Source organism: Caulobacter sp. GW822-FHT01G02 (assembly GCF_058802865.1).
In genome coordinates this window covers 491,456-938,285 of sequence record NZ_JBXAON010000001.1, presented here as the reverse complement: position 1 = coordinate 938,285, position 446,830 = coordinate 491,456, and the positions used below count along the sequence as shown (strand labels likewise).

Genomic DNA, 446,830 nt, shown 5'->3' with positions numbered 1-446,830 from the left:
GCGATCCTGGAAATGGGGCGACCGAGAGCCGGCCGCGCCGCCTAACAATCCGCCAGGATGGCTTCGGTTCAGAACCTCTATCGAGCGAAAGGGAATGGCGATAGCGACTTGCTGGTCTCCTCGACCAGCAGGGTGCGATTGATCGGCGCCGCCGCCCGCTGCGGACAGGCCGGGCGCTCGCAGATCCGACACGAGGGGCCGATCTCGACAGTGATCGGCGCGGCCATGTCCAGGCCCCGCGCATGGACCAGCTTGGATGCGTATTTCAACTCGCAGCCCAGGCCGACGACCAGTTCGTCCTCCAGTCCCGCCTGCAGGCCCGAGGTCCGCCGCACCGTGCGCGACAGGGTGAAGTAGCGCTCGCCGTCCGGGGTCTCGATCACCTGGGTGACGATGCGCCCCGGGGTCTTGAAGCTGTCATGGACGTTCCAGCGCGGACAGGCCCCGCCGAAACGCGAGAACGGAAAGGGCCCGGCCGCGAACCGCTTGGAGATGTTCCCCGCCGCGTCCAGCCGCATCATGAAGAACGGCACGCCGCGCGAACCGCTACGGCCCAGGGTGGTCAGCCGCTGGGCGGCCTGCTCGTAGCTGATGCCGAAGCGCGGCCGCACCCGCTCGATGTCGTAGCCGCTGGACTCCATGGCGGCCAGGAACGGCTCGTAGGGCATCATGATCGCGGCGGCCAGGTAGCTGTCGAGAAACACCTTGAGCAGCTGGCGCGTGGCCCTGTCGGGGGCCTTGAAGCGGTCGGTCAGGTCCGACAGCACCTCCCCGCCCTCCATCAGCCCCAGCTGGTAGCACATGCCGAAGGTGCGGCTGGCGTGGGCCAGGGTCTCCGACAGCATCAGGCGCTTGCGGTGATGATCGTAGCGGCGCAGCGAGCCGGTCATCACCTCGACCGGCATGATCCGGGTCTGGATGCCGAACTTGCTCTGCAAACGCTCGCGAACCGCCGGCGCCAGGTCCTGCGGGTCGGCCTTCAGCTGGGCGACGATCTTCTCGGCCAGAGTCTCCAGTTCGGCGAAATGGTTGCGCTGGGCGCCCACCAGGTCGCGGACCCAGTCGGTCGGCGACGATTGCTCCGAGGCCGGCCCCGTCCCGTCCGGGCGCTCGAAGGCGCCCAGGTCGATCATCCGGCCGCGATCCAGATAGGCGCGATAGAGCCGCGTCATGGCCTCGGCCAGGCCCGGCGACAACTCGGCGACCTCGGCCGCCTCATGGCGCGAGATCCCTAGATCCGCGAACATCTTGTCGGCCAGCACCTCTTCCAGCCCGGCCCCGCCGCCCGGATCGTCGGCCGACAGGCTGCGCAGGTCCAGGTCATAGGCGTCGGCCAGCCGCAGCAGGATCTGCGCGGTGACCGGCCGCTGGTTGCGCTCCAACAGGTTCAGGTAGCTGGCCGAGACGCCCAGCTCCTCGGCCATCCGCGCCTGGGTCACGCCCAGGTCGCGCCGCAGCCGCTTGAGCCGTCCCCCGAGGAACAGCTTCTTGTCGCCCTGTTTCTTGTCGAGGGGCTTTTTGTCGCCGGTCATGTTTTGAAGCGTCGCCATTCGGTCAATCTGTCACGACTTTACAGATCTTACAAAGTCATTCTATGACAAATTGCCTTCAATAGGTTCGACCGATCCCGCGGCACGGCGTTAGCTCACCAGGACGAGTTTTCCTTGGCCCGCAAAGGCGTAACGCCCCGGGCCCCGTAGTGGGATCGAACGACCATGACGCAGCGCAAGACCTATGCCGAACACCGCGACGCCCTGCTGGCGCGCTATCCTGACGGCGTCCTGCCGGGCGGCGTCGGCATCGACGACGTCATCCAGCTGAAGCTGCAGAACACCTTCCCGACCCACCTGGACATCGCCCGCGCCATGGCCCCGGTCATGCGCGCCGACATGGCCGAGTATGATCGTGACAGCAGCAAGTTCACCCAGTCGCTGGGCTGCTGGTCGGGCTTCCACGCCCAGCAGATGATCAAGTCGGTCAAGCGCCTGCGCGGCACGACCAAGGGCGCCTATGTCTATCTGTCGGGCTGGATGGTCGCGGGCCTGCGCAATCGCTTCGGCCACCTGCCCGACCAGTCGATGCACGAGAAGACCTCGGTCGTCGACCTGATCGAGGAGATCTATGTCTCGCTGCGCCAGGCCGATGAAGTCGCCATCAACGACCTCTTCAAGGCCCTCAGCGCCGCCCGCAAGGCCGGCGACCAGGTCGCCGAGCAGGCCGCGATCAAGGCGATCGACAACTTCGAGACCCACGTGGTGCCGATCATCGCCGACATCGACGCCGGCTTCGGCAACGAACACGCGACCTACCTGCTGGCCAAGGAGATGATCAAGGCCGGCGCCTGCTGCCTGCAGATCGAGAACCAGGTCAGCGACGCCAAGCAGTGCGGCCACCAGGACGGCAAGGTCACGGTGCCGCGCGAGGACTTCATCGAGAAGCTGCGCGCCTGCCGCCTGGCCTTCGAGGAACTGGGCGTCGACGAGGGCGTCATCGTCGCCCGCACCGACAGCCTGGGCGCGGGCCTGACCCAGAAGATCCCGGTCAGCCAGGAGCCGGGCGATCTGGCCAGCGACTACATCAAGTGGCTGAAGACCGAGCCCGTCACCCCCGAGAACCCTCTGAAGGACGGCGAGCTGGCGATCATGAAGGACGGCGCCTTCGTCAAGCCGGTGCGCATGCCCAACGGCCTGTTCGCCTTCCAGGACGGCACCGGCCGCCAGCGCGTCATCGAGGACTGCATCGCCAACCTGACGCAGGGCGGCGCCGACCTGCTGTGGATCGAGACCGACACCCCCAATGTCGACGAGATCGCCTCGATGGTGGCCGAGGTCCGCAAGGTCGTGCCGAACGCCAAGCTGACCTACAACAACTCGCCATCGTTCAACTGGACGCTCAATCTGCGCAAGCAGGTGCGCGACCAGTGGATCGCCGAGGGCAAGATCCACAAGGACAGCTATCCGGACGGCAACGTCCTGATGTCGGCCGAGTATGACAAGACCGACCTGGGTCGCGAGGCCGACGAACGCCTGGCCCGCTTCCAGGTCGACATCGCCGCCCGCGCCGGGGTGTTCCACAACCTGATCACCCTGCCGACCTTCCACCTCACCGCCAAGAGCGTCGACGAGCTGTCGCGCGGCTACTTCGGCGAGGAGCGGATGCAGGCCTATGTCAACACCGTGCAGCGCGAGGAAATCCGCCGCGGCGTCTCGGCCGTGAAGCACCAGCACGAGGTCGGCTCGGACCTGGGCGACACCTTCAAGGAGATGGTCGCCGGCGAGCGCGCCCTGAAGGCCGGCGGCCACGCCAACACCATGAACCAGTTCGCGGCCGAATAGCCGCGAACCCCTTCCCACCGATCGAGGAGCCAAAGCCATGACCGCCAAGCGTTTCGCCCCCGCCGCCATGCCGAACTCGGACGCCAAGGAGCGCGCCGTCGACCGCGTGGCCGAGGCCTCCCACCGCCTCAACGAGGCCGTGCGCCGCGCCATCGAGGCCGGCTACTCGGTCGAGCTGGTGCGCGCCTCGCGCCACCATGACGGCTCGGGCAACTGGGGCGACCAGATCGTACCCACCGTCCGTGACAAGGGCGCCGAAAAGAGCGCCTAAGACCGAGAGAGTCCGACGCCGCGCGTGGTCCTCGTCCTTCGACAAGCTCAGGATGAGGACCATTGCTGGCGCGGCAAAGAAACGCCCAGCTCAATCGCTTGCAGTAGAAACCTCATCCTGAGCCTGTCGAAGGACGAGGTTTCGGACACACGGAAAGCTTCCCATGCCGCTCGACATCGCCGCCAACATCCAGGTCACCGGTCCCGTTGAAGGGCGCGCCGCGGAAGTACTCACCCCGGAAGCCCTGGCGTTCGTGGCCGACCTGCACCGTCGCTTCGACGCCCGCCGTCGCGAGCTGCTGGCCGCCCGTCAGGCGCGGCAGGCCCGCTTCGACGCCGGCGAGCTGCCTGACTTCCTGGCCGAGACCGCCGATGTCCGCGCGGCCGACTGGACCGTCGCGCCCGTTCCCGCCGACCTGCTCGACCGCCGCGTCGAGATCACCGGCCCGGTCGACCGCAAGATGATCATCAACGCCCTGAACTGCGGGGCCAAGGTGTTCATGGCCGATTTCGAGGACGCCACGGCGCCGACCTGGGCCAATGTCGTCGAGGGCCAGATCAATCTGAAGGATCGCTGGTCGGGCGACCTCACCCACGTCGACGCCAAGTCCGGCAAGGCCTACGCCATGGGTCCGACCCCGGCGGTGCTGAAGATCCGCCCGCGCGGCTGGCACCTGATGGAGCGCCACCTGGAGGTCGACGGCCAGGCCGTGGCCGGGGCGTTGTTCGACTTCGGCCTCTACGCCTTCCACAACGCCAAGGCGACGCTGGCGCAAGGCTCGGGCCCCTACTTCTACCTGCCCAAGCTGGAGAGCCACCTCGAGGCCCGCCTGTGGAACGAGGTCTTCGTCCGCGCCCAGGAGGCCCTCGGCCTGCCCGTCGGCACGATCAAGGCCACGGTGCTGATCGAGACCATCCCGGCCGCCTTCGAGATGGACGAGATCCTGTTCGAGCTGAAGGACCACATCGTCGGCCTGAACTGCGGCCGCTGGGACTACATCTTCTCGTTCATCAAGCGCCTGGGCCGCCGCCCCGAGTTCCTGACCCCGGACCGCTCGGCCATGGTCATGGGCAAGGCCTTCCTGGGCGCCTATTCGCTGAAGCTGATCCAGACCTGCCACCGCCGGGGCGCCTTCGCCATGGGCGGCATGGCGGCCCAGATCCCGGTCAAGGGCGACGACGCCGCCAACCAGGCCGCCTTCGCCAAGGTCAAGGCCGACAAGGAGCGCGAGGCCGGGGCCGGCCACGACGGCACCTGGGTCGCCCACCCGGACCTGGTGCCCGTCGCCATGGAGGTCTTCGACCGCCTGATGCCGGCGGCCAACCAGCGCGACAAGCTGCTCGCCGATCTCGACATCACCGCCGCCCAGATGCTGGAGCTGCACGAGGGCGTGCGCACCGAGGCCGGCGTGCGCGAGAACATCCGCGTCGGCGTCCGCTACACCCAGGCCTGGCTGGAAGGCCGGGGCGCCGTGCCGCTCTACAACCTGATGGAAGACGCCGCGACGGCCGAGATCTGCCGCACGCAGCTGTGGCAGTGGATCCGCCTGGGCGCGGCGCTGGACGACGGCCGCGTGCTGACCTCGGAGCTGTTCATCAGCCTGTTCACCCAGGAGATGGCCGACCTGCGCCGCGACTTCGCCTCGCCGCGCCTGGAAACGGCCGCCGAGCTCTTCACCCGCATGGTGCTGTCCGACAGCCTGGAAGAGTTCCTGACCCTGCCGGCCTACGAACTGATCTAGCCGACCGCCTGATCCAACCGAACGCATGACCGCGAAGAAAAAGCCCGGCGAAAGCCGGGCTTGAGAAGTAGGGGAGGAAACGCCCAGGAAGGGCAGAGGCCTCGGCCTCACGGGAGGTCATCTATGCCTGGCCGAACGCCATTCAAGGGCCGAGCGGAAGAAACTTCGGTTTCTACGCGCTTGGCTTGCCGGGGCCGTGTGGTAATGAGCGCGCTCGACGAGTGAGGGCCTGGCCCGAAGCGAGCGCCAGTCCATGTCCGACCCCGCCGATCCCAAAGACATCCCGCCGGCGCCGAAGCCGCGCAAGCCCCGGAAGCCGCGCGCCAAGGCCGCGATGACCTCGGCGGCTGTCCTGCCCGAGAGTTCGTCCGAACCCGTCGCGCCCAAGCCGCCTCGTCCGCGAAAGCCGCGCCCCCCCAAGCCGCCGGCCGAACCGGTCGCCGAGACGCCGGAGATCGTCGAACCCGCAGCCGTCGAAGAGACCCCCGCGCCCACGCCGGTCGTCGAACCCGAACCCGAGGTCCTGCCCGAGGAAGCGCCCGCTCCCGAAGCCGAGACCGAGCTGCCGGAGGCCGTCGAGGCGATCCCGGAAGCCGCCCTTTCCCCGGCCGAGCCCGTCAAGACCGCCAAGCCGCCGATCTGGAAGCGTCCCGCCTGGCTGATCGGCGCGGCGGCGGCCGTGGTGCTGGCGGTCGTGCTGGTCGCCTCGCTGTTCTGGTCGCTGCCGTTGAGCCGCGCCCTGGAGCCGCTGAACAATTCCGCCATCGTTCTGGTCGCTGATGACGGCTCGCCGATCGCCCGTCGCGGCTCCTACAAGGAAGCCCCGATCGACGTCGCCAAGCTGCCGAAATACGTGCCCGGCGCCTTCATCGCCATCGAGGACCGCCGCTTCTACAGCCACATGGGCGTCGACCCGAAGGCCATCGCGCGGGCGCTGGGCAAGAACGCCCAGGCCGGCGGCGTGTCGGAAGGCGGCTCGACCATCACCCAGCAGCTGGCCAAGAACGCCTTCCTGAGCAGCGACCGCAACCTTCGCCGCAAGGCGCAGGAGGCGTTGATCGCGGTCTATCTGGAGGCCCGCCTCTCCAAGGACGAGATCCTGTCGCGCTATCTGTCGTCGGTCTATTTCGGCGACGGCGCCTTTGGCCTGCGCGCGGCGGCCCGGCACTATTTCGGCAAGCAGCCCGAGCAGCTGTCGATCGGCGAGGCCGCCATGCTGGCCGGCCTGGTCAAGGCCCCGTCCCGCCTGGCCCCGACCAACAACATCGAAGGCGCCCGCGAGCGGATGCGCGTGGTGCTGGGCGCCATGGTCGAGACCAAGACCATCACCCAGGCCCAGGCCGACGCGGTCGGCGAGGTCTCGGCCATCGAGAACCCCGACAAGCTGCCGACCGGCTCCTACTTCGCAGACTGGGCCCTGCCCCAGGCGCGCGCCGCGATCGGCGCCCGCTATGGCGAGACCATCGTCAAGACGACGCTGGATCCCGCGCTGCAGGAGAAGGCCGAGAAGATCCTTAACGACTACATCGCCCGCGACGGCAAGGTCCTGAACATCACCCAAGGGGCTCTGGTGGCGATGCGCAAGGACGGCCGCGTCGTGGCCATGGTTGGCGGCCGCGACTACGGCGCCAGCCAGTTCAACCGCGCCGACGGCGCGCGCCAGCCAGGCTCGTCGTTCAAGCTGTTCGTCTATCTGGCCGCCCTGCAGTCGGGCATGACCACCACCAGCCCGATCCTCGACACGCCGGTGCAGGTCAGCGGCTACACGCCGAAGAACCACGAGGGCAAATACCGCGACCGCGAGATCCCGCTGATCAGCGCCTTCGCCGCGTCTTCGAACGTCGCGGCCGTGCGTCTGGCCCACGACCTGGGTCCGGCCAAGGTGATCAAGGTCGCCCGCCAGCTGGGCGTCACCGAGAAGATCCCGGACGACCTGACCATGGCGCTGGGCACCGGTTCGATGAGCCTGACGCGCCTGACCGCCGCCTACGCCTCGATCGCGGCCGGCGAATATCCGATCGTTCCGCACGCCCTGGAGACCTTCCAGAAGGGCAAGACCACCGCCTACGATCCCAAGGTGCTGGCTGGCATGCGCGACCTGCTGCGCTCGGCCACCCATCGCGGCACGGGCCTGGAAGCGGCGATCGACGGGGCCTACGGCAAGACCGGCACCACCCAGGACTATCACGACGCCCTGTTCGTCGGTTACGTCGACGACCTGGTGGTCGGGGTCTGGGTCGGCAACGACGACAACAGCTCGATGAACGGCGTGGTCGGCGGCGGCGAGCCCGCCAAGATCTGGAAAGCCTTCATGCTGTCGGCCCTGGGCCGCAACGTCGCCCCCGTGGTCGTCGAGGACCCGCTGGACGACCTGGGCCTGCCGCTGGAAGGCGAGATCGGCCCCGACGGCCTGCCGGTGGTCCCGCTGACCGTGCCCGCCGACCCGCTCCCGCCGCCGCCCGTCGCGCCGGTCGCCCCCATCGCGCCGCCACCGCCTGAGCCGCGCCCCTAACCCGGAGAGCCGACATGTCCGACGCCCCTGATCGCGACACCCTGTCGGCCCTCGCCGAGGCCCACGCCGGCCCCTTCCGCGCCCGCGCCGAGGCCCGCGCCACGCGCGCCGGCCTGGTCACCTTCGGCGTGGTGGTGAGCGGCGTCCTGCTGTCGGCGGCGCTCCTGGTCTGGACGGTGCGGCGGCCGGTTCGCTAGGACGCGAGGTAGAAACCCATCTGTCCGGGGGTCTCAATCCCCCACCAGCTTCCCGGCCGGCGGCACGCGCACGATGAAATGGCCCTTCACGCCCTCCGGCCACTGGCGGTACGGGACCACGCCCTCGTCGCTGGCGGCATAGGCCACGGCGTAGTCGACGATCGCGCGCGCGGCCTCGGCGGTCGGTTCGAACCGGCCCAGCACATAGCCGATCTTGCCCGGCGCCCGCAGGTGGATAGAGCAGTGCTGGGCGCAGTTGAACAGGCAGGGCATTTCCTGGATCGCCACGTCGCTGCCCGCCGCCGCCTCGCGCAGGGCCGCCGCCAGCAGCGCGCCGCCGCGCAGGCCCTCTTGGGTCTCGCGCTCCTCGGTCGAGACGCGGCAGGTGTTGCAGACCACCACCGCCGGGCCGTCGTCGGCCGCGCGCAGAACGGTCAAAACTCGATCCCCGCCTGGGCCTTCACGCCGCCGCGGAACGGGTGCTTGACCTGGGCCATCTCGGTGACCAGGTCGGCGGCCTCGATCAGAGCGTCGGGCGCGTTGCGGCCGGTGACGACCACGTGCTTGCCCTCCGGCCGATTGACCAGAACCTCCAGCACCTCATCCAGCGGCAGGTACTCGTAGCGCAGGATGATGTTCAGCTCGTCGGCGACGACCATGTCCCAGTCGGGATCGGCGATGCGGGCCTTGATGGCTTCCCAGGCCTCGCGCGCCACGGCGATGTCGCGGGCGCGGTCCTGGGTGTCCCAGGTGAAGCCCTCGCCCATCGGCCGGAACTCGACCTGATCGGGGAAGGCATCGAACACGACCTTCTCGCCGGTCTGCATCGCGCCCTTGATGAACTGGATGACGCTGACCCTCTGGCCGTGGCCGATGGCGCGGCAGACCATGCCCAGGGCCGCCGTCGTCTTGCCCTTGCCCGCCCCGGTATGGACGATCAACAGGCCCTTCTCGATCTGACGCTCGGCCATCATCTTGGCCCGCGCGGCCTGGATCACCTTCATCCTGGCGTTGTGGCGCGCGTTCTTCGCGGCCTCTTGGGCCGCCTCTTGGGCGGCCTCGCCGTCCGGGAGTTCTTCGTTCATCACCCTGCCCTCGCCGGACACCCCGCCGGCCGCGTTGATATGACGAAGGCCGGTCTCCTGGCTTACGCCCTCCCGTCGCGGCGCCTTCCCAGGATCACTCCCAGTGGCGCGTGCCGCGACGATCGACGGACGATCACAGTTGCGGGGGCAGCCGCGGATTGGTCACCGCGTTCCCGGAGGTCTCGCGACCTCCATGCCTTCGCCGTCCGGGGTAGGCGCGCCCGCCCGGAGGGTCAAGCTCACTTCGGCAGGGACAGGCGGTAGACCAGCACCAGGTTGTCGTTGTCGCCGGTCCCGGTGTCGCCATGCAGCGAGGCGTCGAAGTCCTGGCCGTTCACATGGCCCCTGGCCGTGGCGAAGTCGTTGTCCGACCCGACCAGCAGGAAGACGTCGCCGGTCTTGTCGAACGTCGAACCGATAGCCATGGCCTCGATCTTCTCGGGCAGGCTGGTCGGGGTCGAGGGCGCGACCGACAGATTGATCCCGAACCTGGCGAGCTGGACGGGGTTGAGGATGTTGACCAGCTCGGCCTGGGCCGCCGGCTTGATGTCGGGGTTCAGCGCGCCGTCCTTGGCGATCGGCTTGCCGTCCTGCTCGTAGGGCGTGCCGGCCAGGTTGGTGGCGCCGGCGAGATCGACCAGCAGGATGCTCTTGTAGACCGGCGCATTGGGCGTGCCCTTGCCGCGTCCATTGCCGTCTCGCGCCAGAACCAGCAGGCGGTCCTCGCTGAGCGCCACGGCCTCGGATTGGGCCGCGGTGACGTCGGCGCTCTGACCGTCGCCGTTCTCGCGCACGGTCGGCAACTGCAGCGCGTAGTGGCCGATCGGGGCCTTGGGCAGCCGGGTCTGGCTGATGTCGTAGACCAGCACGCGCGTGTTGTTGCGGGTGGCGTTGTTCGACATCGAGTCCTGCATGGTCGCGCTCTGCAGCACCGCGATCAGGCGTTTGCCGTCGGGGCTGATGGTCAGGGCCTCCAGGCCTTGGTTGTTGCGGCGGCCTTGGTCGGGCGCCTTCTCGGCCCCGAAGTTCAGCTGGCCCTTCTTGAGGGGCAGCAGCGCCGGGACGGTCTGGATCACGCCGGTCAGCGTGCCGGTCTTGTCGAACAGATAGACGCCCGCCGCATATTCGTCCGAGACGTAGAAGCTTCCGTCCGGCAGGTAGGCGATCGCCTCGCTGTCCAGGCTGAGCTTGCCCGCCCCCTCGCCGCTGGCCGGAGACGGATAGCGCACGCCGCCCCGCTCGACGACGTTGGCGCCCGGGTCCATGCCGGTGAACGGCTGGCCGGTCTGGTCCTTCAACAGGAAGCCGCCCGTGGGCGTGATGGTCAGGCCCTTGCCGGGAACCAGCTTGATCGCGTGCTCGTGGACGCGGTTGGCGTAGTCGGTCGTGCTCTTGAACGGTCCGACATTGTTGGGCCCCCGATCCGGCAGGGTGCGCAAGGTCCCGGTATAGGACCCGTCGGCGGCCTTCTTCCAGTTCGACAGCGCCATGCTGGAGAACGAGCCGAGGGTCTCGCCGTTGAAGTCGCGTGTCGCCGCCGGCAACCAGCCCACCGCCGCCAGGCCGTGATTGACATAGGTCTTGCCGCCGAACGGGACGGTGACGTCGCCGGGGGTGTTGTCCCAATGCGGCGTGACATAGGTGCGCGACTGAGCGCCGGCGCCAGCCGCCAAGGCCAGGGCGGCGAGACCCACGAGGGTTCCGACAAGGCGATGGCGCGACATCGAGAGCTCCTGAAAAGGATGCGAGGCGTTCGGTGAACCTGGCGCGCTCTTAGGGAGGGTGTGCATCGGTTTTGTGACGCACGCTGTCATCCAGACGCAGCAGAACCGTCATCAACCTGTGGAATAGACGCGGCGCTCAACCAATCGGCGCCATAGACGAAAATCCGCGTGGCGCGCGATATCGAGGGGATATCCGAAATGCTGCTCCGATCCGCCAGCCTGGTGGCCATCGCCGCCTGCCTCATGTTCGCCGCCCAGGCGCAAGCCGCTGAGGTTCTGGCCGCCGACGCTCCCGCCGCGAAGGCCGCCGATGCGGTCGCGGGCGCCCCCGCCGACACCAACGAGATCGACGCGGTCGTCATCGTCGGCAGCGGTCAGACCCGCTCGGTCAACACCCTGACGCCGTCCAGCCTGGAGGTCCTTCCCCCGGGCACGAGCATTCAGAAGGCCCTGAACTTCCTGCCGGGCGTCAGCGCCCAGTCGATCGACGCCCTGGGCGTCAACGAGCAGTCGCTGTCACTGCAGGTGCGCGGCTTCAACACCACCCACCTGGGCTACTCGCTGGACGGCATGCCGCTGGGCGACGGCGCCTACAACAACTACAACGGCCTGACCATCAGCCGCGCCCTGATCTCGGAAAACCTGGGCCGGGCCGACCTGGCCACCGGCATCGCCGGCCTGTCCATCCCCTCGACCAGCAACCTGGGCGGCGCGCTGATCTACACGTCCAGCGATCCGAAGAAGGACATGGGCTTTTCGATCAACGGGACCGTGGGCAGCGAGGACACCGCCCGCACGTTCATGCGCTTCGACACCGGCGAGCACGGCGGCTTCTCGGCCTATGTCTCGGGCCACTACGCCCAGCAGGACCTGTTCGTGAACCAGGGCGCCTACACCAAGTCGACCGGCAAGCAGCTGAACGCCAAGGCCCAGTACCGCTTCGGCGACAACGTCATCACCGCCTTCGCGGACGTGTCGCGCACGAACCAGGCCGACGACACCTATCTCTCCAAGGACATGCGCTCGCGCCTGGGCTGGGACTGGGCCGGCTACGCGCCGAACTGGGACGCCTATGTCGGCCGCGCCGCCTGCTCGGTGGCCTCGCTGGCGGCCAAGTGCGTCCCCTCGACCGCGCCCGAGAAGCTGGCCGATGTCACCTTCACCAACGGCCAGATCCTGCGCAACGACGAGGTCTACTACCTGTCGGGCGACTTCAAGGTTCGCGAGAACCTCACCAGCCACGTGCAGGTCTATCGCCACACCGACAAGGGCGCGGGCAACAACTTCATCACCGGCCTGTCGAACCAGGGCACGACCTCGACCGCCGACGACCTGCCGGTCCAGATCCGCGACACCCGCTACACCATCGACCGCACCGGCGTGGTGGCGAACGTGGGCTGGACGCTGGGCTTCAACCACATCCAGGCCGGTCTCTGGCTGGAAGACAACACCAGCAGCGCCGCGCGCTACATCTGGACCAACGTCACCGGCCCGTTCAGCCTGGCGAAGTTCTTGAAGGGCCAGCCCGACACCGCCCAGTGGGTTCAGCAGACCAACTGGACGACCCAGCAGTTCTACGTCCAGGACACGGTCACCCTGCTGGACGACGCGCTCAGCATCGACTTCGGCTTCAAGAGCACTCACGCCAAGTCGGCCGCCGAGGCCCAGCGCGGCATCGCCAAGGCGCCGGTGACGGCGTCCAGCCAGTTCGCCAGCGGCACGCTGTACGCCAAGGACAACTTCCTGCCGGAAATCGGCGCGCGCTACCGTATCGCCCCGGGCCACGAGGTGTTCGCCAGCTACGCCGAGAACATGGCCATGTTCCAGGGCGGCTTTAAGCTGGGCCCGCAGTCGGTGTCGCAAGCGGTCTGGAACGCCCAGGGCCAGTACCTGAAGCCGGAGACCTCCAAGAGCTTCGACGCCGGTTACCGCTATGTCGGCGACAATCTTCAGGTCTCGATCGCCGCCTACGACGTGAAGTTCAACAACCGCCTGCTGCAGTACAATCCCTGCCCGACCAACCAGCAGCAGAACCCGGGTTGCGGCAACTCCTTCCACAACGCCGGAAGCGTCACCAGCAAGGGCGCCGAGATCGGCGTGCTGTGGAAGGCGACGTCCTGGCTGAACTGGTACAATTCGGCCTCGTACAACAAGTCGACCTACGACGAAGACCTCAACTGGTGCACGACCACCTGCGTGATCAAGCAGACGGCCGGCAAGCAGCAGGTCGATACGCCGAAGGAAATGCTGGCCAGCGTGCTGAGCGTGAAGCAAGGCGGCTTCTCGGCCTCGCTGCAGGGCAAGTACACCGGCCGCCGCTACTACACCTACACCAACGACCAGAGCTTCGCCGGCGTCACCACCTTCGACCTGGGCGTCAGCTACCGGTTCAGCCCGGTCGGCTTCATGAAGGGGGCCAAGGCGTCGCTGAACGTCACCAACCTGACGAACAAGCGCTACGCCTCGAACTTCGACAGCAGCGTGTTCGCGCCGGACGACGCGGCGGGGACCATTCTGGTGTTCCACTCGTCCGCCCCGCGCCAGGTGTTCGGCACGATCGGCTTCGAGTTCTAGGCCTGCAATCCTTGTCATCCCGGAAGCCTCATAGAGGCTGTCCGGGACCCAGGGGCCGGCGCAGTGCGGTCGCCCCTGGGTCCCGGCTCTCCGCTTCGCTACGGCCGGGATGACAAGGAGAGGAGCTAGCTATTTGGCGGCCGGCTCCATCAACGCCCGCGCCACGCCGTTGGTCCAGCCGAAGCCGTCCTGGGTGGGATACTCCCCGCCCCCGCCGGCCTTGGCCTCCTCGACGTCGTACTTCTCCAGCATCTTGCCGCTGGCCTGGTACTCGCGCTCGACCGTGGCCAGCCAGCGCCTGGAAATCTCCGCGGCCAGGGCGTCCTCGCCGTAGCGGCGCAGTCCGGAGACGGCCACCCATTGCAAGGGAGCCCAGCCGTTGGGCGTGTCCCACTGCTGACCGGTGCGGGCGGTGGTGGTGCGCAGGCCGCCGGGCGCCAGCAGCACGTCCCAGGCCTTCTGGGCGACGGTGTGGGCCTGCCGCTCGTCCGTCGCGCCCGTGAACAGCGGGTAGAAGGTCGCCGCGCTGAGGTCGTCCAGGCGCCGGCCGGTCTTCCACTGGTAGTCGACATAGCCGCCCTTGGCGTTGTCCCAGAGATAGAAGTCGATGGCCTCGCCCCGGTCCTGGGCGCGACGGTCGAAGTCGCGCTCGCAGGCGGTGTCGGCCAGCTGAGCGCAGCCCTTGGCGATCGCCTTCTCCAGCCCGTACATCAGGCTGTTGAGGTCGACCGGGACGATGGCCGTGGTCTGGATCGTCGACAGCGCCTGACCGTCGGCCATCCAGCGCGAGGAATAGTCCCAGCCGCTCTCGGCCCCGGCCCGCAGGTCGCGGAATACGTCGGCGGCAGGGCGAGAACTCCTCAGCGCCGTCTCCAAGTCCTCGCGATAGGACTCATCGCGCGGGGTGTCGCGGTCGTCCCAGTAGCGGTTGAGGACGACGCCCTTGGCCAAGGCCACCACGCGGCGGTGGGCCTGGCCGGGTTGGAGATCCTTCTCCCCGTCCATCCAGAAGGCGTGCTCGCGGCGCATCAGGTCGACGCGGGTCTTGAGCACCTTGGGGTCCGTGGCGCTGGACAGCCCGACCATGGCGAAGAAGAACGGCGGCTGCGAGCGGCTGAGATAATAGGTCCGCGCACCGTTGGGGATATGTCCGTAAGCCGTTATCAGGCCTCCGAAATCGTCGATCATGCTCTCGACCAGATCGTCGCGGCCGTCGGCCTTCAGGCCCAGCATCGTGAAGTAACTGTCCCAGTAGTAGATCTCGCGGAAGCGCCCGCCGGGCACGACGAACGGCTTGTCCATGGCCAGGGCCGAACCGCCGGCCACCGGCTTGACCGGCGGCCGGGTCAGGTGCGGCCAGAGCGCGGCGATGTGATCCTTGAGCGGCGGCCGCGCGGCGCTGGGCTTGGGCGCGGCGCCCGCTTGCGGGACCACGAAGTTGGCGGTGACGAACCGCTTCAGCTCGGCGTCGCTGAGCCTTGAATGGGCGCGATAATCGGCCAGGATCTTCGCCGGCGCGCGCCTCGGGACCGCGTCGACGAAGGTCTTGCCGTCCGGGAAGATCCGTCGCGTCTGAATCTGGTGGAAGAGCTCCTGGTAAGTGTCCGCCGGCGTTGGGATCTTGGCGGCGTCCTGCGCATGGACGGCTGAAGCCAAGGATAGGACGGCTAGCGTCGTGGCGATCAGACGGACCATGCGGGACCTCAAACTCAAATCAATCAAGCCGTCTCCCCGGCGAAGGCCGGGGTCCAGACTCAGCCTGAGCGATGGACGATAGTCCGGAACGCTCTGACCTACGATCTGGACCCCGGCCTTCGCCGGGGAGATCGGGGTGGGGTTACCGTTAAAAGTTGTACCCCACCGACAGCCGCACCGACCGACCCAGGATCGGACGGGCGTTGGCGCCGCTGGTGGAACGCGGATCGCCCTCGGTCAGGCCATGGCTGTCGGTCAGATTGTCGGCCGCCACCTGGACGCTGAAGTCGCCGACATTGAAGATCGCGCCCAGGTCGACCTTGGTGTAGCCCTTGAGCTTCTGGGTGTTGGCGTTGTCGCCCCAGCGATCGTCGACCGCGCTGACCGTGCCGTAGAACGTGGTCGCCACCGAGCCCAGCTGGACATCATAGCTGGGCGTGAAGCGGATCTGCCAGTCGGGCTGGCGCTGGGCGCTCTTGCCTTGGTTGCCGGGGATCGAGGACTTCTTGATCTCGGTCTTCTGCAGCGTGCCGTTCAGCGCCAGCGACAGGCCGAAGTCCGAGCGCCAGCGGCCGTCCAGCTCCAGGCCGTGGGCCTTGTTGGAGTTGGTCTCCAGCGTGCCGCCGACATCGGCGAACTTGGCCCCGTCGAAGGTGTTGGCGAAGCCCGTGGCGTACAGCTCGAACGGGCCCGAGCGCAGCTTGTAGCCCAGCTCGTACTGCTTGACGCTGAGCGTGTCGGTCAGGTTTTCGCGGAAGTTGTCGAAGCTGGGGAACTTGTAGCCCTTGGAGTAACGGGCGAACACGCCGGACATTTCGTTGAGGTCGTAGTTCAGGCCGACCGTGTACGAGGTCTTGGACTGGTCGTAGTCGACGGTGCGAATGGCCAGGCCGTCCGGATAACCGTTGCCGTCGTCGACGATATAGTCGGTCTCGAACTTCTCGCGGCGCACGCCGACGTCCAGGCGCAGGGGCTCGGCGATCCGCCAGCTGTCGGCCAGGTAGACGGCGTTGACCTTGCCGTCGCCGTTCGACAGCAGGCCATAGGCCCAGCAGCCCGAGCCGCTGCCCGCCGTCGCCAGATTGGCGCACGAGACGTTGGCGGCCAGGTAGTCGCCATTGGCCTTCACCTGCATCGGCTTGAAGTTGCCGATGGTCCAGAAGTCGTCCGACGAGAAGCTGGAGGCGTAGTAGCCGGCCGAGATCGAGTGGTCGCCGACCTTCTTGTTGAGGCTGAAGTCGTTGGTCAGGGCCTGGATCTGCTTCTCGACGATCCACGCGCCCCAGTTCTGGACGTAGTCGCCGGTCCCCAGGGCCGTCCCGCCGCGCGTGCGGACCGGGCCGCCGATCACGGTCGCGACCGAGGCGGCCGTCACCGCCCCGCCGTCGGGCACAAGGCCATAGGTGTTGGCGTCGCCCTTGGTGAAGCTGAAGCGGTCGCGCACCGTCCAGCCGTCGCCGAAATCGTGCTCGAAGCTGCCGCCGGCCACATAGCCCTTCCAGCCCCGGCCATCGGCCAGGTCGAAGCTCCGGGTCGCGCCATTGGCGTGGACCTGCAGGGTCTGCTGGCGGGAAAGCTCGCCCAGTTGGGTGTATTCGCCCTTGTCGATGCCGGGCACATTGACGGCGAACGGCAGGTACCAGGCGCCGTGGTCGTCGGTGAAGCGGGCGTACAGGTTGACCTTGCCGTGCTCGAGCCGCTTGGTCAGGTTGACCGTGAACTGCTGGCCCTTCTCGTTGTCGAACTGGGTGTCGCGCACGCCCGGCGAGCGGGTCACGTAGCCGCCGGCCATAAAATAGAGGTCATCGGCCAGCTTGCCGCTCATCACCCCGTCGATGCGGCGCAGCCCGTAGTCGGAGGTCGTGGCCTTGATCAGGCCCTTGGTCTCCTCGCCGCCTTCCTTGAGCATGAAGTTGGTGGTCAGGCCCGGCTGGCCGTTCGAGAAGATCGGGTTGGGACCGCCGCGCAGGGCTTCCATGCGCGAGATCGTCTCGTCGACGCGGAAGATCGACGAGTTCTCCAGGAACGACAGGGTCGAGGGCGGATAGATCGGCGCGCCCTGCAGCTGGATGGTCAGGAACTCGGCGTCGCCGGTGGCGGGAAAGCCGCGCACGAAGACATTGGCCCCGGCCACGCCGCCCGAGGTCTCGACCCAGACGCCGGGCACCAGGCTCAGCAGCTCGGCGCTGCTCTTGGGCGAGGCCTTGAGGATGTCCTGGGCGCTGACCGTGGTGACCGCGAAACTGGCCGACAGCTTGTCGATCCCGGCGCCGCCGGGGGTGCCGACGACGATCACTTCGTCGACCTGGGCGGGCTCTTCCGGACGGCTTTGTTCTACGGCGGCGGCCGGCGCGGCCGACTGGCCGGCGGCGCTGGCCGAGACCAACAGCGGCCGCTCGCGAATGGCGTAGACGCCGCTGGCGGTGGGCTGGGCCACCAGGTTCGAGCCGGCCAGCAGCCGCGTCAGGCCCTCGTCGGCCGAATAGGCGCCCTTCAGCTTCGGCGCGCGCTTGCCCCGCGTCAGGTTCTCGTCGAAGGCCAGCTGCTTGCCCGAGGCCCGGCCGAAGGCGCGCAGGGCGCCGGACAGGTCCTGGGCCGGAATGTCATAGGCTTGCTCAGCGCGCGCCTGAGCCTGCGCCGCGACCGGCGCGGCCAGGGCCATCAGCACGGCCGCCGAAGCGCCCAGCAGCCAGCGTTGCTCGAAAGACTTGCTCATACGTCCCTCCCTCGCGCCGCTTGTTCTGTCTATCGGCGCTTTTGGTCAGTTAGACGCCTCACTCCACGGAGGACTCACCACCGGCGGTGAAGTTTTTTGGCTGGCGTTGGAACGCGCGCAATACGGTCTCGCCGCCCTGGCCGCTGACGGCCCGCACGGGCAGCACCGCGGTGACGCCGTCGACGAAGGCGCGGGTGTCGCCCGAGGTGAAGACGCCGCTGATCCGCAGATTGGCCACGCTGGGGTCGCCGATCCGCAGCTTCTCGCGAGCGTAGCGATTGACCCGCTCGACGGCGAGGCTCATCGGCTCGTCCTGGAAGACCAGCTGGCCGCTCTCCCACGCGGCCGCGCGGTTCGGATCGGCCGGAGCGACCGAGGCGGCTTCGGAATTGACCTGGGCGACCAGCTCGTGATCGGGCGTCAGCGACTTCTCGGTCGGCGCGCCATTGACCCTCAGCAGCGGCGGCGGACGCCCCTTCGCGCCCTCCCCGTCCAGCACCGCGACGTGGCCCTCGTAGAGCACCACCCGCATCTGGTCGGCGACGCGTTCGACGCTGAAGGTGGTGCCGGTGGCGACCACCAGCTTGCCGCCGGCCGCGACCGAGAAGGGCCGCAGCGGGTCCTTGGCCACCGCGAACTTCGCCCGCCCCTGCTCCAGCCACAGCCGGCGGCGGTCGCCGTCGTAGCGGACCTTCAGCACCGTGGCGGCGTCCAGCGAGACGCGTGAGCCGTCGGCCAGCTCGACGATGCGCCGCTCGCCCTCGGTGGTGCGATAGACGTCCGGCAGGCTCGAGCGCCAGGCGAAGGCTCCGCCCAGGGCGACGGCGGCGACCACGGCGGCCGCGGCGCTCCAGATCGCGACGCGCGGGCCGGGCTTCCTGGCCCACTGCCGGCGCTGGGCGCGGCGCAGGTCGTTCAGCGCCTCGCCGCGCAGGGCGATCATGCCGGGGTGCGCGGCCTGCTCGTCCACCGCCCGCCAGGCGGCGACGGCGTCGTCCAGCAGCGCGCGATGCGAAGGATCGGCGGCGAACCAGGCGTCCAGCGCCAGTTGCTCGGCCGGCGTCAGCTCGCCTTCGGACAGTCGCACGCACCACTCGGCGGCCTGATCCAGGGAAAGGTTCAACGCCAGATCCATCTTGTCGTCGTCCATGGGGGTGCTCATTCGCCCGCCCTCAGCTTGCGCGTCAGGTGGCCCATGGCCTTGAGGATGTGTTTCTGAACCCCGCTGGTGGTCATGCCGTACAGCGTGGCGAGTTCGGCCTGCTTCATGCCTTCCAGGCGATAGAGCAGGAAGATGGCGCGGGTCCGGTCGGGCAGTTCGCGCAGGGCCCGCGACACCGCGCCCAGATCCTCGCGGCCCTGCAGGATGCGGGCGGGATCGAGCGGCTCCTGGTCGAAGGCCTCGCCCGCGACGGCGGCGCGATAGCTGGCGCGCACCCGCTCGCGCCGCTGGCGGTCGCGCAGCAGGTTGGCGGCCATCTGGAAGATGTAGGCGTCGGCGTTCTCCATGGCCGGGTCCTCGACCCGCGCCAGCTTGGCGAACAGCTCCTGGGTCATGTCCTCGGCGTCGCTGTGCGTGGCGGCGCGGCGCATGAAGAAGGCCATCAGCGCTGGCCTGTAGCGCCGATCCAACCCTCGAAGATCGTGTGGCGCGACCTGCCGCACGGCGAAACCCTCATGACTGCTCACGACAGTCATGACGCACAAGGGCCCCGAACGCACACCGGTCCCGCGAAAGTTTTTCGCGGGACCGGGCTGAACCCCGCTCCATGGCGCGGCCCGCCGGCCGCTCACGCCGGAGGAGCCGATCCCCGCCTGGACGGCGATGGAATTGTTCAAGCGGCGAGCGCCAAGCGCCCTTTAAGCCGGCCTCATGACCCGGCGTTCGCCTGCCCCGCCCCCCGGCCTCTCGCCCAAGCCGCGCGCGCACGCTACAGCGTGGGCAGCAAGGACGGTGGCATGAGTCATTCCGGTATCGACAGCCTGCAACCGCACGAGCGGCCGATGTTCCCGGGATCGCCGGCGACGCCCGACTTTTCCCCGCGCGTCCGCATTGGCTATGGCTGCGTCGGGGTGCTGCTGGCCTTTACCAGCGCCATGGGCACGGCGCTGATCACGGTCAACCTGCCCAGCATCCAGGGCGCGCTGGGGCTGGATCCGGCCCAGGTCTCCTGGCTGCCCACCGCCTATGCGATGACCTCGATCTCGATGAACCTGCTGCTGGTCAAGTTCCGCCAGCAGTACGGCCTGCGCCTGTTCGTGCAGCTGGCGCTGGGGACCTATCTGGCCGCGGTCGTGGCCCACCTGTTCGTCAACGACTTCGCCTCGGCCCTGGTCGTGCGCGCGGCCAGCGGCGTCGCCGCCGCGCCCCTGACCACCCTGGCGGTCTTCTACATGCTGCAGGCCTTTCCCCAGCCCCAGCGCCTGGCGGCCTTCGTGCTGGCCTTCGGCCTGCCGCTGGTGGCCACGCCCCTGGCCCGCTGCTTCTCGCCGGATGTCCTGGAGCTGGGCCAGTGGCGCACGCTCTACCTGATCGAACTGGCCCTGGTGCTGGCCACCCTGGCCGCCGTGCTGGCGCTGCGCCTGCCGCCGTCGGAGCGGCTGAAGGTGTTCGAGTGGGCCGACTTCGTCACCTATCCGCTGATGGCCGTCGGCCTGGCCCTGATCTGCGGGATACTGGGCCAGGGCCGGCTGGAATGGTGGTTCGCCGCGCCCTGGATCGGCGTGGCCCTGGCCGTCGCGGTCGTGCTGATCATCGCCGCCCTGGCGCTGGAATGGCATCGGACCAATCCGCTGCTCGACCTGCGTTGGGCGATCACGCCGGACTTCCTCGGCTTCATCGTCATCGCCTTCCTGACCCGGGTGCTGCTGGTCGAGCAGAACGGCGGCGCCGCGGGTCTCCTGGCCGTGCTCGGCATGGGCCAGGAACAGACCCGAAGCCTGTATTTCGTGATCATGCTGGCCACCCTGGCCGGCGCGATCGTTGGCGCCCTGACGATCACGCCACAGACCGTGCTCTTCCAGATCATGATCGCCGTGGCGCTGATCGGCGCGGCCGCCTATATCGACAGCCATTCCAACGACCTGACCCGCCCTGCCCAGCTGTACGTCAGCCAGTCCATGCTGGGCTTCGCCACGGCCCTCGTCCTGGCGCCCACCCTGCTGATCGGCTTCGTCCAGATGCTGCAGCGCGGCTGGCGCTCGTTGCCCACCCTGATCGTCTCGTTCAGCATCGCCCAGAACCTGGGCGCCCTGTTCGCCACCGCCCTGTCGCAGACCTTCCAATACGACCGCATGCGGTTCCACTACGCCCACCTGGTCGGCCAGCTGGACGCCTCGATTCCGTTCGTCGCCGACCGCCTGCGCGCCGGTCCGACCGCCGTCGCCGCGGTCGCCGGCCAGGCGACGCGCGAGGCCGGCATCCTGGCCTATAACGACCTCTTTATGCTCCTCCTCGTCATCGCCATGCTGACCCTGATCGGCACGGCGATCTTCACGCTCCGCGCCATCGCCAAGATGAAAGCCGCGCAAAGGGCCGCTCAATGACCGACGCCGCCGCTCCCTCGCCCTCGCCCGAAGCGGCCGAGGCTCTGCGCCACCCGCCCCGCATCAGCCCCGGGACCCTGGCCATCGCCGTCACCGCCGCCGTGGCGGCCGTGCTGGTCATCCTGTTCGTCTGGCGGTTGCCGCCTTTCGTCACTACCCTGCAGGTGACCGAGAACGCCTACGTCCGAGGCCAGGTCACGGTGATGGCGCCGCAGGTCAACGGCTATGTCGTCGAGGTCGCCGTGCAGGACTTCGACCACGTCAAGCAGGGCCAGGTGCTGGCCCGCATCGACGACCGCATCTTCCGGGCCCGTGTCGAGCAGGCCAGGGCGACCCTGGCCGCCCGCGAAGCCGATCTGGCCAACGCCGATCAAGCCCAGCGGGCCCGCGCCGCCGCGCTCCAAGGCCGCGAGGCCGAGCAGGCCTCGGCCTCGGCCCAGGCCGCCCGGGCCCGCGCGGACCTGGCCCGCATCAACGACCTGGCCTCGGACGGCTCGGTGTCGCTGCGCGAGCGCGACCAGGCCGTGGCCACCCTGCGCCAGACCGAGGCGGCCGTGCGCCAGACCGCCGCCGGCGGCGAGATCGCCCGCCAGGACATCCGCTCGGTCGCCGTCTCCCGCGATGGCCTGAAGGCCGCCGTCGAGGCCGCGCGCGCCGCCCTGCGCCTGGCCCAGATCGATCTGGAAAACACCGTCATCCGCGCCCCGCGCGACGGTCAGCTGGGCGAGGTCTCGGTGCGGCTGGGCCAATACGTCTCGGCCGGCACGCAGCTGCTGGCCCTGGTCCCCGCCCGCCTGTGGGTGACGGCCAACTACAAGGAAGCCCAGACCGCCCACATGGCCGTCGGCCAGCCGGTGACCTTCACGGTCGACGCCCTGGGCAAGGCGAAGCTGCGCGGCGTGGTCGAGGACCTGGCCCCGGCCACCGGCTCGGAGTTCGCGGTGCTGAAGCCCGAAAACGCCACCGGCAACTTCGTGAAGGTTTCCCAGCGCATCCCGGTCAAGATCGTCATCAGCCCGAACCAGCCCCTGGCCGCCCGCCTGCGGCCGGGCATGTCGGTGGTGACCAAGGTCGACACCAAGGGCGGTCGCTGATGCGCCGCTCGCTGCCCCCGCTGCTGGTTGGCGCGGCGCTGTCGGCCTGCGCGACCACCGCCGCGCCCGAGCGTCCGGCCTCGCCCGTTCCGCCGCCGGCCGCCTGGCGGACCACGCCGCCAAATTCCCAAGGCGCCCAAGGCGCGCTGACCGCCGACTGGTGGACGCTGCTGGGGGACGCCCGACTCAACGCCCTGGTCGACAAGGCCCTGGCCCGCAACGCCGACATCGCCCTGGCCACGGCCCGGGTCGACGAGGCGCGCGCCCTGTCCCGCGCCGCCCACTCCGCCTTGCTGCCCACGGTCGACGCCGTGGCCGGCCTCCAGGGCTCGCGCCAGCTGGACGCCTTTGGCAGGTCCTACGAGTCGACCGCCGAGCAGGTCGGGCTGCGAGTAGCCTACGAGGTCGACCTGTGGGGCCGGGTGCGCGATCTCGACGCCGCCGGGCGAGCCAGCCTTCAGGCCAGCGCCGCCGCCCGCGACAGCGTTCGCCTGGCCGTCGCCGCCACCGTGGCGCGGGCCTATGTCGGCCTGCTGTCGCTGGATGGCCAGCTGACCGTCGCCCGGCAGACCATCGCCGCCCGCGAAGCCGGGCTGCGCGTGATCGCGCGCCGCGAGGGCGCGGGCTACTCCACCAAGCTGGAACGCGACCAGGCCCAGGCCGAGCTGGCCGGGGTCCGCCGCCAGGTTCCGGCTCTCGAGCTGGCCATCGCCCGCCTGGAAGCCTCTGTCAGCGCCTTGACCGGCGATCCGCCCGGCCCCGTCGCGCGCGGCGATGACCTTCTCGCCCTGCTGAAGACGCCGATCCCGGTCGAGGCCCCCGCGAACCTGCTGGCCCGCCGCCCGGACATCGCTCAAGCTCAGGACAGCCTGATCGCCGCCGACGCCAGCCTGGCCGCCTCGCGCGCCCAGCTGCTGCCGCAGCTGCGCCTGTCGGTCTCGGCCGACCGGGCGTTCACCGACGCCCTGCCCGATCCGGTCGCCCTGTGGAACGTCGGGGCCGGCCTGGCCCAGCCGGTCTTCAACGGCGGCCGGCTGAAGGCTCAGGTCCAGGCCTCGGAGGCTCGCAAGGCCCAGGCGGCGGCCAGCTATCGCGGCGTCGTCCTGAACGCCTTCGCCGAGACGGAGACCGCCCTGCGCGCCGTCGACGCCTTGCAACGCCAGGAGAGCGAGATCGCCGCCCAGCGCGCCGCCATCGCCGAGGCCGCCCGCCGCGCCAAGGACCGCTACCGCGCCGGTTATGCCTCGTACCTGGAGCAGATCGACGCCGAGCGCGGCCTGCTGGCCGCGGACCAGGCGGTGATCCAGGCCCGCGAGGCCCGCGCGGTCGCCGCCATCGACCTGGCCCGCGCGCTGGGCGGCGGCTGGACGCCGACACCGTAGCCCCCGCCGAGCGGAGAGGATCCTAACGCGCCGCTTCGTGGCGCATCGCCTCCGCGCCCAGCGCCACATGCTCGGCGATACGTCCGCCCGCCTTCCGCTCGCTGTAGCGGTCGACAAGGTAGTCGGCGCGGTCGCGGGTCAGCAGGGTGAACTTGACCAGCTCCTCCATCACATCGACGACCCGGTCGTAGTAGCTGGACGGCTTCATGCGGTCGTTCTCGTCGAACTCCTTATAGGCCATGGCCACCGACGACTGATTGGGGATGGTGATCATCCGCATCCAGCGGCCCAGCAGGCGCAGGGTGTTGACCGCGTTGAAGGACTGGGACCCGCCGCTGACCTGCATGACCGCCAGGGTCCTGCCCTGGGTGGGTCGGATGCTGCCGATCTCCAGCGGGATCCAGTCGATCTGGGCCTTCATGATCCCGCTGATCGCCCCGTGGCGCTCGGGGCTGCACCAGACCTGGCCCTCCGACCATTGCGACAGCGCCCGCAGTTCCTGGACCTTCGGGTGGTCCGGGCCGGTGGCGTCGGGCAGCGGCAGGTCGCGCGGATCGAAGATGCGGGTCTCGCAGCCCAAGGCCTGGAGGATGCGCGCGGCTTCCTCGACCAGCAGACGGCTGAAGGAACGCTCCCGCAGAGACCCGTACAGCAGCAGGATGCGGGGCGGGTGGGCGGCGGGGGTCGCCACCGCGAGCCGGCTTTGATCGACCTGGGCGAGGAACTTCGGGTCGAGGGCGGGGAACTCGGTCACGGGCGACTCCAAACAGCGTCATTGAACTGTCTAATAATTCGATCATATTGGAAATATGGAATCGAAAGCCGCTGTCAACATGCTCTCCGCCCTGGGCCATGACGGGCGCCTGGCGATCTTCCGCCTGCTGGTGAAGGCCGGCCCGGTCGGGATCGCGGCGGGCGATATCGCCAGGACGCTCGAGGTCCTGCCCAACAGCCTGTCGGCCAATCTCAATGTCCTGTCGCACGCCAGCTTGATCACGTCCCGGCGCGAGGGCCGGTCGATCATCTATTCGGCGGATTTCGGCGCGATGAGCGGCCTTCTCGGCTTTCTGATGGAGGACTGCTGCGACGGCGCCCCCCAGATCTGCGCCCCCCTGGGCGCGATCGTCGCCCGGGCCGAGGCCTGCGACGGAACCTGTCTCACGGAAAAGGAGCCCGCATGAGCACCGAGCATCGCCCGATGAACGTCCTCTTCCTCTGCACCCACAACTCGGCGCGTTCGATCATGGCCGAGTGCATCATGAACCGCGTCGGCGCGGGCCGCTTCAAGGCCTATTCGGCGGGTTCGATGGCCAGCGGCGTCGTCAATCCTTACGCGATCAACCTTCTCAAGCACCTGAACTACAAGGTCGACGACCTTCGCTCGAAGAACTGGGACGAGTTCTCGCTGGCGGACAATCCCGAGGCCCCGGAACTGGATTTCGTGTTCACCGTCTGTGACAACGCCGCCGGCGAGGTCTGCCCGATCTGGCCCGGCCAGCCGATGAGCGCCCACTGGGGCATCCCCGATCCGAGCCAGGCCACGGGCTCCGAGGCCGAGATCGCCCTGGCCTTCGCCGACGCCTACCGCCAGCTCAACAACCGCATCACCCTGTTCTGCGCCTTGCCGATGAACGCCCTGGACCGCCTGTCGCTGCAGCGCCGCCTCGACGAGATCGGCCGGACCACGCTCGCCGACGACCCGGCGGCCTGACCGGATGGGGGATTTCAGCGTCGCGCGCCGCCTGGTCGCGGAGGGCCTGGGCACGGCCCTCTTGCTGTCCGTCGTCGTCGGGTCGGGCATCATGGGCGAGCGCTTGTCCGGTGGGAATGTCGCCCTGGCCCTGCTGGGCAACACCCTGGCGACCGGCGCGGCCCTGGTGGTGCTGATCACGATCTTCGGATCCGTCAGCGGCGCGCACTTCAATCCTGTCGTGACCCTGGCCCTGACGGCGCGTCGTGAAGTCGAGCCCTGGCGCGCGGCGCTCTACATCGTCGCCCAGGTCGTCGGCGCGCTGGCTGGCGTCTGGGTCGCCCATGCGATGTTCGGCCAGGCGATCCTGCAGATCTCGGCCCACGCCCGCGACGGCGGCGCTCAGGTGCTGTCGGAAGCCGTCGCCACCTTCGGCCTGATGGCGACGATCCTGGGGACCTCGCGGTTCCGGCCGGAAAGCACGCCCGTGTGCGTCGGGCTTTACATCACCGCCGCCTACTGGTTCACCGCCTCCACGTCGTTCGCGAATCCGGCGGTGACCCTGGCGCGCGGCCTGACCGACACCTTCTCGGGCATCGCGCCCGCCTCGATCCCCGGCTTCGTCTTGGGTCAGTTGGTCGGAGCCGCCACGGCCGTCGTCGTCTTCGACTGGATGTTCAAGCAGGAGCCCGCATGACCGCCCCCTCTTTCCCGATCACGATCTACCACAACCCCAAATGCGGCACCTCGCGCAACGTCGTGGCCATGGTCGAGGCGGCCGGCTACGCGCCGACCGTCGTCGAGTACCTGAAGACCGGCTGGACCCGCGAGCTGCTGCTGGACCTCTCGGCGCGCACGGGCCTCTCCCCGCGCGAACTGATGCGCGAAAAGGGCACGCCCGCCGAGGAGCTGGGCCTGCTGGCCGATGGCGTCTCGGACGAGACAATCCTGGCCGCCATGGTCGAGCACCCCATCCTGGTCAATCGCCCGATCGTCTCGACCCCCAAGGGCGTGGTCCTGGCCCGCCCGTCAGAGACGGTCTACGATGTGCTCGAGCACGCGCCGGCAAGCTTCACCAAGGAAGACGGCGAGGTTATCCAGCGCTGACCCGCGCGATATCGTCCGCCCACGGACGCTACGTCGTAAAACTGTCGCGGAACCGTGACAAAAGGCCTTGCATTGCTCCGGCAGGGTCCCACCGTCCCCCCGGACCACATAGGATTTGACGACATGAACAAGCTCCTTGGCGCGGTCGCGACGATCGCCCTGCTCGCGGTCGCCGATCAGGCGCACGCCGCCCGCGACTACGTCTGGGCCGCCGGCTCCTCGACCGTCTTCCCGTTCTCCACGCGCGTCGCCGAAAACTTCTCGAAGAAGACCGGCAAGAAGTCGCCCAAGGTCGAGAGCCTGGGCACCGGCGGCGGCATCAAGATGTTCTGCGGCGGCGCCGGCGAACAGTTCCCCGACATCGCCAACGCTTCGCGTCCGATGAAGAAGTCCGAGTTCCTGGCCTGCCAGAAGGCCGGCGTGAAGGACATCGTCGAGATCAAGATCGGCTTCGACGGCATCGTCGTGGCCGCCGACAAGAAGTCGCCGGACTACAACTTCAAGCTCGAGCAGCTCTATATGGGCCTGGCCGACCAGAGCGTGAAGGGCACGGCGACCGTCAAGAACCCCTACAAGACCTGGAAGGACGTCAATGGCGCCCTGCCGGCCAACCGCATCCTGGTCTACGGCCCGCCGCCGACCTCGGGCACCCGTGACGCCTTCATCGAACTGGCCATGGAAGGCGGCGCCGCCAAGATCCCGTTCCTGGCCGCTCTGAAGAAGTCGGACGAGAAGAAGTTCAAGGCCATCGTCTCGCCGACGCGCACCGACGGCGGCTGGGTCGACGCGGGCGAGAACGACAACGCCATCGTCGGCACCATCGAGAAGACCCCGAACGCCCTGGGCGTGTTCGGCTATTCGTTCCTGGAAGAGAACGCCTCGCGCATCAAGGGCGCGGCGATCAACGGCGTGAAGCCGACTCCGGCCGCGATCGCCAGCGGCCAGTATCCGCTGTCGCGCTCGCTCTACATCTACGTGAAGAAGTCGCAGGTCGGCGTGACGCCGGGCCTGAAGGACTTCGTCGCCGAGTTCGTGTCGGACTCCGCCACGGGTCGCGGCGGCTACCTGCAAGGTCGCGGTCTGATCCCGCTGCCGCCGGCGGCGCACGCTCAGATGAAGAGCAAGGCGGGCGCCATGCCGGCCATGCCGATGCCGAAGGAATAAGGTTCTCCCCGAACCTGAATTTGGGAAAGGCGGTCACTTCGGTGGCCGCCTTTTTCTATTCCGGCTTCTCCCAAGGCGGCCTGTCCGGAAGAAACTCGTCGAAGCTGACCCGCACGCCCGGATCGTCGTCCAGGCAGCTGGCGGCGATGGCCAGGATCCGGCCACTGTCAGGATCGCCCAGCGAGGTTCCGCAGCGCTTGCAGAAGCTCCGCGTGAACCGGAACGGCGGCTTCGGGCGGTAGCGGGTCAGGAGCTCCTGCCCCGCCAGCCAGTGGAAGGCCTCGGCCCGGACATAGGCGTAGACGCCCGAACCGGCCTTGCGGCACCGCGAGCAGTGGCAGATCCCCATCAGCAGCGGCGGCTCGAACAGCTCGAAGCGGACGCCGCCGCAACAGCAGCTACCCTTGATCGACAATACGCATCTCCTTGATCACCCAATCCTTTGAGTGATCTCGGGAAATTGCGCCTCCCCTGCCGCCAGCTATGTGTCAGCAGGGTGATTGGGCGGGTGAGTCAGGTTGTCGCGGTTCAGTCAGCCCGCGCCATGAGAGTTTCGATCCGAAACCCTAAAGCCGTTGGTTTGACGTTCCGGGAACGGTGAAGAACAGATTTTCCGGAACAGCCGCGCGAATGATGGATTTGCGAATGATCAATGCGATCTCGGCGAAGACCCCCATTTTCAGCGCCACACATGTCAGCTCGAAACCCGGATGAAATCCGAGGGTTTCGCGACACAAATGAACGGACTGGATGGTCATGGGAACGACACAACTGCATCGTGGCCGGCTCATCGATCACATCCAACTGGTCGTCCGCGATCTCAAGGCTAGTCGGGAATTCTACACGGCTGTTCTGAATGTTCTGGAGATTCCCGTCGTCGATACGGCCGACGGCTATTTCTGGGCTGATGAACTCGTCGTGTCCTCGCCAGAAAGCGCGGCGAGCCAGGGCGTCCTGACAGGCCGGCACCACCTGGCCTTTCAGGTCAAGGATCGCGCGACAGTCGATGCTTTCTATCGGGCGGCGCTGGCCCATGGAGGGCGCGACAATGGCGCGCCGGGCGAGCGGACCTATCATCCGGGCTACTACGCCGCTTTCGTGCTCGATCCCGACGGCAACAACATCGAAGCCGTGCACCACGGCGAGGCGCGGCGCAGCGCGCCGTCGGTGGTGATCGACTTCTAAAGGTCCCGCGGAGGCCTCTAGCGCGTCCGCGAGGTCATGCCGGCCGCCGCCGCGTCGTCCGCCACCTGCGGGTCCAGGGTCGGCGCGGGGCCGGTCTGGCGTTCGGAGGGCGTGGCGGCCACGGGAGCGTCGACGACCGGGGCCGAGGTCTCGACCTTGTGCGGCGCGGGCTGGGAGGCGGTCGACTTGGCGGCCATGGCGGCTGCGGCCGCGTCATCGGCGGCGGTGCGCGTCTCGGACGGGCCGTCCTCATAACCGCCGTCGCTGGAGGTCAGGAACAGGATCGCGCCGAACGTCGCCAGGACGCCGATGATGAAGCCGAGGATCACCCAACCAAAGGGATTGCTGCGACGCTCACTCATCTGACTGGGATTCCCTGACGCCGATACCGCCGGCTACCATGCTCTAAACGCTTCAACTAGAGCTTGGTTACCCGTTTCGGCCCCCAGGTGAAAAGAGGCGGGCGAAAGATGGCGTCAGGTTCCGGACCACTTGCGGACCGGGCCGACATCGACGTGCACGAAGTTGCTGGTCGGATAATAGCCCACGCCGCCGCGCCCGAGCTCCAGGGCCGCCGCCCGCACGTAGCGCAGGTCGACGTCTTCCAGGAAGACGTCCATGGCCTTGCCGTCCATATGCAGGCTGCGCTTGGCGACCTCGCCGCTGCGCTCGGACAGCATCTTGTTGGTGGCCGGCGAGCGGTAGCCGGAGATGATCTGGAACGGCGACTTGCTCTGGGTCTTGGCCCGGATCTGGTCGAGGATGTCGTAGAGACCCGGAGCCATCGGATGGGTCTCGTCGTTACGATAGTCGCGCAGCACCTTGTTTAGGGCCTGGACGGCGTCGGGAACGTACTCGCCGTTCTCCCAGTAGACCGCTTCCAGCTTCTCGTCGGTGTGGATGTTGCGCAGATGGACCCAGCGCGGCTCGACCACCGCCTTGGCGGCGAACGTCTCGACCGGCGTGGGTCGCAGGCCCACCGGCGGAACCGGAGCGGCCGGAGGAACTTTTCCTTCCAGGATCTGGCCGATGATATCGTCATCTGCGCGGGCGTCCGCGACCGGCAGCAGGCCGGCGCCGAGCACGCCGAGCCCCATTCGAAGCAGCTTACGTCGATCCATAGGTACGCCTTACCCGACACCAATGCCGGGAGGACATCCCAAAAATTTCAGGAAATCAAGCTGGGCCAGAACGAAGTGCGGCGATACGCTGCACCAGCTCGCGATCCCAGCCGTAGGGATCGTCGCGGAAGTTGACCTGCCCGTCCGGGGTCACATAGGCCGTCCAGTACAGCAGGAAGACCGCGATCTGCTGCGGCAGCTTGGCCCGCACGGTCTCGCCAGAGGCCAGGGTCGCGTCGATCTTTTCCGGCGTCCAGGTCATGTCGCCGGCCAGCAGCGCCTTTGCCAGCTCGATCGGCTTTTGCAGGCGCACGCAGCCATGGCTGGCCAGCCGGCTGAAGCTGTCGAACTTCGATCGGCTGGGCGTGTCGTGCAGATAGACCCCGTAGGGGTTGTTGAAGTCGAACTTCACCTGGCCCAGGGCCGCCTTGGGGCCGGCCTTCTGCTGCAGGCGCGAGCCGCCGTCGCCGGTCGGGATGACGATGAAGTCATTGCGGCGCAGATAGCCCGGGCTCTTGCGCTCCTTGGGCCACAGCTCCTTGGCGGCGATCGAGGACGGCACGTTCCACGGCGGGTTCAGGACGATCGAATGGATCATCGACGAGAGCATCGGCGTCTCGTCGCCCGGACGACCGGTGACCGCGCGCATGGTCAGGGTCGGGGTGTCGTGACTGAACATCGACAGGATGGCGGCGGCGACGTTCACCTGGATCCGGTCGGCCGGCAACACCTGCGGCAGCCAGCGCCAGCGCTCCATGTTGGCGGTGATCTGGTCCAGGCGACGTTCGACCGGGATGTTCAGGGCGTTCAACGTGGCCTTGTTGAGGGTCCCGGTCGGATTGAGGCCGAAGCGCTTCTGGGCGCGCTGCACGGCCTGGGTCAGGGCGGCGTCGAAGATCGGCGCCGCGTCGACCGCGATCGTCGGGTCCTCGACGGCCAGGCGGGCTTCCAGCGCGACCACCCGCGGACCGGTCGCGCCTTCCTTCAGCTCGGGACCGGCGACCAGCGGCGACCAGCCGCCCTTGGCGGCGATGTCGCGATAGGTGACCAGGCCCTTCTGCAGGGTCTGGTAGCCGGTATAGGGCGGCGGCAGCGTCCCCAGCCACGCGGCCAGGCGGTCCTGCTGCACGGCGGCGTAGAATTCGGGCGCGGGATCATAGGCGGCGGGACGCAGGCCCCACTCATTCTTGAAGCCGCTGAGCGGCAGGCGGCCCGAGCGCACGGCGCGGGCATAGGCCAGGGTCAGGCTTACCAATTGCGCTTGGCCGGCGATGCGGGCCATCGCGTCGCGCGACTGCAGCTGGGCGATCGCCTGGTCCGGCGAAAAGGCGCCCGGCTCGAAGCCGTGCAGATAGGCGTCGCCCAGCACCTGGCGCAGCAGGTCGATCTGCTCGGGCCGCAACTCGACGCTGGAATAGTCCGGCTGGATCACCGGCGTCCGGGGGGCCTGGACCTGCGGGACGGCCTGCGGGGCCATTTGCGGGGCGCGGCCACCGGCCAAGGGCGGGCGCTGCGACTGGGCCATCAAAGGTTGAGCTTGGGCCGCCTCCAGGGACAGCAGCGCTATCGCCGCCGCCAGGACGCCGCAGGATCTCGAAACTCGCATCACCGTCGAACAGCCCGCCCGCGCACTCGCGGCCCAGCCGCATTGAGGTTTCCAGATGGCCGGCGTCGGCCCTCCGCGTCAACGAAGGTAGCGCGAAAGGCGAGCCTTCCCCCCATCTCCTGAAGACGTTTTCCGACAACAGGAACCCGCAAGCCACACCGTCGGTTTCATTCATAATGGGGCGCGCCGGATAACCGGCCGATAATGGCGATGGACAAGGCTTTGCATCAGAAGACTCTCGACCTCTTTCCGATCGGCAATTGCGCCGTCAGCGCGCTGATCGACACCAGCGGCCGCTTCGTCTGGGGCTGCGCCCCGCGCGTCGATTCCGATCCCGTGTTCAGCGCCCTGCTCGACGACACCGATATCGAGGGCGCCGACGCCAAGGGCGTGTGGGACGTGCAGGTCGAACGCCGGGCCGAGACCCGCCAGGGCTATCTGCGCAACACGCCGATCCTTCGCACCGAGATCGCCGACGAGGACGGAGCGCGGTTCGAGATCCTCGACTTCGCCCCCCGCTACCAGCAGTTCGGCCGCGCCTTCCGCCCCACCGCTTTCATCCGCCTGATCCGGCCGATCATCGGGGTGGCGCGCATCACCCTGCGCCTGCGGCCCACCGCCGGCTGGGGCGCCAAGGTGGCCGAGCACACCTCGGGCTCGAACCACATCCGCTATCTGTGCTCGGACATGACCCTGCGCCTGAGCACCGACGCGCCGGTCTCGCATATCCTGGAGGAGCGCACGTTCCGGCTGGAGCGGCCGATCGCCATGTATCTGGGCGCCGACGAGGGTTTCGACGCCCCGATCGGCGCGACGTGCGAGCGGATGCTGCGCGAGACCGACAACTACTGGAAACAGTGGGTTCGGGGCCTGGCCATTCCGCTGGACTGGCAGACGGCGGTGATCCGCGCCGCCATCACGCTGAAGCTCTGCATGCACGAGGAGACGGGCGCGATCGTCGCGGCCCTGACCACCTCGATCCCAGAGCACGCCGACAGCGGCCGCAACTGGGACTACCGCTACTGCTGGCTGCGCGACGCCTATTACGTGGTCCAGGCGCTGAACCGGCTGGGCGCGGTCGACATCCTGGAGAACTATCTGGGCTATCTGCGCAACATCGTCGATCGGGCCGGCGGCGGCCACATCCAGCCGCTGTTCGGGGTGGGCTTCGAGGAGGTGCTGACCGAGCGCTTCGCCCCCGACCTGCCCGGCTATCGCGGCATGGGCCCGGTCCGCGTCGGCAACCAGGCCTATGAGCACATCCAGAACGACGTCTACGGCCAGATCGTCCTGTCGACGGTCCAGGCCTTCTTCGACGAGCGCCTGCTGCGACCGGCCACGGTCGAGGATTTCGAGGCGCTGGAGCCGGTCGGCGAGCGGGCCTTCCAGCTGCACGACCAGCCCGACGCCAGCCTGTGGGAGTTCCGGGGGCGGGCCAATGTCCACACCTACTCGTCGGCCATGTGCTGGGCGGCCTGCGACCGCCTGGGCAACGCCGCCGAGAAGCTGGGACTGACCGACAAGGCCGCCTTCTGGAACAGCCGCGCCGCCCAGGTGCGCAAGGTCATCGAGGACCGCGCCTGGAACGACAAGCTGGGCCGCTTCGCCGCCACCTTCGAGGGCGACGAGCTGGACGCGTCCCTCCTCCAGCTCGTGGACCTGCGCTTCCACAAGCCCGACGACCCGCGCAACGTCGCCACCCTGAAGGCGATCGAGGACGGCCTGCGGCGCGGGGCCTATCTGCTGCGCTACGCCACCCCCGACGATTTCGGCTCGCCGCAGACGGCGTTCAACATCTGCACTTTCTGGCTGATCGAGGCCCTGCACCTGTCCGGCCGTTCGGACGAGGCGCGGGCATTGTTCGAGGACATGCTGTCGCGCCGCACGAGCGCGGGCCTGCTCTCCGAGGACATCGGCTTCGCGGACGGGGAGTTGTGGGGCAACTACCCGCAGACCTATTCCCTGGTCGGCCTGATCAATTGCGCGGTGCTGCTAAGCCGGCCCTGGACATCGGTGCGATAGACCTCGAAGACCCTTCAGGTGCGCGATATTGCGGCGCGGGAAGATTCTGAAATCCTCGTGTCACATCGCGCGGGCAACGGCGACGTTGGGACGCTCGAAAATCGGAGAAGCTCTTTGGTGAGCCGCAAACTGGCCTTGGCCGGCGTCCCTCTGCTGGGCATCTGGGGCTGCGTCGCGACGAGCGCCTACGCCCAGGCGACCAAGCCCGCTGTCCCGGCCTCCGCCGAGCAGACCCCCAAGCCCACCGCGGAGAAGCCGGTCACACCCGAGGACCTCGACAACGAGGTCGAGGCCATCACCATCACGGCCAGCGGCAAGCCCTATGGCGCGGTGATGGGCGACATCCCGCCGGAAGAGACCTTCAGCGCCGCCGACGTGCGTTCGTTCGGGGTCTCGTCGATCACCGACCTGCTGACCGAGCTGACGCCCCAGACCACCAGCGGCCTTGGCGGCGATCCGGTCGTGCTGCTGAACGGTCGTCGCATCTCCGGCATGGGCGAGATCCGCGACATCCCGACCGAGGCCATCCAGCGCGTCGAGATCCTGCCCGAGGAAGTGGCCCTGAAGTACGGCTACTCGGCTGACCAGAAGGTCGTGAACGTGGTGCTGCGCCAGCGCTTCCGCGCCGCCACGATCGAGGGCCAGGTCGGCGGCTCCACGGCCGGCGGCCAGCTGAGCGAAATGGCCAACTACAGCCGCCTGCAGCTGAACCGCGACGGCCGCACCAACATCGCGGTCAAGATCCAGAACAGCGACCGGCTGCTGGAAAGCGACCGCGACCTGACCAGCCGCAACGACAGCGGCCTCTATGACCTGGTGGGCAATATCGGCCCCGCCCTGCCCGGCGCGACGCAGATCGATCCGGCGCTCAGCGCCCTGGTCGGCGCGCCCGTCACCGTGGCCGGCGCGCCGGGCTCGGCGGCCAGCGGCCGCCCCGCCCTGTCGGCCTTCACGCCCAATGTCGCCAACACCAGCGACCTCTCCGACAGCCGCACCCTGCTACCCGAGAACCAGCAGCTTAGCCTCAACAGCGTCACCAACCGCTACATCCTCGACCGCGTTTCGGCGACCCTGAACCTGGGCCTGACCGCCTCGCGGAACAATTCGCTGCTGGGGCCGGCGCGGGCGCGTTTGCTGATCCCCGGCGGCGACCCGTTCTCGCCGTTCAGCCAGACCGTGGCGCTCTATCGCTATCTGGGCGAGCTAGCCCCGCTGGAGCAGACCAGCCGCAACCTCGCGGGCCACGCCGGCTTCACCCTGACCAAGGACACGGAAGACCTGCGCCTGTCGCTGACCGGCGCCTACGACCACGCGATCAGCAAGACGGAGACCGACCGGAGCGTCGACCTGACCGGCGTCCAGACCCGCCTGACGGCGCTGGATCCGACCCTGAACCCGTTCGCGCCGCTGTCGGGCCTGTCCCTGACGCGGGACCGCGCCCGCTCGACCACCGACACGGCCGACCTGCAGTTCGTGGCCAACGGCGCCCTGGCCAAGTTCAAGGCCGGGGATCTGTCGACCACCTTCAAGCTGGGCGTCAACGGCACGAAGCTGGACGCCAGGTCGTTCCGAAACGGCGTCGAGGCCGACAGCGACCAGTCGCGCGGCGATCTCAACACCCAGGTCAGCTTCGACCTGCCGCTGGCCAGCCGCCGCAAGGGGGTGCGGGCCGGGATCGGCGACCTGTCGGCCAACCTGAACCTGGCCGCCCGCCATGTCTCGGACTTCGGGACCCTGACCACCATCGGCGGCGGCCTGAACTGGTCGCCGCTTAAGCCGGTCAGCTTCATCGTCTCGGCAACCCGCCAGGAGAACGCCCCCAGCATCGCCCAGTTGGGCAATCCGCTGGTCACCACGCCGGGCGCGCGGGTGTTCGACTATGTGCGCGGCGCGACCGTCGATGTCACCCGCGTCAGCGGCGGCAATCCCAACCTGCGGGCCGAGGAGCGCAACGTCCTGAAATTCGGCGTCAATTTCCGGCCGGAGAAGATCCAGGGCCTGACCCTGAACGCCAACTACACCCGCATCCGCATCGACAATCCGGTCGCCGGTTTCCCGGCCGCGACGGCGGCGGTCGAGGCGGCCTTCCCCGATCGCTTCACGCGCGACGCCGACGGCAATCTGACCCGCATCGACAGCCGACCGGTCAACTTCGCCAAGCGCGAGAGCGAGCAGATCCGCTGGGGCCTGAACTTCTCCCGCCAGATCGGCAAGACTCCCCCGCCGCCTCCGGGCGGATGGCGCGCGCGCCAGGGCGTCGGCGGTCAGCGGCAGGACGGCGCGAGCATCCCTGGCGGCGATCTCCTGCGCCGCGCGCCCGCCAACGGCGGCGCCGGTGGCGAGCCGGGCCGCGCGCCCCGGCCCGACGACCAGGCCCAGAACCCGCAGAGCCAGCCCGCCCAGACCGGCGAGGAGCCCCCGCGTCCGAACTTCGGCGACCGCGGCGGCGGCGGCGAGGGTCCCCGCTTCGCCGGCGGCGGCGGACGCGGTGGCGGCGGCTTCGGCGGTAGAGGCGGCGGCGGCAATCCCCGCGCCACGCGGCTGCAGCTGGCCCTCTTCCACACCATCCACCTGCGCGAGCGGGTCATGATCGCCGATGGCGTTCCGGCGCTCGATCTGCTGGGCGGCGACGTCCTGGGCTCGGGCGGCGGCCAGCCGCGCCACGAGGTCGAGGCCCAGGCGGGGATCACCCGCTATGGCCTGGGCGCGCGCGTCTCGGCCGACTGGCAGAGCGCCACCCACGTCCGCGCGGGCCTGGGCGGGGCGTCGACCGACCTGGACTTCTCTGACCTGGCGACCATCAACCTGCGCCTGTTCGCCGATCTCGGCGTGCGACGCGAGCTGGTCCAGGCCCATCCGATCCTGCGGGGCACGCGCCTGACCTTGTCGGTCAACAACCTGTTCGACCAACGGCAGACCGTGCGCGACGCCACCGGCGTGGTCCCGCTGACCTACCAGCCGGACTATCTGGACCCGCGCGGCCGGGTGCTGTCGTTCAACGTGCGTAAGCTGCTGTTCTAGTCACGTCCAAGTTCGAGGCCTCCGCGCAAAAACACGTGAGCTTCAGTGTCCCGGGGGATCGAACCGTGCCGTTCGGCGTTCTTGGCGGATGTTGCTTTCTGATGAGGGGGTTCTCGCATGACCGCGGCTCAAACGGTCTCGCGCCTGGAATCTGTCGATCTCGCGCCCCCACCCGTCGAGTTGCCGCGCCGTTCGGCGCTGTTTCTCGACCTCGACGGCACGCTGGCGCCGATCATGCCGCGTCCAGACGACGTGGGTCCCGATGCGCGCCGCGCGCGGGTGCTGGCGCGCCTGCGCGACGCGTTGGAAGACCGCGTGGCCGTGGTCAGCGGCCGGGCCCTGACCAATCTCGACTACATCCTGGACGGCGGCGTGCCGGCGATCGGGGCCGTGCATGGCCTGGTGCGCCGCAGCGCCGACGGCCAGATGGTCGAGCGCGAGCCCCACGCGGGCCTGGCCGACGCCCGCCGCATCCTGGTAGAGTTGGCGCACTGCGAGCGCGGCCTGTTGTTCGAGGACAAGGGCCTGTCGGTCGCCCTGCACTACCGCAGCGCCCCCGGCTGCGCGGAGGCGGTGATCGAGGCCGCCGAACGCCTCTCGCAATCCACCGGCCTCGTCCTGCAGCTGGGCGACATGGTCGCCGAGCTGCGCACGCCCGGCGCCGACAAGGGCGCGGCCGTGACCGCCTTCCTGCGCGAGGCCCCGTTCCTGGGCGCGACGCCCGTGTTCGTCGGCGACGACCTGACCGACGAGGACGGCTTCTCCGCCGCCAACCGGCTGGGCGGCTTCGGCGTCCTGGTCGGCGAGCCCCGCCCGACCGAGGCGCGCTATCGCCTGCCCAACACCGAGGCGGTCTTCCGCTGGCTGGAGGGCCTCAGCGCGCCCCAGAGTGTCCTTGGGGTCCCGGCGTGAGCCGGCTGATCGTCGTCTCCAACCGCGTCAATCCGCCGAATCCGGCGGAAGGCGGCGAAGGCAGCGTCGGGGGCCTGGCCATGGCCCTGGCCGCGGCCCTGCGGGAATATTCCGGAATCTGGTTCGGCTGGAGCGGCAAGACCATCCCGGAGTTCACCGGCCAGCTGAACATGCAGCGGATCGAGGGCGTCACCGTCGCCACCGTCGATCTCGAGGAAACCGACTACCAGGAATATTACAACGGCTACGCCAACAAGACGCTGTGGCCGCTGTTCCACTATCGCGTCGACCTGACCGCCTATGACCGCTCGTTCGGCGAGGGCTATGACCGGGTCAACAAGCGCTTCGCCGAGACCCTGCTGCCGCTGATCGAGCCGGACGACATCGTCTGGGTCCACGACTATCACCTGATCCCGGTCGCCCGCGAGCTGCGGCGGATGGGCGTGACCAACCGGATCGGCTTCTTCCTGCACATTCCCTGGCCGGCCCACCAGCTGGTCACCACCCTGCCCCGCCACAAGGCGCTGGTGGAGGCGCTGTTCCACTACGACCTGATCGGCTTCCAGACCGAGGAGTCGCTGCAGGCCTTCGAGGGCTACGTGTTCTCGGAAGTGAGCGGCCGCAAGAACGAGCGCGGCGAGCTGGTCGCGTTCGGCCAGCGCACCTGCGCGGCCGTCTTCCCGATCGGCGTAGACGCGGCGGACTTCGCCCAGATCGTCCAGGGCGAGAACGCGCGCAAGGTCTACGACCGGATGATGGCCCACAGCGTCTTCCGCAAGATGATCGTCGGCGTCGATCGCCTGGACTATTCCAAGGGCCTGGAAGAGCGGCTGATCGGCTTCGAGCGTTTCCTGGCGGACCATCCGGACATGGTGCGCGACGTCATGCTGCTGCAGATCGCCCCGATCTCGCGCGACGAGGTCGAGGCCTATCAGGACCTGCGCGCGCGGCTGGACGGCCTGATCGGCCGGATCAACGGCGCCTATGCCGAGATGGACTTCACGCCGATCCGCTACGTCAACCGCTCCTACCGCCGCGACGAGCTGGCCGGGATCTATCGCGCCAGCCGCGCGGCCCTGGTCACACCCCTGCGCGACGGCATGAACCTGGTCGCCAAGGAATATGTCGCCGCCCAGAACCCCGACGATCCCGGCGTGCTGATCCTGTCGCGCTTCGCCGGCGCGGCCCGGCAGATGAAGGACGCCCTGATCATCAACCCCAACAGCCCGGAGGAGATCTCCGACGCGCTGGAGCGGGCCCTGTCCATGGAGCTGCCGGAGCGCCGGCGGCGCTGGCAGGCGCTGTTCGACAATGTCAGCCGCGAGGACGTCACCGCCTGGCGCGACGACTTCGTCACCGCCTTGCGCGCGCGGCCCGGGCCGGAGGGAGATGAACCGGAAAAGCCGGTGCTAACGCTGGACCTGGCGGCCAAGGCGTTGAAGGCTGGACCTGAAGCGAGCGCGATGCGGGCTTAGGCGTTAGGTCTTCGCGTTCATCCCAAAAACCGATCTCCCCGGCGAAGGCCGGGGCCCAGATTCAGCCTGAGCGGTTTGGGATGATCCGAGATACGCCCTCATTAGCCTATCGAGCGCTCTTGGGTTCGATCTGGGCCCCGGCCTTCGCCGGGGAAACGGAGTTTGGAGCTACTTCTCGCTCATCCCGTCGATCAGCTTCTTCAGCTTCTCCACCTCATCGGCCCGCAGCGGACGGTGCTGGGCGAAGTGGCTGATCAGCGGGGCCAGCTGGCCTTCGAACAGGCGGTCCAGCAGGCCCTGGCTCTCGGAGTGCACATAGGCGCTGCGGTCGATCAGCGGGCGGTAGCCGTGCTTGCCATCGGCGCGCTCGGACTTGATCGCCTTCTTTTTCAGCAGGCGGTTGATCAGCGTCTTGACCGTGGCCTCGCCCCACTGCTGGGAGGCGCCGACCTCGGCCACCAGATCGTCGGCCGACATCGGCTGGCGGCGCCAGAGGGCTTCCATGACATGCGCTTCGGCGGCGGTGATGTGCATGACACTTACATCCGTAATTCATCGGGGACGCTATACCCGCTATTACGCGTGTCAAGCCGCGTCTGGTTCATCGCCTGTCGATGGCCGCGAGCAGAGTCTGGCCGCGCCGGCCGCTTACGGCTCATTGTCAATGACACCGGTTTCCACTAGAGACTCCCCAAACCTGTGACCATGGCCCGCCAAGCGGGACCTGTGCTGAATATTCGAGGGAGGATTAGCGGCGTGACCGTTTCTGAGGCCGACAGCGAGGTTTTCGCCCCCGCGGCCATTGCTCCCCAATTCGTCAAGGCCCGTCAGGAGGGCGTCAGCGTCCCCGGCTATCCCGGCGGCGTGATTCCCTCGACCATGGCCGAAGGCTACGCCGTTCAGGATCTGGCTATCGCCGCCTGGCCGGACGAACTGGTCGGCTGGAAGGTCGGTCTGGTGCCGCCGCAGCATCGCGAGCGCCTGGGCGTCGACCGCCTGGCCGGCTGCATCTTCAAGTCCAAGGTCCAGGACGCCTCGACCGACGGCCAGCCCAATAAATTCCGCGCCATCGCAGGCGGCTTCTGCGCCGTCGAGGCCGAGTTCATCGTCCGCCTGGGCCAGGACGCCCCGGCCGACAAGACCGAGTGGACCGCCGAAGAGGCGGCCGACTATGTCGGCGAACTGCTGGTCGGCGTCGAGATCGCCGGCAGCCCGCTGGCCACCATCAACGCGCTGGGCCCGACGGTCGTGGCGTCTGACTTCGGCAATAACGATGGTCAGATCATTGGTCAGGCCATTTCCAACTGGCGCGACATCGCCTGGGAGGATATGCCGGTCGAGACCTTCCTCAACGGCAAGTCGGTGGGCAAGGCCACGGCCGCGACCATCCCGGGCTCTCCGCTGGCCGCCCTGGCCTTCCTGCTCGGAACCGTCGCCGCGCGCGGCAAGCCGCTGAAGAAGGGCATGATCGTCACCACCGGCGCCACCACGGGCATTCACGACGTGGTCGCCGGCGATGTCGCCCATGTGAGCTTCGGCCCGTACGGAACCGTGGACTGCATCGCCGTCCCGGCCAAATAAGAAGACCATAAGGGGAAGGACGCGTGTCCATGGACGTTTCGAAAGCGCCCGAGCCATCCGAGAAGATCGGACGGTACCGTTGGGTGATCGTCAGCCTGCTGTTCGCGGCGATGGTCATCAACTACGTCGATCGCCAGACGATCGGCCTGCTGAAAGCGGACCTGTCGAAGGAATTCGGCTGGGACGAGACCCACTACGCCGACCTCGTGTTCTATTTCCAGATGGCGTACGCGATCGCGTACCTGGCCTGGGGCAAGATCATGGACAAGATCGGGGCCCGCTGGGGCTTCGGCGTCGCGTTCGCGATCTGGCAGATCGCTCACATCGCCCACGCCGCAGCGGCCGGCTTCGGCGGCTTCGTGGCCGCCCGCATGGGCCTGGGCATCGGTGAGGCCGGCGGCTTCCCCGGCGGCATCAAGGCCGTGGCCGAGTGGTTCCCCAAGAAGGAGCGCGCCTTCGCCACCGGCCTGTTCAACGCCGGCACCAATATCGGCGCCATCGTCACGCCCCTGGTCGTGCCGGGCATCGTGCTGGCCTTCGGCTGGCAGATGGCCTTCATCGTCACCGGCGTCGCCGGCCTGGTCTGGCTGCCGATCTGGCTGCTGGTCTATCGCCGCCCGCGCGAGCAGAAGCGCCTGGGCGCGGCCGAACTGGCCTATATCGAGCAGGATCCGGCCGACCCCGTCGAGAAGATCGGCTGGACCAAGCTGCTGACCAAGAAGGAAACCTGGGCCTTCGCCCTGGGCAAGTTCCTGATCGACCCGATCTGGTGGATGTTCCTGTTCTGGCTGCCGGACTTCCTGGGCAAGCGCTACGGCCTGGACCTGAAGTCGTTCGGCCCGCCGCTGATCGCCATCTATCTGCTGAGCGACGTCGGTTCGGTCGCCGGCGGCTGGATGTCGTCGACCCTGATGAAGAACGGCGCCAGCATCAACAAGGCCCGCAAGCTGACCATGCTGGTCTGCGCCCTGCTGGCCGTGCCGGTGATGTTCGCCGCCAAGGCCGACAGCGTCTGGCTGGCCGTGCTGATCATCGGCGTCGCCACCGCCGCCCACCAGGGCTTCTCGGCCAATCTCTACACCCTGCCCTCGGACGTGTTCCCGCGCGCCGCGGTCGGCTCGGTCGTCGGCATCGGCGGCATGCTGGGCGCCTTCGGAGGCATGGTCTTCTCGAAGTACATCGGCAAGGTCCTGGACCAGATCGGCAGCTACACCCCGATCTTCATCGTCGCCGGCAGCGCCTATCTGATCGCCCTGCTGGTCATCCACCTGCTGACGCCCAAGATGGAGCCGGTGAAGATCTGACCGGCGCGTCCTTCGAGGCGCGCTAAGGAGCGCGCACCTCAGGATGAGGACCGTTGCTGAATCCCTCTTCCTGAGGCGCCCGCATCGCGGGCCTCGAAGGACGCAGGGCCGAAGACGAAAGGCCGGGGAGCAATCCCCGGCCTTTTTCGTTAGAAGGCGGTCATGGCCACCTCCCCTCTCCACGTCGCGCCCCTTAAAGTGGCCCTCGTCGGCTACGGCTATGTCGGCAAGACCTTCCACGCCCCGTTGATCGCCGCGACGCCGGGCCTAGCGTTGCGCACGGTGGTGTCCAGCGACCCGGCCAAGGTCGCCGCCGACTTCCCGGAGGTCCGCGTCGTCGCCGACCTCGAGGCGGCCCTGACCGATCCGGCCATCGACCTGGTGGTCATCGCCACGCCCAACGCCCTGCACGCGCCCCAGGCGATCGCCGCGCTGACCGCCGGCAAGGCCATGGTGGTCGACAAGCCGTTCGCCGTCAGCGCCGCCGAGGCCGAGACCATGGCCGAAGCCGCCAGAGCCGCCGGCAAGCTGCTGGCCGTGTTCCACAACCGCCGCTGGGACAGCGACTTTCTCACCCTCCAGCGCCTGATGGCCGATGGCGTCCTGGGCGAGATCGTCCAGTTCGAAAGCCATTTCGACCGCTTCCGCCCCCAGGTTCGCGACCGCTGGCGCGAGCGGGCCGGCCCGGGCGCCGGCGCCTGGATGGACCTTGGCCCCCACCTGCTGGACCAGGCCCTCGCCCTGTTCGGCGCGCCGCTGGCCATCGCCGCCGATATCGGCATCCAGCGTCATGGCGCGGGCGCGGACGACTATTTCCACGTCACGCTGCGCTACCCGATCCTGCGGGTGATCCTGCACGGCAGCCTGCTGACCGCCGCCGCCGACCCGCGCCTGGCCGTCCACGGAACGAAGGCCAGCTTCGTCAAGCACGGCCTCGACCCGCAGGAGGGCCAGCTGAAGGCCGGCATGACCCCGGGCGCGGCCGGCTATGGCGTCGACACCCGCCCGGGCGTGCTGACCACGGTGGAGAACGAGGTCCAGGTCCACGCCCCCGTCCCGCCCGAACCGTCGGACTATCGGGCCTTCTACGCCGGGGTTCGCGACGCCATCCTCCACGGCGCGCCCTCGCCCGTGCCGGTGGAGCAGGCCCTGCGGACGATGGCGCTGCTGCAGCTGGCCCAGCGCGCCTCGGACGAGCGGCGAGAGCTGCCGATTTAGCCGCCCGAACCGGGTAGCCCCCGCCCCGAAAAGCCGCTTAACCTGCCGCCCATGCGCCCATCCCTGCTCACCGCCTCCGCCGCCCTCGCCGCCGCCCTGGCCGCCTGTGGTCCCGCTCCCGCCCAGCCTCAGGCCGGCGCCCCCGTCGAGAGCCGCCCGGCCAACGCCCCCGACCAGAAGCCGGCCTTCGCGGGCCAGACCCGCGCGCCGGGCCTGAACTCGAACACGGTCGGCCAGTACACGACCCTGGCCAGCGGCCTCTCCCATCCGTGGGGCATGGCCTTCCTGCCCACCGGCGACATCCTGCTGACCGAGCGGGCCGGACGCCTGCGCATCTTCGGCAAGGACGGCAAGCTGTCGCCGGCCGTAGAGGGCCTGCCGGCGGTGTTCGCGCAGGGCCAGGGCGGCCTGCTGGGCGTGGCGCTGGATCCCGCCTACGCCAGGAACGGCCTGGTCTATTGGGCTTACGCCGAAGCAGACGGCGGCGTGAACGGCACGGCCGTGGCGCGCGGCAAGCTCGTGACCGGCCCCGCCCCCAGGCTGGAGAACGTCCAGGTCCTGTGGCGCCAGGCGCCGAAGATGGACAGCGCCCTGCACTTCGGCGGCCGCCTGGTCTTCGCCAGGGACGGCGCGCTGTTCATCACCACCGGCGAGCGCTCGATCCTGGAGGGCCGCGTCCAGGCCCAGCACCTGGACGCCACCCTGGGCAAGGTGGTCCGCATCAACGCCGACGGCTCGATCCCCAAGGACAACCCGTTCGTGAAGACGCCCGGCGCCAAGCCGGAGATCTGGTCGCTGGGCCACCGCAACCTGCAGGCCGCCGCCCTCGACCCCAGCGGCAAGCTGTGGACCGTGGAGCACGGCGCGCGCGGCGGCGACGAGCTGAACCACCCCGAGGCCGGCAAGAACTACGGCTGGGCCACGGTCACCTACGGCGAGGAATATTCCGGCAAGCCGATCGGCGACGGCCTCACCGCGAAGGACGGCGTGGAGCAGCCGGTCTACTACTGGGACCCGGTGATCGCGCCCTCCGGCATGGCCTTCTATGAGGCCAGCCTGTTCCCGGCCCTGAAAGGCAGCGTGCTGATCGGCTCGCTGAGGGAAAAGCACGTCGATCGCCTGGTCCTCAAGGACGGCAAGGTCGTCGGCGAGGAGCGCCTGTTCACCGACATCGGCGCCCGCGTCCGCGACGTCGCGGTCGGCCCCGACGGCGCCATCTACGTCCTGACCGACGAGGAGGACGGCAAGCTGATCAAGGCGACGCCGAAGGGATGAGGGCATCGCCCGGTCCGCCATGAGCCGACGTCCCGGGCGATGCCCATGGATCGCCTGACTACTCCGGGATCAGGTGGGCGTCGCGCAGCAAGTCGCCGACCTCGGTGGCGTCGATCTTGCTGAGCAGCAGCTCGCGAAGGAACGCCGGCCCCGGCACGTCGAAGGCCTTGCCGTCGCGAACATGCCCCATCGCGGCGAGCAGCTTGCGCACGTCATAGGTCGAGTTGAAGACCTCCGGCACGCCCCGCTCGACGTTCAACAGCGTATAGACCGCCTCCATCGGCGTACGGACGGAATACTCGGTGGTGAAGATGCAGTCGCGTTCGCCGGACTCGGCGAACTGGCCGATGAAGGCGAAATTGACCGCGCCCTTGGGCACGACGTCCGGCCTGTCCCCCGCCTGCCGCGGCATGAAGAAGGCGGTGATGTAGGGCATCATCACCGGCACGGCCTTGGCGCCCGTCGCGGCCAGCTCGGCGATCTCCTCGACCGGAACGCCCATGTGGTAGAGCCACTCCTGGGTGATCTCCTCGCCCGTGCAGTCCTGCATCGGCTTCTTGACGAAGTCGCCGGGCTTGTCGACGAACAGCGAATAGACCCAGACGATGACCTGGTCCTTCGGCTGCTGCTTGAAGTGCGGCTGGCGGCTGACCGTCCAGCTCATCAGCCAGCTGGAGTCCTTGACGGTGACGATGCCGCCGGTGACCACCGTGCCGCTGAACGGGTCGCGCTTGGCGACCTTCTGGATGTAGGGCGGAATTCGCGCGTCCAGGGTGGTGATCGTCGCCGACTCCCACTTGGTTTCGGGAATATGCGCGCCGAAGACGTCGGGCCGCCCGAACGCCGGATCCTTCGCCGCGATGTTGCGCCAGAGGTCCCAGGCGGGCGCGGGCCCCTCGTTGAGCTTCGCGGGCGTATGGTGGTCGCCGTTGTCGGAGTTCTCGGTCAGCGATCCGATGGTCATGAACACCAGATCGTCGGGACCCAGGTCGACGCCGCCGTCGACGCCGTCCTGGCGCCAGTGGATGCGCGTGGCCTGCTTGCGCTCCGCCGTGATGTCGAAGTCGACATCGGTGACCTCGACGCCGTAGCGGAACGTGACGCCGCGATCGGTCAGCCACTTGTACAGCGGCAGCACCAGCGACTCGTACTGGTTGCGGCGCGTGAACTTCAGGGCGGTGAAGTCGGCCAGGCCGCCGATATGGTGGATGAAGCGATGGACGTAGAGCTTCATCTCCAGCGCCGAGTGCCACTCCTCGAAGGCGAACATGGTGCGCCAGTAGAGCCAGAAGTTGCTCTTCAGGAAGTCCTCGCCGACCACTTCGTTGATCCGCTTGTTCTCCATCTCCTCGCGGGTCGCCAGGAAGAGCGAGATCAGGTCCTTCTGGGCCTTGCCGTTCAGGGTCAGGCGTTCCACGTCCTCGATGGGCTCACCCCGGTTCTGGGTCGCCCTTTGCAGGGAGAAGTTCGGGTCGTCCTTGTCCAGCCAGTAGAACTCGTCGAGCACGCTGGCGTCCTCGACCTCGAGCGACGGGATCGAGCGGTAGAGATCCCAGAGACATTCGAAATGCTCTTCCATTTCGCGGCCGCCGCGGATCACGAAGCCCTTTTCGGGATCCTTGATGCCGTCCAGGGCGCCGCCCGGAAGCGCCAGCCGTTCGAGGATGGTGATCTTCTCGCCCGACATGTGTCCGTCCCGGATCAGAAAGGCCGCCCCGGCCAGGCTGGCCAGCCCCGAGCCGACGAAGAACGCCGTCTTGTTCTCCACGCCCGCTGGTTTGCGGGGCCGGGCGAAGGCTTCGTAATTTCCGCTGCTGTAGTACATGGCGAGATCCTTTCCGGAAGCCGGAGGCTCAGGGGACGCTAGGGAGGGCACGGCGCATCGCTCGCGGCCAAACCGGCGAAACAGCCGGCCGCGATCTGGCCTGTCCGGGCGCGCGGGCCGGTCATGGGATCATGTCGGAACGCGCGCCGGTGGAGTGTCCTAATGGATGAGTGTGCTCATCCATTGAGTGTGATCACCCCACCAGGAGGCCACAATCGGGGTTATCCCGTAGGGCGAACCGCCGATGCTGGATGACACCAGCGCGTTCCGTCGAACTTCCCTCCCCCGCCCCGAACTCTGCTATCAATCCGCCATGCGGCGCAGGCGAAGCATCCTCATCGTGGGCGGCGGGACGGCGGGGTGGCTGACGGCCGCCTACCTGGCCAAGGCCCTGCGCGTGGCCGAGCAGGACGACCTGACGATCACCCTGCTGGAATCGCCCGACATCGGCATCGTCGGCGTCGGCGAGGCCACCTTCCCCACCATCCGCAACACCCTGCGGTTCCTGGGCGTCGACGAGGCGCGGTTCATTCGCGAGACCTCGGCGACGTTCAAGCAGGGCATCCGCTTCGTCGACTGGGCGGAGACGCCGGCCGACGGTCGCCATCACAGCTTCTTCCACCCGTTCGAGGCGCCGTTCTCGACCGAGGGAGCTTCGCTGGCGCCCTACTGGCTGCTGCAGGACGAGGCCGGCCGCGCGCCGTTCGCCGAGGCGGTGACCATCCAGGCCCGCGTCGCCGACGCGGCCCGCGCGCCCAAGCGGCCGCACGAGAGCGATTTCGCCGGACCGCTGAACTACGCCTACCACTTCGACGCCGCCAAGCTGGCCCAGGTGCTGGCCGAGCGGGCCGGCGAGCTGGGCGTGCGCCACCTGCGGGGAAACCTGTCCGAGACGATCCTGGACGAGACGGGCGCCATAGCGCGCGTCGTCAGCCCCGAGCACGGCGACCTGACCGCCGACCTCTATGTCGACTGCTCGGGCTTCCGGGCCGAGCTGATCGGCAAGGCCCTGGGCTCGCCGTTCAAGTCGGCCAGGCCGATCCTGTTCGCCGACCGGGCGCTGGCCTGCCACACGCCCTATGACCGCCCCGACGCGCCGATCCAGAGCTACACCATCGCCACCGCCCACGAGGCCGGCTGGACCTGGGACATCGGCCTGGCGGGCGGGCGCGGCGTCGGCTGCGTCTATTCCAGCGACCACATGGACGAGGCCCGCGCCGAGGCGGTGCTGCGCGACTATCTGGGCGGGGCCGAGGCGGAGACGCGCAAGATCAGCTTCGACGCCGGCTATCGCCAGAAGCAGTGGATCGGCAACTGCGTCGCGGTGGGCCTGTCGGCCGGCTTCCTGGAGCCGCTGGAGTCCACCGGCGTGGTGCTGATCGAGGCGGCCGTGGCGATGATCGCCGAGCTCTTCCCGCGCAACGGCCCGGTCAGCGCCCCGGCCCGCCGCTTCAACGAGCTGATGGCCGCGCGCTACGACAACATCATCGTGTTCCTCAAGCTGCACTACGCCCTGAGCCGCCGCCAGGAGCCGTTCTGGCGCCAGAACACCGATCCGGCCTCGATCCCCGAGCGGCTGGCCGAGCTCCTGGAGCAGTGGCGCTATCGCCCACCTGCCCGGTTCGACTTCATCCTGGATCTCGAGACCTTCGCCTTCTTCAACTACCAGTACATCCTGTACGGCATGGGCTTCAAAACCGACCTGGCCGCCGGCGCGGGCGAGTTCCCGGACGTGGCCGGCGCGGCCAAGCTGTTCGCCAAGATTCGCGGCTTCGCCGACCGCGCGACGCAGGACCTGCCCAGCCACCGCGACCTGATCGCGCGGATCAATGCATCGGGGCTCGAGACCGAGCCCGCCTGATTGAATTAAATCTAAGATTGTATTTCTACCTCATCGCCCATAGGCTTTATACAGCCTGCGGTCGTGCTTCGAACGACCGAGGCGCGGATGGTGGAGAGTGCAGCTTGGTCCCATCCCGATCGGCCGCGGAAACGCGGAGCGTGCCGCCAGGCTCCACGGGCGCGGACGCTCACCTCGCCTATGTCTTCCTGCGGCAGGCCTTGATGAATGGGCGGGTGCGTCCGGGCGCCCGCCTCAACCCGGACCTGCTGGCCGATCCGCTGCGGGTCAGCCGGACCCCGATCCGCGAGGCGCTGATCCGCCTTGAGGCCGAGGGTCTTATCGCCGCGCGCCGCTATCACGGCTTCTTCGCCAAGATGCTGGACGCCAAGGAGCTCGACGACCTGTACGACGTCGTGAAGGTCGTCTTCGTGCAGGCCCTGGCAGGGCGGAGCCTGATCTCCCGCCGCGTCGAGGATCACGACGCCCCGGAGGTCGAGCATCTGATCCGCGCGGCCAGCACCGCGCTGGGCAATGCCGAGGCGACGGCGATCGCCGACCGTTTCCTGGTCCGCACCCATTTCGTCCGGTCGATCCATCTGGAGCGGCGGCCCCGATTCATTCCCCATGGCCTGCGGCCCGTCGCGCGCGGCGGCGAATGGCCCAGTGAGCGCGTCTCGCGACGCCTGACCCGGCTCCTGACGGTGGAACGCCGGCGCCTGCCGGACCTGGTCCGGATCGCCAACGCGCGGGCGTCGGCGTCCGAGCTGCCCTGAACGGACGGCGGGAAAGGAAGGGAGCGGCGCGCCGCCCCCTTCCCCTGGTCTGTCGGAAACCTCTAGACCAGAAGGTAGAAGTTGCCGTCGTTCGGCACGATCGCCACCAGGTCAGTACCGGCGATCAGCGCGTCCGTGACGCCGATCACCTCGATGAAACCCTGGCCTTGGGTGAAGAAGTCCTCGACCGTGACGTAGGAATTGAACTGATTGTCGTTGACGAAGTCCGCCACGTTGCTCAGCAGCAGATCATCACCGGACCGGGCGACCGCGAGGCTGGCCAGGTTCGTGTTCACCAGATCGATGAAGTCGTTGGCGCCGCCGCCGGAGCCCGGCGTCCAGGTCGCCGACATGTCGTCGTTGATGATGTCGCCGCGGCCGTCGTCGACGAGCGCGACGAGGTAGGTGTCATCGCCCGTCCCACCGGCCATCCGGTCGTTGTTGCCGGAGTCGCCGGCCAGTTGGTCGTTGCCGGCGCCGCCGATCAGCAGGTCCGTGCCGGAGCCGCCGAACATCACATCATCGCCGGTTCCGCCCAGCAGCGCGTCATCGCCCGCCTGGGCGATGAGAAGGTCGTCACCGGCCCCGCCATCGAGCGTCGAGCCGATATAGGCGCCGCCGATCAGGCCCTTGTTGCCGCCGATGATGGTGTCGTTGCCCCCGAGCCCGGACAGGCTGTGTCCGGTCTCGTTGAAGGCCAGACCGTGGGAACTCCAGTCAATGGTGTTGTCGTTCGCATCGCCAAACCAGCTCGCCATACTTCCCTCCAGCACTAGAATATATTCCGCGATCTTCTTGACTTCCGCCACAAGATCGGCCCGGTCACATCGATCTGATCGACTCCAGGTAGAAATATCTAGACATACGAAGACTACGGCGGCCAGCCCGAGGAAAAGTATATTCTCTCAAGGCTAAAAGTCTTATTTCTCGTTTACGCTATATTTGTCAGGCCCGAATGTCGCTGAGGCGCGCGCGTCCATTGAAGAAGTCCGGGACCCCATTGGCCGCGGCCCATTCCGTGGGCGTCATGCGCGCCGGGAGCTTGGCCTGCTGGGCGACCCAGGCCTCCTGGGTCACCGCCGTATCGAGGCTGGCGAACGCCCCGCCCGTCGCCTTCAAGATTTGTTCGGCGCGCCATTTGGCCAGTTCGGGACCCTTCATGCCGGGCGGATGCTCCCCGTCGATCTGGGTCGCGCCCGGACCGCTCATCACGCCGCTGTTGTAGACCGTGGCGATCACCTCGCCGTTCTTGGTGACCTGGCCATAAGGCTTGTCGTTCTGGGCGGCGGCGAAGCCCTTCACGTAGTCGCCATAGCCATCGAGCTGCGCGCGCCAGGCCTTTTCGCGGGCCTCCATCTCCGGCCGAACCGCCTCCCACCGAGCCATTCGCGCCTGCATGTCGGCGCTGGTCAGCGACACGACCCCGAGGGGCTTGGCGACGGGCCTCGACGTACCCGCCGGCGTCACGTCCGGCTCGAGGGTGAAGGCCGGGGCCGGCGACGCCGCCGCCTGGGTCGTTGGGGCGTAGGCCGCCTGTTGGGACGAAACCGCGTTGATCGACATGGCAGATCAGGCCCGGATGTCGCTGAAATGCGAGCGCCCATCGAAGAAGTTGGAGAACCCGTTGGCCGCCCCCCACTCCATGAGCCCTAAGGTGGGCTTGCTGTTGGCCTGCCGGGCGCCCCAGGCCTCCTGGGTCTCGGCCGTATCGAGGCTGGCGAACGCCCCGCCCGTCGCCTTCAAGATTTGTTCGGCGCGCCATTTGGCCAGTTCAGGGCCCTTCATGCCGGGCGGATGCTCCCCGTCGATCTGGGTCGCGCCCGGACCGCTCATCACGCCGCTGTTGTAGACCGTGGCGATCACCTCGCCGTTCTTGGTGACCTGGCCATAAGGCTGGTCGTTCTGGGCGGCGGCGGCGTCCTTCGCGGCATTACCCCAGCCTTCCAGCATCTCGTGCCAGGCCTTGGCGCGCGCCTCCATCTCCGGCCGCTGCTGCTCCAGCAGCGCCATGCGCGCCTGGATCTCGCCGCTGGTCAGCGGCGCCACGCTCAAGGGGGGCTTGGGGGCGAGCTTCGGCCTTTCGGTCGGCGCCGCATCCGGTTCCAGGGTGAAGGCCGAAGCCGGCGACGCCGCCGCCTGGGTCGGGGGCGTGTAGACGGACTGCTGGGACGAAACCGCATTGATCGACATGGGAAGGTCAGGCTCGGATATCGTGCGCGCGTTCGTTGTAGACGTCCGCGAATCCGTTGGCCGCGCCCCAATCCATGAGCTTCATGATCGGCGCGTTCTTGGCCTGCCGGGCGACCCAGGCGTCCTGGGTCTCGGCCGTGTCCAGGCCGACGAACGTCCCGCCCGTCGCCTTCGAGATTTGCTCGGCGCGCCACTGGGCCAAGTCTGGACCGGTCATGCCGGGCGGCTGGTTCCAATCGATCTGGGTAGAGCCCGGGCCGCTCATCGCACCGCTGTTGTAGACCGTGGCGACGACCTCGCCGTTCCTGGTGACCTGGCCGTAGGGCTGGTCGTTCCGGGCGGCGACCTGGCTCTTCACGTAGTCGACATACCCATCGACCTGCGATCGCCAAGCCTTTGAGCGGGCCTCCATCTCAGGCCGGACCGCCTCCCAACGAGCGTGCAGCGCCTCCACGTCGAGGCTCGACATCGCCACCACCCCGAGCGGTTTGGTGACGGGCCTCGCCGTCCCCGCCGGCGTCACGTCAGGTTCGAGGGTGAGGGCCGGGGCCGACGACGACTCCGCCTGGGTCGGGGGCGTGTAGACGGACTGCTGGGACGAAACCGCATTGATCGACATGGGAGCTCCTGCGGGTAGACGGGGCGACTTCGCAGGAAGCAGCAGCAAGCGTCGTGCCAGACACTTGCTGCCTCTTTTCAATCACTTAGCAGACCCACACTCGCGAGAAACGCTACCTTCGGCAAATGCTGCCGACTAAAGGTTGCACAACCCCCGATCGAGATCAGGCCCGGGCGCCGTCAGGGACCGCGCCCAGCTCGCCCGACGCGCGGGCCTTCTTGCCGTAGACGGCCTCGAACAACGGGGTGGCCATGACCGTGGTGACGATCGCCATCAGCACCAGCATGGCGAACAGGGTCGGACCGATGACGCCCTTCTGCAGGCCGATATTGATGATGATCAGCTCCATCAGGCCGCGCGAGTTCATCAGGGCGCCGATGCCCATGGCCGTGCTGTGCTGCTCGCCCGACAGGCGGGCGGCGACGTAGCAGGCCACGCCCTTGGCCAGGATCGAGGCGGCCAGCACGCCCACCGCGATCAGCAGCAGGGTCGGCGAATTGACCATGTCCAGGCGCGTGTTCAGGCCCGAATAGGTGAAGAACATCGGCAGCAGCAGCACGACGGCGACCGGCTCGACTTTCTTCTTCAGCTCCTCGACGAACAGGCCGCGCGGCATGACCGCGCCCAGCATGAAGCCGCCGAAGATGGCGTGGATGCCCACGGCGTCCATCAGGAAGGCCGACAGGCAGAACAGCATCAGGGTGATGGCCATGACCGTCGGGGTCATCTCGCCGGCCTTGTCGACCATGCGGCCCAGCGGGGCCAGCAGCTTGCGGCCGAAGACGGTCAGGAACAGAGCGTAGGTCACGCCGCCGCCGATCGCCAGCACCGCCACCCCCGGCCCGCCGCCGAAGGTCGCCAGCACGATGGCCAGCACGCACCACGAGCAGGCGTCGTCGAACGCCCCGGCCGTCAGGGACAGGGTGCCCAGCGAGGTGTTCTGCAGGCCGCGCTCGTTGATGATCCGGGCCAGCATCGGGAAGGCGGTCAGGGCGATGCAGGCGCCCATGAACAGCGTGGCGTTGGCGACGCTGATGGTGGGCGCGAACAGGCCCGGGACCTTCAGCAGCAACGGGGTGATGGCCCAGGCCACCAGGAACGGCGTGATGATCCCGGCCAGCGACACGCTGAACGCGCTCCTGGCCTTGGCCCGGAAATGCTCGACCTTGAACGTCGTGCCGACCAGGAACATGTACAGCCCCACGCCCAGCTGCGAGCCGACATAGAGGATGTTCTTGGTTTCCTTGGGAAACAGGGCCAGCTGGAAGTCGGGAAACAGCAGGCCCAGCAGAGACGGACCCAGGACCACGCCGGCGATCATCTCGCCCACCACCTGCGGCTGGGCCAGGAACTTCTGTCCCAGCCAGCCGACCACCCGGCAGGCCAGCAGGATCACGGCCAGCTGCAGGAAGAAGTGCACCGAAAAGTCGCCTGGCGCGTAGCTGTGAGCGGCGGCCTTGGCGGCCGGACCGTGCGGCGACAGGACGTCGGCCAAGGTGGCGAGCGTGCTCGCGAGGATGTCTGACACGTCTAGTCGCCCCCGAAATGGATCGTCTTGGCTTTGCGCCTTGACCCCATGCAAGGCGAAGATCGGCGCGGAGCGCAATCCGAAACCCACGTTTTTGACACGGCTGTCAGTCGATTGTTTTCGTTGCCCATTTTTTGTTGCCGGAACGCCACTATGTAGTAACGTACCTACAGACAGCCTTGTCATTTTCGAGCGGTGAGCAAGCGATGAAGGTCCTGACGAGCCGCGAATTCAACCAGGATGTCAGCCAGGCCAAGCGCGCGGCGCGACTCGAGCCAGTGTTCGTCACCGATCGCGGCCGACCCACCCACGTGCTGATGAGCGTCGAGACCTATCGCCGGCTGACCGGCCAGACCGAGACCATCGTCGACCTGCTGGCCATGCCCGGCCTGGCGCCGGTCGACCCGCCGCGCTCGACCGAGACCTGGAGCCGCCAGACCTGGGACGGGAAGGACGGCGACTGATGCATCTGCTGGACACCGACGTCGTCTTCGAGCTGCGCAACGCCAAGGCGGGCGCGACCGATCCGGGCCTGGCCGCCTGGGCCGGCGCGGCGTCGCGCTCCAGCCTGTTCATCTCGGCCCTCACCCTGCTGGAGCTGGAGACCGCGACGGTCCGCGCCGAGCGCAAGGACAAGGTCCAGGGTTCGCGACTGCGCGACTGGCTGGACAGCCGCGTCCTCCCCGCCTTCGACGGCCGCGTGCTGGCGATCGACGCCGCCGTGGTCCGCCGCCGGGCTCACGTGCCGCTGACCGACAGCCGCGACGCCCTGCTGGCCGCCACGGCCCTCGAGCACGGCCTGACCCTGGCCACCCGCGACGCGGCGGCCTTCGCCAAGGTTCCCCGGCTGAAGCTGTTCAATCCCTGGGGCTACAAGCCCGAGGAACAGGAAGAAGACTGGGGCGAAGCCGCCAAGGCCGGCGCCCAGTGGCTGCGCAACATCTTCGTCCGGGGCTGAGGTTCAACGGACGCCCGCCACGTCCGTCGCCGCGGCGACGCGCACCGTCGTCGAGAACGGCGCGAGCGGCGCGTCGACGCGGGGCGTCGGGGCCGGCGGCTCGGCCGCGACCAGGACCGGAACGGGCTCGGCGGCGACCAGCGCCGGCGGCGGCGCGGGCTTGGCGGCCACGAACACCAGGCGGTTCCCCTCGCAGGTCCCGGCGTTGTACAGCCCCTTCAGATAGCCGCGCCGCACGAAGCCGGCCTTGATGGCGTCGCGGACCATCTGGTCGTGGCGCTCGGCCCCGGTCAGGCGGCGAACCCAGCCGCGCATCGGGATCACGTCGGTGATCGTGCTGGCCACCACGCCCAGCACCGGCCTGGCCATGCCGCCCTGCCCGCCTTCGGCGTCATCGCCGCGATCATCGTAGTCGTCGCCCAGCACCGCGTCGAACCGGTCGATCTCGGCCTTCAGCGGCGCGCAGCCGGGAGCCGGCGGGGCATAGGGATCGGTCTGGGCCGTCTTCAGCAGGTCGGGGATCTCGGAGCGCACGAGATTGATGTCGCGCAGCGGCGCGGCGACGGCCGAGCCGAGGCTGTCGGTATTGGCCTCGGCCGAGGTCTTGGGCATTTCCTGGGGCGCCGTCTGCCGCTTGCCGGCCAGAGCGGTGTCAGCGGCGCCCACACCCACGCAGAACGCCAGCAAGGCCGCGCCGACCGTTCGGGTGGATCTGAGGACTGGCGACGTCATGTCCATGAGCTCGCACGATTAAACCACGCCCCATCAACCCGGGAATCGGCCCGGCCGTTCCGCGGGGCGCGCGAACGTGATCGGCGGAGGCCTGAGCGCCATGGCGGCGCCACACAGGCGGTCCGCAACCGGACCTATTCAGAGTCAGTGATGGGTGGACGTGGGGCGTCGCCTTTCGCTCTCTCCGAAACTTATCTGGCGACCCCGTGTGGGTCCCGTTAGACGCCGGGAAGTTGGCGGGTGCCCCGTCCATGGAGGCTGACAGGAAAACCATCGTCCAGCAGGGTCGGAATTGGCTCTATCCAATCAGTACGCCTCAGACGGTAAAGGTTGAGGACCAATAGCGCGCACAGCGCAGTGAGGACATTTTCCAAATTTGCCTGTGGAAAATCTGCATCTCGACCGTGTTTTACGCTGTTGTATGCCTTCCACCACGCGGGTGATGCTGCGTCCGTCGTTTCCCAGCTAAACCACGGATTAATTTTGATACCATAAAGGGCAATGTTGATCTCCACGGAGTGCATGCCGGGAAATGTTCTGCAAAGCTCGAACTGATAATCGACAATGTTTTTCGCATTGCTCGACGGATCGACATCACGACATACCATCTTGGCGACCACATCCACTTCGCTCCCAATCAATAGAAGGAGCTTGGCATACTCATTTGAGTAGGTCGCGAAGTTGGCTTGATCCAGCTGAACGTAGTTGAGCGTCTGAACGAAATCTCGTTCGAGCGAGATGAAATAAAGCCAAGGCTGGTCGGGCATACGGCGCGCAATCCATATCTCTGTACTGCCAGCTTGCAGCGTCGCTCCCCCCTCAACAAGCGGGCATTCCCAACGACGCTATGGGTCGTGCACGGAAATCGGATCCGCCGCTCGAAGCGGACATCCAACCTATCGGGCGCGCCGGCGGTCTCAGCGCGTTGGTGACGGCAAAAGCCTCAAGCGTCACCCCGCGCTTCATGCGCGGGACCCATTTGTCCGCGGCAAATGAAGAGCGGAAAATGGCGCCCACGCGGAGCTGAACCATGGGTCCCGCGCATAAAGCGCGGGATGACAGGGATTTTGATTGAAGTGGAGCGTCACGCTCCAGAGCGAAGCACGGGCATCCAGCCCCCTCCATCCCCGGCCCCGAAAACTCCCGTATCCTCAATCCACCTCGAAGCACTGGGGAGGGCGCGCGGCCAGCGACCTTCGCGGCTTCGGGGGGCGGTCGAGCGGTGGAGGTCCGAGGGGGATACTCGGACGGTCCGGGGATCTGGTTCGCTGACCAGACCCGCCCGCCGTCGGCGTGGTCGAAGGCAAAGGGGCGTGTCAGGCTGTAAGCCCGTCCTCTTCGATCATCGGAGCTTGCTGGAAACAGCGAGGTCCGGGTTCCGTTAAGGCCTGAACAGGGCCACCTGACGGGACGCTGGCGGATAACGATCGCGCGGGGCGTCAGGCTTCGTCGAAACGGTATTTCACTTTCCTACTCCGGACGTCGTCCGGACGCCCCGCATCCCTCCCCGACCTCGACGTGAAAGCGCCGAGCTCATTTCCGCGCGCCCTCCCCTTGATGGGGGAAGCCTTTCGGAGACACCGATGCCCCAACCCCGCAAAGCGCGTCGCAAACACGTAGCCAACGGCACACGCGCCAGTCGCCGCCACATACGCGACTCAGAATGGGTCCTCGCCAAACTCCAAGAACGCTTCGACCGCTTCGCCGAACTGTACGAGTTGAAGCGCCAGCAGGAGGAAGCCGCGGGCGACGTCGTCCGCACCAACCAAGAAAAAGCCCCCGGCCTTGCGGCCGAGGGCTTCTCCACATTCTTCAGTGAGAAGGAAAAGCCTAGCGGATGACCCGCGCGCCCTTGCCCTTCATCACGGCCTCGACCTCTTCCTTGCGCACCATCGAGGTGTCGCCCGGGGTGGTCATGGCCAGGGCGCCGTGGGCCGCGCCGTACTCGACTGCGGCCTGGGGACCCTTGCCTTCCATGAAGCCGAACGCGAGACCGGACGCGAAGCCGTCGCCGCCGCCGACGCGGTCATAGATCTCGAGGTTCTCACGCATCATCGAGGCGTAGAACTCGCCGCCGGCGTACAGGATCGCCGACCAGTCGTTGACCGAGGCGGTCTTGGCGTTGCGCAGGGTGGTGGCGGCGACCTTGAAGTTCGGGAACTGCTTCACAGCGGTCTGGATCATCTTCTTGAAGTTGGCCGGGTCGATGGAGCTGATGTGCTCGTCCAGGCCCTCGACTTCAAAGCCCAGGCAGGCGGTGAAGTCTTCTTCGTTGCCGATCATCACGTCGACGTACTGGGCGATGTGACGGTTGACCTTCTGAGCGCCTTCCTTGCCGCCCTGCGACTTCCACAGCGAGGCGCGGTAGTTCAGGTCGTAGGAGATCACGGTGCCGTACTTGCGGGCGACTTCGACGGCTTCGATCACGGCTTCGGCCGTGTTCGAGGCCAGGGCCGCGAAGATGCCGCCGGTGTGGAACCAGCGCACGCCTTCTTCGCCGAACAGCTTTTCCCAGTTCACTTCACCGGGGCGGATCTGCGAGGCGGCCGAGTGACCCCGGTCCGAGCAGCCGAGGGCGGGACGAACGCCGAAGCCCTTTTCGGTGAAGTTCAGGCCGACGCGGGTGTTGCGACCCAGGCCGTCGAACTCGCGCCAGATGACGTGCGAGGTGTCGACGCCGCCCTGCATCATCAGATCCTCGACCAGCCAGCCCAGGTCGTTCACCGGCAGCGCCGTGACGGCGGTCGAGCGCTTGCCCCAGCACTTGCGGAAAGCGCGGGCGACGTTGTATTCGCCGCCGCCTTCCCAGACCTGGAACTGGCGGGCGTTGCGGACCCGGCCGAAGCCCGGGTCGAAGCGCAGCATCACTTCACCGAAGGACGCGCAGTCCCACTTGGTTTCCGAAGCCGGGCGGATGTTGAGGATATTGTCGGTCATTTAGGCCTTCCCACGAACCTTCTTGATCAGGTCAACAGTCTCGCGGACCTTCTTGGTGATGCCCGCGTAGTCCTTGGCGTCCAGCAGCTCTTGGGTGATCAGCTTGGAGCCCATGCCGGCGGCGACGATGCCCGCGCCGAACCACTTCTTGACCGAGGCTTCGTCCGGATCGACGCCGCCCGTCGGCATGATGCGGGTCCAGGGCATCGGGCCCAGCACCGCCTTGACGAAGTCCGGGCCGCCGACCGACGAGCCGGGGAACACCTTGACGATCTCGCAGCCCAGTTCTTCGGCGTACGAGATTTCCGAGGCCGAGCCGCAGCCCGGCGAATACGGGATCTTGCGTCGGTTGCAGACCTTGGCGACGTCGGCGTTGAGGATCGGGCCGACCACGAACTTGGCGCCGTTGGCGATGTAGATGCCGGCGGTCGGGGCGTCGACGATCGAGCCCACGCCCATGATCACGCGGGGGTCGGCCTCGTGGAAGTAACGGGTCACTTCGTAGAAGACGTGGCTGGCGAAGTCGCCGCGGTTGGTGAACTCGATGCAGGGCGCGCCGCCGTCGGCGCAGGCCTGGATCACGGACTTACAGACCTCGACGTCCGGGTGATAGAAAACCGGGATGACACCCTGGTCCATCAGGGCGGTCAGCACCGCCATACGGTCTTTTACCATCTTAGACTCCTTCCCGAAGGATCGATCTTGCGCGGAGGGCCTTCTGGGCTGCCGCGCATGCAAGATTTCGCCGGAATTGGCTCAGGGCGATCCCTTAGACCGCGTTGCCGACGAGCGCCACACCGGGCTTGCCGCAACGTCAAACTAAGGGGTTTTGAAGCGCGGTTTCACGACCGCTCGGCGGCGTTTTCCGCGCCTTGGATCTCTGGTCTCGCTTCCATCCCCGAACGTTTTTCCTTCGGCTCCCTCCCCCGCCCCGGACGCAAAAGTGAGGGCGCCGGTATGACCCGACGCCCCGGAAGTTTGCGCAGGAGCGAGCTCAAAGAGCCGCAAACGAGACGGACCGACCAAGACGCCGAACCGAACCGTTTTGATACCGGTGTCACGGAAACCCGGAAAAGTGGCCAGGCCACTTCGCCACCGGTGTCATGAGCAGATAACCAGAAACCGCCAGGGAGCGCAAGCGCCGTAAAGGCAGGAGGTGTGAAGGCGCAAATTGTTGAAAAGGAAAGCCTTTGCGGGCTTGGGAATCCCGCGCTTTCTCATATCTCGTGGTCAGGCCGCGCTCACCCTGTATTGCGCAGTCCCGCCGCGATGCCGGCCACGGTCAGCTGGATGGCCAGGCGCAGCTCCTCGTCGGCCTCCCCCGCCCGGCGGCGCGACAGCAGCTCCAGCTGCAGGTGGTTCAGCGGGTCCACCGAGCGGCTGGCCAGGGTCACCGACTCGGCGAGGTCCGGCTGGTTGTCGAGCAGGCTCGAACCGCCGCGGATCTCCAGGGCGATGCGCGAGGCCGCGTCGTGCTCGCGCTGGATGGTCGCGAAGATGCGCGCGGCGTTTTCCTTGTCCGGCGACAGGGCCATGTACCGGGCGGCGATGCCCATATGGCTCTGGGCCAGGGCCAGCTCCATGTTCGACAGGAGCGAGGCGAAGAAGTCGAAACTTCCGGCCAGGTCGCGCAGTTGCTCGACCGACAGCTTGGCCCGCTCGACGCCCGAGGCGAAGCCGTACCAGCCCGGAAGCATGAAGCGGGCCTGGGACCAGCTGAACACCCACGGGATGGCCCGCAGGTCCTCGATCTTGCGGCTGGCGGTGCGGCTGGCCGGACGGCTGCCGATGTTGAGGCCCACGATCTCGTTGATCGGCGTGACCGACCAGAAGAAGTCCTCGAACGCCGGATCGTCATACACCAGGGCGCGGAAGCCATGGAACGAGGCCTCGGCCAGGGCGGTCATGGCGGCCTCGACCCTGGGGTCGGGCTTGTGGACCGGGCGCTCGCTGGACATCAGCACGGCGGCGGCCAGGCCGTCGAGGTTGCGGCGGGCGGTGGGCTGGTCGCCGAAGCGGCGGGCGATCATCTCGCCCTGCTCGGTCATCCGGATGCGGCCCTGGACGGTGCCGGCCGGCTGGGCCAGCACGGCCTCGGCGGCGGGACCACCGCCCCGTCCGACGCTGCCGCCGCGTCCGTGGAACAGCTGCAGACCGACGCCCATGCGGTCGGCCTCGAACGCCAGGGCCGAGGCGCCGCGAGCGACACCCCGGCGGCTGGCGACGTACCCGCCGTCCTTGTTGCTGTCGGAGTAGCCGAGCATGATCTCCTGCACCGGCCGGTCGCCCAGGATGGTCCGGGACAGCGGCAGTTCCAGCCACTGGCGCAGCACGGCGGGGCCGTTCTCCAGATCGCCGATGGTCTCGAACAGCGGCGCGACCTTGACCGAGGCGCGCGGCGCGGCCCCGCCCCAGACCAGGCCGACCTGCTTGAGCAGGACCAGCGGTTCGAGGATGTCGGACAGGGTCGCCGACTTCGAAATGATGTACGCCCCGAGGCAGCCATGGCCATAGTCGCGAACCGCCTTGGCGGCGGCGCTCATGGTCGCCAGCTCCTTGGTCGTCTCCTCGCTATAGGCGGTGAACGGCGAGACCAGGGGACGCTGGTGCGACAGCTCCTCGATCAGGACCTTGCAGCGGGCCTCCTCGTCGAGCTTGAGGTAGGACACGCCCGTACCGGCCCGCTGGAACAGCTCGTCGAGCGTCCGTTCGTGAACGTCGGCGTTCTGGCGCAGATCCAGGCTCATCAGGTGGAAGCCGCAGGCCTTGGCCACCTCGACCAGGGTGCGCAGAGCCGAGCCGACCAGCCGCTCGCCGCCGTTGCGCTCCAGGCTGTCGATGATCACGCTCAGGTCGGCGACGAACGCATCGGGATGACCATAGGCCTCGACGTCGGTCGCGCCGGTGGCGTAGGCGACCGGCGCGCCGGTCAGCTTCTGCGACACGGCCGTCAGGCGATCGAAGATCAGCTCCAGGGCCAGGCGATAGGGCTCGTCCAGGCGATGGATCGACGGATCGCGGGTCTGGGCCGCCAGGGCCAGCAACTCGTTCGACACCGGCGTATAGGCGGTCGAGACGGCCAGGTTGGACCACAGCTTGCGCACCTCGCCGGCGTACCAGTCGAGGATCACGCGGGACTGGCTGGCGAAGGCCAGCTTCAGGGTCTCGCCATTGACGCCGGGATGGCCGTCGCGGTCGCCGCCCAGCCACGAGCCCATCTTCAGCAGCGGCGCCATATGGCCGTGCGAACCGATCTTGGCCGTCCAGTCGCCATAGAGCTCGATCATCGCCGGCAGGATCGAGGTCCGGACGATCGACAGGGCGTTGCGGATCTCGTCCTTCACGGTGATCCGCTCGGGACGATAGAGGCGGGTGCGCCACATCAGGGCGATCTCGCGGAACAGGCCCTCGCGGATCTCGGCGTCCAGGTCCGCCGGCAGATGGTGGCGGCGCAGGGCCATCAGGCGCGAGATCTCGGTCTCGCGGTCGACCATGCTGCGGCGGCGCACCTCGGTCGGGTGGGCGGTCAGCACCGGCACCACGTTCATGGCGGCGAAGACCCTCGCCAGCTCGGCGTCGGTCTTGCCTTGGGCCTTCAGGCGTTTCACGGCGTCGACCAGGGTGCGCGGCCGCTCGTCGCCCGGCTGGGCGTCGGCCTCGGCGTGACGACGGCGGCCGGCGACGTCCTCGCCGATATTGGCCAGCAGCGAGTGACTGGCGAAGGCGCGGGCCAGGAACACGGCCTGATCGTTGGTGAGATCGGCGAACAGATGGTCGAGAACCGGCGCGTCGCTGGTATCCTCGTCCTCGCCAGAGGCGGCCTTGCGCGCCTTGGCCACCAGGGCGGCGGCCTCCTCGCCCTCGAGATAGGTGATCGCCTCGATCAGGAGATCGTTCAGCAGGTTGGCGTTCTGGCGGACGTGACGGCTGGTGGGACGGTCGACGTCGATCGACAGGGCCGGATTGCGCATGCGCGAACTCCAGGATCGGCCGGAGCCGTTCGGGACGGGAATGGATCACGAGAAAGCGTCGACGACGCGGGATCGATCCCAGGCGCTGACGTTACGGCGCCCTCTAGCGCGCTTCACCGGGCGGGAAAACCCGCCCGGCACAATGGTTGCGCTACCATCGCATTTTTGCGTGGTTTTCTTTCGTCAGCGCGCCAGCCAGCCGCCATCCACGGGCAAGGTAATGCCCTGAACGTAGTCGGCGCCCGACGAGGCCAGGAAGACGGCGGCGCCGCCGATATCTTCCGGACGCCCCCAGCGGCCCGCCGGGATGCGGGCCAGGATCGAGGCGTTGCGGTCGGCGTCGGCCCGCAGGGCCTCGGTATTGTTGGTGTCGAAATAGCCCGGGGCGATGGCGTTGACGTTGATGCCCTTGGTCGCCCACTCGTTGGCCAGGATCTTGGTCAGACCGGCCAGGCCCGACTTGGCGGCCGTATAGGACGGCACGCGGATGCCGCCCTGGAACGAGAGCAGGGACGCGATATTGATCACCTTCGCGGTCACACCGTTCACGGGCCCCTGCTTCAGCGCCTGCTTGGCGAAGGCCTGGGTCAGGAAGAAGACGACCTTCAGGTTGGTGTCCATCACCGCGTCCCAGTCGGCTTCCGAGAACTCGATCGAGTCGGCGCGACGGATGATGCCGGCGTTGTTGACCAGGATGTCGACCTTGCCGAACGCGGCCACGGTCTCGTCGACCACGCGCTGGACGGGTTCGGTCGAGCCGAAGTCGGCCTTGATCGACAGGAACTTACGGCCCAGGGCCTCGACGGCCTTCTGAGTGTCGGTCGGCGCGCTGCGGCCCGCGGCGGCGATGTCCGCGCCGGCGGCGGCCAGGGCGATGGCGATCCCCTGCCCGATCCCGGTGTTGGCGCCGGTGACGAGCGCGACCTTGCCTTCGAGGCTGAATGGATTGGCCATGGTTCTGATTTCCCGATCCCAAATCTTGTCATCCCGGAAGCCTCGAAGAGGCTGTCCGGGACCCAGGGGCCGGCGCATCGCCAATGGCCCCTGGGTTCCGGATCTTCGCTACGCTTCGCCTGGGATGACGAGGGAGAAGCGTTCAGCCCGAAGGCCCTACTTCAGCTGGCAGATGTCCAGCACGTTCATGTCGGTGTAGTCGAGGTTCTCGCCGCCCATCGCCCAGATGAAGGTGTAGTTGGCGGTGCCCGAACCCATGTGGATCGACCACGGCGGGCTCATCACGGCTTCCTCGTTGGCGATCACGATGTGACGCATCTCGTCCGGCTCGCCCATGTAGTGGAACACCCGGTCGTTCTCGCCCAGGCCAAAGTAGAAATAGGCTTCGGAACGGCGGTCGTGCAGGTGGGGCGGCATGGTGTTCCAGACGCTGCCCGGCTTCAACACCGTCATGCCCAGCAGCAGTTGGGCCGACTTGCAGGTGGTCGGCACGATGTACTGGTAGATGGTGCGCTCGTTGCTGGTCTCCAGCGCGCCGCGCTCCAGGGCGACGGCGTCGGCGAAGGCGAGCTTCTTGGTCTCGAACGCGGCGTGGGCCGGCAGGCTGACCAGGTAGAAGCGCGCGGCTTCACCGTTGAGGCCCTCGAAGGTCACGTCCTTGGCGCCCATGGTGACGTACAGGCCGTCACGCGGAACGATCTCGTAGGCGACGCCGTCGACGGTGATCTTGCCGGTGGTCTCGCCGACATTGATCACGCCCAGCTCGCGGCGCTCCAGGAACGGGTGGCCGGCGGCCGAAGCGGGCTCGGTCTGGTCGGGCAGCTTGATCGCCGTGGTGGCCACGACGCCGCCGACGACGAAGCGTTCGGCGTGGTTGTAGGTCAGGACGATCTGGCCGTCCTGGAACAGGTCCTGCATCAGGTAGCGGTCGCGCAGGTCGTCGTTGCTGACCGCGAACATCATGTCCGGATGGGTGGCGTGATAGGTCTTGGCGAACATCGGGAAGTCTCCGGAAGGGTGTTCTTATTCGGCGGCGACGGCCAGCGCCGCGACGGGACGGGCCCAGTCGGGACGCCGATCCAGCTTGTAGGCCTTCTTGGGCAGGTTGTACGTCAGGTCGACGATCAGCGCCTCGGCCTCGACCAGATCCATCCGGTGCTCGGCGACCATGCGGGCCAGGAAGGCGCTATCGACGCGGCGGGCCACGTCGTGGCGGGCCGGGATCGACAGGAAGGCGCGGGTATCATCGTTGAAGCCGACGGTGTTGTAGAAGCCGGCGGTCTCGGTGACCTGCTCGCGGAAGCGCATCATGCCTTCCGGGCTGTCGTGGAACCACCAGGACGGACCCAGCTTCAGCACCGGATAGTGCCCGGCCAGCGGGGCCAGTTCGCGGCTGTAGACGGTCTCGTCCAGGGTGAACAGGATCACCGACAGGCGCGGGTCGTTGCCCAGGCGGCCCAGCAGCGGCTTCAGCGCCGAGACGTACTCGGTGCGCATCGGGATGTCGGCGCCCTTGTCGCGACCGTGCGAGGCCAGCAGGCCCGCGTTGTGGTTGCGGTGCGAGCCCGGGTGGATCTGCATGACCAACCCGTCGTCCAGGCTCATCTTGGCCATTTCGGTCAGCATCTGGGCGCGGAACAGCTCGGCTTTCTCGGGCGTGACGTCGCCCTTCACCAGGCTTTGGAACAGCGCCTCGGCCTCGGCGTCCGAGAGGTCGGCGGTGGCCGCCGTCGGGTGGCCGTGGTCGGACGAGGTGGCGCCGGCTTCGATGAAGGCCGCCCGGCGCAGGCGATGCGCTTCCAGGTAGCTCTTCCAGCTGTAGACGTCCTGGCCCGAGGTCTCGGCGAAACGCTCGAAGGCCCGCGGCGAACGCTCGTCCTCGAAGTCGATGACCGCGTCGGGGCGATAGGCGGTGATGACGTGACCACCCCACCCGCTCTCGCGGATGGCCGCGTGATGCTTCAGGCTCTCGTGCGGGCCTTCGGTGGTGGCCAGGGTCTCGATGTTGAAGCGATCGAACAGGGCGCGCGGACGGAACGCGTCCGTGGCCAGGGCTTCGTTGATACGGTCGAAATAGTCGTCAGCGTTCGAGGTCTCGAGGAACTCGGTGAAGCCGAACACCTTGGAGAACACGTGGTTCAGCCAGATCCACGACGGCGTGCCGCGGAAGAGGTGGAAGTTGCTGGCGAACAGCTTCCAGGCCGCGCGCGGGTCGGTGTCCGGAACGCCAGCCTTCGAACGCACCTTCAGGTCGTCCAGGCTTATGCCCTGGCTGTAGAGCATCCGGTACAGATAGTGGTCCGGCGCCAGCAGCAGGTCGGTGGCGTCCTGGAAGGGCTCGTTCGTGGCGAACCACGACGGGTCCGTGTGCCCGTGCGGGCTGATGATCGGCAGGTCCTTGACCAGCGAATAGAGGCCGCGCGCGTAAGAGCGCGTCGCCGGGTCCGCCGGAAACAGACGATCCTCATGAAAATTCAGCGGCCTGGGCATTTTTCGCTTCCTCTTCCCAACGTCTGGACGGCCTCGCGGCGGGCTGTCGTGACGCGCTTGGTAACCGGTGTCACGACGCGTTGCAAGAAAGGAGGCAGGCGTCGCTACGGGTTGTCCTCAGGACTTCGGCGGCGCGGCCGAGGACTCCCGCAGGACAAGATACGGGATCGTGCTGGCGGGATCACGCGCTTCGCGACTTTCCCGTCCGATGAGCTTTTCGGCGGCGATACGGCCCACCTCGCGCGTTGGGATGTGGATCGTGGTCAGCGGCGGCCAGACGGCCTGGGCGATCTGGAAGTCGTCGAAGCCGACGACGGTCAAATCCTCGGGAACCCTCAGCCCCGCGCGCCGCGCCGCCTGCAGCGCGCCGGCGGCCATTTCGTCGTTGCCGCAGAAGATGGCGGTGGGGCGCGGCTTCATGGCCAGCAGAGCCTCGCCGCAGGCCAGGCCGGACTCGAAGGTATAGGCGCCCTGGACGACATAGTCGGGCTTCAACTCTACCCCGGCCTTCCGAAGCGCGTCCTCCAGCCCGCCCCTGCGTTCGTGCGAGGAACGGAAGTTGGGCAGGCCGCTGATGAAGCCGATCAGCGTGTGACCCAGGTCGACCAGGTGCTGGCCCATCACCTCCCCGCCCAGACGGTCGTGGCCGACGATCATGTGCTCGGGCTTGTCCAGCTCGACCGAGGCGATGCGGATGTACGCGCAGCCGATCTCGTTCAGCAGCTTGGCGACACGTTCGTCCTCGGACACCGACGGCGGCAGCACGACGCCGAACAGCTTCTGGCGCTCCACGAAGGCGCGGATGTCGGTCAGGAAGGTCGGGCTGGCGCGGTTACAGGGGTGGACGACCAGCTCGAAGCCCGAACCGCGCATGCCGTCCAGCAACCCCAGCTGCATGTTGACGACGTACTGCGGGTTGGGGTTGTCGTAGATCATGCCGATCAGAAACGAACGGCGGAACGCCAGGCCCCGGGCCTGGGGATCGGGCGCGTAGCCCCACTCGGCGATCACCGCCTCGATGCGCTCGCGGGTCTCGTCGCGGACGAACGGAGACTGGTTGATGACGCGGGAAACGGTCTTCTTCGACACCCCGGCCAGCCGGGCGATGTCGTTGATCGTGGCTCGCTTGCGACCGCCCTCGACGCTGCTCTCTGGATCTTCCGGGGACGAGGAAGGCGTCTTCGAAGAGTTCACGGCGTTTCCAAGCAGCTTTAAGCGTTGTCTTTTGTCATACTCTAGCCGCGCGGACGTCGCCAACCTAGGACGAAACGTCCGCATGAGGGGTGACTGACACCGGTTACCATGTCACTAGGCAGTGAAATTGACGACACGAAACTCGGCGGCGAAGACGAACCCATGACCGATACGACCCTTGCGCCTCGCGAATCGATCCACCCCGTCGACCCGCGCGACCACGTGGCCACCGCCCTGCGCGACCTCGTGGCTGGCGAGGTCCTGGACCTGCACGGCCAGGCGATCACCGTCCGCGCCGACATCCCCAAGGGTCACAAGATCGCCATTCGCTGTGCCAGCGCTGGCGCCGACGTCCTGAAGTACGGCTGGCCGATCGGCCGGGCCACGGTCGACATCGCGATCGGCGACCATGTCCACGTCCACAATGTCGAGACTCGCCTGCAAGGCGTCGAGGGCTACACCTTCGCCCCGACCGCGCCGGAGCCGCACGTCGAGCCCGCCCCTCGCACCTTCGACGGTTATCGCCGCAAGAACGGCCGGGCCGGCACCCGCAACGAGATCTGGGTGCTGTGCACCGTCGGCTGCGTGGCCAACACCGCCCGCCGCATCGCCGAAAAGGCCAATGCCCGCTTCGCCGGCCGCGTCGACGGAATCTACGCCTTCCCCCACCCGTTCGGCTGCTCGCAGCTGGGCGACGACCTGACCCACACCCGCAGCCTGATCGCGGGCCTGGCCGCCCACCCCAACGCCGGAGGCGTGCTGATCCTGGGCCTGGGCTGCGAGAACAATCAGCTGAAGGCCCTGCTCGACAGCGCGCCGGACATAGACCGTGACCGCCTGCGCGGCTTCACGACCCAGATGGTCGAGGACGAGCTGGAGGACGGCTTGGCTGCCGTCGAGGCCCTGGTCGCCATCGCCGAGCAGGACAGGCGCGAGCCGATCCCCGTCTCGGAACTGGTCGTGGGCCTCAAGTGCGGCGGCTCGGACGGCTTCTCGGGCGTCACCGCCAACCCGTTGGTCGGCCGCATCGCCGACAAGGTCGCCGACGCCGGGGGCACCCCGGTCCTGACCGAGATTCCGGAGGTCTTCGGGGCCGAGAACGTGCTGCTGCAACGCGCCGCCAGCCGCGAGATCTTCGACCAGGCCGTCGGCGTGATCGACGACTTCAAGCGCTACTTCATCGACAACAACCAGCCGATCTACGAGAACCCCTCGCCCGGCAACATCGCCGGCGGCATCACCACGCTCGAGGAAAAGTCCCTGGGCGCGGTGCAGAAGGGTGGCCGGGCCCAGTTGGTCGAGGTGCTGCGCTACGGCGAGCGCGTCGGCCCGCACGGCCTGACCCTGCTGGAGGCCCCGGGCAACGACGCGGTCTCGTCGACGGCCCTGACCGCCGCCGGCGCGACGGTGATCCTGTTCACCACCGGCCGCGGCACGCCGCTGGGCTTCCCGGCCCCGACCCTGAAGATCGCCTCGAACTCGGGCCTGGCCCAGCGCAAACCCGGCTGGATCGACTTCGACGCCGGCCAGGTGCTGGAAGGCGTGTCGATGGACAACGCGGCCGACCAGCTGATGGACCTCGTGGTCGAGACCGCCTCGGGCAAGGCCACCAAGGCCGAGCTGAACGGCGAACGCGAGATCGCCATATGGAAGTCCGGCGTGACGCTCTAAAAATGGTCAGGCCAATTGCTAGCCTTGTCAGACTACCGCATTTAAACGATCGACCCTTCCGCTACGAAACTCCAGGCATGCTCCCTTGACGGCTTCTCCCACCACCTCCCCCGCCCTGCGTCTGAGCGCGACCAGCTATCCGGGCGCGATCCCCGGCACGGCGCAGCCGACCTATGACCGCGACAAGGTGCAGGTCGGGGTCGTCCACTTCGGCCCCGGCGCCTTCCACCGCGCTCACCAGGCCTTCTATTTCGACCAACTGCTGGCCAGCGATCCGCGCTGGGGAATCTGCGCCGTTTCGCTGAAGAGCCCCGGCGTCCGCGACGCCCTGCAGCCGCAGGACGGCCTCTACACCCTGGCTCAGCTGGACGCCGAGACCACCTTCCGCATCGTCGGCTCGATCGTCGAGGTGCTGGTCGCGCCCGAGGATCCGCCGTCGGTCTTCGCCCGGCTCGCCGCCCCGACGACCCGCGTGGTCACCCTGACCGTGACCGAAAAGGGCTACACCCTGTCGGCCGAGGGCGGACTGGATGAGAAGCACCCGGACATCGTCCACGACCTGGCCCATCCGCGCGAACCCAGGAGCGCCGTCGGCTATATCGTCGAGGGCCTGCGCCGCCGGTTCGCGGCGGGCCTGTCGCCCTACGCCGTCGTGGCCTGCGACAACCTCGCCGACAACGGCTGGCGCCTGAAAGCGGCCGTGGTCGCCTTCGCCGCCAAGATCGACGCCGACCTCGCCGCCTGGATCGAGACCGAGGGTAGCTTCCCGCGCACCATGGTCGACAGCATCACGCCCGCCACCGACGACGCCCTGCGGGCGCGCGTCAAGACCGCCACGGGCCTGGAGGACGCCTGGCCGATCCAGCGCGAGGCCTTCACCCAGTGGGTCGTCGAGGACGTGCTCCCGAACGATGCGCCGGACCTGGCCAGCGTCGGCGTCATCCTGACCGACGACGTCCGTGGCTTCGAGCGCGCCAAGCTGCGCCTGTTGAATGGGGTCCACTCGACCCTGGCCTATGCCGGCATCCTGCGCGGCCACGAGACGGTGTTCGAGGCGGTCAGCGATCCGGTCCTGGAAGCCCTGGCCCGCGACCTTATGGCCAAGGACATCATCCCGACTCTGACCGCGCCGCGCGGCCTGGATCTGGCCGACTACGCCGAAGCCATCCTGGCCCGCTTCCGCAATCCCGAGATCCGCCACTACCTGGCGCAGATCGCCTGGGACGGTTCGGCCAAGCTGCCCTTCCGCATCCTCGGCACGTTAACGGAAACCCTGGAGGCCGGCCGCTCGATCGAGCGCCTGGCGATCCCGCTGGCGGCCTGGATGCGCTTCATCGCCCTGCGCGCCAAGACCGGCGAGGCGATCACCGACCCGCTGGCCGCCAAGCTGACCGAGATTGGCGTAGGCGTCACCGGCGACGCCAAGACCGACGTGGCGGCTTTCCTGGCTCTGGACACCGTCTTCCCGGCGGCGCTGACCAGAAACCCCACCTTCGTGGCGGCGATCGAGAAGGCCTATACGGACCTCACCTGAACTAGCGGGTCACGCCCTTGGCGGTCAGCACCGGCACGACGGTGCTGACCATGATCTCCAGGTCGAACAGGAATGAGCGCCGGGCCAGGTACTCGGCGTCGAGCGCCACCTTGTCCGGAATGGCCAGTTCGTCGCGGCCGTTGATCTGTGCCCAGCCCGTGACGCCAGGCCGCAGGACATCAACGCCAGCGGCCTGGCGGGCGGCGATCAGGTCGTCCTGATTGAACAGCGCCGGGCGTGGCCCCACCAGGCTCATGTGGCCGACCAGCACGCTCCAAAGCTGCGGCAGCTCGTCCAGGCTGAGCTTGCGCATCACCGGCCCCAGCGGCGTCAGCCAGCGGTCGGGGTCCTCCAGCAGGTGCGTGGCGACCTCGGGGGTGTCGATCCGCATGGTCCGGAACTTGGGCATCGGAAACAGCGCCGAGCCCCTGCCCACCCGCCGCGACCAGTAGAGCCCCGGTCCCGGCGAGGTCAGGCGCACCAGCAGCCACAGCATGGCGAGCGGCAGGGCCAGCACGATCAGGCCGATCGCCGCCGCCGCGAAATCAAAAGCGCGCTTCACGAGACCCTAGCCGAGATCGCCGCTGGCCGCGTCGAGCAAAAGGTAGGCCCGGCCGGCGTCCGACGACAGCAGGGCCGCCAGCAGGAAGCCCTCGCGATCCTGGCCCGCCGCCTCTTCGATCATGCCGGCGTAGCGCTTCAGGAAACGCTCCGTATTGGCCTTCAACGTCGAGTCGGAGAACAGACGGCGGACCAGGCGGCGGATGGCGGCCGGCGCCAGGCGCTTGACCACCTCGCGAGCCCCGCCGTCGTCACGCGTCTGCAGGGCGGCGGCGATCTCGTCGATCCGGCCGCGCGGCAGAAGGGCGTGCGGGTCGATGCCCATGGCCGTGATCTCGGCGGCCAGCTTCTCACCCAGACCCGCGTCGCCCGGCGAGCTGTTCTCGATGCCGGCCAGCAGGTTGCGCCAGCTCCAGCCGCCCTCGCCGTCAGGATCGGACGACGGCTGGGGAGGCGTCTGCTTGCGGGCCGAGGCCTGCTCGAACACCGAGCGGAATTCCTGGTCGGTGGCCGTCGGCGTCAGGCGCAGCCGGCGACGGTCGGTCGGCGGTTCCTCGTCCTCGTCGTCGAACACGGCCATCGGCAGCGGCTCGGGCTGGACCGGAGGCGACGGCGGGGCGCCGGCGCGCGTCCGGCTCGGCGGCGCCTGCGCCGAGGTCGAGCGGGCGGCCACGGTCGAGGCGCTGGACGCGGTGATGGCCCCCGCTGCTTCGCTCAGCATCTCGTAGTTGCGACGGACGCGCTCCTGGAAGGCCTGATCGATCGCGGCCGTCTCCTCGGCGGTGCGACGGACGGCGTTCATCAACTGCTCAACGCCCTGCTCGATGGACACCCGGACCTCGACGGCTTTCTGCAGCGCCTCGGCCGGCAGGTCGGCGGTGCGCTTGCCGATCTCGGCCAGCATCGCCTCCAGCTCGTCCAGCGTGCCGCGGGCGGCCTGGACCGAGTCGGCCAGCTTCTGCGAGGTGCGCGCCCCGGCCTGCTCGACCATCTGGGCCGAGTGCTCGATGATGTCGCGCGCTTCTTCCATGCGGGACTCGAACACCGCGTCGGCCTTCTGACCGGCGGCGAAGGCGATCTCGTTCAACTGGTCGACACGGCTGCGGGCGGCCTCGACGCGGGCCTCCACGCCCTCGGCCGCCTTCAACGCCGACTCGGCCATGGCCTCCATGGCCGCCTTCAACTCATCCTCGAGCAAGGTGCGCTGGTTCTCGGCGACGTCGCCGATGGTTTCGAGCGTCTTCTTGGCGTTGTCAGCCAGGGCCTCGCGCTGGCTGGTGGCGCCCTCGGCCAGTTCGCGGAACTGGTCGGCGGCCGCGCTGATCAGGCCGCGCAGGATCTCCGCGCCCATCGCGGCGGCGTCCGACAGCTCGGTGGCGCCGACACGGGTATAGGCGACGAACTCGGTAAGCTGAGCGGTGCGGGTCTCGGCCTCGGAGGCGAAGTCCTCCTGGTCCGAACGCAGAGCCTGGCTGATCTCGACGAGCGCGGCGCGCTGGGCGGCAAGGCTCTTCTCGACCGACGAGACCTGATCGCCGACTCCATGACCGGCGGTCTCCAGCCGGGCGATCTGGCGCGACAGGTCCTCGGCCCCGACGCGGGCGGCGTCCGAGGCTTCGGCCGCGGCGGCGGCCAGGTCGGCGGCGCGGGCCGCCAGGGCGGCTTCGGCCTCGCGCAGCTGGGTCTCGGCCAGGTCGGAGGCCTCGGCCACCATGCGGGCCTGGCTGCCGATCGCGTCGACGACCGCCGTGGAGCGGGCGTCCAGCGACTGCGACAGGGTCTCCATGGCCGTGCGCTCGTGACCCAGGCCTTGAGCCAGCTGCTTGGCCATCTTGGCGGATTCGGCGGCGGCGTCGGCCAGACGCCCGGTCTCCTCGGCCAGGGCCTGGCGCAGCGAGACGATGTGCTCGCGCGCCCGCTGGGCGGCGGTGGATGCGTCATCCACGCCCTGGCGCAGGGCGTCGACCGCGCTGGACGCGCCCAAGGCCGCCAGGGCGGCCGGAGTCACGATGCGGTCGGTCAGTGTGCGGGTGCGACGCAGTTCATCGGCGATGCCGGTCGCTTGGCGCAGCAGATAGGCGCCTAGCAGGGTCAGCAGCGCCGGACCGAGGGCCAGACCGGCGAACACCGTCAGGGCGAAGCCCTCGACCTTGAAGGCCGGCACGCCGCGGGCATAGCCCAGGGCGAAGGCGATCGGAGCCAGGGCCCACAGGAAGGCGATGGCGGTGGCCAGGGTCCAGAACAGAACGCCAGACATGCGGCGCGGAACGTCCTCGGTCCGTAGCGGCACGGTCGCTTCGGGTCCCCGCAGGTCCAGGGTCGGCTCGCGGCTCTCGGCCTTGGCAGGCGCGGCGTGTTCGGGTTCGACCACCGGGGCAGGCGGCTGGGCGGTGGCGGCCAGCGAGGTGGCCAGTTTCAGCTCGGGTTCGGAGAAGCTCTCGACTGGCTCGGGATCGGGCCCCCGGCGCCGACGCGAGCGCACGGTCATCGGCGGCGGAACGGCCAAGTCATCGTTCAGCGTGTCCTGCAAGCTCAGGGGTTCGGCGGTCGGAACGTCCGCCTCCGGCCCGGCGAACGACGTCGCCCCAGGAACCTCCGGAGGGAGTTCAGGCGTGGTCTTGGTTTCCTCGGGAGGGGCATCCGTCGGCGTAGCGGAAAAATCGAGCGGTTGGCGCTTCTTAGGCTTCATACACAGCCAGGGTCCCAAGGCGTCGGCGAGGGGCGCAAGAGACAACCTTCGCGCGCCGGACCCCTCCTTCGCGTGTCACATGAACCTAACGGCGAAAAGCCTTGGCGAAAAGCGACTTCCGTTGTGTTCGCGGGGTCTGGGCGCCTTGCGCGCGCGTTCACGCGTCGCGCGCGGTCGCCTCGGCCGTTCCGCGAGGCGCATTCACCGCGATCGGCGCGCCGCGCGGCGAGCGGGCGACCGTCCTGGCCGAGGCGCTCTTGGCGTGCGGGCAGACGGCGTGCTCGACGCTCACCCCGAAATGGCAGAGCGCGAACGAGGACAGCCAGACGACCGCCACAGCCAGCATTTCCGTCAGAAAGCCCATAGCCCGTCCCTGGACCGATACCGGCGTTATGCTAGCGTTCTTGAACGGGGGCGAGTGAACTTTTGGTCATGAAGGTCGGTGCTCACCAGCCTTGGCGCCATGTCCACTGACAGCGCCCCCAGAATTCCGGCGGTTGTCCGCGGCCTCGCCCGGGCCTAGGTCGCAAGGTGACGCAGCGCGCTCCTCGACGGACGCGCTGGGACGTTTTTCCTTTGCGGACCCTCGCCTTGGCCCTTACCCAATTCGTACCCGCCGCGTACCCGCCGGACTCCGCAATGACCGAAATCTCGCCGGCGCGCCTGACCCACCTCCAGCGTCTGGAGGCCGAGAGCATCCACATCCTGCGCGAGGTGGCGGCCGAGTGCGAACGGCCGGTCATGCTGTATTCGATCGGCAAGGACAGCGCGGTGATGCTGCACCTGGCCGCCAAGGCCTTCTATCCCAGCAAGCCGCCCTTCCCGCTGCTGCACGTCGACACGACCTGGAAGTTCCGGGACATGTACGCCCTGCGCGACAAGGTGGCCTCCGAGCTGGGCTTCGACCTTCTGGTCCACAAGAACCCCGACGCCGAGGCGCGCGGGGTCAATCCGTTCGACCACGGCAGCGCCCTGCACACCGACCTCTGGAAGACGGAGGGCCTGAAACAGGCCCTGTCCAAGTACGGCTTCGACGCGGCCTTCGGCGGCGCTCGCCGCGACGAGGAGAAGAGCCGGGCCAAGGAGCGGGTCTTCTCTTTCCGCTCGGCCGAGCAACGCTGGGACCCGAAGAACCAGCGGCCCGAGCTTTGGAACCTCTACAACACCCGCAAGCACCCGGGCGAAAGCCTGCGCGTCTTCCCGATCTCCAATTGGACCGAGCTGGACGTCTGGCAGTACATCCACCTCGAGACCATCCCGATCGTGCCGCTCTACTTCGCGGCCGAACGGCCGGTGGTCGAGCGCGACGGGGCGCTGATCATGGTCGACGACGACCGCTTCCGCCTGCGCGATGGCGAGGTGCCGCAGATGAGGAGCGTGCGGTTCCGCACCCTGGGCTGCTATCCGCTGACGGGCGCGGTCGAAAGCACCGCGGCCACCCTCCCCCAGGTCATCCAGGAGATGCTGCTGACCACGACGTCGGAGCGCCAGGGCCGGGTCATCGACCATGACCAGTCCGCCTCGATGGAGAAGAAGAAGCAGGAGGGCTACTTCTGATGGCGCACCAGTCCGCCCTGATCGCCGAGGACATCGACGCCTACCTGCATCAGCACCAGCACAAGTCGCTGCTGCGCTTCATCACCTGCGGCAGCGTCGACGACGGCAAGTCCACCCTGATCGGTCGTCTGCTGTACGACAGCAAGATGATCTTCGAGGACCAGTTGGCGGCCCTCGAGGCCGACAGCAAGAAGGTCGGCACCCAGGGCGGGGCGATCGACTTCGCCCTGCTGGTCGACGGCCTGGCCGCCGAGCGCGAGCAAGGCATCACCATCGACGTCGCCTACCGCTTCTTCTCGACCGAGAAGCGCAAGTTCATCGTCGCTGACACCCCCGGTCACGAGCAGTACACGCGCAACATGGTCACCGGCGCCTCGACCGCCGACGCGGCCGTGATCCTGATCGATGCGCGCAAGGGCGTGCTGACCCAGACGCGGCGCCACAGCTATCTCGTGTCCTTGCTCGGCATCCGCCACGTGGTGCTGGCGGTGAACAAGATGGACCTGGTCGGCTGGGACCCGGCGGTGTTCGACCGGATCGTCGCCGACTACCGCGCCTTCGCCGAGCAGATCGGCCTTTCGGTCTTCACGCCCATCCCGATCTCGGGCCTCGGCGGCGATAACATCGCTTCGCGCAGCGAAGAGACGCCTTGGTTCGAAGGCCCGATCCTGATGGACTGGCTGGAAGGCGTGGAAGTCGAGGACGACCTGCGGTCCAAGCCGTTCCGCATGCCGGTGCAGTGGGTCAATCGCCCGAACCTCGACTTCCGGGGCTTCTCGGGCCTGATCGCCTCGGGGAGCGTCAGGCCGGGCGACCGCATCCGCGCCCTGCCCTCGGGTCGCGAGAGTCGCGTGGCCCGCATCGTCACCCTGCCCGGCGATCTCGACCAAGCCGTCGCCGGCCAGTCGGTGACCCTGACGCTGGAAGACGAGATCGACATCTCGCGCGGCGATGTCATCGCGACCGCCGACGCGCCCGCCCCGGTCGCCAACCAGTTCGAGGCCACGCTCGTCTGGATGGACGACGAGCCCCTGCCCCCGGGCCGCACCTATCTGCTGAAGCTGGGGACGAGGACGGTCGGCGCCAGCGTCACCGACATCAAGCACCGCGTGAACGTCAACACGCTGGAGCACACGGCCGCCAAGCGCCTGGAGCTGAACGAGATCGGCCTCGTGAACCTCTCCCTCGACCAGGCGATCCCGTTCGAGGCCTATGCCGACAACCGCCAGATGGGCGGCTTCATCCTGATCGACCGCCTGTCCAACCGCACCGTCGGCGCGGGGATGATCAACTTCGCCCTGCGACGGGCCGACAACATCCACTGGCAGCACACCGACGTCAGCAAGGCCTCGCGATCGGCGCTGAAGAGCCAGCGCGGCCAAGTCGTCTGGCTGACGGGCCTCTCCGGCGCGGGCAAGTCGACGATCGCCAATCTGGTCGAAAAGCGCCTGCACGCCCTGGGCCGCCACACCTATCTGCTGGACGGCGACAATGTCCGGCATGGGCTGAACAAGGATCTCGGCTTCACCGAGGAGGACCGGGTCGAAAACATCCGCCGGGTGGCCGAGGTGGCCAAGCTGATGGTCGACGCCGGCCTGATCGTGCTGACCGCCTTCATCTCGCCGTTCCGCGCCGAACGCCAGTTGGCGCGCGACATCCTGGAACCCGGCGAGTTCATCGAGGTCTTCGTCGACACGCCCCTGGCCGTGGCCGAGGCGCGGGACGTGAAGGGCCTCTACAAAAAGGCCCGCTCTGGACAGCTGAAGAACTTCACCGGCGTCGACAGCCCGTATGAAGCGCCGGAAGCCCCGGAGCTACGCATCGACACCACCGCGATCGATCCCGTGGAAGCGGCCGAACGGATCGTCGCCTGGCTGGAAGGCCAGGAGATCGACTACACGATCTGAGATCTCGAGCGGCGCGACAGCAGGATCGCGCCGCCCAGGCCCAGCAGGGCCATGAAGGCGGTGGCCAGGTAGCCGTACGCCCCCAGCCGATCGAACAGCGGCCCCGACGCCAGGGTCGCGATGCCCAGCGTGAAGCCCGACGACAGCGCCGAGTTGATCGCCTGGGCCGGCGACGCGGCGGCCGGCGGGGCCAGCTTCTCGATCAGGCGCAGCGAGGCCAAGAACGAGGCCGCGAAGGTCATGGCGTGCAGCATCTGCAGCGGGAACAGCGCCCACAGCGGCGGCTCGAACGCGTAGAGCGTCCAGCGCAGCACGGCGGCGCTGGCGCCCAGGATCAGGAACCGCTCCGGTCCCCAGCGGCGGCGCAGCGGCTCCAGGAACCACATGAAGCCGACCTCGGCCGCGACGCCCACGCCCCACAGGACGCCGATCATCGGCTCTGAGATCCCCTGCTTGCGCCAGAGGATGGCCGAAAAGCCGTAGTAGAAGGCGTGCGCGCCCTGGATCAGGCCGGCCGTGACCACCGCCAGCACGAAGGTGCGATTGCGCAGCAGCTCGGAGAGGCCTTTCCAGCGCTCCGACCGGTCGGGCTTGGCGCCTTCGGCGTGGACGCGCTCGGGCGGCACGAGCACCGCGGCGGCCAGGGCCGCGATGAAGCAGGCCGTGGCGATCCAGATGGCGATGATGGTCGGCGCGGCGAAGGTCAGGATCGCCCCCATGGCCAGGTTCGCCGCGATAAAGGCGCTGGAGCCCGTGCCGCGCGGGATCCCGTAGTTGAAGCCCTCGATCCGCGCCCGGCGCAGGGTGATGATGTCGATCAGCGGCGAGACGGTCGACAGCAGGGTCTGGCCGACGAACCAGGCCAGGATGAACCACCACAGGTTCGGAGCGGCCAGCAGGCCCGCATAGCCCAGCCCCGCTCCGACCAGCAGCAGCACCATCGGCGTGCGCCGCAGGGTGAAGCCATCGGCCCACACAGCCAGCGAGGCGCCGGTGAAGGGCTTCAGCAGCAGCGGCACGGCCAGGATCAGCCCGATCTCGCCGCCGCTCATGCCGCGCGAGCGCAGATAGGTGCCGATATACGGCAGGCTGACGCCAGAGCTCAGAAAGATAGCGGCGTAGAACAGGCAGAGGCGGACCAGGGTTGGGAGCCCCTTCCCGTCCGCCCTGTACGCCGTATCCGGCACCTTAGTCCGCGCCGCCGAAGCGAGCCGTCCATTCGGCGATCTGCTCGTCCTCGATCTTCTTGAACAGGACGTCCGGCACCGTCACCTTCGCGCCGACCGTCAGCACGTCGAGCTCGACCTTGGCGTCGTTCGACGGCCATGCGGCCGGGTAATCCAGGCTGAAGGCGTTGCCGATCGTCTCGGCGGCGAACGGGATGAACGGCGCCGAGAGCTTGGCGTAGAGCGCCACCAGGTTCAGGGCCGTGCGAACGATGACGGCGGCGCGGTCGCGATCGGTCTTGATCGCGGTCCAGGGCGCTGCCTCCTGCAGGTACTCGTTGCCGACCACCCACAAGGCCCGCAACGCCTGGGCGCTCTTGCGGATCTCGATGGCGTCCATCTGTTCGGAAAGATCCGCCAGGCGCGCCGAGACGTCGGCGAACAGCTTCTCTTCCAGCGGACCGGGTTCGCCGCCCGCCGGCACCACGCCCTCGAACTTGCTCTCGTTGAACTTCAGGATGCGGTTGACGAAATTGCCCAGCACGTCGGCCAGGTCGCGGTTCACGGCGCTGGCGAACTGCTCCCAGGTGAAGGCCGTGTCGCTGCTCTCCGGCGAATTGGCCGTCAGGTACCAGCGCCACAGATCCGGCGGCAGGATCTCCAGGGCCGCGTCCATGAACACGCCGCGCTTGTTCGACGTCGAGAACTTGCCGCCGTACCAGTTCAGCCAGTTGAAGGCCTTGAGCATGTCGACGCTCTTCCACGGCTCTTCCGAGCCGAGGATGGTCGCGGGGAAGCTGACCGTGTGGAAGGCCACATTGTCCTTGCCCATGAACTGGACGTAGCTGACATCGTCGGCGCCCGCGTCGGTACGCCACCAGCGCTTCCAGTCGCGGTCGGGCGAGCCCTCGGCCCATTCCTGGGTGGCGGCGATATATTCGATGGGCGCGTCGAACCAGACATAGAAGACCTTGTCCTCGAAGCCCGGACGCGGAACGCCGTCCTTGGCCACCGGGATACCCCAGGCCAGGTCGCGGGTGATGCCGCGGTCGATCAGGCCTTCATCGAGGTGCTTGTAGGCGATCGAGCGAGCCAGCGGCGGCCAGTCGGCGTGGCTATCGACCCAGGCCCTGATCTTGTCGGCCATCTTGGTCTGCAGCAGGTAGAGGTGACGGGTGTCGCGGACCTCGATGTTCCGCGAGCCCGAGATCACCGAATACGGATTGATCAGGTCGGTGGGGTCCAGCAGGTTGCCGCAGTTGTCGCACTGGTCGCCGCGCGCCTTCTCGAAGCCGCAGTGGGGGCATGTGCCCTCGACATAGCGATCCGGCAGGAAGCGCTTGTCGTCGACCGAATAGACCATCTGGTCGACGCGTTCCTCGATCAGGCCGTGGTCTTCCAGGGCCTGGCAGAAGTGCTGGGTCAGGCGATGATTCTGCGGCGAGGACGAGCGGCCGAAATGGTCCCACGACAGGCCGAAGGCGCGGCCGACGTCGTGCTGAAGGATGTGCTGCTCGGCGCAATAGGTGGCGACGTCCTGACCCGCGGCGGTCGCCGCGAGTTCGGCCGGCGTGCCATGTTCGTCGGTGGCGCAGATGTAGAGGGTCTCGTGCCCCTGGGCCCGCTTGAACCGCGCATAGACGTCGGCCGGCAGCATCGACCCGGCAAGGTTCCCCAGATGCTTGATGCCGTTGATGTACGGCAGGGCCGAGGTGATCAGGATGCGAGCCATGCGGGCGCGGCCTTTCGGGGAGTCACGGGAAGCTTAGAAGCGTCCGCATATAGAAGGGTCGGGCGGCGAGGGAAAGGTTTGGCCGTACAAGCCCCCTCCACCGGCGTTCGCCGGCCCCCCTCCCCCAAGAGGGGGAGGAGAAAAAGCAGCCGCGACTATTCTCCGCCCCGCTTGGGGGCGGACAGACCGCGCTCAGCGCGGTCAGGCGGGGGCTTGTGCTGAGCTCGCCATCCCTACAGCGGAATGTTGTCGTGCTTCTTCCAGGGGTTGGAGAGTTCCTTCCCCTTGAGGCTCTTGAGGCCGCGCACGATGCGACGGCGGGTGCCGTGAGGCATGATCACGTCGTCGATATAGCCGCGGCTGGCGGCGACGAACGGGTTGGCGAAGCGGTCCTTGTACTCGGCCTCGCGGGCCGCGAGCGCCTCGGGATCCTTGGCCTCCTGGCGGAAGATGATCTCCACCGCCCCCTTGGCGCCCATCACCGCGATCTCGGCGGTCGGCCAAGCGTAGTTGAGGTCGCCGCGCAGGTGCTTGGAGCTCATCACGTCATAGGCCCCGCCATAAGCCTTGCGGGTGATGACGGTGATCTTCGGCACGGTGGCCTCGGCATAGGCGAACAAGAGCTTGGCGCCATGCTTGATCAGGCCGCCGTACTCCTGCTTGGTCCCCGGCATGAAGCCCGGGACGTCGACCAGGGTGATGATCGGGATGTTGAAAGCGTCGCAGAAGCGCACGAACCGGGCGGCTTTCCTGGAACTGTCGATGTCCAGCACCCCGGCCAGCACCTGCGGCTGGTTGGCGACGATCCCCACCGTCTCGCCGTCCATGCGGGCGAAGCCGACGACGATGTTCTTGGCCCACTCGCTGGAGATCTCGAAGAAGTCGGCCTCGTCGACGATCTTCAGGATCAGCTCCTTCATGTCGTAGGGCTTGGCAGCGTCGGCCGGCACCAGGGTGTCGAGGCTGGCCTCCTCGCGATAGGCCGCATCGAAGCTCTCGCGTTCGGGGGCGGGCTCGCGGTTGGACGAGGGCAGGAAATCGACCAGGCGGCGCACCTGGGTCAGGGCTTCAAGATCGTTCTCGAACGCGCCCTCGGCCACGCCCGACTTGGCGGCGTGGACCCGGGCCCCGCCCAGTTCCTCGGCGGTGACGACCTCGTTGGTCACCGTCCTGACCACGTCGGGGCCGGTCACGAACATGTAGCTGGTGTCCTTGACCATGAAGATGAAGTCGGTGATCGCGGGGCTGTAGACGTCGCCGCCGGCGCAGGGCCCCATGATCACGCTGATCTGCGGGATGACGCCGCTGGCCAGGGTGTTTTCCAGGAAGATGTCGGCATAGCCGGCCAGGCTGTCGACGCCCTCCTGGATGCGCGCCCCGCCGGCGTCGAACAGGCCGATGATCGGCGCGCCGACCTTCATGGCCTGGCGCTGGACCTTGATGATCTTCTGGGCGTGGGCGTTCGACAGGCTGCCGCCGAACACCGTGAAGTCCTTGGAGAACAGATAGACGACCTTGCCGTTGATGGTGCCCCAGCCGGTGACGACGCCGTCGCCGGGGATCTTCTGGTCCTGCATGCCGAAGTCGGCGCTGCGGTGCTCGACGAACATGTCGAACTCCTCGAACGAGCCCTCGTCCAGCAGCAGGTCGATCCGCTCACGCGCCGTCAGCTTGCCCTTGGCGTGCTGGGCCGCGACCCGCGCCTCCCCGCCGCCGGCCCTGGCCTGCGCGCGACGGCGGTCGAGTTCCTCGAGAATGTGCTGCAACGCGCTAGCTCCCTGCCCGGATCTTCGTGCTGGTGGTTCGCCCACCTTGGAAACTCAAGCCCTAGCGAGGCCAGGGGGTGCAGGCAAGACGGACCTTGCGGCGCCGCGGAGTACGGAAGGTCTCGCCCCCTAACGGAGCGCGGCGAACCAGCGGTCGATCATCTCGGCCTCGACCGCCAGGAACGCCACGCGGGCGGTCGCCTCGGCGTCCTGTCCCCACTGCTCGGCCTGGAACGCCTCCTCAAGGCGCGACAGATCCAGGGCCTTGCGGCCGGTCAGACGGCCGGCGCGGACGGCCAGGGTCAGCACCGTCGAGCCGTAGAGACCGGCGGCGAAAGCCACCCCAGCCAGGCTGAAGTCGTCCAGGGTCAGCGCCAGGGCCTCGACCGCCGCCAGGGTGGCCGGCGGCTGCGGCTGATGGATGATCCCGCCTACGGGCGTGAACACCAGGCCATGCTCGGCCTTGGCCCAGTCCAGGACCGCGCCCCACTCGCGCGCCTGGCGCTCGACCAGCCGCGTCGGGTGCTCGGCGCGATAGCAGAGGTGGTCGGACGCGGCGTAGGCGGTGATCTCCTTGGCCACCTCGGCGCGGGTCTCGGCGATGCGGTCGATCGCCGTGAAAGCCAGGCGCGTGGCCGGCATCAGGCTGTTGTCGATATACTCGACCTGGGCCTCCCACTCGGCGGCGATCGTGTCGGCCAAGGCTTGGTTGGGCAGGACCAGCGGCTTCCTGGCCGGCGACTTGGGCGTGCGGCCGTCGAGCTGAACGGCGAAGCCCTCCTCGACCGGGGCCGCGACGGCGGCCTTGTAGAAGCGCTTGGGTTTCAGCAGCAGCTCGGACTTGTCGGACACGGCGAGAACTCTTTTCCGGGCCGCGCGACGGAACGGCCAATGACCCGCGTTGAATGAGCAAGATCGCGTGTCAGCGCAAGGGAGAGCGCCGCTTGAGCCTACCGTCCAAGGACATGATGGCCGCCATCGCCGTCACCCGCTTCGGCCTGGGCGCCCGCCCCGGCGAGATCGACGCCGCCAAGGCCGATCCGCAAGGCTTCCTGATCGCTCAGATCCGCCGCGACGGCGCCGACGCCCCGCAGGACGGCGGCGAGACCTCTGCCCAGCGCTTCGAGCAGATGCGCGACTACCAGCAGCAGCAGAAAGCCGCGCGTCAGAAGAAAGACGGCGAGGCCGCCGACGATGCGGCCCTGCAAGCCGCTAGGGCCGCCCAGATCGCCCTGCGGGACAAGGTCAATGCCGACTTCCTGGCCCGCGCGCGCCTGGCGACCAATACGCCAGCGGGCTTTCGCGAACGCTGGGCGCTGTTCTGGGCCAACCACTTCACCGTCTCGGCCACCAAGCAGATCACCTCGGTGCTGATCGGCCCGTTCGAGCGCGAGGCGATACGCCCCCACGTGTTCGACAGTTTCGAGACCCTGCTGGTCGCCTCGTCGACCCATCCGGCCATGCTGACCTATCTGGACCAGGCCCAGTCGATTGGTCCGAACAGCCAGGTCGGCGTCCGCAGGCGCGGCGCCCGGGCCGGACTGAACGAGAACCTGGCCCGCGAGATCATGGAGCTGCACACGGTCGGCGTCGACGCTGGCTATACGCAAGGCGACGTCACCGAGTTCGCCCGCGCCCTGACCGGCTTCTCGGTCGGCCGCGACAACGAGGATCGCGCCGGCCAGTTCGTGTTCCGCGACGCCGCCCACGAGCCCGGCGCGCGCACGATCATGGGCCGCCGATACGCCCAGGGCGACATCCAGCAGGGCATGGCGGTCCTGAAGACCCTGGCCGCCGACAAGCGCACCGCCCGCCACGTCTGCGGCAAGATCGCCCGCCACTTCGTCTCCGACACGCCCCCGCCCGCCCTGACCGCGCGGCTGGAGAAGCGCTGGATGGACACCGGCGGCGACCTCGCTCAGGTCGCCAAGGCCCTGGTCGAAAGCCCCGAGGCCTGGGATCCCACGCCCGCCAAGTTCAAGACACCTTACGAATACACGCTGTCGACCTGGCGCCTGATCGGGGCCGAACCGTCGGCGATCGAGCGCCTGGCGCCGATCCTCACGGGCCTGGGCCAGAAGCCCTTCTCGCCCCCCTCCCCCAAGGGCTGGGCCGAGGACGCCCAGACCTGGGCCTCGCCCGATGGCCTCATCAAGCGGATGCAATGGGCCCAGGGCTTCGCCGCCGTGGTCGCCGACCGCACCGATCCCAACGCCCTGGCCGTCTCGGCCTTGGGCGCACGCCTGACGCCTCCCGTCGCCAAGGCCGTGTCGCGGGCCGAGACCCGCAAGGAAGCCTTCGCCCTTCTCGTGATGAGCCCGGAGTTCCAACGCCGATGACCGCTCAACTGAACCGCCGCTCCCTGCTGGGCCTGGGCGCCAGCCTCGGGATCACCGTCAACTTCCTGGGTTCGCAGGCCTTCGCGGCCACCGAGGGCGATCTCGCCAGGAAGAAGCTCGTGGTCGTGATCTGTCGGGGCGGCATGGACGGCCTGTCCGTCTCGCCGCCCGTCGGCGACGCGAACTACGCCAACCTGCGCGGCTCGATCGCCATGAAGCCCGACCAGGTGCTGAAGCTGGACGACACCTTCGGCCTGCACCCGGCGCTGAAGTCCGTCCATGCTCTCGCCCAGCAAGGCGAGGCCCGCATCGCGCCCGCCATCGCCAGCCCCGACCGCGCCCGCTCCCACTTCGAGGCCCAGGACATGCTGGAGACTGGCGCGGCCCATGTCTACGGGACCGAGACCGGCTGGCTGAACCGCACGCTGGAGGCCCTCGCCCCCGCTCGCAAGGTCGAGGGTCTGTCGGTCGGGGCCACCGCCCCACTGATCCTGCGCGGCAAGGTCCAGGCGGCCAGCTGGTCGCCGGGCAAGGGCGTCGACGAGACCGCGCGCCTGCCAACCCTCTTGCAGGACCTCTACAAGAACGACCCGATGCTGGGCCCCGCCTTCGCGCGCGGGCTGGAGACCGAGACCATGGCCCAGACGGCGATGACCGCCCTCTCGGCAACGCCGGCCATGAACGTCGCCGCGGCCTCAACGCCGATGATGGCTCAGCCCGCGTCTATGTCCCCGACGACGGCCAACGACCGCCAGAACCGGGCTGGCAGCGAGGCGGCGCGCAAACTGGGCTCGACCCTGGGCGGCTTCATGATCCAGGCCGGCGGCCCGCAGATCGCGGCCATCTCGCTGGACGGCTTCGACACCCATGCCGGCCAGCCGGGCCAGATCGCCACGCGGCTGTCCTACATGGACGCGGTGCTGGACGGCCTGCACACCGGGCTCGGCGCCGAGTGGAAGAACACGGTGGTCATCGTCGTCACCGAATTCGGCAGAACGGCCCGCGTCAACGGCACCGGCGGCACCGACCACGGCACGGCTTCGACCGGCCTCGTCCTGGGCGGGGCGCTGAAGAAGGGCGGCGGCATCGTCGGCGACTGGCCGGGCTTGGCCGACAACGCCCTGTTCGAGAACCGCGACACCGCCCCGACACTCGACATGCGCGGCCTGTTCAAGGGCGTGCTGGCCGACCACATCGGCGTCGACCGCGCGATCCTGGAGCGCAAGGTGTTCCCGGACAGCGCGGCGGCGAAGCCGGTCACGGGTCTGGTGTAGCTCCTACCGCCGCTTGGTTTGCCGTCGAGCGAACGGTTCGGCGTCGGCCTCGTCTTCCGAAAAGCCGAACTTGCGGAAGCCTTCCTTCATCTCGGGGCTCAACGGCGCCTCGATGTGCAGCATGCCGGCCGACGGGTGCGGCAGCAGGATCGAGCGGGCGTGCAACTGCAGCTTCAGCCCCTCCGACAGCGGCGCGGACTTGTCGTCGCCGTACTTGGGGTCGCCGAGAATGGGATGGCCCATGGCCTTCATGTGGGCGCGCAACTGGTGGGTGCGGCCGGTGTGCGGACGCAGGGCCATCCAGGTGACGCGCGGCCCGGCGCGGCTGATGGTGACGAACTCGGTCTCGGCCGGCTGGGCGTCCGGGTCCTTGGGCTGGGCCGGCACCACCAGTTCGCGATCACCGACCCCGCGCTTGGCCAGGTGCAGCTCCATCACGCCCTCGGTCGGGTGCGGATTGCCCGCGACGATGGCCCAGTAGGTTTTCTGCGCCTTGCGCTTGGCGAAGGCCCCCGACAGGCGCGCGGCGGCCGACGGCGTCTTGCCCAGCAGCAGCACGCCCGAGGTGTCGCGGTCCAGGCGGTGGACCAGGCGCGGTCGATTGACGCCCTCGCCCCAGGCGCTCAGCAGCTTGTCGACGTGGTGGGTGGTCTTGGTGCCGCCCTGAACGGCCAGGCCGGCGGGCTTGTTCAGCGCCAGGACCTCCTCGTCCTCGTACAGCACCAGCGACCTGGCGTAGGCGATGTCGCGCGGCGACAGCTTGGCCTTTTCGTTCGGATCGGGCGCGTCGGGCAGCGGCGGCACGCGGATCTGGCTACCGGCGACCAGCTTGGTGTCGGCCTTGGCGCGCGAGCCGTCGACCCGGACCTGGCCCGAGCGGAAAAGCTTGTTCAGCTGGATGTGGTTGAGGTGCGGCCAACGGCGCTTGAACCAGCGGTCGAGGCGGACCCCGTCCTCGCCGGCGTCGACGTACAGCGTGCGGACTTCCTTGATGCTCATGCGAAAACCTTGCGGGCGATCAGAAGGCCCGCGAACAGGGCCGCCACGGACAGAAGCACGCTGGCGGCGGCATAGGAGAAGGCTGGCAGATAGTCGCGCTTCTGGATCATCAGCGCGGTCTCCAGCGAGAACGAAGAGAACGTCGTGAAGCCGCCCAGCACGCCCACGCCCAGCAGCACGCGCCACTGTTCGTTGGATCCGCTGCCGCGATGCGCCAGCCACGAGGCCAGGCACCCCATCAGGAAGCCCCCGGCGATGTTCACGGTGAAGGTGCCATACGGCCAGCCCGTCCCCATGACCCGCATGGCGCCGACGCCGACCAGATAGCGCGCGACCGAGCCGACGGCTCCGCCAGCGGCCACCAGAAGCAGCTTGTTCATGAACGCCTTATGCGCCGAGCTGGCGTCAACGCCAAGCATCCAACGAAGTTCCCTTGATTTTCCCCGGTTTCTTTCACGGTAAACGCGTTTGGAAACCGTATTTCCGAACGACCGGTTAAGCGCGCTTCCCGCATTCTCCAGGGCGTATCAACAGCGCCAGACCCATGCCCTTCGACACCTCAACCTCTTCGGACGCGACCGAACGCGTGGCCCTCCCGGGCCCGGTGGCTCAGCGCCTGTCGGGCTCGGAGCTGGTCGCGCGCGGCTCGGTCAACGTGATCAGCATCAAGGCCATCCGGCACTGGGCCGGCGAATGGTGGAGCCAGAAGCGCGGCGACGTCTGGACCTATGTCGAGCTGAAGCTGAACGAGCATCTGGACCGCAACGACATGCGAGCCCGCATCTCGGACAGCGAATTCCTGATCGCCATGAACAACGACCAGGGATTGGCCGCCCAGGCGACCAGTGTGCGGATCCTGGAAGACGTGCTGACCCATCTGCTGGGCGCCGCCTCGGCGAAGGATCTGGGCATCCGTTCGGTGATTGGGGTCGAGAACGGCGAGGCGGTCTGCAAGCCGATCGACCCGACCGTGATCCTGGCCGCCCGCGCCCGCCGCGACTCCGCGCGCTCGCCGGTCCGCATTGAAGTGGATCCGGCTGACGAGGCCCGCCGCACCCCGGTGGCCTTCACCACCGCCGGCGGCGCTGCGCTGCGCGTGGACTTCACGCTGGAGCATGTGGTCAGCCTGCGGCGCAACATCACCACCGCCGTCCGCGTCGAGCCGATGGTCACCCACCTGGCCAGCGGTCGCCAGGCCTCGGCCCGCGCCCTGACCAAGCTGTCGGACCGCGATGTGGCCTTCATCGACGAGTCGACGCTGAAATACGCTGCGGTGTTCGCGCGCTCGGCACAAGGCCACAACGCGCCCGAACTGATCCTGCCGGCCTCGTTCCGCACCCTGGGCACCCAGCGCGGCCGCGATTTGCTGACCGGCACCGCCGGCCTGTCGTTGAGCCTGCTGCGCGGCGGGCTGATGATCGAACTGGTCGACGTCACCCGCGGCACGCCCGCCGGCCGTCTGTTGGAAGTGGTCGGCCTGTTGCGCGCCCTCACCCGCGGCGTCATCGCCCGCGTGCCGCCGGACAAGGAGGCCCTGCGCGTACTGCGCGACGCCCGTCTGGCCGGCCTGGCGCTGGACGCCTCCGACCTCTCCGGCGAAGCCGGCAAGATCGCCATGGAGATGATGGCCTTCGGTCGCGACGCCCGGGGCCTGGCCCCGATGACCATCCTGCAAGGCCTGCCCCAGGACGGCTATTTCGCCGCCGCCGAGACGGCCGGCCTCACCCACGCGGCGCTGCGCGCGAACTATCCGCTGGGCAAGCGGGCGGCGGCCTAACTAGACTCGCTGGCGTCCGTAGCCGACGTTCTTGACCACGTCCCGCGCGTCATAGGCGTCGCGGTCGCGCGGCGTCGGCCCCCTGCCGAACACCACCTCGATCGAGCGCGAGACCGCCGGGCCCGGGCCGAGATTGAAGCTCGTCCCCAGGCCGACGCCGACGCTCGATCGCCGCCCGAAGCTGGCCGAACCGCCGCCGACCGACACGCGCGGTCCACGGTCGTAACCGCTGATATTGGTCGAGCCGTCGGCGATCCGGAACCAGTCATACCCGTCACGCAGGGCCAGCTCGGCGGCGCGCAACAGGGCATAGTCGGCGACCTGCGCCTCCTTCGCGCCCGGCCCGCCCTGGAAGGTGACGCGATAGCGTCCCGCCTCCAGGCGATATTCCGAGTAGCCGACGTCGTTGGGCGCGCCGAGCTGGGCGCGATAAACGGTCGGGGCGGTGGCGCAGGCGGCCAGCAGCAGGCCCGACAGGGCGGCGGCGATCAGGGGCTTGGCGATCTTCATGGCGAATATCCTCAGACCGGATCAACGGCCTCGGAACCGGGCTGTTCCGGAACCGCCAGATCCAGGGCCTGGAGCATGGCTTTGAAATCGGACGGAAGCGGGGCCATGACCTTGCGCTCGCCGCCCAGCGGGTGCGGGAAGGTCAGGCGCGCGGCGTGCAGCATCAGGCGCGGCACGGCCGCGCCGCCCAGCATCAGCGCCCCGCCATAGCGGCTGTCGCCCGCCAGCGGCCGGCCGATGGACGCCATATGGACCCGCAGCTGGTGCATGCGGCCGGTGTCGGGCGACAACTCGACCAGCGCGGCGACGCCATTGCTGGCCAGGGTGCGATAGCGGCTGCGAGCGGTCTCGGCGTCCGGATGATCGGGCGCGCAGACCCGCATATAGGCCTCGCGGCCGATCGACTCGCGGCGCAACGGGCTGTCGATCATGCCGCCCTTGGGCTCGGGCGCGCCCGGCGCGACGATGGCCAGGTAGGACTTGCGGAAGCGCTTGGCCATCATGGCCTCGCCCAGGAAGGCCGCGCCCGGCTTGGTCTTGGCCGTCAGGATCACGCCCGAGGTGTCGCGGTCCAGCCGATGGATCAGGCGCGGCCGAGCCTTTCCCGGCTTGGCGAACGCCCACAACAGGTCGTCCAGCGTATGGGCCTTGATCCGTCCGCCCTGGCTGGACAGGCCGGCGGGCTTGTCCAGCACGATGACCGTCTCGTCCTCGTACAGCACCCACGACTTGGCCGTGTCGATCTCCTCGGGCGTCAGAGTGATCGGGCACTCGATGGCCTTGGGCTTGGCGACACCAGGGGGACGGCGGAATTTCGGACTGCTCATTTGCCGTCCTTACGCACCTTCCCCCAGGCTTCCAAGCGTTCACGTACCTTGGCCTCGGCGCCGACCGGCTTCGGCTCATAGAACCGCCGACGCTCCATGCCGTCCGGGAAGTAGTTCTGGCCTGAGACCCCGCCCTCGACATCGTGGTCGTAGGCGTAGCCGTCGCCATAGCCGAGGCTCTTCATCAGCTTGGTCGGCGCGTTGAGGATGTGCGACGGCGGCATCAGGCTGCCGGTCTCCTTGGCGGCGCGACGGGCGGCCTTGTAGGCGTTGTAGACGGCGTTGGACTTGGGCGCCGACGCCATGTGGACCACGGCCTGCGCCAGGGCCAGCTCGCCCTCGGGCGAGCCCAGGAAGTCGTAGGCGTCCTTGGCGGCGGTGGTCAGCAGCAGGGACAGCGGATCGGCCGCGCCGATGTCCTCCGACGCCATCCGCACCAGGCGGCGGGCGATGAACAGCGGATCCTCGCCGCCCTCCAGCATCCGGGCCAGCCAGTAGAGCGCCGCGTCCGGATCGCTGCCGCGCACCGACTTATGCAGGGCCGAGATGAGGTTGTAGTGCTCCTCGCGGTCCTTGTCGTAGGCCGGGCGGCGCTTCTGCAGGAACTGACCCAGTTGGGTCGTATTCAGCGGGCTGTCGGTCCCGATCGAGAACAGGGTCTCGGCCAGGGTCAGCAGGTAGCGACCGTCGCCGTCGGCCATGGCCACCAGCACCCCGCGCGCCTCGGCGTCGATCGGCAGCGGCCGGTTCTCGGCGACCTCGGCGCGTTGCAGCAGCTGGTCAAGCGAGTCCTCGCCCAGGCGTTTCAGCACGAAGACCTGGCAGCGCGACAGCAGAGCGCCGTTCAGCTCGAAGGACGGGTTCTCGGTCGTGGCGCCGACCAGGGTGACGATCCCCTCCTCCACGAACGGCAGGAAGCCGTCCTGCTGGGCGCGGTTGAAGCGGTGGATCTCGTCGACGAACAGCAAGGTGCTCTGACCGGCCGCGCGGCGCATGCGGGCCTGCTCGAAGGCCTTCTTCAAGTCGGCGACGCCCGAGAAGACCGCCGAGATCTGCTGGAACTCGTAGCCGCCGGCCTTGGCCAGCAGACGCGCGATGGTGGTCTTGCCGGTGCCGGGCGGCCCCCACAGGATCATCGAGGCCAGGCGATGGGCCGCGGCCATGCGGCCGATGGGGCCTTCGGGACCCAGAAGATGCTGCTGGCCCACCACCTCGTCGAGGCTCTGGGGTCGCAGGCGGTCGGCCAGCGGCGCCGGCGCATGGGGCGTCAGGCCGGCGGCCTGGAAGAGATCGGACATGCGACTCTTCTAGCAGGCCGCCGGGCGCAAGTCGTCAGCCCGAGAAGCGGGCCGTGATCCGCTGGCCATTGCGCTCGATCGTCACCACCCAGTTACGGGTCGGCAGCTTCGCGGCGGCGTTGAGATCGGCCACCGTATTGACCGCGCGGCCGTTGACCTCGCGGATGAAGTCGCCCGGCTGCAGGCCGATATTGGCCGCGTAGCCGCCGCCGATCTTGGTGACCAGCACGCCCTTGCCGACGAACGGGTCGACGTCCAGGTCCTGGGCCACGGCCGGCGACAGGTTGACCACCGTGGCGCCGTTGAACGGGTTGGCGCCCGACAGGGTGCGCTCGTCGCGGGCGGGGGTCTCCGGCGCGGCCTCGGCGCGGACGGTCAGCGTCTGCTCCTTGTCGTTGCGATGGATCTGCATCGGTACGCGGTCGCCGACCTTGTGGGTGCCGATCGCGAAGGCGCCGCCGCCCTCGTCGTTCACCGCGCGACCGTCGATCGACAGGATGACATCGCCTTCCTTCAGGCCAGCGCGATCGGCCGACGAGCCGGGATAGACCTGAGCCACCAGCACGCCGCGCGGGACGGTCATGCCCAGGCTCTTGGCGATGTCGCCGGTGACCGGCTGGCCCTTCACGCCCAGCCAGGGCCGCACGACGCTGTGGCCGCCGCCCAGCGCCGCGCCCACCACCTGGCGGACCACGGCGGCGGGGATGGCGAAGCCGACGCCCGAGGACGAGCCCGACCGCGAGATAATGAAGGTGTTGATGCCGACTAGGTCGCCGTCCATGTCGACCAGCGGGCCGCCCGAATTGCCGGGATTGATGGCGGCGTCGGTCTGGATATAGCTGCCGAAGTTGGCCGCCCCGACGTCGGTCCGGGCCAGGGCCGAGACGATGCCGTTGGTCACGGTCTGGCCAACCCCGAACGGATTGCCCAGCGCCAGGACGAGGTCGCCGACCTCCATCTGGTCCTGGTCGTCGATGGCCATGACGGGCAGCTTCTCGCCCTTGGTGTCGATCTTCAGCACGGCCAGGTCGGCGCGCGGATCGTCCAGCAGAACCGTGGCCGGGAACTCGCGGCGGTCGGCCAGCTGGACGGTGATGTCGCTCATCCCGTCGATATTGTGGTGGTTGGTGATGATCACACCATCGGCGCGGACGATGGCGCCCGAGCCCAGCGAGCCCTGCACCTGGCTGCCGCCCTGGCCGCCGCCGCCCATGAAGAAGTCCCAGAAGGGATCGACGCGGCGCTGGACCACCCGGCGGCTGGCGACGTTGACGACCGCCGGGGCGGCCTTCTTCACCACCGGTGAGAACGACAGCTTCATCGACGCCGCGTCGGCCGGAGCGCGGCGGGTCGGTTGCGGCATGTCGGGAACGGGTCCGTTGCCGACCGACTGGGCATTGGACGGCCCGGCCGGATTCGAGCAGGCGGCCAGCAGGACGACGACGGGCAGCAGGGCGCGGATGGTCTTCAAGAAAAGGCTCCTAACGTTCCTCGGGAACTCAGCCGAGCTTTCTGGCGAGTCTAAGGCGTTTTGCGCGATGGGTAAGGCTTCAGGCCGCCCGCGGTTCCGGCGCGGGCAGCGGTCGGGCCTTGGCGTAGGCTAGCACGGTCGAGGCCAGCATCAGCGCCGCGGCGATCAGCACCGGCAGGCCCGGCATGTGCAAGGTCGTGTCGTGGCGGATGGCGAAGGCGAAAGGGAACAGGAACAGCGGCGGTCCGATGATCGAGGCGATGCCCATCATAGCCGAATTGGCGCCTTGCAGCTGGCCCTGTTCGTTCGGCGCGACGCGGCGGGTCATCAGCCCTTGCAGGCCCGGCTGGATCAGGCCCGACAGCGCGAACAGCGGCAGGCCGCACAAATACAGCATCCCCGTCGGCGCCAGGGCGTAGATCATGAAGCCGGCGAAACCCGAGAACAGGCCGATCATCAGCGCCCCGCGCTCTCCGAACGCCTTGACCACCCGGCCGACGACCAGGGCCTGGACAACGATGCTGGAAATACCGCTGGCCATCAGGGTCAGGCCGATGGTCGCCGGCGACCAGCCATAGCGGAAGCCCATATAGAGCACGAACACGCTGGGCAGGACGTTGTGGGCCAGCTGGAACAGGAAGCCGACGCCGGCCAGGCCCAGCAGGCCCGGATGGCGGTTCAGCAGCTGCAGCGAGCCGACGGGATTGGCCTTCGTCCAGTCGAAGCGCGGCTGGCGGCGCTCGGGCGGCAGAGACTCCGGCAGCACGAAGAACCCGTAGAGCCAGTTGCAGAGCGCCAGGGCCGCGCAGACCAGGAACGGCGCGCGATGGTCGAACTGCCACAGCCAGCCGCCCAGGGCCGGACCGAAGGTGAAACCGACGCCGAACGCCGCGCCCATCAGGCCAAAGCCCTTGGCGCGGTTCTCCGGCGTGGTGACGTCGGCGACATAGGCCGAGGCGGTCGAGAAGCTGGCCGCCGTCATGCCGTTGAAGATCCGGCCGACGAACAGCCACCACAGGCTGGGCGCGAAGGCCATGAACAGGAAGTCGACGCCCAGGCCGAAGATCGACGTCAGGATCACGGGCCGGCGGCCGAAGCGGTCGGACATCAGCCCCAGGATCGGCGAGCAGAAGAACTGCATCACGCCCCAGACCGTGGCGAACAGGATGTTCCAGTCGGCCGCCACGGCCGTGTCCCCGCCGCCGAACTGCTTCACCAGGTTGGGCAGGACGGGGATCATCACGCCCAGGGACAGCACGTCCATGATCGCGGTGACGAAGATGAAGCCCAGCGCGGCCTGACGCTTTGCGCCCGTGATTTGGGCTCCGGTGTTCGGTTGGTTCATGGATCGCCCTCCCCGGCGGTCCCTAGTTGGACGCTGTTCGCCCGGCTCGCAAGACCCGCCAGCGGCGCCGGCCGCCGTTCCGCGCGCTCTACGCAACCCGCTCTACGCAACCCGCGCCGCGCTACCTCAGCGCCTGCCTCACGACCGTCAGCGCCCCGTCGCCCTTCTCGGGCTTCACCCCGGTCACCCGCGCCAGTAGCGGATAGACGTCGACATTGTCGAACGCCGGCAGCACGACACCCGGCTTGAACGACGGCCCGTGGGCCACGAACACGGCGCGCATGGCGGGATCGTAGGGGTCGAAGCCGTGCGCGCCGCCATCCTTGCCGTCCCACTTGCCGGGCTTCTTCCGGGCTTCCAGCGTCGTCGTGTACCAGCCGGTCTCCGACAGGCAGACGATGGCCGGCACGCGCTTGTTGTGGCCGTAGTGGAAACGGGCCGGGATCCGTCCCTTCTTCCAGCAGGTCATGTGCGGAGGCGCGGTCTTGAAGAACGCCGTCTCGACCGCCTTGGCCTGGCCCGGCAGGGGCGAGAAGCTGGTCACCGCGCCCTTGGCGACGAGGTGGATCTTCGAGACGTCAATCAGATCGTCCAGCACCACGCGATGAGCGGCCGGCAGCGGCGCCATGCCGTGATCGGCGACGATGATGAGGTCGGTCGTCTCGAAACGTCCGCGCGCCTTGAGCCCCTCGACCAGACGGCCGATGCAGCGGTCCAGTTCGACCAGCGCCGCCGTCAGCTCCGGAGAGTCCGGGCCGTAGTGGTGGCCCTCGGTGTCGGCGGCGTCGAAATAGAGCGTGGCGAAGGCCAGCGGCGGGCCGTCGGCGCTGTCCATCCAGGCCAGCACCTGGTCGATCCGCGCGTCATACGGCAGGTCGTGCTGGTACTTCATCCAATGGCTAGGGCGGACGCCATCGATCGCCGTCTCCGAGCCCGGCCAGAACATGGCGGCGCTCTTCTTCCCCTGCTGTTCGGCCGAGACCCAGAACGGCTTGGCCTGGTTCCACCAGCGGGGATCGTTGGACGTCGGGCCGTTCATCACGAATTTGGGGCCGCCGATCACGGCGTCCTCCATCTCGTTGCCGACCACGCCATTGCGGTCGGGACGCTTGCCGGTCACCAGGGTGTAGTGGTTCGGATAGGTCAGGCTGGGAAACGAGGGGCGCATGGACCCGCGCGCCCCGTCGTCGGCCAGGGCCTTCAGGTTCGGCGTCACGCCACGGTCCAGATAGTCGGCGCGGAAGCCGTCCATCGACACCAGGAGCGTCAGATGCGGGGCCTTTTCCCGCGCCTGGACGCCACCGGCCAAGGCGAGGCTCACGGCCACGATCAGGGACAGCAGGCGAAAGACGGACATCGGCGGGCTCTTAGGCGGGGGGAACTGAAGCCCCCTGATCAGCGTCCGGCGTTACAGGGGTGTGACAGGAACCGCATGACCGGCTCTTAACTTGGCGGGGGCGCCCCGGGTCGCCATAGTCCCCCTCGCCTGCCGACTCGTTTCGGCGCTCGGAACTCCCCGCATGTCGATCGCCCTCGAGGCCGACCGCCTCACCAAAACCTACGGGGCGGTGCGCGCCCTCGACGACTTCTCCATCGCTATTCCGGCCGGCGGCGTGTTCGGGGTGCTGGGTCCCAACGGCGCGGGCAAGAGCACCCTGTTCCGCATCGCGCTCGGCCTCGTTAGGCCGACCACCGGCTCGGCCCGCCTGTTCGGCGCGGCGCCCGGCGACATCACCGCCCTGCGCAAGGTCGGAGCGATGATCGAGACGCCGCGCTACCCCGCCTATCTGACCGGTCGCGACACCCTGAAGATGCTCGCGCTCGAGAGCGGCGCGAAAAGCGCCGACATCGATGGCTGGCTGGAGCGGGTCGGCATCGCCCACGCCGCCGACCGCTCGACCAGCGGCTATTCGGTCGGCATGAAGCAGCGCCTGGGCCTGGCGGCCGCCTTCTTCACCAAGCCCGAACTCGTCATCCTGGACGAACCGACCAGCGGCATGGACCCGGCCGGCATCCAGGAAATTCGCGCCCTGGTCGTCGATCTCGCCAAGCGCGAAGGCGTCACCGTCATCCTGGCCAGCCACCAGTTGGACGAGGTGCGGCGCGTCTGCGAGCGCGTGGCCATCCTCTCCAAGGGCAAGGTCGTGGCCGAGGGCGGCGTGGCCGAACTGACCGCCGGCGAGGCCCGCCTGCGCATCACCGCCGCCTCGCCCATCGCCCAGGTCCTGGGCGTGCTGGGCGCCAAGGGCGCCGCCGACGGCGCGGACTCGGCCCTGGCCGACATCCGCCGCGAAGACGCCCCCGCCCTGATCCGCGCCCTGGTCGAGGCCGGGGTCGAGATCACCGAGGCGCGCTGGCGCGACGCCGACCTGGAGGGCGTCTATCTCAGGACCCTCGAGACGGCCCAGCCTTCGAACGAAGGAGCGCTCTGATGCTCACCGACGCCATCGCCGCCGAACGCTTCCGCCTGCTGCGCGACCGTTCGGCCCTGTTCTGGGGGTTCTGCTTCGCGCCGATCGTGGGCTTCCTGCTCAGCATCGGCGGCGACCTCTTCCTGCACTATGTGGTCAAGAAGCCGATGCCGGGCCTCGGGATCGGCCTGCTGGACCAGATGATCAAGGCGCTGGCGGGCGGGGCCTCGACCTTCGGGGCGCTGTTCCTGATGATCGGCGCGGCCGCCATCCTGGCCGGCGATTACCGCTGGGAGACCTGGCGACTGCTGACGCCCCGCAACACCCGCCAGAACCTGCTGCTGGCCAAGCTGGTGGTGGTCGGCGAGGCGGTGTTCTGGAGCCTGGCCCTGACCGCCGTGCTGTCGGCCGCCGCGGCGGTGATCGGCGCGGGGATCAACGGCAAGCCCCTGGCCGTCTCGATGTTCGACCGCAACCTGTTCGACGTGCTCGGCGTCCTGGCCATCACCTGGCTGGAGGCCATGACCCTGGCGGCGCTGGCCGCCTGTATCGGGGTGCTGTCGCGCTCGAGCATGGGCGTGGTCGTCGCCTGCCTGGGCGTCCGGTTCGTGCAGACAGTGCTGGCCAGTTCGCTGCGCATGATGGAACAGGGCCAGTCCAGCTGGAAGCTGCTGGCCATCCCCGTCTATGACGCGGACCTGCTGCGCGCGACCCTGCTGGAACCGACCATGCTGGGCCAGACCGCCAGTTCGGCCGGCGCGGCCCTGGCCATGCTGGCGGTGTGGACAGCCGTATTGACGACCTGCGCGGTGCTGCTGTTCCGCCGCCAGGACCTGACCAAGGAGTAGGCGTGAAGACCCAGAAGCAACGGATGCTGGCCGGCGAGCTCTATACCGTCGACGCCGAGCTGCAGGCCGACCAGCGCGCGGCCCAGACCTGGATGGATCGCTATAACAGCTCCGGCCTCGACGAGCGCCCGATGCTGCTGGCCCAGGGCCTGGGGGCGGTCGGCGAGAACGTGGCCGTCCGTGCGCCGTTCTTCGTCGACTACGGCTACAACATCCGCCTGGGCGACGGCGTGTTCATGAACTTCAACTGCGTGATCCTGGACGTCGTCGAGGTCACTATCGGCGCGGCCACAGCCATCGGCCCGGGCGTGCAGATCCTGACCGCCGACCATCCGCGCGATCCGGCCCTGCGGCGCACGGGCCAGGAGTCCGGCAAGCCGATCCACATCGGCGCCAATGTCTGGATCGGCGGCGGCGCGATCATCCTGCCCGGCGTGACCATCGGCGACGACGCGGTGATCGGAGCCGGCGCGGTGGTGACGCGGGACGTGGCGGCGGGGGCGACAGTGGTGGGAAACCCGGCGCGGCCGGTGAAGCCGAAGGACTAGGCGCTGCGGCCCGCGACCGGATAGAGGATGATCTGCGTGCACCGGAACGCCGCCATCAGCTTACCGGTGGCCTCGTTGGTCATTTCGGCGTCCCAGACCTGGGTTGTTCGTCCGCCATGCAGCAGCTTGGCCCGACAGAGGACCGCCCCTTCCCGCGCCGTGCCGACAAAGTTGCACTTCACTTCCGCGGTCGTGAAACCGCTGGCCCCTTCGGGCCATGCCGTCGAAACGCCGTAGGCGCAGAGGATATCCGCGACCGACAGCAGCGCTCCGGCCAAGAGGTATCCCGTGTGCGCGATCAGCTCGGTCCGCACGGGCAGGCGACCTTCGACAAGGCCGTCCCGCACATCGGTGACCTCCAGGCCAAGCCATCCTGGCAGCTTGCCGTCGTTAGCCGCGTTGAGCTTTTCCACGCTGGCGTGATTGCTGGTCGCGACCATGACGGCTCCCCGATGGCCGCTGCCCTTCTGCGCGAGCGCGACCTTAAGGCGAAGCTAGCAGCAGGATCTGAGCGCAGAAACGAAAAAGGCCCCGGATCTCTCCGGGGCCTTCGCGTTCAGCTTGCGCTGAAAGATCTTAGTCTTCGGCGTCGTTGACGTAGACCGGACCCGAGTCCTTGCCCTTTTCCGAGACGTCGCGGTCGACGAACTCGATCACGGCCATGGCGGCGTTGTCGCCGTAGCGGAAGCCGGCCTTCAGGACGCGGATGTAGCCGCCCTGACGGTCCTTGTAGCGCGGGCCGAGGACCGCGAAGAGCTTGCCGACTTGCTCGACGTCGCGAACCGAGCTGATGGCCTGACGACGAGCGTGCAGGTCGCCGCGCTTGGCCAGGGTGACCAGCTTTTCGACGATCGGACGCAGTTCCTTGGCCTTGGGCAGGGTGGTGACGATCTGCTCGTGCTTGATCAGCGAGGCCGACATGTTGGCGAACATGGCGGTGCGGTGAGCCGAGGTGCGGCCGAGTTTACGGTGGGCGTTACCGTGACGCATGTCTTAGTCTCCTGGGCATCGAGCCCGAGCGGCGCAAAACGTGTTGAGCGCCTGATTGTCACCAATCCTGGTCCGTCCCGACCGGGTCAGAGCGAAGCGCCGGGGCCCTCCACCGCGTTAGCGGCTTCAAAAGGCCCAGGCCGCCTCCCCTGTCCGAAGAGAGGAAAGGCGGCCCGGATTTAGCGCGGTAGGCTTCGAGGTTCTTAGATTTGGTCTTCGAACTTCTTGGCCAGGTCTTCGATGTTCTCCGGCGGCCAGTTCGGCACGTCCATGCCGAGGTGCAGGCCCATGCCGGCGAGAACTTCCTTGATCTCGTTCAGCGACTTGCGGCCGAAGTTCGGGGTGCGGAGCATCTCGGCTTCGGTCTTCTGGATCAGGTCGCCGATGTAGACGATGTTGTCGTTCTTCAGGCAGTTGGCCGAACGGACCGACAGTTCCAGCTCGTCCACCTTCTTCAGCAGGGCCGGATTGAACGGCAGTTCCGGCTTGGACTCGTCGGCCGACTTGGCCTTCGGTTCCTCGAAGGTGATGAAGATCTGCAGTTGGTCTTGCAGGATCCGGGCGGCGTAGGCCACGGCGTCCACCGGAGTGACGGCGCCGTTGGTTTCCACTTCCAGGACCAGCTTGTCATAGTCCAGCGACTGGCCCTGACGGGTCGGCTCGACGCGATAGGCGACGCGCTTGACCGGCGAGTACAGGGCGTCGACGGCGATGAGGCCGATCGGCGCGTCTTCCGGACGGTTGCGGTCAGCCGGGACGTAGCCCTTGCCGTTGTTGACCGTGAACTCCATGCGCACCGAAGCGCCGTCGTCCAGCGTGCAGAGCACGTGGTCGGGGTTCAGGATTTCGATGTCGGCCGGGGTTTCGATCTGACCGGCGGTCACCGGGCCGGGGCCCGTGGCGCGCAGGGTCATGCGCTTCGGGCCTTCGGCGTGCATCCGAACGGCCAGTTGCTTGATATTCAGAACGATATCGACGACGTCTTCGCGGACGCCTTCGAGCGAGGAGAATTCGTGCACCACGCCATCGATCTGGATGGCGGTGACGGCGGCGCCTTGCAGCGACGAGAGCAGAACGCGACGCAGGGCGTTGCCGAGCGTCACACCGAAACCGCGCTCGAGGGGCTCGGCGACGATACGGGCCTTGCGGGTCGCATCGGCTCCGGTTTCGATCTGCGGCTTCTCAGGACGGATCAGCTCGTTCCAGTTTCTTTCGATCACGTGGTCGGGTCCCTTGAACGCGGCTCGCCGGCCGCGTTTTGCGCAGCCGGCGAAGGAGATTAGTGGTCTAAATAGTACTAGACGCGACGGCGCTTGGGCGGACGGCAGCCGTTGTGCGGGATCGGCGTGACGTCGCGGATGGTCGTGATGGTCATGCCCGCGGCTTGCAGCGCGCGCAGAGCCGATTCACGGCCCGAACCCGGACCCGAAACGTTGACTTCCAGGGTCTTGACGCCGTGTTCGGCGGCCTTCTTGCCCGCGTCTTCCGCAGCCATCTGAGCGGCGTACGGGGTCGACTTGCGCGAACCCTTGAAGCCCATCATGCCCGCCGAGGACCACGAGATCGTGTTGCCCTGAGCATCGGTGATGGTGATCATGGTGTTGTTGAACGAGGCGTTCACATGCGCCACGCCCGAGGTGATGTTCTTGCGTTCGCGCTTTTTAACGCGACCCGGTTCCTTGGCCATCGTCAGGCTACCTTATTTCTTCTTGCCGGCGATCGGCTTGGCCGGACCCTTGCGGGTGCGAGCGTTCGTGTGGGTGCGCTGACCGCGGACCGGCAGGCCCTTACGGTGACGCAGGCCGCGATAGCAGGCCAGGTCCATCAGACGCTTGATGTTCATCGAGTTCTCGCGGCGCAGATCACCCTCGACGGTATAGTCGCGGTCGATCGTTTCGCGGATCGCCAGGACTTCGGCGTCGGTCAGTTGATTGACCCGACGCGCATCCTCGATGCCCACCTTCGTGATGATTTCACGCGCGGACCGTTGGCCGATGCCGTGAATGTACTGAAGCGCGATCAGAACGCGCTTGTTCGTCGGGATGTTGACGCCTGCGATACGGGCCACGTCTAATGTTCTCCTAGTCACGCACTAAAGACGCGAACGGCGCGCCCGGCTCGATCCAGAGGATCCAAACCGGCGCGCACGGATCGCGCCCTTTCGCGGAAGCGCCCCGTTATAGGGATCGTTTCGCTTCCGTCAACAACTGAATCCACCAGACATCCAGTGAATCAGGGCTTCTTTAAGCGACGACGCCCGCGTGACAGATGTCACGCCACCTCGCGGTAGTTGGAGCCTGTTCCTCTCTGTCGGTTTAACCGACAGAGACAGGCTCCAGGGCGGCGTCGATGGAACTGGCGACGGCTTCGACCGAACCCATTCCGTCCAGTTCCGTGAGCTTCCCCTGCCCTTCATAGTAAGGCAGCAGCGGCGCGGTCTGGGCATTGTACTGGGCCAGACGAGTCACGAAGACTTCGGGATTGTCGTCAGGCCGTCCCTGTTCTTCGAATCGCTTCTTGATCCGCTCGATCAGGGCTGGCTCGTCTACCTTGAGTCGGAGAACAGAGTCGATCTTCTGTCCACGCGCCGCCAACATCTTATCCAGAGCTTCGGCCTGAGCGACCGTGCGCGGGAAACCGTCAAAGATCGCGCCGCCGGCCGCCTCGGCCTCGGGCAGGCGGTCCTCGATCAGCGCGATGACGATCTCGTCAGTGACCAGCTCGCCGCGGTCCAGCACGCCCTTGACCTTCAGGCCAAGCTCCGAACCCGAGGCGATGGCGGCGCGCAGCATGTCGCCAGTCGAGAGCTGGACCATGCCACGCTCCGTGACCAGACGCTTGGCCTGAGTGCCCTTCCCCGCCGCCGGCGGACCGAACAGGATCAAGTTCATATAAGCCCCTTCGCGCGTTGGCAGGTCTTAGGCCTGCTTTCGCCTGTCGTGGCCACGACAGGCTCAGTTAAACAGTGAGCATGACAGGCGCCGAAACCGGCATCCACTTTCGGCTGTCATGCTCAGCCTCCCGCAGAAGACCTAGATTGCGCCGGAAAAAAACGGAAGCCGGTTTTGTGACAAACCGGCTTCCACAGCATCTAATTAGATCGAAGCTCGACCTAGCGGTTACGGCCGCCCCGCAGCTTCGACTTCTTGATGAGGCCCTCGTACTGGTGGGCCAGCAGGTGCGACTGGATCTGCGCCACGGTGTCCATGGTCACCGTCACGACGATCAGGATCGAGGTGCCGCCCAGGGCGAACTGGTTCGACTTGACCGCCATCATGACCAGCTCCGGCGCCACGCAGACGGCGGTGATGTAGCCCGCGCCGATCACGGTCAGGCGGGTCAGCACGTAGTCCAGGTATTCAGCGGTGCGCTTGCCCGGACGGATGCCCGGCAGGAAGCCGCCGTACTTGCGCAGGTTCTCGGCCGTCTCCTCGGGGTTGAACACGACCGAGGTGTAGAAGAACGAGAAGAAGATGATCAGCAGCGCGTAGAGCACCAGGAACGCCGGGTGGCCGTGCTGCAGCGCGCCGACCACGCCTGGCAGCCACTGGGCCCAGGACGGCAGGTTGGCCGCATTGATGAACTGCAGGGCCGTCGTCGGCAGCAGCAGCAGGCTGGAGGCGAAGATCGGCGGGATGACGCCCGCGGTGTTGATCTTCAGCGGCATGAACGAGCTCTCGCCGCCGACCATGCGGTTGCCCTGCTGGCGCTTGGGATAGTGGACCAGCAGACGGCGCTGCGAGCGCTCCATGAACACGATGGCCAGGATGGCGGCCACGGCGCCGACCAGGATCAGGAACAGCGGGGTGTAGTTGCCCGAGGTCTGCGACTGGACCAACAACTGGCCCAGGCTCATCGGCAAGTGGGCCACGATGCCGGCGAAGATGATCAAGCTGACGCCGTTGCCGACGCCGCGGCTGGTGATCTGCTCGCCCAGCCACATCAGGAACAGGGTGCCGCCGGTCAGGGCCACGACGGTCGAGGCGACGAAGAACACCGGACCGACGCCGCCGGCCACCAGGCCAGGCTGGGCGGACAGGCCGATGGCGATCGAGGCCGACTGGACCACGGCCAGAACCACGGCCAGGTAGCGGGTGTACTGGTTGAGGGTCTTGCGGCCCGCTTCCCCGCCTTCCTTCTTCAGCTTCTCCCACGGCGGATACACCGAGCCCATCAGCTGCACGATGATCGAGGCGCTGATGTAGGGCATCACGTTCAGCGAGAAGATGGCCATGCGCTGCACGGCGCCGCCCGAGAACGTGTTGAACATGCCGAGGATGCCCTCGGCGTTGCCGCTGAACAGCCGCGAGAACGCGGCCGGGTCGATGCCGGGGATCGGCACGTAGGTGCCCAGGCGGTAGACGACCAGGGCGATGATCGTGAACCAGATGCGCTTGTGAAGTTCGGTCGCCTTTTGGAACGACGCGAAATTCATGTTGGCTGCGAGTTGTTCGGCGGCCGAGGCCATTCAGATCCCCACGACTCTGGAGCGTGACGGCCGGACACTATCCGGCGACTCCAACGAAATTTGGCGCGGAGCCTGCTTATCCGTTTCAAACGATTTGAAAAGGGCAGGCTCAGGTAGAGGCCACAAATAGGTGAGGCTCGCCGTGATGTCACGGCGAGCCCCCTATTTCTGTCATCCCGGTCGAAACGAAGTCCCGGAAAAGCGCCAGGCGCTCACCGGGATGACATATGGCCTTAGGCTTCGGCTTGCGCCTTGGCCTTCTTGGTCACGGTGACCGAACCACCAGCGGCCTCGACGGCCTTGATGGCGGCTTCCGTGGCCGAGTAGACGGTCAGCTTCAGGGCGGTCTTGATCTCGCCCTTGCCCAGCAGCTTCACGCCGTCGAGTTCACGACGGATGACGCCGGCGGCGACCAGGTCGGCGGGAGCCAGTTCGGCGCCGGCCTTGAACTTGCCAGCGGCGACGGCTTGCTCCAGGCGCCACAGGTTCACTTCGGCGAACTCAAGGCGGAAGGGGTTGTTGAAGCCGCGCTTAGGCATACGCATGTGCAGCGGCATCTGGCCGCCTTCGAAGCCGGCGATGGCGACGCCCGAGCGCGCCTTCTGGCCCTTCACACCGCGACCGGCGGTCTTGCCCTTGCCCGAACCCGGGCCACGGCCGACGCGCATGCGGCCCTTGGTCGAGCCTTCCTGCGGGGCCAGTTCGTTCAGCTTGGTCATGTGTGCCTCTCCTTGGAGATCTGCGCCCAGCCAGCGGCTGGACTCGGCTTGTGAAAATCAGAGCGCGCTTAAAACCCCAAATCGCCAAGAAACTCAATGACGAAATGGCATTTCAAACGAAAACCACCCCGGCTTTCACCGGGGTGGCGTATTTCGTCGTCGCGTAGAGGACTACTCGACGATTTCCAGCAGGTGCGCGACCTTGCGGATCATGCCGCGGACCGACGGGGTGTCTTCCAGCGTGGACGTACGGCCCAGCTTGTTGAGACCCAGACCGGCGAGCGTGGCGCGCTGGTCCTTTTCACGACGGATCGGGCTGCCCGTTTGGCGGACCGTGACTTGCTTAGCTTCAGCCATGACTTAACCCTCGATGGCTTCCGGCGACGAAGCGCCGTCGGCGCGACGGCCGAGGATGTCGCCAACCTTCTTGCCGCGCTTGGCGGCGATCTGGCGGGGCGACGACTGGACCTTCAGGGCCTCGAACGTGGCGCGAACCATGTTGTACGGGTTCGAGGAACCCGTCGACTTGGCCACGACGTCCTGGACACCCAGGGTTTCGAGAACCGCGCGCATCGGACCGCCGGCGATGACGCCGGTGCCGGGAGGCGCCGCGCGCATCATCACCTTGCCAGCGCCCCAACGGCCAGCGCCGTCGTGGTGCAGGGTGCGGGATTCGCGCAGCGGAACGCGGATCATCGTCTTCTTGGCTTCTTCGGTCGCCTTGCGGATGGCTTCCGGCACTTCACGCGCCTTGCCATGACCGAAGCCGACGCGGCCCTTTTGGTCGCCAACGACCATCAGAGCGGCGAAGCTGAAGCGACGGCCACCCTTCACGGTGGCGGCGACGCGGTTGATGTGGACGAGCTTTTCGACGATGTCGCTGTCGACCCGCTCCTCGGGGGCGTTGCGGTCGCGACGGTCACGGCGTTGACCGCCTTCACCGCGCTGTTGTTCACCACGAGCCATTCTGTTTCCCTTAGAAGTTCAGGCCGGCTTCGCGCGCGGCGTCGGCCAGGGCTTTCACCCGGCCGTGGAAGATGTAACCACCACGATCGAAAACGACGTCCTTGACGCCCTTTTCGATGGCGCGCTCGGCGACGAGCTTGCCCACGGCGGCGGCGGCATCCTTGTCCGCGCCCTTGCCTTCGGCTTCCAGGGTGGAAGCCGACGCCAGGGTCACGCCGCGTTCATCATCGATGACCTGGGCGTAGATGTTCTTCGACGAACGGAAGACCGACAGACGCGGACGACCGTTGGCGAGGCTCTTGAGGCGGGTGCGAACGCGCTGAGCGCGCTTGGCCGCCGATTCACGAGGAGAGAGCGCCATGGCTTACTTCTTCTTGCCTTCCTTGCGGCGAACCTTCTCGCCAGCATAACGCACGCCCTTGCCCTTGTACGGCTCAGGCGGACGAATGCGGCGGATCTTCGCGGCAATCTCACCAACCGCCTGCTTGTCGATGCCGGCGATCTTGATTTCGGTCTGCTTCGGCACAGCGAAGGTGACGCCGGCCGGAGCCTCAACGTCCACGTCGTGGCTGAAACCGAGCTGGAGGCTCAGGGCGGTGCCCTTCATGGCCGCGCGGTAACCAACGCCGACCAGTTCGAGGCTTTCCTCGAACCCGGCGGTGACACCATGCACCATGTTGGCCACCAGCGTGCGGGACAGACCCCACATGCCCTTGGCGCGCTTCGTGTCGACGCGCGGAGTCAGAAGGAGCTCAGCGCCCTCTTGCTTGACTTCGACTTCGTCGGCGATCGTCCACGACAACTGACCCTTGGGGCCCTTCACCGTGACCGTCTGACCCGCGAGCGTGACTTGCACGCCCGAGGGGATTGCGACGGCTTTCTTACCGATACGTGACATGCTCTTTCCCTCCCGCGCCTAGTAGACGCGGCAGAGGACTTCGCCGCCGACATTAGCGTCGCGTGCAGCGGTGTCCGACATGACGCCCTTCGGCGTCGAAAGGATCGAGATGCCCAGGCCGTTCTTGATCGGCTTCAGGTCCTTGATCGACGAGTAGACGCGACGGCCAGGCTTGGACACGCGGCTGATTTCGGCGATCACGGGCTCACCGTCAAAGTACTTGAGCTCGATCTCGAATTCGGGGAACGCGCCGGGCTTCTCGATCAGCGAGTAGCCGCGGATGTAGCCTTCATCGGCCAGCACGTCGAGGACGCGGGCGCGCAGCTTGGAAGCCGGCGTCGAGACCTTGTTGCGCTTGCGCGTGGCGGCGTTCTTGATGCGAGCGATCAGGTCGCTCAGGGGATCGTTCATCGACATCTGATCGTCCTTACCAGCTCGACTTGACGAGGCCGGGGATCTGACCCTGCGAACCCAGTTCGCGGAGCGCGATACGGCTCATCTTCAGCTTGCGGTAGTAGGCGCGCGGACGGCCCGTGACTTCGCAGCGGTTGCGGATGCGGATCGCCGAGCTGCTGCGGGGCAGCTTGGCGAGCTTGAGGCGGGCCTCGAAGCGTTCCTCGAGCGGCAGGCTTTCGTCGTTGGCGGTCGCCTTGAGCGCGGCGCGCTTCTCGGCGAACTTCTTGACGAGGGCCTTGACGGCTTCGTTGCGGTTGACGGCGCTTTTCTTTGCCATGGTGCTTTTCCCTGCCCGCTCTTAATTGGTGAACGGGAACTGGAATTCCTTCAGGAGCGCCTTGGCTTCCTGGTCGGACTTCGCAGTGGTGCAGACGATGATGTCCATGCCCCAGATCTGTTCGATCTGGTCATAGTTGATTTCCGGGAACACCAGGTGCTCCTTCAGGCCCATGGCGTAGTTGCCACAGCCGTCGAAGCTCTTGCCGTTCAGACCACGGAAGTCCTTCACGCGCGGCAGCGCGATCGTGACCAGGCGGTCCAGGAACTCGTACATCCGGTCCTTGCGCAGGGTGACCTTGCCACCAACCACCATGCCTTCGCGCAGCTTGAAGCCGGCGATCGACTTGCGGGCCTTGGTGGCGACAGGCTTTTGGCCGGCGATCGCCTGCAGGTCCTTCAGAGCGACTTGGGCCTTCTTGGAGTCGGCCACAGCCTCGCCGATACCCATGTTCAGGACGATCTTGTCCAGCTTGGGGATCTGCATCTCGTTGGTGTAACCGAACTGCTCCTTCATCGCGGCGCGGATGCGCTCGCGATAAACGGTTTTCAGCCGGGGCTCATAAGCTTGATCAGCCATTGATCACCTCGCCGGTCGTCTTGGCGACACGCACCTTCTTGTCGCCTTCGATCTTGAAGCCGACGCGGGTGGGCTTGCCCTTGGAGTCCACGATGGCGACGTTCGAGACGTGCAGCGCGGCTTCCTTTTGCTTGATGCCGCCTTGCGGTTCGGCTTGGGTCGGCTTGGTGTGACGCGAAACCATGTTCACGCCTTCCACGACAACCCGGTTTTCCTTCGGAAGAACCTGGGTCACAGCGCCTTGCTTGCCCTTGTCCTTGCCGGCCAGAACGACGACGCGGTCGCCCTTCTTGATCTTAGCGGCCATTACAGCACCTCCGGAGCGAGGGAGATGATCTTCATGTGGTTCTTGGCGCGCAGTTCACGAGGAACCGGGCCAAAGATCCGCGTGCCGACCGGCTCGCTCGCCTTGTTCACGATGACCGCGGCGTTCTTATCGAAGCGGATGACCGAGCCATCCTTGCGCTTCAGATTTTGATTCACCCGAACGACGACGGCGCGAAGCACGTCACCCTTCTTCACGCGGCCACGCGGGATGGCTTCCTTCACGGAGACGACGATGACGTCGCCCACGCTGGCGTAGCGACGGCCTGCGCCGCCCAACACCTTGATGCACATGACCCGGCGAGCGCCAGAATTGTCAGCGACTTCCAGGTTAGTTTGCATCTGGATCATGGTCTAAACCTTCCAGATTAAGCCGAAGCCTTGGGAAGTGCTTCCCAGGTCTTCAGCTTGGACTTAGGAGCGCACTCGACGATGCGAATAGCTTCGCCGGCCTTGTACGCGTTGGATTCGTCGTGCGCGTGGTACTTTTTGGACTGACGCACGATCTTCTTAAGAACCGGGTGAACGATGGTCCGTTCGACCTTCACCACCACGGTCTTGTCGCCCTTATCGGAGACGACCACCCCTTCGAGGATACGCTTGGGCATATCGTTCTCCTTAAGCCGCGGCCTTGGCGCGCAGCACGGTCTTGATCCGCGCGATATCCTTGCGGATCTCGTTGACGCGGTGGGTCTTCTCGACCTGGCCCGTGGCGGCCTGGAAGCGCAGGTTGAACTGCTCTTTCTTCAGGCTGATCAGGGTGTCGGCCAGCTGGTCGGGGGTCAGGCCCCGGATGTCAGCGATCTTCATGAGCCTCAAGCCTCCTGGGCCACGCCCGCGTCGAGGCGGGTGACAACACGAGTGCGGATCGGCAGCTTGGCGGCGCCCAGGCGGAGCGCTTCACGCGCGATATCGTCCGGCACGCCGTCGATTTCGAACATGATACGGCCCGGAGCCACGCGAGCGGCCCAGTAATCCACGGCGCCCTTACCCTTACCCATCCGGACTTCGGCCGGCTTGCCGGTGACCGGCACGTCCGGGAAGATACGGATCCAGACGCGGCCTTGACGCTTCATCTGGCGGGTGATGGCGCGACGGGCGGCTTCGATCTGGCGAGCCGTGATGCGCTCCGGCTCGACGGCCTTGAGGCCGTACGAACCGAAGTTCAGCAGGGTGCCGCCCTTCGAAGCGCCGTGAATACGGCCCTTGAACTGCTTGCGGAATTTGGTCTTTTTCGGAGACAGCATAGCGATCTAATCCTTAACCGCGATCGCGACGGTTGCGGTCGCCCCGGTCGGGACGATCGCCGCGCTCACGCCCACCACCTTCGCCGGCCGGGCCGGACTCAGTGGCGAGACGCTTGTCGAGCGCCATCGGATCGTGCTCCAGCACCTCGCCCTTGAAGATCCAGGTCTTCACGCCGATGATGCCATAGGTGGTCTTGGCTTGGGCGAAACCGAAGTCGATGTCGGCGCGCAGCGTGTGAAGCGGCACGCGACCTTCGCGGTACCATTCCATACGAGCGATTTCCGCACCGCCGAGGCGGCCCGAGACGTTGATCCGGATGCCCTTGGCGCCGAGACGCACGGCCGACTGGATCGAACGCTTCATGGCGCGACGGAAAGCGATACGGCGCTCGAGTTGCTGAGCGATCGACTCGGCCACCAGCTGAGCGTCGGTTTCCGGCTTGCGGATCTCGACGATGTTCAGGTGGACTTCGCCCTCGGTCTTGATCGACAGATCCTTGCGGAGCTTGTCGATGTCAGCGCCCTTCTTGCCGATGATGACGCCCGGACGAGCGGCATAGATCGTGATGCGGCACTTCTTGTGCGGACGCTCGATGATGATGCGCGAGACACCGGCTTGGTACAGGCGCTTCTTCAGGTTGGCGCGGATCGCGAGATCCTGGTGCAGCATCTTGCCGTACTGGGCGCCGTCGGCGAACCAACGGCTGTCCCAGGTGCGGTTTACGCCGAGCCGCAGCCCGACAGGATTGACTTTCTGACCCATTAGGCGGCCTCACCCAGTTCGCGGACCACGATCGTGATCTCGGAGAACGGCTTCTCGACGCGCGTCGCGCGACCGCGGGCGCGGGGCGAGAAACGCTTCATGATCAGGTTTTTGCCCACATAGGCCTCGGCGACGACCAGGGAGTCGATGTCGAGGTTGTGGTTGTTCTCGGCGTTGGAAATCGCCGAGTACAGCGCCTTGCGGACGTCCTGGGCGATACGCTTGTGGCTGAACTCGAGCTCGTTGAGAGCGCGCTGGACGTTCAGGCCACGGATGGACTGAGCGACCAGGTTCAGCTTCCGCGGGCTGGTGCGCAGGGTGCGCACCTTGCACATCGCTTCGGCGGCCGGCAGGCGGCGTTCTTGCTTCTGCTTGGCCATGATTACTTCCTCTTGGCCTTCTTGTCGGCGGCGTGGCCCGGGAAGTTACGCGTGGGCGCGAACTCACCGAACTTCATGCCAACCATGTCTTCCGACACGGAGACCGGGACGTGCTTCTGGCCGTTGTGCACGCCGAACACCAGGCCGACGAACTGCGGCATGATGGTCGAACGACGCGACCAGGTCTTGATGACGTCCTTGCGGCCCGACGACAGAGCGGCGTCGGCCTTCTTCAGGAGGTACCCGTCGACAAACGGGCCTTTCCAGACGGAGCGGGTCATGGCTTAGCGGCCCTTCTTCGCTTTGTGGCGCGAACGGATGATGAACTTGTCCGTGGCCTTGTTGACGCGGGTCTTGGCGCCCTTGGTCGGCTTACCAGCCGGGGTCACCGGGTGGCGGCCGCCCGAGGTGCGACCTTCACCACCACCGTGGGGGTGGTCGACCGGGTTCATGGCGACACCGCGGACGTGCGGGCGACGGCCCATGTGACGAGAACGACCGGCTTTGCCGAGGTTCTGGTTCATGTGGTCGGGGTTCGAAACGGCGCCGACGGTGGCCATGCACGTATCGAGCACCATGCGCAGTTCGCCCGAGTTCAGGCGGATCTGGGCGTAGCCGGCGTCACGGCCGACCAGCTGGGCGTAGGCGCCAGCCGAACGGGCGATCTGACCGCCCTTGGCGGGCTTCAGCTCGATGTTGTGGATGATCGTGCCGATCGGCAGCGTGCGCAGCGGCGAGGCGTTGCCCGGCTTCACGTCGACCTTCTCGCCAGTGACGACTTCGTCACCAACCTTCAGGCGTTGCGGGGCCAGGATGTACGACAGCTCGCCATCGGCTTGATACTTGATCAGGGCGATGAAGGCGGTGCGGTTCGGATCGTACTCAAGACGAACGACCGAAGCCGTGCCTTGCTTACGACGCTTGAAGTCGACCAGACGATACAGGCGCTTGGCGCCGCCGCCGCGGAAACGGACCGCGATACGGCCATTGCCGCCGCGACCGCCCGACTTGGTCAGGCCTTCAACGAGCTTCTTCTCGGGCTTGCCCTTGTGAAGTTCGCTGCGGTCGATCAGCACCAGGCCGCGCTGGCCGGGGCTGGTCGGGTTGAAATGCTTCAAGGCCATCTGATTAGAGCCCCGTCGTGATGTCGATCGACTGGCCGTCGGCCAGGGTCACGATCGCTTTTTTGACGTCGTTGCGACGCCCGACGATGCCACGGAAGCGCTTGGTCTTGCCCTTGGTCACGATGGTGTTGACCTTCGTGACCTTGACCTTGAACAGCTCTTCGACGGCGGCGGCGATTTCGTCCTTGGTCGCGTCGTTGGCCACCTTGAAGACAACCTTGTTCTGCTCCGAGAGCAGGGTCGTCTTTTCGGTGATCACCGGCGACAGGATCGTGTCGTAGTGGCGAGCGGTGGCGGCCATTAGGCGGCTTCCTTCTCAGCGAAACGCGCCGAGATCGCTTCGACCGCGTCCTTGGTCAGGACGAGGGTCTGGCGACGCAGCACGTCGTAGACGTTCAGGCCGGCGTTCGGCAGGACATCCACGTTCGGGATGTTGCGGGCGGCGAGCTTGAAGTTCGCGTCCACTTCCGGACCGGCGATGACCAGGGCGTTCTTCAGACCGATCTTGTCGAAGTTGGCGCGCAGGGCGGCCGTCTTCGCTTCGGTCAGAATGGCGCTGTCCAGGACGACCAGCGCACCCGACTTGGCCTTCGACGACAGGGCGTGGCGCAGAGCCAGGGCCCGGATCTTCTTCGGCAGGTCGAAAGCGTGGCTACGGACGACAGGGCCGTGGGCCTTGGCGCCGCCGACGAACTGAGCCGCACGGCGCGAGCCGTGACGAGCGCCGCCGGTGCCCTTTTGCTTGTACATCTTCTTGCTCGTACGAGAGACCTCGTTACGAACCTGAATCTTGTGGTTACCCGAGCGGCGCTTGGCCAGCTGCCAGGTCACGACGCGCTGCAGGATGTCGCCGCGGATTTCGTCGATGCCGAAGATGGCGTCGTCGAGATCAACGGAACCGGCCTTGCCGCCGTCCAGTTTGATGACGTCGAGTTTCATTAGCCTTCGCCCTCTTCGGTCGCAGCCGCGGGGGCCTCTTCAGCGGGGGTCTCAGCGGCGGCCGGAGCTTCGCCAGCCTTGCGGAAGGCGCCCGGACGCGGAGCGTCGGCGGGCAGAGCCTTCTTCACGGCGTCGCGAACCTTCACGTAGCTGCCTTCGTGACCCGGGACAGCGCCCTTGATCAGGATCAGGCCGCGCTCGACGTCCACCTTCCAAACGGTGACGTTCAGCGTGGTGACGGTTTCCTGACCGAGGTGACCCGCCATCTTCTTGCCCGGGAACGTACGACCCGGATCCTGGCGGTTACCGGTCGAGCCGTGCGAGCGGTGCGAGACCGAGACACCGTGGGTGGCGCGGAGACCACCGAAGTTCCAGCGCTTCATGGCGCCGGCGAAGCCCTTACCGACGGTCACGCCTTGGATGTCGACCTTCTGGCCGGCGACGAAGTGGTCGGCCGTCAGTTCGGCGCCGACTTCGATCAGGGCGTTCTCTTCGACGCGGAACTCGGCGACGACGCGCTTCGGCTCAACGGCCGCCTTCGCGAAGTGACCGCGCATGGCGTTCGGGGTGTTCTTGGCCTTCTTGGCGCCGGCGCCGAGCTGGAGGGCGGTGTAGCCGTCCTTCTCAACGGTGCGCTGAGCGGTGACCTGGCAACCGTCGAGCGACAGGACGGTGACCGGCACGTGCTGACCAGCTTCGTCAAAGAAGCGGGTCATGCCGAGCTTCTTGGCGATGATGCCGGTGCGTTGGGTGGGGAGAGTCATGGATCGGCCCTCCTTACAGCTTGATTTCGACGTCAACGCCGGCCGACAGGTCGAGCTTCATCAGCGCGTCCACGGTCTGCGGAGTCGGGTCAACGATGTCGAGAACGCGCTTGTGCGTACGGATCTCGAACTGCTCGCGCGACTTCTTGTCGACGTGCGGCGAACGGTTGACGGTGAATTTCTCGATAAGCGTGGGCAGGGGGATGGGGCCCCGCACCGTCGCACCCGTACGCTTGGCCGTGTTGACGATCTCGCGCGTGGAATGATCCAACACGCGGTGATCGAAGGCCTTGAGCCGGATGCGGATGTTCTGACGATCCATATCGCTCGGTTTCCTAGTGGGCTGCGCCCGCGTCTCGAACCATTTCAAAGACCAACTCGAACTCCCGAGAGAGCTCGTACGCAGCGTCCGCAAAACAAATGACCCCCGCGGTTTCCCGCCGGGGCTGATGACCAGATATCACACCACCCTCTCGAAAGAAGGCTTGAGGCGCTATGTCCGGGCGTCTCGCGAACCGCGTTTGAGCCCGAGAGCTCACAGCCGGTCCAACAGAGGCGCGCTTGTACGTTCCGGAATCGGTTTCGTCAAGCGCTCTGTCCGGTTCCTCGCGCCTTTGTGGGACGCGACTCGTCGGGCCGGTTCTGAATAGGCGCCCTGCCCCCGCGGCGCAAGTCCCGCGAAAACATAACGTCGGTCTGCTTTTAACCTACATGGCCCAATGGTTAGCAAGAACGTGCGCCCGCTCGCGCGTAGGCGAAAATCTGACCCGCGCAAGTGTCACAAATTTGTATAAATCCGCCTTGAAGCGTCGCCGGCGATCTTGAGGCCAAGGTCGAACCTCCATAGATGCCGCCCCTCACCGACGGACTGGGCGGCCCCCTCCCCCCAACAACGACCGTCCAGCCAGCCGGTGAGCCACTCTTGTGTAAGGGGATACCCCACTATGAATACGAAGCTCTTCGCCACCGCCGCCCTGATCGCCGCCGCCGTCTCGGCCCCGGCCTTCGCCCAAAACATCGGTTCGGTCGGCGCCGCCGTGAACTACGCCGACGTCAACACCCGCGCCGGCGGCGCCAATGGCACGTCAGCCGTGCTCGACGGCTCGGTCGCCATCCCGCTCTCGGGCGCCTGGACCGTGACCGCCAACGGCGACGTCTCGATCTCGGACAACGACCTGTCGGACGAAACCGTCGCGTCGGGCGCCGTGCACCTGACCACCAAGCTGGGCGACACCGTGCGCGTCGGCGGCTTCACCGCCCTGTCGCGTCCGTCGAACGACACCCTGTGGGCGGTCGGCGCCGAAGCCCAGAAGTACCTGAACAACGTCACGCTGACGGGCCTGGTCGCCTACGGCCAGTCGAACGACCTGGACGCCGACCTGTACACCGTCCGCGGCGAAGCCCGTTACTTCGTGTCGGATAACTTCCGCCTGAACGCCGGCGCCGGCTGGTCGCGCATCGACACCAACGTCAACGCCGACCTGTGGGACGTGAACGCCGGTGGCGAATACAAGTTCGCCAACACCGGTTGGTCGACCTTCGCCAAGTACACCCACGCGGAATCGAAGGACCTGGCCAAGCTGAACTCGGACGCCGTGAAGGTCGGCTTCCGCTACACGTTCGGCGGCAGCCTGAAGGACCGCGATCGCGCCGGCGCCGACCTGGCCACGGCCAGCGACCTGTTCGGCTTCGGCGTCCGCTAAGGACGGCCTGGACCCAAGGTCCGGATATGAAGAAGGCCCCGGGAGCGATCCCGGGGCCTTCACTCTATATATATAGCGACGCTCGCCGATCAGCGGCCGCCGATGATCACGTCGCCCGAACCGGCCACATGCTTCTTGACCGCGCCGTTGACCTTGGCGATGCGCACGTCGCCCGAGCCGGCGACCGAGACGTCGACATCGTCGGCCTCGCCGTTGAAGGCAACGTCGCCCGACCCCATCACATTGACTTCGACCATGCGGCTGCGGCCGCCCAGTACGGTGATGTTGCCCGAACCGGCGATATTGCCTTCCAGCTTGCCGGCGATGCTGGCCACCTTGATGTCGCCCGAGCCCGCGATGCTGGCCTCCAGGTCACCCGAGATGGCCTGAGTCGCCACGTCGCCCGAGCCGGCGATGCTGATCTCGACCGACGACGCCGTGCCGGCCTTGGTGTCGCCCGAACCGGCCTGGCTGACGTGCAGTTCGCCCCTGGTGTTGGCCACGGTCCAGTCACCGCAGCCGGCATTGGCCAGGTTGACGCTGTCGGAGCGACCGATGTCGCCGAACACGGCGCCGCCAGCCTGCACCCGCACGTTCATCGGCACGCGCACGGCCACCTGCGGGAAGTTGTCGTAGGACACCTGGCCGACGCCGCGAACCTTCACCCAGACCTTGCCGTCGCGGCTGTTGCAGCTGTTGATCCGGTTCATGCGCAGGTCGCCATCGACGATCACCTCGTCGCCATTCTGGCGCACGCTCAGCGGCAGGTCGGCGTTGGTGGTGATGAACTCGACCTTCACATCGGTGCGGTTCTCGGGGATCACCACCACGCGCGCGACGGCGTCCTTGATCTTCACGGACGGTGCGGCTTGAGCGGCGCCAGCGGCGGTGACGGCGGCGGCCAGAACGGCCAGGGTAGTCAGAGCGCGCATCGATGTTCTCCCCTCGATTGCGTGTAATTCGATAAGGGGAAGCTAGCGGTCGCCCGACAAGGTTTCGACTTAATTCGAGGTCATGACCGCGATGTCATATAACGCGGGTCGCCTAGTCGACCATCATCGCGGCCAAGCTCAGTCCCAACCCCAGTCCTAGGCCCACGCCCGCCCCCAGCCTGGGATGGCGGCGCGCCATGGCGGCCATGAAGCCCGTGCCGCCCCGGATTTGGCCGACCAGGCCAGGCTCGCAGGCCACGATGCGGTCGAGCCGCCGGGCTAGCCGCGAAACGCCGAAGCCGCGCATCGACAGCCCCCGTGAGGAGGCTCGCCGCTCGATCAGCCCTTCGAACGCCGCCTCGGCCGGATCGGCGAAGTCGCGCTTGTAGGCGTCGGCGTCGACGCCGAAATCCACGCGCGTGACGCCACGCGCCGCGGCGGTCTTCAGGGTGTCCAATGTCATCAGGCTGCCCGGCGAGTATTTGGCGAAGGCCGGGTCGTAGATCGGGAACCACAGGTGATGCCGCGCGCCCGAGGTCAGGCCCAGCTCGGCGGCGACGAGCGCGCCGCCCGCCTTCAGCACCGCCAGCCGCAGCCCGAAGTCCGGCGCGTCGATCTCGGCCAGCCGATGCAGCAGCGCGACCGTCCAGCCGCAGGCGAAGATGTCGTACTGGTGCGTGCGCGCTAGCTGAGCCCGCTTGCGATCGATGACCAGGTCGATTTCCGCCCGTGTCGGCCGCTCGAAGTCGAACGACAGCGGGCCGTGATCGCGCTCCAGGGCCCGCCGACGGCGGCGCTTGTCCTTCAGGAACCGCGTGTCGCGGCTGGCCAGGTAGGCGTCAAAGCCCTGCGAGAGATCGGCGGCCATCGCGCGACGGGCCGACAGCCCCGGCCGGTCCGCCTCCCCCGCCCCGATCAGGCCGCTGACCCGCGCGCGGCGCACGCCCTCCAGGCGCGGCAACAGCGCGCCGATGGAGAGATTCGGCTCGGCGATCAGACCGTGGAAGTCGCTGAGCGGCGCGGCCAGGGGCTGCAGCAGGCCGCCCCGCTGCTGGAACGGCAGGAATCCGCGAACCGCCCCGTCCTCGCGAATGACAGCGATCCGGGCGTTCGGCGCGACCTGGCTGGCGGCCTCCACGAAGCGCAGGTCGAAATAAGGACTGGCTAGGGCGGGGTCTTCCTCGCGGAAGCGGCTCCAGAGCGCGCGCTCGGCCGCTCCCAGCTCTGAAACCACCACGGTCTCGACATCCACGCCCACGCCCTCTCCCTTGGGTTGGGCGCATTAGACATAGCGGCTCCTAACAACCGCTTTAGTTGCGCGCCGCCGCGCCTTGCCAAGCGGTCTGGTGAGGACGCAAGCGCACGGGGGCGGACTTGTAGGCCGGGGTGCCCGAGCGCTGGTCATGGTCGTCCAGCGACACCACGACATTGGTCTCGGGATAGTATGCCGCCAGGCAGCCCGGCGGAATGTCGCGCGCCACCACGGTGAAGGCCCGCACGATCCGCTCGCCGGTCTCGTCGAACGCCGCGCCCAGGTCGACGAGGTCGCCTTGCGCCAGGCCCAGCCGGGCCATGTCGTCGGGGTTGGCGAAGATCACGTCACGCCGGCCGAACACCCCGCGATAGCGGTCGTTCAGCCCATAGATCGTGGTGTTGTACTGGTCGTGGCTACGCAGGGTGGTCAGGATCATCACGTCCGGATCGCCCTGGCGCGGATCGCCGCCCTTGGGGTTGAACGGCAGAAAGTTGGCCTTGCCGCTGGCCGTCTTCCACACCCGCTCCGTCGGCCCGACCGGCAGACGGAAGCCGCCCGGAACGCGGACCCTGTCATTATAGTCTTCGAAGCCTGGGAAGACCCGAGCGATCAGATCGCGGATGGCGTCGTAGTCGTCGGCCAGACCCAGCCAGTCGACATGCGGGTCGTGGCCGAAGGTCGCGTGAGCGATCCCCGATACGATAGCCGGCTCTGACATCAGGTGCTCGGACGCCGGCGGATTGAGGCCGCGCGAGGCGTGGACCATCGACATCGAGTCCTCGACCGTCACCGACTGGCGCACGCCGGCGCGGACGTCCATCTCGGTGCGACCCAGGCAGGGCAGCAGGATCGCCGCCTTGCCGATCAGCAGGTGCGTGCGGTTGGGCTTGGTGGCGATGTGGACGGCCATGTCCAGCTTGCGCATGGCCGCGAAGGTCCGCACCGGGTCCGGCGCGGCCACCGCGAAATTGCCGCCCAGGCCCAGAAACATCTTGGACCGGCCAGCTTCCATCGCCTCGATCGTCTCGACCACCGTATGGCCGTGCTCGCGCGGCGGTTCGAAGCCGAAGGCGGCCTGGATCGCGTCCGACAGCGCCTTGGACGGCTTCTCCCAGATGCCGACCGTGCGGTTGCCCTGCACGTTGGAGTGTCCGCGCAATGGGCAGATCCCCGCCCCTTCCCGACCGATATTGCCTTTCAGCAGCAGCAGATTGACCAGCTGCTGCACCGTGCCGGAACTGTCGCGATGCTGGGTAAGGCCCATGCCGTAGCAGAGGATGGTGGCCTTGGCCTGGGCGTAGACCGTCGCCGCCTCTTCGATCCGTTCGCGGGACATGCCGCTGCCGGCCTCGATCTCGGCCCAGTCCATGGCCTCGAGCTGGGCGGCCAGGATCTCGAAGCCGGCGGTGTGTTCTTCGATGAAGGCGCGATCCTGGACGCCGCCGTCGCGGGCCTCCATGGCCAGCACCGCCTTCATCATGCCTTGCACGAAGGCCGCGTCGCCGCCGATCTTCAGCTGGAAATAGGCCGAGGCGATCGGGGTCGAACTCAGGGTCGCCATCTCGACCGGATCCTGCGGCGCGGCGAACTTCTCCAGCGCTCGTTCCTTCAGCGGATTGAAGGCCAGGATCGTCGCGCCGCGCCGGCTGGCGTCGCGCAGCGAGGTCATCATCCGTGGATGGTTGGTGCCGGGATTGTGCCCGAAGCACAGGATCAGGTCGGCGTGGTCGAAGTCCTCCAGGGTCACCGAACCCTTGCCCAGGCCGATCGAGTCCGGCAGGCCGACGCTGGTCGGCTCGTGGCACATGTTCGAGCAGTCCGGGAAATTATTGGTCCCGAACCGCCGGCCCAGCAGCTGATAAAGGAAGGCCGCCTCGTTCGAGGCTCGTCCCGATGCGTAGAACTCCGCTTCATTCGGATGGGCCAAGGCCTTGAGCGCTCCGCCGGCGCGGGCGAAGGCCTCGCCCCACGAAATCGCTTTATAACGGTCGTCGGCCGGATCGTAGGCCATCGGCTCGGTCAGCCGGCCCAGGTCCTCGATGGCGTGATCGGTCCAGGTCAACAGCTCGCTGACCGTATGCTGGGCGAAGACCTCCGGCGTGGCGCGCTTGGTCGTCGCCTCCCAGGCCACGGCCTTGGCGCCGTTCTCGCAGAACTCGAAGGACGAGGTGTGCTTGGGATCGGGCCAGGCGCAGCCGGGGCAGTCGAAGCCCTCGGGCTGGTTGGCCCGCATCAAGGTCTTGCCGCCCTCGACGACCGTCTCCTGGTCGACCAGAGCGCCGGCCACGGCCTTCAGCGCGTCCCAGCCGCCGGCGGGATGGGTGTAGGGGCGAACGCCCTCGACCTTGCCTGGAGCAACCTTGTCGTCCGCCATCAGACTGGCTCCAACTCTGACTCTATAAGACGCTCGCCGCCAGCGAACACCGCGTGGCCGTCGGCGCGGGCCAGGGCGACCAGCGTCAGGTTGGCCTCCTGCGCCTTGATCACCGCCAGCTCGGTCGGGGCCGAGACCGCGACCAGGATCGAACAGCCCATCCGCGCGGTCTTTTCGACCATCTCGAACGAGGCGCGGCTGGTGACGACGATGAAGCCGTCCGCCGCCGAGATCTTCTGGCGCGCCATCAGGCCGGCCAGCTTGTCGAGGGCGTTGTGCCGGCCGACATCCTCGCGCACCGCGACCAGGCCGCCCACTCTATTGAAGAAGGCCGCCGCGTGGGTGGCGCGGGTCAGGCGACCCAGGGCCTGCTCGGCCTCCAGCGCCGCCAGAGCGAGCGGTATGGCCGCGTGTTCGATCCGCGCGCCCTCGCCCAGCACCGGCAGCGGCCGCACCGCGTCCGCCAGCCGCTGTACGCCGCAGAGCCCGCAGCTGGAGCGGCCTTCCAGGTTGCGCGGTCGCGCCTTTTTGGCCAGGGCGCCGGGCGCCAGGCGGATATCGACCAGAATCCCCAACGCCTCGTCCTTGCGGACGATGTCCAGCACGTCGCCGGCGGCGGCTATGCCTTCGGTGATCACGAAGCCCAGGGCCAGGTCCTCGACATCCCGCGGCGTGGCCATCAGCACCGTGTGCGGACGGCCATCGAACGAGAGGCCCACGGCCGTCTCGCGCGGCAGGGGCCGCTCGAGGGCCTGGACAGGAGTCCCGGCGCGCCATTGCACGGCGGGGCGTGGGGTAGCGGAGGAACGCGACATGGTCGAAACCTAGGCCTCACTTCGTGCGAAAGGAACCATTCGATCGAATGACTCCGTCACGTCACCGCACGAATGTTCAAATCCGTCACCTTCAACGGATGACCGCGAGCCGTTCCTGACGCAATCTCCTCCCATGGCTGGCACGACCTTCGACACCCGACGCGCGCAGATGCTTCCCCGGCTGGAGACGGCCGAGATCGATCGGCTGCGCCGCTTCGGCCATGTCGTCCATGCAGAGCCCGGCGCGGCCCTGGCCACGGCCGGCGTCGCCTCGCCCGGCCTGTTCGTCATCCTGGCCGGTCGGGTGGCGATCAGCCGCCGCGACGCCCACGACGAAAGCCAGCCGATCGTCGAGCACGCCGCCGGCCAGTTCGTCGGCGAGATCGCCCAGCTGTCGGGGCGTCCCTCTCTGGTCGACGTCAAGGCCCTCACCCAGGTCGAGGCGCTGCTGATCGCCCCGGAGCGTCTGCGCGCCGTGCTGGTCGCCGAGGCCGAGCTGGGCGAACAGATCATGCGCGCCCTGATCCTGCGCCGCGTCAGCCTGATCGAGACCGGCGCCGGCGGCCCGATCATCATCGGCCGCGAAGCCGACGCCGAGGTCATCCGCCTGTCGGGATTCCTGGCGCGCAACGGCCATCCCTACCAGCACCTCGACCCCGACCAGATGGACTGCGCCAAAGTGCTGATCGAGCGCTTCCAGGTCGACGACAGCGAACTGCCGATCGTGCTGTGTCCGAACGGCGAGATCCTGCGAAAGCCGACCAATCACCAGTTGGGCCGCTGTATCGGCCTGGTCGGACCGATCGACGCCAACCGCCTCTATGACGTCGCCATCGTCGGGGCGGGGCCGGCGGGTCTCGCGACCGCCGTCTACGCCGCCTCGGAGGGGCTGTCGGTGCTGGTGCTGGACACCCGCGCCTTCGGCGGCCAGGCCGGAGCCTCGGCGCGGATCGAGAACTATCTGGGCTTTCCCACCGGCATCACCGGCATGGCCCTGATGGGCCGCGCCTACGGCCAGGCCCAGAAGTTCGGGGCCGAGCTGGCCATTCCCGACGAGGTCGCCTCGCTGGTCTGCGACGACGACGGGCAGCATCGCTATCGCCTGTCCCTCGCCAGCGGCGAGACCGCCCAGGCCAAGACCGTGGTCATCGCCAGCGGCGCCCGCTATCGCCGGCTGGAGGTCGAGAACCTCGACCGCTTCGAAGGCGCCTGCGTCCACTACTGGGCCTCGCCGCTGGAGGCCAAGCTGTGCGCCGGCCAGGAGGTCGCCCTGGTCGGGGCCGGCAACTCCGCGGGCCAGGCCGCGGTCTATCTGGCCAGCCAGGTCAAGAAGGTCTGGATGATCGTGCGCGGCGAGAGCCTGGCGGCGACCATGTCCCGCTACCTGATCGACCGGATCGAGAGCACGCCCAATATCGAGGTCATCGTCAAAAGCGCGATCGTCGACCTCGAAAGCGAGGACGGCAAGCCCAACCAGCTGTCGGCCGTGCGCTGGCGCGGTCCGGACGGCGTCGAGACCGTCCAGGCGATCAGCCACCTCTTCCTGTTCATCGGCGCCGCGCCCAACACCGCCTGGCTGACCCATTGCCATGTGGAGCTGGACAATCACGGCTTCGTCCGCACCGGGACCGACCTCGCGCCCGGCCATCCGCTGCTGCAGACCAGCCGCAAGGGCGTGTTCGCGATCGGCGACGTCCGGGCCGGCTCGGTCAAGCGGGTCGGGGCCGCCATCGGCGAAGGCGCACAGGCCGTCGCCGCCATCCACGCCTATCTCGCCGAAGCCTAGAGGACCGCGCTCATGACCTGCACGCACGGCGACTCCATCCATCACGTCACGCCCGGCTCCAAGGGCTGCGAGGAGTGCCTGAAGACCGGCGGCTGGTGGGTCCACCTGCGCCTGTGCCGGACCTGCGGCCATGTCGGCTGCTGCGACGACAGCCCCAGCAGGCACGCCACCGCCCATTTCCGCGCGACCAAGCATCCGATCATCGAGGGCTACGATCCGCCCGAGGGCTGGGGCTGGTGCTTCATGGACGAGGAATTCGTCGAACTGCCCGACCAGACGCCGCAAGTCGGACCGATCCCACGGTTCGTCGAGGGCTGAGCGCCAAGGTTACGCATCCTTAAATTGCGGCCGGGATCGCCAGGGGTGATCGTCGCCTCTCAATCGAGGGGACGTTTCCATGAAGCTCAAGATCCTGGCGCTCGGCGCTGCCAGCCTGCTGCTGACCAGCCCGGCCCTGGCCGCGGGTCAAAGCTGCCCCGCCGACTACGCCAAGCAGGCCCGCGCCCTGGTGGAAGAGCAGGTCAAGGCCGGCCGCTTCACGGGTTCGGTGTTGGTGGCCAAGGACGGCGCGCCACTGCTGCGCGAAGGCTTCGGCGCGGCGGATCGCGAATGGGACATTCCCAACGCCCCCGACACCAAGTTCCGCCTCGGCTCGCTGACCAAGCAGTTCACCGCCACCGCGATCCTGCAGCTGGCCGAGGCCGGCAAGCTGTCGGTCGACGATCCCGTCTCCAAGTTCTACGCCGACGCCCCGACGGCCTGGTCGAAGATCACGATCAAGCACCTGCTGAACCACACCTCCGGCATCCCCAGCTACACGGGCATTCCGGATTTCTTCTCCAAGGGTACTTCGAAGCTGCCTCTGAAGCCCGAGGAGATCGTCAAGCTCACCCAGGACAAGCCCCTGGAGTTCGAGCCAGGCACGAAGTTCGCCTATGACAACACCGGCTACATCCTGCTGGGCGTCGTCATCGAGAAGGTCTCGGGCCAGACCTATGCCGATTATGTGAACCAGCACATCTTCCAGCCGCTGGGCATGAGGAACACCGGCTACGACATCAGCGGCGAGATCCTGGCCAAGCGCGCCTCGGGCTACCAGCCCGGCAAGGCGGGCTGGCGCAACGCCGACTATCTGGACATGAGCCTGCCCTACGCGGCCGGCTCGCTCTATTCGACGGTCGATGATCTGCTGATCTGGAACACCGCCCTGACGGACGGCAAGATCCTGACCGACGCCTCGCGCAAGGCCGCCTGGACCGAGAACCTCAACCACTACGGCTACGGCTGGAGCGTCGGGGTGCAGGACGGCCACGAGCGAGTGTCGCACAGCGGCGGCATCAACGGTTTCGCCACCGCCATGCATCGCTACCCGAAGGACGGCCTGGTCACGATCGTGTTGTCGAACTTCCAGGCCGCGCCGGCGACGCCGATGGCCAACAACCTGGCGGGCCTGTGCTTCGGGACCTATGCGGCGCCCAAGGCCGTCGCCCTGTCGACCGCGACCCTGGACAAGTATGTCGGCGCCTACGCCCTGAGCCCGACCTTCATCCTCAAGGTGTTCCGCGATGGCGACAAGCTGGTCACCCAGGCCACCGGCCAGGGCCCGGTCGCCATCGTCGCCACCGCCCCGGGCGAGTTCACGGCGGTCGGACCCGACGCCAAGCTGAGCTTCAAGCAGACGGGCGATGCGCCGGCGACGGCGCTGGTGTTGCACCAAGGCGGTCGCGACATGGAAGCGCCGCGTGTGGCGGACAAACCGTAAGCAAAAAGGCCCCGGAGATTGCTCTCCAGGGCCTTCGCTAGATCAATTCAGCGCGTGCTGAAGAAGGTCGATTACTCGACGATCTTCGCGACCACGCCGGCGCCGACCGTGCGGCCGCCTTCGCGGATGGCGAAGCGCAGGCCTTGGTCCATGGCGATCGGGGTGATCAGCTCGACGTCCAGCTCGGCGTTGTCGCCCGGCATGATCATTTCCACGCCTTCCTTCAGCTTGATGATGCCGGTGACATCGGTCGTGCGGAAGTAGAACTGCGGACGGTAGTTGGTGAAGAACGGGGTGTGACGGCCGCCTTCTTCCTTGTTCAGGATGTAGGCCTCGGCCACGAACTTGGTGTGCGGGGTGATCGAACCCGGCTTGCAGAGCACTTGGCCGCGCTCGACGTCTTCACGCTTGGTGCCGCGCAGCAGCACGCCCACGTTGTCGCCAGCTTGACCTTGGTCCAGCAGCTTGCGGAACATTTCGACGCCCGTGCAGGTCGTCTTCTGGACCGGACGGATGCCGACGATCTCGACTTCCTCGCCGACCTTGACGACGCCCTTTTCGATACGGCCCGTGACCACGGTGCCGCGGCCCGAGATCGAGAACACGTCTTCGACCGGCATCAGGAACGGCAGGTCAACGGGGCGTTCCGGCTGCGGGATGTAGGCGTCGACCGAAGCCATCAGCGCCAGGATCGCGTCTTCGCCGATCTTGGCGTCGCGGCCTTCCACGGCGGCCAGGGCCGAACCCTTGGTGATCGGGATATCGTCGCCCGGGAACTGGTACGAGCTCAGCAGCTCGCGCACTTCCATTTCGACGAGCTCCAGCAGCTCTTCGTCGTCGACCATGTCGACCTTGTTCATGAACACGACCAGGGCCGGCACGCCGACCTGACGGGCCAGCAGGATGTGCTCGCGGGTCTGCGGCATCGGGCCGTCGGCGGCCGACACGACCAGGATCGCGCCGTCCATCTGGGCCGCGCCCGTGATCATGTTCTTCACGTAGTCGGCGTGGCCGGGGCAGTCGACGTGCGCGTAGTGACGGTTGGCCGTCTCATACTCGACGTGCGCGGTGTTGATCGTGATGCCGCGGGCCTTTTCTTCCGGCGCGGCGTCGATGTCGGCGTAGTTCTTGGCGGTCGCGCCGCCCGTCTTCGCCAGCGTGATCGTGATCGCCGCCGTCAGCGTCGTCTTGCCATGGTCAACGTGACCAATGGTGCCGATGTTGCAGTGCGGCTTAGTGCGTTCGAACTTTTCCTTGGCCATCGTCTCTACCTTCGCGCCGGCGGGTGTTGTTGGGGTAACTCATATGGGGAGCTGGAGCGGGTAGCGGGAATCGAACCCGCATCCTCAGCTTGGAAGGCTGCTGCACTACCATTGTGCTATACCCGCCTTATCACCCAATCGTGGGCTAGCGGGGTCGCGATCGGCTCCCGGTCTCTGGCTCTGGGACCCATCTTGCCTTCAGGACGCGCCCGTCTCGAAACTCGTCGCGTGCATGGTGGGGGAAGCAGGACTCGAACCTGCGAAGGCGTACGCCAGGGGATTTACAGTCCCCCCCCTTTGCCACTCGGGACATTCCCCCAAGCACGCGACGGAGTTCCGAAGCCGGCGGCCTTTAGCCGGTTCGATGCGCAACGGCAAGCCGTTGAACTTCGAACCAGAACAAAAGCTTCTTTGGACGGTGACGGACGATGCTAAGAGCAGCGCCGGCCGGCTAAGAAACCCTTGGGGCCCCAAATCGGAGCGCGTCTTATAGTGTCCTCTCATTCCGAACGCAACGACCGGAAACGTCCTTCTGCACCCGGACGCGATTTTCGTTCCAAGCCCCGGAATAAAAACGAGTTTTCTCGCGGGCAAGGCGACGCCAAGGACTGGATTTGGGGAACGCACGCCGTCGAGGCGGCGCTTTCCAACCCGCTGCGGCCGGCGCCGAAGCGCCTTCTGGCGACCCCGGACCGCGCCAAGCGACTCGGCCCCGATCTGCAGAAGCTGACCTGCCTGCAGGTGATGGAGGGCCAGGAGATCGCCAAGCACCTGCCGCAGGGCGCCGTGCACCAGGGCCTGGCCCTGAAGATCGACGAGGCCGAGTCCCTGTCGATCGCCGAGATGGGCTCGCCCGCCAAGGGGCTGCTGGTGATGCTGGACCAGATCACCGACCCGCAGAACATCGGGGCCATCTTCCGCTCGGCCGCCGCCTTCGGGGCCAGGGGCGTGATCCTGCAGGATCGCCACGCCCCGGTGCTCTCCGGCGTCCTGGCCAAGACCGCCGTGGGCGCGGTGGACAAGGTCGCGCACGCGCGCGTGGTCAATCTGTCCCGCGCCCTGGAGGAACTGGCCGACATGGGCTGGCGGGCCGTGGCCCTGGCCGGCGAGGCCGAGGAAAGCCTGGAGGCCGTACTCGACCACCAGCCCACAGTCCTCGTTCTGGGTTCGGAGGGCGAAGGCGTTCGTCGTCTTGTCGCGGAACATTGCGACGCCTTGGGAAAGATCCCGATGCCCGGCGGGTTCGAAAGCCTGAACGTGTCGGCCGCGGCGGCCATCGCGCTTTATGAAGCCTCGAAAGTTCGCGCGCAGGACGAAACTGTTTCGTGAATCCCTTTTAACCGTTTTGATTTCGTCGCAAGCACGTGCTCTTCTCGCGAACAATGGTCCGCGAGCGCTTGCTCGCGGAGGAGTTAGACATGGGATCGGGGGACCCGATGTTTGGACGTAAGGTACGCTTGGCCGCCTTGGCCACTACGGCGGTCGGCGTTCTGATGCTTGCCGGCTGCAGCGCCGGCGACCAGGTGAGCGCGCCGCCGCCGCCCAGCGACCGCCAGGATGCGTCCATGACGCCGGAGTTGATGGGGGCCGCGCCGCCGCCCAGCGCCGATCAGGCTCAGGACGGCCTGCTGGGTGGTCCGAGCCAGGCGCAAGCCCAGGCCCGCGCCGACGCCGGCGTGGAGTCCAGACCTCTGCCGCCGCCGCCTTCGCGCAATTCGCATCTGAAGACCTGGCGCCGCCCGGACGGCACGCTGGTCACGGCCATGCGCCCGATCGCCAATCCGAAGGGCTCCAGCCGCTACGAACAGAAGCCGCATCGCGTCCACGCGACGATCCCGGCCGCCCCGACGGCTCACGCGGTGTCGAAGCCGACGCCCAAGCCGATGGTCGTCGCCAAGCCGGTGACCCCGAAGACGGTCGCCTCGGCTCCCGCGCCCGTCCAGGCCGTCAAGCCGGCCGTGCCCGCCGCGCCGCTGGCCAAGCCGCCGGTCGTGGCCGCCAAGCCGCCGGTCGTTCCGGCCGCTCCCGCGAAGCCGGCGACCAAGCTCGAGAAACTGCAGGCCGTCGTCGCGCCCGCCGCCACCAATGGCGCGGTCCTGGCCGCCGGCGAGAGCCTGGGCAAGAACCAGCCCGGCCAGGTGACCCTGTCGCTGCCGGCCACGCTGGGCGACCTGATCAAGCAGGAAGCCGCCAAGCTGGGCCTGACCAAGGCCGCCAAGAAGACCAGCGCCTATGCCGAACTCTCGGGCGAAGGCTATGAAGTCACCCCGAACGGCCGTCAGACGGCCGTGGTCAAGCCGGGCGAGCCGACCACCTTCGCCTGGCAGGTCAAGCCCGGTCCGGAGGCCAAGGGCCAGCTGACGTCGCGGTTCGGCCTCGAGCTGAACGGCGCCAAGACCCCGCAAGGCTTCTCGCTGGGCGAGATCAGCAAGCGCGTCGCCGCCCTGCCGGAACAGGCCAAGAAGGGCGTGGGCAAGCTCGACCTGGGCGCCCTGAACGGAAACGTCACGCTGCCGGGCCTCGGCGCCGTGCCGATCAAGACCGCCCTGGGCTCAGCCCTGGTGCTGCTGGCGCTGATCATCCTGGTCGGCGTCTCGCGCAGCGCCTCGGCGGCGCGTCGTCGCGCCGAGCGCCAGCGCAAGTACCGCACCCTGACCGACTACGGCCGCAACGAGATGGAGTATGAGCAGGAGCAGCACGCCCCGGCCTCGACCCATGTCTCGCACGTCAACCCGTTCCTGGCCGCCGCCGGCGGCGCGGTGGCCGGCGCGGCGGTCGCTTCGGCGGTCTCGCATCATGACGACCACGGTCATGGCCACGACGATCATGGCCAGGCGCATGATAGCCATGGCCACGACGCTCACGCCCACGATGGCCATGCCGCGCATGACGGCCACGGCCACGATCTGCACGCCGAGGCTCATCCCGAGCCGCACGCGCCGGCCGAGCACGTCGGCTACGTGAACCCGATGGTCGCCGCCGCCTCGGCCCACCCGGTCGGCCATGACGACCACGGCCACGACACGCACGCCGCGGTGCATGACGAGCACCACGGCGAACATGCCGCGACTCACGACGAGCCCGCGCACGCCGCGCCCGGTCATGACGCTCACGCCGCCGGGCATCACGACGCCCACCACAAGGAACCCGAGCACGCCCACTAGGGCCCGCGCCGGACGAAAAAGCGACGCCCCGGATCGATGGTCCGGGGCGTCGTCGTATTTGCGGCGGACCTGACCTTTTTGCGCCTTGCATCGCCGCGCGCCTCACCGCATTGAGGGTACATGTTCGAAACGCTGACGGCCCATCTGGGCGGCCTTCAAGGCCCTCTGACCGCTCTGCTGCAAGTGCTGATGATCGACCTGGTCCTGGCCGGCGACAACGCCGTGGCCGTGGGCCTGGCGGCCGGCGGCCTGCCGCCCAAGGACCGCAAGAAGGTCATTCTCTACGGCCTGGGCGCGGCGGTCGTACTGCGCATCAGCTTCGCCCTGATCACCACCTGGCTGCTGGGCGTCATCGGCCTGCTGCTGGCCGGCGGCTTCCTGCTGCTGTGGGTGTGCTGGAAGATGTGGCGCGAGCTGCGCGAACAGGCGGCCGAGGCCGACGCCATGGCCTGCGTCGATGGCGATCCGAACACCGAGCCACGCGTCGCCCGCCAGCCCAAGTCGTTCAAGCAGGCTTTCCTGCAGGTCCTGATCGCCGACGTCTCGATGTCGCTGGACAATGTGCTGGCCGTCGCCGGCGCGGCGCGCGAGCACCCGGGCATCCTGATCTTCGGCCTGCTGCTGTCGATCGCCCTGATGGGCCTGGCCGCCAGCGCCATCGCCAACCTGCTGCACAAGCACCGTTGGATCGGCTTCATCGGCCTGGCGATCGTGCTCTATGTCGCCGTGCACATGATCTGGGAAGGCCACCGCAGCGTGGTCATGGACCTGAACCAGACGGCCGCCTACAACGCCGCCGCCCCGGCGCCGCTAGACATCAAGCCGGACGAGCTGGCCCAGCACAACAAGCACAAATAGGGCGAGGATCATGCTCAGCGCGCCGGAAGCGGCGGCAGGTCCAGCCGCCGCAGGTCGGCCATCCTGACGTAGAGCCGCAGGATCGCGTGGTGGCGCGCCGTATCGTCCCGCGCCTCGACCGCCTCGTGCAGGCCGATCAACGCCGTGCGCAGCGCCGCGTTGACGCGGTCGAGCGCCGAGACGGTCACCTCGTCCGTAGATGGAAGGCCCACGACGTCCAGCCCGTAGTCGGCCGCCGCCTCGGCCAGGGTCGCGCGGATCAGGGCGTTCTCCTCGACCCGCGCCGCCACGCCACGCTCGGCTTCCTGGGCGGCCAGCAGCGACAGCAGCGCCACCAGCCCGACCTTGCCGGCCAGGAATTCGCCCTGCTGTTCGGGCGGACCGGGATCGGCCATGCACATGAAGTTGCCGACCAGGATGTCGGGCAGGCTCGGGGTCATGACAAGTCCTCCAGACGCAGCATCGCGGCGGCCAGGATCTGGTCGTGCCGCCGGGCGGTGTACCAGCCCGACACCGCCAGGATCGGCTCCTTGAAACCGCCGTCGCGATATTCCTTGGCCGCCGAGGTCCAGATCGCCTGGCCCTTCACGGCCGCGAACAGCGACCACCAGGCCAGGGCCTCCTCATCGACCGTGAGACCGCTGGCCTTCGACCAGATGGCGAGGGCTTCCTCGCGCGGGATCATGGCGGCGACGGTCGTCGTGTCGAAGGGGTTCCAGAGCGGGTCGATGGCCCAGGCAAGGTCTTCCAGCGGGTCGCCCAGATGGACCATCTCCCAGTCCAGCACCGCCAGGATGCGGCCGTCCGGAGCGTGCAGGAAGTTGCCGCCGCGATAGTCGCCATGCACAACCCGCACCGCGCTGGGCGCCGGTGGCGGCTTGCGGCGCAGCAGCCGGATGGCGGCGCGGACGATCGGTTGCGGATGCTGTTCGTCGGCCTCGATCACGCCGGCCCAATGGTCGACGGCGATCCGCCAGCAGTCTTCGGGCGCGGGCGTCTCGGCGGCTTTCGCCAAGGGCAGGCCGCCGGGATCGGCGCCCGCTATGCGGCCCAGGATGTCGAAGAACGCCTCGCCGACCGTCCGCGCGTGAGCGCCATAGGGCATCGCCATGAACGGCGAGACCACTGTCCCGCCCTCGACCCGCTCCATGATGAAGAACGGCCGCTCCAATTCCGCGCCCTCGGCGTCCATCGCCACGGGACGCGGCGCGGGCACGCGATCGTGGAAACTCTCCAAGGCCAGGTATTCCAGGCCGCGGTCGGTCTCGATCAGGCTGCCGGGCGGGTCGCGGCGCAGGATCAGCGGCTTGGCCTCCCCCGCCGCGTTCGCGACGAAACGATAGGTCTCGCGGCTGGCCCCGCCGGGGATGCGCGAGAGGTCGGCGACGGTGACCGGCTGGCTCCAAATCCGGGTGAGATACGCCTCCAGGCGTTCGGCCAGGCCGCTCAAGGCGCCATGTCCAGGATCGAGGCGAAGCCCGAGGTCGCGTGCGGACCGATGGCCAGTTGCTCGAAGACGCCCCGGCCCTTCCGCGAGCGGCCCGCGCCGTCGACATAGGTCACATCGCTCAGCGCCTGGACGTGCAGCAGATGCGGCATCTTCCGGTCCATGTCGGCGGTGACGAAGTCCTCCCGCTCGACCTTCAGTTCGCCGTGGTTCAGGCCATGCCCCCAGACGGGGTGGTTGTAGCCCAGGCCCAGCATGAAGAACTCAGTCTTGGGCTCGATCGTCATCGTCCCGTCGGCGCCCAGATCGAGCGTCGCGGCGGACGCGTGGCGCGTGCCGCTCTTCCACTCGATGGCGCAGGACGACTGCGCGAAGCCGCCAAAGTCGTTCTCGCGATCGCCGTCTTCCAGCCAGAGCGCGCGACGGTTCCAGGGGCGGCCCAGTTCGTCGTCATTGGTGTGGAAGAAGAGGCTCCCGTCCGCGAAATTGCACGGCGCCCACAGCCAGAAGAACTGCGGCGGGGCCGGCGGCGCCAGCTCCTGCGGGTCGCGCGCGCCGACGGGGCGGACGCCCCACGAGCGGTCGCGCGTGCCGACGAAACCGTCCACCGAGGTCCGCGCGCCGTCGACCTCGATCCAGCCGCTGTAGCGGCCATTCTGGGTCAGGCGCGTGTAGTCCAACAGCGTGCGCGGGCCGTTGCGCCGCACGAAGCGCGGCTCCTCGATCGGGAAGGATCGGCCCTCGAAGACGATCTCGGCGGCGATCCCCTGCTCCGGCGCGGTCACGGTCAGCTTCAGGCGCCGCAGCGGCTCGAGGACTTCGATGGCGATGGGCCCGACCGTCAGATCCATCCGCTCCATCTTCAGCCAGCGGCTGGCGTGCAGATTGACCTGCCTGCCCTCCTTCATCACGCAGAAGGCCGCGTCAGCGATGTTGAGATGCGGATAGACGCCGAACGCGGCGGCGAAGAACAGGTCGGCGCCGTCGCCCTGAGCGGCGTAGCCGTTGAAGAAGTAGCGGTCGTAGAAGTTCCGATCCGTCCCCGCGTAGGCCACGGGCTCGGGCGTCTGATGGATCGGGTAATCGTCGCCCCAGGTGAGCGCCATGCCGTCCTCCCTTCTGGACACGCGAACGCTCTGACTGCTTACGAAGTCGGCTTCGCTTTACGTCCAGATGAACGACGTTAAGGTCGCGCTCGACGATTGCAACGGTGACGGAGCGTAAGCCGATGGAGGGATGGACTCCCCGGACCTGGACGGGCCTGGCGGCGCTGAGCGGCCTGCTGTCCGTGGCCTTCGGCGCCTTCGCCGCCCATGGCGTCGACAGCTGGAAGGCCGTCGAGTGGCTGAAGACCGGCGCCCAGTACCAGATGATCCACGCCCTGGCGGTGTTTGGAGCCTTCGCCCTGCATCGGGCCGGAGCCAAGGGTATGGGGCTGGTCACGGCGCTGTTCTTCGTCGGAACCCTGGTTTTCTCGGGCTCGCTCTACGCCATGGCCCTGGGCGCGCCGAGGATCCTGGGCGCGATCACCCCGATCGGCGGGCTGTCGTTCATGGCCGCCTGGGCGCTGATGGCCTGGCGCGGCTTCTCGATGCCCAATCAGGCCTGAGCCTTCGCGCCTGGCAGGGCCAGGAAGAAGATCGCCAGGGCCGAGCCGACCAGGCAGGCGAACATCACCCCGGCCACCGGACGCGCCGTGCCGTCGTGCAGCACGCCGCCGGCCCATGACGCCAGCGCGCCCGCTCCGAACGAGGCCGAGCCCATCAGGGCCGAGATCGAGCCGGCGCGACGCGGGTCGACGCTGAGCGCCCCGGCCATGGTGTTGCCGCCCATCAGGCCGTACAGCGACAGCGAGGCGAACAGCAGCGGCAGAACGGTCCACTGGCCGCCCCAGCCGGTCCAGGCCGCCAGGGTCAGCAGGAAGGCCGCGACGATCGAGGCGATGCTGGCCTTGCTCAGCACCTCGTCCGGCAGGTTGCGCCGCAGCAGCAGGCGATTGACCTGGCTGGCGCCGATGATGCCGACGGCGTTGAAGGCGAAGATCAGATTGAAGACCAATGGCGTGTGGCCATACGTCCCCATCACCAGGTCCGGCGCGCCGGAGATGTAGGTGAACAGCACCGCGCCGTTCAGCGCGCCGGCCAGGGCGTAGCCGACCAGCCGACGCAGACCCAGGAGAGCGATATAGGCCTTCAGTGGGTTCTCCGACCGCGCCTGGGCCAGGGTCTCGGCCGAGCGGGATTCCTTCAGGCCCGCCAGCACCCAGGCCCCGACAGCAAGGCCGAAGACAACCTGGACCCAGAACACCACCCGCCAGCCAGCGAACGCCTGGATCACGCCCCCCAGTTGCGGCGCCAGGACCGGCGCCAGCCCCATGATCAGCATTATCAGCGACAGCACCCGGGCGGTGTCGGTGTGGCCAAAGCGATCGCGCACCACCGCGCGCGCCACCACCGCTCCGGCGCATCCCCCCAGGGCCTGGACGAAGCGCGCCCCGATGAGAGCGTGGATGTTGGGCGCCAGGGCGCAGGCCAGCGACGCGATGATATAGACACCGATCCCCGTCAGCAGGGGGCCGCGCCGCCCCAGACGGTCGGACAGGGGGCCATAGACGAACTGACCGATGGCCATGCCCGCGAAGAAGGCCGCCAGCGTGGCCTGGGTCTGGTCCGGCCGCGCCGACAGGCTATGGCCGATCTCCGGCAGGCTGGACAGATACATGTCGATCGACATCGGCGCGAAGGCCGTCAGCGCGCCGAGGAGCAGGACGAGACGCCACGGAACGGCGGCGGGCGGCGGAACGGTGTCGGTCATCGCGCGCCCTTCTACGCCCTTTGGACCTTACGCAAACCTGAAATGAAGCTTGCCCGGATCCGCGACGGGCTCCAGGGTGATCAGCAATCACCTGGAAACGCGGGAGGACGCGCGGTCATGACGGTCAAGAATCCGGGCCTGCCCGAGCCGCGGTACGCCGACGTCAACGGCATCCGCATGGCCTATTACGAGGCCGGTCCGCGCTCGGGGGTTCCGGTCGTCTTCTGCCACGGCTTTCCGGAGCTGGCCTTCTCCTGGCGCCACCAGATCGCCGCCCTGGCCGCCGCCGGCCGTTGGGTGATCGCCCCCGACCAGCGCGGCTATGGCCTGACCCCCGGTCCCGAGGCGGTCGAGGCCTATGACATGGACCACCTGACCGGCGATCTCGTCGGACTGCTGGATCATCTGGGCGTGGAGAAGGCGATCTTCGTCGGCCATGACTGGGGCGGCATCATCGTCTGGCAGATGCCGCTGCTGCATCCCGATCGCGTGGCCGGGATTATCGGCCTCAACACCCCCTTCACCCCGCGCCTGCCGCTGGATCCGATCGAGATGTTCCGCAACGCCTATGGCGAGGACATGTACATCGTCAACTTCCAGAAGCCGGGCGAGGCCGACGCGCGGCTGGGCGCGGATCCGGAACGGACGATCCGCTTCTTCATGCGCAAGCCCAAGAGCTCACAGGACGAGTTCCTGGGCCGCCCGGCCGAACGCCGGAGCCTGGCCCTGCAGGACGCCCTGCTCCACTACGACCCGGCGACCGACGACAATCAGTTCCTGGAACCCGACGAACTGGCCTTTTTCGTCGACGCCTTCAAGCGTACGGGCTTCACCGGCGGCATCAACTGGTATCGCAACTTCACCCGCAACTGGGAGAAGGCCGAGACCCTGCCCCACCGGATCGACGGCGTCCCCTGCCTGATGATCATGGCCGAGCTGGACGTCGTCCTGCCGCCGGCCATGGCCGATCGGATGGGCGAGCAGATCTCGGACCTGGAGAAGGTGCTGATCGAAGGCAGCGGCCACTGGACCCAGCAGGAGAAGCCGGCCGAGGTCAACGCGGCGATCCTGGACTGGGTGGAGCGGCGGTTCCCGCTGTAGCCGATGCGTGATCCTCATCCTTCGACAGGCTCAGGATGAGGATCAAGGCAGGCTCAGTAGAAAACCTCATCCTGAGCTTGTCGAAGGACGAGGTTTTCGGTCTCTCAGTTCCGGGCCGCGATCATCTGATCGGCCCGGCGACGCATGGCGGCCGCCAGTTGCAGCATGGCCAGGGCCGAAACCTCGTCGCGCTCGCCGGCGCGCAGGCTGTAGACGCTGGCCATGGCGAACAGCGCCTCGGCGCGATCGACGCCCTCGGCCCCGAACATCTCACCGATCTGCCGATCGAGTTCGGCCAACTGCGCCGGGTTCAGCATCGCGAGAAGTTCGTCGTCGGAATAGTCTTCGGGCGCGAGCTGAGTCATGGCGGGCAACATACAGAACCGAGCGAAAGGCGAAAACCTCAAGGGTCCGCCGAAGCAGACTCGTGTGTTTCTTTGACGAAAGGCCTGCTTTTCCGACGCGAGGAAATCCCCGCGATCGGGCAGGCCTTTTGCTTTCCTCCGTTCACAGGCGGCGGAAAAACACGTTAGGTTCGTCTCATGGATCGTAACGCTTCCGTCGCCGCCATGAGTTCCGTTGGTCGTCGCGGCCTCTTCCGCGAGGTCGAACCCTTTTCGTTCGGCTGGATGCCCACCGGCGGCCCGCACGAAATCTACTACGAGGAATGCGGCAATCCGCGGGGCAAGCCCTGCGTGATCCTGCACGGCGGTCCAGGCGGCGCGGTCAATCCGACCATGCGGCGGTTCTTCGATCCAGCCAAATGGCGCATGACCCTGTTCGACCAGCGCGGCTGTGGCCGGTCGCGCCCGAACGCGAGCCTGGAAGACAACACCACCTGGAGCCTGGTCGAGGACATCGAGCGCCTGCGAGAGCATCTGGGCGTCGAGAAATGGACCGTGTTCGGCGGCTCCTGGGGTTCGACCCTGGCCCTGGCCTACGCTATTAAGCACCCCGACCGCGTCGCCGGCCTGGTCTTGCGCGGCATCTTCCTGCTGACCGAGCGCGAACTGGGCTGGTTCTACCAGGACGGCGCCTCGATGCTGTTCCCGGACGCCTGGGAGCGGTTCCTGGCCCCGATCCCAGAGGAGGAGCGCGGCGACCTGATGGCCGCCTATCACCGCCGCCTCACCGCCCAGGACCGCCGCGTGCAGCTGGAAGCCGCCGCCGCCTGGAGCCAGTGGGAAGGCGACACCATCTCCCTACGCGGCCCCGACGCCCGGCCGCCCAAGTTCAATGAAGAGGACTTCGCGATCGCCTTCGCTCGGATCGAGTGCCACTTCTTCACCAACAAGGGCTTCTTCGATCACGACGGCTGGATCCTGAAGAACATCGACAAGATCCGCCACATCCCCGGCTGGATCGTCCAGGGCCGCTTCGACGTCGTCACCCCGCTGGACAGCGCCTGGAAGCTGCACAGGGCCTGGCCCGAGGCGCGCTTCGACATCGTCTGGGACGCGGGCCACGCCTCGACCGAGCCCGGCGTGATCGACGGGCTGATCCGGGCGACGGAAGCGGCGCTGGTCAGCTAGGCCTGTCGATCTCGTACCAGCAGCCGGGCTCCCAGGCGTCACGCGCCGAGGCGTAGACCGGCCGCTCACCGACCTCTCGCATCCCCAGTTTGATGAGGATCGCACGCGAAGCGGCGTTGTCCGGGTGCGCCTGAGCCTCGATCGTCCGGACCGGCAGAAGATCCCAGATCGACGCCAAGCCGGCGGTCGCCGCCTCCAGCATGTAGCCCCGGCCCTGCGCGTTCTCGGCGAGGTGATAGCCGATCTCGACGCGGCCATCGGGCGAACCGCCGCCAAAGCCGCCAATTACCAAGCCATCCTCCCGTCGCTCTACGGCGTAGCCGACATGCCACCCCTCACGCGCGCCTTGCCGCGCGTCGGAAATACGCGCGGCGGCGAGCTCGGTCGAAGTCGGATCCGGCCAGGACGTCAGCCAGCGTACGACACCAGACGTCAGATTCGTCGACAGGATTGACGCGTCGCCCTCGCGGAAGGCGCGGAGCCGAAGGCGCGGGGTCACGAGAACGGGCAACAGTTCCGCCTCGCCGCCCGTCATCACATCAACGAGCCCTTGCCGCTGGTCACTTCGGTGTAGCGATGCACGCGCACGGCCTGCACCAGGCCGAAGCCGACCATGACCGTCAGCATGACGGTGCCCCCGTAGGACAGCATCGGCATCGGCACGCCGACGACGGGGGCCAAGCCCATGACCATGGCGCCGTTGATCAGCACATACAGCGAGAAGGTCGCCGTCACCCCGGCCGCGGCCAGGCGTCCGAAGTGGCTGTGGCTGATCGAGGCGATCCGCAGGGCCATGAAGATCACCGCGCCGTACAGGAACAGCACGCCGAAACAGCCGACGAAGCCGAACTCCTCGGCCAGGGTGGCGAAGATGAAGTCGGTCTGTTTCTCGGGCAGGAAGTTCAGCTGGCTCTGCGAGCCAAGGCCAAAGCCCTTGCCCAGCAGGCCGCCAGAGCCCAGGGCGATCTTCGACTGCAGGATGTGGTAGCCGTCGCCGGACGGGTCCTGCTCGGGGTTCAGGAAGGTCAGGATCCGGTTGCGCTGATAGTCGTGCAGCCCGAACATGATGAAGGGCGGAATGGCCACGGCCGCCATCGCGCCCAGGGCCGCGATCACCCGCCAGGACAGGCCGGCCAGCATCATGATCGCCCCGCCGGTGGCGGCGATCAGGATGGCGGTGCCCAGGTCGGGTTGCTTGGCCACCAGCAGGAACGGCACGCCGATCATCGCGGCCGGGATCAGCAGGCGCCAGGAGAACCGGGCGCTGTCGGACGACAGGCCGTGGTAGTAGCGGGCGAGCGCCAGCACGAGGCCGATCTTCATCACCTCGGACGGCTGGAAACGCAGCGGCCCCAGCTGCAGCCAGCGCTGGGCCCCCAGCGAGATGTCGCCGACCAGGTCGACGGCCACCAGCAGGATGAGGCCTACCCCGTAGATCGGATAGGCGGCGGCGAACCACCAGCGCAGGTCGCACATCGCCAGGGCGATCATGATGATGAAGTAGACGCCGAAGCGCAGCAGGTGCTTGTCGGCCCAGGGCTCCCACGAAGCCCCGGCGATCGAGAACAGCATCAGGCCGCCGACGCCGGCGATCATCGCCAGCACCAGGCAGAAGGTCCAGTCGACCTCCATGAACTTGATGATCGGCCGGTCGCGTTCGCCGGGCCGCGTCAGGCCGCCGCTCAAGGTCATCTTTGGTCTCCCTGGGGCGTGGTCGGCGGAACGGTCGGCGCGGCGCCGACATCGGGCGCGGGCGGCGCGAGGCCCTCGACGGGGTCATCCGGCGCGGCGCCTTCCATGACGTCTTCCGGAGCGACCTCGGGCAGCGGCGCGGGGCGCTCGATGCGGGCGCGGATCTCGGGATCCTTCAGCAGGGCCACGCGCATGACTTCGCGGGCGCGCGGGGCGCCGGCGGTGGCGCCGCCCAGGCCGCCGTGCTCGATGATCACCGCCACGGCGTAGCGCGGGTCGTCATAAGGGGCGAAAGCCACGAACAGGTTGTGGTCCTTCAGGCGCCAGGTCGTGGCGTAGCCCTTGCGGTTCTTGACCCCGTCGTAGCTGCGCACCTGAGCGGTGCCGGTCTTGCCGGCCATCTGCACGTCGCCGAGGCCCAGCTGGCTCTGCCTGTAGGCGGTGCCGCGCACGTCGTTGGCCACGGCCGCCATGCCGCCGCGGACATAGTTCAGGTGCTCGGGGGAGAACGGCAGGTCGGGCACGGCGGCGCCGCTGGGCTGCTCCACCCCGCCGACCGACTTGATCAGACGCGGGACCAGCGCCTTCTTGCCGTTGGCCAGGCGCGAGGTCATCACCGCCAATTGCAGGGCGTTGACCGTCAGGGCCCCCTGTCCGATTCCGTAGCTGGGGGTCTCGCCCGGAAACCAGGTCTGGTTGGCCGGATTCTTCTTGAACGCCCGCTTCTTCCAGGCCGGGTCGGGGACATTGCCCCTCTTCTGGCCGGGAATACCGATGTCGTAGATCTGGCCGAAGCCCATGGCCCGCGCCGCGTTCGCGATGGCGTCGGGACCGATCTTCAGCGACGTCTGGTAGAAATAGATGTCGCAGGAATTCTTGATCGCCTCGTGCAGGTTCTGCGAGCCGTGGCCGCGCGGCTCCCAGCACCGCCAGGTCCGGCCGCCATAGTACCAGCTGCCGCCGCAGTTGACGCGGACCTCGGGATTGATGCCGGCGGTCAGCGCCGCCAGGCCCACGGTCGGCTTGAAGGTCGAGCCCGGAGGGAAGACGCCGGTCAGCGACTTGTCCAGCATCGGTTTGCGCTCGTACTCGGCCAGCGCCTTGTACTCGGCGCCCGACAGGCCCTTCACGAAGCGGTTGGCGTCGAAGCTGGGAGCCGACACCATGGCCAGCAGGTCGCCGTTGCGCACGTCCATCACGACAATGGCGCCGCTCTCCTCGCCCATCACCTCAAGGGCGCGGTTCTGGATGTCGGCGTCCAGCGTCAGCAGGACTTCCTTGCCCGGGGTCGGCGGCACGTCGCCGGCCGGATCCAGGCGTACGACGCGGCCCTGCGCGTCGACCTCGGTCTTGGTGGCGCCGGCGCGACCGCGCAATTCCTTGTCGAAGGCCTTCTCCACGCCCTGCTTGCCGATGCGGAAGCCCGGGTGGTGCAGCAGTTCCTGATCCTGAGTGGCGTCGTCCTTGGCCGCTATGAGGTCGCGGTCCGAGACCTTGGCGACATAGCCGATCACGTGGGCGAAGGCGCCCCCGAAAGGATAGACCCGCACCTCGCCCATGTCGGCGGTGACGCTGGGCAGCTCGGGGGCCCGGATGTTGACGCGGCTGAACTCCTCCCAGGAGAGGTCCTCCATCACCACGACCGGGGCCTTGCGGGGCGCGCGGTCGAGCTCCTTCAACACACGGGCGCGGCGCGAGCCGTCGATCGGCACCAGCTTGGCCAGGTCGTCCATGACGGCCTCGGCGTCCAGGCCCTTGTCCTTGTTGATGATCAGCCGGAAATTCGGGCGGTTGGACGCCAGCGATACGCCATTGCGGTCGCGGATCAGGCCGCGCGGCGGCGGCACCAGGCGGTAGTTGAACTGGTTGCCGGCCGAGAGCTTCTGATAACGCTGGGCCTCGACCAGCTGCAGTTGCGCCAGGCGTCCGCCCAGGGCCAGCAGGCCCGCGCCCGTCAGGCCGCCCAGCAGGAACGCGCGCCGGTGGAAAACCCCCTGACGCTCGTTGACCTCGAAGAAGAAGATGGACGGTTCGCTCATGGCCTCACCGGAACCGCACGTCGGCGTCCTCGAAGCGATCGACCAGGCGGTGGGCGAACGGGAACAGCAGCGCCGTGACCAGGAACTGCCAGAACACGGCCAAAAGGCTCGGCATGGCCAGACTGTCGAGCATGGTGAACAGGAAGCCGGCGACCATGGCGACGGCCGTGACCCCGGCGAACCAGGCCCACATCATCGGCCGGCTCTGGCCGGTCATGGCGTTGCGCAGGATCAGAACCATGGCGTAGGCGACCAGCAGCGACAGGCCCCACAGGCCCGTTGGACCGCCCCAGAAGATGTCCAGGAACAGGCCCAGGATCAACAGCGCGAACGGGGCCAGGATCGAGGGGCGGATCATCGCCCAGGCGAAGGCCGGCACCATGGCGAACACCGGTTCGGGCAACTGCAGGCCCCAGATGCGGATCGGCGCGGCGAACAGGATCGTCGCGAAAATGCACAGCAACATCGGCACGCCCAACCAACGGGCGGGATTGAGCGCTCGCCCGCCGCTCATGCTCATCGCGGCGATCCCGTCGGGACGGGCGTCGCGGCCGTGGCGGGCTTGGGCTGGGCCGGTTTCGGCGTCGTGGGTCTCTGGGCCGCCGGCTTGGGCTGAGCCGCGGCGGTCGGCGGCGTGGCCGGCGGGGTCGCCGCGGGTTTCGGCGCGGGCGTCGGGGCGGACAGGATCGAGGTCTGCGGATCCTCGGTCGTCACCGGCGGCAGGGTCTTGGCTTCCAGCTGCTTCTCGTCGGCCAGTTGGGCGAAATCCTTGAACAGCAGGATGCGGATGTAGTCGATCGACGACTGGTCGGCGAACAGCACCACGCGCCAGCGGCCGTCCAGCCCCTTCACGGCCGCGCCCACCGGCAGGCCGCGCGGCACGACGCCCCCGTCGCCGGAGGTGACAACGCGATCACCCTGCTGGATGGGATCGACGCCCCGCAGGTACTCCAGCTTTGGATTCGGGCCGCCATCGCCGGTCAGGATGGCGCGGGCGTTGGTGCGGTCGATCATCACCGGCGTGCGCGAGGCGATGTCGGTCAGCAGCAGCACGCGGCTGGCGCCGCGCGAGACGCCGACCACGCGACCGACCAGGCCGCGTTCGTTGAGGACCGGATTGCCGACCTCGATGCCGCGCTCCGAACCGGCGTCGGCCAGGCGGGTGTTGGCGAAGGGACCGCGGCTGTCGGCCACCACCCGGGCCGAAGCCATCGGGATCGGCGGATCGGTGCGCAGGCCCAGCAGGCTCTTGAAGCGTTCGTTCTGGTCTTGCAGGTCCAGGGCTCGGTCGCGCCACTGGCGCATTTCGGCCAGCTCCGTCTTCAGGCGACGGTTCTCCGAGGCCGTGAAGAAGTAGCTGCGGACGAAGTCCAGGCCCAGGCCCGTCCAGCGACCGGGCGCGGCGATGGCGCCGCTGACCGGCCTGGCGACGACATCCACCGTCTGGCGGGTGACGCCATAGGCCTGCTCCTGCAGGGTCTCGCGACGGTCCGCCAGCAGGAAGGCGACGGCGATGACGGCCGCCACGATCAGGGCCACCGCCGCCGTCCAGGTAAGCGGCACTTTCAGGTCGCCGAGGGGACCTTCGCGAAAGGGCACGTAGTTTCTCCCGACGCCCCCCAGGCGCCTCTAGAGCAATACCAGCTTTAGGCCAGCGTGGATTCCAGGACGCCCTTCATCCACTTCGGATGCTCGAGAACCTTGCCGCAGCCCAGGGCCACGCACGACAGCGGATCGTCGGCCACCGTCACCGGCAGGCCGGTGTGGTCGCGGATCTCGGCGTCAAGGCCGCGCAGCAGCGCGCCGCCGCCGGTCAGCATGATGCCCTTGTCGGCGATGTCCGAGGCCAGTTCCGGCGGGGTGGCTTCCAGGGCCACCTTCACGGCCTCGACGATCTGTCCGACCGGTTCGGCCAGGGCGTCGGCGGCCTGCTTTTCGCTGATGCGGACTTCGCGCGGCACGCCCTGCATCAGGTCGCGGCCCTTGACGTCGATCGACAGCCCCTCGCCGTCGGCCGGCGCGCGGGCGGTGCCGATTTCCTTCTTGATGCGCTCGGCGGTCGTCTCGCCGATCAGCAGGTTATGGTGGCGACGCATGTAGCTGATGATCGCCTCGTCCATCTTGTCGCCGCCGACGCGGACGCTGCGCGAATAGACGATGCCCGACAGCGACAGCACGGCCACCTCGGTGGTGCCGCCGCCGATGTCGACCACCATTGAGCCGGTCGGCTCGTGGATCGGCAGGCCGGCGCCGATCGCGGCGGCCATCGGCTCGTCAATCAGGCCGACGCGACGCGCGGAGGCGTTCAGGCAGCTGTCGTTGATGGCGCGGCGTTCGACGGCGGTGGCGCCCGACGGCACGCACACGATCACCTTCGGGTTCACGAAGCCCTTGCGGTTGTGAACCTTGCGGATGAAGTACTTGATCATCTCCTCGGCGACTTCGAAGTCGGCGATGACGCCGTCGCGCATCGGACGGATGGCTTCCATGTGGCCCGGGGTGCGGCCCAACATCTGCTTGGCCTCGATGCCCACGGCGTGGACGATCTTGCGACCACCCACGTTGCGTAGAGCCACCACCGACGGTTCATTCAGAACGATCCCCTTACCCTTCATGTAGATGAGGGTGTTGGCCGTGCCGAGGTCGATGGCGATGTCGTTCGAGATCACGCCGAAGAGGGAAGAGAACATTGAAAGCCCTGACTGAGGGGTAGGAGGGGCGTTACGGACGGCAGATCGGTGAAGAAGGGGCCTGATCCGTCCTGAAGACGGGGTCGGCTGAGAAAAAAGGCTCCTACTTCAATTCAATGCGAGGACAACATGATTCCCGCATTTGGCGGATTTCGATCCGGTCGACATGCCTCGATGTTCGGCGGGAGCGCCGCCCCCTGGCCGCGCCGTCGTCCGAACGGCCAAAAGCACGCCGACGTCCGCCCGTGTGCCCTGCGAAAGCGTTGAATTCAAGGTCTATTAGCGGGGTTCTCGAAGGCTTTTGCGGTCAAGCCGACCAAGCACCCGAACATGGCGAAATCTAGCCGAGCGCGGCCATGACGACCCCGACCGCCGTTATGCCGCCGGCGGCCATCTGGAAGAGGGTCAGACGCTCCTTGAACAGACGACGTCCGGCGATGGCCGCGATGGGCATTTCGACCACCCCGACCGCCCTCACCGGCCCCACGGGCGACAGGGCCATGGCCGTGAACCACAGGCCCGAGGCCGCCGCGCCGCAGAAGCCCGCGCCCAGCGACTGCCGCCAGGCGGCGATCACGGCCCTCAGGGAGTCCGGGTTTCGCCAGGCCAGATAGCTGGTCAGGCCCACGGTCTGGATGGCCTGGACCACCATCACCGTCACCAGGGCCGAGGCCGCGGCGTGGGCCGGATCGAAGGCCAGGCTGGCCTGCCGGAAGCAGTTGGCGCTCAGGGCGAAGATCGCGCCCGAGCCCAGACCGGCCAGCGCCGCGCCTTTGCGCATCACCACCTCGCCGCGCGGCCAGGTCAGGGCGGCCAGACCCACGCTAGCGATCAGCCCGCCGGCCCAGGTCATCGGACCGACGTGATCGCCGAAGAACAGCGCGCCCCAGATCAGGGCGAACGGCAGGCCGCTCTGCTGCATGGTCGTGCCCAGGGCGAAGGTCGAGCGATGCATGGCCGTCAGCAACGCCGCCGTCGCCGCGATCTGCAGGCCGGCGCCGGCGGCGCAAGCCAGCCAGAAGGCTGGTGTCGGGTGGGCGTTGCCGCCAGGCGTCGCCAGCCAGGCGACGGCCGCGAAGACGGTGGCGAACGGCAGGCCGAACAGGAACCGCACCAGAGTCGCCCCCCAGGGCCCCGCCCCGCCCATGACCGAGCGCTGGGCGGCGTTGCGCGCCACCTGCAGGGCGGCCGCGCCCACGGTGATGGGAATCCAGATCATCTTCGACCTTTACGACGCCCTTAGGCGGGCGGGTTGTGTTTCGCATCGAGCCCTTATGCGCCTCTGGCGCAAGATAGGCGGGCTCGTCGCCGTCGCGCGGCGCTCGCTGAAGAAGGCTTACCGAACATGTCGCCCCACCCGCCCAGGAAAACGCCTCTTAGGCAGGCCGCCCAGTTCCTGCTGGGCGTGCCCACCGAGGGGATCAATCCCGCCCTGGACCGCATGCTGGACCTCGCCGAGGCCACGCCGCTGTGCTTCGTGGCCGTCGCCGGTCCGGGCGCGGGCGAAGCCATGTGCCAGCTGTGGCGTCGCGGCTATCAGCGCGTCGAAGCGGCTCGCCGGGCCACCTGCGGAGCGGCCGACGAGCGCAGCGACGTGCTGCTGGTCCTGGACTGCCCGACGCTGCACGACGCCCGCGCCGTCATCGCCGCGACCTACGCCATGCTGCGTCCCGGCGGGACGCTGGTCGTGGACGCGGGCGCGCTGCTGGACGAGGCGCCCCGCAGGGCGCTCGCCGACAGTCTGCGAGAACTGGGCCTGGAGGTTCAGCCCCAGGCGCACCTGGGGGCCGAGATCCTGGCGACGCGGCCGTTCAGCAAGCGGCAGGCGGCATAGTCAGAGGAGCCGTCCTCGCCCTTCGACAAGCTCAGGGTGAGGACTATTGCGGCTCAGTCGAAAACCTCACCCTGAGCTTGTCGAAGGGCGAGGTTTTCGGTCCCTAGAAGCCGCTGGCGATCGCCGCTTCGGGCCGACTCTTCTCCTTGCGGGCGAAGAGGTTGTTCAGGGCGTTGACGTACGCCTTGGCCGAGGCGGTCAGGGTGTCGGTGTCGGCGGCCGCGCCGGTGGCGATGCGGCCATCCTCCTCAAGACGCACCGAGACCTGGGCCTGGGCGTCCGTGCCTTCGGTCACCGCGTGCACCTGGAACAGGCGCAGGGCGGCGCTGTGCGGCACGATCTTGTGGATCGCGTTGAACACCGCGTCGACCGGGCCGTCGCCGGTGGCCTCGGCCGTGCTCGAGACGCCATCGACGTCCAGGGTCAGCTCGGCCGACTGGCCGTCGGTGCCGGCCACCACGCGCAGGTGCGAGACGCGGATCTTCTCCGAGCCGCGGGCCAGGGCGTCGTCGACCAGGGCGATGATGTCGTCGTCGTAGACGTGCTTCTTGCGGTCGGCCAGGTCCTTGAAGCGGCCGAAGGCCTCCTTCAGCGCGTTCTCGCCCAGTTCGTAGCCCAGGTCCTTCAGCTTGGCGCGGAAGGCGTGGCTGCCCGAGTGCTTGCCCATGACCAGGCTCGACGGGGCCTGGCCCACCGACTCCGGCGTCATGATCTCGTAGGTCTCGCGGTTCTTGAGCATGCCGTCCTGGTGGATGCCGCTCTCGTGCGCGAAGGCGTTCTTGCCGACGATGGCCTTGTTGTACTGCACCGGGAAGCCGGTGATGGCCGAGACGTAGCGGCTGGCGCGGGTGATGTGGGTGGTGTCGATGCCGGTCTGGTAGGGCAGACGATCGCCGCGCACCTTCAGGGCCATGACGATCTCTTCCAGCGCGGCGTTGCCGGCGCGCTCGCCCAGGCCGTTCACGGCGCACTCGACCTGCCGGGCCCCGCCCTGCACGCCGGCCAGACTGTTGGCCACGGCCAGGCCCAGGTCGTTGTGGCAGTGGGTCGAGAAGATCACCTTGTCGGCGCCCTCGACATTATTGACCATCCAGCTGAACAGGTCGGCATATTCGGACGGATAGGTATAGCCGACGGTGTCGGGCAGGTTGATCGTCGTGGCGCCGGCCTTGATGGCGGTCTCGGTGGCGCGGCGCAGGAACTCGCGGTCGCTGCGGGTGGCGTCCTCGGCCGACCACTCGACGTCGTCGCGCAGGTTGCGGGCGTGGGCCACCGAGCGGGCGATCACGTCGATGACGGCGTCCGGCTCCATCTGCAGCTTGTGCTTCATGTGCAGGTCGGACGTGGCGATAACCACGTGGATCCGGCCGCGCTGGGTCGGCTTCAGGGCCTCGGCGCAGCGATCGATGTCGACCTGGTGGGCGCGGCACAGGCCGGCGATGGTCGAGTTCTTGACGATCTTGGCCACCTCGCGGACGGCCTCGAAGTCGCCGTTCGAGGCGATCGGGAAGCCGGCCTCGATGATGTCGACCCCCATCTCCTCGAGGATCTTGGCCAGCTCCAGCTTTTCTTCCAGCGACATCGAGGCGCCAGGCGACTGCTCGCCGTCGCGCATGGTGGTGTCGAAAATGACGACGTTGTCGCGCTTGTCGAAAGCGGCGGGCGATACGCCCGAGATGGGGGAAGTCATGGGAATACTCGTCGAATGGGGTGTCTGCGTGCGGGCTGCGGGAACTATCCCCTGTGCGCCCGGCCGCGACGAAGCGCGGCCCCTAGAGCGCCCAGGGGCTGATAAGCCGAAGCGAAAGCAGTGCGCGCGCGACGTTCATGGCGGACTTTCTACACATCGCCCTGGAATCGAGCAAGCAATTTGCGCCAGCCGCGCGATCCGTCGCAGCTGGCGCAAGTTTATTCCAGGTCTAGATTAATTTGGGCGCGTAACGATCGGGAAGTCGGTCGGGAACGCGTCAAACCATCCCGTCATCCGCCCCATCGCCGCGCGATCGCCCTCAAGCTTGACCTGCCCGGTGAGGATCTTCGGAACCAGCGACTTGCCGGTGAACAGCGACTCCAGGAACACGGGCCGCGCCACGGTCAGAGTGGCGTCGGCCTTCTCGCCCTCCCCATTTTCGCTTTTGGGAGACGGCTGAGCGACCAGCACGCCGTTGCGCACCTCGACCAGGAACCGCTCGTTCCGATCGGGGAACACAAAGATGATCCGCAGGTGCGCGTCCTTGGCCTTGTCGGGGTTCAGGCGCACCGACAGCACGTCGAAGATCATCGCGCTGTCCAACGCCGCCAGCATGTCCAGCGGGGCCATCGAGGGCGGCAGCTTGCGCACCCCGCCCCGCAGCTCGTCGGCGCCCGTGAGGTAGATGTTACGCCACAGGCTGTTCTCGGTCTGGTAGCCCATCTGGTCGTAGGCCGAGGCCAGCAGGGTCTTGGCCTCCTTGTCGCCATCGTCGGCCATCACCGCGTGGTTCAGCAAGGTGGCGGCCCAGGCGTAGTCGCCCTTCCCCGCCGCCTCCTTGGCCATCGCCTTGACCTTGGCCGCCCCGCCCATGGCGGCGACATAGCGCTTGCCCGCGTCGGCCGGCGGCGCGGGCTCCAGGTGGGCCGGGTTGGCGTCGTACCAGCCCATGTAGCGCTGATAGACCGCGCGGCTGTTGAAGCTCATCGAGCCGTAGTAGCCGCGATTGAACCAGTCCTTGGCCAGGGCCGGCGGCAGCTGGATCCTGGCGGCGATCTCGTCCCCGGTCAGGCCCAGGTTCATCATCCGCACCGTCTGGTCGTGCAGATATTTGTAGGCGTCGCGGTGATCGGCCAGGAAATCCCTGACCACCGTCCCGCCGAAGCGCGGCCAGCCGTGGCTGGTGATCATGGTGTCGGAGACATCGCCGAACAGGCGGATGGACTCGGTCAGGTCGTCGGCCCAGGCCTTGCTGTCGCGGACCAGCGCGCCGCGCGGCGTGAGGATATTGTGCATGGTGACATTGGCGTTCTCGGCCATGTCCAGGATGCGCAGGTCCGGGAAATAGAGGTTCATCTCGGCCGGCGCCTCGGTGCCGGGCGTGTACTGGAAGCGGATCTTCACGCCGTCGAGCGTCAATTCCTGGCCCGTATGGTCGATGCTGATGGTCGGCGGGATCAGCGTGATCGAGCCCTTGGCGATGGTCTGGCCGATGCCCGAAGTGATCTGCCCCTCGACGCCAGGCGGCAGCATGATGCCGAACTGGTACTGGGCCCGACGGCCCATGGCGTTGCCGGCCAGGATGTTCTCGGCGGCGACCTCCTTCATGAAGCCCTCGGGGGCGACGATCGCCACCTTGCCGGCCTTGACGTCGGCCTCGTCCACGACCCCGCGCACGCCGCCGAAGTGGTCGCTGTGGCTGTGGGTGTAGATCACCGCCTTGACCGGCAGGACGCCCAGCTTGTCGTTGACCAGTTCCAGGGCGGCCTGGGCCGTTTCCTTCATGGTCAGCGGGTCGATGACGATCCAGCCGCTGTCGCCGCGCACGAAGGTGATGTTGGAGATGTCGAAGCCGCGCACCTGGTAGACGCGGTCGCTGACCTTGAAGAGCCCGTGCTTGGACAGCAGTTGCGCCTGTCGCCACAGGCTGGGGTTCACGGTGGCCGGCGGCTCGCCCTTCAGGAAATCATAGGCGGCCAGGTTCCAGGCGACCTGGCCGTCGGCGCGCTTGACCAGGGGATCGGTTCGCGTGCCCAGGAAGCCCTGGTCGGCGAACTCAAAGTCCTGCTTGTCGGCCATCGGCAAGGTCGCGGCGAAGGCCTTCTGCCTGTCGACCGTGATCGGGCTGGCTGGATCCCCCGCCCAGGCCGCGCCCGCGACCATCGCCAGAACCGCGACACCGGCCGCCAGAATCTCCCTACGCATCCCGCCCTCCACGTTTTGAAACTTTATAGTTTCATTCTACATAGCATCCATGAGCGGAGTCGCGAAAGTCCCCCCGACCAAGGCCCCTGTCCCCAGAGGTCGCCCAGGTCAGCCCAAGCCCCGGGTCGACAAGGCCGCGCGCGGTCTCGCGGTGCTGGAGGCCGCCGTCGAGGTGTTCTCCGAAAAGGGCCTGCAGATCGCCACCATGCAGGACGTCGCCGACCGCATGGGCGTGGCCAAGATCCTGATCTATCGGCTCTATCCCTCGCGCCAGAGCCTGATCGACGCGCTGTTCGGTGAGATGCTGGTCCGGATCAAGGCCGACGCCGGCCGCCCCTGGGGCGGCTACGGTTCCAGCATCGCGCGCCTGGTCGAGATGTCGCGCGCCAATCCGAAGCTGGCGCTCCTGCTGCTCCGAGACGCCCGAGGCGCGCCCGAGGCGGCTGTCTGGCGAGAGGCCCTGGAAATCCTGCTGACCAAGCTGATCGAACCGTTCGTCGCGCCGCCGGAAGACGCCTCGGACGCCCAGCGCGCGACCTGCAGACACGCGGCCCGCACCTTCATGCCGTTCGTGGTCGAGGCCTGGGCGGCCGGGGTCGAAGAGACCGACGGCATGGACGACACCACCCGCACGCGCTGGTTCGGCGAGATTGTCCGCGCCTGGCGCGAAGCGACCTACGCGGCGGCGGGGCTTACGACTCCGCCTCTTCCGCCGCTTCACGCTTCTTGAGCCAGGCGCGGCTGACCAGGCCCATGGCCAGCCAGATGACGACGGCCAGGGCGATCATGACGATATGTTGCTTGCCGCCGCCCCTCATGGCCTGAACGATCGAATTGCCGGCGAAGGCGGTCAGGGCGATCTTCGGCACGATGCCGATAGCGGTGCCGGCGGCGAAGTCGCGTAGCTTCATCGGCGTCACGCCCGCGGCCATGTTGACGATGATGAACGGCGCCGAGGGCACCAGGCGCACGATCAGGCTGGCCGTGAAGCCGTTCTTGCCGATCATCCGCATGAACTTGTTGACGCCCTCGCCCGCGAAGTCGCGCAGGATCCGCGCGCCGTAGGCCCGGCCCAGCCAGAAGCCGACCAGGGACGAGACCAGAGTGCCGATCCAGCTATAGGCGAAACCGGTCCAGGGCCCGAAGGCGACCACCGCCGCGGCGATCAGCACGAACTGCGGCACGCCCAGGAAGGCCATAACCGCGAAAGCCGCCACGGCCATCGGCAGGGCCCACGGACCGCTGGCCGCGCCCAGCCAGTGCTCGACCGCCGTCTCGCCATTGACGCCTAGCATCTGCGCGCCGAACAGGAAAACGACGCCGACTCCGCCGAACAGCACGAACGAGACCGCCACCGTGCGCCAGGCGCGGGCGTCCATATTGGTCAAGAAGTCGATGATGCGGCGGATCACGGCCCCTCCTCGCCCAGGCGCCGGCCAGGGTCAAGCGGCGCCGCGGCAAACGACAGCGGACACCTGCTGGAGAAAGAGGCGCTTTTCCGGCGGGCGCCGCGAAACGCAATCCGGGGACACATGATTCGCCCGTTACGACATTTCGGTTGCACGGGCTTCACATGACAGCGTTACTTATCCACAGGCCGCAAGGACGGAAAACCTTGGCCCTGTAAGGAGTTTTATCGTGAAGACCCTGGCTGTGATCTCGCGCAAGGGCGGCGCCGGCAAGACGACCTTGGCGGTGAACCTGGCCATTACCGCCCATCTGGCGGGACTGAAGATCATGCTGGCCGACATCGACCCGCAGCGGTCGGCGTCGGACTCCCTGCGCGCCCGCACCGGCGACGGCCCGCTGCTGGCCGAGATCAATGCCGGCAAGCTGTTCTCGACCCAGACCCAGGCGCAGCACGGCGACTTCGACGCCCTGGTCATCGACACCCCCGCCTCCCCGGAAGCCGACGTGTTGCAGGCGATCAACAGCGCCGACCTGTGCGTGCTGGTCTGCCGCCCGACCTTCCTGGATATCGCCTCGGTGGCGCGCTCGGCCGAGTCGGTCCGTCGCCTGGGCAAGAAGGGCGTCATCGTTCTCAGCCAGGCCCCCTCGCGCCGCAACGGCGTGGAGCCGCCGGCCGTGATCAAGGCCGCCGAGGCCCTGCGCTTCACCGGTATGCCGCTGGCCCCGGTCGGCCTGCGCGCCCGCGCCGTCTTTCAGCAGTCGGTCGCCCACGGCCGCTCGGTCTGCGAATGGGAGCCCGGCTCGGCCGCCGCCGAGGAGATCAACCGGTTGTGGGATCTGATCGCCCCCCTGTTGCTGGGCGACCACGTCAAGACCCTCGCCGCGAACCAGGCCTGACGTGCGCTCTAACCAGCCTTCATGAGAATGTCGCCTAACCGCGTTGCGCCGCGGCGAACGGGCGCGTAAAGACCCCCGCAATCCTGAAACGGTCCCGTTTGGCGGACCAGTAAGCACAGGGGAGTCCTCATCATGTCGCTCGAGTCCGCCGCCCTGCGGCGCATCGCACCGTCGGCCACCATCGCCATCAGCGCCAAGGCGCGCGCGCTGAAAGCCGCCGGTCGTGACGTGATCGCCCTTTCCGCAGGCGAACCCGACTTCGACACACCGGACAACATCAAGAACGCCGCGATCGAGGCGATCAAGGCCGGCAAGACCAAGTACACCGACCCTGACGGCATGCCCGAGCTGAAGGCCGCCATCTGCGCGAAGTTCAAGCGCGAGAACGGTCTGGACTACAAGCCGAGCCAGGTCCACGTCGCCCCGGGCGGCAAGCCGGTGATCTACAACGCCCTGGTCGCCACCCTGAACCCCGGCGACGAAGTCATCATCCCCGCGCCTTATTGGGTGTCCTATCCCGACATGGTTCTCCTGGCCGGCGGGACGCCCGTGTCGGTCGAGACCACCGCCGAGAGCGGCTTCAAGCTCACGCCGCAAGCCCTGGAAGCGGCGATCACCCCGAAGACCAAGTGGCTGATCATCAACAGCCCGTCGAACCCCTCGGGCGGCGCCTATGCCCGCGCCGAGCTGCAGGCGATCGCGGACGTCCTGCTGCGCCACCCGCAGGTCTGGGTGCTGACCGACGACATGTACGAGCACCTGGTGTTCGACGATTTCGAGTTCACCACCATCGCCCAGGTCGAGCCCCGGCTCTATGATCGCACCCTGACGATGAACGGCGTCTCGAAGGGCTATTCGATGACCGGCTGGCGCATCGGCTACGCCGCGGGTCCCGAAGCGCTGATCAAGGCCATGGGCAAGATGATCAGCCAGACGACCTCTAACCCCTGCTCGATCTCGCAGTGGGCCGCGCTCGAGGCGCTGAACGGCACGCAGGACTTCATCAAGCCGAACGCCAAGCTGTTCCAGGAGCGCCGCGACCTGGTGGTGTCGATGCTGAACCAGGCCACTGGCCTGCAGTGCCCGACCCCGGAAGGCGCCTTCTACGTCTATCCGTCGTGCGCCGGCCTGATCGGCAAGACCGCGCCGTCGGGCAAGGTCATCGCGACCGACGAGGACTTCGCCGGCGAGTTGCTGGAAGCCGAGGGCGTGGCGGTCGTGCACGGCGCGGCCTTCGGCCTGTCGCCGTTCTTCCGCATCAGCTACGCGACCAGCAACGAGATCCTGGAAGACGCCTGCGCGCGCATCCAGCGTTTCTGCGCCAGCGTGAAGTAAACAGCGCTACGGCGTTGAAACGATGGAGGGGACCGGTTCGCGCCGGTCCCCTTCTTCTTTTTAGCCATTGATCCAGTCGGTCAGGCCTTCGCGGGCGTGAACTTCCCGCAGCGCCGGCCGCTGGCGGATCGTGTCGAGATAGCGCTTCAGGTTCGGCCATTCAGTCGCCGGCTTGGGCATGTTGCGCGTCCAGCGGCACAGGATCGTCGCCAGCAGATCCACGGTCGTGAAGTGGCCGCCGACCAGATAGTCGCGGTCGGCCAGGCGGGCGTCCAGCCGCGCCAGACCCGCCTCGATCCGTTCACGGGCGGCCGCCTGGACGGCCGCCTGCGCCTCGCCACTGGCGGGCTCATGCGGATAAAACCAGGCCCGGAAGTGCGGCTGGAAGCTGTTGGCCAGCCACAGGGTCCAGCTCAGATACTCGGCCCGAGCGGCAGATCCTGGCGGCGGGGCGAAGCCAGCCTCCGGGTGACGCTCGGCCAGCAGGGTCGCGATGCCGGCCATCTGGGTGATCGGCGCGCCATCGACGATCAGGGTCGGCACGACGCCGTCAGGATTGAGCGCCAGATATTCGGGCGTCTTGTGCTCGGCCTTGTCGAAATCGAGCAGCTTGGCCTCGAACGGAACGCCCAACTCCAGCAGCAGCCAGTGGATGGCCGTGCCGGCCGTGCTGGGTGAACCATAGAACGTGTACATCGAACCCTCTCCGCTGATGCGGCGGATAGGCGGATGCTTCCGGGGTCCGGTCAAGCAAAAGACCTCCGCCCTTTTCAGGCGAAGGCCTTGGAGTTCACCGAGTGTCTAGTCCTTGGGCTTTTCGCGCCACTTGGACTTGGCGTCGTCCTTGGTCACGCTCAGGTGGAGCTTGTCGTCATTGATATATTCAACCCAGTCCAGCGGGATCATGTGGTGCTTGAAGCCGGCGCCCAGATCCAGCTTGGCCAGCTCGATCTCCCCGCCGACGATGTGATCGACGCGACCGACATGGCCGCCGTCCGAGCCCACGACTTCCTGGTGCTCCTTGATTTGCGAGAGGTCGATCATGTGTCGTCTCCAAGATTGAGCGAGACCGTCACGGGTCCCTCGCGACATCAAACGGCCACGCCCGTGGTTAAGTTTCAGCTTGCCATGCACGCATGGATTGTTCTTGATACGTTCTGAAGAATTCGAGGGACGACGTATGAGCCTCCGCGCCCTTCTCGCCTGCGCCCTGTTCCTGGTCGCCGGCCCAGGCTTCTCTTCCGCTTGGGCGGATCCCTCGATCGGCAAGCGGGTCGACGCCATTTTCGCCGACGATGCGGTGACCCTGACCGAGGCGGGCAAGACCGTGCTGGTCTACCGAACCAAGCCGCTCGATCCCGCCGCCGAGCCGGGCCGCTCGAACTATGTCGGCGTGCTCTACGCGCCGGACGGAACGGCCTTGACCGAGGACAGGCCCGGCGACCACCCGCACCAGCGCGGTATCTGGTGGGCCTGGATGAAGGTCCAGACCGACGGCAAGACCGTCGCCGACGGCTGGTACATGAAGGGCCTCAGCTATTTCGTCCGCTCCAAGACGTTCCTGGGCGACGCCGAGGGCGGCGGGACCCTGACGGTCGAGGTCGACTGGATGGTCAATTCCGGACCGGAGCTGGCCTATGTAGCCCGTGAGACCACCAAGGTCACCGTGCGTCCCCTGAAGAGCGGCTCGCGACGGGTGGAATTCGACACCACGATCATCTCGCGCGTCGACGCCCTGGGCCTGGGCGGCAGCGAGGACGACCGAGGCTTCGGCGGCTTCTCGATCCGGCTGGTCGATCCCGAGCACCTGACCTTCGCCTCTGGGGGCAAGACGATCACCCCGAACGGCGCGGCGATCACCGCCGGCGGCAACATGGGCTTCGCCTGGACCGGGGACGCCGCGCCCGCCTGGGCGGTGGGCCTGGCCTGCAAGGCCAATGGTCAGGCGGTCACGCGCTGGATGCTGTATAGCGACCGCTCGATGCAGAACTGCGTCTTCCCCGGCCGCGCGCCGCTGGTCCTCAAGAAGGATGAGGCGTTGCATCTGCAGGAAACCTTGGTCATTCGTCCCATCCCCAAGAAGAAGTCCCCGTAAGCCCGCAAGAAAGCCTGGAGAAATGGCCGACATCGTCAATCTGAACCAGGCCCGCAAGGCCAAGGCCAAGGCCGATGACAAGGCCCGGGCGTCCGAGAACCGCGCCAAGTTCGGCCGCACCAAGGCCGAGAAAACCCTGGACGCGGCGCGCGCTGACAAGCTCAAGCGCGACCTCGACGGCGCCAAGCGCGAGGATTGAGGCCAATGGACGTCATATGGCTGGCTTGAAGAAACGCTCGGTGAACCTGGCCGGCCACGCGACCTCGCTGGCTCTGGAGCCGGAGTTCTGGGCGGTGCTGGAGCGCGCGGCGACCGATGAGGCGGTGAGCCTGGCCGGTCTGGTCCAGAGGATCGACCTGGAGCGCGGGGAGCGGCCGCTGGCCTCGGCCTGTCGGGTATTCGCGCTGGCGCGGGCCACTGAGACTAGCGCGACAGGCTAGCGTGCGCTTCGGGCGTCACCGCTGGACGACGCTGTGTCGGGATCGGCGTTGGCTGCGGGTTCGGCGCTTGGCGCAGTGTTCTCGACAGCACCGGCAGGCTCTGGCGCCAGTCGGCCCGATCACCGGCCATCACACCCAGCGTCCACGCGCCCCAGACCGCCGCGCCGAGCACGGCCACGACCAGCAAAGCCGCCCAGAGGCCGCCGCCCTCGCGCCGACCATGATGACCGCCGTTATGAGCAAGCGTCTTGGCCATCGATCAGCCCGGCGCCTTGGGCGCTTCCGGAAGCTTCGGCGCATCCGGCAACTTGGGCGCCGAGGCCGAGATGTTCACGTCGACCTTCTTGTTCTGCGTGAAGCCGCCGGACATCATGAAGAAGGCGAGCACCGCGACAATGACCACCAGGCCGCCCACGATGAACGCCAAGCCCATGTTGCCGCCGCCGCTGCTGGTTTCTTCGGCCATGAGAGTCTCCGTGCCTGTTCGGCTTTGTTCGTGATGGCGGATCAACGGTACGCGAGCTCCGAAGTTCCTTTCCCGACACTTTCACCGCCGCGCGGCGGCGCTGTTGGGGCTTAAGCTGCGCGCGGTTTGTGCTACATATGTTCCATGTATCCCGATGATGACTCGCTCGAAGCCGCTGGCGGCTTTCCGGGCGACCTGCCCTCTCCGCGCATCTCCGACCTGGCCCGGCCGCAGCCGCCGGCCCATGGCCATGCCACGCCCAACTATCTGGACGGCCTGAACCCCGAGCAGCGCGAGGCGGTCGAGACCACCGAAGGTCCGCTGCTGGTCCTGGCCGGGGCCGGCACCGGCAAGACCCGCGTGCTGACCACCCGGCTGGCCCATATCCTGGCGACGGGCCGCGCCCGCCCTTGGGAAATGCTGGCCGTCACCTTCACCAACAAGGCCGCGCGCGAGATGCGCGAGCGGATCACCCACATCATCGGTCCGGAGGCGGAAGGGCTGCGCTGGCTGGGCACTTTCCACTCGGTGGCCGCCCAGATCCTGCGCCGCCACGCCGAGCTGGTGGGGCTGAAGTCGAACTACACGATCATCGACACCGACGATAACGAGCGGCTGCTCAAGCAGTTGATCGAGGCCGAGAACATCGACGCCAAGCGGTGGACGCCGCGGATCCTGTCGCAGATCATCGACGGCTGGAAGAACCGCGGCTGGACGCCCGACCGCGTGCCGGCCAGCGAGGCCGGCGAATTCGCCAACGGCAAGGGCATCAGCCTCTATCGTCAGTACCAGGACCGCCTTCGCATCCTGAACGCCTGCGACTTCGGCGACCTTTTACTGCACAATATCAGCCTGTTCACCGGCCATCCCGATGTGCTGGACGAGTTCCAGCGCCGCTTCAAATACGTGATGGTCGACGAGTACCAGGACACCAACGTCGCCCAGTACCTGTGGCTGCGCCTGCTGGCCCAGGGCCGCCAGAACGTCTGCTGCGTCGGCGACGACGACCAGTCGATCTATGGCTGGCGCGGAGCCGAGGTCGACAACATCCTGCGGTTCGAGCGCGACTTCGCCGGCGCCAAGGTCGTGCGCCTGGAGCGCAACTACCGCTCCACCGAGCACATCCTGGCCGCCGCCTCGGGACTGATCACCGCCAACAAGGGCCGGCTGGGCAAGACCCTGTGGACCGAGGCGACCGGCGGCGAGAAGGTGCGGGTCAGCGGCGTGTGGGACGGCGAGGCCGAGAGCCGGATGATCGCCGACGAGATCGAACGCGCCAAGAAGGCCGGCCGCAAGTACAACCAGATGGCCATCCTGGTGCGGGCCAGCTTCCAGATGCGCGCCTTCGAAGAGCGCTTCGTGATGCTGCAGATCCCCTACAAGGTGGTCGGCGGTCCGCGCTTCTTCGAACGGGCCGAAATCCGCGACGCCCACGCCTATCTGCGCCTGATCCAGTCACCCGATGACGACCTGGCCTTTGAGCGGATCGTCAACACGCCCAAGCGCGGCATCGGCGACACCTCGGTGCAGAAGCTGCTGCAGATCGCCCGGCTGAGCGGCGTCTCGACCGTCGAGGCGGCGCGCCAGATCATCGCCAGCGACGAGTTGCCGGCCCGCACGCGCACGGCGCTCAGCAACTTCATCCGCGACCTCGACCGCTGGCGCTCGCTGATCGGCTCGGTCCACCACCAGCGCCTGCTGGAGACGGTGTTGGAGGAGAGCGGCTATACCGACGCCCTGCGCCTCGACAAGGGTCCGACCAGCCAGACGCGGCTGGAGAACCTGAAGGAACTGGTCCAGTCGATGGGCGCCTTCGATACGCTGGAAGCGTATCTGGAGCACGTGTCGCTGGTCATGGACCTGGACCGCGAAGCCACCGGCGACGCCGTCTGGATCATGACCCTGCACTCGGCCAAGGGCCTGGAGTTCCCGCTGGTCTTCCTGCCCGGCTGGGAGGAAGGCGTTTTCCCCAGCCAGCGCAGCATGGACGACAAGGGCGAGAAGGGTCTCGAGGAAGAGCGCCGCCTGGCCTATGTCGGCATCACCCGCGCCCGCGAGCAGGCCCTGATCAGCTTCGTCGCCAACCGTCAGGTCTATGGCCGCTGGACATCGCAACTGCCCAGCCGCTTCGTCGATGAACTGCCGATCGCCCACGTCGATGCGGGCTCTGAGACCGGCTACTACGGTGGCGGCCCGGGGATGCAGTCGACGGCCGCCTCGCGCTGGGACGATCCCGGCACCTCCGCCTTCCAGGCCGGCAGCAGCTATGACAGCCCCGGCTGGAAGCGCGCCCAGGAACGCACGGCGGGTTTTGGCGAGCGCAACCCCGCCTGGCGCGGCCCCCAGGGCGTCCGCGCCGGCTCGTCCGCCCGCTCGGCCCCGATCGAGGGCGAAGGCCGCCTGGTCGCCGTCTCGGCCCCGGCCGGCAGCGCCTATGCGCGCGGCGACCGGGTGTTCCACGTCAAGTTCGGCTACGGCCAGGTGACGTCCATCGAGGGCAACAAGCTGACCGTGGCCTTCGATAAGGCCGGCGAGAAGAAGGTCATCGACAGCTTCGTCGAGAAGGCCTGAACAAAGGCGGATGCTCCCCCGCGGCGCGTGAGGAGCATCTTTCCCCCGCGCCCCGATGTCGCGGGGGTTGAACGCGACAAGCGGATAACCATATGCTAGTCAGGAAGCAGTCAAACGCTTCAGCCAAGGTGGCTGAGCAACTAGGCGCTCCATCGCCCCCACCGTCATCGACGGCTCCGGGCGGATATCTCCACCCCTTATGATCTATCGGGTCCGGCGACACGCCCGACCCTTGTCTGGAACTTTATGAAAACCAACTTTACCCGTAAGGCCGCCGCCAAGAGCGCGCCCCACATGCCTTCGACCTTCCGCACCGCGACGCCCGCACGCTCCACTCAGCCCGACTGGGTCTGGCCGGGCCTTACCCGCGCCCAACTGCGCGACATCGTCATCGACCAGATCGGCTAAGTCAGCCGTCTCTCCGCCAGCCACGTCTCCCACGCCCCGACCACGACCAGGATCAGGGTTGTCGCTACCGACAAGGTCAGCGGGCTGACGTGGCTCGCGATCGGGGTCAACCCCGCCAGCAGCGCCAGGCCGACGATCCGCGTCCTCGACCACTGCCTGAACACCGCTAGCTTGAAGATCAGAGCTCCGAACAGGAACAGCGCCGGTCCGCCGATCACGGCGGCGGCGGTCTTGAAATCGGTATGGCCCAGCGGATGGTGCAGCACCCACTCGTCGCCGACCGCCGCCACGATGACCCCGGCCACCGGTAGAAGGTGGCTGTAGGTGTAGGCCACCCGCGCGATCCGGCCGGGATTGTCGGAATGAGCGATGGCCTCGCTGGCCGCCTCGGCCGTGAACGAGAAATAGATCCACCACATGGCGATGCTGCAGACCAGGGCGCTGGCGAAAGCGGCGATCACCTCGAAAGTCCATGGCAGGCCGACCACCGTGGTCCCGGTGACGATCACCGACTCGCCCAGGGCGATGATCGTGAACAGGGCGCAGCGCTCGGCCAGGTGACCGCCCTCGACGACCCAGTCGGTTGAGGACGAGCGCCCCAGGCCGGGCGTCCAGAAGCCCATGGCCGGCGAGGCGTATTCGATGGCCATGGCCAGAGCCCAGATCAGCAGCCGCGCCTCGCCCTGCTGGAAGGCGCCGCCGATCCAGAAGACCGCCGACAGGGACAGCCAGGACAGGATGCGGATGAAGTTCAGCCGGTGGGCGGGCTCGCGCCAGACGCCGACCAGGAAGAACAGGCTCCGCCCCACCTGGATAAACACATAGGCGCAGGCGAAGACCAGGCCGCGCTTTCCGAAGGCGTCCGGGATAGCGGCCGACAGCACCAGGCCCGCCGCCATCAACACGAACAGCATCACCCGCACCGGCGTCCGCTCGGGGTCCATCCAGTTGGTGACCCAGGCGGTGAACACCCACGCCCACCAGACGGCCAGCAGCAGCAGGCCCGCGTGCAGCAGGCCAAGGCCGGTCGGGTGTCCGATGACGGCGTGGGACAGCTGGGTGACCGCGAACACGAAGACCAGGTCGAAGAACAGCTCCACATAGGTGACGCGGGCGTGTTCGCGCCCGTGGCGTTCGCGCAGCAGCGGCTTTTGGCTCATGATGTCCCTCTTCACGCCCAACCTAGAGTCCGGCCGCTGAGTCTCGCGAGCGGGATTTCGAACCAAAAGCCTTCGTCGCGCGCTATGCCGACATGGCCCCGTGGCTCAAACACATCCTTGGCCGTCTGAAGGCCTTCGCCCTCACCCGCCCCGTCGCTCTTGGCGCGCCGGCCTGCGCCGTGCTCGGCGCCCTGGCGGGCCTGGCCATGCAGACCGGCGACCAGCATCTCGGCTACACGCCCGAGATGGAACCCGCCCAGTATGCGCGACAGGACTACGCCGAGCCGATCTCCTGGCCGGCGGGCAAGATCCCGGACTACGTGGTCGGTACGGACTTCCTGCGGGCGACGCAGCCCCCGCCGCCGATCCAGTACGCTGACTACGAACCGCCGCCGGCGCCCGAGCTACCGCCCTATGTCCCCGCCCAGCACGGTCCGGCGACGCCCCCACCGCCAGCCGATGCGCCGAATTGGGCGTCAGAACGCGGCGACATCCTCGACATCTCCCTGCCCGAGGATCGCAAGCCCCAACCCGTATCGACCTCCACGCCCCCGATGATGGTCGACGCCGCCGCCACGGGCATGACGACGCGCTGAAGGCTCGCTTTTTGACGCCTTTGCCGCTAACGGAGCGGCATGACCGACTATACGCCCCAGCAGATCGTCGCCCGCGGCGCGCGCGCCGAAGCCGAGACCGCCGCCGACGCCATCGACAACCATCCGGGCCTGGAAGGCGCCACCTACTCGATCCTCGAAGAGGACGAGGACAAGGGCATTTGGCGCATCGACGCGTTCCCGACCACCGATGAGGAAGACGCCAGCCTGATGGCCGTGCTGGGCGAATACGACCTGAAGGTCGTGCGCGACACCCTGGCCGACGCCGACTGGCTGGCCATGGCGCTGTCGGGCCTGCCGCCCGTGCGCGCCGGCCGCTTCTTCGTCTATGGCATGCATGACCGCGGCCGCCTGCCGGCCAGCACCGTCAACCTGCGCATCGAGGCTGGCGCGGCGTTCGGCACGGGCCACCACGGCACCACCGTCGGCTGCCTGCAGGCCTATGATCGCCTGATCAAGGCCCGCAAGTTCAACAAGGTGCTGGACGTCGGGGCCGGCACCGGCCTGCTGGCCATCGCCGCCGCCCGCACCGGCAGCAAGCTGGCCGTCGGCACCGACATCGACAAGCCGTCCGTGCGGATCTCCAAGGAGAACGCCAAGGTCAACAAGGCCAACGCCAGGTTCGTGCACGCCTCGGGTCTGTCGAATCCGCTGGTGGCCAACAACGCCCCCTACGATCTGGTGTTCGCCAACATCCTGGCCCGCCCGCTGATCAGCCTGGCCCAGGACATCAAGCGCGCCCTGGTTCCCGGCGGCACGGTCATCCTGTCGGGCCTGCTGCGCACCCAGGAGCGGATGGTCAAGGCCGCCTACCTCTCGCGCGGCTTCAAGGTCGTGAGCCGCATCCACCGCGACGCCTGGGCGACCCTGGTCTTGCAGCGGCCGTAGGACTTCCCTGTTCGCATGGGGAGGCTTAAATCCTCCCCATGCGCCAGACCTTCGACGAATCCACCGACCCGTCCTTCGGGCCCAAGCATGTTCCGCTGATCCGCGCCGCCATGGCCGCGCAGGGCCTGGACGGCTTCCTCGTGCCGCACGAGGATGAGCACCAGAACGAATATCTGCCAGCCGCTAATGACCGACTGGCCTGGGCCAGCGGCTTCACCGGCTCGGCCGGCGCGGGCGTGATCCTCAAGGACCGCGCCGCCGTCTTCGTCGACGGTCGCTATACGCTGCAAGTCCGCCAGCAAGTCGACCAGGGCGTGTTCGAGATCCGCGATCTCGTCGAGGGCGGCGTACCGGCCTATCTGGAGACGACCGAAAGGGGCGCGGTGATCGGCTATGACCCCCGCCTCCACAGCCCCTCGGCCCTGGAAGGCCTGAAGGCCGCCGCCAGCCGCGCCGGCGCGATCCTCAAGCCCGTCGCCGCCAACCCGATCGACCAGGCCTGGGGCGAGGCCCGTCCCGCCCAGCCGATGGCCCCGATCGTGCCGCAATACGTCGAATACGCCGGCGAGGAGTCCAGCTCCAAGCGCGCCCGGGTCGGCGCGGCGATCGCCGCCTTCGGCGCCGACGCGGCGGTGATCACCGCGCCCGCCTCGATCGCCTGGCTGTTCAATGTCCGCGGCGGCGACGTCATCCGTTCGCCGTTGCCGCTAGCCCAGGCGATCCTCAACGCCGACGGCACGGCGCGCCTCTTCCTGGAGCCGGCCAAGGTCACCCAGGACCTGCCCGCCTGGCTCGGCAACCAGGTCTCGCTGGAAACGCCGGACAAGCTGGAGGAGGCGCTGGGCGACCTTTCGGACAAGACCGTCGTGGTCGATCCGACCCAGTCCTCGGCCTGGTACTTTGACCAGCTGGCCGCCGCCGGTTCCAAGATCGTCCGGGCCATGGATCCCTGCGCCCTGCCGCGCGCCTGCAAGAACGGCGTCGAGTTGGACGGCACGCGGGAGGCCCACAAGCGCGACGGCGCGGCCCTGACCCGCTTCCTCCACTGGCTGGCCACCGAGGGTCAGATCAACCCGCCGGACGAGAAGGAGGCCGTCGCCAAGCTGGAAGGCTTCCGCGAGGCCACGGGCCGGCTGAAGGACCTGTCCTTCGACACCATCGGCGCGGCCAACGGCCACGGCGCCCTGCCCCACTACCACCCGACCGAACGCTCCAACGAGCGCGCCGCCATGGGCTCTCTATTGCTGGTCGACAGCGGCGGGCAGTATCTGGACGGCACCACCGACGTCACGCGCACGGTCGCCATCGGCGAGCCGTCGGCGGAGATGATCAACCGCAACACCCTGGTGCTGAAAGGCCACCTGGCCATCGCGCGCCTGCGCTTCCCGCCCGGCACCACCGGCTCGGCCATCGACGCCTTCGCCCGCGCCGCGCTCTGGGCGCACGGCCTGGACTACGACCACGGCACCGGCCACGGCGTCGGCGTCTATCTGGGGGTTCACGAGGGCCCGCAGCGGATTTCCAAAGCCCCGAACACCATCGCCCTGCAGCCCGGCATGATCGTCTCGAACGAGCCCGGCTACTACAAGGACGGCGAATACGGCATCCGGATCGAGAACCTGGAAGTCGTCATGCCGGCCGAGGACGTCCCCGGCGGCGACCGCCCGATGCACCGCTTCGAGGCCCTGACCCTGGCGCCGATCGACCGCCGCCTGATCGACAAGAGCCTGCTGAGCGCCGAGGAAGTGACCCAGTTCGACGCCTACCACGCCCGCGTGCTGGCCGAGATCGGCCCTCGAGTCGAGCCCGAGGTCCGGGCCTGGCTGGAAGAGGTCTGCGCGCCGCTCTAGGCGGCGCGCGCGACGCCTACTTCAACCGCGTCCACCGCTGCGTCTTGCACAGCGGCGCGACGATGCAGCCCTTCAGCTTCAGCTCGTTGTCGCTGAGCAGTTCGACCGTGCCCGAATAGGTGCCGCCATCGTCGGGGTTATAGACCTTGCCGCCGGTCCACTTGGTCGGGCCGCCGGAGAAGTCGTACAGCATCTGCAGGTTCTTCAAGGGACGGCCGCGCTGGGACTCGTCCTTGTTCTTGGCGTCCTTCTGGGCCGGGTTGGCCTTGATGTGGTCGGACGTAATCAGCTTGCCGCACAGGCTGTTGCCACAGCGGGCGATCTCGACCTGGCCGCCGTTGGTCGGCGTCTGCCAGACCCCGGTGACGTCGGCCGCGAAGGCCGAACCGGCCGTAACAGTAAGGGCGGCGGCAAGCAGGATAGTGCGCAGCATTCGATACTCCCGATGGGTTCGCGCCTTCAAATGCGCGTTTGAACCCATTCGTTGCGTGATCCGCCCAGTCAGGACAAGGCCGAAGGCGAAAACGAGGCGGGAATTGCGGTTGCGGCGATGCGCCTCAACCGTGGACGCGCGCCCGGCGGGGGCTGACCGCGCCCTTGGGCGGCGTGTAGCCGTCGTCGTCCAGCCGGCCGAGGGTCATGCCCAGGCGGCCCGGAAGGTCGCGTACATGCGGCGCGCCGTTCAAGCTCGCCGCCGCCAGCGCCACCTGTCCGCAGGCATAGGCGTCGCCCGCCGCGTCGTGGTGCTTGAAGTCGACGCCCAGGTGGCCGCAGACCACGTTCAGCTTGTGCGACGACAGCTCCGGCCAGACGCCGCGCGCCACCTGCACCGTGCACAGATAGTCGAAGCCCGGCGCCCGCACCCCATAGTGCTCGCATGTCCGGCGGATCACACTGACGTCGAACGAGGCGTTGTGGGCCAGCACCAGCGCGCCTTCCAGCTCGGGCCGCAGCCGCTCTAGAACGTCCGGCCACTCGTCGGCATCCTCGACATGCTGAGGACCGATGCCGTGAAAGGCGATGTTGAACCGCGCGAACCGGTTCCCGGGCGGTCGGATGTAGTGGTGCTCGATCCGCGCTACCTGGCCGTCCTCGATCCAGGCCAGGCCGATCGAACACGGGCTGGCGCGCTGCTCGTTGGCGGTCTCGAAGTCCAGAGCGATGACCTTCATTTGGCGACCATCTCCAGCCACTCGTCTTCGGTCATAACCTGGATGCCTAAGTCGGTCGCCGTCTTCAGTTTCGAGCCCGCGCCGGGACCGGCGACCACCAGATCGGTCTTCTTCGACACCGACGAGGCGACTTTCGCACCAAGGCTTTCGGCCTGAGCCTTGGCCTCATCGCGGGTCATCTTCTCCAGCGAACCGGTGAAGACGATGGTCTTGCCGGCCACGGCCGTGTCGGTCTTGGGCTTGGCGACCGGCTGGATGTCCAGCTCGGCGACGAGGTTGGCGACCTTGGCGCGGTTATGTTCCTCGGCGAAGAACCGGGCCAGCGACTGGGCGGCCACCGGACCAACGCCGTCGATGGCGGCCAGGTGCAGGTAGTCCTCGCCGGGCGCACCCGAGGCGGCGGCGACCAGCCCTTGTGCGAAGGCGTCCCAGGTCCCGTAGCGCTGGGCCAGGGCCGCGCGGGCGGGCTTGGTCAGCTTCGGCACGGCATGGCCGATCTTGATCTCCAGGTCGTCGGTCTGCGGCCAGGGATCGGCGACCAGACCGCCTCTCCCCGCCTCGACCAGCGTGTCCAACGCCTTGGGCCCGACGCCCGGCGCGGTGGAAAGCTCCAGATAGGTCTCGCCCGGCAGGCCCTTGGCGGCGGCCTCGGCAGCGGCTCGCAGGTCCTCGAAGCGGTCGAAGTTGCGGGCCAGCACGGTCGAGGTCGTCTCGCCGATGTCGCGCGCGCCCAGGCCGTAGATCATCCGGTCCATGCCGATCGTACGGCGCGCCTCGATGCCCTTGACCAGGTTGGCGACCGAGGTCTCGCCATACCCCTCGCGTTCGCGCAGGGCCGAGAGCTTGTCCTCGTCCTTGGCCAGCTTGAAGATGTCGGCCGGCTCGGTAATCCAGCCCTCGTCGAAGAAGGCCTGAAGTTGCTTCTCGCCCAGGCCCTCGATGTCGAAGGCGCGGCGCGACACGAAATGGCGCAGATGCTCGACCCGCTGGAACGGACAGGCGAACTCGCCGGTGCAGCGGCGCACCACCGATTCCTGGCCCGAGGCCGTGACCTCGCGGGCCAGCGGCGTCTTCAGCGGACACGGACAGACGTGCGGGAATTCGTAAGGCGCGGGCGCCGGATCGGGCCGCGCATCCAGGGCCACCTCGACAATCTGCGGAATGACGTCGCCGGCCCGCTGGATCACCACGGTGTCGCCGAGGCGGACGTCCAGGCGGGCGATCTCGTCGGCGTTGTGCAGGGTGGCGTTGGTCACCGAAACGCCGCCGACCGTCACCGGCTTCAGCCGCGCCACCGGCGTGATCGCGCCGGTGCGGCCGACCTGCAGGTCGATGGCTTCCAGGATCGTGCGGGCCCGCTGGGCCGGGAACTTGCGGGCGATGGCCCAGCGCGGCGAGCGCGACACGAAACCCAGGCGGCGTTGCTGCTCCAGGTCGTCGACCTTGTAGACGACCCCGTCGATGTCGAAGCCTAGCGTGGGCCGCAGGGCCTCGAACTGGGCGTAGACGTCCAGCAGGCCCTGGGCGTTCTCGACCCGCTTGGCTGGCGGGGCCGTGGTGACGAAGCCCCACTCTGCGAGCATCGAAAGCGCGCCCCACTGGCTGTCGGCGAACGGCTCGGACACCAGGCCCCAGGCATAGCCGAAGAATCGCAGCGGCCGCTGGGCGCTGATCTTCGGATCGATCTGGCGCAGCGAGCCGGCGGCGAAGTTGCGCGGATTGGCGTAGGTGCGCTGACCAGCTTCTTCGGCGGCCTGATTGAAGGCGGCGAAGGCCTCCAGCTCGACATAGACCTCGCCGCGCACCTCGATCACGTCGGGCCAGCCCGAGCCCTTCAGGCGGTGGGGGATGTCGGCGATGGTGCGCAGGTTGGCGGTGACGTCCTCGCCCACCCGGCCATCGCCCCGCGTCGCGCCCTGGACCAGCACGCCCTTCTCGTAGCGCAGCGAAGCCGACAGGCCGTCGATCTTGGGCTCGGCCGTATAGGCGACCGTGTCGGAGGGCGTGAGACGCAGGAACCGCCGGATCCGGGCGTCGAACTCGATCGCCTCGTCGTTGGAAAAGGCGTTGTCGAGGCTGAGCATCGGCACGCCGTGCTCGACCGGGGCGAATTGCTCGGCCCGCGCCGCGCCAACCCGCATGGACGGGGAATTATCGCGAACCAGGTGCGGAAAGCGGGTCTCGATGTCGAGGTTGCGGCGCTTGAGGGCGTCGTACTCGGCGTCGCTGATCGTGGGCGCATCCTTCTGGTGATACGCGATGTCGTGCGCGGTCAGCTGGTCGGCCAGGCGCTCCAGTTCCTCGACGGCCTGGGCTTCGGTGAGGTCGGCGACGGGGATGAGGGACACAGCGGCGAATCCGAAAGACGGGAAGTCCCCGCAGGTTAGCAACGCCGTCCTGACGGGGGGAGTCAGCGATGTGGTCGCCTGTCAGGGGAAATTTGGCCCGTCCCTTGCGCCGCAAGGCTTGAAGGAGCCTTCGATGTTCAAAGCCGGCACAAATAACGCTCTGCCCGTCCTGTCGCGGGACGGTCCGCTGGACGCCCTGCGGTTCCTGGCGGCGCTGTTCATCGTGCTCTACCACGTGGCCGAGCGGGCCCCGGTGTCGCTGTTCAGCCTGTCGCCGGCCTTCGGGCGCGGCTATCTGGCGACGGATTTCTTCCTGATGTTGTCCGGCTATGTGCTGGCCCGGGCCTATGGCCCCCGCGTTGAAAGCGCCGACGTCGACACACTGACCTTCCTGAAGCGGCGCGTGCAGCGCATCTGGCCGCCGCATCTGGTGATGCTGGCTCTGTTCGTCGCGTTCTTCGTTGGAACCTCGGCGATCGGCCTGGCGCCGCAGAACCCGCAGTGGTTCCAGTGGGACCAGCTGCTGCCGCAGGTCTTCCTGGTCCAGGCCTGGTTCGCGCCAGGGAGCTCGGGCTGGAACACCCCGACCTGGACCCTGTCGGCCCTGATCGTGGCCTACGCTCTGTTCCCGATGGTCTGGCGGCGGGTGGCGGCGACGCGGCGGCCGCTGGCGCTCTTGATCCTGGGCGTCTGCGCCTACGTCGCCATCGACCAGGCCGCGCTGATGGTCTTCGGCATCCCCGGCTATCAGCTACCGCTGCGCTTCGGCTTGATCCGGGGCATACCCCTGTTCATGATCGGCCTTCTGGTCGCCCGCCTGCCGGTGACGACCCTGGCGCGCCGACAGGCCCTGCCGCTGGCCGTGGCGACCCTGGCTGCCGTCGTCGGCATCCAGGCCCTGGGCCGGTTCGACTATTTCAGCCTGGCCCTGCTGGGCTTCCTGATCTACGCGGCCGGGGCCTCCAAGCCGCGCGCCTGGCGCTGGGCCGGCGTGGCCGGGAAGCTGTCGTTCTCGCTGTTTCTGACCAACACCCTGACGGCGGCCATGTGGTTCGGCGTCGCGCGGATGGTCGAGAGCAAGCTCGGCCTGCCCTCGGCGGCGGCCTGGGCGCTGTGGGCGCTGGCGATCCCGGCGACGATCTTCGTGGCGTGGCTGTTCGAGCGGGCGGTCGACGCGCCGTTGCAGCGGTGGATGAAGGGCCGTTCCCAACAACTGCTTGAAGTGAAGGTGTCAGCTTCTACCGCTCAAGCCTAACTTCACTTGTCATCCCGGAAAGCCCGAAGGGCTTGTCCGGGACCCAGGGGTCGGCGCACCGCGGTTGCCCCTGGGTCCCGGCTCTTCGCTTCGCTGCAGCCGGGATGACAAGAATAGATTTGACTGGGTAGTGCCGGCTCTAAGCCATCAAGGCCCGCGCCGCCGCGCGCGCGGCTTCCGTCACCTCGGCGCCCGACAGCATCCGCGCGATCTCTTCCTCGCGCTCGGCCGGACTGAGCGGTTCGACCTTGGTGCGGGTCGAGGTGTCGTCGCCCGACTTCGAGATCCGCCAGTGGGCGTCGCCCCGCGCGGCGACCTGGGCTGAGTGGGTGACGACCAGAACCTGGGCGTTCGAGGCCAGGCGCTTCAGGCGCAAACCCACCGCGTCGGCCACGGCCCCGCCGACGCCTTGATCCACCTCGTCGAAGATCATCAGCGGCTGCGGACCGCCGCCGCGCCCCGCCAAAGCCGCCTTAAGGGCCAGGGCGAAGCGGGCCAGTTCGCCGCCCGAGGCGATGGCCTCCATCGGGCCGAACGGCGCGCCGGGATTTGTCGAAATCTCGAAGGCGATGCGGTCCAGGCCGGTCGGGCCAGCGCGATCCTCGGCCAGGGGCTCGACAGCGACGCGGAACCTGGCCTTTTCCAGCTTCAGCGGGGCCAGTTCGGCCTCGACGGCCTTGGCCAGGGCGTCGCCGGCGGCGCGGCGCTCGGTCGACAAGGCCTCGGCGGCGTAGAGATAGGCCTCGCGGGCCTCGGCGGCCTCCTTGTCGGCGGCCTTCAGGGCCTCTTCGGAGGTTTCGATGGCCTGAAGGCGCGCGGCGAACTCGGCGCGCTTGGCCGGCAGATCCTCGACCAGGACATTGAGCTTGCGGGCCATGCCGCGCAGGGCGAACAGGCGCTCCTCGGCCTTTTCCAGGCGATCGGGCTCGAACTCGAAACTCTCGGCGACCGAATCGATGGCGGCGCTGGCTTCCTGGGCCTCGACCAGAGCCCGGTCGACGGCCTCGCAGGCGGCGGATAGCCGGGTCATGGCCGCGCCGTCGGCCGGGGCGCCGGCCTGCAGGGCGCGCTCGCGGGCCCGCTCCAAGGCGCGATAGGCCTGGGCCAGCTTTCCGGACAAGGCGTCGCCGCCCAGGGCGTCCTGGGCCGAGGCGATGTCGATCATGGCCTTTTCGGCCGAGCTCAGCAGGGCCCGCTCCTCGGCCAGGGCCGCCTCCTCCCCTTCGCGGGGATCGAGACGGTCCAGTTCGGAGAGGCGCAGGGTCAGTTCCTCGGTCTCGGCGGCGGCGCGGCCGGCCAGGTCGCGCAGCGCGGCGGCCGCCTCGCGGGCGGCGCGCCAGGCGCTCCAGGCCGAGCCGACGGCGCCGACGCTGACGCCGCCGAAGACATCCAGCAGGCCGCGGTGGGTCTTGGGATCCAGCAGGCCGACGGTCTCGTGCTGGCCGTGAACCTCCAGCAGCAGCGCGCCGAGGTCCTTCAGCACGCCAACACTGGTGGCCTGGTCGTTGACGAAGGCGCGGCTGCGACCGTCGGGCGACAACTGCCGGCGCAGGACAAGATCCTCGTCACGGGCATAGGCCAGGCCCTTGTCGTCCAGATAGGCGAAGGCCGGGTGGTCGGCCGGCAGGGCGAACATCGCCGTGGCCGAGGCGTGGCCGGCGGCCCCTCGGCGCACCAGCCCCGCGTCGGCGCGCGCGCCGGTGGCCAGACCCAGGGCGTCGAGAATGATCGACTTCCCCGCCCCGGTCTCGCCGGTCAGCGCGGTCAGGCCCTCGCCGATGGCCAGGTCCAGGCTCTCGATGAGCACGACGTCACGGATGGAGAGGCCGATCAGCATGATGCGCAAGATCGCCGGGAATCAGGATTTTTCAAAGCGCAAAGGTAGAACGAAACGGGACCAGGCATCCGATCCCGTCGCTTCTACATGCCCAGGACGCCCATCAGGCCCTTCCTGGACTTCTTTTCGCCCGGAGGCGCCAGGGTCGTGTCCTTGTCCTTCGACAGGACGCGCTCCAGGACGTTGCGCTTGGCGCCGGCCTTCAGCGGCTCGACGGCGGGACGCAGGCCATTGTCGTTGAGCAGCTTGTAGGCGTCGGCGTACCAGCGGTCGCCCGGGAAGTTGTAGCCCAGAACCGCGCCGTTGCGCTTGGCTTCCTCGGTCAGGCCGATGGTCAGATAGGCCTCGACCAGACGATAGAGCGCTTCAGGCGTGTGCGAGGTGGTCTGGTGCTTCTCGATGACCGTCTTGAAGCGGCCGATGGCGGCCAGGGTCTGGCCGTTCTTCAGGTAGTAGCGACCGATGGCCATTTCCTTGCCGGCCAACTGGTCGTTGACCATGTCGATCTTCAGGCGGGCGTCCTGGGCGTACTCGGTGGTCGGGTAGCGTTGGACGACGTCGCGCAGCGCGGCCAGGGCCTGCTCGGTGGCGGCCTGGTCGCGGTTCACGTCGACGATCTGTTCGAAATAGCAGATGGCCTTCAGATAGTAGGCGTACTGGGCCGACGGGTTGCCGGGGTACAGCGAGATGAAGCGGTCCGAGTCGCCGATGGCGTCGGCGTACTGGTTACCCATGTAGTGGGCGTAGCCGGTCATCAGAATCGAGCGGCGCGACCATTCCGAATAAGGGTGCTGGCGCTCGACCTCGCGGAAATAGTCGACGGCTTCGTTCCAGTTGCCACGGTCCAGGCGGTTGGCGCCCGTGGAATACAGCAGCTCGACCGGGCGCTCTTCGTAGGCGAGGGTCGGCTTCTTGGCCTTGCCCGCGCAGCCCGCCACCGACACGGCGACCAGCATGGCGGCGATCGTGACGGCCGAACGTCCCTTGAAATTACGAAGCACGGAGTCTCTCACCCTCGAAGCAAACGCGCGCCCCAGCGCCGTGCAAGGCTTCTACACCACGCCGTCGAAGGCGCAAATGCGAACGCCGAGCCCGACTCCCGGAGACGCTATCTAGACCGCTTCAGCCAGTTCCGACGCGAGGGCGCGTAGGCGCCAGGCGCGCGGCTGGGCCATCAATGCCCGAACCACGGCGTTATTGAGGCCGTGACCGGCCAGAACGCCTTCGAAGCGGCCCACAAGCGGCTTGCCCAGCACATAGAGGTCGCCGATGGCGTCCAGCGCCTTGTGGCGAACGAACTCGTCCGGACGGCGCAGGCCTTCCGGGTTCAGCACGCGATCGCCGTCGATGACCACGGCGTTCTCCATCGAGCCGCCCCGGGCCAGGCCGATGGCGCGCAGGGCCTCGACATCGCGGACGAAGCCGAAGGTGCGGCAGTCGGAGAGCTCAGCGCGGAACGAGTCTTCGTCGACGACCAGATCCACGGCCTGACGGCCGATGGCCCGCGAGCCGAAGGCGATCTCGAAGGCGACCTCGAACCGGTCCGACGGCAACAGGCTGGCGCGCTTGTCGCCCTCCTCCACCGTGATCGGGGCCAGGATCTCGATGTACTGGCGGACGGCTTCCTGCTTGCGGCGGCCGGCGCGATCCAGGATCTGGACGAAGGGCTCGGACGAGCCGTCCATGATCGGCACTTCCGGACCGTCCACCTCGACGACGCAGTTGTCGATCGACAGGGCCGCCAGGGCCGCCATCAGGTGCTCGATGGTCGAGACGCGGACGTCGTCGCCATTGCCGATCACGGTGCCGAGCTGCGTCTGGCAGACCGCCTGGGCGGTCACGGGGACGCGGTTGTCGCGGTTCTGCACATCGGTCCGCACGAAGACGATCCCCGTGTCAGGGGCCGACGGACGCACCGAGACGCGCACGTGCGCGCCCGTGTGCAGGCCGATCCCCGCGAAGATCACCGGTCCCGCGACCGTGTGCTGAAAATAACCCGAAGCCGACACTAGAGACACCTTATCGTTCGACGGACGACTCTGCGGTCGTCCTTTCGCCCCAGCTTCCATCTAGGAAGGATGCTGCGTCGCGGCAAAGCAAAGTCTGTTTCGGATTGTTACGCGCTAAACGACTGACTTGATTACAGATTTGTCACAGAAACGCAGGCGCGGAAACAGACCGTCGGTCGACGATCCGTGCTCGGGAATCTTGGTCCCCGGCTCCCCTAGCGGCTCGGCGAAACCAGGACTACGCTCCGCCGCCAAAGCGATAACCGTTTCCGGGAATTTCGGTTTCATGATCAAGAGCTTGCGTATCGTCGCCCCCATGGCCGCTTCCGCGGCGGTCCTCGCCGTCGCCCTCGCCGGGGCGGCCCACGCGCAGACGCCCGCCAAGCCGCACGTCTTCACCGCCAAGGACATGGCGAGCCTGGATCGCCTGTCTGATCCGCGCGTCTCGCCCGACGGTCGCCATGTGCTCTATTCGGTGCGGACCATGGACTATCCGGCCAACAAGGCCGCGATGTCGCTGTGGATCGCCGACCTGAAGGCCAGGATGGCGCCGCGCCGGCTGAAGATCTCGGACGGCGGCGCGTCGAGCGGCCGCTGGAGCGCCGACGGCAAGACCATCTACTTCTCATCCAGCCGCGCCGGCGGGATCGAGCAGGTGTTCAAGACCGACGTCATGGGCGAGACCGCGACCCAGGTGACCGCGGCCCCGTTCGACGTCCAGGCCTTCAAGGTCGCCCCGGACGGCAAGACCATCGTCGTGGGCCTGGCCGTGTTCCCCGATTGCGCCGACTTCGCCTGCACCGAGGCCAAGCTGGCCGCCAAGACCGCGACCAAGGCCACGGGCGTCGTCTATGATCGCCTCTTCGTCCGCCACTGGGATACATGGAACGACGGGACCAAGAACCACCTCTTCGCCTGGACGCTGGACGCCAACGGCGTGGCGGCAGGCCAACCGGTCGACCTGATGAAGGGTTTCGACGGCGACACGCCCACCAAGCCCTATGGCGACGACGCCGACTTCACGATCACGCCGGACAGCAAGGGTCTGGTGTTCTCGGCGAAGGTCGCGGGCAAGGATGAGGCCTGGACGACCAACTATGACGTCTGGAGCGCGCCGCTGGACGGCTCGGCCAGGGTCCAGAACCTCACGGCCGGCAACAAGGCCTGGGACGCCGCCCCGGTGTTCTCGCCCGACGGCAAGCTGGCCGCCTATCGCGCCATGAAGCGCCCCGGCTTCGAGGCTGATCGCTTCGCCATCATTGTGCGCGACATGGCCACCGGCCAGGAACGCGAACTGGCGCCCAACTGGGACCGCTCGGCCGACTCCATCGCCTGGAGCCCGGACGGCACGACGATCTACGCCACCGCCCTGGACGTCGGCCAAGGCAAGCTGTTCGCCATCGACGTGAAGAGCGACAAGGTCGTCGCGCTCACCGGCGACGGCCATGTCACCGGCTTCGATGTGGGCCCGGCGGGCATCGTCTACGCCTCGGACTCGCTGAAGAGTCCGTCGGAGCTGTTCCTGCTCGGGTCCAAGCGCCCGGTGGTGAGGGTGGCCAGCGTCTCCAGCGAAGCGCTCAAGGACGTAGCCTGGGGCGAGCCGGAACAGTTCAACTTCAAGGGCTGGAACGACGAAACCGTGCATGGCTTCATCGTGAAGCCGGCCAACTTCGATCCGGCCAAGAAGTATCCCGTGGCCTTCCTGATCCACGGCGGTCCGCAGGGCTCGTTCAGCAACAGCTGGTCCTATCGCTGGAACCCGCAAATCTACGCCAATGCCGGCTACGCCGTGGTGATGGTCGATTTCCACGGCTCGACCGGCTACGGTCAGGCCTTCACCGACGCGATCAGCCAGCACTGGGGCGACCGCCCGCTGGAGGACCTGCAGAAGGGCTGGAGCGCGGCGCTGGGCAAGTACGCCTTCCTGGATGGCGACCGCGCCTGCGCCCTGGGGGCCTCTTACGGCGGCTACATGGTCAACTGGATCGCTGGCGCCTGGCCCCAGCCCTGGAAGTGCCTGGTCACCCACGACGGCGTCTTCGACACCCGCGCAATGGGCTACGCCACCGAGGAGCTATGGTTCACCGAGTGGGAGAACGGTGGAACGCCCTGGCAGCCCGGAACGACCTACGAGACCTTCAACCCCGCCCTGCACGTGGCCCAGTGGACCAAGCCGCAGCTGATCGTGCAGGGCCAACTGGACTATCGCATCCCCGTCGAACAGGGCCTGGGAGCCTTCACGGCCCTGCAGCGCAAGGGCGTGCCCAGCAAGCTGCTGTACTTCCCGAACGAGAACCACTGGGTGCTGAAGGCCCAGAACTCGGTGCAGTGGCACAAGGAAGTGCTGGACTGGCTGGACCAGTGGACGGGGAACAACCGGCCGGGGAAGTAGGCCTAGAGGCGGCCCGTCGCCACCGCGAAGGTGAGACGGGCCTTCCTTTCGAGATCACTCATCTCGCGGCCCTTCAGGTGGGGCCGCGCCAGCGCCGCCGGGGCCACGGCCGGGAAAGACGCCACGGGCAGCCCCCTCACCTCGCCCCGGGCCGCCTTCAGTTGCGCCTCGACGCGCCCGACCACGTCCTCACGCGTCCAGGTCTCGGGCAGACGCGACCGCCCAGCCTGTTTCAGCCGCCACAGACCTGTGAGGCCGAACGCCCGCGCCGCGCCCTTGACGGCGTGCGGATCGGCGCTCGCATCCAGCCGCCGCGCCGCCAGCACCGCCAACGCGCCGGCCGTGGCGTCGACATAGGCCAGAACGGCGGCCTCATCCTTCAGGGGACCTTCGTCCAGATCGGCGAAGCGCGCCTCGGCCAGTGTCGCGAGCGCGTTCGGATCGAACCGGGACGCGGCCAGGGCCTCGACATTGGGATGCTTGCGCGGCGGCTTGCCGGCGGCGATCTCTTCCATCGCCTCGCGCCACCAGGTGATGCGGATCTCGCCCATCAGGGCGTTGGAGACTCCGCCCGCCACCCGGGCCAGCTCGTAGTTCAGGCCGAACAGCGCGATGACGTCGGCCCGCGCGGCCAGGTCGCCGATGAACCGGCTGGCCAGCCAGCGGTCGGGATCGACGCGGCGGACGAGATCGTCGAGGGTTTCGGTGTCGGCCATGGTCTCAAGACGAAGAAGGGCCCGCCGAGCTGGCGGGCCCTCCCCTTACAGCGTGTCGCGTCGGGCGTCAGCCGAAGACGGTCTGGTTCATCGCCATGGTCGCCAGCATCGGCAGGCTGAGCAGGGTGTTGGTGCGCGAGAACAGCATGGCCAGCTTGGCCGCCTTCGCCTTGGCGTCCGCGTCGGCCTCGACCATGCCCAGCGCGATCTTCTGGTTCGGCCAGATGAAGACCCAGACGTTGAAGAACATCACCGTGCCCAGCCACATGCCGGTGCCGATGAAGGTGTACTGCATGTCCACGCCGGGCGTGTAGCCGCCGGCCAGGCCCAGGGTCGCCGCTTCCAGCAGGTAGCCGCGGCTGAAAGCCAGGATCACGCCCATCACCCAGGTGAACAGCGCCGCCCAGCGGAACCAGAACAGGGCTTCGGGCGCGATGTACTTGCTGACCGCCGGCTTCAGCTCGGCCGGGATCTGCGGCATCACGCGGATCTGCACGAAGTTGAAGTAGTAGAGCAGTCCGATCCACAGGATGCCGAACAGCACGTGCAGCCAGCGGAAAACGGCCTGCAGGAAGATCGCGCCATGCCCGTCGGGGCCGTGCGCGTAGCCGATCACGATCACCAGGGCCAGCACGAAGCTGACGATCATGGTGTTGCGGAAGTTGGTAAGCAGCCCGGACATCGTTTCCCCCAAGTCCTTCTGAAAGCTTGGCCTGGACCATAGGACCGTTTTCGGGAGTCGGCAAAGTCGCCGCTAGGACGCCGTTAAGGCGAATGCCGTAACCTCAAGTTGCGCCAAAGCGAGATCCGCCATGCAAGTGTCGTCCGTCGCCCAGCCCCTCTCCCCGCAGCTCGCCAGCGGTGGCGGCGGCGTCGCCGTGGTTCTGCGCCAGTCCGCGATCCTAGCCGACGGCTCCGGCGCCTCGGATGACCAGAAGATCGACGCCTATGTCGCCATCGGCAAGGCGCTGTACGCCTCGGACCAGGGGCGGGCCGACTGGTTCAAGTCCAGCACCCAGGCCGATCGCGACGCGCTGAACGCCGCCTGGAACAACTCGACCATAGCCAAGCAAATCCGCCAGGCCGCCGATGACTTCAACGCCCGGGGTATGCGCACGCCGCGCGAAGGCAACGTGATGGCCGACCAGATCGTCGCCCTGAACCGGATGTCGCCCCAGCAGCAGAAGATGATCTTCGCCGGGACGGCCAGCCTTGAGCAGACCGGGACCCTGGAGAGCTGGAAGGCCTTCCTCCAAACCAATGCCGATGGGCGCGAGCAGCAACTGGCGGACGAGAAGGCTGAAAAGGCCGAGAAGACCGGCAAGGACGCGGCCGTGCAGGTCTCGTTGTCGGACGACGCCAAGGCCGCCCTGGACACCCTGACCGACGAGAACCGCGTCGGCGGCGTCGCCGAAGCGGCCCTGGGCATGCTGCGAAAGGCGGCCGAGGAACGCGCCGAAGCCAAGGCGAAGAAGGATCGCGCCGAAGAACCCGGCGCGACCGTCGACCAGACAGCCTAGACCGCGATCAGCGCGGCCGCCAGCCTGCGGCCTTCGCTGGCCAGGACGTTGTACGTCCGAGCCGCCGCTTCGGTGCTCATGAACTCGAGGCCCACGCCCGCCGCCTTCAGGGCGTCGCGGACAGCGCGCGGCGGCAGGCCGTTGTTGAGGCCCGTGCCCAGCAGAACGAACTCCACCGCCCCGCCGGCGGCGAACACCTCGGCGAAGGCCTCAGGGGTCAGCTCGGCCAGGGACGTGGTGGACCAGTCGCGGGGCTGATCGTCGAGGATCAGCAGCGAGCCGGGCCGCCAGTCGCCGGAGACCCGGAAGCCGCCGCCGCCCCAGGCGTCGATGGACGGCGGCTGACGCATCAGGGGCGCGAGGCCGCGCCGAGCTTGATCGGCGTGGCTTCCTCGTCGTTCCGCTTCACGCCCCAGATCAGGATCATCGGCAGGGCGATATAGATCGACGAATAGGTGCCGATGATGATCCCGAAGATCATCGTGAACACCAGCGGGAACAGGACCGGCCCGCCGAAGATCATCGTGCCGCCCAGGGCCAGCAAGGCCGTGGTGCCGGTGATGATCGTCCGCGACAGACGCTCGTTTTCCGACAGGTCGATGATGTCGCGCAGCGGGGTGGTCTTGTACTTGCGCAGGTTCTCCTTCAGCCGGTCGAAGGTGATGACCTTCTCGTTCATCGAATAGCCGATGACCGTCAGCAGGGCCGCGATCTCGGTCATCGAGAACTCGATGCGCATGACCGACAGCAGGCCCAGGGTCAGGACGATGTCGTGGATCACGGCCACGACCGCGCCCGTGCCGTACGACAGGCCGAAGCGGAACCAGATGTAGCCCAGGGTCAGCAGCAGGGCCACGCCCAGGGCCTTGAAGCCCGAGAGCAGCAGCTCGCCCGAGACCTTGGCGCCCACTTCCGAACGGCTGGTCACCTTCAGGTCGGGGAAGCGCTTCACCAGTTCGGTTTCGACGTGCTTGGACGCGTCGCTGGGCTTTTCGCCCTTGGCCGGCAGGAACTTGACCATGGCCGAGTTCGGCGAACCGAAGCCCTGGACCTGGCCGTCATGGGCGCCGATCTGGTCCAGCGTCGTGCGCAGCTCGGCCAAGGGAGCCGGGCGCGACATCTGCACTTCCAGGGCGACGCCGCCCTTGAAGTCGATACCCAGGTTCAGGCCCTGGAAGACCAGCAGGCCGATCGAGGCGGCGATCAGGATCGCCGAGATGACGGCCGCGACCGGGGCCCAGCGCACGAACCGATAGTGAGTCGAACGCGGGATGTAGCGAATGAGTGGCCAACGCATGGTCGGTTCTCCTATGCGATCGGCAGCTTCTTCGGCTTGGTGGTCTTGAACCACCAGCCGATGAGCACTTGGGTGATGAAGATGGCGGTGAACAGCGACGTGAACACGCCGATCACCAGGGTCCAGGCGAAGCCCTTCACCGGGCCCGAGCCGAAGCTGAACATGATCAGGCCCGAGATCAGGCTGGTGATGTTGGCGTCCAGGATCGAGGTCAGGGCCAGCTTGTAGCCGTGGTCGGCCGCGGCCATGGGCGTGCGCCCGGCGTTGGCCTCGTCGCGCATGCGCTCGTAGATCAGCACGTTGGCGTCGACGGCGACGGCCAGGGTCAGGATCAGGCCGGCGATGCCCGGGAAGGTCAGGGTCGCCTGGGTCATCGACATGATGCCGACGATCAGCAGCACGTTGACCACCAGGGCGATGGCCGCGAAGCCGCCGAACAGGCCATAGGCCAGGATCACGAACACGAACATCGACAGGGCGCCGATGGCCAGCGAGATCGCGCCGGCCTTGACGGCGTCGGCGCCGAGCTCGGCGGTCACGGTGCGCTGGTCTTCCACGTTCAGCGGGGCCGGCAAGGCGCCCGAGCGCAGCAGCAGCGACAGTTCGTTGGCGCTTTCGACGGTGAAGCTGCCGGTGATGATGCCGCTGCCGCTGGTGATCGGATCGTTGATCACCGGGGCAGAGATCACCTTCTTGTCCAGGACGATCGCGAACCGCTTGCCGGGGTTGCGCAGGGTGATGTCGCCGAACTTCCTGGCGCCGGAACCGTTGAACGCGAAGCCGACGGCCGGCCGGCCATTCTGGTCGAAGGTTTGCGAAGCATTGGTCAGTTCGTCGCCCGAAACGACGGCGCGCTTCTTGACCACGTAATACGGCGCGGAGCGGTCTTCGCTCTGCAGCAGTTCCGAGCCGGGGGGGATGCGGCCGGCCTGTATGTCTTCGGGCGTCACCGTCTCGTCGACCATCTGGAAGGTCAGCTTGGCGGTCTTGCCGATGACGCTCTTGAGCTTCTCGGGATCGCTCTCGCCGGCCGCCTGGATCATGATCCGGTTAGTGCCCTGGCGATTGATCGAGGGCTCCTTGGTGCCCAGGCTGTCGATACGGCGACGGATGGTCTCGATCGACTGGTCGACGGCCTTGGCGGCGTCGGCGCGCTGGGCTTCCGGCACGAAGGTGACTTCGATGCGGTTGTCGCCCTTGCCCTGGACGCTGACGTCCTTGCCGCCGATCACGCCGGCCAGAGGCGCGCCGAGATTCTTGCGCAGCAGGTTCAGGGCCGCTTCGTAGCGCGAGGCGTCGCCGATGCGGACGCTGATCACCTCGCCCTGCTGAGCCAGTTCGCCGAACGGGATCTGCTCGTTCCGCAGCTGGGTGCGGGTGTCTTCCATCAGGTTGGACAGACGCTCGCGGTGCAGGGCGTCGGTGTCGACCTCATAAAGCAGATAAGAGCCGCCTTGCAGGTCGAGGCCGAGATTCAGCTTCTGGTGCGGCAGCCAGCCGGGCATGGCGTCCAACGTCTTCTGAGGGAGGACGTTGGGCAGGGAGAACAGAATGCCGAAGATCACCGACAGGGTGACGGCGATGATCTTCCAGCGGGAGAGGGTCAGCATGGATCAGGGACTTTCAGGCGACGTCGCTAGAACGCCTCGCGATATTCTGGAGCGTCTTAGTTCTTCGCGTCGTTGGCAGGCGCCGGCTCGCCCTTGGCGCGGACTTCCGTGATCATGCCCTTGATGACCTTCACGGTCACGCCGGTGGCGATCTCGACGCCGACTTCCTTGTCCTCGACGCGGACGACCTTGCCGATCATGCCGCTGGACAGGACGACGGTGTCGTTGCGCTTCAGGTTGGCGAGCATCGCCTGATGCTCCTTGGCGCGCTTCTGCTGCGGACGGATCAGCATGAAGTAGAACAGCACGACCATCAGAAGGATGGGCGCGAGCTGCAGGAATTGAGCGTTCAGACCGGACATGACGTCTCCAACAAAACCGATGCGGCGCGCCAGCCAAAAAGAGACAAGCTCATAGGGTCGCGCCAAGTCGGCGGAAGCTATGCGTTCGCCTCCCCTTTTGCAATCCAAGCGCACCCGGTATGCAGCGTGCCCATGACCGACGCGCCCAGTCCCTCACTTACGCCCCTGCTCGCCCGCATCGCCGAAGCCCTGGAACGCCTGGCGCCGCCCGCGCCGCCCGCGCCGGACTTTTCGTCCGCGCGCCTGTTCCGGCACGAGCCCAAGGACGGCGCCTTCGTCCCGGCGGCCGACTATCCGCTGTCGCTGGACCTGCTGGTGGGAATCGACCGCCAGAAAGGCCGCTTCGTCGACAACCTGCGCCGCTTCGCGCTCGGCGTGCCCTGCAACCACGTGCTGCTGTGGGGCGTGCGCGGCACCGGCAAGAGCTCAGTGACCAAGGCCGCCTTCGTCAGCCTGGCCGACGAATTCCCGGCCCTGAAACTGATCGAGGTCGATCGTGACGAGGTCGCGGCCCTGCCGCCGCTGTTCGATCTGCTCCGCGCACGGACTGAGCGGTTCGTGGTGCTGTGCGACGATCTTTCGTTCGAGGACGGGGCCGCCGCGGCCAAAGCGCTGAAGTCGGCGCTGGAGGGCGGCGTCTCGGGCCCGCCCGAGAACGTGCTGTTCGTGGCCACCTCCAACCGTCGCCACCTGATGCCGCGCGACCACGTCGAAAGCCAGGGCGCCATCGCCGCCGCCGAGAACGCCGAAGAAGAGATGAGCGTCTCCGACCGCTTCGGCCTGTGGATCGGCTTCCCGCCGATGGACCAGGACACCTATCTGGCCGCCATCCGCGGCTATGCCGAGCAGTTCGGCCTGACCGCACCCGATCTCGACCGCCGCGCCCTGCAATGGTCGCAGATGCGCGGAGCCCGCTCGGGTCGGGTCGCCTGGCAGTTCGTGCGGGATCTGGCCGGCGAACTGGGCGTCAAGCTGCCCAGCTGAACAGCAGAACGGCCCGCCTCTCTCGAAGCGGGCCGTCGAAAATTCACTGAAGGCGTGGCCTTAGCGCGGCAGCACCAGGGCCGGGTCGACCGGCTTGGCCTTGTCCTTGACCGTCGGCGCGTAGCGCATCTCGAAGTGCAGCTTGGACTCGTTGGTGCCGCCCGTGGCGCCGACCGCGCCCAGTTGCTCGCCCTGGCGCACGGCCTGGCGCATCTTGACGTTGATGCTGGAGAGGTGGGCGTAGGCCGTGACCCAGCCGTCGGCGTGCTTGACCAGCACCAGATTGCCGAAAGTCGGGACCTGGTTGCCGGCATAGGCCACCTCGCCATCGGCGGCGGACAGCACCGGCGTGCCTTGCGCGGCGCGGATGTCCAGGCCGTCATTGCGCTGGCCCGTACCCTTGACGCCGAAGGTCGAGATGATCTCGCCCCGCACCGGCCAGGCGAACTTGCCCTTGCCCGAGGCGATGATCTCGGCCTCGGTCGGGGCGGCGCTGCTCTCGATGATCGGACGCGCGGACGGCGGCGGGCTGACCGGCTGGGCGGCGACCGGCGCGCTGGGGCGCGAATAGTTGTTGCCGCTGGGCTGGTAAGGCTGCGGGTTGGAGGGCGTCGACGGCGCGGGGGCAGTGGGCGCGGAGCTGTCGACGCGGGCGTAGGTGTTCGAGGGCGTCGACGGCGATTGCGAAGGCGTCGGCTCGGGACGCTTCACCACCGTGGTGGTCGTGGTCCGGATCGGGCCCTTGTCCCTGTAGCCGTCGGGCAGCAGGACCTTCTGGCCCTTTTTGACCGAGGCCGCGGTCCGCAGGTTGTTCTCGGCGGCCAATTCCTTGACGCTGACATTGAAGCGCTTGGCGATGCCGGCCAGCGTATCGCCGCTGACGGCGACATAGGCCTTCTGGGTGGTCGCCGGGCCCTTGATCTTGGCGCCCAGCTTCAGCGGCTTGTCGGCCTTCAGCTTGTTGTCGTCGGCCAGGTCGCTGACGCTGACGTCGAACTTACGAGCGATGGCGGTCAGGGTGTCGCCCGATTTCACCGTGTGGATCTGGCGCGGCCCCGCGACGGTCGTGACCGAACCGGTGACACTGAGCGTCGTCGTCGAGGTCGTGGCGGGGGTCGTGTCCGGCTCGCTCGCGACGGGCGGCGTGTAGGTCGGACGCGAGGGCGTCGTGGTCGTCGGCCGGCTCGGCGCGGGACGGCTCGGCTCGGCCTCGGCGGCGGTCGGCTGCGAGGCGGGCGCGCCGGCCAGCACGGTCGTCGTCTTGATCGGCCCCTTGTCCTTGTAGCCGTCCGGCAGGACCAGCTTCTGGCCCTTCTTGATCGCCGAGCTGGCCTTCAGGTCGTTCTCGTCGGCCAGGGCGGCGGCGGTGACATTGAAGCGCTTGGCGATGGCGAACATCGTGTCGCCGGTCTGGACTACGTAAGCCTTCTGGTCGTCCTTGGCCGGTCCCTTGATCTTCTGGCCCAGCTTCAGGCGGTACGGGGCCTTCAGGTCGTTCAGTTCGACCAGCTCGGCGCGGGTCGCGCCGAAGCCGCGGGCGATGGCGTCCAGGGCGTCGCCGGATTCGACGACGCGCACCTGCGGCTTGCCGGGAACATTGACCACGGGACCGGTGACGGTGGTGGTGACCACGGTCCTGGGCGGGGCGGCGCGCAGTTGCGGCGCGGGCGCCGAAGTCGTGGCGCGGGCGGGGGGCGGCAGCTCGGACTGGGTGACCGACGGCGCGGCAGAGGTCGAGATCGGCGTCGGACGCGGCAGGGTCTCGGCCTCGCCGGGCGCGGTCGAGACGGCCTCAGACGCGGGCGCCGTGGATTGCGGAGCCGGCTGGGCGGCGGGGGGCTGGGTGATCGGGAAGTTCGGCGTGAAGCGCTGGCCCGCGGCCCGCGCGGCCTCCGCATGGGCGCCGAGCGTTCCAGCCGTCAGGGCGATCACCGCCGCGCGCGTCCACAACTGCCTCATAGCCTCTCCTTTCCCGCCGGAGCCACCAAAGGGCGCCGCCAGGGTAAATCAACCTTTAACACCAGAGGCCGCGAAACGCCGCGTCCCCCAACCTTCACTGATCCTTCGCGACGCCGGCCAGCAGGGGCACGAAACGCACGTCACAGAGAATCTCGACCCGGAAGCCCCCCTTGCCGTCGCCGGCATAGCGGCGAAGGCTTTGAACTGGCCCCTTCCCCACCGGCGCGACCAGCACGCCGTTGGGCTTCAGCTGCGAAAGCAGCCGCTTCGGATCATCTTCGGCCGCGGCCGTGACCATAATGCGGTCGAACGGCGCCTGTTCGGCCCACCCCTCGCCGCCATCGCCGAACTTGGTGATGACGTTGGTCAGGCCCAGCTTGTGGAAGCGGCCTTCCGCCTCCTTCATCAGGGTGCGATAGCGCTCGATCGTATAGACGAGGCGCGAGACCTTGCTGAGGATCGTGGTCTGGTAGCCCGAGCCCGTGCCGATCTCCAGCACCCGGCATCGCGGCTCGATCGTCAGGGCCTGGGTCATCAGACCGACGATATAGGGCTGGCTGATCGTCTGGCCGCAGGCGATCGGCAGGGCCGAATCCTCCCACGAGCGGTCCTTGAACAGGTCCGGCGTGAACAGGTCGCGCGGCGTGGTCTCGATGGCCTTCAGCACCTGTGGATCGGTGACCCCCTGGTCGCGCAGGGCTTGCATCAGGCGCGGAAGGTCGGCCTTGGCGTTCTCGGCGGCCTTGGACGTCCCTCCGCTCATGGAGCCGCCTTCAGCTTCGGCGGAGCGCCGCCCAGCACGCCCTTCAGCTTATGGACGGTCTCGTTGTGCGTCAGGTCGATGTGCAGCGGCGTGACCGAGATGCGACCCGAATAGATCGCCTTCAGGTCGGTGCCGTCGGCGGGCTCGGAGGCCTTGGCCGAGAAGCCCATCCAGTAATAGTCGCGGCCGCGCAGGTCGGTGCGCTTTTCCATGTTGCGCAGCAGGCCGTCGCGGAAGCCCTGGCGGGTGACCTCGACCTCGGTCACTTCGTCCGGCGTCACGGCCGGGAAGTTGACGTTCATGATCACGTCAGTCGGCCAGCCCACCTCCAGCAGGCGCTGGACGACGCCGGGGCCGAAGTGCTCGGCCGTCTCCCAGTGGGCGACGACCTCGTCGTGGAAGAAGTTCATGGTCTGGGACAGGGCGATCGAGCGGATGCCGTGGGCCATGCCCTCGATCGCGCCGGCCACCGTGCCCGACAGGGTGACGTCCTCGGCCAGGTTCTGGCCGCGGTTGACGCCCGACAGCACCAGATCCGGCGCGGGACCGTCGATCAGCTGCTGCACGGCCATCATCACGCAGTCGGTCGGCGTGCCCTCGACGGCGAAGCGGCGATCATCGAGCTTGCGGACGCGGATCGGGTCCGAGAGAGTCAGAGCCCGGCTGGCGCCCGATTGCTCGTATTCCGGCGCGCAGATCCAGACGTCGTCGGTCAGGGCGCGGGCGATCCTCTCCAGGCTCTTCAGGCCTGGCGCGTTGACGCCATCGTCGTTGGTGAGGAGGATCCTCACGCAGCGCCTCCGATGTGGGTCAGCCCGCCCATATAGGGCTGCAGCGCCGCCGGGATGTGGATGCGGCCGGCCTCGTCCTGGTAATTCTCCAGCACGGCCACAAGGGTGCGACCGACGGCCAGGCCCGAGCCGTTCAGGGTGTGGACGAAGTGGCCGCCCTTCTCGCCGGTCTTGCGATAGCGGGCCTCCATGCGGCGGGCCTGGAAGTCGCCGCAGTTCGAGCACGAGCTGATCTCGCGATACATGTTCTGCGACGGCAGCCAGACTTCCAGGTCGTAGGTCTTCCTGGCGCCAAAGCCCATGTCGCCGGTGCACAGCAGCATGGTGCGGAACGGCAGCTCCAGCTTCTTCAACACCGTCTCGGCGCACTCGACCATGCGCTGGTGTTCGGCCTCGGACTGGTCGGGCGTGGTGATCGAGACCAGTTCGACCTTGTAGAACTGGTGCTGACGGATCATGCCGCGCGTGTCGCGGCCAGCCGACCCGGCCTCGGCGCGGAACGACGGCGTCAGGGCCGTCAGGCGCATCGGCAGCTCTTCCTCGGCCAGGATCTGCTCGCGGACGATGTTGGTGAGGGAGACCTCGGCGGTGGGGATCAGCCAGCGATCGTCGGTGGTGTGGAAAAGGTCGTCGGCGAACTTCGGCAACTGGCCGGTGCCGAACAGCGCCTCGTCGCGCACCAGCAGCGGCGGGCTGATTTCCGTGTAGCCGTGCTCGACCGTCTGCAGGTCCAGCATGAACTGGCCGATGGCGCGCTCCAGGCGGGCGATTTCCTTCTTCAGGACCACGAAGCGCGCGCCGCTCATGCGGGCGGCGGATTCGAAGTCCATGCCGCCCAGGGCCGCGCCCAGGTCGACGTGGTCCTTGGGCGCGTTCAGGCGGCCGGCCGGCAGCTTGGCGGCGTCGCCCCAGCGGCGTTCCTCGACATTGCCGTGCTCGTCCTCGCCCCGGGGCACCTCCGGAGCCGGAATATTGGGCAGGCTGGCCAGCAGGTCCTTGAGCTTGCCGCCGACCAGGGCCTCTTCCTCGGCGGCGGTCGCCATGACGCCCTTCAGCGCCTCGACCTCGGCCATCAGGCGCGCGGCTTCGGCCTCGTCCTTCTTGGCCTTGGCCATGCCGATCAGCTTGGAGCTTTCGTTGCGCTTGGCCTGAGCCTCTTGCAGCGCCGTCTGGGCCGCGCGGAGTTGGGCGTCCAGCTTGACCGCCTGCGCGGCCTCGCCCGACCGCCCCTTGGCCGACCATGCGGCTTCGAAGGCTTCGGGGTTTTCGCGGATGGCCTTGATGTCGTGCATCGGACGCAAGCTCGGGAGATGGGCGATGGAGAAACGCCCTCTCTAAGGCGCGTCGGCGGGGGCGCCAAGCTTTCCGGATGGGCGGGCGGCCTCTCCACGGCTTCGTGATCCCCGGCCAGGGCGGCCGGGACGGCCCCGCATTGCGCAAAAAGCCTAGATCCGAGGAACATACCTCCCTTTGAAGAGGCTCGAAAAGCCGGTTATCGCGCACGATAGCGGTACCTAGGCACGAAAAATCCAACCGCTAACGGAAATTAGCCGGACTTTGTCACACGGACTTAATCCCAATAGCCGAAAAGCCGCGCCAACTTCAGTACGCGTCCTTTTTCGGCCCTCCTCGGCCGCCCGATCATTCCTAGGAATTTGAAATCATGAAGACGTTCGCCGCTTTCGCCGCCCTCGCCATCGCCGCCGCTGTCGCCGTTCCGGCCGGCGCCAAGACCGCCACCGAAGTCCGCGTGTCGCTGACCGGCAAGAACTCGGTCCAGATCGAAAACGAGATCAAGACCGCCGCCGTTTCGGTCTGCGGCGCCGGCGACGCGACCTGCGTCGACAACGCCCTGATGAACGCTCACCGCCAGCTGGCCTCGATCATGCGCGCGCGCGACACCGGCAAGCCGGCCGCCGTCGAGACCGTCTCGGTCGTCCGCATCTCGCTGAAGGGCAAGACCCAGAACCAGATCCACGCCGAGATCCGCACCGCCGCCCAGACGGTCTGCAAGGCCCAGCGCCCGAACTTCAGCGTCGTGAGCTACTCGTCGTGCGTGGCCGACACCGTCCGCTCCGCCAAGGCCCAACTGCAGGCGCGCGTCGGCGCCGCCGCCTAAGGCTTCAAGTTTCGCTCGCTTATCTGAGCGAAAAAGAAGGGCTCCGCGGCTCAGTCGCGGGGCCCTTTTTTATGTCCAAGATACCGCCGTCATTCCCGCCACGAGGGCGGGAATGACGGGGTGGAGGTATGGACCGTTAAACGGCCACTATGTCCTTGCCGGCTTCCTCGTCGTCTTCCCGCTTGCGGCGGCGTTCGATCAGCCACACGCACCAGATCGAGATCTCGTAGAGCAGGCACAGCGGCACGGCCAAGGTGATCTGGCTGATCGGATCCGGCGGGGTGACGATGGCGGCCACCACGAAGACGGCGACGATGGCGTAGCGACGGCCCGTCCGCAGCATATCCGACGTGACCAGACCCGCCAGGCCGCCCAGCGACAGCACCACGGGAAGCTGGAAGCTGAGGCCGAAGGCCAGGAGCAAGGTCGTGACCAGGGTCAGGTATTCCGAGACCCGCGTCTGCAGCACGACCTTCACTCCGTCGCCGACGATCTGCTGGCTCAGCGAGAACCACAGCACGAACGGCAGCATCACGTAGTAGACCAGCGCCGAGCCCATCAGGAACAGCACCGGCGAGGCGATCAGGAACGGCAGGAACGCGTTGCGCTCCTTCTTGTAGAGACCGGGCGCGACGAAGCGGTACAGCTGCCAGGCGATGATCGGGAAGGCCACGACGATGGCCGCGAACGCCGACAGCTTGATGTTGGTGAAGAACTGCTCCAGCGGCGCGGTTGCCTGCAGGGTGATGTCCTTCAGAGCGGCGGGCGGCACGTGCTTGATGCCGACCAGGGCCAGGATCAGGTCGAACGAGCCGTGGTGGCCGCCCGCGTCTTGCACGGCCTTCAGGCCCTCGGCCACGGTGAAGGGGCGGACCAGGAACAGGAAGATCGGCTTCACGAAGGCGAAGCAGACGCCGAAGGCGACGGCGATCGCGCCGACGCAGACGATCAGGCGGGTGCGCAGTTCGATCAGGTGATCCAGAAGCGGCGCGCGCGAGGACTCGATCTCGTCCTCGTGCTCATCCCTGGGGTCGTATCCGATGGCCTTGTCGTTCACGAGACGATGTCCGAAGCGGTGGAGCCGCCGGCCTTGGCCGCGCGCTTACGCGGCGCGCGGACGGCCTTGGGGGCCTCGACCGTGATGTCCTTCTTGGGTGCGGCGGCGCGCTTGCGCGGAGCTTTCGCGGTTTCAACCGGAGCCGGCTCGGCGACCGCGACGGCCTTCTTGCGCGGCGCGCGCTTGGGCTTCTCGACGATCTGGGCCGCCGGGGCCGGAACCGAATTGTCGGTGCTCAGGGCCGGATTGTGGATCTCGGCCCCGGCATAGGGGTGCATCTGGGTCGCGCCGCTGGACAGCGAGGCGTCGATGTCGGCGAAGACCTGGTCGACGTGCGGATCCGCGGCCGGCGTCGGATTGGTGAACTGGCCCGAGCGCATGGCCTGCACTTCGCGGCGCAGCTCGTCCAGCTCGGACTGGCGCGCCATCTCGTCGAAGCTGGCGCGGAATTCCGAGGCCATGCCCCGCATCCGGCCCACGAACTGGCCCAGCTTGCGCAGCAGAGCGGGCAAATCCTTGGGACCGACCACGATCAAAGCGACGGCGGCGATGACAAGGAGTTCTGTGCCGCCGATATCAGGAAGCATGGACGCGCCTTAGAACGGCGGAGCCGATGGCTCCCCGCGTGATTGGACAGACGCGCGCGAAGAACCCCTCCCCGCGCGCTTCAAGGTCTTACGACTTGCGAAGCTCTTCGGCTTCCTGCTCGGTGCGCGGCAGGGCGCCCTTGGACTTGTTGTCGGCGACTTCGCTGCTGGTGTCGTCCTTCAGGCCATCCTTGAACGCGCGAATGCCCTTGGCCGCGTCGCCCATGATGCCCGACAGCTTGCCGCGGCCGCCGAACAGCAGCAGCACCACGACGGCGACGATGATCCAGTGAATCGGACCTAGACTTCCCATAATCGAGACTCCTTGCGACAGCGCCAGATAGCCGCTGCGACGCGTCGTTACAACATGCCGAAGAATATAGGCGCTCGCGGGGCCGGAGACCATGGTTCGCCCGAGAGTCGCGAGGTCGCGAGGCCTGGCGCGACTTCCGGGCAAGTTCTGCTCGGCGGAGTTGACCGACCGGCCACGCTTTCAGCGCGCCCTTGCCTGCCAAGGATCTGTAAAGTCTAGCTTCCCGGCCGTGGCCCACGCCTTGCACAGAGTGTCGCACCCTCAAGTTCGAGAGCGCGTCATGTCCATTTCGTCCATCGGTTCGTCCAGCTACGCCGGCGCCTATAGCGGCATGTCCGCCAGCACCTCGTCGCCCATCGGCGAAACGTCCGCCAAGGACGAGTTCCTGAAGTACCAGGCGATGACCCCGGCCCAGAAGATGCGGGCCGCGATGCTGGCAAAGCTGGGCGTCACCGAGGAGCAGCTCAAGGCGATGGGCCCCGAGGATCGGGCCAAGATCGAGCAAAAGCTCAAGGACATGATCAAGCAGCAGGTCCAGAACGATCCGGACAAGAAGGACAAGACCGGCCAGATCGCCGACGTCCTCGCCTAGCGATCCGCCTTCTCCGGTTCGCCCAGGAAGTCCTGGGCGAATTCCGGCGTTTCGCCGTCGTCCAGATCCAGCGGATCCTCATCATCGGTGCGCAGGCCCAGCGGATCGGGCACGGTGAAGCCTGGTGGCAGGTTCATTTCCAGCAGGCCCGCGGCCTTCATCTCGGCGATGCCCGGCAGGTCCGACAGCGCGGCCAGGCCGTAATGCTCGAGGAATGCGTCCGTCGTCCCTAAAGTCACCGGCCGGCCCGGCGTGCGCCGGCGACCGCGCATGCGGATCAGACCCAGCTCCAGCAGAACGTCCAGCGTGCCCCGGCTGGCCTGCACTCCGCGCACGGCCTCGATCTCGGCCCGGGTGACGGGCTGGTGATAGGCGACGATGGCCAGGGTCTCCTGCGCGGCCTTGGACAGGCGGCGCGGCTCCTCGCGCTCTTCCGTCATCAGGAACGACAGATCGGTCGCCGTCTGGAAACGCCAGCGATCGGCCACGCAGACCAGCTCGATTCCCCGGCCCTCGTACCGCGTCCGCAGGCCCGCGAGGCCGGCGGCGATGTCCGCGCCCTCAGGCAAGCGCTTGGCCAGGTCAACGTCGCTGAGCGGCTCGGCCGCCGCGAACAGCAGGGCCTCGATACAGCGCTCGACGAAGAGGGGTTCGAGTTCGACGGTCATTCAAACCCCATATCCGATTTCCCCGGCGAAAGCCGGGGCCCAGATTCATCCTGGGCGGCTTGGGACGATCCGAGAAACGCCCTGTCGGCTTGTCGGGCGTTGGTGGGTTCGATCTGGACCCCGGCCTTCGCCGGGGAGATCGGGAGAGAGGGGAAGATCACTCGGTAACCTCCAGCGGCTCCGCCCTGGTCCGCAAGTAGATGTCCTCGAACGCCCCCATCTGCCGCGCCTCCAGGATGCCCTCCTTCACCAGCTCCAGCGAGGCCGACAGGGTCGAGGCCAGGTAGGAGGCGGGCGTGGGGCCGTCCTCCTCTTCCAGCGCCCGCTCGATCGGAGCGACGGTGGAGAGGACCGTCCAGTCCTGCATCTTCGGCAGCAGGCCGCGCAGGCGGTCGCGGGCGTCTTCCAGCGGATAGGCGGTCGGCGGGCGCGGGGCGTAGTGGCGGCTATGTTCGCGTTTGCGCTGAGTGATGTAGGCGCTCATCAGGCTATAGAGATCGCCCTCCAGACGGGTCGAGGAGACGATCCTTACCGCGTCCGGATCGCCGCGCATGAAGACGTCGCGGCCGAGGATCGGGCGGTCCTTCAGCGCCTCGACGGCCTTGCGCATGACGTCCAGCTTGGCGAGGCGGAAGGCCAGCTGGGCGGCCATTTCCTCGGCCGGCGGCTCCTCGGCCTTGGCGCGCTCGGGCTTGGGCAGCAGCAGGCGGGACTTGAGGTAGGCCAGCCAGGCGGCCATGACGAGGTAGTCGGCCGCCAGGGCGAAACGCACGCGGCGAGCCTGTTGCACGAAGGCCAGGTACTGCTCGGCCAGCTTGGTGATCGACAGCTGCAGCAGGTCGACCTTCTGGCTGCGCGCCAGGGCCAGCAGCACGTGCAGCGGGCCTTCATAGCCGTCGATGTCGATGACCAGCGCCGCGCCGTCCTCGGCCGCCTCGTTGGCGGCCGCGAAGTCGAAAGTCGGCTGGAAGCCCGTGCTCAAGCGTACTTGCCGTCGAACGCGGCGTCGAAGCGGGCGCGGGCCTCGGCCACGTCGAAAGGCTCGGGGACCTTGACCAGGCGGCCCATGACGGCCTGGGCCCGGCGGCGGGCCTCCTTGCCCAGACGGCCGACGCCGGACATCACGGCCTTCATCTCGGCCATGTCGCCGTTGCAGTGCAGGACCACGTCGCAGCCGGCCGACAGGCTGTCCTTGGCCCGCTGCTTGAAGTCGCCGCTCAGCGCCTTCATCGACAGGTCGTCGCTCATCAGAAGTCCGTCGAAGCCGATGGATTCGCGGATGATCTTCTTGATCACCTTCTTCGACGTCGTGGCCGGGCGGTTGCGGTCGATGGCCGAGTAGACGACGTGGGCGGTCATCGCCATCGGCATGTCGGACAGCACCCGGAACGGCGCGAAGTCGCGGATTTCCAGCTCGAGCAGCTTGGCCTTGACCACCGGCAGCTCCAAGTGGCTGTCGCTCAGCGCGCGGCCGTGGCCGGGGATGTGCTTGATGATCGGCAGGACGCCGCCGGCCAGCAGGCCTTCGGCCGCGGCGCGGCCCAGGGTCGCCACCTGCTCGGGCGTGTCGCCATAGGCGCGGTCGCCGATGATCTCATGGCCCTGGGGGTCCGGCACGTCCAGCACCGGCACGCAGTCGACATTGATCCCGATCGAGCGCAGGTCATGGGCGATCAGCCGCGAGCCCAGGCGGGTGATTTCGCGCGCCGTCAGCGGATCGTTGGCCACCAGCTCGCCGTAGGCCCGGCCGGGCGGATAGATGCGCCAGTGCGGCGGCTGCAGACGGGCGACGCGGCCGCCCTCTTGGTCGATTAGGATGGGGGCGTCGTCACGGCCGACCGTGGCGCGCAGGGCGGCGGTCAGCGCCCTCACCTGCTCCGGATCAGCGATGTTACGCTTGAACAGGATGAAGCCCCATGGCTTCACGTCCCGGAAGAAAGCGACCTCTTCGGCCGTCAGCGTGGTCCCGGCGCAGCCGAGGATAGCGGCGGAAGAGGTGCTCAAAGGGGTAACTCCTTACTTCACGAAGCAGGACTTGCCCGAGGCCGAGATCGCCTCGCAGAAGGCCTTGGCCGCTTCACGCGAGGCGAAGCCGGTCACCGAGGTGCGGTAGAGCGTCGTGCCGTTCTTGTCGATCGCCTCGACCTTCTTGCCCTTGCCGGCGGCCAGGCCCGGGGCCAGGCGCGTGGCGTCGGTCCAGGCCTTGTCGGCCAGGGCCGGAGACGACAGGGCGCCGATCTGCACCATGGCGGGGCCGCCCGTTGCGGCGGCCGGAGTCGCGGCGACCGGCTTGGCGGGCGCGGCGGCGGCCAGTTGCACAGGCTTGGGCGCCGGCTTCTGGGCGGCGGCGGTCGCCAGGGATTCGATGGTTGGGGCCGGCTGCCGCACGGTCGGCGCGGGCTTGGCGGCCGGCAGGGCGGCGGTCTGCACCGGGGCGCTGGCGACCGGCGCGGCCGGACGAGCCTGCGGCGCTTCGGGCGGCGCGGCGAAGGTGGCCGAGGGCTGCGGGTCCTCGTTGTGATAGATTTGCAGACCCGCAGCCGGATCCTGCGGCTGGCTGCCGGCCGGCGGCGGGGTCTTCATCTGGGCCACTTCGGTCCCGACGGCCTGCGGCGGATCGTTCGGGTTCCGCACGCCGCCGCGATAGACCAGGATCACCCCGACAACGAGGGTCACCAGCACCACCGCGCTGATGATCAGGGTCATGGGCAGCGGGCGCGCGCCTCGCACGGGCTGACGCGCATCGAACGACAGCGGCGCGTCGGTGGGCGGCGTATAGGCCCCGCGGTGCGGATCGGACATCTCGGCTAGGCTCCAGATACTCTCGGGCGTCCAAACAAGGGCGCACAGGTCGAACGCATCGAATCAGACGCGCGCGACCCTAGGTTACCCAACGGCGGCCCGTCCAAGAAGCGTCCGCCCCGCTCAGGTGGCAGACGATCGGCCGCTCGCGCCCACGTTCCTGATCCCTGGCCCGAAGGCCTAGTTCCAGACGTCCAGGTGGAACAGCTTGCGGTGTTCTTCTATCGCGAAGCGGTCGGTCATGCCCGCGATGTAATCGCATACCACGCGGGCGCGGCCGGCTTCGTCGCGGTTCTGCGACTTGGCGAACCAGATGGTCGGCAGGACCTCCGGCTCCTTCAGGAATAGCGCGAACATTTCGCCCAGAATACGGCGAGCCTGGCTGCGCGTGCGGTTGACGCGCCAGTGGCGGTACATGCGCTCGTGCAGGAAGGCGCGCAGGCGGGCCAGGTCCTCGGCCATGTCCGGCGAGAAGGCGACCAGGGCGTGGTCCAGGGCCCGGACGTCGTCGGCCGAACCAACACCGGTGGCCGCCGCGCGCTGCAGGGTCTCGCCCATCACGTCGTCGATCATCGCGCCGATCATGCGGCGAATGGCTTCCAGATGGGTCAGGCGCGGGTCAAGGTCGGGGCGCTCGCTCTTCACGGCCGCCAGGATCGGGCCGATCAGCGGCACGTCCATCAGCTCGTCCAGGGTGAACAGACCCGCCGTCACGCCGTCGTCGACGTCGTGATTGTTATACGCGATGTCGTCGGCCAGGGCCGCGACCTGCGCTTCGGCCGACGCCCAGGTGTTCAAGCCGAGGTCGTACTCGGCGTCGTACTTCTGAATCGCCTTCCAGGAGGGCTTGCCCAGCTTATTCGTGACCGGGCCGTTGTGCTTGATGATCCCTTCCAGGGTCTCCCAGGTCAGGTTCAGGCCCAGAAAGTCCGGATAACGGTGCTCCAGCTCGGTCACGACCCGGAAGGTCTGGACGTTGTGGTCAAAGCCGCCGAAGTCCTTCATCTGCTGCTCGAGCTCGTCCTCGCCGGCGTGGCCGAACGGCGGGTGGCCGATGTCGTGACCCAGCGCAATGGTTTCGGCCAGGTCGCTGTCCAGGCCCAGGGCCGTGGCCAGCGAGCGCGCCACTTGCGCCACCTCCAGCGAGTGTGTCAGGCGCGTGCGGAAGTTGTCGCCCTCATGCGCTACGAAGACCTGGGTCTTTTCCTTCAGCCGGCGGAAGGCCGAGGTGTGGATGATGCGGTCGCGATCGCGCGCGAACGGCGTGCGCGTGCGGCTCTCGTCCTCCTTGAACCGACGGCCCCGAGACTTGAACGGATCTTCGGCGTAGGGCGCGCGCGGAACGAAGTACGGGGTCGAGGTCATGAACCGCCTTTATCGCGTTGGACGATTTGGCCCCTTCCGTAGAGGCCACGTCACCCTCATATAGGCCTGAGGTGAGTTTTCCACAGCCATGACCCAAGTAGACTTAACGCTTTCCGAAAACGCCGCGCGTCAGATCAAGGCCATCGCCGCCAGCGAAGGCCGCCCCCTGATGCTACGCGTCGCGGTCGATGGCGGCGGATGCTCCGGCTTCCAGTATCGCTTCGACCTGGTCGACGCCGTCGAGGACGACGACCTCAAGGTCGAGCGCGACGACGCCGTGGCCCTGGTCGACGTCGTCTCCCTGGCCCTGCTCAAGGGTTCGGAGATCGATTTCGTCGACGAGCTGGCCGGGGCGGAGTTCCGCGTTCGCAACCCGAACGCCAAGTCCAGCTGCGGCTGTGGGGTCAGTTTCTCGATCTGACGCCCCGCCCCGTCCCGCGTTTCAGCGACAGCGAAGAATGCAGGACACCGCGTAGGTGGCGTACGGCAGGGTGAAGATGCAGGCCAGGAACTTGGCGATCTTCTGGTACCAGTATTTCTTGGATTGAGCCTGGCTCCAGCAGCTCTGCCAGTTGTTCTTCAGGTTGTTCCAGGCTCCCGCTCCGATTTTGCCCAGCATGCAGCCCGCGAAGCACTGCCAGAAGCTGTTGCTCGTGGCCGCCTTGGCGACGTCCGTCGGCTGACGCTCCAGGATGGGCGCCGGGCTATCGCCTTCCTTGATCGTGAAGCTGTGGGTAGAGCCGCCGGGTCCGATGATCTCGACCGTCGCGGGGCCTTTCTCGCCACCGCTGACCCGGAAGATGTGCTTCTCGCCGTTGGGCAGGACGATGGCGAAGCTATCGGCCATAACGCCCTTGGCCAGCGGCTTGAACTTGGCGGCCTCGGCCTTGGTCAGCCCGGCCTCCTTGCCTTCGCGGGCGTCCAGCTTGGCCTCGGGCGACGCCGCGAAGCCCATGCCGGCCGGCGCGAAGCCGAACAAGGCGAGGCCGGACCACGCCCCGGCCCGCATCAGGCCACGCCGGTCGATACGTGAAGTCTTGGCTTTCATGTGTTTCCTCCTTTGTCGTGTCGAAAAGTCGAACACCAGCGGCCCGGACGCGAGGTCGCGACCGGGGGAAAACTCGGCGAAAAACGCTTGTTTTACCTAGGAAAGCAGCCCGAACACTTGCGCAGCTCGGGAACAGGTCCGCGGACGACATAACGCCCCGCGGATATGCTGAATACAGCGCCTTGCAATCTATACTGTCAAGTTGAGGCGGCGCGCCTCCGCCAAGACCTAGGCCGGCACGAACTGCAGCAGGGTCAGCGTCAGCGCGCCCCAGGCCAGCGGCGCGGCCATGGCGGCCCAGGCGAAGGTCATCTGGCCCTTGCGCCACAGGATCCAGCCGGCCAGCGGCGACAGCAGGCACACCGCCCAGAACAGAGCGCCGAACACGAAGCCCAGCCAGGCGATCGGGTTCAGCATGTTGCCCGCCCGGTCGAAGACCAGCGGCGTGAAGATGGCCAGGATCGCGCCGATCGCGGCGAAGGCCAAGCACGCGCCGGTGGCCAGCACCATGAGCGCGAGCTGTCTTCGATCGATTGGCTTGCCAGCTGACTTGAGCGCGACCTTCATGCGCCCTAGCCTCCCGCCGCAGTCTGGAGCCGTCAATGCGTATCGCCACTTGGAACGTCAATTCGATCAACGCTCGCCTGGAAGGCGTGCTGGCTTGGTTCGAATCGGAAACCCCGGACGTGGCCGTGCTGCAGGAGATCAAGTGCGTCGACGAGAAGTTTCCCACCGAAGCCTTCGAGCGGCTGGGCTACAATGTCGTCGTCCACGGCCAGAAGACCTATAACGGCGTCGCCCTGCTTTCGAAGTTCCCGATCGAGGACGTCCGTAAGGGGCTGCCCGGCCTCTCGGAAGACGAAGTCGACGAGCAGTCGCGCTATGTCGAGGCGGTGATCGCCGCGCCGGTCCCATTCCGCGTGGTCGGCATCTATCTGCCCAACGGCAATCCGATCGGGACCGAGAAGTTCGACTATAAGCTGGCCTGGATGCGCCGCCTGCACGCTCACGCCCAACGCCTGCTGGCCTTCGAGGAGCCGCTGGTCATCCTGGGCGACTACAACGTCATCCCCGAGGCCGAGGACGTGGCCAATCCCGAGGCCTGGCTTGGCGACGCCCTGTTCCAGCCCGAGAGCCGCGGCGCGTTCCGGGCGCTGAAGAACCTGGGCTTCACCGACGCCTACATGCAGGTCGACGGCGCGCCGGGCGGCTACACCTTCTGGGACTACCAGGCCGGCGCCTGGCCCCGGAACCTGGGGATCCGCATCGATCACCTGCTGTGCTCGCCCCAGGCCGTCGACCGCCTGACCGACGTCGTCATCCACCGCGACGAGCGCGACAAGGAAAAGCCGTCAGACCACGTGCCGGTCGTCGGCCACTTCCGCGACTAAGGGCCCCATAGCCCCTCTGTCGCGGAATCAGGACTCCCGCTAGCCTGGCCTTACTATGAGCGAACTCGCGCGTCTTTTGCTGTTCGTGGCCATCGCCGGCTCGGCGGTGACGTTCCTGGGCAGCCTGGCCATCTGGTACGGCGACGAGGACCGGCGTCTGCGCCGAGCCTTGCGCAACGTGCTGAAGAGCGATCCGGAAGGCTTCATCGTGGCGCGCGGCCGGGGCCGGGGCGCGGGCTTCTCGTTCTCGACCAACCTGCTGGCGGTGGCCTGGGACCGGGGCGCCTGGTGCCTGATCTATCGCCTGGACGAGCTGATGGGGGCCGAGCTGCTGGTCGACGGCCAGGTGATGGGCCGCGTCTTCCGGGGCGAAGGCCGCCGGGCCATCGACCATGTCGCGCCCCAGGCCCAGTCGGTCACCCTGCGCCTGGTCTTCGACGATCCGCGCCATCCGGACTTCGCCCTCGAGCTCTGGGCCCCCGGCGACGAACAGCGTCGTGAGAGCCGTTCGCCCGGCGAGCTGATGCAGGAGGCCAACCGCTGGCTGGCCCGTTGCGAGGCCATCGTTCGCCGGCCGCTGCCGCCGCGCCCCACGAAGCCGGAGCCCGCCCCAGTGGTCGCCGCCCGCCCCGCGCCGCCGCCCGAACCGCCCGAGTCCTTCGAATACGACGAAGACGACGAGGACGATTTCCGCGCCCCCCCGCCTCTGCCCGACACCCCGCCGCCGCTGGCCCGACGCTCGTCGTTCGACGACGCCCCGCGCGCCGCGCCGGCGCGTCCGGTCTCGCGGCCGACGGCTCCAGTCCCGGCTCCCGCGCCGAAGCCGGTGGCCGAGCCCGACATGTTCGATGATCCGCCGTGGGACGACGCGGACGACGACGTCCCCACCCCACCGCCCGCCCCGACCTACAAGCCCGTCTCCAAGGCCCGCCGCGACACCGCCGTCGATCAGGATGAACTGCCCTTCGATCTCGACGACTGATCACGCTTATGGCAACGGAAACGCCGATCCGTCGAATTTTGATTGCTGCGACGCGGCGACGAGGGTAAATCGCCGCCGCCGGCCGTGAGCTGGCGCTTTGGAGCTTCGAGCTTGCATGGCGGGTAAAGACCCCCTCGCCGCGTCCGACTCTGCCACCCCGACAACTCAAGCTCCCAACCACGGCCACGCGGCGTCGCGTTTCTGGCCGTTGGCGCTGGGCAGCGTGGGCGTCGTGTTCGGCGACATCGGCACCAGCCCCCTCTACGCCTTCCGCGACGCGCTGGAGGAGGCCGCCCGCGATGGCCTGGTCCGTCCCGAGATCATGGGCGTGCTGTCCCTGGCGCTGTGGGCGCTGATCCTGGTCGTGACGGTCAAGTACGTCCTGTTCTTGATGCGCGCCTCCAACAAGGGCGAAGGCGGGGTGCTGTCGCTGATGGCCCTGGCCCAGCAGGGCGCCAAGGGCCGCACGGGCCTGATCTTCGCCCTCGGCGCCATCGGCGCGGCGCTGTTCTATGGCGACGGCGTGATCACCCCGGCCATCTCGGTGCTATCGGCGGTCGAGGGCCTGAAGTCGGTGCGCGGCTTCTCCGGCTGGTTCGGCGCCCAGGAGGTGATCGTCACCAGCCTGGTGATCCTGACCGCCCTCTTCGCCTTCCAGGCCAAGGGCACGGCCAAGGTGGCCGGCGTCTTCGGTCCGATCATGGTGTGCTGGTTCCTGTGCCTGGGCGCCCTGGGCGTCTGGCACATTAAGGACGATCCCAGCGTGCTGACGGCGATCTCGCCGACCTACGCCATCTATTTCCTGACCCATCACGGACTGACCGGCTTCCTGGTCATGGGCGCGGTGTTCCTGACCGTCACCGGGGCCGAGGCCCTAACGGCCGACATGGGCCATTTCGGCCGTGGCCCGATCCAGATGTCGTGGTTCGGCCTGGCCCTGCCGATGCTGGCCCTGAACTATTTCGGCCAGGCCGCCCTGGCCTCACAGGCCCTGACCGCCGCCGAGGCCGCGGGAACGGCCCTGCCGAACGCCGACTGGTTCTTCCAGTTGGCGCCCCACCAATGGCGACTGGCCCTGGTGCTGTTCTCCGGGGTCGCCACCGTCATCGCCAGCCAGGCAGTGATCACCGGGGCGTTCTCCCTGACCCAGCAGGCGATCCAGTTGGGCCTCCTGCCGCGCATGGACATCAAGATCACCTCGACCACCGAGGCCGGCCAGATCTATGTCGCGCCGATCAACTGGCTGCTGTTCGTCGGCGTCGTCCTGGTGGTGCTGTCGTTCCGCTCGTCCAGCGCCCTGTCGCACGCCTACGGCATCTCGGTGACCGGCACGATGGTGGTCACCACCCTGCTGGCCTACATCGTCGTGCGCCACGTCTGGAACTGGAGCCTGCTGGCGGCCCTGGCCCTGATCGTGCCGCTGTTCGCTCTGGACCTGACCTTCTTCGTCGCCAATCTGCTGAAGGTGCTGACCGGCGGCTGGGCCCCGCTGGCCCTGGGCGCGGGTCTGTGCCTGCTGATGTCGATCTTCGTCAGCGCCACCGAGCGCCTGCGCAGGAAACTCAACAAGGACGGCCTGCCCTTCGCCGACTTCCGCGAGATGATCGCCCGCCGCCCGGCCGCCGCGACGCCCGGCACGGCCGTCTATCTGACCTCGGACCCGGAGACGACGCCGCCGGCCCTGATGCACAGCCTCAAGCACTTCAAGGTCCTGCACGAGCGCAATGTGCTGCTGAAGGTCGTCAACGAGACCACGCCCTATGTGCCTGACGACCAGCGCATCGAAATCAAGACCCTCGACGACCGCTTCTCGCTGGTCACCGTGCGCTACGGTTACATGGAGAGCCCGAACATCCCGCAGGCCCTGGCGGCCTGCCGCAAGCAGGGCCTGAAGTTCGACATCATGAGCACGTCGTTCTTCGTCAGCCGCCGCACGATCGTGCCGTCGGTGGCCGCCGACGCCCTGCCCGCCTGGAAGCGTAAGCTCTTCACTTTCCTGACCCGCAACGCGGCCGACCCCACCACCTTCTTCCACCTGCCGCCGGGACGGGTGGTGGAGCTGGGGGCTCAGGTCAGCCTGTAGCGGGGCGGGTCAGCCCTCGGCCGCCTGCTCCGCCGCCAGCGCCAGGTCCAGCGCCCGGGCGGCCTCTTCGCCCGTCACGACCGGACGCGGGGCCTCGCCGCGCACGGCCGCGAGGAAGCCGGCGACCGACAGGCCCAGGGGGTCCTTGCCGGCCGGGGTCTCGGTGAAGTTCTCGATCAGCGGGAACGGCGTGGTGTTGCGGAAGGCGCGGGTGAGGAAGTCGATCTCGACCTCGCCCGACGGGTAGACGACCTTCATGGTCCGCTCGCGGGCCTCGGCGACGCGGGAGCTGTCGAACACGGCGATGAAGCCGTTCTCGAACATCGCCTCGACCTTCACCCAATCGAGCGAGGTCGAGCGGGTGATCCCCCCTTCGCCGTCCACGGTCATGGGCTGGGCCTCGCACAGGGCCAGGGCGAGATCGATGTCGTGGATCATCAGGTCCAGCACCACCGAGACGTCGAGATTGCGGTCCGAAGGCACACCCCGTCGCACGGCTTCCAGGCGCAGCGGCTGCTCGGGAATGTCCAGCAGGCCCATGGCCTGGAACACCACCCGTTCCTGGTGACCGCAGGCCAGCGGGACCCCGGCCTTGGCGGCGGCGGCGACCATCCGGTCGGCGTCCTCGGGCGTCACGGCCAGGGGCTTTTCACAATAGACCGGCTTGCCCGCCTTCAGCGCCTTCAGCGCCGCTTCGGCGTGGTGGACGGCGGGCGCGGCGACCGTGACCACGTCGACGGCGGCTAGGAAGGCGTCCATGTCGTCGAAGCCCTGGGCGCCCAGCGGCTCGGCCAGCGCCTGAGCGCGCGCCAGGTCGATGTCGAACACGCCGACCAGGGTCACGCCGTCCAGCTCGACGTACTTCTTGGCGTGATAGCCGCCGAACACTCCGGCGCCGACGACGCCCGCTTTCAGAGTCTGGGTCATGGCCCGCTGTCTACTCCGCTTCGGCGACGCTTAGAAGCACTGGAGCCTTCCGTAAGGACGCGCTAAACATCCGTTTAAATTAGCAACGCTCGCCAAGAGCCGCTGGAGGAAGACCATGACCACGTCGCGCGAAATTCGCCTGAAGAGCCGTCCCGTGGGCGTGCCCAAGGTCTCCGACTTCGACCTGGCCACCGTCGAGCTGCCCGCGCCGGGCGACGGCGAGGTCCAGGTCAGGAACCTCTGGATGTCGGTCGATCCCTATATGCGCGGCCGCATGTACGATCGTCCCAGCTATGTGCCGCCGTTCCAGATCGGCCAGGCCCTGCAGGGCGGCGCGATCGGCGAGGTCATCGTCTCCAACGATCCGGATTTCAAGCCGGGCGATATCGTCAACTCGATGTTCGGCTGGCGCGAGGCGTTCAACGCCAACCCCAAGGCGCTGGCCGCCGCCGGCATGGGCGCGATCACCAAGATCGACACCCACGGCGTGCCGCCCCAGGCTTTCCTCGGCGTGGCCGGCATGCCCGGCCTGACCGCCTATGTCGGCCTGCTGCGCATCGCGGCGCTGAAGGACGGTGACGTGGTGTTCGTCTCGGCCGCCGCCGGCGCGGTGGGCTCGGTGGTCTGCCAGATCGCCAAGCTGAAGGGCCACACCGTCATCGGCTCGGCCGGCGGCCCGGAGAAGGTCGCGTTCCTGAAGTCCATCGGCGTCGATCACGTCATCGACTACAAGGCCACCCCCGACGTCGTCGCCGAACTGGCCAAGGTCGCGCCGAAGGGCATCGACGTCTATTTCGAGAACGTCGGCGGCATCCACCTCGAGGCGGCCATCAACTCGGCCCGCCCGTTCGCCCGCTTCGCCCTGTGCGGGATGATCTCGCAATACAACGAGACCGGTAAGGCCGAAGGTCTGTCCAACATCATCCTGGCCGTCGGCAAGAGCCTGCGCCTGGAGGGCTTCATCGTCTCCAACCATTACGACCTCTATCCGCAGTTCGCCAAGGACATGGGCGAGTGGATCAAGGCCGGGAAGATCACCTGGAAGGAGACCGTCGAAGAGGGCGTCGAACGCGCGCCGGACGCCTTCATCAAGCTGTTCTCGGGCGAGAACATGGGCAAGATGCTGGTGAAACTGGGCTAGTTCCCGCCCCGCTCCTGGGCGTAGATGCGGCCCTCGCCTCTACGCCCTTGGAGATTCCCATGCCCGTCGCCCACCTCAAGCGCTGGAACATCGCGATCGGCGACGGCCAGCCGCTGGCCGTGATCGCGGGCCTGAACGTGCTGGAGAACCTGGACCTGGCGCTGGAGGTCGGCCGCGAACTGAAGGCGGTCACGACCGAGCTGGGCCTGCCCTATATTTTCAAGGCCAGCTTCGACAAGGCCAACCGCTCGTCGATCAAGAGCTATCGCGGTCCGGGCCTGACCGAGGGCCTCAAGATCCTAGCCGAGGTCAAGCGCCAGCTGAACGTACCGATCGCCACCGACCTGCACGAGGTCGACCAGGCCGAGCCGGTCGCCGCCGTCGCCGACCTGGTCCAGATCCCCGCCTTCCTGGTGCGCCAGACCGACCTGATCGTCGCCGCCGCCAAGGCCACGGCCGCCCAGCAAGGGATCATGCACGCCAAGAAGGCGCAGTTCATCGCGCCCTGGGACTGCAAGAACATCATCAGCAAGGCCCGCGAGGCCGCGCCGGACCTGGAAATCGTGCTGTGCGAGCGCGGCGCCTCGTTCGGCTACAACAACCTGGTGGTCGACATGCTGGGCATCGCCGAGATGCAGGCCCTGGGCGTGCCGGTCTCGATCGACGCCACCCACGCCGTGCAGCTGCCGGGCGCGGACCCCCGCACGGGCGGCGCCTCGACGGGCGGCCGCCGCTCCGGCGTGCCGATCATCGCCAAGGCCGCGGTGGCGGCCGGCGCCGACGCGGTGTTCCTGGAATTCCACCCCGATCCGGACAAGGCCCTCTGTGACGGCCCCAGCTGCCTGCCGCTGCACGGCGCGGCGGCGCTGCTGAAGACGCTGAAGGTTCTGCACGAGGTCGTGCGGGCCTAACCTCGCGGCTCCGTGATCGCGCGTGAGAATCCGGCGCCCAGGGTCCGAAATCCCGCGCGGCGATGCGCCTTTCAGCGGCAAATCGGCGCTCGAAGGCGCTCCCGTGAGGGGGGAACGTGATAAGCCGCGCGGCCAAGCTTGCGAACGGATTTCCAATAGCCAAGCTCGTGTTCCACCATTGAAATTCTCTAAATTCAATGACTTATTGAAAATCCTCGGACGGGCGAGCATCCTGCCTCCAAACCTTGGCGGAGGTTTTTTCTCGCAACTGCGAAATTCGCGTGATTTCCGGTAGCGAATTTGTGATCGAGGTTTTACTCTAAGGGAAGTCGGCGGCTCTCCACGCCGAAACAGCCCGAGTTCCAAGACATGAGCGATCGCTCCAGCCTCTTCGACGTGCGCTCCTCCACGAGCGTGACCCTCGATCAGGTCGTTCGCCGTGAGACGGTGGAAATCCCCGCCGAGGCGCCGCTAGCCATGCCGGTTCAGCCGCTGGGCTTCTGGCAGGGCGGTTCGCGCCGCGCCGCCGCCCTGGTCGCCGACATGACCTTCCGCCGCTGGATCGTGGCGCTGGCGACGATCGCCATGGGCTTCGCCGGCTGGAAGGCCACCTTCGACACCATCGCCCTGGGCGGCGTCACCCGCCTGGAAGGCGTGGTCCTGACCCTGCTGGCCCCGCTGTTCCTGGCCCTGTCGCTGTGGTTCTGCACCGCCGTCGCCGGCTTCGTGATCCTGCTGGGCAAGCCCAAGGATCCGCTTGGCATCGACGGCGAGGCCCCGATGCCCAAGCTGCACACGCGCACGGCCATCCTGATGCCGGTGCACAACGAGGACGCCGCCGCCGTCTTCGCCCGCCTGCGCGCCATGGACGCCTCGATCGCCGAGACCGGCATGAGCCGCCACTTCGACATCTTCGTGCTCAGCGACACCCGCGACGCTCAGGTGGCCCTGGCCGAGCAGGCCTGCTTCGCCCGCTTCCGCCGCGAGGCCCACAGCAACGTCTTCTATCGCGTCCGCAAGGAAAACACCGGCCGCAAGGCCGGCAATGTCGCCGACTGGGTGCGCCGCTGGGGCAGCGCCTACGAGCACATGCTGGTGCTGGACGCCGACAGCCTGATGACCGGCGAGGCCATGGTGCGCCTGGCGGACGCCATGGAGCGTCACCCGGGCGCCGGCCTGATCCAGACCATGCCGATGATCATCAACGGCCAGACGATCTTCGCCCGCACCCTGCAGTTCGCCACGCGCCTGTACGGCCGCGTCGCCTGGACGGGCCTGGCCTGGTGGTCGGGGTCGGAGAGCTCCTTCTGGGGCCACAACGCCATCGTCCGCACCCGCGCCTTCGCCGAGACCTGCGGCCTGCCGCACCTCAACGGCCCCAAGCCCTTCGGCGGCGAGGTGATGAGCCACGACGCCCTGGAAAGCGCCCTGCTGCGCCGCGGCGGCTGGAGCGTCCATCTGGCCCCCTATCTGGAAGGCTCGTACGAGGAGAGCCCCTCGAACCTGCTGGACTTCGCCACCCGCGACCGCCGCTGGTGCCGGGGCAACGTCCAGCACGTGCCGCTGATCGCCCTGCCCGGCCTGCACTGGATGAGCCGCCTGCACCTGGTGATCGGCGTGCTGAGCTACGCCCTGTCGCCGCTGTGGTTCATCGCCCTGACGGCGGGCGTCACCTCGCGCGCCCTGATGCCCGAGCTGAAGAAGGCCGCCTTCACCATGGCCGACCTGCAGGCCGCGGCGCACGCCCTGATCGACTGGCGCGAGATCCAGGCCACCGCCTGGGCCATGATCATCACCTTCCTGCTGCTGTTCGGCCCCAAGATCATGGGCTCGATCCTGATCTTCAGCCGCAAGGCCGAGATCAAGGGCTTTGGCGGCAAGCGCCGCGTCGCCGCCGGCCTGGCCGTCGAGATGCTGCTCTCGGCGCTCGTCGCCCCGATGCTGATGTTCACCCAGACCCGCGCCATCGTGGAAATCATGGCCGGCAAGGTCGGCGGCTGGGCCACCCAGCGCCGCGACGCCGACAAAGTCGCCTTCAAGGAGGCCACCGCCGCCATGGGCTGGATCAGCGTCACGGGCCTGGTTCTGGGCAGCGTATTCTGGTTCACGCCGGACCTGTTCACCTCGACCGCCCCGATCCTGCTGGGTCTGGTCCTGGCCGTGCCGCTGACCATGCTGGGCGCCCACAAGGTCGCCGGCCTTAAGGTCAAGACCAACGGCCTGTTCATGACCCCGGAAGAACGCCGCCCGCCGGCCATCGTCCGCGCGGCCCTGGGCAGCGCCTGCGAGCCGCCGATCCGCTGGTTCGCCCGCGACGGTCGCCCGATCGGCCCGACCACCCGGATCCGCGACGCGGCCTGATCCTCCGCTCAAACGCCCGAGAGCCTGTCCGAAAGGACAGGCTCTTTTTCTTTTGGGCCTAGCGGCGGGCTGGCCGTGGGGTTCGCGCCGGAGTAGAAGCGCGGCTCCTGTCCTTCCCGGGGAGCCGCGTATCGTGTCGCGTCTGTTCAGCGCCTATGTGATCGTCGACTGGAGCGCCGCGGCCAAGCCGACGACGGGCGCGGACTCCATCTGGATCGGCGTGCTCAAGCGCGACGTGCGCTTCCGCCTCATCTTAGAGAGCTACAACCCCGCCACGCGTGGCGAGGCCGAGGCGAAGCTGGCCGCCGTCCTGGACGACCTGAAGAAGCGCGGCGAGCGGGCCCTGGTGGGCTTCGACTTCCCGCTAGGCTTCCCGCGCGGGCTTTCCAAGGCCCTCTCGCTGCCGGGCGAAACGCCCTGGCGCGCGGTCTGGGACCAGCTGGCCAAGATGGTCAAGGACAAGGCCGACAACACCAACAACCGTTTCGGCGTCGGCTCGGAGATCAACCGTCGCCTGACCGGCGGCCCCTTCCCGTTCTGGGGCTGCCCGCCCAAGGACGCGTTGACCACCCTGCAGCCCAAGCGCCCGCGCGAGCACGGCGAAGGCGACCTGCCGGAGTTCCGCCATGCCGACGAAGCCGCCAAAGGGGCTCACTCGATCTGGAAGCTCTACTACAACGGCTCGGTCGGCGGTCAGGCGATCATGGGCATCCCGGCCGTGCGCCGCCTGAAGGACGCGCGTGGCGAGGCCGTGCGGGTGTGGCCGTTCGAGACCGGCTTCAAGGCCCTGACCGAGGCCGACCTCGAGGGCGTCGCCGTGGTGGCGGCCGAGGTCTATCCGGCGCTGCTGAAGATCACGGCCACGGCGGGCGAGGTCAAGGACCTGACCCAGGTGCGCACCCTGGCCGAACACTTCGCCAAGCTGGATGAAACCGGCAAGCTGGGGGCGCTGTTCGACGCGCCGAAGGGCCTCTCCGAGGACGCGCTGGAAGCCGCCTCGACCGAAGAAGGCTGGATCCTCGGGGCTTAGGCCTCCTCGCCCGCCAACTTCCGATCCCGCCAGTCCAGCATCCGGAACCTGAACAGCAGGAAGCCGGCGGCCAGGAAGCTGGTGATAATAATCGAGATCAGCACCCCGTTCAGGCCCATGCCGCGCGGGATCGCCAGCCACCAGGCCAGCGGGCCCATGACCAGCGCGTAGCTGATCAGGTGGGTCACAGTCGGGATCCACACCTCGCCGCGCGCCCGTAGCGCCTGGGCGGCCACTACCTGCACCGCGTCGGGCGCGAAGAACAGGCAGGCCAACGCCATCGCCGGCAGGATCAGCGTCATGGCCGCCGGGTCGGTGGTGTAGGCCAGCGCCACCCAGTGCTTGGCCGGATAGAGCAGAAGGCCAAACAGCGTCCCGATCACCGCGATAACAGCGAAGGCGATCCAGCCGGCCCGCTTCATGCCTTCCGGGTCGCGCGCGCCATAGGCCCGGCCGACCTGTACGGCGGTGGCCGTCGCCACGCCCAGCGGGACCATGAAGACGATGGCCGAGACGTTCAGCACCACGGTGTAGGCGGCCACGGCAAGGCTGCCGATCCAGCCGCAGATCAGGTTCATGCCGGCGAAGGCCGAGACCTCGAAGAAATTGGACGCCCCGGCGCCATAGCCAATCTTGCGCTGCTCGATCTCGGCGGCCTTGTTGTGGGCCGGCTTGTCGAAGACGCCCAGTTCGCGGGAGTCCTTCATGCGCAGGACGTAGATCGCCAGGGCGATCGCCAGGGCGGTGCGCGCCACGAAGGTCGACCAGGCGCCGCCGACCGCGCCCATGGCTGGCAGGCCGAAGGTCCCGGGCACGAACAGCAGGTTGGCGGCAAGGTTCACGACATTGGCCAGCCACATCATCACCGCCCCCGGCGTCGGCCGCGCCAGGCCCTCCAGCCAGAAGGTCAGCACCACCGAGATCGCATAGACCGGCAGCGACAGCGAGAAGACGATCAGCGGCGCGGTCGCCCCGTCGGCCAGTCCGTCCTTGAGGCCCATGGCGTGCAGGAACAAAGGCCCGAACAGGGCCAGCAGCGCCGCCGAGCCAACGCCCAGCCACGCGCCGTAGCTGAGACCGCGCCGCAGCACCGCGCCGGTCTCGTGCGGCTTGCCGGCGCCGATCGCGCGGGCGGTCATCACCTGCACCCCGACCAGCAGGCCGACCGTGGCGGTCACGAACACCGAGGTCGGGGCCCAGGCCATGGCGTGGAAGCCCAGTTGCCTCGCGGAGAAATGGCCGACGACGATGGCGTCGGTCAGGCCCATGACCATGATGCCCAGGCGCGACAGCACGACCGGCCCCGCCAGGCGGAGCAGTTCGAGCAGGTCGGTCAGGATGGGGCCGCGCGGGCGCTCAGAGAAGAGCGCCGTTCCGGCCGCGTCGCGCGGCATGGTCGTCACCCCAAGTCAAAAAGGTGGGTGTCAAAGAAAGGCGCGCAAAGTGGCTCATGCCCGATTTGTGGGCAACCCGCTTTCGGCAAGGCTTGGAACATCGGACGCGGCCAACGGTTCTTCGGGCTCAGCCCTTGAGGAACGCGCCATGGCCGAGACCCAGACCCCCGAGTTCGAGCACACCAGCGAGCAGGTCGCCAAAGCCTATCGCGAGATCCAGGCCCCGCTGGACGCCGAGGAGGAACGTTCCTTCCAGTCCAAGGACGATGCGAAGGACAAAAAGCGTAGTGACGCCATGCAGGCCGGCGCTCGCCCCTACCCCGCTCCGCCGTACCCCGAACAGCACCAGACCAAGCCTGGCGACGAGGCCGCGCTGGATCCTGCCCCGATGTACGACGCCCCGTTCTACAAGGGCTCGGGCAAGCTGGAGGGCAAGGTGGCCCTGATCACCGGCGCCGACAGCGGCATCGGCCGCGCCGTGGCGGTGCTGTTCGCCCGCGAGGGCGCGGACGTCGCCATCGGCTATCTCAGCGAGAACAACGACGCCAACCTGACCCGCATGGCCGTCGAGCAGGAAGGCCGCCGCGCCATCCTGCTGCCCGGCGACGTCGCCGAACCGGCCTACGCCAAGGCGGCCGTGGAAAGGACGGTGGCCGCGTTCGGCCGCCTTGACATCCTGGTCAACAACGCCGCTTTCCAGGAGCATGTGCTCGACTTCGAGGACCTGACCGAGGAGCACTTCGATCGCACCCTGCGCACCAACCTCTACGGCTATTTCCACATGGCCAAGGCGGCGGTGAAGCATCTGCCCAATGGCGGCTCGATCATCAACACCGGCTCGGTGACCGGCCTGTTGGGCAACAAGGACCTGCTGGACTACTCGATGACCAAGGGCGGCATCCACGCCTTCACCCGCTCACTGGCCACGCATCTGATCGACAAGGGCATCCGCGTGAACGCCGTCGCGCCCGGCCCCGTCTGGACCCCGCTGAACCCGTCGGACAAGCTGGGACCCGATGTCGCCCAGTTCGGCGCCAAGACCCCGATGAGGCGAGCCGCCCAGCCGGAAGAGATCGCGCCGGCCTATGTGTTCCTGGCCTCGCCCCAGACGGCCAGCTACATCACCGGCGAGATCCTGCCGATCATCGGCGGTTATGCGGGCGGCTAGGCCTCACAACCGAACCTCTTCCTTCGACAGGCTCAGGATGAGGTTCTCGTGAACCGCCGTAGCAGCCAGTCCTCATCCTGAGCCTGTCTAAGGAAGAGGACTGCCCCGCCGCCCGTGCTATGGCTTGGCTCCCCAAAAGGAGTCGCAAATGGCCCGCCGCGTCGCCCTCGTCTCCCTGCTGGTCGCCGACTATGACGAGGCCATCGCCTTCTATGTCGGCAAGCTGGGCTTCACCCTGGTCGAGAACACCGACATGGGCCACGGCAAGCGCTGGGTCGTGGTCTCGCCCGGGAGCGACGGCACGAACTTCCTGCTGGCCCGCGCCACCGGCGACCAGGCCGAGGCGATCGGCCGCCAGGGCGGCGGACGCGTCTGGCTCTTTCTGCACACGGACGACTTCGCCGGCGACCACGCCCGCATGAGCGCCGCCGGCGTCACCTTCCTGGAGGAACCCCGCCATGAGGCTTACGGCACGGTGGCGGTGTTCGAGGATCTTTCCGGCAATCGCTGGGACCTGTTGCAACCCAAGGACTGAAACGACGATGCGCCGATTGCTGCCTCTGTTCGCGGCGGTCGCCGCGCTTTCTATCTCGATGGCCGCCCCTATCGCCGTCCACGCGGCGCCGGCCAAGATCCGGGTGCTCTATCTCGATCAGTCTGTCGGGTTCGTGCACAAGCCGGTCACGCGTCCCACCAACAGCAACGGCCCGACGCAATCCGAGATCGCCCTGGCCGAGATCGGGGCCAGGACCGGCGCCTTCACCGTCGAGTCCACCCAGGACGCCCGCGTGATCACGCCCGAGAAGCTGAAGGACGTGGACGTCCTGATCTTCTACACGACCGGCGAATTGCCAATCTCCGCCGAGAACTGGGCCGCCGTGCAGCGGTGGGTCGAGAGCGGCAAGGGCGGCTTCGTGGGCCTGCACAGCGCCACCGACACCCATTGGGACTACAGCGGCCCCGGCCAGACCTATACCGCCTTCATCAACGGCAAGTTCGCCGGCCATCCCTGGATCCAGGGCACGCCGATCACCGTCCAGGCGCTCGGTCAGAAGGCGGGGGGCGGCAAGGATCCCGTCAACACCGCCTGGCCGGACCGCTTCCCTTATGCCGAGGAAATCTATCAGTACTCGGACTATGACCCAGCCAAGGTCCGCGCCCTGCAGGCGTTGGACTTCACCGACATGGCCCTGAAGCGCCCGTGGTTCGTGCCGATCACCTGGACGCGCCAGATCGGCAAGGGTCGCCTGTTCCAGACCAACCTGGGCCACACGCCGAGCACCTGGAACGATCCGCTCTACCGCGCCCAGATCCTGGACGCCGTGCGCTGGACCGCCCACCGCAAGCCCGGCGCGGTCGAGCCCAATCCGGACGAGCAGGCCCTGTGGGCGCTGCGCTCGCTGCTGGCCTATGACAATCGCCCCAAGGCCGAGATCGAGGCGCGCCTGACCAAGCTGGCCAAGGCCGATCCGGCCTGGCTGCGCGACGCCGCCGCCCGCACGGCCGCCCTGCGACCGCTTTGGCCGGCCAAGCCCGACAGCGACAAGGCTCCGTTCGACGCCGCGTACAAGGCGGTGCTGGACGAGGTCGTGGCGAAGTCAGGCGGCTAAGCCTCCCCGAACGCCTCGGCCGCATAGGTCCGCAGCTGGGCGGCGATATCCTCCGGCCAGGCCAGGATCCGCGCCTCGAAAGCCGCGTCATCGCCAGCGAAGAGGGCGCGCATGGCCTCCTCGAACGCCGGCAGGTCGCCGCCGATCGCCGAGGCGAAGCGGTAGGCCGCTTCGCGGGCGGCGCGGATGCGGTCTGGCCCCTCGCTAGCCCGCCGCGCGGCCTCGACCAGTTTGCGCAGCGCCACCGAAGCCCCGCCGGGCTGCGCGGCCAGCCAGTCCCAATGGCGGGGCAGCAGGGTCACTTCGCGCGCCACCACGCCCAGCTTGGGCCGGCCACGGCCGCGCGGCGTCTCCTCCGGCGGCGCGAGACGCGTGGCCAGGGCGTCCGGCCCGCCGCTGAGATCGAAGTCCACCGACCGGCCCGTGGGGTCGAAGATCAGCACCCCCGCCTCGCCAATCAGCCTCTGGGCCGCCAGGGCCGCGTCGAGGCGCGAGCCGACCGCCACGCGCGTTTGGCCATGGAACACGACATAGGGCTCTTCGCCGGCGGCGACAGGCATCAGTTCAGCCCCGTGGCGTTCAGCGTCGCGATCCAGTGGGCGCGACGGTCCTTGAGCTTCGAGGCCCGCATGGAACCCTCCAGGCCCTCGGTGTCGACCGCCTCGACCGCTTCGAACACGAAGGCGTCCGCGCCATGGGCGTTCCAGGCGGCCTGCAGGCTCTTCTCGCGATGCGAGCCCAGCCGCAGCGAGAACCAGACGCCGTTCTGACGGTTGGACAGGTCCGGGGCGACGCCGATCCAGACCTCGCCCGTCGGCACGCAGCGCACGGCGTAGACACCGGCCTGGACCTTGCGTTCCTTGTATTCGCGCAGCAGCGCCTTGCGGTCGGACATGCCAAACTTCTCCCGGGGCGAAACGTCTGGCGCGCCTTTTACCCGGATAAAATGCCAAGTCAATATTGCCCGGATAATTATACCTCGGGAGCGCGGAAGGGCACGTAGCCCCGTTCGACTAGGCGCCGGGTCGCCTCGTAGACCGCCACCAGCTCCTCATACGCCGATCTCAGGTGGGCCAGGCGCGCGACCTGGGCCTCGGACAGCGACGCGCTGGCCTCGGCCATCGACGCGGCTTCGGCCACCCACTTGGCGCGAGCCGTCGCGGTGGCCACGGCCAGACGCTGGAAGCGGCCGGCGTCGGCGTTCGGCACGGTCGCCCCCAGCACAGCCCTGTTCGAGGCGTAGGCGGTGTAGTCGATCTGCTCCAGATACCCACGCAGGCGGCGCTGGACCAGGGGATCGGCGTCGGTGGGCTCGAAGTGGTCGCCGGTGCGGCGGGTGCTGGAAGTCATGGTCGCCATGACGGCCTCCGATCCGGCCGAGAGCCGGCCGTTCTAGCTGGAAGCGTGCGCTTGAGAGTTTAATGACGCGTTGAACCACGATGTGACCTATGGACTGACGCGCAGGTTGATCGCACTGGCTAGGCCGCCGGCAACAAGGCCAAGGACGGCGACGCCGCCCCGGTCAAGCCGTAGGGTCTAGAGCAGCTTGCGGAAGCCCAGGCGCACCGTCCGGCCCAGCGGGTCCAGATAGTCTCGCTGATAGGCCTGGGGCGTCGCGCCGCTCTGGTCACGCACCGACTGCTTGGAGTCGAACAGGTTCTCGAAGTTCAGCGACAGCTGAGCGCCCTTCAGGAGCGGGAACTTGTCGACCATCGGCTTACGCGCGGGCGCGCTGAAATTGGCGAACAGGTTCACCCCCAGCGTCGCCAGGTCCGAGAAGTACAGGGTCTGGCCGCCGGTCGAGCCGCCGTCGACCCAGGTCGAGGCCTTCCAGGCGCCGTTGAAGCGGAAGCCCAGGCCGTCCTTGAAGTAGCCGCCCTGGATCGAGACCTCGTGGCGCGCCTGGCCGTTGCGCGCGCTGATCGCCGCGCCGTCCAACTGGTCCAGCACCGGCATGCCCTTGCGGACGGTGATCTCGTCGCTGAGGCGCCAGGTGTGGTAGACTGACAGCTGGAACAGACCCTGGCCTGGACGCATCATGCCCGGAGGCGGGCCCATCATGCCGCCGCCGCCCGGGGGACCGCCAGGACCGCCGCCACCCACGCGCATCATGCCGCCGCCGGGCGGGCCGCCGCCCGGGCCGCCGAAGCGCCCTCCGGGACCGCCAGCCGAGCCCGGCGCCGGCTTGCCGACCGCCTTGAACAGGTTGAAGCCCCAGCGGATGTTCTCGTTCTGGGCGCTGGCGAAGTTCACCGGACGGGCGTCGATCGACAGCAGGCGGCCCGAGGCGTCACGCACGAAACGGTCCGGGAAGGCGCGCTCCAAGTCCGGGGTGATCGCCGGGAACGAGGCGATCGCATTCTTGGTCTCGGCCCGGGTATAGGTGGCGTTGAAGGTCAGCTCGATGCTGGTGAACGGCTTGTAGTTGACGCCGAACTTGCTGACCCGGCGATTGTCGTTCAGCAGGTTGGCGTTGCCGCCGTCGGTGCGGCTGATGATCACCGTCTGGCCGGTCGTGAAGTCGAACACCGAGACGTTCGGCGTGACCACCAGCGGATCGTTGATCTGGTTGGTCGTGGGCGCGCCCTCTTCATCGGTATAGCTGGCGATGAAGCTGATCGGCTTGATCGGCGACCAGTTGAAGCCGCCGCCCAGGGTCGTCAGTCCGCCCAGGTCCGACAGGTTGTCATAGCCGGCGTTGACGTTGGCCGAGAGGTCGCCCAGCTTGGCCAGCACGTTGTTGCGCGTGCTGGTGATCGGCAGGTTGAAGCTGCTCTGGAAGCTCTCCGTCGTGCGGGTGATGTCGCGCTTGGTGGTGACGCCCGAGCGGACGGTCTCCGAGTTCAGGCCCTTGCTGTTGGCCCCGACCTTGAACGTCGTCTGCAGGCCGCCGGCCGGCAGCATGAAGAGGTTGCCGGTCAGGACGAGCTCGGCGCTGGCCGCGGTCGAGATCGAGTGGGCCGTGTCCGTGGCCACGGCCTTGTAGAGGCTGGGCGCGATCACGCCGAACGGATTAACCGTCGGATCGCCCGCCGCCACCGCCGCCTGGAACGCCGAGGCGTCGAGGCCCCGGCCGGTCTCGGTGTCGGTGTTGGTGCGGTCGAAGTCGCCGGTGACGTTCCAGCGCCAGTCCTTGACCCGGCCGTTGGCGGCCATGCTGACCTGGGTGCGCAGGGTGTCCACGTCGCGCGACAGGGCGCCCGGCGCGTCGATGTAGCGATAGCCGGTCACGGCCTGCGAGAACGGCGAGAATGGGCTGCCGCCCGGCAGGGTGAAGCTCACGCCCGGCAGGCCCAGCAGGGCGTGGCTGCTGGAGTCTTCCAGGTTGCCACTGAGGGTCAGCTGGGTCTGCTTGTTGAGGTCGCGGCTAATCGAGCCCCGGAAGGTGCCCTTGTCGGACTTGGAGATCAGCGAGCGGCTGGCGGTCAGGTCGCCGGTATTGTAGCGGCCGGCCAGCGGACCGAAGTCGGCCAGCGGCGCGCGGCCGTTCACCGCCGAGTCCGGCGCGCCCGCGAAGCTGGCGGAAATCGTCGGGTCGAGGGCCGCGCCGTTGAGACTGGCGACGTTGCCGACCAGGTCGAACGGCTGGCCGTTCGGCGCGCGGACGATGTTGCGGTCGGTTTCGAGCAAATAAGGGTCGTGCGACAACTGGACGTCGACGTTCCAGCGCTTGTCGCCGTTGATGTTCACGCGGTTGCCGCCACCGCCGCCGGAGACCCGGCCGCCGTCGGTGGCGACCGTGACCGCGCCTTGCGTCTGCAGGGCGTTGTAGTTCTTCTTGAGGATGATGTTCACGACCCGCTGGTCGGCCTTGTAGCCGTAGTTCAGCGCGACCTCCTCGGGCAGCACTTGGAAGCGCTCGATGGCTTCCGGCGGGATGCCCTGGATCTCCTGGAAGCCCGAGATGCGGCGGCCGTTGATCAGCAGCACCGGCCCGCCGCCGCCGTCTCGGCCGCGCGTGCTGGTGGTCTGGGGCGTCAGCATGGTCAGCAGTTCGCCGATGCTGCCCGCGCCGAAGCTCTTGATCTCTTCCTCGTTCAGCTCGAGCTCGGGCTCGATATTGCCCTCGACCTTGCCGCGCGGATCGGCCTGGATGACCAGGCCCTCGACCTCATTGGGACCGTCGTCCTTAACCTGCGGCTTCTTCGGATCAGCCTCGGCGGCCGCCTCGGGCGGGGAGGAGACGGGGATCGCCGGCCCGGCCGAGGCGGCGGTCATGGGGTCGAGCGCGGCCGAGGCCAGCCCATACAGGAGGATGGTCGAAAGGGTCATTATGCCCACGAAAACACGAGTGACAGGAACGTCGACGCTCGGCCGCGCCAACGCTGGGTTGCTGCTCCTTACGGGGGTGCGACGCCCTCCGCAACGCCCCCCGGCGTTAAGAATAGGCAATGCGCCATAAAGCGCACACTCGTGTGTCTTCCGACGCTCAAAGAGCGCTCAGGCATTGAAATATCGTCACATTTTCGGCCGCGCCGTGTTGCCCTCGAAACGATATTGCAGCTTGGCAATAAACCGCGCCGCCATGTCGCACGGGGGCGTGCCGGGCGGATTCGAGGCGTCGCCCGGCGGAGCCACACCACGGCGACGCAACCGGAACGTGCTACCTCTCCAGGAACGCCTGGAAGCCCCCATAGATCATCCGCTTGCCGTCGAACGGCATGTTGGTCATGCCCGCCTTCAGACGCTCGTCGGCCATGACCTTGGCGTTGATCTCATCGCGGCTGGCGCGGTCCTTGTAGGTGATCCACGAGAAGATCACGATCTCGTCTTCCTTGGCCTGGACGGCGCGCGGAAACGAGGTCAGTTCGCCATAGGGCACATCGTCGCCGATGCACTCGACATATGACAACGCGCCGTATTCCATCCAGACCTCGGCCCCGAGCCGGGCCATCGCCTTGTAGGCGTCCAGCTTGTCCTTCGGCACGGCGAGCACGAAACCATCCACATAGGCCATGACGTTTCCTCCGCTTCAAATGGCGCTGTCGGAAACAAGGACGTTCAGCGACCCGCCGTTCCGACAGTCCCTTCTCGAATTTTCGCGATCAGGCTGATGATGGCCTTGGCGTGGCCGTTGGAGAGGTTGTCATCAGGGAACACGGCCATGGGGACGTCGGGAACCAGCCCCCTACCCTCCAGGTCCTGGCCCTCTGGTCCCTTGTAGAGCTCGGCCGGCAACGCCATCGTCCAGCCGTTCGGCAGCGGCTTGGGCAACTGGTCGGAGAACGCGCCGCGCGTCGTCCCGCCCACCTGGGTGACATTGGGCAGGGCCTTCATCATCAGGGTGAAGGTCTCGCCGGCGCTGACGGTGATGTCGCTGGTGACCAGAAAGACCGGCCCGGTGAAGCCGGCCGCGCTGGCGGGCTCGACCTTGACCGGCTGCGGCGGCGCCTTGGCCCCGACCGGGACCTTGGCGTAGGCCGCGCGCGGCTGGGCGGCGAAGCGCCCGGCGATGCGCTGGCCGATGGTGTCGTAGCCGCCGCGGTTGTTGCTGACGTCGACAATCACCGCCCTGGCCCCGGCGAAAGCGGCCATGGCCTCGTCGAGCACGGGATCCAAAGGCCGGGGATCGTCCGGCGCGGCGTTGCGCGCGAAGGCGCCTATGGTCACGATGTTCAGATAGCCGATGTCGTCAACCCGGCCCCAGAAGACGCGGTTGTTGGCCGCCTGTCGCCCGCGCCCTTGCAGGATCCCCGTCAGGATCCCCTCGCGATAGGCCTGCAGCCACGCCTTCTCGTCGCCCTGCGGGTCGGCGGCGTGGACACGGTTCAGGGTCGGCGACTCGCCGGGCTCCAGGTCGCGCCGGGAACCGGCGACCATGCCGTGCAGCTCGACATGCGGGTCGTCGAGCCCCGCCATCAAGCCCGACAGCGCCGTCCACAGCTGGGCGTCGGTCGCGGTTGGGCTTACCTTGGCCAGGGCCGCGGCCTTGCGCGCCGGCCAGTCCAGCTTGCGCTCGGCCGAACGCGGGTAGTAGGCGGCGAAGGTGTCGGCGGCGAAGGCGACGATGCGGTCCGGCGTCCAGGCCGCCGCCGCGATGCAGGGCGTTGGCAGGTTGGGCAGCTTGTCGAACAGGTAGCGCGTGCCGTCCTGACTGCCGGTCAGGGTGATCGTCCCCTGCCCTTCGGCGCGCCAGAGGGTCATGACGCCTTCGGGATCAGGCTCCCGGCGCGGGTCCGGATAGCAGGCCTCGCCAGCGGTCTGGAACAGCTGAGCGCCGTCGGGCCCGAACAGCACAATCCAGCCGTAGCCGCGCGATTTCCAGGCGCCGCGCAGCTCGGCCGCGACCGGCGCGCCCTTGGCCTGCACCGGCCAGAACGGACTTTCGGCGAGCGCCGGCGCGGCGAAGGCGAGAACGGCGGCGGCGGCCAGAAGACTCAAGCGTTTCATGGGCGCGACGGTGGAGGCGTCTCCGCCGCCGCGCCAGTGAAATCGCCGCGACGCCCGACGCTAGCGGAGCAGAACGGCCTGAGGGCCGCGGCGCAGGGACCGTGGCAATTCGGGTCCGTAGCCGAAGCGGACCACAAGATCCGGGCGTTTGGCCGGCTCCCCCAGCCACGCGGCCATCCGGCGGCGCGTCGCCGGATCCTCGACCGGCTGATTGAGGAAGGCCAGCTTTAAGCCCGCGGCGGTCGCCGTCAGCGCGAACCGGGTGAAGGCGCGCCCCACGGCGATCCAGCCGGCGGGCGTCTCGGCCGGACCAGTGAAGATCGCCGCGCCCGCCGAGCTCCTCATCCAGCCCGCGAGGCGATCGGCCTCGCCCTTCTTCGTCATGACCATGGGCAGCAGGCGCTCGCCCAGCCAGCGCGGCGCCGTGAGGTTGCCGGAAGCGGCCGTGAACAGGCCGTCCCTTTGCGCCAAGGCTTCTCCGGCGTCGAAGCGGATCCAGTCGGTGAGTTCGCGCATGAAGGCGGGATCGGCGAGCTGAGCGTTATTCCCGGCGACGATCATGTCCGTCAGGCGAGACCGCTCGTCGGGCTCCAGCACCCATCGAAGCGCCACGTCCTGTCCCACGGCGGCTTCAAGTCGACGGAGCGTGGCCGCGTCCGCGGGTCTTCCATCATACTTGGTTCGCGTCGATGCGCGGCGGGGTATGGCCTGGAACAGGGCGTCCGGGCGAGCCGGCGCGCTGGAGAGCGCTATACGGACGCCGCCTCCCGGCAGAATCTCCGGCTCGCCCGCCCAGCCATAGCCGAGCCCCGCCTGCAGCAGGGTCTCCAGGGCGCAGCCGAGGCTGACGAACAGGTGATGGTCGTCCGGATCCACCACCGGGGTCCGTCGTGAAAAGTCCGGCAGAATCTCGATCGCGCGAGGCTCGATCCGAAAGCGCCAGGGCTGGGTGTTGTGTCCGTTCGCGGCCAGAGTCGCCGCATGGATCAGGGCGATCATCGGAACGCCGCCGCCGCCCAGATCCGGCAGCCGCCAGAGATCCCGGACCGCGCGGTCGTAGGGGCTTTCACCGCCGGAACATCCCGCGACCAGCAGCGGCATGGCGGCGATCAGGGCGCGACGAGTGGGCATGGCGGCGGCTCCGAAAACCCAAGCTGTAGCCGCCGCCTCTCGCCTCGCCTTGCGACGAGTCAAACCCCCTTTATTCGGTCTTCAGATAGATCTCCGAGCCCTGTTCCTTGAACTTCTCACTCATCTCGGCCATCCCCAGCGCCGCGTCGTTCGGCGCGATGCCGGCCGCGAAGTCGCGGACTTCGTGGCTGATCTTCATCGAGCAGAACTTGGGACCGCACATCGAGCAGAAGTGGGCGGTCTTGTGCGCCTCCTTCGGCAGGGTCTCGTCGTGGAACTTGCGGGCAGTTTCCGGATCGAGGCCCAGGTTGAACTGGTCTTCCCAACGGAACTCGAACCGCGCGCGGCTGATGGCGTCGTCCCACATGGCCGCGCCGGGGTGGCCCTTGGCGAGGTCGGCGGCGTGGGCGGCCAGCTTGTAGGTGATGACGCCGGTTTTGACGTCGTCGCGGTCCGGCAGGCCCAGGTGCTCTTTGGGCGTGACGTAGCAGAGCATGGCCGTGCCGAACCAGCCGATCATCGCCGCGCCGATCGCCGAGGTGATGTGGTCGTAGCCAGGCGCGATGTCCGTGGTCAACGGGCCCAAGGTGTAGAAGGGGGCCTCGTGGCAGTGCTTCAGCTGCTCATCCATGTTGGCCTTGATCTTGTGCATGGCCACGTGGCCCGGCCCCTCGATCATCACCTGCACGCCGTGCTTCCAGGCCACCTTGGTCAGCTCGCCCAGGGTGCGCAGCTCCGAGAACTGAGCCTCGTCATTGGCGTCGGCGGTCGAGCCCGGACGCAGGCCGTCGCCGAGGCTGAACGACACGTCGTAGGCGCGCATGATCTCGCAGATGTCCTCGAAACGCTCGTAGAGGAAGTTCTCCTTGTGGTGCGCCAGGCACCACTTGGCCATGATCGAACCGCCGCGGCTGACGATGCCGGTGACGCGCTTGGCGGTCATCGGGATGAACGGCAGGCGCACGCCGGCGTGGATGGTGAAGTAGTCGACGCCCTGCTCGCACTGCTCGATCAGGGTGTCGCGGAAGACCTCCCAGTTCAGGTCCTCGGCCACGCCGTTGACCTTCTCCAGCGCCTGGTAGATCGGCACCGTGCCAATCGGGACGCTGCTGTTGCGGATGATCCAGTCGCGGATGTTGTGGATGTTGCGGCCGGTGGACAGGTCCATGACCGTGTCGGCGCCCCAGCGCGTGGCCCAGACCAGCTTGTCGACCTCGTCGGCGACGGTCGAGAGCACCGCCGAGTTGCCGATATTGGCGTTGATCTTGACCAGGAAGTTGCGGCCGATCGCCATCGGCTCCAGTTCGCCGTGGTTGATGTTGGCCGGGATGATGGCGCGGCCGCGGGCGATTTCCTGGCGCACGAACTCGGGCGTCACGAAGTCGGGGATCGAGGCGCCGAAGTCCTCGCCGTCGCGCACGCACGGGCGGTCCTGCTCTCGGCGCAGGTTCTCGCGGATGGCTACATATTCCATCTCGGCCGTGATGATCCCGGCGCGGGCATATTCCAGCTGGGTGACCAGCTTGCCCGGTTTGGCGCGATAGATCGGACGGCTGTTGTTCGGGAACTCGGGGGCCAGGTGCTTGCCTTGAGCGAAGCCATTGTCCTCGGGCTTCACCTGACGGGGATCGGTGACCAGCTCGACGTCGCCGCGGGCGACGACGAAGGCTTCGCGCGTGCGCTCCAGGCCCTTCTCGATGTCGATGGTCGCCGTCGGGTCGCTGTAGGGACCGGACGGGTCATAGATCGTCACTGGCGGCTCGTTGGCCGACGGGTGGACGGCCACCTCGCGGAACGGCACGCGGATGTCGGGGAACAGCTGGCCGGCCTGGTAGACCTTGCGCGAGCCGGGGATGGGGCCGGTCGAGATGGTCTCGGCCACGGACTTGATGGTGGTCTGGATGTTCATTTCGGGCGCTCCTTCGGCTTCGAGGAGACCCGGACGTGCGCGCTTGAGTCGGTTTACGGACGGGCTGCGAGCGCCGACCGCGTTCCCTCCCTTCGCCGGCATGACCCGGATCAGGTTCTACGGGTCAGGGCCAGAGCCCAATCTCAGCCGCGCGAGCGACCCCCCGGTGAACAACGGCTGGACACTAGGCGCGTTGACGCTGAGGTCAAGCGTCGCGTGCCCTGGCGATCACGAAGTCGTCAACCTCGTTACCCTTGGCCTTGCCGGCGCGAATGGAGCGTGACCGCTTCTGGTCACCGCCGCCGAGGGCACATCCATGAACGCCATCCCCAATCGCCGCGCCGTCCTGCTGGGCGCGCTCGCCGCAGGCCTCGCCACGCCGGCCCTGGCTCGAACGCCGGCGAAAAACATTGTCCTGGTCCACGGAGCCTGGGCCGACGGCTCGTGCTGGAACGAGGTGATCCCTCCGCTACAGGCCAAGGGTTTCAACGTCACGGCAGTGCAGAACCCCCTCACCTCGCTGGCCGACGACGTGGCGGCCACCCGGCGGGTCCTCGCGCGGCAGGACGGCCCAACCGTGCTGGTGGGCCACTCGTGGGGCGGCGTGCCGATCACCGAGGCCGGCGTCGACCCGAAGGTCACGGCTCTGGTCTATGTCGCCGCCCGCGCGCCGGACGCCGGCGAGGACTTCAACGCCCTGGCGGCGACCTATCCGACCATGCCGGTGCGGGCCGGAGTCGCGACGACCGACGGCTATTCGTGGCTGACCCAGGACGCCTTCGTCCGCTTTTTCGCCGGCGACGTCGAACCGGCGCACGCCCTGACGCTCTTCGCGACCCAGCAGCCGATCGCCGCCAGCCTGTTCGCCGGCAAGACCACGGTCGCGGCCTGGCGCGACAAGCCCAGCTTCTACGCTGTCTCGGCCAACGACCAGACGACCAACCCGGACCTGGAGCGCTTCCTGGCCAAGCGCATGAAGGCGACGACCATCGAGCTGCCGTCCAGCCACGTGTCGATGATCTCGCATCCCAAGGCGATCACGGACCTGATCATCCGCGCCGCCGGGTGACGGTTAATTCACTTGCGGCCGGCGGCCGGCCACGCGATCGGGTGACCCGCGTTCTATGGAGATCCGCCCATGACCTTCCGCCGCCTCGCCCTGCCCATCCTCTGCGCCCTGATCGCCACGCCCGCCCTGGCGCAGGAGACCTATCCGAAGACGATCCCGTCCTCGGGCGGCGAGGTGATCATCCCCTCCGAGCGCAATCAGAAGGCCTATGACGAGTTCAAGTACGCCCCCGCCCGCAGGGCCGGCGACATGCTCTACGTCTCGGGCGCGGTCGCCGGCCGGGGCAAGGACGAAGGCACGGACCCGGAGTCGTTCAAGCGACAGGTCCGCCGCGCCTTCGTCGCCCTGGACAACACGTTGATGGCCTCGGGCGCCACCTTCGACGACGTGGTGATGATCAACAGCTTCCACGTCTGGGAAGGGCCCGATCAGCCCGCCCCGCGCTGGGAGCAGCTGGCCATGATCAACGCCGTCAAGAGCGAGTTCATCAAGGGCGCCCATCCGGCCTGGACCGCCGTCGGGACCAGCGGCCTGCTGCCCGCCGGCGGCATCGTCGAAATCCAGCTGATCGCCTACGCCCCGAGGAAGTAGACCCTAGAGGCGGCTAGCCGAAAAGGTGTCGCAGGCCGACGGGTCGCCCTGGTCATAGCCGCGCGTGAACCAGCGCATCCGCTGGGCGCTGCTGCCGTGGGTGAAGCTGTCGGGCACGACCTGGCCTTGGGTCTGCTTCTGGATGGTGTCGTCGCCCACGGCGGCGGCGGCGCCCAGGCCATCCTGAATGTCGGCGCGGTTGATGACGATCTTGCCGCCCGAGGCCTCGCCCGCATGGGCCGCCCAGACGCCGGCATAGCAGTCGGCCTGCAGTTCCAGCCGCACCGAGCCGCTTTCCTCGCCCCGCGCCCCCAGGCGGCGGGCCTGCTGGTCGGCGCCCAGAAGGTGCTGCACGTGGTGGCCGATCTCGTGGCTGACGACATAGGCGCGGGCGAACTCGCCCTTGGCCCCGAAGCGGCTTTCCAGTTCCTGCCAGAACGACAGGTCCAGATAGACCTTCTGGTCGGCCGGGCAGTAGAATGGCCCCATGGCCGACTGGCCCGTGCCGCAGCCGGTGCCCGTGGCCTGATTGTAGAGCACGATCGCCTCGGGCGGCCGGTAGTCGACGCCCTCGTTGCGGAAGATCGGCGTCCAGACATCCTGGTTGGACGCCTCGATCACGTCGATGAACTGGCCCTCGCGGTCGGAGACCTCACCGCGCGTCCCCTCCTGCTGGGCGGGCTGCTGCAGGCCCTGCGTCGCCTCCATGGTCGTGCGTGGATCGATGCCGAACACGAAATAGCCGATGGCGGCCAGCACCACCGCGCCGATGCCGCCGCCGACGACGCCGACAGGCCCCAGACCACGCCGATCCTCGATATTGCCGGATCGGCGACCGCCTTCCCACTCCATGCAGTCCTCGCTCAGTTCGGTTGGCTGGCGGGCTTGATCGCCCTCATGCGCGCATTGCTCTGGTCCAGCGCGTCCTGCGTCAAGCGTTCCATTCGGCTCACCGAGGCCGAAAGCTCGGCGTCACGGCGCGCGGCCTCGTCACGCGGCGGGATTGTCCCGTTCCGCTGATCGCTGAGGTCGCGCAGGATCACCTGGGTCCTGGCCCGCTCGTTGGCGTTCGAGGTCTCGATCTGGTTGGCCAACGCGTCGCGTCTTACGTCATCCACCGCTTGAGCGGCGGCGTTCCGCGTCTGGATGTCACGCAAGGTCGTCTGGCCCTGGGCCGCGTCGCCCAGCGCCACCAAGCCAACCGTGAGCACAAGAACCGTGCGCGCCATCGGGATACTCCTACCAGCCGGAGCGAGCCGACGACGCGCCGCGCGTCAGGGCCGCTTGACCGTGAAACGCGCGAGTTCGGTCTTCGGCGCCAGCCAGCCCGGCTTCAATTCCGCCGCCCGCGAATAGTCCTTGTAGGCGGCTGTCAGGTCGCCCAGCCCCTCATGGGCCAGGCCGCGATTGAAGAAGGCCTTTTCCGGCGCCCTCACGCCCATGCCCAGGCCCTTGTCGATCTGCTCGACGCCTTCACGATAGCGCTCCTCGCCGACGAAGGTCGCGCCGCGATTCACATAGGCCTCGCCCAGGTTTGGGTCGATGGTCGAGGCTTGGTCGAAGTCGGCGCGGGCGGCGCCGAACTGACGCTGGCGCATCTGCAGCACGCCGCGGTTCACGAAGGTCCGGGCGCGGTCGCGGAAGTTCAGGGTCTCGACCTCGAGGGCCGTGGTGCAGGCCAGGACGGCGCGGTCGTCCGTCCGGCCCTTCTCGGCCGCGTCGGAACACTCCTGGGCCGAGCCGCCGCCGATGATCAGGTCCGAAGCGCCGGCGGCTCCGGCGGCGGCCAGGACGGCCGTGGCGCAGAGCGCGGCGAGAGGGATCGCTCGCATGTGTCTTCCTCCCATGGGGCCGGTCTCTATGGCCGGCCGTTTATGAGGCGATCATAGCACCGTCGCGCGGTCCGTCGAAGCCTCGCCCTCGCATCGCGCGCGGGTCGTGCTAACAGAGGCGGCGACTCCGTCAGGGACCTTACCGATGCACCTCGCCCGCTTTCCCCGCGCCCGCTTCGCCCACCTGCCGACCCCGCTGGAGCCCCTGCCCCGCCTGGGCGCGGCGCTCGGCGTCGACCTCTGGGTCAAGCGCGACGACTGCACCGGCCTGGCCGGCGGCGGCAACAAGACCCGCAAGCTGGAGTTCCTGCTGGGCGAGGCCCTGGCCCAGGGCGCCGACACGCTCGTTACTCAAGGCGCGGTGCAGTCCAACCACGTGCGCCAGACCATCGCCGCTGGCGCCCGCTTTGGCCTCAAGACCGAAGTGATCCTGGAAGAACGCACCGGCTCCAAGGCCAGCGACTACATGGGCAACGGCAACGTCCTGCTCGACAAGCTGATGGGCGCGGCGATCCGCTACGTCCCCGGCGGCACGGACATGGTCGCCGAGTTGGAAAGTACGGCCGAGAGCGTCCGTCAGCGCGGCGGCAAGCCCTATGTCATTCCCGGCGGCGGCTCGAACACCGTCGGCGCGCTGGGCTATGTCGACTGCGCCCGCGAGCTGGTGGTCCAGGCCGACCAGATGGATCTGAAGATCGACCGCTTCGTGACCGCCACGGGCAGCGCCGGCACCCATGCCGGCCTAGTCGCGGGCTTCGCGGCCTTGTCGGTCGACATTCCCATCCTGGGCTTCGGCGTCCGCGCGCCCAAGGCCAAGCAGGAAGAGAACGTCTTCAACCTGGCGCTCGCCACCGCCGAGAAGATCGGCGCGACCGGCCGCGTCAAACGCGAGATGGTCGTGGCCGACTGCGACTATGTCGGCGAAGGCTATGGCCTGGTCGACCAGGGCGTGATCGACGCCCTGGCCCTGGCGGCCCGAACCGAGGGCCTGCTGTTCGATCCGGTCTATTCGGGCAAGGCCCTGAAGGGGCTGATCGACCAGGCGGGCAAGGGCGCGTTCGAGGGGGAGCGCGTGGTGTTCCTGCACACCGGCGGCGCGCAAGGCCTGTTCGGCTATCAGTCGGTGCTGGAGCCCGGCCTCTGATGAGCAAGGTCACCCAAAGCAAGATTCTGGGCGTTCTGGGCGGCATGGGTCCGGCGGCGACCCTGGACTTCCTCGCCAAGCTGCAGGCCGCCACGCCGGTCAAGCGCGAGCAGGATCACTTGCGGGTGCTGGTCGACATCAATCCCAAGGTCCCGGACCGCAACGTCTCGACATCCGATCCTGGTCCGGTGCTGGCGGCCATGGCCGCTGGACTGCGCGATGGCGGGGCCCAGGTGCTGGCCATCGCCTGCAACACCGCCCATGCCTATGCCGAGGAGGTCCGCGCCTCGGGTCTGCCGCTGGTCGACATGCTGGAGACGGCGGGACTGGCCGCCCAGGCCAAGGGCGCCAGCGTCGTCGGCGTGCTGGGCACCGGTCTGGCCCTGTCGCTCTATCGCGATCGCTTCTCGCACATGGGCCTGGAAGTGGTGATGCTAGACGACCACGAGCAGGTCGAGTTCATGGCCCTGCTCTATCGCATCAAGCAGGGTCACGTCGGCCCCGACTCTCGCGAGTCCATGGCCGCCCTGGCCCACCGCCTGGTCGGCAAGGGCGCGCAAAGCGTGGTGGCGGGCTGTACGGAAGTGCCGCTGGTGCTGAGCGCGACGGACCTGTCGGTCCCATTTCTTGATGCGACGGAAGAGTTGGCCAGGCGCTGCGTGGCGGTCTGCCTTGAGGACGTCAGCGCATAACCGAGGGCTGACCGTCTTCGCGCGAGGCCTCGAACAGCCCCAGCAGGGCCGCCGCGCCGCGCGAGGCCTGGGCCATGCGTAGCAACGCCGCCCGGGCTTGGGTGGTTTCGGCGATCTCGGCTTGGCGCTCGAGACGCTCGGCTTCGCTGAGATGATCGTTGCGGTTCCCCATGGGGCGAACATTTACAGGACATGAACAGAGCCACCATGCGACCGCTGGACGCACACCGTTCATTAACCATCGTTTTGCGCGCGCCAAATTGTCACAGAATGTTAAATCGCAAGCATGGCGCATAAATGAAAACACCCCCGGACCTGGAAGGCCTGGGGGTGTCGTCCTGTTCCCCAACAGGACGGCGTCGGCTGCGCTAGCATCGAGCGCTGCGGCGTCGCCTCTTAAACTGGTGACCCTGCTTTCGCCGAACGCGGATCCTTAAGCAACGCGTCGCCCTGTCGCAGCCCCCCATTTTGAGGACGCCGCAGCGCTGAAATCCTTTGCATACAAGGGCCTCGTCCCGGCTGCGGCGCGCTGACGCAGCCATCCCAAAATGAGGAAACTCGTCGCAAAAAGTGGGTGGCCAAAGCTATGACACCGGTAGCATGATAACTGAAACCGTTGCATCAGACGACGGGGCCGTCAGGGCCGGGAGGAACGCCAAAAGCCGTCGAGCGCGACAGCCGATATTGGATGCCGGTTTCGGCGCCGTCATGCTCCAAGCTTTGAGACAGCGCCTGTCCAAACAGGCTCTAGTGGCTTCCCGTTCGTTGACGGCTCCGCCTCATCCGGAGTCCCGCATGCCGCTCGCCCCCCTCTCCCGTCGCCGCCTGATGGCCACCACGGCCGCCGCCTTCGCCGCCGCCGGCCTGCCGCTCAAGGCCCTGGCCGCGCCGACCAAGGCGGACGCCCTGGGGACCATGAAGAAGGCGGCCAGATTCATGGTCGAGAAGGCCGCCTACAAGGGCGGCTACGTCTGGTCCTACTCGGCCGACCTGACGCGCCGCTGGGGCGAGATGGAAGCCTTTCCGACGATGATCTGGGTGCAGCCGCCCGGCACCGGCACGGTCGGCCACCTGTTCCTCGACGCCTATCACGCCACGGGCGACGAGTATTACTACGACGCCGCCCGCAAGGCCGCCGACGCCCTGATCGCCATCCAGAACCCGGCCGGCGGCTGGAACTATATCGGCGACTTCGCCGGCGAGGCCTCGTTGAAGAAGTGGTACGACACCATCGGCAAGAACGGCTGGCGGCTCGAGGAATTCCAGCACTACTACGGCAACTGCACCTTCGACGACGAAGGCACCGCCGAGTGCTGCAAGTTCATGCTGCGCATGTACGTCGAGAAGAAGGATCCGAAGTACAAGGCCGCCTTCGAGAAGGCCCTGAAGTTCGTGCTGGAAAGCCAGTATCCGATTGGCGGCTGGCCGCAGCGCTATCCGCTGAAGGACGAGTTCCACCACCACGGCAACCCGGACTACACCAGCTTCATCACGTTCAATGACGACGTGATCGGCGAGAACATCGAGTTCCTGATCATGGTCTACCAGGCCCTGGGCGATAAGACCGTCTTGGAGCCGATCCGCCGCGCCATGGACTGCTATATTGCCTGCCAGCAGCCGCAGCCGCAGCCGGCCTGGGGCCTGCAGCACACCGTGGCCGACCTGAAGCCGGCCGGCGCCCGCACCTACGAGCCCAAGGCCTTCGCCACCCACGCCACGGCCAGCTGCCTGTCGCAGATGATGACCTTCTACCAGCTGACCGGCGACCCAAAGTATCTGACCCGGGTGCCCGAGGCCTTGGACTGGTTGGACTCCGTGCGCCTGCCCGACGACGTCATGCTCGGCAAGCCGCGCTATCCGACCTTCATCCAGATCGGTAACGGCCGACCGCTGTACGTGCATCGCACCGGCTCGAACGTGGTCAGCGGCCGTTACTTCACCGACGAGAACCCGCACAACACGGTCACCCACTACTCGTCGTTCCGCAACGTGGACGTCAAAGGCCTGCGCGCCCGTTACGAGACGCTGAAGGCCACGCCACCGGAAGAGGCCAGCAAGCACTCGCCGCTGAAGGGCCAGCGTCCGCTGCCCAAGTACTTCATGGTCAAGGACATCTCGGTCGAGGACCTGTCGGTCGGCGGCGACCTGTCCAGCTCCGCCCCCAAGGCCGTGTCGGCCGACGCCGACAAGGTCGCCAAGCTGACCGTGGAGCTCAACGCCGAAGGCTGGTGGCCCACGCCCCTGACCTCGACCAGCCATCCCTATGCCGGCGAGCCTCCGGCCGAGCCGACTCCCGGCGACTTCTCGGAGACCAAGGTCGGCGACAAGTACGACACCTCGCCCTATCCCGATCCGAACCCGAAGATCGGCGTCTCGACCGCCGCGTTCATCGCCAACATGGCGACGCTGATCAAGTATATCGACGTGGCTTAAGACCTACTCGCAGGCGCGCCGGAGGTTCATCAGGACCTTCGGCGTATCCTTGCGCAGCGCCTCGCGCATCATGGCCTTGGGGACAGGCCAGTCGACCGCCAGGCGGTTGTCGTAGAACACCCGCGTGCCGCGCCCGCCGTCCAGCGGCTGCAGCCGCCACTCGCCCTGCTCGACCTTCAGGTCGCCCTCCACGAGATGGAAGCGGATCCGACTGACCGGCTCGTAGTCCGATCGGAACACGATCCGCATGCTCGGAAAGACGAAGGTGCGCCGCGTGACGTGCTCGCGGATATCCCAGCCCCTGCGCTGGTCGCCGGAGACGACGCGGCAACTGGCCAGGTTGCTGATCATCCGCCCCGCCGTGGCGCAGTCGGTCATGATCGCCCAGACCCTTTCCGGCGGCGCGGCGACGTCGACCACCGCCCGAACGCGGCCGGAGACGCCGTCGGGATCAGGCGAGACCTCGGCATAGCCCTCGCCCCTGGCCAGGGCCGCCTGGGCCTTGGCCGTCAATTCGAAGGCGTGGGCGGACCCGCTCAGGGCCCACACCATCGCCGCCGCCGCCATCCATCGCCGCATGTGTCCGCTCCTTGCCTGGAGCAGCTACGTCGGCGGCGGGCTGATGGACGCTACGGCCGCGCTACGGCCAGCGCTTCGCGCACCACATCGGGGGCATGATCGATCACGCGGAGGTAAGCGGTCAGGGCGGCGTCGGGGCGGGCGTCGCCGTGCTCCAGGTCTTCCAGCAGCGTCCGGTCGATGTGGAAGACGCGGGCGAAGTCCGCCTGGCTGAGCCCCGTGCGCCAGCGCACGGCCTGAACCAAGGCGCGGGCGGAACGCGAACGCGACGGAGCGGCGGCTTCATCGATCGCGGGGTCGGCGGGTCTGATCATCGTTACGCTCCTACGGCCTATCCCCGAGGAGAGCTTCTAGGCTCCGTCGATTGCAGAAATTCGACGGCTTTGAGTCAGGGCGAAGTCTTCAGGCGCCTTGTTTGGCGAGGAACGCCCCCGTGGCCTCGATGGCCTCGACCAGGCTGACCCGCTCCAGGGTCACGCCCTCGGGCAGGCTGGAGAACAGCCGGGTCGGCGCGGCGGCGTCCAGCATGACGAACACGCCCCGGTCGTCGGCGCGGCGGATCAGGCGGCCGAAGGCCTGGCTGATGCGGGCCCGCGCCACGGCGTCGTCATAGCCCTTGCCGCCGAAGCGCAGGCGGCGGGCCTTGTGCAGGACGTCGGGACGCGGCCAGGGCACGCGGTCGAAAACCAGCAGCCGCAGGGATCGGCCCGGCACGTCGACACCGTCGCGGATGGCGTCGGTGCCCAGCAGGCAGGCATCCTCCTCGGCCCGGAAGATGTCGACCAGCGCCCCCACCTCCAGCGGATCGACGTGCTGGGCGTAAAGGGCCAGCCCCTGGTCGGCCAGCGGGGCGGCGATGCGCTCGTGCACGGCCTTCAGCCGGCGGATGGCGGTGAACAGGCCAAGCCCCCCGCCGCCGGACGCCAGGAACAGCTCGCGCATGGCGGCCGAGACCTGGCGCGGGTCCTCCTTGTTCACGTCGGTGACGACGTAGGCCTTGGCGTTGTTCTCGTAGTCGAACGGCGAGACCAGCCGCAGCACCTTGGGCGCGGTCGGCAGGCGGGCCGCGCCGGTGCGCATCTCGGCCAGGGCGAACGGATCCTCCAGCGCCGGATCGACCAGGGTGGCGCTGGTCACCAGCACCCCGTGGGCTGGCGACAGCACCGCCGCGCGCAGCGGCTCGGTCGGATCCACCCAGTGGCGGCGGCAGGCGGCGTCGACGACCCGGCCATACAGGAACGTCGCCTCGAACCAGTCGACGAAGTCCGGATCGGTCTCGCTGGGCTCGACGTCGTCGTCCTCGATCGCCTTCAGGATCGAGCGCCAGGCCGGCAGGGTCATGCGGGCGCGACGGTCCAGGCCGCGCAGCGCGCCTTCGATCCTGGCGCGTTCGGAAGGGCCCAGGTGCTCTGCGTCCTCGTCCAGCACGTCTTCCAGGGCGCGGGCCAGGGCCAGCAACGGCGCCTCGATGGCGGCCAGGGCCTTGGCGGCCTCCGGCGCGCGCTCGCGGACGAGGTCGGTGGCCGGCCGGGCGTCGCATTGCAGGCCCAGATCCGCGCCGCCGCCCCGCTCGCCGACGCGGGCCCGCAGTTGCTCGATCACCGCGACCAGGAAATTCTCGATCGGTCCGATCGGATTGATCTGGCCATCCGGCGGCGCGACCCGGCCAGACCAGCCCTCGCCCGGCAGGGCGGCCGCCGCATGCAGGGCCTGGGTCATCGCCCCCCGCGCGCCCTCGCGGTCGCCGAGGATGTCCAGCAGGCGCGCCTCCAGACCCCGCCCGCGTCGGCCACGCCCCTCGGGCCCACGGATCCAGCGGCGCAGCTCGGCGGCCTCGGCGCCGGACAGGGCGGCCGAGAACGCGCTGTCGGCGGCCTCGAACAGATGGTGGCCCTCGTCGAAGACGATGCGCTTGAGACTGGTGGTCTCGTTGTCGCCCTTAAGGCCCCGCGCCGTCCGCGCCCCGTCGAACGCGGCCTGGGTCAGGACCAGGGCGTGGTTGGCGATGACGATGTCGGCGCGCTTGGACGCCCGCACGGCCTTCTCGATGAAGCAGATGCGATAGTGCTGGCAGCCGGCGTGGATGCACTCGCCGCGCCGGTCCACGAGGTTCGACGGGCTGGCCTGGGCCGAAGGCGGCACCGCCGACAGCGTCGGCAGCCAGGCGGGGAAATCGCCGCCGGTCATGTCGCCGTCGCGGGTCGCGCGCGCCCAACGCGTCGTCAGCGCCAGGCCGATCAGATCGCCATTGCCCAGCTGGGCGCCGTTGATCTGCTCCTGGAAGTTCAGCAGACAGAGATAGTTCTCACGCCCCTTGCGAACCACCGCCTTGCGCGCCCGCTCCTTGGGATCGGGATAGATCGACCGGCTCTCGCGCTCGATCTGGCGCTGCAGGGCGCGGGTATAGGTGCTGATCCAGACCGACGGCCCGTTGGCCTCGGCCCACAGCGAGGCCGGCGCCAGGTAGCCGAGCGTCTTGCCGACGCCGGTGCCGGCCTCCGCCAGCATCATGCGCGGTTCGCCCTCGCGCTCGCGCGGCTGGAAGGCGAAGGCCGCTTCCTTGGCGAAGGTCACCTGGGCCTCGCGCACCTCGTCCAGGCCGGAGCGTTTCAGCAGCTCGGCCAGCCGCTCCCCGGCCCGTTCAGGATCGATCGGCCGCGAGCCGGGCTCGCCGGGCGGGGCCTGATCCTCCCATTCGACCAACCGCGCCCAGACGTCCAGGCCCGAGCCTCGGAACTGGTTGCCGGCCTGAACCGAGCGCAGCGCGCCGATCACGGCCGGCCCCCACGACCAGCCAGCCTTGGCCAGGGTCTCGGCCACGGCCAGGGCCTCCTCGCGCGAGGGGACTGGAGTCAGGGCCAGATCGCGCAGCAGGGCGTCGGCGCTCTCGCGCAGGCTCTGGGCCTGTTCGGCCGCGCCGTGCGGCTCGCGCAGCCCCAGCGCCATGGCCAGGCCCACGGCCGACGGGGCGCAGAAGGTCGCCGGCCGGACGAAGGCGTAGAGCTCCAGCACGTCGAACAGGCGGGCAAGGCGCGAAGGCGGCGACAGGTTCAAGCGGCGGGCGGTCATCGCCGCGTGGGCCACCAGCACCGGGCCATGCTCGAACAGGTCGCGGGCGTCCGGCGGGCGCAGCATCCGACCCTCGCCCGCCCCGTCGGCCACGCCCGCGCGCGGCCCAGGCAGCACGACGAGCGCGGGGGCGAGATCCAGAGTCGGCGGGAAAGCGGTCACCCGACTCCGTTAGCAGAAACCGCGACGAAACAGAATAAGAACAAGCGCTTCCCTAGCGCCTCAGACGACAGGGACCTCGTCATCGTCGTCGACGCCCTCCAGGCGATTGATCGCCTTCTGGGCCTTCTGGCGCAGGTCGGCGTCCTTGCTCTCGGCCGCCTTGCGATACATCAGCAGCGCCAGGTCATCGTCGGCCTTGATGCCCTGCCCGCGCTCGCACATGACGCCAAGGTCGTACCAGGCTTCGAGATAGCCCCGCTCGGCCGCCATCTGGAACCAGCGCATGGCCTCCGTGTAGTTGATCGGTACGCCCTCGCCGTTGTGGTGCGCGACGCCCAGGTTCGACATGCCGGCCGCCAGATCGTTGGCGGCGGCGGCGCGGTAGAACTTCAGGGCCTCGGCCTGGTCCAGGCGCACGCCCGTCCCCTCCGAGTGCAGCCGGCCCATCTCGTTCATGGCGTCGGGCGAGCCCATCTCGATCGCCTTGCGCAGCAGGGCCACGCCCTTGGCCGTGTCGACCCGCGTTCCGGCGCCGTCCAGATAGGCCTCGCCGGCGCTGTAATAGCCGCGCGCGGACCCGGCGGCGGCGGCCTTCAGGTACCAGGCCAGCGCCAGGCGCGGGTTCTCGGGCAGCCCCTCGCCGCCTTCGTAGGCGACGCCGAGATTGTACATCCCGTTGGGGTCCCCCAGCCGCGCGGCCCGGGCGTAGAGCTTCATGGCGGCGCGGCGGTCGATCTTCACCCCGTCCGCGCCGTCGAAATAGACATTGCCCAGCTCGACCATGGCGTCTGGATCGCCGCCAGCCACGCCCTTGCGCAGCCAGGCCAGGGCCTGGGGCACGTCGCGATCGACGCCCTCGCCGTCCAGGTACAGCTTGGCCAGGTCGACATAGCGCGTGGCGTCGCCGCCCTGGGCGTCCTTCAGGGTCGCCGCGAAGGTCGCCTTGGCTTCGGAGGAACCGTCCGCCCGTGCGAACGCCGCGCCGCCGCCCATCAGCAACGACGGCGACAACGCCAAGGCCAACACCAACATCAAGGGCGGCACTCTGCTACGCATCACGTCCCCACCGTCCCGGGATCGTGGCATCGACCGCGGGAGCGTCAAGGCAGACACCCGTCCGCCCGGCCGCGCGCAACCGGACTCGCCCGATACGGGTTCAAAAGACAGATGAAACAGAAGGGGAACATGCTATATCGCGGTCAATGCTCGCGGCTGACGCCCTTCCTCCCAGGTTTCGAGACTGGTTCGCCGCCCGCGGCTGGAGCCCGCGCGAGCACCAGTTGGCCATGCTGGAGAAGGCCCGTGAGGGTCGCGGCGCTCTGCTGATCGCCCCGACCGGCGGCGGCAAGACCCTGGCCGGCTTCCTGCCCAGCCTGATCGAGCTGTCCGAGCGAGCGCCCCGCAACACGCCGGCCGGGGTGCATACCCTCTATATCTCGCCACTGAAGGCCCTGGCCGTCGATGTCGAGCGCAACCTGCTGACCCCCATCCGCGAGATGGGCCTGAAGATCGTGGCCGAGAGCCGCACCGGCGATACCGGCGAGGCCCGCAAGGCGCGTCAAAGGGTGAGACCGCCGGACATCCTGCTGACCACGCCCGAACAACTGGCCCTGTTCTGCGCCTGGGAAGGCGCGCGCGAATACTTCAGCGACCTGCGCTGCGTGATCGTCGACGAGGCCCACGCCATCTGGCCGAGCAAGCGGGGCGACCTGCTGGCGCTGGGTCTCGCGCGCCTGCAGCAGTTCGCGCCGTCGATGCGACGGGTGGGGCTGTCGGCGACGGTCGACGATCCGGACCTGGTTCGGAAGTGGCTGGGGCGTAACGACGTGACCTCCCCTCCCCCTTGCGGGGAGGGGGCAGGGGGTGGGGGTGTCAGCGCCGCCGACGCCCAGAAAGCACCCCCATCCCCAACCCCTTCCCCGCAAGGGGGAAGGGGCTTGAACATCGACCTCGTCCTCGGCTCCGGCGGCGCGCAGCCGGTCGTGGAAGTCCTGGTCTCCGGCGGCCGCGTGCCGTGGGCCGGCCATACGGCCGAGCACGCCATGGCCGAGGTCTACGAGATCATCAAGTCGTCGAAGACGGCGCTGATCTTCGTCAACACCCGCTTCCAGGCCGAGTTCGCGTTCCAGCGCCTGTGGGAGCTGAACGAGGACGACCTGCCGATCGCCCTGCACCACGGCAGCCTGTCGGCCGAGCAAAGGCGCAAGGTCGAGGCGGCCATGACGCGCGGCGCGCTGCGGGCCGTGGTCTGCACCTCGACCCTGGACATGGGCATCGACTGGGGCGACGTCGACCTGGTCATCCAGCTGGCCGCGCCCAAGGGCGCCTCGCGGATGGTGCAGCGCATCGGCCGCGCCAACCACCGCCTGGACGAACCCAGCCGCGCCCTGTTCGTGCCCGCCAGCCGCTTCGAGATGCTGGAGTGCCGCGCCGCCGCCGACGCCATCCTGGAAAACCACCTGGACGGCGATCCGCCACGTCTCGGCGCGCTGGACGTCCTGGCTCAGCACGTCATGGGCTGCGCCTGCTCCGAACCCTTCGCGCTGACCGACCTCTATGACGAGGTCCGTTCGGCCGGCCCCTATGCCGAGCTCTCGTGGGAGGACTTCGAGACCATCGTCGACTTCGTCTCGACCGGCGGCTACGCCCTGCGCACCTACGACAAGTTCCGCCGCATCGTGCGCAACGAGGATGGCCTGTGGACCGCGCGCAACGCCCAGGCCCGCCTGCAGCATCGGATGAACGTCGGGGCCATCGTCTCGCCGGGCATGATCAACATCCGCATCGGCGGCGGCAAGAGGCCGATGGGCGGCCGCAAAATCGGCGAGGCGGAAGAGGGCTATTTCGAGCAGCTGACGCCGGGCGACACCTTCGTCTTCGCCGGGCAGGTCTGGCGCTACAACAGCCTCGTGGGCGCCGACGCCTTCGTCTCGCCCGCGCCGAACGATGACCCGAAGATGCCCAGTTGGGGCGGCTCTAAGTTCCCGCTTTCCACCTATCTGGCCAGCCGCGTGCGCCAGATGATGCACGACGAGCGCGAATGGGCCGCCCTGCCGCCGGACGTCCAGGAGTGGCTGAGCTGGCAGAAGGTCCGCTCGGCCATCCCCGGCGATGGCGAGATGCTGCTGGAGACCTTCCAGCGCGGCAAGCGCTTCCACCTGGTCTGCTATCCGTTCGACGGGCGCCTGGCCCACACCACCCTGGCCATGCTGCTGACCCGGCGGCTCGACCGCCTGGGCGTCGGGCCTCTGGGCTTCGTCTGCAACGACTACGCCCTCAACATTTGGTCGCTGCGGCCGATGGACGGTCTGGATCTCGACGAACTGTTCGCCCAGGACATGCTGGGCGACGACCTGGAGGCCTGGCTGGACGAAAGCTTCATGATGAAGCGGGCCTTCAAGCACTGCGCCCTGATCGCCGGGCTGATCGAGCGCCGCCACCCCGGCGCCGAGAAGTCCGGGCGCCAGGTGACCTTCTCCACCGACCTGATCTACGACGTGCTGCGCAAACACCAGCCCGACCATCTGATGCTCCGCTGCGCCCGACACGACGCCGCCACCGGCATGCTCGACATCGCCCGCCTGGGCGACATGCTGACCCGCGTGCAAGGACGCATCCGCCACGTGCGGCTGGATCGCGTCTCGCCGTTCGCCGTGCCGATCATGCTGGAGATCGGCCGCGAGCGCGCGCCGGGCGACGCGGCCGGCGAAATGATCCTGGCCGAGGCCGAGGAAGACCTGATCGCCGAGGCCATGTCGTGACGCGTTTCGAACCCTCTCTCTGCGGCGGCCTGCGGGTGGCCCTGGCCAATGTCGAGGTCATGCTGCGCTGGTCCGGCGCCCTGTGGCTCGAGCGCGAGAATACGCTGGTGGTCGCCGATCTCCACTTCGAGAAGGGCAGCAGCTACGCCGCGCGCTTCGGCCAGATGCTGCCGCCCTATGACACGCGCGAGACCCTGGACCGCCTGGACCGCGAGCTCGCCCTGCTCTCGCCCGCGACGCTGATCTTCCTCGGCGACAGCTTCCACGACGGCGGCGGCGAGTCCCGGCTGGCGGCGGACGACTATCGACGGCTGGAAGGCCTGGCCGTGGGTCGCGAGTTGGTCTGGGCCGTGGGCAACCACGACGCCGACGGCCCCAAGGTGCTGCCCGGCGACATCATCGACGAGGCGTCGGTGTCGGGCCTGACCCTGCGCCACGAGCCCCTGCCCGGCGTTCAGCTAGGCGAGGTCGCCGGCCACCTGCACCCGGCCGCCAAGATCACCAGCGGCCGCGCCACCACCCGCCGCCGTTGCTTCGTCACCGACGGCCAGAGGCTGGTGCTGCCGGCGTTCGGGGCCTTCACCGGCGGGCTGAACATCCTGGACGAGGCGTTCTCGAACCTGTTCGCGGGTTCGCTCCTGGCGGGCGCGCTGGGGCCGAAGCGGGTCCATGCCGTGGGGCGGAAGTCTCTGCGTCCGGATTAGTCCTGCCCCAGGATGCTTTCGTAGTCCTGGCCGCCATAGAAGATGCCGACAATGACCACCTGTCGGCCCTTCAAGGCGTAGGTGATCGTCACCCGCCGGAAAGAGAGCGTGCGAAGACCCGGCCGCACGTCAAACCGCGGCGCGCCACGTTCGGGAAAGCTACTAAGCGCTTCACAGCGATCGACGATCTCATCCGTGAAGCGCGCCGCCGTCCTCGGCGACGCCTCGACAGACAGATAGTGATAGAGCGCGAGGAGGTGGCCCTCTGCTTCGGGCGTTAGACGACTGAATTAAATGCTCATCAGGCCTTGGAGCCGCGTGCGTGCGCGGCGGCGAGCGCGGCTCGCACATCCTGGCTCGAACGTCCTCGGGAAGGATCAGCCTCGAAGGCGTCATAGGCCTTGGCCGCCTCGCCGTGCAGCCAGGCTTCAAGCGCCCGTTCCTGGGCCTGAAGCGCGCGCAGGCCCTCCCGGATGACTTCGCTCTCGCTGGCATAGGCGCCAGACTCGACCTTGGCCCGAACCTGGGCGGCCATCTCATTGGGAAGGGTTACGCTGAGCTGCTTGGTCGATCGCATAATGGGCCCTCGCATATAGTAGGATTAAATCCTATCGACCGAACGCCAGCAAGCGCGTCCGCTACATATGCAGCGCCTGCTCCAGGGCGAACGCCAGGGAGATCGCCGCGCCGGCGGTCAGCAGGGTGCGCATGCGCGGGCGCCAGCTGGGGCCCTCGTGGTCGGTGACGTCCCAGACCCACTGCAGCAGGAAGACCAGCAGGAAACCCGACAGCTGCCAGGCCGGCTCGAACTTCAGCTCGCCCAGCAACAGGCCGAAACCCGACAGCGGGAACAGCAGCGAGATGCCCAGGACCGACCAGCGTGGGCTGGGGTTCTCGATCTCCAGCCCCGTACGCACGCCCCCGAAGTACGAGACCATGGCGGCCGAATAGGCCAGCAGCGCCGTCAGGGACGACTTCTGGATGCTGTCGGGGCCGTAGCAGAACAACACCGACGAGATGAAGAAAGGAATCAGGGTCGATAGACCAAAGACCCATACCGCCGGCGGAACCGGCGTCCGCTCGCCCGCGGACTCGTTCATGCTCAACTCCTTCGGAAGGCGACCGAAGCCGCCCACCCTGCCCCGAGCGCGACTATTACCGACACGAGCCCATAGGTCCACGGACGATCTTTGGCGAAGACATAGAGCGCCCGCTCGGCGCCGGCCTTCTCGACCACCAGGGTGCGGTCGCGGATCGACACCGGCTTGCCGTCCTGGAAGAGCACGATGCGGGCCGTGTACCGCCCGATCGGCGCCTCGGCCGGCAGGTCCAGCTCGGCGCGGAACAGGCCCTTGTCGACGAAGCGGACGCCTTGCGGGTCGGCGGCGTAGAGGCCGGCCTTCTCCTTCAGGCGCAACACGGCGCGCCGCCAGTCGAGGTAGTCCGCGCCCAAGCGGCTGACCACGACGTCGCGGACGCCATAGGTGGTTTCGACCCGCTGCTCCAGGGGCGCGGCGATGGCCAGGTGCTCCAGCCCCGCGCCCAGGTGGCGCAAGGGGGCGAAGCCGGCGATGTCCTGCAGCTTGCGGGTGGAGGCCACGCGGTAGAAGCCCGGGGCGCCGCGGAACACCACGGGACGGCTGTTCAGCCACAGGCCGGCGACCTGGGTCTTGCGGGCGATACGCAGCGGCTGGTCGGGGCCGCGGACGATGACGACGATGTCGCTGGGCCGGTCCGTCGGATCGAACACCGCGCCATAGAGCACGATCCGCGCGCCCCGGAAGCCGGAGCTGACCCGGATCTCGGTGTCGGTCAGGGCGGCCGAAACCGCCGGCGCGGGCGGGGCGGCGACCAACGGAATCATCGCGCCGCTCCCGTCATCAGGACGAAGGCTTCCTCGGGCTTGATGAACAGGTCCGCGCCCATGCGCAGGCCAACGACCAGCACCAGCACGGCCAGAAGCGCCCGCAACTCCTCGGCGCGGAAGCGGCCCGAGGCCCGCGCGCCCAGCTGCGCCCCGATCACCCCGCCGATCAGCAGCAGGGTCGCCAGCACGATATCGACCGTCTGGTTGCGGCCGGCCTGCAACACGCTGGTCAGCGAGGTGGTGATGACGATCTGGAACAGGCTGGTGCCGATGACCACCGGCGCGGGCATGCGCAGCAGGTAGATCATGGCCGGCACCAGGATGAAGCCGCCGCCGACGCCCATCACCGCCGACAGGACGCCGACGAACACGCCCAGCAGGACCGGCGGGATGACGCTGATATAGAGCCGCGAGCGCGGGAAGCGGACCTTGAACGGCAGGGCGTACAGCAGCGCCGGTCGCCGGTCGCGGCGCGGCTTGGGCGGCTGGCCGCTCCGGCGGCGCAGGATCGTCCCCACCGACTCCGTCAGCATCAGCCCGCCGATGACGCCCAGGAACAACAGGTAGGACAGCGACACCGCGAAGTCCGCCTGGCCGATCAGGCGCAACCAGCGAAACACCTCGACCCCGATGAATGAGCCGATCGCCCCGCCGCAGGCCAGCACCCCGCCCATGCGGAAATCGACCGAGCGCTTCTTGCTGTAGGCGATGACGCTGGAGACCGACGAAGCGGCGACGTGGTTGGCCTCGCTGGCCACGGCCACGACCGGCGGGATGCCCATGAACACCAGAACTGGCGTCATCAGGAAGCCGCCGCCGATGCCGAACATGCCGGAGATGAAGCCCACGAGCCCGCCCAGCACCACCAGCAGCAGCGCGTTCACCGACACCTCGGCGATGGGCAGGTAGAAGTGCAAGGCGCGCGCGGCCCTTTCGGCGTCCGGGATATCCCTGATTGCCGGGTGAAGGCCGGAGGGTCAACGCGATAGATGCTCTCCCGCATTGCGCGGGAAGATCAACCTAGCGCGCGTAGACCGACAGGCGGTTCAGGGTTTCGCCGTCCATGCCGCCCGAGGCCGGCAGCCCCTGGTCGCGCTGGTAGGCGGCAATGGCCTGGCGCAGGGCCGGCGAAGCGACGCCATCGCGCGGACCTTGGTAGTAGCCGAGCTGCGACAGCACCTTCTGGGCCATGCCCAGGTTGGCGTTGGCGGCCGGGGCCGACGCGGTCAGGCTGGCCGTCTGGGTCTGGGTCTGGGTCTGCGGACGGAAGGCCAGGGCCGAGCGATCGGCGGTCTGCTGGGCCTCGGCCGTCAACTGGGCGCGCAGGGCGTTGGCGCGGCTGCGGGCGGTGGCGTCGCCTGAACGGCCGGCGATCACGTACCACTTGTAGGCTTCCGCCGGGTTCTGGCTGACGCCCAGGCCGCTTTCGTAGAGCTGGGCCAGGTTGAACTGGCTGTCGACCAGGCCGGTGTCGGCGGCCTTGCGGAACCAGGTCGCCGCCGTGGTCGAGTTGCGCGGGCCGCCCTCGCCCTTGAAGTAGTAGAGCGCCAGGTTGTGCATGGCGCGCGGGTCACCGCCGGCGGCCGCGCGTTCGCTCCAGCGGCGGGCTTCCGGCATGTCCTGCTTCACGCCGCCCTTGCCGGCCTCATACATCTTCGAGAGGTAGAACTGCGCGGCGGGATAGCCACCGTTGGCGGCCTTGCGCAGGATGTCGAGGCCCGAGCGGTCGCCGATCTCGATCTTGCGGACGCCATCCTCGAACAGGGCCTTGGCGTTGTCGGTGGCGACCGGCGCGGCCGCGGCGTCAGCCTGAACGGGCGTGACGCCCGTGGTCAGGGCCACCGCGGCGCGCGGCTGGCCCGGCGTGGTGTCGGCTTCCGGACGGGTGACCTCGACGTCCGACTTGCGGCCGGCGATGGCGTCGGCCACGCGGGTCGGGGTCGCCCCGCTGCCGTCGGCGCTGAGCAGCATGAAGCCGCCGACCATGGCGCCCAGGGCGCCGGCGCCGCCAAACACCATCACGGCGGTGGCGACGGTCGCGCCCAGGCGGCTCTTGGACTTCCTGGCGAAACCGAAGCCGCTGAACAGCGGCGTTCCGGTCTTTTCACCCTTCGCGGGCTTGGGGGCCTTGGCCTTCTTTTCCGGCTTGGCCTTGCCCACGGTCTTGGCGTCGGCGGCCGCGGCGGCGCGCGCGGCGGCGCGGGCCTGCTCGATGATGTCGCGGGTCGACATAGGCCGGGTAGGCTGGACCGGAGCGAAGTCGGAAACCTCGGGCTCGACCTCCTCGTAGCGCGGCGCCTCCGGCTCGAAGCCGTCGGCCATGGCGTAGTCGTCGTGCGCGAAGGTGTGCTCTTCCGGCTCGGCGGCCGGGAACTCGGCGATCTCGAAGCTGGGCTCGCGCGACGGAGGGGCCGGCGCATCGAAGACGTCCTGGTCGTCGTCGAACGAAGCCGACTGGCTGAACGATGCCGACCGGCCGAAATAGGGATCATCGAACGGCGAGACCGCCGGGGCCGGAGCGACACGGGCCGGCGCGGGGGCCGCGGCCACCGGCGGCGGCGCGGCTTCCAGCTTACGCTGGGCGTCGAGCAGGCGGGTGTCGATCTTTTCGCGCGCCTCTTCCAGCATGCGGAGCGTGCGCTCCTCGCTCTGGCGGATGCGGTCGACCAGTTCCTGGCTGGAGCGTTCGTGGCGTTGGTTCAGGCGCTCGGTGACGCGGGCGACCTGCTCGCCGACGTCGTCGATGGCCAGGGCGTTGCGGCGCTCGGCGCTGCCGATCCGCTCGGCCAGCTTCTCGGTGATGCGGGCGATTTCCGCGCCCAGCTTTTCCAGGGCCTGGGCCTGGACGCTGTCGGCGCGGTTCAGCTTGTGCTCGACGTTGGCGGCGATGCGCGCCACTTCGCCGCCGACCTGCTCGATGGCCGTGGCGTTGCGCTGCTCGGCGGCCTGGACGCGGCGATTGAAGGCGTCGGCGACGCCGACCACTTCGCGGCCCATGCGCTCGATGGCCTGGGCCGAGCGCTGCTCGGCGGCCTGAACGTGGGCGGCCATCTCGCCCAGTTTGCGCTCCATGCGGTCGAAGCGACCGTCGGCGGATTCCTTCAGCTTGGCGGCCATCTCCAGGCGCGCGGCTTCCATCTTCTGGGTCAGGCTGACAGCCAGGCTGTCGAGGCGCTCCTGCACGCCGGCGGCCGGATTGGCGCCCTCGACCGCGCCCAGGCGCTGGTCCAGCGCCGAGAACGACGAGCTCATGTCGCGCAGGGCCTCGCTGGTGCGGGTCTCGGCGGCTTCCAGGCGTTCGCTCAGGCGCGCCACGACGGCGTCGACCAGGGCGGTGGGATCCTGCGGCGCCGACGTCGCGTTGACGCGGGCTTCCAACGCGGCGATCGCCTCGCGGGTGCGGGCCTCGCCGTCATAGAGGTGGCTGGCGACCTTGCCCAAGGCGCCTTCGAGCGCGCGAAGCGCCTCGGCCGAGCGCGGCCCGGCCGCTTCGGCCTCCATGCGGCGCGTCCGCTCGGCGGCGCGCGCCTGCTCGGTCTTCAACTCGTCGACGGCGCCCTCGAAACGGGCGGCCACGGCGATCTGTTCGCGCTCGGACCGTCCCAGGCGCGTGAGGGCGTCGCGGACGGAATGGTCGATGCCGGAGATGGCGGCGGCGTTGCGGCCTTCGGCGGCCTCGATGCGCTGGGTCAGGCGGTCCAGGGCCAGGGCCACGCGGCCGACCTCGTCCGCCGGATGTTCGGCGATCTCGATACGCGGGGGCGCATCCTCCTTCACGACTTCCAGATAGGCGCGGCTGCGCGCCTCGTCCCGATCCGCGGGCTTGTCCGAGAACTGATCCGCTGCCTGACCATCGCCCTCGATGATCATGCGATTGAGCCATTCGCCCAGAGTCATGCCAGAGCGACGCGCGAGGTCCTTGGCGACCTCCCGTGCCTTGGGGTCGATCCCCTTTACGCTCCATGGCGACGCCGCAGTCATTGCGAATCGATCTCCTCGCATCTGAGGAAAACGCTAGTCACCGATTCCTGGGGTGTAAACGCGACCAAAACGCCAGATGTAGTGGCTGCACGATTCACTGTGGAGGAATCGGGACAGAGTCCCAAGATTCTGTAGCGTGGTTAAAACGCAAGAGGGTTAACGCATGTTAACCATTTGCCAGGCGGATTGTCGCAGGCCTAGAAGCGGCCATGGATCTCCCCCTGACCATTTCCGCCGCGGTTGTGTTCCTGACTCTTGCCCTCGTCTTCGGGTGGCTGGGGGCGCGTCCGATCAATGTCCTAAAGGGCCCGCGCATGGTGCCGTGGCGTCCGCTGATGATGGTCTGCGTGGTCGGCCTGATGCTGATGTTGGTGCACCTGTTCAACCTGTTGGGCGTCCAGACCGGTAACCCGCCGCGATACTAGGTCGCGGGCGTCGCAAGGCTAGTTAGCGGCCTTCTTGGGCCGTTTGGTCAGGCCGGACATCCCGCCAGAGGACAACAGACCGATGTCGGCGAGCAGGAAAGGGATCGCCCATTTGTGGGGCGCGGCAATGTAGCGCGGCTGCCAGACAGGGTCGTACTTGTCCTTGTACCGCCGCACGCCCTGGAAATTGTAGATCTCCTCGCCGCGCTCGTAGAGCAGCCGGCCCACGCGCGACATGATCGGCGCCAGCGGCCGATCCTCGAGCCCCGCCAGCGGGGCCATGCCGAACTCGAACGCCTGATAGCCCTCGTCCTTGCCCCACTGCAGCAGCTCGACGAACAGGTAGTCCATGACGTTCTTGGGCGCCTCGTCGGAGTAGCGCATCAGGTCCATCGAGAACGCGGTCTTGCACGCCGTCAGCCACAGGGTGGCGAAGGCGACGATCTTGCCCTCCTCGTCACGCACCACCGCGACCGGGAACTCGGCCACGTAGCGCGGATCGAAGCCGCCCATCGAGAAGCTCTTCTCGCCGCCGGCGTGGTGGCTGAGCCAGGCGTCGGAGATCGCCTTCAGCTCGTCCATGATCGCCACGGCGGCGCCGACCGGCAGGATTTCGAAGGCCGCCCCGCCCTCCCCGGCCTTGCGCCAGTTGCGGCGCAGGACCTCGCGGCGGCGACCGGCCAGGCTGAAGGCCTCCAGCGGCACCGCGGCGCTTTCGCCTGTCTTCTGGATGGCCAGGCCCAGGTCCACGGAGTCCGGCAGGTCATCGGGACCCAGGCCGTAGAAGCCGGCCCGCGCGGCGTGGGCGTCGGCCAGTTCTCGGAAGCGCCAGAAGAGCTCCATGCGCTCCTCTTCCTTGCCGACCGGCGCGCCCAGGGCGATCCACGACCGCCCTCGCACGCCGAACATCAGGAAGCTCTCGCCCGAGGCCGAGAACAGGAAGCGCTTGTCGCCCAGCAAGGCAAGGTTGGCGCTGGGCTCGGCGCCCTGGGCCTTGGCCAGGATGGCGCGGACGCGGTCGAATTCCGGATCCGTGTCGTCGACCACGGCCGGCGTGGCGGCCGTGGCGACCAGTCGCCAGACGCCGACGGCTAGCAGCGCGATGGCCGCGGCGATCGACGAGCGGATGGCGCGGGCGGCCTCGTCATGGTCCTGCAGCACCCGGATCCAGGACTTGTCTGCAAATTCGGTGTGGTGGAACGACCACCAGCCCAGCAGGCTGGCCCCGATGATCGCGGCGGCGGCCGACAGCAGCCAGCCGGGCGTGATCTCCATCTTGGTCAGGGCCGCCTTGCGCGGAAAGGCGTCGTGGAACGGCAGGATGGCCAGGAAGCACACCGACAGCATGGCGGTCTCTTCCCAGTTCAGGCCCTTGAAGATCGCCAGGACCGCCGAGGCGGCTAGCACGGCCAGCGCCGCCCACCAGGCCGCGCCCAGCCGCGCCCGCAGGCCGAACGCCAGCAGCAGCAGGACCAGGCCCAGGATGGAGGAGAAGAAGTGGCTGATCTCGATCAGCAGGTCCGGCGCGAAGGCCAGCAGCAGCAGGAAGCGGGTCGGTTCCGAGGGAGTCGCCCCCGAGGCCAGCAGCATGACGCCGGCCGACGCGGTCAGGATCGCCGCCAGGGTCGGAGCGATCGCCAGAGCCGCGGGCCTGAAAACTGTCGAGGACATCCAGATCCCGGAAGGACGAATCCCTCGCGGGATCCAGCAACGACACCTCCTATACCGCGCAAACCATGACAGGGTCACCGTCGCGGTTCGAGGGAAGATGCGAACGACCGTTTGAATCGACTTGCCGCCGTCGCCGGGCGGCGTAGTGTGGCGGCCAATAACCGTCCGATTAGGGAGATGAGACGATGGCCGACTTCGGGGGAACCGAGCTCGACGCCTTCCGCGCCGAGACCCGCGCCTGGCTCGAGGCCAACTATCCGCCGTCCCTGAACGCGCCGATGAGCGAGGACGAGGCCCCGTGGGGCGGCCGCAAGATGGTCTGGAAGAACCCGGATGCGAAGCTGTGGCTGGACCGCATGGCCGAGAGGGGCTGGACCGCCCCGATGTGGCCCAAGGAGTACGGCGGCGGCGGTCTCTCCAAGGCTCAGAACAAGGTGTTGGAGCAGGAGCTGCGTCGCCTGAAGGCCCGCCCCGCCCTGATGAGCTTCGGAATCTGGATGCTGGGCCCGGTGCTGCTGGAATACGCCACCGAGGAACAGAAGCAGCGCTTCCTGCCGCAGATCGTGCGTGGCGAGACCCGCTGGTGCCAGGGCTACAGCGAACCCGGCGCCGGCTCCGACCTCGCGTCCCTGCAGACCAAGTGCGAAGACAAGGGCGATCACTACCTGATCAACGGCCAGAAGGTCTGGACCAGCTACGCCGACCAGGCCGACTGGATCTTCTGCCTGGTGCGCACCGACACCAGCAAGAAGCACGAGGGCATTTCGTTCGTGCTGTTCGACATGACGTCGCCCGGCGTCGAGGCCCGACCGATCAAGCTGATCAGCGGCTCCTCGCCCTTCTGCGAGACCTTCTTCGACAATGTGAAGGTCCCCAAGGACCAACTGGTCGGCAAGTTGAACGGCGGCTGGGACATCGCCAAGCGCCTGCTCCAGTACGAGCGCCAGAACATCAGCGCCTCGGGCTTCGGCGGCGGCGGCGGGCTCTCGCCCGTCGACGCAGCCAAGAAGGAGATCGGCGTCGATGGCGAAGGCCGCATCGCCGACGGCGACTTCCGCGCGCGTCTGGCCGCCCATTCGATGGACGCCCACGCCTTCATGCTGACCGTGCGCCGCGCCGAAGCCGAGTCCAAGCAGGGCTCGGGCCCCAGCGCCGCCGTCTCGATCATTAAGTACGCCGCCGCCAAGATGAACCAAGAGCGCACCGAGCTCCTGGTCGAGGCGCTGGGCTTGCAGGGTCTCGGCTGGGAAGGCGAAGGCTTTACGTCGGAAGAACTGGCCGCCCCCCGCGCCATGCTCCGCGCCAAGGGCAACTCGATCGAGGGCGGCACCAGCGAGGTGAACCTCAACGTCGTCGCCAAGCGGGTTCTTGGCCTGCTGGACCATCAATAGTCCGATGATCGAGTTTTGGTACGAGTTCGCCTCGACCTACTCCTATCCGGCGGCCATGCGCATCGAGCGGCTGGCCGCCGACAAGGGGGTGGCCGTGGCCTGGCGGCCGTTCATCGTCGGCCCGCTATTCCATGAGCAGCAGGGGCTGAAAGACAGTCCTTTCAACGCCTTCCCCGTGAAAGGCGAGTACATGTGGCGCGACCTGGAGCGGGTCTGCGAGCAGCAGGGCCTGCCCCTGCGTCACCCCAGCCAGTTCCCGCGCAACAGCCTGCTGGCCGCCCGCGTGGCCCTGGTCGGACTGGAGGACGGCTGGACGCCTCAGTTCAGCCGCGCCGTCTACCAGGCCAACTTCGTCGACGACCTGGATATCTCCAGTCCCGAGGTTCTCGCCCCGCTGATCGCCGAGGTCGGCGCGGGTCCCGAACACGTCCTGGCCGCCGCTCAGTCCGATCCGATCAAGGCCCTGCTCAAGGACCATGTCCGCATGGCCAAGGAGCGCGGCCTGTTCGGCGCGCCCAGTTTCCTCACCGCCGACGGCGAGCTCTTCTGGGGCAACGACCGTCTGGAACAGGCCCTCGACTGGGCCGTCCGTCATCAATCCAGGGAGCACGCCTGATGGCCGTCCTGACCGAAGAACAGACCATGCTGCGCGACGCCGCCAAGGGTTGGGCCAGCGAAAGCGCCCCCGTCGGCGCCCTGCGCAAGCTGCGCGATGGCAAATCCAAGCAGAGCTTCGATCCCAACGCCTGGGCCGAGATGGGCCAGATGGGCTGGGCCGGGGTGATCGTGCCGGAGGACCATGACGGCTCGGCCTTCGGCTATCTCGGCCTGGGCCTGATCCTGGAAGAGACTGGCCGGACCCTGACCGCCTCTCCGCTGCTCTCCACCGCCATGATCGCCGCCTCGGCGCTTCAGCTGGGGGGTTCGGACGCACAGAAGTCGGCCTGGCTGCCCAAGATCGCCACCGGCGAGGCCGTCGCCACCCTGGCCGTCGACGAGGGCTCGCACCACAATCCGGCCCGCACGGCCCTGACCGCGACCAAGGGCGCTTCGGGCTTCGTGCTGAACGGGACCAAGACCTTCGTGCTGGACGGCGAGGCCGCCGACCTGCTGATCGTCGTCGCTCGCACCGGCGGCGCGGTGGGCTCGACCGAGGGCCTGACCCTGTTCCTGGTCGCCGGCGACGCGCCCGGCGTCGTCCGCACGCACCTTTCACTGATCGATTCGCGCGGCGCGGCCCGGGTCGCCTTCGATGGCGTCGAAGTCGGCGCCGACGCGGTGCTGGGCGAGGTCGACAAGGGCTGGGCGGTGCTGGAGCCGGTCCTGGACCGCGCCTATGCCGGCCTGGCGGCCGAGATGCTGGGCAGCGCCTCGGCGGCTTTCGATATCACGCTGGACTACATCAAGACCCGCACACAATTCGGCCAGGTCATCGGCACGTTCCAGGCCCTGCAACACCGCGCCGCCAAGTGGTTCACCGACATCGAGACGACGCGCTCGTGCGTCGAGGCGGCGCTGGAGGCCCTGGATGCCGGGGGCGACACCCGCGCCCTCGCCTCCCTCGCCAAGGCCAAGGCCAGCGACCTCGTCCACCTCGCCTCCAACGAGATGGTCCAGATGCATGGCGGCATCGGCATGACCGACGCTCACGACGCGGGTCTCTACATGAAGCGCGCCCGCGTCACCGAGGCCCTGTTCGGCGGCGCCAGCTTCCACCGCGACCGCTACGCGCGGCTGATGGGTTTCTGACCCAACGCTACCCCCAGCCCTGGGGATAGGCCGCCTCCGCGAGGCCCGGATACCGTCGTTCTCGTACTGACGGAGCGGGTCTCGCGGGGAGCGGGCCAAAGACGGCTTCCGTCCAGGGGAGCCATCATGACCAAGACCATCGCCGCCAATTTTGCCCGATTTGGCGCCGTGCTGGGCCTCGCCCTCATCGCCACCAGCGCCCAGGCCCAGCTGCAGCTCAGCTACCCGGCCGACGCGACCATGACCTGCGACCAGATCAGCGCCGAGATGGTCCGCATGGACCAGATGATGGGCGTCTCCAACAACGCCATCGCCAGCGCCGAGGCCGGCGCGCGCGGGGCCGAGACGGCCGCCAGCCTGGGCGTCAACGCCGCCCTGTACAGCGGGGCTCTGGGCCGCGTCCCGGGTCTGGGTATGTTCGCCAACGCCGCCGCGGCCCAGGCCAAGGCCGCCGCGGCCGCCAAGGCTCAGCGCGAAGCCCAGAACATCCAGCTCGCCCAGCAGCGCCGGGCGGTCATGGGCGGCCTCTATCAGGGCAAGTGCGGCGCGGCCGCCGTCACGCAAGTCTCGGCCGCCATGACCACCGCCGCGCCGACCGCGTCCGCCGCGCCGAACCTGCTGGCCACGACCCAGGAAGTCTCCTTGCGCGGCGCCGCCTCGCCGACCGGCGCGATCGTCGGCAAGGTCAAGGCCGGCGGCGCGGTCTATCCGACCGGCCAGCGCAACGGCGTCTGGATGGAAGTCGACGACGAGAACGGCGCCCGGGGCTGGATGTCCTCGGCCTTCGCCAAGCCGAAGTAGTTCTGAACGGCGGAGGCGCTCGGCGGTGCGCCTCCAACAAGGCCCGTGGCGTACGAACCTTCGCCTTCTGGGTAGCTGACGAGGGCTCGCACGCGTGGGACCAGATCGCTCGAATCCCTCCCGTCCCCGGGTCAGGTTCGGCGGCCTGGGGCGCGGGAACCGCCGCCCGCGCCAACGGCTCTTCCTTGCGGTTCCCCGATCGCAGGAAGGCCGCCCATGCCCGACGCCGGTCCAGGCAAGAGCGAGACAGGGCCAGGGGCGACCTCGCCACCGACCGCCAGAGCAGGAGCCAACAGCTCCCCGCCCGTCCCATTCCTTGTTCCGCACCATCTTCAAGCCGCCCTTTCGAGGCGGCTTTTCCTTTGCCCGCTTCAGATCAGTTCAAGTCGCCACGCACCTAGATTGAGTAGTTATGTCGACCACCCGACAGACACTCAAAATGCCAAATGATGGCGAAAAGCAGGCTGTTTCGTGGACTCTTCTGTTTTTGCGGCCGTCCTGACTGCATTGTGTCGGCTAAGCGACGGCACCCAGCAACGCCCCCACCTATAGCTTGAAACCCTTGCCGTGAGACAGCGTTCGATTCCACATGACTGGGCCGTTGGCGACCTTGAAGAACCGCTTGCTTTCCGCGCTGCCGTCCGAGGACAGGGCCCTTCTCGCGCCACATCTGTCCGCGATCGATCTGGAGAAGGGGCGCCTTCTCCATGATCCGGGCGACCAGATCGATCAGGTCTATTTCCCGAACGATTGCGTCATCTCGCTGATGACCCTGATGGAAAACGGCGCGGCCATCGAGTCGGCCACCATCGGCCGCGAAGGCGCTCTGGGCCTGATGGCCGCCGTCGCGCCGCGACAAGCTCTGAGCCGCGCCATCGTCCAGGCTCCGGGCTCGACCCTGCGGATCGCCGCTGCGCCCCTGCATGAGGTCTGGAGGCGAAGCGCCGCGCTGCGCGATCTGGTGGATCGTCATAACGAGGCGCTGTTCGGTCACGCGATCCAGTCGGTGGCCTGCAACGCCCTGCACGCCGTCGAGGCTCGTTTCTGCCGCTGGCTGCTGGGCTGCCACGACCGCATCGACAGCAACACCGTCAACCTGACCCAGGAGTTCCTGGCCGACATGCTGGGCGTCCAGCGCACGACCGTCACGGCCGTCGCCGGTTCGCTGCAGAGCAAGGGCCTGATCCGCTATCGCCGTGGCGTGGTCGACATCCTGGACCGCGACGGCCTCGAAGCCATGGCCTGCGAGTGCTACGGCGCGGTGCGTCGCGGCTACGAGCGGCTGCTGCCGGCGTCTTTCGCCGGCTAGCCGGGGCTAGCGCCGACGAGACGGCGCGGGCGCGTGGGCCAGCCGCAGCAGGTTGGCGGCCCCGGGCGCGCCAAACGGCGTGCCGGCCACGACCAGCAGGCGCTCGCCCGGCGCGACGAGACCCAGCTCCAGCGCCTTGCTCGACGCGTCGGTGGTCACGACCTCCAGGCTGTCGGGCTGGGCGCTGACGCGCGGCTCGATTCCCCAGCACAGGGTCATGCGGCGCACGGCGTTGATGTCGGGCGAAAGCGCCAGGACCGGCTGCAGCGGGCGTTCACGGGCCAGGCGACGCGCGGTCGCGCCCGTGGTTGTGAAGGCCACCAGGCACTTGGTCGAGCCGGACTTGGCCGCGCCGGCGGCGGCGACCACCAGCACGTCGGCGTCGTCATCGTCGTGGCGCTGTTCGGCCTGCATCAGTTCGGGCCAGCGCGGATCGCGTTCGACGCGCTCGATGATGCGGTTCATCATCGACACCGACTCTTCGGGATAGTCGCCGGCCGCCGATTCCGCCGACAGCATCACCGCGTCCGCGCCCTCGTAGACGGCGTTGGCCACATCCGAGGCTTCGGCGCGGGTCGGGGTCGGCGAGCTGATCATCGACTCCAGCATCTGGGTGGCGACGATCACCGGGATGCCGCGCTCGCGCGCCGCCCGCAGGATTTCCTTCTGGGCCACCGGCACCTCTTCCGGGGCCATTTCGACGCCGAGGTCGCCACGAGCCACCATGACGCCATCGCAGAGGTCGAGGATCGGCCCCAGCACCTTCAGGGCCTGGGGCTTCTCGATCTTGGCCAGCACGGCGGCGCGGCCTTCGACGATCCGGCGCAGCTCGGCCATGTCCTCCGGGGCCTGCACGAACGACAGGGCGATCCAGTCGACGCCGAGGCGAAGCGCGAAGGCCAGGTCCTCGCGGTCCTTCGGCGTCAGGGGCGACATCGGGATGACGACGTCCGGCACCGCCACGCCCTTGCGTTCGGACAGCTTGCCGCCATTGACCACGGTGGTGTTGGCATAGCCCGGACCGGCGTCGGTCACGGTCATGCGCAGCTTGCCGTCGTCCAGCAGCAAAGTCGCGCCTGGCCGCATGGCGGTCAGGATCTCCGGATGCGGCAGATGCACCCGCGTTTCGTCGCCCGGGGTGGGGTCGCTATCGAAGCGGAAGGCCTGGCCGGCCTTCAGCATGACCGGACCTTCGGCGAACTTGCCGACGCGCAGCTTGGGGCCTTGCAGGTCGGCCAGGATGCCCAGCGGGCGGCCCACGGTCTTCTCGGCCTCGCGGATCGCCGCATAGACGGCCGCGTGGGTCTCGTGGGCGCCGTGGCTGAAGTTCAGGCGGAAGACGTCCGCCCCGGCCCTGGCCAAGGTGACGATCATTTCCGGCGTGCTCGAGGCCGGACCGAGGGTGGCGACGATGCGCGAGCGACGGGCGCGGATCATGCCGTCGCTCCTTCCTGGTCTTGGGTCAGCCCGGCGGACAGAAGGCGTCGCCCTCGTTGGAGGCCAGCCTGATTTCGGTGAATGACAACGTCATGCGTCCGGCGGTGGACAGCGCGAAGGGGGACGAAACATGCGTCATGTCCGCGCCCTTGGCCCTGAAGCAGGAAAGTTTGATCTTGGCCGTATGCCATTCGCCGCGTTTCACACCTGACAACGTTGACGTAACGTCTACCGTCGCACCGCAGGATTCGCCACAGGCCAAACCCAGGGAGACCGGTTTCTCTGGGGACGCATCCACCCTGTACCGGATCATCACCGCCATGTCGCCGGTGGTCTGGCGCGAGAGATCGACCGGCGGGCCGGCGATCGTCAGGCTCCCCGGCCCCTCCCCGCTCCACGTCGCCTGACGGGCGTTCTCCTGCGCGCCGGCGTCGATGGTCTTCAGCGAAATGGCCCCGCTGGCGTTCAGGGCCCACGGCGGCGGCGCGCGGCCGGCGGCGAAATAGCGGTCCACATTGACCGCCGCCGTCGAAGCGACGCCGGCGTCTTCGGACAGCACCGCGACCTTGCCGGGCTTGGCGTAGCTCAGGCCGTAGCCGTAGGCGAACTGCGGATCATAGTTCTTGTCGCCGACATTCAGCGGCTCCTGGTCGGCCCGCTTGGGCCACGAAAACGAGAGCTTGCCCCGGAAGTCATGGCGCGGCTTGCCCGCCTTGTCGCCAATCAGCACGTCGGCGACACCGCCGCCTTCCGAGCCCGGCAGCCAGGCCGCCGCGAAAGCGTCCGAAGCGTTGATCTCGGGATTGGTCCACAGCGGGCGGCCGCTGAGGAACACCGAGACCACGGGGATCCCGGCAGCCTTCAGCTTCTTGAGCAGGGCCAGGTCGGTCTTGTCGCCGGGCTGGTACTCGACATTGGCGATGTCGCCCTGGAACTCGGCATAGGGGTTCTCGCCGAACACCACGATGGCGACGTCAGGCTTGGTCTTGAAGTCGCCCGAGGCCGACAGTTCGGCGCTACCGCCGCCCACCTTCATCGCCTCGGCGACGCCGGCGTAGATCGACTGGCCGTTGGGGAAGTCGCTGTTCTTGTTGCCCGTGCCCTGCCAGGTCAGGGTCCAGCCGCCGGCGGCCTTGCCGATGTCGTCGGCCCCGTCGCCCGCCACCAGCACATGGGCCGAGCTTTTCAGCGGCAGGACGCCGTTATTCTTCAGCAAAACGAGCGACTTGCGGACGGCCTCGCGGGCCACGGCGCGGTGCGCGGGCGAGCCCAGCAGTTCGTACTTGCCCTCGAGCGGGCGCTTGTCCTCGAACAGGCCCGCCTTGACCTTGACCCGCAGGATGCGCCGCACGGCGTCGTCGATCCGCGCCATCGGGATCTGGCCGGCCTTCACCTGGGCCAAGGTATTGTCGTAGAGGCCCTTCCAGCTATCGGGGGCCATGATCATGTCCATGCCGGCCAGATAGGCCTGGGCGCAGTTGGTGTTGGTGCAGCCCTCGACCTGGCCGTGGGCGTTCCAGTCGCCGACCACGAAGCCCTCGAAGCCCAGCCGCCCCTTCAGCACGTCGGTCAGCAGGCTCTTGTTGCCCGTGTGCTTGACCCCATTCCAGCTGGAGAAAGAGACCATCACCGACAGGATCCCCGCGTCGATGGCCGGCGGATAGCCGGCGGCGTGCAGGCGGACGAGATCGGCCTCGGAGATCTGGGCGTCGCCCTGGTCCTTGCCGCCCACGGTGCCACCGTCGGCCAGGAAGTGCTTGGCCGAGCCGGCCACATGGTTGGCGCCCAACGGCTTGCCGGCGATCAAAGGTCCCTGCAGGCCCAGGGTCATCGGGCCGGAATAGGCCTTCACCACCTCCGGGTCCTCGGCATAGCCCTCATAGGCGCGGCCCCAGCGTTCGTCGCGCGGCACGGCCACGGTGGGACCAAAAGTCCAGTCCGCGCCGGTCGCGACCATCTCCTGCGCCGTCGCCTCGCCGATGCGGCGGATCAGGTCCGGATCGCGCGCCGCGCCCAGACCGACATTGTGCGGGAAGATCGTCGCGCCCACGACGTTGTTGTGGCCATGCACGGCGTCGACGCCGAACATGATCGGGATTTCCTGGTGACCGCCGCGCTTCTCCAGCGCCGCCGCGCGGAAGGCGCGGATCCACTCGACCCAACGCTGGGGCGTGGCGCGGTCATTGCCGTCCGGCGCGCTGTTGCCGCCGACCAGCACCGAGCCCAGGCGATACTTCGCCAGCTCTTCCGGCGTGATCGACGCGCCGTCGGCCTGGATGGTCTGGGCGACCTTCTCCTCGACGGTCATCTGGCTCATCAGCTTGGTGATGAAGGCCTCGGTTCGGGCGTCGGTGATCGTCGCGGGACTGTGGGCCTTGGGCCAGACGCTCGGATGGGCCGTCGCGGCGTTCTGCGCCAGGGTCGTTCCCGTGAGGCCGCCGGCCAGGATCAGGGCCAGGGCGGACGCGCGGACGAGGCTGGATGCGGACATGGTTCTTCCCAAGGATACGCCGCTCCCGGGCGGATCGCGTGAATTGAAGGGGAAAAGCGCTCGACGCGGCGCTTGCGGGAAACCGCGCCGAGCGAAAGATGAAGCGGTTCAGGCCCGCTTGGAGGGGAGTGATCGTGCGTCGAGAGCGCGCGAAACGCGCTCTTCTCCAGGGAGAGCGAGCCTGCTGATCCGGCTTGAATGGAGACATTCAAACCGGGCAGGCTGCACGACGCGACGGGCGCTGTCGGGCGAAGTCATTGGCGTTTCCTCCGACGCCGCCTTCGTGGACGACCGTCTTGATCGAACTGATGTCGCGCCGATGGGACAGCGCTGTCAAGGCCAATATGATTGCGGTAACACGTAACGAGCAGCTCCATCGCCTTAGCGGGGCGCCTGTCCGGTGGACTCTCGGACCACCAGCTCGAAGTCGAGAACCCGTGAGGGCGGCGGCGCGCCCTCCTCCTGTTCCACGCCGTGCATCAGCATGTCGGCGCCGGCGCCGGCCATGGCGAAGATCGGCTGGCGCACGGTGGTGAGCTGCGGCCAGGTGATCTTTGCGCCGGGCGTGTCGTCGAAGCCGGCGACCGACAGCTGGGCCGGCAGGTCCAGGCGCATGCGGTTGGCCACGGCCATCACGCCCAGGGCCATGTCGTCGTTGGAGGCGAAGATCGCGGTCGGACGATCGGCGCCGCCCAACAGCTTCTCGGCCGCGTCGAAGCCCGAGCGGAACGAGAAGAAGCCCTGCTCCACCCGATCGTCGCGGACGATCAGGCCGCTGTCGCGCATGGCGTCCAGGAAGCCCTGGTGGCGCAGGTGCGAGGCGCCGTGGTCGGGGTGGCCGATGATGAAGCCGATGTCGCGGTGGCCCAGCCCGATCAGGTGCTTGGTCATCTCGTAGGCGGCCAGGCGATCGTCCATGCTGACCCACGGGGCGCGGTCTATATCGCCGCCCGGCGCGATGCGGACATAGGCGACGCCCGCCTGCTCCAACGCGGAGAGCACCAGCGGATGGTCGCTGAGCGGCGGGGTCAGGATCACCCCGTCCATGCGCAGGGTGGCCAGCATCGGCTGGACCTGTTCCTGGATGTCGCCCGTCGAGTCGATCGGCTCGACGATCAGGTGGAAACCCTCCTGCCGGCACCGCGCGATGGCCCCCAGTTGCACGTCGGTGACGTAGCCGGGGCTGGGGTTGTCGAAGAAGACGCCGATCAGATAGGCCTTCGAGCCCGCCAGGCTGCGGGCCGAGATGTTGGGCCGATAGTTCAACGCCGCCACGGCGGCCTGCACCCTGTCACGGGTGTCGGCCTTGACGTTGGGCTCACGGTTGAGGACCCGCGAAACGGTCTTGATCGAGACCCCGCTCTCGCGGGCCACGTCGTGGATCGTGACTTTGGCGCTCAATTCCATCCCTCGTCGCGCCGATTCTCTCCGGCGTGGCGGATACTAAGCCATGACAGGGTTGTCATGGCGAGCCCCAAGAAGACGACTACGAAACCGCCGCCCTGCCCTCCGGCGTCATCGCCACCGCCGCGCCGATCAGGGCGGTGTGCGGATGCAGGATGACGTGGGTCGGAATGGACTGGGTGTAGTGCGACAGGCGGCCCTTGGCGTCGAAGCGCTCGCGGAACGGGCTCGTCTCCAGGATGTCGATGATCCGGGGGGCGATGCCGCCGGCGATGAACACGCCGCCGCGCGCGCCCAGGGTCAGGGCGATGTCGCCGGCCGTCGAACCCAGCACCGCGCAGAAGCGGTTCACCGTGGCCAGGCTGTCGGTGCAGCCCTCGATCGCGCGCTCGGTGATCTGCTTGGCGGCCAGGGTCTCGACCTTGCGGCCCTCGGCTTCGGCCAGGGCCACGTGCAGGTCTTCCATGCCAGGACCCGACAGGATGCGCTCGACCGACACGCGGCCGCCGTCCAGCTGCTTGGTCAGGGCGCGCAGCACCTCGATCTCGATCGCGTCGACCGGCGCGAAGGCGACGTGGCCGCCCTCGGTGGCCAGCGGGATCTCCTGGCCGTGACGGCGCACCAGGCCGGCGACGCCGAAGCCGGTGCCCGGACCGAGGATGGCCAGATCCCCCTCGCCCGAGGTCGGCAGATGACCGACCTGGCGCAGGTCCTTGGGACTCAGGCGCGGCGCGGCCAGGGCCTGGGCGGTGAAGTCGTTGATCAGCTTGGCGTTCCGGAAACCGCCGGCGCGACGCAGGCTGTCCTCCGAGATCCGCCAGTCAAGATTGGTCATATGGACCGAGCCGTGCTCGATCGGGCCGGCCACGGCCACCACCGCCTGGTCGGGATGGCGGACGCCGACCTTCTGGAGGTAGTGCTCAATGGCGTCCTCGGCCGTGCCGTAGTCCTCGCCCTTGTAGGTGGTCGGCTCGATCAGGCGCGGGTCCTGACCGTCGAATTCGACCAGGGCGAAGCGGGCGTTGGTGCCGCCGATGTCGCCGACGAGGCCGAGCCCCACGCTGTGATTGCCGTCCATGACGATGCGCTTCCTCAAGCGAAGACGGACGCGCCGGCGTCGGCGGCGCCGACCCCGCTGCGCATCCATCCAAACAGTTCCCTACCAAAGCCCGGCTTGGACGCCGGGACGTTCGCTGGCGTACGGGCGCGCAGAACCGCCTCGTCCACCAGGATCTTCAATTCGCCGGTCTCGGCGTTGACGCTGATCACATCGCCGTCCTGGACATAGGCCAATGGCCCGCCCTTGGCGGCTTCCGGCGTCACGTGGATGGCGGCCGGGGTCTTGCCCGAGGCGCCGGACATGCGGCCATCGGTGACCAGGGCGACCTTGTAGCCCCGGTCCAGCAGCACCGAGATCGACGGCGACAGGTTGTGCAATTCCGGCATGCCGTTGGCCGACGGGCCCTGGAAGCGGACGACGACAACGACGTCGCGGTCTAGTTCGCCGCGCTTGAAGGCCGCGATGAAGTCTTCCTGCTCCTGGAACACGGCGGCCGGGGCGGTGATCACGTGGTGCTCGGGCTTCACGGCCGAGATCTTCATGACGCCGCGGCCGAGGTTGCCGGCCAGCAGGCGCAGGCCGCCCTCGGGGTTGAACGGATCGGAGACCGGGCGGACGATGGCGGTGTCCAGGCTCTCGGTCGCGCCCTCGCGCCACTTCAGAACGCCGTCCTCGAGGTGCGGCTCCTGGGCGTAGAGCGATAGGCCGGAGCCGGCGATGGTCTGGACGTCCTCGTGGACGAGACCAGCCTTCAGCAGCTCACGGATGATGAAGGCCATGCCGCCGGCGGCCTGGAAGTGGTTCACGTCGGCGGCGCCGTTCGGATAGACCCGGGCCAGCAACGGCGTGGCCTTGGAGATGTCGTCCAGGTCTTCCAGCGTCAGCTGGACGCCGGCCGCGTGCGCCATGGCGACGATGTGCAGGGCTAGGTTGGTCGAGCCGCCGGTGGCCATCAGGCCCACCACGCCATTGACGATCGACTTCTCGTCGATCATCCGGCCGACCGGAAGGAACTCGTTGCCCTTGTTGGTCACGGCGGCGGCGCGGCGCGCGGCTTCCTTGACCAGGGCCTCGCGCAGCGGCGTGTTCGGATGCACGAAGGCGGAGCCGGGCAGATGGAAGCCCATCAGCTCCATCAGCATCTGGTTGGTGTTGGCCGTGCCGTAGAAGGTGCAGGTGCCGGGGCCGTGATAGCTGGCCTGCTCGGCTTCCAGCAGCTCGGCGCGGCCGACCTTGCCCTCGGCGTAGAGGGCGCGGATGCGGGCCTTTTCCGAGTTCGGCAGACCGGAAGTCATCGGACCGGCGGGCACGAACAGGGCCGGCAGGTGACTGAAGGTCAGGGCGCCGATCACCAGGCCCGGCACGATCTTGTCGCAAACGCCGAGGTAGAGGCCCGCGTCGAAGGCGTCATGGGTCAGGGCCACGGCCGTGGCCATGGCGATGACCTCGCGCGAGAACAGCGACAGCTCCATGCCCGGCCGCCCCTGGGTGACGCCATCGCACATGGCTGGCACGCCGCCGGCGAACTGCGCGGTGGCCCCGACCTCACGCGCCGCGGCCTTGATCAGCGCGGGATAGGCTTCCAGCGGCTGGTGGGCCGACAACATGTCGTTATAGGCCGAGACGATGCCGATGTTCGGCGCGTTCGGGTCCAGGGCGCGGACCTTGTCAACGCCCGGCGAGGCGGCGAAGGCGTGCGCCCAGTTGGCGCAGGACAGCTTGGCCCGCCCCGGCTGGCTGTCGATCGCGTGCTGCATGTTGGCAAGGTAGGCCGCGCGGCTGTCCTTGCTGCGCTCGACGATGCGGGCGGTGACTTCAGCGATGACCGGGTTCAGGCTCATGGCGACTACTCCGCCCAGAGGATGCGGACCTTGGCGCGGTCCTGGTTCAGAATGGCGGCGATCGGCAGGGTCGGGTCGACCTCGCCGTCCAGCAGGGCGCGCTTGGCCTGGCCGGTGATCAGCAGCACGATCAGCGCCGACTGGGTCAACGCCTGGAAGGTCAGGCTGATCCGGGGAATGTCAGGGGCCGGATCGCCCGGCGGCACGGCCAGCACCAGTCGGTCGGACTCAGGGTCGAGACCGCGCGCCAGCACCGGCGAGCCGGGGAACAGCGAGGCGAAGTGGCCGTCGGGACCCATGCCCAGCAGCACCGCGCCGAACGGCGTGGCGGACGCGACGCCGGCCTGGGCCTTCAGCGCCGCCTCCTCATGGCCGACGCCTTCGAAATACAGCGGCGAGAAGCCGGCGCTGGCCGCGCGCCCCCTCAGCAGGTGACGGCGCACCAGGCCTTCGTTGCTGCTGGGATCGGTCGGCGGGACCCAGCGCTCGTCGGTCAGGGTGACCATGACCTTGTCCCAGGGCGCGGTCAGGGTCGCCAGGCGATCATAGACCGGGGCCGGCGTGGAGCCGCCCGTCGCCGCGAAGCCGGCCAGGCCATGCTCGGCCACGGCCGTGGTCAGGGCCTCGACGATGGTCGAGGCGGCGGCGTCGTACAGCGCCTCGCGGGTCGGGAAGGCTTCGATCTCGGGCTTGGGAAGCGAGGATTGGGCCATGCTTACGCCTTCCACGACCGGCCGCCGGGCGAGATCAGGCCCTGCGCCGACTGCGGCCCCCAGGTGCCCGCCGCGTAGTGCGCTGGCTCGATATTGGCGTCGGCCCAGGCGGCCGAGACGTCGTCGATGAACTTCCAGGCGGCCTCGACCTCGTCGCGGCGCACGAACAGGGTGCTGTCGCCGCGGAAGACGTCCAGGAACAGCTTCTCATAGGCGATGCGGCGGCGGCCGCCGCTCTGGCTGAACGACAGCGACAGCGGCAGCGACTGCAAGCGCATGCCCTCTTCCGACAGGCCCGGGCGTTTGTTCATCACGGTCAGGATGATGTTCTCGTCCGGCTGCAGGTCGATGACCAGACGGTTCGAGCACAGGTCGCCGCTGGTCGCCGGGCCGAAGATGTTGTGCGGCAGCGGCTTGAACTGCACGACGATCTGGGTGCGACGGTCGGGCAGGTTCTTGCCGGTGCGCAGGAAGAACGGCACGCCGTCCCAGCGCCAGTTGTCGATCGCCACCTTCATGGCCACGAAGGTCTCGGTCTTGGTGGGCTTGCCGACTTCGTCGACATAGCCGACCCGCGCGGAGCCCTCGACGACGCCGGCCACGTACTGGCCGCGCACGGTGTCGTGGGCGACGCTGTCGCGCGTGAAGGGACGCAGGCTGCGGAGAACCTTGACCTTTTCGTCACGGACGGCGTCGGCGTCGAAGCCCGACGGCGCTTCCATGGCCACCAGGCACAGCAGCTGCAGCATGTGGTTCTGCACCATGTCCCGCAGCGCGCCGTACTCGTCGTAATAGGGCCAGCGGTCGCCGACCTTCTCGGTCTCGGCGATGGTGATCTGCACGTGGTCGATGGTGTTGCGGTCCCACAGCGGCTCGAACAGCACGTTGGCGAAGCGCAGGGCGGTCAGGTTCTGGACCGTCTCCTTGCCCAGATAGTGGTCGATCCGGAAGATCTGGCTTTCGTCGACGATCGCGCCGACCGCGGCGTTGGTCTTCCTGGAGCTTTCCAGGTCGCGGCCGATCGGCTTTTCGAGAACGAGGCGCGTGGTCGGGCCCGTCAGGCCGGCCGCCTGCAGCGCCACACAGGCCGCGCCATACAGGCTGGGCGACAGCGAGAAGAAGATGACCATGGTCTCATGCGGGCCGATCCGATCGGCCAGACGCTTGGTGTCCTCTTCCTTGGTGATGTCGACGGCGACATAGTCGAGACGGGCGGCCAGGCGGTTCCAGGCCGCCTCCTCCACCGTGGCGCGCTTGCCTAGTTGCTCGCGGACCAGGGCCTTGTAGCTCTCGGGCGTATGGTCCGCGCGGGCCACGCCGACGATGCGCAAGTCGTGCGGCAGCAGTCGGTCGACTTCCAGGAAATACAGCGAAGGCAACAGCATTCGCAGGGCCAGATCCCCCGCTCCGCCCAGCAGCACCAGCACTTCGCGCCCGTTATCGGCGTCTTGGTTCTTCTTAGCCAATGTCGTCCACCCTATGACAACGTTGTCATGACATGCTTGCGGCGGAAAGGCAAGCGGTCGCCAGCCGCCAGCCCCTCCGGGCCTTCGCGCCGGCCCTAACTAGGCTAAACGCCTGGCGCCCGCCATAAGACCAATCGGCTTTTGGCGGGTGAATTTTCGATGACGCGGGCCGGCGAGAGGGCGGTCGTGCCTCGTCATCCGGTCAAAAACGGCTTTCCGTGGAAGCCCCTGCCCTATTTGCCCGCGCGGGCGGGCGAGCCGGCGGGCTGGCCGGTGCGGAACCTGTCCTTCATCCGCCCGATCCAGCCGTTGAAGGCCTCGTTATCGGCGGTGACACGGCTGAAGTCCGAGGCCGACAGTGATTCGACGTTCATGCCCTGCAGCGCGACGCGCAGGCCATCGGGGTTGCCGGCGCTGTCGACAAAGCCCGACCAGCGCGCGCGCAGGCGGGCCAGGGAGGCGTCGTCGTCGGCCAGGCTGTAGGCCACGGCCGAGCGCAGCAGGCGGGCTTCGTCGCCCGCGCTCAGCGCGCCCGGGGTCTTGAAGCGGTCGCCCAGAGAGCGTTCGTACAGCGCCCCGGCCGTCGGCCAGGTGTGCTGCTTCCAGGCGATCTCGGCGCGGATCTCCTGGCCGTCGCGGCTGTTGTCCTTGTCGATCAGCTCCAGCGCGTCGTCGAAGCGGCCCAGGCCCATCAGGGCGCGGGCGGTGGCCAGGCGCCGTTCGACATTCAGGGCCGGCGGCAGGATGGTGGTGCGGGTCGCGTTGATCGCGTCCAGCGCGTCCTCCGGCTTCTTGTTCATCAGGTAGATCCAGGCCAGGTCGGTGGCGACCTGGGCCTTGGGCACGCCGTTCAGGCGGTTGTCGACCTGGTACTTCAGCAGCTTGCCGGCGTCGTCCAGCAGATCGACGTCGACCAGGCGGCGCACCAGGTTGCGGACCATCTGGTCGCCGTCGGCGCCGATCGGAGTCAGGTCCTGGAAGTCGTAGAACAGCCCCACGGCCTGGACCGGCTGCATGCCGTCGGCCAGGCCTTGCAGGAACAGCTGCCGGAAGGTGTTCGACAGGTCGTTCTGCAGCGCCACGGCTTCGGGGCGGTCGGGCAGTTGGCGGCCGGCCGAGCGCAGCACCTCCAGCGCCTCGCGATAGCGGCCCTGGTCGATATAGAGACGGCCCAGCGAGCGGATGACCTCCAGTTCGACGCCGTCGCCGCGCCAGCGATAGCGCAACTGGTTCAGCGTCTCGGCGGTCTTCTGGGCGGTGATCTGGCCCTTGGCGTAGCCAAGCTCGGTCGCGTGCAGCATGGCCGGGGTGGCGATGCGGTCGTACGGGGCCTTGGCGATGGCCTCGAACATGCGACGGGCTCGGACTTTCTCGCCCTTGGCCTCGAAGGCGCGAGCCTGGGTCAGGCGGATGTCCAGTTGGTCCTCGACCGGGACCTTGGGCACGGCCAGGGCCTGGTTGATCAGCTGCATTGCGCCGGTCACGTCGCCGACGCCGAGCGCGGCCTGGGCCTGGGCGTGCAGGAAGCGCGCGCGCCAGGTCGGCGGGAACAGATCGAGGGCCCGGCCGCCGCCGGCGAACTTGGCGCGGGCGTCGGCCCACTGGCCTTGCTTGGCGGAGATGTAGCCACGCCACAGGGCGCTGGACGGATCGTCGGACAGCACGGGCGAGGAGAAATCGGCGTCGGCCTCGGTCAGGCGGCCGGCGAACACCTTGGCCACGCCGCGCAGGCCGCGGAACTCGGCGTCGCCCAGCAGGGTCTGGTGCTTGCGGCCCGCGGCGTTGAGCACGCCGATCGCCTCGAACGACATCTGCGAGCCGACCAGGAAGCGGGCCAGCGACATGCGGGCGGCGCGGTCACTGTCCTTGCCCTCGCCGTCGGGCGCGGCGGCGACGGCGCCCTGCAGGGCGTTGTAGCGCGCCAGGAAACCGCCCGAACCGGTCTTGGGCCAGTTGTCGAGGTCGATCAGGGCGGGCATCGACATCGGCTGCGGCGCGCCGGCGGCGGCGGCCTCCGGCGGGGTGTTGGCCGAGATCGGCGAGAGGATCAGGCCTTTGGGGCGGCCGATGCGCAGCAGGTCGCCGCTGGCCTGGACCACCAGGTCGCTGGCATAGGCCTCGGCGGCCAAGCCCTGCGCCGACTGCAGCAGCGCCATCTCGACATAGTCACGGCGCGACGGCAGCCCCTTGGACGGCGCCAGGGCCGGGGCCACCATCAGCTTGTCGCCGACGGCGGGATCGTCGACCCAGACCGGCTTGGTGACGCCGGAGACGGCGGCCGACAGGGTGGCCGGGCGTACGCTCTCGTCGCGCGCCACCTTGATGACGTCCGGCGCCTCCTGCGTCCCCGGACCCAGGCTGATCTTCCACAACCCACCCTGCCCTTCGGCCACGTAGGGCGTGCCGGACGGGGTGACGATGCGCAGCGCCGCGTAGTCAGCGCCCTTCAGGGCCTGGATCTTGGAATAGCGGACGCTGGACGACGGCAGTTTGGAGATATCCAGCCGCGCGGGCGTGTCGAACACGATCCACACCGCCTCGCCGCGCCGGAAGACAGCGGCGCCGGCCGGCGCGGCCCAGTCGAACGACAGCGTGACCTGCTGGTCTTCACGGTCGAAGCCGACCTTGACCACGCCGCCGGCGGGCATCGGATTGGGACGGCCGATCGGGGCGGCCGGCGGCGGCGTCTGGCTGGCCGGCGGCGCGCCGGGACGGGCGAACAGATTGACGAAGTCGACGCCGTCGGCGTTGCCGAGCCGGGCGTCGGCGTCATCCGTCAGTGTAATGACAATTACCAGCCCGCCGTTGATGTGACGGGCCTCCGAGGCCTTCAGCCAGCGCGGCGGCGCGATCTTCAGGGTCGAGAGATCGGGATTGGCGTCGCGGTTGAACCGCAGCACCAGGGTCTGGCCCTCGCGATGGGAAACGAGCTTCGCGCCGCCGCTCCAGTGGAACTCGATGCGCGAGAAGTCCGCCGCCTGCGCCACGCGCACGTCCAGAGACGCGCGCGCCGCGGGCGGCGGCGGCGCGGCGTACACGGACGGCGCCAGCGTCCCCGCGATGACCGCGGCGGCGACGCTGGAGCGCAGGAGCTGGCGAAGGATCATGGGCCTCCCTTAACCGGCCTTCTTGGGGGCGGACTTGGCCTTGGGCGCGGCGGGATCCGCCGCACCGGCGAGGCCGGCGTCCGCCTGTTGCTTGTTCGGCGCGGCGCCGGGAGCGGCTGGCGTGGCGGCGTTGTCGGCGATCGCGGCCTTGCCCTTCTCGACCACCGGATTGGCCATGCGCGAGGCCAGGCGTTCGGTCAGGATCTTGGCGTCGCCCGGGGTCATGTTGGCCAGGATCTGCGACAGGGCCCGTTCCTTCATCTTGGCGGCGATCGGCAAGCGCACCTCGTCCGACAGCAGGGTCATGCGGGCGGCGGCGTCCTTGGGCTTCATGCCCTGGTAGACCGTGACCAGGCGATCGACCTCGGCCTGCTTCTGGGCGTCGACCTGGCCCAGCAGGCCGGAGATGTCGCCCTTCAGCCCGGTCAGGGCCTTCATCTTGGCGTCGAGCTTGGCTTCGGCGGCGGCCAGCAGCTGCAGCTGGACGTCGATGTCCTGCTCGCGCTGGTCCAACTGGCCGCGACGGGCGCCCAGGCTCTGCAGCACGCGCAGCTCGGCGGGCGAAAGGCCGGCCTCCTTGGCCAGGGCGTCGGCCGACGGGGCACAGACGCGCGGCGGCGGCGCGTTGGCGGCGGCTGGCTGGCCGGCGCCAACGGCCGACGGAGCCTCTTCGCCGCCCTTGGCGTCCTTCTTGTCGGCGACACCCTCGGCGAAGGCCTTGGCCCCGCTCATCAGGTCGGGCAGCGACTTGGCGCCGGCCATGGCGTTGATCGCCAGCACCCCGCCGACGGCGACGCCGACCAGGGGGAGGATGCGCGGAACGTTCTTCATCGGCGGGGAGCCCTGGGGTTGGCGGACGGGCTTTCGCCCGGTCCGTCGAAGAGGTCATCATCGATCCGCGCCCGTGAACGCGGCGTTTCGTTGGTCTGTCTTGGCGCGACGCCGGGACGCGAAGTCGGGCGCGAAACGGGTTCGCCGCGGGCGGCGCGCTCGACGCGGTCCTCGCGGTCCAGCAGGCGCTCGAAGTCGGCGGCCGACAGGCGGCGCTCCTCCTGCGGTGCGGGGGCCGGCGGCGTCTCGCGGCTCAGGCGCGGCGCGGGACGCTCGGCTGGGGCTTGCGGCCGCGCTTTCGCAGCCAAGGTCGGCGCGGACGGCGGACGATCAACGATCTCGCCCAGCTGGGCGGCCAGGGCCTGGGCGCGCTCGATTCGCATCGCCAGGGTCTCGGCGGCTTCGTCGGTGGCCGCGCGCAGGTCGGCCAGGCCCTGTTCGGCGCGGGCCGCGGCGTTGTCCAGATCGGCCACCGCCTTGGCGAAGCCCTCATGGCTGTCGCGCAGCGCCTTCAGGCGACGCTCGAGACGCCAGCCGAAGACCAGCGCCGCGATCAGCAGCACGGCCAGGAACCCGTTCATGGCGAAGGCGACGAGGCTCATTTCAGCTTCTGCACGGCCTTCTTGGCGGCGGGCGTCAGCGGCGCCTCGGCCCGCACGGCGATCGAGTGGTTGCGGCGGCCCATGCGGCCGCGCGTTAGCGGGATGGCCCCCGCGCGCAGCTCGACCAGGCTGTCGGGTGTGGCGTTCAGCATCAGCGTGTCGCCGATCTGCATGTTGAGCACGCGCGACAGCGGCACCTGCTGTTCGTCGAGCACGGCGCGGACCTCCATCTGCGTGGTCCACAGCTCGGTGGCCAAGTGGCCTTCCCAGATGTTGTCGCGGCCGAACTTCTCACCCATGAACTGCTGCAGCAGCATCTTCCGGATGGGTTCCAGCGTGGCGTAGGGCAGCAGCAGCTCGATGCGGCCGCCGCGGTCCTCCATGTCGATGCGCAGCTTGACCAGGATCGCGGCGTTGGCCGGCCGGGCGATGGCGGCGAAGCGCGGGTTGGTCTCCAGGCGGTCCAGCGAGAAACTGACCGGATGCAGCGGCTCGAAGGCGCTCTTCAGGTCATGCAGCACCACCTCGATCATCCGCTGCACCAGCACGCGCTCGATCGTGGTGTAGGGACGGCCCTCGATGCGCATCGCGGCCGTGCCGCGACGGCCGCCCAGCAGCACGTCGACGATCGAATAGATCAGGTTGGAGTCGACCGTCAGCAGGCCGTAGTTGTCCAGTTCCTCGGCGCGGAACACCGCCAGGATGGCCGGCAGCGGGATCGAGTTCAGATAGTCGCCAAAGCGTATCGAGCTGATGTTGTCGAGGCTGACCTCGACGTTGTCGGACGTGAAGTTCCGCAAGCTGGTCGTCATCAACCGCACCAGGCGGTCGAAGACGATTTCCAGCATCGGCAGGCGCTCGTACGAGACCAGCGCCGAGTTGATGATGGCGCGAATGCCCGTGCGGTCCTCGCCGCCGTCGCCGGAGAGATCGAAGCCCAGCAGGCTGTCGATCTCGTCCTGGTTCAGGATGCGCTCGGAGCCGCCTTCGCCGGCGCCGTCGTCCCAGCCGCCCATGCCGCCGGAAAAGTCGCCGAATTCGTTCGTGCCGCCGCCGGCGTCGCCTTCACCGAAGGCGCCGGGGGGATTTTGCGAGGCCCATTGGGCCATCGCGGCCTGATCGTCGATTTCGTCCGCCATGATGGTTCGCCCAACCGGCCCGAAGGCTAGTTGATCAGCATCTCCTCGATGAGGACCGCGTTCACCTTGGCCGGCGCGGCGACCAGGTTCACTCGGCGCAGCAGCTCGTAGCGCAGCTGGTAGGTGCCCTGGCTGCCATTCAGATCTTCCGGGCGCAGCTCGCGCAGGAAGGCCTGGAACATGTCCTGGAGCCTGGGCAGATTCGGCGTCAGCTCCTCGGCCGTGTCTTCGTCCGGCAGCTCGAAGGTCAGTTTCAGCTTCAGGAAGGTCGACTTGCCGTCGGCGGTCTGCATGTTCACGACGATGTCGGGCAGGGTGTAGAAGACCACGCCGTCGGGGCCTTCCTTGATCACCGGCGCGGGACCGCCGGCCGCGGCCGCGCCGCCCTCGCCTTCCTTCTTCTCGCCGTGACCGCCCTTCTCTTCCTTCTTTTCCTTCTTCTTTTCCTTCTTTTCAGCCCCGTGCTCGCCGGCTTCGGCGGCCGGCTTCGGCTTCATCAGGAAAAAGGCCGCGGCCCCGCCACCGCCCAGAACGAGGACGCCCGCGGCGATCGCGATGATCAGGATCGGCGGCTTCTTTTTCGCCGGAGCTTCGCCCTCGGCGCCGTCTTCGCCTTCGGGAGCCGGAGCTTCCTTTTCGGGTTTCTTGGCCACGCGCGCGGTTCCTTGGAATCTATACCCGTACACATGCGGGGCACATGGTTAACGATCTGTTCTTGAGGCCATTTGGTCGCAGGCTGAATCTGCCCGGCAGACTCCGACCAACACCCAGCCATTAACCTTCCTATTCGTTGAATTATAACGATTTTTTGCGCTGGCACGAAGGTTGCTTCAAGGGTTTCGGCGCATTTGTCGCGCCAGCCGCCCGAGTTAACTCGCCATGGACAACGCGCTCTACGTCGGCCTCTCGCGTCAGATGACGCTGCGCCGCCAGCTCGACATCGTGGCCAACAACATCGCCAACGCCAACACGACCGGCTTCAAGACCGAGGACCTGATGGTCCGCACGGAACAGGCCAAGCCGGCCAAGACCCTGGACGGCGCCTCACCGGTGAAGTTCGTGCTGGACGACCGCGTCGCCCGCGACTTCACCCAAGGCGCCATGACCAAGACGGGCGGCGATTTCGACCTCGCTATCGAGGGTACGGGCTTTTTCCACGTCCAGACCGCCGCCGGCGATCGCTACACCCGCGACGGCCGCTTCACCACCAACCCGGAAGGCCAGTTGGTCACCCAGGAAGGCGCTCAGGTGCTGGACGACGGCGGCGGCCCGCTGCTGATCGACCCGACCCTGGGCCCCGTCTCGATCGGCAAGGACGGCACGGTCAGCCAGGGCGCGGTCCGCGTCGGCCGCCTGGGCGTGGTCCGCCCCGACGACCTGGCCTCGATGGCCAAGGACGGCGACAACCTCTACCGCAACACCGCCAACACCACCCTGCAAGCCGCGCCGGACGCCCGCGTCCACCAGGGCATGCTGGAATCCTCGAACGTCCAACCGGTTGTCGAGATCACCAAGCTGATCGAGATCCAGCGCGCCTACGAGGGCGTCGCCAAGATGATGGACAACACCGCAGAACTTTCGCGCAGCGCCGTCGAGCGTCTGGGCAAGCTGAATTAAGGGGCCTAGCCGATGCAAGCTCTCCGCACCGCCGCTTCGGGCATGTCAGCGCAACAGCTGAACGTCGAAGTCATCTCCAACAACATCGCGAACATGAACACCGTTGGCTTCAAGCGCCAGCGGGCCGAGTTCCAGGATCTGCTCTACCAGCAGGTGGAGCGCGCCGGGTCGCAGTCGTCCAGCAACGGCAACATCGTCCCGACCGGCGTCCAGGTCGGCGGCGGCGTCAAGGCCGGCTCGGTCTACCGTATCACCGAGCAGGGCACCCCGACCCTGACCGACAACCCGCTGGACGTCGCCATCCAGGGCAAGGGCTACCTGCAGGTTCTGCTGCCCTCGGGCGAGACGGCCTATACCCGGGCCGGCAACTTCTCGACCAACGACCAGGGCCAGATCGTCACCGAGGACGGCTACACCGTCCAGCCGGGCATCACGGTCCCGCAGAACACCACCGACATCACGATCAGCAAGACCGGCCTGGTGCAGGTCAAGCTGGACGGCCAGCCGCAGCCGCAGACCATCGGCCAGCTGCAACTGGCCACCTTCATGAACGAAGGCGGCCTGGAGCAGATCGGCGACAACCTGCTGCTGGAAACCGCCGCCTCGGGCGCCGCCACCCTCGCCGCCCCCGGCGAACCGGGCTTCGGCGTCCTGATGCAGCACTACACCGAAGCCTCGAACGTCGACGCGGTGACGGAAATCACCTCGCTGATCACGGCCCAGCGCGCCTACGAGATGAACTCGAAGGTGATCACCACGGCCGACCAGATGCTCCAAGCCACCTCGCAGCTGCGGTCGTAAGCGCATGAAAGCCTTCCTCCTCGCCGCCGCCGCCACGCTGGTGATCAGCGCCCTCTCCGCCCCCGCCCATGCCGGCGCGCCGGTCAGCCTGCGGATGGACACCACCGACGCCGACGGCCGCATCACCCTGGGCGACCTGTTCGACGGCGTCAGCGGCCCGGCCGCCAACATCGTCGTCGCCGCCCGCATGGGTCCGACGGCCGTGCTTGACGCCGGCCAGGTGCAGGTTTCGGCCCGCCGCGCCGGTTTCGACTGGACCAACAGCAACGGCATCCGCCGCATCATCGTCCGCGAAGGCCAGGACAACGGCGGCGTCTCGGCCGGCGGCAAGACTCTGGCCGGCGCGGCGCGCGGCAATGTGGAAGTTCTTGCCTACGCCCGTAGCATCATGGCCGGCGAGATCGTCCAGCCTCAGGACCTCGTCTGGGTAAAGATGGCCGGCGCCCCGATGGACGCCCCCCGCGACGCCGACGCCGTGATCGGCCTGGCCGCCAAGCGCCCCCTGCGTGAAGGCGCCGCAGTCCAGAGCCGCGACGTGGCCGCCGCCCAGGTCATCAAGACCGGCGACCTGGTCACCATCACCTACGACGACGGCGGAATTTCCCTTTCGCTTCAAGGCAAGGCCATGGCCGCCGCCGCGACGGGCGACCTCTTCGCCGTTCAGAACACGCTCTCGAAGAAGATCATCCAGGCCGTCGCCACCGGCCCTGGCTCCGCAGCGGTCGGTCCGCAGGCCCAAGCCTTGCAAGCCCGTTCGCAACCCGTCCGTTTCGCCGCTCGCTAAGAGGTAGCCCACCCCATGCGTCGCCCCGTCATCATCGCCGCCGCCGTCCTGCTCGCGCCGCTGGCCGCCTGCTCCACCGTCACCGAAGCCGTGAAGGGTCCGCAACTGGCGCCGGTCGGCTATCCGGCCGAACTGGCCCCAATGCAGCAGCAATACGTCTCGGCCCGTGAACCCGCCCCGCAGGCGGCCTCGGCCAACTCGCTGTGGCGCGTCGGCGCCCGCGCGTTCTTCAACGACCAGCGCGCCAGCCGCGTCGGCGACATCGTCACCGTCATGATCGACATCGACGACAGCGCCAGCACCAAGAACCAGACCGCCAGCTCGCGCACCTCGAACATGAAGGCCGGCGTGCCGAACTTCCTGGGCCTGGAGTCCAGCCTGGGCAAGGTCCTGCCGGGCGGCTTCGATCCGGCCAACGCCGTGAACACCAACTCGGCCACCACCAACGCCGGCGCGGGCAGCGTCCAGCGCTCGGAAAAGATCAGCCTGACGATCGCCGCCGTGGTCAGCCAGGTGCTGCCGAACGGCAACATGGTCATCCAGGGCACCCAGGAAGTCCGCACCAACGCCGAGCTGCGCCAGCTGACCGTGGCCGGCATCGTGCGTCCGGAGGACATCTCCTCGGCCAACACCATCAAGCACACCCAGATCGCCGAGGCCCGCATCAGCTACGGCGGCCGCGGCGACATCAGCCGCGTCCAGAAGACCCCGGCCGGCCAGTCGCTGGTCGAGAAGTTCTCGCCGTTCTAAGCGCGGATATCCAAGCCCTGGCATAGGGCTGCAAGATCGTCGGGCGCGACCATCGCAAGGTGGTCGCGCCCGATGCGTTTCAGGAGCCATTCAGGTTCCACCTGCGTTGATCCGGGCGAGGAGGACCGCCATGGCGTCCCGCATCGTCGCTTTCGCCGCCCTGAGCCTGGCCGTCCTGCTGGCCGGCTGCGCGCACGAGAAGGTCGCGCTGGACGGCTATCGCTGGGCCTATCTGGCGGAAGGTTCTGAAACCCCTCGCCTCGCCTATGGCCGCCCCAACACCGACGATGTCGTGCTGATGATCAGCTGCCGCCCGGGTCAGGATCAGGTCGAGATCTCGGCCGTGGGCCTGTCCGGCGGCGAGATCGTCCTGGCCTCGGGCCGCACGGAAAGCCGCTTCGCCGCCGCCAAGGTCGACGACGCGCTGAGCCAGGGCGGCTTCCTGGAAGGGCGCGGCAAGGCCAGCGCTCCGGCGCTGGACGGTTTCCGGAAATCAGGCGACCTGGCCCTGCTGACCCAGGGCGAGCGCCACAGCTTGGCGGCGGCCCCTGCCGACCGGGGCCACGTGAAGGCCTTCTTCAAGGCCTGCGGGGTTTAGGCCCGGCGGCCAGCCCCCGCCGCGCTGACATTGTCCATGCCCATGGCCGACAAGGCCCCGCGCAGTATGCCCTCGGCGTCGAGGCCGGCCTGGGCGTACATGAGGTCGGGCTTGTCCTGGTCCTGGAAGACGTCGGGCAGGCACAGGGTGCGGATCTTCAGACCGCGGTCCAGCGCGCCGTGCTGGGCCAGAGCCTGCAGCACGAAGGCGCCGAAGCCGCCCATCGCGCCTTCCTCGACCGTGATGATCGCCTCGTGCTCCCGCGCCAGGCGCAACAGCAGGTCCAGGTCGAGCGGCTTGGCGAAGCGGGCGTCGCAGACGGTGGCCGACAGGCCGCGCGCCGCCAGCAGATCGGCGGCCTTCAGGCTTTCCGACAAACGCGTGCCGAACGAGACGATGGCGACGCTGGTCCCCTCGCGGACGATGCGGCCCTTGCCGATCTCCAGGGGCTCGGCGATGGCGGGCAGGCCCAGGCCCAGGCCCTCGCCGCGCGGATAGCGGAAGGCGCTGGGGCGGTCGTCGATCTCGGCGGCGGTGGCGACCATCCGGGCCAGCTCCACCTCGTCGGCGGCGGCCATCAGCACCATGCCGGGCAGAGCGCCCATGAAGCCGATGTCGAAGCTGCCGGCGTGGGTCGGACCGTCGGCGCCGACCAGGCCGGCGCGGTCCATGGCGAAGCGCACGGGCAGGCCCTGGATGGCGACATCGTGCACCACCTGGTCGTAGCCGCGCTGCAGGAAGGTCGAATAGATCGCCGTGAAGGGCTTCATGCCATCGGCGGCAAGGCCGGCGGCGAAGGTCACCGCGTGCTGCTCGGCGATGCCGACGTCGAAGGTGCGGTCCGGAAAGGCCTTCTGGAACAGGTCCAGGCCCGTGCCCGAGGGCATGGCGGCGGTGATGGCGACGATCTTGTCGTCCTTTTCCGCCTGCTTGATCAGTTCCTGAGCGAAGACCTTGGTGTAGCTGGGCGGACCGGCGGCCGCCTTGTGCTGCTGGCCGGTGACCACGTCGAACCTGGCCACCGCGTGCAATTTGTCGTCGGCGCCCTCGGCCGGGGCGTAGCCCTTGCCCTTCTGGGTGACGCAGTGGACCAGCACCGGCTTGTCGCCGAAGGCCTTGGCGTTCTTGAGCACGCTGACCAGGGCGTCCATGTCGTGGCCGTCGATCGGGCCGATATAGTAGAAGCCCAGCTCCTCGAAGAAGGTGCCGCCGGTGACCATGCCCCGGGCATATTCTTCCGCCTTGCGGGCGGCTTCGCGCATCGGGGTCGGCAGCTTCTCGACCACCGTCTTGCCCAGCTTGCGCACCGAGCGATAGGCGCCGCCCGAAACGAGGTTGGCGAGATAGGCGCTCATGCCGCCCACCGGCGGGGCGATCGACATGTCGTTGTCGTTGAGGATGACGATCAGGCGCTTGGTGGTGTCCGTCGCCGCGTTCATCGCCTCATAGGCCATGCCAGCGCCCAGCGAGCCGTCGCCGATCACGGCGATGACGCTGTTGTCCTCGCCCTTGGCGTCGCGCGCGGCGCAGAAGCCCAGGGCCGCCGAGATCGAGGTGGCCGCGTGGGCCGCGCCGAACGGGTCGTACGCGCTCTCGGCCCGCTTGGTGAAGCCCGACAGGCCGCCGCCCTGGCGCAGCGTCTTGATCCGGTCGCGTCGGCCGGTGAGGATCTTGTGCGGATAGGCCTGATGGCCGACGTCCCAGATCAGGATATCCTTGGGCGTCTCGAAGACGTGGTGCAGCGCCACGGTGAGCTCGACCACGCCGAGGCCCGCGCCCAGATGGCCGCCTGTCACCGACACAGCGTCGATCGTCTCGGCGCGCACCTCGGCCGCGAGCTGTTTCAGCTCCGCGACGGAGAGGCCTCGCGTGTCGGCCGGCGAAGCGATGGTGTCGAGCAGTGGTGTTTTGGAGGACATGTTGGAAGAAAGCGCGGTCAGTTGCGGCGGTCCAGCACGAAATCGACGCTTTCGCGCAGATGTTCGGCTCGTTCGCCAAAGATTTCGAGATGGGAGCGAGTCTGGTCGGCCAGAAGCGCCACGCGCTCTTTCGCCGCGTCCAGCCCCAGCAGGGTGACGTAGTTGGCCTTGCCCTTGGCGGCGTCCTTGCCGCCCGTGGCCTTGCCCATGGTCTTGGGATCGCCCTCGGCGTCCAGGATGTCGTCGACGATCTGGTAGGCCAGGCCCAGGTCCTGGGCGAAGGCCATCAGGGCGGCGCGCTCGGCTTCCTTGGCGCGGGCGATGATCAGCGGGATCTCGAAGGCGAAGGCGATCAAGGCCCCGGTCTTCAGGCGCTGCATGCGGGCCACGGCGCCCAGGTCGTCGCGAACCCCGAGAATGTCGATCATCTGGCCGCCCGCCATGCCCTTGGCGCCCGAGGCGATGGCCAGCTTGCGCACCAGCTCGCAGCGGACGTGGCCGTCGTCGTGGGTGTCGGGATGAGCCATGATCTCGAAGGCCGCCGTCTGCAGCGCGTCGCCCGCGAGGATGGCCGTGGCCTCGTCATACTGCTTGTGCACGGTCGGACGGCCACGACGGACGGCGTCATCGTCCATGGCCGGCAAGTCGTCGTGGACCAAGCTGTAGGCGTGGATGCACTCCAGCGCGCAGGCCGCGCGCAGCACCGGCCGCTCGGGCAGGTCGAACATCTTGCCGGTCTCGAGCGCGAAGAACGGACGCAGGCGCTTGCCTGGGCCCAGGGCCGCGTAGCGCATGGCCTCGGTCAGACGGGTTTCCGGACCGTCGGCCCGCGGCAGCAGCTCGTCGAGCGCCACGGTGACGATGTCGGCGGCCTGGACGATCCGCTTGGCAAGATCTGTCAAGAGCGGCTCCCCTCGGTCTCCGAACGAACGCCCGCCATCAGTTGAACTCGGCCGCTTCGGCGGTCACGGCCCCACCCTGGCCCAGGACGATCTTCTCGACCTTCAGGCGCGCGGCTTCCAGCTTCTTTTCGCAATGGGCCTTCAGGGCCGCGCCGCGCTCGTAGATGTCGATCGAGCGCTCCAGCGGGGCCTGGCCCGATTCCAGCTCGGCCACGATCCGCTCCAGCTGCGCCAGGGCTTCCTCGAAGCTCAAGGCGGCGATATCGGCGGGATTGCTGGCGGCGTCGGTCATTTCAACTCTCAGGTGAACAGCGCTCAGCCTAGTGGCGCAAGGCCGCGCGGGCAACGGCGTAGAGCCAAGGCATGGTTAAGGGAAGAGGCTTTGGCCAGTCAGCCGCGACGGAAGCGCTTGAGGCTCCAATAGGCGTGGCCTTCATCCACCAGTTTCGTCAGCCCACGCGCCTTCAGCGCATCGGCGATCATCCAGTTGAAGAAGCCGTGGGCCACGACCAGCACGTCCTGGCCCTGGTCGGACAGCGCGACCAGCCGGTCGGCGGCCTGGCCGGCCCGGACCTGCGCCTCGGCGCGGGTCTCCTGGCCGCCGTGGTTGTTGAAGAACCACCACCAGAAGCGGGCGAAGAACCCCAGGCGCTTGGGCGACATTCTCAGCCACAACGGCCAGGGCGGCGGCGGCAGCGGGGCCTCGATGAAGGTCTCGTCGGTGATGAAGGCGCGGCCGGCGACCACCGCATTGGCGGTCTCGATGGCGCGGCGACGAGTCGAGACGATAATCGCGTCGGCGTCGCGGGCGATCCGCATCAATCCGTCCGGTGGGGTCTGGTCCGCCTTCAGGCCGCCCACCTCGTAGCGGGCCCACCACTCGCCGTATTCGGGCGCATTGAGCCGGATCTTGCGCGACAGCGCGGGTTCGCCGTGGCGGGCCAGGGTGATGGTCCCCGATTTCACGGGCGAGGACGCTTGGTCGGCGATGGTGACGTCGGCCATATTGAAGAGAAGTCGGTGGGCGGCAAGCCCGTCCCGTCCCCTCACCCCTCCTGAAGAGCCCGCACATGCGCGGCGGCGGAACGCCCCAGCGCCTGGAGGTCGTAGCCGCCCTCGAGCGAGGACACAACCCGGCCCTTGGCGCGGGCATTGGCCACCGAGACGATCGCGCGAGTCGCCCAGGCGAAATCCTCCTCGTCCAGGCTCTGCGCCGACAACGGGTCGCGGACGTGAGCGTCGAAACCGGCCGAGACGATCAGCAGCTCCGGCGCGAAGGCGTCGACCTTGTCCATCAGCCCCTCGAATCGCGACCGCCAGGTCTCGCGCGGCGCGTGGGGCCCCACGGTGGCGTTGGCGATGTTGCCCAGGCCCGTCTCGGACGGATCGCCCGTGCCGGGATAGAGCGGCGACTGGTGGATCGAGGCGAAGAACACGGTGGGATCGTTCTCGAACACCGCCTGGGTGCCGTTGCCGTGGTGGACGTCGAAGTCGACGATCGCCACCCGCTTCAGCCCGGCCGCCTGGGCCGCGCGGGCGGCTACGGCGACGCTGGAGAAGACACAGAAGCCCATGGCCACGCCCGGTTCGGCGTGGTGACCGGGCGGCCGAACGGCGCAGAAGGCGCGGTTGGTCTCGCCCGCCGCCACCGCCCGCACGGCCGCGACGCCGGCCCCGGCCGCGCGCCGGGCGGCGGCCAGGCTGCCGCTCGACATCACCGTATCGGGATCCAGCGCCAAGCGACCTGACCTGGGCGCCGCCGCGAACACGGCGTCGACGAAGGCCTTGGGATGCACCCGCAGCAGATCCTCGACCTCCACCAGCGGCGCGTCCAGCGCCTCTAACTGGAGATTGGGGTCGTCGTTCAGAGCGTCGACCACGGCCCGTAGCCGCTCGGGGCTCTCGACGTGGCCGTGGCCGGGCTGGTGATCCAGCATGTCGAGATGCGTGTAGAGCGACAGGGCCATGGTCAGCCCGCCTTGCGGACCGGCTCGGCCTGGACGCCCAGCACATTGGCGTCGCCCCAGGCCTTGAGCGCGCAGATCACCGGCTCCAGGCTCCTGCCCTTGCTCGACAACGCGTATTCGACCTTGGGCGGCACCTCGGCATAGACGGTGCGGACGATCAGGCCGTCGCTCTCCAGCTCACGCAGCTGCTTGGTCAGCATGCGCTGGGTCACCGCCCCCAGCTTGCGCCCCAGGGCGTTGAAGCGCAGGCGGCCGCTGAGCAGGTGATACAGGATCACGCCCTTCCACTTGCCGTCGATCAGGTTCAGCGCCGCCTCGACGCCACACTCCTTGGGATCTTCCACGGCCGCCTCACGGTATCCAATTGGGTACTACATACAGAAAATGACCGTACTTGCGAAGATCGTAGCGTGGCGCGATCTCCTGGTCGGGGGCCCGAGACCGCCCTTCTTTGCTGGAGACCATCATGAAGATCGTCGGCTTCCGTGAGTTGCTGCCCGCCACCGATCCCAACGCCCTGCTCGACCTGGAAGCGCCCGATCCCGTGGCCAGCGGCCACGACATCCTGGTGCGGGTGAAGGCCGTTTCGGTGAACCCCGTCGACACCAAGGTGCGCGGCCGCGCCCAGCCGGCGCCGGGCGAGGTCCGGGTGCTGGGCTTCGACGCCGCCGGCGTGGTCGAGGCGGTCGGCGAGGCCGTCACCCTGTTCGCGCCGGGCGACGAGGTGTTCTACGCCGGCGCCATCGGCCGCCAGGGCTCGAACGCCGAGCTGCAGCTGGTCGACGAACGCATCGTCGGCAGAAAGCCCAAGAGCCTGGACTTCGCCCAGGCCGCCGCCATGCCGCTGACCTTTATCACCGCCTGGGAACTGCTGTTCGACCGGTTCGGCGTGGCGCGCGACGGCGGCGAGGGCCAGACCCTGGTGATCATCGGCGGGGCGGGCGGCGTGGGGTCGGCCCTGATCCAGCTGGCGCGCAAACTGACCCGGCTGAACGTCGTGGCCAGCGCCTCGCGCGACGAGACCCGCCGCTGGGTCGAGGACCTGGGCGCGCACCAGACCTTCGACCACACCAAGCCGCTCGCCGACGAGCTGGCGCGCCTGGGCCTGGACGCCCCGGCCTACATCGCCTGCCTGACCCACAGCGCCCAGCACTTCCCGCAGGTCGCCGAAGCCATCGCCCTGCAGGGCAAGATCGGGATCATCGAGGCCGACGGCGACCTGAACATCCGCCCGCTGCAGGCCAAGGCCGCCTCGATCCACTGGGAGTACATGTTCGCCCGGCCGCAGGGCGCGCCGGACATGATCGAGCAGCATAAGCTGCTGACGGAGGTCTCGGCCCTGGTCAACCAGGGGATCCTGCGCACCACCCTGACCCAGGTCGTCGGCAAGATCCGCGCCGCCGACCTGCTGGAAGCCCATCGCATCGTCGAGAGCGCCCGCACCATCGGCAAGGTGGCGCTGGAAGGCTTCTGACTGTTGAAGGGCCCATATTGAAGGCGGGGGTCATGGCGGCTACTCAGGTCGCCATGACCGACAAGCTCCGCCGTGCGACGATCGAAGACGCCGACACCGTGTCCAGCCTGGGCGCGCGCACCTTCACCGAGACCTTCGCCCATCTCTATCCGCCCGAGGACCTGGAGACCTTCCTTGCCTATGCCTACGGCCTGGAGCGGACCCGCAACGACCTGGCCCATCCCGACAAGGCGACCTGGCTGCTGGAGGACGAGGACGGCGAGGCCATCGGCTACGCGCTGGCCGGCCCCTGCGACCTGCCGCATGACGACGCCGGCCCCGACCATGGCGAACTGAAACGGGTCTACGTGCTGAAGAGCCACCAGGGCGGCGGTCGCGGCTCGCGCCTGCTGAACACCGCCCTCGACTGGCTGGAAAAGGACGGCCCGCGCCCGCTGTGGATCGGCGTCTGGTCCGAGAACTTCGGCGCGCAACGGCTCTACGGTCGGCTGGGGTTCGAGAAGGTCGGCGAATACCACTTCCCGGTCGGCGAAACGCGGGACCTGGAGTTCATCCTGCGGCGAGGGTGAAATCCTCCCCCTAGCGGGGGAGGTGTCGGCTCGAAGAGACGACGAAGGGGGAAGAGGCAAGGTTAGCAGGACTTTCCCCACCGGCGCTTCGCGCCACCTCCCCCGCTAGGGGGAGGATTGGATTGCGTCTGCTTTCAGAACCCTCCACAATCGAACATCTGTTCGAAAGCCGCGCCGATGTTCCTTCGCTTCTTCTCCGAGCTCCGCCAGGCCAAGGTGCCGGTCAGCCTGCGCGAATATCTCCTGCTGATGGAAGCCCTGGACAAGGACGTCATCGACCGCTCGGTCGAGGACTTCTATTTCCTGTCGCGCGCCAGCCTGGTGAAGGACGAGAAGAACCTCGACAAGTTCGACCGCGTGTTCGGCCACGTCTTCAAGGGGCTTGAGACCGTCAACGACGGCCTCGCCGCCGACATCCCGGAAGAGTGGCTCAAGGCCCTGACCGAGAAGTTCCTCACCGACGAGGAGAAGGCCCAGATCGAGGCCCTGGGCGGCTTCGAGAAGCTGATGGAGACGCTGCAGGAGCGGTTGCGCGAACAGCACAAGCGTCACGAGGGCGGCAACAAGATGATCGGCTCGGGCGGCACCTCGCCGTTCGGCAACAACGGCTACAATCCCGAAGGCGTGCGAATCGGCCAGGACAAGAGCCGGCACGGCCGCGCCGTGAAGGTCTGGGACAAGCGCGAGTACAAGAACCTCGACGACTCGGTCGAGCTGGGCACCCGCAACATCAAGGTCGCCCTACGGCGCCTGCGCAAGTTCGCCCGCACCGGCGCGGCCGACGAGCTGGACCTGAACGGCACGATCAAGGGCACGGCCGAGAAGGGCTATCTGGACATCCAGCTGCGACCCGAGCGCCGCAACGCCATCAAGGTGCTGATCTTCTTCGACATCGGCGGCTCGATGGACGGTCACATCAAGCTCTGCGAGGAGCTGTTCAGCGCCGCCAAGACCGAGTTCAAGAACCTGGAATTCTACTACTTCCACAATTGCCTCTACGAGACCGTGTGGAAGGACAACAGGCGTCGCAACACCGAGAAGATCCAGACCTTCGACGTGCTCCACAAGTTCCCGGCCGACTACAAGGTGATCTTCGTCGGCGACGCGACCATGAGCCCGTACGAGATCACCTATCCGGGCGGCAGCGTCGAACACTGGAACGAGGAGCCCGGCGCGATCTGGATGCAGCGGGTCACCGACATCTATCAGAGCTGCATCTGGCTGAACCCGACACCCGAGCGGCACTGGGACTACACTCAGTCGATCGGCGTCATGAAGCAGATCCTGTCCGACCGCATGTACCCGCTGACCCTGGAAGGCCTGGACAAGGCCATGCGCGAACTGGTTCGCGGTTAGATCAGCGGACCGGCGCCGCGTCGCCGAAGTGGCCCGCGTCGTTCGACGGCTGGCCGATCAGCGGCACTTCCGGCGGCGCGGTGTGATCGTTGGCGATCATCGTCCCGATCCGGAAGGTGGAGCTGGTGGCCCCGCCCAGCAGGATGAAGACGTCCTCGCGCCCATCCCCGTCGATGTCGAAGCCGATCCGGGCGCCTGACACCGCCTGGCTGACATCGGCCGCCTGCGTGACAGCGGCGTCGTTCAGCGCCTGGGCCTGAGCCGTCAGCACGTTGCTGACGGCGGCGGTGCTGATCACGGTCGCGCGCCCCTCGCCCATCACGGCCAGGTGGTCGCCCTTGGCGGCCGAGTAGTCGAGCACGACTCCCAGCAGGGCGGCGAGCTTGTCGGCCGGTGGCGCGGCGGAGATCAGGAAGGTGTCGGCCCCGGCCCCGCCCTTGGCGACCACGCGGGCGTTCATGACGATGCGATCGGCGCCTTCGCCGCCGTCCAGGTGATCGACCTCGCCCTTCGGCGCGCCGCGGCCGTCGATATAGTCGTCGCCGGCGCCGCCGCGGATCGTGTCGCCGCCGGCCGTGCCGTACATGACGTCGTTGCCGGAGGTGCCGACCATGACGGTCCTGGTGGCGGCGAAGCCCTGGCCGCCTAGGTCCTCGACCACCGTCTTGTCATCCGACGCGGCGGGCGCATGGCCGGAGCCCGGGGCGGGCGCCGACGCCGACGCCAGATGCGCGATCTTGAACACCGACAGGCCCTGCGGAGCCTCGCTCGGCGCCTGGACGGCGATCGCCCCGACGCCTTCCGGCTTGACCGCCGGCTGCGGCATGGCTTCACCGGCCACGGGGACGGGCTTATGCGCCTGCGTCCGGTCGGCCTCGAGGTTGAGGGCGGCGATCAGCTTGGAGGCCATCGTCTCGATGGCCGGATCGTCGGCGCGCGGCAGGTTCTCGAAAGTCAGGCGGCCAGCCTCGCCCAGGTCGGCGCCGCGCAGTTCGAGATAGAGGCCGACGGCGATGACCAGCGACAGGAAGGACTGGGCCTCGCGGCTGGCGGGATTGAAGGCGACGACCGTGCCGTTCTGCTCCGGGATGCCCGAGGCCAGCACCTGGCGCAGGGCGCCCCACAGGCTGCCCACCTGGTGGAACATGTCGATCGCCGCGTCGTGGACGACGAACTGGCCGTCGATGCGGGCGATGTGGACCAGCACGTCCTGGTTGGAATCGGTGACCACGTACCAGGGGTCGCCCGAGTCGGTCTGGCCGAAGATCCCGTCGACCTCGCCATAGGCCGTCTCCAGCTGCTGCGTCAGCAGCATCAGCAGACCGCGCTCGTTGGCGGACCAGTCGCTGGCCGGAGGCCGCGGGCTGAAGGCTAGGATCTCACCCATCTCGTCGTCGCTCGTTAGGCCTGGGCCGCCCGCTCGGTCACGACCGGCTCAGCCTCTTCGGCGGCGCCGTCGAACAGAAGCCGGTGCAGCTCGGGTTCGTAATATCGCAGCAGGGTGCGGGCGAACTGGCCGGGATCAAGACCCAGGCTCTCCGCCCAAACGGCCTGAGCCTCGATCGGAACGCGACCCAGACCGTTCTCAACCTGCGAGACGAAGGTGTAATAACGCAACCCCGTCTTCTCGGCCAGTTCCGCCTGAGTGAGGCCAGCGGCCTCGCGCGCGGACTTCAGCCAACGTCCCGCCTCACGGCGCAGGGTCTTGGTCAGGGCCGCCTTGGCGGGATTCATCGCCGTTCTGGACATCGCTAAGCCGCTTCCTCGCCCCATACGCGGGCGCTCCCCTAGTTGTTACACAATGCGTAAAAACGCAACAATCGATCGCGGGTCTCGCGAAGAGGCCTTGCGGATCACCTTCGACCCACATACAGTTTTTATGCAACTATTTTGAATGTATCGGGCCGCATGTACGTTTCGATAGACCCCGCCCACGCCCGCACCGCGCCCCCCTTCCAGCAGGATTGGGCCATCCGGCCGCGCCTGTCGCTGATCATGGTCGTCTACATGACCGGTCCGGCGCTGATGGAGAGCGTGCGTCACGCCCTGGCCGAGCCCCGGGTCGAGGAGTTCGTCGTTGTCGACAACGGTTCGTCCCTTGCCGACGCGGCCTGGCTGCGCGACCTGGCTCGCCGCGAGCCGCGCGTGCGCCTGCTGCAAGGCCTGGGCAATATCGGCTTCGCCCGCGCCGCCAATCTGGGCGCGGCCGCGGCCAAGGGGGAAGAACTGGTCTTCCTCAATCCCGACGCCTTCCTGACCCCCGGCGCGGTGGCGGCCCTGTCCGAGGCCGCCCGCGACCGCCCCTCGCCCTGCGTGATCGGGGCCCGGGTGTTCAATACCGACGGAACCGAACAGCGGGGCGCGCGGCGCGGCGAGATCACGCCCGTCACGACCCTGCTCACCCTCTCGAAGCTTAGCGCCCTTCTGCCCCCGCTGCGCCGCTTCGAGATCCACCGGGAGAGCGAACTCCCCCCTTCGCACCCGGTGGACACCCCTACGATCTCGGGCGCCTGCTTCTACATGCGGGCCACCGATTTCCACGTCCTCGGCGGCTTCGACGAGGGTTATTTCCTGCATGTCGAGGACATCGACCTGTGCTGGCGGGCCCGCCGCCGGGGCGGCAGCGTGCTGTTCCAGCCCGACGCCCGCATCGTCCATGTGGGCTCGACCAGCAAGGAGAACCCGCTGGTCGTCGAATGGCACAAGGGCCGCGGCCTGGTGCGCTATTTCCTCAAGCGCGCCGACAGCCTGCCGCGCAAGGCCCTGGCGCTGCTGCTGGCGCCTCTGATCCTGGGCGTGGCCGTGGGCCGGCCGCTGTTGCGCCAGCTGCGTCGCGGTCGGATGGGCCGCTCCGTCGAGCGCCTCGCCGCCATCGGCTGAGACGCCCGCCATCCATCGGAAACAGCACGCGTTTGGCGGAAAACGCCACAAACAACCGTCCATCCGCGTTCAGACGATGATCTTGACGCTTGCGCCAAATTCGAACGCCCGTAAGACTTCCCCACGGGTAAAGGGGAACATGTAGTGAGTCCGACCACCGACGCCGCCGCTTCTAACGAAGTCGAGGCCGCCGAGACCGAAGCCGCCACCAAGAACCTGGTCTTCGTCGCCGCCGAGCGCCTGTTCGCGCTGCACGGTTTCCAGAATGTCTCGGTGCGCGACATCACCGCCGCCGCCGGCGTGAACCTGGCCTCGGTGAACTATCACTTCGGGTCCAAGGACGCCCTGCTGTTCGAGATCTTCCGGCGCCGCACGGCCGAGCTCAATCGCGAGCGGGCCAAGATGCTGCACGAGGCCAACGACCGCAACGACGGCGCCCCGCCGCTGCGCGAGATCCTGGCCGCCCTGCTGACCCCGCCCCTGCGCTGGCTGGCCCCGGACCACGAGCGCCGCATCTCGCTGCAGTTCCTGATCCGCGCCCGGAGCGAAGGCACCGACGAGATCCGCGCCGTGCTGAAGACCGACGTCTCGCACCTGCGCCGCTTCTCCGACGCCCTGCTGCGCGCCCGCCCGGATCTGTCGCCGGAAGAGGTCTACTGGCGGCTGCACTTCACCCTGGGGATGCTGCACAACAACCGCTTCGCCGAGTTCGACCGCCTGAACGTGCTGTCGGAAGGCCAGACCAGCGAGTCCGACGTCGTGGCGCTGCTGAGCCGGATGCTGGCCTTCGCCGAGGCCGGCTTTCTCGCTTAGCGAGTAGCTGGAACCTCCTCCCGGCCGGCGCGTTGTCGCTCCGGCATGGGACGGCTGCGGATCCTTCACGAGACCCGATACTACTATGAGCGGCCGGTGCGGTTCGGGCCGCAACGGCTGATGCTGCGCCCGCGCGACAGCCACGCCCTGCGCATCGTCGAGGCCTCGCTACGCCTGTTTCCGCCTGGCGCGACACGCTGGAGCTATGACGCCAACGGCAACTGCGTCTGCATCTTCGAGCCGGCGAGCCAGGCCGACGCCATGCGGGTGGCCAGCGAGCTGGTCATCGACCGCTACCCCGCCCCCCTGGTCCCGCAGCGGATCGAGAACCCCGACACCCTGACCCCGATCGTCTATTCCCGCGAGGATCGGACGACCCTGGAGCCGTTCATCGCCCCGGTCACCGACGACCCGGACGCGGTGCTGCTGCGCTGGCTGCGCGACATCCGGGCCCATCGCGACGAGCCGGCCCTGGCCTTCCTGCTGCGCATCAACGAGCTGATCCACAGCCAGTTCGAATATCGCACCCGCATGGAAGAAGGCGTGCAGACCCCGGTCGAGACCCTGCGCAAGCGCACCGGCGCCTGCCGCGACCTGGCCTGGCTGATGGTCGAGGGCCTGCGACGCCTGGGCTACGCGGCCCTGTTCGCCACCGGCTACATCCATTCGCCCGGGACGATGATCCGCGGCGCCGGCGCCACCCACGCCTGGTGCGAGGTCTTCCTGCCCGACCTGGGCTGGCTGGAATTCGACCCGACCAATGGCCTAGCCGAGTCGCCGGACTTGATCCGCGTCGCCGCCACCCGAACGCCCACTCAAGCGCTACCGGTGTCCGGGGCGATCATCGGCGATCCGGGCTCGTCGCGTCTTCACGTCTCCGTGGAGGTGCGCCTCATCGATCCAATCGACCATGCGGCGTGATACAATGAGTGTGCGTACGGGAGGAAAAGCCATGACCAGCGGCTTCCAGAACCAAGACCCCATGCGGAACGTCAGCTTCCCGAAATCGGAGCCCAAGGCCCAGCATGGCCAGAAACCCGACCAGGAGTGCCTGAAGGTGAAGGAACGACGGACCTTCGAACCCAGACCGGGCCACTGAATTGTAAATAAGCGTGAAGACGAGCGCCTTCCGCCACCCCTGCCACGCGAGCGACCTGTACAGACACCCGCGGCGCCATTAATTTTTGGGGCGAGGGGAATGGGGGAGCACCACGAGCATGCGGCGCGTCGCGCTCGGATGGCTGTTGGCGACGGCCGGTCTGGCGGTGGTAAGCGCCGCGACCGCCCTGTCGACTCGCGCCCCTGAGGAATTCAACCAGACCCTGACCCTGGCGGGCGGACCCGAGGCGGGCGGACCTGAAGTCCGCGCCCCGGCGGACGATCCCGACGCACCTATCGCCACGGCCCGCTATGGCGGCGAGCGTTCGCGTGTCGCCGCACCAGTGGCGATCGCCGCCGAAACCCACGCCGTTCCCACCGTCGCCACGTTGGCCCTGGCCGGTGGGCCGCAAGACGTAAGCCTGGCCAGCGCCGCGCCCGCCGTGGCCGTCGCCGACGCCGACGCCGACGCGCGGACAACGCCCCCTTCCCCTCCCGCCGCCGCGCGTCCGGCCGCGCGAATTCTGGCCGAGACCTCAGCCGCCCCGCACCGTCCGGTGCTGGCCCTCACGCGTGTCGAGCATCGCCGCCCGGCCGGCAAGATTCTGCAGATGCGGGTCGACGACCAGCCGCTGGCCTTCACGCCCATGGGCCTGCAGTCGGGCGCGGTGAAGCGCCTGACGCTGAACGCCTCGAACCTGATATCCAAAGCCAGCGCCTCGGCCGAGGACCTGCGCCGCGGCCGCTGGATGCTGTACGCCGCCAGTTCGGGCAAGGCCTATGGTCTGAACCTGATCCGCGACACCTTCGGCGGCTGGCGCAACGCCGGCTACAGCGAGGAGAAGATGGCCCGGTTCGGCAGCCGCCAGATCGGCCTGGGCTATCGCAAGGGCAACAGCCTCATCTCGCTGAGCGCCACGCGCCGCAAGCTCAATTCGATCGACTATTCCGACAAGGACACGGTCGTCGGCGTCAGCGTCTCGGTGCGCGGCCGCTAACCGCCTGTTTCGGTTCCGCAAGGATGTAACGCACGCGCGTCTGGACCCTCGTCGTCCAGGGGCGTAAAGCGCCCTCGTGTCCGATCAGTCTCCAGCATCCTCGCCGCTCGCGACGCGCCTGATCTCCATCGCCGTGGCCAGCGCGCTCTTGATGGAGTTCATCGACTCCACGGCCCTGTCGACCGCCCTGCCGACCCTGTCGCGGGCCTTCGCGGTCGATCCGATCCACCTGAAGCTGGCCCTGACCTCCTATATTCTGGCGCTGGCGGTTTTCACGCCGGCCAGCGGCTGGGCGGCGGAACGGTTTGGCGCGCGGCGGGTGTTCCTCTCGGCCATGACCGTCTTCCTGCTGGGCTCGGCCCTGTGCGGCCAGTCGCGCAGCCTGGAAGCCCTGGTCGCCTCCCGGATCGTTCAGGGGATCGGCGGGGCGATGATGACGCCGGTGGCGCGGCTGATCGTGGTCAGCGCCACGCCCAAGGACAAGCTGCTGACCGCCATGGGCTGGTTCACCATGCCCGCCCTGGTCGGCCCGCTGATCGGTCCGCCGATCGCCGGTCTGGTGCTCAGCGTCGCCGACTGGCCGTGGATCTTCTACATCAACCTGCCGGTCGGCCTGCTGGGCGTGATCGCCGTCATGCGCTTCGTGCCCAGGAGCGAGCCCAAGCGTGATCTGGGCCGCTTCGACACCGCCGGCTTTGTCCTGTCGGCCCTGGCGGTCAGCGGCCTGGTGATCGTGGCCGAGACGGCGGGCGTCAACCTGCTGCCGCCCTGGGCGCAGGTCACGCTGCTGGCGCTCTCCGTCGGCTGCGGCTTTGTCTATCTGCGCATCGCCAAGCGAACGGGCCGTCCGATCCTGGACCTCACCCTGCTGCGTTATCCGACCTTCCGCGCCAGCCTGGTCGGCGGCACGCTGGTGCGGCTGGGCATCGGGGCCAGCCCGTTCCTGATGCCCCTGCTGCTGCAGGTGGCGCTGGGCTGGAGCCCGCTGAAGGCCAGCTTCGTCACCCTGGCCACCGGCGTCGGCGTGCTGGCCGCCCGCCCGTTCGCGGCGGCGGGGCTCAAGCGCTTCGGCTTCCGCACCTCTCTGGCGGTGTTCGTCAGCCTGACGGCGCTGTTCACCGCCGCCCCCGGCTTCTTCGGTCCGGCCACGCCCATGGCGCTGATGATCGCGGCCCTGACCCTGGGTGGGTTCTGCCGCTCGAACCAGTTCATCGCCGCCAACACCATCGCCTATGCCGACGTGCCCGAAACTTCTACGGCGGCGGCCTCGACTCTGTCGGCCGTGACCCAGCAGGTCGGCCTGGCCCTGGGGGTCAGCTTCGGCGGCATGATGCTGCATCTGGCGCGCGGCGCCGACGGGGCCCTGACGCCGGACCGCTTCACCTTTCCGTTCGTAGCGATCGGCCTGGTGACCCTGCTGGCCCTGCCCGTCTACCTGTCGCTGGACAAAGACGCCGGCGCGGCGATCAGCGGCCGCAGCCGGGCGCCGGCCTAGGATTTGGTCCGGCGGCCTCCCCGGGAGTGGTTGGCGGTCATCGGGTCCGGCTTCTTCGGCGGAACCCAGCCCTCGGGGGTCTTCGGGACCGGCTGGTCCGTCCCCAGGCCCATGCGGCCGGGAACCTGGCGCTGGAAATAGGACGCTTGCTGCGCGTCCTCCACGCCACGCACCAGCGCGCTGTGCTGGATGCCGCCGATCTCGTCGCGCAACTTGGCCGCCGTCTCGAAGTCCTGAGCGGCGATAGCCTCTTCCATCTGCGTTTTCAGGTCATCGATGTGCGACATGACGTTCTCCATGGGGCCACCAGGAAGAACGCCTGAGGCCGGTTTTAGCCGCGCGCCGCCGCGATGCGGGCGCGGGCGATCTCGTCGGCGACCAGATTGGCCGGACGTTTCTCGGCGATCGACTGGTCGATGACCTCGGCCAGGGTCTGGGCCAGGCGGTCCAGCTTGGCCGCCACCCAGTCGCCGTCGAAGGCGGCGCCGGCTTCCAGGCCACGGATCTCGGCGGCCACGTTGATGATGCCGCCGCCGTTGATGACGTAGTCGGGGGCGTAGAGGACGCCACGGTCGAACACGGCCTGGCCGATCATGGCGTCGGCCAGCTGGTTGTTGGCCGCGCCGGCGATGATCCTGGCCTTCAGTCGCGGCAAGGTCGCCGCCGAGATCGCGCCGCCCAGGGCGCAGGGGGCGAAGACGTCGGCCTCGACGTCGAAGATGGCGTCGGTCGAAACGATCGTCGCGCCGGTCTTGGCGGCGACCGCGTTGAGGGCGGCCTGGTTGACGTCGGCGATGGTCAGGATCGCGCCGGCCGCGTGCAGCTTTTCCGCCAGATAGCCGCCGACATGGCCGACGCCCTGGATGGCGACGTGGACACCCTTGAGGTCACGGTTCAGGGCGCGCTCGACGCACAGCCGCACGCCCCTGAACACGCCCTCGGCGGTGACCGGCGACGGGTCGCCCGAGGCAGCCGCGTGGCCTTCCAGGCCGGCGACGAAGCGGGTGGTCTTGCGGGTGCTTTCCAGGTCGGCCGGCGAGACGCCGACGTCCTCGGCCGTCCAGTAGCGGCCGTTCAGGCTGTCGACCGCGCGGCCGAAGGCCTCGAACAGTTCCGGCGTCTTCTGGCTGTGGCTGTCGCCGATGATCACGGCCTTGCCGCCGCCCAGGTCGAGCTCGGCCATGGCGTTCTTGTACGACATGCCGCGCGACAGGCGCAGGGCGTCGGTCACGGCGGCGTCGGCGCTGGAATAGTCCCACATGCGGCAACCGCCGGCGGCCGGGCCGCGCGCGGTCGAGTGGATCGCGATAATCGACTTCAGACCAGTTTTTTCATCGAAGAAAGCGTGGACGCCTTCGTGTCCCTCGAAATCGGGGGAATCGAACAAGGTCATGCCGTCTGTCTCGCCTATGCTAGAATGAACGTGGCGGCTTTACGCCCCCTCGCCGCCCCTCACAACCCCGAAGACTGACGTCGCGGCCTCTGGCGTTTGACCGGCTTGGGCGGATCCAACGCCGTCATCGCCGTGACGCTCGACGGAATGGCTGGCGCGCCCGAAGGCGGCCAGGGCCCTGGCGCGTCGCGCAGGAAGGCCTCGGCGTCGCCCCAGACCTTGGCGGCCTGCCGGTCGACCAGCAGCAGGTGATAGCCCTTGGCGTAGTAGGCTGTCCGCGCGCCCGGCTTCAGGCGCCCCACGGCCTCGACCGTCGGCTCGCGCGGGATGATGTGGTCGTTAGCGCCGTAGAACCACGCGACCGGGACATGGATGTCGCCCGTCGACTTCCAGGCCCGCTCCATCAGCCCGACCAGGCCATAGATGGTGTCGGACCGCGCGCCCCAGATCATCAGCGGGTCGCGACCCATGCGGCGCAGCTCGTCGATATTGTCCGAAGCCATGACGTTGCGGACCAGCCAGTCCGGCGGCTTGACCACCCACTGGCCCAGCACGTGGGCGCTGACCCACAGGCTCATGCGGTTGGGCAGCGGCTGGTTCGACCAGCCCCAGACGGCCGGGGCGAACAGCATCAGCTTGTCGACCGGCGGCGGGTTGTCGGAAGCCATGGCGCTGATCGCCAGCGCACCGCCCATGCTGATGCCGGCCAGGGCGAGCCTGGCGTTCTGATGACGCTCGCGCACCGCCGTGATCAGCGCCCGAACATCGTCCAGCACCAGTTCGGTCGGTGCCCAGACGCCGCGCTCGGGCGAGCGGCCAAAGCCCCGGACATCCAGCGCGTAGGTCGCGATCCCCTTCCCCGCCCACCAGCCGGCCGCCAGGTGAAAGGCGTTCGAATAGTCGTTCATGCCGTGCAGACCGACGATCACCCACTCGGGCTCGCCCGCCGGCAGCCAGCGCATCAGACCCAGGCGCGCGCCGTCGAAACTGACGAAGGCGTCAGCCTCGATCCGAGGTCCGCGAAAGCCCAGCGGCCCAAGGCCTGGCCCTTGTCGCAGCGGCGCGCAGGCCGAGAGCACGGCGGCGGATGCGGTCACGATCAGGGCGCGGCGGTTCATCGTCCCAGAATGTCCGCGACCCGTTGGCGAAGGAAAGGCGCGACATCCGCCTCGAACCAGGGATTGCGCTTCAGCCAGGCGGTGTTGCGCCAGGACGGATGCGGCATCGGCAACAGGTTGGGCCCGAACTCGCGCCAGCGGGCGATGGTTTCGGTCATGGTCTTGCTGGTCCGGCCCGGCAGCGCCCAGTTCTGGGCATAGCTACCGACCAGCAGAGTCAGCTCGACGTTCGGCAGCCCCGCCAGCAACCGAGGCCGCCACATCGCCGCGCAGCGCGGCGGCGGCGGATAGTCGCCGCCCTTAGGATTGGTACCCGGAAAGCAGAAGGCCATGGCGGCCACGCCGATCTCGGGCCGGCCATAGAAGGTCTCGCGGTCGACGCCCATCCACTGGCGCAGGCGGTTGCCGGACGGGTCGTTGAACGGCAGGCCGGTCTCGTGGACCAGCCGCCCCGGCGCCTGACCGGCGATCAGGATGCGGGTCTCCTCGCGCACCCGGGTCACCGGCCTGGGCACATGCGGCAAGTAAGGCGCGCACGCCCGGCAGGCGGCGATGTCGGAGAGGATCTGATCGAGCGGCATCAGCGAGGATTTAGGCGCGCGCCTCCGGATGCCAAGCGTGACTAGTTCTCGTCGCCGTCGATATCGTCCGGGACAGTATCCTCGAAGCTGGTCGGATCGCCCTCAAGCCGCGTGCGGATGCGGTAGACGCCGCGGAATTTCTCCGGATTGACCGGCTTGTTGTGGCGCAGGATCACGACCTTGCCGTCGCGGGCCAGTTCGATGGCGTTGGTGCGCACGTGGCCCAGCAGCTGCTGCCAGCGCTCGGGCTGGATGGCCTTGGCGACGTTCATCGGGTCGATCGACTTGCCCTCGGGCAGCGCCGCCAGCTGGGACAGGATGGTGTCTTGGATCGGGGAGGTCATGAGCGCTCCCTTGCCATGGATTGTCAGCAGAGGCGAGAGCGTGGACGGGACTTGGCCGCTTGCGCCCAGCGACGCGCCCTTCTAACTGAACAACGATAAGAACACGCGGAGGGGATGCGTCATGGACGGCGGAAACGAAATCTCGAGCGGCCCGCGCCTCGTCGAGGCGGGCGACTGGGCCGGCTGGCGAACCTGGTCGGGTCAGGACCCGTTCGAGGACCAGTCTGGCCCCTTCTACTTCCGCGAAGACGACAACGGCCGCGTCACCACCGGCTTCCGCGCCGAGACCAAGCACATGAACGGCGGCGGCTTCATGCACGGCGGCTGCATGATGACCTTCGCCGACTTCTCCCTGTTCGCCATCGCCTGGAAGGAACTGGCCGACAGCCGCGCGGTGACGGTCAGCCTGAACGGCGAATTCATCGGCCCCGCCCGCCCCGGCGATCTGATCACCGGCGGGGGCGAGGTGATCAAGGCCGGCGGCTCGCTGCTGTTCATCCGCGGCCTTATCTCGACCGGGTCCGGGCCGATGCTGAACTTCTCGGGCGTGGTGAAGAAGATCAGGGCGCGCTAGGCGGAGCCGAAAACCTCGTCCTTCGACAAGCTCAGGATGAGGTTTTCTACTGAACCGTCTCGACAGTCGTCCTCACCCTGAGCCCGTCGAAGGGCGAGGACGGCCGCACTAGACCTGCCCGCTAAACCCCGGCCTTCGCTGCAGGCCGCTCCATCATCGCCTTCAGCCAGCGGTTCACGTGGACCAGCTCCGCGTCGGGCCGGAAGCGGACCATGCGGGCGAAGTCGATGCCCGTGACCGCCAGGATGTCGGCGATGGTCAGGCGGTCGGCTGCGATGAACGCGCTGTCGGCCAGGCGGCGGTCGAAGACCTTTAGCGCCCGCTCGGCGGCCTTGCGGTTGGTCTCGGCGATCTCGGGCACCTGAGTCTCGATCGCGGCCAGGGCCGGATGACCGTGGCGCACGGCCATCATCAGCGGCGTCGACAGCAGCATCTCGGCCCGCCGGGTCCACATCTCGATCACCGCCGTCTCCAGCGGGTCGCGACCGAACAGGTTCGGCTCGGGATAGACGCTTTCCAGGTAGCGGCAGATCGCCACCGACTCGGTGATGGTGGTCGCCTCATCGATCTCCAGCGCCGGCACGTTAGGCAGGCCGGCCTTGGCCAGATAGTCGGGCTGGCGATGCTGGCCGCCGAAGATGTCGATGTCGACGATCTCGACGTCCTCGATCCCCTTCTCCGCCATGAACCAGCGGACACGCCGAGGATTGGGCGCGCGGAGACAGTCGTAGAGCTTCAAAAGAAAATCCTCCCGGCTTTTGACCAGGAGGATGATCTCATTCCGCGACGGAACGGAAGCGCGGGAATTACAGCCCGAACAACGCCCGGGGCATCAGGCCGATCAGCGAGCCGGTCAGGCAGGTGGCCAGGAAGCCGGCCATCATGGCTTTCCAGACCAGGCTCAGCACCTCGGCGCGGCGTTGCGGCACCAGGACCGAGAAGCCGGCCACGTTCATGCCGACCGAGCCGATATTGGCGAAGCCGCACAGAGCGTAGGTCATGATCATGCGGGTGCGCTCGTCCAGCGTGGTGACGCCGATCTTGGCCATCTGAATGAAGGCGGTGAACTCGGTGAGGATCAGCTTGACGCCCAGCAGGCCGCCGGCCGTGCCGGCTTCCTTCCAGGGCACGCCCATCGACCAGGCCAGGGGCGAGAAGACCACGCCCAGGCCGCGCGCGATGCTCAGCGGCTGGCCGCCGATCGGCGGCATGGCGCCCAGGATCTTGTCGACCATGGTCGCCAGGGCCACGAAGACGATCAGGGTCGCGCCGACGTTCAGCGCGATCTGCAGCCCGTCGGTGGTGCCCTTCATCACCGCGTCGATCGAGGAGCCGTAGGTCTTGTCCTCGACCGAAAGATCCAGGTCACCGCCCTTCTCCATCGGGTCGGACGGCACGATGATGCGGGCCAGCAGCACGCCGGCCGGGGCCGAGATGATCGAGGCGGTCAGCACGTGGGCGGCGGCGTTGGGCAGCACGCCGGCCAGGATGGTGGCGTAGGCGACCATGGTCGAGCCCGAGACGCAGGCCATGCCGACCGTGATCAGCATGAACAGCTCCGAGCGGCTCAGCTTGTCGAGATAGGCGCGGATAAAGATCGGGCCTTCGATCTGGCCCATGAAGATGGTCGCGGCGGTGGCCAGGGCCGGCGGGCCGCGCAGGCCCAGCGTCTTCTGGAAGAGGAAGCCGAAGCCCTGGGCCAGCCACTTCAGGATCTTCCAGTGCCACAGCAGCGCCGACAGAGCGCAGACCACCAGGATCACCGGCATGACACGAAAGGCGAAGATGAAGCCCGCGCCCGGATTGCTGACCGGATACGGCTGGTCGCCGCCGGCCAGGAAGCCGAACACGAAGGCGGTGCCGGCCTGAGTCGAACTGGCCAGCCCCTCGACGGCCCCGTTGACGCCCTGCAGCAGTTGGCGCGCCTGGGGCAGGCCGAACAGCACCACCACCAAAAGCACCTGCACGACAAGGGCGGCGATCGCCAGAACCCACGGGAATCGCTTGCGATTCTCGGAAACGAGCCAGCAGAGGCCCAAAGTGAGCGCCAGACCCGCCAGGGCCTGAACGTTCTCGGGACGGAACATCAAGACGACAACCTTACAAAGAGGCGACGCCCCCGCGACGCCGATCAAGGGGCGAAGAATGACACCAAGTCAGCCGTCGCACGCAAGCGGCTTGCGTAAGGAATGGTTAAGGAAGGCGTCGATTGCCTAAGTCAGAGACCTCTTACCAACTCACCTTGTCATGCCGGACGGCCTTAGGGCGATCCGGGACCCAGGGGCCGGCGCGGTGCGGTCGCCCCTGGGTCCCGGCTCTCCGCTTCGCTACGGCCGGGATGCCAAGCTGGAGTATCAAGCCGTAACGTTCGTCCCGCCGCTCGCCGCCGTGCTGGTCGAGGACGAGGTCGTCATCGCCTTGTCCAGCTGAGCCAGCAGCTTCTGCATCAGGTCGGCGGTGGCCGTGGAGCCCGACATCAGGCTGGCCAGGGTCGAGGACGCATCGGTCCCGGTCGACTTGCCCTGGTCGAGCAGGGCCGCGAACTCGCCGCCGCTCAGCGTCCCGTCGCCGTCCTGGTCGGCGGTCTTGATCAGGTCGGAGGCGGCGCTGGTTCCGCTCGTACTGTCGCTGCTGTTGGCGGCGGCCAGTTCCTCGGCCGAGACCGTGCCGTCCTTGTTGGTGTCCAGGCTCTCGAACACGCCGCTCGAAGCCGACGCACCCTCCGCGCCGCCGGAGGGGGGCGGACCGTGGTGGTGGCCGTGCGCGCCGCGCGTCGCCTGGGCGGACGACTGGTTCGCGGCGGCCGTCGTGATCGCCGACGAGATCTCGGACGACGACAGTCCGCCGTCGCCATCGGTGTCGAGAGCCGACATGATGTCCGACGCCATCTTGTCCTCGATCCCCTTGCCCTTCGCGCCATCGGGGGCGTTGGCGGCCAGGGCCGAGGAGAGCTCGCTGGCGCTCATCTTGCCGTCGCCGTCGGCGTCGCCGGCCTTCATCAGCGCGCTGGTCAGGTCGTCGACCGACTGGGTCGAGAGCAGCGACGAAAGCGTGTCACCCTTGAAATGTTGGCCGGGCCCGCCGCCTCCGCGCATCGGCGGCGGGCCCTGCTGGCCTTCCGCCCCCTGCACATTTTGCCCGATGGACTGGAATTCGGTCAGCGAAAGCTGCCCATCGCCGTCGGCGTCCGCGGTCTTGAAGGCCGCCTGCTGCAGTTGGCGAAGCTGGGCCAGACTCGTCGATGAGCCAGCGCTGGTTATGGTCATAGTGCTCACCCTCTGTTGGGAGGTCGCCTGCGTGGGCGAGCCCCTTCCATCGCGCCGAGTGTCGACGCCCGAAGGATCACGCGAGAAACATTCCAATTTTCAGCATGTTGCGGTTAAGACATGAGGCATTTCGCGGGCAAGGTTAACGCTGCACGGCGGCCGCGAAACACGCTCCTCCAGCTCGCGCGGAGCGCGCGCTACCGGCCAGTTAGCTCGCGGACCAGGGCCGTGCGGTCGTAGACCTTGCGCAGCGCCTCGACGATGGCCGCCGACGACACCGACACCGTCCGGTTCTTGGTTCCGTCATAGCCATAGGCGCCGCCCAACGCATGGATGTTGCCGTCGAAGGCCACGCCGACCAGCCGCCCCTTGGCGTCCAGGACCGGCGAGCCGGAATTGCCGCCGATGATGTCGTTGGTGCTGACGAAATCGCACACCGTGTCGAGCTTCAGGTCGTCCCTGGCGCCCAGCCAGCGCGGCGCGGCGGCGAACGGTTCGGCGCCGGTGACGCGGTCGTAGAAGCCGGCGAAGGTGGTGACGGCCGGAACCGCCCGCCCCTGCTCGCGCCAGCCGGCGACCTGGCCGTAGGACAGGCGTAGCGAGAACGTGGCGTCCGGATAGACCGCCTCGCCCAGCACGGCGAACCGGGCCCGGGCGATCTTCTCCGCGGCCTTGTCGACGGGCCCCGAGACCTCGGCCTCGTAGGCGGCGCGGGCCGCGCGCGCCAGCGGATCGACGCGGCGGACGAACTGGATCAGCGGGTCGTCCGAAGCCTCGACCGCGTCCAGTCCGCCCTTCCACAGGGCGTCGCGCACCTCGGGATCGCCGAGCCGGCTTTCGGCCAGGCGTTCGGCGATGGCCTCGGGGCTTTCCCGGCCCAGCAGGGCCCGGACCTGCGGCGCGTCGACGGTCAGGACCTCGCGGGTCTTGAGCAGCCAGTGCTCCAGATAGACCCGCTCCAGCACCGGATCGACCGGCGGCAGGTCGGCCAGCTTGCGCTCGATCATCGGCAGGCGCGTGTCGGCGTATTCCGGCAGCCGCGCGGCATTGGGTTTGGTCCGCTCCCGCGCCGCCCGGACCAGCAGGCGGGCATAGTAGTAGAGATCCGAACCGCCGCCCGCCCCGCTCTCCAGCATCCGCCAGGCCGGATAGAGCTCGGCCGCCTGGGCTTGAGCGGCGGCGATCTGGTCCCAGGCCGCGCCGGTCTCCGCCGCCAGCTTCGGATCGGCGGCCACCTTGGCGCGCAAGGCGTCCTCGACCGCGCGCTTGGCGCCCATGAAGGTCTTGTCGTTGAGCGCGGCCTGCTTGCCCAGCCCCACCTTGTAGCTGTTCTCGACCCAGGCCAGGCCTTGCGTCGCGGCGCGGGTTTCGCCCTGTCGCCGCAGCTGGAGCAAGCGGCCGCGCAGCTCGGCCCGCTGCAGCTGCTGCATCGGCAGGACGAGGTCGCGCTGGGTCTCCAGCTGGGAAACCGTCAGCTGCCGGTCGGTCGCGCCGGGATTGCCGACCACGAAGGTCGGCTCGCCTTCGACCGGAGCACTGGTCCGCAAGCCGAGAAAGCCCGGCGTCGCGGCCGGCTGGCCGTCGGCATAGAGCCGCACGAACGCCGCATCGAGCGCGTAGCGGGGGAAGTTGTAGTTGTCGGAGTCGCCGCCGAACGCGGCGGAGGCCCTTTCCGGCGCGAAGACCAGCCGCACGTCGTCATAGCGGCGGTACTTGTAGACCTTGTACTGGCCGCCCCGGAAGAAGCTGATCGCCTGGCAGCGCAGGGTCTGGTCCTGGCCGCAGGCGGCGAGTTCGGCCAGCGCCAGCGCGCCCTCGCGGGCCTGGACGAAGTCGCGGCCGGCCCTGCCCGCCGCCGCCGCCCGCACCTGGTCGGTCACGTCGGTGATGGTCAGCAGCACCTCTGCCTGCAGGCCGGCGCACTTGCGCTCCTCGTCGCGGCCATCGGTCAGGAAGCCGTCCTGGACGTAGTCGCTCCCGCCGTCCGACAGGGCCTGGGCGCAGTCGGCGAGGCAGTGGGCGTTGGTGGCGACCAGGCCCTCGGGGCTGACGATCCCCCCCGAGCAGCCGTTGGTCAGCCGCACCGCCGCGGCCTGGGCGGCGTCCAGCCAAGCCTGGTCCAGGGTGACGCCATAGGCCTGGCGGATCGCCTCGACCGGGACCTTGTCGAAGGTCCACATCCCCTCGTCCGCCCGCGCCGGCGCCGTCGCGGCCAGGGCGAGGGCCACGACGCTGAACTGAGCGGACGCTGTGCGAAGAACCGTCATGGGCCCGTGGATCGTTGCACTCCGTTCGCCGCTTAGCGCCGGCGCCGAGGACTAGCCAGCCTCCTTCCGCGCACCTGTCCAATATTTCATGCCTGCAACGCCGCCTTACCCCGATTTAACTTGGCCGCTCAACGATCGCCGTTCATTGCTGCAACCATCGGTTTGGGGGAGCATGGTTTCGAATGTCGTTGGCCTTGGCCACACTTCTCTATGAGTGGCGTCGTTACATGGCGGCCGTGGTCGCTCTAGCTTTTTCGGGCCTTCTCGTCCTGGCCCAGGTCGGCATGTTCGTCGGCATCGGCAAGGGCTTCACCGCCCAGATCGACCGCGCCCGCGCCGACGTCATGGTGCTGGGCCCTGGCGCCAAGGCGCTGTTCGGCGGCCCCTCGGGCCTGCCGCGCCGCATGATCCCGCTGGTCTACAGCCATCCCGAAGTCACCCAGGTGGCCCCGCTGGACGGCTCCGGCGGCCGCTTCCAGAATATCCTGAGCCCCGAGCAGCAGGCCAAGGAAGAGGCCCGCGCCAAGAAGGCCGGCAAGGGCAAAGGCAAGGGCGCTGGCAGCTCGGCCCGCAAGAGCGAATTCGTCAACGTCACGGTGATCGACGCGATCCCCGGCTACGTGACCGTGCCCACCGACTACACCCAGTCGATGATCGAGGCCCTGCGCCGCCCCTACGCCGTGGCGGTGGACGAGACGGCCCTCAAGCGCCTGGGCGTCAAGAAGGGCGACAAGGCCCTCTACAACGGCAAGACCATCAACATCGCCGTCGTCACCCGCGGCTATCCCAACATCATCCAGCCGACGCTCGTCATGTCGCGCGACACCCTGCGGATGCTGGGCGAGGCCGACACCGGCCAGCGCGTCGGCCCGCTGATGGTCGAGATCCAGGATCCGTCGCGCGCCGAGATCGTCGCGGCCCAGCTGAACAAGAAGGCCGACGGCAAGTTCCGCGCCTGGACCCGCCAGGAGCTGGCCGACGCCAATTCCGGCGCCATGCTGGACGACCAGATCATCGGCATCATGCTGGGCTTCTCGGCCTTCCTGGGCCTGCTGATCGGCGTGGCCATCACCTGGCAGACCCTGCGCGGCGCGATCATGGCCAACATCAAGGAGTTCGCCTCCCTGCGCGCCCTGGGCGTGTCGATGGGCGACCTGCGCAACATCGTCATGGAGCTCAGCTTCTGGGTCGGCTGCGTCGGCGTGCTGGCCGCGGGCCTGTTGACCTGGCTGGTCTCGCTACTGGCCGTGGCCGGCGGCGTGCCGATGTACTTCCCGCCGACGCTGGTGATCATCGTCGCCGTGTTCCTGATCCTCATCGCCATGCTCTCCGGCTTCCTGTCGCTGGGCATCCTCAAGAACAGCCAGCCGGCGGACCTGCTGCGATGAGCAACGATCACAGCCACAAGCGCGGCCAGAGCGCGCTCACCGCCAAGGGCCTGGTCAAGCGGTTCAAGACCGGCCGGACCTTCATCGAGGTGCTCAAGGGCGTGGACTTCGACGCCAAGCACGGCGACGTGACCATGGTCATGGGCCCCTCGGGCTCGGGCAAGTCGACCCTGGTCGCCGCCCTCTCCGGCCTCTTGATGCCCGACGAGGGCAAGGTCTCGGCGCTGGAGGCCAAGGACCTGTGGGCCCTGCCGAAAGGCAAGATCGACAAGTTCCGCCTCGACCACTGCGGCTTCATCTTCCAGGGCTTCAACCTGTTCCCGGCCCTGACGGCCAAGCAGCAGGTGATGACCGTCCTGAAGTACCAGGACGTTGGTCCGGGCGAGGCCTCGCGCCGCGCCCAGGCGGCGCTGGAGTCGGTAGGCCTGGGCCCCCGCGTCAACCAGCGCCCGTCGGAGCTGTCGGGCGGCGAGAAGCAGCGCGTGGCCATCGCCCGCGCCCTGGCCAAGAACCCGAACCTGATCTTCGCGGACGAACCGACCTCGGCCCTCGACGGCAAGAGCGGCGAGATCGTGATCAAGCTGCTGCGCGCGGCCGCCACCGAGCGCGGCGCGGCGGTGATCTGCGTGACCCACGACCCGCGGCTCGAGGCCTATGCCGACCGCGTCATCCACATCGAAGACGGCCGGATCCTGGACGACGTGCGTAGAACGCCCGACGCCAATCCCGCGTCGCTCAGCCACTGATTTCCTGGGGGAACCTTAGAATGCCCGCGTTTCTGCGCCGACCCGCCTTCTGGATCGCCATCATCGTCGTCGTGCTGCTCGGCGGCGGTTTCTTCTACATGAAGGGCCAGGCGGCCGAGAAGAAGAAGAAGCTCGAAGCCGCCGCCGCCCAGGAGGAGCCCTCCCCCTACGCGGCCATCGCCCAAGGCAAGGCCGACGTCGAGGGCGGCGTGATCCAGGTGGCCGCGCGCCGCCAGGGCATCGTCCGCGACGTCTATGTTCAGGAAGGCGACCAGGTCGTCGCCGGCCAGCCCCTGGCCAAGCAGGAAGACGACGAGCCGCGCCTGGCCGCCCAGACGGCCACGGCCAGCCTGGCCTCGGCCCGCGCCCAGCTGGCGCTCTACCAGGTGCAGCTGCGCACGGCCCAGCGCGAGTACAAGCGCCTGCAAGGCCTGGCCGCCTCGAACTACGTCGCCGCCCAGAAGCTCGACGCCGCCCAGGACGCGATCTCGCAGGCCAACGCCAATATCGGCGCCCAGTCGGCCGCGATCCAGGTCGCCGGCGCCCAACTCAGCCAGTCGAAGTACCAGCAGGAGCTGACGGTGATCCGCGCGCCGGCCGACGGCCGCATCGCCCGCCGCTACGCCAATCCGGGCGCCGGCGCCTCGACCCTGAACGTCACCTCGATGTTCGACCTCGAACCCAACACCCCGCGCATCGTCCGCGCCGAGATCGTCGAGGCCGACATCCCCAACGTGACCCCCGGTCAGGAAGTCGAGATCCAGCCGGAAGGCGATCCCGACAAGACCTATGTCGGCAAGGTCCTGCGCACCGCCCGCGTGTTCGGCGCCCGCAAGCTGGCCTCGGACGACCCCAGCCAGCGCAGCGACGAACGCGTCGTCGAGGTCGTGGTCAGCGCCGACAGCGCCCCCTTCCTGGTCGGCCAGCGCGTGCTGGTGAAGTTCATGAAGCCCGGTCAGAAGGCGGGCATCAAGCGCGACAAGCCGACCCAGCCGGTGGCCGGCGGGATGACGAAGAAGAAGGGTTAGGGGCGGGGAATAGGCGAGCGGCCCAAAGAAGGATGCCCACTCCAACGGAGAGGGCTTCCAAAAGGGTCCTTGAGCCGTGCTCCGGCGCGCTTCGAGGTCCGACCACGCCCCCTGCGGAACGTTCGCCGGTCTAGAAGTAGCCGGCGTTCTCCAGGTCCTCGGCCAGGCTCGGGCCGATCGGCGTCCACCCCAAGGTCTCGCGCGTCCAGGCGGCCGAGGTCGCCGCGTCCATGCCGGCGAACATGGCGAACCAACCGAAGTGCTCGCTGGGACGGCTTTCGACCGGAAGGGAGAGGCCCTTCCCGATCGCGGCGGCGATGTCCTTGAACAGGACGGCCTCCTCGGCGACGGCGTGATAGCGCTCGCCGCCCGCGCCGCGCTCGATGGCCAGACGGTAGAGGCGGGCGGCGTCCGAACGATGGACGGCCGACCACCGGTTGTCGCCCTCGCCGATATAGGCCGCCACGCCCTTCTCGCGGGCCAGGCCGATCAGCATCGGCACGAAACCATGGTCGCCCTCGCCGTGAGTCGTCGGCGCGAGACGAACGACCGAGGCGCGAACACCCTTCGCGACCAGATCATCGGCGCCGCTTTCCGACATGCGTGGCGACGGGCCCGACGGCCGGTCCGCCTCGGTCGCGACGCGGCCTTGGGCCAGCATGGCCGTTCCGGAGGTCACCAGGATCGGCTTGGTCGTGCCTTCCAGCGCCCCGCCCAGGACCTCGATGGCGCGGCGGTCCTGCTGAGCGTTCTCGGCGAACTTCGAAAAGTCATGGTTGAAGGCGGTGTGAATGACGCCGTCGCAGGCCGCCGCGCTCCGGGCCAGGACGTCGTGGTCGTCGAGCGTGCCGCGCACGACCTCCGCCCCGGCCGCTTCCAGTTGGTCCGCGCCGGCGTCAGAGCGCGACAAACCCAGCACCCGATGCCCGTGGGCGATCAGCTCCTGGACGACGGCCGAGCCGACGAATCCGGTGGCGCCGGTGACGAAAACACGCATGGGAGAGACCTCGGAGGATTTCACTTCGGCCAGACTGCGCGCTAAGCTCATCCTGTTAAAGTAGTGAGCTTATACAGGTATAAGGCCTAACAGGATGAACGCGCCCCTCCTCGGTGAAAACAAGCTCGGCGCCTATCTGCGTGATCGCCGGGCCCGACTGGACGCCGCCGCCCTGGGCTTTTCCAGTCCGCGCCGCCGCACGCCGGGCCTGCGCCGCGAGGAGGTCGCCCAGCGCGCCCACATCAGCGCCACCTGGTACACCTGGCTTGAACAGGGTCGAGGCGGGGGTCCGTCGGCCGACGTGCTGGACCGCATCGCCCGCGCCCTGATGTTGACCGAAGTCGAACGCGAGCACCTGTTCCTGTTGGGCCTGGGTCGACCGCCAGAGGTCCGCTACCGCGAGGCCGAAGGCGTGTCGCCGCGCCTGCAGCGGGTGCTCGACGCGCTGGATCCCAGCCCGGCCATGATCAAGACCCTGACCTGGGACGTCGTCGCCTGGAACCGCGCCGCCACCGTGGTGCTGGCCAACTACGGCGATCTGCCGGTCGAGGAGCGCAATATCCTGCGGCGGATCTTCTGCGATCCGCGGGCCCGGGCGATCAACGAGGAATGGGAGCACGTGGCCCGCTTCGTGGTCGCCGCCTTCCGCGCCGATGTCGCGCGCGCCGGGGCGGGGGCCGAGACCTCGGTCAACGCTCTGGTTGATGAACTCAGCCGGCGCAGTCCCGACTTTGCGGCCATGTGGGCGGAAAACGACGTCCGCTACTACGGCGACGGCATCAAGCATCTGCGCCATCCGGCCCTGGGCCAGATCGCCTTCGAATACTCCGCCTTCGCGATCGATGGCCGGCCGGACCTGGGGATGATCGTCTACAATCCAGCGACGCCGGAAGAGTTCGAGCGGGTGCGGGCGCTGGTGGAAGCGAGTTGAGCTGAGTCCATCCTCCGGGCGTCGCCCGGGGCGCTCCGCTTCCCTTCCCTGCATTCAGCGGCCAGCCGCGTGAAGTCGAACGCGCGTGCGCCTCATGCAGGAGGATCGCTCCCCTTGACGCCCCCTCTCCCGCGCCGCACAACACGGCCAAACCAAACATGCGTTTGAGGGAGACTTGGGCATGGCGGACATCCGCTTCGACGGCAAGGTGGCGATCGTGACGGGCGCCGGCGGCGGCCTTGGCCGGCAGCACGCCCTGGAGCTGGCGCGGCGCGGGGCCAAGGTCGTGGTCAACGACCTGGGCGGCAGCGTCGACGGCTCGGGCGGCTCGTCCGAGGCGGCCCAGAAGGTGGTCGCGGAGATCGAGGCGTTCGGCGGCGAAGCCATCGCCCACGGCGCCTCGGTGACGGATGACGCCGGCGTCGCCAACATGGTCCAGACGGCCATGGACAAGTGGGGCCGCATCGACATCCTGGTCGCCAACGCCGGCATCCTGCGCGACAAGACCCTGACCAAGATGGAGCTGGCCGACTTCGAGCTGGTCATGCAGGTGCACGTGTTCGGCACCTTCAAGCCGATCAAGGCGGTCTGGGACATCATGAAGGCCCAGAACTACGGCCGCATCGTCGTGACGACCTCGTCGTCGGGCATGTACGGCAACTTCGGCCAGAGCAACTACGGCGCGGCCAAGATGGCGGTGCTGGGCCTGATGAACACCCTCAAGCTGGAGGGCGCCAAGAACGACGTGAAGATCAACGCCATCAGCCCGGTCGCGGCCACCCGCATGACCCAGGGCCTGATGCCGCCGGAAGTGCTGGCCAAGCTGGCGCCGGAATATGTCACCCCGGGCGTCGTCTACCTGTGCTCGGAAGAGGCGCCCACCGGCGCGGTCCTGACCGCCGGCGCCGGCGCCTTCGCCCTGTCGCGCATCTACGAGACCGAGGGCGTCTATCTGGGCGAGGACGGCCTGTCGGCCGAGGAGGTCCGCGACAACTGGGACAAGATCACCGCCGAGGACGGCCAGAAGGCCTACTTCAACGGCGGCGAACAGGGCCAGAAGTTCTTCCGCAAGATGGCTGGCGGCTAAATTGGCATAAGCATTGCCGCTTTCTCGCCAAGTCACGGCGCGGTTTTTTGACATAACGACGATTGATACGGGGCCTTCACGGCCCCGTATCTTTATCAAAACTGACAAAATTCATGTTCTGGACAATTTATAGCAACGGTATTTGAACAGATGCGTTAAACGCGGCGCTCCTCGAGCGCCCAACAAGCGTTCGGCCAGCCTCTTCCTCCCCAAGAAGGTCGCACGTCAAAATGTCTCTCTCGCGTACCAGCCTCGCCGCCGGCGTCGCTCTGCTGGCGCTCGCCGCCGCGTCCCAGGCCTCCGCTTCGGCCTTCTACCTCCAGGAACAATCGGTGCGCGGCACCGGCCGCGCCTATTCCGGTGAAGTCGCCGACAAGGGCGTCGGCAGTCTGTGGTGGAACCCGGCCTCGATCGCCGGCATCCAGCGCAACGAAGGCTATATCGGCCTGAACATGATCCAGGTGGACTCCAAAGTCACCAACACCGGTTCGACCATCACCCGTCCGGTTCCGCCGGCCGGCCTGACCACCCCGATCGGCGGCGCCAACACCGCCTATGACCCGATCAACGATGGCATCGTGCCGAACGCGGGCGCCGCGTTCCGCATCAACGACAAGCTGGCGTTCGGCGTCTCGGTCGCCGCGCCCTACAACTTCACCACCGAGTACAACGCCGACAGCTGGACACGCTACGACGCCCTGAAGTCGCAGCTGCGAACGGTCAATGTCGACGGCGTCGTCGCCTATCGCGTCAACGACATGATCGACCTGGGCGTGGGCGTCACCGCGCTCTACGCCGACGCCAAGCTGACCAACGCCCTGCCGAACATCTCGCCGCTGCAGGCCGATGGCGTGCAGGCGCTGAAGGGCGACGGCTGGGCCTATGGCTACACGGTCGGCGCGCAGATCCATCCGAACAAGGCCCTGACCATCGGCGCCAGCTATCGCTCGAAGATCGACCAGAAGCTGGACGGCACCGTGACCGTCGGCGGCCTGCTGGCCCCGATTCCGGCCGCCAACAACTTCTCGGTCGACGGCCAGGCCAAGATCACCCTGCCCTGGATCGCCAACGTCGGCGCCCGCTGGGCGGTGAACGACCAGTGGACCCTGAACGCCTCGGTCAGCCGCGTCGGCTGGAAAGAGTTCGACGCCATCCGCGTCAGCTTCCCCGGCGGCGGCTCGACCAGCGTCCAGAACTACAAGAACGTCACCACCTACGCCGCCGGCGTCGATTATCAGGCCTCGCCGCGCCTGACCCTGCGGGCCGGCGTCCAGTACGATCCGACCCCGACCCCGGACGTCGGCCGCACCGCCCGTGTGCCGGACGGCGACCGCATGATGTACGCCGCCGGCGCCACCTGGGCCGCGACCGACAACATCAAGCTGGACGCCGCGATCAGCTACATCAGCTTCGATGACAGCAAGATCAACCGCACCGACGTGACGGCGACCAGCTCGACCGTCCGCCTGAACGGCGACGTCACCGGCTCGGCCGTCGTGCTGGCGACGGGCGCCCGCTTCAGCTTCTAAGGCTGACGCACCGCTGAAAGTGGAAAGGCCGCTGGAGCGATCCAGCGGCCTTTTTCATGCTCCAAAGCTTGTCATCCCGGCCGCAGCGCAGCGGAGAGCCGGGCCCCAAGGGCGACCGCAACGGGCCTGGCCCCTGGGTCCCGGACAGCCTCTGCGAGGCTTCCGGGATGACAGGAATTATTGGTCCTGCACCATTCCCCACAACGTCTTCGCCGCCGCGACGAAGACCTCCGCCGCCTGGCCCTTGGGCTCGGAGATCACCGCCGGAACGCCCTCGTCTCCGCCCAGGCGGACGGCGATCTCGATCGGCACGCGGCCCAGCAGGGGCACGCCCAAGCGCTCGGCCTCGGCCACGCCGCCGCCCTCGCCGAAGATCGGAATCGGCGCACCGGTCGAGGGATCGGGGAAGAAAGCCATGTTCTCGATCAGGCCCAGGATCGGGGTGGCGGTCTTCTGGAACATCGAGGCCGCGCGGCGGGCGTCGATCAGGGCGATTTCCTGCGGCGTCGTGACCAACACCACGCCGTCGATCCGCAGCTTCTGGACCAGGGTCAGCTGGACGTCGCCGGTGCCGGGCGGCAGGTCGACGACCAGCACGTCCAGCGGCTGGGCTTCCGAGCCCCAGGCCACGTCGTGGATCATCTGGCGGACGGCCGAAGAGGCCATGGGCCCGCGCCAGATCATCGCCTTGCCCTCGTCGACGATGAAGCCGATCGACATCAGCTTGACGCCGTGGGCTTCCAGCGGCTGCAGCTTCTCGTTCTCGAACAGCGGGTCCCCATCGACGCCCATCATCTTGGGGGCGGAAGGGCCGTAGATGTCGGCGTCCAGCAGCCCCACGCGCAGGCCCATCCTGGCGAAGGCGACGGCGAGATTGGTCGAGACGGTGGACTTGCCCACCCCGCCCTTGCCCGAGGCCACGGCGATCACGTGGCGGACGTGGGCGGGCTTCTCGGCTTCCGGCGGCGGGACCACGCGAGCCTGCGGATCTTCGCTGATCTTGGCGCCCTTGCGCACCCGGGTCGCGCCCTCGACGGCCTGAGCGGTCAGCACGACCTGGGCCTGCTCCACGCCCGGCAGGGCGGCCAGGGCCTTCTCGGCGGCCTCGCGGACCGGGGCGTAGGCGGCGGCCTGGCTGGCCGGGACCTCCAGCATGAAGCCGGCGCGGCCGTTGCGGACCACCAGGCCCTGCACCAGGCCGGCGGCGACCAGCCCCTGCCCGCTCGCCGGGTCGGCGATGCGGTCCAGCGCCACGCGAGCGTCGTCGAGGGTAGCGGTCACGGGCGAGGCCTCCGGTTGGGAGAGCCTGATATCCGCGCGACCGCCCGCCTTTACAAGTGCGTAGCGCCGCGTAACGCGTGACGACGTCCCTCCGTCGCGCCCGAGCGCTAGGCCGCCATCTCCTCGACCGACGCCTTCAGCAAGTCCAGCACGTGGTGCAGGCTGTCGGCGATATGCACGCACTTGTCGTGCATCTCCTCGTTCGGATCGAGGATATCGGGAACCATCACCGTCATCATGCCGGCCGCGTGGGCGGCGCGGACGCCCGGGTGGCTGTCCTCCAGCGCCAGGCAGTGAGCCGGGTCGACGCCGAGGCGCTCGGCGGCCAGCAGATAAGGATCCGGGTTCGGCTTGTGCCGGGTGACGTCCTGGTGGGCGACCACCGCGTTGAAGCGGCGCAGCAGGTCGAAGCGGCCCAGATATTTTTCGACCGCGATCATGCCGTTCGAGGTGGCGATGCCGCGCGGCAGGCCCCGGTCGTCCAGATAGTCGAGGATTTCGATCACCCCGGCCTTCAGCCTGGTTTCGGCCGCCAGCAGGTCCTCGACATCCGCCCAGACCCGCTCGAAATAGGCCTGGACCGGAAACTCATCGCCATAGAGGTCCCGCAGCATGAGGCCGCACTCGGGCGTCGTCTTGCCCACCATCGCCGCGTAGGTCTCGCCGGTGAAGTGGACGCCGAAGACGGATCCGGCCTCGATCATGGCGGCGCGGTAGACGATCTCGGTGTCCAGTAGCAGGCCGTCCATGTCGAAGACGACGGCCTCCACGCGGCGGGGAAAGCTCACTGATGGAACTCCTCGGTCCTGTAGCCCTGGAAGTAGAGCAAGGTGGTCAGGTCGGTATGGTCGACCTTGGCGTCCGCCTGGGCCGCCACGATCGGCTTGGCGCGATAGGCCACGCCCAGGCCCGCGGCCTCGATCATCGCCAGGTCGTTGGCGCCGTCGCCCACGGCCAGGGCGTCGGCCGGGGTCAGGCCCAACGCCGCCGTTTCCTCGTTGAGGGCGGCCAGCTTGGCTTCCTTGCCCAGGATCGGGTCGCCGACGTGGCCCGTCAGCGCGCCGTCCAGCTCGATCAAGGTGTTGGCGCGGTTCAGGTGGAAGCCCGCGGCCTTCGCCACCCGGCTGGTAAAGAAGGTGAAGCCGCCCGAGACCAGGGCACAGCGCGCGCCGTGCTTGGCCATGGTGCGGACCAGAATCTCCGCGCCCGGGTTCAGCCGGACCCGCTGGTCGTAGCAGCTCTGCAGCGCCTCGACGCCCAGACCCTTCAGCATGCCGACCCGCTCGCGCAGGGCGCCTTCGAAGGCCAGCTCGCCGCGCATGGCGCGCTCGGTGATCTCGGAGACCTGCGCCTTGACGCCGGCGAAGTCGGCCAGCTCGTCCAGGCACTCGACGTTGATGATCGTCGAGTCCATGTCGGCGATCAGCAGGCGCTTTCTGCGGTTCGGGACGGGCTGGACCGCGAGGTCGACCGGCAGGTCCGCCAGGTCGGCCTTGAGCGACGGTAAGTCGCCGCTTTCGACGAAGAAGTCGGCGGCCAGCGGCCCCAAGTCCTCGCGACGGCTGGACAGCCTGGCTTCGACGCGCGACACGGCTTGTGCGTATGCGTCGGGGTCGGCCCCCACGACGGTGAGGACGGTCGGAATGGTGGAGAGTTCGGACATCGCGCCCCGCATCTGGCTGATCGCGGGCCCGACCGCAAGCGGCAAGTCCGCCCACGCGCTGCAATTGGCCGAGTGGACGGGCGCGGAGATCGTCAACGCCGACTCCATGCAGATCTATGCCGGCCTGCGCGTCCTGACCGCCGGCCCGTCCGCCGAAGAGCAGGCCAAGGCGCCGCATCACCTGTTCGAAGTGGCCGACGCCGCCGTCGGCTGGTCGGTCGGCCGCTGGCTGGAAGCGGCGACCCAAGCCATCGCCGAGATCGAGGCGCGCGGCAATCCCGTGATCGTGGTCGGCGGCACCGGCCTCTATTTCCGCGCCCTGACCCATGGCCTGGCCGACGTGCCGCCGGTGTCAGAAACCCAGCGCGAGATCTCGGGCCTGCTCTATGCCGCTCGGGGCGAGGAAGCGTTTCGCGAGATTCTGAAACCTCTAGACCCGGAGGCCGAGGCCCGCATCGAGATCGGCGACCGCCAGCGCCTGGTCCGCGCCCACGCCGTGGCCGTGGCCACCGGCAAGTCGCTGACCTCCTGGCAGACCGACACCAAGCCGGCGCTCAAGCCGGGTACATGGGAGGGCCGCGTCCTCGATCCGCCCCGCGCCGAGCTCTATGCCCGCTGCGACGCGCGGCTGTCGGTGATGGTCGAGCGAGGCGCCCTGGACGAGGTGCGGGCCATGGAGGCGCGCGGTCTGGATCCCTCCCTCCCCGCCCTCAAGGCCGTCGGCTATCGCGAGTTCGCCGCCCACCTGCGGGGCGAGACCACGCTGGAGCAGGCCCTCGACGCCGCGCGCCAGGAAACCCGCCGCTACGCCAAGCGCCAGCTGACCTGGTTCCGCAACCAGACGCCGGACTGGGAGCGCATCAGCGCTCCGTGATGGTCCCTACGAAAGAAGCATGATGTCCGACCTCCACGCCCTCGCCGAACGCGTCGCCGCCAGCCTGATCGCCCGGGGCGAGACGATCGCCATCGCCGAGTCCTCGGCCGGCGGCTTGATCTCGGCGGCGCTGCTGGCCGTGCCGGGGGCGTCGAAGTTCTATGTCGGCGGCGCGGTCGTCTACACGGCCCGCGCGCGCCTGACCCTGATGGACATCCCGCAGAAGGCCATGGACGGCCTGCGCTCGGCCAGCGAGCCCTATGCAGTGATGCTGGCCCGCGTGGCCCGCAAGAATCTGAAGGCGACCTGGGCCCTGTCGGAAACCGGCGCGGCCGGCCCTGACGGCAACCGTTATGGCGACGCGCCCGGCCACTGCTGCATGGCCGTGGTCGGCGAGGAGGTCTCGGTCAGCACGACGCTCGAGACCGGCAGCGACCAGCGCGCCGCCAACATGCAGGCCTTCGCCACCGGCGCGCTCGGCTTCCTGGCCCAGACCCTGGACGCGCTGGAAGCCTAGAACCGCATCCGCGGGAAAGCGTCGACCGCGCGCGTCGCCGCGCCGGCTACAAATTCACGCCGTCCGAACGCCGACGCGCGCCCTCGTTCCAGAACCAGGACCGTGCGAGGGAAAACCTGCCCCTCTCAAGTGAGGGTCCGGCAAGGTCGCGCCGCCCCAAAGGCACAACCTTGCGGCAAAGAGCGCCTTGACGCTCCAACGGGCGCATGTCATGACCCATTCCGTAGCTTTGGAGCAAGACTCGTGCGCAAAACCATGACCGTACTTATGGAGCGGCCGTTCGCGGGGTGACCTTGAAGTCACGTCGTAGCTCGGTCGCGCGCGCAAAGGTCCTTCGGGACCTTTTTTCTTTTCCGCTTCCCTCCAGTTCAGTTTTCCCGCCCCCTTCCCACTCGGACCTGCCCCATGACCGCCCATCAAACCATCGAGAGCCAAGCTCCCGCCGACACCATCGATCGCGCCATGACCGGCGCCGAGATCGTGGTTCGCGGCCTCGTGGACCAGGGCGTCGAGGTTCTCTTCGGCTATCCGGGCGGCGCGGTCCTGCCGATCTATGACGCGCTGTTCCATGAACCGCGCCTGCAGCACATCCTGGTCCGGCACGAGCAGGGGGCGACCCATGCCGCCGAGGGCTACGCGCGCAGCTCGGGCAAGCCGGGCGTCGTCCTGGTCACCTCGGGCCCGGGCGCGACCAACGCCATCACCGGCATCATGGACGCCCTGATGGACTCGATCCCGATGGTCGTCATCACCGGCCAGGTCCCGACCCACCTGATCGGCACCGACGCCTTCCAGGAAGCCGACACGGTCGGCATGACCCGCTCGTGCACCAAGCACAACTACCTGGTCAAAGACGTCCGCGACCTGCCCAAGATCATCCACGAGGCCTTCAAGATCGCCACCACCGGCCGCCCGGGCCCGGTGCTGATCGACATTCCCAAGGACGTCCAGTTCGCCAAGGGCGAATATTACGGCCCGACCGAGATCGCCTCGACCCACGCCTATGCGCCGAAGATCAAGGGCGACGCCAATCGCATCGCCGACGCCGCCCGGATGATCGCCCAAGCGCGCCGCCCGATCTTCTACACCGGCGGCGGCGTCATCAACGCCGGTCCCAAGGCCAGCCAGGCCCTGCGCGAGTTCGCGGCCCTGACCGGCGCGCCGGTCACCTCGACCCTGATGGGCCTGGGCGCCTTCCCGGCGGCCGATCCGGCCTGGCTGGGCATGCTGGGCATGCACGGCACGTTCGAGGCCAACAACGCCATGCACGACTGCGACGTGATGATCTGCGTCGGCGCCCGCTTCGACGACCGCGTCACCGGCCGGCTGGACGCCTTCTCGCCGGGCAGCAAGAAGATCCACATCGATATCGACGCCTCGTCGATCAACAAGAACGTCCGCGTCGACCTGCCGATCGTCGGCGACGCCGGCAGCGTCCTGGAAGACCTGATCGTCGCATGGAAGGCCGGCGGCCACAAGGCCAACAAGGCCGCCTTGAGCGATTGGTGGGCCCAGATCGACGTCTGGCGGGCGCGCCAGTGCCTGAACTACCGAGGCTCCGAGACGGCGATCAAGCCGCAGTACGCCATCGAGCGGCTGTATGCGCTGACCAAGGACAAGGACGTCTATATCACCACTGAGGTCGGCCAGCATCAGATGTGGGCCGCCCAGTTCTTCCGCTTCGAGGAGCCCAATCGCTGGATGACCTCCGGGGGCCTGGGCACCATGGGCTACGGCCTGCCCGCCGCCATCGGCGTCCAGTTGGCCCATCCGGGTTCGCTAGTCATCGACATCGCCGGCGAAGCCTCGATCCAGATGTGCATCCAGGAACTGTCGACGGCCATCCAGTTCGACCTGCCGGTCAAGATCTTCATCCTGAACAACGAGCGGATGGGCATGGTGCGCCAATGGCAGCAACTGCTACACGGCGAGCGCTACAGCCACTCCTATTCCGACAGCCTGCCCGACTTCGTGAAACTGGCCGAGGCCTATGGCGCGGTCGGCATCCGTTGCGACAATCCCGGCGACCTGGACGCCAAGATCCAGGAGATGATCGCCTGCGACCGGCCAGTGATCTTCGAATGCCTGGTCGAGAAGGACGAGAACTGCCTGCCGATGATCCCCTCGGGCAAGGCCCACAACGAGATGATCATGGGCGACATCGAAGACATTGGCAACGTGATCGGCGAGGATGGCGCGGGGTTGGTCTAAGCCCCTCGCCCTTCCCTATTCATTTGGCATAGAAGCGATCCATGACCGCCAACGTCCAACCCGCCCCCGCCTCGGCCTACGACCTTAGCCCCAACGAGCAGGTCGAGCAGACCGCGACCTTCGCCCTGCTCGTCGACAACGAGCCCGGCGTCCTGCATCGCGTCGTCGGCCTGTTCGCCGCGCGCGGCTACAACATCGAGAGCCTCACGGTCGCCGAGACCGACCGCAAGGCTCACACCAGCCGGATCACCGTGGTGACCCGCGGCACCCGCCAGGTGCTGGACCAGATCGAGGCCCAGTTGAACAAGGTCGTGAACGTCCGTCGCGTGCATGACGTCACCCGCGACCCGAACGGCGTCGAGCGCGAACTGGCCCTCGTGAAGGTGCGCGGCTCCGGCGCCGATCGCGTCGAGGCCTTGCGCGTCGCCGACATCTTCCGCGCCAAGCCGGTCGACACCACGCTGGAAAGCTTCGTGTTCGAGATCTCGGGCGCGCCGTCCAAGATCGACAAGTTCCTGGACCTGATGCGTCCCCTGGGGCTGGTGGAACTTTCCCGCACGGGCGTCCTTTCCATCGAGCGGGGCGTCGAAGGGATGTAGCGGATGACCGGCCTGACCGGACTGATCGCGGGGCTGGCCCTCGCCATCCAGCAGGCCCCGCCCCCCTCTGATCCATCGACCTGGTGGTCATCGGAGGTTCCACGCCCGACCGCCGAGCAGGAGCCGCTCTACACCCGCCGGCTCGGCAAGTCCGAACAGCCCATTCCCATCGACAACGGCGTCGAGCCCCTGCTCTACCGCCTCTGGGGCCTGCAGCCGCTGCAGAACCAGATCCTGCGCAGGGGTGAGTTGATCCTGGAGGTGTGGGCCCGCCCCGCCCGCGGCGTGCGCCAGGCCGTGACCCGCGTCACCCTGCGCCGCGACGGTCGCGCCTTCGTCCAGGCTCGCGCCGGCCTGGGCTGCTGCACGCCCGAGATCGGCCGCCGCGTCGACATCGACGCCGAACTGACCGCCCCCCTGATCGCGCCCTTGAAGGCCCTGCCCGCCGATCCGGCCTGGAGCCAGCCGCGCTCGGTCATCGTCGACTATGGCGGCGGCGCGGTGTCGGCGCTCTGCGTCGACGGCGTGTCGTGGGACGTGACCCTGGTCATCCCCGGTCAGGCCCGCCATCTGCGCCGCGCCTGCGACGACGCGGAGGTCGGCTCGATCGCCGGGATCCTGTCGGCGGCGATCGGCGCGGCCGTTGGACGCGACCCGCGCTTCGACGCCGTCCTGCCCAGGGGCGCCGACTTCTCGCGCCAGCAAAGGGCCTATGACGACCTGCTGGCGTCGGGAGGCCGATTGAAGCCGGACGCATCCGACCGGTCGCAGCCGCCCGCCGTCCCGCTTCCGCCGGACGACGAGCCGCCAGCTGACGTCAGCCGACCTTCAGGATCTTGAAGCGGTAGAGCAGCGCGCCGAGGATCGCGCCGATCGCCGGGGCGACAAAGAACAGCCACAGCTGGGCCAGCGCCTGCCCGCCAGCCAAGACCGCTGGACCGAAACTGCGGGCCGGATTGACCGAGACGCCGGTGACCTGGATGCCGACGATGTGGATCACCGCCAGGGCGATGCCGATCCCCAGGCCGGCGAAACCAGGCGCGGCGTCGGCGCCGGTCGCGCCCAGAATGACGATGACGAAAAGCGCCGTCATCACGACCTCGAAGACAAAGGCCGCGTGCAGCGGATAGGCGCCGAGATAGCCTGGCCCCCAACCGTTCTGGCCCAGATTGGCCGTGCTTCCCGCGATGCTGGCCAGCACCGCCGCGCCGGCCAAAGCCCCCACGAACTGGGCGATCCAGTAGAGGACCATCTCCTTGGCGTTCATTCGACCGGCGACGAACGCCGCGAGACTGACCGCCGGATTGACGTGACATCCTGAGACCGGGCCGATGCCATACGCCAGGGCGATGATGGCGAAACCGAAGGCCAGGGCGATGCCCAGCTGGCCAACGTGATCTCCGCCCAAGACCGCGGCTCCGCAGCCGAATAGAACCAAAGCAAATGCGCCAATGAATTCGGCAACAATTTTTGACATTTTGGAACCTCCCGATCGAATTTCATAAAATTCACTGTACGATGTGAATGAATATGCATTCTACCGGCAAGTCTAAGAATATCTATACTGCCCCCTAGGCGCCAGCCACCGGCTCCGGCTGTTCCCGCAGGCGCGCCACGTCCCTGAGCGGCGGCGCGCCGAACAGGCGGGCGTACTCGCGGCTGAACTGCGAGGGGCTGTCATAGCCGACCGCGTGGCCAGCCGTGGCCGCGTCCAGGCGCTGGATCAGGATCAGCCGTCGCGCCTCCTGCAGGCGGATCTGCTTCTGATACTGCAGCGGCGACAGCGAGGTCACCGCCTTGAAGTGCTGGTGCAGGGCCGAAGCGCTCATCCGCGCCTCGTCGGCCACGGCGTCGATGCTGAAAGGCTGGTCGAAGTTGCGCTTGATCCAGCCGATGGCGCGGTTGACCTGGCGCAGGCGGCCGTCGCGGCGAGCAATCTGGGCCAGCCGCGGCCCCTGCGGCCCGGTCAGCAGGCGATAGAGCATCTCGCGCTCGATCAGCGGCGCCAGAATCGGCGCGTCCTCGGGGCAATCCATCAGGCCGACCATTCGGCAGGCCGCGTCGAACAACTGCGGCGTCATCGCCCCGGCCGACATGCCGCCGACCAGGGGCGCGGCGGCGTCCAGCCGTGCGGCCAGGCCGCACTCCATGATCATTTCGCTGATCAGGTTGGCGTCGAGCACGACGCGAAAGGCCAGGTAGGGCTTCTCGGGCGAGGCCTCGATCACCTGGCCGGCCACCGGCACGTCGATCGACGACAGGAAGAAGTTCACGTCGTCGTATTCATGGATGGCGTCGCCGACCAGCACCCGCTTGCGGCCTTGGGCCAGTACGCAGAACGACGGATCGTGCACGGCGTGCATGGGCTCGGTCGGCGCATGGACGCGGTAGAGGTTGACCCTGGGGCAACAAGTCTCGACCGGACCTTCGTTCGGCGCGAATCGTTCAATCAGGGCGGCCAGCGCCTCGCGCGTGCTCATGGGATTTCTCTTGTTCTAACGAGGCTATCAATAAGCCTTGCACGATCCTCCGTCACGCGACGCCGTTCGGTTCTGGATTTTCGTGCAATCATGCCGGAGCATCGATCTACCGGCTGGACGGGCCTGTGCGCCATATTGGCCTCGTTCCGCTCCCCAACGCGGCAACCCCCAAAATTCAGGTGCGCCTTGAGACGCTACACGCCCCGACGCGGCGTGGCGGCTCCGCGCTGGTTCGTCGCCGCCCTGCTGGGCGGGACAGCCGCGCTGACCGCCATGACCGCCACCCTTCCCACCGTTTCGGCCGCTCCGGCCCCCTCTTCTTCATGGAGCATCGCCCGATGATGATGTCCGCCATCGTTCCCCACATCCCCGTCGCCGGCGTCTGGTCGTCGCCCGACGGCCACGTCTCGCTGGAGCTGCGCGCCGACGGCCGCTTCATCGAGACCCGCGCCGACTTCCCCGACGTCTTCACCGGCGTCTACGTCCTGGTCGGCGAGCGGCTGAAGCTGTTCGAGGATCGCGGCGCGGTCATCAGCGGCACGCTGATCGATGGTCGCCTGAGCCTGGGAACCGCCTAAGCCTGGGCCCGCCCTTCCCTTGGCGGGTCGAACCCCCTATATTGGAAATGTCCGGTTTCGGCCGAACTATGGGGATAAACGCGCACGTAATAAGCGGACTGGACCCGGGTGCGATTCCCGGCGGCTCCACCAATCTCTCCCAAGTTATCATGGGACTGCATGGGGCCGATCAGCATCGACAGACGTGTAAAGGTGTATGCTTTCTCTCGGCTTGATCCACCGTTTCGGGTCATTTTTCTAAATGCGAACGATAACTTCGCTGAAGAGTTCGCCGTCGCCGCGTAATGCGGTGCAGGTGAATTCGCCTCTTAAGTCCTAGGGGTTCAGATCCCTAGGCGGGGCCCGGAGGGAGCCTGCCAACAGAATCCCTCCACTTTCCTCACATAGACGAGAACGACATCGTTTGCGCACCGACGGATTCCGTCGCCGCCCGCTTTGCGCGAGGCCTTCGACGCGCTAGGTTCTCGGCTTCGCTCTCAGTTCGAAGTACCGACTCCAGGCATGTCCCAGACCAATCCGCCCGAAGACCTCATGCAGTACGAGGCCATGGCCCAGGACGCCCTGCGCGGCGTGGTCAAGGCGGCCTTGAAGAAGGCGGCCGCGCCCGGTGGCCTGCCCGAGCCGCATCATCTGTACATCACCTTCAAGACCAAGGCGGCCGGCGTCTCGGGCCCGCAGGATCTGCTGGGCAAGTACCCGGACGAGATGACCATCGTCCTGCAGCATCAGTACTGGGACCTCGCCCCGGGCGAGACCTTCTTCTCGGTGACCCTGAAGTTCGGCGGCCAGCCCAAGCGCCTGTCGGTCCCCTATACGGCCCTCACGCGCTTCTATGACCCCTCGGTGCAGTTCGCCCTGCAGTTCTCCGCCCCCGAGGTCATCGAGGACGAGCCAGAGCCCGAACCCCAGGCCGAAGACAAGACCCCCGCCCCGACTGGCGAAGAAGGCCCCAAGATCGTCTCCCTGGACCAGTTCCGGAAGAAATGAGCGCCCGTAAGAAATGAACGATGTGGCCTCCGACGCTCCGCAGACCCTGAGCGACGAGGCGATCCTCGCGCGCTTCCGCGCGTCCAAGAACGCGCCCACCGGATCCCAGACCCTGGGCTTCGAACTGCTGGCCGTGCGCCAGGCCGATCGCGAGGTCGAGGTCGGTTTCACGGCGCGCGCCGAGCTCCTGTGCAATCCAATGGGGCAGATCCAGGGTGGTTTCGTCTGCGCCATGCTGGACGAGTGCATGTCGGTCGCCGGCATGATCACTTCGGGCATGACCCACGTGGTTCCCACCCTGGAGATGAAGACCAGCTTCCTGCGCCCGGCCATGCCCGGGTCGCTGCGCGGCGTCGGCCGCGTGGTCAAATGGGGTCGGACGGTCTGCTTCATGGAGGGCGAGCTCTACGACGCGGAGGGCCGCCCGCTGGCCAAGTCCACGGGCACGGCCATTCCAACGCCCTTCGCCAACTTCAAGAAGAAATAGGGGCGGAGCCATGCGGGGGACGGCGGCGGTCATCGGACTTCTGGCTTTCCTGCTCGCGCCGCTCTCATCCGCATTCGCCGCCGGACCGTTCGCCAACTGGAGCGCGGTCGTGGTGGCCGGCGACTTCCACGCCCACTCCGGCGGCCCAACCGAGGCGTTCGACAACGCCCGCCGCGATGTCTCCAAGGCGTTGGTCGAACTGGGCTTCGACAAGGCCGCGCTCCAGCAGTTCTCGGTGCGTCCCGAGCGCTATCCGGCCGAGGCGCCCGGCAAGTCGGAAGCTCGGACCATCTACGACGCCCTCAAGACCCGGGCTTCGACGGCCACGGCGGGCTGCCTGTTCTACATCAGCACGCACGGCAGTCCGGAAGGCGTGATTCTGGGCCGGCAGATGCTGCGCCCCCAACTGCTGGCCGCCCTGCTGAACGACGCCTGTCCCAACCGGCCCAGCGTCGTGGTGATATCCGCCTGTTTTTCGGGCGTCTTCGTTCCGCCATTGCAGAAGACCAACCGCCTGATCCTGACCGCCGCCCGGCCCGATCGCGCCTCGTTCGGCTGCGGCGAGGACGACAAGTATCCCTATTTCGACGACTGCTTCCTGTCGGCCGCGCCCAGCGCCCGCGACTTCGCGTCCCTGGGGGCTGGCGTCCAGGCCTGCGTGGCGCGCCGCGAGAAGGAGGCCGGGGCCGAGCCCGCCTCTGAGCCCCAGGTCTGGATCGGCCCGGCCCTGCGGCCGATGCTGCCGCTCTATGCGTTCAACCGGAGCAGGCCGGCTTCACCCTGACCGGTGATCGGGTTTGACCCCCGCGCCCAGCACGTTACACAAACCCTAGAGCATGATAGCCGAAAGTGGCTGCCGGTTTCGGCGGCCATCATGCTCTGCCTGTTAGATGTAGAGTCTTCCGCTTTACCCAGGGGACATCGTTGACGTCGAGCGTATCGCCCGCAGCCGCCCTTGCGGCGGCCTTCATCGCACTATGGTCCATCACGGGATCGGAGGCGCGGGCGCAAGACGCTTCGCCGCCCCCTGTCTTGAGCGAACCAACGCTGGATTCCGCCCCTCGCCCCTATAACAGCTTGCGTCCGCGCCGGGTGCGGCCCCGTCCCGCCGTGAAGGCGGTGACGCCGCCCCGCCCCGTCGCGACTCCAACCGCCGCCTCGGCGACGCCGACTCCAGCCGCGCCCGCCATCCCGGCGCCCACCGCCCATACGCCAATGTCGGCGCCGGAGCTGGAAGCCTTCGTCGACGGCGTCGTCCGCCGCGCCATGAGCCGCGACCACATCGCCGGCGTCACCCTGTCGGTGGTCCAGAACGGCCAGGTGGTGCTGAAGAAGGGCTACGGCTTCTCGAACCTGGGCCAGCGCAAACCGGTCGATCCGGACAAGACTCTGTTCCGCGTCGCCTCGATCTCCAAGACGTTCACCTGGATCACCCTGATGAACCAGATCGAGTCAGGCCACATGCGCCTCGACGGCCCCGTGAACCTCTATCTTCCCGAACCGCTGCAACTGAAAGATCAGGGCAAGAAGACCCAGGTGCGCCTGCGCGACCTGATGACCCACACCGGCGGGTTCGAAGACCGGTCGATGGGCCAGTTGTTCGAGCGCGATCCGAGCCGCGTCCGCACCCTGGCCGACTATCTGCGCCAGGAACGTCCGCGCCGGGTGCGCGAACCCGGCCTGCTGCCCAGCTATTCGAACTATGGCGCCGCCCTGGCCGGCGCCGCTGTCGCCAACGTCACGGGCAAGCCCTACGAGCAGTTGGTCAGCGAGGAGATCATCCTGCCGGCGGGCATGAACCACACGACCTTCCGCGAAGCCCGTCCGTGGCGCGACGGCCTGCCCGCGCCGATGAACGAGACCCTGGCCGCCGACCTTTCGGACGGCTTCTCGTGGACGCCGATGGGCTGGAAGACCCAGCCGCGCGAGTTCATGGGACAGGTGGCCCCGGCCGCTTCGGCTTCGAGCACGGCCGGCGACATGGCGCGCTACATGACCCTGCTGCTGAACGGCGGGGTGATCGACGGCAAGACCATCTTCTCACCGAAGACCGCCCTGGCCTTCCGCACGCCGATGTACCGCCCCGCGCCGGAAGCGGCCGGCTGGAACGCCGGCTTCCAGGACAGCCCGATGCCCGGCAGTCGCCGCGGTTACGGCCACCAGGGCGCGACGCTCTACTTCTATTCCAACATGGTGATCGTGCCGGACCTGGGCTTGGGCATCTTCGTCTCGGTCAATACCGACAGCGGCGCGAACCTGCCCGCCACCCTGCCCGCGACCATCGTCGAGCACTTCTACGCCCCCGCCCCGGCCGTGCCGACCGACAGCGCCATCAGCTACGAGCAGGCCAGGGCCTATGAAGGCGACTATCTGACCACGCGCCGCGCCTATGGCGGGCTGGAGGGCTTCACCAACCGCATCATCGGCCGCGCCAATGTCCGCGCCACCGCCGACGGCCGCCTGACCGTGACCGAGGGCGGCGTCAGCAGCCTCTATAACGGCACGGGACGCCCCGGCGTATTCAAGGCCGTCGACGGCCCGCTGATCCTAGTGTTCGACGCCAACGGCGACCGGCCGTCGCGCTTCTACGCCGCGCGGGGCCTCTCGACCTATGAACGGATCGGCTTCTTCCGCTCGGCTGGCCTGTTGCGCTGGACGGCGATCATCGCGGGCTTCGCCAGCGTGGCCACCATTCTGGGCGTCCTGTTCCGCAACCGCCGCGAGGCTCGCCAGACGCCGGTCCAGGCGCGCGCCGCCCAGATGCAGACCATGCAGGCGGTGCTGTGGCTGATCTCGGCCGGCTGCATGGGCGTGTTCGCGGCCAAGGCCTCGGATCAGACCGCCGTCTTCTTCGGCTGGCCCTCGGGCTGGCTGCTTAGCGGCTCGGCCTGCGCCCTGGTCGCCGCCGCCCTGAGCGTCCTGACCTTGGGCGCCCTGCCGATGGTCTGGCGCGGCGGCCGCCGGGTCGACAGCTGGAGCGGCGGTCGCAAGCTGGCCTTCACCTTCACCGCCCTGCTCTTCGTCCTGCTCAGCGTTCTCCTGGGCCTGTGGGGTTACCTGCTGCCCAAGAGCTAGCCTTGTCACGGTCCACCCCTCGCTTCGTTTCCCGGCGCCCGGCTTGCAGATCGCCGTTCCGGGAAACGAGCGAGGGAGACGCGACGTGTCAAAACTGGACGGTCTGGCGTTTGGGGGAACGGGACTGGCGGCCTGGTCGGCGGCGACGCTGTTCTATGCCGCTTTCGGCGGGGGACTTCTGGAAAGCGCCTTCTGGTTCTACGTGATCAACGCATTCGCGGCCGCCGCCGCCGTGACCTTCGCCTTCCAGGCGGTGGCGCGGCTGACGCGCACGCCGCGCCGCCGCCGTCTGTTCGCGATGATCCTGTTCTCGACGCCCGGCCTCGTCGCCGGGAGCTTGGTGGTCTCGCGCTATGCCGAGATCATGCCGTCGGGTGATCCCGTCAGCGTCGGCCGCTATGGCGCCTTCCTGATGGTGCTGTACGTGGCCGTGGCCGCCTCAGTCTTCGAGCGTTCGCCGCATAAGGCTTGAGTTCAGCTTGCGCACCTGGATGATGATCCGCTCACGCTCGCCCGGACGGCGCTCGACCAGCAGCCGGGCGACCTGGGCGTCGTCGTGGAAGGCGTAGCCCTTGATGGCGTCCAACAGGGCCTTGGCCAGGTTGTCCAGATCCATCCAGGGCGGCTCGCCCATATACTCCATGCCGATTTCGACGCTGAACTCGCCCCAGGCAGGGCGCGAGCCGCGCCAGGACTTGCGGAAGAACTCGTAGATCAGCGGCTTGTAATACTTGCCCTGGGTGGTCAGGCCGTCGACCATGATGGTCAACTCGCCTCCGGCCTCGCGGGCGCGGACCTTGCCGTGGTGGGTCCAGTCGTCTTCGGACAAGCGTTCAGAACCTCGAGCCTAGGAGCCTGTCCCGTTTAGATGGAACCATCTAGATGGGATAAACAGGCTCTAGAATTAGACATTTAGAGCCCTTTCGAACGCTTTAGATGATTCCATCTAAAGCTAAAGGGCTCTAGGGGCCGAGCGCCTAGGCGCCCATCATTTCGGCCAGCTTTAGCACGGTGTTCCAGTTCCGGGTCGTGCCGACCGGATTGCGCTTCGTCTTCTTCCAATCCCGATCAAGCATCGAGTCGGCGATGCTGATCGGGAAGTCGATATAGAGCTCCCGCGCCGCGACCGCGAACCGCTCCGGTCCAGTGTTCGCCGCTCTCAGGATCTCTTCGTCGCCCTTCGGCAGCGGCGCCTTCAGGAAATTGACGATCAAGTGGCTGGGATGGTCCTCGGCCTCGGCCTTGAACGGATTGCCGTCGATGACCGCCCGCAGGTCCGCCAGGGAGCGAACCATGAAGTCGGTGCGCAGGCCGATGCGGGCCTCAAGGGCGTCTTCAAGCACCTGTTCCAGCGCGGCTCCGCCCTCATGCTTCCCCCAAAGCAGGAGATTGCCGCTGGCCAGATAGGTCTTGGCCTCCGTGAAGCCGACGTCCTTGGCGATGCCCAGCAGGTCTTCCTTCAGCACCTTGCGCTTACCCGTGTTGATCGAACGGGGCAGCGCCAAATAGGGGATCATGCGGGGTCTCCTTGCGAACATTGCCCTCTCGCCGCTCAAGGTCTAGACCGCGCTCGACCGTTTTTCCGGAGATCGCCGCATGACCGCCACGCGCATCGAGACCGACACCTTTGGCCCGATCGAAGTCGCCGCAGACCGCTATTGGGGCGCGCAAGCCCAGCGCAGCCTGGGCAACTTCAAGATCGGCTGGGAGAAGCAACCCCTGCCGGTCGTCCGCGCCCTGGGCATCGTCAAGCGCGCCGCCGCCGAGACCAACCTGAAGCTGGGCAAGCTGGACCCCAAGATCGCCGAGACGATCATCGCGGCCGCCAACGAGGTGATCGACGGCAAACTGAACGACCACTTCCCGCTGGTCGTCTGGCAGACGGGCTCGGGCACCCAGTCGAATATGAACGCCAACGAGGTGATCTCGAACCGCGCGATCGAGATGCTGGGCGGCGAGATGGGCAGCAAGAAGCCCGTCCACCCCAATGACCACGTCAATATGAGCCAGTCGTCGAACGACACCTATCCGACGGCCATGCACGTGGCCTGCGCGGAGCAGATCGTCCACGACCTGCTGCCGGCCCTGAAGCACCTGCACGCCGCCCTGGAAGCCAAGACCAAGGCCTGGGCCGACATCATCAAGATCGGCCGCACCCACACCCAGGACGCCACCCCGCTCACGCTCGGCCAGGAATTCGGCGGCTACGCCCAGCAGGTCGCCAACGGCATCGAGCGCATCGAGAGCACCCTGCCCAAGCTGATGCAGCTGGCCCAGGGCGGCACCGCCGTCGGCACCGGCCTGAACGCCCCCATTGGCTTCGCGGAAGGCGTGGCCGAGGCCATCGCCGCGATCACCGGCCTTGAGTTCACCACCGCTCCGAACAAGTTCGAGGCCCTGGCCGCCCACGACGCCATGGTCTTCAGCCACGGCGCCATCAACACGGTCGCCGCCAGCCTGTTCAAGATCGCCAACGACATCCGCTTCCTGGGCTCGGGCCCGCGCGCCGGCCTGGGCGAGCTGTCGCTGCCGGAAAACGAGCCGGGCTCGTCGATCATGCCGGGCAAGGTCAATCCGACCCAGTGCGAAGCCCTGACCCAAGTCTGCGTCCAGGTGTTCGGCAACAACGCCGCCTTGACCTTCGCCGGCAGCCAGGGCCACTTCGAACTGAACGTCTACAATCCGGTGATGGCCTACAACTTCCTGCAGTCGGTCCGCCTGCTGGCCGATGCGGCGATCAGCTTCACCGACAACTGCGTCGTCGGCATCGAACCGCGCGTCGACAACATCAAGAAGGGCGTCGAGAACAGCCTGATGCTGGTCACGGCCCTGAACGGCCGCCTCGGCTATGACATCTGCGCCAAGATCGCCAAGACGGCCCACAAGAACGGCACCACGCTGCGCGAGGAAGCCGTCGGCGGCGGCTATCTGACGAACGAAGAGTTCGACCAGTACGTCCGCCCGGAAAAGATGGTCTCGCCGGGCTGAGGCTCCAGCGGCGGCGAGCTGGCGGGAGTTGACGGCCTGTGCGTCCGATGTTCCCGCCGGCCAAACCGCGATATGCTCCGCCCATGGACGCGCCCGAACTCGACCTCGGCATCGACCCCGAACTGCTGGCCCAGGCCAAGCGGCTGGGCATTTCCGTCTCAGGCATGAGCGAGACGCAGCTGCGGTTGCATCTGCAGAAGGTCGACCCGGCCGGCGCAGAGGAACGAGCCCGGCGGTGGGCCGAGGAAAACGCCGAAGCGATCAAGGAGCACAATCTCTTCATCGAAGAGCACGGCCTTCTCTCGGATCATCTGCGGACTTGGTGAGTGCGCCAGTTCGATCTGTACGAGAACCCGATTTCCGCGATGCGGGCGGCCGTGCCGTTCGTGCTCGTCCTCTCGTCGCACTATGCGACCGGACTGACCGAAGCGATCGTCGCACCGGTTCTGAGAGGCAGGACGGCGCCTGTCACCGCTTTCGAAATCCCATTGGAACGCGATGATGAAAGTCTGCTCATCAGCGTGACCGGCATGATCGCGATCCGTCACACGGATCTGCGTCGCCAGGTCGGTTCGGCGGTCAAGCACGAGGACGCCATCCGTCGCGCGCTCGACCGCCTGTTCACCGGGTTCTAGTTGACGCGCACCACGTCGCGGCCGATCGGCGCCAGGGCGATGTAGGCCAGTTGCAAATCCTTGATGGCGAACGGGATGCCGATGATCGTGATCGCCTCGGCGACGGCGACCACCACGTGGCCCAGGGCCAGCCACCAGCCGGCCAGGATGAACCAGATCACGTTCAGGACCACGCCCAGCGGCCCAGAGCCCAGGCCGACCTCGCGGGCGACGATCTCTTTGCCGAACGGCCAGAAGGCGAAGCCGGCAATGCGGAAGGCCGCGCCGGCATAGGGCAGGCCCACGATGGTGATCGCCAGCAGCACGCCGGCCAGAAGCCAGCCCAGGCCGGTGACCAGACCGCCGCAGAAGAACCACAGCACGTTCAGGATGAAACGGATCACGTCCAAAGTCCCCAGCAAGGGCAAAGCGCCCCGGCCCTAGACGTGGCCCCGCCCGCCCTTTCTGTGAAGGGCGTTACGGCGAATTCACCTCAGGGCTAGGACTTGATCAGCTGCCATTTGCGCGCCCACCGCCCCTTGCCGAAGCGGCTGAGCGTCAGGAGGTAGATGCCGGCGTAAACCACGGTCCCGACGCCGATCAGCACCCAGCCCCAGATCCCCGGCATATGCAGGGCTGGCGCGGTGGTGATCCAGTCGTGCCGCGGCGAGGTGAACTCCAGCCACAGGCCCCCGACCCAGATCAAGGCGAACAGCGCCACGACCGGATAGCGCACGATCGGGCTACGCTGGATCAACAGCCAGAACTGGACAAGGGCCGCTGTCGCACCGACGGCCAGACCCGCCAGCCATGCCCACAGGGGGTCGGGCGCGAGCCGCGCGACCCGCAGGCCGGCCCAGACGGGCGCCCACAGGATCGGGCCCAGCATGAGGATGATCAGCACGGCGGCGATCAGCAGGCCCAAGCCGCCGCCGATCACCTTGCCGGCGACCTCTCCGGCCTCGTGCGGCCGGATGTTCGGATCGCCGCCGGGATTTTCCGGCGACGTCGCGACGACGGTCTGGAGACGCGGCAGGGTCTGGCCGGGCCACACCGGAGGAAGTCCGCCGTAGGAGGATGACTTCCGCTTGAACATCAGGTCCTGCGACTGACCGCGAAATCGGCCAGATCTTCCAGCGCCTCGCGCCAGTCGTTGGCCGGGAAGATCGCCAGCGCCGCCTTGGCCTTGTCGGCATAGTCGGCGGCCAGGTCGAGCGTGGCGTCCAGGGCCCCCGAACCGACGATCAGCTCGCGGGCGCGGCGGAAGTCGGCCTCGGTCTGCTCGCGACGGCCGATGGCGCGCTCCCAGAACTCGGCCTCGCGGGGGCCCGAGCGGGCGATGGCCAGCAGCAGCGGCAGGGTCGCCTTGCCTTCGCGGAAGTCGTCGCCGGCGTTCTTGCCCAGGGTCTCGGTCGTGCCGCCGTAGTCGAGCGCGTCGTCGACCAGCTGGAAGGCCAGGCCGAGATTCAGGCCATAGGCCTTCAGCGCGTCGGTCCTGGCGGCGTCGACCCCGGCCGAGACCGCGCCGGCCTCGGAGGCCGCAGCGAACAGCTCGGCGGTCTTGGCCTGGATGATCTCGAGATAGACGGCCTGCGACAGGTTCAGGTCGTGGCTGCGCATCAGCTGCAGCACTTCGCCCTCGGCGATGACCCGGCTGGCGCGGGCCAGGATTTCCAGCGCCTTCATCGAGTTGGTCTCGACCATCAGCTCGAAGGCGCGGGCGAACAGGAAGTCGCCGACCAGCACGCTCTGCGCCGCGCCCCAGATCAGGTGCGCGGCGACCTTGCCGCGGCGCAGCTGGCTGCCGTCGACCACGTCGTCGTGCAGCAGGGTGGCGGTGTGGATGAACTCGACGGCCGCGGCCAGCTTCAGGCAGTGGTCGTTGTCGACCCCCTCTCCGCTTGCACGGGCGAGCCGCGCGGCGGCGACGGTCAACAGCGGACGGAGGCGCTTGCCGCCGGCGGCGATCAGGTGCTCGGCCAGGGCCGGGATGATCGGCACGTCGCTTTGCATGCGGTCGGTGATCAGGGCGTTGACGCCCTTCATGTCGGCCTCGGCGAGGCGCACGAGACGATCCACCGAACCCGGCTTACGGGTGAGGGTCGCTGCGGCTGCGTCCAAGACTATGCTCTCCTTGCGGCTCCCCCCGGGATGAACCGTTGCGAGGGACAATGGTGGCGGGATAGGTCACGGTCAAGGCGAGCACAAGGCCTAGAAAGCATTGGACGAACAGCAGGTGACGGAGGATCGGGTTCTGGGGGGCCGCGTACGGCTGCGCCAGAAGCCCGACGGATACAGGGCCGGCATGGACGCGGCCCTGCTGGCGGCCGCCTGCGACGCCCTGCCCGGCCAACGCGTGATCGAGCCCGGCTGCGGGGTCGGCGGCGCCCTGCTGGCCGCCGCGACTCGTCGGCCCGAGTCGTTCTTCCAGGGCGTTGAGCGTGATTCCGCCGCCGCCGCCCTGGCCGCCGGCAACGCCGCGCTGAACGGCCTGAACGACCGCGTCAGCGTGGTCGAGGGCGACGTCGAGGCCGGTTTTCGCGCCCTGGCCCTGCCCGTCTTCGACGCGGTGATGACCAATCCCCCGTTCTTCGACGACCCGACCGCCTTGCGCGCCCCCGCCCCGGCCAAGAGCGGCGCCTGGATGGCCGACGGGGGCCTGACCGCCTGGACGGGCTTTTGCCTGAAAGCCGTGCGCGAGGGCGGGACGATCACGATCATCCACCGCGCCGACCGGCTGGCCGACCTTCTCGAACAGCTGGCCCCCAAGGCAGGCTCGTTCAGGATTCGCCCGATCGCCCCCTTCGCCGACGCTCCGGCCAAGCGGGTGATCGTGCGGGCGATCAAGACGGGCAAGGCGCCGCTGGCGCTGCTGCCGCCGCTGGTGCTGCACGATCGCGAAGGCGGCAAGCACACGGCGCGGGCCGAGGCGATTCTGCGCGGGGAAGCAGCGCTGGACTGGTGAGGCGCGCTACTCCGCGTAGAGCGCCAGCGCCTCGAGGCACAACTCAAGCCCCGTCAGATCCCGCAGCGGGTCCTGGGTGACGATCACGAACAGCCGCCGGGCCTCGCCCCATAGCATGACGGTCTCGGGCAGGCCGTTGTCCTCGATCATGCAGCCGTCGCCGTCGCGCCAGATCCGCGTGGCGTCCAGGGTCGCGCCCAGCAGGGTGTCGACCCGGGCGACATACTCGGCCTGAACCTCGCTCGCGACGTTCAGATAGGCGAAGATCGGCCGGCCCAGGCCCGCCAGAACGCCCGCCTCGAACACCGTCGCCGTGTCGGCCGAGGGGCCGCGGAACGGCGTCAGGTTGACGACGGCCGCGTCGGCCTGGCGCAATTGCGCCATGCGGGCGGCATAGAACTGCCGGGCCTCCATCTCGTCGCCGCCCTCGCCGGGCGGCAGGCGGGCGGGAACAATGGCTTCCAGGCCGGCTTCCAGGCACAGAGCGCGCTGACGCGCCGCCTGGCCTTCGCTGTCGGGGAGCCATTGTTCAGGGCCGGCGAGCCAAAGGGAACGGACTGGGCGCATACCCTCTTAGGTCTGGTCCCGGACCCTCGCTGTCAATGTATGTTGGAGATTCAATGGCGTCGATCGCGCGCAGAACCTTGTTGACCGGCGGCTTGGCCCTCGCCGCCGCGCCCCTGTTCGCCACATCCGGGTTCGCCGCCTCGCCTCAGCCGTGGATCGCCTATGATCGCCGCCTGCGGGCGTTGCTGGCCGACCCGCCCGAGGGCGGCGATTTCGACACCGACTTCGAGCAGACCCTGCTCGACCTCAACAACATCTTCCGCAGCCGCCAGGGCCCCCGCGCCCTGGCCTGGGACAAAGGTCTGACCCTGGCCGCCCGGGCCCACGCCGCCGACATGGCCGTGACCGGCGACTTCGACCACATGACGCGCGAGGGCTATTCCCCGGCCGGCCGCGTCGGCCTGCTGGCCCGCGACCTGGTCGGCGCGCCGGGCGAGAACATCGCCATGCGCCGCAACGTCGCCACCATCGTACGGCCTGACCAGATCATGGAGCAGTGGCGCACCAGCCCCGGCCACCGCGCCAACCTGCTGGCCCCGGGCTTCACCCATGTCGGCTACGGCGTCTACCGCCAGGGCCGGCGCGTCATCGCCGTCGGAGCCTATGCCGAGGTCGCCGCGCGCTTGGCCGCCCCCGCCCCGCTGCGGATGGCCTCGGCCGATGCGATCGCCGCGGCCCTGTCGCACGCGGCCCCGGCCATCCGGCAGTTCTCGGTATCCGAGCCGGGCGGCGAGATCCTGACCGCCACCTATGTCGAGGGCCGTCCGGAAAGCGTGTTGGCCCCCGGCGCCTGGCAGTTGCGCCCGCACCTATCGACCGGCGAGCACCGCTACGAGGTGGCCTGGGGGCCGGTGTTCGTGTTGGGGTAGCCCCCTCTACTGCGCCACCGCCAGCGTCTCGATGCGGATCGCGACGTTGTCGCCGATCACGCCGGCCGCGCCAGCGCTGCCGAAGGCCTTGCGGCTGATCGCGCCGGTGATGGTGAAGCCGGCCATCTTTTTCGGCCCCATAGGACCCGTGCCGATCTTGTTGAGCTTGACGTCCAGGGTGACCGGCTGGGTCACGCCCATGATGGTCATGTCGCCGGTGACCTTGGCCGTGTCGGCGCCGGTCTTGACCACCTTGGTCGACTTGAAGGTCATGGTCGGGTTCTTGGCCGCGTTCAGCCAGCGCTCACCCTTGATGTGCTCGTCGCGGGTCGGGTTGGCGGTCAGCAGGCTGTCGACGGTCACCGTGGCCTCGACGCGCGACTTCTCGGGCGCGGCCTCGTCAAGCCAGATCGTGCCTTCCGACTTGGCGAAGATGCCAAGGATCGAGGTGAAGCCGAAGCGGTCGATCGAAAAGCTGGTCTCGGTGTGGGCCGAATCCAGGCCGTAGGCGACCTCGGCGGCGAAGGCGGGCGCGGCGGCGGCCGTCAGGGCCGCGCCAGCGACGATGGCGGCGAGCAGGCGTTTCATGAAACGGTTCCTCTGTCCCCCAACGGGACCGGCTCGGACTTTTCCCCGCGCCCGGCCACCGCGCAAGCGGGAAACGAAGCCCCCGGTCCAAGCCGAGAGCTTCGCGCCGGTCAGACCGCCAGCTCGACCAGCAACGCGTCCAGTTGCTCGAACTGTTCGGGCAGGCCTGCGGCCGATCCTTGGATGGCCTCGTCGCAGGCTTCCTTGCTGGGATAGAGCTCGCTGAAGGTCAGCAGAGTCTTGCCGCCCTGGTCCTCGAAGGTGACGGTGGTCACCGTGATCTCGCCGGCCTCCTCGTTGGTCCAGACGATCTTCGAGGGCGGCGTCACCTCGATGTACTTGCCGAAGAAGGCCATGGAATTGGCCGCGTCCAGCCCGAACTCCAGGCGGTAGCCGCCGCCGGTGCGGACATCCATCTCGCAGGCCCGCAGCGGCACGCCCAAAGACTTCGGGACCCACCAGCGCTGGAACAGCTCCGGCTTGCTCCAGGCCTCGAACACGATGTGGGCCGGGCCATCGAACAGGCGGGTGACCACCAGTTCCACGTCGGACTTGCGCTCCACCCTCGTCTCATTCTTCGCGGACATTCTGACCTTCCCTCTGTTTCAATTCCTCGACGATCTCGTCCAGCCCGTCGAAGCGAAGCTCCCAGCGGCGGCGGTAGCGCTCGATCCAGGCCGCCTCGTCCTCCAGCCCGCCCACGCCCAGCCGACAGGTCCGCACGCGGCCGACCTTCTCAGTGACCACAAGACCCGCCTGCTCGAGAACGCTGACGTGCTTCTTCATGCCCGTGAGGGTCATGTTGAACCGCTCGGCCAGCGCCGTGATCGAGGCCTCCCCACGCGCCAACTGCTCCAGAACGCCACGGCGGGTGGCGTCCGACAGCGCGGCGAAGGAGACGTCGAGGCGGGCGGCTGAATACTGAACCATATAGTTCACTATGAAGCGTCAGTCCGCCGCCCGCAAGCCCAAAACGAAAAGCCCCCGGCCTGGGAGGGCCGAGGGCTTCGTGGGATCTGATGGGTTGTGAAGCTTAGTTCTTGGCTTGGTCGACCAGCTTGTTCTTGGCGATCCAGGGCATCATGCCGCGCAGGCGGCCGCCGACTTCCTCGATCTGGTGCTCGGCCGCGCGGCGACGGGTCGCCTTGAAGCTGGGCTGGCCCACCTGGTTTTCCAGCATGAAGTCGCGGACGAACTTGCCTGACTGGATGTCTTCCAGCACGCGCTTCATCTCGGCCTTGGTTTCCGGCGTGATGATGCGCGGACCGGTGACGTACTCGCCGTACTCGGCCGTGTTCGAGATCGAGTAGTTCATGTTGGCGATGCCGCCCTCGTACATGAGGTCGACGATCAGCTTCAGCTCGTGCAGGCACTCGAAATAGGCCATTTCCGGCGCGTAGCCGGCTTCCACCAGCACTTCGAAACCGGCGCGGACCAGCTCGACGGTGCCGCCGCACAGGACGGCCTGTTCGCCGAACAGGTCGGTCTCGCACTCTTCGCGGAAGTTGGTCTCGATGATGCCCGAGCGGCCACCGCCGATGGCCGAGGCATAGGCCAGGCCGAGGTCGAGGGCGTTGCCGGTGGCGTTGTGGTGCACCGCGATCAGACACGGCACGCCGCCGCCCTTCTGGTACTCGCCGCGCACGGTGTGACCCGGGCCCTTCGGCGCGACCATCAGGACGTCAATGGTGTCCTTCGGCTCGATCAGGCCGAAGTGAACGTTCAGGCCGTGGGCGAACAGCAGGGCCGCGCCGTCACGGATGTTGGGGGCGATCTCGTGCTTGTAGATCGCGGCCTGATGCTCGTCGGGCGCCAGGATCATGATCAGGTCGGCCCAGGCGGCGGCCTCGGCGACGGTCATGACCTTCAGGCCTTCGCCTTCGGCCTTCTTGGCGGTCGGCGAGCCGGCGCGCAGGGCGACGGCCACGTTCTTGATGCCCGAGTCCCGAAGGTTAAGCGCGTGGGCATGACCTTGCGAACCATAGCCTACGATCGCGATCTTCTTGTCCAAGATGCGGGCGAGGTCGGCGTCGCGATCATAATAGACGCGCATGTTTTATCTCCAAGGACTGGTCAATTTGGCCGCACCGCGCAACGGCGGAGCGACAAAGGCCGGGCGTTTGAGCGTTTTTTTGCCGTTTCGTCAAGGTGAAGCCGACAGAACGCCGAAAAGCTGGAGCCCTCGCGGACTCGTTCTAAGCTCTCGTGCGGTCGTACGCCATGCCAACAGCCAAAAGGATGGGCGGACCTGGTGGCCCGCCCATCCTCTACGCTGGCCTTCCCCGCTCGGGGCAGGGAAGATTTCCGCCTACCAGAACAGGTCGTAGTAGACGCTCAGGACCTGGCCGCTCCAGACGTCGACCAGGACGGCGTCGGAGCCGACCCGGACCCACTCGCAGCCGATCGGCGGCAGCGGCAGGCCGTACGAGCCCCAGTTCAGGTAGTAGGAGCTGCCGTACCAGCCGCCCGGCAGGTAATCGCCGAACGACCAGCTGCGCGCATACCAGCCGCTCGGATAGCGATAGGCCGGAGCCCGGTAGCGTTGCGACGCGCGATAGCTGGGGCGGTAGTAGCCGCGGTCGTACTGGTGGCGGCCGCGGTCACGATCGCGGTACTGGCCCTGCCCCGGACGACGGTCGTTTCGGTCCCAGCCGCCACGATTATTGTCCCAACGATTGTTGTCGTTGCGATCCCAGCCGCCGCGGTTGTCGTTGCGGTCCCAGTTGCCTGGACGGCTGGCTTCGCCGCGATTGTCGTTCCAGTCGGGCCGGCCGCCGCGATTGTCGTCGCCACGATTCCAGCCGCCCGGGCGGTTGTCGTTCCCGCCCCGGTTCCAGCCCGAACCGCCGTTGTTCTGCTGCTGGGCCTGCGGTTGAGGCTGAGGCTGCTGTTGCGGTTGGGTCTGCGGGCGGTCGCCACGATTCCAGCCGCCGCGATCGCCTCGATCGCCTCGATTCCAGCCGCCGCCGTTGTTCTGCGGTTGGGCCTGGGGTTGCGCTTGAGGCTGAGCCTGCGGACGTTCGCCGCCGCCGCCCCGGTTCCAGCCGCCGCCATCACCGCCACGGTCGCCGCCGCGATCACCTCTGGGGCCGCCGTCGCCGCGCTCGCGCGGGGCGCCCTGCTGCTGCTGAACCACCACCCCGGCGGCGGCTCCGGCCTCGGCCGCCGCGCCGCCCAGCAGCGAAAGCGCCAGGGCGGTCGTGATCAGACGTTTCATTTCTTGCTCCGAAGGGCCTTGAAGCGCGGCCCGGGCTTGTCCCTTGATAGCAGTGTCGGACTCGCCCGATGAACCGTGCTTGAACGAAGGAACGCGTGAGGGCCACGATGAGCGCGCACTACAACGACATCGTCGTCTTCTGGCGCGGGGCCGGACCCAAGAAGTGGTTCAAGAAGGATCCCGCCTTCGACAGCGCGATCGCCCTGAAGTTCGAGCAAACCCATTACCGCGCTTCCATGCGCCGCTACGACAAGTGGACCGAGACGCCCCTGGGCTCGCTGGCCCTGCTGATCCTGCTCGATCAGTTCCCACGCAACATGTACCGCAACACCCCGCACGCCTTCGCCACCGACCCGCTGGCCCGGATGTTCGCCCACGAGGCCATCGCCGCCGGCCATGACACGGATCCGGCCATCGACGCGGATCTGCGCCCGTTCTTCTACCTCCCGTTCGAGCACTCGGAATCGCTGGTCGACCAGGAGCTCAGCGTCCAGCTGTTCGCCGCCCTCCAGGCCGACACCGGCGACGAGGAATCGATGAAGTTCGCCCTGCTCCATCGCGACATCATCGCCCGCTTTGGTCGCTTCCCCCACCGAAACGCCGGCCTTGGTCGCAAAACCACCGAGGCCGAGCAGGACTTCCTCGACGAAGGCGGGTTCGCCGGTTAGCCCCCGCCAATCTTGGCGCGACCGCCCCTCGCCTGTAGGGTGACGCCTCAAGTTCGGGGACCGACCGGGGAACACCACGTATGAAAGCCTTCCGTAGCGCGCTGGCCGTTGGTCTGGCGCTGACCACCCTGACACCTGTCACGGTCTTCGCCCAGGCCAAGGCCAGCAAGGGCCAGACCATGCAGGCCCAGGCCTCGGCGGAGGTCCCGCGCTGCGCCCGCAAGCTGGGCACGCTGTCGATCGTCGATGGCGACGATTCCAGCGGCTGGACCCAGTACAACCTCGCCTCGCCGCAGAAGGTGCTGCGCGCCATCGTCCAGCGTTCGGGCTGCTTCAACCTGGTCGACCGGGGCGCGGGCCTCGGCGCGGCCGAGAAGGAGCGCGCGATCAGCGGCAATCTCGGCCTGCAGCGCGGCTCCAACGTCGGCCAGGGTCAGGTCAAGGCGGCCGACTACGTGCTGGTCGCCGAGGTCCAGGGCAGCAACAGCAATGTCGGCGGCGGCGCGGTGGCCGGCGCCCTCGGCGGCATCATCGGCGGTCGCGTCGGCGGCCTGGTCGGCGGCATCAAGACCAAGAAGCTGGAAGCCAACACCGTCCTGTCGCTGACCAATGTCCGCACCACCGAGACCATGTCGGTGGCCGAGGGCTATGCGGTGAAGAACGATATCGGCTGGGGCGCGGGCGGCGGCTACGGCTTCGCCGGCGCGGTCGGCGGCGGCTACGAGGACACCGACATCGGCCGCATCGTCACCCTGTCGTTCATCAACGCCTATTCGAAGATGATCGGCGACCTGGGCCTGCTGTCCGAAGCCGGCCCGGCCGCGGCCGCCGCGCCAACCAAGACCTTCGCCGCCCAGCGCCCCGTCGCCATGCGCGCCACCCCGGTCGCCGGCGGCAAGCTGATCCGCACCCTCCCCGCCGGCGCCATCGTCTATCCGACGGGCAAGCAGCAGGACCTGTGGTGGGAAGTGGCCGACGAGAACGACAACGTCGGCTGGGTGCTGAACACGGGTCTGGCGCCGAGCAAGTAGGTTTCTCCTCCCCCCATCTGGGGGGAGGTGGATCGCTGCGGATACGCAGCGAGACGGAGGGGGACGGCCCGGCATCTCTCAGCTGGCGCTAGCCCCCTCCACCGCCGTTAGGCGGTCCCCCCTTCCCCCAAAGGGAGAGGAGAGTTAGCGCCCCCTGTGGACGCTTCCCCGCGCCGCAGTGTTCAAACCCGCGATTCGCGACCAGACTGCCAACCATGACCACCGCCGTCCTCGACGCCCCGCAAGCCGCCGCCGCCGATCATCCCGAGCGGCAGTATCTGGCCCTGCTCGCCGACATCCTGGCGAACGGAGTCCAGCGCGGCGACCGTACGGGCACAGGGACCCTGGGGGTATTTGGCCGGCAGATCCGTTTCGATCTGGCCAAGGGCTTCCCGGTCCTGACCACCAAGAAGCTGCACCTGCGCTCGATCTTCATCGAGCTGCTGTGGTTCCTGAAGGGCGACACCAACATCGCCTATCTCAAGGACAACGGCGTGCGCATCTGGGACGAGTGGGCCGACGAGAACGGCGACCTCGGCCCGGTCTACGGCAAGCAGTGGCGCTCGTGGGCCGCGCCCAACGGCCAGTCGATCGACCAGATCGCCAACCTCGTCGAGAACCTGAAGACCAATCCCAACAGCCGCCGCCACATCGTCACGGCCTGGAACCCGGCCGATGTCGACGACATGGCCCTGCCGCCCTGTCACTGCCTGTTCCAGTTCTTCGTGGCGGATGGAAAACTGTCCTGCCAACTCTACCAGCGCAGCGCCGACGTCTTCCTGGGCGTGCCGTTCAACATCGCCAGCTATGCCCTGCTGACCCTGATGGTCGCCAAGGTCGTCGGTCTGGAGCCGGGCGAATTCGTCCACACCTTCGGCGATGCTCACCTCTATCTGAACCATCTGGACCAGGCCCGCGAGCAGCTGACCCGCGAGCCCTATCCCTTCCCGACCCTGAAGATCGCCGACAAGCGCGACCTGTTCGCCTTCGCGTACGAGGACTTCACCCTGGAAGGCTACCAGGCCCATCCGCACATCAAGGCCGAGGTCTCGGTTTGATCCCCCTCGCCATCGTCGTCGCCCGCGCGGCCAACGGCGTGATCGGTCGTGACGGCGACCTGCCCTGGCGGTTGAAGTCGGACTTGGCCTTGTTCAAGGCCAACACCCTGGGCAAGCCGATCATCATGGGCCGCAAGACCTGGGACAGCCTGCCCCGCAAGCCCCTGCCTGGCCGCATGAACGTGGTGCTGTCGCGCGACGGATCGTTCGAGCCCGAGCAGGCGGTGGTCTGTGAGAGCTTCATGGAAGCCGTCCAGATGGCGCGCGAGCAGGCCGAGGACGACGGCGCGGCGGAGGTCTGCGTGATCGGCGGCTGCAGCCTGTTCGAAGCCGCCCTGCCGAAAGCCAAGCGCCTGTATCTGACCGAGGTCGCCGCCGAGGTGGAGGGCGACGTCCGCTTCCCTGACTTCGACGAGGCGGCCTGGACCGAAGTCCGTCGCGAGACGCACCCCGCCGGCGAAGGCGACGACCATGCCTTCGTGTTCCGGGTGCTGGAGCGGCGCTGAGCCCTCCCTGAACGGAACTCTCGCCAGGCTCAAACGGGCGTTTATAGTCGTCGCCAGCGCTCATCAGAGGCGCGTAGGGAGACGTCGATGGACATCCAGCTGGTCGCCGAAGGTCTGCAATTCCCCGAAGGTCCCGTGGCCATGGCCGACGGCTCGGTGATCCTTACCGAGATCCAGGGCCAACGCCTGACCCGGGTCTGGCCGGACGGCCGCAAGGAAACCGTGGCCGAGACCGGCGGCGGTCCCAACGGCGCGGCGATCGGGCCGGACGGCGCGCTCTACGTCACCAACAACGGCGGCGCCTTCCAGTTCTTCGAGGCCAATGGGCTGAACATCCCCGGCCCTACCCCGCCGACCCACACGGGCGGCTCGATCCAGCGGATCGACATCGCCACCGGCGCGATCACCACGCTCTACACCGCGTGCGACGGCAAGGACCTGATCGGCCCCAACGATCTCGTCTTCGACAAGCAGGGCGGCTTCTGGTTCACCGACCACGGCTGCTCGACGCCCGAGGGCCGCAAGTATGGCGCGCTCTACTACGCCCTGACCGACGGTTCGAAGATCACACGCTGGCGCGACCACTTCGTCTCGCCCAACGGCGTGGGCCTCTCGCCCGACGAGAAGACCGTCTACATGGCCGACACCATGCTGGGGCGCCTGTGGTCATTCGAGGTGACCGCGCCGGGCGTGCTGGCTGACGCGCTGCCGCTACAACCCGGCAACGTGGTCTGCAACCTGCCGGGCTACCAGCTGCTGGACAGCCTGGCGGTCGAGGCTGGCGGCAAGGTCTGTGTGGCGACGATCATCAACGGCGGCATCACCGCCTTCGACCCGAACGGCTCGACCGAGCACTACGCCTTCCCGGACGTGATCGTGACCAACATCTGCTTTGGCGGGGCCGACATGCGCGACGCCTGGATCACGGCGTCGGGCACCGGCAAGCTCTACAAGGCCCGCTGGCCGCGCCCGGGGCTGAAGCTGAACTTCAACGCCTAAGCGTCCAATCGATGAACTGAAGTCACAAGTCCTGTGCCAGGTCACGGCGTAGTCTGGCGTCGTGGCGGGCCCATCTGTGGAGCCGTCAAAGCAACGGAGCCCAGCGATGGACCTCAAACTGAACGACAAGACCGCGCTGGTGACCGGCTCGACCGCCGGTATCGGCCTGGAGATCGCCCGCACCCTGGCCGCCGAAGGCGCCAAGGTGTTCGTGACCGGCCGCACCCAGGACAAGCTGGACGAGGCCCTGGCCAGCATCCGCGCCTCGGGCGGAGCCAAGGTCGAGGGCGTGCTCGCCGACGCGGCCACGGCCGATGGCGCCGGCGCCATTCTCAAGGCCGTCCCCTCGGTCGACATTCTCGTCAACAACCTCGGCATCTACGAGATGAAGGCCTTCGCCGATATCCCGGACGAGGACTGGCTGCGCCTGTTCGAAGTCAATGTGATGAGCGGCGTGCGCCTGTCGCGCGGTTATTTCCCGGGCATGCTGGAGCGAAACTGGGGCCGGGTGATCTTCATCTCGTCGGAGTCGGGTCTCGCGATCCCCGGCGAGATGGTCCACTACGGCATGACCAAGAGCGCCCAGCTGGCGGTCGCGCGCGGCATGGCCCAGCAGACCAAGGGAACGGGCGTCACCGTCAATTCCGTGTTGCCCGGCCCGACCCGCGCGGCCGGCATCTTCGAGTTCCTCAAGAGCGTCTCGACCAATCCGAACGGCACGGCCGCCGAGCACGAGGCGGAGTTCTTCGAGAAGCACCGCACCTCGTCGCTGTTGCAGCGGATGATTGAGCCGCAGGAAATCGCCAGTCTGGTCGCCTATGTCGCCAGCCCGCTGTCGGCGGCCACCAACGGCGCCTCGCTGAGGGCCGAGGGCGGTCTGGTGACCACGATCGCCTAGATAAAGCGGCGGGAGGAGCGTCAGCCCCCGCTCCCCCGCCTACTCCCGCAGGAACGCGCCGGCGACCAGTAGGGCCATGGCCAGCAGGGCAAGCAAGCCGGACAGATAGGGCAACCAAGTCATCGACGCCTCCCTCTCGTGAGTGGGACGACGATGGTCCGGGGCCGGCGCTAGGCACAGCCCCGGAACGGGGGGTGTCGGCTAGTACAGCGTGCCCAGGGCGGCGCGCTCGAAGTTCTTCAACTCGTCATTGCGGCCTTCGCGAATCTTCACGACCCACTCCGGATCCTGCAGCAGGGCGCGGCCGACGCCGACCAGGTCGAACTCGTCGCGCTCCAGACGCTCCAGCAGGCCGTCGATCGAGGCGGGCTGGCTGCCCTCTCCGCCGAACGCGGCGATGAACTCGCCCGACAGGCCCACCGAGCCGACCGTGATGGTCGGCGCGCCGGTCAGCTTCTTGGCCCAGCCGGCGAAGTTGAGGTCGGATCCCTCGAACTCCGGCTCCCAGAAGCGGCGCTGCGAGCAGTGGAAGATGTCGGCGCCCGCATCGGCCAGCGGCTGCAGCCAGGCCTCCAGCTCACGCGGGGTCGAAGCGTTCCGGGCCGTGTAGTCCTGCTGCTTCCACTGCGACAGGCGAATGATCACCGGATAGTCCGGGCCGACGGCGGCGCGGACCGCCTTCAGGATCTCGGCGGCGAACCGCGCCCGCTCGCCGATCGTCGGGCCGCCCCACTTGTCGGTGCGGACGTTGGTGCCCGCCCAGAAGAACTGGTCGATCAGGTAGCCGTGGGCCCCGTGCAGCTCGACCGCGTCGAAGCCCAGGCGCTTGGCGTCGCCGGCGGCCTGGCCGAAAACGGCGATGGTGTCGGCGATGTCGGCGTCGGTCATCGGTTCGGTGAACGGCTCGCCGCCCGCCTTCGAGATGCCCGAGGGGCTGTCGACCTTGCCCAGCTGAGCCGGCCCCTTGGCCGAGCCGACATGCCACAGCTGCGGCGCGATCAGCCCGCCGCCGGCGTGGACCTCGTCGACCACCTTCTTCCAGGCGGCCAGTTCCTTCTCGCCATGAAAGCGCGGCACGTTGGCGTCGTTCAGCGAGGCCGGACGGGCCACGCCCGTGCCCTCGGTGATGATCAATCCGACCTGGTTCTCGGCGCGGCGGCGGTAGTAGGCGGCGACCTCGTCGGTGGCCACGCCGCCGGGCGAGAACGACCGCGTCATCGGCGCCATCACCACCCGGTTGGGCAGCTTCAGCGACTTGAATTCGAACGGCTTGAACAGGACGTCGAGCGACATGAGGGATTCCGAAACAGGAGAGGTTGCTGGCGATCCAAACACGCGTTTGGATCGCCGCGCCATGCAGAAAAACTGAGGCGCTAGAGCCCCAGCACCATCTTGGCCATGATGTTGCGCTGGATCTCGTTCGACCCCGCGTAGATCGAGGCCTTGCGGTAGTTGAAATAGGCCGGCGCGGCCGGCGCGGCGTAGTCCGGACCGGCGCGCAGCTCGTTGCTCTTGGACCAGGGATCCTCGACGAACGGCGCGGCGTAGGTTCCAACCGCCTCCAGGGTCAGCTCCGTGATCGCCTGCTGGTACTCCGAGCCGACGCATTTCAGCATCGACGAGGCCGGGCCAATCGCCTTGCCGGCGGTGCGCCCGGAGAAGATCCGCAGCTCGGTGGCGTTCAGCGCTTCGACCTGGATCTCCAGGTTGGTGATCTTGTTCCGGAAATCAGCGTCGTCGATCAGCCGGCCGCCGTCGTCGGCCAGTTCCAGCGCCGCGATGCGCTTGACCTTCTTGAGCATGTTCATCAGGCCCGGCGCATAGGCGTTTCCGCGCTCGAACTCGAGCAGGTACTTGGCGTAGGTCCAGCCCTTGTTCTCCTCGCCGATGCGATTGGCGACCGGCACGCGGACATTGTCGAAGAAGACCTGGTTGATCTCCTGCTCGCCGTCGGGCGGACCGTCCAGGGTGGGCAGCGGCTTGATCTGGATGCCGGGCGTGTCCATCCGCAGCAGCAGGAACGAGATGCCCTCCTGCGGCTTGCCCTGGTTCGAGGTGCGGACGAGGCAGAACATCCAGTCGGCCCACTGGGCGTGGGTGGTCCAGATCTTCGAGCCGTTCAGGACGTAGTCGTCGCCATCTCGCTCGGCCTTCATCTGAAGGGAGGCCAGGTCAGACCCCGAACCGGGCTCTGAATAGCCCTGGCACCACCAGATGTCGGACTTCAGGATCGGCGGCAGATGCTGGGCCTTCTGCTCGGGGGTGCCGAACGCCATGATCACCGGCGCGACCATCTTCAGCCCCATCGGCGAGGACGTCGGCACGCCGGCCAGGCTCATCTCCATGTTGAAGATATAGCGCTGCGAGGTCGTGAATCCCGCCCCGCCCAGTTCTACCGGCCAGTCCGGCGCGGCCCAGCCGCGATCGGCCAGCTTCTTCTGCCAGGTCACCTGCCCGGCCTTGTCGAGATAGCCGTTCTTGGACTGGCTGAACTGCTTTCGTAAGGCCTCGTCATAGGCGGTCGCGATCCAGTCGCGAACCTCCTGCTGGAAGGCCAGGTCCTCGGGCGAGAAGGCCAGATCCATCGCCGTCTACTCCACGGCGTCCAGATATTCGATCTCGGGGCGACCGGCCATGAACGGACCCATCGCCGCGCCGGCGGCCTTGAAATAGTCCGTGCCGCCGTGGTGCTTCAGCGCGTCCTCGGAGGCGTAGAGCTCCAGCACCTTGTAGAGGCCCGCCTCGGTCTTGGACCGGGTCAGCTGGTAGACGAGGCAGCCCGGCTCGTTGGCCTTCACCTTGTTCTGGAGATCCAGGAACACCTTCTCGAAATCCCCGGACTTGTCCGGCTGGACTTTCAGAACCGCGACGACGCCAATCATGCTTGCCTCCCAACGTTTGTTTGAAAGGCAGGATGCGGGAGCAAGGCGATGGGAGCAAGGGGGACGTGGCGGAACGCGCCTTCATGCGCCCAGCCTCTCAACCGTCACTCCCGCCCCACGGGCTGGAATGACAGAATATTCTGCTGAGGCTTTGGCTTTAGGGACGCTCGTTCCAGCCGTAGGCGACCCAGGAGTGGCCGCCGACATTGCGAGCTTCGATCAGGCTGGGATCACCCGCCGGGGCCTTGGCGACCTTACGGCCGCGAAAGGTGAAGGCGGCGAGACCGAAAAGCGCGCTGCCCAGAAAACCGACGGCGACCACGGTCGCAGCGAACACCACCGCCAGCACCGCGCCGATCACCACCGCGACCGAGGTCGCAAGAGCCCCGGCCATCCAGGCCAGGCTATGGAAGGGCGAAGCTGCGGCGCCTTGGCTGCTCATCGTAATCCTCTCGTCCACGCTCATGATCAACAAAGTTGGTTCACAAGCGCTGAACCGCAACTGAACACCCGACGGCTTCGGATGAAAAGCCCTTTTCCGGCTCCTTATGGAGCGGCGGATCGTCTCGGCTCAACCGGCGGCGGCCAGACCCAGTTCCTTGCGCTCGCGCATCACCGTCGAGAAGGCGGCGTTGATGGCGGCGGCCTTGGTCTCGGCCAGCGCGATGAAGTCGGCCGGCAACCCGCGCGCTCGAGCGCGATCCGGGTGGGCGTTGGACAGGGCCAGCTTCCAGGCCTTGCGCACCGTGGCGTCGTCGGCGTCGGCCGGCACTTCCAGGATGGCGTAGGGATCGTCCTTGCCCACGCCCAGATGGGTGGCGCGCAGACGGCGGAAGGACAGCGGCGACATGCCGAACAGATCCGAGACCCGCTCCAGATAGTCCAGCTCGTCCTGGGTCACGACGCCGTCGGCCTTGGCGATATGGAACAGGCCGTCGACCACGTCTTCCAGCAACTGCGGACAGGTGCTGTAGCGCTTGGCCAAGCGCTTGGCGTAGCTCTCGAAGCCGTGAGTCGTCTGGCGCGCCAGGTCGTACAGGCGGTGAATGTTCTGCTCCGACGCCGGGTCGGGCTGGAACACCTCGGTGAAGGCCAGGAACTCGCCGCCGTCGGCGCGGCCGTCGACCTTGGCCAGCTTGGCGCCCAGGGCGGTCACCGCGGTCGAGAACGCCGGGTCCTCGCCCGGCAGGCCGCTCGGACACTCCGTGCAGTCGGCCAGGTCAAGACGCCGGGCGGCGATACTCGCAATGTTGCGCCAGAAGGTCATGAAGCGCCTCGAAACCAGCGACGGACGAAGAAGATACGCGTGACGGGCCCTCTCGGATCACCCGTCAGCTCGCTTCTAGCACAATGAGAATGATCGTTCACATGACTTTAGTGCAATGCGGCGAAACCGCATTAACGCGACGAGGGAGCCGATTGGCGCTTCGCTCGTTATGGCCGCGCTTGGCTTCATCGCCACGCAACGGTCCCATTCCCGATCGAAATGCTCTAGTCAGACTCGACGTATTGTAAAAAGGACATCCGCCCGCATGGCGAACGCCCTCTTCCTCGCCCTCGCCCTCTTCGCCCAGGACGGTCAGGCCAGCCAGTCGCCCAATGCTCCGCCGACCGATGAGTATGGCTATGTCGCCTGGTGCTACGGCGCCCTGGGCGGCTACGCCAATCTCTATGATCGCGTGATGCCGGAGGTGACGCGGATCGAGAAGGCGTTCCCGGGTCCTGACGGCGTCGCCGCCTCGCTGAAGACCTATCCGGAAATGCGCGAGCAGGCGCGGAAGGACCTCAAGGTCTTCGCCTCGGCGATCACGGCGGCCGAGAAGGCCAGCCCGCGCCCGATCTCGGAATATGGCGGCGCCCAGGTCAAGCGCGGCCAGTCCGTCTGGCAAGGCGCCGACACGGTCGACAAGGCGCGTCTGGCGCAGATGTGGATGAGCTGGAGCCCGCCCGGCGATTGCGAGAAGCGCGCCAAGGCGCTGGAGACCCGCTCGACGATCCTGGGCAAGGCCCTGAACTACAACAACGCCGCCGCGGCCTCCAAGGTCGAGACCAAGCCGGAAACCTCCAACCCCGCGTTCGACGCCACGCCGGCGCCCGCCCGGGAGCCCGCCGCGCCGCCAGCGCCCGCGCCGACGCCGGCCGCCGATGCGGCGCCCACGCCGAAGCCGGTGATCGCCAAGCCCGCGCCGGCGAAACCCGCTCCGGTCAAGGCGGCGAAAACCGAGGCCAAGTCGGCCGCCCCCGGGCCGCTGACCAAGCCCCCGGCCGCCAAGCCGCCGCCGATCGGCGGCAATGAGGTGATCGTCGACCCGGTTAACCCGATCCCCTGCGCCGGCAGCCTCGTCCCCGCCAAGCGCGGCGGCCGCGACGTGCTGATCTGCAAGGCGGACTGACGGCTGCTTGGCTTGAGCCTTCGGCGTTCGCACGCACGTCGTTCCGCCGCGTGTTTGCGGCGGAACGACGGGTCCCGCGCATGAAGCGCAATGAGGCGGAAAGGCTACCGAACCCCGGCGTTTTCGCGCACCCCGGCGATGGAGTCGGCGGGCATCGGGCGCCCCAGCAGGTAACCCTGGAACTCGCCGCAGCCCAGTTTCACCAGGGCGTCCAACTGGCCTTGGGTCTCGACGCCCTCGGCCGTGGTCTTCAGACCCAGCGACTTGGCCAGACTGATGATGGCGCTGGCCACAGCCATGCTCTCGCTGTTGCCCGGCAGGCTGGAAACGAACGAGCGGTCGATCTTCAGCTTGTCGATCGGATGGCGGCGCAGATAGGCGAGGCTGGCGTAGCCGGTGCCGAAGTCGTCCAGGGCCAGACGGAAACCCAGGCGCTTGAGGCGACGCAAGGCCTCGTGGACGCCGTCGCTGTCCTTCAGCAGGGCCGTCTCGGTGATCTCCAGCATGAAGACGTCGGCGCGGGCCCCGGTCTCGGCCAGGGTGGCGACCATCTCGTCGACGAAGCTGGGGCTGGACAGCTGGATGGCCGAGACATTGACCGACACCTCCAAGCCCGACCAACGCAGGCTGTCGTAGCAGGCGCGGCGGAACACGGCCGCTCCAACCAGGCCGATCAGCCCGCTGGACTCGGCCAGCGGGATGAAGATGGCCGGCGAGATCTCGCCGCGTTCGGGATGGGTCCAACGGGCCAGGGCCTCCACGCCAATCATCGCGCCGCGCGCGTCGGTCAGCGGCTGGTAGGCGACGGCTAGGGATTCGCTTTCCAAGGCCGAACGCAGGTCGCGCTCCAGGCCCTTCCGCAGGCGTAGGGCCGCGTCCATCTCGGGCTCGAAGAAGGCGAAGCGGCCACGGCCAGCTTCCTTGGCGCGATAGAGCGCGACGTCGGCCTGGCGCAGCAGCTCGGCCTGCCCCTGGTCGGCGTCGGAGACGACCGACACGCCGACCGAGCACGACAGGTGGGCCCGGCCGATGGAGAGATCCACCTCGCCCGACAGGCCGTCGACCACGCGCTGGGCTAGGGTGGCCGCGCCGGACGGGGTCGTGTCGGGCTGGATGATCGCGAACTCGTCGCCGCCTAGTCGGCAGATGGTGTCGGTCTCGCGGCAGATGTTCACCAGCCGACGGGCGACCTCGCGGATCAGTTGGTCGCCGGCGTCGTGACCATAGCTGTCATTGACCTCCTTGAACCGGTCGAGATCGATGCACAACACGCCAAGATGCCCCGGCTTGCGGCGCAACAGCGCGTGGGCGTGGACCAGGCGATCGGTGAACAGGGTGCGGTTGGCCAGGCCCGTCAGCGGGTCGTGCAGCGCCAAGTGCTTGGCCTCGGCCTCGCTCAGCAGAAGCTTCTTGGCCGCGCGGCGGGTGACCCGGAACAGCAGGAACGAGCCGGCCGCCGCGGCCAGCACCGCCAAGGCCAGCATCGGGGTGGCCGACTTCAACAGCTCCTCGCCCGGCTTGCGCGGGGTCCAGCTCAGGACGACGCGGCGACCGTCGGCGGCCTGGCCCAGCACGGCCTGGGCGGCGTCGATGCGGACCGCGTCCGGCTTGACCACCTCGATATGGGCGTCGTGCAGCAGGAAGCGGTCGGAGAACGTCTTGATGACGCTGTTGGCCACCGGGATGCCCGTCACCAGCAGCGGTGCGCGGGGCCCGCGGGTCTTGGCCTTCAGGTCCGGGCGGATCAGCGAGACGGTGATCAACACGGGCTCGTCGCCGATCAACTCGACGCGGCTCCCGTGCACGGCGCGCAGCGCGGCGACCTTCTTGGGATCGGTCTCGATCTCGCGGATTTCGGCGACCAGACGTTCGGTCGAGGTCGCGTATCGGGAATAGGCTTGCGGCGCGACGTCCCTGCCATTGATGTGGCCGTAGATCGGCTTGCCGTCGGCGTCGAGAACGAAAGCGACCTTGTAGCCCAGAGCTCCCCCCAGCGAGGCGCCGATGTTCTGGCTGGCCCACGCCTGATCGTAGTGGTTGTCCAGCTTGATGATCGCCTCATCCCAGATGACGTAGGGATTGAGGGCGGTCTGGATCTCCTTGCCGCGCTGGCGCAGGCCATTGCCGACCAGGGTCTGCTCATACTGGCGCTCGCGCGCGTCGGCGTGGCGTGTGGCGACGGTCAAGGCGACACTGGCGAGCAGAATCATGCCTGCCGCCATGCCCGCGATCAGGCCAAAGATCTTGACCTCGATGTTCCGACGATCCATCCCATTCCCCTGAGATGGCGCATCCTTCATGGGAACCGTTGCCGAATTCCTTACCGTGATGACCCGGTAGACAAATTATCGCACAGCGTTACGCGATTTGGGTTTCACGGTTTCCGCCACCCGACACATCCGCGCCGGAACGGCCCGATCGGTGTCCAAATCGCCGGCTGGCCGGGCCCCGCGTCGTCGTCAAGCCGCCGCGCCCCGCGCCCGGGCGGCGGGGTCGTAGTTGAGGATCGGCGATAGCCAGCGCTCGGCCGTGGCCACGTCCCAACCCTTGCGGCGGGCATAGTCCTCGACCTGGTCGGCGTCGATCTTGCCGACCCCGAAATAGTGCGCCTTCGGATGGCTGAAATAGAGGCCCGAGACCGCCGCGCCCGGGGTCATGGCATAGCTCTCGGTCAGCTTCAGGCCAGTGGCCGCCTCGGCGTCGAGCAGCTTGAACAGCGTGCCCTTCTCGGTGTGATCGGGCTGGGCCGGATAGCCCGGCGCGGGGCGGATGCCCTGATACTTTTCGGCGATCATCACGGCGGCGTCGGCCGCCTCGTCCGGGGCGTAACCCCAGAGTTCGACGCGGGCCTTGTAGTGCAGCCACTCGGCGAAGGCCTCGGCCAGGCGGTCGGCCAGGGCGGAGGCCATGATGGCGCTGTAGTCGTCGCCGGCGTCCTTGAACGTCTTGACGATCTCGTCCTCGCCGTGGCCGGCGGTGACGGCGAAACCGCCGACATAGTCCGCGCCCTGCCCAATCGGCGCGATGAAGTCCGACAGAGCCGCGTTCTGCTTGCCTTCGCCCTTGTCCATCTGCTGGCGCAGGGTGTGGAAGCGCGAATATTCGGCCGTGCGGGTCTCGTCCGTATAGAGAACGATGTCATCACCCTGGCCCTGGGCCGGCCAGAAGCCGATCACGCCCTTGGCCCCGAACCACTTCTCGGCCACCACCTTGTCCAGCATGGCGCGGGCGTCGCGGTAGAGGTCGGTGGCGGCCTGGCCAACCACGTCATCCTCCAGGATCTGCGGGAATCGGCCGATCAGCTCCCAGCTGGCGAAGAACGGCGACCAGTCGATGAAGGGGACCAGTTCTTCCAGCGAGGGCTCGAACACCCGGGTCCCGATGAAGGCCGGCTTGGGCGGCGTGTAGCCTTCCCAGTCGATGGCGAAATTCCTGCGACGCGCCTCGGCGATGCTGGTGCGCGCCTTGGCGGTCTGGCCCCGGGCGTATTGCTCGCGGATGCGGACATATTCGGCGCGGGTCTCGGCCTGCAGGCGGTCGCGCTCGGTCGGCGACAGCAGGCCCGAGACCACGCCCACCGCCCGGCTGGCGTCCAGCACATAGGTGGTCGAGCCCTTGTGATAAGCCGGCTCGATCTTGACCGCCGTATGGGTGCGGCTGGTGGTGGCCCCGCCGATCAGCAGCGGGATGGTGAAGCCCTGGCGCTCCATCTCGGCGGCCACGAACACCATCTCGTCCAGCGAGGGCGTGATCAGGCCCGACAGGCCGATCATGTCGACCTTGTGCTTGCGGGCTTCATCGAGGATGCGGTCGGCCGGGACCATGACGCCCAGGTCGATGACTTCGTAGTTGTTACACTGCAGCACGACCCCGACGATGTTCTTGCCGATGTCGTGGACGTCGCCCTTGACCGTGGCCATCAGGATGCGGCCGGCCTGCTCGCGCGGCTTGCCGGCCTTCTCGGCCTCCATGAACGGCTCCAGCCAGGCGACGGCCTGCTTCATGACGCGGGCCGATTTGACCACCTGCGGCAGGAACATCTTGCCCGAACCGAACAGGTCGCCGACCACGTTCATGCCATCCATCAGGTGACCTTCGATGACGTGCAGCGGCCGCTCGACCGACAGGCGCGCCTCTTCGGTGTCCTGGTTGATGAACTCGGTGATGCCGTGGACCAGGGCGTGGGTGATCCGCTCGTTCACCGTGCCCTTGCGCCATTCCAGGTTGGCGGTCTGGACCTGCCCCTTCTCGCCCTTGTAGCGCGGCGCCATGTCGACCAGGCGCTCGGTGTTGGAGACGTTGGTCCGCTGCGGGCGATTGAGGATCACGTCCTCGACGGCCTCGCGCAGTTCGGGGTCCAGGGCGTCATAGACCGGCAGGTCGCCGGCGTTGACGATGCCCATGTCCATGCCAGCGTTGATGGCGTGGTACAGGAACACCGAGTGGATCGCCCGGCGCACCGGCTCGTTGCCGCGGAAGCTGAACGAGACGTTCGACACCCCGCCCGAGATGCGGGCGTAGGGGCAGCGCTTCTTGATCTCGCGCGTGCCCTCGATGAAGTCGACGGCGTAGTTGTCGTGCTCCTCGATCCCCGTCGCCACGGCGAAGATGTTGGGGTCGAAGATGATGTCTTCCGGCGGGAAGCCCACCTTGTCGACCAGGATCTTGTAGGCCTTCTCGCAGATCTCGATCTTGCGGGCGGCGGTGTCGGCCTGGCCGACCTCGTCGAAGGCCATCACCACCACGGCCGCGCCGTAGCGCAGGCACAGCTTGGCCTGCTCGATGAACTTCTCCTCGCCCTCCTTCATCGAGATCGAGTTGACGATGGCCTTGCCTTGGACGCACTTCAACCCGGCCTCGATCACCTCCCACTTGGAGCTGTCGATCATCACCGGCACCCGGGCGATATCGGGCTCGGCGGCCATCAGGTTCAGGAAGGTGACCATGGCCACCTTGGAGTCGAGCAGGCCCTCATCCATGTTGACATCGATGACCTGGGCGCCGGCCTCGACCTGCTGGCGCGCGACCGACAGCGCGGCCGGATAGTCGCCCTCGACGATCAGCTTCTTGAACTTGGCGGAACCGGTGACGTTGGTGCGCTCACCGATATTGACGAAGACGGGTCTCATAAGCGGGTCTCGCGCCCCTCCCCTTGATGGGGAGGGGTAGGGGTGGGGTGACGCGGCGGTCGATCCTGACCACGGCGCTCAATTCTGAAACGCTGACACCCTCATCCCCGCCCTTCTCCCATCAAAGGGGGAAGGGAAGGAAAGAGGGCCGCGAAGTTCTTACGCCAGCTCGAACGGCTCGAGCCCCGCCAGGCGCATGGCCTTGGGGCGCTCGGGGATGGCGCGCGGGGTCACGCCGCGCACCTCGTCGGCCACGTGGCGGATGTGGTCCGGCGTGGTACCGCAGCAGCCGCCCAGGATATTGACCAGACCATCCTTGGCCCATTCGTGCAGGGCGTGGCCGGTCTGGTGCGGCTCCTCGTCGTACTGACCCATGGCGTTGGGCAGGCCGGCGTTAGGATAGGCCGCGACCAGGGTGTCGGCGATGCGGGCCATTTCGGCGATGTGCGGGCGCATCAAGTCAGCGCCCAGGGCGCAGTTGAAGCCCACGGCGAACGGCTTGGCGTGCTTGATCGAGTTCCAGAACGCCTCGGCCGTCTGGCCCGACAGGGTGCGGCCCGAACGGTCGGTGATGGTGCCGCTGATCCAGATCGGCAGCTCTTCATGGCCTTCGTCGCGCAGGTCGAGGATGGCCTTGATCGCGGCCTTGCAGTTCAGAGTGTCGGTGATCGTCTCGATCAGAAAGAGGTCGACGCCGCCCTTGTAGAGCGCGTCCACCTGCTGGCGGTACGCCGCGTAGACCTGGTCGAAGGTCACCTTGCGCGCACCCGGATCGTTCACGTCCGAGGACATCGACAGCATGACGTTCAGCGGCCCGATCGAGCCGGCGATGAACTTCGGGCTGGCCGGATTCCGCGCGTTCCAGCGGTCGGCCACCGAGCGGCCGATCTTCGCGCCTTCGAAATTGATGTCCCAGACGTCCTGCTCAGCCAGGTGATAGTCGGCCTGGGCGATGGTCGTGCCCGAAAAGGTGTTGGTCTCGGAGATGTCCGCGCCCGCGGCGAAATAGGCGTCGTGAAGTTCCGCCACGAGATCCGGCCGGGTCAGGCACAGGATGTCGTTGTTGCCCTTCATCTGGCCGTCGTAGTCGGCGAAGCGCTCGGCCCGGTAGTCGGCTTCGGTCAGGCCCTTCTTCTGGAACATCACGCCCCAGGAGCCGTCGAGGATCAGGATCTTCTGCTTGGCGGCGGCCTTGAGGGCGGCGACGCGGTTCGCACGGATGGAAAGGTCGGTCATTTCCGGACTCCGGAAGCCGCCGCCTGCTGGCGCGCGAGCTCTTCATTGAAGGCGGCCTCCGAGTCGGCGACGTAGCGCGTCAGCTCGGTCGGATCGACGAAAGCACTAGGGTCGCCGCGCAGCTGCTTCTTGCGCTTGGCCAGCAGGTCGCCCTGCTCCTCGTGCGCCGGCAGCATCACATCGGTCGGGATGGCCCGCAGCTTGGCGAAGCTGCCACGATAGTCGGCGACGATGTTTCGGTGGGTCTTGTTGCCGACCAGCACATTGCCGGCCACGGACAGCGAGCACGGGAAGGTGACGGTCAGCGGCCGCCCCTTCTCGATCACGGCGGTGGTCCAGCTGGTGCAGCCGATCGTGTGGCCGGGCGTCAGGTGGGCGACCAGCGCCGTCTCGCCCAGCTTCAGCTTCTGGCCGTCGCCGAACGCCTTGTCGACCTTCGCCGCCGGCAGGGGCGTGGGGCCGTTCTCGTTGTCGCCGATATGGTGGCCCTGCTCGATCGCCGGCTCGTCGCCGCGCGAGATCCACAACTTGGCCGTCGGGATGTCGGCCTTCAGCTGAGCCAGACCGCCGGCGTGGTCGTAGTGGGCGTGGGTGTTGATCAGGATCTTCACATCGGCCAGCTGGAAGCCCAGCGCGGCGATGTTCCGCTCGATCTGCTTGCCGACCTCGGCGTTCGGCCCGCCGTCGAGCAGCACATGACCTTCGGACGATGTGATCAGCCAGGACGAGATGCCCTCGGTCCCGACGTAATAGATGTTGCCCACGACGCGGTAGGGCTTGGTCGGCTTAGTCCAGTTGGCGGGCATGTCGGCGTGGGCCGCCGGGGCCAGGGCCAGGACCGACGCCGCCAGGGCGATCAGGGCGCGTTTCATGCGGCGGCCTCCGCCGGGGCCGGCGCGGTCTCGCGAACGCCCAGCACGCGGCAGATCGCATAGACCAGATCGGCCCGGTTCAGGGTGTAGAAGTGGAAGTCCTCGAACCCCTGTTCCTGCAGCTTGGCGCACATCTCGGCGGCGACCGAGCAGGCGATCAGGCGGCGGGTTTCGGCGTCGTTCTCCAGGCCGTCGAACAGGTTGCCCAGCCACGACGGGATCGCTGTCTGACAGGCGGCGGCCATCTTCTTGAGACCCGCGAAATTGGTCACCGGCATGATCCCCGGCACGATCGGGATGGTGATCCCGGCGGCGCGAACCTTGTCGACATAGCGCAGGAAGGCGTCCAAATCGAAGAAGAACTGGCTGATGCCCAGCGTCGCGCCGGCGTCGACCTTCTGTTTCAGGACGTCGATGTCGTGTTCCAGCGACGGGCTTTCCGGGTGCTTCTCGGGATAGACGCCGACCATCACCTCGAACGGCGCGATGCCGCGCAGGGCCTTGGTCAGCTCGGTGGCGTTGGCGTAGCCATCGGCGCGCGGGACATAGACGCCGCCGATGCCGCCCTCGCCCGGAGGCGGGTCGCCGCGCAGTGAGACGATGTGGCGCACGCCCGTCTCCCAGTATTCGCGGATCACCTCGTCGACCTCTTCGCGGCTGGCGCCGACGCAGGTCAGGTGGGCGGCGGGCTTCAGGTTCGTTTCGTCCAGGATGCGCTTGACCGTGCGGTGCGTGCGCTCGCGGGTCGAGCCGCCGGCGCCGTAGGTCACCGAAACGAAGGCCGGATCCAGAGGGGCCAGGCGGGTGATCGCCTGCCACAGGCTCTCCTCCATCGCCGGGGTCTTGGGCGGGAAGAACTCGAACGAGACGCGCGGACGATAGGTGCGCTCGCCGGCGCGGGCGACGGGACCGATCACGCGGCGGGTGGGCGGAAGGGTCATGCGGCGTTCCTCTCGGCCACGGCGGCGACGGGGCGGCGGGCCGTCCAGATCTTGACGGTCAGCCCCTCGGCCGTGGCCGGCGGCAGGGCGATATTGCTTTCCAGATGCAGGCCCGCGGCCTGCAGCCAGGTGACGATCTCGACGTCGTCGAAGCCCAGGCGGCGATGCTGATGCACCTCGCGCAGGAACTCGTGGTCGTGCGGGGCGAAGTCGGCGATCAGCAGCAGACCGCCGGGCGTCACCAGCCGCGCGGCCTCGGCCACGGCGTGGGCGGGATCCGACAGGTAGTGCAGCACCTGATGCACGGTGACCAGATCGGCGCAGCCGCCCGGCAGGCCCGTGCGGAAGATGTCGCCATGACGCAGTTCGCAGCGGGTCAGCCCCGCCTTGGTCACCTCGTCGCGGGCGATGTTCAGCATCTGCTGCGACAGATCCAGGCCCAGGGCGTTGCTGACCCGCTTGCCCAGCAGGGTCAACATGCGACCCGCGCCGGCGCCCAGATCGACCATCTCGTCGAAGGGCCCCTCCCCCGCGGCGCGCAGGATCGCGGCCTCGACCTCGGCCTCGTCGACATAGAGCGAGCGGATCTCGTTCCAGCGCGCGGCGTTGCGCGCGAAATAGGCCTGGGCGTCGGTCGAGCGCTCGGCGCGCACCGTCGACAGCTTGTCGGCGTCCAGGCGCACGATCGGATCGGCGTCGTCGATCAGGTCCAGAGCCTGCTCCACGAGGAAACGGCCCGGCGACTTGGCCGCCAGGCGGTAGAACACCCAGGCCCCGTCCGGAAAGCGCTCGACGAGACCCGCCTCGGCCAGGAGCTTCAGGTGCCGCGAGACGCGGGGCTGGCTCTGATCCAGGATCCGGCACAGCTCCAGCACCGACAGCTCCTCGGCCGCCAGCAGGGCCAGCAGGCGTAGACGCGTCGACTCGCCAGCGGCGCGCAGCACTTCGACAACCTGTTCGGCGGTGAGCTTCATGAGGACATAAAGATATCTTTATGTCCGATTTGGCAAGGGGAATTTATGCCTCGGCGTCGGCCGCGGGCGGCTCCCAGAGCTCGATTTTAACCCCGGCCGGGTCGATCAGCCAGGCGAAACGCCCCATGCCGTCCTCGTCCTGCCGGCCGGTCGGCTCCACGCCCTCGGCGGCGGCCTTGGCCAGCACGCCGTCGATATCATCGACCACGAAATTGATCATGAACGGCGCGGTCGACGGCGCGAAATACTGAGTGTCGGCCCCGAACAGCGCCCAGTTGGTCGTCGCGGCGCGCGGCGACTTGAACACAGCCCCGCCCCACGAATGGATCTCGAAGCCTAGCACCCGCGCGTACCAGTCTCGCGCGGCTTTGGGATCCTCGGCCTTGTAGAACACCCCGCCCAGACCCAGCACCTTGGCCATCACCGATCCCCTATCGCGCTCGCCCAATCCTCGGACCACCTTAGCAAGGGCCACAACGCCGTGATCAAGTCGGACCCGCGCCGGCTGAGGCGATAGCCGCCGTCGGCCGCGACAATATCCGCCGTCCGCAGTTCCGAGAGCCGCGTATTCAACGTCCCCGGCGGCAGCTCAGCCGCCGCCTGCAGAGCGCGGAAGGTCAGGACCCGGCCTTCGCGCAGCTCCCAGACGATCCGCAGCGCCCCGCGCCGGCCCAGCAGGTCCAGCGCCGCCATGATCGGCTTGCCGCTGTCCGAGCCTCGAACGGCGCGCCCCGGCAAGGGGGCCATTTGGGGCGCTTCATTTTTTGTAGCGTCGCTGGAATTTCCCATGTTACAAATTTTGTAGCACGGAGAACCGCCCATGTCGCCGAGGATCGAACCCGCCCAAGCGCCCTATCCGCCCAGCGTCGCGAGTACGCTGGAGCGGTTGAAGACCCCTGGCGAGCAGCCGCTGTCGCTGTTCCGCACCCTGGCCCGCGACGAGCGTCTGTTCGCCCGCTTTACCGGCGGCGGACTGCTGGACCCAGGTCATCTGACCCTGCGCGAGCGCGAGATCGTCATCCACCGGGTCTGCGCCCTGAACGGCGCGGCCTACGAGTGGGGCGTCCACGCGGCGCTTTTCGCCCGCGCGGCCGGTCTCGACGCCCAGCAACTGGCCGCCACCGCCGCGCCGGGGATCTCCGCCTGCTGGGATCCGCGCGAGGCGCTGCTGATCGGCTTCTGCGACGCGGTCAACGCCCGCGCCGATATCGACGACGCCCTGTGGACGCGCCTGGCCGAGGCCTTTTCCGAAGAGGCCCGGATCGAGCTGATGATGCTGGCCGGCTTCTACCGGACGGTCAGCCTGCTGGTGAACGGTCTGCGGCTGGAGCCCGAGCCCTTCGCCGCGCCGTTTCCATCTTAGGCCGCGACCGGCGTGGCCAGCGGCTCGCCGTGGAAGTAGCGGCGCAGGTTCTCCAGGGTCAGGCTGACCATGGCCGGGATGCTGTCCAGGGTCGCGCCGGCGGTGTGCGGGGTCAGCACCGTGTGCGGCACGCCCACCCAACGAGCGGGCGGTGTCGGCTCCTGCGCATAGACGTCGAGGGCGGCCATGCCGAGCGCGCCGCTCTTCAGCGCCTCGATCAGGGCGTCCTCATCGATCAGGGCGCCCCGCGCGACATTGACGATCAGACCCTGCGGCCCGACCGCCTCGATGACCGCCCTGTTGATCAGGTGATGGTTGGAAGCGTCCGAGCGCGAGCAGACCACCAGGATGTCGCTGTCGCGGGCCAGGGCCAGCAGGCTGTCAGCGCGGGGATAGTCGGTCTCCTTGGGGCGCGGCCCCCACCAGGCGACCTTCATCTCGAAGGCCCGCAGGCGGCTGGCCACGGCCTCGCCGATATGGCCCAGGCCGACGATGCCGACCTTGCGGCCGCGCAGGCCGTGGCGTGGGGCCATGCGCTCGGCATGGGTCCAGTGGCCCGAGCGCAGGCGCTGGTCACCCTCGACGATGCCGCGCCAGGCGGCCAGGACGAGGCCCACCGCGTGATCGGCGACGTCGGCGGCGTTCAGGCCGGTGGAATGGGTGACGGCGATTCCGTGCGCCTTGCACCAGGGCACGTCGACGCCGTCATAGCCGACGCTGACGCAGGCGATCAGGCCCAGTTGCGGCATCTCCGAGAGCATGTCGCGGCTCAGCGCGAATTCACCAGCGTGAACGATGGCCCGCACACGACGTCCCGGCCCTTCGAAGAACGCCATCCTGTCGGGATAGTCCCACAGGCGGCAAATCTCGTAGGCGCTCTCAAGCAGCGGCTGCAATGGCAGCAGCATCTCGTGCGAGAGCAGGATGTGGGGCTTGTCGACGGGCGCCTTCGCAAGGGTGGAATCGGGCATCCAATGTCCTCCATCTGCGCGGGTCGTTGAGCCCGCGGCGGATCTTTGTCTCGCCCCCGGCGCATCGGTGGAAACGCCATTTCGAGAAGCTAGGCAGAGCCCCGCGCTGGCGCCAGTGTCGGGAACATCACGCTGTGGTGACGAGGCGCGCGTGAAGGCGCGCGCCCGGCAAGAACCCGGTCCGGAGGCGGCGGTTCCGCCAAGCGCCGGGTTTGCAAGGCCAAGCTGTGAACAACCACCGCCGCGAGGGGTTTTGCTAACGGCGCCACAAGGCGCTTCGGATCCGGAGAATTCCAGATGTTGACCAAGATGCTCGCCGCGACCGCGGCCTTGTCTATGCTGGCGTGCGGCGGCTCGGCGCTGGCCGCCCAGGCCAAGGCGTCGGCCCAGCTCGGCCCCAAGCAGCCGATCCCCTATTCGCAGCTCGACGCCTACGCCAAGGCCTCGCCCAAGGCCCAGGCCAGCAAGGACTGGTGGGCCGGCTCGGCCGGCGCCTCGACCGGCATGTCGACCGACACCTCGGCCACCGCCACAGCCATGTCGAGCGCGCCTGATACGGCCGTGAACCCGGCGCCGTCCGCCGCGCCGCCCAGCTTGCCGATGACCGAGGACAAGATGACCCAGCCCGGCGCCGCGACCGCGCCGCCGATGTCCACGCCGGTCGACCCGAAGTAGAGCCCTAGACCGGGACGGCGCGCGCCGTCCCGGCGGCTCAACCGCCGGAATGGCGTCGACCGAGCAATCGCCCTAAGAAAAGGGCGGCGGGATCGCTCCCGCCGCCCTCCATTTCAGTCCTCGGTCCGCCGCCTACCGCGCGAACTTCTGGAACTTGATGCGCTTGGGGATGAGGCTGTCGGCGCCCAGGCGACGCTTCTTGTCCTCCTCGTACATCTCGAAGTTGCCCTCGAACCACTCGACGTGGCTGTCGCCCTCGAAGGCCAGGATGTGGGTCGCCAGGCGGTCCAGGAACCAGCGATCGTGGCTGATGACCACGGCGCAGCCGGCGAACTCTTCCAGCGCCTCTTCCAGGGCTTGCAAGGTTTCGATGTCCAGGTCGTTGGTCGGTTCGTCGAGCAGCAGCAGGTTGCCGCCGGTGGCCAGGGTCTTGGCCAGGTGGACGCGGTTGCGCTCACCGCCCGACAGCAGGCCGACCTTCTTCTGCTGGTCGCCGCCCTTGAAGTTGAACGAGCCGACATAGGCGCGGCTGTTGATCTCGCGCTTGCCGACGATCATCACGTCGGTGCCGCCGCTGATCTCCTGCCAGATGGTCTTGTTCGGGTCGAGCGCGTCGCGCGATTGGTCGACGTAAGAGAGCTTCACCGTCTCGCCGACCTTGACCGTGCCGCCGTCGGGCTGCTCGCGGCCGGTGATCAGCTTGAACAGGGTCGACTTGCCGGCGCCGTTCGGGCCGATCACGCCGACGATGCCGTTCGGCGGCAGGCGGAACGACAGATCCTTGAACAGCACCTTGTCGCCGTATTCCTTTTCCAGGCCCTCGACTTCCAGCACCAGGTTGCCCAGGCGCGGGCCGGGCGGGATCTGGATGTGGGCATGGGTCTGAGCGGCGCGGGCGTTCTCCTGCGCGGCGACCATTTCCTCGTAGCTCGCCAGACGGGCCTTCGACTTGGACTGACGGGCCTTGGGCGAGCTGCGGACCCATTCCAGTTCGCGGGTCAGGGCGCGCTGGCGGGATTCGGATTCGGACTGCTCCTGGACGACGCGCTTCTGCTTCTGCTCCAGCCAGCCGGAGTAGTTGCCCTCGTAGGGGATGCCCTTGCCGCGGTCGAGTTCCAGGGTCCACTTGGTGACCTGATCCAGAAAGTAGCGATCGTGGGTCACCAGGATGACGCAGCCCGGGAAGGTCTCCAGGTGATGCTGCAGCCAGGCCACCGACTCGGCGTCCAGGTGGTTGGTCGGTTCGTCGAGCAGCATGATGTCGGGCTTGCTGAGCAGCAGGCGCGCCAACGCGATACGGCGCTTCTCACCGCCCGACAGGCTTTCGATGTTGGCGTCGTTCGGCGGGCAGCGCAGCGCGTCGATGGCCATCTCGACCTTGGAGTCGATGTCCCACAGGTCGCGGGCGTCGATGATCTCCTGGAGCTTGGTCATCTCCTCCATCAGCTCGTCGGTGTATTCCTCACCGAGCTGAGCCGCGAGGGCGTTGTACTTGTCGAAGATCTGCTTGTCTTCGCAGTCGGCGATGACGTTGCCCCAGACGTCGAGCGTCGGGTCCAGCACGGGCTCCTGCGGGAGGTAGCCGCGACGGATGCCCTCGGCGGCCTTGGCCTCGCCCGAGAACTCAGTGTCCAGACCGGCCATCACCTTCAGCAGGGTCGACTTACCCGAGCCGTTGACGCCGACCACGCCGATCTTGGCGTCGGAGTAGAACGACAGCCAGATGTTCTCGAAGACCTTCTTGCCGCCGGGATAGGCCTTGGTCAGGCCCTGCATCTGGAAAATATATTGCTGCGCCATGAGGCTCGCGTTCTCGCTGGACGAGGGTTTCGGGGATTGGGCGCTGAAATAGCGGTCCGGAGCGCTTCGCGCAATCGTGGCGGGGTCCGCGCGGCGGGATCGCGACGGCGCGGCCGTCATGGTTCGGTCATTAGACTGTCGGACAGTCGACACAGCCTCGTCGCCTCGCCGTCGCCGACCGCTGTTACCGCAAGCTCCCAACCGGCCCCTCCCCTTCTGTCCGGGCCGGATTGGGGATAATCATGAAGAAGCACGCCTTGTTGCTGAGCGCCGCCGCCTGCGCGCTCGGCCTGTTCGCGAACCCGGCCTTCGCCGCCGATGACGTGAAGCCCGACGCCGCCGCCGCTCCGGCCGCCGCGCCCGAAAACACCGAAGTCGACGCGATCATCGTCCTGGGCCGCGGCGAAAGCCGCCAGGTCCAGACCGTCAACGACCAGCAGGTCGCCCTGCAGGCCGCCGGCTCCAGCCCGCTCAAGGCCATCGAGAAGCTGCCCGGCGTGTCGTTCCAGTCGGCCGACGCCTTCGGCGCGTACGAGTGGTCGACCCGCATCTCGATCCGCGGCTTCGACCAGAGCCGCCTGGGCTTCACCCTGGACGGCGTGCCGCTGGGCGACATGAGCTACGGCAACTACAACGGCCTGCACATCAGCCGCGCCATCGCCAGCGAGGACATCGGCAAGATCGAGCTGGCCCAGGGCGCCGGCGCCCTGTCGACCGCCTCGACCTCGAACCTGGGCGGCACGCTGCAGTTCTTCTCGCGCAACCCGACGGATGACTTCGGCCTGCAGGCCAACGCCACGGTCGGCTCGGACAATATGCACCGCGTGTTCGGTCGCCTGGACACCGGCGCCATCGAGTCGATGAACGGCCTGAAGGGCTATCTCTCGGTCGCCGAGCAGCAGGCCGACAAGTGGAAGGGCGGCTCCAAGCAGAAGCAGCTGCAGATCGACGGCAAGATCGAGCTGCCGCTGGGCGACAACGGCTCGCTGACCGCGTGGTGGGATCACTCGGAACGCCGCGAGCAGGACTACCAGGACATGTCGTTCGACATGATCAAGCGCCTGGGCCGCGACTTCGACAACTTCCAGCCCGACTGGGCCAAGGCCGTCGGCGTCGCCGCCGTGCTGAACAACCCGGCCAACTACGCCGGCGCCACGCCGCTGCTGAACGGCGGCTACTGGACCGGCGCGGGCGTGAACCCCTACCGCGCCTACGGGGTCGACACGCCGGACGACGCCTACTACGCCGGCGCCGGCATCCGTGACGACGACCTGTTCGCCGTCACCTTCAAGCAGAAGATCGGCGACAATGTCCGCGTCGACCTGACCGGCTATGGCCACAAGAACAAGGGCCAGGGCCTGTGGTACACGCCCTACACGGTCAGCCCGGGCTACGGCACGGCCGGCTCGACGGCCGCTCCGCTGTCGATCCGCACCACCGAGTACGACATCGACCGCAAGGGCCTGATCGGCAACCTGGTCGTCGACCTGGCCAGCCACCAGATCAGCGCCGGCTTCTGGCACGAGGACAACGACTTCGCCCAGGCGCGCCGCTTCTACGCCGAGACCCTGGCCGCGCCGTCGCGTGACCCGCTGGACTTCCAGTCCAACCCGTTCACCACCTCGTGGGAATACAAGTTCAACACCAAGACCACGACCGGCTACCTGCAGGACGTCTGGTCGGTGACCGACGCGTTCAAGGTCAACTTCGGCTTCAAGGCCATGAAGGTCGAGAACGAGGTCAAGTCGGTCGTCGGCAAGATGAACGGCAAGATCGAGAGCAAGGACAGCTTCCTGCCCCAGGTCGGCGCCGTCTACAGCCTGGACAACGGCGTCGAAGTGTTCGGCGGCTACACCGAGAACATGGCCGCCTTCGTGTCGGCCGCGACCTCGGGTCCGTTCGCCTCGCAGAACCAGACGGTCGTCGACTACGTCGCCAAGAACCTGAAGCCGGAAACCTCGAAGACCTTCGAGGGCGGCCTGCGCCTCAAGACCAGCCGCTTCCAGGGCGTCGCGGCCCTCTACCACGTCAAGTTCGACAATCGCCTGGACAGCGCCTCGACGGCTCCGCCGATCCTGGGCCTGCCGGCCGTGCTGTCGAACGTCGGCTCGGTCACCACCAAGGGCGTCGAAGTGGCCGGCGAGTTCCGCATGACCGACGAATGGTCGCTGTATGGCTCCTACAGCTACAACGACTCCAAGTACGACGACGACGTCCCGGGCGCCGGCGGCCTGGTGGCCATGAAGACCAAGGGCAAGGACGTGATCTACACGCCCAAGAACCTGCTGAAGGCCGAACTGAAGTATGACAACGGCGGCCTCTATGCCCGCGCCGGCCTCTCCTACGTCGGCTCGCGCTGGTACACGTTCGAGAACGACGGCGGCAAGGTCGACAGCTACACGGTCGCGGACCTGACGGTCGGCTATCGCTTCAGCGACAACGCCGCCCCGATGCTGCGCGGCCTGGAGATCCAGGCCAACGTCACCAACCTGAGCGACGAGGACTACATCTCGACGGTCGGTTCGGGCGGCGCCTCCAAGGCCGACCGCGCCGGCACGGCCATGACCCTGCTGCCGGGCGCCCCGCGCCAGGGCTACCTGACGATCAAGAAGCGTTTCTAGAACCCAACCCTTGTCATCCCGGAAGCCTCGCAGAGGCTGTCCGGGACCCAGGGCCGGCGCTCTGCGGTCGCACCTGGATCCCGGCTATCCGCTTCGCAGCGGGCCGGGACGACAAGAAGAAGTGGAGGGCCGGGAGCATGTCTCCCGGCCCTTTTTTTCATGTCCGGACACGAATTCACGGACGTCCCGACAGGCCTTTGCTGGCGCTGGCGGTCGACGCGAGGCTTGGTCGGGACATGACCGACATCACCTCCCCCGACATAACCCCACCCTCCGCCAACGCTTGGCGCGAGTTCGTCGAGATCCTCCGCACCGTGGGCTTGGCGCTCGCCATCGCCCTGATCCTGCGGGTCGTGATCTTCCAGCCCTTCACCATCCCCTCGTCCTCGATGGAGCCGGGACTGGTGACCGGCGACTACATCGTGGTCTCCAAGTCGTCGCATGGCTGGAGCCGGGCCTCGTTCCCGCTCAATCCGCCGCTGTTCAAGGGCCGGTTCCTGGAGCGCATGGCCCAGCGCGGCGACGTGGTCGTCTTCCGCCTGCCGCGCGATCCCGGCCAGACCTGGATAAAGCGCGTGATCGGCCTGCCGGGAGACCGCATCCACGTGCGAAACGGTCAGGTCTTCGTCAATGGCGTCGCCATCCCCCAGACGCCGCTGGGCATGACCCAGGATCACGACGCGCCGGACCGCACCGTTCTGCAACTGGGCGAGCGGACGTCGGACGGCCGCGCCTATGTCACCTATGACGGCGGGCCCGGCCAGCCGGGCGACGACGCCGGCGCCTATGTGGTGCCGGCGGGCCAGTATTTCGTGATGGGCGACAACCGCGACAACTCGCTGGACAGCCGCTTCGCGCCGTCAGCCGGCGGCGTCGGCCTGCTGCCGGCCGAGAACCTGGTCGGCCGCGCGAAATTCGTGCTGGTGTCGTGGCGACAGGGCGCGTCGCTGTTCAAGCCATGGACGTGGCTGGACCTGCAATGGGACCGGCTGCTGAAGCCGATCCGTTAGCGCCCGCTGAATTCCTCGAAGCTCAGATTGCCATCGTGGTTGGCGTCCAGGCGCTCGAAGGCCGCGTGTGAGGGCGTGGTCGGACGGGCGAGCGAGGGCGCGGCCACCGCGCCGACGGCCAGGCCCGCCAGCGCCGCCGCCATGGCTCGCCACGCTAGACCGGGGGCGCGGGGCTTGGCCACCCGCCCTTCCAGTTCCTGGTCGATAAAGACCCGCACCACCTCGCTGGCCGTGCGGTGTGTCTCCCGGCAGCGGGCCATGAAGGCGGTCTTGGTCTCGTACGGCAAACGGACCTCGAGCACTTCGCTCTTCTTGGGCTTGCCAGCGGCCATGTGGAGAAACCTCGCGACGTTCGTCCCTGACTATCATCTTCCGCGACGCGCAAAAAGAAAGCCCGGCCAAACGACCGGGCTTGAAGTCAATAGGGAGGAAACGCCCAAGAAGGGCAGAGGCGCTCGGCGCCTCACGGATCCCTGATAGCGCTAACACTCTGGATGGCGCAACCTCTTTTCGACGGCCGCGACGGCCTGCCGCACCTGGCCTTGACGGTCGTTCGCGCACGGCGGCGCTTTACGACGGCCGCGAGAGGTCATACCAATGTTACCGCTACCGATGCAGCAAGGTCGGAGTGGGGAGAAACGTCGATGAAGATGCTCGCGCGGCTAGCCGTATTCGGCGCGGCCCTGGTCCTGGCCCTTCCCGCCCACGCCGAGTCGCTAAAGAGCCCCCGCTGGGTCGGCGGCTGGGCCAGCGCCCAGATGGCGCCGGACGAGAAGAATCGCCTCGCCGCCGAGGACTATCCCGACGCCACCCTGCGCCAGATCGTGCGCCTGACCCTGGGCGGCGAGACGCTGCGGGTGCGCCTCTCCAACGCCTTCGGGACCGCACCCCTGACGATCAAGGCCGCCCATGTCGCCGTCTCGGCCGATCTCGCCAGCGCCCGCATCGACCCGGCCACGGACCGCGCCCTGACCTTCTCCGGCCGCGCGGAGGTGACCATCCCCGCCGGCGCCGACTACTGGTCCGATCCGGTGAGCCTGAAGGTCGCGCCGCTGACCTCGCTAGCGATCAGCCTCCACTACGCCGCCGCGCCCAGCGTCCAGACCGGCCATCCGGGGTCGCGGGCGACCTCCTACGTCCTGGCCGGCGATCACGTGGCCGCCGCCGATCTGCCCGGCGCCAAGACCGCCGACCGCTGGCTGCAGATCTCCAGCGTCGACGTGGTCTCGGCCAAGGCTCGCGCCATCGTGGCGCTGGGCGACAGCATCACCGACGGCTACGGCGTCCAGCCCAACACCAACCTGCGCTGGACCGACGGTCTGATCGAACGGCTGAAGGGCAAGAACATCGGCCTGCTGAACCTCGGCATCGGCGGCAACCGCGTGCTACTCGACGGCCTGGGTCCCAACGCCCTGGCGCGGTTCGAGCGCGACGTCCTCTCCCAGGCCGGCGTCACCCACGTGGTGCTGCTGGAAGGCGTCAACGATCTGGGAACCCTGACCCGGGAGGCGCCCGCCACGCCCGAAGCGCACAAGGCCCTCGTTGAGCAGGTCATCGCCGGCTACCGCCAGATGATCGACCGCGCCCATGGCCGGGGGATCAAGGTGATCGGCGCGACCATCCTGCCCTATGCCCGCTCGGCCTATTACCATCCCGGCCCGGAGAGCGAGGCCGACCGCCAGGCGATCAACGCCTGGATCCGCGCGCCTGGGAACTTCGACGGCGTGATCGACTGGGACAAGGCCCTGCGCGACCCCGCCAACCCGACCCACCTGCTGCCGGCCTATGACAATGACGGCCTGCACCCCAACCTGGCGGGCTACAAGGCCATGGCGGACGCGGTGCCGCTGAGTTTGTTCAACGCGACCAACAAATAATCCGATCTCCCCGGCGAAGGCCGGGGCCCAGATCCATCCGGGGAATCAGACGTGTACGCGCCCAAAACCTCAGCCAAACCCGCCAACGCTCAAGGGGCGATCTGGGTCCCGACTTTCGCCGGGGAGATCGGGAAGTGGGTGGGCGTTGCGTGCGTCGCGCTCATGGCCACCACCGCTCATGCGGCCGACAAACCCGTCATCGCCTTCACCTGGGACGACCTGCCCGCGCACAGCGCCCTGCCGTCGGGTGTGACGCGCGTCCAGATCGCCGCCGACCTGCTGAAGGCCGCCGCCGACGCCAAGGCTCCCGCCTTCGGGTTTATCAACGGCGTCCAGACCGAGCGCGAGCCGGCCTCGACCCCGGTGCTGAAGATGTGGCGCGACGCCGGCCAGCCCCTGGGCAACCACACCTGGTCGCACCAGAACCTGAAGGACCTGACGCCAGAACAGTTCGCCGCCGAGGCCGCCCGCAACGAGCCGATGTTGAAGAACCTGATGGCCGCCGAGGACTGGCGCTGGCTGCGCTATCCGTTCCTGTCCGAAGGCGACACGCCCGAGAAACGCTTGGCTGTGCGCGCCTGGCTGGCGGCCAACCACTACAAGATCGCCAGCGTGACGATGAGCTTCGCCGACTACGCCTTCAACGATCCCTATGCCCGCTGCGTGGCCAAGGGCGACAAGGCCGCCGTGGCCGAGTTGGAGAAGCGCTATCTGGACGCCGCGGCCGCCGTCGCCGACCGGGCGCGGGCGATGAGCAAGACGCTGTACGGCGCGGATATCCCCTATGTCCTGCTGATGCATGGCGGCGCCTTCGACGCGCGCATGGCGCCGCGCCTCTACAAACTCTACGCCAGAAGGGGCTTCGGCTTCACGACCCTCGCCAAGGCCGAGGGTCATCCGTTCTATCGAACCGACGTCGACCCCGGCCTGCCGCCCGAACCGACCACGCTGGAGGACGCCCTGAAGGCCAAGGGCCTGCCGGTCCCGCCCGATCCGGTGGATGTGAAGGCCGTCGGTGAAATGTGCCGCTGAGCGTTTCAAGGTCGCAACAACTTCCCTGCTGACAACGGCGACGCTCCCGCATAGCGTCCCGCGCCATGATCAAGCCCTCGCTCACGGCGCTCGCGGCCGTCCTCGCCCTCGCTACCCCCGCCATGGCGGAAAAACTCACCCCACAGCGCGTCTTCGCCGACCCCAACCTGAGCGGCCCGACCGCCAAGGGCGTGGCCCTGTCGCCGGACGGCAGGCGCGTCACCTATCTGAAGGGCAAGGCCGAGGCGGCCAATGTCCAGGATCTGTGGGCGGCCGACGTGAAGGGCGGCGAGCCCTATCGCCTGATCGACTCGGCGGCGCTGTCGTCGGGGGCCAAGGAACTGTCGGAGGCCGAGAAAGCCCGCCGCGAACGCGCCCGCGTCTCGGCCCGCGGCATCGTCGAGTACAGCTGGGACAAGCAGGGCCGCTTCATCCTGGTGCCGCTGGACGGCGACCTCTATCTGGACAGCATCGCCGACGGCAAGGTCACCCGCCTGACCGAAACCCCGGGCGACGAGGTCGACGCCAAGGTCTCGCCCAAGGGCGCGTACGTCAGCTACGTCCGTGACCAGAACCTCTACGTCAAGCCGGTTGCCGGCGGGCCCGAGAAGGCCCTGACCACCGAGGGCAAGGACGCCCTGTCGTTCGGCGTCGCCGAGTTCATCGCCCAGGAAGAACTCTCCCGCGCGACCGGCTACTGGTGGAGCCCCGACGAGGCCCACATCGTCTATGCCCGCGTCGACGAGAACGGCGTCGACATCGTGCCGCGCGCCGACATCGGCCCGACCGGCGCCACCGTGGTCAATCAGCGCTATCCTCGCGCTGGCCGTCCCAACGCCGTGGTCGACCTGTTCGTCCGCGACCTGGCCTCGGGCAAGGTCGTGCAGTTGGACCTGGGCGCCAACAAGGACATCTATGTCGCCCGCGTCGCCTGGGCCCAGGACGGCAAGACCGTCTATGTCCAGCGTCTCTCGCGCGACCAGAAGACCCTGGACCTGATCGCCTTCGACCCGGCCACCGGCGCGGGCAAGACCATCCTGACCGAGACCGACACCCACTTCATCGAGCTGCTCGACAACTTCAAGGCGCTGAAGGACGGGACCTTCCTGTGGGGTTCGGAACGGGACGGCGCCAGCCACCTCTACCGCTACGCCGCCGACGGCAAACTGATCGCCCAGATCACCAAGGGCGACTGGCCGGTCGACAGGCTGGAAGGCGTCGACGAGGCCCGCAAGGTCGCCATCTTCGGCGCCTCGATGGACAGCCCGCTGGAGCGCCGCATCTATGAGGTGAGCTACGCCAAGCCCGGCAAGCCCAAGGCCCTGACCTCGGGCGGCGGCTGGTGGTCGGCCAAGGTGGCCGAGGCTGGCGGCGCCTTCGCCGGCTCCTACAGCGATCCCAAGACCCCGCCTCAGACGGCGCTCTATTCGGCCGACGGCAAGCTTGTGCGCTGGATCGAGGAAAACAAGCTGGCCGAGGGCCACGCCTACTGGCCCTACGCCTCGACCCTGCCGGTTCCGGAATACGGCTCGCTGAAGGCCGCCGACGGCTCGGCCCTGTACTACGAGATCCTCAAGCCCATCGGCTTCGATCCGGCCAAGAAGTACCCGGCCATCGTCTCGGTCTATGGCGGCCCGCACGCCCAGAAGGTGACCAAGGCCTGGCACAGCGCGTCCGAGCGCACCTATCTCGAAGCCGGCTACGTGGTCTTCAAGCTGGACAACCGCGGCAGCGGCAACCGCTCGGCGGCCTTCAAGCGCGCCCTCGACCGCAACCTCGGCAAGGTGGAGGTCGACGACCAGCTGCAGGGCGCCAAGTTCCTGCAGAGCCTGCCCTATGTCGACGCCGACAAGCTGGGCGTGATGGGCTGGTCGTACGGCGGCTTCATGACCCTGATGCTGCTGACGGCCGACAACACCCCGTTCAAGGCCGGCGCGGCCGGCGCTCCGCCGACCGAATGGGGCCTCTACGACACGGCCTATACCGAGCGCTACATGGGTACGCCCGCCGACAATAAGGCCGGCTACGCCTATTCGGACATCAATACCCGCCTGGACAAGCTGAAGCCCGGCAGCCTGTTGCTGCTGCATGGCATGGCCGACGACAACGTGATCTTCGAGAACAGCACCCGCGTCATCGCGGCCCTGCAGAAGAAGGCCATCCCGTTTGAGATGGCGCTCTATCCCGGCGAGCGCCACAGCGCGCCCGGCAGCAAGACCAAGGGCCTCAGCGTGCTAAACACGCACCTGGAGTTCTTCGACCGCAAGCTGAAGGGCCAGTAGGCTCCAAGCCCCTCGCGCGGCCCCGTCACACAGGGCGCGCGAGGGGCCTGCGACTCAATGCTCCACCCACATGCCGCTTTGTCGCAGGCCTGAACCGCGAACCACGCTCTACGTTACGCCACAGTGGATTCCCGAGGAGCGCGTTGTGGCGAAGACGACCGACGAAGCCATCGAGCAGTTGATCGCGACCGTGAAGGAAGCGCTGGAGGACGGCCGCGCCTCGGCCTCGGAACTCGAGGAATGGCTGCTGGCGGCGATCATGCTGGAAGAGATGGGCCTGGAAGAACAGCGCGACGAACGTGACAACCGCACGTTCTCAAGCTGGATGCTGGCCAGCACGACGCTGCACTAGGCCGCTCCGACATTACGCCGAATTCACGCATCGCAGGCTAGCCGCGCTACAGACGTAGCGCTACACATGTAGCGGACACCGGATAACGGAAGCCGCCATGATCGAATCCCTCCCCCGACGCGAACGCGAGGTCTTCGAGACCCTCTGTCGCCTGGAGACCGGCGCCGTCGCCAACGTGCGTAGCGCCCTGTCCGACCCGATCAGCGACTCGGCCATCCGCACCATGCTCTCGCGCCTGGAGGCCAAGGGCCTGGTCGAGCGCGAGGCCGGTCCCGACGGCTTCGTCTACCGCCCCGCCCCGCAACCCGAGGCCGTCGCGGCCAGCGCGCTGAAGCGGGTCATCGACACCTTCTTCGCCGGCTCGGCCGCCAGCGCCGCCACCGCCCTCCTGGGCCTGGGTCAGCGCCTGACCACCGAGGAAGCCGCCGCCCTGGAGCGGGTCATCGACAAGGCCGTGGAGCGGCCCATGGAGGACAGGTCGTGACCTGGACGCTTCTCCTTTCGCTGCTGGTCAAGTCCAGCGTCGTCGCCGGCGCGGGCCTGGCCTGCGCCCGCTTCCTGGCCCAGCGCCCGGTCGACCGCGTGGACATCCTGCGCGCCACGGTTGGCCTGCTGCTGGCCATCCCCGTGATCATGAACGTGCTGCCGGCGCTGGACCTGGCCCTGCTGCCGCCGATCGCGCCCTACGTCCCGGTGGAAGGCGCGACCATGACCGGCGACGCGGTTTCGGTTCCCGTCGCCCCATCCTGGCCGCCGTCGGCCCAGTTGGTCGGCGGCCTGTGGCTGCTGGGCGTGGCGGCCGTGGTCGGCCAGTTGCTGCTGGGCCTGTTGACCCTCGACCGCTGGACCCGCCAGGGCTGTCCGGTCGAGCACCAGGCCTGGCTGGAGCCGCTGGAAGACCTGTCGCCCGAGGAAGACCGTCCGCGCCTGATCGCCAGCGAACGCATCACCAGTCCGTTGAGCTGGGGCGTCGCGCCCGGCTTCATCGTCGTCGATCCCGCCAGCCTGGACGAGCGTCACGCCGCCCGCGCCATCCTGGCCCATGAACTGGCCCACCTGCGTCGCCAGGACTGGATCTTCCTGATCCTGTCGCGCCTGGCCCTGGCGGTGTTCTGGTTCAACCCGCTGGTCTGGCGCCTGCACGCCGTGCTGGCCGAACGCTCGGAAGAAACCGCCGACGCCGTCGCGCTCGAGACCGTCGATCGCACCCTCTACGCCCGGACGCTGGTGCGCCTGGCGTCTCACCCCACCGCCCGCCTGATGAGCCCGCGTCCCGCAACCGCGATGGCCGCCAGCGCCCGCACGCTGAAGACAAGGATCGCCCACATCATGACCCATACCGCTTCACGTCGCCGCCCCGTGACCGTCGCCCTCAGCGTCGTCGCCCTGGCCGCAGTCGCCACGCCGCTGGCCGCCCTGGGCCTGACGCACCAGGAATGGGTCGCTCCGCCGCCGCCTCCGGTTCCCCCGTCGCCGCCCGCGCCGATGGCCGCGCCCCCGGCTCCCCCCGCCCCGCCGGTCAGCGCGCCCGCCGCGCCGATCCCGCCGGCGCCCCCTACCCCGCCGCCCGAGCCGCCCGCCTACAAGTCCGGCTACGTCTACAGCTACTACCGCGTCCTCACGGGCGCAGAGCGTGTGGCCGCCGACCAGGCGCGCGCCGAAGCCGACCAGGCGCGCCAGGAGGCCGAACAGGCCCGTATCGAGGCCGATATCGAGCGTCGCCAGGCCGACCAGAACCGTGTCCGCGCCGACGAAGCCCGTCGCCTCTCGGACATGGCGCGCGCCCAGGCCGACGTCGCCCGCCAGGCCGCCGAGGGCGCGCGGATGGGCGCCGAACAGGCCCGCCTCGCCGGCGAGCAGGCTCGCATCATCGGCGAACGCGCTCGCGAGCAGGCCATGCGTCAGGTCGCCAACGCCCGCATCCACATGGCCAACGGCGCCGTGCAGATGCGGCGCGGCGCCCAGCAGATGCGCGAGGAAGCCGTCCGCCTGCGCGACCCGGCCTATCGCGCCAAGCAGATCGCCGAAAACCGCGAGCGCGGCGGCACGGTCACCGACGCCGAACTGCGCGACTTGGCCGAGACGTTGCCGGACAAGGCCAAGGACATGGAGCGCCGAGCCGACGAGTTGGAAGCCCGGTCGCGCAAGCCGAGCTGAGATCCCCCAATCTGAGGCGACAACGGCGCTTGACTTCCGTAGCGAAAGAAAACGAACCTCTTTCGCATGACGCTCTACACCGACCTGATCGCCGCCGTCGCCGCCACCGAGTCCGGCTTTTCCGCCTTCGTCACCGACGACTGGAAGCAGGGCCGGACCACCTATGGCGGGCTGTCGGCGGCGCTCTGCGTCGAAGCGGCGCTGCGGACCTTCCCGGAGGCCCCGCCCCTACGCTCGGCCCAGTTCGCCTTCGTCGGCCCCGCGTCTGGAGAACTGGCCATCCAGGTCAAGCCGCTGCGCCAGGGCAAGTCGACCCTGTTCGTCGCCGTCGACCTGGTCGGCGAGCAGGGCGTAGCCACCCACGGGGTCCTGACCTTCGGCGCGGCGCGGGCCTCGACGCTGTCGCACAGCGAGGTCCCCGCCCCTGACGTCGCGGCGCCCGAGGCCTGCGAATCCTTCTTTCCGGAGAGCCGCCAGGGCGCGCCGCATTTCTCGGCCCAGTTCGAGGTGCGCAAGGCGGGCGGCACGCGACCGCTGGCCGGCGGGGCCCCCGAATACCTGCTGTGGATCCGTCACCGCGACCCAGCGGCCCGCTCGCTGTCGGCCCTGATCGCCCTGGCCGACATGCCGCCGCCCCCGGCCATGGCGCTGTTCACTCAGTTCGCCCCGATCTCGACCATGACCTGGGCCATGGACGTGGTGGGCCTTCCCGCCGAGGACGACGACGGCTGGCGCCTGTTGCGCACCAAGGCCGAGACCGTCGGCGAAGGCTATTCGACCCAGGAGATGCACCTTTGGGACCGGAATGGCCTCCCGCTGGTCCTGGCGCGCCAGAACGTAGCGGTCTTCGCCTGAACAACCGCCCCCGCCCTTCGACAGGCTCAGGGCGAGGGCTACTTTTGAGCCGCTCGATGGAAACCTCATCCTGAGCTTGTCGAAGGGCGAGGTTTCGGGCCACGGTCCCGGCTCGAATTCGGGGAAACGTCCATGACCAAGTTCGCCTGCCTGCCTTCCGCATATTTGGCCGGCGCCGCCGCCCTCGCCCTGCTCGCCGGGACCGCGCAAGCCCAGACCGCCGAACAGGCGACCAAGGCCTATCTCGCGGTCATCAAGGACAAGAACCCCGTCCTGCACGCGGTGATCGCCACCAACCCAAACGCCCTTTCCGACGCCAAGGCTCTCGACGCCGAGCGCAAGGCCGGCAAGGTCCGCTCGCCCCTGCACGGCGCGCCGATCCTGCTGAAGGACAATATCGAGAGCGCCGATCCGCTGCCCACCACGGCCGGCTCACTGGCGCTGAAGGACAACATCACTGGCCGCGACGCGCCGATCGCCAAGCGCCTGCGCGACGCGGGCCTGGTCATGCTGGGCAAGGCCAACCTGTCGGAATGGGCCAATATCCGCTCGGGCAAGTCGATCAGCGGCTGGAGCGCGGTGGGCGGCACGGTGCGCAATCCGTACGTCCTGGACCGCAGCGCCTGCGGCTCGTCCAGCGGCTCGGCCGCGGCGGTGGCGGCGGGCCTGGCGCCCCTGGCCATCGGCACCGAAACCGACGGCTCGATCACCTGCCCGGCCGCGATCAACGGCCTGGTGGGCCTCAAGCCGACCGTGGGCCTGGTATCGCGCACCCATATCGTGCCGATCAGCCACAGCCAGGACACCGCCGGCCCGATGACCGCCACGGTCGAGGACGCCGCCAAGGTGCTGACCATCATCGCCGGCGGCGACCCCGCCGATCCCGCGACCAGAGAGGCCGACGCCCGCAAGACCGACTATGCGGCCGGCCTCTCCAAGGACGCGCTGAAGGGCGTCAAGCTGGCCGTGGCCCGGTTCTACACGGGCTATTCGCCCAACACCGACGCCGTGTTCGAGGCGGCGCTGAAGGACCTGCGGGACCAGGGCGCGATCCTGGTCGATGTGAAGGACTTCGATGAAGGCCCGATCGGCAAGGCCGAGGGCGTGGTGCTCTACACCGAGCTGAAGGCCGACATGGCCGCCTATCTCTCCTCGACCGATCCGAAGAAGGTCCCCAGCCGCACGCTGGCCGACCTGATCGCCTTCAACAAGGCGACGCCCAAGGAGTTCGAATGGTTCGGCCAGGAGAGCTTCGAGCGGGCCGAGAAGACCAAGGGCCTCTCCGATCCCGACTACCTGAAGGCCCTGGCGGATTCGAAGCGCCTGGCCGGCCCCGAGGGTATCGACAAGATTCTCAAGGACACCGGCGCGGTGGCGATCGTCGCCCCGACCACCGGCCCGGCCTGGACCATCGATCCGCTGAACGGCGACAACTATGGCGGCTCGTCGACCACCCTGCCCGCCGTGGCTGGCTATCCGCACCTGACCGTGCCGATGGGCGCCGTCACCGGCCTGCCGGTCGGCCTCTCGTTCATCGGCCCGGCCTGGAGCGAGAAGCTGCTGCTGGGCCTGGGCTACGCGTACGAGCAGGCGACGCACCATCGCAAGGCGCCGACCTTCATCAAGACGATCGCACCGTAGAGGCTACGGGACCTTCGGCCGGACCACCTCGATCGGCGGCGGGGGCGGCGTGACCTCGTGCCGGTTCGGGGCCGAGGGCGGCGGCGGGCCGGACGGCGGGTAGTACGGCGCGTATGGACGCCCGTCCGCGCAGGCCGCCACGGTCAGCGCGGCCAGGATCAGCAGGGCCGCGGGCCTCAGCATCGACGCCCGCCGGCGCTGGGCGGACCGAACAGGCCCGTGCCCGACCGGAAGCAGTAGTTCTCGTAGCGCGGATCCCAGACGTCGGTCCGGCCGTCGGCGCGGGTGAACTGGTAACGCTCGCCGCGGTCGTCGCGGCCGCTGAGGGTCACCTGGCCCGGACGCTCGGAGGTAACGCCGTAGGACTCGCCGGTCAGGCCGTCGACCGCGCAGGACGACACCAGGCCCGGCCGGCTGAGGTCGCCCGACAGCCCCGCGGCCGAGCCGGTCTGGGCGTTGTAGGCGGCCACGTCCGTGCCACCGCCGCGTTGGCCGCCGACGAACACCTGGGTGCCGGTGGCGCTGTCATAGGTCATGATATCCGGCGCCTGGCCGGTGATCGGCGCGCCGCAGATGTCGTGGCGCCTGGGCGAGTAGCCTTGGGGCGCGTAGCCTTGCGGCTGTCCCTGCGGCGCGGCGTAGGTCGGCGCGTAGCCGCCGCCGCTCTGCTGGGCGAAGGCCTGCGTCGAGATCAGGGTCGAGGCCGCGACGGCGGCGGCGACCAGACCATGGGCCAGCTTGCTCATTTGGGGGCTCCCCCTTGTTGCGGCGCCAGGGACCGAGGCGGCGGCGCGCCCGCCAGGCCCGTCGCGGCGGCGTCGTTGGCGAGGTCGGCGGGACCCGAACTCATGGCCAGCGGCGCGGGACCGATCGATGGGGCTGGCCAGTAGGTTTCGTAGTCGAGACGGGCGCGGTCGCGCTGGGTGCGATAGAGCTCCGGCGCCTCGAACCACGGGCGGCAGGTCAGCTCGCCGTCGAAGAAGCCGCTGACCAGCGCCTTGCACCCCTCGGGGCGGGCGTAGATACGGTTATCGACCGCGCGGATCTGGCCGCCGGCGTCGGCATAGATGCCCGAGCGCATGACTCCGACGATCTTGTTGTTGGCGGCGTAGACCACGCCCGAGGCGACGTAGAGGCCGACATCGGTCGCCTCCAGCTCGCCCTCGTTCAGGCGCAGATTGGCGTTCTCGACCGTCACGGCCCAGTCGCTGTCGCGGACCACGGGGCGCAGCAGGGTCGTCTCGTCGCCGCCGCCGATATAGACGCCGCGCGAGAAGCCATCGACATACAGGCCGTCGATGGTCACCAGTTGCTGGCGGTTCATGCCGCTGAGCACGAAGCCGGCCGAGTTGCGGGTGCGCGAGGAGCCGGTCCAGTCGCCCAGGCGGACTATGCGGATGTCGCGCAGGCGGCTGTCGCCCGAGGTCTCGAAGGCCCCGCCGATGGCGGCGGCGGCGATCTCCACGTCCTGGGCCATGATCGTGCCGGTGGCCTTGACCACGGCGGAGCGCGTGCGGCCGATGAAGGCCACGCCGGCCATCTCGATGCGGCTGTCGCCCACGTCGAAGGCCGAGGCGTCGCCGTCATAGCGAACCGTGACGTTCTTCAAAGCGATCTCGGTGGCGCGGCCGGTGATGCACGAGGACGAACCCGCGCGCGAGGCCTCGATGCCCAGGCCTTCCAGCACGACATATTGCACGCCCGGCTGGATGCGGATGCAGGGCTGGCCGGCCGGGGCCACCAGGATCGGGCGATCCAGGCCGGGCGAGTAGTTGCGCACGACGATGCTGACCGACTGGGTGATGTTCAGCGAGTCGACGCAGGCCCCGCCATTGGTCGAGGTCAGGGTCAGGGTGTCGCCGTCATAGAGCCGCGCCAGGGTCTGCGAGACCTGGCCGGGATAGGCGTAGTCGCAGTTGATCTCGCGCGGCGCGTAGCCGCCATAGCCGGGACCATAGCCGCCGCCCGCCACGCAGCGGCCACGCGAGCGGTAGTAGCCGCGGGCGCAGGGACGCGGCTTGGCGTAGCGCACCTTGCAGCCCTGCGAGAGGTTCGGCTGGATCAGCAGGCCGAAGCACGGGCGGATCTGCTGGTCGATCTTGGCGTCCGGCGAGGCGATCGCGATCTCGGGCGCGGCGGCCGCGACGCCGAGGATCAAGGCGGCCCAAAGCGCCAGCAGGCGGCTGAGGCTGCGCATCTAGAAGTCCCTTTCGCTGTACGGACGGCCGCGATCGGCCGCAGGCCGGGGCGGACGCGAGACCTGGGCCAGCAGCTGCTGCAGCCGATAGGCCGACGGCTTGAAGCCCGAGAGGGCTCCGTCGATCTGGTAGACCACCGCCTTGGCGCGATCCTGGTCGGCCACGCCCTGCAGGCCCAGGGAGAAGAAGGTCGACATGGCGTACTTGGCCTCGGCCGAGCCCTGGCGCTCGGCTTCCTCGTACCAGTGATAGGCCCGGGCGTAGTCGCGCGGGACGCCGACGCCTTCGGAGTACATCACCGCCAGCACCAACTGGGCCTTGGACGAGCCGTTGACAGCGGCATACTGGATCGCTCGCACCTTTTCGATCGAGGACAGGCGGCCGTTGGCCGGCCGGCCCAGCATCGATTCCAGGGTCTGGGCGTCGTTGACGCTGAGCAGCTTCTCGTCGAGCACCGCCGACGGGATCACCCGCAGGTACGACAGCGCCTCGGCCACGTGGACGAAGGGCAGTTCGTTGATCCGGCTCAGCGCCGCCTCGCGCGCCTCGCCCGACAGGTCGGACTCGTCGGAGTGCGGCACGCCCGAGTCGGGCGATTCCGGCGGATAGAACTCGTAGGGCGGGATCCAGCGCTTGGCCTTGGTCTCTACGAACGAGCCGTACGAGGCCCGCTGCGGCGAGCTGCGCTCGAAGTCCTTGAGCATGACATAGGCCGACACGTCGCCGGTCTGCACCGCCAGGTAGTTGTAGAGATAGGCGTCGACATCGTTGCGACGGAACAGGTCCAGGGCGGCCGGCGCGCCAGGCTGGCTGGGCTTGCCGTAGGCCTGGATGGCCTGGAGATTGTCGGACGGCTCGCCGAACGGGCCGAAATAGGCGTCGTGGATCCGCGCCAGGGTTCGGAACCCGCCGGCGCCCTGGGCCGAGAGCACGTAGATCACCCGGTTACGGACCTTCTCGCGCTCCTCGGTCGACATGCGCGACAGCAGGCGGTCGAGGGCGAAATAGGCGCTGCGGCGCTCGAACGCGCGGCAGTCGTCGAAGCGCGACACGGCCTTCGATTCGGAGCCCCGGCGCTCATAGGACGAGATCGGCGCGTAGCCGCCGTCGTTGGACAGGGCCATGGCGTACCAGACGGCCGCCTCGACCGGATCCTCGAGGTTCTTGTCGACCGCGCGCTGGCCCTCGTAGCGGCGGGCCAGCTCCAGCTGGGCGAAGAAGTCGCCGCGGAAGCCGCCCTGTCGCAGGGCGCGAATCTCTTGCTGCTGCTGATTGAACTGGCCCGAGACCCCCTGCGCCGCCTGCGGACGAGGGCACGCGCTGGCGCGCTTGTGGAACCAGAAGCTGGGGCCCGTGTCGCAGCCCACCAGCGGGATCACCACCGCCGCCACGATCGCGCCCACCGGGGCGCGACGCAGCAGGGCGGAGCGGCTGGCGAACGCGCGCTCGGCCGCTCCACGGAGCATCCGAAGGCGCGCAAGTGCGTCGCCGGCCTCGCGCATGAATCCCCCTTCAGCCCAGCCCGTTAACCATAAAACAACGATCTCTCATGTGCCCGGGAGTGATGACTGTCAAGCTCAGCTCAACCCATCCAGCAATGAAGACTTTGTCACGACAGTCCGGGTTCGCCCGGCAGGCGAATTTCCCGGATTTCGCGCGACTTCACCGCGCACGGAACATCTTCCAAACATCGAAAAGCCGACAGCTAACCTCGTCAGCTGCCGGCTTCTGCGTATCGACGGAAGACGAAGATTCGACGAAATCAGCGTCCGGTCGGCATGTCCTTGAACGCTACGTCCTTGTCGACGCGCACGTCGCCGGGCAGGCCCAGCACCCGTTCGGCGATGATGTTCTTGAGAATCTCGTCGGTGCCGCCGGCGATGCGCAGGCCCGGAGCCCACATCAGGCTCTGCTGGAACGCCGCTTCGGCTGGAGCCTGGTCGGGATCAACGAGGATCCCGTACTGGTCCTCCATCTCGACGGCGGTATTGGCCATCTCCTGCAGCTGGTTGGCCGAGATGATCTTGCCGATCGAGCTTTCCGGCCCCGGCGTCTGGCCGCGCGACAGGGCGGTCATGGTGCGGAAGCGGGTGAACTTCAGCCCCTCGGACTGGACGTACCAGTCGGCCAGCTTTTCGCGGAACGCCTGGTCCTTGATCGCCGGACCGGTGGGGCCGGCAATATCCTGAGCCAGCTTCATGACCTCGCGATAGTTCGGGCCGGCCGAGCCGCCGACGGCCAGGCGCTCGTTCATCAGGGTGACCAGGGCCACCTTCCAGCCGTCGCCGACCTCGCCCAGGCGCTGGCTGTCCTTGACGCGCAGGTCGGTGAAATAGACCTCGTTGAACTCGCGCCCGCCCGACATCTGATGGATCGGCCGGCACTCGACGGCGGCGTCCTTCATGTCGATCCAGAACATGGTCAGGCCCTTGTGCTTGGGCACATCGGGGTCGGTCCGGGTCAAGAGGATGCCGTAGTCGCAATAGTGGGCGCCGGTGGTCCAGACCTTTTGGCCGTTGATCACCCACTCATCGCCGTCCTTGACGGCGCGGGTGCGCAGGGCCGCCACGTCGGAGCCGCCGGCCGGTTCGGAGAACAGCTGGCACCAGATCTCCTCGCCCTTCACGGCCGGCGAGACGAAGCGTTTCTTGGTGTCGCTGTCGGCGAAGGCCATGACCGTGGGCACGCACATGCCCAGGCCGATGGTGAAGTAGCCGTAGCCCAGGCCCGCCTTGCCCTCTTCCTGGCCGAAGATCACCGACTGGATCGGCGTGCCGCCGCCCCCGCCGATGGCCGCGGGCCAGGTGATGCAGGCATAGCCGGCGGCGGCCTTGGTGGCCTGCCAGTCCTTGGCGGCGGCCATGTGCTCGGGCGTGTTGGGCTTGAGTTCGCCGAACTTGGCGCGGTGCGCGGCGGCGTTTTCGGCCAGCCAGGCGCGAGCCTTTTCGCGGTAGGCGGCTTCCTCGGGGGAATCGTTGAAATCCATGGTCGTTTCCTCGCCTTACGCCGCGTTCTTCTTTTCGAGTTCGCTCACCAGCCGCTCTTTCCAGAGCTTCGGCGCGCCCGCCACCAGGCTCAGCTGCCGCGAGCGACGGTAGTAGAGGTGGCAGTCGACGTCCCAGGTGAAGCCCATGCCGCCATGGACCTGGATGTTTTCCTTGCTGGCGAACCAGAAGGCTTCCGAGGCGGCGATGCGGGCGGCCGAGGCCGCGATCGGCAGCTCGGGAGCGTCGTCGTTCAGGGCCCAGGCGCCGTAATAGGCGTTGGAGCGGGCGACCTCGTTCTTGACGTACATGTCGGCCAGCTTGTGCTTGATCGCCTGGTAGCCGGCGATCACGCGGCCGAACGCGTAGCGGCCCAGGGCGTACTCCTTGGCCATCTCAAGACACCGGTCGGCGCCGCCCAGCTGTTCGAAGGCCAGCAGCACGGCGGCGCGATCGAGGATCGCCTGGACGATGTCGAAACCCGCGCCGGCCTCCCCCACCCGCTCGGCGACCGCGCCGTCGAACACGATCTTGGCCACGCCGCGCGTGGGATCGAGGCTCTTCAGGGTCTCGCGCTTCACGCCCGCCTGCTTCAGATCGACCAGGTAGAGGCCCGGGCGGCCGCCTTCGCTGGCCAGGACCAGGGCGGTGTCGGCGACGTCGCCGTCGGTGACCGGGATCTTGGTCCCCGAGAGCTTGCCGCCCTCGACCCGGCACTGCAGTGTGTTCGGACCCACGACGCCCGGACCTTCGGAGGTCGCCAGGCAGCCGATCATCTCTCCGGCGGCGATGCGCGGCAGGATCGCGGCCTTCTGGCCGTCCGCGCCGTGGGCCATGATCCCTTCGGCCAGGATGTAGACGGTGGAGGCGAACGGGATCGGCGCGATGGCGCGGCCCAGCTCCTCGGCGATGGCGCACAGCTCGATGCGACCCAGGCCCAGCCCCCCGTGCTCCTCGGGGATCGCGGCGCCCAGCCAGCCCTGCTCGGCCACGCCTTTCCAGAGTTTCTCGTCGAACGAACGGTCGGCATTGTCCAGCACGCCGCGCACGACGGCGACGTCGCAATTGCCGGCGAGGAACTTGCGCGCCTCGTCCTTCAGGAACTTCTGGTCGTCGGAATAGTCGAAATCCACTTGGAGCCTCCCTGGACCGCGCTCTTCGGCGGGTCGCGGGAGTCACACTGAACGACGTTCACGCGAAGGGAAAGATTGACCCGGCGTCAAGAATTTCAGGTTCTTATGCGCGTCTGTCAGCGCATTCGGACGTTACTCAACGGCATGGCCAAGACCGTCTTCCAGAAGAACCAGAGGGTGTGGGTCGAGAGCGTCGGCTGCTGGGCCACGGTCGACAGGATCGTGCCCATCTGGGCCAAGGGCTTCGACGAGCCCGTGCGGGTCACCTACGACGTCGGGCTGAACCGCGAGTTCCAGGCCCACGAACTGAAGGCCGAGGACAAGGTCGATCCGCAGGATGGCGGCCTCGACTCCAACTGGCGGGTGCTGCGGGCCCGCAACAAATGGCAGCAGGAGGGCGACTGCGCCCACCATCCCTATCCGGGCACCTATCCGGTCGTGGTCACCGACGCCCAGGACTGGGGCGGCTGGCGCACCCCGGGCGCGGAGTACGACCGCGACCCACACAAGATGGAATATCAGGCCCGGCTGATCGCCAGCGCCCCGCGCCTGCATGCGATCGCCCGGGAACTGCTGACCCTGGTGGCCGACAATCCCGAGGACGCGCCGCCGGCCCTGACGGGCCTGGCCCATAAGATCGCGGCGATCGAGCGCTACCTGCAGGAAGCGCCCGCCGCCGGACCTAGCTCGGACTAGTTAGAAGCGCCGACCGAAGCCGACCGAGAACACCAGCGGGTCAAGCTTGACCTTGGACTTCAGCGCGCCACCGTTGATCTTGGCGTCAGTGTCGAACCAGATCTTCTTGACGTCCAGGTTCAGGCTGTAGGCGGCGTTGATCGGGATGTCCGCGCCAGCCTGCAGGGCGTAGCCGAAGCCGTCGTCCAGATCGACCGTGAAGCCGTTCTTGTCCTTGCCGCTGTAGAACAGCATGTAGTTCAGGCCCGCGCCGACATAGGGGCTAAAGCGCGCGCCCGGCAGCGGGTGATACTGCAGCGAGACGACCGGCGGCAGGACCCAGGTCTTGTGGACCGCGACGTCCGTGCCCGGGCCGACGGCCTTGACCGTGTGCTGGGTGGTGCCGGCGATCACCTCGATGGCCAGCTTGTCGGTCAGGAAGTAGCTGAGACCGATCGTCGGCTTGATGTCGTCCTTGACGTCGGCCTTGAGGCCGGTGGCGGCGCCAGCGGCGGTCAGGATCGGATTGCCCGCGTCCGGCGCGACGTCGGTCACCCGAACGTTCAGGACGATATCGCCCTTGGCTTTCGGCGTCACCGGCTCGGCGGCGAAGGCGGGCGCGGCGCTCAGGCCGGCCGCCACGGTCAGGGCCAGGAAGAGTTTGGTGGTCATCGGTATCCCCTTTACGACCTCGTTGTGTCGAAAGGGGTTTGCGCCTGTGTACGGTCGGTTTCGTTGACGCCGCTCAAGAAAAGACCACAAAAAGCTTGCGGTTATTACGTAGTCGCGTCCGGCTTTGCCTTAAAGTTTCCCTGCTTCCAGGCCAGCCACAGCACGATAATCGCCACCAACGTGCCGACGACCATGGCCGGCAGCGAGGCCTCGGGACCAAAGGCGCCGCCGCTGAGAAACTCCGGCGCGCCGGGCTTGGGCTTGCTGACCAGCCAGCTCTCGGTGACCGGGATGCCCGACACCGACGCGCCCCACACCCAGCCTTGGGTGAAGTTCCAGGCCGCATGAACGCCGACCGACATCCACAGGCGTCCGGTCAGCAGATAGAAGCCAGCCAGCATCAGCCCCGCCTCGATGGCGATAGCCGCGGCGGCGACCGGCGTGGCGTTGGGGTTGGCCAGGTGCAACGCCCCGAACAGGGCCGCCTGCACGATCAGCGCCGGCCAGATCCCGAAGGCCCGCATCAGCAGGCGCAGGAGGATGGCGCGCATGATCAGCTCCTCCATGAAGCCGGACTCGATGGCCATGGCGATGGTCGCCCAGGCCGAGGCCGCGCGCGGACCGCTGATGTCATAGACGCCCAGCAGGTAGAGCCCGCCCACGGCCGCGCTCAGCATCAGCGCTCCGATCACCAGGCCGATGGCCAGCTCGGCCGGCATCCGGCGCAGGTCCAGCTCCTCGGGCCATCGCCCCTCGGCCAGCCTGACCACGCCCGCGTAGAGGCCAAAACCCGCGCAGCAGATCGCCAGCACCTCCAGCACTTCGAGGAGATGACCGCCCTTCTTGAACATCGGGTTGGCCACCATCTGGGCGCCCGCATAGACGATGCTGAACAGCACGAAGAGCAAAACCATCCAGCCCAGGGCCCGCAGCCAACGCAGCGGTCCCGGATGCAGGAACCGCTTGCGCCCGACTTCCAGCCCCGCCTGACCGCCCGTGATTTCGCTCGTCATCGCCAAGCCCCCTCCCGCCTAAGCTCAAGCCGGCACTGACCATTAATTTGGGCTTGGCCGTCAAGGTCCTCTCGCGGAGGTCGTCCGGTACGACTAAGTTGGACGGATGCGCACCGACACGCCCCAAGCCGTCCGTCTGGCGGACTATCGTCCGTTCCCGTTCTCCATCGAGACGACCCGGCTGGTCTTCGACCTGCATCCGTCCCAGACCCGGGTGAAGGCCGAGCTCGCGGTGCGCCGGACCGGCGCGAAGGACGAGCCGCTGGTGCTGAACGGCGAGCGGCTGAAACTGGTGTCCGTGGCCGTGGACGGCCAAAGCCTGAGCGCCAACCAGTATGTCGTCGACGCCGAGCAGCTGACCATCCCGGACCTGCCCGACCAGTTCGTCCTGACCACCGAGGTCGAGATCGATCCGGAGGCCAACAAGGCCCTGATGGGCCTCTACATGTCGGGCGGCCGCTTCTGCACCCAGTGCGAGGCCGAGGGCTTCCGCACCATCACCTACTTCCCCGATCGCCCCGACGTCCTGAGCCGCTACAGCGTGCGCATCGAGGCCGATCGCAAGTTCACGCACCTGCTCAGCAACGGTAATCTGATCGACTCGGGCGCCCTCGCGGACAATCGGTTCTTCGCCGAGTGGGAGGACCCGTTTCCCAAGCCTTGCTACCTGTTCGCCCTGGTGGCCGGCCACCTGGACGTGCTGACCGACAAGTTCATCACCATGAGCGGCCGCGAGGTGGCGTTGCGGGTGTTCGTCGATCCCGGCCAGGCTTCGCGCGCGGCCTATGCCCTGGACAGCCTCAAGCGGGCGATGAAGTGGGACGAGGACACCTTCGGCCGCGAGTACGACCTCGACCTGTTCATGATCGTCGCCGTCCGCGACTTCAACTTCGGAGCCATGGAGAACAAGGGGCTGAACATCTTCAACAGCTCCCTGCTTCTGGCCGATCCGCAGACAGCGACGGACCTGGACTACGAGCGCATCGAGGCGGTCGTGGCCCACGAATATTTCCACAACTGGACCGGCAACCGCATCACCTGCCGCGACTGGTTCCAGCTGTGCCTGAAGGAAGGCTTCACGGTCTTCCGCGACCAGAGCTTCAGCGCCGACCAGCGTGGCGCGACGGTGGAGCGGATCAAGGCCGTCCGGGCTCTGCGCGCGCGCCAGTTCGCCGAGGACGCCGGCCCCCTCGCCCACCCGGTGCGACCGTCCAGCTATATGAAGATCGACAACTTCTACACCGCGACGATCTACGAGAAGGGCTCGGAGATCATCCGCATGCTCAAGACCATCCTCGGCGCCGAGGCGTTCCGGAAGGGCAGCGATCTCTACTTCCAGCGCCACGATGGTCAGGCGACCACGGTCGAGGCCTTCATCGCCTGCTTCGCCGAGGCGGCGGGCCGCGACCTGTCGGGCTTCTTCGCCTGGTATGAGCAGGCGGGCACTCCGGCGGTGACGATCGAGACTAACTATGACGAGACCGCCAAGGCCCTGACCCTGAACCTAACCCAATCGACCGCGCCAACGCCGGGCCAGCCCGACAAGAAGGCCCTGCCGATCCCGATCGCCATCGGCCTGCTGTCGGAGGCCGGTGAGCCGATGCGCGACACCGAGGTGGTCTTGCTGGACAAGGACACCCTGACCGTCCGCTGGGAGAACGTGCCCAGCAGACCGGTCCTGTCGGCCTTGCGCGGCTTCTCGGCCCCGGTGAACCTTTCAACCGACGCGCGAGCGCCCGACAGCTACGTGCTGTTCGCCGCCGACCCGGATCTCTTCAACCGCTGGGAGGCTGGTCAGACCCTGGCCCGCGACCTGATCCTGACCCGCGCGGCCGGGGCCCCCGACGAGGTGGGCGAGGAGCGCTACGCCGACGCGCTGGGCCGCGCCCTGGTCGACGACGCCGCCGAGCCGGCCTTCAAGGCCTTGCTCTTGGCCCTGCCGTCCGAACAGGACCTGGCCCTGATGTCCGAGCCAGCCGACCCGCCGGCCCTGCACGAAGCCCGGAACGCCCTTCGCACGCGCGTCGCCATCCACCTGGGCGACCTGCTGCGTCGCCTGCACGGCGAGATGCAAGGCGACGCCGAGTTTTCCGTCAGCGCCGAAGCGGCCGGTCGCCGCGCCCTGCGTAACGCCTGCGCCAACATGTTGTCGGCCGATCCCACCGCCGACAACCTGTCGCGCTTGGTCGGCCACTACACCGCCGGCGGGAACATGACCGATCAGATCGGCGCCCTGTACGCCATGGTGGCCAGCGGAGACGACCAGAGGGAGATAGCGCTGGCCAATTTCCATGGCGCTTGGCGCAAGGAGCCGTTGGTGCTCGACAAGTGGTTCGCCGTGCAGGCTCAGGATCCGTCGGAAATCGCTCTTGATCGGGTGATCGCCCTGACGAAGCATAAGGACTTCGAGCCGACCAATCCCAACCGCCTGCGGGCCCTGGTCTCGACCTTCGCCAACTTCAATCCGGCGCGTTTCCATGATCCCAGCGGCGCGGGCTACCGCTTCCTGGCCGATCAGATCCTGGCGGTGGACGGGTTCAACCCGATGACGGCCGCGCGTCTGGTCGAACCGCTCGGCAACTGGCGGCGCTACAAACCCGAACTGGGCAAGCTGATGCGCGAACAGCTGGAGCGGGTCGCGGCCCACCCGGACCTGTCCAAGAACGTGCTGGAACTGGCGACCAAGGCGCTTGGCTGACGCCGCTTTTCGGGATTCGCTCGGCCCTATATTGCGACCAATGGGCCCATACGGACCGAATCCGCCTTTCCGGCGGTGACGGAGCGGTTTGCGGTACGGTAGATTCACCATCTCGGCGAAGTGACTCGCCCTGAGGTCTGTACCTGACAGGTCTCGGATTTGGGATTGGAGCGCGCGACGCGCGCTCCGGGGATCGACGGGAGCCGCGCGGTTTGGACAGGGGCTTAGCGAGACACGGGGGGACGGCGTCCGCCGGACCGACCGCGCCCGCGGCCGTGCGCGCCAAGTCCGTCCAGGCCCCGTCGCAGGGGTTCATCCGCATCGCCATCCTGGCGGCCCTGCTGCTGCTGGCCGTCTATACCGCCTTCGGCGTCAAGCGCCTGCAGCAGGAGGCCTCGGCCCAGCCGGGCGGCGCGCCGCTGTCGGCCAAGGCCGGGCTGATCGCCGGCCGCGTCGAGGCCAACCTCGCCGCTCAGCGCGCTGGTCTGTCAGCGGCCGCCGACATGCTCAGGCGCGATCCGGGCGCGACCATGGACGCCGCCGAGACCGCCCTACGCGCGGCTGGCGGCGAGGCCGCGGCCGTCGCCGTGGTCAGCCCCGCCGGCGTCGTCTCTGTCGCCGGCCGCGACGACGGCGCCGACTGGAAGGGCGCGGCCCAGGCCGCCGCCGCCTCGGGCCGCACAACCTGGACCGGTTCGGTCGGCGAGACCGGCCGGCTCTACGTCGCCACCACAGCCACCCTGGACAAGACCCGCGCCTTCGTGATCGCCAGCGGCGACGCCTCGCGTCTGATCGACGAACCCGAGAAGGGCGACAGCGGAGCCCTGGCCCTGCCCAGCGGCGCGCTGATCGCCGCCCGCGGTCGCGCCGCCCAGGGCGCCACCACCTTCCGCGAGGCCTTCGCCCTGTCGCCCGACGATGTCGTCGGCGGCCCCGTCGCCCTGCGCGGCCAGGCCGCCGATGGCGCGGCGCTGGATATCGCGGTGCGCCCGGTGGCCGAGGGCGCCCTGCTGGTTCTGGCCGCAGCCCCGACCCACAGCGTCGCCAATGTCGACCGCCAGGTCATGGAAGGCGCGATCAACCTACTGGCCCCTCTGGCCGTCGGCATCGCGCTCGCGCTGCTGCTGATGATCCAGAGCCGAAAGGCCGAGCTCGCCCACCGCGAGTTCATCGACAGCGAGCAGCGCTTCCGCCTGGCCGTCGAGGCCGCACGCTGCGGCATCTGGGAATGGGACCTGAACGCCGACCAGGTCTTTCTGTCCGACGTCACCGGCGCGATGTTCGGCTGGGGCGGCGGCGGCGTCGTCTCGGGCCAGGACCTGCTGGAGCGGGTTTCTATCGACCACCGCGAGCGCGTGCGCCAGGCCCTGGCCAACGCGGCCATGTACGGCGCCTTCGACGTCTCGTTCCGCGTGCCCGCCACCGAGCAGGGCGCCCGCTCGCTGTGGATCGACGCCCGCGGCCAGGGCTTCGGCAAGCCCGGCGCCGACGGCTATGTCCGTATCATCGGTGTCGCCCTGGACGTCACCGAGGAACGCCTGGCCCAGGCCCGCGCCCAGGCCGCCGAGAACCGCCTGCGCGACGCCATCGAGAGCGTGTCGGAAGCCTTCGTCCTCTGGGATCGCCAGGGCCGGCTGCTGATGTGCAACCGCAACTACCGCAGCGTCTTCTCGCTCGAGCCGAAATTGCTCAAGCCCGGCGCCGCCCGCGCCGAGGTCAACCGCTTCGCGGCCCTGGCCATCAAGCAGGACTACCCGGCGCCGGACGGCGCCAAGGGGGTGCGCGAGGCCGAAATGATGGACGGCCGCTGGATCCAGATCAGCGAGCGCCGCACGGCCGAAGGCGGCCTGGTCATGACCGCCGCCGACATCACGGCCATCAAGACCCAGGAAGAAGCCCGCCGCCTCAATGAGGAGCAGTTGCAGAACGCCATCACCGGCCTGGAGCGCAGCCAGGAGCAGCTGGCCGAATTGGCCCGCAAGTACGAGACCGAGAAGGTCAAGGCCGAGAGCGCCAACAAGGCCAAGAGCGAATTCCTGGCCAACATGTCCCACGAACTGCGGACGCCGCTGAACGCCATCAACGGCTTCTCCGAGATCATGATGAACGAGATGTTCGGGGCGCTGGGTGACGCCCGCTACAAGGGCTACAGCCAGGACATCCACTCGTCGGGCCAGCACCTGCTGGCCCTGATCAACGACATCCTCGACATGTCGAAGATCGAGGCCGGCAAGATGAACCTCAAGTTCGAGCCGATGCACCTGGAGGACGTGGCCGAGGACGCCGTGCGCCTGGTCCGCAACCGCGCCGAGGCCGCCGGCCTGAAGCTGAACGTCGCGTTCCCGCACCTGCCGGAGATCGAGGCCGACTATCGCGCGGTCAAGCAGGTGCTGCTGAACCTGCTGTCGAACGCCATCAAGTTCACGCCGCGCGCCGGCAGCGTCACCGTCAGCGCCGAGCTCCGCCGCGATCCGTTCGGCGACAAGGTCAAGGTGTCGGTCACCGACACCGGCATCGGCATCGCCAAGGAAGACCTGGCGCGCCTGGCCAAGCCGTTCGAGCAGGTCGAGAGCCAGTTCTCCAAGACCACCCAGGGCACGGGCCTGGGCCTGGCCCTGACCAAGTCGCTGATCACCATGCACGACGGCCTGCTGGAAATGCACTCCCAGCCCGGCGAAGGCACCACGGTCAGCTTCACCCTGCCCGTCCGCCAGAGCGAGCACAAAGCCGCCCGCGACTTCGTGGCGGCTTAGCCTCCGCCCCTCGCCCCTCGTCCCTCGCTCTGGCGTCGTTGAAGTCGCGGCTCGATGCTCGCGATGGGGATCGAGCTGTTGTCACGGTCCGAGATAGGGGATATTGCGACGCACTCGCAATATCAGGATCGATCATGTCCCGTCGCCTCGCCCTCCTCCTGTCGTCCGCCCTCCTCGGCGCCCTGGCCAGCCCGGCCCTCGCGCGCCAGGCGGACGAGACGACGGTCGACGCGGTGGTGATCACCGGCTCGCAGGTGCGCCTGCCGCCCGTCTATTCCGGCGGCCAGGTGGCGGCCGGCGCCCGGGTCGGGCTGCTCGGCGCGTTGGACACCCTGGACACTCCGTTCTCCGTCACCAGCTACACCGAGGAGTTGGTCCGCAATCAGCAGGCCCGCAGCATCGCCGACGTCCTGCAGAACGACCCGACCGTGCGGGTCTCCAAGGGCTTCGGCAACTTCCAGGAGCTGTACGTCGTTCGCGGTTTCCCGGTCTATTCCGACGACATGACCTATAACGGCCTCTACGGCGTGCTGCCCCGCCAGTTCGTCGCGGCCGAACTGGTCGAGCGGGTGGACGTGTTCCGCGGCGCCAACGCCTTCCTGAACGGCGCGGCGCCGGGCGGCAGCGGCGTCGGCGGCGCCTTCAACCTGATGCCCAAGCGCGCCGGGACCGCGCCTCTCACCCGCGTCACCGCCGGCTGGGACGGCGGCTCGCAATTCTATGGCTCGGCCGACGTTTCTCGCCGCTTCGGCGAGAACAACGCCTATGGCGCGCGCCTGAATCTCGGCCTGCGCGACGGTGAAACGGCCGTCGACAACGAGAAGCGCAATCTGAAGGTCGTGGGTCTGGGTCTGGACCGTCGCGGCGACCGCGCCCGCTTCTCGGCCGACCTCGGCTTCCAGGACCACCATATCGACGCTCCGCGCCCGACCGTCACCCCGGCTGGGGCGATCCCCAAGGCCCCGGATGCTGGCGGCAACTTCGCCCAGCCCTGGACCTATACCGACGAGCGCCAGCTGTTCGGCGCGGCGCGCGGCGAGTTCGACCTGACCGACACCGTCAGCGCCTGGGCCGCGATCGGCGGCCGCAAGGGCAAGGAAAGCAACGTCCTGGCCAACCCGACGGCCCAGCCGAACGGCGTGATCAGCGCCTATCGTTTCGACAATGTTCGCAAGGACGAGGTCATCTCCGCCGACGCCGGCCTGCGCGGCAAGTTCCAGACCGGTTCGATCGGCCACAGCCTGGTGGCCTCGGTCGCCTCGGTCAGCCTGAAGTCGAAAAACGCCTACGCCTTTTCGAACTTCGCCGGCTTCGCCAGCGATCTCTATCGCCCGGTCAATGTCGCCGCCCCGAACCCGAACTTCTTCGTCGGCGGCAGCAAGTCGGATCCGAACGTCACCGAACGCGCCAAGAACCGCAGCGTCGCCGTCGCCGACACCCTGTCATTCCTGGACGACAAGCTGCTGCTGACCGCCGGCCTGCGCTACCAGGACGTCGAGACGCGCTCCTACGACTACAACACCGGCCTCCGCAACGCCGCCTATGACGGCCACGCCACCACCCCGGCCCTGGCCGCGGTGTTCAAGCCCAGCAGCCAGGTCTCGCTGTACGCCAACTACGCCGAGGCCCTGGTCCCAGGCCAAGTCGCTCCGGCCCAGGTCAACGGCGTCGCCGTGGCCAACGCGGGCGATATCCTCTCGCCGTTCCGGGGCAAGCAGGCCGAGGTCGGCGCCAAGTACGACGCCGGCGCGTTCGGTGGCTCGCTCTCGCTGTTCCGCGTCAAGCAGCCCAACGCATTCTTCGTCGCCAGCAGCCGTCAATACACTTCCGGCGGCGAACAGGAGAACAAGGGCGTCGAGCTGACCGTCTACGGCCAGCCGGTCGACGGCTTGCGTGTCCTGGGCGGCGCGACCTGGCTGGACGCCAAGGTCAATCACGCCCTGGACGCTGCGCTGGAAGGCAAGTCGCCGATCGGCGTGCCGGACTTCCAGGCCAATGTGAACGTCGAGTGGGACGTCAAGGCCGCCCCCGGCCTGACCGTCGAGGGCCGCATGGTCCACACCAGTTCGCAGCCGGCCAATGGCGCCAACACCGTCGACCTGGCCGCGTTCACCCGCTTCGACGCTGGCGTCCGCTACGCCTTCGAGGCCGGCGGCAAGGCGATGACGGTCCGCGCCCGGGTCGAGAACCTGGGAAACAAGGACCAGTGGGTCGCGGTCGGCGGCTATCCGAACGCCAACTACCTGACGCTGGGCGCCCCGCGCACCCTGCGTCTGTCGCTCACCACGGACTTCTAGACCGCATGAAGGCCCGGACGCTCCGCGCCTGGTCGTGGGTTCACAAGTGGTCGAGCTTGGTCTCGACCGCTTTTCTGCTGATGCTGTGCGTCACCGGCCTGCCGCTGGTGTTCAAGCACGAGATCGAGCACGTCCTGATGCGCGAGGCCTGGGCCCCGGCTCATCCGGACGGGCCTCGGCTGAACCTTGACCAGGTGCTGAACGCCGCCCTCGCCCGCAAGCCGGGCGAGGTTCCGGCCTTCACGAGTTTCGACGAGGATCGGCCGGTCGTGAATGTCACCAGCGTCAAGCCGGGCGACAAGGCGGGCGTCTACAGCTTCCAGCCCATCGACCAGACCAGCGGCGAGCCCGCTCCGTCGGTGGCCGGCCATCCGGTCATGGAGTTCCTGCTCCAGCTGCACACCGACATGTTCCTGGGCCTGCCGGGGATGCTGTTCCTGGGCGCGATGGGCCTGTTGCTGATCGTGGCCCTGGTCTCGGGCGTGGTGCTGTACGCGCCTTTCATGCGCCGGCTGCCGTTCGGCGCGGTGCGGGCCAGCAAGCAGGCGCGCACACGCTGGCTGGACTACCACAACCTGCTGGGCGCGGTGACCCTGTCCTGGTTGCTGGTCGTCGGGACGACGGGCGTGATCAACACCCTGGCCACGCCGATCATCGACTACTGGAAGAACACCGCCCTCAAGACGTTGACCCAGGCCTACGACAAGCCCACGCCCCCTGGCCAGCGCAGCTCGCTGCAGGCCGCCGTCGACCGGGCCAAGGTCGCCCTGCCCGGCATGCGGCTGCAGTTCGTCGCCTTCCCCGGCTCGACCTATTCGACCGACCACCACTACGCGGTGTTCTTCCATGGCGACACGCCGCTGACCGCGCACCTGACCACCCCGGCCCTGATCGACGCCCGCACCGGCCAGCTCGCCGCCGTCGCCCCGACGCCCTGGTACGTGAAGACCCTGTCGCTGTCGCAGCCGTTGCACTTCGGCGACTATGGCGGCCTCCTGCTGAAGATCCTTTGGGCGCTGCTGGACATCGCCACTATCGTGATCCTGGGCTCGGGTCTCTATCTGTGGCTGGCCAAACGGAAGCCCGCGCGATGAGCAAGAGCGGCCATCACAACACCCTCTGGCAGGTGTTCCGCGCCCCGGCAGCGATCGCCGCGCTCAGCCTGTTCGGCCTGGTCGCCGCCCTGCTGGGCGACGGGGCCTGGGACGTCGTCGGCGCGCTGACCCTGGCCTCGTCGGTCGTGGCGACGGTCTGGACCCTGGCCACGCGCAGGCGCTGATTATTACTTTCGTTTCATAGACTTAAATCGACGTCATGAAGCAGTCGTAACGGGTGTTCCGCAGCGCCGGCGACTACACCCTCATTCAACGGATCGCCACGGGCGGCCACACGAATTGAGGGACAAGATCATGAGCAAGCTCGTCAACCGCATCGCCGCCATCGCCGCCCTGGCCCTGGCCGCCACCCCGATCATCGGCCTGACCGCCGCCCACGCCGCCGAGTCGTCCGCGCCCATCGCCCGCATCCGCGTCGGCGACCTGACCCTGTCGAATCCGGCCGACGCGCGCGAGTTCGCCCGACGCGCCCATGCCGCCGGAACCCGCGCCTGTGACGCCAAGGGCTTCAGCGGCCTGTCGGCCAGGGCCTGCATGATGGACTTCCGTGAAGACCTGCAGCACGCCCTGACCAAGCAACAGGCGGCCCAACTGCGGGTCGCCAAGCGCGCCGGCGCCTGACGAGCCTTCAGCCCTAACCTCGACGCAGCCACGCCGCCACCGCCCACGCATGGGCGTCGTGGCGGAGGGCGACCACCGCGTCCCGCGGATCCAGCCAGACCAGCTTGTGGTCGTCCTCGACCTTCAGGCCCGGCGCCTCACCGGTGACCTGGACGACATAGACGCCGCCGAAGTTTCGCACCGGCTGGCCATCGGACTTCAAAAAGAGCTGCGAGACCGTCTCGACCAGCGCCCCGGCCTCGACCACCAGGCCGGTCTCCTCGCCGAACTCGCGGACCACCGCCTCCGCCTCTGTCTCGTCGCCATCCACCGCCCCACCGGGCAGGTCGAAGTACGGCGGCTTGCCGGGCTTGGTGACCTGGGCCAGCGCGATCTGGCCCAGGCTGTTCTCGGCGATGCCGAAGGCGGCGGCGCGGTCCATATAGGTCTTGCCCGCGACGAGCGCGCCGAAAGCCAGCATCCTTTAGTCCTTGCCGTAGAGGTCGTTCCAGGGATCGGCCTTGCCGGACGCCACGTCCGCCACGCTGATCTCGGGACGATAGCCAATCGCGCCATTGGCGCTGGCGCTCCAGGCCTCGACCACCAGGTCGCGCAGAGCCGCGGCGCCGGCCGCGATGCGGGCCTGGACGAAGGCCTTGGCGCGTGGATCGGTCTCGACCATGCCCCCGGCCTTTTCCAGCTGGTACAGCGGCTCGGTCTGCTTCCAGGTGTCGGTCAGATAGCCGACCACGCGGGTCTCGATCGAGCAGTCGCAGGCCTTGTAGGCTGGGACCAGGGCCTTGACCGACGTCTCGTCGCCCAGCGCCTTGGCCAACGGGCCTTCGAACTGGAAGTGCGTCGAGCGGGCGTTGGTGTAGCCGTTGGGGTTGGGATAGTCGCCCCAGCCGTTGTAGTGAACCGACAGATGCAACGGCTGGCTGCCGTCGCCGACATAGTGGGCCCAGACGCCCAGATCCCGCAGCAGCAGCGCCTCGCGACGGATCAGATCGGCCTTGTAATAGGCCAGGCGGGTCTTGTCCTTCTCCAGCTTCACGGCCGCGGTCAGCACGCGCCAGTAGGTGAAGTCCTTCACCAGTTGCTGGTAGCCGTCGATGATCGCATACGGCAGGTAGCCAGCCTTCCAGCTGTCGACGCCGGCGGCCTGCAGGGCCTTCTCGTAGTCGGCGCGGGTCGGCGGCAGGGTCGCCACCGTGAACATCGGGCCGCCGTACATGCGGCCCTGGTCGTCGATGTCCAGGAAGTGGGCGGCGTCGCGATCGGTGTCGTGGATCTTACCCGAGCCCTTCCAGCGGTCCGGCTCGCGGGCGTATTCGCCAATCGCGGCGATGGCCGTCGGGGTGCGCAGGAAAGCCGGCACGTCGGCGGGCAAGCTCTCGGCGCCGACGACGCCCACGGTGCGGTGGCCCGAAGCCCCCCAGGCGAACGCCGAGGCGGCCGGCGCTGACAAGGCGGCGGCGAGGACGAGGACTTTCAGGCTGGACGACAGTCGCAAGGGATAGGCTCCGAGGATCAGATAGGCCGGGCTAGCCGGGTGTAAGGCGCCGAGGCGATGTCCGCCAGCGCCGCGCGCGCCAGCGACCTGAGACGTCCAGTATTGCGGCGGTGTTTCCGCGCGTCCCGGTTCTTCGGAACGGAAAGTCGAGTCGCGGCGGACGCTTGGCTCCCGGCCCGGTTCCATCTGTGAGGCTCTCGAAAGCAAAAAATCCGCGCCCTTACAGCCCCGTTTCAAGCGTCTGAATCCATGTCACTTTCTCGCCTGTTTGGCGAAAGCGGCCTGCGGCGTATCGACTCTCGGGGTTGTCACGGGTCCGTGATCCGAATATCCAAGCCGCCAACCGACAGACACGCCGATAAGAGGACCCCCTCGATGCGACGCAAGCTCGCCGGAATTTTGGCCACCGCGGTCATCTCCGCATTCGCCATTCCCGCCCTCGCTCATGCCGCTCCCGCGGACTCCGCGCCCGCTCAGGCGACGCGTGTAGACCCGCTCGGCGACCTGATCACCTCGGCCCTCAGCGGCGGCGCCCTGCCCGGCTCGGTCGAGTTCACGATGAAGGCGACGATGTACCACGCCGGGGCCAAGGGCATCCGCGCGTTCGACTCGCTGGGCTGCAAGGTCGCGGCCATGCGCACCGTCGCGGTCGATCCCAAGGTGATCCCGCGCCGCACCGTGATCTTCATCAAGGAAACCGTCGGCCTGCCCATGCCGGACGGCGGCCGGCACGACGGCTACTGGTACGCCTCCGACATCGGCGGCGCGATCAAGGGTCTCAAGCTCGACCTGTTCAGCGGCGTCGGCGCCAGCTCGATGAAGGCTCTGCGAGGTCTCGACCTCTCCAACCTCTCGGTCAGCAAGGTCGGCGAATTCAAGGGCTGCCCGCCGCAATAGCGGGCCCGGACCACGGTCCACACTAGAATTGTTCTCCGGACTCGGCTTGGATCCCCGCCTTCGTGGGGATGAGCGGTTCGGGGTCTATCATGCGCAATCTGTCCATCAGCGTCCTGGCCCTGGCGGTCGTGCTCGCGGCTGCTCCCGCTCACGCGGCGGATGACCTCTCCCGCCTGAAGACGCGGGCCGCCAAGGTCCAGATCATCCGGGACGATTGGGGCATCGCCCACATCCACGGCAAGACCGACGCCGACGCGGTGTTCGGCATGGCCTACGCCCAGGCCGAGGACGACTTCAACCGCGTCGAGACCAACTTCATCACCGCCCTGGGCCGCACCGCCGAAGCCGAGGGCGAGAAGGCGATCTGGGCCGATCTGCGCCAGAAGCTGTTCATCGATCCCGTCGTGCTGAAAGCCGACTACGCCAAGAGCCCGGCCTGGCTGAAGGCGCTGATGAACGCCTGGGCCGACGGGCTGAACTTCTATCTGGCGACCCATCCGGACGTGAAGCCGAAGGTCATCACCCATTTCGAGCCGTGGATGGCGCTCAGCTTCTCGGAAGGCAGCATCGGCGGCGACATCGAGCGCGTCGCCCTGACCCAGCTGGAAGCCTTCTACGGCCAGCGCCAACTGGCCATGACGGCCGACGAAAAGGGCCTGCTGTTCAAGGAGCCCAAGGGCTCGAACGGTATCGCCATCGCCCCGTCCAACACCCTGGGCGGCCACGCCCTGCTGCTGATCAATCCGCACACCAGCTTCTTCTTCCGTTCGGAGATGCAGGTGGCCAGCGATGAAGGCCTCAACGCCTATGGCGCCACGACCTGGGGTCAGTTCTTCATCTACCAGGGCTTCAACGCCAAGGCCGGCTGGATGCACACCTCCAGCGGCGTCGACGTGGTCGACGAGTTCGCCGAGACCATCGTCGAGAAGAACGGCCAGCGCTTCTACAAGTACGGCTCTGAACTGCGCCCGTTGAAGAGCGAGGTGATCGCCGTCCCCTACCGCGCCGCCGACGGGACGTTGGCCACGAGACGCTTCACCGTCTTCAAGACCCACCACGGCCCGATCGTCCGCGAGGCCGACGGCAAGTGGATCAGCATCGCCCTGATGAACAAGCCGATGGCCGCGCTGGAGCAGTCGTTCCTGCGCACCAAGGCGACCGACTACGCCAGCTTCATGAAGGTGGCCGAGCTGAAGGCCAACTCGTCGAACAACACCCTGTTCGCCGACAGCAAGGGCCAGATCGCCTATCTGCACCCGCAGTTCATCCCGGTGCGCGACGACCGCTTCGACTACACCAAGCCTGTGGATGGCTCGGACCCGGCCACCGACTGGAAGGGCCTGACGCCGCTGGACAAGGCCCCGCACGTGCTGAACCCGAAGAACGGCTGGGTCTTCAACAGCAATAACTGGCCCTACGGCGCCGCGGGCCCCTACAGCCCGAAGAAGGCCGACTTCCCGAAGTACATGGACCAGGCCGGTGAGAACCCGCGCGGGATCCACGCGCCGCTGGTGCTGAAGGACCGCAAGGACTTCACCCTCGGCGGCCTGATCACCGCCGCCTACGACCCGTACCTGACCGCCTTCGCACGGCTGGTCCCGACGCTGGTCGCGGCCTACGACGCCGCGCCCGATCCCAAGGTCGCCGAACAGGTCGCCGCCCTGAAGGCCTGGGACTGCAAGTGGTCGGCGCGCTCGACCGAGACCTCGCTGGCCGTATTCTGGGGCGAGGCGATGTGGGCCAAGGCCGCGCCGGCCGCCAAGGCTGCGGGCATGAACGTCTATGACTACATGGCCGACAAGCTCTCGCCCGCCGACAAGCTGGCCGCCCTGGCCGAGGCTTCGGATCGCCTGACCGCCGACTTCGGCTCGTGGAAGACGCCATGGGGCGAGATCAACCGCTTCCAGCGCAACGACGGCGCGATCGTCCAGACCTTCGATGACAAGAAGCCCAGCATCCCGGTGGCCTTCACCTCGGCTCAGTGGGGCTCTCTGGCCTCGTTCGGGGCCAAGCGCTGGCCGGGGACCAAGAAGTACTACGGCACGCTGGGCAACAGCTTCGTGGCGGTCGTCGAGTTCGGCGACAAGGTCCGCGCTCGCGCCGTCTCGGCCGGCGGTGAGAGCGGCGACCCCGCCTCCCCGCACTTCAACGACCAGGCCCTGCGCTACAGCCTGGGCAACCTGCGCGACGTCTATTTCTATCCGGAGGACGTGAAGGCCCACGCGGTGAAGACGTACAAGCCGGGGGAGTAGGCGTCATCCCGCGAGGGGCGGGGGGCGGGATGACGCCACGCGCCCTTAGAACCGGATCACGGCTCCGAGGTTCAGGCGCGTCTCGTTCCCGTCCAGCTTGATCTTGTCGCCGGTGGAGAAGTTCACGGTCTTGTCGTCGTAGCGTACGCGCAGCAGCTCGCCGCGCATGGCCAGGTTGGCGGTCAGCTGCTGCTCGTAGCCGATGCCATAGACTAGGCCCTTTTCGGTGACCTTCTTCTTGGAACCGGTGATCGAGGTTTCGATCTTGCGACGCTCCAGCCCGACCTTGGCGTACAGCAGGGCGTCATCGGCCACGACCAGGCCGGCGCGGGCGGCCACGCCGTAGCGCAGGCCCGGGTCGATCGTGACCTTCGTCCCTGACAGGGTGCGCGAGGCCTTGCCGCCGCCCGCGCCCAGGCTGGTTTCCGCGCCGAAATAGAACCCTTCGCCGACCACCGCGCCGTAGCCGATGAAGCCGCCATAGTCGAAGCCGGTCTTGTTGGCCGAGCCTGACACGGGCGCGCCCGTCTTCGGTGAGAGGTTCAGCTTGGTCTTGGGCTTGCCGTAGCCGACCTCGGCGCCGCCGTAGAAGCCGCTCAGCACGTCGCTTTCCTCGGCCATGGCGGGGGCGGCGACCGCGGCGCTCAGCAAGGCCGCGGCGATGATCGTGGTTTTCAGCATGGGAGAGACTCCACCTTCGTTGATTGCGCCGGTCGGGAGCCGGCTTGGATGGAGCCTAGGTGGCGGCCGGTGATGGAGGGTCCGCGAGGGAAGTGTGGAGACCGTGTCGGGGCCACCTTAAGAGTAATTCATTTGCCAGAACGCCTATCCGCGGGCCTTGCATGAGGCTCGCGCGACGTTCGTCGAACCTCCACGAAACTTCGACAGTCCGACGCCAAGATCCGCCGCTCACGCTTCAGGACCCGAAGATGGAAAACGCGCTGATCTGCGTGGTCGAGGACGACCCCGACATCGCTCGCATCCTGCAGACCTACCTGGAGCGCGAACACCTGCGCGTGGTCTGCGCCGCCGACGGCGAGGCGGCGCTGGCCCAACATCGCAGCCTCAACCCCGCCCTGATGCTGCTGGACGTCAATATCCCCAAGAAGGACGGTTATGCGGTGCTGGCCGAGGTGCGGCGTCGCGGCGACACGCCGGTGATCTTCGCCACCGCCATGGCCGAGGACATCGACCGCCTGACCGGCCTGCGGATGGGCGCGGACGACTATGTGGTCAAGCCGTTCAACCCGGTCGAGGTGGTCGCGCGGGTCAAGGCCGTGCTGCGCCGGACCGCCGGCGGCGCCCGCGCGGAGCTGCTACGCCAAGGTCCTATCGAGGCCGACCTGACAGCCCACGTGGCGCGGGTGATCCTGGGCGCGGCCCCGCCCACGGTGCTGAACCTGACACTCAGCGAGTTCCGGATTCTCGTGCAGTTCCTGGGCGCGCCGATGAAGGTGCTGAGCCGGGCCGAGATCCTCGACGCCTGCCTGCCCGAAAGCGACGCCCTGGAACGCACCGTCGACAGCCATGTCAGCAACCTGCGGCGCAAGCTGGAGGCGGCGGGCGCGACGGGCTTCGTGATCAATGTGCGCGGCGTCGGTTACCGCCTGATCGCCGCGTGAAGCCGCCCCCCACCTTCGCCCGTCGCCTGGGGAGCGCGATCGCCGCCATGCTGGCCGGCGCGGTCCTCTTCGTGGCCACCGCGTCGGCCGGGATCGACAAGCTGATCGAGCTGGAGATCAAGGGCCGCCTCTCCGCTCGTCTCATCCACGCCGTCGACCAGCTGAGCCAGAACCGCGTGCCGTCCAACGCGGACATGATGCTGCTGATGAACACCATGTCGGTCGAACAACCGCGCGCGACGGTCCTCAGCTATATGGGCGTCGCGCTACTCTCTCTCCTGGTCATCGCCGTATGCGTCTGGATGGCCGGCCTGATCGCTCGCCGCTTCGCCGCCCCGGTCCACGCCGTCATCGAAGGCGCGCGCAGGGTGGCGGCCGGCGACTTCAGCCATCGCATCGCCCCGCCGCCCAAGCTGACGCGCGAGTTGCAAGACCTGATCGACGGCTTCAACGCCCAGGCCGAGGCCCTGGAACGCTCCGAGCGCCGCATGCGCTTCCAGACCGCCGCCGTCGCCCACGAGTTGCGCACGCCCTTGACCATCCTGAACGGCTACATCCACGGAGCCCTGGATGGGGTCTTCCCACGCGACGACCAGCACATGCGCGCCCTGTTGACCCAGGTGGAGGATCTGTCGCGGATCATCGACGACCTGCGGACGGTCAGCCTGGCCTCGTCCGGGGCCCTGGCCCTGGAGATCGGCCTCTGCGACCTGGCGGCCGAGGCCTGCTCGGTGCTGCGCTCCATGCGACCGCAGTTCGAGGCGGCGGGCATGAGCGTCGAGGCCGAGCTGGACCCAACCCTCGTGCAGGCCGACCCGGCTCGGGTGCGACAGATGCTGCTGGCCTTGCTGGAGAACGCGAGGCGCTACGCGGCCGACGGCGGTCGTCTCTGGGTCAGCACCCGGCGGCGCGACGGGGTCTGCCTGCTTCGCGTCGCCGACCGGGGACCCGGCTTCCCATCGGAGCACCGAGCATTCGAAGGCTTCTGGCGCGCCGACCTCTCGCGCACCCGCGCCACCGGCGGCTCGGGTCTCGGGCTGTCGGTCGTGAAGGCCTTGGCCGACGCGCATGGCGGCGAGGTCACGATCAGCAACCGGCGGGGAGGCGGCGCGGCGGTCGAGCTGCGGTTCGTGGCCGAAGGAGTCTAGATATCCCCGCCGACGTTCGGCGCGACACCCGGGGCGCGGGCGACGTGGATGCCGCACTCGGTCTTTTCCTGGCCAGCCCAGCGGCCCGAGCGACCGTCTTCCGACGGCTGGGTGCAGGGCCAGCAGCCGATCGAGGCATAGCCCTGGGCGACCAGCGGGTGGGACGGCAGGTCGTGCTCGGCGATATAGGCCTCGAGCTCGGCCTTGCCCCAGTTGGCCAGGGGATTGAACTTCAGCTTGCCGTCGGCCGCCTCGACCACCGGCAGGCTCAGACGGTCGCCGCCATGGAAGCGCTTGCGGCCGGTGATCCAGGCGTCGAAGCCGTCCAGGGCGCGGTCCAACGGCAGCACCTTGCGGATCTTGCAGCAGCCGTCGATGTCGGTGCGCCACAGGTCCGACTTCGGGTCCTGGGTGGCGATGTCCGCGAACGCCGGGCGCAGGTCGCGCACGTCGGTCAGGGCGAAGCGCGACGCCAGGTTCTTGCGGTAGTCCAGCGTCTGGCCGAACAGCATGCCGGTGTCCAGGAACAGTACCGGAATGGTCGGCGACACCTGCGAGACCAGATGCAGCAGCACGGCCGACTCCGCGCCGAACGACGAGACCAGGGCCAGGCGGCTTCCGAAGTGCTGATAGGCGGTGCGCAGGATCGTCAGCGGATGGGCGTCGCGCAGTTCGGCGTCCAGCCGGGCGGCGAGACCTGCGGCGCTCCCCCCGATCTGGTCGTAAGCCATCAGGAGGCCCTTTCCTCGAACGCGACCGGCTTGTCGTCGACGGCGCGCTGATAGACGTGGCGGAAGCGGCTGGCGGCCTTGGTCCAGGCCTCCGGCGTGGCGCCGTCGTTCGGCTCGAAAGCGTCGAAGCCGCAGCGGACCATGAAGCCGGCCTGCTCCCGCAGCACGTCGCCCACGGCGCGGATCTGCCCCTCATACTTGAAGCGCTCGCGCAGCAGGCGCGCCGAGGTGTAGGCGCGGCCGTCGCGGAATTTCGGGAAAGCCAGGGCCACCACCGCGATACGCGGCAGATCGTAGGCCAGCACCTCGATCTCCTGGTCCGACTCGACCCGCACGCCGACGCGGCGGCTGTTCGAGGACAGCAGGCCGTCGCCCTCGGCCTCGAAGCGGGTCAGGGACAGGATCACGTCGCCCGTTTCCGGGATGGCGTCCTCGTCGGTGACGTTGACGAAGGCGTCGTCGGCCCAGCGGGCCTGGCCGTCGGCCAGCTCAATCAGCCTGGGCATAGACCGCCTCCTTGAAGGGTTCGAGGCCGACGCGGCGATAGGTGTCGAGGAAACGCTCACCGTCGGCGCGGATGTTCAGATAGGCGCCGACCAACTGGTCGACGGCGGTGGCGACCCGGTCGGCCGGCAGCGCCGGACCGAGGATCTTGCCGATCGCGGCGTCTTCCGCGCCCGAGCCGCCCAGCGACAGCTGGTAGAATTCCTCGCCCTTCTTATCGACGCCCAGGATGCCGATGTGGGCCACGTGATGGTGGCCGCAGGCGTTGATGCAGCCGCTGATCTTGATCTTCAGCTCGCCGATGGTCTCGGCGCGATCGGGATCGGCGAACTGGCGGGCGATGTCCTGGGCGATCGGGATGGCGCGCGCATTGGCCAGGGCGCAGTAGTCCAGGCCCGGGCAGGCGATGATGTCGCTGATCAGGTCGATATTGGCCGTGGCCAGACCGGCCGCCTGCAGCGTGGCGAACACGGTCGGCAGGTCGTCCAGCTTGATGTGCGGCAGGACGAGGTTCTGCACGTGGGTCACGCGCAGGTCGTTGAAGCCGTGGCGCTCGGCCAGATCCGCGACGACCTCCAGTTGGTGGGCCGAGGCATCGCCCGGCGTCTGGTCGGCGGCCTTCAGCGAGACCTCGACGATCGCATAGCCGGGCTGCTTGTGCGCCTTGACGTTGTTGCGCACGAAGCGGGCGAAGGCGCTGTCATTGGCCTTGGCGATCTCGAAGGCCTCCGAGCGGGCCGGCAGGGTCTCGAACGGCGTGGCGGCGAAGGCGGCGCGGATGCGCGCGTACTCGGCGGCCGGCAGGTCGGCGCGCGCGGCGTCGATCTTCGCCCACTCTTCTTCCACCTGACGGCCGAACTCCTCGGCGCCGAGGGCTGCGACCAGGATCTTGATGCGGGCCTTGTAGATATTGTCGCGGCGACCGTGGCGGTTATAGACGCGCAGCACGGCTTCCAGATAGCTCAGCAGCCGGTCGGTCGGCAGGAACTCCTTGATGGTCGGACCGACATAGGGCGTGCGCCCCTGGCCGCCGCCGACGATCACCTCGAAGCCCAGCTGGCCGTCGCGGCCCTGGCGCATTAGCAGGCCGATGTCATGCACCTTGGCGGCCGTGCGGTCCTTGGCCGAGGCGGTGATGGCGATCTTGAACTTGCGCGGCAGGTAAGAGAATTCCGGGTGCAGGGTCGACCACTGGCGGATCACCTCGGCCCAGACGCGGGGATCGTCGACCTCCTCGGCCGTGGCGCCGGCATAGGGATCGGACGTCGTGTTGCGGATGCAGTTGCCGCTGGTCTGGATGGCGTGCAGGTCGACCTCGGCCAGCTTGTCCAGGATCTCCGGCGCGTCCTTCAGCTTGATCCAGTTGAACTGGATGTTCTGGCGCGTGGTGAAGTGGCCGTAGCCCTTGTCGTAGTCACGGGCGATCTCGGCGAGACGCCGAGCCTGGGCCGCGTTCAGCGAGCCATACGGGATGGCGACCCGCAGCATGTAGGCGTGGAGCTGCAGATAGAGGCCGTTCATCAGCCGCAGCGGCTTGAACTGGTCCTCGGTCAGCTCGCCGGCCAGGCGGCGGGCGACCTGGCCCCGGAACTCGGCCGAGCGGTCGGCCAGGAATTCCTTATCGATGAGGTCGTACTGGTACATGCCCTACTTCCTGCGGATCAGGTCGACACGGCCGGTCGAGCGCGCCGCGCCGGAGGCGTGGCGAAGAGCCTCGACCACGTCGCCGCCCTCGGCCTGCTTGCCGTGCGTGGGTTCGTTGGTGGGGCCAAGGGCCCGGATGCGTTCGCGGTAGCTGACGGGCGCCCAGTGGCTTTCCGACGGGGTCAGGTCGATCGGATAGACGTCCACGACCACGGTCGGCTGGCCCTTGCCCGTGGCGACGGCGGCCTCAAGGTCGGCCTCGGCGGTCTCGTCGAACAGCTGGGCGTCTCCGAAACGCTCGACCCACTGGCCGGCTTTCCAGAACACGACATCCCCGTCCAGCAGGCGGTTGGCGGTGATCGCTTTCATTCCTTCACCCGATTTTCCCGGCGAGGGCCGGGACCCAGATTCATCCGGAGCGGTTGTTGTGCTTCACCTGAGCCCCGGCCTTCGCCAGGGAGATCGGTGGATGTGTCGGCCATGGCCATCGACTCGCCGACCATCAGCAGCGCCGGGCCCGTCACGCCCTGGGCCGCTTCGGCCAGCCCCGACAGGGTGGTGAGCACGCGGCGCTCGTCGGCGCGGCTGGCGTTCTCGACGATCAGGGCCGGGGTTGAGCCCGCGCGGCCCGCAGCGATCAGGCGCTCGGCGATCAGGCCGGCGGTCGAGACGCCCATATAGACGACGACGGTCTGGTTCGGTCGGGCCAGCGAGGCCCAGTCCAGATCAGGCTCGCCGTGAGCGGCATGGCCGGTGACGAAGGTGACGGCCTGGGCCATGCCCCGATGGGTCAGGGGCGCGCCGGCGCCGGCGCTGGCGGCCAGGGCGGCGGTGACACCGGGCACGATATGGCAATCGACGCCCGCCTCGCGACAGGCCAGGAGCTCCTCGCCGCCGCGGCCGAACAGGAACGGGTCGCCGCCTTTCAGGCGCACCACGTTCAGGCCGTCCAGGGCCAGGGCCACGATCAGCTGGTTGATGTCGTCCTGCGGCAGGGTGTGGCGCGACTTGCGCTTGGCGACATTGATCCGGCGGGCCCGGCGCGGCGCCAGGTCCAGAATCTCGTCGGAGACCAATCCGTCATGCACGACCACGTCGGCGGCGCGCAGGGCGTTGAAGGCGCGGAAGGTCAGGAGGTCCGGATCACCGGGACCGGCGCCGACCAGCCACACCGCGCCGAGCGCGCGGTGGGCCCGCGTCCCGCCGACGACCACCAGGCCGTGTTTGGCGAGACCGGCTTTAGCGTTTCGGGCCGGCTGGCGGGCCATGGAGTTTAGAACCTCTATCAAGCCGCTTGGAATAAAACGCTCAAACGCAATACGGGGCGGACCTCTCGGACCACCCCGCTTTGCCCGCCGACGAAAAGGGCCAATCCGCCAGCGAACGCTTGCAAACTCGACGCGAAGGGCTCAATTCGCAAACAAGGACTTCTGCCGGGGCGTTCAGTAAAACTATGGAAAGACCCAACGAGCGCCGCCGCCTGCCGCCGCTGAACGCGTTGCGCGCCTTCGAGGCCGCCGCCCGTCACCTGAACTTCAGCCGCGCCGCCGACGAGCTGTCAGTGACCCCCGGCGCCGTCAGCCAGCAGATCCAGAATCTGGAGGACTATGTCGGCGCGGCGCTGTTCAAGCGTACGCCCAAGGGCCTGCTGCTGACCGACGCGGCCCAGACCGCCCTGCCCGCTCTGCGCGAGGCCTTCGACCGCCTGGCCGAGGCCGCCAGCCTGCTGACCGCCGCCGTCGACGGCCGCCGCCTGACCCTGACCGCCGCGCCCTCCTTCGCCGCCAAGTGGCTGGTGCCGCGGCTGGGCAAGTTCGAACAGGCCCACCCGCAGGTCGACGTCTGGCTGTCGGCCGGCATGGAGGTCGTCGACTTCGCCACCGGCGAGGTCGATATGGCCATCCGCTATGGCTCGGGCCGCTATCCGGGGCTGGAAGTCATCCGCCTGATGCACGAGACCGTGGTTCCGGTCGCCAGCCCCGAACTGCTGGAGACCAACGCCCTGGAACGTCCAGAGGACCTGGCCCACCACATCCTGCTGCACGACGGCTCGCCCGACGCCGACGACAGCTGCCCCGACTGGGCGATGTGGCTGGCGGCGCGCGGCATCAAGGGCGTCGATGGCGCGCGGGGCCCGCGCTTCAACCAGTCCAGCATGGTCATCGAGGCCGCCGCCAACGGTCGCGGCGTGGCCCTGGCCAAGCGCACCCTGGCCCAGGCCGACCTCGACTCGGGCCGCCTGGTCATCCCGTTCGAGGCCTCCACGGCGGTCGACTTCGCCTATTACGTCGTCCATCCCAAGGCCAAGGGCCGCCTGCCCCAGGTGAAGGCCTTCGTGAACTGGCTGAAGACCGAGGCCGAGGCGCACGAGGCGGCGCTCCAGACCATGGACAATGGTTCAGGGATCTAGGGGCTGGGGGATTTAAGCCCTTACGGTACTGGTTTTGGCGGCCGGAACCGGCTTAAAGGAGCCCATGAAAATCACGACTCTCACAGTCGACGAGCACCTCGCTCCCGCCGACTGCCAGACCATGGCCGATGTGCGCCAGGGCGTGGACGCCCTGGACCGGGCCCTGGTCCAGCTCCTGACCGAGCGTCAGGGCTTCATGGACGCCGCGGCCCGCATCAAGGCCGATCGCTCCAAGGTGTTCGACCGCGCGCGGATCGAGGATGTGGTGACGAAGGTCAAGGCCGCCGCCCGCGAATCCGGCCTGTCGGAAGCCATAGCCGAACCGGTCTGGCGCACGCTGATCGACCGCTGCATCGCCTACGAATATGACAGCTGGGACAAGACCAAGGGCTGACGAAAAAGCGCCCCCCCTGACGAGGGGCGCTTCCGGTCCTAGTTCCCGTCGATCATCCGGCCCAGGCCGCCCAGAATCGAGCCTTCGCCCTGGTTGCCGCCTTGATGGCTGGCGGCCTGCAGCATGCGACCAGCCAGGCGCGCGAAGGGCAAGGACTGGATCCAGACCTTCCCCGGCCCGCGCAAACGAGCAAAGAACAGGCCTTCGCCGCCGAACAGCACGCTCTTCACGCCGCCGGCCATCACCAGGTCGAAGTCGACGCCCGGCGTGTAGGCCGCCAGACAGCCGGTATCGACGTGCAGTTCCTCGCCGGGACCAAGCGTGCGCTCGACTAGCGTGCCGCCCATCTGGACGAACACCCAGCCGTCGCCTTCCAGGCGCTGCATGATGAAGCCTTCGCCGCCGAACAGGCCGGTCATCACGCGCTTCTGGAAGTGGAGGCCGATCGACACGCCGCGCGCGGCGGCCAGGAAGCTGTCCTTCTGGCAGATCAGCGTCCCGCCCAGTTGGCCCAGGTTCAGCGGCAGGATGGTGCCTGGCGTCGGCGAGGCGAAGGCGACGCGCGCCTTGCCGGAGCCCTGGTGGGTGAAGACCGTGGTGAACAGGCTCTCACCGGTGACCAGGCGCTTACCCGCGCCGAGCAGCTTGCCCATGAAGCCGCCGCCCTGGTCGGCAGAGCCGTCGCCGAACACGGTGGTCATCTGGACGCTGGCGTCCTTCCAGACGAAAGCGCCGGCCTCGGCTACCGCGCTCTCGCCGGGATCCAGCTCGATCTCGACGAACTGCAGGTCCTCGCCCTTGATCTCGAAGTCGATGTCGTCGGCGACGCTGGCGCTGCGGGTATGGCTCCAGGGGCTAGGGGGCATGGGAGAGACTCCTTATCTTGGGGAACACCGTTCTAGCCAGCCGCCAGCCGCGGCGCCAATGAAGCATCCTTCATCCGCATGGCGCGGGCGCCGGATTGGCCGGACGGAGCGTTGCCTTTGGCCGCACCTCGGCGTCGTTTGTCGCTGCCGGTTATGTCGGCGGAGAGCGTTGGCCTTACCATTAGCCCGACAATTGGCGACCGAACCCATCACACGGACATCCTGCAAAGATCGCAAACGATCGTGTTTTCTTCGAAATTTCAGCATGTAGGATCGCACTGGCCGCGGTCGCGTCTTTATCGCGCAGGCGGTTCGCCCGCGCCTTGGGTTTGGCCTGACCAAGTGGTCGCCGCCTCCGCTCAAGTGGCATTACCAATTATTGACAATTCGCCCAACTGGTCGGATAAGTCGGCTCAAGGGCGCCAGTTCAGTGCGCCGGGGGAGGCAATCTCATGAACCATGCTCGCAACACGTTCGCTCTTCGCGCCGCGCTGATGGCGTCGTGCGCCGCTCTGGTGGTCGGTTCGGCCGCCCAGGCCCAGGCTCAGGACACCGCCGGCGACAAGAAGGCCGAGTCGGACACCATCGAAGCCGTCGTCGTCACCGGCTTCCGCCAGGCCTACGCCAACGCCATCTCGACCAAGCGCGAGACCCTGGAAATCTCGGACGGCATCTCGTCGGACGGCCTGGGTCGGTTCCCCGACCTGAACGTCGGTGAAGCCATCCAGCGTATCCCCGGCGTCCAGATCAATCGCGAAGCCGACAGCCGCAACGCCACCATCAGCCTGCGCGGCCTGCCCGGCACCTTCGCCCGCACCACCCTGAACGGCGGCGCGTTCGCCGATCCGATCCTGAACGGCTCGACCCCGCTGGGCGCCTTCAACTCGGACATCTTCACCGCCATCAACGTCATCAAGTCGCCGTCGGCGTCCAATCTGGCCGGCGGCCTGTCGGGCAATGTCGACCTGCGCATCAATCCGGCCCTGAGCCGCAAGGACGGCGGCTTCGCCAAGGTCTCGTACGAGTACAACGACCTGGGCGACCTCGGCAGCCCGCTGGCCTCGCTGGGCTACAACAAGCACCTGTCGGACGACTTCGCCGTGTTCGGCGTGGTGGCCTGGAAGAAAGAGAAGTTCCGCCGCGACTCGATCACGGTGAACTCGTGGGCCAACCGCCTGGGCGCCATCCAGGTCGGCAACCAGGCCGCCGCAGGGTCGAACCCGGTCTATGACGCCCTGATCGCCGCCAATCCGGGCGGCGTCTACTATCCCAGCCAGACCCGTCAGCTGGTGAAGTTCAACAAGGGCGAGACCCTGTCGTCGGCCGGCGGCTTCGAGTGGCGCATCAACGACGAATGGAAGTTCGGCGCCAACGCCTTCATCACCAGGCGCAAGCTGGATGAGGGCACCAACAACCTGCTCTATATCGACGCCGGTCCGGGCAACGGCTCCAACACCGCCCTCGGCGCGACGTCGGCCGTGGCCAAGATCAGCGACATCGGCGCGCCCTATGTCGTCAAGACGCCAAACGGCAATCGCGCCTACATCAACAAGTTCAAGGCCGAGAACATCAACACGTTCGACTCGGTCCGTTCCGAGCCGGCCGAGAACCGGACCTGGGCCATCAACCCGACCCTGGAATTCAAGAACGACCAGTGGAAGGCCACGGCCAACCTGACCGTGTCGAAGGCCAAGGCGCTGGCCAACCAGATCGAGCTGGACGTCGTCCAGAACCCCTATCGCAACCTGGGTTCGGCGGGCCTGAACGGCATCGTCACCACGGTCGACCTGGGCGGCTCGGACCTGTCGAACTACCACGCCACCCTGGTTACGCCGCACGCCACCCACCTGCCGACGGGCGGCTTCCTGATCCCGTCCACCCCGGCCTCCGCGACCCAGGCCGGCGCCCAGATGCCGGGCCAGGCCACTGGGATCGCCGGCGACAAGTTCGGCGTCACCGGCACCAACGGCGAGGCCGAAAACGTGCTGAACGCGGCCCAGCTCGACTTCGACCGTTCGCTGGACAGCTCATTCTTCACGAACCTGCAGTTCGGCGGCCGCGCCGAGCACAACAAGTTCACCTCGAGCGGTTCGCGCAACACCGCCCTGGGCGCCCTGACCCAGAACATCACGCCGGACATGGCCTACCAGCTGTCCTACGCGAACGACTTCTTCGGCGGTAAGGCCGGCGGCCCGACGACCAACTGGATGAACGTCGACGTCAACCGGGTGCTGAAGGCGATCACGCCGGTCAACACGGGCGTCCGCAACACGGTGACCAACCCGAACGGCCTGCCCGACCAGTTCACCCTGGGCGCGCCGGGCGTGTTCCTGACGCCCTACGGCGTGGTCAACAACTACACCGACGGCAACTACTGGAATAACAACTTCAGCAACCAGAACGACGTCTTCTCGGCGTACGCGGCGGCCAAGTTCAAGACCGACCTGTTCAGCGTCCCGGTCCGCGGCACGGTCGGCATGCGTTACGAATATACCGAGCAGGAAATCGTCGCCCTGAACTGCAAGAACTGCGCGACCGGCCCGGCCGCCCTGCCCGGCGCGATCAACCACTCGCTGTCGACCCAGACGACCAAGAACAACTACGACTACTGGCTGCCCTCGGCGATCCTGGTCGCCGACCTGCGCGACGACCTGATCTTCCGCGCCGCCGCCTACCGCACCTATGTCCGCCCGCAACCGCGCGACAACACGCCGACCAGCTTCGTCCAGGCGCCGGTCGACCCGAACATCGACCCGGTGTTCACCGTCACGCTGGGCGCGACGGACCTGAAGCCCTACACCTCCGACTCGTATGACGCGTCGCTGGAGTGGTACAATCGCCCAGGCGGCCTGATCTCGATCGCGGCCTACCGCAAGGAGATCAAGGGCTATATCGGCCCGATCACCGACCAGTCGGTCCTCTGCCCGGCCGGCGGCTTCCCGGGCCTGGACGTCAATCTCGGCACGCTGACGGTCGACCGCTCGGCCGGCACGCCCAAGTGCCTGAGCTCGCTGTCCTTCGTGGTCAACGGCGCGACCAAGCAGGCCCAGGTCAACGTCACCGGCAAGACCAACCAGTCGCCGATGACCGTCACGGGCTTCGAGTTCAACATCCAGCAGAACCTCGACTTCCTGCCGAGTTTCTGGAAGAATTTCGGTGGCGCTTTCAACTACTCGTATACGAAAATCGACGGCAAGGACACCGCGGGAAACAAGATCACCCTGCCCAGCGTCTCGAAGAACAACCTGAACCTGATCGGTTACTACGAGTCGACCAAGTTCGGCGTTCGCCTAGTCTACAACTGGCGTGACAAGTACGACCTGGCCGCTGGCAACTCGTTCGTCGGCGACGCCCGCACCGTCAAGGCGCGCAGCCAGCTGGACGCCTCGGCCTCCTACAACCTGACCGAGGACCTGACGATCTCGGTCGACGCCTTCAACCTGACCGACGCGACCCGTTCGGAATACGAGAACGACCCGATGCTGCCGCGCCGCATCGACTACGACGGCCGAACCTATCAGGTGACCATGCGCGCCAAGTTCTAGGACGCGAACAGATACCCTCTCGCCTTCGGGGCCGAAGTTCGCTTCGGCCCCTTTCTTTTGGCCGCTATCCCTTCAGCGACCGCAGGGCCTGTTCGTGGGCGTAGGCGGCGATATCCATCAGGGCGACGTCCAGGGCCGTCTTGACCGCTTCCAGGCTGTCCTGCCCCGCCTCGCAGCGTTCGCAGACCTCGCCCAGCGCAAAGGCTCCCACCCCGCGCGCGGCGCCCTTCACCGTATGGACCGCGTCCCGCCAGCCGGAATGGGTCGGATCCAGCATCGGAGTCCACAGCGCGGCCTGTTCGCGGAACAGCGCCAGCACCTCCTCGACGACCCCGAAATCCCCCGCCGCGAACCCTTCCAGGTAAGCGAAATCCACGGCTCCGCTAATATCTCGTCTGGCCATGAAAAAAGCGCTTGCGCTCCCAAAATCATTGCGTATGTTCCGCGCCTCGCCGCCGGGGCTCGCAAGTGCTTCGGACCGTCGAATGGGTGTATAGCTCAGTTGGTAGAGCAGCTGACTCTTAATCAGCGGGTCGTAGGTTCGAATCCTACTACACCCACCATTCTCCTTTTGGAGATCTAGGCTTCCGCTGAAGCCGTCCTGGGGCGCCGCCCCGAAAGTCCTCCTAATTCCTGGACAGAACTTGCCGCGGGTCTGGCGGACGTCAGACTTCAGCCTCGTTCGCGCCGGCCTTGCGCCTCAGCGCGCCGTAGAGGTCGCCCGGTCCGAGCAGGATCTTCAGCAGTTCCTCCCGCAGACGCTCCGACGCCAACACCTGGCGGCTCATGGTGTCGAAGGCGGTGTCGCTGTCCATGACCGCGTCGAGGAACTCGCGCTGCAGGGTCGGCGAGTTGTCGAACTGAGCCTTGGTGTTGGCCATGGCCTGCACCTGCAGTTCCTCGGACGCCAGCATGTGGCTCTTCAGGAAGCCGTTGACGTAGTGCAGCTGGTCGTCGTCGGTCAGTTGCCCCTCGAACAGGTCGTTCACGCGGGCGATGATCTCGTCCAGCCGCGCCTTGTCCTTGTCCTGCACGCTGCCCGAGCCGACCTCGGCCATGCCGCTCAGCTTGGGCGCGTCGCCGTCGCCATAGAGCAGGTCGCGCTTGCGCTCGGCCTTGAGGCTGTGGTGGGTCAGCTTCACGCCCGACAGGTCGATCTCCTCGCGCTCGCGGCCGAACTCCAGCAGCGGCAGCAGCCGGCGGTAGAAGATCGCGCGCTTCTCGATCTCGGTGTTGCCGTAGTCGAGGATCTGGCTGAGGAAGCTGTAGAGCCGCTGGAAGGTGGCCATGTCGCTCTTGAACAGCGCCAGGGCGTCCATGTGGTCCTTGGCCTGGGCGGCGGCCGTGGCGTCGTCGCGCGCCTCGGCGGAGATCCGCGCCTGCTTGGCGGCGTTGAAGGCGTGGACCACGCGTTGCGCGACCGGCGCGATCGCGGCGATCAGCTCGGACTGGCGCGCCATCGGGTTCAGCTCGACCTTCACCACCCGCTCGACCTCGAAGTCGTCATAGTGGCCGGCGCCGTCCAGCTTGGCGCGCAGGTCGTAGATCCGGTTCGGATCGGTGGCGCTCTCCAGCTCGGCCGTCTCGTAATAGGTCCGGAACGCCGCCAGGATCTCGTCGGAGCTGTTGACGAAGTCGAGGACGTAGGTGGTGTCCTTGCCCGGATGGGCGCGGTTCAGGCGCGACAGGGTCTGCACGGCTTGGATGCCCGCCAGGCGCCGGTCGACATACATGCCGCACAGCAGAGGCTGATCGAAGCCGGTCTGGAACTTGTTGGCGACCAGCAGCAGGTGGAAGGCCTCGCTCTTGAAGGCGTCGCGGATGTCGCGGCCGTTCAGGCCGGGGTTCAGCGCCGCGCTGGCCTCGCTGACCTCGCCCAGGTCGGCGTCGGGCACGTCGCCGGAGAAGGCGACCAGGGCGCCCAGCCCGTAGCCCTGCTCCTCGATGTAGCGCCGCGTGGCGATCTGCCAGCGCACGGCCTCGTCGCGGCTGCCCAGCACCACCATCGCCTTGGCCTTGCCGTCCAGCAGCGGCTGGACGTTCTCGCGGAAGTGCTCGACGACGATCTGCACCTTCTGGCTGATATTGTGCGGATGCAGGCGCACCCAGCGCATGATCTCCTTCTTGGCCTTGCCGCGCTCGACCTCGCGATCGTCCAGGTCGCGTCCCTCGTGGGCCAGGCGGAAGGCCAGCTGGTAAGGCGTGTAGTTGCGCAGCACGTCGAGGATGAAGCCCTCCTCGATCGCCTGGCGCATCGAATAGACGTGGAACGGTTCCGGCAGATTGCCCTCGCCGATCGGCCGGTCCGGATGCGGCGGACGGCCGAACAGCTGCAGGGTCTTGCCCTTGGGCGTGGCCGTGAAGGCGACATAGGTGATGCCGCGCTCGGCGGCCCGGCCCGCCATCTGGGCCGCGAGGATGTCCTCGGCGCTGACCTCGCCGCCGTCGGCCAGCGCCGCCGCCTCCTCGGCCGACAGCATCTGCTTGAGCTTGGCGGCCGCCTCGCCGGACTGGCTGGAGTGGGCCTCGTCGGCGATCACCGCGAAGGCCTTGCCCTCGGTCGCCGCCAGCTCGCGCACCGCGTCCAGGGCGAACGGGAAGGTCTGGATCGTGCAGACGATCACCTTCTTGCCCGCCGCCAGGGCCTGCGCCAGCTGGCCGCTCTTGGAGCCGCCCTCGTTCCTGATCGTCGCCACCACGCCGGCGATGCGCTGGAAGTCGAACAGGGCCTCCTGCAGCTGGGTGTCGATGACGTTGCGGTCCGAGACCACGATGACGCTGGAGAACAGCTTGTCGTCGTTGGCGTCGTGCAGTTCGGACAGCAGGTGCGCGGCCCAGGCGATCGAGTTGGTCTTTCCCGAGCCGGCCGAGTGCTGGATCAGGAAGCGCCCGCCAGGCCCCTCCTCCAGCACCTTGGCGGCCAGCTTCCGGGTGGCGTCCAGCTGGTGGTAGCGCGGGAAGATCACGCCGGTGATCTGCTTCTTGGCGTCGCGCTGGGTCACCATGTAGCGGCCCAGGATCTCCAGCCAGCTGTCGCGCGCCCAGACCTCCTCCCAGAGATAGGCCGTGCCGTGGCCGCTCGGATTCGGAGGATTGCCCTTGCCGCCGTGGTCGCCCTTGTTGAACGGCAGGAAGCGGGTGGCCTTGCCTTCCAGCCGGGTGGTCATCGCCACCTCGCTGCTGCTGACGGCGAAGTGCACCAGCGCCCCGCCGGGGAAGCTGAGCAGCGGCTCGGCCCTTTGGCCCTGGGGACGAGGATCGCGGTCGAAGCGATACTGGTCGATGGCGTCCTGCAGGCTCTGGGTGAAGTCGGTCTTCAGCTCGACGGTCGCGACCGGCACGCCGTTCAGATACAGCACCAGGTCGAAGCTGTTCTCGCTGCCGGTCGAGTAGCGCACCTGCCGCGCCACCCGCAGGCGGTTGGCCTGGTAGCGGCGGGTGGTCTCGGGGTTCATGCCCATGGCCGGCTTGAACTGGGCCAGGGACAGCCGCGACCGCAGCCCCACCATGTCGAGCCCGCCGCGCAGCACGTCCAGCACGCCGCGCTCGTCCAGCGACTTGCGCAGCCGGTCCAGCAGCACCTGCTGGGCGGCCGGGCCGTGGGTCTTGCTCAGGGCGTCCCAGGCTTCGGGCTGGCTGTCGCGGACCCAGGCGACCAGATCCTCGGGAAACAAGGCCCGCGCCCGATCGTGCCGCGCCCCCGCCCCGGCTTCGTACAGCCAGCCATGCGCGGCCAGATGGTCGACGACGTCGTCCTCGAAGCGGTTTTCCGTGTGCAGGGCCATGGTCGCGATCCTAGGCGTCGACGCCGGCCACGGGGGACCAGATCTGCTTGAGGGGGATCTTGGCGCGGGTTTCGTCCGTGAGCTGACCATAGCTGGCGAACAGGGCGTTCAGCAGCTCGGGCATCTGCCACAGGCGCACCGAGAAGAACTCGTTGTCGATCAGCTTCTGGGCCGCGCCGTTGACGCCGGCGATGCTGACCAGCAGGCCGGTGCGGGCCTTGGCGGCCTGGACCGAGCCCATCAGCTTCAGCACCACCTCCTGGTTGGCGGGCGCGTCGCCGGACTTCACCTGCACGCAGATGCGGTCCTCGCCCAGGCCCAGGCGTCCGCCCGCCGCCAGAATGTCGACCCCGCCGTCCGGGCCGGGCGGCGAGACCTTGGTGACATAGCCCTCGATGCGCAGGATCTCGGCGACCAGATGCGCCAGGTCGTGGCCGGCGAAGGCCGACTTCACCAGGGCGATGATCTGCTGGCGGGCGATGTCCTCGACGTCCAGCTCGACATCCTCGGCCTCGGCGTCCTCGGTCGCGGCCTTGACCGCGACGACGCCCTGCTTGCCCAGCAGCGGGCCGGGATCCCGGCCGGTGTTCAGCACCGCCTCGACCCGGGCCAGGGCCTCGTTGCGCTTGACCTCGCAGACGGTCATGAAGGCGCCCAGCGAGTGGCGAAGGTCCTGGGCGAAGGCCTCGCGCGGGACGGCTTCGTTCAGCCAGGTCACGGCGCGGGTGTGCGGGCACACGCCGCCGGGCTGGTAGACATAGGGCCCCATCACGCGGCCGATGGCGACGCCGCTGGTGACCTTGCGCGGCAGCACCACCAGGTCGCCGACCGCGATGGTGTTGACGAACTGGTTCAGCTGGGCGGCGAAGTTGCGCTGGGTGTTCTTGCCGCCCAGCGGATCGGCCTCCGCCAGCACGCGGCCGATGGCCTCGCGATCCTTCAGGCCCGACAGGTCGCCCAGCTCGTTGAAGCCGGGCAGCAGCTTGCCCTGGGTGATGGCCTCCAGCTCGCGCTCGCCATGGCGGCCGGCGCGGACGATCCAAAGCCGGGTCATGCCGCCTCCGCCGTCTTAATGAGGCCCCGCACGTCGATCTTGCCGGTGACGGCGGCGGAGATCAGGGCGGCGCGGCGTTCTTGGAGGAGGGTGATGGCCTCTCCTGTAGCCGCTAGCAGAGCATCCAAGGCTTCCGTTCTTTTCCTCACCCGCAGAGTGATTTCCTTTTGCTCCGACAGAGGTGGCACCGCCATCGACAACCCTCGAACATCGGGCATGCCGATGGTCTTAAGGGTAGCGCCTGATGTCAGCCGTTCGAGTTCTCCCGCCATTGAACGGAGGCAGCAGAGAAGATACTCAGGCAAAACGCGCCCTGAACACAGCCAAGCAATGAAATGCTGTGAAACTGCCATCGGTCGGGTTGTAATGGCGCACCGGCCAATTGTTGCATCGCGAGAAAAGACGACAGCCCTTTCAGGCAAGATACGCGCCGAAGAATTCGCAACACCGAGGTCATTCACATACTGCGCGGTCTCGCTGATGTAGTCATTGTCCTTCAGATAGGCGGTGTCATGAAGCGACACCCAAGGGATACTGCAATCCTCCCAGTAGGCGGCCACCTTGCGATCTGGAGTATGACCACTTTCCATCTGAGCGACGTGCTTGATACGCGAAACCTCCCAATGCGCCGGCACCTGGCCGAGCCATTCGACGCCGGAGTCCTTCATCAGGGCGGAGGGGTCGAGGCCCTTGGTGACGGCGTGGGAGATGACGGCCTGCCGTTTCTCCTTCAGCAGTTCGATCAGCCGCTGCTGCGCCTCCACCAACGCGTCGATCTTGGCGGTCTCCCGGTCGAGGAAGGCGGCGATAGCGTGTTGTTCGGCGAGCGGCGGCGCCGTCATCACCATCTCCGCGATGTCATCCAGACTTAGTTGGATCTTGGTCCCGCCATACCCTCGCGTTTCCAAGTAGGTCTTTCCCAGCCACGACAACGCCACGTAGCCGACCCAGGCCGGCAACAGCCGCTCAGCGCGCAAGCGGGCAAGAGCAACGTGCTGGCTCACATACGCCGTCTCCAACTTTTCCGGCACGACAGCGACCGATCCGAGATAGGCCGTGATCGAAAACAGCAGATCCCCCGGCTGCACTTGCGTGCGCTCACCTTCGGCGCCAGGCGGGACGTTTACACGCTGAATATCGTCCAAATCGAGCGTGAGCCGATCTCTCGTCAGATTACCGATACGGATAAAAAGGGCGCCGTCGTCGGCGTAGTGGTCAGCCCAGCCACGCGAACCGCTCGTGAGAAAATCGAGATCCCGCTTGAGTGGCATTATTGTCCAGTGAGCAGGAATCTCCCCCGGCCACTCGACCCCACTGTCCTTGTAGCTCCCATAAGCCGGAAAGCTCATGCCGCCAGCCCCTCGATCATCGCCTTGATCCGGTCGGTGACCAGCAGCAGTTCGGCGTCGATCTCGGCCAGGTCGCGCGGCGGCTCGAAGACGTAGAAGTGGCGGTTGAACGGGATCTCGTAGCCGACCTTGGTCTTGTCCTCGTCGATCCAGGCGTCGGGAGCGTGGGGCAGGACCTCGCGGGCGAAATAGGCGTCGACGTCCTCGGACAGCGGCACGTTCTCGGTGTCGCGGCGGGCGCTGTCGGCCAGCGGCTTGCCCTTGGCCTTGCCCTTCTGGCCGACCACCGGCTGGCCCTTGTCGTCGAGCAGCGGCCGCTCGACCGTGATGGTCCGGTAGCCGAAGGCCTCGTTGGGGAAGATCCGCGACAGCGGGGCCAGCTTGACCTTGCCGCCCTCCGGCGCGGCGGGCGGCGTCTCGCCGGCGCGGACCACGACCTTGCCGGCGTCCTTGCCGGCGGCGTCGACCAGGGTGGCGATCTGGGCTTCCACGAAGTCGCCGAACAGCCGGGTGACCAGGGCGATGTCGTCCTCGCCCATCTCCTTGCGCTTGGAGCCCAGCGACTTGCGCATCTTCTTCCAGAAGCCGCTGGCGTCGATCAGCTGCAGCCTGCCCTTGCGGGCGACGGGCTTCTTGTTGGAGACGATCCAGACATAGGTGGCGATGCCGGTGTTGTAGAACATGTCGGTCGGCAGGGCGACGATGGCCTCGACCAGGTCGTTCTCCAGCAGGTAGCGGCGGATCTCGCTCTCGCCGCTGCCGGCCCCGCCGGTGAACAGGGGCGAGCCGTTCAGGACGATGCCGAACCGGCTGCCGCCGTCCTGGGCCGGGCGCATCTTGGACAGCAGGTGCAGCAGGAACAGCAGGGAGCCGTCCGACACGCGCGGCAGGCCCGGGCCGAAGCGACCGGCGAAGCCCTGCTGCTCGTGCTCGGCGCGCACGATCTTCTCGACCTTCTTCCACTCCACCCCGAACGGCGGATTGGACAGCATGTAGTCGAACTGGCGCCCCGGGTGGCCGTCGTCGGACAGGGTGTTGCCGGGGATGATGGCCCCGACATCCTGCCCCTTGATCAGCATGTCGGCCTTGCAGATGGCGTAGGATTCGTCGTTCAACTCCTGGCCGAACATGGTCAGGCGCGCGCCCGGATTGTGCCCGGTCAGCCGCTCCTCGGCGACCGACAACATGCCGCCGGTGCCGGCGGTGGGGTCATAGATGGTGCGAACCACGCCGGGCCTGGACAGGGCGTCGTCGTCCTCGACGAACAGCAGGGACACCATCAGGCCGATGACCTCGCGGGGCGTGAAGTGCTCCCCGGCCGTCTCGTTGGACAGTTCGGCGAACTTGCGGATCAGCTCCTCGAACGCCAGGCCCATCTGGTGGTTGTCAACCGCCCCGGGGTGCAGGTCGATGCCGGCGAACTTCTCGGCGACCTGATAGAGCAGCCCGGCCTTGGCCAGCTTGTCGACCTGGGTGAAGAACTCGAAGCGCTCGAAGATGTCGCGCACCGGGCCCGAGAAGCCCTGGATATAGGCGTAGAGGTTGGCGGCGATGTTGTCGGCGTCGCCGATCAGCCGGCCCATGTCGAGCTTGGAGGTGTTGTAGAAGCTCTGCTTGGCGGCGCGCAGCAGGTACGGCTCGGGATTGACCCCCGCGGCCTCGCGCCTGGCCAGTTCCTCCAGCACCGCCGGCTTGGTCGCCTCCAGCACGCAGTCCAGCCGCCGCAGCACGGTGAACGGCAGGATGACCTTGCCGTAGTCGGACTGCTTGTAGTCGCCGCGCAAAAGGTCGGCGACCGACCAGATGAAGGCCGACAACGACTGGTGGTTCATGCGCACTCCCCCGAACAACGCCCGATAGCAGCGCGGATGACGTGCAAGGGCAAGCGGCTGTAGCAGAAGCCTTACCGCGAAGGGAGCCTGCCGGGCACCGCCGGCGGACGTTCTCCGTCGATCCGGGCCTTGTCAGGCCAAGCTTCCAGGGCTCACAAAAGGCCTTTCGACGCGCGCTGCGTCGCCGTGGGCTCACAGGGTTTCGAGGACCGACATGACCGCATTTCAAGACCTGGGCCGGCGCGGTTTCCTGGCCGGCGCCGCGGCGAGCGCGGCCGCGATGGGCGCGCCCGCCTGGGCGCGGCAGCCCGGCGTCAAGAAGATGACCGACGGCGTCGCCCTGATCGGCCCGGCCGAGCGCCAGGCGAGGCTCGAGCGCGCCCAGGCCCTGATGGTCAAGCTGGGCCTGTCGGCGATCGTCACCGAGCCGGGCTCGTCGATGGACTACTTCACCGGCGCGCAGTGGAGCCGCAGCGAGCGGCCTTGCCTAGCGATCATCCCGCGCGAGGGCCAGGTCGGCATGGTCGTGCCGAAGTTCGAGGAACCCTCGATCCGCCAGAGCCTGGGCGTGCCCGCCGAGGTCCGCACCTGGGAGGAGGACGAAAGCCCTTACGCGATCGCCGCCGGGCTGCTGGCCGACCGCAAGCTGGCGTCCGGCAAGATCGGCGTCGAGGAGACGATCCGGACCTTCATCGTCGACGGCCTGACCGGCGCCCTGCCCTCGGCCCAGGTCGTCTCGGGCGCGGCGGTGTTCCGGGGCTGCCGGATGATCAAGTCCCCGGCCGAGCTGGCCCTGATGCAGGTCGCCGCCGACATCACCGTCGCGGCCCTGCGCCACACCCACGGCAACGTCAAAGCCGGCATGGGTCCCAAGGACATCGGCGCCCTGATGGCCGAGTTCACGGTGAAACAAGGCGCGCGGGTCAGCTTCAACCTGATCCTGATCGGCGAGGCCAGCGCCTACCCGCACGGCTCGCGCCAGCCCCAGGTGCTGGGCGAGGGCCAGGTCGTGCTGATGGACTGCGGCTGCAATGTCGGCGGCTACGAGTCGGACATCTCGCGCACCTTCGTGTTCGGCGAGCCCACCGCCCGCCAGCGCAAGGTCTGGAACGACGTCGCGCGCGGCCAGCAGGTGGCGTTCGAGGCCGCCCAGGTCGGCGTCGAGGCCGGCTCGGTCGACCGCGCCGTCCGCGCCTATTACGACAGCCTCGGTTGGGGCCCGCGCTACAAGCTGCCCGGCCTGTCGCACCGCACCGGCCACGGCATCGGCATGGACGGCCACGAGCCGGTGAACTTCGTGATGTCCGAGACGACGAAGCTGGCGCCGGGCATGTGCTTCTCGGACGAGCCGGGCATCTACATTCCGGGCGAGTTCGGCGTGCGGCTGGAGGACTGCATCCACATGACCCCGCAGGGACCCCAGTGGTTCAGCAAGCCGCCAACGACGCTGGACAAGCCCATGGGCTGATCGAGGCCTCGCGGGCGGCGCGACCGTGGCGACTTTCCGACTTGAAGCGGAGCCATATCGAGGCTCGATCATTTCAGATCTGCAAACCGGCGCACATGTTCGGCCTCTAGGGCACTAAGGGTCCGTCCGCTCACGACGGCGCGTTCCCTATGGGCGGCCAGTCGCCGCCCGCTCACGCCGCCCCGCGCGCGGCCGTTCGAAGGCTGACGATGACTGACTTTCACGCCCCGCGTACGCCCCCGCGCCGCCGGACGCTGATCCTTGGCGGACTGATCGCGATCCTGGCCCTGGCCGGCGTGGTCTGGTTGTCCTGGACTCTGCTGCACGGCGACACGAGCGGCGAAGCCGGTGGTCCTGGGGGCGGCTTCGGCGGCGGCGGTCGGCGCGGTCCGGCCAGCACGGTGGCGGTGGCCACGGCCAGCGCGACGGACCTGCCGATCGTCATCGAGGCCCTGGGCACGGTGAAGCCGGCCGCGACGGTGACGGTGCGTCCTCAGGTCGGCGGCACGATCACCCAGGTGATGTTCCGTGAAGGCCAGGTAGTCCAGCGCGGCCAGGCCCTGGTCCAGATCGATCCCCGCCCGTACGAGATGGCGCTGCTGCAGGCGCAGGGGAACCAGACCCGCGACGAGGCCCAGCTGACCGCCGCTCGCCTGACCCTGAGCCGCTACCAGACCCTGCTGACCCAGGACTCGATCGCCCGGCAGGAGGTCGACACCCAGGCCGCCACGGTCAAGCAATTGGAAGGCACGGTGATGGCCGACCGCGCCGCCGTCGGCACGGCGCGTCTGAACCTCGGCTTCGCCCGCATCGTCGCGCCCGTCTCGGGCCGGGTCGGCCTGCGCGTCACGGACGTCGGCAACTATATCGGCGCGGGCGACGCCAACGGCGTGGCGGTGATCACCACCGTCTCGCCGATCGACGTCGAGTTCACCGTCCCGCAGGACGACGTGCCGCGCATCGCCGCCCGCCAGGGTCGCGCCAATGTGCCGGTCATCGCGCTGGACCGCACCCGCGCCCAGACCCTGGATCGCGGCTCGTTCTCGACGCTCGACAACATCGTGGACACCGGCACCGGCACGGTGAAGGCCAAGGCCCGCTTCCCCAACAGCGGCAACACCCTGTTCCCCAGCCAGTTCGTCAATGTCCGCATGGAGCTGGACACGATCAAGGGCGCGATCGTCGTGCCGGCCACGGCCGTGCGCCAGGGCGGCGACGGCGCGTTCGTCTGGCTGCTGAACAGCGATCAGACCGTCTCCAAGACCCCGGTGAAGACCGGCCAGGCGACGGGCGTGCAGGTGCAGATCACCGAGGGCCTGAAGGTCGGCGACAAGGTCATCACCGAGGGCGGCGACCGCCTGCGCGACGGCGGCAAGGTCCAACTGCCGGGCGCCAAGCCGGCGGGGCAGGGCAAGGGCGACGGCAAGGCCCGTCGCCAGCGCCAGCAGCGTCCGGAATAGTTGGGCCCAGCCGCGATGAATCCCTCGCGTCCCTTCATCCAGCGGCCGGTCGCCACGGCCCTGTTCATGGCGGCCATCGTCCTGGCCGGCCTGGTCGGCTTCCGGCTGCTGCCGCTGTCGGCCCTGCCCCAGGTCGACTACCCCACCATCCAAGTCCAGACCCTCTATCCCGGGGCCAGCCCCGAGGTGATGAGCCAGACCGTCACCGCGCCGCTGGAGCGCCAGCTGGGCGAGATGTCGGGCCTGGCCCGGATGAGCTCGGTCAGCACGGCCGGGGCCTCGGTGATCACCCTGCAGTTCAATCTGGGCGAGACGCTGGACGTCGCCGAGCAGGAGGTGCAGGCGGCCATCAACGCCAGCGGCTCGCTGCTGCCGGCCGACCTGCCCGCCCCGCCGGTCTACGCCAAGGTCAACCCCGCCGATGCGCCGGTCCTGACCCTGGCCATCACCTCCGACACCCTGCCGCTGACCGAGGTGCAGAACCTCGTGAACACCCGCCTGGCCCAGAAGATCAGCCAGGTCTCGGGCGTGGGCCTCGTGTCGCTGTCGGGCGGCCAGCGGCCGGCCATGCGCATCCAGGCCGACACCCAGGCCATGGCCAGCTACGGCCTGACCCTGTCGGACGTGCGGACCGCGATCAGCGCCGCCAACGCCAACAGCGCCAAGGGCAGCTTCGACGGCCCGACCCGCAGCTACACGATCAACGCCAACGACCAGTTGCTCAGCGTCGATGACTACAAGTCGCTGATCGTCACCTACAAGGACGGCGCGCCGATCCGCCTGTCGAACATCGCGCAAGTGGTCGAGAGCGCCGAGAACACCCGCCTGGGCGCCTGGGCCGGCAAGACCCCGGCGATCATCGTCAACGTCCAGCGCCAGCCCGGCGCCAACGTCATCAAGACCGTCGACGCCATCAAGGCCAAGCTCCCCGAGCTTCAGGCCGGCCTACCGGCCACCCTGGACGTCCAAGTTCTGGCCGACCGCACCACCGGCATCCGCGCCTCGGTGCACCATGTCGAGATCGAGCTGCTGCTGGCCGTGGGGCTGGTGGTGCTGGTGATCTTCTTCTTCCTGCACAGCCTGCGCGCCACGGTGATCGCCAGCCTGGCCGTGCCGATCTCGCTGATCGGCTCGTGCGGGGTGATGTACCTGATGGGCTTCTCGCTGAACAACCTCAGCCTGATGGCCCTGACCATCGCCACCGGCTTCGTCGTCGACGACGCCATCGTGATGATCGAGAACATCACCCGCCACCTCGAGAAGGGCGAAAAACCCATGGAGGCGGCGCTGAAGGGCGCGAAGGAGATCGGCTTCACGATCATCTCGCTGACCATCTCGCTGATCGCCGTGCTGATCCCGCTGCTGTTCATGGGCGACGTGGTCGGGCGCCTGTTCCGCGAATTCGCCATCAGCCTGGCCATCACCATCCTGATCTCGGCGGTGGTCTCACTGACCCTCACCCCCATGCTGTCGGCCCGCTGGCTGAAGCCGCACGAGGGCCAGGAGGCCAAGGGGATCAGCAAGAAAACCCAGGATCTGTTCGCCAAGGTCGAGGCCCGCTACGAGGTCGCCCTGGCCTGGGTGCTGCAGCGCCAGGTCGCGACCCTGGTCGTCGCCGTCGGCACGCTGGTCCTGACCGGCGTGCTCTACATGATCATCCCCAAGGGCCTGTTCCCCACCCAGGACACCGGCCAGTTGCAAGCCCGCACCGAGATGGCCCAATCGGTCTCCTACGACCGCATGGCGGCCCTGCAGCGGCAGGCGGCCGAGGCGATCCTGGACGATCCGGCGGTCGAGAACGTCGCCTCGTTCATCGGAGTCGACGGCGCCAACAACGCCATGCTCCACACTGGCCAGATGCAGATCAACCTGAAGGCCGACCGCTCCGGCTCGCAGGAGAAGATCATGCAGCGGCTGCGCGAACGCGTGGCCAATGTCCCCGGCGTGACGCTGTACCTCCAGCCGACCCAGGACCTGACCATCGACGCCGAGACGGGCCCGACCCAGTACCGGCTGTCGCTGGAAGGCGCCGACACCGCCACGATCAGGGAATGGGCCGGCAAGCTCACCGCCGAACTGGCCAAGGTGAAGGCCGTCCGCAACGTCTATTCCGACGCCTCGGCCACCGGCCAGGCCGCCTATGTCGACATCGACCGCGACACCGCCGCCCGTCTTTCCATTACGGCGTCGGATGTCGACGATGCGTTGTACAGCGCCTTTGGCCAGCGGATCGTCTCGACCATCTTCACCGAGACCAACCAGTACCGGGTGATCCTGGAGGCCAAGCCCGGCGTTCTGGTCGACCCGACCACCCTGGGCAATCTGAACCTGAAGACCGGCGGCGGCGCGCCGACGCCGCTGGCCGCCTTCTCGACCATCAAGACCCAGCAGTCGCCGCTGCAGGTCACCCACGTCGCCCAGTTCCCGGCCACCACGATCGGCTTCGACACCGCCCCGGGCGTCTCGCTGGGCCACGCGGTCGACGAGATCCGCAAGGCCATGAAGACGATCGACATGCCTGTCTCGGTGACCACCGCCTTCCTGGGCGCGGCGGGGGCCTATCAGAACTCGCTGTCCAACCAGCTGTGGCTGATCCTGGCGGCCGTGGTCTGCGTCTACATCGTGCTGGGGGTGCTCTATGAGAGCTACGTCCACCCGATGACCATCCTGTCGACCCTGCCCTCGGCCGGCGTCGGCGCGCTGCTGGCCCTGTGGATCACCGGTAACGACCTGGGCGTGATCGGGATCATCGGCATCATTCTCTTGATCGGCATCGTCAAGAAGAACGCGATCATGATGATCGACTTCGCCATCGACGCCGAACGCGAGGAAGGCAAGAGCCCGCGCGACGCCATCTTCCAGGCGGCCATCCTGCGCTTCCGCCCGATCCTGATGACCACCCTGGCGGCCCTGTTCGCGGCCATCCCGCTGATGCTGGGCTTCGGCGAAGGGGCCGAGCTGCGCCGGCCGCTGGGTATCGCCATCTTCGGCGGCCTGCTGCTCAGCCAGCTCTTGACCATGTTCACGACCCCGGTCGTGTACCTCGCCTTCGACCGCCTGGCCCCGACCGCCAAGCGCGAGCGCCGCGATGACGGCCCGCACCCCGATCGCATCGATCCCGAGCCGATCCCGGGGGCGCCCTCGTGAACCTGTCCGGGCCCTTCATCCGCCGGCCGGTCGCCACCATCCTGCTGACCATCGGCCTGGCCATGGCCGGGATCGCGGCCTTCTTCGTACTGCCGGTCTCGCCCCTGCCGCAGGTCGATTTCCCGACCGTCTCGGTGTCGGCCAACCTGTCGGGGGCCAGCCCCCAGACCATGGCCTCCAGCGTCGCCACGCCGCTGGAGCGGCGGCTGGGCACGATCTCGGGCGTCAACGAGATGACCTCGCAGAGCTCGACGGGGTCGACGCGGATCACCCTGCAGTTCGACCTCAACCGCCAGATCGACGGCGCCGCCCGCGAAGTGCAGGCCGCGATCAACGCCGCTCGCGCCGACCTGCCGGCGACGCTGCGCAGCAACCCGACCTATCGCAAGGCCAATCCGTCCGACTCGCCGGTGATCATCCTGGCCCTGACCTCGGACAGCAAGACGCCCGGCCAGATCTATGACGCGGTCTCCAACGTCGTGGCCCAGCGCCTGGCCCAGGTCAGCGGCGTCGGCGACGTCGAGATCGGCGGCGGCTCACTGCCGGCCGTCCGCATCTCGGCCAACCCGTTCCTGCTGAACCAGTACGGCGTCGCCATGGAGGACGTCCGCGCGGCGATCCAGTCGGCGAACGCCAACCGTCCCAAGGGCGCGCTGGAGGGCAACGGCCAGCGCTACCAGATCTATACGACCGGCGCGGGCCGCAAGGCCGCCGACTATGCCGGCCTCGTGGTGGCCTGGCGTAACGGCGCGCCGATCCGCCTGTCTGACGTCGCGCAAGTCACCGACAGCGTCGCCGACACCCGGACGCTCGGCCTGTTCAACGGCAAGCCGTCGATCATCGTCCTGATCACCGCCCAGCCGGGCGCCAATATCATCGAGACGGTCGACAGCGTCCGCGCCGTCCTGCCCGAGCTTCGCGCCCAGCTGCCCAGCGACATCACCGTCGACGTCGCCAGCGACCGCACCAACTCGATCCGCGCCTCGCTGCACGAGATCGAGGTCACCCTGCTGATCTCGATCATCCTGGTCATCGTGGTGGTCAGTGTCTTCCTCCGCAGCGCCCGCGCCACCTTCATCCCGGCGGCGGCGACCATCGTCTCGCTGCTGGGCACGTTCGGGGTCATGTACCTGCTGGGCTTTTCCCTCAACAATCTCAGCCTGATGGCGATCACCGTCGCCACCGGGTTCGTGGTCGACGACGCCATCGTCGTGCTGGAGAACACCGCCCGCCACATCGAGAAGGGCATGGACCGCTTCTCCGCCGCCCTGCTGGGCGCGCGCGAGGTCGGGTTCACGGTGCTGTCGATCAGCATCTCGCTGGTCGCCGTCTTCATCCCGCTGCTGTTCATGGGCGGCCAGGTCGGCCGCCTGTTCCGTGAGTTCGCCGTCACCCTGTCGGCGGCGGTGCTGATCTCGCTGGTCATCAGCCTGACCACCACGCCGATGATGTGCGCCTACCTGCTGCGCCCCGAGAAGAAGGGCAAGGCAGGCCGCCTGTCGCGCTTCTTCGAGGCGGCGTTCAACCGCGTCCACAAGACCTATGAGCACAGCCTGGACTGGGCCCTGCACGCCAAGCCGCTGGTCATCGCCCTGCTGGTCGCGGTGATCGCCATGACCGCCTGGCTCTATATCGCCGTGCCCAAGGGCTTCTTCCCGCAGCAGGACAGCGGTCAGTTGATGGCCGGCATGCGCGCCGACCAGTCCGTCTCGTCCCAGGCCATGCAGAAGAAGCTGCGCCAGGTGGTCGGCATCATCCACAAGGATCCCGCCGTCGACACCGTGGTCGGCTTCACCGGCGGCGGCCGCGCGGGCGGCGGCTTCATGTTCGTGAACCTCAAGCCGATCGGCGAGCGTAAGGAGAAGGGCTCGGCCGTCATCGCCCGCCTGCGTCCGCAGCTGCAGCGCGTGACCGGCATCAGCGTGTTCCTGAACCCGGTGCAGGACCTGCGCATGGGCGGCCGGCAGAGCAACTCGACCTACCAGTACACCCTGACCAGCGACAGCAGCGCCGCCCTCAAGGAGTGGGCCGCCAAGCTGGCCGAGGCGATGAAAGCCCACGACGACGTGCTGACCGACGTCGATTCCGACCAGCAGGAGAACGGCGTCGAGACCCTGGTCACCATCGACCGCGACAGCGCCTCGCGGCTGGGGATCACGCCCCGGGCCGTGGACAACGCGCTCTACAACGCCTTCGGCCAGCGTCAGGTCGCGACCATCTACGAGGACGTCAACCAGTACGCCGTGATCCTCGAGTGGCAGCAGAAGTTCGCCCAGGGACCCGAGGCGCTGAACGACGTCCACGTGCCAACGCGGCCATCCGGAACGGCGAAGGCCACCGGTCCCAGCGTCAATCCCGCCCTGCGCGACCAGTCGACCGGTTCGGCCCTGAACACCTCGGCCACCGCCATGACGCCGCTGTCGGCCATCGCCAGCGTCAGCCAGAACGCCACCCCGACCTCGGTCAATCACCAGAACGGCGAACTGGCCACCACGGTCTCGTTCAACCTGGCGGACAGCAAGTCGCTGAGCGACGCCCAGGTCGCCGTCGCCCAGGCCGAGGCCGAGATCGGCATGCCGACCAGCGTGCGCGGCAGCTTCCAGGGCCAGGCCCGCCAGGCCAACGACCAGATGAAGCAGCAGCCGCTGCTGATCCTGGCCGCCATCGTGGCGATCTACATCGTGCTGGGGATCCTCTACGAGAGCTACGTCCACCCGATCACGGTGCTGTCCACCCTGCCCGCCGCCGGTGTCGGCGCGGTGGTGGCCCTGCTGATCTTCAAGATGGAGTTCTCGATCATCGCCCTGATCGGCGTGTTCCTGCTGCTGGGCATCGTCAAGAAGAACGCCATCCTGATCATCGACTTCGCCCTCGACGCCCAGCGCAGCCGGGGCCTTTCCGCCCAGGAAGCCGTGCGCGAGGCCAGCCTGTTGCGCTTCCGCCCCATCCTGATGACCACCCTGGCCGCGGCCCTCGGCGCGCTTCCCCTGGCCATCGGCTTTGGCGAAGGCGCCGAGCTGCGTCGTCCGCTGGGCGTGGCCATCATCGGCGGCCTGATCGCCAGCCAGCTGCTGACCCTGATCACCACCCCCGTGGTCTATGTCTATCTCGATCGCCTGCGCGGGAAGACGCGCAAGGACGAGCGGCATCTGACCCACCACCCGACCGCGCCGGAACCCGCCAGATGATCCGTCTTTCGCGCCTGATCGGCGCCGCCTCGCTCCTCGCCCTCGGCGCCTGCTCGATGACGCCGGCCTACGAGACGCCCGCGCTGAAGTCTGCGCCGCCAGCTCAGTTCAAGGCCCTGGAAGGCTGGAAAACCGCCACGCCGTCCGACCATCTGGATCGCGGCGACTGGTGGACGCTGCTGAGCGATCCGCAACTCAACGCCCTCGCCGAGCGGGTGAAAGTGGACAACCAGACCATCGCCCGCGCCGAGGCGGCCTATCGCCAGGCCCGCGCCCTGGTCCGCGAGCAGCGCGCCAGCCTGTTCCCGACCGTCGACCTATCGGGCTCCGCCACCAAGTCGGGCGGTGGCGGCACCAAGACTACGACCTCCGTCGGCGGCGCCACCCGCGCGGGCGACACCCAGCGCTATCAGGTCGGCATCGGCGCCAGCTGGGAGCCGGACGTCTGGGGCCGCATCCGCGCCAGCCTCAGCGGCGCCAAGTTCAGCGCCGAAGCCAGCGCCGCCGACCTCGCCGCCGCCAAGCTCTCCGCGCAAGGCGAACTGGCGACCAGCTATCTGGGCCTGCGCCGCGCCGACGCGGAGATCGCCATGGTCCAGGCCACGGTCGAGGGCTACCAGCGCAGCCTGCAGATCACCACCAACCGCTACAACGCCGCCATCGCGCCTAAGTCCGACGTGCTGCAGGCCCAGGTCCAGCTGGCCAACGCCCAGTCGACGCTGGAGGGTCTGGTCCAGGATCGCGCGACCTTCGAGAACGCTATCGCCGTACTGGTCGGCGAACCGGCCAGCGGCTTCCGCATCGCGGCCGTCAGCGACTGGAGGCCGGTCGTGCCGGAGATCCCGATCGGCGTGCCCTCGACCCTGCTGGAGCGCCGTCCCGACGTCGCCGCCGCCGAGCGCCGCGTCGCCGCCGCCAATACCGACATCGGCGTGGCCCGCGCCGCCTTCTTCCCGACCTTCAGCCTGTCGGCCAACGGCAATTCGACCTCCAGCGTCCTGGGCGACCTGTTCACCACCTCGGCCAATACCTGGTCGCTGGGCCTGACGGCCGCCCAGACCCTGTTCGACGCCGGCGCCCGCAAGGCCCGCGTCGAGCAGTCGCGCGCGGCCTATGACGCCACCGCCGCCGACTACCGCCAGACGGCTCTCCTGGCCTTCGAGGACGTCGAGAACCAACTGGCCGCGGCCCGCGCCTTGGAGCGGCAGTACGCCCTTCAGCTGACGGCCTCCCAGGCCGCCGACCAGACCGAGCAGATGCTGTTGAACCAGTACAAGGCCGGCCAGGTCGCCTATACCGACGTGGTCACGGCCCAGGCCTCGGCCCTGTCGGCGCGACGGACGCTGCTGCAGACGGCGGTCTCGCGCCAGACGACGGCGGTGGCCCTGGTCCAGGCCCTGGGCGGCGGCTGGCGCTGAAAACTGTTGAGGCTCGCCTCTCGCGACTCTAACACTTGTTTGAGCGCGACGATCCGGGAGCCTTCGCATGACCACCGCCTATCTCTGTGACGGCCTCCGCACACCTATCGGTCGCTACGGCGGCGCGCTCTCCAAGGTTCGGGCCGACGACCTGGCGGCCATCCCGCTGAAGGCCCTGGCCGCGCGCAACGCCGGCCTCGACCTGGAAGCCCTCGATGAGGTGGTGCTGGGCTGCGCCAACCAGGCCGGCGAGGACAACCGCAACGTCGCTCGCATGGCCCTGCTGCTGGCCGGCTATCCGGTCAGCGTGCCGGGCGTGACCGTCAACCGTCTGTGCGCTTCCGGCTTGGAAGCCGTCGGCTACGCCGCCCGCGCCATCCTGTCGGGCCATAACGACCTGCTGATCGCCGGCGGCGTCGAGAGCATGAGCCGCGCGCCGTTCGTGATGGGCAAGGCCGACAGCGCCTTCTCGCGCAACGCCGAGATCTTCGACACCACGATCGGCTGGCGCTTCGTCAATCCGGCCATGCGCAAGGCCTATGGCGTCGACTCCATGCCCGAGACGGCCGAGAACGTCGCCGCCGATTACGGTGTGAACCGCGAGGATCAGGACGCCTTCGCCCTGCGCAGCCAGCAGCGGGCCGCCGCGGCCCAGGCCAGCGGCTTCCTGGCCGGCGAGATCACCCCCGTCGAGATCCCCGGCAAGGCCGGCCCGACCCTCGTCGAGCGCGACGAGCATCCGCGCGAGACCACGATCGAGGCTCTGGCCAAGCTGAAGCCCGTCGTCCGCGAGGGCGGCACGGTGACCGCCGGCAACGCCTCGGGCGTCAATGACGGCGCGGTGGCGCTGATCGTCGCCTCCGAGGACGCCGTCAAGCGCCACGGCCTGACGCCGCGCGCTCGCGTCACCGGCTACGCCACCGCCGGCGTCGCGCCGCGCGTCATGGGTATCGGCCCGGTCCCCGCCGTTCAGAAGCTGCTCGCCAAGACCGGTCTGTCGATCGGCGACTTCGACACCGTTGAGCTGAACGAGGCCTTCGCCGCCCAGGGGCTGGCGGTGCTGCGTCAGTTGGGCCTGCCCGACGACGGCGCGCACGTGAACCCGAACGGCGGCGCCATCGCACTGGGCCACCCGCTCGGCGCCTCCGGCGCGCGGCTGGTGCTGACCGCCCTTCGCCAATTGGAGGCGACCGGCGGCAAGCGCGGCCTCGCCACCCTCTGCATCGGCGTCGGCCAGGGCGCGGCGCTCGCCTTCGAGCGCGTCTAGTGTCGCAGGCCGATCCGGAGTTGATCGAGGCCCTGCGCCAGACGGTGCGGGCCCTGTGCCGCGACTTCCCGCCGCCCTACTGGCGCGCCCTGGATCGCGAGAAGGCCTATCCGACCGAGTTCGTGGCCGCCATGACCAAGGCCGGCCTGCTGGGCGTGCTGATTCCGGAAGACTACGGCGGCGGCGGTCTCGGCCTGACGGCGGCGGCGGCGATCCTGGAGGAGGTCCACGCCAGCGGCGGCAACGCCGCGGCGCTGCACGCCCAGATGTACACCATGGGCACGGTCCTGCGGCACGGCTCGCCTGAGCAGAAGGAGACCTGGCTGCCCCGGATCGCCGACGGCTCGATCCGCCTGCAGGCCTTCGGCGTCACCGAGCCGACGGCCGGCACCGACACCACCTCGATCTCGACCTTTGCCCGGCGAGAGGGCGACACCTATGTCGTCAACGGCCAGAAGGTCTGGACCAGCCGCGCCGAACACTCCGACCTCATGATCCTGCTGGCGCGCACCACACCCAAGGACCAGGTCGCTCGCAGGAGCGAGGGCCTGTCGGTGTTCCTGGTCGACATGCGCAAGGCCCAGGGACGAGGCCTCTCGATCAGCCCGATCGCCACCATGCTGAACCACGCCACCACGGAGGTGTTCTTCGACAATCTGGTGATCCCTAAGGACAGCCTGATCGGCGAGGAGGGCAAGGGTTTCCGCTATATCCTCGATGGCATGAACGCCGAGAGAATCCTGATCGGGGCCGAGTGCCTGGGCGACGCGGCCTGGCTGATCGGCAGGGCGCGAGACTACGCCAACAGCCGTGTCGTGTTCGGCCGTCCGATCGGCCAGAACCAGGGCGTCCAGTTCCCGATCGCCCGCGCCTATGCCCAGGCGCACGCCGCACGCCTGACCATCTACGATGCGGCCTCCCGCTACGACGCCGGGCTGCCCTGCGGCGAGCAGGCCAATATCGGTAAGATGCTGGCCTCGGAGGCCTCGTGGGCGGCGGCCGACATGTGCCTGCAGACCCACGGCGGCTTCGGCTTCGCCGAGGAGTACGACATCGAGCGCAAGTTCCGCGAGACGCGCCTCTACCAGGTGGCGCCGATCTCGACGAACCTGATCCTGGCCTATGTCGCCGAGCACGTGCTCGGCCTGCCCCGCTCTTACTGATGCAAAGGCGGCGGACGGCGATCCTGGCGGCTTCGGACCTGGCGCGCCTGGCGGCGGTGCTGGACCGGCCGACGCCGGCCGCGGTCCCGCCCGCCTGGCACTGGGGATGCCTGGCCGAACCGATCCCGCGCGCCGATCTCGGCCCCGACGGCCATCAAAGGCGCGGCCTGTTCCTGCCGGCCATCGAAGCGCCTCGGCGGATGTTCGCGGCGGCTGACATGACCTTCGCTGGTCCCCTCCTGCCCGATCTCGAAACCGAGCTCGTCGAGACCATCGCCAGTGTCGAGGAGAAGCCGGGCGCGAGCGGTCCGCTGACCTTCGTCACGGTCGACCGGACGTTCAGCCAGGCCGGCGAGGTCCGCGTCACCGAGCGCCAGACGATCGTCTATACCGCCGCCCCGCCCGCGCCCCGCATGCCCGACGCCGAGCTTCCGTCAGCCGAGTGGTCCCGCGAGACGCCAACCGATCCGGCGCTGCTGTTCGCCTTTTCGGCGGCGACCGCGAACAGCCATCGCATCCACTACGACCTGCCCTACGCGACCGAGGTCGAAGGCTATCCGGGCCTCGTCGTCCACGGCCCGCTGATCGCCCTGCTGCTGCTCGAGGCCATGCCCGCCCGGCCGCTGAAGCGTTTTTCGTTCCGGGCGCTGAAGCCGGCCTTTGCTGGTGAGACGATCACGGCCAAGGGCCGCCTGGCCGATGACGGCGCGGCGCTGTGGGCGGAGGTCGATGGGGCCGTGGTGATGAAGGCTTCGGCGACCTTCTAGACCCCCCTACTCCTCCAGGGTCGAGGTATCGAACCCATGGTAGAGGGACAGGAACCGGAACGGGTGGCCCTCGACATATTCCTTGAACATCACGTTGTTGATGTCGCTCTGGGTGTCGAAGGTCCCCACCTTCGCCCCCGGGGCATGCAGCTCCAGGTGACGGCGGGCCAGGTTCAGGGCGACCTGGTCGATCCAGCGGGTGACCGTCGCGCGCGACAGCCGCTCGTCCAGATAGGCGCGCAGCCAGCGCAGCAGGATCGACGTCTCCGGAGTCGGTCGGGCCAGCACCAGGTTGGCGGTGATCCGCGAACCGGCCTGGAAATTCTTGTCGTTCAGGTTCAGCACCAGATCGGCGTCGGCCCACTGCTCCAGCAGGTCGGCGACGCCGCGCTGCAGCAGCAGGTCGATGTCCGACACGAAGACGGGCCGTTGCAGCAGGTCCAGCAATCCTCCCAGGCGCTGGAACCGCACCGACTGGTAGTGGGCGACCGGGATCTCGATCAGCCCCTTCGGCGGCGCCTCGAAGCACTGGGTGGTCACCGCCGAAGCGTCGAAGTCGTCGCCGACGAACACCACGCGCGGGTCGTCGATCCGCACCGTCGCGGCGGCCTCGGCCAGTTTTCCCGCGCCGCCGATCACATGGATCAACACTAGGAACGGCGTGTCGCCGTGCTTGAGCACCGACAGCGCCAGCCAGCGGCCGTACAGCTCGACATAGCGGGGGTCGCCAGCGGCGAAGAACACCACCTCGGCCCCGAGGGCGTCGGCGTGGGCCTTCAGCCCCTCGCCGTCCAAGGTCCTGCCATCGCCGGTCAGGAAGGTCTGGGGGCCGTCGTCCGGCGCGGGCGGGGTCGGCCCATCGAGATCCGCTCCGGTCAGGGCCTCCATCACCGCGCGGTAGTGATTGACCCAGTCGCCCCACTCCGGGCCAGGCGACTCCATGCCCATGGCCGCGGCCTCGGCCAGCAGCAGTTCGAACAGTTCGAGACGCTCGCGGGTCAGGGGTTCGCAGAGGATCAGGCTGACGGCGTCGTGGTAGAACTTCATCCGGCCCAGCGGATGCAGGCCCGCCTGCGTGTCGCGCGCGGTGGCGATGGCCTTGCTCAGCTCGGCGGCGACGTCCAACGCCGATTCCGCCGACGGCGCGGCGGCGGGCGGCGCCTCGGCCGGCACGCCCTCGAAGAAGCGGCCCAGCAGGGCCAGGGCCTGGGCGCCGACCGGCAAGGTTCCCTCGCCCAGCATCACCGCGAAGTTCAGGCCGCCGCGCCAGCCGACCTGCAGCTCGAAACGCTGCGGGGCCTGCGCCCACACAGCCTCGCCCGGAAAGGTCAGGTGCTCGAGCAGCGGGGTCTTGGGGGCCAGCACCAGGGCGCCGTCCAGGTGGTCGGCGGCCCAGCGGTGATGGGCGAAGCCACGATAGGCGCCCTCGGGCTTGAGGGCCTCCAGATAGCGTGACGGCGTGGTGATCCAGCCGGCCTCGGCGATCAGCGGCAGGCGCTCCAGCAGCACGGACGGCCGGGCCAGGGTCTGGACCACATGCGTGGCCAACACACAGTCGAAGCGGCCCTCGCGCGCCACATGGGCCAGCACGGCGCGATAGGTCTCGGGATCGGAGAGGTCGCCGGGGAAATCGGCGCTCATCCCGCCCAGCGCGGCGTCGCGCAGATCTTCCGGCCAACCGGGCGGACCGTCGCCGACCAGCAGGATTCGGAAATTCGGGTCCTCCGCCTTGGACCGCCGGAGCTGGGCCACCAGCCCGGACAGGTCGCCCAAGCTCGCCAGTTGGCCGAACTGCGAAGGCCGCGTCGCGCGACGCTTGAACAGATCGCCCGGCGGGACTTGGCTCACGAAGCGCCACCTTCCCAGAGCCGGCCATCGGCGGGGATGGTCTTGACCTGGTCGCGCCGCGCCAGCTCGTGGCGGTAAAGGGCGTGCAGGTCGGGCTCGGTCTGCATCTCGCGGTCGTCGCGGTCCAGCGACAGGCCGATGCGGAAGTAGGTGTCGAGATTGGTCAGGTTCGGGCGCGGCCTCTGGCCGGCCTGATGCTCGGCGATCATCTCGCCGTAAAGCGCTTCCAACTTGCCGGCCAGCAGGTCCATGTCGAACAGCACGCAGCTGTCGCGGTTGGCCTCCAGCGTGTCGCGCAGAGCCCGGGCCTTGGCGCGGTCGGCGCCGAGCTCGACGGCCTTCTCGACATAGGCCTCCGCGCTGTCGACGACCAGTTCGGGCAGGCCGGCGCTACGCACCAGGCTGCCGCAGACCCGCGAGGCGAAACAGCGGCCCGACCAGGTCAGGACCGGCACGGCCATCCACAGCGCGTCCGAGGCCGTTGTGTGGGCGCCGTAGGGCGTGGTGTCCAGGAAGAGGTCGGCCAGGCGATAGCGGGCCAGGTGGAAGGCGTTCTGCAGCTTCTGGGCGAAGACCAGGCGGGTGCGATCCACGCCCCGCGCCTCGGCCGCGTCGCGCAGGCGGGCGTTGGTCTCGGGGTTGCTGTCCAGCAGCCACAATACGCTGCCCGGCGTACGCTTGAGGATCTCCATCCAGCGATCGAAGACGTGCGGCGTGATCTTCTGCGTGCCGTTGAAGCAGCAGAACACGAAGGCGTCCTCGGGCAGGCCGGCCTCGGCGCGGGTCGGGACGGTCTCCTCCACCTTCCGGCGGCGGTCATTGGGCTGATAGCAGGGGATCCGGCGCACGGCCTCGGAGTAGTAGAGCTCCATCTCCGGCGGGATGATCCACGGGTCGGCGATGATGTAGTGGTGGTAGTCGCTGCCCATCGTCCCCGGATAACCCAGCCAATTGACGATGATCGGGGCCGGACGGCGGGCGAAGACTGAGGTGCGGGCGTCGCGGGTGTGGCCGTTGACGTCGACCAGGATGTCGATGCCGTCGTCGACGATGCACTGGGCGGCCTCGTCGTCCGACATGGGGCGAATGTCGGTGAAGTGCTCCACCGCCGCGCGGATGCGGGTGTTCAGGCCATCACTGGATTCCGGACCGCAGTAGTAGGCGAAGACCTCGACCTTTGACTTGTCGTGAACCTCGAACAGCTCGGCCATCAGGTAGCCGACGGCGTGGTCCCGCAGATCGGAGGAAATGTAGCCGATGCGCGGACGGCGACCGGCGATGTCGATCGGGGCGTCGCGGCGGTCGACACGGATCTGTTCGGGCGTGACCTTGGCCTCGCGCTCGACGAAGTGGGCGCCAGCGGCCAGCAGCAGCAACGGGTCATCGGTATAGGCGGCGACTGACAGCGGATTGACGCCTTCCAGCAAGGTCTCGCGCGGGACGCGCTCGGTCGGCTGCAGGGCCGGCCACTTGCACAGCGACAGGCGCGTGGCGACCAACTGGCCGATCACGTCCATGGCCGAGGGGTCCAGCTCGGCGGCGCGCTGCAGGGCCAGTTCGGCGCGGGCCGACTGGTGCATGTCGCCCAGCAGGCGGGCGATCTGCTTGAGGCAGGTAAAGGCGTAGCCGGCGCCCACGCCGCTGATCACGACCTGGCGGTTGGCGCCCGCCTCCCAGGTGGCGACGGCCAGCTCGCCCAGCCCGGCCCGTTCCTGGATGCCGCCCAGGTTCACATAGGCCGGCAGAAAGTCGGGATTGAGCTTGATCGCCTGCTCCAGCGAGGCCGCCGCGCCGGGGTTGTCGCCCAGAGCCGCCTGCAGGACCGCGCGGTTGAACAACGCCACCGACAGTTGCGGGTGCTCGGCGTTGAACTTGATCCAGACCTTGTAGGCCTGGTCGGCGAGGGCCGGCTGGCCCTCCGCGCCTAGTTTCGAGGCAAGGGTGATCAGGTCGCCGAGCGAACATCCCTCGGCGGTCAGCGTGCTGAGCAGGTTCAGCGTATCGATGTCGGCCATTGTCTTCCTGAAACCGATGGGCGGCGGACAGGCGCGCGCGAAAGCGGCGCGCGAGTCAGCGCTGCGTGATCATGGCATGGGGTTTGAAACTCGACCAATGCCCGAGAGCAAGGATCGCAAGCGGTCCGCCGTCCGCGCCTCGGGAGGCGTGGACGGCGGCCGGGATCAGCTCACGGTCAGGTAGGCCGCGATCTGGGCGTCGTTCAGGCTTTGCACCTGGGCGGGCGTCAGGGCGTTGGCCTGGGTCGAAGTCAGCGCCGCGATATTGGTCGTCGACAGATAGTCCAGCTGGGTGGCGGTCAGGCCGGAGATCTGCGTGGCTTGCAACTGGCCGATCTGGGTCGTGCTCATCGCGTCGATCACCGTCGTGCCCAGGGCGCCGAGCTGGGTGCTCGTCAGGGCCGACAGCTGCGAGGCCGCCAGGTCGCCCACGTCGGTCACCGACAGGCCCTTGAGTTGCGAAGCCGTCAGCCCCTTCATCTGGGTCGTCGTCAGGGCGGCGGTCTGGGTGGCGTCCAGGGCCGAGATGTTGGTCGCCGACATCGCCGCCAGTTGCAGGATGCTCAACGCCGCGATCTGGGTGTCGATGAACTGACCGACATCAGCCGGACTCAGGGCCGCCAGCTGGCTGGGCACGATGCCCTTCACCTGGGTGCTGGTCAGCGCGGCGACCTGCGTGCCAGCCAAGGCCGAGAAGGCCGTGGTCGACAGGGCGCCGACCTGGGTGGCGGCCATCAGGGCGATCTGGGCGGCCGACAAAGTGCCGGTCTGGGCCGCGCTCAGGGCTCCCACCTGGGGCGCGGTCAGGGCGGCGACCTGGGTGTCGGCCAGCTCGCCGATGTCGGTGGTCGACAGACCCTTCACCTGGTCGAGGGTCAGACCCTTGACCTGCGCCGTCGTCAGCGCGGCGGTCTGGTTGGCGTCGAGAGCCGAGAGGTTGGTCGCCGAGATCTGCGCCAACTGGGTCGGCGCCAGGCTGGCGACCTGGGTCGTCGTCAGCTCACCGATGTCGGTGGTGTTCAGGCCCTTCAGTTGATCGGCCGTCAGGCCCTTGATCTGGGTCGTCGTCAGGGCGGCCACCTGGGTGTCGACCAGGGCCGAGAAGGCGGTCGCGCTCAGGGCGCCGATCTGGGCCGCCGACAGCGCGCCGATCTGGGTTTCGTCGAACTCGGCGACGTCAGTGACCGTCAGGCCCTTGACCTGAGCCGTCGTCAGACCCTTCAGCTGCACCGAGGTCAGCACGCCCACCTGCGTGGCGCTCAGGTTCGAGAAGCCGGTCGGCGTCATGCCGCCTAGCTGGGTCGAGCTGAGAGCCTGCACTTGGGTGTCGGCCAGGGCGGCGATGTTGGCGGTGTTCAGACCGCCCATCTGCAGCGCCGTCAGACCCTTGATCTGGGTCGTCGAAAGGGCGGCCAACTGGGTGTCGCGCATCAGCGAGACGTTGGTGGACGAGATCGCGCCCAGCTGGGTGGCCGTGAGGCCGCCAACCTGGGTGGTTGACAGTTCCTGCAACTGGCTCGGGACCAGGGCGGTGATCTGGGCCGGCGCGAGCTGGCCGATCTGGGTGGCCGACAGCTCGTCGATGTCGGTGACCGACAGGCCCTTCAGCTGGGTGGCGTTCAGCGCCTGGAGCTGGGTGTTGGCCAGAACCGCGACCTGGGTGTCGGCAAGGGCCGAGATGTTGGTCGCCGAGAGCTGCTTCATCTGATCCGCGGTCAGGGCCCGGATCTGGGTGGTCGAGAACTCGCCGATGTCCGTGACCGTCAGGCTCTGCAGCTGGCTGGCCGCGATACCCTTGACCTGGGTGGCGTTCAGCGCCGCGACCTGGGTCTGGTTCAGCAGCGAGAAGCCCGTGGTGCTGAACGCGCCGACCTGCAGGGCCGAGAGCCCCTGGATCTGGGTGTCGGCCAGACGGTCAAGCACGCCGCCCTGGGCGAAACCCTTGATCTGGGTGGCGGTCAGCCCCTTGACCTGGGTCGAGGTGATCGCCGCGAACTTGGTCTCGCTCAGGTTGTTAAAGGACGTGGCCTCGAAGCCGCCGAGCTGGGTCGGGCTGAGCGCGCCAATGGCCGTCTCGCTCAGATCCAACGCGTCATAGCCCATGCCGCTGATCTGGGTCGCCGTCAGGCCCTTGACCTGAGTGGTGGTCAGGGCGGCGGTCTGGGTCTGGTACAGCGACCTCAGGTTGGTCGTCGACAGCGCGCCGATCTGGGTGGCCGACAGCGCGGCGACATTGGTGTCGCCGAAGGCGCCCAGGATGCCCTGCGGCAGCGCGCCGATCTGGATCGCCGTGAGGCCCGGGATCTGACTGGCTTGCAGGTCGTCATAGAAGGAGTTGGCGAAGTTGCTGATGGCTTCCTTCTTGATCGCGCCGATCTGGCTGGTGGTCAGCGACTTCACCGCCGTTGCGTCGAGCGCGCTGATATTGGTCGCATTGAGCGCGCCGATCTGCGCCGTTGTCAGACTGCTCAGCTGCGTGCCGGTCAGCTCGTGCAGCATATTGCCGGCGGAGCCGCCAATCTGAGCGACGGTCAGCGCCTTAAGCTGGGTCGCCGTCAAGGCCTGGGCCTTGGTCCTGTCCAGGTTGTCCAGCATGGTCGTCGACAGCGCCGACAGCAGGCTGGTCGATATGGAGGCCGCCTGGGTCTCGTCGATATACAGCAGGAAGGAGCCCGACAGACCGTTCGCCTGCGTGCCGGTCAGACCCGCCATTTGGGTGGTCGTCAAGGCGTCGATCTGGGTCGGATCCAGGGCGTTCAGGGCGGTGGTGGTCAGCGCCCCCAGCTGGCTGGCGGACAGCTTGGCCACCGAGGTCGAGAACTCGGAGGTGTTGAAGCCGTCCAGCGCCTTCAGCTGGGTGGCCGTCAGACCCTTGATCTGGGTCGCGGTCAGGCTCTGCACCTGGGTCCCGTCCAGGGCCAGGAAGGCGGTGTTGCTGAGCGCGCCCACCTGGCTGGCGGTCAGGCCGGCCAGCTGGGTCGTCGACAGCTCCTGCACCTGGGTGCCGGCCAGGGCGCCGATCTGCAGCACCGAAAGCGCGCCGATCTGGTTCGCCGACAGCTCGTCGATGTCGGTGACCGACAGGCCCTTCAGCTGGGTGGCGTTCAGCGCCTGGATCTGGGTGTTGGCCAGAACCGCGACCTGGGTGTCGGCCAGGGCCGAGATGCTGGCCGCCGAGAGGTTTTTGACCTGGTCGGCCGTCAGGGCCTGGATCTGGGTCGTCAGCAGCTCGCCGACGTCGGTGACGGTCAGGTTCTTCAGCTGGTCAGCGGTCAGACCCTTGATCTGGGTCGTCGTCAGGGCGGCGACCTGATTGGCGTCCAGGGCCGAGAAGCCCGTGGCCGTCAGCGCGCCGACCTGCGCCGGCGAGAGCGCGCCGACCTGGGTGGTCGACAGTTCACCGACGTCCGTGACCGTCAGCGCCTTCAGCTGGTTGGCCGAGACGCCCTTGATCTGCGTCGTGGTCAGCGCACCGACCTGGGTGGCGTCAAGGGCCGAGAAGCCCGTCGCCGAAATCGCCCCCAACTGGGTCGGCGTCAGGGCCTTGACCTGGGTCGTCGAGAACTCGGCGATGTCGGTGGCGTTCAGCGCGCCCAGCTGCGAGGCGGTGAGCCCCCTGATCTGGGTGTCGTTCAGCGCGCTGACCTGGGTGGCGTCCCAGGCGGCGAACTTGGTCGCGCCCAGCGCACCGATCACCGAGGCGCTGAGGCCCGAGATCTGGGTGGTGGACAGGTCCGCGACGTTCAGCGCCGAGATCTGGCCGCTCGACAGCGCGCCGATCTGGGTCTGGTTCAGCTCGCCGATGTCGGTGACGGTCAGGCTGGCGATCTGGGTGTTGGTCAGCCCCTTCATCTGGCTCGTCGTCAGAGCCGCGGTCTGCGTCGCGTCCAGGGCCGAGAGATTGGCGGGCGCGAGGTTCTTGATCTGGTCAGCGCCCAGGGCGCCGATCTGGGTCGCGGACAGTTCGCCCACGTCGGTGAGGGACAGACCGCTGATCTGGGCGGCGGTCAGGCCCTTCATCTGGGTCGCCGTCAGCGCCGCCACCTGGGTGTCGACCAGGGCCGAGAAGTTGGCGGCCGACAGCGCGCCGATCTGGGCCGTCGACAGGGCCGACAGCTGGGTCGTGTTCAGCTCGCCGATATCGGTGACCGACAGACCCTTCACCTGCGCGGTCGTCAGGCCCTTGATCTGCGTCGCGTTGATCAGCGAGACTTGGGTCGAATTCAGGGCGGAGAAGCTGGTCGCGGCCATGGCGCCCAGTTGGCTCGCGCTCAGCGCCTGGATCTGCGTGTCGGCGAGGGCGGCCACGTTGGTGGTCGTCAGCGCCGCCACCTGGGCGGTGGTCAGGCCTTTCAGCTGGGTCGAGGTCAGGGCGCCCATCTGGGTGGCGTCCATCAGGCTGAAGTTGGTCGCCGTGATCGCGCCCACCTGCGTGCCGGTGAGGGCGCCCAGTTGCGTGGTCGAAAGCTCCTGAACCTGGGTCGAGACCAGAGCGGTCAGCTGGGCCGCGGACAACGCGCCGACCTGGGTCGCCGACAGCTCGTCGATGTCGGAGACCGACAGGCCCTTCAGCTGGGTCGTGTTCAGCGCCTGGATCTGCGTGTTGACCAGGACGGCGATCTGGGTGTCGGCCAGGGCCGAGATGCTGGCCGCCGAGAGGTTCTTGATCTGGTCGGCCGTCAGGGCCGAGACCTGGGTGGTCGACAGCTCGCCGATGTCGGTGACGGTCAGGTTCTTCAGCTGATCGGCTGTCAGGCCCTTGATCTGGCCCGTCGAGATCTGGGCCATCTGGGTGGCGTTCAGGGCCGAGAAGCCCGTCGAGGTCATGGCGCCCAGCTGAGTCGCCGTCAGGGCGCCGATCTGGGTGCCGGCCAGATCGCCGATGTCGGTCGTCGATAGGGCCTTAAGCTGCGAAGAGGTCAGCCCCTTCATCTGCGTGGTCGTCAGGGCCGCCGTCTGGTTCGCGTCCAGCGCGGTGAATGCCGTCGCCGTCAGGGAGCCGACCTGGGCCGCGCTCAGGGCGCTGATCTGGGTCGTGGCGAGCTCGCCGATGTCGGAGGCCGTCAAGGCGGCCAGTTGAGCGCTGGTCAGGCCTTTGACCTGGCTCTCGGTCAGCGAGCCGACTTGCGTGGCGTCGAGAGCCGCGAAGTTCGTCGCCGACAGCGAACCGACCTGCGTGGCGGTCAGTTGGCTCAGCTGAGCCGTCGAAAGGCTCTTCACGTTGGTCAGGTTCAGAGCCGACAGCTGAGAGGTCGCCAGGGCGCCGATCTGGGTATCGGCCAGTTCGGCGATGTCGCTGGCCGTCATGGCCTGCAGCTGGGCCGCGGACAGACCTCTCACCTGCGTGCTGCTCAGCACCGCGACCTGGGTGTCGACCATCGCCGAGACGGCGGCCGCGCTCAGGTTCTTGATCTGGTCGGCGCTCAGCGCCTTGACCTGGGTGGTGGTCAGCTCGCCGATGTCGGTGGTCGTCAGGTTCTTCAGCTGAACGGCTGTCAGGCCCTTCACCTGGGTTTCGGTCAGGGCCGCCATCTGGTTGGCGTCGAGCGCCGAAAGATTGGTCGAGGACATCGCGCCCAACTGGGCGGTCGTCAGGGAACGGACCTGGGTGGTCGACAGCTCGCCGATGTCGGTGGTCGTCAGCGCCTTGATCTGGTTGGCGGTCAGGCCCTTGATCTGGGTCTCGTTGATCAACGAGACCTGGGTGGCGCTCAGCGAGGAAAAGCTTGTCGTCGAGATGGCGCCCAGCTGCGTCGACGAAAGCCCGCCGATCTGGGTGTCGACCAGGTTGCCGACATTGGCGACGGTCAGAGAGCCCATCTGCTGGGCGGTCAGGCCCTTGAGCTGCGTCGTCGTCAGGGCGCCCAGCTGCGTGGCGTCCATCAGGGTCAGGTTGGTCGTGCTGACCGCGCCCAGCTGCGTCGAGGTCAGCCCGCCGATCTGGGTGGTCGTCAGCGACTGCACCTGGGTGGTGGCCAGCACGCCCACCTGGGCGGTCGTCAGGCCGCCGATCTGGGTCGAGGACAGCTCACCGATGTCGGTGACCGTCATGCCGCGGATCTGGGTCGCGCTGATGCCGGCGATCTGGCTGTTGTTCAGCCTGGCGACCTGAGTGTCGGCCAGGGCCGAGAAGGCCGCCGCCGTCAGCGAGCCCAGCTGGTTCGGCAGCAGGGCCCCGACCTGGGTCGTGGACAGTTCGCCCACGTCGGCGGCGCTCAACCCCTTCATCTGGTCGATCGTCAGACCCTTGATTTGGGTCGTCGTCAGCGCCGCCACCTGGGTGTCGGCCAGCGCCGAGATGTTGGTCGAGGTGATGGCGGCCAACTGGCTGGTCGCCAGGGAGCCGATCTGGGTCGTCGTCAGCTCGCCGATGTCAGTGGTCGTCAGGGCCTTCAGTTGGTTGGCCGTCAGACCCTTGATCTGGCTCGTCGACAACGCCGCCACCTGCGTGGCGTCCAGGGCCGAGAACGCGCCGGTGGTCAGCGCGCCCAGCTGGGTCGCGCTCAGGAAGCCGACCTGTGTGGAGGTCAGCTCGCCGACGTCGCTGACGCTCAGGGCGGACATCTGCTGGACCGTCAGGCCCTTGATCTGGTTTTCGGTCAGCCCGCCGACCTGAGTGGCGTTCAAGGCCGAGAACGCGGAAGCCGACAGGGCCGCGACCTGGGTCGAGGCCAGGATGGCGATCTGGTCCGTCGACAGCGTCGCCGCCTGCCCCGTGGTCAGGGCGCCGAGCTGCGCGACGCTGAGGCCGCCGACCTGGGTCGAGGACAGCTCACCGACGTCGGTGACCGTCAGGGCCTTGATCTGGTCGTTGGTGACGCCCTTGAGCTGGGTCGCCGTCAGCACGGCCATCTGCGTGGCCGCCAGGGCCGAGAACGCGCCCGTGGTCAGCGCGCCCAGTTGCACGGCCGAAAGAGCGCCGACCTGCGTCGTCGACATCTCGCCGATGTCGGTGGTGGTCAGCCCCTTGACCTGCGCGGCCGTCAGACTCTTGATCTGGGTGGTGGTCAGCGACCCCATCTGGGTGGCGTCGAGCGCCGACACGTTGGTCGTCGACAGCGCGGCCACGCGGTCGACGCCAAGGGCGGCGATCTGGGTGCCGACCAGCTCGCCGACGTCGGCGACGCTTAGCGCCTTCGCCTGGACGACGCTGACGCCCTTGATCTGGTCCTGGCTCAGGGCGGCGATCTGGGTGCCGACCAGGCCCGAGAAGTTGGTCGCCGACAGGGCGCCGATCTGGGTCGAGCCGAGGCTGGCGATGTGCGACACGTCGAGGGCCGCGAGCTGGGTCGACGTGAGCGCGGAAACCTGGTTGGTCGAGAGCTGCGTCAGCTGGGTGACGTCGAAGACCACCGAAGTCGCGAACTTCGGGATCTGGGTGGCGGTGAGCGCCTTGACTTGGGTCGTGCTGAGCGCGGCGACCTGGGTGTCGGCGAGCGCGCCGATCCCTGTCGCGCTGATCGCGGCGATCTGAGACCCGTTGAGCGACTGGATGTCTGTCGTGGACAGCCCCTGGATCGCCGTGATCGAGAGGTTCGAGATCTGCGCTGCAGAAAGGCTCGAGATCGACATTCACCCACCCTTGCTGGCGGACACGCACCTGCGGGCCCGGACGCAAACCATGGAGACGCCCCCCAAAATCAAGCGTCCCGCAACAAGCCCAACTATGGCTTGATTCCGGTAACCATATTTCCTTTCCAAGTCCTTTCAACGAGACATGCCGACGCAGCGTTATACATGCCACGCGAGTTTACGGGCGCACCTATATTTCGGCCTGTTGGATGCGCGCATAAGCCTTATAAAGTAAGATGTTAGCTTCGTCTTGCACCGTCCGTTCACAGCGCCTGGACACGCGACGTCAAGCTTAGCGCGCGCTTAACGCGAACGCCTTGAAGCGAGGCGTCGGCCGCTTTTTGGCCCAAACTCCTAACGCCACCGATTCGGGTTCAGCCCAGCCCCGCCCCTAGCAGCTCGAAGCTGGCCATCAGGCCGTCGACGGCGGAACTGGCCAGCCAGACGTCGAACATCCCCGGCTCGGCGATCCAGTAGTCGTTGTCGCCGACGAACATCAGGTTCTCGCGCTTCAGCTCGAACCGCACCTCGCGTTCGCCCCCCGGCGCCAGGGAGACACGCTGGAAACCCTTCAGCTCGCGCACCGGCCGGGTGCGGCTGGCGACCCGGTCGCGGATGTAGAGCTGGACGACATGGTCGCCGTGCAGGTCGCCGCTATTCTTGACCTTGGCGGTCACGTGCAGCGTGTCGTTCCAGCCAAGCCGCTCCGTCGACAGCTTCATATCGGTGACGTCGAAGCGCGTGTAGCTGAGGCCGAAGCCGAACGGATAGAGCGCGTCGTTGCGGATCGAGCGCCAGCGCGCCTTGTACTCCTGGCCGTTCGGATCGGCCGGGGCCGGGCGGCCGGTGGTGCGGCCGTTGTAGAAGAACGGCTCCTGGCCGCTGTCGATCGGGAAGCTGACCGGCAGTCGGCCCGAGGGGTTCACCACGCCGAACAGCACGTCGGCCACGGCGTTGCCCATCTCGCTGCCCAGGAACCAAGTCGCCAGGATCGCCGGGGCGTCGCGGACCACGCCCTCCAGCTGGATCGCGCGGCCGTGCCGCAACAGGACGACGACCGGCTTTCCCGTCGCGGCGATCGCTTCGGCCAGGCGCTGCTGCACCGGCGGGATGCGGATATCCGTGCGCGACTTGGCCTCGCCGGTCATGTCCTGGCTCTCGCCGACGGCCAGCAGGACGATGTCGGCGGCCTGAGCCGCGGCCACCGCGCGCTCGAAGCCGCCGGCGATGGTGGTCTCGACCTCGCAGCCGCGCTCGACGATCAGGCTCGCCGGATCGGCCAGCTGGGCGCGCACGCCGGTGGCCAGATCGACGTTCAGGCGACGGTCCGCGAAGAAGCCGCCCCAGGCCCCCAGCACGTTGTCGCGGTCGTCGGCGAACGGACCGATCAAGGCCAGGCGCTTGCCGGCCTTGGGCAAGGGCAGGAGGGCCTGATCGTTCTTCAAGAGCACGATCGAGCGCGCGCCGGCCTCGCGGCTCAGGGCGCGCAAAGCGGGCGTGGCGGTGCGGGCCGCCTCGTCGCGCGGATCCAGCGAGCGGTAGGGGTTGTCGAAGAGGCCGATCGCCTCCTTCAGGGCCAGAACCCGGCGCACGGCCGCGTCGACCGTGGCCATCGGCACGGCGCCCGAGGCGACCAGCTCCGGCAGGTATCGATTGTAGAGGCCGCTCTGCATGCTCATGTCGACACCCGCCAGGATGGCCAGGCGCGCGGCGTCGCGGTCGTCGGCGGCATAGCCGTGGGCCACCAGCTCCTGGTCGGCCGTGTAGTCCGAGACCACCACGCCCTTGAAGCCCCACTCTCCGCGCAGGATGTCGGTCAGCAGCCTCTTGTTGGCGGTCGCCGGGACGCCGTTGACGTCGTTGAAGGCCGACATGGTAGTCTGGGCGCCGGCCGCGAAGGCGGCCTGGAACGGCGGCAGGTGCACCTCGCGCAGCGTGGCCTCGGAGACCTCGACCGAATTGTACTCCAGGCCCGCCATCACCGCGCCGTAGGCGGCGAAGTGCTTGGGCGTGGCCAGCATGCTGTCGTCGGCCTTGAGGTCCTTGCCCTGGAAGCCGCGCACGCGGGCGGCGGCCATCACCTCGCCCAGAAAGACGTCCTCGCCCGCCCCTTCGGCCACCCGGCCCCAGCGCTGATCCCGGGCGACGTCGACCATCGGCGCGAAGGTCCAGTGCAGGCCCGACGCGGTCGCCTCCAGAGCGGTGGCGCGAGCGGTGCGCTCGGCCAGGTGCGGGTCGAAGCTGGCGGTCTCGCCCAGGGGGATCGGAAACACGGTGCGGAAGCCGTGGATCACGTCGGCCGCGAACAGCAGCGGGATCTTCAGGCGCGAGTCCTCGATCGCGGCCTTCTGCGTGTCGCGCGCGGCCTGGGCGCCCACCCCGTTGAACAGCATCCCGATCCGGCCTGCCCTCACCTCGGCCAGCAGGATCTCGGCGTTGCGGATATTGACCAGCGGATTGATGTCGCCGATCGGCGGCCGGATCATGTCGGCGAAACAGGACAGCTGGCCGGCCTTCTCCTCGATCGTCATCTGGGCCAGCAGCCCTTCGATGCGATCCGAAGCCCGGGCGAAGGCGCGGGGGGCGGTGACGGCCAGCCCCATCAGGGCCGTGGCGCTGGACAGGAAGGCGCGCCGGCTCGGCCCCTGCGGGCCGCCGTTCGTCGTCTTCAAAGCCATGGAATCCCCCGGGGACGCTTTACGAGGCCGGCAAAATTGCCGCTAAAGCGTCCCGGCGCAACCGCGCTCGCCTATTCGGCGGGATGCAGGACCGTCTCGGCCGGAACGCGAGCGGTGTTGTAGGTCGCGAGATCCAGGATCCCTTCGCGTTTTGCCACGATGGTCGGGACCAGCACCTGGCCGGCGACGTTCACGGCCGTGCGGCCCATGTCCAGGATCGGATCGATGGCCAGCAGCAGGCCCACGCCCTCGAGGGGCAGGCCCAGGGTCGACAGGGTCAGGGTCAGCATCACCGTCGCGCCGGTCAGGCCCGCCGTGGCGGCCGAGCCGATCACCGAGACGAAGACGATCAGGAAATAGTCCGACCAGGCCAGGTGCACGCCGAAGAACTGAGCCACGAAGATCGCCGAGATCGCCGGATAGATGGCGGCGCAGCCGTCCATCTTGGTGGTCGCGCCGAACGGCACGGCGAAGGCGGCGTAGGCGCGCGGCACGCCCAGGCTGGTCTCGGTCACGGCCTCGGTCACGGGCAGTGTGCCGACCGACGAGCGCGAGACGAAACCCAGCTGGATCGCCGGCCAGGCGCCCTGGAAGAACTTGATCGGGTTGAGGCCGTTCAGGGCCAGGATCGTCGGGTAGACGACCAGCAGCACCAAGCCCAGGCCGATATAGATCGCGCCGGTGAAGGCGCCCAGCTGACCCAGCGTCGTCCAGCCGTACTGGGCCACGGCGTTGCCGAACAGACCGACGGTGCCGATCGGCGTCAGGCGGATCACCCACCACAGCACCTTGCGCACGATCGCCAGGGCCGAGGCGTTGAACTTCAGAAAGGCCTCGCCCGCCTCGCCGACCTTCAGGGCCGCGATCCCGGCGACCAGGGAGATCACCACGATCTGCAGCACGTTGAACGACAGCGAGGTCGTCGCCACGCCCGCGTCGGAAACCTTGGTCGAGGCGGCCAGGCCCAGGATGTTGCCGGGGACCAGGCCGGTCAGGAAGTCCAGCCACGAGCCGTGGGTCTTGGGCGCCTTGGCGGCGGCGGCCGCGACGCTGGTGTGCAGGCCAGGCTGCAGGATCAAACCGAGGGCGATGCCGATCAGAACGGCGATCAGGGCGGTGACCGCGAACCAGAACAGGGTCCGCCAGACCAGGCGCGCGGCGTTCTGCAGCTGGGCGATGTTGGCGATCGAGGCGACGATGGCGGTGAACACCAGCGGCGGCACCAGGGTGCGCAGCAGTTGGACGAAGATCGAGCCGACCTGGTGCAAGGTCTCGGCCAGCGCGTAGCCCGCCTGGCCTTCGCCCGGTCCCAGGTTGCGGGCCAGCAGCCCCAGCCCCAGGCCCAGGGCCATGGCGACCAGGACCTGGACTCCGAACCCGCTGATGAAACGGCTGCTCTTCGGCTGGGCGACGGCCATGCGCGATCCTCGACAAACTTGAGGACAGAATGTCGTGCCGCGCGGTGGGATTTACGAGCGAGGTTTTCCGGTGGTCGCCCCCAGGAAAACTGAAACGGAGCCTGTGCCTAAAGACGCGGCAGCCACAGTCCCATCATAGCGAGGAAGCCGCCCGCCGCCGTCGCCAGGGTGACCACCGCCATGCCGCCCGCCATGGCCAGCTTGGCCCCCGCCCCGCCCCGGTCCCGCGCCAGCAGGTAGAGCTCCAGGATCGCGACCGGGACCAGCACGTGACCGAAGGCCAGGGCGATGTCGAACGGTCCGTCGAACGCCTTGGTGTGCCCCACCGGTCCCTGGTTGGCGGCGAACCACAGCATCATGCCCAGACGGTAGAAGAACACGCCCAGCATCAGCACGAACGCCCGCAGGGCCCAGCGCCGATGGAGGTCGAACCGCCGCTTCCGCGCGAAACGCAACGCCTGCCCGGCGCAAAGCATCAGCAGCACCGCGTTCAGCGTGTTGCCGATCGCCATATAGATCCCGGCCACCGCGCCCCGGGTGAAGGCGATGAACAGGCCAGACAACGCGATGGCGAGGGCCACGGTGATGAACGCCCGCCCGTTCCAGCGGTGGAAACCCGGCGCCTTGGCCCGGATCGCGGGAACCAGCTGCAGCGAGCCGGCGAAGGTCACGAACACCGCCATCAGCAGGTGGACGCCCAGCGCCAGATTTCCGGCGGTGTCACCATGATTGTAGCCGTGCCCCGCCGGCAGCACCGCGTTCCAGCGCTCCCAGTCTCCGGTGACGGCGCCCACGCCGTAGAGCCCGACGATATAGACCCCGAACGCCCACAGCCCCATGATCAGGGCGATGAACCACGCGGTCGCCGAGACGCTCAGCGCCCGGTTAGCGATCTTCTCCATGTGTACCAACCCGCCAACGCATCCCTCGTTCGCAGGCTTAATGAGCGCGGCCCAGCCGAGCCATGACGCGCGGCGACACGAACTTGACCCTGGCGATCACCCTGCTACCGCTCGCGCCATGGCCATCCGTTTTGAGGCAAGCGTGGTTCAAGCGACGGTGTCGGGCGGGTTCTTCAGCGCCCTGCTGGCGTTCGCGGTATCGCTGGGCGCGGACCGCGTGGCGCTGCTGGATCGAACCGGCGTGGCCGAGACCGACTTCGCGGACCAGGACGCCCGCATCCCGCTGGAGCGCTACAAGGCGCTCTATCGCGCCGGCCAGGAGATGACCGGCGAGCCGGCCCTGGCCCTGAAGTTTCCGGAAGCCACCCGCTTCGAGCAGATCTCGATCGTCGGCCTGATCTGCCAGGCGGCCGACACCATGGGCGGGGCGCTGAAGCAGCTGAACCGCTTTTCGCGCCTGGTGGTCGAGGTCGACGGCGTCTCGGACGGTCCGCGCTTCCAGCTGACGCCGCGCAACGGCGAGCTCTGGCTGGAGGACCGCTGCGCGGAGGACTTCCCGGAACTGATCGAGGCCGCCCTGGCCCGCTTCACGTGCGAGATGACCCGGCACTATCCGGACTTCACCTTCGCCCTGGCCGTCCACCTGACCCGTCCGCGTCCACCCCACGCGGCCGAATACGAGCGGGTGCTGCGCGCGCCGGTGACCTTCGGCGCGGCTTGGAACGCCCTGCGGATCGAGCCCTCGTGGCTGAACCTCGCGATCCACCGGCCCAACCGCTACGCCTTCGGCATGTTCAACGGCCACGCCGACGCGCTGCTGGCCAGCCTGGAAGAGTCCAAGACCACGCGCGGCCGGGTCGAGGCCCTGCTGATCCCACTGCTGCACACCGGGGAACTGGCCATGGACGCGGTCGCCACGGCCCTGGGCCTGTCGCGCCAGACCCTCTATCGCCGCCTGAAGGCCGAAGGCGTCAGCTTCGACCAGGTACTGGACGACCTGCGCCGGCGGATGGCCGAGACCTATCTGGAGAAGCTATCGGTCAACGAGACCGCCTATCTGGTCGGTTTCTCCGAAACCAGCGCCTTCTCGCGCGCCTTCAAGCGCTGGACCGGGGCCAGCCCGCGCGGCCGCAAACCGGGCTGAGGCGCCAACACCTTCCGGCCCGGCCCCGAGGACAAAAAAACCCCGGGAGAACGAGCCTCCCGGGGTGCGCTTGCAGGTCTTCGGCTATCGGAGGGCTCGCGGCGCGGCCTAGTGACCGCCAGCCACGCCCTCCTGGATCTCGTGGGTCGGGGCCTTCTTGGCGACCAGCGCGAACCACAGGACATAGACGTAGCAGGCCAGCGGGGCGATGAAGCCCATCGAGATCGAACCGGTCAGCTCCTCGATCTTGGCGAAGGCCAGCGGCAGGAAGGCGCCGCCAACGATGGCCATGCACAGCAGGCCCGAGGTCGCCGAGGTCGGCGCCGAGGACCGTTGCAGGGTCAGGGTGAAGATCGTCGGGAACATGATCGAGTTGAACAGACCGATCAGCAGGGCCGCGAAGGCGGGGATCAGGCCGCTGGTCAGCGGGGCCGAGGCCAGTAACAGGTTGACCGTGCCGGTGTGAGCCGTGGGGGTCATGTCCTTGGTCAGGATGACGACCAGGCACAGGGCGATGGCGCCGACGGCCACGGCGGTCAGCAGGGCGTAGTCCTTGATCGTCTTCAGCATGGCCGAGCCGGCGAAGCGGCCGATCATGGCGAACACCATGTAGAAGGTCGTCAGCTTGCCGGCCTGCTCCGACGGAATGTCCAGAATGCGCGACTGCTCCAGGAACAGCAGCAGGTGAAGCGAGATCGCCACCTCGGCGCCGACATAGAGGAAGATGCCGATCGCGCCCAGGTTCGCCCACTTCGAGGTCAGGGCGGTGAACGGATTGACCAGTTGGCCGGTCTTCGGCGCGGCGTCGGTGATCTTCTGGCGGACCAGGAAGATCAGCAGGATGAACAGGGCAAGGCCCACGCCGATGGCGAGATAGACGTTCGAGACGAAGCCCAGGGCCTGCTCGCGCATGGCCTGGGTGATCACCACGCCCTTGGTGAAGATCTCGCCCTTGAGCAGGAAGTTGGCGCCGAACCACAGGCCGCAGGCCGCGCCCAGCGAGTTGAACGCTTGCGACAGGTTCAGACGGAACGAGGACTCTTCGGGCTTGCCCATCGACGCGATCAGCGGATTGGCCGCGACTTGCAGCAGGGTCACGCCCGAGGCCATCACGAACAGGCCGACCAGAAAGACGCCGAAGGTGTGCAGCTTGGCCGCCGCGATGGCGATGAAACAGCCGGCGACGATGCCGCCCAGGCCGACCATGACCGACCTGGCGTAGCCAAGCTTGGACAGGAACGCCGCCGACGGCAGCGACATGATCCCGTAGGCGATAAAGAAAGCGAAGCCCGTCAGGCTGGCCTCGACGGGGCTCAGCGTGAAGACCGTCTTGAAGGTCTTCAGCAGCGGGTCCAGCAGGTTGGTGACCAGCGCCCAGATGAAGAACAGGCAGGTTACATAGACGACGGCGAGCTTCACGCCGTTGCCTTTCGTCGTGGTCTTCGCGATCGCGGCGTCGGTCATCGGACGGCGCCCTCGAGGCTGTATTTCACCGCAATCACTGCACCACTCCCTAGGGACGTTATTCGTGGAATCCGTCTTTGCGCGGACGCGCCATTCACAGGAAGCGTGACAACGTTGTCAACCTCACGCGCGCTTTTTCGGCGCCTGATAGCGCTACCACGGGAACCGCTCGTCCCTCCCGTCGCTTGATCCTGAGAACCGGGAGTTTCTCATGTCGGCGCTGATGGTTCTTCTGATGTCCAGCCTCTTCGTGCTGGCGGCGATGGTCGGCCTAGCCGACGCGCTGGTGCACTTCCTGGGCTGGAGCATCGAGCGCCTCAAGGCGCCGCGCGAGCCCGCCGAGACTCAGTCGCCGCCGCAGGGAATCACGGCGTAGCGGCTGGCCTTCAAAGCGCGGAGCGCGCCCTGATCGACTTGTTCGCGGATGAACGGCGCCTTGGGCGTCCAGTCTTGCGCATTCAATTCGGCGGCCAACGGCGGGGCGTCGTCCCAGCGTGGCCAGAGGATCCAGGCCGGCGCGTCCGGCGCCGCGCAGAAAGCCCGGACCTGCGCCAGACTCGGTGGCGGCAGGCGACGTTCCGGCGCCGTCAGCGGCCGAATGAAGTCCTCGCCCGCCAGTCCCAGGTTGGTCAGGCGCTCGGCGCGGTCGCGGATCTCGAGGGCCATGGATTCCGAGAACACCACGCCCGCGCCCTGCACGCGAGCGGACCAACTGGGTCGGCCCAGCAGCAACCAAGGCTCCATGTCGCCGACCAGCCACAGCACCGGCCCGGGCCGCGCGGCGATCATGGCGACAAGCCCCGGGTCTCTCCCCCGGTCACGCGCGCGGGTGTAGTCGGAGCGATCGTCCCACAGCAGGATCGCCAGCAGACAGACCACCACCACACCCGCGATACGCGCCATGACCGGCGGTGTCGGTCGGCCTAGGGCCAACCACACGCCGAGCGCCAGCGCGATCGCCAGGGCGGGCAGATCGCTGAACCAGACGATGCTTTCGCTATAGCGCCCCGCTCGCGTCAGTTTGTCCGCCAGGCCCTCGCCAGCCAATCCAGCATAGCCGATCACCGCCACGGCCAGCAGGCCGAGCGCCAAGCCCATGCAAAGTCTCGGACGCGTAAAGCGCAGCTTGCCGCCCACGGCGACAAGCAACAGGCCCGCCGGCGCCGCGAGCAGGCCAAGCGCGGCGACATCGCGGAACAGCCAGGCCACGCCGATCAGGGACATGCCGAGCAGCCCCGCCGCCCCGCGTCGGGGCAGTTCGGCGACCAGCAGCGCCAGGCAGGCCAGAGCCAGCACGGCGACGGGTTGCAGGGTGCGCCAGCTCTGGATCTGCAGGAACAGGATCAGCGATAGTCGCTCGCCGAGGATGGCGGCGACACCGACGCCGACGAGGCCGGCGATCAAGGCGCCCAGGACCAGTCGGCGCGGCGCGCCCTGGAGCAGAAAGCCCGCCGCCGCGACGGTGCAGGCCTGCACGGCCAGACGGCTCCAGGCTTCCACCGGCCAGAGCGAGGGGAACAGAATGGGGCTGCGGGTCTCGACCACCGCCCGCCAGGCCGGGTCCATGACGGTCACCAGACGGTCGGCGACGGGCAGGTGCGCCAGGCCCGCCACGGCGACGACGGCGACTCCCGTCAGACCCGCCCATAGCCAACGGCGGTCCTCCAAGCAGAGGGCGGCGCCGATCGCGGCGGCCGAGCACAGGCCCATGATCGGGTGAAACAGCATGCCGACGATGCAGAGGCCAAGGCCCAGCCAAGGTCGTCCGGACAGATAGGCGGCCATGCCGGCCAGGCCCGCCGCCTCGACCAGGCCGCGCGGCGTGGCGTAGGGCTCGCCGAAGCCGATGACGTTCAGAGGCCCGTAGAGAGACGGCAACGAGACCACGAAGACCAACGCCGCCCAGCGCAGCGCCGGCGACCGATCCGCCAGGAGCCGCTCGACCATCAAGACCGCCGCCGTGAACCACAGCGCCAGCGTCAGGGCCACGATCGCCATCGTCGCGGCGGACGGACCCAGCAGTGCGATCAATCGCGCCAGCATCGGCGTGTAGAGGCTGAAGCCGAACTGCCCGTCATGGACGAACATCAGGTCGCGCCCGACCCCGCCCGGGTCCAGCTTGGCCAGGGCGTCGGCCACGTAGAGGCGACCGTCGTGATAGATGCCGAGATAGGGACGGCTCAGCAGGAACAGGCCAAACGCGGCCAGCCACCCAAGCCAGCGGCTATCGGCGAACTTATCGAGGCGGCTCACGACTGGACGGGGTCGGCGTCCCCGGGGCTTCTGGGGGCTTTGAACAGCAGCGCCCGGCGGACGGTGAAGTTGAACATGAAGACGATCGCGGCGGTCGGGATCTTGGCCACGCCCGGATGCAGGCGCAGGACCTCGACCCAAAGCGCCATCAGGCCCTGCGTCAGTATGAGGCCAGCCAGGCCCACGCCGACGAAGCCGACGAACTCGCGCCGGCGGTCGGCGACCGGGCGGTGGCGGAACACCATCGAAACCGACAGCAGATAGGTTACGGCGATACCGCTGACGAAGCCCATCGCCGAGGCCAGCAGATAGTTCACGCCCAGCGTCGTCAGCGCCAGCAGCAGACCCCAGTCGAGCCCCAGGGCCAGGGCGCTGGCGAAGCCATAGAGCATCAGCTCGCGCAGCCCCTCGGAGAGACGCCGCCAGAGCCGCGGAGCCAGGGCCATGATCAGGCCGCGACCTTGGCCGGAACCAGGCGTTCGCTGCGCAGGGCCTCGCGGGCGCCGGAGACGCCGGCCTCGCCGTACTCGGCGTCCTCGTTGACCTCCCACACGTCGTGCAGGGTCTCGCCGGCGATGATGTTCTCGGCCGTCAGCAGGCCGGTCATCATGGCGTGGTCCTGGTTGTTGTACTTGTGCATGCCGTTGCGGCCCACGAGGTGCAGGCCCGGGAAGTGCATCTTCAGGTCCAGGCGGATCATCTTGATGTGCTCGGCATAGGCGTCGTCATAGACCGGATAGGCCTTGTGCTGGCGCACCACGCAGGCGTCGTAGACGTCCGCTGGGTCCATCAGGCCGATCTTGGCGATCTCGCGCTTGGCCTGGATGACGAGATCCTCGTCCGAGGTGGTCCACAGGCCGTCGCCCTCGAAGCAGAAGTATTCCAGGCCCAGGCACGTCGAAACGCCGTCCGGGATCATTTCCGGCGACCACGAGCGGAAGTTCTGCACGCGGCCGACCTTCACCGACGGATCGTGGATATAGATCCAGTTGTCCGGCAGCTCCTTCTGCGGCTTGCCGATCAGCACCACGGTCAGGAAGTCGCGGTACATCAGTTCGCCGGCGTGGAAGACGCTGATCGGGGTCGGGCTGACCGACTGCATCAGCTCGCGGATCGGGGCGGACGAGACGACGTCGTCGGCCGTGTAGATTTCCTTCTTGCCGTCGGCGCAGGAGACGCTGACGGTCCAGATCTTGGCCAGCTTGTCGTAGTGCAGGCCGTCGACCTTGCGGCCCATGCGGACCTGCCCGCCCAGGGCGGTGATCTTCTCGGCGCAGGCTTCCCACATCATGCCGGGACCCTTGCGGGGATAGCGGAAGCTCTCGATCAGGGTCTTGGGCGCGCCCTCGCCTGTCCTGGCCTTGACGCCCAGCGAGCGCTTGACGCCGTCGATGATGGCCGAGGCCAAGTCCAGGCCCTTGATGCGCTGGCTGGCCCAGTCGGCCGAGATCTCATCGCAGCTCATGCCCCACACCTTCTCGGTGTAGGTCTTGAAGAAGATCGAGAACAGCTTCTCGCCGAACTGGTTGCGGACCCACTGGTGGAAGGTGGTCGGATTGGCGATCGGCTTGACCTTGGCCCAGCCGAACGAGGCCATGCACCTGGTCGCCGTCCAGACGCCCAGGTTCGCCAGGGCTTCGAAGGCCTTCAGCGGATAGGCGTAGAACTTCTCGCGGTAATAGATGCGCGACAGGCGCGGCCGGTCGATGAAATCGTCGGGCAGGATCTCATTCCAGAGGTCGACGATCTCCTTGCTCTTCGAAAAGAAGCGGTGGCCGCCGATGTCGAACTTGAAGCCCTTGTAGTCGACCGTCCGGCTGATGCCACCGACATAGGTCGGATCCATCTCCAGCACGGTCACGGCGCGGCCGGCCTTGGCCAGGGTGTAGGCGGTCGTCAGGCCGGCCGGGCCGGCGCCGATCACCAGGGTCTCCACGTGCTGGCCCATGCGGCCGCCTCCTATCCCGTTTCGAGACAAGATGCAGGCGGATGGTTAAGGCGGGGTCGCGAGGCTTGGTGAATCCCGATTAATCGTGAATCCAGGACGATCGGTCGCGGACGCCGCAATCGGGGGTGACATGTGGAAAAGGTGGCGCTACGGTTGCTGTGATGACCCTCGCCGCCAGCCAACAGCTGTTTTGGTATTTTAGCTATCCGACGCCTCTGGCGCCGGGAGGGTTTCGTTCGGCCTGACATCAGGCCACCAAGGACACCTTCACCAGCCGCCAGGGGTTCCCCGGGCGGCTTTTTTCATGGCCGCCGGACCTCGCGGAATTTCCCCCAAGATCTTTCGGAGTACGCCATGCCTTCCACCGTCCATCTCGTCTCGCTGCCCGTCCCCACCGACGACCTGCGCATCGAAAAGCTTCAGACGCTCAGCCCGCCCGCCCAGGTGATCGGCGAGGCGCCGGCCAGTTCGTCGGTCGCGGAGGTCGTCGGCGAGGCTCGCGCGGCGGTCCACGAGATCCTGCACGGCCGCGACGACCGCCTGGTGGTGGTGATCGGCCCCTGCTCGATCCACGATCCCAAGGCCGCCCTCGACTACGCCCATCGCCTGGCCGCCGAGCGCGAGCGCCACGCCGGCGAGCTGGAAGTGATCATGCGGGTCTATTTCGAGAAGCCCCGCACCACGGTCGGCTGGAAGGGCCTGATCAACGATCCAGACCTGGACGGCGGCTTCCGGATCAACGAGGGCCTGCGCCTGGCGCGCCGGGTGCTGCTGGACGTCAGCGCCCAGGGGCTGCCGACGGCCTGCGAGTTCCTGGACGTCACCACCCCGCAGTACATCGCCGACCTGGTGGCCTGGGGCGCGATCGGCGCGCGCACGACGGAAAGCCAGATCCATCGCGAGATGGCCTCGGGCCTCTCCTGCCCGGTCGGCTTCAAGAACGGCACCAATGGCGACGTCAAGGTCGCGGTCGACGCGGTCACCGCCGCCTCGCAGCCGCACCATTTCCTGGCCGTGACCAAGGAGGGCCGCGCGGCCATCGCCACCACCACCGGCAACGGCGACTGCCACGTCGTACTGCGCGGCGGCAAGACGCCCAACTACGACGCCGCCAGCGTGGCCGCCGCCGCGCAAGCCGTGGCCAAGGCGGGCATGCCGCCCCGGATCATGGTCGACGTCAGCCACGCCAATAGCGGCAAGAACCACGAGAACCAGCCGGCCGTGGTCGCCGACGTCTGCGCTCAGGTGGCGACCGGGACTTCGCCGATCATGGGGGTGATGATCGAGAGCAACCTCGTCGCGGGCCGCCAGGACATCGTCCCCGGCCAGCCCCTGACCTACGGCCAGTCGGTCACCGACGCTTGCGTCGACTGGGACACCTCGGTGCGCCTGCTCGACCAGTTGGCGGCGGCGGTTCGGGCCGGTCGCGAGGCGCGCAAGGCCTAGAGACCCAAAGCGCGAATGGCGGGATTAAGTCGACATCCCGCCGTTCGCGCATCCTTCTACCGGCGAGACGCGTTGTGAAGCCCGAGGGACCTTCACCAAGGCGAAGATCACATGACGCGTCTCATTATCGTCGGCCTGGCCATCGGCGCCATCGCCCTTCCCGCGACGCTGGCGCCCACGGACGCCGACGCCGCCACCTGCCGTAGCCGCAAGGCCACCGGAACCGTCATCGGCGGTCTCGGCGGCGCTCTGGTCGGCAACGCCATCTCGAAGGGCGGCGGCGGTCTGCTGATCGGCGGCGTCGGCGGCGCCCTGGTCGGCCGCGAAATCGGCAAAAGCGGCTGCCGCACCCGCACGGCCTATTACAGCTCCGGCTCCAGCTATCGCGCCGCCTCGGCGGGGCCGGGCCGGCCGGAGTAAATCCTTGCGGTT

The 446,830-nt window shown here is 68.0% G+C and carries 416 protein-coding genes, 3 tRNA genes, 1 other RNA gene, 9 pseudogenes and 2 riboswitches; of the genes and pseudogenes, 178 read left to right on the top strand and 251 right to left on the bottom strand.

Annotated features, from left to right (window positions below; translation table 11 throughout):
• Positions 1-77 precede the first annotated feature (77 nt).
• On the bottom strand, positions 78-1,532 hold the full coding sequence (locus tag AC1RNC_RS04390) for a helix-turn-helix domain-containing protein (protein WP_492884392.1): 1,455 nt from the start codon (positions 1,530-1,532) through the stop codon (positions 78-80).
• 183 nt (positions 1,533-1,715) lie between these two features.
• Here AC1RNC_RS04390 and AC1RNC_RS04385 point away from each other — a divergent pair, with 183 nt between their 5' ends.
• The 5 genes from AC1RNC_RS04385 (at position 1,716) to AC1RNC_RS04365 (ending at position 8,056) form a co-directional block, all read left to right on the top strand.
• On the top strand, positions 1,716-3,335 hold the full coding sequence (locus AC1RNC_RS04385) for an isocitrate lyase (protein ID WP_492884000.1): 1,620 nt from the start codon (positions 1,716-1,718) through the stop codon (positions 3,333-3,335).
• A 37-nt stretch (positions 3,336-3,372) separates the two neighbouring features.
• Entirely contained in the window at positions 3,373-3,606 is a 234-nt protein-coding gene (locus AC1RNC_RS04380; protein WP_492839480.1) for a hypothetical protein, read from the top strand.
• Between the two features lie 163 nt (positions 3,607-3,769).
• Positions 3,770-5,347 carry a malate synthase A gene (aceB, locus tag AC1RNC_RS04375; protein ID WP_492883998.1) on the top strand — a complete coding sequence of 526 codons (1,578 nt, stop codon included), beginning with the start codon at positions 3,770-3,772 and terminating at the stop codon, positions 5,345-5,347.
• Positions 5,348-5,600: 253 nt separating this feature from the next.
• The gene (locus tag AC1RNC_RS04370; protein ID WP_492883996.1) at positions 5,601-7,859 is read left to right on the top strand and encodes a transglycosylase domain-containing protein; all 2,259 of its coding nucleotides are present in this window, start codon (positions 5,601-5,603) and stop codon (positions 7,857-7,859) included.
• A gap of 14 nt (positions 7,860-7,873) precedes the next feature.
• The gene (locus AC1RNC_RS04365; protein WP_492883994.1) at positions 7,874-8,056 is read left to right on the top strand and encodes a hypothetical protein; all 183 of its coding nucleotides are present in this window, start codon (positions 7,874-7,876) and stop codon (positions 8,054-8,056) included.
• Positions 8,057-8,089: 33 nt separating this feature from the next.
• On the opposite strand, the gene AC1RNC_RS04360 is transcribed toward AC1RNC_RS04365, so the two are convergent.
• The 3 genes from AC1RNC_RS04360 to AC1RNC_RS04350 all read right to left on the bottom strand — a co-directional run bounded on the left by AC1RNC_RS04360 (position 8,090) and on the right by AC1RNC_RS04350 (position 10,865).
• The gene (locus AC1RNC_RS04360) at positions 8,090-8,494 is read right to left on the bottom strand and encodes a DUF1636 domain-containing protein (protein ID WP_492883992.1); all 405 of its coding nucleotides are present in this window, start codon (positions 8,492-8,494) and stop codon (positions 8,090-8,092) included.
• Positions 8,491-9,141 carry a cob(I)yrinic acid a,c-diamide adenosyltransferase gene (gene cobO, locus AC1RNC_RS04355; protein WP_492883990.1) on the bottom strand — a complete coding sequence of 217 codons (651 nt, stop codon included), beginning with the start codon at positions 9,139-9,141 and terminating at the stop codon, positions 8,491-8,493. Before cobO ends, AC1RNC_RS04360 begins: the two co-directional genes overlap by 4 nt.
• A gap of 30 nt (positions 9,142-9,171) precedes the next feature.
• Positions 9,172-9,357: riboswitch (cobalamin riboswitch) on the bottom strand.
• A gap of 23 nt (positions 9,358-9,380) precedes the next feature.
• Positions 9,381-10,865: an esterase-like activity of phytase family protein gene (locus tag AC1RNC_RS04350; protein ID WP_492883988.1), complete on the bottom strand. Its 1,485-nt coding sequence runs from the start codon at positions 10,863-10,865 to the stop codon at positions 9,381-9,383.
• Positions 10,866-11,063: 198 nt separating this feature from the next.
• On the opposite strand from AC1RNC_RS04350, the gene AC1RNC_RS04345 reads away from it, so the two are divergent.
• Positions 11,064-13,439: a TonB-dependent receptor gene (locus tag AC1RNC_RS04345; RefSeq protein ID WP_492883987.1), complete on the top strand. Its 2,376-nt coding sequence runs from the start codon at positions 11,064-11,066 to the stop codon at positions 13,437-13,439.
• A gap of 28 nt (positions 13,440-13,467) precedes the next feature.
• Here the strand turns inward: AC1RNC_RS04345 and AC1RNC_RS04340 are convergent, their stop codons facing one another.
• The 5 genes from AC1RNC_RS04340 to AC1RNC_RS04320 form a co-directional block, all read right to left on the bottom strand.
• A complete protein-coding gene (locus AC1RNC_RS04340; protein ID WP_492884390.1) occupies positions 13,468-13,572 on the bottom strand; it encodes a hypothetical protein in 105 nt (34 codons plus the stop codon).
• Positions 13,569-15,134, bottom strand: a complete 1,566-nt coding sequence (gene treF / locus AC1RNC_RS04335) for an alpha,alpha-trehalase TreF (protein WP_492883985.1) — start codon at positions 15,132-15,134, stop codon at positions 13,569-13,571. The genes AC1RNC_RS04340 and treF overlap by 4 nt, the downstream gene beginning before the upstream one ends.
• 148 nt (positions 15,135-15,282) lie before the next feature.
• Positions 15,283-17,850 (bottom strand): TonB-dependent receptor, encoded by a 2,568-nt coding sequence (locus AC1RNC_RS04330; RefSeq protein ID WP_492883983.1) that lies wholly within the window; start codon positions 17,848-17,850, stop codon positions 15,283-15,285.
• A 58-nt stretch (positions 17,851-17,908) separates the two neighbouring features.
• The gene (locus tag AC1RNC_RS04325; RefSeq protein ID WP_492883981.1) at positions 17,909-19,012 is read right to left on the bottom strand and encodes a FecR family protein; all 1,104 of its coding nucleotides are present in this window, start codon (positions 19,010-19,012) and stop codon (positions 17,909-17,911) included.
• Positions 19,009-19,548: an RNA polymerase sigma factor gene (locus AC1RNC_RS04320; RefSeq protein WP_492883980.1), complete on the bottom strand. Its 540-nt coding sequence runs from the start codon at positions 19,546-19,548 to the stop codon at positions 19,009-19,011. The genes AC1RNC_RS04325 and AC1RNC_RS04320 overlap by 4 nt, the downstream gene beginning before the upstream one ends.
• Positions 19,549-19,809: 261 nt before the next feature.
• Here AC1RNC_RS04320 and AC1RNC_RS04315 point away from each other — a divergent pair, with 261 nt between their 5' ends.
• Genes AC1RNC_RS04315 through AC1RNC_RS04305 form a run of 3 tightly spaced genes read left to right on the top strand, consistent with a single transcriptional unit; the run spans position 19,810 to position 23,872 of the window.
• A complete protein-coding gene (locus AC1RNC_RS04315; RefSeq protein ID WP_492883978.1) occupies positions 19,810-21,396 on the top strand; it encodes an MFS transporter in 1,587 nt (528 codons plus the stop codon).
• Positions 21,393-22,490, top strand: coding sequence for an HlyD family secretion protein (locus tag AC1RNC_RS04310; protein WP_492883976.1), 1,098 nt, complete (start codon positions 21,393-21,395; stop codon positions 22,488-22,490). Before AC1RNC_RS04315 ends, AC1RNC_RS04310 begins: the two co-directional genes overlap by 4 nt.
• Positions 22,490-23,872, top strand: a complete 1,383-nt coding sequence (locus AC1RNC_RS04305) for an efflux transporter outer membrane subunit (protein WP_492883975.1) — start codon at positions 22,490-22,492, stop codon at positions 23,870-23,872. Before AC1RNC_RS04310 ends, AC1RNC_RS04305 begins: the two co-directional genes overlap by 1 nt.
• A 22-nt stretch (positions 23,873-23,894) precedes the next feature.
• Here the strand turns inward: AC1RNC_RS04305 and arsH are convergent, their stop codons facing one another.
• On the bottom strand, positions 23,895-24,626 hold the full coding sequence (gene arsH / locus AC1RNC_RS04300; RefSeq protein ID WP_492883973.1) for an arsenical resistance protein ArsH: 732 nt from the start codon (positions 24,624-24,626) through the stop codon (positions 23,895-23,897).
• Positions 24,627-24,681: 55 nt separating this feature from the next.
• Here arsH and AC1RNC_RS04295 point away from each other — a divergent pair, with 55 nt between their 5' ends.
• The 5 genes from AC1RNC_RS04295 to AC1RNC_RS04275 all read left to right on the top strand — a co-directional run bounded on the left by AC1RNC_RS04295 (position 24,682) and on the right by AC1RNC_RS04275 (position 27,833).
• Entirely contained in the window at positions 24,682-25,053 is a 372-nt protein-coding gene (locus tag AC1RNC_RS04295) for an ArsR/SmtB family transcription factor (RefSeq protein WP_492883972.1), read from the top strand.
• On the top strand, positions 25,050-25,583 hold the full coding sequence (locus AC1RNC_RS04290) for an arsenate reductase ArsC (RefSeq protein ID WP_492883970.1): 534 nt from the start codon (positions 25,050-25,052) through the stop codon (positions 25,581-25,583). The genes AC1RNC_RS04295 and AC1RNC_RS04290 overlap by 4 nt, the downstream gene beginning before the upstream one ends.
• Before the next feature lie 4 nt (positions 25,584-25,587).
• Positions 25,588-26,259, top strand: coding sequence for an MIP/aquaporin family protein (locus AC1RNC_RS04285; RefSeq protein ID WP_492883968.1), 672 nt, complete (start codon positions 25,588-25,590; stop codon positions 26,257-26,259).
• The gene (arsC, locus tag AC1RNC_RS04280; protein ID WP_492883966.1) at positions 26,256-26,669 is read left to right on the top strand and encodes an arsenate reductase (glutaredoxin); all 414 of its coding nucleotides are present in this window, start codon (positions 26,256-26,258) and stop codon (positions 26,667-26,669) included. Before AC1RNC_RS04285 ends, arsC begins: the two co-directional genes overlap by 4 nt.
• Before the next feature lie 123 nt (positions 26,670-26,792).
• A complete protein-coding gene (locus AC1RNC_RS04275) occupies positions 26,793-27,833 on the top strand; it encodes a substrate-binding domain-containing protein (RefSeq protein ID WP_492883964.1) in 1,041 nt (346 codons plus the stop codon).
• Positions 27,834-27,888: 55 nt separating this feature from the next.
• On the opposite strand, the gene AC1RNC_RS04270 is transcribed toward AC1RNC_RS04275, so the two are convergent.
• Both AC1RNC_RS04270 and AC1RNC_RS04265 read right to left on the bottom strand, forming a co-directional pair.
• Positions 27,889-28,248 carry a GFA family protein gene (locus AC1RNC_RS04270; RefSeq protein WP_492883962.1) on the bottom strand — a complete coding sequence of 120 codons (360 nt, stop codon included), beginning with the start codon at positions 28,246-28,248 and terminating at the stop codon, positions 27,889-27,891.
• Positions 28,249-28,399: 151 nt separating this feature from the next.
• Entirely contained in the window at positions 28,400-28,591 is a 192-nt protein-coding gene (locus AC1RNC_RS04265; RefSeq protein WP_492883960.1) for a hypothetical protein, read from the bottom strand.
• On the opposite strand from AC1RNC_RS04265, the gene AC1RNC_RS04260 reads away from it, so the two are divergent.
• A complete protein-coding gene (locus tag AC1RNC_RS04260) occupies positions 28,590-29,018 on the top strand; it encodes a VOC family protein (RefSeq protein WP_492884389.1) in 429 nt (142 codons plus the stop codon). The genes AC1RNC_RS04265 and AC1RNC_RS04260 overlap by 2 nt on opposite strands.
• A 17-nt stretch (positions 29,019-29,035) precedes the next feature.
• On the opposite strand, the gene AC1RNC_RS04255 is transcribed toward AC1RNC_RS04260, so the two are convergent.
• The 3 genes from AC1RNC_RS04255 to AC1RNC_RS04245 all read right to left on the bottom strand — a co-directional run bounded on the left by AC1RNC_RS04255 (position 29,036) and on the right by AC1RNC_RS04245 (position 31,748).
• The gene (locus AC1RNC_RS04255) at positions 29,036-29,380 is read right to left on the bottom strand and encodes a hypothetical protein (RefSeq protein ID WP_492883958.1); all 345 of its coding nucleotides are present in this window, start codon (positions 29,378-29,380) and stop codon (positions 29,036-29,038) included.
• Positions 29,381-29,494: 114 nt separating this feature from the next.
• Positions 29,495-30,139, bottom strand: a complete 645-nt coding sequence (gene mepK / locus AC1RNC_RS04250; RefSeq protein WP_492883956.1) for a peptidoglycan L,D-endopeptidase MepK — start codon at positions 30,137-30,139, stop codon at positions 29,495-29,497.
• A 55-nt stretch (positions 30,140-30,194) separates the two neighbouring features.
• On the bottom strand, positions 30,195-31,748 hold the full coding sequence (locus AC1RNC_RS04245) for a L,D-transpeptidase family protein (RefSeq protein WP_492883954.1): 1,554 nt from the start codon (positions 31,746-31,748) through the stop codon (positions 30,195-30,197).
• A 207-nt stretch (positions 31,749-31,955) separates the two neighbouring features.
• Between AC1RNC_RS04245 and AC1RNC_RS04240 the strand changes: the two genes are divergently transcribed.
• From AC1RNC_RS04240 to AC1RNC_RS04225, 4 genes are all read left to right on the top strand, one after another.
• The gene (locus AC1RNC_RS04240) at positions 31,956-33,767 is read left to right on the top strand and encodes a glycoside hydrolase family 15 protein (protein WP_492883952.1); all 1,812 of its coding nucleotides are present in this window, start codon (positions 31,956-31,958) and stop codon (positions 33,765-33,767) included.
• A 117-nt stretch (positions 33,768-33,884) separates the two neighbouring features.
• On the top strand, positions 33,885-36,788 hold the full coding sequence (locus AC1RNC_RS04235) for a TonB-dependent receptor (protein WP_492883950.1): 2,904 nt from the start codon (positions 33,885-33,887) through the stop codon (positions 36,786-36,788).
• A gap of 117 nt (positions 36,789-36,905) precedes the next feature.
• Entirely contained in the window at positions 36,906-37,700 is a 795-nt protein-coding gene (otsB, locus tag AC1RNC_RS04230; protein ID WP_492883948.1) for a trehalose-phosphatase, read from the top strand.
• Complete coding sequence (locus AC1RNC_RS04225) at positions 37,697-39,175, top strand: alpha,alpha-trehalose-phosphate synthase (UDP-forming) (protein WP_492883946.1); 1,479 nt, start codon at positions 37,697-37,699, stop codon at positions 39,173-39,175. Before otsB ends, AC1RNC_RS04225 begins: the two co-directional genes overlap by 4 nt.
• Positions 39,176-39,343: 168 nt before the next feature.
• Here the strand turns inward: AC1RNC_RS04225 and AC1RNC_RS04220 are convergent, their stop codons facing one another.
• Positions 39,344-39,709 (bottom strand): BlaI/MecI/CopY family transcriptional regulator, encoded by a 366-nt coding sequence (locus tag AC1RNC_RS04220; RefSeq protein ID WP_492883944.1) that lies wholly within the window; start codon positions 39,707-39,709, stop codon positions 39,344-39,346.
• A 222-nt stretch (positions 39,710-39,931) separates the two neighbouring features.
• Between AC1RNC_RS04220 and AC1RNC_RS04215 the strand changes: the two genes are divergently transcribed.
• From AC1RNC_RS04215 to AC1RNC_RS04200, 4 genes are all read left to right on the top strand, one after another.
• Positions 39,932-40,756: a 2-keto-4-pentenoate hydratase gene (locus AC1RNC_RS04215; protein ID WP_492883942.1), complete on the top strand. Its 825-nt coding sequence runs from the start codon at positions 39,932-39,934 to the stop codon at positions 40,754-40,756.
• A gap of 29 nt (positions 40,757-40,785) precedes the next feature.
• Positions 40,786-42,060 carry an MFS transporter gene (locus AC1RNC_RS04210; protein ID WP_492883940.1) on the top strand — a complete coding sequence of 425 codons (1,275 nt, stop codon included), beginning with the start codon at positions 40,786-40,788 and terminating at the stop codon, positions 42,058-42,060.
• Positions 42,061-42,222: 162 nt separating this feature from the next.
• Entirely contained in the window at positions 42,223-43,278 is a 1,056-nt protein-coding gene (locus AC1RNC_RS04205; protein ID WP_492883938.1) for an oxidoreductase, read from the top strand.
• A 51-nt stretch (positions 43,279-43,329) separates the two neighbouring features.
• A complete protein-coding gene (locus AC1RNC_RS04200; protein WP_492883936.1) occupies positions 43,330-44,553 on the top strand; it encodes a PQQ-dependent sugar dehydrogenase in 1,224 nt (407 codons plus the stop codon).
• 58 nt (positions 44,554-44,611) lie between these two features.
• Here the strand turns inward: AC1RNC_RS04200 and AC1RNC_RS04195 are convergent, their stop codons facing one another.
• Positions 44,612-46,378 carry an oleate hydratase gene (locus AC1RNC_RS04195; RefSeq protein WP_492883934.1) on the bottom strand — a complete coding sequence of 589 codons (1,767 nt, stop codon included), beginning with the start codon at positions 46,376-46,378 and terminating at the stop codon, positions 44,612-44,614.
• Between the two features lie 313 nt (positions 46,379-46,691).
• Here AC1RNC_RS04195 and AC1RNC_RS04190 point away from each other — a divergent pair, with 313 nt between their 5' ends.
• Positions 46,692-48,239 (top strand): tryptophan halogenase family protein, encoded by a 1,548-nt coding sequence (locus AC1RNC_RS04190; RefSeq protein WP_492883932.1) that lies wholly within the window; start codon positions 46,692-46,694, stop codon positions 48,237-48,239.
• Between the two features lie 140 nt (positions 48,240-48,379).
• Positions 48,380-48,994 (top strand): GntR family transcriptional regulator, encoded by a 615-nt coding sequence (locus AC1RNC_RS04185; protein WP_492883930.1) that lies wholly within the window; start codon positions 48,380-48,382, stop codon positions 48,992-48,994.
• Positions 48,995-49,056: 62 nt separating this feature from the next.
• Here the strand turns inward: AC1RNC_RS04185 and AC1RNC_RS04180 are convergent, their stop codons facing one another.
• From AC1RNC_RS04180 to AC1RNC_RS04160, 5 genes are all read right to left on the bottom strand, one after another.
• The gene (locus tag AC1RNC_RS04180) at positions 49,057-49,752 is read right to left on the bottom strand and encodes a calcium-binding protein (protein WP_492839446.1); all 696 of its coding nucleotides are present in this window, start codon (positions 49,750-49,752) and stop codon (positions 49,057-49,059) included.
• Positions 49,753-49,939: 187 nt separating this feature from the next.
• Positions 49,940-50,557 carry a hypothetical protein gene (locus tag AC1RNC_RS04175; RefSeq protein ID WP_492883928.1) on the bottom strand — a complete coding sequence of 206 codons (618 nt, stop codon included), beginning with the start codon at positions 50,555-50,557 and terminating at the stop codon, positions 49,940-49,942.
• Between the two features lie 6 nt (positions 50,558-50,563).
• A complete protein-coding gene (locus AC1RNC_RS04170) occupies positions 50,564-51,184 on the bottom strand; it encodes a hypothetical protein (protein WP_492883926.1) in 621 nt (206 codons plus the stop codon).
• A gap of 7 nt (positions 51,185-51,191) precedes the next feature.
• A complete protein-coding gene (locus AC1RNC_RS04165) occupies positions 51,192-51,803 on the bottom strand; it encodes a hypothetical protein (RefSeq protein WP_492839444.1) in 612 nt (203 codons plus the stop codon).
• A gap of 163 nt (positions 51,804-51,966) precedes the next feature.
• Positions 51,967-53,331, bottom strand: a complete 1,365-nt coding sequence (locus AC1RNC_RS04160; protein WP_492883924.1) for a cation:proton antiporter — start codon at positions 53,329-53,331, stop codon at positions 51,967-51,969.
• Positions 53,332-53,537: 206 nt separating this feature from the next.
• On the opposite strand from AC1RNC_RS04160, the gene AC1RNC_RS04155 reads away from it, so the two are divergent.
• Positions 53,538-53,795, top strand: a complete 258-nt coding sequence (locus AC1RNC_RS04155; protein ID WP_492839442.1) for a type II toxin-antitoxin system Phd/YefM family antitoxin — start codon at positions 53,538-53,540, stop codon at positions 53,793-53,795.
• The gene (locus tag AC1RNC_RS04150; protein WP_492883922.1) at positions 53,795-54,289 is read left to right on the top strand and encodes a PIN domain-containing protein; all 495 of its coding nucleotides are present in this window, start codon (positions 53,795-53,797) and stop codon (positions 54,287-54,289) included. Before AC1RNC_RS04155 ends, AC1RNC_RS04150 begins: the two co-directional genes overlap by 1 nt.
• 3 nt (positions 54,290-54,292) lie before the next feature.
• On the opposite strand, the gene AC1RNC_RS04145 is transcribed toward AC1RNC_RS04150, so the two are convergent.
• Together AC1RNC_RS04145 and AC1RNC_RS04140 are read right to left on the bottom strand one after the other, a co-directional pair.
• Positions 54,293-55,021: a hypothetical protein gene (locus AC1RNC_RS04145; RefSeq protein WP_492883920.1), complete on the bottom strand. Its 729-nt coding sequence runs from the start codon at positions 55,019-55,021 to the stop codon at positions 54,293-54,295.
• 218 nt (positions 55,022-55,239) lie between these two features.
• Positions 55,240-55,788 carry a hypothetical protein gene (locus tag AC1RNC_RS04140; protein ID WP_492883918.1) on the bottom strand — a complete coding sequence of 183 codons (549 nt, stop codon included), beginning with the start codon at positions 55,786-55,788 and terminating at the stop codon, positions 55,240-55,242.
• A gap of 816 nt (positions 55,789-56,604) precedes the next feature.
• Between AC1RNC_RS04140 and AC1RNC_RS04135 the strand changes: the two genes are divergently transcribed.
• Positions 56,605-56,862 carry a hypothetical protein gene (locus tag AC1RNC_RS04135; RefSeq protein ID WP_492883916.1) on the top strand — a complete coding sequence of 86 codons (258 nt, stop codon included), beginning with the start codon at positions 56,605-56,607 and terminating at the stop codon, positions 56,860-56,862.
• Here the strand turns inward: AC1RNC_RS04135 and AC1RNC_RS04130 are convergent.
• The 7 genes from AC1RNC_RS04130 to AC1RNC_RS04100 form a co-directional block, all read right to left on the bottom strand.
• Complete coding sequence (locus AC1RNC_RS04130; RefSeq protein WP_492883914.1) at positions 56,852-57,958, bottom strand: PfkB family carbohydrate kinase; 1,107 nt, start codon at positions 57,956-57,958, stop codon at positions 56,852-56,854. The genes AC1RNC_RS04135 and AC1RNC_RS04130 overlap by 11 nt on opposite strands.
• Positions 57,959-58,633 (bottom strand): bifunctional 4-hydroxy-2-oxoglutarate aldolase/2-dehydro-3-deoxy-phosphogluconate aldolase, encoded by a 675-nt coding sequence (locus AC1RNC_RS04125; RefSeq protein ID WP_492883912.1) that lies wholly within the window; start codon positions 58,631-58,633, stop codon positions 57,959-57,961.
• Between the two features lie 566 nt (positions 58,634-59,199).
• Positions 59,200-61,929 carry a phosphoenolpyruvate carboxylase gene (ppc, locus tag AC1RNC_RS04120; RefSeq protein ID WP_492883910.1) on the bottom strand — a complete coding sequence of 910 codons (2,730 nt, stop codon included), beginning with the start codon at positions 61,927-61,929 and terminating at the stop codon, positions 59,200-59,202.
• A gap of 183 nt (positions 61,930-62,112) precedes the next feature.
• Positions 62,113-62,883, bottom strand: a complete 771-nt coding sequence (gene kduD / locus AC1RNC_RS04115; protein ID WP_492883908.1) for a 2-dehydro-3-deoxy-D-gluconate 5-dehydrogenase KduD — start codon at positions 62,881-62,883, stop codon at positions 62,113-62,115.
• A 156-nt stretch (positions 62,884-63,039) separates the two neighbouring features.
• Positions 63,040-63,882, bottom strand: a complete 843-nt coding sequence (gene kduI, locus AC1RNC_RS04110) for a 5-dehydro-4-deoxy-D-glucuronate isomerase (RefSeq protein ID WP_492841619.1) — start codon at positions 63,880-63,882, stop codon at positions 63,040-63,042.
• Positions 63,883-63,906: 24 nt separating this feature from the next.
• Positions 63,907-65,373: a glucuronate isomerase gene (gene uxaC, locus AC1RNC_RS04105; RefSeq protein WP_492883905.1), complete on the bottom strand. Its 1,467-nt coding sequence runs from the start codon at positions 65,371-65,373 to the stop codon at positions 63,907-63,909.
• 117 nt (positions 65,374-65,490) lie between these two features.
• The gene (locus AC1RNC_RS04100; protein WP_492841617.1) at positions 65,491-66,567 is read right to left on the bottom strand and encodes a LacI family DNA-binding transcriptional regulator; all 1,077 of its coding nucleotides are present in this window, start codon (positions 66,565-66,567) and stop codon (positions 65,491-65,493) included.
• 162 nt (positions 66,568-66,729) lie between these two features.
• On the opposite strand from AC1RNC_RS04100, the gene AC1RNC_RS04095 reads away from it, so the two are divergent.
• Entirely contained in the window at positions 66,730-68,238 is a 1,509-nt protein-coding gene (locus AC1RNC_RS04095) for a UxaA family hydrolase (RefSeq protein ID WP_492883902.1), read from the top strand.
• 85 nt (positions 68,239-68,323) lie between these two features.
• The gene (locus tag AC1RNC_RS04090) at positions 68,324-69,772 is read left to right on the top strand and encodes a mannitol dehydrogenase family protein (RefSeq protein WP_492883900.1); all 1,449 of its coding nucleotides are present in this window, start codon (positions 68,324-68,326) and stop codon (positions 69,770-69,772) included.
• A 1-nt stretch (position 69,773) separates the two neighbouring features.
• Here AC1RNC_RS04090 and AC1RNC_RS04085 read toward each other — a convergent pair whose 3' ends face one another.
• From AC1RNC_RS04085 to AC1RNC_RS04075, 3 genes are all read right to left on the bottom strand, one after another.
• Positions 69,774-70,334 carry a sugar transferase gene (locus AC1RNC_RS04085; RefSeq protein WP_492883898.1) on the bottom strand — a complete coding sequence of 187 codons (561 nt, stop codon included), beginning with the start codon at positions 70,332-70,334 and terminating at the stop codon, positions 69,774-69,776.
• Between the two features lie 6 nt (positions 70,335-70,340).
• Complete coding sequence (locus AC1RNC_RS04080) at positions 70,341-73,022, bottom strand: polar localization protein TipN (RefSeq protein WP_492883896.1); 2,682 nt, start codon at positions 73,020-73,022, stop codon at positions 70,341-70,343.
• Between the two features lie 157 nt (positions 73,023-73,179).
• Positions 73,180-73,386 (bottom strand): hypothetical protein, encoded by a 207-nt coding sequence (locus AC1RNC_RS04075; RefSeq protein ID WP_492883894.1) that lies wholly within the window; start codon positions 73,384-73,386, stop codon positions 73,180-73,182.
• Positions 73,387-73,613: 227 nt separating this feature from the next.
• Between AC1RNC_RS04075 and cysD the strand changes: the two genes are divergently transcribed.
• A complete protein-coding gene (gene cysD, locus AC1RNC_RS04070; protein WP_492883892.1) occupies positions 73,614-74,579 on the top strand; it encodes a sulfate adenylyltransferase subunit CysD in 966 nt (321 codons plus the stop codon).
• Positions 74,579-76,486 (top strand): sulfate adenylyltransferase subunit CysN, encoded by a 1,908-nt coding sequence (gene cysN / locus AC1RNC_RS04065; RefSeq protein WP_492883890.1) that lies wholly within the window; start codon positions 74,579-74,581, stop codon positions 76,484-76,486. Before cysD ends, cysN begins: the two co-directional genes overlap by 1 nt.
• Here cysN and AC1RNC_RS04060 read toward each other — a convergent pair.
• The 4 genes from AC1RNC_RS04060 to AC1RNC_RS04045 all read right to left on the bottom strand — a co-directional run bounded on the left by AC1RNC_RS04060 (position 76,474) and on the right by AC1RNC_RS04045 (position 82,002).
• The gene (locus tag AC1RNC_RS04060; RefSeq protein WP_492883888.1) at positions 76,474-77,673 is read right to left on the bottom strand and encodes an MFS transporter; all 1,200 of its coding nucleotides are present in this window, start codon (positions 77,671-77,673) and stop codon (positions 76,474-76,476) included. The two genes, cysN and AC1RNC_RS04060, sit on opposite strands and share 13 nt — an antisense overlap.
• A gap of 1 nt (position 77,674) precedes the next feature.
• Entirely contained in the window at positions 77,675-79,384 is a 1,710-nt protein-coding gene (metG, locus tag AC1RNC_RS04055; RefSeq protein WP_492883886.1) for a methionine--tRNA ligase, read from the bottom strand.
• A 233-nt stretch (positions 79,385-79,617) separates the two neighbouring features.
• Complete coding sequence (locus AC1RNC_RS04050) at positions 79,618-81,150, bottom strand: acyl-CoA carboxylase subunit beta (RefSeq protein WP_492883884.1); 1,533 nt, start codon at positions 81,148-81,150, stop codon at positions 79,618-79,620.
• Positions 81,151-81,279: 129 nt separating this feature from the next.
• Positions 81,280-82,002 carry an ATP12 family chaperone protein gene (locus AC1RNC_RS04045; protein ID WP_492883882.1) on the bottom strand — a complete coding sequence of 241 codons (723 nt, stop codon included), beginning with the start codon at positions 82,000-82,002 and terminating at the stop codon, positions 81,280-81,282.
• A gap of 53 nt (positions 82,003-82,055) precedes the next feature.
• Between AC1RNC_RS04045 and AC1RNC_RS04040 the strand changes: the two genes are divergently transcribed.
• Together AC1RNC_RS04040 and AC1RNC_RS04035 are read left to right on the top strand one after the other, a co-directional pair.
• Positions 82,056-83,489 (top strand): DUF1800 domain-containing protein, encoded by a 1,434-nt coding sequence (locus AC1RNC_RS04040; RefSeq protein WP_492883880.1) that lies wholly within the window; start codon positions 82,056-82,058, stop codon positions 83,487-83,489.
• The gene (locus AC1RNC_RS04035; RefSeq protein WP_492883878.1) at positions 83,486-84,763 is read left to right on the top strand and encodes a DUF1501 domain-containing protein; all 1,278 of its coding nucleotides are present in this window, start codon (positions 83,486-83,488) and stop codon (positions 84,761-84,763) included. The genes AC1RNC_RS04040 and AC1RNC_RS04035 overlap by 4 nt, the downstream gene beginning before the upstream one ends.
• Positions 84,764-84,766: 3 nt before the next feature.
• On the opposite strand, the gene AC1RNC_RS04030 is transcribed toward AC1RNC_RS04035, so the two are convergent.
• Together AC1RNC_RS04030 and crcB are read right to left on the bottom strand one after the other, a co-directional pair.
• Entirely contained in the window at positions 84,767-85,762 is a 996-nt protein-coding gene (locus tag AC1RNC_RS04030) for an RluA family pseudouridine synthase (RefSeq protein ID WP_492883876.1), read from the bottom strand.
• Positions 85,759-86,142 (bottom strand): fluoride efflux transporter CrcB, encoded by a 384-nt coding sequence (crcB, locus tag AC1RNC_RS04025; RefSeq protein ID WP_492883874.1) that lies wholly within the window; start codon positions 86,140-86,142, stop codon positions 85,759-85,761. Before crcB ends, AC1RNC_RS04030 begins: the two co-directional genes overlap by 4 nt.
• A 164-nt stretch (positions 86,143-86,306) precedes the next feature.
• Here crcB and AC1RNC_RS04020 point away from each other — a divergent pair, with 164 nt between their 5' ends.
• Entirely contained in the window at positions 86,307-87,539 is a 1,233-nt protein-coding gene (locus tag AC1RNC_RS04020) for a hypothetical protein (RefSeq protein ID WP_492883872.1), read from the top strand.
• Here the strand turns inward: AC1RNC_RS04020 and AC1RNC_RS04015 are convergent, their stop codons facing one another.
• The 6 genes from AC1RNC_RS04015 to AC1RNC_RS03990 all read right to left on the bottom strand — a co-directional run bounded on the left by AC1RNC_RS04015 (position 87,540) and on the right by AC1RNC_RS03990 (position 94,347).
• Positions 87,540-88,049: a CC0125/CC1285 family lipoprotein gene (locus tag AC1RNC_RS04015; protein WP_125159644.1), complete on the bottom strand. Its 510-nt coding sequence runs from the start codon at positions 88,047-88,049 to the stop codon at positions 87,540-87,542. It abuts the gene before it with no gap.
• 11 nt (positions 88,050-88,060) lie between these two features.
• Complete coding sequence (locus tag AC1RNC_RS04010) at positions 88,061-88,876, bottom strand: RluA family pseudouridine synthase (protein ID WP_492883871.1); 816 nt, start codon at positions 88,874-88,876, stop codon at positions 88,061-88,063.
• Complete coding sequence (locus AC1RNC_RS04005; protein WP_492883870.1) at positions 88,873-90,174, bottom strand: replication-associated recombination protein A; 1,302 nt, start codon at positions 90,172-90,174, stop codon at positions 88,873-88,875. The genes AC1RNC_RS04010 and AC1RNC_RS04005 overlap by 4 nt, the downstream gene beginning before the upstream one ends.
• Before the next feature lie 34 nt (positions 90,175-90,208).
• Positions 90,209-91,645 carry a DegQ family serine endoprotease gene (locus AC1RNC_RS04000; protein WP_492883869.1) on the bottom strand — a complete coding sequence of 479 codons (1,437 nt, stop codon included), beginning with the start codon at positions 91,643-91,645 and terminating at the stop codon, positions 90,209-90,211.
• A gap of 79 nt (positions 91,646-91,724) precedes the next feature.
• Positions 91,725-92,990, bottom strand: a complete 1,266-nt coding sequence (locus AC1RNC_RS03995; RefSeq protein ID WP_492883868.1) for a TCR/Tet family MFS transporter — start codon at positions 92,988-92,990, stop codon at positions 91,725-91,727.
• 121 nt (positions 92,991-93,111) lie between these two features.
• Positions 93,112-94,347 carry an alkaline phosphatase family protein gene (locus tag AC1RNC_RS03990; protein WP_492883866.1) on the bottom strand — a complete coding sequence of 412 codons (1,236 nt, stop codon included), beginning with the start codon at positions 94,345-94,347 and terminating at the stop codon, positions 93,112-93,114.
• Positions 94,348-94,510: 163 nt separating this feature from the next.
• Here AC1RNC_RS03990 and AC1RNC_RS03985 point away from each other — a divergent pair, with 163 nt between their 5' ends.
• The 3 genes from AC1RNC_RS03985 to AC1RNC_RS03975 are packed head-to-tail and all read left to right on the top strand — an operon-like array spanning position 94,511 to position 96,797.
• Positions 94,511-95,422, top strand: a complete 912-nt coding sequence (locus tag AC1RNC_RS03985) for an ABC transporter ATP-binding protein (protein WP_492883865.1) — start codon at positions 94,511-94,513, stop codon at positions 95,420-95,422.
• On the top strand, positions 95,422-96,249 hold the full coding sequence (locus AC1RNC_RS03980) for an ABC transporter permease (RefSeq protein WP_492883863.1): 828 nt from the start codon (positions 95,422-95,424) through the stop codon (positions 96,247-96,249). The genes AC1RNC_RS03985 and AC1RNC_RS03980 overlap by 1 nt, the downstream gene beginning before the upstream one ends.
• 2 nt (positions 96,250-96,251) lie before the next feature.
• Positions 96,252-96,797, top strand: coding sequence for a sugar O-acetyltransferase (locus AC1RNC_RS03975; RefSeq protein WP_492883861.1), 546 nt, complete (start codon positions 96,252-96,254; stop codon positions 96,795-96,797).
• Here AC1RNC_RS03975 and AC1RNC_RS03970 read toward each other — a convergent pair.
• The 29 genes from AC1RNC_RS03970 to AC1RNC_RS03830 form a co-directional block, all read right to left on the bottom strand.
• A complete protein-coding gene (locus tag AC1RNC_RS03970) occupies positions 96,794-97,237 on the bottom strand; it encodes a PaaI family thioesterase (protein ID WP_492883859.1) in 444 nt (147 codons plus the stop codon). The genes AC1RNC_RS03975 and AC1RNC_RS03970 overlap by 4 nt on opposite strands.
• 136 nt (positions 97,238-97,373) lie before the next feature.
• A complete protein-coding gene (gene rplQ / locus AC1RNC_RS03965) occupies positions 97,374-97,787 on the bottom strand; it encodes a 50S ribosomal protein L17 (protein WP_492100988.1) in 414 nt (137 codons plus the stop codon).
• Positions 97,788-97,990: 203 nt separating this feature from the next.
• Positions 97,991-99,007, bottom strand: coding sequence for a DNA-directed RNA polymerase subunit alpha (locus AC1RNC_RS03960; protein ID WP_047413138.1), 1,017 nt, complete (start codon positions 99,005-99,007; stop codon positions 97,991-97,993).
• Between the two features lie 77 nt (positions 99,008-99,084).
• Positions 99,085-99,474 (bottom strand): 30S ribosomal protein S11, encoded by a 390-nt coding sequence (gene rpsK / locus AC1RNC_RS03955; protein ID WP_004616890.1) that lies wholly within the window; start codon positions 99,472-99,474, stop codon positions 99,085-99,087.
• 12 nt (positions 99,475-99,486) lie between these two features.
• Positions 99,487-99,855 carry a 30S ribosomal protein S13 gene (rpsM, locus tag AC1RNC_RS03950; protein ID WP_047413133.1) on the bottom strand — a complete coding sequence of 123 codons (369 nt, stop codon included), beginning with the start codon at positions 99,853-99,855 and terminating at the stop codon, positions 99,487-99,489.
• 247 nt (positions 99,856-100,102) lie between these two features.
• The gene (locus tag AC1RNC_RS03945; RefSeq protein WP_492883856.1) at positions 100,103-100,678 is read right to left on the bottom strand and encodes an adenylate kinase; all 576 of its coding nucleotides are present in this window, start codon (positions 100,676-100,678) and stop codon (positions 100,103-100,105) included.
• Between the two features lie 221 nt (positions 100,679-100,899).
• Positions 100,900-102,255: a preprotein translocase subunit SecY gene (gene secY, locus AC1RNC_RS03940; protein ID WP_492883854.1), complete on the bottom strand. Its 1,356-nt coding sequence runs from the start codon at positions 102,253-102,255 to the stop codon at positions 100,900-100,902.
• Positions 102,256-102,488: 233 nt separating this feature from the next.
• Positions 102,489-102,974: a 50S ribosomal protein L15 gene (gene rplO, locus AC1RNC_RS03935; RefSeq protein WP_125159660.1), complete on the bottom strand. Its 486-nt coding sequence runs from the start codon at positions 102,972-102,974 to the stop codon at positions 102,489-102,491.
• A gap of 171 nt (positions 102,975-103,145) precedes the next feature.
• Positions 103,146-103,331 (bottom strand): 50S ribosomal protein L30, encoded by a 186-nt coding sequence (gene rpmD, locus AC1RNC_RS03930; protein WP_099579521.1) that lies wholly within the window; start codon positions 103,329-103,331, stop codon positions 103,146-103,148.
• 3 nt (positions 103,332-103,334) lie between these two features.
• Entirely contained in the window at positions 103,335-103,940 is a 606-nt protein-coding gene (gene rpsE / locus AC1RNC_RS03925) for a 30S ribosomal protein S5 (protein ID WP_096051657.1), read from the bottom strand.
• 10 nt (positions 103,941-103,950) lie between these two features.
• The gene (gene rplR / locus AC1RNC_RS03920) at positions 103,951-104,301 is read right to left on the bottom strand and encodes a 50S ribosomal protein L18 (RefSeq protein ID WP_013078658.1); all 351 of its coding nucleotides are present in this window, start codon (positions 104,299-104,301) and stop codon (positions 103,951-103,953) included.
• A 3-nt stretch (positions 104,302-104,304) separates the two neighbouring features.
• A complete protein-coding gene (gene rplF, locus AC1RNC_RS03915; RefSeq protein ID WP_101719243.1) occupies positions 104,305-104,838 on the bottom strand; it encodes a 50S ribosomal protein L6 in 534 nt (177 codons plus the stop codon).
• A gap of 18 nt (positions 104,839-104,856) precedes the next feature.
• Entirely contained in the window at positions 104,857-105,255 is a 399-nt protein-coding gene (gene rpsH, locus AC1RNC_RS03910; protein ID WP_099579526.1) for a 30S ribosomal protein S8, read from the bottom strand.
• 10 nt (positions 105,256-105,265) lie between these two features.
• Positions 105,266-105,571 (bottom strand): 30S ribosomal protein S14, encoded by a 306-nt coding sequence (gene rpsN / locus AC1RNC_RS03905; protein WP_047413112.1) that lies wholly within the window; start codon positions 105,569-105,571, stop codon positions 105,266-105,268.
• 21 nt (positions 105,572-105,592) lie between these two features.
• Entirely contained in the window at positions 105,593-106,150 is a 558-nt protein-coding gene (rplE, locus tag AC1RNC_RS03900) for a 50S ribosomal protein L5 (RefSeq protein WP_492883851.1), read from the bottom strand.
• Entirely contained in the window at positions 106,143-106,457 is a 315-nt protein-coding gene (gene rplX, locus AC1RNC_RS03895) for a 50S ribosomal protein L24 (RefSeq protein WP_125159662.1), read from the bottom strand. Before rplX ends, rplE begins: the two co-directional genes overlap by 8 nt.
• The gene (rplN, locus tag AC1RNC_RS03890) at positions 106,457-106,825 is read right to left on the bottom strand and encodes a 50S ribosomal protein L14 (protein ID WP_125159663.1); all 369 of its coding nucleotides are present in this window, start codon (positions 106,823-106,825) and stop codon (positions 106,457-106,459) included. Before rplN ends, rplX begins: the two co-directional genes overlap by 1 nt.
• 17 nt (positions 106,826-106,842) lie before the next feature.
• The gene (rpsQ, locus tag AC1RNC_RS03885) at positions 106,843-107,082 is read right to left on the bottom strand and encodes a 30S ribosomal protein S17 (protein ID WP_492841083.1); all 240 of its coding nucleotides are present in this window, start codon (positions 107,080-107,082) and stop codon (positions 106,843-106,845) included.
• Positions 107,083-107,092: 10 nt separating this feature from the next.
• A complete protein-coding gene (gene rpmC, locus AC1RNC_RS03880; RefSeq protein ID WP_047413099.1) occupies positions 107,093-107,284 on the bottom strand; it encodes a 50S ribosomal protein L29 in 192 nt (63 codons plus the stop codon).
• A 5-nt stretch (positions 107,285-107,289) separates the two neighbouring features.
• Positions 107,290-107,721 carry a 50S ribosomal protein L16 gene (gene rplP / locus AC1RNC_RS03875; RefSeq protein ID WP_125159664.1) on the bottom strand — a complete coding sequence of 144 codons (432 nt, stop codon included), beginning with the start codon at positions 107,719-107,721 and terminating at the stop codon, positions 107,290-107,292.
• A gap of 13 nt (positions 107,722-107,734) precedes the next feature.
• Positions 107,735-108,484 carry a 30S ribosomal protein S3 gene (gene rpsC / locus AC1RNC_RS03870; RefSeq protein WP_492841086.1) on the bottom strand — a complete coding sequence of 250 codons (750 nt, stop codon included), beginning with the start codon at positions 108,482-108,484 and terminating at the stop codon, positions 107,735-107,737.
• Positions 108,484-108,864, bottom strand: a complete 381-nt coding sequence (rplV, locus tag AC1RNC_RS03865) for a 50S ribosomal protein L22 (RefSeq protein WP_010919132.1) — start codon at positions 108,862-108,864, stop codon at positions 108,484-108,486. Before rplV ends, rpsC begins: the two co-directional genes overlap by 1 nt.
• Positions 108,865-108,866: 2 nt before the next feature.
• Complete coding sequence (gene rpsS / locus AC1RNC_RS03860; RefSeq protein ID WP_035049354.1) at positions 108,867-109,145, bottom strand: 30S ribosomal protein S19; 279 nt, start codon at positions 109,143-109,145, stop codon at positions 108,867-108,869.
• A 3-nt stretch (positions 109,146-109,148) separates the two neighbouring features.
• Positions 109,149-109,988 carry a 50S ribosomal protein L2 gene (gene rplB, locus AC1RNC_RS03855; protein WP_099579544.1) on the bottom strand — a complete coding sequence of 280 codons (840 nt, stop codon included), beginning with the start codon at positions 109,986-109,988 and terminating at the stop codon, positions 109,149-109,151.
• A gap of 4 nt (positions 109,989-109,992) precedes the next feature.
• A complete protein-coding gene (locus AC1RNC_RS03850) occupies positions 109,993-110,289 on the bottom strand; it encodes a 50S ribosomal protein L23 (RefSeq protein WP_004616934.1) in 297 nt (98 codons plus the stop codon).
• Positions 110,289-110,927, bottom strand: a complete 639-nt coding sequence (gene rplD, locus AC1RNC_RS03845; protein WP_125159668.1) for a 50S ribosomal protein L4 — start codon at positions 110,925-110,927, stop codon at positions 110,289-110,291. Before rplD ends, AC1RNC_RS03850 begins: the two co-directional genes overlap by 1 nt.
• Entirely contained in the window at positions 110,927-111,691 is a 765-nt protein-coding gene (gene rplC, locus AC1RNC_RS03840; RefSeq protein ID WP_492883847.1) for a 50S ribosomal protein L3, read from the bottom strand. The genes rplD and rplC overlap by 1 nt, the downstream gene beginning before the upstream one ends.
• Positions 111,692-111,704: 13 nt before the next feature.
• On the bottom strand, positions 111,705-112,013 hold the full coding sequence (rpsJ, locus tag AC1RNC_RS03835) for a 30S ribosomal protein S10 (protein WP_004616952.1): 309 nt from the start codon (positions 112,011-112,013) through the stop codon (positions 111,705-111,707).
• Between the two features lie 13 nt (positions 112,014-112,026).
• A complete protein-coding gene (locus AC1RNC_RS03830; RefSeq protein WP_492841093.1) occupies positions 112,027-112,230 on the bottom strand; it encodes a hypothetical protein in 204 nt (67 codons plus the stop codon).
• A 405-nt stretch (positions 112,231-112,635) separates the two neighbouring features.
• Between AC1RNC_RS03830 and AC1RNC_RS03825 the strand changes: the two genes are divergently transcribed.
• Positions 112,636-113,394 carry an outer membrane protein gene (locus tag AC1RNC_RS03825; protein ID WP_492841095.1) on the top strand — a complete coding sequence of 253 codons (759 nt, stop codon included), beginning with the start codon at positions 112,636-112,638 and terminating at the stop codon, positions 113,392-113,394.
• 89 nt (positions 113,395-113,483) lie between these two features.
• On the opposite strand, the gene AC1RNC_RS03820 is transcribed toward AC1RNC_RS03825, so the two are convergent.
• From AC1RNC_RS03820 to fdhD, 4 genes are all read right to left on the bottom strand, one after another.
• The gene (locus AC1RNC_RS03820; RefSeq protein WP_492883844.1) at positions 113,484-114,326 is read right to left on the bottom strand and encodes a GIN domain-containing protein; all 843 of its coding nucleotides are present in this window, start codon (positions 114,324-114,326) and stop codon (positions 113,484-113,486) included.
• 112 nt (positions 114,327-114,438) lie between these two features.
• Entirely contained in the window at positions 114,439-115,584 is a 1,146-nt protein-coding gene (locus AC1RNC_RS03815; RefSeq protein ID WP_492883842.1) for a GNAT family N-acetyltransferase, read from the bottom strand.
• Between the two features lie 52 nt (positions 115,585-115,636).
• Positions 115,637-117,955: an FdhF/YdeP family oxidoreductase gene (locus AC1RNC_RS03810; RefSeq protein ID WP_492883840.1), complete on the bottom strand. Its 2,319-nt coding sequence runs from the start codon at positions 117,953-117,955 to the stop codon at positions 115,637-115,639.
• Positions 117,955-118,770 carry a formate dehydrogenase accessory sulfurtransferase FdhD gene (gene fdhD, locus AC1RNC_RS03805; RefSeq protein ID WP_492883838.1) on the bottom strand — a complete coding sequence of 272 codons (816 nt, stop codon included), beginning with the start codon at positions 118,768-118,770 and terminating at the stop codon, positions 117,955-117,957. The genes AC1RNC_RS03810 and fdhD overlap by 1 nt, the downstream gene beginning before the upstream one ends.
• Before the next feature lie 133 nt (positions 118,771-118,903).
• On the opposite strand from fdhD, the gene AC1RNC_RS03800 reads away from it, so the two are divergent.
• The 3 genes from AC1RNC_RS03800 to AC1RNC_RS03790 all read left to right on the top strand — a co-directional run bounded on the left by AC1RNC_RS03800 (position 118,904) and on the right by AC1RNC_RS03790 (position 122,318).
• The gene (locus AC1RNC_RS03800) at positions 118,904-120,556 is read left to right on the top strand and encodes an FAD-dependent oxidoreductase (protein WP_492883836.1); all 1,653 of its coding nucleotides are present in this window, start codon (positions 118,904-118,906) and stop codon (positions 120,554-120,556) included.
• 12 nt (positions 120,557-120,568) lie between these two features.
• A complete protein-coding gene (locus AC1RNC_RS03795; protein WP_492883834.1) occupies positions 120,569-120,874 on the top strand; it encodes a UBP-type zinc finger domain-containing protein in 306 nt (101 codons plus the stop codon).
• A gap of 79 nt (positions 120,875-120,953) precedes the next feature.
• The gene (locus AC1RNC_RS03790; protein ID WP_492883832.1) at positions 120,954-122,318 is read left to right on the top strand and encodes a serine hydrolase; all 1,365 of its coding nucleotides are present in this window, start codon (positions 120,954-120,956) and stop codon (positions 122,316-122,318) included.
• 71 nt (positions 122,319-122,389) lie between these two features.
• On the opposite strand, the gene tuf is transcribed toward AC1RNC_RS03790, so the two are convergent.
• The 3 genes from tuf to AC1RNC_RS03775 form a co-directional block, all read right to left on the bottom strand.
• The gene (gene tuf / locus AC1RNC_RS03785) at positions 122,390-123,580 is read right to left on the bottom strand and encodes an elongation factor Tu (RefSeq protein WP_492883830.1); all 1,191 of its coding nucleotides are present in this window, start codon (positions 123,578-123,580) and stop codon (positions 122,390-122,392) included.
• A 52-nt stretch (positions 123,581-123,632) separates the two neighbouring features.
• Positions 123,633-123,706, bottom strand: a tRNA-Gly gene (locus tag AC1RNC_RS03780).
• A 107-nt stretch (positions 123,707-123,813) separates the two neighbouring features.
• Positions 123,814-123,899, bottom strand: a tRNA-Tyr gene (locus AC1RNC_RS03775).
• Between the two features lie 173 nt (positions 123,900-124,072).
• Here AC1RNC_RS03775 and rlmB point away from each other — a divergent pair.
• The 3 genes from rlmB (at position 124,073) to AC1RNC_RS03760 (ending at position 127,602) form a co-directional block, all read left to right on the top strand.
• Positions 124,073-124,909, top strand: a complete 837-nt coding sequence (gene rlmB / locus AC1RNC_RS03770) for a 23S rRNA (guanosine(2251)-2'-O)-methyltransferase RlmB (protein ID WP_492883828.1) — start codon at positions 124,073-124,075, stop codon at positions 124,907-124,909.
• A gap of 107 nt (positions 124,910-125,016) precedes the next feature.
• Entirely contained in the window at positions 125,017-126,744 is a 1,728-nt protein-coding gene (stpX, locus tag AC1RNC_RS03765) for a stalk-specific protein StpX (protein ID WP_492883826.1), read from the top strand.
• 120 nt (positions 126,745-126,864) lie between these two features.
• A complete protein-coding gene (locus AC1RNC_RS03760; protein WP_492883824.1) occupies positions 126,865-127,602 on the top strand; it encodes a TerC family protein in 738 nt (245 codons plus the stop codon).
• 14 nt (positions 127,603-127,616) lie between these two features.
• Here the strand turns inward: AC1RNC_RS03760 and AC1RNC_RS03755 are convergent, their stop codons facing one another.
• The 3 genes from AC1RNC_RS03755 to AC1RNC_RS03745 are packed head-to-tail and all read right to left on the bottom strand — an operon-like array spanning position 127,617 to position 130,155.
• Entirely contained in the window at positions 127,617-128,042 is a 426-nt protein-coding gene (locus tag AC1RNC_RS03755) for a hypothetical protein (protein ID WP_492883823.1), read from the bottom strand.
• Positions 128,039-129,043 (bottom strand): phosphotransferase family protein, encoded by a 1,005-nt coding sequence (locus AC1RNC_RS03750; RefSeq protein ID WP_492884388.1) that lies wholly within the window; start codon positions 129,041-129,043, stop codon positions 128,039-128,041. The genes AC1RNC_RS03755 and AC1RNC_RS03750 overlap by 4 nt, the downstream gene beginning before the upstream one ends.
• 5 nt (positions 129,044-129,048) lie before the next feature.
• A complete protein-coding gene (locus AC1RNC_RS03745) occupies positions 129,049-130,155 on the bottom strand; it encodes an Rv3169 family protein (protein WP_492883821.1) in 1,107 nt (368 codons plus the stop codon).
• A 122-nt stretch (positions 130,156-130,277) separates the two neighbouring features.
• Between AC1RNC_RS03745 and AC1RNC_RS03740 the strand changes: the two genes are divergently transcribed.
• Positions 130,278-130,658 (top strand): DUF423 domain-containing protein, encoded by a 381-nt coding sequence (locus AC1RNC_RS03740; RefSeq protein WP_492884387.1) that lies wholly within the window; start codon positions 130,278-130,280, stop codon positions 130,656-130,658.
• Here AC1RNC_RS03740 and AC1RNC_RS03735 read toward each other — a convergent pair.
• Positions 130,649-131,863: a multidrug effflux MFS transporter gene (locus AC1RNC_RS03735; RefSeq protein WP_492883819.1), complete on the bottom strand. Its 1,215-nt coding sequence runs from the start codon at positions 131,861-131,863 to the stop codon at positions 130,649-130,651. The genes AC1RNC_RS03740 and AC1RNC_RS03735 overlap by 10 nt on opposite strands.
• Before the next feature lie 117 nt (positions 131,864-131,980).
• Here AC1RNC_RS03735 and AC1RNC_RS03730 point away from each other — a divergent pair, with 117 nt between their 5' ends.
• Complete coding sequence (locus AC1RNC_RS03730) at positions 131,981-132,964, top strand: alpha/beta fold hydrolase (protein ID WP_492883817.1); 984 nt, start codon at positions 131,981-131,983, stop codon at positions 132,962-132,964.
• 104 nt (positions 132,965-133,068) lie between these two features.
• On the opposite strand, the gene AC1RNC_RS03725 is transcribed toward AC1RNC_RS03730, so the two are convergent.
• A complete protein-coding gene (locus tag AC1RNC_RS03725) occupies positions 133,069-133,329 on the bottom strand; it encodes a low temperature requirement protein A (RefSeq protein ID WP_492883815.1) in 261 nt (86 codons plus the stop codon).
• A gap of 177 nt (positions 133,330-133,506) precedes the next feature.
• On the opposite strand from AC1RNC_RS03725, the gene pip reads away from it, so the two are divergent.
• Complete coding sequence (gene pip, locus AC1RNC_RS03720) at positions 133,507-134,496, top strand: prolyl aminopeptidase (RefSeq protein ID WP_492883813.1); 990 nt, start codon at positions 133,507-133,509, stop codon at positions 134,494-134,496.
• Here the strand turns inward: pip and AC1RNC_RS03715 are convergent.
• From AC1RNC_RS03715 to AC1RNC_RS03685, 7 genes are all read right to left on the bottom strand, one after another.
• Positions 134,489-135,031 carry a GNAT family N-acetyltransferase gene (locus AC1RNC_RS03715; RefSeq protein WP_492884385.1) on the bottom strand — a complete coding sequence of 181 codons (543 nt, stop codon included), beginning with the start codon at positions 135,029-135,031 and terminating at the stop codon, positions 134,489-134,491. The genes pip and AC1RNC_RS03715 overlap by 8 nt on opposite strands.
• Positions 135,031-136,188, bottom strand: a complete 1,158-nt coding sequence (gene rodA / locus AC1RNC_RS03710) for a rod shape-determining protein RodA (protein WP_492841131.1) — start codon at positions 136,186-136,188, stop codon at positions 135,031-135,033. The genes AC1RNC_RS03715 and rodA overlap by 1 nt, the downstream gene beginning before the upstream one ends.
• Positions 136,185-138,227, bottom strand: a complete 2,043-nt coding sequence (gene mrdA, locus AC1RNC_RS03705) for a penicillin-binding protein 2 (protein WP_492883811.1) — start codon at positions 138,225-138,227, stop codon at positions 136,185-136,187. Before mrdA ends, rodA begins: the two co-directional genes overlap by 4 nt.
• A 4-nt stretch (positions 138,228-138,231) precedes the next feature.
• On the bottom strand, positions 138,232-138,747 hold the full coding sequence (locus AC1RNC_RS03700; protein WP_492841135.1) for a hypothetical protein: 516 nt from the start codon (positions 138,745-138,747) through the stop codon (positions 138,232-138,234).
• Positions 138,744-139,826 carry a rod shape-determining protein MreC gene (gene mreC, locus AC1RNC_RS03695; RefSeq protein ID WP_492883809.1) on the bottom strand — a complete coding sequence of 361 codons (1,083 nt, stop codon included), beginning with the start codon at positions 139,824-139,826 and terminating at the stop codon, positions 138,744-138,746. The genes AC1RNC_RS03700 and mreC overlap by 4 nt, the downstream gene beginning before the upstream one ends.
• Positions 139,827-139,873: 47 nt before the next feature.
• On the bottom strand, positions 139,874-140,917 hold the full coding sequence (locus AC1RNC_RS03690) for a rod shape-determining protein (RefSeq protein WP_004623009.1): 1,044 nt from the start codon (positions 140,915-140,917) through the stop codon (positions 139,874-139,876).
• A gap of 340 nt (positions 140,918-141,257) precedes the next feature.
• Positions 141,258-142,136: a DMT family transporter gene (locus AC1RNC_RS03685; protein ID WP_492883808.1), complete on the bottom strand. Its 879-nt coding sequence runs from the start codon at positions 142,134-142,136 to the stop codon at positions 141,258-141,260.
• A gap of 126 nt (positions 142,137-142,262) precedes the next feature.
• Between AC1RNC_RS03685 and AC1RNC_RS03680 the strand changes: the two genes are divergently transcribed.
• Positions 142,263-142,751, top strand: a complete 489-nt coding sequence (locus tag AC1RNC_RS03680) for a hypothetical protein (RefSeq protein WP_492883806.1) — start codon at positions 142,263-142,265, stop codon at positions 142,749-142,751.
• A pseudogene (locus AC1RNC_RS03675) lies at positions 142,748-142,848 on the top strand (hypothetical protein); the annotation flags it as partial. The gene AC1RNC_RS03680 and the pseudogene AC1RNC_RS03675, both read left to right, overlap by 4 nt.
• Positions 142,849-142,854: 6 nt before the next feature.
• Here the strand turns inward: AC1RNC_RS03675 and AC1RNC_RS03670 are convergent.
• From AC1RNC_RS03670 to AC1RNC_RS03660, 3 genes are all read right to left on the bottom strand, one after another.
• Positions 142,855-144,441, bottom strand: coding sequence for a 2-isopropylmalate synthase (locus AC1RNC_RS03670; protein WP_492883804.1), 1,587 nt, complete (start codon positions 144,439-144,441; stop codon positions 142,855-142,857).
• An 82-nt stretch (positions 144,442-144,523) separates the two neighbouring features.
• Positions 144,524-144,580, bottom strand: a complete 57-nt coding sequence (locus AC1RNC_RS03665; RefSeq protein ID WP_199170726.1) for a hypothetical protein — start codon at positions 144,578-144,580, stop codon at positions 144,524-144,526.
• Between the two features lie 95 nt (positions 144,581-144,675).
• A complete protein-coding gene (locus AC1RNC_RS03660) occupies positions 144,676-146,646 on the bottom strand; it encodes an alkyl/aryl-sulfatase (RefSeq protein ID WP_492883802.1) in 1,971 nt (656 codons plus the stop codon).
• 49 nt (positions 146,647-146,695) lie between these two features.
• Between AC1RNC_RS03660 and AC1RNC_RS03655 the strand changes: the two genes are divergently transcribed.
• Positions 146,696-147,376: a TetR/AcrR family transcriptional regulator gene (locus AC1RNC_RS03655; protein WP_492883800.1), complete on the top strand. Its 681-nt coding sequence runs from the start codon at positions 146,696-146,698 to the stop codon at positions 147,374-147,376.
• On the opposite strand, the gene AC1RNC_RS03650 is transcribed toward AC1RNC_RS03655, so the two are convergent.
• Positions 147,339-148,058, bottom strand: coding sequence for a TVP38/TMEM64 family protein (locus tag AC1RNC_RS03650; protein ID WP_492841149.1), 720 nt, complete (start codon positions 148,056-148,058; stop codon positions 147,339-147,341). The genes AC1RNC_RS03655 and AC1RNC_RS03650 overlap by 38 nt on opposite strands.
• 226 nt (positions 148,059-148,284) lie before the next feature.
• Here AC1RNC_RS03650 and AC1RNC_RS03645 point away from each other — a divergent pair, with 226 nt between their 5' ends.
• On the top strand, positions 148,285-148,953 hold the full coding sequence (locus AC1RNC_RS03645; protein WP_492883798.1) for an AAA family ATPase: 669 nt from the start codon (positions 148,285-148,287) through the stop codon (positions 148,951-148,953).
• Positions 148,954-149,085: 132 nt separating this feature from the next.
• On the top strand, positions 149,086-150,288 hold the full coding sequence (locus AC1RNC_RS03640; protein WP_492883796.1) for a pyridoxal phosphate-dependent aminotransferase: 1,203 nt from the start codon (positions 149,086-149,088) through the stop codon (positions 150,286-150,288).
• A gap of 60 nt (positions 150,289-150,348) precedes the next feature.
• On the opposite strand, the gene AC1RNC_RS03635 is transcribed toward AC1RNC_RS03640, so the two are convergent.
• Both AC1RNC_RS03635 and AC1RNC_RS03630 read right to left on the bottom strand, forming a co-directional pair.
• Positions 150,349-150,984, bottom strand: coding sequence for a glutathione S-transferase family protein (locus tag AC1RNC_RS03635; protein ID WP_492883795.1), 636 nt, complete (start codon positions 150,982-150,984; stop codon positions 150,349-150,351).
• Positions 150,985-151,089: 105 nt separating this feature from the next.
• Positions 151,090-151,332, bottom strand: a complete 243-nt coding sequence (locus AC1RNC_RS03630) for a DUF2171 domain-containing protein (protein ID WP_492841155.1) — start codon at positions 151,330-151,332, stop codon at positions 151,090-151,092.
• 136 nt (positions 151,333-151,468) lie between these two features.
• On the opposite strand from AC1RNC_RS03630, the gene AC1RNC_RS03625 reads away from it, so the two are divergent.
• The 3 genes from AC1RNC_RS03625 to AC1RNC_RS03615 are packed head-to-tail and all read left to right on the top strand — an operon-like array spanning position 151,469 to position 152,823.
• Entirely contained in the window at positions 151,469-152,383 is a 915-nt protein-coding gene (locus tag AC1RNC_RS03625; RefSeq protein WP_492883792.1) for a DUF6807 family protein, read from the top strand.
• A 22-nt stretch (positions 152,384-152,405) separates the two neighbouring features.
• Positions 152,406-152,582, top strand: a complete 177-nt coding sequence (locus tag AC1RNC_RS03620; RefSeq protein ID WP_492101026.1) for a DUF4169 family protein — start codon at positions 152,406-152,408, stop codon at positions 152,580-152,582.
• A 16-nt stretch (positions 152,583-152,598) separates the two neighbouring features.
• Complete coding sequence (locus AC1RNC_RS03615) at positions 152,599-152,823, top strand: ribbon-helix-helix domain-containing protein (RefSeq protein ID WP_492883790.1); 225 nt, start codon at positions 152,599-152,601, stop codon at positions 152,821-152,823.
• Here AC1RNC_RS03615 and AC1RNC_RS03610 read toward each other — a convergent pair.
• The gene (locus tag AC1RNC_RS03610; RefSeq protein WP_492883788.1) at positions 152,807-153,079 is read right to left on the bottom strand and encodes a hypothetical protein; all 273 of its coding nucleotides are present in this window, start codon (positions 153,077-153,079) and stop codon (positions 152,807-152,809) included. The genes AC1RNC_RS03615 and AC1RNC_RS03610 overlap by 17 nt on opposite strands.
• Positions 153,080-153,082: 3 nt before the next feature.
• Positions 153,083-153,289, bottom strand: coding sequence for a hypothetical protein (locus tag AC1RNC_RS03605; protein ID WP_492883786.1), 207 nt, complete (start codon positions 153,287-153,289; stop codon positions 153,083-153,085).
• 144 nt (positions 153,290-153,433) lie between these two features.
• Here AC1RNC_RS03605 and AC1RNC_RS03600 point away from each other — a divergent pair, with 144 nt between their 5' ends.
• Together AC1RNC_RS03600 and AC1RNC_RS03595 are read left to right on the top strand one after the other, a co-directional pair.
• Positions 153,434-155,860 carry a DUF3553 domain-containing protein gene (locus AC1RNC_RS03600; RefSeq protein ID WP_492883785.1) on the top strand — a complete coding sequence of 809 codons (2,427 nt, stop codon included), beginning with the start codon at positions 153,434-153,436 and terminating at the stop codon, positions 155,858-155,860.
• A 246-nt stretch (positions 155,861-156,106) separates the two neighbouring features.
• The gene (locus AC1RNC_RS03595) at positions 156,107-156,268 is read left to right on the top strand and encodes a hypothetical protein (RefSeq protein WP_492841169.1); all 162 of its coding nucleotides are present in this window, start codon (positions 156,107-156,109) and stop codon (positions 156,266-156,268) included.
• Here the strand turns inward: AC1RNC_RS03595 and AC1RNC_RS03590 are convergent.
• On the bottom strand, positions 156,265-157,428 hold the full coding sequence (locus AC1RNC_RS03590; protein ID WP_492883783.1) for a low temperature requirement protein A: 1,164 nt from the start codon (positions 157,426-157,428) through the stop codon (positions 156,265-156,267). The genes AC1RNC_RS03595 and AC1RNC_RS03590 overlap by 4 nt on opposite strands.
• 92 nt (positions 157,429-157,520) lie before the next feature.
• Here AC1RNC_RS03590 and AC1RNC_RS03585 point away from each other — a divergent pair, with 92 nt between their 5' ends.
• From AC1RNC_RS03585 to AC1RNC_RS03575, 3 genes are read left to right on the top strand one after another with little or no spacing between them, the layout of a single operon-like run.
• Positions 157,521-158,024: a hypothetical protein gene (locus AC1RNC_RS03585; protein ID WP_492883781.1), complete on the top strand. Its 504-nt coding sequence runs from the start codon at positions 157,521-157,523 to the stop codon at positions 158,022-158,024.
• Between the two features lie 39 nt (positions 158,025-158,063).
• A complete protein-coding gene (locus AC1RNC_RS03580; protein ID WP_492883779.1) occupies positions 158,064-158,930 on the top strand; it encodes a 50S ribosomal protein L11 methyltransferase in 867 nt (288 codons plus the stop codon).
• A gap of 38 nt (positions 158,931-158,968) precedes the next feature.
• The gene (locus tag AC1RNC_RS03575; protein ID WP_492883777.1) at positions 158,969-160,780 is read left to right on the top strand and encodes an aminopeptidase P family protein; all 1,812 of its coding nucleotides are present in this window, start codon (positions 158,969-158,971) and stop codon (positions 160,778-160,780) included.
• Positions 160,781-160,796: 16 nt separating this feature from the next.
• On the opposite strand, the gene AC1RNC_RS03570 is transcribed toward AC1RNC_RS03575, so the two are convergent.
• The 3 genes from AC1RNC_RS03570 to ligA form a co-directional block, all read right to left on the bottom strand.
• Positions 160,797-161,213: a DUF2147 domain-containing protein gene (locus AC1RNC_RS03570; protein ID WP_492834533.1), complete on the bottom strand. Its 417-nt coding sequence runs from the start codon at positions 161,211-161,213 to the stop codon at positions 160,797-160,799.
• Positions 161,214-161,337: 124 nt separating this feature from the next.
• Complete coding sequence (locus AC1RNC_RS03565; protein WP_492883775.1) at positions 161,338-161,973, bottom strand: 3'-5' exonuclease; 636 nt, start codon at positions 161,971-161,973, stop codon at positions 161,338-161,340.
• A complete protein-coding gene (gene ligA / locus AC1RNC_RS03560; RefSeq protein ID WP_492883774.1) occupies positions 161,949-164,300 on the bottom strand; it encodes an NAD-dependent DNA ligase LigA in 2,352 nt (783 codons plus the stop codon). The genes AC1RNC_RS03565 and ligA overlap by 25 nt, the downstream gene beginning before the upstream one ends.
• Before the next feature lie 133 nt (positions 164,301-164,433).
• Here ligA and AC1RNC_RS03555 point away from each other — a divergent pair, with 133 nt between their 5' ends.
• Positions 164,434-165,555, top strand: a complete 1,122-nt coding sequence (locus AC1RNC_RS03555) for an acyltransferase family protein (protein WP_492883772.1) — start codon at positions 164,434-164,436, stop codon at positions 165,553-165,555.
• A gap of 2 nt (positions 165,556-165,557) precedes the next feature.
• Here the strand turns inward: AC1RNC_RS03555 and AC1RNC_RS03550 are convergent, their stop codons facing one another.
• The 4 genes from AC1RNC_RS03550 to lpxC form a co-directional block, all read right to left on the bottom strand.
• Positions 165,558-165,674 carry a hypothetical protein gene (locus AC1RNC_RS03550; RefSeq protein WP_492884383.1) on the bottom strand — a complete coding sequence of 39 codons (117 nt, stop codon included), beginning with the start codon at positions 165,672-165,674 and terminating at the stop codon, positions 165,558-165,560.
• Positions 165,675-165,694: 20 nt separating this feature from the next.
• Entirely contained in the window at positions 165,695-167,392 is a 1,698-nt protein-coding gene (recN, locus tag AC1RNC_RS03545; RefSeq protein WP_492834541.1) for a DNA repair protein RecN, read from the bottom strand.
• An 83-nt stretch (positions 167,393-167,475) separates the two neighbouring features.
• Positions 167,476-168,405 (bottom strand): outer membrane protein assembly factor BamD, encoded by a 930-nt coding sequence (locus AC1RNC_RS03540; RefSeq protein WP_492883770.1) that lies wholly within the window; start codon positions 168,403-168,405, stop codon positions 167,476-167,478.
• A 99-nt stretch (positions 168,406-168,504) separates the two neighbouring features.
• Complete coding sequence (gene lpxC, locus AC1RNC_RS03535) at positions 168,505-169,401, bottom strand: UDP-3-O-acyl-N-acetylglucosamine deacetylase (RefSeq protein WP_492883768.1); 897 nt, start codon at positions 169,399-169,401, stop codon at positions 168,505-168,507.
• A gap of 286 nt (positions 169,402-169,687) precedes the next feature.
• Here lpxC and AC1RNC_RS03530 point away from each other — a divergent pair, with 286 nt between their 5' ends.
• Complete coding sequence (locus tag AC1RNC_RS03530) at positions 169,688-171,793, top strand: S9 family peptidase (protein ID WP_492883766.1); 2,106 nt, start codon at positions 169,688-169,690, stop codon at positions 171,791-171,793.
• A gap of 2 nt (positions 171,794-171,795) precedes the next feature.
• On the opposite strand, the gene AC1RNC_RS03525 is transcribed toward AC1RNC_RS03530, so the two are convergent.
• Both AC1RNC_RS03525 and AC1RNC_RS03520 read right to left on the bottom strand, forming a co-directional pair.
• On the bottom strand, positions 171,796-172,509 hold the full coding sequence (locus tag AC1RNC_RS03525) for a squalene/phytoene synthase family protein (protein ID WP_492883764.1): 714 nt from the start codon (positions 172,507-172,509) through the stop codon (positions 171,796-171,798).
• A gap of 67 nt (positions 172,510-172,576) precedes the next feature.
• The gene (locus AC1RNC_RS03520) at positions 172,577-173,191 is read right to left on the bottom strand and encodes a urate hydroxylase PuuD (RefSeq protein ID WP_492883762.1); all 615 of its coding nucleotides are present in this window, start codon (positions 173,189-173,191) and stop codon (positions 172,577-172,579) included.
• A gap of 130 nt (positions 173,192-173,321) precedes the next feature.
• On the opposite strand from AC1RNC_RS03520, the gene AC1RNC_RS03515 reads away from it, so the two are divergent.
• Entirely contained in the window at positions 173,322-174,029 is a 708-nt protein-coding gene (locus AC1RNC_RS03515; protein ID WP_492883760.1) for a hypothetical protein, read from the top strand.
• On the opposite strand, the gene AC1RNC_RS03510 is transcribed toward AC1RNC_RS03515, so the two are convergent.
• The 4 genes from AC1RNC_RS03510 to yajC are packed head-to-tail and all read right to left on the bottom strand — an operon-like array spanning position 174,026 to position 177,298.
• Positions 174,026-174,379, bottom strand: coding sequence for an Mth938-like domain-containing protein (locus tag AC1RNC_RS03510; protein WP_492883758.1), 354 nt, complete (start codon positions 174,377-174,379; stop codon positions 174,026-174,028). The two genes, AC1RNC_RS03515 and AC1RNC_RS03510, sit on opposite strands and share 4 nt — an antisense overlap.
• Complete coding sequence (gene secF, locus AC1RNC_RS03505; RefSeq protein WP_492883756.1) at positions 174,379-175,326, bottom strand: protein translocase subunit SecF; 948 nt, start codon at positions 175,324-175,326, stop codon at positions 174,379-174,381. Before secF ends, AC1RNC_RS03510 begins: the two co-directional genes overlap by 1 nt.
• An 11-nt stretch (positions 175,327-175,337) precedes the next feature.
• Complete coding sequence (gene secD / locus AC1RNC_RS03500; RefSeq protein WP_492883754.1) at positions 175,338-176,936, bottom strand: protein translocase subunit SecD; 1,599 nt, start codon at positions 176,934-176,936, stop codon at positions 175,338-175,340.
• A 56-nt stretch (positions 176,937-176,992) separates the two neighbouring features.
• Entirely contained in the window at positions 176,993-177,298 is a 306-nt protein-coding gene (yajC, locus tag AC1RNC_RS03495) for a preprotein translocase subunit YajC (RefSeq protein WP_492883752.1), read from the bottom strand.
• Between the two features lie 132 nt (positions 177,299-177,430).
• On the opposite strand from yajC, the gene AC1RNC_RS03490 reads away from it, so the two are divergent.
• Positions 177,431-178,282, top strand: coding sequence for an ATP-binding protein (locus AC1RNC_RS03490; protein WP_492883750.1), 852 nt, complete (start codon positions 177,431-177,433; stop codon positions 178,280-178,282).
• 60 nt (positions 178,283-178,342) lie between these two features.
• Here AC1RNC_RS03490 and dipM read toward each other — a convergent pair whose 3' ends face one another.
• The 4 genes from dipM to serS all read right to left on the bottom strand — a co-directional run bounded on the left by dipM (position 178,343) and on the right by serS (position 183,087).
• Positions 178,343-180,241 (bottom strand): cell division endopeptidase DipM, encoded by a 1,899-nt coding sequence (dipM, locus tag AC1RNC_RS03485; protein WP_492883748.1) that lies wholly within the window; start codon positions 180,239-180,241, stop codon positions 178,343-178,345.
• A gap of 94 nt (positions 180,242-180,335) precedes the next feature.
• Complete coding sequence (locus AC1RNC_RS03480) at positions 180,336-181,004, bottom strand: protein-L-isoaspartate(D-aspartate) O-methyltransferase (protein ID WP_395443123.1); 669 nt, start codon at positions 181,002-181,004, stop codon at positions 180,336-180,338.
• The gene (gene surE, locus AC1RNC_RS03475; RefSeq protein WP_492883746.1) at positions 181,001-181,795 is read right to left on the bottom strand and encodes a 5'/3'-nucleotidase SurE; all 795 of its coding nucleotides are present in this window, start codon (positions 181,793-181,795) and stop codon (positions 181,001-181,003) included. Before surE ends, AC1RNC_RS03480 begins: the two co-directional genes overlap by 4 nt.
• The gene (serS, locus tag AC1RNC_RS03470; protein ID WP_492883744.1) at positions 181,792-183,087 is read right to left on the bottom strand and encodes a serine--tRNA ligase; all 1,296 of its coding nucleotides are present in this window, start codon (positions 183,085-183,087) and stop codon (positions 181,792-181,794) included. The genes surE and serS overlap by 4 nt, the downstream gene beginning before the upstream one ends.
• Positions 183,088-183,458: 371 nt before the next feature.
• Between serS and AC1RNC_RS03465 the strand changes: the two genes are divergently transcribed.
• Positions 183,459-183,914, top strand: coding sequence for a UrcA family protein (locus tag AC1RNC_RS03465; RefSeq protein ID WP_492883743.1), 456 nt, complete (start codon positions 183,459-183,461; stop codon positions 183,912-183,914).
• A 136-nt stretch (positions 183,915-184,050) separates the two neighbouring features.
• Here AC1RNC_RS03465 and tatC read toward each other — a convergent pair whose 3' ends face one another.
• The 3 genes from tatC to tatA form a co-directional block, all read right to left on the bottom strand.
• A complete protein-coding gene (tatC, locus tag AC1RNC_RS03460) occupies positions 184,051-184,971 on the bottom strand; it encodes a twin-arginine translocase subunit TatC (RefSeq protein WP_492883742.1) in 921 nt (306 codons plus the stop codon).
• Positions 184,968-185,558, bottom strand: coding sequence for a Sec-independent protein translocase protein TatB (gene tatB, locus AC1RNC_RS03455; protein WP_492883740.1), 591 nt, complete (start codon positions 185,556-185,558; stop codon positions 184,968-184,970). Before tatB ends, tatC begins: the two co-directional genes overlap by 4 nt.
• Positions 185,559-185,646: 88 nt before the next feature.
• A complete protein-coding gene (gene tatA / locus AC1RNC_RS03450) occupies positions 185,647-185,871 on the bottom strand; it encodes a twin-arginine translocase TatA/TatE family subunit (RefSeq protein ID WP_099579690.1) in 225 nt (74 codons plus the stop codon).
• 280 nt (positions 185,872-186,151) lie between these two features.
• Here tatA and AC1RNC_RS03445 point away from each other — a divergent pair, with 280 nt between their 5' ends.
• Positions 186,152-186,463 (top strand): hypothetical protein, encoded by a 312-nt coding sequence (locus tag AC1RNC_RS03445; protein ID WP_492883738.1) that lies wholly within the window; start codon positions 186,152-186,154, stop codon positions 186,461-186,463.
• On the opposite strand, the gene scpB is transcribed toward AC1RNC_RS03445, so the two are convergent.
• The 5 genes from scpB to AC1RNC_RS03420 all read right to left on the bottom strand — a co-directional run bounded on the left by scpB (position 186,460) and on the right by AC1RNC_RS03420 (position 191,298).
• The gene (scpB, locus tag AC1RNC_RS03440; protein ID WP_492883736.1) at positions 186,460-187,131 is read right to left on the bottom strand and encodes an SMC-Scp complex subunit ScpB; all 672 of its coding nucleotides are present in this window, start codon (positions 187,129-187,131) and stop codon (positions 186,460-186,462) included. The genes AC1RNC_RS03445 and scpB overlap by 4 nt on opposite strands.
• A gap of 157 nt (positions 187,132-187,288) precedes the next feature.
• On the bottom strand, positions 187,289-188,113 hold the full coding sequence (locus tag AC1RNC_RS03435) for a segregation and condensation protein A (RefSeq protein WP_492883734.1): 825 nt from the start codon (positions 188,111-188,113) through the stop codon (positions 187,289-187,291).
• Positions 188,110-189,135: a beta-N-acetylhexosaminidase gene (gene nagZ / locus AC1RNC_RS03430; protein WP_492883732.1), complete on the bottom strand. Its 1,026-nt coding sequence runs from the start codon at positions 189,133-189,135 to the stop codon at positions 188,110-188,112. Before nagZ ends, AC1RNC_RS03435 begins: the two co-directional genes overlap by 4 nt.
• A 12-nt stretch (positions 189,136-189,147) precedes the next feature.
• Positions 189,148-189,933, bottom strand: a complete 786-nt coding sequence (gene ftsN, locus AC1RNC_RS03425; RefSeq protein ID WP_492883730.1) for a cell division protein FtsN — start codon at positions 189,931-189,933, stop codon at positions 189,148-189,150.
• Between the two features lie 180 nt (positions 189,934-190,113).
• Entirely contained in the window at positions 190,114-191,298 is a 1,185-nt protein-coding gene (locus tag AC1RNC_RS03420) for a deoxyguanosinetriphosphate triphosphohydrolase (RefSeq protein WP_492834586.1), read from the bottom strand.
• Positions 191,299-191,386: 88 nt separating this feature from the next.
• Here AC1RNC_RS03420 and erpA point away from each other — a divergent pair, with 88 nt between their 5' ends.
• The gene (gene erpA, locus AC1RNC_RS03415; RefSeq protein WP_492883728.1) at positions 191,387-191,719 is read left to right on the top strand and encodes an iron-sulfur cluster insertion protein ErpA; all 333 of its coding nucleotides are present in this window, start codon (positions 191,387-191,389) and stop codon (positions 191,717-191,719) included.
• A gap of 21 nt (positions 191,720-191,740) precedes the next feature.
• On the opposite strand, the gene AC1RNC_RS03410 is transcribed toward erpA, so the two are convergent.
• Positions 191,741-192,346 carry a hypothetical protein gene (locus AC1RNC_RS03410; RefSeq protein WP_492883726.1) on the bottom strand — a complete coding sequence of 202 codons (606 nt, stop codon included), beginning with the start codon at positions 192,344-192,346 and terminating at the stop codon, positions 191,741-191,743.
• A gap of 228 nt (positions 192,347-192,574) precedes the next feature.
• Positions 192,575-192,949: a hypothetical protein gene (locus tag AC1RNC_RS03405; RefSeq protein WP_492883724.1), complete on the bottom strand. Its 375-nt coding sequence runs from the start codon at positions 192,947-192,949 to the stop codon at positions 192,575-192,577.
• Between AC1RNC_RS03405 and xth the strand changes: the two genes are divergently transcribed.
• From xth to AC1RNC_RS03390, 3 genes are all read left to right on the top strand, one after another.
• Entirely contained in the window at positions 192,949-193,737 is a 789-nt protein-coding gene (gene xth, locus AC1RNC_RS03400; protein ID WP_492883722.1) for an exodeoxyribonuclease III, read from the top strand. The genes AC1RNC_RS03405 and xth overlap by 1 nt on opposite strands.
• 55 nt (positions 193,738-193,792) lie before the next feature.
• Positions 193,793-194,719 (top strand): hypothetical protein, encoded by a 927-nt coding sequence (locus AC1RNC_RS03395; protein WP_492883720.1) that lies wholly within the window; start codon positions 193,793-193,795, stop codon positions 194,717-194,719.
• 115 nt (positions 194,720-194,834) lie between these two features.
• Entirely contained in the window at positions 194,835-196,802 is a 1,968-nt protein-coding gene (locus AC1RNC_RS03390) for a potassium transporter Kup (protein ID WP_492834594.1), read from the top strand.
• Between the two features lie 9 nt (positions 196,803-196,811).
• On the opposite strand, the gene AC1RNC_RS03385 is transcribed toward AC1RNC_RS03390, so the two are convergent.
• Entirely contained in the window at positions 196,812-197,729 is a 918-nt protein-coding gene (locus AC1RNC_RS03385) for a Gfo/Idh/MocA family protein (RefSeq protein ID WP_492883718.1), read from the bottom strand.
• Between the two features lie 115 nt (positions 197,730-197,844).
• Here AC1RNC_RS03385 and AC1RNC_RS03380 point away from each other — a divergent pair, with 115 nt between their 5' ends.
• The 4 genes from AC1RNC_RS03380 (at position 197,845) to AC1RNC_RS03365 (ending at position 203,172) form a co-directional block, all read left to right on the top strand.
• On the top strand, positions 197,845-198,870 hold the full coding sequence (locus AC1RNC_RS03380) for an NADP-dependent oxidoreductase (protein ID WP_492883717.1): 1,026 nt from the start codon (positions 197,845-197,847) through the stop codon (positions 198,868-198,870).
• Positions 198,871-198,929: 59 nt separating this feature from the next.
• Positions 198,930-199,781, top strand: a complete 852-nt coding sequence (gene kdsA / locus AC1RNC_RS03375; protein ID WP_492883716.1) for a 3-deoxy-8-phosphooctulonate synthase — start codon at positions 198,930-198,932, stop codon at positions 199,779-199,781.
• Positions 199,782-200,150: 369 nt separating this feature from the next.
• Entirely contained in the window at positions 200,151-202,142 is a 1,992-nt protein-coding gene (mdoH, locus tag AC1RNC_RS03370) for a glucans biosynthesis glucosyltransferase MdoH (RefSeq protein ID WP_492883715.1), read from the top strand.
• 133 nt (positions 202,143-202,275) lie between these two features.
• Positions 202,276-203,172, top strand: a complete 897-nt coding sequence (locus AC1RNC_RS03365; protein ID WP_492883714.1) for a cobalamin biosynthesis protein CbiG — start codon at positions 202,276-202,278, stop codon at positions 203,170-203,172.
• On the opposite strand, the gene AC1RNC_RS03360 is transcribed toward AC1RNC_RS03365, so the two are convergent.
• Complete coding sequence (locus AC1RNC_RS03360; RefSeq protein WP_492883713.1) at positions 203,169-204,566, bottom strand: MATE family efflux transporter; 1,398 nt, start codon at positions 204,564-204,566, stop codon at positions 203,169-203,171. The two genes, AC1RNC_RS03365 and AC1RNC_RS03360, sit on opposite strands and share 4 nt — an antisense overlap.
• 148 nt (positions 204,567-204,714) lie before the next feature.
• Between AC1RNC_RS03360 and AC1RNC_RS03355 the strand changes: the two genes are divergently transcribed.
• The 3 genes from AC1RNC_RS03355 (at position 204,715) to AC1RNC_RS03345 (ending at position 207,344) form a co-directional block, all read left to right on the top strand.
• Positions 204,715-205,734 carry an SDR family oxidoreductase gene (locus AC1RNC_RS03355; RefSeq protein ID WP_492883711.1) on the top strand — a complete coding sequence of 340 codons (1,020 nt, stop codon included), beginning with the start codon at positions 204,715-204,717 and terminating at the stop codon, positions 205,732-205,734.
• Between the two features lie 148 nt (positions 205,735-205,882).
• Positions 205,883-206,269 (top strand): VOC family protein, encoded by a 387-nt coding sequence (locus tag AC1RNC_RS03350; RefSeq protein ID WP_492834610.1) that lies wholly within the window; start codon positions 205,883-205,885, stop codon positions 206,267-206,269.
• 7 nt (positions 206,270-206,276) lie between these two features.
• The gene (locus AC1RNC_RS03345; protein ID WP_492883709.1) at positions 206,277-207,344 is read left to right on the top strand and encodes a ThuA domain-containing protein; all 1,068 of its coding nucleotides are present in this window, start codon (positions 206,277-206,279) and stop codon (positions 207,342-207,344) included.
• On the opposite strand, the gene AC1RNC_RS03340 is transcribed toward AC1RNC_RS03345, so the two are convergent.
• From AC1RNC_RS03340 to thiC, 8 genes are all read right to left on the bottom strand, one after another.
• Positions 207,341-207,904, bottom strand: a complete 564-nt coding sequence (locus tag AC1RNC_RS03340; RefSeq protein WP_492883707.1) for a DUF2239 family protein — start codon at positions 207,902-207,904, stop codon at positions 207,341-207,343. The two genes, AC1RNC_RS03345 and AC1RNC_RS03340, sit on opposite strands and share 4 nt — an antisense overlap.
• Positions 207,904-208,239, bottom strand: coding sequence for a GIY-YIG nuclease family protein (locus AC1RNC_RS03335; protein ID WP_492883706.1), 336 nt, complete (start codon positions 208,237-208,239; stop codon positions 207,904-207,906). Before AC1RNC_RS03335 ends, AC1RNC_RS03340 begins: the two co-directional genes overlap by 1 nt.
• Before the next feature lie 77 nt (positions 208,240-208,316).
• On the bottom strand, positions 208,317-208,703 hold the full coding sequence (locus AC1RNC_RS03330) for a hypothetical protein (RefSeq protein WP_492883704.1): 387 nt from the start codon (positions 208,701-208,703) through the stop codon (positions 208,317-208,319).
• 177 nt (positions 208,704-208,880) lie between these two features.
• Entirely contained in the window at positions 208,881-211,616 is a 2,736-nt protein-coding gene (locus AC1RNC_RS03325) for a TonB-dependent receptor (RefSeq protein WP_492883702.1), read from the bottom strand.
• A gap of 331 nt (positions 211,617-211,947) precedes the next feature.
• Positions 211,948-212,301: a DUF1428 domain-containing protein gene (locus AC1RNC_RS03320; RefSeq protein ID WP_492883700.1), complete on the bottom strand. Its 354-nt coding sequence runs from the start codon at positions 212,299-212,301 to the stop codon at positions 211,948-211,950.
• 44 nt (positions 212,302-212,345) lie between these two features.
• Positions 212,346-213,734, bottom strand: coding sequence for a S41 family peptidase (locus tag AC1RNC_RS03315; RefSeq protein ID WP_492883698.1), 1,389 nt, complete (start codon positions 213,732-213,734; stop codon positions 212,346-212,348).
• 60 nt (positions 213,735-213,794) lie between these two features.
• Complete coding sequence (locus AC1RNC_RS03310; RefSeq protein WP_492883696.1) at positions 213,795-214,865, bottom strand: Acg family FMN-binding oxidoreductase; 1,071 nt, start codon at positions 214,863-214,865, stop codon at positions 213,795-213,797.
• Between the two features lie 70 nt (positions 214,866-214,935).
• Positions 214,936-216,774, bottom strand: coding sequence for a phosphomethylpyrimidine synthase ThiC (gene thiC / locus AC1RNC_RS03305; RefSeq protein WP_492883694.1), 1,839 nt, complete (start codon positions 216,772-216,774; stop codon positions 214,936-214,938).
• A 70-nt stretch (positions 216,775-216,844) separates the two neighbouring features.
• Positions 216,845-216,950, bottom strand: a riboswitch (TPP riboswitch).
• 140 nt (positions 216,951-217,090) lie between these two features.
• Here thiC and AC1RNC_RS03300 point away from each other — a divergent pair.
• On the top strand, positions 217,091-217,843 hold the full coding sequence (locus AC1RNC_RS03300; RefSeq protein WP_492883692.1) for an alpha/beta hydrolase: 753 nt from the start codon (positions 217,091-217,093) through the stop codon (positions 217,841-217,843).
• Between the two features lie 69 nt (positions 217,844-217,912).
• Positions 217,913-218,434 (top strand): RidA family protein, encoded by a 522-nt coding sequence (locus tag AC1RNC_RS03295; RefSeq protein ID WP_492883690.1) that lies wholly within the window; start codon positions 217,913-217,915, stop codon positions 218,432-218,434.
• Between the two features lie 3 nt (positions 218,435-218,437).
• Here AC1RNC_RS03295 and ypfJ read toward each other — a convergent pair whose 3' ends face one another.
• Genes ypfJ through AC1RNC_RS03280 form a run of 3 tightly spaced genes read right to left on the bottom strand, consistent with a single transcriptional unit; the run spans position 218,438 to position 220,266 of the window.
• The gene (ypfJ, locus tag AC1RNC_RS03290; protein ID WP_492883688.1) at positions 218,438-219,286 is read right to left on the bottom strand and encodes a KPN_02809 family neutral zinc metallopeptidase; all 849 of its coding nucleotides are present in this window, start codon (positions 219,284-219,286) and stop codon (positions 218,438-218,440) included.
• Between the two features lie 11 nt (positions 219,287-219,297).
• Positions 219,298-219,663 carry a hypothetical protein gene (locus AC1RNC_RS03285; RefSeq protein WP_492883686.1) on the bottom strand — a complete coding sequence of 122 codons (366 nt, stop codon included), beginning with the start codon at positions 219,661-219,663 and terminating at the stop codon, positions 219,298-219,300.
• A 45-nt stretch (positions 219,664-219,708) separates the two neighbouring features.
• Positions 219,709-220,266: a tetratricopeptide repeat protein gene (locus tag AC1RNC_RS03280; protein WP_492883684.1), complete on the bottom strand. Its 558-nt coding sequence runs from the start codon at positions 220,264-220,266 to the stop codon at positions 219,709-219,711.
• Positions 220,267-220,411: 145 nt separating this feature from the next.
• On the opposite strand from AC1RNC_RS03280, the gene cuyA reads away from it, so the two are divergent.
• A complete protein-coding gene (gene cuyA / locus AC1RNC_RS03275) occupies positions 220,412-221,410 on the top strand; it encodes a D-cysteate sulfo-lyase (RefSeq protein WP_492883682.1) in 999 nt (332 codons plus the stop codon).
• On the top strand, positions 221,410-222,102 hold the full coding sequence (cuyB, locus tag AC1RNC_RS03270; protein ID WP_492883680.1) for a cysteate racemase: 693 nt from the start codon (positions 221,410-221,412) through the stop codon (positions 222,100-222,102). The genes cuyA and cuyB overlap by 1 nt, the downstream gene beginning before the upstream one ends.
• Here the strand turns inward: cuyB and AC1RNC_RS03265 are convergent.
• Positions 222,092-222,274: a hypothetical protein gene (locus tag AC1RNC_RS03265; RefSeq protein ID WP_492883678.1), complete on the bottom strand. Its 183-nt coding sequence runs from the start codon at positions 222,272-222,274 to the stop codon at positions 222,092-222,094. The two genes, cuyB and AC1RNC_RS03265, sit on opposite strands and share 11 nt — an antisense overlap.
• Before the next feature lie 623 nt (positions 222,275-222,897).
• On the opposite strand from AC1RNC_RS03265, the gene AC1RNC_RS03260 reads away from it, so the two are divergent.
• Positions 222,898-224,535 carry a pectate lyase gene (locus AC1RNC_RS03260; protein WP_492883676.1) on the top strand — a complete coding sequence of 546 codons (1,638 nt, stop codon included), beginning with the start codon at positions 222,898-222,900 and terminating at the stop codon, positions 224,533-224,535.
• Between the two features lie 3 nt (positions 224,536-224,538).
• On the opposite strand, the gene AC1RNC_RS03255 is transcribed toward AC1RNC_RS03260, so the two are convergent.
• The 4 genes from AC1RNC_RS03255 to AC1RNC_RS03240 all read right to left on the bottom strand — a co-directional run bounded on the left by AC1RNC_RS03255 (position 224,539) and on the right by AC1RNC_RS03240 (position 229,401).
• Complete coding sequence (locus AC1RNC_RS03255; RefSeq protein WP_492883674.1) at positions 224,539-225,114, bottom strand: SRPBCC family protein; 576 nt, start codon at positions 225,112-225,114, stop codon at positions 224,539-224,541.
• 50 nt (positions 225,115-225,164) lie between these two features.
• Positions 225,165-225,428: a helix-turn-helix domain-containing protein gene (locus AC1RNC_RS03250; protein WP_492834653.1), complete on the bottom strand. Its 264-nt coding sequence runs from the start codon at positions 225,426-225,428 to the stop codon at positions 225,165-225,167.
• 88 nt (positions 225,429-225,516) lie between these two features.
• Positions 225,517-228,345, bottom strand: a complete 2,829-nt coding sequence (locus tag AC1RNC_RS03245; protein ID WP_492883672.1) for an ATP-dependent DNA helicase — start codon at positions 228,343-228,345, stop codon at positions 225,517-225,519.
• A 60-nt stretch (positions 228,346-228,405) separates the two neighbouring features.
• Entirely contained in the window at positions 228,406-229,401 is a 996-nt protein-coding gene (locus tag AC1RNC_RS03240; protein WP_492883671.1) for an SEL1-like repeat protein, read from the bottom strand.
• A 146-nt stretch (positions 229,402-229,547) separates the two neighbouring features.
• Here AC1RNC_RS03240 and AC1RNC_RS03235 point away from each other — a divergent pair, with 146 nt between their 5' ends.
• Both AC1RNC_RS03235 and pdeM read left to right on the top strand, forming a co-directional pair.
• Positions 229,548-232,106: a ligase-associated DNA damage response DEXH box helicase gene (locus tag AC1RNC_RS03235; protein ID WP_492883669.1), complete on the top strand. Its 2,559-nt coding sequence runs from the start codon at positions 229,548-229,550 to the stop codon at positions 232,104-232,106.
• Positions 232,103-232,810, top strand: a complete 708-nt coding sequence (gene pdeM, locus AC1RNC_RS03230; RefSeq protein WP_492883668.1) for a ligase-associated DNA damage response endonuclease PdeM — start codon at positions 232,103-232,105, stop codon at positions 232,808-232,810. The genes AC1RNC_RS03235 and pdeM overlap by 4 nt, the downstream gene beginning before the upstream one ends.
• Here pdeM and AC1RNC_RS03225 read toward each other — a convergent pair.
• The 6 genes and pseudogenes from AC1RNC_RS03225 to AC1RNC_RS03200 form a co-directional block, all read right to left on the bottom strand.
• Positions 232,807-233,082 (bottom strand): annotated as a pseudogene (locus AC1RNC_RS03225) (type II toxin-antitoxin system RelE/ParE family toxin); the annotation flags it as partial. The gene pdeM and the pseudogene AC1RNC_RS03225 overlap by 4 nt on opposite strands.
• Positions 233,083-233,111: 29 nt before the next feature.
• The gene (locus AC1RNC_RS03220) at positions 233,112-233,387 is read right to left on the bottom strand and encodes a type II toxin-antitoxin system ParD family antitoxin (protein WP_492883666.1); all 276 of its coding nucleotides are present in this window, start codon (positions 233,385-233,387) and stop codon (positions 233,112-233,114) included.
• Positions 233,388-233,448: 61 nt separating this feature from the next.
• A complete protein-coding gene (locus AC1RNC_RS03215) occupies positions 233,449-233,910 on the bottom strand; it encodes a DUF3429 domain-containing protein (protein ID WP_492834667.1) in 462 nt (153 codons plus the stop codon).
• Positions 233,911-233,912: 2 nt separating this feature from the next.
• Positions 233,913-234,674 carry a TIGR02186 family protein gene (locus AC1RNC_RS03210; protein WP_492883664.1) on the bottom strand — a complete coding sequence of 254 codons (762 nt, stop codon included), beginning with the start codon at positions 234,672-234,674 and terminating at the stop codon, positions 233,913-233,915.
• A complete protein-coding gene (locus AC1RNC_RS03205) occupies positions 234,671-235,594 on the bottom strand; it encodes a sulfite exporter TauE/SafE family protein (protein WP_492883662.1) in 924 nt (307 codons plus the stop codon). Before AC1RNC_RS03205 ends, AC1RNC_RS03210 begins: the two co-directional genes overlap by 4 nt.
• Before the next feature lie 103 nt (positions 235,595-235,697).
• Positions 235,698-238,658, bottom strand: a complete 2,961-nt coding sequence (locus AC1RNC_RS03200; protein ID WP_492883660.1) for an SEL1-like repeat protein — start codon at positions 238,656-238,658, stop codon at positions 235,698-235,700.
• A 209-nt stretch (positions 238,659-238,867) separates the two neighbouring features.
• Between AC1RNC_RS03200 and AC1RNC_RS03195 the strand changes: the two genes are divergently transcribed.
• Positions 238,868-239,083 (top strand): hypothetical protein, encoded by a 216-nt coding sequence (locus AC1RNC_RS03195; protein WP_492834675.1) that lies wholly within the window; start codon positions 238,868-238,870, stop codon positions 239,081-239,083.
• Positions 239,084-239,101: 18 nt separating this feature from the next.
• Here the strand turns inward: AC1RNC_RS03195 and AC1RNC_RS03190 are convergent, their stop codons facing one another.
• The gene (locus AC1RNC_RS03190) at positions 239,102-240,754 is read right to left on the bottom strand and encodes a phosphatidylglycerol lysyltransferase domain-containing protein (protein WP_492883659.1); all 1,653 of its coding nucleotides are present in this window, start codon (positions 240,752-240,754) and stop codon (positions 239,102-239,104) included.
• A gap of 185 nt (positions 240,755-240,939) precedes the next feature.
• Between AC1RNC_RS03190 and AC1RNC_RS03185 the strand changes: the two genes are divergently transcribed.
• The 5 genes from AC1RNC_RS03185 to AC1RNC_RS03165 all read left to right on the top strand — a co-directional run bounded on the left by AC1RNC_RS03185 (position 240,940) and on the right by AC1RNC_RS03165 (position 246,004).
• Positions 240,940-242,145 (top strand): acyl-CoA dehydrogenase family protein, encoded by a 1,206-nt coding sequence (locus AC1RNC_RS03185; protein WP_492883657.1) that lies wholly within the window; start codon positions 240,940-240,942, stop codon positions 242,143-242,145.
• Positions 242,146-242,149: 4 nt separating this feature from the next.
• Positions 242,150-242,761, top strand: coding sequence for a 2-hydroxychromene-2-carboxylate isomerase (locus AC1RNC_RS03180; protein ID WP_492883656.1), 612 nt, complete (start codon positions 242,150-242,152; stop codon positions 242,759-242,761).
• Positions 242,761-243,894, top strand: coding sequence for an acyl-CoA dehydrogenase family protein (locus AC1RNC_RS03175; protein ID WP_492883654.1), 1,134 nt, complete (start codon positions 242,761-242,763; stop codon positions 243,892-243,894). Before AC1RNC_RS03180 ends, AC1RNC_RS03175 begins: the two co-directional genes overlap by 1 nt.
• A gap of 126 nt (positions 243,895-244,020) precedes the next feature.
• Positions 244,021-244,695: an SH3 domain-containing protein gene (locus AC1RNC_RS03170; protein WP_492883653.1), complete on the top strand. Its 675-nt coding sequence runs from the start codon at positions 244,021-244,023 to the stop codon at positions 244,693-244,695.
• A gap of 622 nt (positions 244,696-245,317) precedes the next feature.
• Positions 245,318-246,004 carry a Crp/Fnr family transcriptional regulator gene (locus AC1RNC_RS03165; protein ID WP_492883651.1) on the top strand — a complete coding sequence of 229 codons (687 nt, stop codon included), beginning with the start codon at positions 245,318-245,320 and terminating at the stop codon, positions 246,002-246,004.
• Between the two features lie 6 nt (positions 246,005-246,010).
• On the opposite strand, the gene pyk is transcribed toward AC1RNC_RS03165, so the two are convergent.
• The 12 genes from pyk to fliL form a co-directional block, all read right to left on the bottom strand.
• Positions 246,011-247,441, bottom strand: coding sequence for a pyruvate kinase (gene pyk, locus AC1RNC_RS03160; protein WP_492883649.1), 1,431 nt, complete (start codon positions 247,439-247,441; stop codon positions 246,011-246,013).
• 25 nt (positions 247,442-247,466) lie between these two features.
• Entirely contained in the window at positions 247,467-249,932 is a 2,466-nt protein-coding gene (locus AC1RNC_RS03155; RefSeq protein WP_492883647.1) for a glycoside hydrolase family 3 protein, read from the bottom strand.
• Between the two features lie 381 nt (positions 249,933-250,313).
• Positions 250,314-251,333 (bottom strand): LacI family DNA-binding transcriptional regulator, encoded by a 1,020-nt coding sequence (locus AC1RNC_RS03150; protein WP_492883645.1) that lies wholly within the window; start codon positions 251,331-251,333, stop codon positions 250,314-250,316.
• A gap of 85 nt (positions 251,334-251,418) precedes the next feature.
• A complete protein-coding gene (gene glk, locus AC1RNC_RS03145; protein ID WP_492883643.1) occupies positions 251,419-252,414 on the bottom strand; it encodes a glucokinase in 996 nt (331 codons plus the stop codon).
• Positions 252,415-252,428: 14 nt separating this feature from the next.
• A complete protein-coding gene (gene edd / locus AC1RNC_RS03140; protein ID WP_492883641.1) occupies positions 252,429-254,237 on the bottom strand; it encodes a phosphogluconate dehydratase in 1,809 nt (602 codons plus the stop codon).
• 5 nt (positions 254,238-254,242) lie between these two features.
• On the bottom strand, positions 254,243-254,950 hold the full coding sequence (gene pgl, locus AC1RNC_RS03135; RefSeq protein WP_492883639.1) for a 6-phosphogluconolactonase: 708 nt from the start codon (positions 254,948-254,950) through the stop codon (positions 254,243-254,245).
• A gap of 2 nt (positions 254,951-254,952) precedes the next feature.
• Positions 254,953-256,416: a glucose-6-phosphate dehydrogenase gene (gene zwf / locus AC1RNC_RS03130; protein ID WP_492883637.1), complete on the bottom strand. Its 1,464-nt coding sequence runs from the start codon at positions 256,414-256,416 to the stop codon at positions 254,953-254,955.
• A 233-nt stretch (positions 256,417-256,649) separates the two neighbouring features.
• On the bottom strand, positions 256,650-259,523 hold the full coding sequence (locus tag AC1RNC_RS03125) for a tetratricopeptide repeat protein (protein WP_492883635.1): 2,874 nt from the start codon (positions 259,521-259,523) through the stop codon (positions 256,650-256,652).
• Between the two features lie 9 nt (positions 259,524-259,532).
• Entirely contained in the window at positions 259,533-260,354 is an 822-nt protein-coding gene (locus AC1RNC_RS03120) for a MotE family protein (protein ID WP_492883633.1), read from the bottom strand.
• Positions 260,351-260,956, bottom strand: a complete 606-nt coding sequence (locus AC1RNC_RS03115; RefSeq protein WP_492883631.1) for a DUF6468 domain-containing protein — start codon at positions 260,954-260,956, stop codon at positions 260,351-260,353. Before AC1RNC_RS03115 ends, AC1RNC_RS03120 begins: the two co-directional genes overlap by 4 nt.
• Entirely contained in the window at positions 260,953-262,095 is a 1,143-nt protein-coding gene (gene fliM, locus AC1RNC_RS03110; RefSeq protein WP_492883629.1) for a flagellar motor switch protein FliM, read from the bottom strand. Before fliM ends, AC1RNC_RS03115 begins: the two co-directional genes overlap by 4 nt.
• Positions 262,096-262,121: 26 nt before the next feature.
• The gene (gene fliL, locus AC1RNC_RS03105) at positions 262,122-262,748 is read right to left on the bottom strand and encodes a flagellar basal body-associated protein FliL (protein WP_099579784.1); all 627 of its coding nucleotides are present in this window, start codon (positions 262,746-262,748) and stop codon (positions 262,122-262,124) included.
• A 226-nt stretch (positions 262,749-262,974) separates the two neighbouring features.
• Here fliL and flgF point away from each other — a divergent pair, with 226 nt between their 5' ends.
• From flgF to AC1RNC_RS03080, 5 genes are all read left to right on the top strand, one after another.
• Entirely contained in the window at positions 262,975-263,712 is a 738-nt protein-coding gene (flgF, locus tag AC1RNC_RS03100) for a flagellar basal-body rod protein FlgF (RefSeq protein WP_492883627.1), read from the top strand.
• Positions 263,713-263,724: 12 nt separating this feature from the next.
• On the top strand, positions 263,725-264,513 hold the full coding sequence (gene flgG, locus AC1RNC_RS03095) for a flagellar basal-body rod protein FlgG (protein ID WP_492834715.1): 789 nt from the start codon (positions 263,725-263,727) through the stop codon (positions 264,511-264,513).
• 4 nt (positions 264,514-264,517) lie between these two features.
• Positions 264,518-265,297: a flagellar basal body P-ring formation chaperone FlgA gene (gene flgA, locus AC1RNC_RS03090; protein WP_492883625.1), complete on the top strand. Its 780-nt coding sequence runs from the start codon at positions 264,518-264,520 to the stop codon at positions 265,295-265,297.
• Between the two features lie 15 nt (positions 265,298-265,312).
• Entirely contained in the window at positions 265,313-266,047 is a 735-nt protein-coding gene (gene flgH, locus AC1RNC_RS03085; RefSeq protein ID WP_125156479.1) for a flagellar basal body L-ring protein FlgH, read from the top strand.
• Positions 266,048-266,177: 130 nt separating this feature from the next.
• Positions 266,178-266,645: a hypothetical protein gene (locus AC1RNC_RS03080; RefSeq protein ID WP_492883623.1), complete on the top strand. Its 468-nt coding sequence runs from the start codon at positions 266,178-266,180 to the stop codon at positions 266,643-266,645.
• On the opposite strand, the gene dxs is transcribed toward AC1RNC_RS03080, so the two are convergent.
• From dxs to AC1RNC_RS03050, 6 genes are all read right to left on the bottom strand, one after another.
• Positions 266,642-268,564 carry a 1-deoxy-D-xylulose-5-phosphate synthase gene (dxs, locus tag AC1RNC_RS03075; RefSeq protein ID WP_492883621.1) on the bottom strand — a complete coding sequence of 641 codons (1,923 nt, stop codon included), beginning with the start codon at positions 268,562-268,564 and terminating at the stop codon, positions 266,642-266,644. The two genes, AC1RNC_RS03080 and dxs, sit on opposite strands and share 4 nt — an antisense overlap.
• 17 nt (positions 268,565-268,581) lie before the next feature.
• Positions 268,582-269,466: a polyprenyl synthetase family protein gene (locus AC1RNC_RS03070; RefSeq protein WP_492834723.1), complete on the bottom strand. Its 885-nt coding sequence runs from the start codon at positions 269,464-269,466 to the stop codon at positions 268,582-268,584.
• A gap of 37 nt (positions 269,467-269,503) precedes the next feature.
• Positions 269,504-269,758 carry an exodeoxyribonuclease VII small subunit gene (locus AC1RNC_RS03065; RefSeq protein WP_125156475.1) on the bottom strand — a complete coding sequence of 85 codons (255 nt, stop codon included), beginning with the start codon at positions 269,756-269,758 and terminating at the stop codon, positions 269,504-269,506.
• Positions 269,759-269,856: 98 nt separating this feature from the next.
• A complete protein-coding gene (locus AC1RNC_RS03060; protein ID WP_492883619.1) occupies positions 269,857-270,516 on the bottom strand; it encodes a histidine phosphatase family protein in 660 nt (219 codons plus the stop codon).
• On the bottom strand, positions 270,513-271,433 hold the full coding sequence (locus tag AC1RNC_RS03055) for a histone deacetylase family protein (protein WP_492883617.1): 921 nt from the start codon (positions 271,431-271,433) through the stop codon (positions 270,513-270,515). Before AC1RNC_RS03055 ends, AC1RNC_RS03060 begins: the two co-directional genes overlap by 4 nt.
• 2 nt (positions 271,434-271,435) lie before the next feature.
• Positions 271,436-271,777 carry a winged helix-turn-helix transcriptional regulator gene (locus AC1RNC_RS03050; protein ID WP_492883615.1) on the bottom strand — a complete coding sequence of 114 codons (342 nt, stop codon included), beginning with the start codon at positions 271,775-271,777 and terminating at the stop codon, positions 271,436-271,438.
• Between the two features lie 122 nt (positions 271,778-271,899).
• Between AC1RNC_RS03050 and AC1RNC_RS03045 the strand changes: the two genes are divergently transcribed.
• From AC1RNC_RS03045 to AC1RNC_RS03035, 3 genes are all read left to right on the top strand, one after another.
• Entirely contained in the window at positions 271,900-272,907 is a 1,008-nt protein-coding gene (locus AC1RNC_RS03045; protein WP_492883613.1) for a zinc-binding alcohol dehydrogenase family protein, read from the top strand.
• Positions 272,908-272,939: 32 nt separating this feature from the next.
• Positions 272,940-273,476, top strand: coding sequence for a GNAT family N-acetyltransferase (locus AC1RNC_RS03040; RefSeq protein WP_492883611.1), 537 nt, complete (start codon positions 272,940-272,942; stop codon positions 273,474-273,476).
• 177 nt (positions 273,477-273,653) lie between these two features.
• Complete coding sequence (locus tag AC1RNC_RS03035; protein WP_492834736.1) at positions 273,654-274,832, top strand: vWA domain-containing protein; 1,179 nt, start codon at positions 273,654-273,656, stop codon at positions 274,830-274,832.
• A 1-nt stretch (position 274,833) separates the two neighbouring features.
• On the opposite strand, the gene AC1RNC_RS03030 is transcribed toward AC1RNC_RS03035, so the two are convergent.
• Together AC1RNC_RS03030 and AC1RNC_RS03025 are read right to left on the bottom strand one after the other, a co-directional pair.
• Positions 274,834-276,219, bottom strand: a complete 1,386-nt coding sequence (locus tag AC1RNC_RS03030; protein ID WP_492883609.1) for a calcium-binding protein — start codon at positions 276,217-276,219, stop codon at positions 274,834-274,836.
• 14 nt (positions 276,220-276,233) lie between these two features.
• Positions 276,234-276,581, bottom strand: coding sequence for a helix-turn-helix domain-containing protein (locus tag AC1RNC_RS03025; RefSeq protein WP_492883607.1), 348 nt, complete (start codon positions 276,579-276,581; stop codon positions 276,234-276,236).
• Positions 276,582-276,740: 159 nt separating this feature from the next.
• On the opposite strand from AC1RNC_RS03025, the gene AC1RNC_RS03020 reads away from it, so the two are divergent.
• The 6 genes from AC1RNC_RS03020 to AC1RNC_RS02995 all read left to right on the top strand — a co-directional run bounded on the left by AC1RNC_RS03020 (position 276,741) and on the right by AC1RNC_RS02995 (position 282,116).
• Entirely contained in the window at positions 276,741-277,712 is a 972-nt protein-coding gene (locus AC1RNC_RS03020) for a glycosyltransferase (RefSeq protein WP_492883605.1), read from the top strand.
• Between the two features lie 144 nt (positions 277,713-277,856).
• On the top strand, positions 277,857-278,525 hold the full coding sequence (locus tag AC1RNC_RS03015) for a TetR/AcrR family transcriptional regulator (protein ID WP_492834744.1): 669 nt from the start codon (positions 277,857-277,859) through the stop codon (positions 278,523-278,525).
• A 45-nt stretch (positions 278,526-278,570) separates the two neighbouring features.
• The gene (locus AC1RNC_RS03010) at positions 278,571-279,446 is read left to right on the top strand and encodes a transglutaminase family protein (RefSeq protein WP_492883603.1); all 876 of its coding nucleotides are present in this window, start codon (positions 278,571-278,573) and stop codon (positions 279,444-279,446) included.
• A 31-nt stretch (positions 279,447-279,477) separates the two neighbouring features.
• Complete coding sequence (locus tag AC1RNC_RS03005; RefSeq protein WP_492834748.1) at positions 279,478-279,624, top strand: hypothetical protein; 147 nt, start codon at positions 279,478-279,480, stop codon at positions 279,622-279,624.
• 118 nt (positions 279,625-279,742) lie between these two features.
• Complete coding sequence (locus AC1RNC_RS03000) at positions 279,743-280,621, top strand: hypothetical protein (RefSeq protein ID WP_492883601.1); 879 nt, start codon at positions 279,743-279,745, stop codon at positions 280,619-280,621.
• A gap of 76 nt (positions 280,622-280,697) precedes the next feature.
• Positions 280,698-282,116, top strand: a complete 1,419-nt coding sequence (locus AC1RNC_RS02995; protein WP_492883599.1) for an MFS transporter — start codon at positions 280,698-280,700, stop codon at positions 282,114-282,116.
• On the opposite strand, the gene AC1RNC_RS02990 is transcribed toward AC1RNC_RS02995, so the two are convergent.
• The 5 genes from AC1RNC_RS02990 to AC1RNC_RS02970 are packed head-to-tail and all read right to left on the bottom strand — an operon-like array spanning position 282,113 to position 285,552.
• Positions 282,113-282,403: a UvrB/UvrC motif-containing protein gene (locus AC1RNC_RS02990; protein ID WP_492883597.1), complete on the bottom strand. Its 291-nt coding sequence runs from the start codon at positions 282,401-282,403 to the stop codon at positions 282,113-282,115. The two genes, AC1RNC_RS02995 and AC1RNC_RS02990, sit on opposite strands and share 4 nt — an antisense overlap.
• 44 nt (positions 282,404-282,447) lie before the next feature.
• Positions 282,448-283,509: a Leu/Phe/Val dehydrogenase gene (locus tag AC1RNC_RS02985; RefSeq protein ID WP_492883595.1), complete on the bottom strand. Its 1,062-nt coding sequence runs from the start codon at positions 283,507-283,509 to the stop codon at positions 282,448-282,450.
• 59 nt (positions 283,510-283,568) lie between these two features.
• A complete protein-coding gene (locus AC1RNC_RS02980; protein WP_492883593.1) occupies positions 283,569-284,627 on the bottom strand; it encodes an alpha/beta hydrolase in 1,059 nt (352 codons plus the stop codon).
• Positions 284,624-285,208: a uracil-DNA glycosylase family protein gene (locus AC1RNC_RS02975; protein ID WP_492883591.1), complete on the bottom strand. Its 585-nt coding sequence runs from the start codon at positions 285,206-285,208 to the stop codon at positions 284,624-284,626. The genes AC1RNC_RS02980 and AC1RNC_RS02975 overlap by 4 nt, the downstream gene beginning before the upstream one ends.
• Before the next feature lie 41 nt (positions 285,209-285,249).
• Complete coding sequence (locus tag AC1RNC_RS02970; protein ID WP_492883589.1) at positions 285,250-285,552, bottom strand: DUF3253 domain-containing protein; 303 nt, start codon at positions 285,550-285,552, stop codon at positions 285,250-285,252.
• Positions 285,553-285,673: 121 nt separating this feature from the next.
• Between AC1RNC_RS02970 and AC1RNC_RS02965 the strand changes: the two genes are divergently transcribed.
• A complete protein-coding gene (locus tag AC1RNC_RS02965; protein WP_492883587.1) occupies positions 285,674-286,126 on the top strand; it encodes a PaaI family thioesterase in 453 nt (150 codons plus the stop codon).
• On the opposite strand, the pseudogene AC1RNC_RS02960 reads toward AC1RNC_RS02965, so the two are convergent.
• The 6 genes and pseudogenes from AC1RNC_RS02960 to AC1RNC_RS02935 form a co-directional block, all read right to left on the bottom strand.
• A pseudogene (locus AC1RNC_RS02960) lies at positions 286,123-286,232 on the bottom strand (hypothetical protein); the annotation flags it as partial. The gene AC1RNC_RS02965 and the pseudogene AC1RNC_RS02960 sit on opposite strands and share 4 nt — an antisense overlap.
• A 15-nt stretch (positions 286,233-286,247) precedes the next feature.
• Positions 286,248-286,865, bottom strand: coding sequence for a glutathione S-transferase family protein (locus AC1RNC_RS02955; protein WP_492883585.1), 618 nt, complete (start codon positions 286,863-286,865; stop codon positions 286,248-286,250).
• A 67-nt stretch (positions 286,866-286,932) separates the two neighbouring features.
• Positions 286,933-288,213, bottom strand: a complete 1,281-nt coding sequence (locus AC1RNC_RS02950) for a NupC/NupG family nucleoside CNT transporter (RefSeq protein ID WP_492834767.1) — start codon at positions 288,211-288,213, stop codon at positions 286,933-286,935.
• Positions 288,214-288,355: 142 nt separating this feature from the next.
• Positions 288,356-288,473: pseudogene (locus AC1RNC_RS02945) on the bottom strand (hypothetical protein); the annotation flags it as partial.
• Positions 288,474-288,480: 7 nt separating this feature from the next.
• Positions 288,481-289,392 (bottom strand): EF-hand domain-containing protein, encoded by a 912-nt coding sequence (locus tag AC1RNC_RS02940; RefSeq protein WP_492883583.1) that lies wholly within the window; start codon positions 289,390-289,392, stop codon positions 288,481-288,483.
• Positions 289,393-289,589: 197 nt separating this feature from the next.
• Positions 289,590-291,659 (bottom strand): S46 family peptidase, encoded by a 2,070-nt coding sequence (locus AC1RNC_RS02935; protein WP_492883581.1) that lies wholly within the window; start codon positions 291,657-291,659, stop codon positions 289,590-289,592.
• A 182-nt stretch (positions 291,660-291,841) separates the two neighbouring features.
• On the opposite strand from AC1RNC_RS02935, the gene AC1RNC_RS02930 reads away from it, so the two are divergent.
• The 3 genes from AC1RNC_RS02930 to AC1RNC_RS02920 are packed head-to-tail and all read left to right on the top strand — an operon-like array spanning position 291,842 to position 294,821.
• Complete coding sequence (locus AC1RNC_RS02930; RefSeq protein WP_492883579.1) at positions 291,842-293,047, top strand: ABC transporter permease; 1,206 nt, start codon at positions 291,842-291,844, stop codon at positions 293,045-293,047.
• Positions 293,044-293,793 carry an ABC transporter ATP-binding protein gene (locus AC1RNC_RS02925; RefSeq protein ID WP_492883577.1) on the top strand — a complete coding sequence of 250 codons (750 nt, stop codon included), beginning with the start codon at positions 293,044-293,046 and terminating at the stop codon, positions 293,791-293,793. The genes AC1RNC_RS02930 and AC1RNC_RS02925 overlap by 4 nt, the downstream gene beginning before the upstream one ends.
• A 20-nt stretch (positions 293,794-293,813) precedes the next feature.
• On the top strand, positions 293,814-294,821 hold the full coding sequence (locus AC1RNC_RS02920) for an HlyD family secretion protein (protein ID WP_492883575.1): 1,008 nt from the start codon (positions 293,814-293,816) through the stop codon (positions 294,819-294,821).
• A 130-nt stretch (positions 294,822-294,951) separates the two neighbouring features.
• On the opposite strand, the gene AC1RNC_RS02915 is transcribed toward AC1RNC_RS02920, so the two are convergent.
• Complete coding sequence (locus AC1RNC_RS02915; protein ID WP_492883573.1) at positions 294,952-295,818, bottom strand: SDR family oxidoreductase; 867 nt, start codon at positions 295,816-295,818, stop codon at positions 294,952-294,954.
• A 94-nt stretch (positions 295,819-295,912) separates the two neighbouring features.
• Here AC1RNC_RS02915 and AC1RNC_RS02910 point away from each other — a divergent pair, with 94 nt between their 5' ends.
• The 3 genes from AC1RNC_RS02910 (at position 295,913) to AC1RNC_RS02900 (ending at position 299,365) form a co-directional block, all read left to right on the top strand.
• A complete protein-coding gene (locus tag AC1RNC_RS02910; protein WP_492834780.1) occupies positions 295,913-296,749 on the top strand; it encodes a helix-turn-helix transcriptional regulator in 837 nt (278 codons plus the stop codon).
• Positions 296,750-296,930: 181 nt separating this feature from the next.
• Entirely contained in the window at positions 296,931-297,836 is a 906-nt protein-coding gene (locus AC1RNC_RS02905; protein WP_492883571.1) for an SDR family NAD(P)-dependent oxidoreductase, read from the top strand.
• A 230-nt stretch (positions 297,837-298,066) separates the two neighbouring features.
• Positions 298,067-299,365 (top strand): outer membrane protein transport protein, encoded by a 1,299-nt coding sequence (locus AC1RNC_RS02900; RefSeq protein ID WP_492883569.1) that lies wholly within the window; start codon positions 298,067-298,069, stop codon positions 299,363-299,365.
• Between the two features lie 177 nt (positions 299,366-299,542).
• Here AC1RNC_RS02900 and AC1RNC_RS02895 read toward each other — a convergent pair whose 3' ends face one another.
• The 3 genes from AC1RNC_RS02895 to serB all read right to left on the bottom strand — a co-directional run bounded on the left by AC1RNC_RS02895 (position 299,543) and on the right by serB (position 302,309).
• Positions 299,543-300,646 carry an Mrp/NBP35 family ATP-binding protein gene (locus AC1RNC_RS02895; RefSeq protein ID WP_492883568.1) on the bottom strand — a complete coding sequence of 368 codons (1,104 nt, stop codon included), beginning with the start codon at positions 300,644-300,646 and terminating at the stop codon, positions 299,543-299,545.
• Between the two features lie 107 nt (positions 300,647-300,753).
• Positions 300,754-301,434 carry an HAD family hydrolase gene (locus AC1RNC_RS02890; RefSeq protein ID WP_492883566.1) on the bottom strand — a complete coding sequence of 227 codons (681 nt, stop codon included), beginning with the start codon at positions 301,432-301,434 and terminating at the stop codon, positions 300,754-300,756.
• Positions 301,431-302,309 carry a phosphoserine phosphatase SerB gene (gene serB / locus AC1RNC_RS02885; RefSeq protein WP_492883564.1) on the bottom strand — a complete coding sequence of 293 codons (879 nt, stop codon included), beginning with the start codon at positions 302,307-302,309 and terminating at the stop codon, positions 301,431-301,433. The genes AC1RNC_RS02890 and serB overlap by 4 nt, the downstream gene beginning before the upstream one ends.
• Here serB and miaA point away from each other — a divergent pair.
• From miaA to AC1RNC_RS02855, 6 genes are all read left to right on the top strand, one after another.
• Positions 302,290-303,183: a tRNA (adenosine(37)-N6)-dimethylallyltransferase MiaA gene (gene miaA, locus AC1RNC_RS02880; protein ID WP_492883562.1), complete on the top strand. Its 894-nt coding sequence runs from the start codon at positions 302,290-302,292 to the stop codon at positions 303,181-303,183. The two genes, serB and miaA, sit on opposite strands and share 20 nt — an antisense overlap.
• A 22-nt stretch (positions 303,184-303,205) precedes the next feature.
• Complete coding sequence (locus AC1RNC_RS02875; RefSeq protein ID WP_492884381.1) at positions 303,206-303,700, top strand: CinA family protein; 495 nt, start codon at positions 303,206-303,208, stop codon at positions 303,698-303,700.
• A gap of 243 nt (positions 303,701-303,943) precedes the next feature.
• Positions 303,944-303,991 carry a hypothetical protein gene (locus AC1RNC_RS02870; protein ID WP_175582080.1) on the top strand — a complete coding sequence of 16 codons (48 nt, stop codon included), beginning with the start codon at positions 303,944-303,946 and terminating at the stop codon, positions 303,989-303,991.
• Between the two features lie 114 nt (positions 303,992-304,105).
• Positions 304,106-305,911 (top strand): acetolactate synthase 3 large subunit, encoded by a 1,806-nt coding sequence (locus AC1RNC_RS02865; protein ID WP_492883560.1) that lies wholly within the window; start codon positions 304,106-304,108, stop codon positions 305,909-305,911.
• A gap of 41 nt (positions 305,912-305,952) precedes the next feature.
• Positions 305,953-306,510 carry an acetolactate synthase small subunit gene (gene ilvN, locus AC1RNC_RS02860; RefSeq protein WP_492883558.1) on the top strand — a complete coding sequence of 186 codons (558 nt, stop codon included), beginning with the start codon at positions 305,953-305,955 and terminating at the stop codon, positions 306,508-306,510.
• 3 nt (positions 306,511-306,513) lie between these two features.
• Positions 306,514-307,350 carry a hypothetical protein gene (locus AC1RNC_RS02855; RefSeq protein WP_492883556.1) on the top strand — a complete coding sequence of 279 codons (837 nt, stop codon included), beginning with the start codon at positions 306,514-306,516 and terminating at the stop codon, positions 307,348-307,350.
• On the opposite strand, the gene AC1RNC_RS02850 is transcribed toward AC1RNC_RS02855, so the two are convergent.
• Together AC1RNC_RS02850 and AC1RNC_RS02845 are read right to left on the bottom strand one after the other, a co-directional pair.
• Positions 307,328-307,987 carry an aquaporin gene (locus tag AC1RNC_RS02850; RefSeq protein ID WP_492883554.1) on the bottom strand — a complete coding sequence of 220 codons (660 nt, stop codon included), beginning with the start codon at positions 307,985-307,987 and terminating at the stop codon, positions 307,328-307,330. The two genes, AC1RNC_RS02855 and AC1RNC_RS02850, sit on opposite strands and share 23 nt — an antisense overlap.
• Positions 307,988-308,081: 94 nt before the next feature.
• Complete coding sequence (locus AC1RNC_RS02845; protein ID WP_492883552.1) at positions 308,082-308,990, bottom strand: AraC family transcriptional regulator; 909 nt, start codon at positions 308,988-308,990, stop codon at positions 308,082-308,084.
• A gap of 338 nt (positions 308,991-309,328) precedes the next feature.
• Between AC1RNC_RS02845 and AC1RNC_RS02840 the strand changes: the two genes are divergently transcribed.
• From AC1RNC_RS02840 to AC1RNC_RS02810, 7 genes are all read left to right on the top strand, one after another.
• Positions 309,329-309,568 (top strand): Atu4866 domain-containing protein, encoded by a 240-nt coding sequence (locus AC1RNC_RS02840; protein ID WP_492834806.1) that lies wholly within the window; start codon positions 309,329-309,331, stop codon positions 309,566-309,568.
• A 10-nt stretch (positions 309,569-309,578) separates the two neighbouring features.
• Positions 309,579-309,943: a transfer-messenger RNA gene (gene ssrA, locus AC1RNC_RS02835) on the top strand.
• Positions 309,944-310,069: 126 nt separating this feature from the next.
• Complete coding sequence (locus tag AC1RNC_RS02830; RefSeq protein ID WP_492883550.1) at positions 310,070-310,555, top strand: SspB family protein; 486 nt, start codon at positions 310,070-310,072, stop codon at positions 310,553-310,555.
• A 13-nt stretch (positions 310,556-310,568) separates the two neighbouring features.
• Complete coding sequence (locus tag AC1RNC_RS02825) at positions 310,569-311,042, top strand: PaaI family thioesterase (RefSeq protein ID WP_492883548.1); 474 nt, start codon at positions 310,569-310,571, stop codon at positions 311,040-311,042.
• Positions 311,043-311,052: 10 nt separating this feature from the next.
• A complete protein-coding gene (locus tag AC1RNC_RS02820; protein ID WP_492834811.1) occupies positions 311,053-311,826 on the top strand; it encodes a C13 family peptidase in 774 nt (257 codons plus the stop codon).
• A 140-nt stretch (positions 311,827-311,966) separates the two neighbouring features.
• On the top strand, positions 311,967-314,117 hold the full coding sequence (locus AC1RNC_RS02815) for a serine hydrolase domain-containing protein (protein ID WP_492883545.1): 2,151 nt from the start codon (positions 311,967-311,969) through the stop codon (positions 314,115-314,117).
• 85 nt (positions 314,118-314,202) lie between these two features.
• Positions 314,203-314,589 (top strand): hypothetical protein, encoded by a 387-nt coding sequence (locus AC1RNC_RS02810; RefSeq protein WP_492834815.1) that lies wholly within the window; start codon positions 314,203-314,205, stop codon positions 314,587-314,589.
• On the opposite strand, the gene AC1RNC_RS02805 is transcribed toward AC1RNC_RS02810, so the two are convergent.
• Positions 314,557-314,877 carry a RusA family crossover junction endodeoxyribonuclease gene (locus AC1RNC_RS02805; RefSeq protein ID WP_492884379.1) on the bottom strand — a complete coding sequence of 107 codons (321 nt, stop codon included), beginning with the start codon at positions 314,875-314,877 and terminating at the stop codon, positions 314,557-314,559. The genes AC1RNC_RS02810 and AC1RNC_RS02805 overlap by 33 nt on opposite strands.
• A 217-nt stretch (positions 314,878-315,094) precedes the next feature.
• Positions 315,095-315,634, bottom strand: a complete 540-nt coding sequence (locus AC1RNC_RS02800; protein ID WP_492883542.1) for a DUF1697 domain-containing protein — start codon at positions 315,632-315,634, stop codon at positions 315,095-315,097.
• Positions 315,635-315,713: 79 nt separating this feature from the next.
• On the opposite strand from AC1RNC_RS02800, the gene fumC reads away from it, so the two are divergent.
• The 3 genes from fumC (at position 315,714) to AC1RNC_RS02785 (ending at position 317,740) form a co-directional block, all read left to right on the top strand.
• Positions 315,714-317,105 (top strand): class II fumarate hydratase, encoded by a 1,392-nt coding sequence (gene fumC / locus AC1RNC_RS02795; protein WP_492883540.1) that lies wholly within the window; start codon positions 315,714-315,716, stop codon positions 317,103-317,105.
• Positions 317,106-317,188: 83 nt separating this feature from the next.
• On the top strand, positions 317,189-317,431 hold the full coding sequence (locus tag AC1RNC_RS02790; protein ID WP_492883538.1) for a type II toxin-antitoxin system CcdA family antitoxin: 243 nt from the start codon (positions 317,189-317,191) through the stop codon (positions 317,429-317,431).
• Positions 317,432-317,740, top strand: coding sequence for a CcdB family protein (locus AC1RNC_RS02785; protein ID WP_492883536.1), 309 nt, complete (start codon positions 317,432-317,434; stop codon positions 317,738-317,740). It begins immediately after the preceding gene.
• On the opposite strand, the gene AC1RNC_RS02780 is transcribed toward AC1RNC_RS02785, so the two are convergent.
• The 3 genes from AC1RNC_RS02780 to AC1RNC_RS02770 form a co-directional block, all read right to left on the bottom strand.
• Entirely contained in the window at positions 317,737-318,123 is a 387-nt protein-coding gene (locus AC1RNC_RS02780; protein WP_492883534.1) for a YccF domain-containing protein, read from the bottom strand. The two genes, AC1RNC_RS02785 and AC1RNC_RS02780, sit on opposite strands and share 4 nt — an antisense overlap.
• Before the next feature lie 95 nt (positions 318,124-318,218).
• The gene (locus AC1RNC_RS02775) at positions 318,219-318,815 is read right to left on the bottom strand and encodes a hypothetical protein (RefSeq protein WP_492883532.1); all 597 of its coding nucleotides are present in this window, start codon (positions 318,813-318,815) and stop codon (positions 318,219-318,221) included.
• The gene (locus tag AC1RNC_RS02770; protein WP_492883531.1) at positions 318,815-319,840 is read right to left on the bottom strand and encodes a polyprenyl synthetase family protein; all 1,026 of its coding nucleotides are present in this window, start codon (positions 319,838-319,840) and stop codon (positions 318,815-318,817) included. The genes AC1RNC_RS02775 and AC1RNC_RS02770 overlap by 1 nt, the downstream gene beginning before the upstream one ends.
• Before the next feature lie 184 nt (positions 319,841-320,024).
• Between AC1RNC_RS02770 and AC1RNC_RS02765 the strand changes: the two genes are divergently transcribed.
• Complete coding sequence (locus tag AC1RNC_RS02765) at positions 320,025-320,684, top strand: methyltransferase (protein WP_492884377.1); 660 nt, start codon at positions 320,025-320,027, stop codon at positions 320,682-320,684.
• 6 nt (positions 320,685-320,690) lie between these two features.
• Here AC1RNC_RS02765 and AC1RNC_RS02760 read toward each other — a convergent pair whose 3' ends face one another.
• Positions 320,691-321,251 carry a nucleoside 2-deoxyribosyltransferase gene (locus tag AC1RNC_RS02760; protein WP_492883530.1) on the bottom strand — a complete coding sequence of 187 codons (561 nt, stop codon included), beginning with the start codon at positions 321,249-321,251 and terminating at the stop codon, positions 320,691-320,693.
• A 53-nt stretch (positions 321,252-321,304) separates the two neighbouring features.
• Here AC1RNC_RS02760 and AC1RNC_RS02755 point away from each other — a divergent pair, with 53 nt between their 5' ends.
• Positions 321,305-322,120, top strand: a complete 816-nt coding sequence (locus tag AC1RNC_RS02755; protein WP_492883529.1) for a CAP domain-containing protein — start codon at positions 321,305-321,307, stop codon at positions 322,118-322,120.
• Between the two features lie 6 nt (positions 322,121-322,126).
• Here the strand turns inward: AC1RNC_RS02755 and AC1RNC_RS02750 are convergent, their stop codons facing one another.
• The 5 genes from AC1RNC_RS02750 to AC1RNC_RS02730 form a co-directional block, all read right to left on the bottom strand.
• Complete coding sequence (locus AC1RNC_RS02750) at positions 322,127-322,708, bottom strand: YceI family protein (RefSeq protein ID WP_492834827.1); 582 nt, start codon at positions 322,706-322,708, stop codon at positions 322,127-322,129.
• 110 nt (positions 322,709-322,818) lie between these two features.
• Positions 322,819-323,295 carry an SRPBCC family protein gene (locus AC1RNC_RS02745; RefSeq protein WP_492883527.1) on the bottom strand — a complete coding sequence of 159 codons (477 nt, stop codon included), beginning with the start codon at positions 323,293-323,295 and terminating at the stop codon, positions 322,819-322,821.
• Entirely contained in the window at positions 323,279-323,638 is a 360-nt protein-coding gene (locus AC1RNC_RS02740; protein WP_492883525.1) for an ArsR/SmtB family transcription factor, read from the bottom strand. The genes AC1RNC_RS02745 and AC1RNC_RS02740 overlap by 17 nt, the downstream gene beginning before the upstream one ends.
• A gap of 103 nt (positions 323,639-323,741) precedes the next feature.
• Positions 323,742-324,761, bottom strand: coding sequence for a ketol-acid reductoisomerase (ilvC, locus tag AC1RNC_RS02735; RefSeq protein WP_492883523.1), 1,020 nt, complete (start codon positions 324,759-324,761; stop codon positions 323,742-323,744).
• Between the two features lie 255 nt (positions 324,762-325,016).
• The gene (locus AC1RNC_RS02730; protein WP_492883521.1) at positions 325,017-325,925 is read right to left on the bottom strand and encodes an RcnB family protein; all 909 of its coding nucleotides are present in this window, start codon (positions 325,923-325,925) and stop codon (positions 325,017-325,019) included.
• Positions 325,926-326,032: 107 nt separating this feature from the next.
• Here AC1RNC_RS02730 and AC1RNC_RS02725 point away from each other — a divergent pair, with 107 nt between their 5' ends.
• The 6 genes from AC1RNC_RS02725 to AC1RNC_RS02700 all read left to right on the top strand — a co-directional run bounded on the left by AC1RNC_RS02725 (position 326,033) and on the right by AC1RNC_RS02700 (position 331,085).
• Positions 326,033-326,593, top strand: coding sequence for a DUF924 family protein (locus AC1RNC_RS02725; protein ID WP_492834835.1), 561 nt, complete (start codon positions 326,033-326,035; stop codon positions 326,591-326,593).
• Positions 326,594-326,673: 80 nt separating this feature from the next.
• Entirely contained in the window at positions 326,674-327,624 is a 951-nt protein-coding gene (locus tag AC1RNC_RS02720; RefSeq protein WP_492883519.1) for an SH3 domain-containing protein, read from the top strand.
• A gap of 215 nt (positions 327,625-327,839) precedes the next feature.
• Positions 327,840-328,682, top strand: a complete 843-nt coding sequence (locus tag AC1RNC_RS02715) for a thymidylate synthase (RefSeq protein ID WP_492883517.1) — start codon at positions 327,840-327,842, stop codon at positions 328,680-328,682.
• Complete coding sequence (locus tag AC1RNC_RS02710; RefSeq protein ID WP_492883515.1) at positions 328,679-329,188, top strand: dihydrofolate reductase; 510 nt, start codon at positions 328,679-328,681, stop codon at positions 329,186-329,188. Before AC1RNC_RS02715 ends, AC1RNC_RS02710 begins: the two co-directional genes overlap by 4 nt.
• A gap of 87 nt (positions 329,189-329,275) precedes the next feature.
• Entirely contained in the window at positions 329,276-330,187 is a 912-nt protein-coding gene (locus AC1RNC_RS02705; RefSeq protein ID WP_492883513.1) for an SMP-30/gluconolactonase/LRE family protein, read from the top strand.
• A 106-nt stretch (positions 330,188-330,293) separates the two neighbouring features.
• Complete coding sequence (locus AC1RNC_RS02700) at positions 330,294-331,085, top strand: SDR family NAD(P)-dependent oxidoreductase (protein WP_492883511.1); 792 nt, start codon at positions 330,294-330,296, stop codon at positions 331,083-331,085.
• Between the two features lie 201 nt (positions 331,086-331,286).
• Here AC1RNC_RS02700 and AC1RNC_RS02695 read toward each other — a convergent pair whose 3' ends face one another.
• The 5 genes from AC1RNC_RS02695 to AC1RNC_RS02675 all read right to left on the bottom strand — a co-directional run bounded on the left by AC1RNC_RS02695 (position 331,287) and on the right by AC1RNC_RS02675 (position 335,234).
• Entirely contained in the window at positions 331,287-332,378 is a 1,092-nt protein-coding gene (locus tag AC1RNC_RS02695; protein ID WP_492883509.1) for an NADH:flavin oxidoreductase, read from the bottom strand.
• An 80-nt stretch (positions 332,379-332,458) separates the two neighbouring features.
• A complete protein-coding gene (locus AC1RNC_RS02690) occupies positions 332,459-333,670 on the bottom strand; it encodes an acyl-CoA dehydrogenase family protein (protein ID WP_492883507.1) in 1,212 nt (403 codons plus the stop codon).
• A gap of 6 nt (positions 333,671-333,676) precedes the next feature.
• Positions 333,677-333,967 (bottom strand): putative quinol monooxygenase, encoded by a 291-nt coding sequence (locus tag AC1RNC_RS02685; RefSeq protein ID WP_492834850.1) that lies wholly within the window; start codon positions 333,965-333,967, stop codon positions 333,677-333,679.
• 157 nt (positions 333,968-334,124) lie between these two features.
• On the bottom strand, positions 334,125-334,439 hold the full coding sequence (locus AC1RNC_RS02680) for a hypothetical protein (RefSeq protein WP_492883505.1): 315 nt from the start codon (positions 334,437-334,439) through the stop codon (positions 334,125-334,127).
• A gap of 99 nt (positions 334,440-334,538) precedes the next feature.
• Positions 334,539-335,234: a TerB family tellurite resistance protein gene (locus AC1RNC_RS02675; protein WP_492834856.1), complete on the bottom strand. Its 696-nt coding sequence runs from the start codon at positions 335,232-335,234 to the stop codon at positions 334,539-334,541.
• Between the two features lie 265 nt (positions 335,235-335,499).
• On the opposite strand from AC1RNC_RS02675, the gene AC1RNC_RS02670 reads away from it, so the two are divergent.
• Positions 335,500-336,360 carry a hypothetical protein gene (locus AC1RNC_RS02670; RefSeq protein WP_492883503.1) on the top strand — a complete coding sequence of 287 codons (861 nt, stop codon included), beginning with the start codon at positions 335,500-335,502 and terminating at the stop codon, positions 336,358-336,360.
• 104 nt (positions 336,361-336,464) lie between these two features.
• Here the strand turns inward: AC1RNC_RS02670 and AC1RNC_RS02665 are convergent, their stop codons facing one another.
• The 8 genes from AC1RNC_RS02665 to AC1RNC_RS02630 all read right to left on the bottom strand — a co-directional run bounded on the left by AC1RNC_RS02665 (position 336,465) and on the right by AC1RNC_RS02630 (position 346,259).
• A complete protein-coding gene (locus AC1RNC_RS02665) occupies positions 336,465-338,630 on the bottom strand; it encodes a bifunctional diguanylate cyclase/phosphodiesterase (protein WP_492883501.1) in 2,166 nt (721 codons plus the stop codon).
• A gap of 189 nt (positions 338,631-338,819) precedes the next feature.
• Positions 338,820-341,489, bottom strand: a complete 2,670-nt coding sequence (gene metH, locus AC1RNC_RS02660) for a methionine synthase (protein WP_492883499.1) — start codon at positions 341,487-341,489, stop codon at positions 338,820-338,822.
• Between the two features lie 159 nt (positions 341,490-341,648).
• On the bottom strand, positions 341,649-342,725 hold the full coding sequence (locus AC1RNC_RS02655; protein WP_492883497.1) for a homocysteine S-methyltransferase family protein: 1,077 nt from the start codon (positions 342,723-342,725) through the stop codon (positions 341,649-341,651).
• Complete coding sequence (gene blaCAU, locus AC1RNC_RS02650) at positions 342,722-343,597, bottom strand: CAU/MBL1b family subclass B3 metallo-beta-lactamase (protein WP_492883495.1); 876 nt, start codon at positions 343,595-343,597, stop codon at positions 342,722-342,724. Before blaCAU ends, AC1RNC_RS02655 begins: the two co-directional genes overlap by 4 nt.
• The gene (gene metF / locus AC1RNC_RS02645; RefSeq protein WP_492883493.1) at positions 343,594-344,538 is read right to left on the bottom strand and encodes a methylenetetrahydrofolate reductase [NAD(P)H]; all 945 of its coding nucleotides are present in this window, start codon (positions 344,536-344,538) and stop codon (positions 343,594-343,596) included. Before metF ends, blaCAU begins: the two co-directional genes overlap by 4 nt.
• Positions 344,535-345,512 (bottom strand): ArsR/SmtB family transcription factor, encoded by a 978-nt coding sequence (locus AC1RNC_RS02640; protein WP_492883491.1) that lies wholly within the window; start codon positions 345,510-345,512, stop codon positions 344,535-344,537. The genes metF and AC1RNC_RS02640 overlap by 4 nt, the downstream gene beginning before the upstream one ends.
• Positions 345,513-345,555: 43 nt before the next feature.
• A complete protein-coding gene (locus AC1RNC_RS02635; RefSeq protein WP_492883489.1) occupies positions 345,556-345,933 on the bottom strand; it encodes a VOC family protein in 378 nt (125 codons plus the stop codon).
• Positions 345,933-346,259: a winged helix-turn-helix transcriptional regulator gene (locus AC1RNC_RS02630; RefSeq protein WP_492883487.1), complete on the bottom strand. Its 327-nt coding sequence runs from the start codon at positions 346,257-346,259 to the stop codon at positions 345,933-345,935. The genes AC1RNC_RS02635 and AC1RNC_RS02630 overlap by 1 nt, the downstream gene beginning before the upstream one ends.
• 73 nt (positions 346,260-346,332) lie before the next feature.
• Between AC1RNC_RS02630 and AC1RNC_RS02625 the strand changes: the two are divergent.
• Positions 346,333-346,617, top strand: a pseudogene (locus tag AC1RNC_RS02625) (carboxymuconolactone decarboxylase family protein); the annotation flags it as partial.
• A 46-nt stretch (positions 346,618-346,663) separates the two neighbouring features.
• Positions 346,664-346,875, top strand: a pseudogene (locus AC1RNC_RS02620) (carboxymuconolactone decarboxylase family protein).
• On the opposite strand, the gene AC1RNC_RS02615 reads toward AC1RNC_RS02620, so the two are convergent.
• Positions 346,872-347,846, bottom strand: coding sequence for a 2-hydroxyacid dehydrogenase (locus AC1RNC_RS02615; protein WP_492883485.1), 975 nt, complete (start codon positions 347,844-347,846; stop codon positions 346,872-346,874). The pseudogene AC1RNC_RS02620 and the gene AC1RNC_RS02615 overlap by 4 nt on opposite strands.
• Positions 347,847-348,143: 297 nt before the next feature.
• Between AC1RNC_RS02615 and AC1RNC_RS02610 the strand changes: the two genes are divergently transcribed.
• Positions 348,144-348,521 (top strand): hypothetical protein, encoded by a 378-nt coding sequence (locus tag AC1RNC_RS02610; RefSeq protein ID WP_492883483.1) that lies wholly within the window; start codon positions 348,144-348,146, stop codon positions 348,519-348,521.
• A 132-nt stretch (positions 348,522-348,653) separates the two neighbouring features.
• On the opposite strand, the gene ettA is transcribed toward AC1RNC_RS02610, so the two are convergent.
• Positions 348,654-350,321 (bottom strand): energy-dependent translational throttle protein EttA, encoded by a 1,668-nt coding sequence (gene ettA, locus AC1RNC_RS02605; protein WP_492883481.1) that lies wholly within the window; start codon positions 350,319-350,321, stop codon positions 348,654-348,656.
• Between the two features lie 242 nt (positions 350,322-350,563).
• Here ettA and AC1RNC_RS02600 point away from each other — a divergent pair, with 242 nt between their 5' ends.
• Both AC1RNC_RS02600 and lepB read left to right on the top strand, forming a co-directional pair.
• Positions 350,564-352,942, top strand: a complete 2,379-nt coding sequence (locus tag AC1RNC_RS02600; protein ID WP_492883480.1) for a TonB-dependent receptor — start codon at positions 350,564-350,566, stop codon at positions 352,940-352,942.
• A gap of 236 nt (positions 352,943-353,178) precedes the next feature.
• A complete protein-coding gene (gene lepB / locus AC1RNC_RS02595; protein WP_492883478.1) occupies positions 353,179-353,952 on the top strand; it encodes a signal peptidase I in 774 nt (257 codons plus the stop codon).
• On the opposite strand, the gene AC1RNC_RS02590 is transcribed toward lepB, so the two are convergent.
• Positions 353,949-354,284, bottom strand: a complete 336-nt coding sequence (locus tag AC1RNC_RS02590; protein ID WP_492883476.1) for a hypothetical protein — start codon at positions 354,282-354,284, stop codon at positions 353,949-353,951. The genes lepB and AC1RNC_RS02590 overlap by 4 nt on opposite strands.
• A gap of 312 nt (positions 354,285-354,596) precedes the next feature.
• Here AC1RNC_RS02590 and AC1RNC_RS02585 point away from each other — a divergent pair, with 312 nt between their 5' ends.
• From AC1RNC_RS02585 to AC1RNC_RS02550, 8 genes are all read left to right on the top strand, one after another.
• Complete coding sequence (locus AC1RNC_RS02585; RefSeq protein ID WP_492883474.1) at positions 354,597-355,829, top strand: SGNH/GDSL hydrolase family protein; 1,233 nt, start codon at positions 354,597-354,599, stop codon at positions 355,827-355,829.
• A 162-nt stretch (positions 355,830-355,991) separates the two neighbouring features.
• Positions 355,992-356,861: a polysaccharide deacetylase family protein gene (locus AC1RNC_RS02580; protein WP_492883472.1), complete on the top strand. Its 870-nt coding sequence runs from the start codon at positions 355,992-355,994 to the stop codon at positions 356,859-356,861.
• 65 nt (positions 356,862-356,926) lie between these two features.
• The gene (locus tag AC1RNC_RS02575) at positions 356,927-359,143 is read left to right on the top strand and encodes a S9 family peptidase (RefSeq protein ID WP_492883470.1); all 2,217 of its coding nucleotides are present in this window, start codon (positions 356,927-356,929) and stop codon (positions 359,141-359,143) included.
• Positions 359,144-359,288: 145 nt separating this feature from the next.
• Positions 359,289-359,495 (top strand): hypothetical protein, encoded by a 207-nt coding sequence (locus tag AC1RNC_RS02570; protein WP_492834897.1) that lies wholly within the window; start codon positions 359,289-359,291, stop codon positions 359,493-359,495.
• Between the two features lie 97 nt (positions 359,496-359,592).
• Positions 359,593-359,979 carry a BlaI/MecI/CopY family transcriptional regulator gene (locus AC1RNC_RS02565; protein ID WP_492883468.1) on the top strand — a complete coding sequence of 129 codons (387 nt, stop codon included), beginning with the start codon at positions 359,593-359,595 and terminating at the stop codon, positions 359,977-359,979.
• Positions 359,976-361,652, top strand: coding sequence for a M56 family metallopeptidase (locus tag AC1RNC_RS02560; RefSeq protein WP_492883466.1), 1,677 nt, complete (start codon positions 359,976-359,978; stop codon positions 361,650-361,652). Before AC1RNC_RS02565 ends, AC1RNC_RS02560 begins: the two co-directional genes overlap by 4 nt.
• 66 nt (positions 361,653-361,718) lie before the next feature.
• On the top strand, positions 361,719-362,507 hold the full coding sequence (locus tag AC1RNC_RS02555) for a thioesterase family protein (RefSeq protein ID WP_492883464.1): 789 nt from the start codon (positions 361,719-361,721) through the stop codon (positions 362,505-362,507).
• Between the two features lie 132 nt (positions 362,508-362,639).
• Positions 362,640-364,148 carry an amidase gene (locus AC1RNC_RS02550; RefSeq protein WP_492883462.1) on the top strand — a complete coding sequence of 503 codons (1,509 nt, stop codon included), beginning with the start codon at positions 362,640-362,642 and terminating at the stop codon, positions 364,146-364,148.
• A gap of 3 nt (positions 364,149-364,151) precedes the next feature.
• Here the strand turns inward: AC1RNC_RS02550 and AC1RNC_RS02545 are convergent, their stop codons facing one another.
• From AC1RNC_RS02545 to AC1RNC_RS02520, 6 genes and pseudogenes are all read right to left on the bottom strand, one after another.
• Entirely contained in the window at positions 364,152-364,331 is a 180-nt protein-coding gene (locus AC1RNC_RS02545; RefSeq protein WP_492883461.1) for a hypothetical protein, read from the bottom strand.
• Positions 364,325-364,894 carry a hypothetical protein gene (locus tag AC1RNC_RS02540; RefSeq protein WP_492883459.1) on the bottom strand — a complete coding sequence of 190 codons (570 nt, stop codon included), beginning with the start codon at positions 364,892-364,894 and terminating at the stop codon, positions 364,325-364,327. The genes AC1RNC_RS02545 and AC1RNC_RS02540 overlap by 7 nt, the downstream gene beginning before the upstream one ends.
• A complete protein-coding gene (locus AC1RNC_RS02535) occupies positions 364,891-366,306 on the bottom strand; it encodes a hypothetical protein (protein ID WP_492883457.1) in 1,416 nt (471 codons plus the stop codon). The genes AC1RNC_RS02540 and AC1RNC_RS02535 overlap by 4 nt, the downstream gene beginning before the upstream one ends.
• Positions 366,215-367,848, bottom strand: a pseudogene (locus AC1RNC_RS02530) (tetratricopeptide repeat protein); the annotation flags it as partial. The gene AC1RNC_RS02535 and the pseudogene AC1RNC_RS02530, both read right to left, overlap by 92 nt.
• Positions 367,849-368,108: 260 nt before the next feature.
• Positions 368,109-369,332 carry an acyl-CoA dehydrogenase family protein gene (locus AC1RNC_RS02525; protein WP_492883456.1) on the bottom strand — a complete coding sequence of 408 codons (1,224 nt, stop codon included), beginning with the start codon at positions 369,330-369,332 and terminating at the stop codon, positions 368,109-368,111.
• A gap of 15 nt (positions 369,333-369,347) precedes the next feature.
• Positions 369,348-370,463 (bottom strand): acyl-CoA dehydrogenase family protein, encoded by a 1,116-nt coding sequence (locus AC1RNC_RS02520; protein WP_492883454.1) that lies wholly within the window; start codon positions 370,461-370,463, stop codon positions 369,348-369,350.
• Positions 370,464-370,607: 144 nt separating this feature from the next.
• Between AC1RNC_RS02520 and AC1RNC_RS02515 the strand changes: the two genes are divergently transcribed.
• Complete coding sequence (locus AC1RNC_RS02515) at positions 370,608-371,159, top strand: hypothetical protein (RefSeq protein WP_492883452.1); 552 nt, start codon at positions 370,608-370,610, stop codon at positions 371,157-371,159.
• Here AC1RNC_RS02515 and AC1RNC_RS02510 read toward each other — a convergent pair whose 3' ends face one another.
• A complete protein-coding gene (locus AC1RNC_RS02510) occupies positions 371,160-371,810 on the bottom strand; it encodes an OmpW/AlkL family protein (RefSeq protein ID WP_492834917.1) in 651 nt (216 codons plus the stop codon).
• Between the two features lie 104 nt (positions 371,811-371,914).
• Positions 371,915-372,823, bottom strand: coding sequence for a CPBP family intramembrane glutamic endopeptidase (locus AC1RNC_RS02505; RefSeq protein WP_492883450.1), 909 nt, complete (start codon positions 372,821-372,823; stop codon positions 371,915-371,917).
• A 106-nt stretch (positions 372,824-372,929) separates the two neighbouring features.
• Here AC1RNC_RS02505 and pepN point away from each other — a divergent pair, with 106 nt between their 5' ends.
• The 6 genes from pepN to AC1RNC_RS02475 all read left to right on the top strand — a co-directional run bounded on the left by pepN (position 372,930) and on the right by AC1RNC_RS02475 (position 382,307).
• The gene (gene pepN, locus AC1RNC_RS02500; RefSeq protein ID WP_492883448.1) at positions 372,930-375,521 is read left to right on the top strand and encodes an aminopeptidase N; all 2,592 of its coding nucleotides are present in this window, start codon (positions 372,930-372,932) and stop codon (positions 375,519-375,521) included.
• A 212-nt stretch (positions 375,522-375,733) separates the two neighbouring features.
• Positions 375,734-378,274, top strand: a complete 2,541-nt coding sequence (pleC, locus tag AC1RNC_RS02495; RefSeq protein WP_492883446.1) for a cell cycle histidine kinase PleC — start codon at positions 375,734-375,736, stop codon at positions 378,272-378,274.
• 134 nt (positions 378,275-378,408) lie between these two features.
• A complete protein-coding gene (locus AC1RNC_RS02490; RefSeq protein ID WP_492883444.1) occupies positions 378,409-380,571 on the top strand; it encodes a TonB-dependent receptor in 2,163 nt (720 codons plus the stop codon).
• The gene (locus tag AC1RNC_RS02485) at positions 380,481-381,665 is read left to right on the top strand and encodes a PepSY-associated TM helix domain-containing protein (protein ID WP_492883442.1); all 1,185 of its coding nucleotides are present in this window, start codon (positions 380,481-380,483) and stop codon (positions 381,663-381,665) included. Before AC1RNC_RS02490 ends, AC1RNC_RS02485 begins: the two co-directional genes overlap by 91 nt.
• A complete protein-coding gene (locus AC1RNC_RS02480; protein ID WP_492883440.1) occupies positions 381,635-381,850 on the top strand; it encodes a hypothetical protein in 216 nt (71 codons plus the stop codon). Before AC1RNC_RS02485 ends, AC1RNC_RS02480 begins: the two co-directional genes overlap by 31 nt.
• 130 nt (positions 381,851-381,980) lie before the next feature.
• Positions 381,981-382,307 (top strand): UrcA family protein, encoded by a 327-nt coding sequence (locus AC1RNC_RS02475; protein ID WP_492883438.1) that lies wholly within the window; start codon positions 381,981-381,983, stop codon positions 382,305-382,307.
• Positions 382,308-382,320: 13 nt separating this feature from the next.
• Here the strand turns inward: AC1RNC_RS02475 and AC1RNC_RS02470 are convergent, their stop codons facing one another.
• Both AC1RNC_RS02470 and AC1RNC_RS02465 read right to left on the bottom strand, forming a co-directional pair.
• Entirely contained in the window at positions 382,321-382,767 is a 447-nt protein-coding gene (locus AC1RNC_RS02470; protein ID WP_492883436.1) for an NUDIX domain-containing protein, read from the bottom strand.
• A 3-nt stretch (positions 382,768-382,770) separates the two neighbouring features.
• Positions 382,771-383,799, bottom strand: coding sequence for a phospholipase C/P1 nuclease family protein (locus AC1RNC_RS02465; protein WP_492883434.1), 1,029 nt, complete (start codon positions 383,797-383,799; stop codon positions 382,771-382,773).
• Positions 383,800-384,174: 375 nt separating this feature from the next.
• Here AC1RNC_RS02465 and AC1RNC_RS02460 point away from each other — a divergent pair, with 375 nt between their 5' ends.
• Both AC1RNC_RS02460 and AC1RNC_RS02455 read left to right on the top strand, forming a co-directional pair.
• The gene (locus AC1RNC_RS02460) at positions 384,175-384,696 is read left to right on the top strand and encodes a 3D domain-containing protein (protein ID WP_492883432.1); all 522 of its coding nucleotides are present in this window, start codon (positions 384,175-384,177) and stop codon (positions 384,694-384,696) included.
• An 89-nt stretch (positions 384,697-384,785) separates the two neighbouring features.
• Positions 384,786-386,948 (top strand): acylase, encoded by a 2,163-nt coding sequence (locus AC1RNC_RS02455; protein WP_492883430.1) that lies wholly within the window; start codon positions 384,786-384,788, stop codon positions 386,946-386,948.
• Between the two features lie 45 nt (positions 386,949-386,993).
• Here the strand turns inward: AC1RNC_RS02455 and AC1RNC_RS02450 are convergent, their stop codons facing one another.
• Positions 386,994-387,629, bottom strand: a complete 636-nt coding sequence (locus AC1RNC_RS02450; RefSeq protein ID WP_492883428.1) for an outer membrane protein — start codon at positions 387,627-387,629, stop codon at positions 386,994-386,996.
• Between the two features lie 248 nt (positions 387,630-387,877).
• On the opposite strand from AC1RNC_RS02450, the gene AC1RNC_RS02445 reads away from it, so the two are divergent.
• Together AC1RNC_RS02445 and AC1RNC_RS02440 are read left to right on the top strand one after the other, a co-directional pair.
• A complete protein-coding gene (locus AC1RNC_RS02445) occupies positions 387,878-388,570 on the top strand; it encodes a response regulator (protein WP_492883426.1) in 693 nt (230 codons plus the stop codon).
• Complete coding sequence (locus AC1RNC_RS02440; protein WP_492883424.1) at positions 388,567-389,718, top strand: ATP-binding protein; 1,152 nt, start codon at positions 388,567-388,569, stop codon at positions 389,716-389,718. Before AC1RNC_RS02445 ends, AC1RNC_RS02440 begins: the two co-directional genes overlap by 4 nt.
• Here the strand turns inward: AC1RNC_RS02440 and AC1RNC_RS02435 are convergent.
• Genes AC1RNC_RS02435 through cobA form a run of 5 tightly spaced genes read right to left on the bottom strand, consistent with a single transcriptional unit; the run spans position 389,715 to position 393,865 of the window.
• Positions 389,715-390,449, bottom strand: a complete 735-nt coding sequence (locus AC1RNC_RS02435; protein WP_492883422.1) for a phosphoadenylyl-sulfate reductase — start codon at positions 390,447-390,449, stop codon at positions 389,715-389,717. The genes AC1RNC_RS02440 and AC1RNC_RS02435 overlap by 4 nt on opposite strands.
• Positions 390,449-390,955 carry a DUF934 domain-containing protein gene (locus AC1RNC_RS02430; protein WP_492883420.1) on the bottom strand — a complete coding sequence of 169 codons (507 nt, stop codon included), beginning with the start codon at positions 390,953-390,955 and terminating at the stop codon, positions 390,449-390,451. The genes AC1RNC_RS02435 and AC1RNC_RS02430 overlap by 1 nt, the downstream gene beginning before the upstream one ends.
• Complete coding sequence (locus tag AC1RNC_RS02425) at positions 390,939-392,597, bottom strand: nitrite/sulfite reductase (protein WP_492883418.1); 1,659 nt, start codon at positions 392,595-392,597, stop codon at positions 390,939-390,941. Before AC1RNC_RS02425 ends, AC1RNC_RS02430 begins: the two co-directional genes overlap by 17 nt.
• Before the next feature lie 3 nt (positions 392,598-392,600).
• Positions 392,601-392,966 carry a DUF2849 domain-containing protein gene (locus AC1RNC_RS02420; protein ID WP_492883416.1) on the bottom strand — a complete coding sequence of 122 codons (366 nt, stop codon included), beginning with the start codon at positions 392,964-392,966 and terminating at the stop codon, positions 392,601-392,603.
• On the bottom strand, positions 392,963-393,865 hold the full coding sequence (gene cobA, locus AC1RNC_RS02415; RefSeq protein ID WP_492883414.1) for a uroporphyrinogen-III C-methyltransferase: 903 nt from the start codon (positions 393,863-393,865) through the stop codon (positions 392,963-392,965). The genes AC1RNC_RS02420 and cobA overlap by 4 nt, the downstream gene beginning before the upstream one ends.
• 185 nt (positions 393,866-394,050) lie before the next feature.
• Between cobA and gcvA the strand changes: the two genes are divergently transcribed.
• Together gcvA and AC1RNC_RS02405 are read left to right on the top strand one after the other, a co-directional pair.
• On the top strand, positions 394,051-395,007 hold the full coding sequence (gcvA, locus tag AC1RNC_RS02410; RefSeq protein WP_125156353.1) for a transcriptional regulator GcvA: 957 nt from the start codon (positions 394,051-394,053) through the stop codon (positions 395,005-395,007).
• A 64-nt stretch (positions 395,008-395,071) separates the two neighbouring features.
• Positions 395,072-395,401 carry a chorismate mutase gene (locus tag AC1RNC_RS02405; RefSeq protein ID WP_492883412.1) on the top strand — a complete coding sequence of 110 codons (330 nt, stop codon included), beginning with the start codon at positions 395,072-395,074 and terminating at the stop codon, positions 395,399-395,401.
• Between the two features lie 38 nt (positions 395,402-395,439).
• On the opposite strand, the gene AC1RNC_RS02400 is transcribed toward AC1RNC_RS02405, so the two are convergent.
• Positions 395,440-396,267 (bottom strand): TIGR00266 family protein, encoded by an 828-nt coding sequence (locus AC1RNC_RS02400; RefSeq protein WP_125156351.1) that lies wholly within the window; start codon positions 396,265-396,267, stop codon positions 395,440-395,442.
• Positions 396,268-396,719: 452 nt separating this feature from the next.
• On the opposite strand from AC1RNC_RS02400, the gene AC1RNC_RS02395 reads away from it, so the two are divergent.
• Positions 396,720-399,812, top strand: coding sequence for a TonB-dependent receptor (locus AC1RNC_RS02395; RefSeq protein ID WP_492883410.1), 3,093 nt, complete (start codon positions 396,720-396,722; stop codon positions 399,810-399,812).
• Positions 399,813-399,876: 64 nt separating this feature from the next.
• Here the strand turns inward: AC1RNC_RS02395 and AC1RNC_RS02390 are convergent, their stop codons facing one another.
• The gene (locus tag AC1RNC_RS02390) at positions 399,877-400,215 is read right to left on the bottom strand and encodes an Hpt domain-containing protein (RefSeq protein ID WP_492883408.1); all 339 of its coding nucleotides are present in this window, start codon (positions 400,213-400,215) and stop codon (positions 399,877-399,879) included.
• Between the two features lie 84 nt (positions 400,216-400,299).
• On the opposite strand from AC1RNC_RS02390, the gene AC1RNC_RS02385 reads away from it, so the two are divergent.
• Positions 400,300-400,375: transfer RNA gene (locus tag AC1RNC_RS02385), tRNA-Lys, on the top strand.
• A gap of 387 nt (positions 400,376-400,762) precedes the next feature.
• Here the strand turns inward: AC1RNC_RS02385 and AC1RNC_RS02380 are convergent.
• From AC1RNC_RS02380 to AC1RNC_RS02365, 4 genes and pseudogenes are all read right to left on the bottom strand, one after another.
• Positions 400,763-403,597, bottom strand: a pseudogene (locus tag AC1RNC_RS02380) (type I restriction endonuclease subunit R); the annotation flags it as partial.
• 10 nt (positions 403,598-403,607) lie between these two features.
• Complete coding sequence (locus AC1RNC_RS02375) at positions 403,608-404,651, bottom strand: restriction endonuclease (protein ID WP_492883406.1); 1,044 nt, start codon at positions 404,649-404,651, stop codon at positions 403,608-403,610.
• Positions 404,648-406,000, bottom strand: coding sequence for a restriction endonuclease subunit S (locus AC1RNC_RS02370; RefSeq protein ID WP_492883404.1), 1,353 nt, complete (start codon positions 405,998-406,000; stop codon positions 404,648-404,650). The genes AC1RNC_RS02375 and AC1RNC_RS02370 overlap by 4 nt, the downstream gene beginning before the upstream one ends.
• Entirely contained in the window at positions 405,997-407,832 is a 1,836-nt protein-coding gene (locus tag AC1RNC_RS02365) for a type I restriction-modification system subunit M (protein WP_492883402.1), read from the bottom strand. Before AC1RNC_RS02365 ends, AC1RNC_RS02370 begins: the two co-directional genes overlap by 4 nt.
• Before the next feature lie 214 nt (positions 407,833-408,046).
• Between AC1RNC_RS02365 and AC1RNC_RS02360 the strand changes: the two genes are divergently transcribed.
• The 8 genes from AC1RNC_RS02360 (at position 408,047) to AC1RNC_RS02325 (ending at position 421,710) form a co-directional block, all read left to right on the top strand.
• The gene (locus AC1RNC_RS02360; RefSeq protein WP_492883400.1) at positions 408,047-409,300 is read left to right on the top strand and encodes a M24 family metallopeptidase; all 1,254 of its coding nucleotides are present in this window, start codon (positions 408,047-408,049) and stop codon (positions 409,298-409,300) included.
• Between the two features lie 209 nt (positions 409,301-409,509).
• On the top strand, positions 409,510-410,760 hold the full coding sequence (locus AC1RNC_RS02355; protein WP_492883398.1) for an efflux RND transporter periplasmic adaptor subunit: 1,251 nt from the start codon (positions 409,510-409,512) through the stop codon (positions 410,758-410,760).
• A gap of 15 nt (positions 410,761-410,775) precedes the next feature.
• On the top strand, positions 410,776-413,907 hold the full coding sequence (locus AC1RNC_RS02350; RefSeq protein ID WP_492883396.1) for a multidrug efflux RND transporter permease subunit: 3,132 nt from the start codon (positions 410,776-410,778) through the stop codon (positions 413,905-413,907).
• Positions 413,904-417,095 carry an efflux RND transporter permease subunit gene (locus tag AC1RNC_RS02345; protein WP_492883394.1) on the top strand — a complete coding sequence of 1,064 codons (3,192 nt, stop codon included), beginning with the start codon at positions 413,904-413,906 and terminating at the stop codon, positions 417,093-417,095. The genes AC1RNC_RS02350 and AC1RNC_RS02345 overlap by 4 nt, the downstream gene beginning before the upstream one ends.
• Positions 417,092-418,513 carry an efflux transporter outer membrane subunit gene (locus tag AC1RNC_RS02340; protein ID WP_492883392.1) on the top strand — a complete coding sequence of 474 codons (1,422 nt, stop codon included), beginning with the start codon at positions 417,092-417,094 and terminating at the stop codon, positions 418,511-418,513. Before AC1RNC_RS02345 ends, AC1RNC_RS02340 begins: the two co-directional genes overlap by 4 nt.
• 67 nt (positions 418,514-418,580) lie before the next feature.
• Positions 418,581-419,780 (top strand): 3-oxoadipyl-CoA thiolase, encoded by a 1,200-nt coding sequence (pcaF, locus tag AC1RNC_RS02335; RefSeq protein WP_492883390.1) that lies wholly within the window; start codon positions 418,581-418,583, stop codon positions 419,778-419,780.
• Positions 419,780-420,943 carry an acyl-CoA dehydrogenase family protein gene (locus tag AC1RNC_RS02330; protein ID WP_492883388.1) on the top strand — a complete coding sequence of 388 codons (1,164 nt, stop codon included), beginning with the start codon at positions 419,780-419,782 and terminating at the stop codon, positions 420,941-420,943. Before pcaF ends, AC1RNC_RS02330 begins: the two co-directional genes overlap by 1 nt.
• Positions 420,943-421,710 (top strand): HTD2 family dehydratase, encoded by a 768-nt coding sequence (locus AC1RNC_RS02325; protein WP_492883387.1) that lies wholly within the window; start codon positions 420,943-420,945, stop codon positions 421,708-421,710. Before AC1RNC_RS02330 ends, AC1RNC_RS02325 begins: the two co-directional genes overlap by 1 nt.
• 6 nt (positions 421,711-421,716) lie before the next feature.
• On the opposite strand, the pseudogene AC1RNC_RS02320 reads toward AC1RNC_RS02325, so the two are convergent.
• From AC1RNC_RS02320 to AC1RNC_RS02295, 6 genes and pseudogenes are all read right to left on the bottom strand, one after another.
• Positions 421,717-423,534 (bottom strand): annotated as a pseudogene (locus AC1RNC_RS02320) (FkbM family methyltransferase); the annotation flags it as partial.
• A 20-nt stretch (positions 423,535-423,554) separates the two neighbouring features.
• Complete coding sequence (locus tag AC1RNC_RS02315; protein WP_492883385.1) at positions 423,555-425,573, bottom strand: O-linked N-acetylglucosamine transferase, SPINDLY family protein; 2,019 nt, start codon at positions 425,571-425,573, stop codon at positions 423,555-423,557.
• Positions 425,574-425,738: 165 nt separating this feature from the next.
• Positions 425,739-433,145 carry a beta strand repeat-containing protein gene (locus AC1RNC_RS02310; protein WP_492883383.1) on the bottom strand — a complete coding sequence of 2,469 codons (7,407 nt, stop codon included), beginning with the start codon at positions 433,143-433,145 and terminating at the stop codon, positions 425,739-425,741.
• Between the two features lie 374 nt (positions 433,146-433,519).
• Complete coding sequence (locus AC1RNC_RS02305) at positions 433,520-435,823, bottom strand: glycoside hydrolase family 3 N-terminal domain-containing protein (RefSeq protein ID WP_492883381.1); 2,304 nt, start codon at positions 435,821-435,823, stop codon at positions 433,520-433,522.
• 71 nt (positions 435,824-435,894) lie between these two features.
• Positions 435,895-437,241 (bottom strand): dicarboxylate/amino acid:cation symporter, encoded by a 1,347-nt coding sequence (locus AC1RNC_RS02300; protein WP_492883379.1) that lies wholly within the window; start codon positions 437,239-437,241, stop codon positions 435,895-435,897.
• Positions 437,242-437,348: 107 nt separating this feature from the next.
• Positions 437,349-438,143, bottom strand: coding sequence for a DUF2306 domain-containing protein (locus AC1RNC_RS02295; protein ID WP_492883377.1), 795 nt, complete (start codon positions 438,141-438,143; stop codon positions 437,349-437,351).
• A 142-nt stretch (positions 438,144-438,285) separates the two neighbouring features.
• Here AC1RNC_RS02295 and AC1RNC_RS02290 point away from each other — a divergent pair, with 142 nt between their 5' ends.
• Positions 438,286-439,287, top strand: a complete 1,002-nt coding sequence (locus tag AC1RNC_RS02290) for an AraC family transcriptional regulator (RefSeq protein WP_492883375.1) — start codon at positions 438,286-438,288, stop codon at positions 439,285-439,287.
• A gap of 108 nt (positions 439,288-439,395) precedes the next feature.
• Here AC1RNC_RS02290 and AC1RNC_RS02285 read toward each other — a convergent pair whose 3' ends face one another.
• Positions 439,396-440,751 carry a sugar MFS transporter gene (locus AC1RNC_RS02285; protein WP_492883373.1) on the bottom strand — a complete coding sequence of 452 codons (1,356 nt, stop codon included), beginning with the start codon at positions 440,749-440,751 and terminating at the stop codon, positions 439,396-439,398.
• Positions 440,752-440,962: 211 nt separating this feature from the next.
• Here AC1RNC_RS02285 and AC1RNC_RS02280 point away from each other — a divergent pair, with 211 nt between their 5' ends.
• The gene (locus AC1RNC_RS02280; protein ID WP_492883371.1) at positions 440,963-441,127 is read left to right on the top strand and encodes a hypothetical protein; all 165 of its coding nucleotides are present in this window, start codon (positions 440,963-440,965) and stop codon (positions 441,125-441,127) included.
• Here AC1RNC_RS02280 and AC1RNC_RS02275 read toward each other — a convergent pair.
• The 3 genes from AC1RNC_RS02275 to AC1RNC_RS02265 are packed head-to-tail and all read right to left on the bottom strand — an operon-like array spanning position 441,097 to position 444,952.
• Positions 441,097-443,004, bottom strand: coding sequence for a hypothetical protein (locus AC1RNC_RS02275; RefSeq protein WP_492883369.1), 1,908 nt, complete (start codon positions 443,002-443,004; stop codon positions 441,097-441,099). The two genes, AC1RNC_RS02280 and AC1RNC_RS02275, sit on opposite strands and share 31 nt — an antisense overlap.
• Positions 443,001-443,450: a GtrA family protein gene (locus AC1RNC_RS02270; RefSeq protein ID WP_492883367.1), complete on the bottom strand. Its 450-nt coding sequence runs from the start codon at positions 443,448-443,450 to the stop codon at positions 443,001-443,003. Before AC1RNC_RS02270 ends, AC1RNC_RS02275 begins: the two co-directional genes overlap by 4 nt.
• A 2-nt stretch (positions 443,451-443,452) precedes the next feature.
• A complete protein-coding gene (locus AC1RNC_RS02265; RefSeq protein WP_492883365.1) occupies positions 443,453-444,952 on the bottom strand; it encodes an NAD(P)/FAD-dependent oxidoreductase in 1,500 nt (499 codons plus the stop codon).
• 161 nt (positions 444,953-445,113) lie between these two features.
• Between AC1RNC_RS02265 and AC1RNC_RS02260 the strand changes: the two genes are divergently transcribed.
• From AC1RNC_RS02260 to AC1RNC_RS02250, 3 genes are all read left to right on the top strand, one after another.
• Positions 445,114-445,197, top strand: a complete 84-nt coding sequence (locus AC1RNC_RS02260; RefSeq protein ID WP_125156646.1) for a hypothetical protein — start codon at positions 445,114-445,116, stop codon at positions 445,195-445,197.
• Between the two features lie 109 nt (positions 445,198-445,306).
• Positions 445,307-446,398, top strand: coding sequence for a 3-deoxy-7-phosphoheptulonate synthase (locus tag AC1RNC_RS02255; protein WP_492883363.1), 1,092 nt, complete (start codon positions 445,307-445,309; stop codon positions 446,396-446,398).
• Positions 446,399-446,509: 111 nt separating this feature from the next.
• On the top strand, positions 446,510-446,818 hold the full coding sequence (locus AC1RNC_RS02250) for a glycine zipper 2TM domain-containing protein (RefSeq protein WP_492883361.1): 309 nt from the start codon (positions 446,510-446,512) through the stop codon (positions 446,816-446,818).
• Positions 446,819-446,830: the final 12 nt, after the last annotated feature.

Coding starts and splice junctions, on each gene's coding strand:
- AC1RNC_RS02580 (WP_492883472.1), top strand. CDS start 355,992: ATGGCCACCACCGCTCATGCGGCCGACAAACCCGTCATCGCCTTCACC.
- AC1RNC_RS02940 (WP_492883583.1), bottom strand. CDS start 289,392: ATGACCATAACCAGCGCTGGCTCATCGACGAGTCTGGCCCAGCTTCGC.
- AC1RNC_RS02430 (WP_492883420.1), bottom strand. CDS start 390,955: ATGCCCAGGCTGATTGAGCTGGCCGACGGCCAGGCCCGCTGGGCCGAC.
- AC1RNC_RS02695 (WP_492883509.1), bottom strand. CDS start 332,378: ATGTCGCTCGACGTCCTGTTCAAGCCGTTCGAATTCAAGTCGCTGAAG.
- AC1RNC_RS02720 (WP_492883519.1), top strand. CDS start 326,674: ATGAAAGCCTTCCGTAGCGCGCTGGCCGTTGGTCTGGCGCTGACCACC.
- AC1RNC_RS03010 (WP_492883603.1), top strand. CDS start 278,571: ATGGGACGGCTGCGGATCCTTCACGAGACCCGATACTACTATGAGCGG.
- AC1RNC_RS02950 (WP_492834767.1), bottom strand. CDS start 288,213: ATGTTCCGTCCCGAGAACGTTCAGGCCCTGGCGGGTCTGGCGCTCACT.
- AC1RNC_RS02700 (WP_492883511.1), top strand. CDS start 330,294: ATGGACCTCAAACTGAACGACAAGACCGCGCTGGTGACCGGCTCGACC.
- AC1RNC_RS03585 (WP_492883781.1), top strand. CDS start 157,521: ATGGCCCCGTGGCTCAAACACATCCTTGGCCGTCTGAAGGCCTTCGCC.
- AC1RNC_RS04220 (WP_492883944.1), bottom strand. CDS start 39,709: ATGCACATCACCGCCGCCGAAGCGCATGTCATGGAAGCCCTCTGGCGC.
- AC1RNC_RS02260 (WP_125156646.1), top strand. CDS start 445,114: ATGACCCTCGCCGCCAGCCAACAGCTGTTTTGGTATTTTAGCTATCCG.
- AC1RNC_RS03170 (WP_492883653.1), top strand. CDS start 244,021: ATGACCAAGACCATCGCCGCCAATTTTGCCCGATTTGGCGCCGTGCTG.
- AC1RNC_RS02745 (WP_492883527.1), bottom strand. CDS start 323,295: ATGTCCGCGAAGAATGAGACGAGGGTGGAGCGCAAGTCCGACGTGGAA.
- AC1RNC_RS04010 (WP_492883871.1), bottom strand. CDS start 88,876: ATGAGCAGTCCGAAATTCCGCCGTCCCCCTGGTGTCGCCAAGCCCAAG.
- AC1RNC_RS03985 (WP_492883865.1), top strand. CDS start 94,511: ATGTCGATCGCCCTCGAGGCCGACCGCCTCACCAAAACCTACGGGGCG.
- AC1RNC_RS03220 (WP_492883666.1), bottom strand. CDS start 233,387: ATGCGATCGACCAAGCAGCTCAGCGTAACCCTTCCCAATGAGATGGCC.
- AC1RNC_RS02675 (WP_492834856.1), bottom strand. CDS start 335,234: ATGACCTTCTGGCGCAACATTGCGAGTATCGCCGCCCGGCGTCTTGAC.
- AC1RNC_RS02505 (WP_492883450.1), bottom strand. CDS start 372,823: ATGACGAGCGAAATCACGGGCGGTCAGGCGGGGCTGGAAGTCGGGCGC.
- AC1RNC_RS02915 (WP_492883573.1), bottom strand. CDS start 295,818: ATGCGTGTTTTCGTCACCGGCGCCACCGGATTCGTCGGCTCGGCCGTC.
- AC1RNC_RS02845 (WP_492883552.1), bottom strand. CDS start 308,990: ATGAGCACGCGCGAGGCGCTGGCCGCCCTGATTGAACGATTCGCGCCG.
- AC1RNC_RS03040 (WP_492883611.1), top strand. CDS start 272,940: ATGGCGGCTACTCAGGTCGCCATGACCGACAAGCTCCGCCGTGCGACG.
- thiC (WP_492883694.1), bottom strand. CDS start 216,774: ATGAACATCCAGACCACCATCAAGTCCGTGGCCGAGACCATCTCGACC.
- AC1RNC_RS04200 (WP_492883936.1), top strand. CDS start 43,330: ATGCGCCCATCCCTGCTCACCGCCTCCGCCGCCCTCGCCGCCGCCCTG.
- AC1RNC_RS03605 (WP_492883786.1), bottom strand. CDS start 153,289: ATGGCCGAAGAAACCAGCAGCGGCGGCGGCAACATGGGCTTGGCGTTC.
- tatA (WP_099579690.1), bottom strand. CDS start 185,871: ATGGGAAGTCTAGGTCCGATTCACTGGATCATCGTCGCCGTCGTGGTG.
- flgH (WP_125156479.1), top strand. CDS start 265,313: ATGCGTCGCCCCGTCATCATCGCCGCCGCCGTCCTGCTCGCGCCGCTG.
- AC1RNC_RS03325 (WP_492883702.1), bottom strand. CDS start 211,616: ATGACCCTTTCGACCATCCTCCTGTATGGGCTGGCCTCGGCCGCGCTC.
- AC1RNC_RS02685 (WP_492834850.1), bottom strand. CDS start 333,967: ATGATTGGCGTCGTCGCGGTTCTGAAAGTCCAGCCGGACAAGTCCGGG.
- AC1RNC_RS03740 (WP_492884387.1), top strand. CDS start 130,278: ATGGAGGGATGGACTCCCCGGACCTGGACGGGCCTGGCGGCGCTGAGC.
- AC1RNC_RS04310 (WP_492883976.1), top strand. CDS start 21,393: ATGACCGACGCCGCCGCTCCCTCGCCCTCGCCCGAAGCGGCCGAGGCT.
- lepB (WP_492883478.1), top strand. CDS start 353,179: ATGACCGACATCACCTCCCCCGACATAACCCCACCCTCCGCCAACGCT.
- AC1RNC_RS02705 (WP_492883513.1), top strand. CDS start 329,276: ATGGACATCCAGCTGGTCGCCGAAGGTCTGCAATTCCCCGAAGGTCCC.
- AC1RNC_RS03610 (WP_492883788.1), bottom strand. CDS start 153,079: ATGGCCAAGACGCTTGCTCATAACGGCGGTCATCATGGTCGGCGCGAG.
- AC1RNC_RS02270 (WP_492883367.1), bottom strand. CDS start 443,450: ATGGCCCTGGCTCCGCGGCTCTGGCGGCGTCTCTCCGAGGGGCTGCGC.
- AC1RNC_RS02405 (WP_492883412.1), top strand. CDS start 395,072: ATGAAAATCACGACTCTCACAGTCGACGAGCACCTCGCTCCCGCCGAC.
- AC1RNC_RS03285 (WP_492883686.1), bottom strand. CDS start 219,663: ATGGCGCGCACGGTTCTTGTGCTCACGGTTGGCTTGGTGGCGCTGGGC.
- rodA (WP_492841131.1), bottom strand. CDS start 136,188: ATGACCTTGAGCGGCGGCCTGACGCGGCCCGGCGAACGCGACCGGCCG.
- AC1RNC_RS03595 (WP_492841169.1), top strand. CDS start 156,107: ATGAAAACCAACTTTACCCGTAAGGCCGCCGCCAAGAGCGCGCCCCAC.
- tatB (WP_492883740.1), bottom strand. CDS start 185,558: ATGCTTCCTGATATCGGCGGCACAGAACTCCTTGTCATCGCCGCCGTC.
- rpsC (WP_492841086.1), bottom strand. CDS start 108,484: ATGGGTCAGAAAGTCAATCCTGTCGGGCTGCGGCTCGGCGTAAACCGC.
- AC1RNC_RS03820 (WP_492883844.1), bottom strand. CDS start 114,326: ATGCGCGCTCTGACTACCCTGGCCGTTCTGGCCGCCGCCGTCACCGCC.
- AC1RNC_RS03240 (WP_492883671.1), bottom strand. CDS start 229,401: ATGCGTAGCAGAGTGCCGCCCTTGATGTTGGTGTTGGCCTTGGCGTTG.
- AC1RNC_RS03300 (WP_492883692.1), top strand. CDS start 217,091: ATGAACGCCATCCCCAATCGCCGCGCCGTCCTGCTGGGCGCGCTCGCC.
- AC1RNC_RS02400 (WP_125156351.1), bottom strand. CDS start 396,267: ATGCCCCCTAGCCCCTGGAGCCATACCCGCAGCGCCAGCGTCGCCGAC.
- AC1RNC_RS04140 (WP_492883918.1), bottom strand. CDS start 55,788: ATGCCCGACCAGCCTTGGCTTTATTTCATCTCGCTCGAACGAGATTTC.
- AC1RNC_RS02725 (WP_492834835.1), top strand. CDS start 326,033: ATGAGCGCGCACTACAACGACATCGTCGTCTTCTGGCGCGGGGCCGGA.
- AC1RNC_RS03350 (WP_492834610.1), top strand. CDS start 205,883: ATGGCCCGCCGCGTCGCCCTCGTCTCCCTGCTGGTCGCCGACTATGAC.
- AC1RNC_RS02855 (WP_492883556.1), top strand. CDS start 306,514: ATGACCGGCCTGACCGGACTGATCGCGGGGCTGGCCCTCGCCATCCAG.
- AC1RNC_RS03080 (WP_492883623.1), top strand. CDS start 266,178: ATGGCGTCCCGCATCGTCGCTTTCGCCGCCCTGAGCCTGGCCGTCCTG.
- AC1RNC_RS02975 (WP_492883591.1), bottom strand. CDS start 285,208: ATGCCGCTCGATCAGATCCTCTCCGACATCGCCGCCTGCCGGGCGTGC.
- rpsH (WP_099579526.1), bottom strand. CDS start 105,255: ATGTCGATGAACGATCCCCTGAGCGACCTGATCGCTCGCATCAAGAAC.
- AC1RNC_RS02460 (WP_492883432.1), top strand. CDS start 384,175: ATGCGACGCAAGCTCGCCGGAATTTTGGCCACCGCGGTCATCTCCGCA.
- rplD (WP_125159668.1), bottom strand. CDS start 110,927: ATGAAACTCGACGTCATCAAACTGGACGGCGGCAAGGCCGGTTCCGTT.
- rpsJ (WP_004616952.1), bottom strand. CDS start 112,013: ATGGATCGTCAGAACATCCGCATCCGGCTCAAGGCCTTCGATCACCGC.
- AC1RNC_RS02965 (WP_492883587.1), top strand. CDS start 285,674: ATGGACGGCGGAAACGAAATCTCGAGCGGCCCGCGCCTCGTCGAGGCG.
- AC1RNC_RS04390 (WP_492884392.1), bottom strand. CDS start 1,532: ATGACCGGCGACAAAAAGCCCCTCGACAAGAAACAGGGCGACAAGAAG.
- AC1RNC_RS02775 (WP_492883532.1), bottom strand. CDS start 318,815: ATGTTCAAGCGGAAGTCATCCTCCTACGGCGGACTTCCTCCGGTGTGG.
- cuyB (WP_492883680.1), top strand. CDS start 221,410: ATGAGCAAGGTCACCCAAAGCAAGATTCTGGGCGTTCTGGGCGGCATG.
- AC1RNC_RS02600 (WP_492883480.1), top strand. CDS start 350,564: ATGAAGAAGCACGCCTTGTTGCTGAGCGCCGCCGCCTGCGCGCTCGGC.
- serS (WP_492883744.1), bottom strand. CDS start 183,087: ATGCACGACATCAAGGCCATCCGCGAAAACCCCGAAGCCTTCGAAGCC.
- AC1RNC_RS03790 (WP_492883832.1), top strand. CDS start 120,954: ATGAAGCTCAAGATCCTGGCGCTCGGCGCTGCCAGCCTGCTGCTGACC.
- AC1RNC_RS02395 (WP_492883410.1), top strand. CDS start 396,720: ATGAACCATGCTCGCAACACGTTCGCTCTTCGCGCCGCGCTGATGGCG.
- AC1RNC_RS04325 (WP_492883981.1), bottom strand. CDS start 19,012: ATGAGCACCCCCATGGACGACGACAAGATGGATCTGGCGTTGAACCTT.
- AC1RNC_RS03600 (WP_492883785.1), top strand. CDS start 153,434: ATGTATCCCGATGATGACTCGCTCGAAGCCGCTGGCGGCTTTCCGGGC.
- AC1RNC_RS03575 (WP_492883777.1), top strand. CDS start 158,969: ATGCGCCAGACCTTCGACGAATCCACCGACCCGTCCTTCGGGCCCAAG.
- glk (WP_492883643.1), bottom strand. CDS start 252,414: ATGGACGGCAATCACAGCGTGGGGCTCGGCCTCGTCGGCGACATCGGC.
- AC1RNC_RS02280 (WP_492883371.1), top strand. CDS start 440,963: ATGTCGGCGCTGATGGTTCTTCTGATGTCCAGCCTCTTCGTGCTGGCG.
- kduD (WP_492883908.1), bottom strand. CDS start 62,883: ATGGCCAATCCATTCAGCCTCGAAGGCAAGGTCGCGCTCGTCACCGGC.
- AC1RNC_RS04380 (WP_492839480.1), top strand. CDS start 3,373: ATGACCGCCAAGCGTTTCGCCCCCGCCGCCATGCCGAACTCGGACGCC.
- AC1RNC_RS03580 (WP_492883779.1), top strand. CDS start 158,064: ATGACCGACTATACGCCCCAGCAGATCGTCGCCCGCGGCGCGCGCGCC.
- pyk (WP_492883649.1), bottom strand. CDS start 247,441: ATGATCCGCGCCCGTCGCTCGCGCATCGTCGCCACCCTCGGTCCGGCC.
- AC1RNC_RS03725 (WP_492883815.1), bottom strand. CDS start 133,329: ATGACTCAGCTCGCGCCCGAAGACTATTCCGACGACGAACTTCTCGCG.
- AC1RNC_RS04205 (WP_492883938.1), top strand. CDS start 42,223: ATGGCCACCTCCCCTCTCCACGTCGCGCCCCTTAAAGTGGCCCTCGTC.
- AC1RNC_RS04005 (WP_492883870.1), bottom strand. CDS start 90,174: ATGTCCGATCTCTTCCAGGCCGCCGGCCTGACGCCCCATGCGCCGGCG.
- AC1RNC_RS02830 (WP_492883550.1), top strand. CDS start 310,070: ATGTCCCAGACCAATCCGCCCGAAGACCTCATGCAGTACGAGGCCATG.
- AC1RNC_RS02450 (WP_492883428.1), bottom strand. CDS start 387,629: ATGCTGAAAACCACGATCATCGCCGCGGCCTTGCTGAGCGCCGCGGTC.
- AC1RNC_RS03005 (WP_492834748.1), top strand. CDS start 279,478: ATGACCAGCGGCTTCCAGAACCAAGACCCCATGCGGAACGTCAGCTTC.
- rpsQ (WP_492841083.1), bottom strand. CDS start 107,082: ATGCCCAAGCGTATCCTCGAAGGGGTGGTCGTCTCCGATAAGGGCGAC.
- metG (WP_492883886.1), bottom strand. CDS start 79,384: ATGGCTCGCATCCTGATCACCTCGGCCCTGCCGTACATCAACGGCATC.
- AC1RNC_RS02355 (WP_492883398.1), top strand. CDS start 409,510: ATGACTGACTTTCACGCCCCGCGTACGCCCCCGCGCCGCCGGACGCTG.
- AC1RNC_RS02825 (WP_492883548.1), top strand. CDS start 310,569: ATGAACGATGTGGCCTCCGACGCTCCGCAGACCCTGAGCGACGAGGCG.
- secF (WP_492883756.1), bottom strand. CDS start 175,326: ATGCGTTGGCCACTCATTCGCTACATCCCGCGTTCGACTCACTATCGG.
- AC1RNC_RS04290 (WP_492883970.1), top strand. CDS start 25,050: ATGAGCACCGAGCATCGCCCGATGAACGTCCTCTTCCTCTGCACCCAC.
- AC1RNC_RS04180 (WP_492839446.1), bottom strand. CDS start 49,752: ATGGCGAGCTGGTTTGGCGATGCGAACGACAACACCATTGACTGGAGT.
- pgl (WP_492883639.1), bottom strand. CDS start 254,950: ATGGCCCAATCCTCGCTTCCCAAGCCCGAGATCGAAGCCTTCCCGACC.
- AC1RNC_RS03265 (WP_492883678.1), bottom strand. CDS start 222,274: ATGGGGAACCGCAACGATCATCTCAGCGAAGCCGAGCGTCTCGAGCGC.
- AC1RNC_RS02390 (WP_492883408.1), bottom strand. CDS start 400,215: ATGGCCAGACGAGATATTAGCGGAGCCGTGGATTTCGCTTACCTGGAA.
- dxs (WP_492883621.1), bottom strand. CDS start 268,564: ATGTCCTCCAAAACACCACTGCTCGACACCATCGCTTCGCCGGCCGAC.
- AC1RNC_RS03590 (WP_492883783.1), bottom strand. CDS start 157,428: ATGAGCCAAAAGCCGCTGCTGCGCGAACGCCACGGGCGCGAACACGCC.
- rpsE (WP_096051657.1), bottom strand. CDS start 103,940: ATGGCTCGTGGTGAACAACAGCGCGGTGAAGGCGGTCAACGCCGTGAC.
- AC1RNC_RS02930 (WP_492883579.1), top strand. CDS start 291,842: ATGTCGTTGGCCTTGGCCACACTTCTCTATGAGTGGCGTCGTTACATG.
- AC1RNC_RS03970 (WP_492883859.1), bottom strand. CDS start 97,237: ATGGTCGCGACCAGCAATCACGCCAGCGTGGAAAAGCTCAACGCGGCT.
- AC1RNC_RS03320 (WP_492883700.1), bottom strand. CDS start 212,301: ATGGCCTATGTGGATGGTTTCGTGCTCGCCGTGCCGAAGGACAAGCTG.
- AC1RNC_RS02525 (WP_492883456.1), bottom strand. CDS start 369,332: ATGGATTTCAACGATTCCCCCGAGGAAGCCGCCTACCGCGAAAAGGCT.
- AC1RNC_RS03690 (WP_004623009.1), bottom strand. CDS start 140,917: ATGTTCTCTTCCCTCTTCGGCGTGATCTCGAACGACATCGCCATCGAC.
- AC1RNC_RS04150 (WP_492883922.1), top strand. CDS start 53,795: ATGCATCTGCTGGACACCGACGTCGTCTTCGAGCTGCGCAACGCCAAG.
- AC1RNC_RS03025 (WP_492883607.1), bottom strand. CDS start 276,581: ATGTCCAGAACGGCGATGAATCCCGCCAAGGCGGCCCTGACCAAGACC.
- AC1RNC_RS03745 (WP_492883821.1), bottom strand. CDS start 130,155: ATGGCGCTCACCTGGGGCGACGATTACCCGATCCATCAGACGCCCGAG.
- AC1RNC_RS04135 (WP_492883916.1), top strand. CDS start 56,605: ATGCCCCAACCCCGCAAAGCGCGTCGCAAACACGTAGCCAACGGCACA.
- AC1RNC_RS03850 (WP_004616934.1), bottom strand. CDS start 110,289: ATGGCCGCCACCGCTCGCCACTACGACACGATCCTGTCGCCGGTGATC.
- rplV (WP_010919132.1), bottom strand. CDS start 108,864: ATGGCCAAGCAGAAGCAAGAACGCCGCCTGCCGGCCGCCGAAGCGATG.
- AC1RNC_RS03045 (WP_492883613.1), top strand. CDS start 271,900: ATGAAGATCGTCGGCTTCCGTGAGTTGCTGCCCGCCACCGATCCCAAC.
- mepK (WP_492883956.1), bottom strand. CDS start 30,139: ATGGATCGACGTAAGCTGCTTCGAATGGGGCTCGGCGTGCTCGGCGCC.
- AC1RNC_RS03065 (WP_125156475.1), bottom strand. CDS start 269,758: ATGACCGACGCCGCCAGCAATCCCGCCGATATCGCCGCCTTGAGCTTC.
- yajC (WP_492883752.1), bottom strand. CDS start 177,298: ATGTCCGGTCTGAACGCTCAATTCCTGCAGCTCGCGCCCATCCTTCTG.
- AC1RNC_RS03340 (WP_492883707.1), bottom strand. CDS start 207,904: ATGCCTGTCGCCGCCGGCGAAGAGCCCTATGTCGTGTTCCATGGCCAA.
- AC1RNC_RS03735 (WP_492883819.1), bottom strand. CDS start 131,863: ATGACCGACACCGTTCCGCCGCCCGCCGCCGTTCCGTGGCGTCTCGTC.
- AC1RNC_RS02820 (WP_492834811.1), top strand. CDS start 311,053: ATGCGGGGGACGGCGGCGGTCATCGGACTTCTGGCTTTCCTGCTCGCG.
- kduI (WP_492841619.1), bottom strand. CDS start 63,882: ATGTTCGCCAAGACCTATCACGCCACCCATCCGGACATGATGTTCGCG.
- rplF (WP_101719243.1), bottom strand. CDS start 104,838: ATGTCACGTATCGGTAAGAAAGCCGTCGCAATCCCCTCGGGCGTGCAA.
- AC1RNC_RS04285 (WP_492883968.1), top strand. CDS start 25,588: ATGGGGGATTTCAGCGTCGCGCGCCGCCTGGTCGCGGAGGGCCTGGGC.
- AC1RNC_RS02935 (WP_492883581.1), bottom strand. CDS start 291,659: ATGACGGTTCTTCGCACAGCGTCCGCTCAGTTCAGCGTCGTGGCCCTC.
- pip (WP_492883813.1), top strand. CDS start 133,507: ATGGATCGTAACGCTTCCGTCGCCGCCATGAGTTCCGTTGGTCGTCGC.
- AC1RNC_RS03115 (WP_492883631.1), bottom strand. CDS start 260,956: ATGAGCCTCGTCGCCTTCGCCATGAACGGGTTCCTGGCCGTGCTGCTG.
- AC1RNC_RS03445 (WP_492883738.1), top strand. CDS start 186,152: ATGTCCATTTCGTCCATCGGTTCGTCCAGCTACGCCGGCGCCTATAGC.
- AC1RNC_RS02445 (WP_492883426.1), top strand. CDS start 387,878: ATGGAAAACGCGCTGATCTGCGTGGTCGAGGACGACCCCGACATCGCT.
- AC1RNC_RS03000 (WP_492883601.1), top strand. CDS start 279,743: ATGCGGCGCGTCGCGCTCGGATGGCTGTTGGCGACGGCCGGTCTGGCG.
- AC1RNC_RS03030 (WP_492883609.1), bottom strand. CDS start 276,219: ATGGGTGAGATCCTAGCCTTCAGCCCGCGGCCTCCGGCCAGCGACTGG.
- AC1RNC_RS02360 (WP_492883400.1), top strand. CDS start 408,047: ATGACCGCATTTCAAGACCTGGGCCGGCGCGGTTTCCTGGCCGGCGCC.
- fliM (WP_492883629.1), bottom strand. CDS start 262,095: ATGGCGGACGAAATCGACGATCAGGCCGCGATGGCCCAATGGGCCTCG.
- AC1RNC_RS04075 (WP_492883894.1), bottom strand. CDS start 73,386: ATGGGCTTTCTGACGGAAATGCTGGCTGTGGCGGTCGTCTGGCTGTCC.
- ppc (WP_492883910.1), bottom strand. CDS start 61,929: ATGCGCAATCCGGCCCTGTCGATCGACGTCGACCGTCCCACCAGCCGT.
- AC1RNC_RS02630 (WP_492883487.1), bottom strand. CDS start 346,259: ATGGCCCCCTTGCCGGGGCGCGCCGTTCGAGGCTCGGACAGCGGCAAG.
- AC1RNC_RS04035 (WP_492883878.1), top strand. CDS start 83,486: ATGACCGCTCAACTGAACCGCCGCTCCCTGCTGGGCCTGGGCGCCAGC.
- AC1RNC_RS04275 (WP_492883964.1), top strand. CDS start 26,793: ATGAACAAGCTCCTTGGCGCGGTCGCGACGATCGCCCTGCTCGCGGTC.
- AC1RNC_RS03200 (WP_492883660.1), bottom strand. CDS start 238,658: ATGACTGCGGCGTCGCCATGGAGCGTAAAGGGGATCGACCCCAAGGCA.
- AC1RNC_RS03680 (WP_492883806.1), top strand. CDS start 142,263: ATGTCGCCCCACCCGCCCAGGAAAACGCCTCTTAGGCAGGCCGCCCAG.
- ilvC (WP_492883523.1), bottom strand. CDS start 324,761: ATGCGCGTCTATTATGATCGCGACGCCGACCTCGCCCGCATCTTGGAC.
- AC1RNC_RS04095 (WP_492883902.1), top strand. CDS start 66,730: ATGACCGATACGACCCTTGCGCCTCGCGAATCGATCCACCCCGTCGAC.
- miaA (WP_492883562.1), top strand. CDS start 302,290: ATGGTGGAGAGTTCGGACATCGCGCCCCGCATCTGGCTGATCGCGGGC.
- AC1RNC_RS03825 (WP_492841095.1), top strand. CDS start 112,636: ATGAATACGAAGCTCTTCGCCACCGCCGCCCTGATCGCCGCCGCCGTC.
- AC1RNC_RS04315 (WP_492883978.1), top strand. CDS start 19,810: ATGAGTCATTCCGGTATCGACAGCCTGCAACCGCACGAGCGGCCGATG.
- AC1RNC_RS03280 (WP_492883684.1), bottom strand. CDS start 220,266: ATGCGAGCGATCCCTCTCGCCGCGCTCTGCGCCACGGCCGTCCTGGCC.
- flgG (WP_492834715.1), top strand. CDS start 263,725: ATGCAAGCTCTCCGCACCGCCGCTTCGGGCATGTCAGCGCAACAGCTG.
- AC1RNC_RS04305 (WP_492883975.1), top strand. CDS start 22,490: ATGCGCCGCTCGCTGCCCCCGCTGCTGGTTGGCGCGGCGCTGTCGGCC.
- AC1RNC_RS03235 (WP_492883669.1), top strand. CDS start 229,548: ATGCTCGCGGCTGACGCCCTTCCTCCCAGGTTTCGAGACTGGTTCGCC.
- AC1RNC_RS03195 (WP_492834675.1), top strand. CDS start 238,868: ATGGATCTCCCCCTGACCATTTCCGCCGCGGTTGTGTTCCTGACTCTT.
- AC1RNC_RS02760 (WP_492883530.1), bottom strand. CDS start 321,251: ATGCGCCCAGTCCGTTCCCTTTGGCTCGCCGGCCCTGAACAATGGCTC.
- erpA (WP_492883728.1), top strand. CDS start 191,387: ATGACCCAAGTAGACTTAACGCTTTCCGAAAACGCCGCGCGTCAGATC.
- rplE (WP_492883851.1), bottom strand. CDS start 106,150: ATGGCTGATCAAGCTTATGAGCCCCGGCTGAAAACCGTTTATCGCGAG.
- AC1RNC_RS02905 (WP_492883571.1), top strand. CDS start 296,931: ATGGCGGACATCCGCTTCGACGGCAAGGTGGCGATCGTGACGGGCGCC.
- AC1RNC_RS03210 (WP_492883664.1), bottom strand. CDS start 234,674: ATGATTCCGTTGGTCGCCGCCCCGCCCGCGCCGGCGGTTTCGGCCGCC.
- AC1RNC_RS02565 (WP_492883468.1), top strand. CDS start 359,593: ATGATCGAATCCCTCCCCCGACGCGAACGCGAGGTCTTCGAGACCCTC.
- AC1RNC_RS03310 (WP_492883696.1), bottom strand. CDS start 214,865: ATGCCCACTCGTCGCGCCCTGATCGCCGCCATGCCGCTGCTGGTCGCG.
- AC1RNC_RS03125 (WP_492883635.1), bottom strand. CDS start 259,523: ATGATCCTTCGCCAGCTCCTGCGCTCCAGCGTCGCCGCCGCGGTCATC.
- AC1RNC_RS02250 (WP_492883361.1), top strand. CDS start 446,510: ATGACGCGTCTCATTATCGTCGGCCTGGCCATCGGCGCCATCGCCCTT.
- AC1RNC_RS03570 (WP_492834533.1), bottom strand. CDS start 161,213: ATGCTGCGCACTATCCTGCTTGCCGCCGCCCTTACTGTTACGGCCGGT.
- cysN (WP_492883890.1), top strand. CDS start 74,579: ATGGCGCACCAGTCCGCCCTGATCGCCGAGGACATCGACGCCTACCTG.
- AC1RNC_RS03335 (WP_492883706.1), bottom strand. CDS start 208,239: ATGTCCGACCGCAAGGCGCTGCTGCGCGAATACAAGGAACGCAAGGTC.
- AC1RNC_RS02515 (WP_492883452.1), top strand. CDS start 370,608: ATGGCCAAGACCGTCTTCCAGAAGAACCAGAGGGTGTGGGTCGAGAGC.
- AC1RNC_RS02540 (WP_492883459.1), bottom strand. CDS start 364,894: ATGAGCAAGCTGGCCCATGGTCTGGTCGCCGCCGCCGTCGCGGCCTCG.
- AC1RNC_RS02425 (WP_492883418.1), bottom strand. CDS start 392,597: ATGTACCAGTACGACCTCATCGATAAGGAATTCCTGGCCGACCGCTCG.
- xth (WP_492883722.1), top strand. CDS start 192,949: ATGCGTATCGCCACTTGGAACGTCAATTCGATCAACGCTCGCCTGGAA.
- AC1RNC_RS02590 (WP_492883476.1), bottom strand. CDS start 354,284: ATGGCCGCTGGCAAGCCCAAGAAGAGCGAAGTGCTCGAGGTCCGTTTG.
- AC1RNC_RS03185 (WP_492883657.1), top strand. CDS start 240,940: ATGGCCGACTTCGGGGGAACCGAGCTCGACGCCTTCCGCGCCGAGACC.
- AC1RNC_RS03250 (WP_492834653.1), bottom strand. CDS start 225,428: ATGATCAGACCCGCCGACCCCGCGATCGATGAAGCCGCCGCTCCGTCG.
- secY (WP_492883854.1), bottom strand. CDS start 102,255: ATGGCCTCGGCCGCCGAACAACTCGCAGCCAACATGAATTTCGCGTCG.
- AC1RNC_RS02490 (WP_492883444.1), top strand. CDS start 378,409: ATGTCCCGTCGCCTCGCCCTCCTCCTGTCGTCCGCCCTCCTCGGCGCC.
- AC1RNC_RS03800 (WP_492883836.1), top strand. CDS start 118,904: ATGGCTGGCACGACCTTCGACACCCGACGCGCGCAGATGCTTCCCCGG.
- AC1RNC_RS02925 (WP_492883577.1), top strand. CDS start 293,044: ATGAGCAACGATCACAGCCACAAGCGCGGCCAGAGCGCGCTCACCGCC.
- AC1RNC_RS03810 (WP_492883840.1), bottom strand. CDS start 117,955: ATGGCGGACGACAAGGTTGCTCCAGGCAAGGTCGAGGGCGTTCGCCCC.
- AC1RNC_RS03465 (WP_492883743.1), top strand. CDS start 183,459: ATGAAGACGTTCGCCGCTTTCGCCGCCCTCGCCATCGCCGCCGCTGTC.
- AC1RNC_RS02550 (WP_492883462.1), top strand. CDS start 362,640: ATGACCAAGTTCGCCTGCCTGCCTTCCGCATATTTGGCCGGCGCCGCC.
- AC1RNC_RS03685 (WP_492883808.1), bottom strand. CDS start 142,136: ATGATCTGGATTCCCATCACCGTGGGCGCGGCCGCCCTGCAGGTGGCG.
- rplR (WP_013078658.1), bottom strand. CDS start 104,301: ATGGCGCTCTCTCCTCGTGAATCGGCGGCCAAGCGCGCTCAGCGCGTT.
- flgA (WP_492883625.1), top strand. CDS start 264,518: ATGAAAGCCTTCCTCCTCGCCGCCGCCGCCACGCTGGTGATCAGCGCC.
- AC1RNC_RS02755 (WP_492883529.1), top strand. CDS start 321,305: ATGGCGTCGATCGCGCGCAGAACCTTGTTGACCGGCGGCTTGGCCCTC.
- AC1RNC_RS04265 (WP_492883960.1), bottom strand. CDS start 28,591: ATGACCATCCAGTCCGTTCATTTGTGTCGCGAAACCCTCGGATTTCAT.
- mrdA (WP_492883811.1), bottom strand. CDS start 138,227: ATGAGCGAACCGTCCATCTTCTTCTTCGAGGTCAACGAGCGTCAGGGG.
- AC1RNC_RS03345 (WP_492883709.1), top strand. CDS start 206,277: ATGCGCCGATTGCTGCCTCTGTTCGCGGCGGTCGCCGCGCTTTCTATC.
- AC1RNC_RS04195 (WP_492883934.1), bottom strand. CDS start 46,378: ATGTACTACAGCAGCGGAAATTACGAAGCCTTCGCCCGGCCCCGCAAA.
- AC1RNC_RS03980 (WP_492883863.1), top strand. CDS start 95,422: ATGCTCACCGACGCCATCGCCGCCGAACGCTTCCGCCTGCTGCGCGAC.
- AC1RNC_RS02765 (WP_492884377.1), top strand. CDS start 320,025: ATGGACGCGGCCCTGCTGGCGGCCGCCTGCGACGCCCTGCCCGGCCAA.
- AC1RNC_RS03490 (WP_492883750.1), top strand. CDS start 177,431: ATGACCGACGCGCCCAGTCCCTCACTTACGCCCCTGCTCGCCCGCATC.
- AC1RNC_RS02350 (WP_492883396.1), top strand. CDS start 410,776: ATGAATCCCTCGCGTCCCTTCATCCAGCGGCCGGTCGCCACGGCCCTG.
- rpmD (WP_099579521.1), bottom strand. CDS start 103,331: ATGGCTGAAGCTAAGCAAGTCACGGTCCGCCAAACGGGCAGCCCGATC.
- AC1RNC_RS03295 (WP_492883690.1), top strand. CDS start 217,913: ATGACCTTCCGCCGCCTCGCCCTGCCCATCCTCTGCGCCCTGATCGCC.
- AC1RNC_RS02655 (WP_492883497.1), bottom strand. CDS start 342,725: ATGACCGACCTTTCCATCCGTGCGAACCGCGTCGCCGCCCTCAAGGCC.
- AC1RNC_RS04295 (WP_492883972.1), top strand. CDS start 24,682: ATGGAATCGAAAGCCGCTGTCAACATGCTCTCCGCCCTGGGCCATGAC.
- AC1RNC_RS02730 (WP_492883521.1), bottom strand. CDS start 325,925: ATGAAACGTCTGATCACGACCGCCCTGGCGCTTTCGCTGCTGGGCGGC.
- AC1RNC_RS03175 (WP_492883654.1), top strand. CDS start 242,761: ATGGCCGTCCTGACCGAAGAACAGACCATGCTGCGCGACGCCGCCAAG.
- AC1RNC_RS03385 (WP_492883718.1), bottom strand. CDS start 197,729: ATGACCCAGACTCTGAAAGCGGGCGTCGTCGGCGCCGGAGTGTTCGGC.
- rplC (WP_492883847.1), bottom strand. CDS start 111,691: ATGACTCTCCCCACCCAACGCACCGGCATCATCGCCAAGAAGCTCGGC.
- AC1RNC_RS04040 (WP_492883880.1), top strand. CDS start 82,056: ATGAGCAAGATCGCGTGTCAGCGCAAGGGAGAGCGCCGCTTGAGCCTA.
- AC1RNC_RS03055 (WP_492883617.1), bottom strand. CDS start 271,433: ATGGCCCTGTCGCTCTACACGCATCTCGACATGCTGGATCACCAGCCC.
- AC1RNC_RS02790 (WP_492883538.1), top strand. CDS start 317,189: ATGGACGCGCCCGAACTCGACCTCGGCATCGACCCCGAACTGCTGGCC.
- AC1RNC_RS04125 (WP_492883912.1), bottom strand. CDS start 58,633: ATGGTAAAAGACCGTATGGCGGTGCTGACCGCCCTGATGGACCAGGGT.
- AC1RNC_RS02850 (WP_492883554.1), bottom strand. CDS start 307,987: ATGTCAAAAATTGTTGCCGAATTCATTGGCGCATTTGCTTTGGTTCTA.
- AC1RNC_RS02985 (WP_492883595.1), bottom strand. CDS start 283,509: ATGACCTTGTTCGATTCCCCCGATTTCGAGGGACACGAAGGCGTCCAC.
- rplN (WP_125159663.1), bottom strand. CDS start 106,825: ATGATCCAGATGCAAACTAACCTGGAAGTCGCTGACAATTCTGGCGCT.
- AC1RNC_RS03515 (WP_492883760.1), top strand. CDS start 173,322: ATGCAAGTGTCGTCCGTCGCCCAGCCCCTCTCCCCGCAGCTCGCCAGC.
- AC1RNC_RS03510 (WP_492883758.1), bottom strand. CDS start 174,379: ATGCGTCAGCCGCCGTCCATCGACGCCTGGGGCGGCGGCGGCTTCCGG.
- AC1RNC_RS03700 (WP_492841135.1), bottom strand. CDS start 138,747: ATGAGCATGAGCGGCGGGCGAGCGCTCAATCCCGCCCGTTGGTTGGGC.
- AC1RNC_RS04145 (WP_492883920.1), bottom strand. CDS start 55,021: ATGACGTCGCCAGTCCTCAGATCCACCCGAACGGTCGGCGCGGCCTTG.
- AC1RNC_RS03155 (WP_492883647.1), bottom strand. CDS start 249,932: ATGTCCGCATCCAGCCTCGTCCGCGCGTCCGCCCTGGCCCTGATCCTG.
- AC1RNC_RS04345 (WP_492883987.1), top strand. CDS start 11,064: ATGCTGCTCCGATCCGCCAGCCTGGTGGCCATCGCCGCCTGCCTCATG.
- AC1RNC_RS04170 (WP_492883926.1), bottom strand. CDS start 51,184: ATGTCGATCAATGCGGTTTCGTCCCAGCAGTCCGTCTACACGCCCCCG.
- ettA (WP_492883481.1), bottom strand. CDS start 350,321: ATGGCGCAGCAATATATTTTCCAGATGCAGGGCCTGACCAAGGCCTAT.
- AC1RNC_RS03420 (WP_492834586.1), bottom strand. CDS start 191,298: ATGACCTCGACCCCGTACTTCGTTCCGCGCGCGCCCTACGCCGAAGAT.
- fdhD (WP_492883838.1), bottom strand. CDS start 118,770: ATGTCGCGTTCCTCCGCTACCCCACGCCCCGCCGTGCAATGGCGCGCC.
- AC1RNC_RS02555 (WP_492883464.1), top strand. CDS start 361,719: ATGACGCTCTACACCGACCTGATCGCCGCCGTCGCCGCCACCGAGTCC.
- AC1RNC_RS02585 (WP_492883474.1), top strand. CDS start 354,597: ATGAAGATGCTCGCGCGGCTAGCCGTATTCGGCGCGGCCCTGGTCCTG.
- AC1RNC_RS02305 (WP_492883381.1), bottom strand. CDS start 435,823: ATGGCTTTGAAGACGACGAACGGCGGCCCGCAGGGGCCGAGCCGGCGC.
- AC1RNC_RS03630 (WP_492841155.1), bottom strand. CDS start 151,332: ATGATCGACCTCTCGCAAATCAAGGAGCACCAGGAAGTCGTGGGCTCG.
- AC1RNC_RS02840 (WP_492834806.1), top strand. CDS start 309,329: ATGATGATGTCCGCCATCGTTCCCCACATCCCCGTCGCCGGCGTCTGG.
- mdoH (WP_492883715.1), top strand. CDS start 200,151: ATGAGCGATCGCTCCAGCCTCTTCGACGTGCGCTCCTCCACGAGCGTG.
- AC1RNC_RS02900 (WP_492883569.1), top strand. CDS start 298,067: ATGTCTCTCTCGCGTACCAGCCTCGCCGCCGGCGTCGCTCTGCTGGCG.
- AC1RNC_RS03625 (WP_492883792.1), top strand. CDS start 151,469: ATGAGCCTCCGCGCCCTTCTCGCCTGCGCCCTGTTCCTGGTCGCCGGC.
- AC1RNC_RS03120 (WP_492883633.1), bottom strand. CDS start 260,354: ATGAAGAACGTTCCGCGCATCCTCCCCCTGGTCGGCGTCGCCGTCGGC.
- AC1RNC_RS02295 (WP_492883377.1), bottom strand. CDS start 438,143: ATGGAGAAGATCGCTAACCGGGCGCTGAGCGTCTCGGCGACCGCGTGG.
- AC1RNC_RS02455 (WP_492883430.1), top strand. CDS start 384,786: ATGCGCAATCTGTCCATCAGCGTCCTGGCCCTGGCGGTCGTGCTCGCG.
- AC1RNC_RS03520 (WP_492883762.1), bottom strand. CDS start 173,191: ATGTCCGGGCTGCTTACCAACTTCCGCAACACCATGATCGTCAGCTTC.
- AC1RNC_RS04015 (WP_125159644.1), bottom strand. CDS start 88,049: ATGAAGATCGCCAAGCCCCTGATCGCCGCCGCCCTGTCGGGCCTGCTG.
- AC1RNC_RS04190 (WP_492883932.1), top strand. CDS start 46,692: ATGCGGCGCAGGCGAAGCATCCTCATCGTGGGCGGCGGGACGGCGGGG.
- fumC (WP_492883540.1), top strand. CDS start 315,714: ATGACCGCCACGCGCATCGAGACCGACACCTTTGGCCCGATCGAAGTC.
- rplQ (WP_492100988.1), bottom strand. CDS start 97,787: ATGCGTCACGGTAACGCCCACCGTAAACTCGGCCGCACCTCGGCTCAC.
- rpsK (WP_004616890.1), bottom strand. CDS start 99,474: ATGGCCAAGGAACCGGGTCGCGTTAAAAAGCGCGAACGCAAGAACATC.
- ypfJ (WP_492883688.1), bottom strand. CDS start 219,286: ATGGAGTGGGAAGGCGGTCGCCGATCCGGCAATATCGAGGATCGGCGT.
- AC1RNC_RS02615 (WP_492883485.1), bottom strand. CDS start 347,846: ATGCCCGATTCCACCCTTGCGAAGGCGCCCGTCGACAAGCCCCACATC.
- rplP (WP_125159664.1), bottom strand. CDS start 107,721: ATGCTGTCTCCGAAAAAGACCAAATTCCGCAAGCAGTTCAAGGGCCGT.
- AC1RNC_RS02665 (WP_492883501.1), bottom strand. CDS start 338,630: ATGGATCGTCGGAACATCGAGGTCAAGATCTTTGGCCTGATCGCGGGC.
- ilvN (WP_492883558.1), top strand. CDS start 305,953: ATGACCGCCAACGTCCAACCCGCCCCCGCCTCGGCCTACGACCTTAGC.
- AC1RNC_RS02800 (WP_492883542.1), bottom strand. CDS start 315,634: ATGATCCCCTATTTGGCGCTGCCCCGTTCGATCAACACGGGTAAGCGC.
- AC1RNC_RS04385 (WP_492884000.1), top strand. CDS start 1,716: ATGACGCAGCGCAAGACCTATGCCGAACACCGCGACGCCCTGCTGGCG.
- AC1RNC_RS02265 (WP_492883365.1), bottom strand. CDS start 444,952: ATGGGCCAGCACGTGGAGACCCTGGTGATCGGCGCCGGCCCGGCCGGC.
- AC1RNC_RS02435 (WP_492883422.1), bottom strand. CDS start 390,449: ATGGCTTACGACCAGATCGGGGGGAGCGCCGCAGGTCTCGCCGCCCGG.
- AC1RNC_RS03180 (WP_492883656.1), top strand. CDS start 242,150: ATGATCGAGTTTTGGTACGAGTTCGCCTCGACCTACTCCTATCCGGCG.
- AC1RNC_RS04365 (WP_492883994.1), top strand. CDS start 7,874: ATGTCCGACGCCCCTGATCGCGACACCCTGTCGGCCCTCGCCGAGGCC.
- uxaC (WP_492883905.1), bottom strand. CDS start 65,373: ATGCCCAGGCCGCTGAATTTTCATGAGGATCGTCTGTTTCCGGCGGAC.
- AC1RNC_RS03620 (WP_492101026.1), top strand. CDS start 152,406: ATGGCCGACATCGTCAATCTGAACCAGGCCCGCAAGGCCAAGGCCAAG.
- AC1RNC_RS03360 (WP_492883713.1), bottom strand. CDS start 204,566: ATGCCGCGCGACGCGGCCGGAACGGCGCTCTTCTCTGAGCGCCCGCGC.
- AC1RNC_RS04320 (WP_492883980.1), bottom strand. CDS start 19,548: ATGACTGTCGTGAGCAGTCATGAGGGTTTCGCCGTGCGGCAGGTCGCG.
- rplB (WP_099579544.1), bottom strand. CDS start 109,988: ATGGCCTTGAAGCATTTCAACCCGACCAGCCCCGGCCAGCGCGGCCTG.
- recN (WP_492834541.1), bottom strand. CDS start 167,392: ATGCTGATCGGCCTCTCCATCCGTGACGTCGTGCTCATCGAGAGCCTG.
- AC1RNC_RS02910 (WP_492834780.1), top strand. CDS start 295,913: ATGAACGCGCCCCTCCTCGGTGAAAACAAGCTCGGCGCCTATCTGCGT.
- AC1RNC_RS03525 (WP_492883764.1), bottom strand. CDS start 172,509: ATGGCCGACACCGAAACCCTCGACGATCTCGTCCGCCGCGTCGATCCC.
- otsB (WP_492883948.1), top strand. CDS start 36,906: ATGACCGCGGCTCAAACGGTCTCGCGCCTGGAATCTGTCGATCTCGCG.
- AC1RNC_RS02470 (WP_492883436.1), bottom strand. CDS start 382,767: ATGCTGGCTTTCGGCGCGCTCGTCGCGGGCAAGACCTATATGGACCGC.
- serB (WP_492883564.1), bottom strand. CDS start 302,309: ATGTCCGAACTCTCCACCATTCCGACCGTCCTCACCGTCGTGGGGGCC.
- AC1RNC_RS02315 (WP_492883385.1), bottom strand. CDS start 425,573: ATGGCCGACATCGATACGCTGAACCTGCTCAGCACGCTGACCGCCGAG.
- secD (WP_492883754.1), bottom strand. CDS start 176,936: ATGCTGACCCTCTCCCGCTGGAAGATCATCGCCGTCACCCTGTCGGTG.
- rplX (WP_125159662.1), bottom strand. CDS start 106,457: ATGGCCGCTAAGATCAAGAAGGGCGACCGCGTCGTCGTTCTGGCCGGC.
- AC1RNC_RS03730 (WP_492883817.1), top strand. CDS start 131,981: ATGACGGTCAAGAATCCGGGCCTGCCCGAGCCGCGGTACGCCGACGTC.
- AC1RNC_RS03660 (WP_492883802.1), bottom strand. CDS start 146,646: ATGCGTAGGGAGATTCTGGCGGCCGGTGTCGCGGTTCTGGCGATGGTC.
- AC1RNC_RS03615 (WP_492883790.1), top strand. CDS start 152,599: ATGGCTGGCTTGAAGAAACGCTCGGTGAACCTGGCCGGCCACGCGACC.
- AC1RNC_RS02980 (WP_492883593.1), bottom strand. CDS start 284,627: ATGAACCGCCGCGCCCTGATCGTGACCGCATCCGCCGCCGTGCTCTCG.
- AC1RNC_RS02325 (WP_492883387.1), top strand. CDS start 420,943: ATGCAAAGGCGGCGGACGGCGATCCTGGCGGCTTCGGACCTGGCGCGC.
- cobA (WP_492883414.1), bottom strand. CDS start 393,865: ATGGCCCGCCAGCCGGCCCGAAACGCTAAAGCCGGTCTCGCCAAACAC.
- AC1RNC_RS03635 (WP_492883795.1), bottom strand. CDS start 150,984: ATGTACACGTTCTATGGTTCACCCAGCACGGCCGGCACGGCCATCCAC.
- blaCAU (WP_492883495.1), bottom strand. CDS start 343,597: ATGAAACGCGCCCTGATCGCCCTGGCGGCGTCGGTCCTGGCCCTGGCC.
- AC1RNC_RS02370 (WP_492883404.1), bottom strand. CDS start 406,000: ATGAGCTTTCCGGCTTATGGGAGCTACAAGGACAGTGGGGTCGAGTGG.
- metH (WP_492883499.1), bottom strand. CDS start 341,489: ATGAGACCCGTCTTCGTCAATATCGGTGAGCGCACCAACGTCACCGGT.
- AC1RNC_RS03255 (WP_492883674.1), bottom strand. CDS start 225,114: ATGCGGCGATGGATGGCGGCGGCGGCGATGGTGTGGGCCCTGAGCGGG.
- AC1RNC_RS02545 (WP_492883461.1), bottom strand. CDS start 364,331: ATGCTGAGGCCCGCGGCCCTGCTGATCCTGGCCGCGCTGACCGTGGCG.
- AC1RNC_RS02715 (WP_492883517.1), top strand. CDS start 327,840: ATGACCACCGCCGTCCTCGACGCCCCGCAAGCCGCCGCCGCCGATCAT.
- AC1RNC_RS03035 (WP_492834736.1), top strand. CDS start 273,654: ATGTTCCTTCGCTTCTTCTCCGAGCTCCGCCAGGCCAAGGTGCCGGTC.
- AC1RNC_RS02635 (WP_492883489.1), bottom strand. CDS start 345,933: ATGGCCAAGGTGCTGGGTCTGGGCGGGGTGTTCTACAAGGCCGAGGAT.
- AC1RNC_RS03215 (WP_492834667.1), bottom strand. CDS start 233,910: ATGAACGAGTCCGCGGGCGAGCGGACGCCGGTTCCGCCGGCGGTATGG.
- AC1RNC_RS02690 (WP_492883507.1), bottom strand. CDS start 333,670: ATGGATCTGGCCTTCTCGCCCGAGGACCTGGCCTTCCAGCAGGAGGTT.
- AC1RNC_RS02970 (WP_492883589.1), bottom strand. CDS start 285,552: ATGACCTCCCCGATCCAAGACACCATCCTGTCCCAGCTGGCGGCGCTG.
- rpmC (WP_047413099.1), bottom strand. CDS start 107,284: ATGAAGATCGCTGACATCCGGGGCCTGACCCCCGACCAGCTGGCCGAC.
- AC1RNC_RS02285 (WP_492883373.1), bottom strand. CDS start 440,751: ATGACCGACGCCGCGATCGCGAAGACCACGACGAAAGGCAACGGCGTG.
- AC1RNC_RS02365 (WP_492883402.1), bottom strand. CDS start 407,832: ATGAACCACCAGTCGTTGTCGGCCTTCATCTGGTCGGTCGCCGACCTT.
- flgF (WP_492883627.1), top strand. CDS start 262,975: ATGGACAACGCGCTCTACGTCGGCCTCTCGCGTCAGATGACGCTGCGC.
- AC1RNC_RS02475 (WP_492883438.1), top strand. CDS start 381,981: ATGAGCAAGCTCGTCAACCGCATCGCCGCCATCGCCGCCCTGGCCCTG.
- AC1RNC_RS02575 (WP_492883470.1), top strand. CDS start 356,927: ATGATCAAGCCCTCGCTCACGGCGCTCGCGGCCGTCCTCGCCCTCGCT.
- AC1RNC_RS02990 (WP_492883597.1), bottom strand. CDS start 282,403: ATGTCGCACATCGATGACCTGAAAACGCAGATGGAAGAGGCTATCGCC.
- AC1RNC_RS03355 (WP_492883711.1), top strand. CDS start 204,715: ATGGCCGAGACCCAGACCCCCGAGTTCGAGCACACCAGCGAGCAGGTC.
- AC1RNC_RS02310 (WP_492883383.1), bottom strand. CDS start 433,145: ATGTCGATCTCGAGCCTTTCTGCAGCGCAGATCTCGAACCTCTCGATC.
- AC1RNC_RS02510 (WP_492834917.1), bottom strand. CDS start 371,810: ATGACCACCAAACTCTTCCTGGCCCTGACCGTGGCGGCCGGCCTGAGC.
- rpsS (WP_035049354.1), bottom strand. CDS start 109,145: ATGACCCGCTCCGTCTGGAAAGGCCCGTTTGTCGACGGGTACCTCCTG.
- AC1RNC_RS04155 (WP_492839442.1), top strand. CDS start 53,538: ATGAAGGTCCTGACGAGCCGCGAATTCAACCAGGATGTCAGCCAGGCC.
- pepN (WP_492883448.1), top strand. CDS start 372,930: ATGCGCACCGACACGCCCCAAGCCGTCCGTCTGGCGGACTATCGTCCG.
- AC1RNC_RS03315 (WP_492883698.1), bottom strand. CDS start 213,734: ATGAAACGCTTGAGTCTTCTGGCCGCCGCCGCCGTTCTCGCCTTCGCC.
- AC1RNC_RS04350 (WP_492883988.1), bottom strand. CDS start 10,865: ATGTCGCGCCATCGCCTTGTCGGAACCCTCGTGGGTCTCGCCGCCCTG.
- crcB (WP_492883874.1), bottom strand. CDS start 86,142: ATGAACAAGCTGCTTCTGGTGGCCGCTGGCGGAGCCGTCGGCTCGGTC.
- AC1RNC_RS03990 (WP_492883866.1), bottom strand. CDS start 94,347: ATGTCCGTCTTTCGCCTGCTGTCCCTGATCGTGGCCGTGAGCCTCGCC.
- AC1RNC_RS03260 (WP_492883676.1), top strand. CDS start 222,898: ATGCCGCTCGCCCCCCTCTCCCGTCGCCGCCTGATGGCCACCACGGCC.
- AC1RNC_RS03390 (WP_492834594.1), top strand. CDS start 194,835: ATGGCGGGTAAAGACCCCCTCGCCGCGTCCGACTCTGCCACCCCGACA.
- AC1RNC_RS02340 (WP_492883392.1), top strand. CDS start 417,092: ATGATCCGTCTTTCGCGCCTGATCGGCGCCGCCTCGCTCCTCGCCCTC.
- AC1RNC_RS02375 (WP_492883406.1), bottom strand. CDS start 404,651: ATGACCCGGCTTTGGATCGTCCGCGCCGGCCGCCATGGCGAGCGCGAG.
- edd (WP_492883641.1), bottom strand. CDS start 254,237: ATGAGCCTGAACCCGGTCATCGCTGAAGTCACCGCCCGCATCGTCGAG.
- AC1RNC_RS02875 (WP_492884381.1), top strand. CDS start 303,206: ATGTCCGACCTCCACGCCCTCGCCGAACGCGTCGCCGCCAGCCTGATC.
- AC1RNC_RS03945 (WP_492883856.1), bottom strand. CDS start 100,678: ATGAACTTGATCCTGTTCGGTCCGCCGGCGGCGGGGAAGGGCACTCAG.
- AC1RNC_RS03480 (WP_395443123.1), bottom strand. CDS start 181,004: ATGAGCGGAGGGACGTCCAAGGCCGCCGAGAACGCCAAGGCCGACCTT.
- AC1RNC_RS04330 (WP_492883983.1), bottom strand. CDS start 17,850: ATGAGCAAGTCTTTCGAGCAACGCTGGCTGCTGGGCGCTTCGGCGGCC.
- AC1RNC_RS02640 (WP_492883491.1), bottom strand. CDS start 345,512: ATGAAGCTCACCGCCGAACAGGTTGTCGAAGTGCTGCGCGCCGCTGGC.
- AC1RNC_RS02740 (WP_492883525.1), bottom strand. CDS start 323,638: ATGGTTCAGTATTCAGCCGCCCGCCTCGACGTCTCCTTCGCCGCGCTG.
- AC1RNC_RS02750 (WP_492834827.1), bottom strand. CDS start 322,708: ATGAAACGCCTGCTCGCCGCCATCGTCGCTGGCGCGGCCCTGACGGCC.
- AC1RNC_RS02805 (WP_492884379.1), bottom strand. CDS start 314,877: ATGGTCGACGGCCTGACCACCCAGGGCAAGTATTACAAGCCGCTGATC.
- AC1RNC_RS02865 (WP_492883560.1), top strand. CDS start 304,106: ATGACCGCCCATCAAACCATCGAGAGCCAAGCTCCCGCCGACACCATC.
- AC1RNC_RS04240 (WP_492883952.1), top strand. CDS start 31,956: ATGGACAAGGCTTTGCATCAGAAGACTCTCGACCTCTTTCCGATCGGC.
- cobO (WP_492883990.1), bottom strand. CDS start 9,141: ATGAACGAAGAACTCCCGGACGGCGAGGCCGCCCAAGAGGCGGCCCAA.
- AC1RNC_RS04020 (WP_492883872.1), top strand. CDS start 86,307: ATGCCCTTCGACACCTCAACCTCTTCGGACGCGACCGAACGCGTGGCC.
- tuf (WP_492883830.1), bottom strand. CDS start 123,580: ATGGCCAAGGAAAAGTTCGAACGCACTAAGCCGCACTGCAACATCGGC.
- AC1RNC_RS04210 (WP_492883940.1), top strand. CDS start 40,786: ATGGACGTTTCGAAAGCGCCCGAGCCATCCGAGAAGATCGGACGGTAC.
- AC1RNC_RS04030 (WP_492883876.1), bottom strand. CDS start 85,762: ATGAGCATCAAGGAAGTCCGCACGCTGTACGTCGACGCCGGCGAGGAC.
- AC1RNC_RS03020 (WP_492883605.1), top strand. CDS start 276,741: ATGTACGTTTCGATAGACCCCGCCCACGCCCGCACCGCGCCCCCCTTC.
- AC1RNC_RS02255 (WP_492883363.1), top strand. CDS start 445,307: ATGCCTTCCACCGTCCATCTCGTCTCGCTGCCCGTCCCCACCGACGAC.
- AC1RNC_RS02300 (WP_492883379.1), bottom strand. CDS start 437,241: ATGGCCGTCGCCCAGCCGAAGAGCAGCCGTTTCATCAGCGGGTTCGGA.
- AC1RNC_RS03715 (WP_492884385.1), bottom strand. CDS start 135,031: ATGACGGGCGGCGAGGCGGAACTGTTGCCCGTTCTCGTGACCCCGCGC.
- AC1RNC_RS04130 (WP_492883914.1), bottom strand. CDS start 57,958: ATGACCGACAATATCCTCAACATCCGCCCGGCTTCGGAAACCAAGTGG.
- AC1RNC_RS03670 (WP_492883804.1), bottom strand. CDS start 144,441: ATGACTTCCCCCATCTCGGGCGTATCGCCCGCCGCTTTCGACAAGCGC.
- AC1RNC_RS04255 (WP_492883958.1), bottom strand. CDS start 29,380: ATGAGTGAGCGTCGCAGCAATCCCTTTGGTTGGGTGATCCTCGGCTTC.
- treF (WP_492883985.1), bottom strand. CDS start 15,134: ATGGTCCGTCTGATCGCCACGACGCTAGCCGTCCTATCCTTGGCTTCA.
- dipM (WP_492883748.1), bottom strand. CDS start 180,241: ATGAGGCAGTTGTGGACGCGCGCGGCGGTGATCGCCCTGACGGCTGGA.
- AC1RNC_RS03190 (WP_492883659.1), bottom strand. CDS start 240,754: ATGTCCTCGACAGTTTTCAGGCCCGCGGCTCTGGCGATCGCTCCGACC.
- pcaF (WP_492883390.1), top strand. CDS start 418,581: ATGACCACCGCCTATCTCTGTGACGGCCTCCGCACACCTATCGGTCGC.
- AC1RNC_RS02670 (WP_492883503.1), top strand. CDS start 335,500: ATGGCGAACGCCCTCTTCCTCGCCCTCGCCCTCTTCGCCCAGGACGGT.
- metF (WP_492883493.1), bottom strand. CDS start 344,538: ATGACCCTTCCGCCCACCCGCCGCGTGATCGGTCCCGTCGCCCGCGCC.
- aceB (WP_492883998.1), top strand. CDS start 3,770: ATGCCGCTCGACATCGCCGCCAACATCCAGGTCACCGGTCCCGTTGAA.
- AC1RNC_RS04260 (WP_492884389.1), top strand. CDS start 28,590: ATGGGAACGACACAACTGCATCGTGGCCGGCTCATCGATCACATCCAA.
- AC1RNC_RS03795 (WP_492883834.1), top strand. CDS start 120,569: ATGACCTGCACGCACGGCGACTCCATCCATCACGTCACGCCCGGCTCC.
- ftsN (WP_492883730.1), bottom strand. CDS start 189,933: ATGTCCGATCCGCACCGCGGGGCCTATACGCCGCCCACCGACGCGCCG.
- scpB (WP_492883736.1), bottom strand. CDS start 187,131: ATGACCGTCGAACTCGAACCCCTCTTCGTCGAGCGCTGTATCGAGGCC.
- gcvA (WP_125156353.1), top strand. CDS start 394,051: ATGGAAAGACCCAACGAGCGCCGCCGCCTGCCGCCGCTGAACGCGTTG.
- AC1RNC_RS02610 (WP_492883483.1), top strand. CDS start 348,144: ATGTTGACCAAGATGCTCGCCGCGACCGCGGCCTTGTCTATGCTGGCG.
- AC1RNC_RS03655 (WP_492883800.1), top strand. CDS start 146,696: ATGAGCGGAGTCGCGAAAGTCCCCCCGACCAAGGCCCCTGTCCCCAGA.
- AC1RNC_RS02420 (WP_492883416.1), bottom strand. CDS start 392,966: ATGAAAGCGATCACCGCCAACCGCCTGCTGGACGGGGATGTCGTGTTC.
- AC1RNC_RS03760 (WP_492883824.1), top strand. CDS start 126,865: ATGTTCGAAACGCTGACGGCCCATCTGGGCGGCCTTCAAGGCCCTCTG.
- rpsN (WP_047413112.1), bottom strand. CDS start 105,571: ATGGCAAAGAAAAGCGCCGTCAACCGCAACGAAGCCGTCAAGGCCCTC.
- AC1RNC_RS04165 (WP_492839444.1), bottom strand. CDS start 51,803: ATGTCGATCAATGCGGTTTCGTCCCAGCAGTCCGTCTACACGCCCCCG.
- AC1RNC_RS03995 (WP_492883868.1), bottom strand. CDS start 92,990: ATGAACCAACCGAACACCGGAGCCCAAATCACGGGCGCAAAGCGTCAG.
- AC1RNC_RS03410 (WP_492883726.1), bottom strand. CDS start 192,346: ATGAAAGCCAAGACTTCACGTATCGACCGGCGTGGCCTGATGCGGGCC.
- AC1RNC_RS02920 (WP_492883575.1), top strand. CDS start 293,814: ATGCCCGCGTTTCTGCGCCGACCCGCCTTCTGGATCGCCATCATCGTC.
- AC1RNC_RS04175 (WP_492883928.1), bottom strand. CDS start 50,557: ATGTCGATCAACGCGGTTTCGTCCCAACAGGCGGCCTACGCCCCAACG.
- rplO (WP_125159660.1), bottom strand. CDS start 102,974: ATGACCAAGCTGAACGAACTGGCCCCGCAGGAAGGCTCGACCAAGGGC.
- AC1RNC_RS03755 (WP_492883823.1), bottom strand. CDS start 128,042: ATGACCCCGAGCCTGCCCGACATCCTGGTCGGCAACTTCATGTGCATG.
- AC1RNC_RS04080 (WP_492883896.1), bottom strand. CDS start 73,022: ATGAAGCCTAAGAAGCGCCAACCGCTCGATTTTTCCGCTACGCCGACG.
- arsC (WP_492883966.1), top strand. CDS start 26,256: ATGACCGCCCCCTCTTTCCCGATCACGATCTACCACAACCCCAAATGC.
- kdsA (WP_492883716.1), top strand. CDS start 198,930: ATGCCCGTCGCCCACCTCAAGCGCTGGAACATCGCGATCGGCGACGGC.
- AC1RNC_RS03530 (WP_492883766.1), top strand. CDS start 169,688: ATGATCAAGAGCTTGCGTATCGTCGCCCCCATGGCCGCTTCCGCGGCG.
- AC1RNC_RS03640 (WP_492883796.1), top strand. CDS start 149,086: ATGTCGCTCGAGTCCGCCGCCCTGCGGCGCATCGCACCGTCGGCCACC.
- cuyA (WP_492883682.1), top strand. CDS start 220,412: ATGCACCTCGCCCGCTTTCCCCGCGCCCGCTTCGCCCACCTGCCGACC.
- AC1RNC_RS04370 (WP_492883996.1), top strand. CDS start 5,601: ATGTCCGACCCCGCCGATCCCAAAGACATCCCGCCGGCGCCGAAGCCG.
- stpX (WP_492883826.1), top strand. CDS start 125,017: ATGTTTGGACGTAAGGTACGCTTGGCCGCCTTGGCCACTACGGCGGTC.
- AC1RNC_RS03330 (WP_492883704.1), bottom strand. CDS start 208,703: ATGGCGACCATGACTTCCAGCACCCGCCGCACCGGCGACCACTTCGAG.
- AC1RNC_RS03555 (WP_492883772.1), top strand. CDS start 164,434: ATGTTCAAAGCCGGCACAAATAACGCTCTGCCCGTCCTGTCGCGGGAC.
- AC1RNC_RS03380 (WP_492883717.1), top strand. CDS start 197,845: ATGACCACGTCGCGCGAAATTCGCCTGAAGAGCCGTCCCGTGGGCGTG.
- AC1RNC_RS03395 (WP_492883720.1), top strand. CDS start 193,793: ATGAGCGAACTCGCGCGTCTTTTGCTGTTCGTGGCCATCGCCGGCTCG.